Annotated in this window: 346 protein-coding genes, 1 other RNA gene and 6 pseudogenes (1 of these 353 only partly in view); 161 read left to right on the forward strand and 192 right to left on the reverse strand. The window is 59.0% G+C overall.

What is annotated here, in order from left to right; translation table 11 throughout:
* A protein-coding gene (locus tag VD17_RS09945) for a sulfurtransferase (protein WP_046053687.1) crosses the window boundary here: on the reverse strand, positions 1–130 show its beginning. Its footprint begins 725 nt before the window's first position; 130 of the gene's 855 nt are visible here — the first part of the coding sequence; its start codon is at positions 128–130; its stop codon lies beyond the left edge, outside the window.
* Positions 131–174: 44 nt separating this feature from the next.
* On the reverse strand, positions 175–846 hold the full coding sequence (locus VD17_RS09950) for a TetR/AcrR family transcriptional regulator (RefSeq protein ID WP_033060505.1): 672 nt from the start codon (positions 844–846) through the stop codon (positions 175–177).
* A gap of 146 nt (positions 847–992) precedes the next feature.
* Between VD17_RS09950 and VD17_RS09955 the strand changes: the two genes are divergently transcribed.
* The 5 genes from VD17_RS09955 (at position 993) to VD17_RS09975 (ending at position 5,719) form a co-directional block, all read left to right on the forward strand.
* Positions 993–2,423, forward strand: coding sequence for a coniferyl aldehyde dehydrogenase (locus VD17_RS09955; protein WP_046053688.1), 1,431 nt, complete (start codon positions 993–995; stop codon positions 2,421–2,423).
* Between the two features lie 28 nt (positions 2,424–2,451).
* Positions 2,452–2,997 carry a hypothetical protein gene (locus VD17_RS09960; RefSeq protein WP_046053689.1) on the forward strand — a complete coding sequence of 182 codons (546 nt, stop codon included), beginning with the start codon at positions 2,452–2,454 and terminating at the stop codon, positions 2,995–2,997.
* Between the two features lie 142 nt (positions 2,998–3,139).
* Positions 3,140–4,735 (forward strand): GMC family oxidoreductase, encoded by a 1,596-nt coding sequence (locus VD17_RS09965; RefSeq protein ID WP_046053690.1) that lies wholly within the window; start codon positions 3,140–3,142, stop codon positions 4,733–4,735.
* Positions 4,736–4,850: 115 nt separating this feature from the next.
* Positions 4,851–5,330 carry a pantetheine-phosphate adenylyltransferase gene (coaD, locus tag VD17_RS09970; RefSeq protein ID WP_046053691.1) on the forward strand — a complete coding sequence of 160 codons (480 nt, stop codon included), beginning with the start codon at positions 4,851–4,853 and terminating at the stop codon, positions 5,328–5,330.
* Positions 5,331–5,467: 137 nt separating this feature from the next.
* Positions 5,468–5,719 carry a YfhL family 4Fe-4S dicluster ferredoxin gene (locus VD17_RS09975; protein ID WP_008150569.1) on the forward strand — a complete coding sequence of 84 codons (252 nt, stop codon included), beginning with the start codon at positions 5,468–5,470 and terminating at the stop codon, positions 5,717–5,719.
* A gap of 92 nt (positions 5,720–5,811) precedes the next feature.
* Here the strand turns inward: VD17_RS09975 and VD17_RS09980 are convergent, their stop codons facing one another.
* From VD17_RS09980 to VD17_RS09990, 3 genes are read right to left on the reverse strand one after another with little or no spacing between them, the layout of a single operon-like run.
* Positions 5,812–6,135, reverse strand: coding sequence for a hypothetical protein (locus VD17_RS09980; protein ID WP_046053692.1), 324 nt, complete (start codon positions 6,133–6,135; stop codon positions 5,812–5,814).
* Between the two features lie 53 nt (positions 6,136–6,188).
* Positions 6,189–7,001, reverse strand: coding sequence for a bifunctional DNA-formamidopyrimidine glycosylase/DNA-(apurinic or apyrimidinic site) lyase (mutM, locus tag VD17_RS09985; protein WP_046053693.1), 813 nt, complete (start codon positions 6,999–7,001; stop codon positions 6,189–6,191).
* Positions 7,002–7,029: 28 nt separating this feature from the next.
* Complete coding sequence (locus VD17_RS09990) at positions 7,030–7,845, reverse strand: HDOD domain-containing protein (protein WP_185753135.1); 816 nt, start codon at positions 7,843–7,845, stop codon at positions 7,030–7,032.
* 234 nt (positions 7,846–8,079) lie between these two features.
* On the opposite strand from VD17_RS09990, the gene VD17_RS09995 reads away from it, so the two are divergent.
* The 5 genes from VD17_RS09995 (at position 8,080) to ilvD (ending at position 15,058) form a co-directional block, all read left to right on the forward strand.
* Complete coding sequence (locus VD17_RS09995; RefSeq protein ID WP_033060516.1) at positions 8,080–9,276, forward strand: class I SAM-dependent rRNA methyltransferase; 1,197 nt, start codon at positions 8,080–8,082, stop codon at positions 9,274–9,276.
* 424 nt (positions 9,277–9,700) lie between these two features.
* Positions 9,701–10,780: a SagB family peptide dehydrogenase gene (locus VD17_RS10000; RefSeq protein ID WP_046053695.1), complete on the forward strand. Its 1,080-nt coding sequence runs from the start codon at positions 9,701–9,703 to the stop codon at positions 10,778–10,780.
* Positions 10,777–11,754, forward strand: a complete 978-nt coding sequence (locus VD17_RS10005; RefSeq protein WP_046053696.1) for a diiron oxygenase — start codon at positions 10,777–10,779, stop codon at positions 11,752–11,754. Before VD17_RS10000 ends, VD17_RS10005 begins: the two co-directional genes overlap by 4 nt.
* Positions 11,747–12,958: an MFS transporter gene (locus tag VD17_RS10010; RefSeq protein ID WP_046053697.1), complete on the forward strand. Its 1,212-nt coding sequence runs from the start codon at positions 11,747–11,749 to the stop codon at positions 12,956–12,958. The genes VD17_RS10005 and VD17_RS10010 overlap by 8 nt, the downstream gene beginning before the upstream one ends.
* A 258-nt stretch (positions 12,959–13,216) precedes the next feature.
* Positions 13,217–15,058 carry a dihydroxy-acid dehydratase gene (ilvD, locus tag VD17_RS10015; RefSeq protein WP_033060521.1) on the forward strand — a complete coding sequence of 614 codons (1,842 nt, stop codon included), beginning with the start codon at positions 13,217–13,219 and terminating at the stop codon, positions 15,056–15,058.
* Positions 15,059–15,245: 187 nt separating this feature from the next.
* On the opposite strand, the gene VD17_RS10020 is transcribed toward ilvD, so the two are convergent.
* Positions 15,246–16,301 carry a phosphorylcholine phosphatase gene (locus tag VD17_RS10020; protein WP_046053698.1) on the reverse strand — a complete coding sequence of 352 codons (1,056 nt, stop codon included), beginning with the start codon at positions 16,299–16,301 and terminating at the stop codon, positions 15,246–15,248.
* Between the two features lie 241 nt (positions 16,302–16,542).
* Between VD17_RS10020 and VD17_RS10025 the strand changes: the two genes are divergently transcribed.
* On the forward strand, positions 16,543–17,934 hold the full coding sequence (locus VD17_RS10025) for an L-cystine transporter (RefSeq protein WP_046053699.1): 1,392 nt from the start codon (positions 16,543–16,545) through the stop codon (positions 17,932–17,934).
* Positions 17,935–18,022: 88 nt separating this feature from the next.
* Here VD17_RS10025 and VD17_RS10030 read toward each other — a convergent pair whose 3' ends face one another.
* Positions 18,023–18,535, reverse strand: a complete 513-nt coding sequence (locus VD17_RS10030) for a dihydrofolate reductase (RefSeq protein ID WP_046053700.1) — start codon at positions 18,533–18,535, stop codon at positions 18,023–18,025.
* 85 nt (positions 18,536–18,620) lie between these two features.
* Between VD17_RS10030 and VD17_RS10035 the strand changes: the two genes are divergently transcribed.
* The gene (locus VD17_RS10035; protein WP_046053701.1) at positions 18,621–19,991 is read left to right on the forward strand and encodes a DUF2868 domain-containing protein; all 1,371 of its coding nucleotides are present in this window, start codon (positions 18,621–18,623) and stop codon (positions 19,989–19,991) included.
* Positions 19,984–21,360 (forward strand): GTPase/DUF3482 domain-containing protein, encoded by a 1,377-nt coding sequence (locus VD17_RS10040; RefSeq protein ID WP_046053702.1) that lies wholly within the window; start codon positions 19,984–19,986, stop codon positions 21,358–21,360. The genes VD17_RS10035 and VD17_RS10040 overlap by 8 nt, the downstream gene beginning before the upstream one ends.
* Before the next feature lie 142 nt (positions 21,361–21,502).
* Here the strand turns inward: VD17_RS10040 and VD17_RS10045 are convergent, their stop codons facing one another.
* The 8 genes from VD17_RS10045 to VD17_RS10080 all read right to left on the reverse strand — a co-directional run bounded on the left by VD17_RS10045 (position 21,503) and on the right by VD17_RS10080 (position 31,081).
* Positions 21,503–21,925, reverse strand: coding sequence for a hypothetical protein (locus tag VD17_RS10045; RefSeq protein ID WP_046053703.1), 423 nt, complete (start codon positions 21,923–21,925; stop codon positions 21,503–21,505).
* A gap of 85 nt (positions 21,926–22,010) precedes the next feature.
* Positions 22,011–22,577 carry a phosphonate degradation HD-domain oxygenase gene (locus tag VD17_RS10050; protein ID WP_046053704.1) on the reverse strand — a complete coding sequence of 189 codons (567 nt, stop codon included), beginning with the start codon at positions 22,575–22,577 and terminating at the stop codon, positions 22,011–22,013.
* Positions 22,577–23,710: a TIGR03364 family FAD-dependent oxidoreductase gene (locus VD17_RS10055; RefSeq protein ID WP_046053705.1), complete on the reverse strand. Its 1,134-nt coding sequence runs from the start codon at positions 23,708–23,710 to the stop codon at positions 22,577–22,579. Before VD17_RS10055 ends, VD17_RS10050 begins: the two co-directional genes overlap by 1 nt.
* A gap of 118 nt (positions 23,711–23,828) precedes the next feature.
* Entirely contained in the window at positions 23,829–24,854 is a 1,026-nt protein-coding gene (locus VD17_RS10060; protein ID WP_046053706.1) for a putative 2-aminoethylphosphonate ABC transporter substrate-binding protein, read from the reverse strand.
* Between the two features lie 40 nt (positions 24,855–24,894).
* On the reverse strand, positions 24,895–26,619 hold the full coding sequence (locus VD17_RS10065) for a putative 2-aminoethylphosphonate ABC transporter permease subunit (protein WP_046053707.1): 1,725 nt from the start codon (positions 26,617–26,619) through the stop codon (positions 24,895–24,897).
* Complete coding sequence (locus tag VD17_RS10070) at positions 26,619–27,695, reverse strand: putative 2-aminoethylphosphonate ABC transporter ATP-binding protein (RefSeq protein ID WP_046053708.1); 1,077 nt, start codon at positions 27,693–27,695, stop codon at positions 26,619–26,621. Before VD17_RS10070 ends, VD17_RS10065 begins: the two co-directional genes overlap by 1 nt.
* 211 nt (positions 27,696–27,906) lie before the next feature.
* Positions 27,907–28,770 (reverse strand): LysR family transcriptional regulator, encoded by an 864-nt coding sequence (locus tag VD17_RS10075; protein ID WP_046053709.1) that lies wholly within the window; start codon positions 28,768–28,770, stop codon positions 27,907–27,909.
* A 16-nt stretch (positions 28,771–28,786) separates the two neighbouring features.
* Positions 28,787–31,081 carry a heavy metal translocating P-type ATPase gene (locus VD17_RS10080; protein ID WP_046053710.1) on the reverse strand — a complete coding sequence of 765 codons (2,295 nt, stop codon included), beginning with the start codon at positions 31,079–31,081 and terminating at the stop codon, positions 28,787–28,789.
* A gap of 85 nt (positions 31,082–31,166) precedes the next feature.
* Here VD17_RS10080 and cadR point away from each other — a divergent pair, with 85 nt between their 5' ends.
* The 3 genes from cadR to VD17_RS10095 all read left to right on the forward strand — a co-directional run bounded on the left by cadR (position 31,167) and on the right by VD17_RS10095 (position 33,843).
* Complete coding sequence (gene cadR / locus VD17_RS10085; protein WP_027926516.1) at positions 31,167–31,616, forward strand: Cd(II)/Pb(II)-responsive transcriptional regulator; 450 nt, start codon at positions 31,167–31,169, stop codon at positions 31,614–31,616.
* Between the two features lie 429 nt (positions 31,617–32,045).
* A complete protein-coding gene (locus VD17_RS10090; RefSeq protein ID WP_259674552.1) occupies positions 32,046–32,990 on the forward strand; it encodes a glycosyltransferase family 2 protein in 945 nt (314 codons plus the stop codon).
* A 16-nt stretch (positions 32,991–33,006) separates the two neighbouring features.
* A complete protein-coding gene (locus VD17_RS10095; RefSeq protein WP_259674546.1) occupies positions 33,007–33,843 on the forward strand; it encodes an NAD-dependent epimerase/dehydratase family protein in 837 nt (278 codons plus the stop codon).
* Between the two features lie 71 nt (positions 33,844–33,914).
* On the opposite strand, the gene VD17_RS10100 is transcribed toward VD17_RS10095, so the two are convergent.
* The 4 genes and pseudogenes from VD17_RS10100 to VD17_RS32580 all read right to left on the reverse strand — a co-directional run.
* Positions 33,915–36,080, reverse strand: coding sequence for a glycosyltransferase (locus tag VD17_RS10100; RefSeq protein ID WP_080931992.1), 2,166 nt, complete (start codon positions 36,078–36,080; stop codon positions 33,915–33,917).
* Positions 36,073–36,759, reverse strand: coding sequence for a 2OG-Fe(II) oxygenase (locus VD17_RS10105; protein ID WP_046053713.1), 687 nt, complete (start codon positions 36,757–36,759; stop codon positions 36,073–36,075). Before VD17_RS10105 ends, VD17_RS10100 begins: the two co-directional genes overlap by 8 nt.
* The gene (locus VD17_RS32575) at positions 36,759–38,183 is read right to left on the reverse strand and encodes a polysaccharide pyruvyl transferase family protein (protein WP_259674553.1); all 1,425 of its coding nucleotides are present in this window, start codon (positions 38,181–38,183) and stop codon (positions 36,759–36,761) included. The genes VD17_RS10105 and VD17_RS32575 overlap by 1 nt, the downstream gene beginning before the upstream one ends.
* Positions 38,184–38,231: 48 nt before the next feature.
* A pseudogene (locus VD17_RS32580) lies at positions 38,232–39,485 on the reverse strand (ABC transporter ATP-binding protein); the annotation flags it as partial.
* A 517-nt stretch (positions 39,486–40,002) separates the two neighbouring features.
* Here VD17_RS32580 and VD17_RS10115 point away from each other — a divergent pair.
* The 15 genes and pseudogenes from VD17_RS10115 to VD17_RS10185 form a co-directional block, all read left to right on the forward strand.
* On the forward strand, positions 40,003–40,821 hold the full coding sequence (locus VD17_RS10115) for an ABC transporter permease (protein ID WP_046053715.1): 819 nt from the start codon (positions 40,003–40,005) through the stop codon (positions 40,819–40,821).
* Positions 40,811–42,103, forward strand: a complete 1,293-nt coding sequence (locus VD17_RS10120; protein WP_046053716.1) for an ABC transporter ATP-binding protein — start codon at positions 40,811–40,813, stop codon at positions 42,101–42,103. Before VD17_RS10115 ends, VD17_RS10120 begins: the two co-directional genes overlap by 11 nt.
* Positions 42,094–42,930, forward strand: a complete 837-nt coding sequence (locus VD17_RS10125) for a sulfotransferase family protein (RefSeq protein ID WP_046053717.1) — start codon at positions 42,094–42,096, stop codon at positions 42,928–42,930. Before VD17_RS10120 ends, VD17_RS10125 begins: the two co-directional genes overlap by 10 nt.
* Before the next feature lie 68 nt (positions 42,931–42,998).
* A complete protein-coding gene (locus VD17_RS10130) occupies positions 42,999–45,494 on the forward strand; it encodes a glycosyltransferase (protein WP_259674548.1) in 2,496 nt (831 codons plus the stop codon).
* A 35-nt stretch (positions 45,495–45,529) separates the two neighbouring features.
* Complete coding sequence (locus VD17_RS10135; RefSeq protein ID WP_046053719.1) at positions 45,530–47,965, forward strand: glycosyl transferase; 2,436 nt, start codon at positions 45,530–45,532, stop codon at positions 47,963–47,965.
* 12 nt (positions 47,966–47,977) lie between these two features.
* Complete coding sequence (locus VD17_RS10140; protein ID WP_046053720.1) at positions 47,978–48,991, forward strand: glycosyltransferase family 2 protein; 1,014 nt, start codon at positions 47,978–47,980, stop codon at positions 48,989–48,991.
* Entirely contained in the window at positions 48,988–49,779 is a 792-nt protein-coding gene (locus tag VD17_RS10145; RefSeq protein WP_259674549.1) for a class I SAM-dependent methyltransferase, read from the forward strand. Before VD17_RS10140 ends, VD17_RS10145 begins: the two co-directional genes overlap by 4 nt.
* Entirely contained in the window at positions 49,776–50,183 is a 408-nt protein-coding gene (locus VD17_RS10150; protein ID WP_046053721.1) for a GtrA family protein, read from the forward strand. The genes VD17_RS10145 and VD17_RS10150 overlap by 4 nt, the downstream gene beginning before the upstream one ends.
* A gap of 2 nt (positions 50,184–50,185) precedes the next feature.
* Entirely contained in the window at positions 50,186–51,469 is a 1,284-nt protein-coding gene (locus VD17_RS10155) for an NAD-dependent epimerase/dehydratase family protein (protein WP_080931989.1), read from the forward strand.
* Positions 51,459–53,027 (forward strand): FAD-dependent oxidoreductase, encoded by a 1,569-nt coding sequence (locus tag VD17_RS10160; protein WP_046053722.1) that lies wholly within the window; start codon positions 51,459–51,461, stop codon positions 53,025–53,027. Before VD17_RS10155 ends, VD17_RS10160 begins: the two co-directional genes overlap by 11 nt.
* 12 nt (positions 53,028–53,039) lie before the next feature.
* A complete protein-coding gene (gene wecB, locus VD17_RS10165; RefSeq protein WP_046053723.1) occupies positions 53,040–54,149 on the forward strand; it encodes a non-hydrolyzing UDP-N-acetylglucosamine 2-epimerase in 1,110 nt (369 codons plus the stop codon).
* Positions 54,146–55,294 carry a glycosyl transferase gene (locus VD17_RS10170; RefSeq protein ID WP_259674550.1) on the forward strand — a complete coding sequence of 383 codons (1,149 nt, stop codon included), beginning with the start codon at positions 54,146–54,148 and terminating at the stop codon, positions 55,292–55,294. The genes wecB and VD17_RS10170 overlap by 4 nt, the downstream gene beginning before the upstream one ends.
* Before the next feature lie 66 nt (positions 55,295–55,360).
* On the forward strand, positions 55,361–55,987 hold the full coding sequence (gene cysC, locus VD17_RS10175) for an adenylyl-sulfate kinase (protein ID WP_046053725.1): 627 nt from the start codon (positions 55,361–55,363) through the stop codon (positions 55,985–55,987).
* Positions 55,988–56,101: 114 nt separating this feature from the next.
* A complete protein-coding gene (locus VD17_RS31210; RefSeq protein ID WP_052962686.1) occupies positions 56,102–57,796 on the forward strand; it encodes a DUF4915 domain-containing protein in 1,695 nt (564 codons plus the stop codon).
* A 397-nt stretch (positions 57,797–58,193) separates the two neighbouring features.
* Positions 58,194–58,421 (forward strand): annotated as a pseudogene (locus tag VD17_RS10185) (Cd(II)/Pb(II)-responsive transcriptional regulator); the annotation flags it as partial.
* Between the two features lie 124 nt (positions 58,422–58,545).
* Here the strand turns inward: VD17_RS10185 and VD17_RS10190 are convergent.
* From VD17_RS10190 to VD17_RS10200, 3 genes are all read right to left on the reverse strand, one after another.
* On the reverse strand, positions 58,546–59,517 hold the full coding sequence (locus VD17_RS10190; protein WP_033060541.1) for a thymidylate synthase: 972 nt from the start codon (positions 59,515–59,517) through the stop codon (positions 58,546–58,548).
* Between the two features lie 48 nt (positions 59,518–59,565).
* Entirely contained in the window at positions 59,566–60,372 is an 807-nt protein-coding gene (gene lgt / locus VD17_RS10195; protein ID WP_046053726.1) for a prolipoprotein diacylglyceryl transferase, read from the reverse strand.
* An 81-nt stretch (positions 60,373–60,453) separates the two neighbouring features.
* Complete coding sequence (locus VD17_RS10200) at positions 60,454–61,236, reverse strand: sulfite exporter TauE/SafE family protein (RefSeq protein ID WP_046053727.1); 783 nt, start codon at positions 61,234–61,236, stop codon at positions 60,454–60,456.
* A 120-nt stretch (positions 61,237–61,356) separates the two neighbouring features.
* Between VD17_RS10200 and VD17_RS10205 the strand changes: the two genes are divergently transcribed.
* Entirely contained in the window at positions 61,357–62,103 is a 747-nt protein-coding gene (locus tag VD17_RS10205) for an NRDE family protein (RefSeq protein ID WP_046053728.1), read from the forward strand.
* Between the two features lie 210 nt (positions 62,104–62,313).
* On the opposite strand, the gene ptsP is transcribed toward VD17_RS10205, so the two are convergent.
* Both ptsP and VD17_RS10215 read right to left on the reverse strand, forming a co-directional pair.
* Positions 62,314–64,593: a phosphoenolpyruvate--protein phosphotransferase gene (ptsP, locus tag VD17_RS10210; protein ID WP_046053729.1), complete on the reverse strand. Its 2,280-nt coding sequence runs from the start codon at positions 64,591–64,593 to the stop codon at positions 62,314–62,316.
* Positions 64,594–64,615: 22 nt separating this feature from the next.
* Positions 64,616–65,095, reverse strand: a complete 480-nt coding sequence (locus VD17_RS10215; RefSeq protein ID WP_008150514.1) for an RNA pyrophosphohydrolase — start codon at positions 65,093–65,095, stop codon at positions 64,616–64,618.
* 143 nt (positions 65,096–65,238) lie between these two features.
* Here VD17_RS10215 and VD17_RS10220 point away from each other — a divergent pair, with 143 nt between their 5' ends.
* The gene (locus tag VD17_RS10220) at positions 65,239–65,895 is read left to right on the forward strand and encodes an HAD family hydrolase (protein WP_046053730.1); all 657 of its coding nucleotides are present in this window, start codon (positions 65,239–65,241) and stop codon (positions 65,893–65,895) included.
* 120 nt (positions 65,896–66,015) lie between these two features.
* Here VD17_RS10220 and VD17_RS10225 read toward each other — a convergent pair whose 3' ends face one another.
* The gene (locus VD17_RS10225; protein WP_046053731.1) at positions 66,016–66,441 is read right to left on the reverse strand and encodes a DUF2269 domain-containing protein; all 426 of its coding nucleotides are present in this window, start codon (positions 66,439–66,441) and stop codon (positions 66,016–66,018) included.
* A gap of 39 nt (positions 66,442–66,480) precedes the next feature.
* Entirely contained in the window at positions 66,481–67,995 is a 1,515-nt protein-coding gene (gene ilvA, locus VD17_RS10230) for a threonine ammonia-lyase, biosynthetic (protein WP_008150508.1), read from the reverse strand.
* 147 nt (positions 67,996–68,142) lie between these two features.
* On the opposite strand from ilvA, the gene rpiA reads away from it, so the two are divergent.
* Positions 68,143–68,817, forward strand: a complete 675-nt coding sequence (rpiA, locus tag VD17_RS10235; protein ID WP_046053732.1) for a ribose-5-phosphate isomerase RpiA — start codon at positions 68,143–68,145, stop codon at positions 68,815–68,817.
* 126 nt (positions 68,818–68,943) lie between these two features.
* Here the strand turns inward: rpiA and VD17_RS10240 are convergent, their stop codons facing one another.
* The 4 genes from VD17_RS10240 to VD17_RS10255 form a co-directional block, all read right to left on the reverse strand.
* Positions 68,944–69,861 (reverse strand): SdiA-regulated domain-containing protein, encoded by a 918-nt coding sequence (locus VD17_RS10240; protein WP_046053733.1) that lies wholly within the window; start codon positions 69,859–69,861, stop codon positions 68,944–68,946.
* Between the two features lie 205 nt (positions 69,862–70,066).
* Positions 70,067–70,996, reverse strand: a complete 930-nt coding sequence (locus VD17_RS10245; protein WP_046053734.1) for an SdiA-regulated domain-containing protein — start codon at positions 70,994–70,996, stop codon at positions 70,067–70,069.
* A 257-nt stretch (positions 70,997–71,253) separates the two neighbouring features.
* A complete protein-coding gene (locus tag VD17_RS10250; protein ID WP_046053735.1) occupies positions 71,254–71,919 on the reverse strand; it encodes a fumarylacetoacetate hydrolase family protein in 666 nt (221 codons plus the stop codon).
* Positions 71,920–71,955: 36 nt separating this feature from the next.
* A complete protein-coding gene (locus VD17_RS10255; protein ID WP_046053736.1) occupies positions 71,956–73,350 on the reverse strand; it encodes an FAD-binding oxidoreductase in 1,395 nt (464 codons plus the stop codon).
* A 204-nt stretch (positions 73,351–73,554) separates the two neighbouring features.
* Between VD17_RS10255 and serA the strand changes: the two genes are divergently transcribed.
* Positions 73,555–74,784: a phosphoglycerate dehydrogenase gene (gene serA, locus VD17_RS10260; protein WP_046053737.1), complete on the forward strand. Its 1,230-nt coding sequence runs from the start codon at positions 73,555–73,557 to the stop codon at positions 74,782–74,784.
* 63 nt (positions 74,785–74,847) lie between these two features.
* Here serA and VD17_RS10265 read toward each other — a convergent pair whose 3' ends face one another.
* Entirely contained in the window at positions 74,848–75,273 is a 426-nt protein-coding gene (locus tag VD17_RS10265) for a DUF4399 domain-containing protein (RefSeq protein WP_046053738.1), read from the reverse strand.
* A 135-nt stretch (positions 75,274–75,408) separates the two neighbouring features.
* Between VD17_RS10265 and VD17_RS10270 the strand changes: the two genes are divergently transcribed.
* Complete coding sequence (locus VD17_RS10270; RefSeq protein ID WP_046053739.1) at positions 75,409–75,996, forward strand: transporter substrate-binding domain-containing protein; 588 nt, start codon at positions 75,409–75,411, stop codon at positions 75,994–75,996.
* Between the two features lie 129 nt (positions 75,997–76,125).
* Here VD17_RS10270 and VD17_RS10275 read toward each other — a convergent pair whose 3' ends face one another.
* Positions 76,126–76,611 (reverse strand): DUF523 domain-containing protein, encoded by a 486-nt coding sequence (locus tag VD17_RS10275; RefSeq protein WP_046053740.1) that lies wholly within the window; start codon positions 76,609–76,611, stop codon positions 76,126–76,128.
* Positions 76,612–76,613: 2 nt separating this feature from the next.
* Positions 76,614–77,246 carry a 2OG-Fe(II) oxygenase gene (locus tag VD17_RS10280; RefSeq protein ID WP_046053741.1) on the reverse strand — a complete coding sequence of 211 codons (633 nt, stop codon included), beginning with the start codon at positions 77,244–77,246 and terminating at the stop codon, positions 76,614–76,616.
* A gap of 108 nt (positions 77,247–77,354) precedes the next feature.
* Between VD17_RS10280 and VD17_RS10285 the strand changes: the two genes are divergently transcribed.
* Complete coding sequence (locus VD17_RS10285; protein WP_033060564.1) at positions 77,355–78,107, forward strand: DUF2059 domain-containing protein; 753 nt, start codon at positions 77,355–77,357, stop codon at positions 78,105–78,107.
* A 117-nt stretch (positions 78,108–78,224) separates the two neighbouring features.
* Here VD17_RS10285 and VD17_RS10290 read toward each other — a convergent pair whose 3' ends face one another.
* Positions 78,225–79,172 (reverse strand): alpha/beta hydrolase, encoded by a 948-nt coding sequence (locus tag VD17_RS10290; protein ID WP_046053742.1) that lies wholly within the window; start codon positions 79,170–79,172, stop codon positions 78,225–78,227.
* A gap of 97 nt (positions 79,173–79,269) precedes the next feature.
* On the opposite strand from VD17_RS10290, the gene VD17_RS10295 reads away from it, so the two are divergent.
* Both VD17_RS10295 and VD17_RS10300 read left to right on the forward strand, forming a co-directional pair.
* Positions 79,270–79,857 (forward strand): DUF6436 domain-containing protein, encoded by a 588-nt coding sequence (locus VD17_RS10295; protein ID WP_046053743.1) that lies wholly within the window; start codon positions 79,270–79,272, stop codon positions 79,855–79,857.
* Positions 79,858–79,959: 102 nt separating this feature from the next.
* Positions 79,960–82,371, forward strand: coding sequence for a penicillin acylase family protein (locus tag VD17_RS10300; RefSeq protein WP_046053744.1), 2,412 nt, complete (start codon positions 79,960–79,962; stop codon positions 82,369–82,371).
* A gap of 143 nt (positions 82,372–82,514) precedes the next feature.
* Here VD17_RS10300 and VD17_RS10305 read toward each other — a convergent pair whose 3' ends face one another.
* Positions 82,515–83,480 carry a GlxA family transcriptional regulator gene (locus VD17_RS10305; protein ID WP_046053745.1) on the reverse strand — a complete coding sequence of 322 codons (966 nt, stop codon included), beginning with the start codon at positions 83,478–83,480 and terminating at the stop codon, positions 82,515–82,517.
* 325 nt (positions 83,481–83,805) lie between these two features.
* Between VD17_RS10305 and VD17_RS10310 the strand changes: the two genes are divergently transcribed.
* Positions 83,806–84,447 (forward strand): HD domain-containing protein, encoded by a 642-nt coding sequence (locus VD17_RS10310; RefSeq protein WP_046053746.1) that lies wholly within the window; start codon positions 83,806–83,808, stop codon positions 84,445–84,447.
* Positions 84,448–84,579: 132 nt separating this feature from the next.
* Here the strand turns inward: VD17_RS10310 and VD17_RS10315 are convergent, their stop codons facing one another.
* From VD17_RS10315 to VD17_RS10350, 8 genes are all read right to left on the reverse strand, one after another.
* A complete protein-coding gene (locus VD17_RS10315; RefSeq protein WP_033060575.1) occupies positions 84,580–85,473 on the reverse strand; it encodes an ABC transporter permease subunit in 894 nt (297 codons plus the stop codon).
* Positions 85,470–86,390, reverse strand: a complete 921-nt coding sequence (locus VD17_RS10320) for an ABC transporter permease subunit (RefSeq protein ID WP_046053747.1) — start codon at positions 86,388–86,390, stop codon at positions 85,470–85,472. The genes VD17_RS10315 and VD17_RS10320 overlap by 4 nt, the downstream gene beginning before the upstream one ends.
* Positions 86,387–87,529: an ABC transporter ATP-binding protein gene (locus VD17_RS10325; RefSeq protein ID WP_008150457.1), complete on the reverse strand. Its 1,143-nt coding sequence runs from the start codon at positions 87,527–87,529 to the stop codon at positions 86,387–86,389. Before VD17_RS10325 ends, VD17_RS10320 begins: the two co-directional genes overlap by 4 nt.
* Positions 87,530–87,602: 73 nt before the next feature.
* On the reverse strand, positions 87,603–88,700 hold the full coding sequence (locus VD17_RS10330) for a polyamine ABC transporter substrate-binding protein (RefSeq protein ID WP_046053748.1): 1,098 nt from the start codon (positions 88,698–88,700) through the stop codon (positions 87,603–87,605).
* Positions 88,701–88,937: 237 nt separating this feature from the next.
* Positions 88,938–90,050 (reverse strand): polyamine ABC transporter substrate-binding protein, encoded by a 1,113-nt coding sequence (locus VD17_RS10335; protein WP_046053749.1) that lies wholly within the window; start codon positions 90,048–90,050, stop codon positions 88,938–88,940.
* A 169-nt stretch (positions 90,051–90,219) separates the two neighbouring features.
* Positions 90,220–91,584, reverse strand: a complete 1,365-nt coding sequence (locus VD17_RS10340; RefSeq protein WP_046053750.1) for an aspartate aminotransferase family protein — start codon at positions 91,582–91,584, stop codon at positions 90,220–90,222.
* A gap of 60 nt (positions 91,585–91,644) precedes the next feature.
* Entirely contained in the window at positions 91,645–93,003 is a 1,359-nt protein-coding gene (locus VD17_RS10345) for a glutamine synthetase family protein (RefSeq protein ID WP_033060583.1), read from the reverse strand.
* A gap of 37 nt (positions 93,004–93,040) precedes the next feature.
* Positions 93,041–93,817 carry a gamma-glutamyl-gamma-aminobutyrate hydrolase family protein gene (locus VD17_RS10350; RefSeq protein ID WP_046053751.1) on the reverse strand — a complete coding sequence of 259 codons (777 nt, stop codon included), beginning with the start codon at positions 93,815–93,817 and terminating at the stop codon, positions 93,041–93,043.
* Between the two features lie 278 nt (positions 93,818–94,095).
* Between VD17_RS10350 and VD17_RS10355 the strand changes: the two genes are divergently transcribed.
* The 3 genes from VD17_RS10355 (at position 94,096) to VD17_RS10365 (ending at position 97,112) form a co-directional block, all read left to right on the forward strand.
* The gene (locus VD17_RS10355) at positions 94,096–95,472 is read left to right on the forward strand and encodes a glutamine synthetase family protein (protein ID WP_046053752.1); all 1,377 of its coding nucleotides are present in this window, start codon (positions 94,096–94,098) and stop codon (positions 95,470–95,472) included.
* Between the two features lie 227 nt (positions 95,473–95,699).
* Positions 95,700–96,332, forward strand: coding sequence for a TetR/AcrR family transcriptional regulator (locus VD17_RS10360; protein WP_046053753.1), 633 nt, complete (start codon positions 95,700–95,702; stop codon positions 96,330–96,332).
* Positions 96,333–96,347: 15 nt separating this feature from the next.
* Positions 96,348–97,112: a hypothetical protein gene (locus tag VD17_RS10365; RefSeq protein WP_046053754.1), complete on the forward strand. Its 765-nt coding sequence runs from the start codon at positions 96,348–96,350 to the stop codon at positions 97,110–97,112.
* Between the two features lie 63 nt (positions 97,113–97,175).
* Here VD17_RS10365 and VD17_RS10370 read toward each other — a convergent pair whose 3' ends face one another.
* The 9 genes from VD17_RS10370 to VD17_RS10410 form a co-directional block, all read right to left on the reverse strand.
* Positions 97,176–97,391, reverse strand: coding sequence for a TOBE domain-containing protein (locus VD17_RS10370; RefSeq protein WP_003229256.1), 216 nt, complete (start codon positions 97,389–97,391; stop codon positions 97,176–97,178).
* A gap of 32 nt (positions 97,392–97,423) precedes the next feature.
* Positions 97,424–98,230, reverse strand: coding sequence for an aliphatic sulfonates ABC transporter ATP-binding protein (gene ssuB, locus VD17_RS10375; RefSeq protein ID WP_046053755.1), 807 nt, complete (start codon positions 98,228–98,230; stop codon positions 97,424–97,426).
* Positions 98,227–99,009 (reverse strand): aliphatic sulfonate ABC transporter permease SsuC, encoded by a 783-nt coding sequence (gene ssuC / locus VD17_RS10380; RefSeq protein ID WP_046053756.1) that lies wholly within the window; start codon positions 99,007–99,009, stop codon positions 98,227–98,229. Before ssuC ends, ssuB begins: the two co-directional genes overlap by 4 nt.
* A gap of 8 nt (positions 99,010–99,017) precedes the next feature.
* Positions 99,018–100,166, reverse strand: a complete 1,149-nt coding sequence (ssuD, locus tag VD17_RS10385) for an FMNH2-dependent alkanesulfonate monooxygenase (protein WP_008026018.1) — start codon at positions 100,164–100,166, stop codon at positions 99,018–99,020.
* 25 nt (positions 100,167–100,191) lie between these two features.
* On the reverse strand, positions 100,192–101,157 hold the full coding sequence (locus VD17_RS10390) for a sulfonate ABC transporter substrate-binding protein (protein WP_046053757.1): 966 nt from the start codon (positions 101,155–101,157) through the stop codon (positions 100,192–100,194).
* Positions 101,158–101,258: 101 nt separating this feature from the next.
* Entirely contained in the window at positions 101,259–101,852 is a 594-nt protein-coding gene (ssuE, locus tag VD17_RS10395) for an NADPH-dependent FMN reductase (protein WP_046053758.1), read from the reverse strand.
* 283 nt (positions 101,853–102,135) lie between these two features.
* Positions 102,136–102,774 (reverse strand): peroxiredoxin, encoded by a 639-nt coding sequence (locus VD17_RS10400; RefSeq protein WP_046053759.1) that lies wholly within the window; start codon positions 102,772–102,774, stop codon positions 102,136–102,138.
* A 384-nt stretch (positions 102,775–103,158) separates the two neighbouring features.
* A complete protein-coding gene (locus VD17_RS10405; protein ID WP_046053760.1) occupies positions 103,159–104,541 on the reverse strand; it encodes an OprD family porin in 1,383 nt (460 codons plus the stop codon).
* Between the two features lie 350 nt (positions 104,542–104,891).
* Positions 104,892–106,226 (reverse strand): OprD family porin, encoded by a 1,335-nt coding sequence (locus VD17_RS10410; protein ID WP_046053761.1) that lies wholly within the window; start codon positions 106,224–106,226, stop codon positions 104,892–104,894.
* Between the two features lie 350 nt (positions 106,227–106,576).
* Between VD17_RS10410 and tauA the strand changes: the two genes are divergently transcribed.
* Complete coding sequence (gene tauA, locus VD17_RS10415) at positions 106,577–107,566, forward strand: taurine ABC transporter substrate-binding protein (protein ID WP_046053762.1); 990 nt, start codon at positions 106,577–106,579, stop codon at positions 107,564–107,566.
* 131 nt (positions 107,567–107,697) lie between these two features.
* On the opposite strand, the gene argA is transcribed toward tauA, so the two are convergent.
* Entirely contained in the window at positions 107,698–108,996 is a 1,299-nt protein-coding gene (gene argA, locus VD17_RS10420; RefSeq protein ID WP_008026003.1) for an amino-acid N-acetyltransferase, read from the reverse strand.
* Positions 108,997–109,261: 265 nt separating this feature from the next.
* The gene (argE, locus tag VD17_RS10425) at positions 109,262–110,431 is read right to left on the reverse strand and encodes an acetylornithine deacetylase (protein WP_046053763.1); all 1,170 of its coding nucleotides are present in this window, start codon (positions 110,429–110,431) and stop codon (positions 109,262–109,264) included.
* A 157-nt stretch (positions 110,432–110,588) separates the two neighbouring features.
* On the opposite strand from argE, the gene VD17_RS10430 reads away from it, so the two are divergent.
* Positions 110,589–111,956, forward strand: a complete 1,368-nt coding sequence (locus VD17_RS10430) for a CYTH domain-containing protein (RefSeq protein WP_046053764.1) — start codon at positions 110,589–110,591, stop codon at positions 111,954–111,956.
* Positions 111,957–112,084: 128 nt separating this feature from the next.
* Here VD17_RS10430 and VD17_RS10435 read toward each other — a convergent pair whose 3' ends face one another.
* Positions 112,085–112,549, reverse strand: a complete 465-nt coding sequence (locus tag VD17_RS10435) for an Lrp/AsnC family transcriptional regulator (protein WP_046053765.1) — start codon at positions 112,547–112,549, stop codon at positions 112,085–112,087.
* Between the two features lie 126 nt (positions 112,550–112,675).
* Here VD17_RS10435 and VD17_RS10440 point away from each other — a divergent pair, with 126 nt between their 5' ends.
* The 3 genes from VD17_RS10440 to VD17_RS10450 all read left to right on the forward strand — a co-directional run bounded on the left by VD17_RS10440 (position 112,676) and on the right by VD17_RS10450 (position 115,280).
* Positions 112,676–113,014 (forward strand): hypothetical protein, encoded by a 339-nt coding sequence (locus tag VD17_RS10440; RefSeq protein ID WP_046053766.1) that lies wholly within the window; start codon positions 112,676–112,678, stop codon positions 113,012–113,014.
* A gap of 90 nt (positions 113,015–113,104) precedes the next feature.
* Complete coding sequence (locus VD17_RS10445; RefSeq protein WP_046053767.1) at positions 113,105–114,889, forward strand: GspE/PulE family protein; 1,785 nt, start codon at positions 113,105–113,107, stop codon at positions 114,887–114,889.
* Positions 114,890–114,962: 73 nt separating this feature from the next.
* Positions 114,963–115,280 (forward strand): DUF2388 domain-containing protein, encoded by a 318-nt coding sequence (locus VD17_RS10450; protein WP_010466645.1) that lies wholly within the window; start codon positions 114,963–114,965, stop codon positions 115,278–115,280.
* Positions 115,281–115,458: 178 nt separating this feature from the next.
* Here the strand turns inward: VD17_RS10450 and gcvP are convergent, their stop codons facing one another.
* Positions 115,459–118,332 carry an aminomethyl-transferring glycine dehydrogenase gene (gene gcvP / locus VD17_RS10455; protein WP_046053768.1) on the reverse strand — a complete coding sequence of 958 codons (2,874 nt, stop codon included), beginning with the start codon at positions 118,330–118,332 and terminating at the stop codon, positions 115,459–115,461.
* A gap of 154 nt (positions 118,333–118,486) precedes the next feature.
* Here gcvP and VD17_RS10460 point away from each other — a divergent pair, with 154 nt between their 5' ends.
* A complete protein-coding gene (locus VD17_RS10460; RefSeq protein WP_046053769.1) occupies positions 118,487–119,626 on the forward strand; it encodes a DegT/DnrJ/EryC1/StrS family aminotransferase in 1,140 nt (379 codons plus the stop codon).
* A 103-nt stretch (positions 119,627–119,729) separates the two neighbouring features.
* Here the strand turns inward: VD17_RS10460 and gcvH are convergent, their stop codons facing one another.
* From gcvH to VD17_RS10500, 8 genes are all read right to left on the reverse strand, one after another.
* Positions 119,730–120,113 (reverse strand): glycine cleavage system protein GcvH, encoded by a 384-nt coding sequence (gcvH, locus tag VD17_RS10465; RefSeq protein WP_033060614.1) that lies wholly within the window; start codon positions 120,111–120,113, stop codon positions 119,730–119,732.
* A 50-nt stretch (positions 120,114–120,163) separates the two neighbouring features.
* The gene (gene gcvT / locus VD17_RS10470; RefSeq protein WP_046053770.1) at positions 120,164–121,246 is read right to left on the reverse strand and encodes a glycine cleavage system aminomethyltransferase GcvT; all 1,083 of its coding nucleotides are present in this window, start codon (positions 121,244–121,246) and stop codon (positions 120,164–120,166) included.
* A 156-nt stretch (positions 121,247–121,402) separates the two neighbouring features.
* Positions 121,403–123,019 carry an ABC transporter permease gene (locus tag VD17_RS10475; protein WP_046053771.1) on the reverse strand — a complete coding sequence of 539 codons (1,617 nt, stop codon included), beginning with the start codon at positions 123,017–123,019 and terminating at the stop codon, positions 121,403–121,405.
* A gap of 142 nt (positions 123,020–123,161) precedes the next feature.
* Complete coding sequence (locus VD17_RS10480) at positions 123,162–124,166, reverse strand: extracellular solute-binding protein (RefSeq protein WP_046053772.1); 1,005 nt, start codon at positions 124,164–124,166, stop codon at positions 123,162–123,164.
* Between the two features lie 231 nt (positions 124,167–124,397).
* Positions 124,398–125,615: a 2-octaprenyl-3-methyl-6-methoxy-1,4-benzoquinol hydroxylase gene (locus tag VD17_RS10485; RefSeq protein ID WP_185753137.1), complete on the reverse strand. Its 1,218-nt coding sequence runs from the start codon at positions 125,613–125,615 to the stop codon at positions 124,398–124,400.
* A 66-nt stretch (positions 125,616–125,681) separates the two neighbouring features.
* A complete protein-coding gene (ubiH, locus tag VD17_RS10490; RefSeq protein ID WP_033060622.1) occupies positions 125,682–126,869 on the reverse strand; it encodes a 2-octaprenyl-6-methoxyphenyl hydroxylase in 1,188 nt (395 codons plus the stop codon).
* Positions 126,866–128,200 carry a Xaa-Pro aminopeptidase gene (pepP, locus tag VD17_RS10495; protein ID WP_046053774.1) on the reverse strand — a complete coding sequence of 445 codons (1,335 nt, stop codon included), beginning with the start codon at positions 128,198–128,200 and terminating at the stop codon, positions 126,866–126,868. The genes ubiH and pepP overlap by 4 nt, the downstream gene beginning before the upstream one ends.
* A gap of 27 nt (positions 128,201–128,227) precedes the next feature.
* Entirely contained in the window at positions 128,228–128,788 is a 561-nt protein-coding gene (locus VD17_RS10500) for a YecA/YgfB family protein (RefSeq protein ID WP_046053775.1), read from the reverse strand.
* A 284-nt stretch (positions 128,789–129,072) separates the two neighbouring features.
* Between VD17_RS10500 and VD17_RS10505 the strand changes: the two genes are divergently transcribed.
* The 4 genes from VD17_RS10505 (at position 129,073) to VD17_RS10515 (ending at position 130,497) form a co-directional block, all read left to right on the forward strand.
* Positions 129,073–129,282, forward strand: coding sequence for a TIGR02449 family protein (locus VD17_RS10505; protein ID WP_046053948.1), 210 nt, complete (start codon positions 129,073–129,075; stop codon positions 129,280–129,282).
* Complete coding sequence (locus tag VD17_RS10510) at positions 129,279–129,596, forward strand: cell division protein ZapA (protein WP_007942435.1); 318 nt, start codon at positions 129,279–129,281, stop codon at positions 129,594–129,596. The genes VD17_RS10505 and VD17_RS10510 overlap by 4 nt, the downstream gene beginning before the upstream one ends.
* A gap of 30 nt (positions 129,597–129,626) precedes the next feature.
* Positions 129,627–129,805, forward strand: a non-coding RNA gene (gene ssrS, locus VD17_RS31535) — 6S RNA.
* Positions 129,806–129,891: 86 nt separating this feature from the next.
* Positions 129,892–130,497, forward strand: coding sequence for a 5-formyltetrahydrofolate cyclo-ligase (locus VD17_RS10515; RefSeq protein WP_046053776.1), 606 nt, complete (start codon positions 129,892–129,894; stop codon positions 130,495–130,497).
* Positions 130,498–130,531: 34 nt separating this feature from the next.
* On the opposite strand, the gene VD17_RS32150 is transcribed toward VD17_RS10515, so the two are convergent.
* A complete protein-coding gene (locus VD17_RS32150; protein ID WP_185753129.1) occupies positions 130,532–130,684 on the reverse strand; it encodes a hypothetical protein in 153 nt (50 codons plus the stop codon).
* A gap of 201 nt (positions 130,685–130,885) precedes the next feature.
* On the opposite strand from VD17_RS32150, the gene VD17_RS10520 reads away from it, so the two are divergent.
* The gene (locus tag VD17_RS10520; RefSeq protein ID WP_046053777.1) at positions 130,886–131,338 is read left to right on the forward strand and encodes an EVE domain-containing protein; all 453 of its coding nucleotides are present in this window, start codon (positions 130,886–130,888) and stop codon (positions 131,336–131,338) included.
* A 125-nt stretch (positions 131,339–131,463) separates the two neighbouring features.
* On the opposite strand, the gene VD17_RS10525 is transcribed toward VD17_RS10520, so the two are convergent.
* Positions 131,464–131,871, reverse strand: coding sequence for a flagellar basal body-associated protein FliL (locus VD17_RS10525; protein ID WP_046053778.1), 408 nt, complete (start codon positions 131,869–131,871; stop codon positions 131,464–131,466).
* Between the two features lie 150 nt (positions 131,872–132,021).
* On the opposite strand from VD17_RS10525, the gene VD17_RS10530 reads away from it, so the two are divergent.
* Entirely contained in the window at positions 132,022–132,999 is a 978-nt protein-coding gene (locus VD17_RS10530; protein WP_046053779.1) for an NADPH:quinone oxidoreductase family protein, read from the forward strand.
* Positions 133,000–133,060: 61 nt separating this feature from the next.
* On the opposite strand, the gene VD17_RS10535 is transcribed toward VD17_RS10530, so the two are convergent.
* Positions 133,061–133,675, reverse strand: coding sequence for an energy transducer TonB (locus tag VD17_RS10535; RefSeq protein ID WP_046053780.1), 615 nt, complete (start codon positions 133,673–133,675; stop codon positions 133,061–133,063).
* Between the two features lie 330 nt (positions 133,676–134,005).
* Here VD17_RS10535 and glpT point away from each other — a divergent pair, with 330 nt between their 5' ends.
* Positions 134,006–135,355, forward strand: coding sequence for a glycerol-3-phosphate transporter (glpT, locus tag VD17_RS10540; RefSeq protein WP_046053781.1), 1,350 nt, complete (start codon positions 134,006–134,008; stop codon positions 135,353–135,355).
* Here the strand turns inward: glpT and VD17_RS10545 are convergent.
* Positions 135,331–135,999, reverse strand: coding sequence for a gamma-glutamylcyclotransferase (locus tag VD17_RS10545; protein WP_046053782.1), 669 nt, complete (start codon positions 135,997–135,999; stop codon positions 135,331–135,333). The two genes, glpT and VD17_RS10545, sit on opposite strands and share 25 nt — an antisense overlap.
* Before the next feature lie 351 nt (positions 136,000–136,350).
* Here VD17_RS10545 and VD17_RS10550 point away from each other — a divergent pair, with 351 nt between their 5' ends.
* The gene (locus tag VD17_RS10550) at positions 136,351–136,827 is read left to right on the forward strand and encodes a hypothetical protein (protein ID WP_046053783.1); all 477 of its coding nucleotides are present in this window, start codon (positions 136,351–136,353) and stop codon (positions 136,825–136,827) included.
* A gap of 11 nt (positions 136,828–136,838) precedes the next feature.
* On the opposite strand, the gene VD17_RS10555 is transcribed toward VD17_RS10550, so the two are convergent.
* The 5 genes from VD17_RS10555 to VD17_RS10575 form a co-directional block, all read right to left on the reverse strand.
* Positions 136,839–137,807 (reverse strand): CDP-6-deoxy-delta-3,4-glucoseen reductase, encoded by a 969-nt coding sequence (locus VD17_RS10555; protein ID WP_046053784.1) that lies wholly within the window; start codon positions 137,805–137,807, stop codon positions 136,839–136,841.
* Positions 137,807–139,273: a 4-hydroxy-3-polyprenylbenzoate decarboxylase gene (ubiD, locus tag VD17_RS10560; protein ID WP_007899385.1), complete on the reverse strand. Its 1,467-nt coding sequence runs from the start codon at positions 139,271–139,273 to the stop codon at positions 137,807–137,809. The genes VD17_RS10555 and ubiD overlap by 1 nt, the downstream gene beginning before the upstream one ends.
* Positions 139,274–139,413: 140 nt before the next feature.
* Positions 139,414–140,673 carry a transcription termination factor Rho gene (gene rho / locus VD17_RS10565; protein ID WP_007942421.1) on the reverse strand — a complete coding sequence of 420 codons (1,260 nt, stop codon included), beginning with the start codon at positions 140,671–140,673 and terminating at the stop codon, positions 139,414–139,416.
* 248 nt (positions 140,674–140,921) lie between these two features.
* Entirely contained in the window at positions 140,922–141,251 is a 330-nt protein-coding gene (gene trxA, locus VD17_RS10570; protein WP_008150340.1) for a thioredoxin TrxA, read from the reverse strand.
* 120 nt (positions 141,252–141,371) lie between these two features.
* A complete protein-coding gene (locus VD17_RS10575) occupies positions 141,372–142,079 on the reverse strand; it encodes a FadR/GntR family transcriptional regulator (RefSeq protein WP_046053785.1) in 708 nt (235 codons plus the stop codon).
* Positions 142,080–142,335: 256 nt separating this feature from the next.
* Here VD17_RS10575 and VD17_RS10580 point away from each other — a divergent pair, with 256 nt between their 5' ends.
* From VD17_RS10580 to ppx, 5 genes are all read left to right on the forward strand, one after another.
* Positions 142,336–143,121 carry a transporter substrate-binding domain-containing protein gene (locus tag VD17_RS10580; protein WP_033060641.1) on the forward strand — a complete coding sequence of 262 codons (786 nt, stop codon included), beginning with the start codon at positions 142,336–142,338 and terminating at the stop codon, positions 143,119–143,121.
* Positions 143,122–143,158: 37 nt separating this feature from the next.
* A complete protein-coding gene (locus tag VD17_RS10585) occupies positions 143,159–143,827 on the forward strand; it encodes an amino acid ABC transporter permease (protein ID WP_046053786.1) in 669 nt (222 codons plus the stop codon).
* Positions 143,824–144,474, forward strand: a complete 651-nt coding sequence (locus VD17_RS10590; protein ID WP_046053787.1) for an amino acid ABC transporter permease — start codon at positions 143,824–143,826, stop codon at positions 144,472–144,474. The genes VD17_RS10585 and VD17_RS10590 overlap by 4 nt, the downstream gene beginning before the upstream one ends.
* Positions 144,461–145,198 carry an amino acid ABC transporter ATP-binding protein gene (locus tag VD17_RS10595; RefSeq protein ID WP_046053788.1) on the forward strand — a complete coding sequence of 246 codons (738 nt, stop codon included), beginning with the start codon at positions 144,461–144,463 and terminating at the stop codon, positions 145,196–145,198. The genes VD17_RS10590 and VD17_RS10595 overlap by 14 nt, the downstream gene beginning before the upstream one ends.
* A gap of 248 nt (positions 145,199–145,446) precedes the next feature.
* On the forward strand, positions 145,447–146,949 hold the full coding sequence (ppx, locus tag VD17_RS10600; protein ID WP_046053789.1) for an exopolyphosphatase: 1,503 nt from the start codon (positions 145,447–145,449) through the stop codon (positions 146,947–146,949).
* Between the two features lie 169 nt (positions 146,950–147,118).
* Here ppx and ppk1 read toward each other — a convergent pair whose 3' ends face one another.
* Complete coding sequence (gene ppk1, locus VD17_RS10605) at positions 147,119–149,341, reverse strand: polyphosphate kinase 1 (protein ID WP_046053790.1); 2,223 nt, start codon at positions 149,339–149,341, stop codon at positions 147,119–147,121.
* Between the two features lie 18 nt (positions 149,342–149,359).
* Entirely contained in the window at positions 149,360–150,373 is a 1,014-nt protein-coding gene (gene hemB / locus VD17_RS10610; protein WP_046053791.1) for a porphobilinogen synthase, read from the reverse strand.
* A 208-nt stretch (positions 150,374–150,581) separates the two neighbouring features.
* Here hemB and VD17_RS10615 point away from each other — a divergent pair, with 208 nt between their 5' ends.
* Positions 150,582–151,214, forward strand: a complete 633-nt coding sequence (locus VD17_RS10615) for a DedA family protein (RefSeq protein WP_008150321.1) — start codon at positions 150,582–150,584, stop codon at positions 151,212–151,214.
* Here the strand turns inward: VD17_RS10615 and VD17_RS10620 are convergent.
* Positions 151,195–152,430, reverse strand: coding sequence for a sterol desaturase family protein (locus VD17_RS10620; protein WP_046053792.1), 1,236 nt, complete (start codon positions 152,428–152,430; stop codon positions 151,195–151,197). The two genes, VD17_RS10615 and VD17_RS10620, sit on opposite strands and share 20 nt — an antisense overlap.
* 115 nt (positions 152,431–152,545) lie before the next feature.
* Between VD17_RS10620 and elbB the strand changes: the two genes are divergently transcribed.
* Positions 152,546–153,214 (forward strand): isoprenoid biosynthesis glyoxalase ElbB, encoded by a 669-nt coding sequence (elbB, locus tag VD17_RS10625; protein ID WP_046053793.1) that lies wholly within the window; start codon positions 152,546–152,548, stop codon positions 153,212–153,214.
* A 109-nt stretch (positions 153,215–153,323) separates the two neighbouring features.
* On the opposite strand, the gene VD17_RS10630 is transcribed toward elbB, so the two are convergent.
* From VD17_RS10630 to VD17_RS10650, 5 genes are all read right to left on the reverse strand, one after another.
* Positions 153,324–153,779, reverse strand: coding sequence for a YaiI/YqxD family protein (locus VD17_RS10630; RefSeq protein WP_033060654.1), 456 nt, complete (start codon positions 153,777–153,779; stop codon positions 153,324–153,326).
* Positions 153,780–153,890: 111 nt separating this feature from the next.
* Positions 153,891–155,789 carry a cytochrome c/FTR1 family iron permease gene (locus VD17_RS10635; RefSeq protein ID WP_046053794.1) on the reverse strand — a complete coding sequence of 633 codons (1,899 nt, stop codon included), beginning with the start codon at positions 155,787–155,789 and terminating at the stop codon, positions 153,891–153,893.
* Between the two features lie 150 nt (positions 155,790–155,939).
* Positions 155,940–156,572 carry a LysE family transporter gene (locus VD17_RS10640; RefSeq protein ID WP_046053795.1) on the reverse strand — a complete coding sequence of 211 codons (633 nt, stop codon included), beginning with the start codon at positions 156,570–156,572 and terminating at the stop codon, positions 155,940–155,942.
* 251 nt (positions 156,573–156,823) lie between these two features.
* Positions 156,824–157,405: a mechanosensitive ion channel family protein gene (locus VD17_RS10645; RefSeq protein WP_046053796.1), complete on the reverse strand. Its 582-nt coding sequence runs from the start codon at positions 157,403–157,405 to the stop codon at positions 156,824–156,826.
* Positions 157,405–159,315, reverse strand: a complete 1,911-nt coding sequence (locus VD17_RS10650; protein ID WP_033060660.1) for an ATP-binding cassette domain-containing protein — start codon at positions 159,313–159,315, stop codon at positions 157,405–157,407. The genes VD17_RS10645 and VD17_RS10650 overlap by 1 nt, the downstream gene beginning before the upstream one ends.
* Before the next feature lie 50 nt (positions 159,316–159,365).
* Here VD17_RS10650 and VD17_RS10655 point away from each other — a divergent pair, with 50 nt between their 5' ends.
* Positions 159,366–159,830: a TIGR02444 family protein gene (locus VD17_RS10655; RefSeq protein ID WP_046053797.1), complete on the forward strand. Its 465-nt coding sequence runs from the start codon at positions 159,366–159,368 to the stop codon at positions 159,828–159,830.
* On the opposite strand, the gene VD17_RS32450 is transcribed toward VD17_RS10655, so the two are convergent.
* On the reverse strand, positions 159,827–160,948 hold the full coding sequence (locus VD17_RS32450) for an AlgP family protein (RefSeq protein WP_046053798.1): 1,122 nt from the start codon (positions 160,946–160,948) through the stop codon (positions 159,827–159,829). The two genes, VD17_RS10655 and VD17_RS32450, sit on opposite strands and share 4 nt — an antisense overlap.
* Positions 160,949–161,140: 192 nt before the next feature.
* Here VD17_RS32450 and VD17_RS10665 point away from each other — a divergent pair, with 192 nt between their 5' ends.
* Positions 161,141–161,806, forward strand: a complete 666-nt coding sequence (locus VD17_RS10665) for an FKBP-type peptidyl-prolyl cis-trans isomerase (RefSeq protein WP_046053799.1) — start codon at positions 161,141–161,143, stop codon at positions 161,804–161,806.
* Between the two features lie 63 nt (positions 161,807–161,869).
* Here VD17_RS10665 and VD17_RS10670 read toward each other — a convergent pair whose 3' ends face one another.
* The 8 genes and pseudogenes from VD17_RS10670 to VD17_RS33085 form a co-directional block, all read right to left on the reverse strand.
* Positions 161,870–162,328 carry an Rsd/AlgQ family anti-sigma factor gene (locus VD17_RS10670; protein ID WP_007899333.1) on the reverse strand — a complete coding sequence of 153 codons (459 nt, stop codon included), beginning with the start codon at positions 162,326–162,328 and terminating at the stop codon, positions 161,870–161,872.
* 179 nt (positions 162,329–162,507) lie between these two features.
* Positions 162,508–163,059, reverse strand: coding sequence for a disulfide bond formation protein B (locus VD17_RS10675; RefSeq protein ID WP_046053800.1), 552 nt, complete (start codon positions 163,057–163,059; stop codon positions 162,508–162,510).
* A 243-nt stretch (positions 163,060–163,302) separates the two neighbouring features.
* The gene (locus VD17_RS10680; protein ID WP_046053801.1) at positions 163,303–164,541 is read right to left on the reverse strand and encodes a heme biosynthesis protein HemY; all 1,239 of its coding nucleotides are present in this window, start codon (positions 164,539–164,541) and stop codon (positions 163,303–163,305) included.
* Entirely contained in the window at positions 164,538–165,692 is a 1,155-nt protein-coding gene (locus tag VD17_RS10685) for a uroporphyrinogen-III C-methyltransferase (protein ID WP_046053802.1), read from the reverse strand. The genes VD17_RS10680 and VD17_RS10685 overlap by 4 nt, the downstream gene beginning before the upstream one ends.
* A 16-nt stretch (positions 165,693–165,708) precedes the next feature.
* On the reverse strand, positions 165,709–166,476 hold the full coding sequence (locus VD17_RS10690) for a uroporphyrinogen-III synthase (RefSeq protein WP_046053803.1): 768 nt from the start codon (positions 166,474–166,476) through the stop codon (positions 165,709–165,711).
* Positions 166,473–167,414, reverse strand: coding sequence for a hydroxymethylbilane synthase (hemC, locus tag VD17_RS10695; RefSeq protein ID WP_046053804.1), 942 nt, complete (start codon positions 167,412–167,414; stop codon positions 166,473–166,475). The genes VD17_RS10690 and hemC overlap by 4 nt, the downstream gene beginning before the upstream one ends.
* 137 nt (positions 167,415–167,551) lie before the next feature.
* Positions 167,552–168,298: a LytR/AlgR family response regulator transcription factor gene (locus tag VD17_RS10700; RefSeq protein WP_046053805.1), complete on the reverse strand. Its 747-nt coding sequence runs from the start codon at positions 168,296–168,298 to the stop codon at positions 167,552–167,554.
* Positions 168,295–168,614: pseudogene (locus VD17_RS33085) on the reverse strand (sensor histidine kinase); the annotation flags it as partial. The pseudogene VD17_RS33085 and the gene VD17_RS10700, both read right to left, overlap by 4 nt.
* Before the next feature lie 143 nt (positions 168,615–168,757).
* Here VD17_RS33085 and argH point away from each other — a divergent pair.
* The gene (argH, locus tag VD17_RS10705) at positions 168,758–170,152 is read left to right on the forward strand and encodes an argininosuccinate lyase (protein WP_033060676.1); all 1,395 of its coding nucleotides are present in this window, start codon (positions 168,758–168,760) and stop codon (positions 170,150–170,152) included.
* A gap of 101 nt (positions 170,153–170,253) precedes the next feature.
* On the opposite strand, the gene VD17_RS10710 is transcribed toward argH, so the two are convergent.
* Complete coding sequence (locus VD17_RS10710; RefSeq protein ID WP_046053806.1) at positions 170,254–170,913, reverse strand: glutathione S-transferase family protein; 660 nt, start codon at positions 170,911–170,913, stop codon at positions 170,254–170,256.
* Positions 170,914–171,037: 124 nt separating this feature from the next.
* On the opposite strand from VD17_RS10710, the gene VD17_RS10715 reads away from it, so the two are divergent.
* From VD17_RS10715 to VD17_RS10725, 3 genes are all read left to right on the forward strand, one after another.
* Positions 171,038–171,334, forward strand: a complete 297-nt coding sequence (locus tag VD17_RS10715; RefSeq protein ID WP_046053807.1) for a hypothetical protein — start codon at positions 171,038–171,040, stop codon at positions 171,332–171,334.
* 324 nt (positions 171,335–171,658) lie between these two features.
* Positions 171,659–171,904 carry a TIGR02647 family protein gene (locus VD17_RS10720; protein WP_008150272.1) on the forward strand — a complete coding sequence of 82 codons (246 nt, stop codon included), beginning with the start codon at positions 171,659–171,661 and terminating at the stop codon, positions 171,902–171,904.
* 206 nt (positions 171,905–172,110) lie between these two features.
* Entirely contained in the window at positions 172,111–174,957 is a 2,847-nt protein-coding gene (locus tag VD17_RS10725) for a class I adenylate cyclase (RefSeq protein ID WP_046053808.1), read from the forward strand.
* A 5-nt stretch (positions 174,958–174,962) separates the two neighbouring features.
* Here VD17_RS10725 and rnk read toward each other — a convergent pair whose 3' ends face one another.
* The 3 genes from rnk to cyaY all read right to left on the reverse strand — a co-directional run bounded on the left by rnk (position 174,963) and on the right by cyaY (position 176,224).
* A complete protein-coding gene (gene rnk / locus VD17_RS10730; protein ID WP_033060680.1) occupies positions 174,963–175,373 on the reverse strand; it encodes a nucleoside diphosphate kinase regulator in 411 nt (136 codons plus the stop codon).
* Positions 175,374–175,668: 295 nt separating this feature from the next.
* Positions 175,669–175,887 (reverse strand): DUF1289 domain-containing protein, encoded by a 219-nt coding sequence (locus VD17_RS10735; RefSeq protein WP_046053809.1) that lies wholly within the window; start codon positions 175,885–175,887, stop codon positions 175,669–175,671.
* Between the two features lie 4 nt (positions 175,888–175,891).
* Positions 175,892–176,224, reverse strand: coding sequence for an iron donor protein CyaY (gene cyaY / locus VD17_RS10740; RefSeq protein WP_046053810.1), 333 nt, complete (start codon positions 176,222–176,224; stop codon positions 175,892–175,894).
* 326 nt (positions 176,225–176,550) lie between these two features.
* On the opposite strand from cyaY, the gene lptM reads away from it, so the two are divergent.
* Genes lptM through VD17_RS10770 form a run of 6 tightly spaced genes read left to right on the forward strand, consistent with a single transcriptional unit; the run spans position 176,551 to position 181,164 of the window.
* Positions 176,551–176,724 (forward strand): LPS translocon maturation chaperone LptM, encoded by a 174-nt coding sequence (lptM, locus tag VD17_RS31540; RefSeq protein ID WP_046053811.1) that lies wholly within the window; start codon positions 176,551–176,553, stop codon positions 176,722–176,724.
* Positions 176,725–176,733: 9 nt separating this feature from the next.
* Entirely contained in the window at positions 176,734–177,981 is a 1,248-nt protein-coding gene (gene lysA / locus VD17_RS10750) for a diaminopimelate decarboxylase (protein WP_046053812.1), read from the forward strand.
* A gap of 4 nt (positions 177,982–177,985) precedes the next feature.
* Entirely contained in the window at positions 177,986–178,816 is an 831-nt protein-coding gene (dapF, locus tag VD17_RS10755; RefSeq protein WP_046053813.1) for a diaminopimelate epimerase, read from the forward strand.
* A 13-nt stretch (positions 178,817–178,829) separates the two neighbouring features.
* Positions 178,830–179,555, forward strand: coding sequence for a DUF484 family protein (locus tag VD17_RS10760; protein ID WP_046053814.1), 726 nt, complete (start codon positions 178,830–178,832; stop codon positions 179,553–179,555).
* Between the two features lie 2 nt (positions 179,556–179,557).
* Positions 179,558–180,457 (forward strand): tyrosine recombinase XerC, encoded by a 900-nt coding sequence (gene xerC, locus VD17_RS10765; protein WP_008150257.1) that lies wholly within the window; start codon positions 179,558–179,560, stop codon positions 180,455–180,457.
* Complete coding sequence (locus VD17_RS10770; RefSeq protein WP_033060688.1) at positions 180,454–181,164, forward strand: HAD family hydrolase; 711 nt, start codon at positions 180,454–180,456, stop codon at positions 181,162–181,164. Before xerC ends, VD17_RS10770 begins: the two co-directional genes overlap by 4 nt.
* A gap of 194 nt (positions 181,165–181,358) precedes the next feature.
* Here VD17_RS10770 and sutA read toward each other — a convergent pair whose 3' ends face one another.
* The 4 genes from sutA to glnK form a co-directional block, all read right to left on the reverse strand.
* Positions 181,359–181,682, reverse strand: coding sequence for a transcriptional regulator SutA (gene sutA, locus VD17_RS10775; RefSeq protein WP_033060690.1), 324 nt, complete (start codon positions 181,680–181,682; stop codon positions 181,359–181,361).
* A 102-nt stretch (positions 181,683–181,784) separates the two neighbouring features.
* On the reverse strand, positions 181,785–182,210 hold the full coding sequence (locus VD17_RS10780; protein ID WP_033060691.1) for a secondary thiamine-phosphate synthase enzyme YjbQ: 426 nt from the start codon (positions 182,208–182,210) through the stop codon (positions 181,785–181,787).
* Positions 182,211–182,424: 214 nt separating this feature from the next.
* Positions 182,425–183,762, reverse strand: coding sequence for an ammonium transporter (locus VD17_RS10785; protein ID WP_033060693.1), 1,338 nt, complete (start codon positions 183,760–183,762; stop codon positions 182,425–182,427).
* Positions 183,763–183,797: 35 nt separating this feature from the next.
* The gene (gene glnK, locus VD17_RS10790; protein ID WP_002555808.1) at positions 183,798–184,136 is read right to left on the reverse strand and encodes a P-II family nitrogen regulator; all 339 of its coding nucleotides are present in this window, start codon (positions 184,134–184,136) and stop codon (positions 183,798–183,800) included.
* A gap of 418 nt (positions 184,137–184,554) precedes the next feature.
* Here glnK and VD17_RS10795 point away from each other — a divergent pair, with 418 nt between their 5' ends.
* On the forward strand, positions 184,555–184,815 hold the full coding sequence (locus tag VD17_RS10795; RefSeq protein WP_007942366.1) for an accessory factor UbiK family protein: 261 nt from the start codon (positions 184,555–184,557) through the stop codon (positions 184,813–184,815).
* A gap of 411 nt (positions 184,816–185,226) precedes the next feature.
* Positions 185,227–185,754 carry a BRO-N domain-containing protein gene (locus VD17_RS10800; protein WP_046053815.1) on the forward strand — a complete coding sequence of 176 codons (528 nt, stop codon included), beginning with the start codon at positions 185,227–185,229 and terminating at the stop codon, positions 185,752–185,754.
* On the opposite strand, the gene VD17_RS10805 is transcribed toward VD17_RS10800, so the two are convergent.
* Positions 185,751–186,029, reverse strand: coding sequence for a HigA family addiction module antitoxin (locus tag VD17_RS10805; protein ID WP_046053816.1), 279 nt, complete (start codon positions 186,027–186,029; stop codon positions 185,751–185,753). The genes VD17_RS10800 and VD17_RS10805 overlap by 4 nt on opposite strands.
* Positions 186,030–186,314: 285 nt before the next feature.
* Between VD17_RS10805 and VD17_RS10810 the strand changes: the two genes are divergently transcribed.
* A complete protein-coding gene (locus VD17_RS10810; protein WP_046053817.1) occupies positions 186,315–187,808 on the forward strand; it encodes a YifB family Mg chelatase-like AAA ATPase in 1,494 nt (497 codons plus the stop codon).
* A 5-nt stretch (positions 187,809–187,813) separates the two neighbouring features.
* Here the strand turns inward: VD17_RS10810 and VD17_RS10815 are convergent, their stop codons facing one another.
* Positions 187,814–189,025, reverse strand: a complete 1,212-nt coding sequence (locus VD17_RS10815; RefSeq protein ID WP_046053818.1) for an aldose 1-epimerase family protein — start codon at positions 189,023–189,025, stop codon at positions 187,814–187,816.
* A gap of 267 nt (positions 189,026–189,292) precedes the next feature.
* Here VD17_RS10815 and VD17_RS10820 point away from each other — a divergent pair, with 267 nt between their 5' ends.
* Genes VD17_RS10820 through VD17_RS10870 form a run of 11 tightly spaced genes read left to right on the forward strand, consistent with a single transcriptional unit; the run spans position 189,293 to position 205,742 of the window.
* The gene (locus tag VD17_RS10820; protein WP_046053819.1) at positions 189,293–190,681 is read left to right on the forward strand and encodes an SrfA family protein; all 1,389 of its coding nucleotides are present in this window, start codon (positions 189,293–189,295) and stop codon (positions 190,679–190,681) included.
* Between the two features lie 17 nt (positions 190,682–190,698).
* Positions 190,699–193,764, forward strand: coding sequence for a virulence factor SrfB (locus VD17_RS10825; protein ID WP_046053820.1), 3,066 nt, complete (start codon positions 190,699–190,701; stop codon positions 193,762–193,764).
* Positions 193,761–196,472, forward strand: coding sequence for a putative virulence factor (locus VD17_RS10830; protein WP_046053821.1), 2,712 nt, complete (start codon positions 193,761–193,763; stop codon positions 196,470–196,472). The genes VD17_RS10825 and VD17_RS10830 overlap by 4 nt, the downstream gene beginning before the upstream one ends.
* Before the next feature lie 3 nt (positions 196,473–196,475).
* A complete protein-coding gene (locus VD17_RS10835) occupies positions 196,476–197,519 on the forward strand; it encodes a hypothetical protein (RefSeq protein WP_046053822.1) in 1,044 nt (347 codons plus the stop codon).
* Positions 197,519–199,510 carry a vWA domain-containing protein gene (locus tag VD17_RS10840; RefSeq protein WP_080931990.1) on the forward strand — a complete coding sequence of 664 codons (1,992 nt, stop codon included), beginning with the start codon at positions 197,519–197,521 and terminating at the stop codon, positions 199,508–199,510. The genes VD17_RS10835 and VD17_RS10840 overlap by 1 nt, the downstream gene beginning before the upstream one ends.
* 10 nt (positions 199,511–199,520) lie before the next feature.
* Complete coding sequence (locus VD17_RS10845; protein ID WP_046053823.1) at positions 199,521–200,222, forward strand: ABC transporter ATP-binding protein; 702 nt, start codon at positions 199,521–199,523, stop codon at positions 200,220–200,222.
* Positions 200,206–201,429: an ABC transporter permease gene (locus VD17_RS10850; protein ID WP_046053824.1), complete on the forward strand. Its 1,224-nt coding sequence runs from the start codon at positions 200,206–200,208 to the stop codon at positions 201,427–201,429. The genes VD17_RS10845 and VD17_RS10850 overlap by 17 nt, the downstream gene beginning before the upstream one ends.
* The gene (locus VD17_RS10855) at positions 201,419–202,963 is read left to right on the forward strand and encodes an SUMF1/EgtB/PvdO family nonheme iron enzyme (protein ID WP_046053825.1); all 1,545 of its coding nucleotides are present in this window, start codon (positions 201,419–201,421) and stop codon (positions 202,961–202,963) included. The genes VD17_RS10850 and VD17_RS10855 overlap by 11 nt, the downstream gene beginning before the upstream one ends.
* A gap of 34 nt (positions 202,964–202,997) precedes the next feature.
* The gene (locus VD17_RS10860; protein WP_046053826.1) at positions 202,998–203,732 is read left to right on the forward strand and encodes a hypothetical protein; all 735 of its coding nucleotides are present in this window, start codon (positions 202,998–203,000) and stop codon (positions 203,730–203,732) included.
* A 4-nt stretch (positions 203,733–203,736) separates the two neighbouring features.
* On the forward strand, positions 203,737–204,243 hold the full coding sequence (locus VD17_RS10865) for a hypothetical protein (protein WP_046053827.1): 507 nt from the start codon (positions 203,737–203,739) through the stop codon (positions 204,241–204,243).
* A gap of 56 nt (positions 204,244–204,299) precedes the next feature.
* Positions 204,300–205,742 carry a vWA domain-containing protein gene (locus tag VD17_RS10870; protein ID WP_046053828.1) on the forward strand — a complete coding sequence of 481 codons (1,443 nt, stop codon included), beginning with the start codon at positions 204,300–204,302 and terminating at the stop codon, positions 205,740–205,742.
* Between the two features lie 123 nt (positions 205,743–205,865).
* On the opposite strand, the gene VD17_RS10875 is transcribed toward VD17_RS10870, so the two are convergent.
* Together VD17_RS10875 and VD17_RS10880 are read right to left on the reverse strand one after the other, a co-directional pair.
* The gene (locus VD17_RS10875) at positions 205,866–207,842 is read right to left on the reverse strand and encodes a methyl-accepting chemotaxis protein (protein WP_046053829.1); all 1,977 of its coding nucleotides are present in this window, start codon (positions 207,840–207,842) and stop codon (positions 205,866–205,868) included.
* 183 nt (positions 207,843–208,025) lie between these two features.
* On the reverse strand, positions 208,026–208,946 hold the full coding sequence (locus VD17_RS10880; RefSeq protein ID WP_046053830.1) for a LysR substrate-binding domain-containing protein: 921 nt from the start codon (positions 208,944–208,946) through the stop codon (positions 208,026–208,028).
* A gap of 159 nt (positions 208,947–209,105) precedes the next feature.
* Here VD17_RS10880 and VD17_RS10885 point away from each other — a divergent pair, with 159 nt between their 5' ends.
* Complete coding sequence (locus VD17_RS10885) at positions 209,106–210,503, forward strand: NorM family multidrug efflux MATE transporter (protein ID WP_046053950.1); 1,398 nt, start codon at positions 209,106–209,108, stop codon at positions 210,501–210,503.
* Between the two features lie 109 nt (positions 210,504–210,612).
* On the opposite strand, the gene VD17_RS10890 is transcribed toward VD17_RS10885, so the two are convergent.
* A complete protein-coding gene (locus VD17_RS10890) occupies positions 210,613–212,286 on the reverse strand; it encodes a putative bifunctional diguanylate cyclase/phosphodiesterase (RefSeq protein WP_046053831.1) in 1,674 nt (557 codons plus the stop codon).
* Between the two features lie 263 nt (positions 212,287–212,549).
* Between VD17_RS10890 and rep the strand changes: the two genes are divergently transcribed.
* Together rep and VD17_RS10900 are read left to right on the forward strand one after the other, a co-directional pair.
* A complete protein-coding gene (gene rep, locus VD17_RS10895; protein ID WP_046053832.1) occupies positions 212,550–214,559 on the forward strand; it encodes a DNA helicase Rep in 2,010 nt (669 codons plus the stop codon).
* 57 nt (positions 214,560–214,616) lie between these two features.
* Positions 214,617–215,189 carry a xanthine phosphoribosyltransferase gene (locus VD17_RS10900; protein WP_008150200.1) on the forward strand — a complete coding sequence of 191 codons (573 nt, stop codon included), beginning with the start codon at positions 214,617–214,619 and terminating at the stop codon, positions 215,187–215,189.
* Between the two features lie 130 nt (positions 215,190–215,319).
* On the opposite strand, the gene VD17_RS10905 is transcribed toward VD17_RS10900, so the two are convergent.
* The 6 genes from VD17_RS10905 to dadA form a co-directional block, all read right to left on the reverse strand.
* A complete protein-coding gene (locus VD17_RS10905; protein WP_046053833.1) occupies positions 215,320–217,242 on the reverse strand; it encodes an acetyl-CoA hydrolase/transferase C-terminal domain-containing protein in 1,923 nt (640 codons plus the stop codon).
* 232 nt (positions 217,243–217,474) lie between these two features.
* The gene (locus VD17_RS10910) at positions 217,475–217,888 is read right to left on the reverse strand and encodes a c-type cytochrome (RefSeq protein WP_046053834.1); all 414 of its coding nucleotides are present in this window, start codon (positions 217,886–217,888) and stop codon (positions 217,475–217,477) included.
* Positions 217,889–218,069: 181 nt separating this feature from the next.
* Positions 218,070–218,618 carry a cupin domain-containing protein gene (locus VD17_RS10915; RefSeq protein WP_008150195.1) on the reverse strand — a complete coding sequence of 183 codons (549 nt, stop codon included), beginning with the start codon at positions 218,616–218,618 and terminating at the stop codon, positions 218,070–218,072.
* A gap of 127 nt (positions 218,619–218,745) precedes the next feature.
* On the reverse strand, positions 218,746–219,819 hold the full coding sequence (gene alr, locus VD17_RS10920) for an alanine racemase (protein ID WP_046053835.1): 1,074 nt from the start codon (positions 219,817–219,819) through the stop codon (positions 218,746–218,748).
* Positions 219,820–219,915: 96 nt separating this feature from the next.
* The gene (locus VD17_RS10925) at positions 219,916–220,269 is read right to left on the reverse strand and encodes a RidA family protein (protein ID WP_046053836.1); all 354 of its coding nucleotides are present in this window, start codon (positions 220,267–220,269) and stop codon (positions 219,916–219,918) included.
* On the reverse strand, positions 220,241–221,545 hold the full coding sequence (gene dadA, locus VD17_RS10930) for a D-amino acid dehydrogenase (protein WP_046053837.1): 1,305 nt from the start codon (positions 221,543–221,545) through the stop codon (positions 220,241–220,243). Before dadA ends, VD17_RS10925 begins: the two co-directional genes overlap by 29 nt.
* A gap of 156 nt (positions 221,546–221,701) precedes the next feature.
* Between dadA and VD17_RS10935 the strand changes: the two genes are divergently transcribed.
* Positions 221,702–222,190: an Lrp/AsnC ligand binding domain-containing protein gene (locus tag VD17_RS10935; protein WP_003177284.1), complete on the forward strand. Its 489-nt coding sequence runs from the start codon at positions 221,702–221,704 to the stop codon at positions 222,188–222,190.
* 124 nt (positions 222,191–222,314) lie between these two features.
* Here VD17_RS10935 and VD17_RS10940 read toward each other — a convergent pair whose 3' ends face one another.
* Complete coding sequence (locus VD17_RS10940; protein WP_007947437.1) at positions 222,315–222,668, reverse strand: YkgJ family cysteine cluster protein; 354 nt, start codon at positions 222,666–222,668, stop codon at positions 222,315–222,317.
* A gap of 147 nt (positions 222,669–222,815) precedes the next feature.
* On the opposite strand from VD17_RS10940, the gene VD17_RS10945 reads away from it, so the two are divergent.
* On the forward strand, positions 222,816–224,129 hold the full coding sequence (locus VD17_RS10945) for an NAD(P)/FAD-dependent oxidoreductase (RefSeq protein ID WP_046053838.1): 1,314 nt from the start codon (positions 222,816–222,818) through the stop codon (positions 224,127–224,129).
* Positions 224,130–224,273: 144 nt separating this feature from the next.
* On the opposite strand, the gene VD17_RS10950 is transcribed toward VD17_RS10945, so the two are convergent.
* A complete protein-coding gene (locus tag VD17_RS10950) occupies positions 224,274–224,519 on the reverse strand; it encodes a DUF1127 domain-containing protein (protein WP_046053839.1) in 246 nt (81 codons plus the stop codon).
* Positions 224,520–224,698: 179 nt separating this feature from the next.
* Here VD17_RS10950 and VD17_RS10955 point away from each other — a divergent pair, with 179 nt between their 5' ends.
* Positions 224,699–226,132: an aminotransferase-like domain-containing protein gene (locus tag VD17_RS10955; protein ID WP_046053840.1), complete on the forward strand. Its 1,434-nt coding sequence runs from the start codon at positions 224,699–224,701 to the stop codon at positions 226,130–226,132.
* Between the two features lie 60 nt (positions 226,133–226,192).
* Entirely contained in the window at positions 226,193–227,761 is a 1,569-nt protein-coding gene (locus VD17_RS10960) for a phospholipase D family protein (RefSeq protein WP_046053841.1), read from the forward strand.
* Between the two features lie 112 nt (positions 227,762–227,873).
* Here the strand turns inward: VD17_RS10960 and VD17_RS10965 are convergent, their stop codons facing one another.
* Together VD17_RS10965 and VD17_RS10970 are read right to left on the reverse strand one after the other, a co-directional pair.
* Positions 227,874–229,019, reverse strand: coding sequence for an MFS transporter (locus VD17_RS10965; RefSeq protein ID WP_046053842.1), 1,146 nt, complete (start codon positions 229,017–229,019; stop codon positions 227,874–227,876).
* 188 nt (positions 229,020–229,207) lie between these two features.
* On the reverse strand, positions 229,208–230,701 hold the full coding sequence (locus VD17_RS10970; RefSeq protein ID WP_046053843.1) for an aldehyde dehydrogenase: 1,494 nt from the start codon (positions 230,699–230,701) through the stop codon (positions 229,208–229,210).
* 238 nt (positions 230,702–230,939) lie between these two features.
* On the opposite strand from VD17_RS10970, the gene VD17_RS10975 reads away from it, so the two are divergent.
* On the forward strand, positions 230,940–231,302 hold the full coding sequence (locus VD17_RS10975; RefSeq protein WP_033059370.1) for a cupin domain-containing protein: 363 nt from the start codon (positions 230,940–230,942) through the stop codon (positions 231,300–231,302).
* A gap of 188 nt (positions 231,303–231,490) precedes the next feature.
* On the opposite strand, the gene rpmG is transcribed toward VD17_RS10975, so the two are convergent.
* Both rpmG and rpmB read right to left on the reverse strand, forming a co-directional pair.
* Positions 231,491–231,646, reverse strand: a complete 156-nt coding sequence (gene rpmG, locus VD17_RS10980) for a 50S ribosomal protein L33 (RefSeq protein WP_007894709.1) — start codon at positions 231,644–231,646, stop codon at positions 231,491–231,493.
* 11 nt (positions 231,647–231,657) lie between these two features.
* A complete protein-coding gene (gene rpmB / locus VD17_RS10985; protein ID WP_007894701.1) occupies positions 231,658–231,891 on the reverse strand; it encodes a 50S ribosomal protein L28 in 234 nt (77 codons plus the stop codon).
* Positions 231,892–232,337: 446 nt separating this feature from the next.
* Between rpmB and VD17_RS10990 the strand changes: the two genes are divergently transcribed.
* Complete coding sequence (locus tag VD17_RS10990; RefSeq protein WP_046053844.1) at positions 232,338–233,924, forward strand: ABC transporter substrate-binding protein; 1,587 nt, start codon at positions 232,338–232,340, stop codon at positions 233,922–233,924.
* A 115-nt stretch (positions 233,925–234,039) separates the two neighbouring features.
* Here VD17_RS10990 and radC read toward each other — a convergent pair whose 3' ends face one another.
* Positions 234,040–234,714: a RadC family protein gene (gene radC / locus VD17_RS10995; RefSeq protein ID WP_046053845.1), complete on the reverse strand. Its 675-nt coding sequence runs from the start codon at positions 234,712–234,714 to the stop codon at positions 234,040–234,042.
* Between the two features lie 136 nt (positions 234,715–234,850).
* On the opposite strand from radC, the gene coaBC reads away from it, so the two are divergent.
* From coaBC to VD17_RS11030, 7 genes and pseudogenes are all read left to right on the forward strand, one after another.
* Positions 234,851–236,059: a bifunctional phosphopantothenoylcysteine decarboxylase/phosphopantothenate--cysteine ligase CoaBC gene (gene coaBC, locus VD17_RS11000; RefSeq protein WP_046053846.1), complete on the forward strand. Its 1,209-nt coding sequence runs from the start codon at positions 234,851–234,853 to the stop codon at positions 236,057–236,059.
* A gap of 5 nt (positions 236,060–236,064) precedes the next feature.
* A complete protein-coding gene (dut, locus tag VD17_RS11005; protein WP_046053847.1) occupies positions 236,065–236,520 on the forward strand; it encodes a dUTP diphosphatase in 456 nt (151 codons plus the stop codon).
* 329 nt (positions 236,521–236,849) lie between these two features.
* Positions 236,850–238,226, forward strand: a pseudogene (locus VD17_RS11010) (phosphomannomutase/phosphoglucomutase); the annotation flags it as partial.
* 25 nt (positions 238,227–238,251) lie between these two features.
* Positions 238,252–239,157, forward strand: a complete 906-nt coding sequence (gene argB / locus VD17_RS11015; protein ID WP_010465204.1) for an acetylglutamate kinase — start codon at positions 238,252–238,254, stop codon at positions 239,155–239,157.
* Between the two features lie 190 nt (positions 239,158–239,347).
* Positions 239,348–239,557 carry a hypothetical protein gene (locus VD17_RS11020; protein ID WP_046053849.1) on the forward strand — a complete coding sequence of 70 codons (210 nt, stop codon included), beginning with the start codon at positions 239,348–239,350 and terminating at the stop codon, positions 239,555–239,557.
* Between the two features lie 17 nt (positions 239,558–239,574).
* A complete protein-coding gene (locus tag VD17_RS11025; protein WP_046053850.1) occupies positions 239,575–240,147 on the forward strand; it encodes a hypothetical protein in 573 nt (190 codons plus the stop codon).
* Positions 240,134–240,517, forward strand: a complete 384-nt coding sequence (locus tag VD17_RS11030) for a hypothetical protein (protein WP_046053851.1) — start codon at positions 240,134–240,136, stop codon at positions 240,515–240,517. The genes VD17_RS11025 and VD17_RS11030 overlap by 14 nt, the downstream gene beginning before the upstream one ends.
* A gap of 44 nt (positions 240,518–240,561) precedes the next feature.
* Here the strand turns inward: VD17_RS11030 and pyrE are convergent, their stop codons facing one another.
* Complete coding sequence (gene pyrE, locus VD17_RS11035) at positions 240,562–241,206, reverse strand: orotate phosphoribosyltransferase (protein WP_007934609.1); 645 nt, start codon at positions 241,204–241,206, stop codon at positions 240,562–240,564.
* Positions 241,207–241,288: 82 nt separating this feature from the next.
* Between pyrE and VD17_RS11040 the strand changes: the two genes are divergently transcribed.
* A complete protein-coding gene (locus VD17_RS11040; RefSeq protein WP_007934608.1) occupies positions 241,289–242,068 on the forward strand; it encodes an exodeoxyribonuclease III in 780 nt (259 codons plus the stop codon).
* 181 nt (positions 242,069–242,249) lie between these two features.
* On the opposite strand, the gene VD17_RS11045 is transcribed toward VD17_RS11040, so the two are convergent.
* The gene (locus VD17_RS11045) at positions 242,250–242,618 is read right to left on the reverse strand and encodes a DUF4870 domain-containing protein (RefSeq protein ID WP_046053852.1); all 369 of its coding nucleotides are present in this window, start codon (positions 242,616–242,618) and stop codon (positions 242,250–242,252) included.
* Positions 242,619–242,646: 28 nt separating this feature from the next.
* Entirely contained in the window at positions 242,647–243,369 is a 723-nt protein-coding gene (rph, locus tag VD17_RS11050; RefSeq protein ID WP_046045041.1) for a ribonuclease PH, read from the reverse strand.
* Between the two features lie 268 nt (positions 243,370–243,637).
* Between rph and VD17_RS11055 the strand changes: the two genes are divergently transcribed.
* The 6 genes from VD17_RS11055 to VD17_RS11080 all read left to right on the forward strand — a co-directional run bounded on the left by VD17_RS11055 (position 243,638) and on the right by VD17_RS11080 (position 248,928).
* Entirely contained in the window at positions 243,638–244,501 is an 864-nt protein-coding gene (locus VD17_RS11055) for a YicC/YloC family endoribonuclease (RefSeq protein WP_046053853.1), read from the forward strand.
* A 12-nt stretch (positions 244,502–244,513) separates the two neighbouring features.
* The gene (gene gmk / locus VD17_RS11060) at positions 244,514–245,134 is read left to right on the forward strand and encodes a guanylate kinase (RefSeq protein WP_033059345.1); all 621 of its coding nucleotides are present in this window, start codon (positions 244,514–244,516) and stop codon (positions 245,132–245,134) included.
* Between the two features lie 167 nt (positions 245,135–245,301).
* Positions 245,302–245,565, forward strand: coding sequence for a DNA-directed RNA polymerase subunit omega (rpoZ, locus tag VD17_RS11065; protein ID WP_007894670.1), 264 nt, complete (start codon positions 245,302–245,304; stop codon positions 245,563–245,565).
* A gap of 56 nt (positions 245,566–245,621) precedes the next feature.
* Positions 245,622–247,727: a bifunctional GTP diphosphokinase/guanosine-3',5'-bis pyrophosphate 3'-pyrophosphohydrolase gene (gene spoT, locus VD17_RS11070; protein WP_033059343.1), complete on the forward strand. Its 2,106-nt coding sequence runs from the start codon at positions 245,622–245,624 to the stop codon at positions 247,725–247,727.
* A gap of 24 nt (positions 247,728–247,751) precedes the next feature.
* Positions 247,752–248,132 (forward strand): RidA family protein, encoded by a 381-nt coding sequence (locus tag VD17_RS11075; RefSeq protein ID WP_003229509.1) that lies wholly within the window; start codon positions 247,752–247,754, stop codon positions 248,130–248,132.
* 55 nt (positions 248,133–248,187) lie between these two features.
* Positions 248,188–248,928: a hypothetical protein gene (locus VD17_RS11080; protein ID WP_046053854.1), complete on the forward strand. Its 741-nt coding sequence runs from the start codon at positions 248,188–248,190 to the stop codon at positions 248,926–248,928.
* A gap of 139 nt (positions 248,929–249,067) precedes the next feature.
* Here VD17_RS11080 and VD17_RS11085 read toward each other — a convergent pair whose 3' ends face one another.
* On the reverse strand, positions 249,068–249,925 hold the full coding sequence (locus VD17_RS11085) for an SDR family oxidoreductase (protein ID WP_046053855.1): 858 nt from the start codon (positions 249,923–249,925) through the stop codon (positions 249,068–249,070).
* Positions 249,926–250,114: 189 nt separating this feature from the next.
* On the opposite strand from VD17_RS11085, the gene exbB reads away from it, so the two are divergent.
* The 6 genes from exbB (at position 250,115) to VD17_RS11115 (ending at position 257,038) form a co-directional block, all read left to right on the forward strand.
* The gene (gene exbB / locus VD17_RS11090; RefSeq protein ID WP_046053856.1) at positions 250,115–251,089 is read left to right on the forward strand and encodes a tonB-system energizer ExbB; all 975 of its coding nucleotides are present in this window, start codon (positions 250,115–250,117) and stop codon (positions 251,087–251,089) included.
* Positions 251,090–251,095: 6 nt separating this feature from the next.
* Positions 251,096–251,524 (forward strand): TonB system transport protein ExbD, encoded by a 429-nt coding sequence (exbD, locus tag VD17_RS11095; protein WP_008150131.1) that lies wholly within the window; start codon positions 251,096–251,098, stop codon positions 251,522–251,524.
* Positions 251,521–252,270, forward strand: coding sequence for a TonB family protein (locus tag VD17_RS11100; protein WP_046053857.1), 750 nt, complete (start codon positions 251,521–251,523; stop codon positions 252,268–252,270). The genes exbD and VD17_RS11100 overlap by 4 nt, the downstream gene beginning before the upstream one ends.
* 274 nt (positions 252,271–252,544) lie before the next feature.
* Positions 252,545–253,474: a hydrogen peroxide-inducible genes activator gene (locus VD17_RS11105; RefSeq protein WP_008150125.1), complete on the forward strand. Its 930-nt coding sequence runs from the start codon at positions 252,545–252,547 to the stop codon at positions 253,472–253,474.
* Positions 253,475–253,483: 9 nt separating this feature from the next.
* Positions 253,484–255,559, forward strand: a complete 2,076-nt coding sequence (gene recG / locus VD17_RS11110; RefSeq protein WP_046053858.1) for an ATP-dependent DNA helicase RecG — start codon at positions 253,484–253,486, stop codon at positions 255,557–255,559.
* A 78-nt stretch (positions 255,560–255,637) separates the two neighbouring features.
* Positions 255,638–257,038, forward strand: a complete 1,401-nt coding sequence (locus tag VD17_RS11115; protein WP_046053859.1) for an aminoacyl-tRNA deacylase and HDOD domain-containing protein — start codon at positions 255,638–255,640, stop codon at positions 257,036–257,038.
* Between the two features lie 254 nt (positions 257,039–257,292).
* Here the strand turns inward: VD17_RS11115 and VD17_RS11120 are convergent, their stop codons facing one another.
* On the reverse strand, positions 257,293–257,682 hold the full coding sequence (locus tag VD17_RS11120; RefSeq protein ID WP_046053860.1) for a hypothetical protein: 390 nt from the start codon (positions 257,680–257,682) through the stop codon (positions 257,293–257,295).
* A gap of 578 nt (positions 257,683–258,260) precedes the next feature.
* Between VD17_RS11120 and VD17_RS11125 the strand changes: the two genes are divergently transcribed.
* Positions 258,261–258,644, forward strand: a complete 384-nt coding sequence (locus VD17_RS11125; RefSeq protein ID WP_046053861.1) for a DUF6124 family protein — start codon at positions 258,261–258,263, stop codon at positions 258,642–258,644.
* Positions 258,645–258,703: 59 nt separating this feature from the next.
* On the opposite strand, the gene VD17_RS11130 is transcribed toward VD17_RS11125, so the two are convergent.
* The 29 genes from VD17_RS11130 to tssA form a co-directional block, all read right to left on the reverse strand.
* Positions 258,704–260,071, reverse strand: coding sequence for a lysozyme inhibitor LprI family protein (locus VD17_RS11130; protein ID WP_046053862.1), 1,368 nt, complete (start codon positions 260,069–260,071; stop codon positions 258,704–258,706).
* An 80-nt stretch (positions 260,072–260,151) separates the two neighbouring features.
* Positions 260,152–260,613, reverse strand: coding sequence for a hypothetical protein (locus VD17_RS11135; RefSeq protein WP_259674551.1), 462 nt, complete (start codon positions 260,611–260,613; stop codon positions 260,152–260,154).
* Positions 260,614–260,712: 99 nt separating this feature from the next.
* Positions 260,713–261,159 (reverse strand): XAC2610-related protein, encoded by a 447-nt coding sequence (locus VD17_RS11140; protein WP_046053863.1) that lies wholly within the window; start codon positions 261,157–261,159, stop codon positions 260,713–260,715.
* Between the two features lie 9 nt (positions 261,160–261,168).
* Complete coding sequence (locus VD17_RS11145) at positions 261,169–261,594, reverse strand: hypothetical protein (RefSeq protein ID WP_046053864.1); 426 nt, start codon at positions 261,592–261,594, stop codon at positions 261,169–261,171.
* 48 nt (positions 261,595–261,642) lie between these two features.
* The gene (locus tag VD17_RS11150) at positions 261,643–262,392 is read right to left on the reverse strand and encodes a lysozyme inhibitor LprI family protein (RefSeq protein ID WP_046053865.1); all 750 of its coding nucleotides are present in this window, start codon (positions 262,390–262,392) and stop codon (positions 261,643–261,645) included.
* Positions 262,393–262,575: 183 nt separating this feature from the next.
* Positions 262,576–263,481, reverse strand: a complete 906-nt coding sequence (locus VD17_RS11155; RefSeq protein ID WP_046053952.1) for a tetratricopeptide repeat protein — start codon at positions 263,479–263,481, stop codon at positions 262,576–262,578.
* Positions 263,471–266,614, reverse strand: coding sequence for a peptidoglycan DD-metalloendopeptidase family protein (locus VD17_RS11160; protein ID WP_185753132.1), 3,144 nt, complete (start codon positions 266,612–266,614; stop codon positions 263,471–263,473). Before VD17_RS11160 ends, VD17_RS11155 begins: the two co-directional genes overlap by 11 nt.
* A 23-nt stretch (positions 266,615–266,637) precedes the next feature.
* Positions 266,638–267,075: a hypothetical protein gene (locus tag VD17_RS11170; protein WP_052962688.1), complete on the reverse strand. Its 438-nt coding sequence runs from the start codon at positions 267,073–267,075 to the stop codon at positions 266,638–266,640.
* Positions 267,076–267,102: 27 nt separating this feature from the next.
* A complete protein-coding gene (gene tssI / locus VD17_RS11175) occupies positions 267,103–269,139 on the reverse strand; it encodes a type VI secretion system Vgr family protein (RefSeq protein WP_046053867.1) in 2,037 nt (678 codons plus the stop codon).
* Between the two features lie 28 nt (positions 269,140–269,167).
* Positions 269,168–270,184, reverse strand: coding sequence for a serine/threonine-protein kinase (locus tag VD17_RS11180; RefSeq protein WP_046053868.1), 1,017 nt, complete (start codon positions 270,182–270,184; stop codon positions 269,168–269,170).
* A complete protein-coding gene (locus VD17_RS11185) occupies positions 270,181–270,909 on the reverse strand; it encodes a PP2C family protein-serine/threonine phosphatase (protein ID WP_033059323.1) in 729 nt (242 codons plus the stop codon). The genes VD17_RS11180 and VD17_RS11185 overlap by 4 nt, the downstream gene beginning before the upstream one ends.
* On the reverse strand, positions 270,909–274,433 hold the full coding sequence (gene tssM, locus VD17_RS11190) for a type VI secretion system membrane subunit TssM (RefSeq protein WP_046053869.1): 3,525 nt from the start codon (positions 274,431–274,433) through the stop codon (positions 270,909–270,911). The genes VD17_RS11185 and tssM overlap by 1 nt, the downstream gene beginning before the upstream one ends.
* Before the next feature lie 13 nt (positions 274,434–274,446).
* Positions 274,447–275,322 (reverse strand): type IVB secretion system protein IcmH/DotU, encoded by an 876-nt coding sequence (gene icmH / locus VD17_RS11195; protein WP_046053870.1) that lies wholly within the window; start codon positions 275,320–275,322, stop codon positions 274,447–274,449.
* 5 nt (positions 275,323–275,327) lie between these two features.
* Positions 275,328–276,659, reverse strand: coding sequence for a type VI secretion system baseplate subunit TssK (gene tssK, locus VD17_RS11200; RefSeq protein WP_046053871.1), 1,332 nt, complete (start codon positions 276,657–276,659; stop codon positions 275,328–275,330).
* A 2-nt stretch (positions 276,660–276,661) separates the two neighbouring features.
* A complete protein-coding gene (gene tssJ, locus VD17_RS11205; protein ID WP_046053872.1) occupies positions 276,662–277,162 on the reverse strand; it encodes a type VI secretion system lipoprotein TssJ in 501 nt (166 codons plus the stop codon).
* Positions 277,163–277,167: 5 nt separating this feature from the next.
* Entirely contained in the window at positions 277,168–278,364 is a 1,197-nt protein-coding gene (gene tagH / locus VD17_RS11210; protein WP_046053873.1) for a type VI secretion system-associated FHA domain protein TagH, read from the reverse strand.
* A gap of 17 nt (positions 278,365–278,381) precedes the next feature.
* Positions 278,382–278,522 (reverse strand): hypothetical protein, encoded by a 141-nt coding sequence (locus VD17_RS11215; RefSeq protein WP_007894589.1) that lies wholly within the window; start codon positions 278,520–278,522, stop codon positions 278,382–278,384.
* Positions 278,523–278,615: 93 nt separating this feature from the next.
* The gene (locus VD17_RS11220) at positions 278,616–280,136 is read right to left on the reverse strand and encodes a sigma-54 interaction domain-containing protein (protein WP_046053874.1); all 1,521 of its coding nucleotides are present in this window, start codon (positions 280,134–280,136) and stop codon (positions 278,616–278,618) included.
* Positions 280,137–280,146: 10 nt separating this feature from the next.
* The gene (gene tssH / locus VD17_RS11225; RefSeq protein WP_046053875.1) at positions 280,147–282,801 is read right to left on the reverse strand and encodes a type VI secretion system ATPase TssH; all 2,655 of its coding nucleotides are present in this window, start codon (positions 282,799–282,801) and stop codon (positions 280,147–280,149) included.
* A 13-nt stretch (positions 282,802–282,814) separates the two neighbouring features.
* On the reverse strand, positions 282,815–283,822 hold the full coding sequence (gene tssG, locus VD17_RS11230) for a type VI secretion system baseplate subunit TssG (RefSeq protein ID WP_046053876.1): 1,008 nt from the start codon (positions 283,820–283,822) through the stop codon (positions 282,815–282,817).
* Positions 283,786–285,573 (reverse strand): type VI secretion system baseplate subunit TssF, encoded by a 1,788-nt coding sequence (tssF, locus tag VD17_RS11235; protein ID WP_046053877.1) that lies wholly within the window; start codon positions 285,571–285,573, stop codon positions 283,786–283,788. The genes tssG and tssF overlap by 37 nt, the downstream gene beginning before the upstream one ends.
* A gap of 24 nt (positions 285,574–285,597) precedes the next feature.
* Positions 285,598–285,966, reverse strand: a complete 369-nt coding sequence (locus tag VD17_RS11240) for a hypothetical protein (RefSeq protein WP_052962689.1) — start codon at positions 285,964–285,966, stop codon at positions 285,598–285,600.
* Between the two features lie 85 nt (positions 285,967–286,051).
* A complete protein-coding gene (locus VD17_RS32165; protein WP_185753133.1) occupies positions 286,052–286,345 on the reverse strand; it encodes a hypothetical protein in 294 nt (97 codons plus the stop codon).
* A complete protein-coding gene (locus tag VD17_RS31215) occupies positions 286,346–287,251 on the reverse strand; it encodes a hypothetical protein (protein ID WP_052962690.1) in 906 nt (301 codons plus the stop codon).
* Between the two features lie 3 nt (positions 287,252–287,254).
* Positions 287,255–287,761 carry a PAAR domain-containing protein gene (locus VD17_RS11250; RefSeq protein WP_046053878.1) on the reverse strand — a complete coding sequence of 169 codons (507 nt, stop codon included), beginning with the start codon at positions 287,759–287,761 and terminating at the stop codon, positions 287,255–287,257.
* Positions 287,762–287,771: 10 nt separating this feature from the next.
* Positions 287,772–288,179: a type VI secretion system baseplate subunit TssE gene (gene tssE, locus VD17_RS11255; protein ID WP_008150080.1), complete on the reverse strand. Its 408-nt coding sequence runs from the start codon at positions 288,177–288,179 to the stop codon at positions 287,772–287,774.
* 13 nt (positions 288,180–288,192) lie between these two features.
* Positions 288,193–289,668, reverse strand: coding sequence for a type VI secretion system contractile sheath large subunit (tssC, locus tag VD17_RS11260; RefSeq protein ID WP_046053879.1), 1,476 nt, complete (start codon positions 289,666–289,668; stop codon positions 288,193–288,195).
* A 28-nt stretch (positions 289,669–289,696) separates the two neighbouring features.
* Entirely contained in the window at positions 289,697–290,200 is a 504-nt protein-coding gene (tssB, locus tag VD17_RS11265) for a type VI secretion system contractile sheath small subunit (RefSeq protein WP_008150078.1), read from the reverse strand.
* Positions 290,201–290,232: 32 nt separating this feature from the next.
* A complete protein-coding gene (gene tssA / locus VD17_RS11270) occupies positions 290,233–291,789 on the reverse strand; it encodes a type VI secretion system protein TssA (RefSeq protein WP_046053880.1) in 1,557 nt (518 codons plus the stop codon).
* Between the two features lie 676 nt (positions 291,790–292,465).
* On the opposite strand from tssA, the pseudogene tssI (VD17_RS11275) reads away from it, so the two are divergent.
* From tssI (VD17_RS11275) to VD17_RS11285, 3 genes and pseudogenes are all read left to right on the forward strand, one after another.
* A pseudogene (tssI, locus tag VD17_RS11275) lies at positions 292,466–295,896 on the forward strand (type VI secretion system tip protein TssI/VgrG).
* Positions 295,889–296,575, forward strand: coding sequence for a DUF2931 family protein (locus VD17_RS11280; RefSeq protein WP_046053881.1), 687 nt, complete (start codon positions 295,889–295,891; stop codon positions 296,573–296,575). The pseudogene tssI (VD17_RS11275) and the gene VD17_RS11280 overlap by 8 nt, the downstream one beginning before the upstream one ends.
* 385 nt (positions 296,576–296,960) lie before the next feature.
* A complete protein-coding gene (locus tag VD17_RS11285; RefSeq protein ID WP_046053882.1) occupies positions 296,961–297,344 on the forward strand; it encodes a DUF6124 family protein in 384 nt (127 codons plus the stop codon).
* A gap of 210 nt (positions 297,345–297,554) precedes the next feature.
* Here VD17_RS11285 and VD17_RS11290 read toward each other — a convergent pair whose 3' ends face one another.
* The 3 genes from VD17_RS11290 to VD17_RS11300 all read right to left on the reverse strand — a co-directional run bounded on the left by VD17_RS11290 (position 297,555) and on the right by VD17_RS11300 (position 299,360).
* Positions 297,555–297,830: an HU family DNA-binding protein gene (locus tag VD17_RS11290; RefSeq protein WP_003213368.1), complete on the reverse strand. Its 276-nt coding sequence runs from the start codon at positions 297,828–297,830 to the stop codon at positions 297,555–297,557.
* A gap of 192 nt (positions 297,831–298,022) precedes the next feature.
* A complete protein-coding gene (locus VD17_RS11295; RefSeq protein WP_046053883.1) occupies positions 298,023–299,171 on the reverse strand; it encodes an NAD(P)/FAD-dependent oxidoreductase in 1,149 nt (382 codons plus the stop codon).
* A gap of 18 nt (positions 299,172–299,189) precedes the next feature.
* On the reverse strand, positions 299,190–299,360 hold the full coding sequence (locus VD17_RS11300) for a rubredoxin (protein ID WP_033059298.1): 171 nt from the start codon (positions 299,358–299,360) through the stop codon (positions 299,190–299,192).
* A 224-nt stretch (positions 299,361–299,584) separates the two neighbouring features.
* Here VD17_RS11300 and VD17_RS11305 point away from each other — a divergent pair, with 224 nt between their 5' ends.
* Together VD17_RS11305 and ubiA are read left to right on the forward strand one after the other, a co-directional pair.
* Positions 299,585–300,124 carry a chorismate--pyruvate lyase family protein gene (locus VD17_RS11305; RefSeq protein ID WP_440130564.1) on the forward strand — a complete coding sequence of 180 codons (540 nt, stop codon included), beginning with the start codon at positions 299,585–299,587 and terminating at the stop codon, positions 300,122–300,124.
* Positions 300,124–301,014, forward strand: a complete 891-nt coding sequence (ubiA, locus tag VD17_RS11310; protein WP_046053885.1) for a 4-hydroxybenzoate octaprenyltransferase — start codon at positions 300,124–300,126, stop codon at positions 301,012–301,014. Before VD17_RS11305 ends, ubiA begins: the two co-directional genes overlap by 1 nt.
* Before the next feature lie 89 nt (positions 301,015–301,103).
* Here the strand turns inward: ubiA and VD17_RS11315 are convergent, their stop codons facing one another.
* Positions 301,104–301,487: a COG4315 family predicted lipoprotein gene (locus tag VD17_RS11315; RefSeq protein WP_046053886.1), complete on the reverse strand. Its 384-nt coding sequence runs from the start codon at positions 301,485–301,487 to the stop codon at positions 301,104–301,106.
* Positions 301,488–301,640: 153 nt separating this feature from the next.
* Here VD17_RS11315 and phoB point away from each other — a divergent pair, with 153 nt between their 5' ends.
* From phoB to VD17_RS11330, 3 genes are all read left to right on the forward strand, one after another.
* Positions 301,641–302,330: a phosphate regulon transcriptional regulator PhoB gene (phoB, locus tag VD17_RS11320; RefSeq protein WP_008150066.1), complete on the forward strand. Its 690-nt coding sequence runs from the start codon at positions 301,641–301,643 to the stop codon at positions 302,328–302,330.
* Positions 302,331–302,411: 81 nt separating this feature from the next.
* Positions 302,412–303,698, forward strand: a complete 1,287-nt coding sequence (gene phoR / locus VD17_RS11325) for a phosphate regulon sensor histidine kinase PhoR (RefSeq protein WP_259674555.1) — start codon at positions 302,412–302,414, stop codon at positions 303,696–303,698.
* 123 nt (positions 303,699–303,821) lie between these two features.
* Positions 303,822–305,162 (forward strand): hemolysin family protein, encoded by a 1,341-nt coding sequence (locus VD17_RS11330; protein ID WP_033059291.1) that lies wholly within the window; start codon positions 303,822–303,824, stop codon positions 305,160–305,162.
* A gap of 156 nt (positions 305,163–305,318) precedes the next feature.
* On the opposite strand, the gene VD17_RS11335 is transcribed toward VD17_RS11330, so the two are convergent.
* The 8 genes from VD17_RS11335 to VD17_RS11370 form a co-directional block, all read right to left on the reverse strand.
* Positions 305,319–306,215, reverse strand: coding sequence for a peptidoglycan DD-metalloendopeptidase family protein (locus VD17_RS11335; RefSeq protein ID WP_046053888.1), 897 nt, complete (start codon positions 306,213–306,215; stop codon positions 305,319–305,321).
* Positions 306,216–306,437: 222 nt separating this feature from the next.
* Positions 306,438–307,388 (reverse strand): response regulator, encoded by a 951-nt coding sequence (locus VD17_RS11340; RefSeq protein ID WP_046053889.1) that lies wholly within the window; start codon positions 307,386–307,388, stop codon positions 306,438–306,440.
* Between the two features lie 167 nt (positions 307,389–307,555).
* Positions 307,556–308,317 (reverse strand): phosphate signaling complex protein PhoU, encoded by a 762-nt coding sequence (gene phoU, locus VD17_RS11345; RefSeq protein ID WP_008150055.1) that lies wholly within the window; start codon positions 308,315–308,317, stop codon positions 307,556–307,558.
* 71 nt (positions 308,318–308,388) lie between these two features.
* Positions 308,389–309,222, reverse strand: coding sequence for a phosphate ABC transporter ATP-binding protein PstB (pstB, locus tag VD17_RS11350; RefSeq protein ID WP_033059285.1), 834 nt, complete (start codon positions 309,220–309,222; stop codon positions 308,389–308,391).
* A 130-nt stretch (positions 309,223–309,352) separates the two neighbouring features.
* Positions 309,353–311,023 (reverse strand): phosphate ABC transporter permease PstA, encoded by a 1,671-nt coding sequence (gene pstA, locus VD17_RS11355; RefSeq protein ID WP_046053890.1) that lies wholly within the window; start codon positions 311,021–311,023, stop codon positions 309,353–309,355.
* A gap of 15 nt (positions 311,024–311,038) precedes the next feature.
* A complete protein-coding gene (locus VD17_RS11360) occupies positions 311,039–313,072 on the reverse strand; it encodes an ABC transporter permease subunit (RefSeq protein WP_185753138.1) in 2,034 nt (677 codons plus the stop codon).
* A gap of 480 nt (positions 313,073–313,552) precedes the next feature.
* Positions 313,553–314,554, reverse strand: coding sequence for a phosphate ABC transporter substrate-binding protein PstS (locus tag VD17_RS11365; protein WP_046053892.1), 1,002 nt, complete (start codon positions 314,552–314,554; stop codon positions 313,553–313,555).
* 235 nt (positions 314,555–314,789) lie between these two features.
* Positions 314,790–316,088, reverse strand: a complete 1,299-nt coding sequence (locus VD17_RS11370; RefSeq protein WP_046053893.1) for an MFS transporter — start codon at positions 316,086–316,088, stop codon at positions 314,790–314,792.
* Between the two features lie 363 nt (positions 316,089–316,451).
* Between VD17_RS11370 and VD17_RS11375 the strand changes: the two genes are divergently transcribed.
* Complete coding sequence (locus VD17_RS11375) at positions 316,452–316,856, forward strand: acyl-CoA thioesterase (protein ID WP_003177184.1); 405 nt, start codon at positions 316,452–316,454, stop codon at positions 316,854–316,856.
* A 57-nt stretch (positions 316,857–316,913) separates the two neighbouring features.
* Positions 316,914–317,813 carry a D-hexose-6-phosphate mutarotase gene (locus tag VD17_RS11380; protein ID WP_046053894.1) on the forward strand — a complete coding sequence of 300 codons (900 nt, stop codon included), beginning with the start codon at positions 316,914–316,916 and terminating at the stop codon, positions 317,811–317,813.
* A 136-nt stretch (positions 317,814–317,949) separates the two neighbouring features.
* Here VD17_RS11380 and VD17_RS11385 read toward each other — a convergent pair whose 3' ends face one another.
* From VD17_RS11385 to VD17_RS11405, 5 genes are all read right to left on the reverse strand, one after another.
* Positions 317,950–318,486: a DUF3299 domain-containing protein gene (locus VD17_RS11385; protein WP_046053895.1), complete on the reverse strand. Its 537-nt coding sequence runs from the start codon at positions 318,484–318,486 to the stop codon at positions 317,950–317,952.
* Between the two features lie 89 nt (positions 318,487–318,575).
* The gene (locus VD17_RS11390) at positions 318,576–318,821 is read right to left on the reverse strand and encodes a GlsB/YeaQ/YmgE family stress response membrane protein (RefSeq protein WP_008030708.1); all 246 of its coding nucleotides are present in this window, start codon (positions 318,819–318,821) and stop codon (positions 318,576–318,578) included.
* A gap of 106 nt (positions 318,822–318,927) precedes the next feature.
* Positions 318,928–320,010: a 5-(carboxyamino)imidazole ribonucleotide synthase gene (locus tag VD17_RS11395; protein WP_046053896.1), complete on the reverse strand. Its 1,083-nt coding sequence runs from the start codon at positions 320,008–320,010 to the stop codon at positions 318,928–318,930.
* Between the two features lie 11 nt (positions 320,011–320,021).
* Positions 320,022–320,513: a 5-(carboxyamino)imidazole ribonucleotide mutase gene (gene purE / locus VD17_RS11400; RefSeq protein ID WP_008150032.1), complete on the reverse strand. Its 492-nt coding sequence runs from the start codon at positions 320,511–320,513 to the stop codon at positions 320,022–320,024.
* Between the two features lie 329 nt (positions 320,514–320,842).
* A complete protein-coding gene (locus tag VD17_RS11405; protein ID WP_046053897.1) occupies positions 320,843–321,760 on the reverse strand; it encodes a LysR substrate-binding domain-containing protein in 918 nt (305 codons plus the stop codon).
* Positions 321,761–321,940: 180 nt separating this feature from the next.
* Here VD17_RS11405 and aspA point away from each other — a divergent pair, with 180 nt between their 5' ends.
* The 6 genes from aspA (at position 321,941) to VD17_RS11435 (ending at position 330,045) form a co-directional block, all read left to right on the forward strand.
* Positions 321,941–323,365, forward strand: coding sequence for an aspartate ammonia-lyase (gene aspA, locus VD17_RS11410; protein ID WP_033059267.1), 1,425 nt, complete (start codon positions 321,941–321,943; stop codon positions 323,363–323,365).
* A gap of 500 nt (positions 323,366–323,865) precedes the next feature.
* Positions 323,866–325,317: an alanine/glycine:cation symporter family protein gene (locus VD17_RS11415; protein WP_046053898.1), complete on the forward strand. Its 1,452-nt coding sequence runs from the start codon at positions 323,866–323,868 to the stop codon at positions 325,315–325,317.
* Between the two features lie 145 nt (positions 325,318–325,462).
* Complete coding sequence (locus VD17_RS11420) at positions 325,463–326,467, forward strand: asparaginase (RefSeq protein WP_046053899.1); 1,005 nt, start codon at positions 325,463–325,465, stop codon at positions 326,465–326,467.
* A 163-nt stretch (positions 326,468–326,630) separates the two neighbouring features.
* Positions 326,631–327,623: an AraC family transcriptional regulator gene (locus VD17_RS11425; protein WP_046053900.1), complete on the forward strand. Its 993-nt coding sequence runs from the start codon at positions 326,631–326,633 to the stop codon at positions 327,621–327,623.
* Between the two features lie 277 nt (positions 327,624–327,900).
* Entirely contained in the window at positions 327,901–328,932 is a 1,032-nt protein-coding gene (locus VD17_RS11430) for a histone deacetylase family protein (RefSeq protein WP_046053901.1), read from the forward strand.
* 12 nt (positions 328,933–328,944) lie between these two features.
* Positions 328,945–330,045, forward strand: coding sequence for a polyamine ABC transporter substrate-binding protein (locus tag VD17_RS11435; RefSeq protein ID WP_046053902.1), 1,101 nt, complete (start codon positions 328,945–328,947; stop codon positions 330,043–330,045).
* Positions 330,046–330,203: 158 nt separating this feature from the next.
* Here VD17_RS11435 and pdxR read toward each other — a convergent pair whose 3' ends face one another.
* Positions 330,204–331,754 (reverse strand): MocR-like pyridoxine biosynthesis transcription factor PdxR, encoded by a 1,551-nt coding sequence (gene pdxR, locus VD17_RS11440; RefSeq protein ID WP_046053903.1) that lies wholly within the window; start codon positions 331,752–331,754, stop codon positions 330,204–330,206.
* Positions 331,755–331,844: 90 nt separating this feature from the next.
* On the opposite strand from pdxR, the gene VD17_RS11445 reads away from it, so the two are divergent.
* From VD17_RS11445 to VD17_RS11455, 3 genes are read left to right on the forward strand one after another with little or no spacing between them, the layout of a single operon-like run.
* A complete protein-coding gene (locus tag VD17_RS11445; RefSeq protein ID WP_046053904.1) occupies positions 331,845–332,468 on the forward strand; it encodes an FMN-binding negative transcriptional regulator in 624 nt (207 codons plus the stop codon).
* Between the two features lie 9 nt (positions 332,469–332,477).
* On the forward strand, positions 332,478–332,924 hold the full coding sequence (locus tag VD17_RS11450) for a GNAT family N-acetyltransferase (RefSeq protein WP_046053905.1): 447 nt from the start codon (positions 332,478–332,480) through the stop codon (positions 332,922–332,924).
* 17 nt (positions 332,925–332,941) lie between these two features.
* Positions 332,942–333,613: a GNAT family N-acetyltransferase gene (locus VD17_RS11455; protein ID WP_046053906.1), complete on the forward strand. Its 672-nt coding sequence runs from the start codon at positions 332,942–332,944 to the stop codon at positions 333,611–333,613.
* 121 nt (positions 333,614–333,734) lie between these two features.
* Here the strand turns inward: VD17_RS11455 and VD17_RS11460 are convergent, their stop codons facing one another.
* Entirely contained in the window at positions 333,735–334,634 is a 900-nt protein-coding gene (locus VD17_RS11460; protein ID WP_046053907.1) for a homocysteine S-methyltransferase family protein, read from the reverse strand.
* A 112-nt stretch (positions 334,635–334,746) separates the two neighbouring features.
* Here VD17_RS11460 and VD17_RS11465 point away from each other — a divergent pair, with 112 nt between their 5' ends.
* The 3 genes from VD17_RS11465 to VD17_RS11475 all read left to right on the forward strand — a co-directional run bounded on the left by VD17_RS11465 (position 334,747) and on the right by VD17_RS11475 (position 338,938).
* On the forward strand, positions 334,747–335,568 hold the full coding sequence (locus VD17_RS11465; protein ID WP_033059249.1) for an ABC transporter substrate-binding protein: 822 nt from the start codon (positions 334,747–334,749) through the stop codon (positions 335,566–335,568).
* On the forward strand, positions 335,565–336,401 hold the full coding sequence (locus VD17_RS11470; protein ID WP_046053908.1) for an amino acid ABC transporter permease: 837 nt from the start codon (positions 335,565–335,567) through the stop codon (positions 336,399–336,401). Before VD17_RS11465 ends, VD17_RS11470 begins: the two co-directional genes overlap by 4 nt.
* 221 nt (positions 336,402–336,622) lie before the next feature.
* A complete protein-coding gene (locus VD17_RS11475; protein WP_046053909.1) occupies positions 336,623–338,938 on the forward strand; it encodes an autotransporter outer membrane beta-barrel domain-containing protein in 2,316 nt (771 codons plus the stop codon).
* Positions 338,939–339,016: 78 nt separating this feature from the next.
* Here the strand turns inward: VD17_RS11475 and oadA are convergent, their stop codons facing one another.
* A complete protein-coding gene (oadA, locus tag VD17_RS11480) occupies positions 339,017–340,825 on the reverse strand; it encodes a sodium-extruding oxaloacetate decarboxylase subunit alpha (RefSeq protein ID WP_046053910.1) in 1,809 nt (602 codons plus the stop codon).
* Positions 340,826–340,836: 11 nt separating this feature from the next.
* Positions 340,837–342,252, reverse strand: a complete 1,416-nt coding sequence (locus VD17_RS11485; protein ID WP_008156643.1) for an acetyl-CoA carboxylase biotin carboxylase subunit — start codon at positions 342,250–342,252, stop codon at positions 340,837–340,839.
* Positions 342,253–342,442: 190 nt separating this feature from the next.
* Between VD17_RS11485 and VD17_RS11490 the strand changes: the two genes are divergently transcribed.
* Complete coding sequence (locus tag VD17_RS11490) at positions 342,443–343,405, forward strand: LysR family transcriptional regulator (protein WP_046053911.1); 963 nt, start codon at positions 342,443–342,445, stop codon at positions 343,403–343,405.
* On the opposite strand, the gene VD17_RS31550 is transcribed toward VD17_RS11490, so the two are convergent.
* The 3 genes from VD17_RS31550 to VD17_RS11500 all read right to left on the reverse strand — a co-directional run bounded on the left by VD17_RS31550 (position 343,347) and on the right by VD17_RS11500 (position 347,631).
* A complete protein-coding gene (locus VD17_RS31550) occupies positions 343,347–343,556 on the reverse strand; it encodes a PA3496 family putative envelope integrity protein (RefSeq protein WP_080931991.1) in 210 nt (69 codons plus the stop codon). The genes VD17_RS11490 and VD17_RS31550 overlap by 59 nt on opposite strands.
* A 199-nt stretch (positions 343,557–343,755) precedes the next feature.
* Complete coding sequence (gene hexR, locus VD17_RS11495) at positions 343,756–344,622, reverse strand: transcriptional regulator HexR (RefSeq protein WP_008156648.1); 867 nt, start codon at positions 344,620–344,622, stop codon at positions 343,756–343,758.
* Positions 344,623–344,757: 135 nt separating this feature from the next.
* On the reverse strand, positions 344,758–347,631 hold the full coding sequence (locus VD17_RS11500) for an EAL domain-containing protein (RefSeq protein ID WP_046053912.1): 2,874 nt from the start codon (positions 347,629–347,631) through the stop codon (positions 344,758–344,760).
* Between the two features lie 258 nt (positions 347,632–347,889).
* On the opposite strand from VD17_RS11500, the gene uvrD reads away from it, so the two are divergent.
* The 4 genes from uvrD (at position 347,890) to VD17_RS11520 (ending at position 352,266) form a co-directional block, all read left to right on the forward strand.
* The gene (gene uvrD / locus VD17_RS11505) at positions 347,890–350,073 is read left to right on the forward strand and encodes a DNA helicase II (protein WP_046053913.1); all 2,184 of its coding nucleotides are present in this window, start codon (positions 347,890–347,892) and stop codon (positions 350,071–350,073) included.
* A 156-nt stretch (positions 350,074–350,229) separates the two neighbouring features.
* The gene (locus tag VD17_RS11510) at positions 350,230–350,670 is read left to right on the forward strand and encodes an EamA family transporter (RefSeq protein ID WP_046053914.1); all 441 of its coding nucleotides are present in this window, start codon (positions 350,230–350,232) and stop codon (positions 350,668–350,670) included.
* 179 nt (positions 350,671–350,849) lie between these two features.
* Positions 350,850–351,722, forward strand: a complete 873-nt coding sequence (locus VD17_RS11515) for a Tim44 domain-containing protein (protein WP_033059623.1) — start codon at positions 350,850–350,852, stop codon at positions 351,720–351,722.
* A 136-nt stretch (positions 351,723–351,858) separates the two neighbouring features.
* A complete protein-coding gene (locus VD17_RS11520) occupies positions 351,859–352,266 on the forward strand; it encodes an SMI1/KNR4 family protein (RefSeq protein ID WP_008007803.1) in 408 nt (135 codons plus the stop codon).
* 21 nt (positions 352,267–352,287) lie between these two features.
* Here the strand turns inward: VD17_RS11520 and VD17_RS11525 are convergent, their stop codons facing one another.
* Positions 352,288–354,051: a cation:proton antiporter gene (locus tag VD17_RS11525; protein WP_046053915.1), complete on the reverse strand. Its 1,764-nt coding sequence runs from the start codon at positions 354,049–354,051 to the stop codon at positions 352,288–352,290.
* A gap of 290 nt (positions 354,052–354,341) precedes the next feature.
* Here VD17_RS11525 and VD17_RS11530 point away from each other — a divergent pair, with 290 nt between their 5' ends.
* Positions 354,342–354,824, forward strand: coding sequence for an acyl-CoA thioesterase (locus VD17_RS11530; RefSeq protein ID WP_008156660.1), 483 nt, complete (start codon positions 354,342–354,344; stop codon positions 354,822–354,824).
* Between the two features lie 143 nt (positions 354,825–354,967).
* On the opposite strand, the gene pdxY is transcribed toward VD17_RS11530, so the two are convergent.
* A complete protein-coding gene (pdxY, locus tag VD17_RS11535; protein WP_046053916.1) occupies positions 354,968–355,840 on the reverse strand; it encodes a pyridoxal kinase PdxY in 873 nt (290 codons plus the stop codon).
* A 120-nt stretch (positions 355,841–355,960) separates the two neighbouring features.
* Between pdxY and VD17_RS11540 the strand changes: the two genes are divergently transcribed.
* Positions 355,961–356,374, forward strand: a complete 414-nt coding sequence (locus VD17_RS11540) for a DUF3301 domain-containing protein (protein ID WP_046053917.1) — start codon at positions 355,961–355,963, stop codon at positions 356,372–356,374.
* Between the two features lies 1 nt (position 356,375).
* On the opposite strand, the gene VD17_RS11545 is transcribed toward VD17_RS11540, so the two are convergent.
* A complete protein-coding gene (locus VD17_RS11545; protein ID WP_046053918.1) occupies positions 356,376–357,347 on the reverse strand; it encodes a CobW family GTP-binding protein in 972 nt (323 codons plus the stop codon).
* Between the two features lie 26 nt (positions 357,348–357,373).
* Between VD17_RS11545 and VD17_RS11550 the strand changes: the two genes are divergently transcribed.
* Positions 357,374–357,730 (forward strand): hypothetical protein, encoded by a 357-nt coding sequence (locus tag VD17_RS11550; RefSeq protein ID WP_008156668.1) that lies wholly within the window; start codon positions 357,374–357,376, stop codon positions 357,728–357,730.
* A gap of 4 nt (positions 357,731–357,734) precedes the next feature.
* Here VD17_RS11550 and VD17_RS11555 read toward each other — a convergent pair whose 3' ends face one another.
* Positions 357,735–358,385, reverse strand: a complete 651-nt coding sequence (locus VD17_RS11555) for a DUF1826 domain-containing protein (RefSeq protein WP_046053919.1) — start codon at positions 358,383–358,385, stop codon at positions 357,735–357,737.
* Positions 358,385–359,593: a zinc metallochaperone GTPase ZigA gene (gene zigA / locus VD17_RS11560; RefSeq protein WP_046053920.1), complete on the reverse strand. Its 1,209-nt coding sequence runs from the start codon at positions 359,591–359,593 to the stop codon at positions 358,385–358,387. The genes VD17_RS11555 and zigA overlap by 1 nt, the downstream gene beginning before the upstream one ends.
* A gap of 143 nt (positions 359,594–359,736) precedes the next feature.
* On the opposite strand from zigA, the gene VD17_RS11565 reads away from it, so the two are divergent.
* A complete protein-coding gene (locus VD17_RS11565; RefSeq protein ID WP_046053921.1) occupies positions 359,737–360,114 on the forward strand; it encodes a hypothetical protein in 378 nt (125 codons plus the stop codon).
* Here VD17_RS11565 and VD17_RS11570 read toward each other — a convergent pair.
* Positions 360,111–361,307 (reverse strand): N-acetylmuramoyl-L-alanine amidase, encoded by a 1,197-nt coding sequence (locus VD17_RS11570; protein ID WP_046053922.1) that lies wholly within the window; start codon positions 361,305–361,307, stop codon positions 360,111–360,113. The genes VD17_RS11565 and VD17_RS11570 overlap by 4 nt on opposite strands.
* Positions 361,308–361,393: 86 nt before the next feature.
* On the opposite strand from VD17_RS11570, the gene folE2 reads away from it, so the two are divergent.
* From folE2 to VD17_RS11605, 7 genes are read left to right on the forward strand one after another with little or no spacing between them, the layout of a single operon-like run.
* On the forward strand, positions 361,394–362,290 hold the full coding sequence (gene folE2 / locus VD17_RS11575) for a GTP cyclohydrolase FolE2 (RefSeq protein ID WP_046053957.1): 897 nt from the start codon (positions 361,394–361,396) through the stop codon (positions 362,288–362,290).
* Positions 362,287–362,955, forward strand: coding sequence for a metal ABC transporter ATP-binding protein (locus VD17_RS11580; protein WP_046053923.1), 669 nt, complete (start codon positions 362,287–362,289; stop codon positions 362,953–362,955). The genes folE2 and VD17_RS11580 overlap by 4 nt, the downstream gene beginning before the upstream one ends.
* Positions 362,955–363,821 (forward strand): metal ABC transporter permease, encoded by an 867-nt coding sequence (locus tag VD17_RS11585; RefSeq protein ID WP_046053924.1) that lies wholly within the window; start codon positions 362,955–362,957, stop codon positions 363,819–363,821. Before VD17_RS11580 ends, VD17_RS11585 begins: the two co-directional genes overlap by 1 nt.
* A gap of 11 nt (positions 363,822–363,832) precedes the next feature.
* Positions 363,833–364,708 (forward strand): metal ABC transporter substrate-binding protein, encoded by an 876-nt coding sequence (locus VD17_RS11590; protein WP_046053925.1) that lies wholly within the window; start codon positions 363,833–363,835, stop codon positions 364,706–364,708.
* Positions 364,705–365,265, forward strand: a complete 561-nt coding sequence (locus VD17_RS11595) for a gamma carbonic anhydrase family protein (RefSeq protein ID WP_046053926.1) — start codon at positions 364,705–364,707, stop codon at positions 365,263–365,265. The genes VD17_RS11590 and VD17_RS11595 overlap by 4 nt, the downstream gene beginning before the upstream one ends.
* Before the next feature lie 2 nt (positions 365,266–365,267).
* A complete protein-coding gene (locus VD17_RS11600; RefSeq protein ID WP_046053927.1) occupies positions 365,268–366,605 on the forward strand; it encodes a dihydroorotase in 1,338 nt (445 codons plus the stop codon).
* Positions 366,606–366,622: 17 nt separating this feature from the next.
* Entirely contained in the window at positions 366,623–367,504 is an 882-nt protein-coding gene (locus tag VD17_RS11605) for a His/Gly/Thr/Pro-type tRNA ligase C-terminal domain-containing protein (RefSeq protein ID WP_046053928.1), read from the forward strand.
* A gap of 23 nt (positions 367,505–367,527) precedes the next feature.
* On the opposite strand, the gene VD17_RS11610 is transcribed toward VD17_RS11605, so the two are convergent.
* A complete protein-coding gene (locus VD17_RS11610) occupies positions 367,528–368,049 on the reverse strand; it encodes a DUF3617 domain-containing protein (RefSeq protein WP_046053929.1) in 522 nt (173 codons plus the stop codon).
* 132 nt (positions 368,050–368,181) lie between these two features.
* Between VD17_RS11610 and cls the strand changes: the two genes are divergently transcribed.
* Positions 368,182–369,621, forward strand: coding sequence for a cardiolipin synthase (cls, locus tag VD17_RS11615; protein WP_046053930.1), 1,440 nt, complete (start codon positions 368,182–368,184; stop codon positions 369,619–369,621).
* Here the strand turns inward: cls and cfaB are convergent.
* The 5 genes and pseudogenes from cfaB to hflK (VD17_RS11640) all read right to left on the reverse strand — a co-directional run bounded on the left by cfaB (position 369,618) and on the right by hflK (VD17_RS11640) (position 376,991).
* Complete coding sequence (cfaB, locus tag VD17_RS11620; protein ID WP_046053931.1) at positions 369,618–370,802, reverse strand: C17 cyclopropane fatty acid synthase CfaB; 1,185 nt, start codon at positions 370,800–370,802, stop codon at positions 369,618–369,620. The two genes, cls and cfaB, sit on opposite strands and share 4 nt — an antisense overlap.
* Before the next feature lie 226 nt (positions 370,803–371,028).
* Positions 371,029–372,939 carry a cation-translocating P-type ATPase gene (locus VD17_RS11625; protein WP_046053932.1) on the reverse strand — a complete coding sequence of 637 codons (1,911 nt, stop codon included), beginning with the start codon at positions 372,937–372,939 and terminating at the stop codon, positions 371,029–371,031.
* A pseudogene (gene hflK / locus VD17_RS11630) lies at positions 372,936–373,999 on the reverse strand (protease modulator HflK). Before hflK (VD17_RS11630) ends, VD17_RS11625 begins: the two are co-directional and overlap by 4 nt.
* Positions 373,996–375,036 (reverse strand): protease modulator HflC, encoded by a 1,041-nt coding sequence (gene hflC, locus VD17_RS11635; RefSeq protein ID WP_046053933.1) that lies wholly within the window; start codon positions 375,034–375,036, stop codon positions 373,996–373,998. The pseudogene hflK (VD17_RS11630) and the gene hflC overlap by 4 nt, the downstream one beginning before the upstream one ends.
* Positions 375,033–376,991, reverse strand: a complete 1,959-nt coding sequence (hflK, locus tag VD17_RS11640) for a protease modulator HflK (RefSeq protein ID WP_185753139.1) — start codon at positions 376,989–376,991, stop codon at positions 375,033–375,035. The genes hflC and hflK (VD17_RS11640) overlap by 4 nt, the downstream gene beginning before the upstream one ends.
* A 217-nt stretch (positions 376,992–377,208) precedes the next feature.
* Between hflK (VD17_RS11640) and lpdA the strand changes: the two genes are divergently transcribed.
* Positions 377,209–378,609, forward strand: coding sequence for a dihydrolipoyl dehydrogenase (gene lpdA / locus VD17_RS11645; protein WP_046053935.1), 1,401 nt, complete (start codon positions 377,209–377,211; stop codon positions 378,607–378,609).
* Between the two features lie 113 nt (positions 378,610–378,722).
* Here the strand turns inward: lpdA and VD17_RS11650 are convergent, their stop codons facing one another.
* The gene (locus tag VD17_RS11650) at positions 378,723–379,196 is read right to left on the reverse strand and encodes an Lrp/AsnC family transcriptional regulator (RefSeq protein ID WP_046053936.1); all 474 of its coding nucleotides are present in this window, start codon (positions 379,194–379,196) and stop codon (positions 378,723–378,725) included.
* Positions 379,197–379,341: 145 nt separating this feature from the next.
* Between VD17_RS11650 and VD17_RS11655 the strand changes: the two genes are divergently transcribed.
* A complete protein-coding gene (locus VD17_RS11655) occupies positions 379,342–379,971 on the forward strand; it encodes a LysE family translocator (RefSeq protein ID WP_046053958.1) in 630 nt (209 codons plus the stop codon).
* A 3-nt stretch (positions 379,972–379,974) separates the two neighbouring features.
* Here the strand turns inward: VD17_RS11655 and VD17_RS11660 are convergent, their stop codons facing one another.
* From VD17_RS11660 to VD17_RS11680, 5 genes are all read right to left on the reverse strand, one after another.
* The gene (locus tag VD17_RS11660; RefSeq protein ID WP_046053937.1) at positions 379,975–382,089 is read right to left on the reverse strand and encodes a hypothetical protein; all 2,115 of its coding nucleotides are present in this window, start codon (positions 382,087–382,089) and stop codon (positions 379,975–379,977) included.
* Positions 382,076–383,269, reverse strand: a complete 1,194-nt coding sequence (locus VD17_RS11665; RefSeq protein ID WP_046053938.1) for a DUF3142 domain-containing protein — start codon at positions 383,267–383,269, stop codon at positions 382,076–382,078. The genes VD17_RS11660 and VD17_RS11665 overlap by 14 nt, the downstream gene beginning before the upstream one ends.
* A gap of 170 nt (positions 383,270–383,439) precedes the next feature.
* The gene (locus VD17_RS11670) at positions 383,440–385,470 is read right to left on the reverse strand and encodes a pyridoxamine 5'-phosphate oxidase family protein (RefSeq protein WP_046053939.1); all 2,031 of its coding nucleotides are present in this window, start codon (positions 385,468–385,470) and stop codon (positions 383,440–383,442) included.
* 63 nt (positions 385,471–385,533) lie between these two features.
* Positions 385,534–386,160, reverse strand: coding sequence for a glutathione S-transferase family protein (locus VD17_RS11675; protein WP_046053940.1), 627 nt, complete (start codon positions 386,158–386,160; stop codon positions 385,534–385,536).
* 130 nt (positions 386,161–386,290) lie between these two features.
* Complete coding sequence (locus VD17_RS11680) at positions 386,291–387,193, reverse strand: LysR family transcriptional regulator (protein ID WP_046053941.1); 903 nt, start codon at positions 387,191–387,193, stop codon at positions 386,291–386,293.
* Positions 387,194–387,253: the final 60 nt, after the last annotated feature.

A 387,253-nucleotide genomic window follows, 5' to 3' on the forward strand; every position in this document is an offset into this window, starting at 1 on the left:
GCCCTTCGGCATAGCTGCGCTGACCGTAATCCGGGTCTTCGAGGGCAAAACGACAATCCAGAATCACCAGCCCCGGCTGCTCCTTTTTCAGGTCCAACGCTTGCGGGCTGATCAGTTGCGCAATGGGCATAACGGGCTCCTGTGATTGGGCGATGTTTGATCCTACTGCACTTTTTATCCCACTTCTTCCAGCGCTTGGGCCAGCGGCACGTAAAACTCCTCGAACAGCGCATTCACCTCATCGCGGGACTGATCCGTGACAAAACCGGCCTCCAGCACCAGCACCTGATACACCCCACGTTTAATGGCCTGTTCGCTCAGGTGATTGGAGTTTTCGCGTGTGGTGCAGAGAAAACGCACCCAGGACGTCAGGATGATCCAGGCATTGAGCGTCAGCGATTCGATCTGAACCTTGTCCATTTGCAAGATGCCAGCCTCGACGAAGCCCGCGTAGATGTGCGTGCCATGGATCAGACAGCGCTGGGAAAAGCGCCGATAACGGGCGGCCAGCTCCGGATCACTGTCGAGCAGGTGCTCCAGATCTCGGTGCAAAAACCGGTAGCGCCACATGGCAGCGAGCAGTTCCTGAAGGTAGAAGCGCTTGTCTTCGACCGTGGCGGCACGCCCCTGGGGCGGGCGCAGGAAGCTGTCCACCAGGCTTTCGTACTCACTGAACAGCACGGCGATGATCGCCTGCTTGTTGGGGAAGTGGTAGTACAGGTTGCCCGGGGAAATTTCCATGTGGGCAGCAATGTGGTTGGTGCTGATGCTGCGCTCACCCTGCTGATTGAACAGCTCCAGGCTGTTCTGCACGATGCGCTCGCTGGTTTTGATCCGAGGGGCCATGGCTTGGGCTTTAATTCAAAGTGCGTTGACCGGCATCTTACGACCTATCCGCGAGTGGATAAAACAAAGCTGCGCCAGGATGTCATTTGACTTTATAGAGCATAGACTCTAAAAAGTCCCTCATTACAATAAATCCGGAGCCGACCATGACTGCTGACATCGCCTACTTGCAGAACCTGCAGCAGCCCCTGGAAGAGCTCCAGACCCTGTTCGACGCCCAACGCGCGGCGTATGCCGCCAACCCGATACCACCCGCCGGCCAGCGCCAGCAATGGTTAAAAGCCCTGCGCGATCTGTTGAGCAATGAGCGTCAGGCATTGATCGATGCCATCAGCCAGGATTTCAGCCATCGCAGCGCCGATGAAACCCTGCTCGCCGAACTGATGCCCAGCCTGCACGGCATTCATTACGCCAGTCAGCACCTCAAAGGCTGGATGAAGGCGTCGAAGCGCAAGGTCGGGATTGCCTTTCAACCCGCGGCGGCCAAAGTCGTTTATCAACCTTTGGGTGTGGTCGGGGTGATCGTGCCGTGGAACTACCCACTGTATCTGGCCATCGGACCATTGGTAGGCGCGTTGTCGGCAGGCAATCGGGTGATGCTCAAGCTCAGTGAATCGACCCCAGCCACCGGATTGTTGCTCAAGGAACTGCTGGGCCGAATCTTCCCGCAAGACCTGGTCTGCGTGGTACTGGGCGAAGCCGATATCGGTGTAGCGTTCTCCAGATTGCGTTTCGATCACCTGCTGTTCACCGGCGCCACCAGCATCGGCAAACACGTAATGCGTGCGGCGGCCGAGAACCTGACCCCGGTGACCCTCGAACTCGGCGGCAAATCCCCGGCCATCGTGTCCCGCGACGTGCCGCTCAAGGACGCCGCCGAACGCATCGCTTTCGGCAAGACGCTCAACGCCGGGCAGACCTGCGTGGCCCCGGACTATGTGCTGGTGCCGGAAGATCGCGTAGGTGCTTTCGTCGAAGCCTATCGTCAGGCGGTTCGCGGGTTTTATCCGACCTTGACCGACAACCCGGACTACACCGCAATCATCAATGACCGACAATTGGCGCGCCTCAACGGCTACATCAGCGACGCCACCAGCAAGGGCGCGCTGCTGATTCCGCTGTTCGACAAGGGCCAGGGGCGCCGCATGAGTCACAGCCTGCTGCTCAACGTCAGCAACGACATGATGGTGATGCAGGACGAAATCTTCGGTCCGCTGTTGCCGATCGTTCCCTACAAGGATCTGGATCAGGCTTTTGCCTACATCAATGAACGACCTCGTCCGCTGGCCCTGTATTACTTCGGCTACGACAAGCGTGAGCAACACCGCGTACTTCACGAAACCCATTCCGGTGGCGTGTGCCTGAACGACACCCTGCTGCACGTCGCTCAGGACGACATGCCATTCGGCGGGATCGGCGCCTCGGGCATGGGCCATTACCACGGCCACGAAGGTTTCCTGACCTTCAGCAAAGCCAAAGGTGTGCTGATCAAACAGCGGTTCAATGCGGCGAAATTGATCTACCCGCCGTACGGAAAATCCATTCAGAAGCTGATTCAGAAGCTGTTTATCCGCTAACGATCATCCCCTTCGGGTAATAACAATAATGAGCCCAAGCCTGTCCGATACACCCGCGCTGTCACGGCGCGGCTTGCTTAAATTCAGCCTCGGTGCCAGCGCTTTTCTCGCCACCGCCGGTTTGGGAGCGAGCCTCAGCGGCTGCTCATCGAGCATTCCGGCCAGCGGTTTCGCGATTCTGCGCAGCGGTGACTTGCTGTTTTTGCGGGCGCTGATTCCGGTGATGCTCGACGGCGGTGTGGCCGTCGAAAAAATGCCGACGGCGGTCGTTGAAACCCTGCACTGCCTGGATAACGGCCTGAATCATCTGTCGCCGGAAATGCTCAAGCTGACCCGGCAGTTATTCGATGTGCTGGGAATGGCCGTGACTCGCGGACCACTGACCGGGATCTGGGGCAGTTGGGAAAACGCCAGTGCCGACGAGATCCGGCACTTTCTCGATCGCTGGGAAAACAGCTCGTTAAGCCTCCTGCGTATGGGCCATAGCTCGCTGCTGCAACTGGTGATGATGGCGTGGTACAGCCGGGCGGAGTCGTGGGCGCATTGCGGGTATCCCGGGCCACCTACGGTCTGAAACCGAGTTGACCCTATCGCGAGCAAGCTCGCTCCCACAGGGTTTACGCGGTCAATGTGGGAGCGAGCTTGCTCCGGGCGGCGATCCGACGATGGCGTCAGCCGCCTCACTGCCGAATCCAAAATAAAAAGAGAACCTGAAAATGCCCGTACCCGATCCGTTCCGCGAAGGCCTGGCCCGTGGCTGGAAAACCTATAACGGTTCACAACTGACCCAGAACCTGTCCCTCGAGGCGGACGTGGCGATTATCGGCAGCGGCGCGGGCGGTGGCACCACCGCCGAAATTCTCAGCGCCGCGGGCTACAAGGTATTGCTGATCGAGGAAGGCCCGCTCAAGACCAGCAGCGACTTCAAGATGCTCGAAGACCAGGCCTACACCAGCCTCTATCAGGAAGGTATCGGCCGCATGAGCAAGGACGGCGCGATCACCATCCTTCAGGGCCGGGCGGTGGGCGGTACCACGCTGATCAATTGGACCTCAAGCTTTCGCACGCCGGCCCCGACCCTCGACCACTGGGCCAAGGAGCACGACGTCAAAGGCCACACGCCGGCCGAAATGGCGCCGTGGTTCGAGAAAATGGAACAACGCCTGGGCGTCGCCCCCTGGATGATCCCGCCCAACGCCAACAACGACGTGATCCGCAAAGGCTGCGAAAAACTCGGCTACGCCTGGCATGTGATCCCGCGCAACGTGCGTGGCTGCTGGAACCTTGGCTACTGCGGCATGGGTTGCCCGACCAACGCCAAGCAATCGATGCTGGTCACGACCATTCCGGCGACCCTGGAAAAAGGGGGCGAGTTGCTCTATCTGGCTCGCGCCGAAAAGCTCTTGATCAGCGGCGACAAGGTCACCGGCTTGCATTGCGTAGCGATGGACGACCGCTGCGTCGCGCCTACCGGATACACAATCACGGTCAAGGCGCGGCATTACGTGCTGGCCGGTGGCGGGATCAACAGCCCGGCGCTGCTCATGCGCTCCGAGGCGCCGGATCCGCACAAACGGCTGGGCAAACGGACTTTCCTACACCTGGTGAACATGTCGGCAGGGCTGTTCGACGAAGTGATCAACCCGTTTTATGGCGCGCCACAGTCGATCTATTCCGACCATTTTCAATGGCTGGACGGCACCACCGGAAAAATGTCTTACAAACTCGAAGTGCCGCCGCTGCACCCGGCGCTGGCGACCACGCTGCTCGGCGGTTTCGGCAAGGAAAACGCCCAGCACATGGAAAACCTGCCCCACACCCACGCCATGTTGGCGTTGCTGCGGGACGGTTTCCACCCGGACAGCCCCGGTGGCAGCGTCGAGTTGCGCGGTGACGGCACGCCGGTGCTCGACTATCAGGTTTCACCTTATGCCTGGGACGGATTGCGTCGGGCGTTCCACAGCATGGCCGAGATCCAGTTCGCGGGCGGTGCCCATGCGGTGATGCCAATGCACGCCGACGCTCGCTACGTGAAAACCCTCGCCGAAGCGCGCACGCTGATCGACGGCCTAAGCCTGGAGCTGTATCGCACACGCCTGGGCAGCGCCCATGTGATGGGCGGTTGTGCCATGGGTGAAGACCCGAAAAACGCCGTGACCGACAGCCTCGGCCGGCATCATCAGTTAGGCAATCTGTCGATTCATGACGGCTCGCTGTTCCCCACCAGCATTGGCGCAAACCCGCAATTGTCGGTCTATGGGCTGACGGCGCAGCTGGCAACTTCTTTGGCCGAACGTTTGAAAAACCCATGAAAATGGAGAATATTCCAATGGCCTATAGTGCTTTCTTACCCAAAAGGCGACTTGGCCGACCGGGAAGGCTGCGATACCATCCGACTCCCCAACGGACTCCCGCCAGGACGACGCGATGAACCGAGTGTTGTACCCAGGTACCTTCGACCCTATTACCAAGGGCCATGGCGATCTGGTCGAACGCGCCGCGCGCCTGTTCGATCATGTGATCATCGCCGTCGCCGCCAGCCCGAAGAAAAACCCGTTGTTTCCCCTGGAACAGCGTGTGGAGCTGGCCCGCGAGGTCACTAAACATCTGCCCAACGTTGAAGTTGTCGGCTTCTCGACGTTGCTGGCGCATTTCGCCAAAGAGAAGAACGCCAACGTGTTCCTGCGTGGTTTGCGTGCGGTATCGGACTTCGAATACGAATTCCAGCTGGCCAACATGAACCGTCAGCTGGCGCCGGATGTGGAAAGTCTGTTTCTTACCCCGTCCGAGCGTTATTCGTACATTTCCTCGACGCTGGTCCGTGAAATCGCAGCCTTGGGCGGCGATATCACCAAGTTCGTCCACCCTGCGGTGGCGGACGCCCTGAACGAACGCTTTAAAAAGTAGGAGCTGCCGCAGGTTCGGGCCGCGTTCGGTCGATCTTTTCCCCTTGATCGCGCCCGCGTGCACTGCGGGCGCCAATGCGGCACAATTGTGCGCATTGGTTTATTGCGCCCGGGCCTTCCGCCCTGGCTGGAGTTAGCATGTCCCTGATCATCACCGACGATTGCATCAACTGCGACGTCTGCGAACCCGAGTGTCCGAACGCCGCCATCTCCCAGGGCGAAGAGATCTACGTGATCGACCCGAACCTGTGCACCCAGTGCGTCGGCCACTACGACGAACCTCAGTGCCAGCAAGTGTGCCCGGTGGATTGCATTCCGCTGGACGAAGCGCATCCGGAGACTGAAGAGCAGTTGATGGAGAAGTACCGCAAGCTTACTGGCAAGGCTTGAGGGCCCCAAAAGATCGCAGCCTTCGGCAGCTCCTACACAGGTTTGCATACTCCTGTAGGAGCTGCCGAAGGCTGCGATCTTTTGATCTTCACTTACTCCCGCTGCTCAAACCCCTCTCCGATACACCCCAGGCACCGCACGAACGCTGCTTTTGCCGGGTCGACCACCAACGCCTGCCCCGCATCGCCAACGCCGCCGCCCAACGCGGTAAACGGCAGCGACACCACAAACACCCCTGCACCGATCACCGTTGCCACGACCAGCAAAGGTCGGGCAATCAGCAAATCGCCGATCATGGCGTAGGCCGGGGGATTCTGGATGGTGTAACGCGGGTCGCCGCTGCCCGTGTTTGCTGCCAGCGCTGGCGCACCGAGGCTCAGCAGCATAACGACGACAACGGTTCGAAACAGGTTCATGGCACGGTCCTTGGGCTAGGCAGTCAGAACACTGACTATAGACCCTGAGCGTTTCAGCTCTGACAGCGCGGGCAAAAGACGCTGGCGCGCTGCCCGAGCTTCACTTCCCGCAGCTCTGTGCCACAGACCTTGCAGGGCGCACCGCCACGGCCGTACACGAACAGTTCCTGCTGGAAATAACCCGGCAGACCGTCACCACCGATAAAGTCGCGCAGCGTGGTGCCGCCGCGCTCGATAGCGGCCGCCAGGATGCGTTTGATCTCGATCGCCAGTTTCAGATAACGCGCCCGAGAGATGCTCTTGGCCTCACGACGCGGATCGATACCGGCGGCGAACAACGCTTCGGTTGCATAGATATTGCCCACGCCGACCACCACCGCGTTGTCCATGATGAACGGTTTGACCGCCATGGATCGCCCGCGGGATTGCTGGAACAAGCGCTCACCGTCGAACAGGTCGGTCAACGGCTCCGGCCCCAGGCGAATCAACAACTCGTGGTTGAGCGGATCGAGGCTCCAGAGCATCGCGCCAAACCGTCGCGGGTCGGTGTAACGCAGGGCCAGACCAGATTCCAGTTCGATGTCCACATGCTCATGCTTGGCCACCGGCGTGCCGATTTCCACCAGGCGCAGATTCCCCGACATCCCCAAATGGCTGATCAGCGTGCCGACTTCGGCATTGATCAGCAGGTACTTCGCGCGTCGCTCCACCACCACGATGCGCTGGCCCGACAGCCGCACATCCAGGTCTTCGGGAATGGGCCAGCGCAAGCGCCGTTCACGCACGATCACCCGGCTGACGCGCTGGCCTTCCAGGTGTGGCGCAATTCCGCGGCGGGTGGTTTCGACTTCAGGCAGTTCCGGCATGGTGCTCTCGAATCAGGCGGTGCAACGCTCAGCGATGAGCGCCAAGGTCACGAATCGTTTGTTTGAGGGTCTCGAAGTCATAGTCCGAGAGACCGACATAATCGAGAACCAGCGGTGCAATGCTGTCCCACTCGTGGTCATCACGCTGGTTGCCCAGCACCCGGAAAGACGCACAAATGTGCTCGGCCATTTTCAGGATCGCCAGCAGGTTTTTCAGCTGGCTGTTGCGCGACGACTCATCGCTGAAGATCGCCAACGCATTGTGGTGATTGGCGATGGCGGCGGTCACATGCTCCGGCAGGCGCCAGGATTTGGCGGTGTAATAACCCACCACCGCATGATTGGTATTGAACACCCGATTCTCGGTGTCCACCACCCGACATTCAGCGCTGGCACTGGCGTAGGCCTCTTCCAGAACGGTCATGTAGTTGGGGAAGCGCTGAAGCATCAGCGGCACGCCGCAGTCATGAAACAGTCCCAGGGCGTAGGCTTCATCGCCGGCCTGGGTGCCGATGCGCTTGGCCAGGGTCAGGCAGGTCATCGCCACGTCCTGAGCGGTGTCCCAGAAACGATTCAAGGTAACGATGGTGTCGTCGTTCATCTCGCCCTTGATCGACTGCGCGTTGATCAGGTTGATGATCGAGCGGCTGCCCAACAGATTCACCGCTCGCTGAATCGAGGCGATCTTGTTGCTCAAGCCGTAATACGGCGAGTTGACGATTTTCAACAAGGCGCCAGAGAGGCCCGGGTCCTGGGAGATCAGCTTCGCGATCACCTCCAGATCCGGGTCGGGCATGTACTGTTCCATCTGCAAATCCACCATGATTTGCGGCTGGGCCGGCACGCTGATGCCTTGCAGGGACTGTTGAATCTGTTCGGTAGTCAGCTCTGGGGACATAAGTACACACTCTGGGACAGGCGGCGATTCTAACCCTTATAAAGTTGGATCCGACACCCTGGCCGGTCCATCGCCTGAAGTTTCATCAAATGCCCGGGCCTGCCTCACCGCATGTCCATCCGCCAAACCGTGGCCTTGCGCAACACGCTATACTCCCGCTCTTTTTTCCGGAGCGACGTCATGTCCCTGCCTAGCCTGCGCCTCAAAGCCAACGCCGACCGTCGCCTGCGGAACGGCCATTTGTGGGTCTACAGCAACGAAATCGATGTAGCCGCTACTCCTTTGCACGGTTTCAAGGCCGGCGACCAGGCGATCCTCGAAGCAGCCAGCGGCAAGCCGCTGGGCATCGTTGCCATGAGCCCGAACAACCTGATCTGCGCCCGCCTGTTGTCGCGCGACATCAAGTTGCCGCTGGACAAGTCGCTGCTGGTGCATCGCCTGAACGTTGCGCTGTCCCTGCGCGATCGCCTGTTCGACAAGCCGTTCTATCGCCTGGTCTACGGCGATTCCGACCTGCTGCCAGGTCTGGTAGTCGACCGTTTCGGCGACATCCTGGTGGTACAGATCGCTTCGGCAACCATGGAAGCCCATAAAGAAGACGTGATCGCAGCGCTGACCCAAGTGATCAAGCCTAGCGGCATTCTGTTCAAGAACGACTCCGCTGCCCGTGATGCCGAAGGCCTCAACCGCTACGTCGAAACCGTGTTCGGCCTGGTGCCGGAGTGGGTTGCGCTGGAAGAGAACGGCGTGAAATTCGAAGCGCCGGTCATCCAGGGCCAGAAAACCGGCTGGTTCTACGACCATCGCATGAACCGCGCACGCCTGGCACCTTATGCCAAAGGCAAACGCGTGCTGGACCTGTACAGCTACATCGGTGGCTGGGGCGTGCAAGCGGCTGCGTTCGGCGCCAGTGAAGTGTTCTGCGTCGATGCATCGGCCTTCGCCCTTGACGGCGTCGAGCGCAACGCCGCGCTGAACGGTTTCGCCGACAAGATGACCTGCATTGAAGGTGACGTGTTCGAAGCCCTGAAAGAGCTGAAAGCCAGCGAAGAGCGCTTCGACGTGATCGTTGCCGATCCTCCGGCGTTCATCAAACGCAAGAAGGACATGAAAAACGGTGAAGGCGCCTACCGTCGCCTGAACGAGCAAGCCATGCGCCTGCTCAGCAAGGACGGCATCCTGGTCAGCGCTTCGTGCTCGATGCACCTGCCGGAAGACGATCTGCAGAACATCCTGCTGACCAGCGCCCGTCACCTGGACCGCAACATCCAGATGCTGGAGCGCGGCGGTCAGGGCCCGGATCACCCGGTTCACCCAGCCATCGCCGAAACCCGCTACATCAAGAGCATCACCTGCCGTCTGCTGCCAAACAGCTGATTACGCCGGTTTGACGGGGAGCCAACCGGCTCCCCGTTCTGTTATCTGTTATTGAACTCTCCAACTTCCTACTCCAGCGGTCTTAATGACTTGCAGGACGTTTCGCTATGTCTTTTATTTCAGCGGACAGAACTTACAAAATTCATCCAACCCTCAGATCGATCCGACAAAATTACTGGAACATTCCTACCCAATCTCCACTTGATAAGAACTCATTACAAACTATGATTAAGTCGTCACAAAGGAGTGACACTCACTATCAATTACAAGGAGTTAAAAACATGAAAGCAATTACTCTGGAAGCTAACAAAATCGCTAACCTGGCTTTTCTGGTTGCGCCAAAAATCCGCTAAGTAAATGAAACGCTGGGGAGTGCCGGCTACCCAGCGTTTTCTATGGCAAAGACCAGAGTGAATCGCCAATCATGCAGATAAACCCTTATATATTCATACTTCCTCGCTCTCCCGACCAAATAGTCTGGGATTACAAGAACCACAAACAGTTCGAATTGAACCTTGAATATTCAACTCGCCTTGCACACCTTATCGACACCCCTGAAAAGTTTGATGACAACAACATAATAGACACGCAACTCCTGAACGCGGGAATACTCACAACCTCAATACAAGACACCCTTGATTGGGGCTGGGATGAACTGTCGAAGATATTTCATATCGGCACCAAGAACATTCCTTGTGAATATGTCCCCCAAGATATTAATGAATGGTCGAGACACTATCTGGACCATTGCGCCGAAGTTCTGGCCACTCCTGCCCCGGAGGTCAGACTCACAGAACGTCCGACAAGCGAGCGGATTGCCCTGCCCCAACCGTCCTGTCTGCCGCAAAGCGCACTTGCAAAGACGTTGATCGACCGAAAAACCTGTCGCTCCTTCACAGGTGAAGGGGTTTCTCTCGACGATGTGGGCACTCTTTTGTATTTGTCCCTTGGCTATCTGCGTGAGCGCGACAACGACATCGATGAAACCATCGCCGAAGGTCTCGGCGCCCGGCGCAGCAGCCCATCCGGTGGCGGGCTGAATGCCTGCGAAGGTTTTCTTCATGTTCAGAACGTCAGCGGCCTGAATCCCGGGCTCTACGCCTACCTCCCCGACGAACATGCATTGAGCTTCGTCAATCCGCTGCCTGACTCGCCCTTGGGCCAGTTGTTGTGTGGGCAGCATTTCATCAACAACCTGCCAGTCGGCCTGTTTATCACCGCTCGCTTCGACAAACTGTGGTGGAAATATGAACACTCGCGGGCGTACCGAATGGCTTACGTCGAGGCGGGTCATATTTCCCAGACCTTTCAACTGGTGGCCACCGCACTTGGGTTAAACACCTGGCTGACCGGTGCGTTGGCGGACGATCAGGTCGAAACGTTGCTAGGGATCGAGGTCAGCGCCGAACAACCGTTGTTTTTTGTGGGTTGTGGCCAGAGTGACGGGCAAGTGATGTGCAAGGAATTGAAAGCGCTGCTAAGCAGCCGAGGCTCACACCAATGACCGGCCCCCGCACAGACGACCTGTCACTGCCCGACACCTGGGCCCAGCGCTTCACCCTCGGCGACTGGAACACCCGAGCCTCGGTACGAACCAGCGAGCACATTTATCAATTGCCATCAGATCTGGAACGGCAACTGGAAACACGACACTGGTTCCCGCCGGCCTTCCTGCCCTACCTGAATCACCCGAAAATCGAAGCAGCCGGTAGTGCGATCACCCATCGATTATCAGCCAACCATCTGGTGTATTTCCTCGACTACACCACCCGACTCGAACATCGGATCGTCAACCGCTCCGTGGAAACCATCGTCCACGATGAGCTCGGTGCGTCCATCCCCCGACGGATGAAAACGTCCGCCCTCCAGCTCTATACCGATGAGGGTTATCACGCCCTGTTCTCCAATAGTCTCGCCGAGCAGATAGCCGACCTCTACGGCATGACACAACGCCCGGTGATGCCGCACCGCATTACCCGACTGAACGCCCTGCTTGACCACGCACCGGACAGGCATAAGGCGCTGGCCTGGTTTCTCGTTGGCTTCGTGTCCGAGACCATCATCGCCAGGGAACTGCTTGAGGTTTGCCGCAACGAGTTGGTGTCCAGCGTTCAGGAAATGCTCAGGGACCACCTCACCGACGAGGCCCGACACAGTCGTTACTTTTGCGAAGTGTTCCATTATCTGTGGCTGACCCTGAACAGCAGCCAACGCACGTTCGCCGCGAAGCTGCTGGTGGACATCCTCCTGATTTTCTTTGAGGTCGATGAGCGATGGCTGAAGGAAAGCCTGAACAGCGTGGGCCTCGGGGAGAATTGCGTCGCAGAAATCCTCAGCGCCCTGACCGGCCCGCAAGCCTGCCTTCAGCGCGCCCGATCGGGGGCAAGTGCGACGCTCCAGGCAATGGAGAAAGCAGGGTTCTTCGACCTGCCATCCAACCAGCAGCTCTTCGCAAAGGCAGGGCTTGTCGATGACTGAAGGAAAATCCGGAGTCAGTGAAAAAAACCGCCGGGGCACGGTCACTCTGTTGATGACCATGACACTGCTTGGCGTCTTCCCCCTTGATGTGGTGCTTCCGTCCTTTCCCGCTCTTTCTGACTACTTTCAGACCTCACCGTCCGAGATTGCCCTGTCCGTCAGCGTGTTCGCCATCAGCCTGGCACTGTCCGTGATATTGGTCGGGCCATTGTCGGATGTGTGGGGACGCAAGAAGCTGCTGTTGGGAGGCATTGTTATCGCGGCAATTGGAGCGGCTGGTTGCATGGTCGCCAGCGACTACCGCTGGTTTCTGGGGTTTCGCATGGTTCAGGCGATTGGTTGCGGGTCATTTTCGTTGTCGCAGGCGCTGATACAGGATCTATTCGTCGGTAATGAACGGGAACGCATCAGGATCTGGATGGTAACGGGGAGCGGGGTGTTCATTTCAATTTCGCCGCTGCTGGGAACCTGGCTGCAATCGTGCCTTGGCTGGCAAGGCAGTTTTTATGTCTTCATTGCACTGGCGATTGTTGCCTGGCTCGGTGCCTACCGGTTACTCAAGGAAATCCCGCCTGTCCAAAGCGCAGCACACATGGGGTTTTTCAGTGCTTATCGGCGCTTATGTTCGGATGTACGCTTCATGGGTTACTGGTTGATTTCGGCCCTGGCCTTCGCCTGCCATTTTTCGTTCATCGTTTCTTCGCCCATCATTTTCATGGAGCGTCTGGCGCTCTCGCCGTATGAATTCGCCTGGGCGTTGCTGCTGTATGGCGTGGCATATGTATTCGGCGGAATATTAGCCAGCGTGCTGCATCGATACCTGCAAGCCAACAACCAGATCATTATCGGCCTGGGCCTGATCGCCGTTTCAGGCGGGGTCATGCTGTGGCTGACTCGCCAGTTCGGTCTTTCTGCGGCGACGGTGTTGATCTCCATGCTGGTTTGCACCATCGGCACCACCATTGCCAGGCCAATCGTCAACTCCAAAGCGATGAGTCTTCACCCGGAGAATGCCGGGGCCTCCACCTCGGTCGGGGCCATGCTGATTTTCATGTTCGGCGGTGTGATCAGCTCGGTGATCAATCTGACGCCCGAAAACCTGACCACGACTCTGGCCCTTGGCTTCCTGACACTGAGTGTTGCAGGGCTTTGGGTGAACGCAATGATCAACCACAAAACTCAACAGGCACTTAATACCGGGTGATACGTACCAGTCGTCATTCCGTCCACTCCGTCAGTACTGGATCAACACTTCCCGGCATTCCCTCCTGACGCCAGCCGTGTAGAATCGCGACATTCATCGCCAGTCATCCCCCGGCGGGTTTATGAGCTCAAGCTGAAGCGCGCGGCGATCCCGCAAAGTTATCGGCAACTTCCGGACACACGGCCATTTCTGAGTGTTCCAGACGTCAATAGAAGCTCACTTCCCTTTTGATACCTGATTAGCCGCCCGGAGTGCTTCATGCCTGATTACCGCTCGAAAACATCCACCCATGGCCGCAACATGGCCGGCGCCCGCGCACTGTGGCGCGCAACGGGGATGAAAGATGACGACTTCAAAAAGCCGATCATCGCCATTTCCAACTCCTTCACCCAGTTCGTACCGGGCCACGTCCACCTCAAGGACCTGGGCCAACTGGTCGCCCGTGAAATCGAACGCGCCGGCGGTGTCGCCAAAGAATTCAACACCATCGCCGTGGATGACGGCATCGCCATGGGCCACGACGGCATGCTGTATTCGCTGCCGAGCCGCGAGATCATCGCCGACTCCGTCGAATACATGGTCAACGCCCACTGCGCTGACGCCATCGTCTGCATCTCCAACTGCGACAAGATCACCCCAGGCATGCTGATGGCTGCCTTGCGCCTGAACATCCCGGTGATCTTCGTTTCCGGCGGCCCGATGGAAGCCGGCAAGACCAAACTGGCCAGCCACGGTCTCGACCTCGTCGACGCCATGGTGATCGCCGCCGACTCCAGCGCTTCTGACGAGAAAGTCGCTGAGTACGAGCGCAGCGCCTGCCCGACCTGCGGTTCGTGCTCCGGCATGTTCACCGCCAACTCGATGAACTGCCTGGTCGAAGCCCTCGGTCTGGCATTGCCGGGCAACGGTTCGACCCTCGCGACCCACAGTGACCGCGAACAGCTGTTCCTGCAGGCCGGCCGCACCATCGTCGAGCTGTGCAAGCGTTACTACAACGACAACGATGAGTCGGTATTGCCGCGCAACATCGCCAACTTCAAGGCGTTCGAAAACGCCATGACGCTGGACATCGCCATGGGCGGTTCCACTAACACCATCCTGCACTTGCTGGCCGCGGCCCAGGAAGCCGAGATCGATTTCGACCTGCGCGACATCGACCGTCTTTCCCGTCACGTGCCGCAACTGTGCAAAGTTGCGCCGAACATCCAGAAGTACCACATGGAAGACGTGCACCGTGCCGGCGGGATCTTCAGCATCCTCGGCTCTCTGGCCCGTGGTGGTCTGCTGCACACCGACCTGCCGACCGTGCACAGCAAAACCCTGGCTGAAGGCATCGCCAAGTGGGACATCACCCAGACCGACGACGAAGCGGTGCATCACTTCTTCAAGGCCGGCCCTGCGGGCATCCCGACGCAAACCGCGTTCAGCCAGTCGACCCGTTGGGAAACCCTGGACGACGACCGTGAAAACGGCTGTATCCGCAGTGTCGAACACGCTTACTCGAAAGAAGGCGGCCTGGCCGTTCTGTACGGCAACATCGCGCTGGATGGCTGCGTGGTGAAAACCGCTGGCGTCGACGAGTCGATCCACGTGTTCGAAGGCAACGCGAAGATCTTCGAAAGCCAGGACAGCGCCGTACGCGGCATCCTCGCGGATGAAGTGAAAGCCGGCGACATCGTGATCATTCGTTACGAAGGCCCGAAAGGCGGCCCGGGCATGCAGGAAATGCTGTACCCGACGTCCTACCTGAAATCCAAAGGCCTGGGCAAAGCCTGCGCCCTGCTCACCGATGGTCGCTTCTCCGGCGGCACCTCGGGCCTGTCCATCGGCCACGCTTCCCCAGAAGCAGCAGCGGGCGGCGCGATCGGTCTGGTGCAGGATGGCGACAAAGTGCTGATCGACATTCCGAACCGCTCGATCAACCTGTTGATCAGCGACGAAGAAATGGCCGGCCGCCGTGCCGAGCAGGATCAGAAAGGCTGGAAGCCTGTGGAAAAACGTCCACGCAAGGTGACCACCGCACTGAAGGCCTACGCCCTGCTGGCGACCAGCGCCGACAAGGGTGCTGTGCGTAACAAGGCGATGCTCGACGGACTGTGATGCTTAACCGTTGAACAAAAAAATGCCCCGCCAAGTGCGGGGCATTTTTTTGACCAAAATCCTCCAAACATAGGAGATCAACTGTAGGAGCGAGCCTGCTCGCGAAGGCGGTGTGTCAGCCAGCATAAATGTCGACTGACCCGACGCTATCGCGAGCAGGCTCACTCCTACACTGGATTTTCGGTGCTTACTGGATTTCTGCCGGCGTCACCACCACCCAGTTCTTGTCCGCTGTGACCTGCAACCCTTCCTTGGCCTGAGCGGCGGCGTGCTTGGCCATCATGCCGTTAATCTGGGTCATGTATTTGTCTTTGCGGTTGACCCACAAGTGGATGCCACCCTTGGCCACGTCGACATCGTGGAACAGCATGTAACCATCGCTGCTCGGGGTATCGCCGCCAACCAGTACCGGTTTTTTCCACTCATCGATGTAGGTCAGGATCGCCGCGTGCTTGCCGGCCATCCAGGTCGCCGGCGTCCACAGGTACGGGGTCAGTTCGAGGCCGAGGTTAGCCTTCTCGTCATACTTGCCCGCGGTGATCTGCTTGCGCGCCGTGGTCAGCTCGCCGGTCTTCGGGTCCTTGAGCAACAAGCTCACCCCGATCACGTTCTGCGGTTTGACGTTGTAGCCGTACTTCGGATCGGCAGCGACCATCCGCACCAGCTCTTCGGAGGCAGCGGTCATCACGTAGACCTCGATGCCGTTCTCCATCAGTTTGTTGTAGAGCTCTTTCTGGCCGGTGAAGATTTTCGGCGGATTGACGTCGAGGTTCTTGACCACGTCGCCTTCGTAATACGTCGCCGGCACCGGTTTACCGGACGCCATCAACTCATCGACGTAGCCTTTGAGTTCCTGGAGGGTGAAGCCGGAGAACACCTGCGCAACCCATGGATAGCAGACCATGTCGTCGACTTCGCAGAGGCGATAGTAGTAGCTGAACAGGCTTTCCTTGTGGTCGGCAGTGTCTTTGAACGGCATCAGTTTCAGGGAGGGGTCGAGTTTCTCGCGGGTGATCAGGCCCTTGTTTTCCATGAACGGCAGCAACGACTCTTCGAGGTCGTAGCGGTAACTGGTGTTGTCCATGTCGAACACCGCGTAGTTACCTTTGTTGGCGTTGGCGGCAATCATTGCGTCCAGCGCCTTGGCCTGATCGGCTGGCCAATGCTTCAAATCCGTGGCGAATACCTGGCCGGCAAGGCCTAGGCAGAGTGCTGCGGCCAAAAATTTCGGTGCGAGCTTCATCAACATTTCTCCCTGAGTCAAAGATATCGACGCTAACAAATTAGTGTGACAGTCCTCGTCTGCCTGCGACCGCCCGCGTCCCTTTCGCGTCAGCTGCATCTCTGACAACGACACCCTCTTATTCCAAAAACGACAGTTAACAGACCTTTTTGATATTAAATCATTAGTTTTCAAGCTGTTAGGCTTGCCGGTTCGCGGCTGCACCGGAAGGTAGCCGGCACAAGTCTTTATCGGAGTTCCAATGAATCTGCCGCTGATCCTCAATCTGCTGGTGTTCCTCGCCCTGCTCTTTGGCCTGGCGCAAACCCGTCACACCACGTGGAGCCTGGCGAAAAAAGTCCTGCTCGCGTTGGTGATGGGCGTGGTCTTCGGGGTGGCTCTGCACACCGTTTACGGTGCCGGCAACCCGGTACTGAAAGCCTCGATCGGCTGGTTCGATCTGGTGGGCAACGGTTACGTGCAGTTGCTGCAAATGATCGTGATCCCGCTGGTGTTTGCCTCGATCCTCAGCGCGGTGGCCCGCCTGCACAACGCCTCGTCGCTGGGCAAGATCAGCTTCCTGACCATCGGCACGCTGTTGTTCACTACCGCCATCGCAGCGCTGATCGGTATCGGTTTGACCAACCTGTTTGGCCTGACCGCCGAAGGCCTGGTGGCTGGCACTCAGGAAATGGCGCGTCTGCAAACCATCCAGACCGACTACGCGGGCAAGGTTGCCGACCTGAATGTGCCGCAGCTGTTGCTGTCGTTCATTCCGCAAAACCCGTTCGCCGACCTCGCTCGCGCGAAGCCGACCTCGATCATCAGCGTGGTGATTTTTGCTGCGTTCCTCGGAGTCGCAGCGCTGCAACTGCTGAAAGATGACGTCGAGAAAGGTCAAAAAGTGATCAACGCCATCGACACCCTGCAAGCCTGGGTGATGCGTCTGGTGCGTCTGGTGATGAAGCTGACCCCGTATGGCGTATTGGCGCTGATGACCAAAGTGGTCGCCGGCTCCAACCTGCAGGACATCATCAAACTCGGCAGTTTCGTGGTGGTTTCCTACATCGGGCTGGGCCTGATGTTCGTGGTCCATGGCTTGCTGGTGTCGGCGGCCGGGATCAACCCGCTGCGCTTCTTCCGCAAGATCTGGTCGGTGCTGACGTTTGCCTTCACCAGCCGTTCCAGCGCTGCGACTATTCCGCTGAGCATCGAAGCCCAGACCAGCCGCTTGGGTATTCCACAATCCATCGCCAGTTTCGCCGCATCGTTCGGCGCGACCATTGGCCAGAACGGTTGTGCCGGTCTGTACCCGGCGATGCTGGCGGTGATGGTTGCGCCAACCGTGGGCATCAACCCGCTGGACCCGCTGTGGATCGCGACGCTGGTGGCGATTGTGACGCTGAGTTCGGCCGGTGTGGCCGGCGTGGGCGGTGGCGCGACGTTTGCCGCGCTGATCGTGTTGCCGGCGATGGGCTTGCCGGTGTCACTGGTGGCGTTGCTGATTTCGGTTGAGCCGCTGATCGACATGGGCCGTACGGCGTTGAACGTGAGTGGTTCGATTACCGCCGGTGCGATCACCAGCCAGATCATGCAGCAGACCGATAAAGCGCTGTTGGATGCGGATGAGCATGCGGAGTTGGCTCACGCTTAAGTAGCGTCTGACTGTCCGCCATCGCGAGCAGGCTCACTCCTACATTGGAATGCGTTCCCCTGTAGGAGTGAGCCTGCTCGCGATGCTTTTAGGCTTTTTCCCAAACTTCGAAGTTGTACGCAGGCTTGTCGCCTTCCGCCGGATTTGGCACGTTCGACACCAACTTCCACTGGTTCAAATCAAACGCCGGAAACCACGCATCCCCTTCCGGGCTCAGCGCCACGCGCGTCAAATACAGCCGATCAGCCTGTGCCAACCCTTGCGCATACAACTGCGCGCCGCCAATCAGCATCAGCTCATCGACGCCCTGTTCTTTCGCCCATGCTTCGGCCCGAACAACGGCGGCCTCCAGCGACGGATAAACCTCCGCGCCTTCCAGCACCAGATCCACCTGACGGCTGACCACGATGTTCAACCGGCCCGGCAACGGACGACCGAGGGAATCCCAGGTCTTGCGACCCATGATGATCGGCTTGCCGAGGGTGGTGGCCTTGAAGTATTTGAAGTCCCCCGGCAAGTGCCAGGGCATGCTGTTGTCGACGCCGATCACACGGTTTTCACCGAGGGCTGCAATCAGGCTGAGGGGGAGTGATTTAGTCATGCCGGCGAGGATACCAGAGCCATCCGTCACCCGATAAGCGCCACAGCGGTTATGCTCACAGCTCAATTGAGCGACGGGATGCCGCGTGACTGAACTGAATAACCTCTGGTTGACGGAAACCATTCGCCTGCGTGAAGAGCACGCAGGCCCCCTGGATGATCTGGAAGCCAACCGACTGGCCCGCAGCGCCGGTGGTGACCTGCCGACACGAATTCAACGCCGCGCGTTGTGGCTCGCCGAGCGCGACGGACTGACCAACGCCCTCCAGCATTGGCTTCAAGGCGCGCGTCTGGCGCTGATCGTGATGGCGGTGCTGGCCATTGTCAGCGGCGCCGGCCTGGCGTTTGCCGCAATGGGCGACGGGCAGACTCCAGTCAATGTGTTCTGGGCCTTGGGCAGTCTGCTGGGGCTGAACCTGATTCTGCTGCTGAGCTGGGCGCTGGGCCTGGTGTTTGCCGGTGAACATGGCGCAACGCTGGGACGCTTATGGTTATGGCTCAGCGAAAAACTCGCCCGCGATGCCAAAGCCGCGCAAATGGCCCCGGCCCTGCTGCTCTTGCTGCAACGACAGAAACTCAATCGCTGGGCGGTCGGCGTACTGGTCAACGGCTTGTGGTTGCTGGCGATGCTCAGTGCGCTGGTGATTCTGTTGATGCTGATGGCGACCCGGCGTTACGGCTTCGTCTGGGAAACCACGCTCCTGGGCGGCGACACTTTCGTCGCCATGACCCAGGCCCTCGGCGCCCTGCCGGCCCTGCTTGGTTTCAACGTTCCGACCGTGGAAATGATCCGCGCCAGCGGCGATGCCGCGCTGAACATCGAAAGCGCCCGCCAGGCCTGGGCAACATGGCTGGTCGGCGTGCTGGTGGTCTACGGTGTGTTGCCGCGACTGTTGCTGGCGCTGTTCTGCCTGTGGCGCTGGAAAACCGGGCAAGCGGCATTGCGTCTGGATTTGAACCTGCCCGGTTACGCCCAACTGCGTGAACGGCTGATGCCCACCAGTGAACGCCTTGGCATCAGCGACGCGGCGCCAGAGCAACTGCACCGAATCGAAAACGGTGTCAGCGATCTGCCAAGCGATGGCGCGCTGTTGGTGGCCATCGAGCTGGACGATCAACGTCCATGGCCGCCGCAATTACCGAAAACCGTGGGCAACGCCGGCATCCTCGACAGTCGCGAATCGCGGCACAAACTCCTCGAACAGCTGAGCCGCTTTCCCCCGGCCCGTCTGGCCATCGCTTGCGATCCGCGACGTTCGCCGGACCGCGGCAGTCTGGCATTGATAGCCGAACTGGCGCGCAGCGCCAGCGCCACCCGCGTCTGGCTGCTACAAGCACCGCCGGGCGAAGCGCTGGATGCCGAAAGGCTGGGCGACTGGCACGTGGCGCTGCAACAGCTAGACCTGCCGTTCGCCGATTGCGCGCCGTTGAACTGGCTGGAGAGCGGTCATGACTAACCCCTGGAAACCGCCCTTAAAGCTCGCCGTGGTCGGCCACACCAACGTCGGCAAAACCTCGTTGCTGCGAACGCTGACCCGCGATGTCGGCTTCGGCGAAGTCTCTCATCGCCCGAGCACCACACGACACGTCGAGGGCGCACGGTTGTCGGTAGACGGCGAGCCGTTGCTCGATCTCTTCGACACGCCGGGCCTGGAAGACGCCATCGCACTGCTCGACTACCTCGAACGTCTGGAACGACCGGGTGAACGCCTCGACGGCCCGGCACGGTTAGCGCGATTTCTTGACGGCAGCGAAGCGCGACAACGGTTTGAACAGGAAGCCAAGGTGCTGCGGCAACTGCTGACCTGCGACGCCGGTCTCTACGTGATCGACGCCCGGGAACCGGTACTGGCCAAGTACCGCGACGAACTGGAAGTGTTGGCCAGCTGCGGAAAACCGCTGCTGCCGGTGCTGAACTTTGTCAGCAGCGCCAACCACCGCGAGCCGGATTGGCGCGAAGCGTTGGCACGTCTGGGCTTGCACGCCTTGGTGCGTTTCGACAGCGTCGCACCACCGGAGGACGGCGAACGTCGACTGTATGAAAGCCTCGCGCTGCTGCTGGAAAATGCCCGCCCGCAACTGGAACGCTTGATCGCCGATCAGCAAGCCCAACGCCAGGCCCGCCAACAGAGTGCGGCACGGCTGATTGCCGAATTATTGATCGACTGCGCCGCGTGCCGACGCAGCGTGGTCAGCGAAGCCGAGCAAGAACAGCAGGCCATCAGCGAATTGCGCAAAGCGGTTCGACAACGGGAACAACGCTGCGTCGAAGCGCTGCTCAAGCTGTACGCCTTTCGTCCACAGGATGCGGCGGCCAGTGATCTGCCACTGCTCGATGGCCGCTGGGGTGATGACCTGTTCAACCCGGAAACACTGAAACAGCTCGGCGTGCGGGTCGGTGGCGGTATCGCGGCCGGCGCGGCAGCCGGGGCCGGGGTTGATCTGTTGGTGGGCGGGCTGACCCTTGGCGCAGCGGCATTGGCCGGGGCGATCGCTGGCGGCGCCCTGCAAACCGCCCGCAGTTATGGCAGCCGCCTGCTGGGCAAGATCAAAGGCCAGCGAGAGCTGACCGTCGATGACAGCGTGCTGCGGCTCTTGGCGTTGCGTCAGCGGCAACTGCTGCAAGCGCTCGATGCGCGTGGGCATGCGGCAATGGACAGCATTCAGGTGGCCACGCCCCAGGACAAAACCTGGCGCGAAGGCAAACTGCCCGAGGCACTGAACAAGGCTCGGGCGCATCCGCAGTGGTCGTCGCTGAATCCGCATCCGAAGTTGAGCCAGGCAGAGCGACAGGAACAGATTGAAGAGTTGGCGCAGCAGCTCTGAACTTGCGGCGCCGGTTCTGGCCCCATCGTCGGAACGCCGCCCGGAGCAAGCTCGCTCCCACAGGGGATCTCCAGTGTATCGAGGTCAAATGTGGGAGCGAGCTTGCTCGCGATGGCCGCAACTCGGTCTCGCGTCTTGAACGCTACCACCCCGCCTTCAAAAACTGTTTCACCAGCGCCGTCACACGACTTCGATCCGTGCGATCCGCCCGCCCGTCGTTGTCCACATCCGAACTCAATATCAGCTCGAAAACCCCATCGTTATCAAGATCGCGAGCCGCTGCCTTGTAGGCAATCGTCGGCCCTTCATGAAAATGCAGGCGTACCGTTTCAGGCGTGCCGTCAGCGGATGGATTCTGCGAGAAGATTCGCAAGTGACGGCCCTCACCCTCCCCGCTGTTGGACCAGGCGCATTTCAAATACGTTTTGCTGAAAGACTTGAGCCGCTGTCGATCCGCCTCCGTCGCCTTGCGCTGCAACTGATCATCTTCATAGAACTCAAAATGAACGGTATCTGCCACGCCCTGACCGCTTCGTTCCTGTGCAATCACTTTCAAATAACGCATCCGTGCGCTTCCTTGGGAAAAGCCCAGACTGGCCCAATACCGCAAGCCAATCCATCCGCTGCTTCCCTATTGCCTGTGAGACAACTCAACGCGCCTCGCCGGACAAAACCTTCGCGGCCTTGCGCTTCAACACCTCAAGATCAATCACCGGCACCGCCATTTCCTTGGCCTGCTCATCCCACTGCCGCATTCGCAAACTGACCGCACACAACGGATCTTGCTCGAAGGCTTCGGCCTCTTCAGTGCTCATCACTCCGCCCTGGTATTCCAGAGTGCGGCGACTGGCTTCACTCAAGCGCTCGTAGTACCCAGGCTCTTTGAGCGTCAGATAACGCTTGGCCTGAACGTGGTATTCCACAAGCCGCGCCATGCGCTCACTGAAACCTGCGCGGCGTAAATAATCCGCGCCCAACCGTTCGTGACTGACCACGCCGAAGCCGCCCATGTTCTCGGCGTTCTCGGCGCAGATATGCCCGATGTCGTGGAAGAACGCGGCCAACACCACTTCGTCATCGAAGCCCTCGGCCATGGCCAGTTCCGCCGCCTGTGACATGTGCTCGATCTGCGACACCGGCTCGCCGATGTAATCGCTGTCACCAAAGCGCTCGTACAACGCGAACACCTCAGCGATCACTTGCTCATTGCAGCCCATCAAAGCTCTCCCAACACACTCGCTACGTTGCGTTCAGCCATCGCCGGCCCGACGCTCATGCCGACACCCGTGTGCATCAGTGCCACGCTCACACCCGGCATCGGATGCAGAAACGAGAATGGCCCCGGCCCCCGTGAACCATAGACACCCTGCCAGCGTTCGACCACTTGCACCTTGCAACCCAACGTCTGCTCGGCCAGTTCAATCATCCAGTTGTCCACTTGCTCGGCATTGAACGGCGACGGGTCGCTGCCGTAATGGTGGGAGTCGCCGATGATCAACTCACCGTAAGGCGTCGGGCTGATCAGCAGGTGAATGCCGTTTTCATGCAGGTGCGGTTCCTCGCGCAGGATTTGCGCTTGCACCGCCGCCGCTTCCGGCAGATCGGCGAAGGCGCCGTAGTGCACGCAACTCAAACCGGTGAGCAACGCGTGTTGCAAATTGAGGTTGATTTGCGGTCGAGCGCGAAGCATTTGCAGGCGGCAGATTTGCGGGTTGAGCTTGGCGATCGGCTCGGCCAGCAGCGTCTGATAATCGTGGCCGGAACAGACGATGATCTGTTCGGCGCTGAAGGATCCGGCGGTGCTGTGCAAGCGGCCGGGCTCGATGTCGCGCACCAGGGTGGAGAAGTGAAACTCGACGCCGAGTTCTCGGTGCAGGTAGTCGATCAGCGCTGGTATCGCTTCACGGGAATACAATTGTTGATCGTCCATGCCGTGTAACGCGGCGCGGTGATGGCTGAACTGACCGCGGTACAAATCGCGCAATTCAGCGCCGCGCAACAGGTCGACGCGGTAACCGTGCTCCACGGCGCGACCGGCGCAGAAGGCTTCCAGCAGGTGTTCTTCGGCTTCGGTGCGGGCAAACAGGTACGAGCCGTTGCGCTTGAGTTGCATACCGGCGAGCTGCGCCCATTGGCCCCAGATCTCGCGGCTGGCCTTGGCCAGTTCAAGCATCGGGCCCGGGGGTTGGCCGGTGACCAGTGCCTGGCCGAAGTTGCGTACCGAGGCGCCCAAAGGCGTTTCGCTGCGCTCGAAAACGGTGACTTTCAGACCGCGCTTGGCGGCGGCGTAGGCGTGGGACAGACCGAGAATGCCGGCACCGACGATCAGCATGTCGTTATGTTGTGTCATGGGGTTTTGTCCTGAATTCGAAGCCGCCTTCGCGAGCAGGCTCGCTCCCACAGGGGAATGCATTCCAAGTGTGGGAGCGAGCTTGCTCGCGATGAGGCCCTGTCAGCCGATGAAGATCTTACTTGGCAGCCACTTTCTCGGACTTGCCGTCATAGCGCTTGCGCCACTCGGTCAGGATTTCGTCGCGATTCTTCGAGGCCCAGGCAAAGTCGTTCTTGATCAAACGCTGCTCATAATCCGCCGGCAATTCGGTTTGCGGCTTGGCGATACCTGGCTGCGCGAGGACGGCGAAGTTCTCTTTATAAAGCTCCATCGCCGCCGGGCTGGCGGAGAAGTCAGCCAGTTTCTTCGCCGCGTCTTCATGCGGTGTGCCCTTGATCACGGCGGTGGCTTCGATCTCCCAGCCCAGGCCTTCTTTCGGCAGGATGATGTCCAGCGGCGCGCCCTGGCGTTTCAACTGAACGGCCGGGTATTCAAAGGAAATACCGATCGGGAATTCACCCGCCGCCGCCAGTTTGCAAGGCTTGGAACCGGAGTGAACGTACTGGCCGATGTTCTGGTGCAGACCGTCCATGTACGCCCAACCCTGCTTCTCGCCGAAGGTTTGCAGCCAGGCGCTGACGTCGAGAAAACCGGTGCCGGACGAAGCCGGGTTGGGCATGACGATCTTGCCTTTGTACTCAGGCTTGGTCAGGTCCTGCCAGCTCACGGGTTTGCTCAAACCCTGTTTTTCGGCTTCAACGGTGTTGAAGCAAATGGTCGCGGCCCAGACGTCCATGCCGACCCAGGCCGGCGGGTTGGCGGCGTCGCGGTAGTTGCCGCCGATTTTGCCGAGGTCCTTCGGCGCGTAGCTTTGCAGCATGCCTTGCTGGTCAAGGATCGCCAGGCTCGAAGCGGCCAGGCCCCACACCGCATCAGCCTGCGGGCGGGCTTTTTCGGCCAGCAGTTTGGCGGTGATGATGCCGGTGGAGTCGCGCACCCACTTGATCTCGACGTCCGGGTTGGCCTTTTCGAAGGCTTCTTTATAGGTCTTCAGTTGTTCGGCTTCGAGGGCGGTGTACACCGTCAACTCGGTTTTCGCCGCGAAGGCATTCAGGCTGAAAGCGGTGAGGACAGCAGCGGCCAGGGCCATAGGCTTGAACATGATCTTTTCCTGTTTGAGTTGAGGTTTGCGGGATTGGAAATCAGTGACCAGGCGCGGTCTGCCGCCAAGCCTGGGAGCGGCGCAGCAAACCGCGCGAAGCCCAGGCCAGCAGCAGGGACACGCCCGCCGAGGTGAACAGAATCAAAGTCGACATCGCCGCCGCGCCGCCGACGTTGCCGGCGTCGTCCATGTTCAGCACCGCCACCGCTGCGAGGATGGTGTCGGGGCTGTAGAGGAAGATCGCCGCCGAAACGGTGGTCATGGCCGAGACGAACAGGTAGCGCACGATGTCCAGCAGCGCCGGCAGGCAGATCGGCACGGTGACGCGCAGGTAATGCCGATACAGCGGCGCCTTGAGTGACAGCGCGGCGGCTTCGAACTCGGCGTCGAGTTGGCGCAACGCGGTGGTGGCGGTCATTTGAGCAGTGGTCAAATAGTGAGCAATGGTGGAGACCACCAGCAGGGTCATGGTCCCGTAGAGCACATGCAGCGGGTTGCCGGTGAGGTTGAAGAAGAAGACGTAACCCAGACCGAGCACCAGACCCGGCACCGCCATCGGTACGAAACTGAGCATGCGCAGGGTCAGGTTCAGCCCGCGCTGGCCCTTGGTTTTTTCCATCAGGTACGCGCCGGTAAAGATCAGCACGCTGCCGATCAATGCCGTGCACAGCGCCATCTTCACGCTGTTGCCATAGGCCAGCCAGCCGCCGCCCGCCGTGTCGTTGAACTGGTAATGATTGAGCGACAGCGACAGGTTGTACGGCCAGAATTTCACCAGTGACGAATACACCGCCATGCCGAACACCAGCAGCAACACCGCACAGATCAGCAGCACGATCGCCAGGTAGCAGCCGTCCCGCAGCTTCGAAGGTGCCGGTTGAAAGACCTGTGCCCGACCGCTCATGGAATCGCCGTGACGCCGACGCAGCCAGGCGTCAACACCGAAGCTGAACAGCGCCGGCAGCAGCAGGACCATGCCGATCAATGCGCCGCGACCGAACTGTTGCTGGCCGACTACGGCTTTGTAGGCTTCCAGCGCCAGCACCTGATAATCGCCACCGACCACCACGGGCACGCCGAAATCGGTGATGGTCAGGGTGAACACCAGACAGAACGCCGCGAACACAGCCTGACGAGTCGCCGGCCAAGTGATGCTACGAAAGGCTTTCGCCGGACTGGCGCCCATGCTGGAGGCGGCATCGAACAATCGCGCATCTGCCAGGGACAGCGCCGACAGCAGAATCATCAGCGCGTGTGGGAAGGTGTAGATGACCTCCCCCAGAACAATGCCCCAGAAGCCGTAGATATTGTCCGAGAGCAAACCGCGCAGCATGCCCTGGTTGCCGAACAGATAAACCAGCGCAATGCCCGGCAACATCGATGGCGCCATCAGCGGCAACAGCGACATCCCACGCCAGATGCCTTTACCTGGAATCAATGTGCGTTGCAGGGCGTAGGCAAACAGGTAAGCCAGCGGTACGACAATCGCCGCCACGCTGAGGGAAACTTTCAGGCTATTGCCGAGCAACCAGTGGAAATTGGCACTGGTCACCAATTCACGGGCAGCCACCAGACCGCCGCCCTGCCCGGTTTCCGAACTGAAACCGCGCCAGAAGATCGCCAGCAACGGCATCAATACCGCAACGCAGAGCAACACCAACAACAGGACTTTGCCGCCGACCACGAACACCCGGTCGCCGATTTCGGCACGGGAGGTCTGCCGAACCTGCTTGTGCGGTATCGGCAGCGCGAGGTTCGCGCTCATCAGGCAAACACCTGCAGGCTGCGCGGAGGCAAGGCGACCATGATCTGCTGCGCGCCGAGGCGTGGCATGGCTTCCGGTGCCAGTTCCGCGAGCAATGCGTGGCCCGGCAGTTGATCGAGTTCGAAGCTCATGCGGCAGCGGTTGCCGAGGAAGGTGATCTCGCGAACCTTGGCCGGGAACAGGTTTTCTTCATGCACCGGCGGGTTGACGTTGATCGCTTCGGGGCGGCAGAACAGACGGCCCGACGTGGTTTTGGCGCTGCCATCCGCCAGGCGCATGCTCATCCCGCCGACCTGGGCGTGGCTGTCGCTGCTGCGCTGAAATGGCAGCCAGTTGCCCTGACCGACGAACTCCGCCACAAACGGTGTGGCCGGGCGGTCGTAGATTTCCTGTGGCGTGGCGTATTGCTCGACCTTGCCGTTGTTCATCACGGCGATGCGGTCGGCCATCAGCATGGCCTCGTCCTGATTGTGGGTGACCATCAGGGTGGTGATGCCAAGGTTGCGCTGCAGCTGGCGCAGTTCGGTGCACAGATGCTCGCGGACTCGGGCGTCGAGGGCCGACATCGGTTCGTCCAGCAACAACAAGGAAGGCGCCGGCGCCAATGCCCGAGCCAGTGCGACGCGCTGCTGTTGGCCACCGGACAATTGTCCAGGGTACTTTTTCTCACTGCCGATCAGGCCGACCAGCTCCAGCATCTGACCGACACGCTTGCGCACTTCATCGCGACCACTGCCGGCGAGGCCGTAGGCGATGTTCGCTTCGACGGTGAGATTGGGGAACAGCGCGTAGGATTGAAACAGAATGCCGTAGTCCCGAGCCTGAGGCGCCAGGTGGGAAACGTTGCGATCGCCGAGGTACAACTCGCCGCTGTCCTGCTTCTCAAGACCGGCGATGCAACGCAGCAAGGTGGTTTTGCCGCAGCCCGACGGACCGAGCAGACACACCAGTTCACCGGCCGCCACGTCGAGGGAAACGTTATCCAGCGCGGTGAAGGCGCCGAAGCGCTTCTGCACGCCGCGCACTTTCATCGGGGCGCCGGGGTTGGTCAGGGCAGTTGCGATCGAGTGGTTCATGGACAGGCCTCATCAAGCAGATGAGGGCCATCCTAGATTTGTAATGCGTCCGTCATGTGGCAGTGAGGCAAAAACGGCTGATAGTGGTATTCAGGGATTTGGGTTGCCTGCACTGGCGCCATCGCGAGCAAGCTCGCTCCCACAGGGGAACGCATTTCAAAATGTGGGAGCGAGCTTGCTCGCGATGAGGCCAGACCAGGCAACCGAGATATCAGGCCGGAGCCATTTCCTGCGCCAGGCCGAGAAATGCCGCTGGCAAACGCGCGCCTTTGCGTTCCTTGAGGCAATACAAATACTCGGGAATCTGCGGCGCATTCTCGATGGTCAGCACGCGTAGTTGCGGATCATGCGGCACTTCCTGCCGGGCAATGATGCTGATGCCGATATTGCGCAACACCGCCTCACGGATCGACTCACGGCTGCCAATCTCCAGCAGCGGCCCGAAACTCACCCCGGCGCTGACCAGCAATTCCTCGGTCAGACGTCGAGTGGTCGAGCCCGATTCGCGCATCAATAACGTATGCCCGGCCAACGCACTGAGCGGCACATGGTCGTGGACCGCCAGCGGATGATTGCGATGCACCGCCAGCACCAGAGGATCGCTGCCGAGCACCCGGCGAATCAGCCGTGCATCGTCGAGTAACTGCGACGACGCCGCGACATCCACCCGGTAATCCTCCAGGGCTTCAAGCACCTGCTGGGAGTTGCCGATTTCCACCGACACTTCCACCTGCGGCAAGCGCTCGCGAAAAGTCTTCACCAGATCGAGGATGTAATACGGCGCGGTCGCGGCGATGCGCAACGTGCCTTGGACCTGACCGCTGTTGCGCAGGAAAAACTCGATGTCGGCTTCCTGCTGCAACAGCGCCTTGACCATCGGCAGCAACCGCGCGCCTTCATCGCTGACGCTGAGGCGGCGGCCACCACGGTAGAACAGTTCAACCGAGTACTGGCTTTCCAGATTGCGAATCTGCGTGGTCACCGTGGGTTGGCTCAGGCCGAGTTTTTTCGCCGCCAGGGTAATGCTGCCCAGGCGGGCAACCATGTAAAACGCCTTCAGCTCGGCACTCAGCACACCCTTTCCTCATCGCTTATTTGCGCAACAGACGCAAACCGTTGAACACCACCAACAGGCTCACGCCCATGTCGGCGAACACCGCCATCCACATGGTGGCGATCCCGGCGAAGGTTACCCCAAGAAAGATCGCTTTGATGACCAATGCCAGGGCAATGTTCTGTTTGAGGATGCTTGAGGTTTGCCGTGACAGCCGGATGAAGGTCGGGATCTTGCGCAGATCGTCGTCCATCAGGGCGACATCGGCAGTCTCGATGGCGGTATCGGTGCCCGCCGCCGCCATGGCAAAACCGATCTCGGCTCGCGCCAGCGCCGGAGCGTCGTTGATGCCGTCGCCGACCATGCCGACGTTATGGCCCTGTGCATAAAGGGCTTCGATGGCTTGCAGCTTGTCGGTCGGCAGCAGATCGCCCTTGGCCTCGTCGATGCCGACTTGCGCGGCAATCGCCTGAGCGGTGTGGACGTTGTCGCCGGTGAGTATCAGGGTTTTGATGCCCAGGTCGTGCAGTTGCTGGATCGCCTCGCGGCTGGACTCTTTCACCGTATCGGCCACGGCGAACAGCGCCAATGGGCCGGATTTGTCGAGCAGCAGCACCACGGACTTGCCCTGTTTCTCCAGCGCGAACAGCTTTTCCTCCAGTGCAGGCGAGCACAGGTTCAGGTCTTCCACTAAGCGGTGATTACCCAAGTGGTAAACCTGACCATTGATTTCTCCGCGTACACCGCGACCGGCCAGCGCCTCGAAGTTATCCACAATCAGCGGTGCGAGTTGTTTATCCACAGCCGCGTTGGCGATGGCCAAGGACACCGGGTGATCCGAACGACCGGCCAACGCCGCCGCAATCGCCGGGGCTGATGCGTCAGCGGTTGGATCAAGCGACAGGTAATCGGTCTGCACCGGTTTGCCGTGCGTGATCGTGCCGGTCTTGTCCAGCGCCAGGTAATCGAGTTTGTAACCGCCCTCCAGATAAACGCCGCCCTTCACCAGAATGCCTTTGCGCGCCGCCGCCGCGAGGCCGCTGACGATGGTCACTGGCGTAGAAATCACCAGCGCACATGGGCACGCAACCACCAGCAACACCAGTGCCCGGTAGATCCAGTCGAACCATACGGCGCCCATGAACAGTGGCGGAATCACAGCGACAGCGAGCGCCAGGATGAACACCGCAGGGGTGTAGATTTTCGAGAAACTGTCGACGAAACGCTGGGTCGGCGCCCGCGCGCCTTGGGCCTGTTCCACGGCGTGGATGATTCGCGCCAGGGTCGAGTTGCTGGCCGCTGCGGTTACCGAGTACTCCAGGGAACCGGCCTGATTGATGGTGCCGGCGAAGACTTTATCGCCGACGGTCTTCTCCACCGGAAGGCTTTCACCGGTGATCGGCGCCTGATCAATGGTAGAACTGCCCGACACCACTTCACCGTCCAGACCGATTCGCTCGCCGGGACGCACCCGCACCCGCGCGCCCAGCTCAATCGCTTTGACAGGCTGCAAGACCCAACTGCCGTCGGCCTGCTGCACCGTGGCCTGTTCCGGGGTCATCTGCATCAGACCACCGATAGCGTTGCGCGCCCGGTCCAGAGACTTGGCTTCGATCAACTCGGCCACGGTGAACAGGAACATCACCATCGCAGCTTCCGGCCACTGACCGATCAGGATCGCGCCAGTCACCGCGATACTCATCAGCGCGTTAATGTTCAGGTTGAGGTTTTTAAGTGCGATCCAGCCCTTTTTATAGGTGCCGAGGCCGCCGCTGAGGATCGAGATCAGCGCGATGATCGCCACAACCCAGTTCGGCGCAGCGCTGGTGAAGTGGATGACTTCGGCAGTCAGTGCACCAATACCCGACAGCGCCAAGGGCCACCAGGGCTTTTTCTCGGAGGTCGGCGCTGGCGGCTCAACGCCCTGCTCCAGCGGTTCGGCCTGCATGCCGAGGGACTTGATCGCGTCGATGATCGGCGCGGTGCTCGGCAAGTCATGGGTGACGCCCAACACGCGGTTGATCAGGTTGAATTCCAGTTGCTGCACACCCACGAGTTTGCCGAGTTTGTTCTCGATCAGCGTCTGCTCGGTCGGGCAATCCATGGCGTCGATGCGGAAACTGCTCAGTCGCGCGCCAGCGGTCGGCGTTTCGCTGAGTTTGATCAGCGACGGTGCCGCCACTTTGGAAGAACAGCAGGAATCCCTGTGGCTGCCATGCTCATGGCTTTCTTTGTCATGCTGGGGCACAGGCTGCAGCTTGTGGCTGTGATCGTGATCGTGATCGTGATCGTGATCAGCCTCGGGTTTGTGCGTGTGAAGGGAATCGCTCATTGGGTCGCGTCCGGAAAGGTGCCTGTTGCCAAGTAAAGACCCTGTAGCCACTATAGGGTCAAGCACCCATTTGGAGATTGCCGTCATGAAGATTGGAGAACTGGCCAAACTCACCGACTGCGCCGTGGAAACCATCCGCTACTACGAGCGCGAAAACCTGCTGCCGGAACCGGCCCGCAGCGACGGCAACTACCGCGTCTACACCCAGGCCCACGCCGAGCGCCTGACTTTCATCCGCAATTGCCGCACGCTCGACATGACACTGGAAGAAATCCGCAGCCTGCTGGCCCTGCGCGACAGTCCGCAGGATCAGTGCGAAAGCGTGAATGCGTTGATCGACGAACATATTCATCACGTGAAGGCGCGGATCGATGGGTTGCTGGCGTTGCAGACGCAACTGCTCGACCTGCGCCAACGTTGTGGCGAAGGGCCGGAGATTGATCAGTGCGGGATTTTGCAGCGGCTTGAAGTGAGCGGCGGGGTTGTGGCGACGGAGGTGGAGCATTCCCATGTTGGCCGCAGTCACGGCCACTAAAAACACCGCAAAACAAATGTGGGAGCGAGCCTGCTCGCGATAGCGGTTGTTCAGTCACATCGATATCGGATGTGCCGACGTCATCGCGAGCAGGCTCACTCCTACAGGGGTATTGCGTGGTGTTTTATACTGCCATCGGCGCGGTCATTGGGGCGTGGTGCTCGTAGCCTTCGAGCGAGAAATCGCTCGGCTCGATCTGCTCCAGCCACCGATTTTCTACCCCTGCTATTTTGCTCGCACGTCATAACGGCTACCGATTTTAATAGCCAGTCACAACAAGCACCGCACTGATATTGCTATGATGGCACCCTTTTGCAGATCTTACAGATCCAGACTTGTTGGCCTCCAGTTAGTCCACCCTTTACCTGAAAATACTCGCAGCCCGATATCTATAAAAGTTTGACCAATGGAGTGATGACGTTGAAAGCAGTGGAATTGCCCGCTATTGATAAACTGGTCAAGTCGCCTCTACATGGCGAGTGTGATGTGATCATCGTCAATTACAACGCAGGTGAATTTTTGGTTACTTGTGTAGGGTCGGTATTTGCCGCCGGTGCTTCCAGGGTAATTGTGGTGGATAACAACTCCCACGATGATAGTTTGATGACGCTGGAGCGAACTCATACTCCCGGCGACTCGCTTCAAATCGTACGCAATGCAACCAACCTCGGCTTCGCCGTGGCGTGCAACCAAGGCGCCCTCCTGTCAGCGGCCCCCAATGTATTGTTTTTGAATCCGGACAGCGTACTTGCCGTAAATGCCATAGACCTTTTGCTAGTGGCTCTGCACAGCTCGCCAGAGATTGGTATGGTCGGAGGATTTCTGTGCAATCCAGACGGCAGTGAACAAGCCGGCGGGCGCCGAGTATTTCCGACACCCAGACGCGCTTTCATGCGGGCTTTCGGGCTTTCGCGGCTCGCAAAGTTTTTCCCATCTGTGTTTTCCGACTTTTTACTGCATAAAGAGCCTCTACCTAAAACCCCCATTGTCGTTGAAGCCATTTCCGGGGCTTGCATGCTGGTCAAGCGTGAAGCTATCGAAAGTGTCGGACTGTGGGATGAAAACTATTTTCTTCACTGCGAGGACCTGGATTGGTGCATGCGCTTCCGCCAGGCGGCCTGGAGCGTTCTATTCGTGCCGGATGCTCAGGTAACGCATATATTCGGTGGATGCAGTCGTAATCGCCCCTATTTCGTCGAATGGCACAAACACCGTGGGATCCTGCGCTTTTACAGCAAATTTTTCCGCCGCAAATACTCTGTCCTCTTGTGGATCAGCGTGGTTGTCGGGGTCTGGTTTCGTTTCAGCCTGATGACCATTCGCCACGCCGTTATCCAGCTTTCAAATGTATTGAATCTACGGAAAGAGACCTGAATTGCGGATAGGAATATTGGGAGGCTCCAGCTTCCTGGGTGAGCGCGCACTGCCATTGCTTGCACAAGCTGGCAATCAGACGACCGCCTTTACTCAAAGGCTACCCAAGGCTGCCTGTCCCGGCGTTACTTGGCGAAATGCTGACAACTGGCACGGGCTGACGCTGGACATCTTCCTGTCATTTGCACCTATCTGGGTTTTACCTGACTACTTGGAACGCCTCGCCAATACAAACGTCAAGCGAGTTATCGCCTTGTCCTCCACGAGCCGCTTTACCAAAGAAGCATCGCCTGATTCCCTGGAAAGGGTCTTGGCGCAGCGCTTGATAAATGCAGAAGAACAGCTCGAGAAGTGGGCGACCGAACGACAAATCGAATGGGTGATTCTGCGACCGACAATGATCTACGGATTTGGGCGCGACAAAAACATTACTGAAGTGGCACGCTTCATTCAACGCTTCGGATTCTTCCCGCTAATCGGGGGCAGTACTGGATTACGCCAGCCGGTACATGGTGATGACGTCGTTCAAGCATGTCTGTCAGCCATGGAAACTCCAGGCCTGCAAAGTGGTGGTTACAACCTTTCAGGGGGAGAAACCTTGCCTTATCACACAATGGTGAAAAGAATATTTCAGGCTCAGGGACGCCCAGAGCGAACGCTGGCCCTCTCCGCCAAAACATTGAGCATGATTGTTTCAGTTATGCGGTGCCTGCCACGCTACCGGCATCTTTCAAGCGCGCTAGTGGAGCGCATGAACCAAAATTTGGTATTTGACCATTCGGACGCCAGTGATCGGCTTGGCTTTTCTCCCAGACCATTTCATTTGACGCTCGAAGACTTGCCGGGGCATTGAAATTACATTCAGCAACGGACCTTCCCGTCACTGCCTGACTCAGACTCGGTAACACCTGATCAACCTACGGCTTACCCCTTCCCGGTCTTTTCGGGAAAAAGCTCGTCGCGATGAACGTGGGCTTGCCAAGGGCCCCATTTGCTTTCGAAGTACGCCTGGTTTTTGTCCCAGAGTGCCTGATACTCACCACTGGCTATCAGCTTCCTGAACGATGCCTGCCCATAATGATGGATAAACGCATCCTCGGCACAGACAGTTCGATAGCCACTAGCCTGCACGCGACGACTGTAATCGTCATCCTCGAACATACCAATACCGAATGCCTCATCCAGAAAACCAACCTCTTCCAGGACGTCCCTGCGAAGAGCAACACAAAACATGGCAAGCATCGAAATATCGAACAGCCGTCCCTTGTGAGCTTCGGTGTAGCCATCTGCAAAATCGTGCATCTGTTGAATGTCGGTGTAGGGAACTTCGATTTTCGCTTCGTTTCCTACAGCGTTTGTGACCGGTCCTACCAAGCCAATTCTCGGGTTCCTTAAATGACTGACTAACGGGTCCAGCCATCCTTTAGGAACCACAGTGTCATTATTGAGCAGCAGCAGAATGTCACCGTCAGCTTCTCGCAAACCTTGATTGTTGGCAGCAGCAAAGCCCCGGTTTTCCGGGTTGAGTATGATCTTCACCGACGACACTTCTTGACGCAGGCGCTCAAGATAATCACAAGTACCATCGTCAGACCCATTGTCGACAACAATGAGCTGGTAGTTGGGCCACGTTGTGTTGCGCAGAATACTATTTACACATTGAACCGTCAGATTGAGATTGTTGTACGTGATAAGCACGATGGAGACTTTTTCGTACAGCCCGACGATGGCAAGTTGCGTACTGTTGAATCGATCCTTCCAGTCATTAGCGCGGGCGAGCTCTACGCGCCTTTTGTACATAACAAGATCGCGCTCAGCCAAAGCGCACTCAATCTGCTCGATGAACTCATCGACCCCGGTTGCGAAGTACAGCAGGTCTTTATAGACGCTCATTTCTTTGAGCGGAGTGGATATCACCGGCTTGCCTGCACTGATGTACTCATAGAACTTAACCGGATCGACCGCGTGCGTCACGTTGTAGAGCTTGAAGGGGATCAGGCAGGCATCGAAATGGTCCAGATAAAGTGGCATTTGCAAGTAAGGCTTCCTGCCCAGCAACTGCACATTGGGCTTGTGCTCAAGGCCCGCCAGATCATCGACGAAAATATCCCCCACCAGAATGAAGTTCCAATCTGGTCGCCTGTCCGCTAACGCTGCCAACAATGGATAATCCAGCCATTGCGCCAAGGCACCATAGTAGCCAATCACAGGCCCGGTAAGTTCGCTCAGCACGTCATTTGCAAAACAGTGTTGTTGGAAAAAAGTGAAATCCACTGCGTTTTTGACCAGCACGCATCGTGCGTTACAAGCGCGCCATTTCTGGTAAAGCATGGCGGCAGAAACGGTCACCAGATCAGCCTGGGCAACCAGGATCTTTTCCTCACTCAGTAGTTGTTCGCCGATGTTCGGAAAACCGTCCCAGTCATCCATGCAGTCATACTGAATTCGCCAGCCATGCACGGATCGCAGCCTGAGCGCCAAGGGGCTCCAATAAGCAATATGGACCACCGAGAGGGCAGTTTTTATCTGCATATCTGCTACCAGCGCAGCAACGGCTCGCAGGTAAATCTGGTTATTCTCAGGCGTCACTATTTTTTCGTAATACTCCTCTTGCGCGTCGTGCTGCAGTGCCACCTCAAATATATTGGGTGCTACGGACGTCATCCTATAGAGCTGTCCTTGTTCAGGCACACTGGATGGGATGACATAAAACACCCGATAACCATTGCGCGCAAACTGACTCATCAACTGCTGCGGTCGCTGGAATCGTGCGGCCCAATCGATATTGGCGAAACAAAGAATATCCAGGCGCCCTGCGGTTACGAAATCCGGATCCACCTCAGGCATCAGGAACGGCGCTGGTGCTGCGGGATACACGATTGCGTCCACTGTCTGGGGAGACGCTTGCCTTGTTGAAAAACCATAACGCATCAACCGGACAAGAGAACGCAGTGGTCGGGTGAAACGCCACGAGCGGGTATTTTGCAGAAAGTCTATTTTTGCCAGCGCGGTATCGCGCTCATTGATGGCTGCATCTCTTTGAGCCAAAGCTGCGTCGCGGTCGATCAAGATGCTATCGAGCTTAAGCACGTGGGTACCCATGCAACGGAGTGGTGTCGCCCTGCGGCCACATGGAGCTGACAGAGCCAGGACGATAGAACGTTGCAGTCAGGCTGCGGCGTGAAGAATTGCAGCCGCCCACCACCTGCGTGACGGCATGCCAGGAGTTATCCGAGCGCACCAAAATCGCCGAATTGCCAACCAGGGGTTCGATCTCGGCAACAACAGAGGCGGGATCATTGCTACGTAAAATATTCAGGCAACCGCCGTCGTTGCGGTGCCATGACTCATTGAAATACAGGATATGGGTAACCAGTTTATCTGGCAGATCCGGATGGGCTCCGAGGCTGCCACCAGGACCGTAATGAAACACGTTGACCTCCATCGGCGCATTGTGCAGATCGATCCCGGTCAGTTGCGACATGGCATCCCGATAGTCAGCCGAACCAAGATCCCGCGCCAGACTCAGCCATGCCTCGCTCAGATCTTCGGGAAAAACAATTGTATTAGTCCCCATGCTCACCAGGGCACGAGCCTCATAGTCATAATTTTTCTCGCCACCATAACCACTCACCGTCTTGAAGTGATCATGGGGAAAGGACTCTGCCAACGCTGCGGCATCCTGGGCCGAATACAGATTGCCGATTTCAGCCCATGAGAACGGGTGAGCGTTTAGAGCGGCTGGCTCAAGGCGCGAGAGATCTAACATTATCTATCCTTGTTCGTTGTCAGGTTTCTGATGCCACGGGCGATGGAGCGCAGTGGTGCAGTCATTCGGAATGAGCTGGAATTTTGCAATTCAAGAACCCTGGCATCACTTAGCGCTAGTTGCTGACTGAGCTGAGAAATCTGCTGTTGCTGAGCAAGCTCCAGTATTGGCAGGTTTTGCGCTGGATTGATGATCTCAGGCACGATGGATTTTACCGGACACTCAGCTTGCAATACATCACAGCCCTCGACTGCTGCTTCGAGCAAATTTGGCAGATTTTGCAAAAATGCGCCCAACACTGGCTGGGACGAGGTTTTGCCTTTGCGAATGATCTCAGCGACCCGATCCCAGTGCTCAACCAACTTATCTGCCGCTGCGCGAGCTGCGAGCGAGGGACTGGTTTTCCCCACGCGTGCGATAAACCATTGAGGGTCGACGGTCGCGGCATCCGGCAATGCATGGAGTGAGTCGAATTCAGCCAGCGCAGTGTATTTGCCAGCCGTCAGATCCGCCGAGCAAAACACTGGGACCCCAAATGCCAGCGCGGTTATTGCCAAATGGTAGCTATGTCCGATCACGGCTTGCGCCTGGCTGATAATTTCAGCCATCAGCAAAGGCTGTGGCCAAAACGACAAGGTGATGGCGCGGGGCAGGCGCTTGGCAATGATCGATGGATCATCACCTAGAACGGGGCCAATCGGAATAACCAGAAACTGATAGTGCTGGAACGCCTCGGCGTGGTCTTCAAACAGCTGTACAAAAGATTCAACCACGTGAATGGCGTGAATCACGATATACGGCCCGGTCAACGCTGCGTGCTCGCGCAGGCGGGTGAACTCACTGGAGGGGCGTTGCTCATCGATCAGACGAGGCAAGCCAAATGCGGTATCAGGCAGTACTTCAATCCCGGCCTGGCTAGTGAGCGCGCCAAGGGCATCACGTGACAATGTGTCGCGTACACGCACGTACTGGCTTTGCTCGAGGGCCATCGTCAACAACGGCTTGGCCCAGACGGGAATACTGTTGCAATGCATCCCGGGGGCATTCCACATTACCGGGACCCCATGCTGTAACGCGATTAGCGCAGGTGTAAGCCAGTAACCCGTAGGGTGATGGATATCGGGGGTTGTCGGACCATAGCCATGGGCAACGACTTTATCAAATCGGATCAGAAAACCACCGCCGATTAGAATGCCATCCAGACTACCCGCAATACGAGGCAGTTCCGTCAGTGACGTCACCGTATACGGCCATTCAGATTGGGTTTTCGCGTTGTAGGAAAACCGATGCAGGTTAATTGAGCCCAAACGCTGAGTAAGCTCAGCCTCGGCAATGATCGGAAACAACAGATCGCCGTAGTTTTCTACGTCAAAGGTACCGAATATAGCGACCTGCCATGGGGACTCATTTATGTGCTCTGTCAAAATTTCAGCCTCCTTGAGTCCGCCATCGGGTATCCCGCAGGTCTTGAACAGGTACTCATCCGGCCGAGGGCTGACACTCTGCAGGCCCAGATCAACCATGCCCAAAAAGTTTTTTGAGTTCGGCAACATGTCGAACGCCAATGGCGCTACCTGCTTTTCAATCAATTGTGAGGTGTCTTCAGTCAGTCCGTGCAGGAGCTTGAGGGTGACGTGGTAGCGACCCGCAGCGAGGTTGGCCGGGAAGCGTACGGTGATCGCAGTACGTCGCCAGCCATTTTCGGCGGGGCCAGCCTGCAGTGCGAAATTCGCTCCACCAATCACCAGTAGCCTTGCCTCCTGAATGGTGAAGCTGATGTTGGGTTGACTGATCGACTCATGAAGCAACGCCTCAATGCGAATTTCGATGTCGTCGCCATACATGTAACTTGAGAAAAGCTCCTGAGTGTTGCTGAAACAGGCAGAACTGATGTACCCCTCTTCGGTACCGAAAGCAATGCCGTCCTGACCACCCATGAATGATTTGCGCGTAACCGGTACGACACCGCCACTGGCCCATCGGCGCTGCTCGTCGCGCATGTCGAGCAAGTACAACTCCGCCATTTCATCGGGCGCGCCGCTGGCGACTACCTTGCCTTCGCGCAGATAAATGACCCGATGGCAAAAACGTTTGACCATGCTCATGTCATGTGAAACGAACAACAGCGTCGTGCCTTTCGCGGTCAAATTTTCCAGTCGATTCAGGCATTTGAACTGGAAGGATGCGTCGCCGACAGAGAGGGCCTCATCGACGATCAGGATATCGGGCTCTACACAGACCGAAACAGCGAAGGCTAACCGTACCAGCATCCCGCTGGAGTAGATTTTAGTGGGCTGATCGATGAAGTCGCCGATATTGGCGAAGGCGATGATTTCATCAAAGCGAGCGTCGATTTCCGAGCGACTCAAGCCCAGCACCGCCGCATTCATGTAGACGTTATCCCTGCCGGTGAACTCCGGATTGAAACCAGCCCCCAACTCAAGCAACGCAGCAATCCGGCCATGCCCCCGGACACTGCCGCGGGTTGGCATCAACGTCCCGCAAATCAGTTGCAACAACGTAGATTTGCCACTGCCATTACGACCGATGATACCGACTGTCTCACCCTTTCCGACCGTCAGGGAAACATCGTCAAGGGCCCAGAATTCGCGATAAAAACGCTTCCTGCCGCGCATCAACATCTGCAGCAGGCGGTCCTTGGGTGCATCATAGATTTGATAGCACTTGCCCAGGTTCTCGGCGCTGATGGCCATTTCAAACGACATCCGCAAAAACCTTCCGTGAGTCACTACCGATATTCTGGAGTGCTTTAAAAATAGTGCTGAGCAGGGCGCTGCGAGCTAGTTGAGCACAGATTAGGATGAAAACACGACTTCGCCCAGCCTCCTCTTCACTTTGCCACCTGAAGACCGATCCCATCCTCAGGAAACGACTGATGATCCGGCAGGATGAACTAGCCCCCCGCAAAAAAGGCTTTACTGAACGGGTTTTGATTGTAGGGAAACTTCAGTACGCGTAATGTAATGCCCTGTTTTAGAAGTCGACAGCATCTGCTGGCCTAGACCAGTCTCATAGCACAATAGATCAGCATGCAGTGCTACGACCAAACAGGTGCACCGGGGCTGATTCGTTTTGAGTGGCTCGACAGTTCAACTGTTGAATGGTATTAGCTCACCGCTTCACGTCGAATGCGCCACTGCATAGATTTATATTTGGCCTACTACTCCATGAGGACACTCAGGGAGCACGTGATCGACATCCTTTTTAAGGATTAAGCCACTGATGCAGCCGTTCAGCACTTCCCCCGCGGCCATGATCAAGAGTGTTCTGATCAATCGAAACTTAATCCATGTCTTGATCCGCAGAGAAGTAGTCGGTCGCTATAAAGGCTCGATGCTCGGCATTTTCTGGTCGTTCTTCACGCCCGTTTTCATGCTGGTGGTCTACACGTTCGTATTCAGTGTTGTATTTAAAGCCCACTGGGCTGGCGGCGGTGATTCCAAGAGCGAATTCGCACTGGTGCTGTTCGCTGGCCTGCTGGTATTCAACCTGTTTTCCGAGTGCGTGAATCGTGCGCCAGGACTGGTATTGGCGAATACCAACTACGTCAAGAAAATTGTGTTCCCACTGGAAATACTGCCCTTTGTGTCGCTCGGTGCAGCCCTGTTCCACACGATTGTGAGTCTCCTGGCCTGGCTGGTCTTCTATATCGCACTGTTCGGTATCCCACCTGTCACCATTTTTCTGCTGCCGCTAGTGCTTTTCCCCTTGTTATTGCTAACGCTGGGCATCTCCTGGTTTCTCGCTTCGATTAGCGTCTACCTGCGCGATATTGGTCAGTTCATCGGCATTATCATCACAGCGATGTTGTTTCTTTCACCGATTTTTTATCCACTTTCGACGCTTCCGGAAAGCTATCAAACCGCTTTGCAGGCAAACCCCCTAACCCTTCCTGTAGAAATGGCTCGCGATGTACTTTTCTGGGGCAAGACACCGCAATGGGGCAACCTGGCCGCTTATTCGGCAATGTCCCTGCTAATTGCCTGGTCCGGTTTTGCCTGGTTCCAGAAAACACGCAAAGGCTTTGCCGATGTCATCTGAAATTGTTATCCGTGTTGAGCAGCTCAGCAAACGCTATCACGTCTATGAAAAACCCATGCACCGCCTGCTGCAGATGTTTTCAAGGCAACGCAAGCAATACTTCAAGGTTTTCCCCGTACTGAACGACGTGAGCTTCGAGATAAAAAAAGGGGAAACGGTCGGCATCATCGGCCGCAATGGCAGCGGCAAATCAACGTTGCTGCAGATGATCTGTGGCACGCTGAACCCAAGCAGCGGCCAGGTCACCACCCACGGCCGTATCGCTGCATTGTTGGAGCTTGGGTCTGGATTCAATCCGGAGTTCACGGGGCGCGAAAACATCTATCTCAACGGTGCGATGCTGGGCCTCAGCACTGCTGAGATCGACGAGCGCTATGCCGCCATCGAAGCCTTCGCCGAAATTGGCGAATACATTGAACAACCGGTCAAAAGTTATTCCAGCGGAATGTACGTCCGTCTGGCGTTTGCAATCCAGGCCAACATCGATCCTGAAATCCTGATTGTCGACGAAGCGCTCGCGGTCGGTGATGCCCATTTTGTCCATCGCTGCATGGACCGCCTGCATCAGCTCCAGGAGCGAGGTACTTCCATCCTGCTCGTGACCCACGACAGCATGCTGGTCAAACGCTTCTGCGATCGCGCGATATGGCTGCATCAAGGCAAAGTGCAAAGTATCGGCGCAGCCAACGGCGTCGTTGATGACTATCTGGCGTGGCTCTTTCAAATGCCTGTCGTCAGTGAAACAAAGAACCTTGAGCCATTGCTCCCCGTGCAGGTGGGTAACGACGAAGAACATATTGCAAATATCGACAGGCGCTTGGGCGATCAGCGCTGCCAGATAATTGGTGCACGTCTGTACGATAAAGACAGAAACCCAACCGACGAGGTACAAGGTGGTTCTGATGTCATCCTCAGATTCACCGTGACCAACGTCAGCTTGCCCCGTGACCACTCGCTGGTATTCGGTTACATCGTCAGGAATTTCAGAGGCGAGGAAATCGCAGCGACCAACACACGCCTGGAAGGCATGACCGCGGAGCGATTCACGGCCTTCGGCGAGCGCATTACGGTCGAAGCGAGAATCCACATCCCTCTGCTACATCCAGGGCACTACTCGATCAGTGTCGGCACCTCCTATGAACAGGACGGTGAGCTGCAACTGAGAGTAGCCGACCGAATTATCAATGCGCTCGTCTTCAGCGTAAGTTGCCACAAGAAAATCAGCACCATGACCTGTTTCGATACCGAGTTCAGCCTTCAGCGAGCGCCGCAATGTTCATAATTTTTGGCAGCCCACGTTCGGGCACGACGTTCCTCAAAGAATCGCTGAACCAGAATCCGGCAATCGTCATTCCTCACGAAACCGACTTTATCGTTCCGCTCGCGTTTTTGATCGATCGCATACGCGACGAACAAATCGGTCGACGACTCGTTGCGCAAATGATTGTTTCGACCAAGGACTTTGCCGCCAGCATCGGCTGCTACCTTGCCCCGAGTGAAGTCGAGAATTGCGTCTACAGCGCTGATTACAACGTGCCTGCCATACTCGAAAGCCTGTATGCACTGGTCGCCGAGAAAACAGGAGCCTCCATCGCCGGGGATAAATCCCCCAATGATTTGGGCTCATTCGGGATCCTGCGCAATACCCAGGTATTCAACTCGAACATCAAAGTGATCCATATCGTGCGGGATGTACGTGACGTCGTATTGTCCCTGCAAAGTACCGCTTGGGCACCTCAGAACATTGAGAAGACATTCCCTGGTATCTGGAACAACACCAACCTCAACCTCCGACGGTTCGCCACTCAAAAACCGGAAAATTACTTTTTCGTCCGTTATGAGGACCTCGTGGCGGGCCCTGAGTCCATACTCCAGCCCTTATGCGATTTCCTTGATGTGACGTTCGACGATCGAATGCTTGATTGGCAGAGTCTCGGCAAGGATTTGCGGCATTTGCCCCATCACAAAAATCTCGGCCAACCGCCACTGAGCAGCCGTTGCTACGCCTGGAAAGATCTCGGCGACGCGGCCAGCTTCCCATGGGTTGCACGAGCCAGTGAGGCGCTGCAGGAGTTCGACTATGAACTCGCGCCGAATGGCCAGCAGTAACTGAGCGAGACAAAACCTCGCCGCTCAAGATTTGTATTAGAACGATCAACTCGTGAACGGTAGATACCGTGCCTGAGTTGATCGCATTTACCAAAGGACCAGAAAACCGCATGGAACAGATCAATCGTCTTGTTGATTGCATCGACCAACTGACTCGCTCAACTGAATCCAGATCCGTCGAAGCTTTGCAGCTCGTCAAGGAAATCGAGAATCGAGATCGTCTGATCGATCAACTGCGCACTGATTCAAGAGAGCTCCAGACTCGCCTTTCACTTCAAGAACACGAAGCCCAACTGCTGTGCGAGCAGTTGCAGGCAACTGAAGAGCGTCTGAAAGATGCGGGGGTATTACTCCAGGCAAAAGAAAGCGAGGCTGTCGCCATTTCCGATTGGGCGGTGGATTTGCGCACCCGACTGGCCACAAAACAAGCGGAACTACTCAAGCTTTCTGACTGGGGCAGCGCCATCGAACGCGCACCGCTGCGCTATTCGATACGCAAACTTCTATTTAAATTATCCCGTGGGATTTACGCACGGCTACCGCTCACTGCAAACCAAAAAAGCAGGCTGGCGCGTCGTATTCGAAGCTGGTTAAAACCACGCAAGGCAACATCAGGCGAACCACTGACGTCGTCGAGCATTACATCGTTGCAGCAGCTCCCGTCACCTCAAACAAATGTTGAAGTACAGTCTTCAACTGAGCATCCCACTGTCTTGATGTTCGGAGTCATTGACTGGCACTTCCGCATTCAGCGCCCGCAAAACCTGGCCAAAGAGCTGGCGAAAGCGGGACAGACGACATTTTATATCTCGAACCACTTTATCGACGACGAGGCACCCGGCTTCGAAGTAGAACCACTGAATGAGTCCAGCGGACTCTTCCAGATCCGCCTCAAGGTTCTCGGTGCACCGGCTATTTATCATGCTCCCCCCTCGGCGGCCGCGATACGCCAGCTGTGCCAGAGCGTTGCCATGCTGTTGCAATGGGCGAACGTCGGTGCTGTGGATTGCATTGTCCAGCATGCCTACTGGTTCCCGTTGGCAAGACGTATCCCAAACTCCACGCTGATCTATGACTGCATGGATCACCATGAAGGCTTTGGCAACGTTGCGCAGGAATTGCTCGACCTTGAAATCGCCTTGATGCGCAGAGCGGACCTGCTGGTAGCCACATCTGACTGGATTGAACAGCACGGCAAGCGAGAAAACCGCAACGTAGAAGTGATCCGCAATGCCGGTGAGTACGACTTCTTCAGCAAGCGTCCCGACAACGTCTACCGGGATCCTGAAAATAGAAAGATCATCGGTTATTACGGCGCCATTGCCGAATGGTTCGATCTGGACCTGATCAAGCAAGTCGCCCAATCCTTCCCGCAGCATCTGATACTGCTGATCGGTAATGATACGGTGCAGGCGAAAAAATACCTCAAGGCTTGTCCGAATGTGGTCATGGAAGGCGAAGTTCCGTATGCCTCACTGCCGCACTATCTCCATGCAATCGACGTTTGCCTGCTTCCGTTCAAAGTCATTCCGCTGACCCTGGCCACCAACCCGGTAAAGGTCTACGAATACTTGAGCGCGGGGAAACCCGTGGTGTCGGTGAAACTGCCAGAGTTGAGCCAGTTCGGGGAACTGGTCTGGGCAGTTGAAAACCCGACTGACTTCGTCTCGGCAATACACGATATTCTGGAAACACTGCCAGAGGCCAACTCCACGCTGCAAGCGCGTCAATCGTTCGCACAGGGCCAGACCTGGAAGCATCGGGCCGCAAGTTTGCGTCAGGCTATCGACACCTTGCCCCAGCCTAAAGTCAGCGTCGTGGTGTTGACCTATAACAACCTGGAGCTGACCAAGGCCTGCCTCGACAGCCTGTTGACCCAGAGCCACTACGCGAACCTTGAGATTATCGTCGTCGATAACAACTCCAGCGACCAGACCCCTGCATTCCTCACCGCCTGGTCAGATGGACATCCAGACCGGATCGTCATCCTCAACCCTGACAACAAGGGATTCGCAGCGGGCAACAATGTGGGGCTCGCAGCGGCCAGCGGCGAGTATATGGTTGTCCTGAACAATGACACGGTGGTCACCGCTGGCTGGATCAAAGGCTTGATCCGTCACCTGCAGGACAATAAGGACATCGGGATCATCGGCCCGATCACTAACAACATCGGCAATGAAGCAAAAGTCAGCACTCGCTATAGCAGGATAGAAGACATGCACGCCGAGTCATCAGAAATGACCCGCATCCGCATGGGCCAGTGGTTCGAAATCAATACCCTGGCCTTTTTCTGCGTCATGTTCCCGCGCTCGACCTATGAGCAAATAGGTGGCCTGTGCGAAGAGTATGGTCTGGGGTTCTTCGAAGATGACGATTACTGTCGTCGCGTGCAGCACAGCGGCATGCGTGCGGCCTGTGCCGAAGATGTCTTCGTTCACCACCACTTGTCCGCCTCGTTCAACAAATTAGGTGCAGAGAAAAAACAAGCACTTTTCGAAACAAACAAAGCGATTTACGAGCGCAAGTGGGGACCTTGGGTTCCGCACACGTACCGAGACGTATAAGCAGCCCGTTATACGCCCCTTTGCACGACACTGACGTGCTGAACACCAGAGACGATATTTTGCACAGAGATAGCCTGAAATACGCAGTGATACTGTCCGTTTTATTGGTAAGTACGGCTATCAGCCTGTACGGTTTTTCGACGCTTGAGCATCCGAATATCAGCAGTGCCATCCGGACGATATTGCTGTCGGTGGCAGGTCTGACCGCCCTCACTGTCATCACCCGCCAGTCACCGATAGTTCTGGGCTTCGGTTTGATTGCGTGCCTGTCCATTGCCTGCGGACAGGCTTGGCCAATGATTGTCGTCGCTGTGTTCGCGCTGTCTTCGACCGTATTCGGCAGATGGATGCTGGGACAAAGAATATCCACCGACTGGACCGTCCACTTCCTGATCGGAGCGGGTACGTTTGGCACGCTGACAGGCTTGGCGGCGTACTTCCCAATCAACTACCCCTGGCTGTATTCAACGCTGTTGTTATTGCCTCTTCTATTGGGGCACAAACACACCACGTCGATATGTCGTGACCTTTTGACGCGATTTAGAGCCGTCCGCCCCCTGGCAACAACAACCCAGACTGTACTTGACGTACTGATTTGTAGCTTCGCATGCCTTTACGTCTTGGTAGCCTTCATGCCGGAGGTAGGGCACGACGCGCTGGCCATGCACCTCTTCGTTCCTTCACATCTGGCACAGCTACATCAGTGGAAGTTCGACGCAAACACTTATGTGTGGGCTGTCATGCCCATGCTGGCCGACTGGATCTATAGCATTGTCTACATGCTGGCCGGCGAGACAGCATCGCGCCTGACCAACTCCGCATTTACTTTGCTGCTGGCGTGGCAAATTCGGAACATGACGATTTGGGCTGGAGGAAATGCCACAAGCTCTCGGTGGGCAGCCCTTATCTTCCTGTCGACTCCCCTCGCCTTCGCTGAAAGCAGCAGCTTGCATGTAGAGTCGGCGTGGACCGCGTTCATAATGGGCGGATCACTCGCGATCTTGAAAGTCTCGAGTTTCACACCCGATGCCAAAGAGCGTCTGTCGCACCTGCTCCTGGCAGGGGCCATGCTGGGCTTCGCCATGGCGGCCAAGGCAGTGACACTGAGTATTCTGCCGGTCCTTCTGGTTATGCTTCTGTTGCAATACAAAGCCTGGACCATTCAAGGGATCGTCAGGACGCTCCTCTTGGGCAGCGCCTGCTTGATGTTGGCGGGAGTTACGCCTTATGTCTCTGCCTGGTGCCTGACGGGCAATCCCGTCTTCCCATTTTTCAATGCCACTTTCCAATCGCCGCTATGGCCTAGCCAAAACTTCCAACCACCGGCAATCTTCGGTACAGGGGTTACTTGGGATACCCTCTATCGAATGGTATTCAAGTCGAATCAGTTCATTGAAGGACAAGTTGGCGCGGCAGGTTTCCAATGGCTACTGCTACCCACGGCTGCCGTCGCCTTGGTGTTGAGCGGAAACAAAAAAGCCTTGTGCATTCTCTTGGTCGGCGCAGGCGCGATGATCATGACGTTCCACTCAACGGCATATTTGCGTTATATATTCCCCTCTTTCGCTCTGTTTTCAGTGGTCCTGGTTCTGCCCTTCTCCGACAACAAAGTCTTCCCGCGGACCCTCGGGATCATTGCCGGGGTCCTGTTGATCCTGACTAATACCCGATTCATTCAGTCGGCAACTTACTATGGGCAAATAAAGTCGTCTCCGCTGTTCAGTGCGGCAGGTCGAGATACCTATCTATTAGAACGTTTGCCCATCAGAAAAATGGTCGATACCGTCAACGCTTTAAATACCGAACATCATCCCGTGGCCGTCTTTGCGTCCCCCTTGATGGCGGGTTTGAACAGCGATGCCCTTTACACCTCGTGGTACAACGTGAAATGGAAAGCTGAATTCGACGCAGCGGCCTCGCAACAAAAACTTGCGCAGCTATTGCGCCGTCGTCAGGTGGACTGGCTGATTATCGACCTCAAGCTCATCCCCAAGGCTCAACTCGAGTTACTGCTCAATGTGTCCACTTCGTATGTAAAAATCGGTGATCTGGACCTGCGCAAACGAAATTACGCAAACTACGAAGAACGCTTGCTCAATCCTGAGCTATCCAACCTGGAAGGCTGGAGTCTGACCTCGGCATCGACCTATGACGCGTCTCGAAAAACGCTGACCGTCAACGTAAAGACACCGGCGACACAGCTAGTCGAGGTGACGCCGGGGCAGCCCTACATAAACAGCGTATCTGCACGCTGCGCAACGGTGCTTACGCCCGGAAGAATCCAGACCAACTGGATGGATGCCCAAGGCGCCTTCATTTCCGCCAACATCGAGACGTTTGACTGCACGACGGAATGGGAGACACATGAGATGAACGTAATCGCACCTCTGAATGCCTCATCCGCGATCATTTATGCGTCCGGCCATACTGATACTCCTCTGGAGTTCAAGTCTCTTTCATTCAGACAATAGTCAGCGATATCGATGAACTCAAAAACAGAGCTTTTCACGGAAGAACAACGAGTCGCGGTAGTTATCCCAAGCTATCGGGTCACTGCGCACATCGTAAGTGTCATTGAAGCCATAGGTCCGGAAGTGTGGCGCATCTATGTCATTGACGATGCCTGCCCGGACGGTACAGGTGGCCATGTCTTGACCTCCTGCACCGATCCAAGAGTCAAGGTACTGCCCCATGACGTCAACAAAGGCGTGGGAGGTGCGGTAATGACCGGCTATCGAGCAGCCCTTGCTGATGGCGCGAGTATCATCGTCAAAGTCGATGGGGATGGTCAGATGGACCCGGCTCTGATCCCGCTCTTTATTGAGCCGATCCTTGTGGGAGAAGCCGACTACACCAAAGGCAATCGCTTTTTCGATCTGGAAGAAGTTCAATCGATGCCGCGGGTTCGACTCTTCGGCAATGCCATATTGTCGTTGATGGCCAAATTGTCGACGGGTTACTGGGATTTGTTTGACCCCACTAACGGGTACACCGCGATTCATCGTGACGTCGCCAGGCTTTTGCCCCTCGACAAGGTCAGCCAACGCTACTTTTTCGAGACCGATATTCTGTTCCGCTTGAATACCGTGCGCGCCGTGGTTGTCGATATCCCGATGGAAGCCAGGTATGGCGACGAAGTCAGCAATCTCAAAATCTCGAAAATCATTGGCGAGTTCTTGTTCAAACACTTGCGAAACTTCACCAAACGAGTGTTCTACAACTACTACCTGCGAGACATGTCTTTGGCCTCGATCGAATTACCGATCGGAATTTTCATGTTCTTGTTCGGGACCATCTTCGGCAGCTATCACTGGCTTGAATCCTCTCAGAATGGCATCGCAACGCCAGCCGGGACCGTAATGCTCAGCGCACTGCCAATGCTCTTGGGGTTGCAGTTGATCATGGCGTTCCTCGGCTATGACATCGCCTCCGTGCCAAGTAGACCAAGGCACTCCAGGCGCCGTAAAGCAACGCCATTGCGGGAAGAAAAACTATGAAGGCACTGAGAGATTTTTTGTCGGATCCATCGCTCAAGGCATTGGACGTCGATGGCACCGAGCGCCTTGAACTCCATGAGAAAGTTCTTGAGCGCAAGCGAATGCTTCGGGAAGTATTCATCGAGTTCCATCATTCGTTTCATCGCCTGGCAGACCGCTATTTCAAGGTTCAAGGTCTTGAGGTGGAGCTGGGTGCGGGTATCGCGCCCATGCGCAATTCGTACCCTGAAGTATTGGCCACGGACATTGTCTCCACCGAGCAACTGGACATGGCACTGAATGCTGAATCAATGAGCCTGGACGACCACTCGGTAAAAGCATTTTATGGTCAGAACTGCTTCCACCATTTCCCTCATCCCGATCGGTTTTTCACGGAGCTGGAGAGGACGCTGATACCAGGTGGCGGGGCCATTTTGATCGAGCCCTTTCACGGGCTATTTGCCGCGTTTCTCTATAAGCGCCTGTTCAAGTCCGAGGGATTCGACATGCATTTCGAGTCGTGGGAAACACCGTCAACCGGTCCCATGAACGGCGCCAATCAGGCCCTCAGCTATATCGTTTTCGTACGGGACAGGAAGGCATTCGAGCTCAAGTACCCTGACCTGGAGATCGTCCATCAGGAAATTTGCGGTAATTATCCCCGGTACCTGATTTCGGGCGGATTAAACTTTCGCCAGTTGCTTCCTGACGCGCTGATCCCTTTGATTAAAGTCATTGAAAAACTGCTCTATCCCTTGAGACGTGTACTCGCACTCCATCACATCGTGGTCATCAGGAGGAAGTCTTGACCTTTATCAGGTATGGCGCTATCCAGCTCCTGGCCTATGCGCTGGACATGGGTACCTTTTTGCTATTGATCTCTCTATTCAAGGATGAGCCGGTCCTGGCCAATATCGCCGGCAAAGGGGTCGCCGGCGTGTTCGCTTTCTTTTTGCATCGGCACTTTACGTTCCAGTCGAACCTCGGCAGCGGCAAAGCTCAAGCACTCAGCTACTTCTTATTACTCGCCATTAACATCCCGATCGCTTCGGCCTTGTTCAGCGCGGGCCTGTATCTCGTTGATAGCCCTGCCACTGTGAAGTTTGTCTCCGATGTGGCCTGTGTAGTCGTGACTTACTGGATCAGCAAACTGTTCGTGTTTCATTCCAATGGGCACACGTCTGCCCCGTCTGATCGCGCCAAAGGCGTATAGCGATGAAGCTGCTCATTACCGGCGCCACGGGTTACATCGGACAACGGCTGACATCCCTTGCGGCAGCGGACGGTCACGAAGTCATTTGCGCCACGCGCCAACCGTGTCCCGAAACATATACTTGGCTCGCTTACGACCTGTTGGGGCCAGCCCCTGAATGCCCGACAGGAATGCATGCGCTAATCCATTTGGCTGCCGATACATCGACAGGCACTCACACCGGCGCGGACGACGAAGTAAGGGCTGCTCAAGCGCTAATCCGTTGCGCCCATCAAGGCTCGGCCAGGTTCATCTTCATATCCAGCCAGACTGCCGAGGCCACGGCCCCTAGTGCTTACGGCCGGACAAAATGGCGTATCGAGCAAGAAGTGCTTGCCGCCGGGGGAGTAGTGATCCGTCCCGGACAAGTGTATGGCGGCCCCGAGCGCGGGCTCTTTGGCGTGTTGTCAGGGTTGGTTCGCCGATCCCCCATCATTCCGATACTCATGCCTGCGCCTTGCGTGCAGCCCATTCATGTCGACGACCTTGCGGCCTCAATATTGGCCGTCGCCGAGCGAGAAGACCTTCACGCCGAAATTTTTAATCTGGGCGCGGTGCAGCCGATTTCCTTTGGCCGCTTTCTCATGGCGATTGCAGCACACCGGGTCCATGCCGCTCGCCTGCCAGTACCCCTGCCGGTGGCGCTGCTCAAACTGCTGGGCCTATCACTCGGGCAATCGCTGAGCACGAAACTGGGCCTGGAGCGGATTTTTTCACTCATCAATCTCCCTCAGATGGAAAGTGAGCACTCTCTGCAAAAGCTAGGTATCGAGTTGCGCCCCCTTGCTCATGGCATGCATCGCTCCGGCCGTGGCCAACGCCGGCAACTCCTTCAAGAGGCCGCCGTACTCTTGAACTACCTGCTCAAAAGCCCGCCGCAAAAAAGCCTGGTCAGTCGATACGCAAGAGCGCTGGAGCGCGCAGGCAAAACCCAACCGGTCATCCGCTCACACCTGTTAATGCGCTGGCCGATACTCCTGACAGTCCTCGACAATCATAGCGTCCTGAATGAGCCCTCTGGTCAGGAGCTATCCTGGCGACTGCAGGTTGCACTCAGTATTGCCGAAGCCAGCCCCCAGGGAGCGAAGACATTTCTCGGCGCCCTTGAGCAGCGCAACCTTGTCACCACACTGATAGCGCTGGGATTGACCTCGGTCAAAGAGCTTGTGTGGCGGCTAGCGACCCTGTTGTGCCGACCCTTTGCCCGTCAGCTGTTTCTTGGAAGTGAAGCCCAGCGTGAAGCCTGAATTTGATGTGATCATTGTCGGCAGTGGCCCGGCCGGGACTTCGGCTGCCTATCCGCTGGTTAAAGCCGGCCTGAAAGTACTCATGGTGGATGCCCAGACCGATGCGGGCTCATCATTGGGACCGACCCGTCCGTTCCTCACCAGCAGGACAAACGACGAGTTTCAGTGGAAATGGATGATCGGCGAAAACTTCCACGCCTTGAACCAACTGGATGCGGTCTCTCCGAAACTGAAGACGCCGACCCATGCCCATGTCTTTCAGGGGTTCAGCGCTGGCAATCGCATCGAAGCCAACAACTTCATCGGCATAGGATCATTGGCAACCGGTGGTCTGTCGAATGCCTGGGGCTGCGGCGTTGCACGTCTCCCCGCCAGTGATTTTGCAGGTCTGCCCATCGACTACTCCGAGCTGGAGACGTCCTACGAAACGGTTTCCCGCCGGATCGGTATCAGTGGCCAGATCGACGACGACCTTTCGAGCTACTTTGGTCTCGATGAGTGGTCGCAACCGCCCTTGCCACTGGACAAGCTGCATCAACGACTACTTGATAACTACACCCGACGCCGACACTCGTTTCCCGACCTGGGGTTTCGTCTAGGTCGCTCAAGGGTGGCAGCCTTGAGCCAGCCGCTGGAAGAACGCCAAGCCTGCGATCTGTCTGGAAACTGCTTGTGGGGATGTCAGAATCGGGCGCTGTATTGCGCGTCGCAAGAACTTCCGAAACTCAAGCAATACCCGGGATTCCAGCACATTCAAGGCTTCCTGGTAGACAACCTCCTCAAGCAGGACGGTTCCTGGGCAATCACCGACCTTCGTTCCTCCCGACGCTTCTCCGGTACGCGCCTGCTGCTGGCGGCAGGAACACTGGCCTCGACCAGACTCGCCCTTAAGCACTTGAACTATTCGGCCCCATTGCCACTACTATCGTCGCCGACGGCTGCCTTCCTGCTATGGCTGCCAAAAATGCTCGGAACTCCAAGAGTTTCGGCATTTGGTCTGGGCCAGCTATCGTTCGCCCTGGAGCTGGCGTCCGGTACGACGGCTTTCGGTTCGACGTTCAGCACCACAGGCTTGCCGATGACCGAGTTTGTCAGTCGGGTTCCGATGAGCAAACGCTATAGCATTGAACTGCTGAAAAACCTGCTCAGTTCTTGCCTTGTCGGAAATATCTTCCTTCCTGGCCACCTGTCCAATAACAAGGCGGTATTACGCCCCGATGGTTCGTTGAGCATCAATGGCGATCTGCAACCCCAGATCACGACGCTCATGAAAGCCGCCGAGGTAAAGCTGCGTCGAATCTATTGGAAAATGGGCGCACTGCTGATGCCCATGAGCTTCACAGTTGGTAAGCCAGGGGCGGATATACACTATGCGGGAACCCTCCCCATGCACTCGATGCCCAGGGCCGGGCAGACTGATATCTTTGGCGAAGTGGCGGGACTTCCCGGCGTGCATATTGTCGACGGGGCTTGCCTGCCCAGCCTTACCGAGAAATCTCACACTCTGACTATCATGGCCAACGCGGACCGGATAGGGCGTTCACTAGCACAGCGATAGGAAATCATAGGAATGACTCGCAAGGTACTCTGCATCGTCGGCACACGTCCGGAAGCCATCAAGATGGCACCCGTGATCAAGGCTCTGCAGGCAGAAAAAAATATCAATTGTCGGGTTCTGGCCACCGCCCAGCACCGCGGCATGCTTGACCAAGTGCTTGAGTTCTTCGGAATTACTCCCGATCTGGACTTGGACATCATGCGGCCCAATCAGTCACTGACGACGCTGACTGCACGATTGCTGCTTGAGCTCGACAGCGTACTGCAATCCGAGAAACCGGATGTCGTACTGGCTCAAGGTGACACGACCACCGTGATGAGCGCTGCCCTGGCGTGTTTCTATTTGCGGATTCCCTTTGGTCACATCGAAGCAGGCCTGCGTACCGGAGATATCTACAATCCGTTCCCTGAAGAAGCCAACCGAGTGATCGCCGGCAAGCTGACCCGTTGGCATTTCGCACCGACTCAGGGTTCCATGGACAATCTACTGCGTGAAGGCGTCGCCGCAGCAGATATCACCATGACCGGTAATACAGTGATTGATGCCTTGCTGATGACCGCAGCACAAACGTTGCCTCTGGATATCGAACTGGACTCAAGCAAACGCCTGGTGCTGGTGACGTCCCATCGACGCGAAAACTTCGGCGAACCGTTCCAGAATATCTGCCAGGCACTCAAGAGCCTGGCCGAACGGAATCCGGACATCCAGATTCTTTACCCCGTACACCCCAATCCGAACGTCAAGGATGTCGCGTATCAATTGCTCGGTAAGACACCGAACATCATTCTGTGTGCGCCACTGGACTACGCTCCGTTTATCGCGGCGATGAAGCGCTCATACCTGATCATCAGTGACTCTGGAGGCGTGCAGGAAGAAGCACCGGCCCTCGGCAAACCCGTCCTGGTACTCCGGGAGGAAACCGAACGCCCGGAAGCGGTCGACCTTGGCGTGGTCAAGCTGGTAGGTGCCGACCGAGACACGATCATCGAACAAGCACAACGTTTGCTTGATGATCCTCTGGCTTATCGGAGTATGGCACGTGGGGTTTCCCCCTATGGCGACGGCAAGGCCGCATCGCGCATAGTCGGCGTTTTAAGGCAGCATTTCCAGCAATGCGGATGATCTACCTATCCCCAGTGCCGTGGGCCAGCTTCAGCCAGCGCCCACATCACTTCGTCAACTGGTATCACAACCAGACCGGGGAGTCCGTGCTCTGGATCGATCCGTACCCGACACGTTTGCCATCGCTGAACGACTTCAGGCGTAAGCTGCCTGTTGCCGATCAACAAAACGTCACCGTTCCACCCTGGCTGCAGGTCTGCAAACTCCAGACCTTACCGATCGAGCCCATTCCAGGATCGGCGATAGTACTCAAGCAACTCTGGCGCAACGTTTTCAAAAAAACCGCTGAGTTTTCCGCAGGCGAGTCGTGCATGATTTGTGTCGGAAAACCCTCCGAACTGGCCCTGCAACTGCTGACGCGCATACCTCAAAGCTATGCCGTCTACGATGCCATGGATGATTTTCCGGCCTTTTATCAGGGCCTGTCACGGTGGTCCATGGAACGTCGTCAGGAGCAACTCATTCGTCGGGTATCTAAAGTGCTGGTGTCCTCCACGGCCCTTCGCGACAAACTCTTGAGTATGACGGACAAGGTAGAACTGGCCCTCAATGCCTGTGATGTACAGGGACTGGCGCCAGTCGAGAACCTTGACCTGGGCACAAAACAACAGGTACTCGGTTACGTCGGCACGGTGGGTCAGTGGTTCGATTGGGATTTGGTCATTGCGCTGGCGCGAGCCAATCCTGAAAACCAGGTTCGGCTGATCGGCCCCATATTCACTCCGGCGCCTTGCGTATTGCCTGCCAATATCGAGCTGCTCCCCGAGCGCTCCCATGCCAGTGCAATAGCGGCCATGGCAACGTTTTCGGTGGGATTGATTCCATTCAGACTCAGCCGGCTGACCGCTTCGGTCGACCCGATCAAATACTATGAATACCGCGCCCTCGGCTTGCCCGTCATATCCACCCGTTTCGGTGAAATGGCGCAACGTGGCCAAGAGCCTGGCGTCTGGATAGTTGATGACGGAACTGATTTGCGTAAAACCGCCCTTGAGGCGCTCGCCAGTCAAAGTGATCATTCAACTATTCATCAATTTCGTCAGAACAATCTCTGGGCGAACCGTTTCTCTGCGACGCACGTGAAAACACAGGGATACGCCGCTCGAACCGAGTTCGACCTACGCACACAACGAAATCCCGCGTAGAGCTGTTCTGATGTCATCGAGTTCCCCTAAACCCGTTTCAGCACTCCGATTGGATTGAGTCATTTCATGGCACACAAACAACCTAACTTTCTGGTATGGCATGGCAGCCAGGTCTCAGCAGAAGAACGTCGTCAACTGCTGGACCAGAAGCCTGTAACGCTTTGGCTCACGGGACTTAGCGCTTCGGGCAAGTCGACCCTCGCCTTCGCTCTCGAACGGTCCTTGATGGACATGGGACGCTTGTGCTTCGTGCTGGATGGCGACAACGTGCGCCATGGACTCAACAACAATATTGGATTCAGCCCGGAGGATCGGGCGGAAAACATCCGCAGAGTCGCGGAAGTTGCGAAACTGATGAACTCCGCCGGCATGATCGTCATCGCGGCCTTCATCTCGCCCTTTAATCAGGACCGCCAACAGGCACACGAAATCATAGGCGCTGCCAACTTTCGGGAAGTGCACGTCAGCACTTCTCTGGCAGTCTGCGAGTCCCGCGACCCAAAAGGGTTATATAGCAAGGCGAGAGCAGGAACTCTGTCGGAATTCACTGGCATCTCCTCGCCTTATGAGGCACCTGAGCAGCCTGATCTGAGAATCGACACTAATATTTCGACGCTGGACGAGTCGGTCAATCAATTGCTCGCCTTAATTGATCCTGATTACCCTCTCCCCAAGATCCAGAAACCCTCATAGCGGCCGATAACGTACCTTGATAGTTCGCATGAACTAAGCGACTACTATTGTCGCGGCTCCGTTTTTAAGTGCACCTTCTCACGCTTCCCAGCCTGCCTCAGGAACACACCAAGCATGCCTAATGCATTCGAAAGTCTGATGGTTTCCTCGCCCAATGGAGGTGGGCTGCTCTTTATTCGTTACGGCCAGGTATTTCGTCTGGACGACATGAGCACCACAGGCATCAGCCTGAGTGGTGACAAATTTTTGAGAGGTTTTCAGCCAGAAGGCCTGATTTTTTACCAGGGAAACCAAACTTCAGAGGATCCAGGCACGTCGATTGACGACATCCATGATGTACTGATCGCGGACTCTTCTCTCTACGCTGTGGGCACGAGCGCTAATGAAGTCCTGCAGCTGGATATGAATGCAGTCCCCGTGCGCCGCTGGCCTTTTCCCGGTGAAATCGACGCAAAACATATCAACTGCATGGCGCTCTGGAATCAGCGCATAGTCTTTAGTGCCTTTGGCGACTTCACAGACCACCGTCAGTACAAAGGCAATACGGCTAAAGCCGGTTTCGTCCAGGATTTGCACACTGGAGAACGCTTGATCGAGGCGTTGTCGCAACCCCACAGCCTGGTCCCGTTCGGCAACAATCTGTTACTCGCCAACTCCGAAACCAGGGAGTTACGGGAATACGACAGCAACGCGAAACTGTTACGAAGCAAAATACTGGACGGTTACACCCGAGGTATCTGCATTCAGGACAACATTCTGTACATCGGCTTGAGTCGCTCACGCAATATCGATAGCAGTGCCATCGTGAATGCAAACCTGGTGGCACTGGACCTTCAAAGCTGGGAGGAACTGGGGCGCATAGAACTCCCGATATCGGAAATTTACTCGGTCCTGCCCATTGAAGATATCAACGCACTCCCCTCTGTACTTGCTGGCATCAGCCAGCGTGCAGCCGTTGATTATCGACACGCCATAAACACGCGCGACGAACAAATCCAGGAGCTGAAGAACAATAACGAGCGGCTCAGGCTGATGGAAGAGTCCCTGACTGAGCACCTCGACACACGAAACAAACAATATGCCGAACACGTCGTCGCCTTGACCGAACGAGATACCCGTATTGTCGATCTTGTTCAAGGAAGCGCAGCACTGATGCATGAGCTAGAGCAGTCTGCGGCGCTCCGTGCCGACGATAGTCTCAAGCTTGCGCAAAGCCAGTCATGCATCAAGGTGCTTGAAGCTGACCTTCAAGCGTCTGCTCAGCAGTCCTTAATCCTGCAGCAGCACTCCGACCATATCGCAGACCAATTACAGGAAACCCTTCCTCGCCTCCATATTCAAGAACAACAGATCCAGGACTTGATAGCCAACCAAGCAAAAGCCGAAGAACGCATCGCTGAACTGATCGACCTGGACCAACTTGCCAAACTGCAGCTGAATCAGGCCAAACAGGAACTCCTTATCGAGAAACAACAGATCCTGCTATTGACGGATGCCATTCAGGAAAAGGAGCAACAGTTAGAGGCTGTGATTCAGGAAAAAGAGCAACAGCTAGAGGCTGCGAGAGTACTGTTGGACGATGTAACGAGGGAGAAGAACACGCAACTGGAAGCAGTTCGCATGGCGCTGACTGATGTAACGAGAGCGGAGAATGAACTGCAGAATTCACTGGCAGAGCGCAATTTGCAACTGAGCTCCATGAGCCATCAGCTCGAAGCAAGTGGAGAAGTCACCCGCGCTCTGCTCGAGAGCCACTCATGGCGCTGGACGCGCCCGCTGAGAGACATTCGACGCTTGCTCCGGCTTTAAATCCAGCACGCCGCTGATACCCGCGGATCAGCGGTGCTGAGCCGTCGACTCCGTCAAACAGGTCTGCGAATCGGGAAGACAGAAAAGCGCCTCGTACAACCATCTTGTCAGGCGCGTGTTGCCCTTCGGTGCGCACGCCCGTTAGCTCTTCCAGATGATGATCAATCATCCGATGCCCAATCGGCGCCGCCTCGATGATGAATATCGGTGTTTTCCCGCGTTTCGGACAATATCAGCGATATTAAGCAGATAGCCAACGACCTCTTCCTGCAATTTTTTCCATACCAGTCTGGCCAGACCTGTAGAGACCGGTACATCCTTTACACATTTGACCGGGTACATCGTTTACCAACTCCCACACGCCATCAGCCACTTCCTTCAGTGCGACGTGCTCGTCGATCAGTGCGAAAGCGTGAATGCGTTGATCGACGAACATATTCATCACGTGAAGGCGCGGATCGATGGGTTGCTGGCGTTGCAGACGCAACTGCTCGACCTGCGCCAACGTTGTGGCGAAGGGCCGGAGATTGATCAGTGCGGGATTTTGCAGCGGCTTGAAGTGAGCGGCGGGGTTGTGGCGACGGAGGTGGAGCATTCCCATGTTGGCCGCAGTCACGGCCACTAAAAACACCGCAAAACAAATGTGGGAGCGAGCCTGCTCGCGATAGCGGTTGTTCAGTCACATCGATATCGGATGTGCCGACGTCATCGCGAGCAGGCTCACTCCTACAGGGGTATTGCGTGGTGTTTTATACCGCCATCGGCGCGGTCATTGGGGCGTGGTGCTCGTAGCCTTCGAGCGAGAAATCGCTCGGCTCGATCAACTCCAGCCACTCCGGCTGATAAACACCGGTCTTGGCAAACTCCGGCACACGATCACTAATCACCAGTTTCGGCATCGGGAACGGCTCGCGCTTGAGCTGTTCGTTCAGCATGTCCAAATGGTTTTCGTAGACGTGGGCATCACCGATGAAATAGGTGAACCAGCGCGGCGTGTAACCAGTCAGGCGACCGATCAGGCTCAGCAGCGCGGCGCCTTCGGTGAGGTTGAACGGCGTGCCCAGGCCCAAATCATTGGAGCGGATGTACAGAGTCAAAGAGATTTCTTTGGTCTCGACGTTCGGGTGGAACTGGTACAGCAGATGGCACGGCGGCAAAGCCATTTCATCAAGTTGGGCGACGTTCCAGCCGTGGAACAGGATGCGGCGGCTGCCCGGGTCTTTGATGATGGTGTCGACGCATTGGCGGATCTGGTCGATCGCCTTGTACAGCACCACGTAAGCCTGACCGTCTTCTTCGCCTTCGGCGATTTGGCGATAACCTTGACTCAGGGTCTGCTCGATGGCGGCCTGGTTGCTGACCGGGATCTGCTTGTACGCCGGCCATTTACGCCATTGCACGCCGTAGATCTCGCCGAGGTCGTCTTCGCCCTGACGGAACGGGTTGGCCAGCCACTGGGCGTTTTCGTTGGCGTTCTGATCCCAGACCTTGCAGCCCAGCGCGCGGAATTCGGCGGCGTTGTTCACCCCGCGCAGAAAACCACACATCTCGCCGATGGCCGATTTGAAGGCCATCTTGCGCGTGGTGATCGCCGGGAAACCTTCCTTCAGGTCATAACGCAGCATCGCGCCAGGGAAGCTGATGGTGTTCACGCCAGTGCGGTTGGCTTGCTTGGTGCCGTTCTTGATGACGTGGGCGACCAGTTCGAGATATTGCTTCATGAGTTACCTGTGTCCTTGAACCCGGGACCGTCGCCCCGGGGTTCGAATTTATACGGCCGCCGCTGGAGCCGCCGGTGCACGGTGATACGCCAGCCAGATCAGGTACAGACCGCCGACGATCATCGGTACGCACAGCACCTGACCCATGGTCAGCCAGTTCCAGGCCAGATAGCCCAGTTGCGCGTCCGGTACGCGGACGAATTCGACGATGAAACGGAAGATCCCATAGAACAGCGCGAACATCCCGGACACCGCCATGGTCGGCCGCGGCTTGCGCGAGAACAACCAGAGAATGGCGAACAACGCCACGCCTTCGAGGGCGAACTGATACAGCTGCGACGGGTGACGCGCCAGTTGCGCCGGATCGGTCGGGAAGATCATCGCCCACGGCACATCGGTTGCCTTGCCCCACAACTCGGCGTTGATGAAGTTACCGATACGTCCGGCGCCCAGACCGATCGGCACCATCGGCGCGACGAAATCCATCAGCTGGAAGAACGACTTGCCGTTCTTTTTACCGAACCACAACGCGGCCAGCATCACGCCGATGAACCCGCCGTGGAACGACATGCCGCCCTTCCACACTTCAAAGATCAACAACGGGTTGGCGAGGTAAGCACTCAGATCGTAGAACAGCACATAGCCCAACCGGCCGCCGACAATGACCCCCATCGACATCCAGAACACCATGTCGGAGAGTTTCTCTTTACTCCAGGTCGGGTCGAAGCGGTTCAACCGGCGCGACGCCAGCAGCCAGGCGCCGCCGATGCCGATCAGGTACATCAGGCCGTACCAGTGGATTTTCAGCGGACCGATGGCCAATGCCACCGGGTCGATCTGCGGGTAAGGCAGCATTGCGACTCCTCGTTAGAGTTGAAACTTTCAAAATTCCCGGGCGACGCTGTCACGCCAGGATTAAGTCAGGATTGCGCTGCGTCAGAGCAGGAAATTCAAGCCCACGCAGAACAGCAAAGCGGCGAACAGTCTTTTCAGCAACTTCGGCGACAGGCTGTGAGCCAGTCGTGCGCCGAGGCGAGCGAAAAACATGCTGGTCAGGGCGATCCCCAGCAGCGCCGGCAAGTAAACAAAACCGAGACTATGGGCCGGCAGCAATGGATCGTGCCAGCCCAGAATCATGAAAAATAATGCACTGGACAAAGCAATCGGCAGACCGCAGGCGGATGAAGTCGCCACCGCTTGCTGCATCGGTACGCTGCGCCAAGTCAGGAACGGCACCGTCAGCGAACCGCCGCCAATCCCGAAAATCGCCGAGGCCCAGCCAATCACACTGCCGGCCACGGTCAGACCGACTTTACCCGGCACCGTTCGGCTGGCCTTGGGTTTGAAATCCAGTGCCAGTTGCGCGGCGATGACCAGGGCAAAGACGCCAATGATTTTCTGCAGGTTGGGCCCGGAGATCGCTTCAGCCGTCAGCGCGCCGAAACCGGCGCCAATGAGAATGCCGAGGGTCATCCAGACAAAAATCGGCCAACGCACGGCACCGCGACGGTGGTGTTCGCGGATCGCATTGACCGAGGTAAATATGATCGTCGCCAGGGACGTGCCGACCGCCAGGTGCGTGAGGATCGACGGATCGAACCCTTGCAGCTTGAAGCTGTAAACCAGCACCGGAACGATAATGATCCCGCCGCCGACCCCGAACAGCCCGGCCAGCACACCTGCACAGGCGCCGAGCGCCAGATAGAGCAGAAATTCCATGCGCATCCCCAAATGAGAGCGGCATGGTAACGGATGCATGGCCTCAAGCTCCACTGGATGGCGATGGATACCCACACGATGACTGAGTAGAGTGGGCAGAAAACACACAAGGACTGCCTTATGTGCCTGATTGTTTTCGCTTGGCGACCGGGTCATGCCCAGCCGCTGATCGTGGCGGCCAACCGCGACGAATTCTATGCCCGGCCCAGCCTGCCACTGGCGCAATGGCCCGAAGCACCGCACGTGCATGCCGGTCGCGATCTGGAGGCCGGGGGCACCTGGCTCGGTGTTGGCGCCAATGGACGCTTCGCCGCGCTGACCAATATCCGCGATCCGCATCAGCCGCCATCGCGCAAATCGCGAGGTGAACTGGTGGCGGGTTTTCTTTTAGGCAACATGTCGATTGATGATTATTTAAGCGACGTTGTCGGACGTTCGCTGGAATATGCCGGATTTAATCTGCTGATCGGCAACACCAATGAGTTGTGGCACTTCAATGCCCGGGAGACTGAGGCGGTGATGCTGCCACCGGGGGTTTATGGGTTGTCGAACGCCGGGCTGGATACGCCGTGGCCGAAACTGCTCAAGGCGCGGGCAGCGCTGGAGGAAGTGCTGGACGATCCGCAACCTCAGGCTTTATTGGCGTTGCTGAATGATCCGCAGACGGCGCCATTTGCTGACTTGCCGGACACCGGAGTCGGGTTGGCCACCGAGACGTTGCTGTCGAGTGTGTTTATTGCCAGTCCGACTTATGGGACGCGAGCGAGTACGGCGTTGATTGTTCAGGCGGATGGGACCCGGTGGATGGTTGAGCGGAGTTTTGGGCCGTATGGGGGGCATTTGGGGGAGGTAGAGGTGCGGGTTTAGATTTGTGGGGTGTCAGTTGGGTCCACCCCTCACCCTAACCCTCTCCCCAGGGGGTAGAGGGGACTGACCGAGTTGTTTTTTTGATATTTTGCGACCGAGGAAATCTAGTCGAACTCAGGGTTTGAACAGCATGAAGATCGGCCCCCTTTCCCCCTCTCCCCTCTGGGGAGAGGGCTGGGGTGAGGGGTGGCTTCTGAATCCACCGCAGATCTACAGGGTTTTAGCCGAAGCCGGATTAATCATCCGCGCCAACCCAAGGTTCTTCAGCGCCAGCTGCAGCGAGCTGTGGATAACTTGCGGGTTGTCGATGGTCATCAGCTCCGCGAGCAATTCCTTGGCCTTGCTCAGGTTGATCTGACGCAGCATCCACTTCACTTTCGGCAAGTTGGTGGCGTTCATCGAGAGGCTGTCGAAGCCCATCGCCATCAACAGCACCGCCGCCGCCGGATCGCCGGCCATCTCACCGCAGATACTCACTGGCTTGCCTTCGGCATGAGCATCACGCACCACGCTCTGAAGGGCTTGCAGCACCGCAGGGTGCAGGTAGTCGTAGAGGTCGGCTACCCGCGGGTTGTTTCGATCCACGGCCAGCAGGTACTGGGTCAGGTCGTTGGAGCCGACCGACAGGAAGTCCACTTGCCGTGCCAGTTCCTTGGTCTGATAAACCGCCGCCGGAATTTCGATCATCACGCCGATCGGCGGCATAGGCACGTCGCAACCTTCGTCGCGGACTTCGCCCCAGGCCCGGTGAATCAGGTGCAGGGCTTCTTCCAGCTCGTGGGTGCCGGAGATCATCGGCAGCAGAATCCGCAGGTTGTTCAAGCCTTCGCTGGCCTTGAGCATGGCGCGGGTCTGCACCAGGAAGATTTCCGGGTGGTCGAGCGTGACGCGAATGCCGCGCCAGCCGAGGAACGGGTTGTCTTCCTTGATCGGGAAGTACGACAGCGACTTGTCGCCGCCGATGTCCAGACTGCGCATGGTCACCGGTTGCGGGTGGAACGCGGCGAGTTGCTCGCGATAAATCGCCAGTTGCTCTTTTTCGCTCGGGAAGCGCTGGTTGATCATGAACGGCACTTCGGTGCGGTACAGACCGACGCCTTCAGCGCCACGCTTCTGCGCCCGCGCCACGTCTGCCAGCAGGCCGGTGTTGACCCACAACGGCATGCGGTGACCATCGAGGGTCACGCACGGCAAGTCCCGCAGTGCATCCAGCCCGAGGGCCAGTTGCTTCTCTTCCTCGACCACTTCGGCGAACTGCTTGCACAGCACTTCGCTGGGGTTGGTGTAGACCTCCCCGTGGTAGCCATCGACGATCATCTGGATGCCGTCGACTTTGGAATACGGCAAGTCGACCAGGCCCATCACCGTCGGGATACCCATGGCGCGCGCCAGGATCGCCACGTGGGAGTTACCGGAACCGAGTACCGACACCAGACCGACCAGCTTGCCTTCCGGCACCTCGCCGAGCATTGCCGGCGTCAGTTCTTCGCTGATCAGGATGGTGTTGTCGGGGTAGACCAGGGTCTGCTGACGCTCTTCCTGGAGATAAGCCAGCAAGCGCCGGCCGAGGTCTTTGACGTCCGAGGCGCGCTCACGCAGGTAGGCGTCGTCCATCAATTCAAAACGGTTGACGTGCTCGGTGACCACCTGACGCAACGCGCCCTGGGCCCACTGACCGGTCTTGATCACGGTGGTGATTTCGCTGCCCAGCGAGGCATCGTCGAGCATCATCAGGTAGACATCGAACAGCGCGCGCTCTTCCGGGCGCAACTGGTTCGCCAGCTTCGCGGACAAGGCACGCATGTCGGCACGCACGCCTTCGATGGCGGTCTTGAACAGCCCGAGTTCGGCGGCGATATCGGTGATGGTCTTGTCCGGCACCACGTCCAGATCGGCCGGCGGCAGCATGACCACCGCGGTACCGACCGCCGCACCCGGCGAACCCGGTACGCCGATGAACTTGGCTTCCTGGATGCCCTTGCCCTGACGACCCAGCCCCCGGATCGAACCGGTGGCTTCTGCGTGGGCGATAACGCCGGCGAGCTGCGCGCTCATGGTCACGAGGAAGGCTTCTTCACCTTCGTCGAACTGGCGACGTTCTTTTTGCTGAATGACCAACACGCCGACGACGCGGCGGTGGTGAATGATCGGCGCCCCGAGGAATGAGGCGTAGCGCTCTTCACCGGTCTCGGCGAAGTAGCGGTAGCGCGGGTGATCCGCGGCGTTTTCGAGGTTCAGGGGTTCTTCACGCGTGCCGACCAGGCCAACCAGACCTTCGTTGGGTGCCATGCTGACTTTGCCGATCGAGCGCTTGTTCAAGCCCTCGGTGGCCATCAGCACGAAGCGGTTGGTTTCAGGGTCAAGCAGGTAGACCGAGCAGACCTGGCTGCCCATGGCCTCTTTGACGCGCAATACAATAATGCCCAACGCCGCCTTGAGATCCTTGGCGGAGTTAACTTCCTGGACGATCTTGCGCAGCGTATTGAGCATGGCTCGGGGTCGAACTCCGTCGTCAGTCGCGCGATAAAAGGCGCGGGGCAAGCTCTTTGAGAGCGCGTCGATACACCTCGCGCTTGAATGTCACCACCTGGCCCAACGGATACCAATAGCTGACCCAGCGCCAGCCATCGAATTCCGGTTTACCGGTCAAATCCATCCGCACCCGCTGCTCGTTGGAGACCAGGCGCAGGAGAAACCATTTCTGTTTCTGGCCGATGCACAGCGGTTGGCTGTGCGTCCTGACCAGACGTTGCGGCAAACGATAGCGCAACCAGCCCCGGGTGCAGGCGAGAATTTCAACATCTTCGCGCTCAAGACCCACTTCTTCGTTCAACTCGCGATACAAGGCGTCTTCCGGCGTCTCCTGGGGGTTGATCCCGCCCTGTGGAAACTGCCAGGCATCTTGATTGATACGGCGAGCCCATAGCACCTGTCCGGCATCATTCGTGAGAATGATCCCGACATTGGGGCGGAAACCATCGGGGTCGATCACGGCAACAACCTCGCAAACGCATGTCGCCGCATTGTTCCACAAAGGTTGTGATAGCAGCAACGAGCCGGTCTACCTTATGTGCACTCTTGTGAAAAGTCCGTATTCTGGACGCCTTTCTACAGACTTTTCAGCGAGTAACTGCAATGCGGCTGGCTTTATTCGACTTGGACAACACGCTCTTGGGCGGTGACAGTGACCACGCCTGGGGCGATTACCTGTGCGAACGCGGCTTCCTCGACGCCGTCGCCTACAAGGCGCGCAACGACGAGTTCTATCAGGATTACCTGGCCGGCAAGCTGGATAACGACGCTTATCTGAACTTCTGCCTGGAAGTGCTCGGCCGCACCGAGATGGCCACACTGGATCAATGGCATCTGGATTACATGCGCGATTGCATTGAGCCGATTGTGCTGCCCAAGGGCCTCGAACTGCTGGCCAAGCACCGCGAGGCGGGTGACAAGCTGGTGATCATCACCGCCACCAACCGTTTTGTTACCGGGCCGATCGCCCAGCGCCTGGGCGTCGAAACCCTGATCGCCACGGAATGTGAAATGGTTGATGGCCGCTACACCGGGCGCAGCACCGACGTCCCGTGCTTCCGAGAAGGCAAGGTGACGCGGTTGAATCGTTGGCTGGAAGAAACCGGGTATTCGTTGGAGGGCAGCTATTTCTACAGCGACTCGATGAATGATTTGGCGCTGCTTGAGCAAGTGGCCAATCCGGTTGCGGTCGATCCTGATCCAAACCTGCGCGCTGAAGCCGAGAAGCGTGGCTGGCCGGTGATTACTCTGCGCGACTGATATCGCTATCGCGAGCAAGCTCGCTCCCACAGGGGAATTGCGTCGATCACATTATTGTGGCCTCACACAACTCCTGTGGGAGCGAGCTTGCTCGCGATGGGGGCAACTCGGTCCCAAGCCTTAAACCGGCTTGGCGCCCATCAACCCCGCAATCGCGATAAAACAGACGAAGCTGAACAGTGCGAGGGCGAAGGTGAACTTGCCGCTGCCTCCCGGAGCAGTGCGCAACTTGTTAAGCCGCACCAGCAACCAGAACCAGCCCAACGCCGCGACGGTGTAAAGCACACTGGAAGCCAACAACCAGATCTGCCCCAGCGGCCAGCCCACCAGATGCACCATCCACCAGCCGGTAAACGGCATGCTCAGCAGCGCCAGCCCCATCACCAGCCAGATAAACACTCGCGGCCTTTGCAACGTGCGCGCATAAGCCGTTGCGTCACCATTGCGCCGCGTACGCCAGACCCAGATCGCCAGACCCAGTGCGCTGACCAGCAGCAACACCGTTGCCACCATATGAGCGACCTTCAGGGCGGTTAACGTTTCCATTGTTCGATTTCCTTATGGCCTGGCCATCAGCGTAGCCGCTCAGCCGAGAAACAGCTGATAGGCCGGGTTGTCGCTCTCGTCCCAGTACGGGTAGCCGATTTCTTCCAGCGCTGCGGGCACCAGATGGCGTTCATCGTGAGGCACTTGCAGGCCCGCGACCACACGACCATCCGCCGCGCCATGGTTGCGGTAGTGGAACATCGAGATGTTCCAGCGCCCACCGAGCTTGTTGAGGAAGTTGAACAGCGCTCCCGGACGCTCCGGGAATTCGAAGCGCAGAATCACTTCATCAACCACATGAGCCGCACGGCCGCCGACCATGTGGCGGATGTGCAACTTGGCCAGTTCGTTGTCGGTCAGGTCCAGCACCGGGAAACCCTGCTCGGTCAGACTGGCAAGCAGCGCACTGCGCGGATCGTTTTCCGGGTGCGTCTGCACGCCAACAAAGATGTGCGCCTCGCTGCCGGTGTTGTAGCGGTAGTTGAATTCGGTGATCTGGCGCTTGCCGATGGCTTCACAGAACGCCTTGAAGCTGCCCGGTTTCTCAGGAATCGTCACGGCGATAATCGCTTCGCGGCCTTCGCCCAGCTCAGCGCGCTCCGCGACATGGCGCAGGCGGTCGAAGTTGACGTTGGCGCCAGAATCGATAGCCACAAAGGTGTGACCGGTGACGCCGCGTTGCTCGACGTATTTCTTGATCCCGGCCACGCCCAATGCGCCAGCAGGTTCAGTGATCGAGCGGGTATCGTCGTAGATGTCCTTGATCGCCGCACAGATTTCATCGGTGCTGACAGTGATCACTTCATCGACATAGTCTTTGCAGATATCGAAGGTGTGCTGACCAATCTGCGCTACTGCGACGCCGTCGGCGAAGAGGCCCACGGTCGGCAGGATCACGCGTTCGCCAGCGGCCATGGCGGCTTGCAGGCAGTTGGAGTCGTCCGGCTCGACGCCGATGATTTTGATTTCAGGTCGCAAGTACTTCACGTACGCCGCGATCCCGGCGATCAATCCGCCACCGCCCACCGGGACGAAGATCGCGTCGAGACGGCCAGGGTGTTGGCGCAGAATCTCCATCGCCACCGTGCCCTGCCCGGCAATGGTGTGAGGATCGTCATAAGGATGGATGTAGACGTAGCCTTTTTCGTCGACCAGTTTCAGCGAGTAGGCCAGGGCTTCCGGGAACGAATCCCCATGCAGCACCACTTTGCCGCCACGCGAACGTACGCCTTCGACTTTGATTTCCGGGGTGGTCTTGGGCATCACGATGGTGGCTTTCACGCCCAACACTTTCGCCGCCAGGGCCAGGCCTTGCGCGTGGTTGCCTGCCGAAGCGGTGACCACGCCGCGAGCGCGCTCTTCATCGGAAAGCTGCGTGAGCTTGTTGTAGGCGCCGCGAATCTTGAACGAGAACACCGGCTGCAAGTCTTCGCGCTTGAGCCAAATACTGTTGCCCAGCCGCTCGGAGAGCTGGCGGGCAGTCTGCAATGGGGTTTCTACGGCAACGTCATAAACGCGCGAGGTGAGGATCTTTTTGACGTACTGTTCGAGCATCGGAAAGCATCACTGAGCGGGTTGGGCAGGGCCAAGGAGTCTAACCCGGCTTTCGGGCGGGCGACCACACGAATCAAGAGGTTTTAGCCCGGCATGGGGCTATAATGCCGGCCTTTCCGTTCTCCCCTTGCCCGCTTCGGAGCCCGCATGACCCAGGATCAACTCAAACAGGCAGTGGCTCAGGCCGCCGTCGACTTCATCCTCCCGAAACTCGACGACAAGAGCATCGTCGGGGTCGGCACCGGCTCCACCGCCAACTGCTTCATCGACGCACTGGCCAAGCACAAAGGCGCGTTCGACGGCGCGGTCGCCAGTTCCGAAGCCACCGCTGCCCGCCTCAAGGGCCACGGCATTCCGGTGTACGAGTTGAATACGGTCAGCGACCTGGAGTTCTACGTCGACGGCGCCGATGAAAGCGACGAGCACCTGAACCTGATCAAGGGCGGCGGCGCAGCCCTGACCCGCGAGAAAATTGTGGCGGCCGTGGCCAAGACCTTCATCTGCATCGCCGACGCCAGCAAACTGGTGCCGGTGCTCGGTGAGTTCCCGCTGCCAGTGGAAGTGATCCCGATGGCCCGCAGCCACGTGGCCCGCGAACTGGTGAAGCTGGGCGGCGACCCGGTCTACCGTGAAGGCGTGTTGACCGACAACGGCAACATCATCCTCGACGTGTTCAATATGCAGATCACCAACCCGGTAGAGCTGGAGACGCAGATCAACGCCATCGTCGGCGTGGTCACCAACGGTTTGTTCGCGGCACGTCCGGCGGATCTGCTGCTGCTGGGCACCAGCGAAGGCGTGAAAACCTTGCGCGCTGAATAATTAGACACGACACGAAACCTGTGGGAGCGAGCTTGCTCGCGATAGCGGTCTGTCAGCTGGCATCTTTATCGACTGACACAGCCCTATCGCGAGCAAGCTCGCTCCCACAGTGTTTTAGGGTGTTGCTTAGGGTTGTGCAGGTTTTTTGAAGATGTAGAACAGGTTCGGCTCGCTCACCAGGTACATCGTGCCGTCGTCATCCATGGCGATCCCTTCCGCTTGCGGCACTGTCTTCTGCAACCCCTGACGCCCCTTGCTCAGTGACATCGTACTTAGCGGTAGCCCGTCCACATCGAGTTCCAGAATCAGCCGCGACTCATCCGACAACGCCAGCAAATGGCCGCTGCGCTCGTCGTATTGCAGGCTCGACAGGTCCGTCACGAACATCCCGGCATCGCGCTTGGGGTTATTCACTACGTGCACCGCGTAGGATTTTTCCGGGTTGTAATGCGGAAAGCCGTGCACTTCGTAGATCAGCATCGGGTCGCGTTCCTTGGCGACAAACAACCGCTTGCCCACCGAGTCATAAGCCAGACCTTCGAAGCCCTTGTTACCGCTCATGTGCACGCCAAGGGTCATCTGCTCGGCATCCGCTGCGTCGAGGAATGTTGTGTCGCTCTCCAGATGAACCTTGATCAGCCGCTGCTGACGCTCGTCAGTGATCACGTAAGTGTCGGCGCTGATGAATTCCACGGCTTCCGGATCGCCAAACCCGATCAGCGAAATGCGTCGAACAATCTGGCCGTCCAGCGACAGTTCGATCAGCTCTGAGTTTTTGTTGGTGACGGTGAACAGGCTGTTGCGCACCGGATCGAAGGTCAGCGCCGAAACATCGTCGTCCAGCCCCACAATGACTCGTGCCTCAACCGCTACCTGGTACTGATCCAGAGCGATGGACTGACCGTTCACTGGCTGCCAAAGGGTGTGCAGGTTGAACCAGGCGCGCTCGAACAGGCGCAGGTTCTGGCCGGACGCAACCAGCGCGATCAACGCAATGACCGACAGGATCAGAATCAGGGGTTTGGGGCGGGCAAGTCGGCGCATTCGGGCAAGTTCGGAATCAGGACGGGCGGATGAAATACCACGACAGTCTGAATTAAAGCTTAATGGCCTGTGGCCGCGAACCACAACTGGCGGATGCGATCAGTGTAGGAGCTGCCGCAGGCTGCGATCTTTTGATCTTGATCTGCTAGCGATAGTGAATCCGCCGAAGATCAAAAGATCGCAGCCTACGGCAGCTCCTACAGGGTCAGCGTTGCTTTTCGAAGCGGTAGAACAGGTTCGGTTCGCTCACCAGGTACAGCGTGCCCGCCTCGTCCATGGTCACGCCTTCGGCGCGAGGAATGGTCTTCTTCAAACCATTGAAGCCGCCCAGCAAGGTCATGAAGCTGACCTGCTCGCCCTTCTCGTCCAGCTCCAGCAACAAGTGGGAGTCGGCAGACAGCACCAGGGTGTGGCCGGTGCGCGGGTCGATGGCCAGCGCCGAGAGGTTGCGCATGTCCAGTGCATCACTGGTGAGTTTTTGCTTGTCGCCGGTGAGGGTCTGGCCATCGTTGCTTTTCCAGGTGAACAACGCCGGTGGACGCTCTTCACCCAGCAACATTTGCTGTTTGCGCGAGTCCCAGACGACGGCTTCGAAGGCCTTGTTCTGGTCTTTCGAAGGGCCGAGGTCGTATTTCGGGAAGTTGGCGATGTTCAGCTCGCGGGTATCGGCATCGACCTTGACGATGGAGAGCATGTGGTCGCGCTCATCGACGATGGCCAACAGACCGTTGCCCATGACCGTCACGCCTTCAGGATTGCTCCAGCCCACCAGCGGCATCTTGCGCAGCACGTCGCCCTGCAGGGTCAGCTCGACGAGGAACGGGTTCTTGCCCATGACCGAGAACAGGGTTTTGGTTTGAGGGTTGTAGGCCAGGTCGGACGCTTCGTCCTTTTCCATGCCCGGCAGCAGCTTGGCGTCGATCACTGCCCGGTAATCCGGCAACCAGACACTGGCCTGACGCTCGGCCGGGCTTTCGAAATGCTCACGCAACCAGAGCACGCCGCGATCATCCCAATGCATCGCAAACGCGAGGCCATACGCGGCGGCGGCCACCAGCAAAAGCCAGGAATACCAACGCATGACAAAGCGCGAACGGCGGGCAGTTTTAAGCTTGGGCAGTGGTTGGGTGACCATCGAGGGATGCGTTCCAGAAATTCAGGCTAAGGGTAATAGCACAATTGGGACCGGCTAAGACGCGGCAAGTCCCGGAATTATCCGGACGAGATGTGAAAAAAACGGGAAATGGCGGGAAAGCCCTTTTGCGAGGCAATCACCAAACCAATGTGGGAGCGAGCTTGCTCGCGATAGCGGTCTGTCATTCAACATCTCTGTCGACTGACACGGCCTCATCGCGAGCAAGCTCGCTCCCACAGGGTTTTGCAGTGTTTCGGTTAGCGGACGCTGCTGGTGAAGCTGCTGGCGCCTGGCAATTCAATCACCAGCTCGTCACCGACGTTCAGCGGACCGACGCCAACCGGCGTCCCTGTCAGTATCACGTCACCAGCCTGCAGCGAGAAGCAGCCGGCCATGTGCTGGATCATCGGCACGATCGGGTTGAGCATCGCGCTGCTGTTGCCGTCCTGGCGCACTTCGCCGTTGATGGTCAGGCGGATGCCGATGTCGGTCAGGTCAGCGAACGTGCTGCCGGACACGAATGGCGCAATCACCGCCGCACCGTCGAAGGACTTGGCGATTTCCCACGGCAGGCCCTTGGCTTTCAGCTCGGCTTGCTTGTCGCGCAGGGTCAGGTCCAGGGCCGGGGCGAAGCCGGAGATAGCATCGAGCACTTCTTCACGGCTCGGTTTGGTCGACAATGGCTTGCCGATCAACACCGCGATTTCCGCTTCGTAATGCACCGAGCCACGTTCGGTCGGAATGCTGAAGCCACCTTCCAACGGCACTACGCAACTGCCCGGCTTAATGAACAGCAGCGGTTCTGTAGGCACCGGGTTGTCCAGTTCCTTGGCGTGCTCGGCGTAGTTACGGCCAATGCATACCACTTTCCCCAGCGGGAAGTGAATACGCGTACCGTCGACATACTGGTGCTGATAGCTCATTACCGACTCCTGTTTCGTAGCTCTTAAATTCAAAAGTCAAACAGCGAAAATTTTGCCCGGGTTCATGATGCCGTTCGGGTCGAACACCGCTTTGACGGCTTTCATGTACTCGATCTCGACCGGCGAGCGGCTGTAGGTCAAGTAATCACGCTTGGTCATGCCCACGCCATGTTCGGCGGAAATCGAGCCGTTGTACTTCTCGACGGTTTCGAACACCCACTTGTTGACGGTCGCGCACTTGGCGAAGAACTCGTCCTTGCTCAGGTTTTCCGGCTTGAGGATGTTCAAGTGCAAGTTGCCGTCGCCGATGTGGCCGAACCAGACGATTTCGAAATCCGGGTAGTGTTCGCCGACGATTGCGTCGATTTCCTTCAGGAACGCCGGGACTTTCGACACAGTGACCGAGATGTCGTTCTTGTACGGCGTCCAGTGGGAAATGGTTTCGGAGATGTATTCGCGCAGCTTCCAGAGGTTCTGCAACTGGGTTTCGCTCTGACTCATCACGCCATCCAGCACCCAGCCCTGCTCAACGCAGTGCTCGAAGGTTTCCAGGGCGTGGTTGGCCACTTCTTCGGTGGTCGCTTCGAATTCCAGCAGCGCGTAGAACGGGCAATCTGTTTCGAATGGCGCAGGAACATCGCCCCGGCCCATGACCTTGGCCAAGGCTTTGTCGGAGAAGAATTCGAAGGCGGTCAGGTCGAGCTTGCTCTGGAACGCGTGCAGCACCGGCATGATCGAGTCGAAATCGGCAGTACCGAGGACCATGGCGGTGAGGTTTTTTGGGGAACGGTCCAGACGCATGGTGGCTTCGACCACGAAACCGAGGGTGCCTTCAGCACCGATGAACAGCTGGCGCAGGTCGTAACCGGTGGCGTTCTTGATCAGGTCTTTGTTCAGTTCCAGCAGATCGCCTTTGCCGGTGACCACTTTCATGCCAGCGACCCAGTTGCGGGTCATGCCGTAGCGAATGACCTTGATCCCGCCGGCATTGGTGCCGATATTGCCGCCAATCTGGCTGGAACCTGCCGAAGCGAAATCCACCGGGTAATACAGGCCTTTCTCTTCGGCGACATTCTGCAGGTGTTCAGTGACCACGCCCGGCTGGCAGACCGCGGTGCGATCGGTCATGTTCACGTCGAGGATCTGGTTCATGTAGTCGAAGGACACGACGACTTCGCCATTGGCGGCCACGGCAGCGGCGGACAGCCCGGTGCGACCGCCGGACGGCACCAGCGCAATGTTGTGCTCATTGGCCCAACGGACAATGGCCTGGACCTGCTCGGTGGTCTTGGGGAACACGATGGCGGTCGGGGCCGGGGCGAAATGCTTGGTCCAATCCTTACCGTAAGCATTCAGGGAGTCGGCATCGGTCAGCACCTTGCCAGGCTCAACCAGGGTCTTCAGCTCTTCAATCAGGGCAGGATTGGTCATCGACAGAACTCTCGAACAATTCATGGTCATCCTGAGAACGCTTCACGTCGCAGGAATGAGTGTTTAGCGGGGTGCATATGCTAGCATACCGACCCCGCAGGATAGTGCCCAACGGCTATTCTGTGGCGACGGCTTTCCTGCCGTCGGGGTCAGCGTCTGTTGACCATTTCCTGCCATTTTTCTCCGGGATACAGGTTTACGCAGATGAGCAAGACTTCTCTCGATAAGAGCAAGATCAAGTTCCTTCTTCTCGAAGGCGTCCACCAATCGGCTGTCGACGTCCTCAAGGCGGCGGGCTACACCAGCATCGAGTACCTCACCGGTTCTCTGCCGGAAGCCCAGCTGAAGGAAAAGATCGCTGATGCGCACTTCATCGGCATTCGCTCCCGCACTCAACTGACCGAAGAAATCTTCGATCACGCGAAGAAACTGGTCGCTGTCGGCTGTTTCTGCATCGGCACCAACCAGGTTGACCTCAATGCTGCCCGCGAACGCGGCATCGCAGTGTTCAACGCTCCGTACTCCAACACTCGCTCCGTAGCCGAGCTGGTGCTGGCCGAAGCGATCCTGTTGCTGCGCGGCATCCCTGAGAAGAACGCTTCCTGCCACCGTGGCGGCTGGATCAAGAGCGCAGCCAACTCCTTCGAAATCCGTGGCAAGAAGCTCGGCATCGTCGGTTACGGCTCGATCGGTACTCAACTGTCGGTCCTGGCTGAAGGCCTGGGCATGCAGGTGTACTTCTACGACACCGTGACCAAGCTGCCATTGGGCAACGCGACTCAGGTCGGTAACCTGACCGAGCTGCTGGGCATGTCCGACATCGTCACCCTGCACGTTCCGGAAACCGCTGCGACCCAGTGGATGATCGGCGAGAAAGAAATCCGTGCGATCAAAAAGGGCGGCATCCTGATCAACGCGGCTCGCGGCACTGTAGTTGAACTGCAAGCGCTGGCGGACGCGATCAAGGACAAGCACCTGATCGGCGCGGCCATCGACGTCTTCCCGGTAGAGCCGCGCTCCAACGAAGAAGAGTTCGAAAGCCCGCTGCGTGGCTTGGACAACGTGATCCTGACCCCGCACATCGGCGGCTCCACCGCTGAAGCGCAGGCCAACATCGGTCTGGAAGTGGCTGAGAAGCTGGTCAAGTACAGCGACAACGGTACGTCGGTGTCCTCGGTCAACTTCCCGGAAGTGGCCCTGCCGGCTCACCCTGGCAAGCACCGTCTGTTGCACATCCACGAAAACATTCCGGGTGTGATGAGCGAAATCAACAAAGTCTTCGCCGAAAACGGTATCAACATTTCCGGTCAGTTCCTGCAGACCAACGAGAAAGTCGGCTACGTCGTGATCGACGTCGACGCCGATTACTCCGAAATGGCGCAAGAGAAGCTGCAGCACATCAACGGCACCATTCGTTGCCGCGTGTTGTTCTGATAGCGATTTGAGCGACAAAAAAAGGAGACCTCCGGGTCTCCTTTTTCATGAGCGCAACTAAAGTTACTTAACGTTGACGGTGATCTTCTCCGACACGATCGGCGGATCAAACGGCATGTGGTTGCTGTCGCCCAGTTCGAGTTGCAGGGTGTGTTTGCCCGGCGTCAGTTTTACTTCAGCCTGGGTCTGCGCCTTGCCGAAATGCACGTGGTTGGCATCGTTGGGGATTGGCGCACCGGCGGCTGGCAGTTGATCGACATCGATCAGCAAGTGGTGATGGCCGGTGTTCTTGGTGGCATCGCCCGCTGGCGCCAGCGCAATGTTCTCGACTGCGAACTTGACGACGACGGTTTGCGGAACCGTGGCTCCGTCCGCAGGAGAAACGATGGACACTTCTGCACCTTTGGGAGCCGGTGTAGCAGCCGTTGCCAGCATCGAAGCCCCCATCAACAGGCCAGCCAATGCTGCTCGTGACATAAAGGTTTTCATTCTCTTCTCCAGTTTTTTCGTAAAATCCGTGTGGCCATGACAACTTCACGGCCAATCGTTGTCGAAGGCACTCGACAACCATAGCAAAGCGAGCCTGAATCAGAGCGTCGCAAAAATGAATTCAAAGGAGTGACCATGCGCTTTTTGCCTGGCCTGATCTGCCTGCTACCCCTTCTGAGCCCTTTGGCTCATGCCGAACTGATTGACGATGTAAACGACCGAGGCGAATTGCGTATTGCCCTTGAGGCTAATACACCACCCTTCAATTTCAAGGACGATGGCCAACTCTCGGGCTTCGAAGTCGAGTTGGGTCAACTGCTGGCCAACGAGCTGGATGTGCGGGCCGACTTCGTCGTTACCGATTCCGGCGACCTGTTGACCGGTGTCGAAAGCGGTAAATACGACATCGCCATCAACCACGTAGCAGTGACCGCGGACCTCAAGGATCGTTTCGACTTCAGCGAACCTTACATTCACACCGATGCGCAATTGATCGCGCAGAAGGAAGAGCAACCGCGCTCGATGCTGCTGGTGCAGTCGCTGACGGAAGAGAAGCCGAAGGCTCGCCCGCCAGTGAGCCTGGCGATTCCGTTTCAGAAAGGTAACCCGGCGTTTCATGCCAGCCTGGAAAACGCACTGCAGCGGATCAAGGCGGATGGGCGACTCCAGGCACTGGAGCAGAAATGGTTTGGGGCGGATGCGAGTGTGGCGCCCAAACCCTGATTTCAGACTGATGAGTAACCCTGTGGGAGCGAGCTTGCTCGCGATGGCGGCGTGTCAGGCGACATTGATGTCAGCTGACCCTCCCTCATCGCGAGCAAGCTCGCTCCCACAGTGGTTTTGTGTCGGTCGTTAGTCGAGTGATGTCAGGGATTGTGCGGCTTCAGCCAGTTCCAACTCACTGAAGACTTGAACACCATGGCGCCTGAGCAACGCCGCCGTCACGCCTTCACCACTCACCTTCACACCACTGAACGTCCCGTCATAGGTCAACAGGTTCCCGCAAGACGGGCTGTTGGCCTTGAGCACGGCAATGCGGATGCCGTGCTTTTGCACCAGTTCCAACGCCTGATAAGCCCCCGAGAGAAACTCGGCGCTGACGTCCTCGCCCTCGGTGGTGATCACTGAGGCGTGGCCATCAAGCACTTCACCACCCTGCCCGCCCGGAATTTCCGCCGCCGCCCTCGGCGTCGGCAAGCCACCGGCAACCTCTGGACACAACGGCACCACCCGGCCTTCATCAAGCCACTGCTGAAGCTGATCGAACGGCCCGCTCGCCCCGCCGTCGTAACGTACGCGGTGGCCCAGCAGACAGCGGCTTACCAGAATTTTCTGCATGATCAGAACGGCTCGTTACCACGGCGCCGGAACCAGCCGGTCAACGACAGGCGATCGCGGGTCGCGGGCAGGACTTCGTGGGGCACTTCACCCGACAGGAACACCACCAGGCATCCACCGGTGGGCACCACATCATGTTCGACGCTTTCACCCAGGTACATGCGCAACTGTCCGCCGTGCTCGGGCAGCCAGGCGTCATTGAGATAGACCACCGCCGACACCATGCGCCGATCGTCGTCGCGGAAACGGTCGACATGCTTGAGGTAGAACGCGCCGGGCGGGTACAGCGCGAAATGGCTTTCGAAATCTTCCAGGCCCAGAAACAAACCACGATTCATCGCTTCGCGCAGGCTGTCCATCAAATCCAGATAGCCGTCGCACGCCAACGCCTGGCCGGGTTCGATCCACTGGATATGGTCGCCGCGAATCCCCTCGCGAATCTCGGAGGTTGCCCCTCGACCCACGGCGGCCGGGGCCAATTCGCCCTCGGCAGCACGTTTACGGCACTCAGCCGCCAGTTCCCGGGTCAGACCCAGAGGAAGGAAAATATTCTGCTGCGACCAGCCGTGCTCGGCCAGGTCATCGACGATACGTAACAGCAGCGGGTGATCAGAGGGTATTCGCATGCCGCGCATAGTATTCCTGTGCCTGAAAATCCGACAGAGCCGCGCAGCGGGTTGATACGAATTCTCGACAAGGACGAATGCCACACGGAGAATAGTCGCCTGCTGACAGGAGTCCCTATGCGCCGTTTGCTTTTTTCACTGTTGATGTTCTGTGTATTGCCCGCTTGGGCAGACGGCCACGACCAGTTGTACAAGGTCGCCGGTTGGCCAGAACAACGCGCGCATTTCAACGACGCTCTCTCGGCCGCTCAGCAGCGGTACCAGAACAGCCTGCCGCCGGCCGTGTTTCAGGCGCTGGTGAATAACAGCAATCAGCGCTTTGCCCCCCAGGCCGTGGACCAGCGCGCCGAAGCGCAATTGCGCAAGACACTCGCCGATCCGAAACCCGCGCTGACATTCTTTCAATCACCCTTGGGCAAGAAAATCGTGGCCGCCGAATTGCTGGCGACCCGTCGCGATCAGCTGGCAAAAAACGCCAAGGGTTTGCCCAAGATCCAGGCCAGCGACAGCCGCATGCTGATCATCGGCCATCTGGCCCAGGCCCTGCCAGCCCGCGAGGCTGGCGCTGAAGTCAGCCTGGCGATTGCCGGCGTCGCGGCCGACAGCCTCAGTTCGATGATCCCCGGCCTGCTCGGCGGTGGTCAGGCTCAAGGCATGCTGAACGGTCAGCGTCAGCGCTTGATGGACCAGATCGGCAACGACCTGAACAACACGCTGTTGTATGTCTATCGCGACCTGTCGGATGAAGAACTGGAAGAGTTCGCGACCTTCGCCGAGTCCACCGAGGGCAAGGCTTATTACCAGGCAGCACTGGCGGCGATTCGCGCGGGGCTGGCGGTGGGGCAGGATACTTCAACGCTCCGCCAGTAATATTCGGCGCCTGAAAGACCGCCTTCGCGAGCAGGCTCGCTCCCACAGGAGAATGCATTCCAATGTGGGAGCGAGCTTGCTCCGGGCGGCGATCCGACGATGGGGCCCTGACAGACGCTAGAGATTTCTGCCCTTGATCCGCTTCGTCAAAAACCCGAAATACTCCCGCCGCAACGCCAGCGTTTCATTCGCCAGGTGATGCCGTGCCTCAGGCAACATCAGCACCTGCGGCCGATCGAACTTGCCCCGCAACACTTCAAGGTTATGCTCCCAATCCACGGTCATGTCCGCCTGCCCCTGCACAATCAGCGGTCGCCGCATGCTGTACGGTGCGGCTTCGATGCGTTTGATCCAGCGCGCCAGCGCACCGACCCAGGCGGTCGGTAAACGGAGCGGTTGCAACGGGTCCGCTTGCAGGAAGGGCAGAAAATCCGGGTCGTTGGAGTTCTCGCTGAAGCGCCGGGCAATCGCTTTGACGAAAGGCTTGAGCAGGTAATAGCTGAGCTGCGACCAGCCCCAGGCCCGCGGCCTTACCAACGGCGACAGCAGAATGACCTGGCCCTGGGCCGGACTGCTGATGCCCTGATTGAGTACATGATCAATCACGATCGCCCCGCCCGTGCTTTGCCCGCACAGGTGCCACGGCTGCGGCAAATCGAGGGATTGCGCTTCGGTGAACAACCCTTGCAGCGTGTCCTGATACTCGGTGAAATCCTTGATGCTCGCCCGTTCGCCACTGGATAGCCCGTGTCCCGGCAGGTCGCAGGCAATCACCGCAAAATTCTGATCCAGCGCCCATTCGATCACATGCCGGTAAAGCCCGGTGTGATCGTAAAAACCGTGGAACAAAAACAGCGTGGCCTTCGCCCGCTCCGGCCACCAGACCTGGCTGACCACTTCATAACCATCGACCGCGAAGCGTCCAAGGCCACTGCGCACGTTACGCCCCGCAAAATCCAGCCCGTAGAAACGCTGGTAAGCCAGCGCTTCCACCGACAGCGGCTGCCAATCGGCCAGCGGTCGCAGGCTGGCACGCAGATGATCGGAGTCGAAAGTGGCAGACATGAGCAATTCCAGAACGCGAAACGGACTTTATGGGCCTGCGATATTCATCTGTTGAGGCAAGCATGGCAAGCTAGCGCACCTTCGAGGACTGAAATCCATGCGCTCGCCCTACCGCGCCACACTGCTTGCCAGCCTGCTCGCCCTCGTGTGTGCCGGCGCGCTGTGGGCCGCCTACGACTGGTTTCAAGGCCGCTACCTGCGAGCGTTCAGCGAGCATACCGCGGTGTTCTCCGGTGACCCGCTGCGCCTGCCCGACAACCTCGCCGGCCCCGGCGCCATCCGCGTTGTGCACTTCTGGGACCCGGCCTGCCCGTGCAACGTCGGCAACCAACAACACCTGAGCGAACTGGTTGAGCATTATGTACCGCAAGGCGTGGAGTTTTATGCGGTACAAAAGCCTGGCAGCCACGGTCAGTTACCGAGCACCTTAAGCCGCCTGAAAAGCATCGCCGTCCTGCCAGGCTCCGAACAGATCCCCGCCAGCCCGGCCGTGGCGATCTGGGATCGCAGCGGCAAACTGGCGTATTTCGGCCCGTACAGCGAAGGCCTGACCTGCAATTCGAATAACAGCTTTATCGAACCGATTCTGCAAGCGTTAAGCGAAGGCCGCATGGTGAATGCCACGCACACACTGGCCGTGGGTTGTTACTGTCCGTGGCCCGTCGACGCAGTGAAGCAAGGCTGACAGGAGACGCGAATCCCTCCTAAGTGCGATGGCCATGTCGCAAAGCCGTGTTAAACAGTGGCGCCAGGGAACTGCAGCCACTGATAACAACAAGGAACCACCATGAAACGTAGCCTGACCGTTCTCGCCCTGCTGATTGTTGCGCTCGCCGCAGGTGCAGGCGGGTACGTCTACAGCAAGCAGCCGACACGCCAGGGCATGGTGGAACTGCAACACCTGCAAGGTTCGGTCACCGTGCGCTACGACGAGCGTGGCATCCCGCACATCCGCGCCGAGAACGAAACCGACCTGTACCGCGCCCTCGGGTACGTCCACGCCCAGGATCGGCTGTTTCAGATGGAAGTCCTGCGCCGCCTCGCCCGCGGCGAACTGGCCGAGGTACTGGGCCCGAAACTGCTCGACACCGACAAGCTGATGCGCAGCTTGCGCATTCGCGAACGCGCCGACACCTACCTGGCGAACATGGACAAACAGTCGCCGGCCTTTATCGCCATGCAAGCCTATCTGGATGGCATCAACCAGTATCAGGACAGTCATTCAAAACCTGCGGAGTTTGATGTACTGGGCATCCCCAAACGCCCGTTCACCGCCCAGGACACCACCAGCATCGCCGGTTACATGGCCTACAGTTTTGCCGCAGCGTTTCGCACCGAGCCGTTACTGACCTACGTGCGCGATCAGTTGGGCGCCAACTACCTGAACGTCTTCGATCTCGACTGGCAGCCCAAGGGCGTGCTGGCGAAAAACCGCAGCGGTGCCATGCCACCCCTCGCCAGTACCGACTGGAAAGACCTCAACGCCCTCGCCCGCCTCAGCGAACAGGCACTGGCCGACAACGGCTTGCCGCAGTTCGAGGGCAGCAACGCCTGGGCTGTCTCCGGCAGTCGGACCAAAAGCGGCAAACCGCTGTTGGCCGGCGACCCGCATATCCGTTTTTCCGCGCCGTCGGTGTGGTATGAAGCGCAGCTCTCGGCGCCGGGCTTCGAGCTCTACGGCCACTATCAGGCATTGATGCCGTTCGCCTCCCTCGGGATGAACCGCGACTTCGGCTGGAGCATCACCATGTTCCAGAACGATGACCTGGACCTGATCGCCGAGAAGATCAACCCGGACAACCCCAATCAGGTCTGGTATCGCGGCAAGTGGGTGGACATGGTGACCAGCGAACAGCAGATCGCGGTCAAGGGCCAGGCGCCGGTGACATTGGTGCTGCGCCAGTCGCCGCACGGCCCGATCGTCAACGATGCGCTGGGCAGCGGCGTCGGTAAAACCCCGATCGCCATGTGGTGGGGTTTTCTCGAAAGCCAGAATCCGATCCTTGAGGGCTTCTACCAGCTCAATCGCGCCGACACCCTGGCCAAGGCGCGCAGTGCCTCCGCAAAGATCCAGGCGCCGGGCCTGAACATCGTCTGGGCCAACGCCAAGGGCGACATCGGCTGGTGGGCAGCGGCGCAACTGCCAAAACGCCCGGCGGGTGTGCGTCCGGGGTTCATCCTCGATGGCAGCACCGCCGACGCGGACAAGGAAGGTTTCTACCCGTTCAGCGCCAACCCACAGGAAGAGAACCCGGCACGCGGTTACATCGTCTCGGCCAACTTCCAGCCGGTGTCGCCGACCGGCATGGAAATTCCCGGTTACTACAACCTGGCCGATCGAGGTCAGCAGCTCAATCGCCAGCTCAGCGACAAAACCATCAAGTGGGATCTGGAGGCCAGCCAGCAGTTGCAACTGGGCACTACCACCGCTTACGGCCCGCGCTTGCTCGCGCCGTTGTTGCCCGTATTGCGTGAAGTGGTGAGCGATCCCGCCGAACTCAAACTGGTTGAGCAATTGGCCCAATGGAAAGGCGATTACCCGCTCGACTCCACCAGCGCCACGCTGTTCAACCAGTTCCTGTTCAACCTGGCTGACGCGACGATGCACGATGAACTGGGCAATGACTTCTTCGAGACGTTGCTGTCGACCCGGGTGATTGATTCCGCACTGCCTCGCCTGGCCGCGACTGCCGATTCACCGTGGTGGGACAACCGCAACACCCTCGGCAAGGAAACCCGCGCCGATACGGTCAAGGTTGCATGGCAGGCGAGCATTGCTCATCTCAAAACCACCCTCGGCGGCGATTTCGCGCAATGGCAGTGGGGCAAGGCGCACACGCTGACCCATGGCCATCCGCTGGGGCAGCAAAAGCCGCTGGACCGTATCTTCAATGTCGGCCCGTTCGCGGCACCCGGCACTCACGAAGTGCCAAACAACCTCTCGGCTAAAATCGGCCCGGCACCGTGGCCAGTCACTTATGGCCCCTCGACCCGCCGCCTGATCGACTTCGCCGACCCGACCCACAGCCTGACCGTCAACCCGGTCGGCCAGAGTGGCGTACCGTTCGACAGCCACTATGAAGATCAGGCTGAAGCGTATATCGAAGGAATCTACTACCAGGCGCACCTCAACGACGAAGAAGTCACGGCCAACACGCGCAGTACATTGAAGCTATTGCCGGCGCGTGCTGCGCAATAGATTTCGGTTGACCGGGCTGACGCCATCGCGAGCAAGCTCGCTCCCACAGTGATCGGTGTAAATCACAATGTTGTGATCAACACAAAACCTGTGGGAGCGAGCTTGCTCGCGATGAGGTCCTGACAAGCGACAAAAATCTCAACTCAAACCATCGCCGCAAAGTTCAGCCTGAACTGCTGCGGCGTCACGCCCAGCCTGCGGTTGAACACACTGCGCATGTGCTGGGCATCGCGAAATCCGCACTGATAAGCCACGGTCTTCAGCGGCGACTGGGTGCTTTCAAGCAGCACCCGCGCCGCATCCACCCTGGCCCGTTCGACGAATTCCGCCGGGGTGACTTTCGCCTCTTTGGCAAACACCCGGGAAAAGTTGCGGGCGCTCATGTTGGCGGCGTTGGCCAGGTCGGCAATGGTCAGGTCGCCCGTCAGGTTGGCCAGCACGTAGAACTGCACCAACGCCACGGCAGAAGTGGGTTCGGCATGTGGCGTGAGGAATGGGCTGAACTGCGACTGCCCGCCCGAGCGCTGAGTGAACACCACCAGTCGCTTTGCCACACTCAGCGCTACTTCCGGCCCGTGATCCCTGGCCAGCAGGTAAAGCGACAGATCAATCCCGGCCGTGACACCCGCCGAGGTGTAGAGCTCGCCGTCCTCAACGTAAAGGCGATCTGCCTCGACCTGAGTCGACGGGCACAACTGCGCCAGCGCCGCGGCGTCGCCCCAGTGGGTGGTGACCGTTCGCCCTTCCAGCAATCCGGCCCGGGCGAGCATGAACGCGCCGTTGCAGATCGAGCCAAAGCGTTGCGCTTGCGCGCAGGCATCGCGCAACCAGGCATCGAATGCCGCACCGAAATCCATGAACGGCAGCTGCGGGCCACCGGCCACCAGTAGCAAGTCGTAGGCCTCCAGTGCTTCGCTGAAATGCCGATGGGCATTGAGTGACAAACCGTTGGAACACGCCATCGCCCCGCGCTCGACGCCGATCACCTCCAGTCGATAGTGATCTGGCGGCTCAAGGAAACGATTGGCTTCGCAAAACACATCCATGGGACCGGTGACGTCCAGGGACTGGACGCCTGAGAACACCACGATGGCAACGGTTTTACTCATGGCAGGAATCGCTCTCAATGGATCAGGGCCCACACTAATCTGTGGCAAGTGCATCTTTGTGGCGAGGGGATTTATCCCCGTTGGAGTGCGCAGCGCTCCCAGACTTTTTGGGGCCGCTGCGCGCCCCAACGGGGATAAATGCCCTCACCACAAAAGCTTATTCACCCTGGGCAACCCTAGCCAATCCACGCGCAACAAGCGAGGTTGGCGCGATATGCATGCTCATTGGCCGGGATCGCAGCCATGGATCGATTGTCCGGTTTCGGGTGCACGGACAGACTGAACCCATCAGCGCCGCCACGGCGTTTCCCATGAGGACAGCACCATGAGCAGCACCATCGCCGGTATCAAAATCCCCGACAGCGCGTTGGCCAAGGCCACCACGGAATACATTCGCGACGTCGAGTCAGACTTGCTGTACCACCACTCGCGTCGCGTGTTCCTGTTCGGCGCATTGAGCGGCGAACGCAAGCAACTGGCCTACAACCCCGAACTGTTGTACGTCGGCGCGATGTTCCATGACTTGGGTCTGGTGGAGGGTCATCGCACTGACGACGAGCGCTTCGAAGTCGATAGCGCCAACGCTGCCAAAGCGTTCCTCAAGCCTTACGGCTTGTCCGACGATGATATCGAGCAAGTGTGGTTGTCGATTGCCCTACACACTACACCGGGGGTGCCGCAACACCTGCGGCCTAACGTGGCGCTGGTCACCGCGGGCGTCGAAATGGATGTGCTGGGCATCGACTACGCCGCGTTTCCTAGCGCGCAACGCGAAGAAGTGGTGCATGCCCACCCGCGTGGCGAAGGGTTCAAGGCGTGCATCCTGTGTGCGTTTGCCAATGGCTTCAAACACAAACCGGACAGCACTTTTGGCACCGTAAACGCGGATGTGCTGGTGGATAGCGAGCCAGGCTTCAAACCGATGAACTTCGTCGAAATCATCCGCAAGTCGCCTTGGATGTCCTAAACCAAATGTGGGAGCGAGCTTGCTCGCGATGAGGGCGTAACAGTCAAAATTGATGTTGACTGAAACTCCGCTATCGCGAGCAAGCTCGCTCCCACATTGGATCTGGGTTAGCCACACATTTGTGGCCAACCTTTAAGCCGCTTCCGGCGCCTGCTGGGCGCGACGCACGTCCGGTTGTTTCCAGGAGTCGGCAGCGCCTTCTTCGATCGCTTGCTGAATCGCACGTTTGCGACTTTCTTCGGCACGACGGCTGAAGAACCAGACCAGGAAGGTCATCAGCGATACCGCCAGCAAAATCAGACTGGCCACGGCGTTGATCTCGGGTTTAACCCCCAGACGTACCGCCGAGAACACTTCCATCGGCAGGGTCGTGGAACCCGGACCGGACACGAAGCTCGCCAGCACCAGGTCATCCAGCGACAGGGCAAACGACATCATGCCGCCGGCCCCCAACGATGGCGCGATCATCGGGATGGTGATCAGGAAGAACACCTTCCACGGCCGCGCACCAAGGTCCATGGCCGCTTCTTCGATGGACAGGTCCAGCTCACGCAAACGCGCCGAAACCACCACCGCCACATACGCCGCACAGAACGTGGTGTGGGCGATCCAGATGGTGAAGATGCCGCGTTCCTGTGGCCAGCCGATCATCTGCGCCATCGCCACGAACAGCAGCAACAGCGACAGACCGGTGATCACTTCGGGCATCACCAGCGGCGCGGTCACCAGGCCACCGAACAGCGTACGACCCTTGAAGTGGGTGATACGGGTCAGCACAAACGCCGCCAACGTACCCAGCACCACCGCCGCTACCGCCGTGTAGCAGGCGATTTCCAGCGAACGTACCACCGAGCCCATCAGTTGGGTGTTGTCCATCAAACCGACGTACCACTTGATCGACCAGCCGCCCCACACCGTCACCAGTTTCGAGGCGTTGAACGAGTAGATCACCAGGATCAGCATCGGCGCGTAGATGAACAGCAAACCTGCTATCAGCATGAAGCTTGAGAAGCGGAAGCGTTTCATTCTTTGCCCTCCATTTCTTTGGCCTGGCTACGGTTGAACAGGATGATCGGCACAATCAGGATCGCCAGCATCACCACCGCCAGGGCAGACGCCACCGGCCAGTCACGGTTGTTGAAGAACTCTTGCCAGAGCACTTTACCGATCATCAGGGTTTCCGGACCGCCAAGCAGTTCCGGGATCACGAACTCGCCCACCACCGGAATGAACACCAGCATGCAACCGGCGACGATGCCGTTCTTGGACAGCGGAATGGTGATCTTCCAGAAGCTGTTGAAGGTGCTCGAACCCAGGTCGGAGGCGGCTTCCAGCAGGCTGTTGTCGTGCTTCACCAGGTTGGCGTAGAGCGGCAGGATCATGAACGGCAGGTACGAATAAACGACACCGATGTACACCGCGAGGTTGGTGTTGAGGATCTGCAGCGGTTCGTCGATCCAGCCCATGGTCATCAGGAAACCATTGAGCAGACCGTTGTTGCTGAGGATGCCCATCCACGCGTAAACGCGGATCAGGATCGCGGTCCAGGTCGGCATCATGATCAGCAGCACGAGTACCGTTTGCATCTCTTTGCGGGCACTGGCAATGGCGTAGGCCATCGGGTAGCCGATCAGCAAACAGAGGACAGTGCTGATCAGCGCCATCTTCAGCGAGCCGAGGTAGGCGGCGATGTACAACTCGTCGCCGGCCAGCATCGCGTAGTTGCTCAGGTTAAGCAGCAACTGCACTTTTTGGTCGAGGTAGCTGTAGATCTCGGTGTACGGCGGAATGGCCACGTCGGCTTCGGCGAAGCTGATCTTCAGGACGATGAAGAACGGCAACATGAAGAACAGGAATAGCCAGATGAACGGAACCCCGATGACCAGCTGACGGCCACCGGGAATTATTCGATTGAGGCGGCGTTTGAATTTGCGCATGTTCATGAGCGAAGTACCACGCCGCTGTCGTCTTCCCAATACACGTAAACCTGGTCACCCCAGGTTGGGCGCTGGCCACGGCGCTCGGCGTTGGCGACGAAAGACTGGACGATCTTGCCGCTCGGCAGCTCGACGTAGAACACCGAGTGGCCACCGAGGTAGGCGATGTCATGCACCTTGCCGCTGGACCAGTTGTATTCGCAAGTCGGCATGGTCGGTGTCACCAGCAGTTTTTCCGGACGGATCGCGTAGGTCACGGATTTGTCCTGCACCGAGGTGCTGATGCCGTGGCCCACGTAAATCTGGCGGTCCAGGTCCTTGCAGGTGATGGTCGCGTGGCCTTCAGCGTCGTCGATCACTTCACCGTCGAAGATGTTGACGTTGCCGATGAACTCGCAGACCAGGCGGCTGGTCGGGGTTTCGTAGATGTCGATCGGGCTGCCGATCTGGGCAATCCAGCCCAGGTGCATGATCGCGATGCGTTCGGCCATGGTCATGGCCTCTTCCTGGTCGTGGGTCACCATGACGCAGGTTACGCCGACCCGCTCGATGATCTCGACAAGCTCAAGCTGCATTTGCGAACGCAGCTTCTTGTCCAGAGCACCCATCGGTTCGTCGAGCAGCAACAGCTTCGGTCGCTTGGCCAGGGAACGCGCCAGGGCTACACGCTGACGCTGGCCACCGGACAACTGATGCGGCTTGCGCTTGGCATACTGCGTCATCTGAACCAGCTTGAGCATGTCCGCGACACGGGCATCGACTTCAGCGGCGGGGATTTTGTCCTGCTTGAGGCCGAAGGCGATGTTCTGCGCCACGGTCATGTGCGGGAACAAGGCGTAGGACTGGAACATCATGTTGATCGGCCGCTCGTACGGCGGCATGTCGGTGATGTCTACGCCATCGAGGAAAATGCGCCCCTCCGTGGGCCGTTCGAAGCCTGCGAGCATGCGCAGCAACGTGGATTTGCCCGATCCCGAACCGCCGAGCAGGGCGAAAATCTCGCCTTTCTTGATTTCCAGGGACACATCGTCCACGGCAATCGTCTCGTCGAACTTCTTCGTGACCCGGTCGATTTTGACCAACACCTGTTTAGGTGATTGGTCGCCCTCGAGGGCTTTCTTATAGGCGCCGGAGGCAACTGCCATTTACGAAACTCCCAGAAAAAAAGAGTGCAGTTCGCTCAAGGTGAGCCAACCTTGGATAGTTTGAGCCTTGTTGCTATTTACCCGACTTGACCTTGGTCCAGCTGCGGGTCATCAAACGTTGAATGTTTGGTGGTAACTCGATAGACACGTAAGTCTTGTCGAGGACTGCTTGCGGTGGGTAAACCGCTTCGTCGGTGCGAATGGACTGTTCCATCAGTTTGTCCGACCCGGGGTTAGGGTTGGCGTAGCCGACGTAATCACTGACCTGGGCGATCACCTCAGGTTTCAGCAAATAGTTGATGAAGGCGTGGGCTTCTTTGACGTTGGCCGAATCCTTCGGAATCGCCAGCATGTCGAACCACAGCGCACCGCCTTCCTTTGGAATCGAGTAGGCGATGTTGACGCCTTTCTTCGCTTCAGCCGCACGGTTTCTGGCCTGGAACATGTCGCCGGAGAAACCGATCGCGACACAGATATCGCCGTTCGCCAGATCGGCGATGTATTTGGAAGAGTGGAAGTACGTCACATAAGGCCGCACTGCCAGCAACGTGGCTTCGGCCTTTTTGTAGTCTTCGGGGTTGGTGCTGTTGGCGTTCAGGCCCATGTAGTTGAGGACCGTCGGCATCATTTCATCGGCGGAGTCGAGGAACGCCACGCCGCAACTGTGCAGCTTCTTGATGTTCTCCGGCTCGAATACCGCAGCCCAGGAATCGATCTTGTCGACACCCAGCACAGCCTTGATCTTGTCGACGTTGTAACCGATGCCGTTGGTGCCCCACAGGTACGGTACGGCGTACAGGTTACCCGGATCGTTCTGCTCCAGACGTTTGAGCAATACGGGGTCGAGGTTCGAGTAGTTCGGCAACTTCGACTTGTCGAGTTTCTGGAAAGCTCCGGCCTTGATCTGCTTGCCAAGGAAGTGGTTGGACGGCACGACCACGTCATAACCGGTACGCCCGGCCAGCAACTTGCCTTCCAGGGTTTCGTTGGAGTCGAACACGTCATAAACCGGCTTGATGCCGGTCTCTTTCTGGAAGTCGGCCAGGGTGGTCTCGCCGATGTAATCGGACCAGTTATAAATATGCACGGTGCCAGCGGCCTGGACACTAACGGCAAGCGTCAGTCCGGCGCCGACCAGCAGTGCATTGCGCAACAAAGAAGAAATAGGCAAGTGCAGGTCCTCTAAAATTAGTTGGGCCCAAGTTGCCCCGCGTTACATGACAGTCATGGCTGCCCAGCAACAAAACCGGCGCGCAACTTACCCTCGAAAAACCGTTCCAGCAAAACTTTTATACGGATAACTGTAGGAGCGAGCCTGCTCGCGATGGTCGTCAACGATAACGCTGGGTGCCTGACACCCAGCGGTGCTCTCAGGTTCAGCGCGAGCAGGCTCGCTCCTACAGGTGTATTACTTACCGGATTTGATCTTGGTCCAGCTGCGAGTCAGGATCCGCTGGGTCGCGGCCGGCAAGTCGGCAATCGCGTACAGCTTGGCCAGCACGTCAGCCGGCGGGTAGATGCCTGGATCGCTGGTGATGTCTTTATCAACCAGTGCAGTAGCTGCCGCGTTACCGTTCGGGAAGCGTACGGCGTTGGTGATGGCGGCCATGACTTCCGGCTTTTGCAGGTAGGTCATGAACTTGTAGGCGCCTTCGACGTTTTCGGCATCTTTAGGGATGGCGACCATGTCGTAGAAGCTGCCAGCACCTTCTTTTGGAATGTTGTAACTGACTTTCACCTTGTCACCGGCTTCAGCCGCACGGGACTTGGCCTGGTAGATGTCGCCCGAGTAACCGACGGCCACGCAGATGTTGCCGTTGGCCAGGTCGGAGATGTACTTGGACGAGTGGAAGTAGGCGATCGAAGGACGAACCTTCATGATCAAGGCTTCAGCCTTGTCGATGTCTTCTTTCTTCTGGCTGTCGGTCGGCAGGCCCAGGTAATGCAGCGCCACCGGGATCATTTCGGTTGGCGAATCGAGCAGGCTGATACCGCACGACTTCAGTTTGGCGGCGTATTCAGGCTTGAAGATCAGGTCCCAGGAATCGGTCGGTGCATCGGCGCCCAGTGCAGCCTTGACCTTCTCGGCGTTGAAACCGATACCGATCGAGCCCCACATGTACGGGAAAGCGTGCTCGTTGCCCGGGTCGCTCACCGATACCGCTTTGAGCAGGTCGGGGTTCAGGTTTTTCCAGTTCGGCAGCTTGGACTTGTCCAGCTTCTGGTAAACACCGGCCTTGATTTGCTTGGCCAGGAAGTTGTTCGACGGCACGACGATGTCGTAACCGGACTTGCCTGCCAGCAACTTGGCTTCCAGCGTTTCGTTGCTGTCAAAAACGTCGTACACCACCTTGATCCCGGACTCTTTCTCGAAGTTCGCGATGGTGTCCGGCGCGATGTAGTCGGACCAGTTATAGACGTGCAACACCTTGTCGTCCGCCTGTACCGCACCCGCCATCATGCCCATAAGGGACATGGCGAGGAGAGTCTTGCCAGCAAGCTTTTTTCCTAATGCCTTCATGCGTAATGCTCCAAATTTTTCTTTTTTGAACCACTTTGTTCAGCGGCCGAACCCGGACAACTGGAACCGCGGCTAGTCTGGCAAGATCCGAGGCGGTCTTTCAAGGAAAGGCCGCCCTTCAGGACTGCTCTGAGCGAAAGTTTCATGAGCCCCGCTCAGAGCCTAGCACTTAGCCCTGCAATGCACTGAGGGTCAGGTCCAGACACTTGCGTGCCTTGGTCACCAACTCATCGATTTCAGCCGGTGTAATCACCAGTGGCGGAGCAATGATCATGGTGTCGCCCACGGCGCGCATGATCAGGCCGTTCTCGAAGCAGAACGTGCGGCAGATCATGCCGGCGCCCTTGCCTTCATAACGCTTGCGAGTGGCTTTGTCCTGCACCAACTCGATCGCCCCCAGCAGACCCACCCCACGCACTTCACCCACCAGGGGATGATCGTTCAGTTCTCGTAGGCGACTCTGCAAATAGGGTGCCGTTTCTGCATGAACGCGCTCGATAATTTTTTCTTCGCGCAGGATGCGGATGTTCTCCAGTGCCACCGCAGCGGCCACCGGGTGTCCGGAATAGGTGAAGCCGTGGTTGAAATCGCCACCTTCGTTGAGCACCGCAACCACTTCGTCACGCACGATCAGGCCACCCATAGGGATGTAGCCGGACGTCAGGCCTTTGGCGATGGTCATCATGTCGGGTTTGAGGTCGTAGAAATCGGTACCGAACCATTCACCGGTACGGCCGAAACCACAGATCACTTCGTCAGCCACGAACAGGATGTCGTACTTGGCGAGGATTTCCTTGATGCGCGGCCAGTAGGTGTCTGGCGGAATGATCACGCCGCCGGCACCCTGGATCGGCTCGGCAATAAAGGCACCGACGTTGTCCACGCCGACTTCCAGAATTTTCTCTTCGAGCTGATTGGCCGCCCAGATACCGAACTCTTCCGGTGTCATCTTGCCGCCTTCAGCAAACCAGTACGGCTGCGCGATGTGGACGATGCCCGGAATCGGCAAGTCGCCTTGTTCGTGCATGTACGTCATGCCACCCAGGCTCGCGCCGGCCACGGTTGAACCGTGATAGCCGTTCTTGCGGCTGATGATGACTTTCTTCTTCGGCTGGCCCTTGATCGCCCAGTAGTGACGAACCATACGCAGCATGGTGTCGTTGCCTTCGGAACCGGAACCGGTGAAGAACACGTGGTTCATGCCTTGTGGCGCGATGTCGGAGATGGCCTTGGCCAGTTCCAGCACCGGCGGGTGAGCCGTCTGGAAGAACAGGTTGTAGTAAGGCAGTTCGCGCATTTGTTTGCTGGCTGCATCGGCCAGTTCATCGCGACCGTAGCCGATCGCCACGCACCACAGGCCGGCCATACCGTCGAGGATCTTGTTGCCTTCGCTGTCCCAGAGGTAAACGCCCTTGGCGTTGGTGATGATCCGCGGGCCTTTCTCTTTCAGCTGTTTGAAATCGCTGAACGGGGCCAGGTGGTGATCGTTGCTCAGGGTTTGCCATTCACGGGTTTGCGGATTGTTGCTGGTCATACGAATCTCCTTAAAAAAATCAGGTGAAAGCGCCGCACGATAACGGCGGCGCCCGGCGCATCAGACGGCGAAGAGCAGGAATTCCCGCTCCCACGAACTGATCACGCGCTTGAAGTTTTCATGCTCGGCCCGCTTGACCGCGACGTAGCCAGTGATGAATTTTTTGCCCAGGTATTTCTCGATCGTCGCGCTGTGTTCCATGCGTTCCAGTGCGTCTTCGATGGTCAGTGGCAGGCGCAGGTTGCGGCGTTCATAGCCACGCCCCACCACCGGCGCACTCGGGTTGATGCCTTCGACCATGCCGATGTAACCGCAGAGCAGGCTCGCGGCAATCGCCAGGTACGGGTTGGCGTCGGCGCCCGGCAGGCGGTTTTCCACCCGACGGTTTTGCGGCCCGGCATCCGGAACCCGCAGGCCCACGGTGCGGTTCTCTTCGCCCCACTCCACGTTCACCGGTGCCGAGGTGTCCGGCAGGAAGCGGCGGAACGAGTTCACGTTAGGCGCGAACAGCGGCAACAGCTCGGGGATCAGTTTCTGCAAACCACCGATGTGATTCAGGAACAACTGGCTCATGGACCCGTCTTCATTGGAGAAGACGTTCTTGCCGGTCTCGATGTCGATAATGCTCTGATGCAAGTGCATCGCACTGCCCGGCTCGCCAGTCATGGGTTTGGCCATGAAGGTGGCTGCCACGTTGTGCTTAAGCGCGGCTTCGCGCATGGTGCGCTTGAACACCAGGATCTGGTCGGCCAGGGACAGGGCATCGCCGTGACGGAAGTTGATTTCCATCTGCGCCGTGCCGTCCTCGTGGATCAGCGTGTCGAGGTCCAGTTCCTGCAATTCGCACCAGTCGTAGACGTCTTCGAACAGCGGATCGAATTCGTTCGCCGCTTCTATCGAGAAGGACTGCCGACCGGTTTCCGGGCGACCGGAACGGCCAACCGGCGGTTGCAGCGGGAAGTCCGGGTCTTCGCAGCGCTTGGTCAGGTAGAACTCCATTTCTGGCGCCACGATCGGCTGCCAGCCCTTGTCGGAATAGAGTTTCAGTACCTTCTTGAGCACGTTGCGCGGCGACAGCTCGATCGGGTTGCCTTGCTTGTCGTAGGTGTCGTGAATCACCTGAGCGGTGGGCTCGATGGCCCACGGCACCAGGAACACCGCATTCGAGTCCGGGCGGCAGATCATGTCGATGTCAGCCGGGTCGAGCAGTTCGTAATAGATGTCGTCTTCGACATAGTCGCCGGTCACGGTCTGCAACAGAACGCTCTCGGGCAGGCGCATGCCTTTTTCGGCAATGAACTTGTTGGTCGGCGAGATCTTGCCCCGGGTGATACCCGTCAAGTCGCCAACCATGCATTCGACTTCTGTGATCTTGTGGTCTTTCAACCAATCGGTGAGCTGGTCGAGGTTGTTACTCATAAATGCCTCTTAGGCTTGGTTTCCTGACTCTTATAAGTCAGGCGTTGTTTGACGCATCGGCGTCGCGTTGTAATGCGCGCTTACGGCAGGCATCGCCAAATGCCTGGAAGATCGCAAGGTAATCCGGGTTTGAGCATACCTGCCATTCGGGATGCCATTGCACCCCCAAAGCAAAACCCTTGCCCTGCGAGACCGAGACGGCCTCGATCAACCCGTCGGGAGCCAAGGCCTCAACGCAAAGGCCCGGCGCCAGACGTTCAACGCCCTGACCATGAATCGAATTGACGTGAATCTCGCTCGCCAGGCCCAGACCTGCGAGCACACCACCCGGTTGGATGTGCACCGGGTGACTTGGCGCATACTGTCCTTCAAGCGGTAGGCTATCGTCTTCACGGTGATCCATGAATGGACCGGCTTCGTGGACTTTTTGATGCAGGCTACCGCCGAACGCCACATTCATTTCCTGGAAGCCGCGACAAATACCGAGCACGGGAATACCGGCCTCGACGGCGGCGCGGATCAACGGGAGGGTGGTGGCATCGCGTGCAGAATCATGAGCAGTGCCCGGCGCGCTGGCTGGGCCGCTATAGTGAAACGGTTCTATATTGGAAGGAGAGCCCGTAAAGAGAATGCCATCCAGACCGTCCAGAATATCGGACGGTGCCAGCAAATCGGCCAGAGACGGAAGAATCACTGGCAGGCCCTTGGCCGCTGAGGCCACGGCGCGGACGTACTTGTCGCCACTGATGTGATAAGCATGCAGACCGATCTGCTTAGAGCAGGCGGTGACGCCGATTAACGGCAGGCGAGACATGAAGCACCCCGGTATTATTGGTGTTATGGGTTTGAATCGAGCTTAGCCTTGTTCATTTTTTTACACAACACCCCCGTAAAAAATACAACACGGCCCGCTCAAACCCGCAGGCGCTAAATCGCTCAAAGGCATAAAAACGCCCCAAAGTGCCTCAAAAAAGCCCAATGGGTGCTTTTTTAGGGCAAAAAAGGCCTCGCTTGACTTCGGCATGCCGTTCGGGTTGACTGGAATCCGAAGAGATCAATGATTGATATTTTTAACAACAAAGGTGTTGCATCATGTCGGTACCCCCGCGTGCCGTTCAGCTTAACGAAGCGAACGCGTTCCTTAAGGAACATCCTGAGGTTCTGTACGTTGACCTTCTGATTGCGGATATGAATGGTGTGGTGCGCGGCAAGCGCATTGAACGCACCAGCCTCCACAAGGTTTACGAGAAAGGCATCAACCTGCCGGCCTCTCTATTTGCTCTGGATATCAATGGCTCGACGGTGGAAAGCACCGGCCTGGGCCTGGACATCGGCGATGCTGACCGAATCTGCTATCCAATCCCTGACACCCTGTGCAACGAGCCTTGGCAGAAGCGCCCGACCGCGCAACTGTTAATGACCATGCACGAACTCGAAGGTGCACCTTTCTTCGCGGATCCCCGTGAAGTCCTGCGTCAAGTTGTTGCCAAGTTCGACGAGATGGGTCTGACCATCTGCGCCGCGTTCGAACTGGAGTTCTACCTGATCGACCAGGAGAACGTGAACGGTCGCCCACAACCGCCTCGCTCGCCAATCTCCGGCAAACGCCCGCATTCGACACAGGTCTACCTGATCGACGACCTCGACGAATACGTCGACTGCCTCCAGGACATTCTGGAAGGTGCGAAAGAGCAAGGCATCCCTGCCGACGCAATCGTCAAGGAAAGTGCCCCGGCGCAGTTCGAAGTGAACCTGCACCACGTTGCCGACCCGATCAAGGCCTGCGACTACGCGGTCCTGCTCAAGCGTCTGATCAAAAACATCGCCTACGACCATGAAATGGACACCACGTTCATGGCCAAGCCTTACCCGGGCCAGGCAGGAAACGGTCTGCACGTCCACATCTCGATTCTTGATAAAGACGGCAAAAACATTTTTGCCAGTGAGGATCCCGAGCAGAACGCCGCACTGCGTCACGCGATCGGCGGTGTGCTCGAGACCCTACCGGCGCAGATGGCTTTCCTCTGCCCGAACGTCAACTCCTACCGTCGTTTCGGCGCACAGTTCTACGTGCCGAATGCTCCATGCTGGGGACTGGACAACCGTACTGTTGCGGTGCGTGTACCGACGGGTTCCGCCGACGCGGTCCGTCTGGAACACCGCGTTGCCGGCGCCGATGCCAACCCGTACCTGCTGATGGCTTCGGTCCTGGCAGGCGTGCACCACGGTCTGGTCAACAAGATCGAGCCTGGCGCCCCCGTGGAAGGCAACTCCTACGAGCAAAACGAGCAAAGCCTGCCGAACAACCTGCGCGATGCATTGCGCGAGCTGGACGACAGCGAAGTCATGGCCAAGTACATCGATCCGAAATACATCGATATCTTCGTCGCCTGTAAAGAGAGCGAGCTGGAGGAGTTCGAACACTCCATCTCCGACCTCGAGTACAACTGGTACCTGCATACCGTGTAAGTGGTTGCAGTAAAAACAACGCCGCCGGCTGATAAAGCCTGCGGCGTTTTTTTATGGCCGCCTTCGGCGGATCGCGAGCAAGCTCGCTCCCACAGGGGATTTCCTGTGTACACAAAACTTATGTTCGCTGGAGATCAAATGTGGGAACGAGCTTGCTCGCGATGGCGTCCTGGCAGACAACATCAAACCCTGCTCGTACAATGCCCGCTGCCCCGCAGGAGACACCGATGACCCGACTCGCCACCCCACGCAAACCCCGCGCTCGCAGCCAGGCCCGGATCGATTCAATACTCGATGCCGCCCGCACGCTGCTGGCGGCCGAGGGCGTGGCCAGTCTGTCGATCTATAGCGTCGCCGAACGCGCGGAAATCCCGCCCTCCTCCGTCTACCACTTCTTTGCCAGCGTCCCGGCGCTGCTCGAAGCCCTGACGGCCGACGTCCACGCGGCGTTCCGTGCCTGCCTGCAAGCACCCATCAACCACGAAGCCCTCAACGGCTGGCACGATCTGTCGCGACTGGTGGAACAACGCATGCTCGCGATCTACAGCGAAGACGCCGCCGCCCGACAGCTCATTCTTGCCCAGCACGGGCTGACCGAAGTCACCCAGGCCGACCGTCAGCACGACATCGAACTCGGCGACCTGATGCACAAACTCTTCGACCACCACTTCGAGCTGCCGAGACTGCCGACGGACGTTGATGTGTTTGCGTTGGCCATGGAGCTCGGCGACCGCGTCTATGCGCGCTCGGTGCAACAACACGGACAGATCACCCCACGCATGGCCGAAGAAGGCATGCGGGTATTCGACGCCTATCTGGGCCTGTATTTGCCGCCCTACCTGCCCAAGCGCGGCGTGTAACGCAACGAGGTGTTCATGGCACACGTTCCAGACAACTACCTTGGCGTGTGGCAACGACGCCTGATCAAATTCCAGTCGGGGCGCGTCGACAGCGAAACGGCGGTGTACTGGCTGCAGACCCCGCGTTTGTTTGCGGACCTGCGCATCCCGCCTGTCCCGCTTCCAGCCTTGCCGCTGGAACAACTGAATCACGCTGATTTGCTGACCCTGAGCGAGCAAAAAGGCTTCGCCGGCGTGACCGAAGTCAACGGCGACATTTGCCAGTGGCATCGCAAACTCGACTACCGACCGGTCAGCACCGAAGAAGACATCGGGCGCATGCACTTTGAAACCAGCGAGCGCCTGGTCGAAACCGCCCTGGACGACAGTTACTACGAGATCTGGGAGCGGCTGCCAGACTCGCGCGGCACCTCTCGCGGTCAGTGGTTGCAGGCGGTCGATGATCCAGCGCGCGTTGCCTGCCTGGTACTGGCCGGCGACTACTTTCTGTTCGCCGCCAGCCGTGCCGTTGCACTGAATCCCGGCGGCCATTTGCGTGAACACATCGATGCGGCAACCGCACCGCAACAGCTTGCCTGCGAACTCTCTTTCGGTCGCCACCATGCCGGGCAAACCCCGTGGCACATCGACTACTCCACACTGCCTGGGCAGGTCGGCCAACCCTTGTTGTCGGCCGACATCGATCCTCACGCCAGCGAACTATTCAGCGACCCACGCCTGCTGTCTTCACTCGGTACTTACGCGCCCGCCGCCGGTTGGCGCTGCGCACCCGAGCCCTGAACACCCGCACATAAAAAACCCCGAAGGGTTCACACCCTTCGGGGTTGTGCGCAATGCACGCGCTTACAACTTGGCGATCGACACCTCGGTGGATTTCACAAACGCGATCACTTCGCTGCCGACCACCAGTTCCAGCTCTTTCACCGAGCGAGTGGTGATCACCGAGGTGACGATGCCGGAAGCGGTCTGTACGTCGATTTCGGACAGTACGTCGCCGAGTACGATTTCCTTGATGGAGCCTTTGAACTGGTTACGAACGTTGATGGCTTTGATCGTCATGGTGTTGATTCCTGTCGTGGATAAGGCTTGAGTTATTGAGCCCAACGCAATTGCGTAGGCAATGGTGAAACAGGTTCCGGTGCCGGCGGTTCGCCGGGCAACGCCAGCACGCGATTGAGGACTTCGGTTTCCAGCGCCGCCAGCCGATGAGAGCCGCGAACCCGAGGGCGCGGCAGTTCAACGTGCAGGTCGAGGCCGACTTCGCCCTCTTCGATCAGGATCACCCGGTCGGCAATCGCCACTGCTTCACTGACGTCGTGGGTGACCAGCAACACGGTGAAACCGTGCTTCTGCCAGAGCCGTTCGATCAGCTGCTGCATTTCAATTCGGGTCAGTGCGTCCAGCGCGCCCAGCGGCTCGTCCAGCAACAACAACCGCGGTTGATGGATCAGCGCGCGGGCCAGGGCCACACGTTGCTTCTGGCCTCCGGACAAGGCCGCCGGCCATTCATTGGCGCGGTCGGCCAGACCGACCGATTCCAGGGCTTCCAGCGCTTGTGGCCGCCAGTTGCCCTTGAGCCCGAGGCCGACGTTGTCGATGACCTTTTTCCATGGCAGCAAACGCGCTTCCTGGAACATCAATCGGGTGTCTTCCCGCGCCTCACTGAGCGGCGCGGAACCGGCGAGCAATTCACCGCCCGTGGGTTTGTCGAGACCGGCGAGCAAGCGCAGCAAAGTACTTTTGCCGCAACCGCTACGACCGACCACGGCGACAAACTGACCGGCCGGGATGTGCAGGTCGATCTCACGCAGCACTTGCCGCGAGCCAAAGGTTTTTTGCAGCTTGCGCACCGCCAGCGGAATCCCGCGCAGCAGGCGTGGAGGTTGTAGAGCCGTCATGCCGCACCTCCTTTAACAACTTGATAGGCCGGGTGCCAGCGCAGCCAAACGCGTTCAAGTCCGCGGGCCGCGAGGTCGGCGAGTTTGCCGAGTACGGCGTACAAAAGAATCGCCAGTACCACCACGTCGGTCTGCAAGAACTCCCGGGCATTCATCGCCAGGTAGCCAATGCCGGAGCTGGCGGAAATGGTTTCCGCGACGATCAACGTCAGCCACATGAAGCCCAGCGCAAACCGCACGCCGACCAGAATCGAAGGCAGCGCCCCCGGCAGAATCACCTGACGGAACAGGCTGAAACCGGACAAGCCATAACTGCGGGACATTTCCACCAGCGCCGGATCGACGTTGCGGATGCCGTGATAGGTGTTGAGGTAGATCGGGAACAACGTGCCCAGCGCCACCAGGAAAATCTTCGCCGACTCGTCGATGCCGAACCACAGGATCACCAGTGGAATCAGCGCCAGGTGCGGCACGTTGCGGATCATCTGTATCGAACTGTCGAGCAGGCGCTCGCCCCATTTCGACAGGCCGGTGATGAAACCCAGGGCCAGGCCGATGCTGCCGCCGATGGCGAAGCCCAGCGCTGCACGCCAGCCGCTGATCGCCAGGTGCGTCCAGATTTCACCGCTGCGCACCAGGCTGACGCCGGCTTCGATGACGGCGATTGGCGCCGGCAGAATCCGTGTCGACAACCAGCCCGCCGACACCGACAACTGCCACACCGCCAGCAGCAGCACCGGCAACGCCCAAGGCGCGAGGGTATGGATAAGTTTCTTCATGGCGCGCCTCAGCTCTGCGACGCGGCTTTGGGGAGGATGTCGTTGGCGACCATCTCACCAAACGGGCTGACGTAACCGGCGCTTTTCGGCAATTCCGGGCGCTCGATATCGAGGTGCGGGAACAGCAGTTCGGCGACGCGGTAAGACTCTTCCAGGTGTGGGTAACCGGAGAAGATGAACGTGTCGATGCCCAGGTCCGCGTATTCCTTCACGCGGGCGGCCACGGTCGGACCATCGCCCACTAATGCTGTACCGGCACCGCCGCGCACCAGACCGACACCGGCCCACAGATTGGGGCTGACTTCCAGGTTGTCTCGGCTGCCGCCATGCAGTGCGGCCATGCGTTGCTGACCGACCGAGTCGAAGCGCGCCAGAGAAGCCTGGGCGCGAGCGATGGTGTCATCATCCAGATGAGAGATCAGTCGATCCGCCGCTTGCCAGGCCTCGGCATTGGTTTCACGAACGATCACATGCAAGCGAATGCCGAAACGTACGGTACGACCGAGCTTCGCGGCTTTGGCGCGTACTTGCTCGATCTTCTCGGCAACGGCGGCCGGAGGTTCGCCCCAGGTCAAAACCATTTCGACCTGCTCTGCCGCGAGGTCTTGCGCCGCTTCCGAAGAGCCGCCGAAGTACAGCGGCGGACGCGGTTGCTGAATCGGCGGGTAGAGCAATTTGGCGCCCTTCACGCTGATGTGCTGGCCATCGTAATCGACGGTTTCGCCTTCCAGCACGCGGCGCCAGATGCGGGTGAATTCCACCGAGGCTTGATAGCGCTCTTCGTGAGTCAGGAACAAACCGTCGCCGGCCAATTCTTCCGGATCACCGCCGGTGACCAGGTTGAACAACGCACGGCCGCCGGACAGGCGATCCAGCGTCGCGGCCTGACGCGCTGCCACCGTCGGGGAAATGATCCCGGGGCGCAGGGCGACGAGGAATTTCAAACGCTGGGTCACCGGAATCAGCGACGCGGCCACCAGCCACGAATCTTCGCAGGAGCGCCCGGTAGGAATCAGCACCCCGCCGAAGCCCAGACGATCCGCCGCTTGCGCGACTTGTTGCAGATAACCGTGGTCGACGGCGCGAGCGCCTTCGGCGGTGCCAAGGTAATGGCCGTCGCCGTGGGTAGGCAGGAACCAGAAGATATTGAGGCTCATGGAGTGGTCTCCTTAGGGATTCGAATTACTGAGCTTTGGCAACGGCCGCCGGAGGCGTCCAGATCACGTCTTTGATGCTCAGCGGCTTTGGAATCAGCTTGAGCTGGTAGAAGCTGTCGGCGATTTTCTGTTGCGCGGCGACCACTTCAGGCGTGAGGAACACCGCGCCGTAGCCCTGGCGTTTCATCGAAGTCAGGGTGATGTCCGCTGGCAGGCCGAGCAGTGGCGAAACCTGTTTTGTCACGTCTTCGGGGTTGGCCTTGGCCCAGTCGCCGACCGCGCGTACTTCTTCCACCAGGGTCTTGATCACCTCAGGATTTTTCTGCGCATAAGGCTTGGTCGCGAGGTAGAACTGATGGTTATCGACGATGCCTTGGCCGTCACGCAGGGTGCGTGCTTGCAGCTGTTGTTCGGCGGCGGCCTGGTACGGGTCCCAGATCACCCAGGCATCGACGCTGCCACGTTCGAACGCAGCGCGGGCATCGGCCGGCGGCAGGAATACGGTCTGGATGTCGGTGTATTTGAGGCCGGCGTCTTCCAGTGCGCGGACCAGCAGGTAGTGAACGTTGGAGCCTTTGTTCAGGACGACTTTCTTGCCCTTGAGGTCCTGCACCGATTTGATCGGCGAGTCCTTCGGCACCAGGATCGCTTCGCTGTGCGGTGCTGGCGGTTCGTAGGCGACATAGAGCAGATCGGCGCCGGCTGCTTGAGCGAATACGGGGGGAGTTTCACCCGTAACGCCGAAGTCGATGGAGCCGACGTTCAGGCCTTCGAGCAGTTGCGGGCCGCCGGGGAATTCAGTCCATTGCACGTCCACGCCTTGGGCAGCGAGGCGTTTTTCCAAAGTCCCTTTGGCTTTGAGCAGCACCAAAGTGCCGTACTTTTGATAACCGATTCGAATAGTCTCGGCTTGAGCTTGAGTAATGGCGCCGAAGGTTACAGCCGCAGCAAACAGAGCGACCAGACCACGACGCAAAATGACAGTGCGCATAGCGCTCTCCTTTTTGCTGTTGGGTTTTGGCTGCACCTGCTTGGCCGTTGGCGGCTGAGTAAGGTGAGTACTTCAAATTCAGGCGTGGCTTAAGTGCTGGCTTAAATGCTCCAGCGAGCACTCAACAAACGTTCATTCAACAGGTTCGGATCGATCGGCTTGGGCCGTCGGGCCATGGCGCTGAAAAACAGCTCCAGTGATTCATTCAGTCTTGCTTCCAGCTCCGGTGCCAGCTGCGCCTGGACAGTGCCTTCGCCGTAAGCGATCTGGCTGTCCACGGCGAAAATCCCGTGGAGCATTTCCTGGGCTTTCAACGCCGACAGCACCGGCTTGAGCGCGTAATCCACCGCCAACATGTGAGCGATGCTGCCGCCGGTGGCCATTGGCAACACCACTTTGTGGGCCAGGGCACGTTCGGGCAGCAGGTCCAATACAGTTTTCAATGCGCCGGAGAACGACGCTTTGTAGACCGGTGTGGCGATCAGCAGGCCATCAGCGTTTTCAATCTGTTGCAGCAGGTCGATCACCTTCGGGCTGTCGAAGCGTGCATGCAGCAAATCTTCGGCCGGGAAGTCCCGTACCTGGTAACTCACCACTTCCACACCTTGCTCCTGCAACCAGCGCTGCGAGCGCTCCAGCAGCACCCCGGAACGGGAACGTTGGCTGGGACTGCCACCGAGTGAGACAACCAGCATTCAGACGATTCCTTGAACGATATTGGCGATTCGCGGCTTGCGATCTCGCTTTGATGGAGGTGACCTTAACAGGCGATTGTTATATCCATAAATCATATTCATTCATTTAGTTATTCCTTAAAGATCTATGTGAAATGTCTTTTCCCGGGCAAAAAAACAGGCCGTAAAAACGGCCTGAAATCCCCTGCTTTGTGGTGCCTCTAAAAGATCGCAGCCTTCGGCAGCTCCTACATCGACCGACGTACACCTGTAGGAGCTGCCGCAGGCTGCGATCTTTTGATCTTTAACGATTTGGCTGTGGCGTCAGACGCAAGTACGGCTTCACCGCGCGATAGCCCTTGGGAAAGCGTTTGTTGATTTCGTCTTCGTCCTTGAGTGACGGCACGATCACTACTTCATCACCGTCCTGCCAGTTGGCCGGGGTGGCCACCTTGTAGTTGTCGGTGAGTTGCAGCGAGTCGATCACTCGCAGAATTTCATGGAAGTTACGGCCGGTGCTCGCCGGGTAGGTGATGGTCAGCCGAACCTTTTTGTTCGGGTCGATCACGAACAGTGAACGCACGGTCAGGGTGTCGTTGGCGTTCGGGTGAATCAGGTCGTAGAGGTCCGAAACCTTGCGGTCGGCGTCGGCAAGGATCGGGAAGTTGACGAGGGTGTTCTGGGTTTCGTTGATGTCTTCGATCCATTTGTGGTGCGAGTCCACCGGGTCCACGGACAGGGCAATGGCTTTCACACCGCGCTGCGCAAACTCGTCCTTGAGCTTGGCAGTGAAGCCCAGCTCGGTGGTGCACACCGGGGTGAAGTCCGCCGGATGGGAAAACAGCACGCCCCAGCTATCGCCCAGCCATTCGTGGAAACGGAGGGTGCCGGCGCTGGAATCCTGTTCAAAGTCGGGGGCAATATCGCCCAGTCTGAGGCTCATGGTGCTGCTCCTGGTGAGTGCTTGTTGAGGTCAACTGTGCCTGCATTTCTTATTCATTAAAAAGAATAAATATCGATTTGTTTAGATCGTAAATGAATATTAAAAATGTGTTCACTGGACCTCGGCAGCGGCCAGGACGACTATCGCTCACAAGGTTCGAGAAGGCCTTGAGTTGTTGCACGAAGAGGGAAACTTCGAGGAGGGTTTACGGGGGTGAGCCTGACTTGAAAACGCAAAAGCCCCGCCCGGCGAGATGCCGGGCGGGGCTTTTTTATACATCGATTAGCCACTGTGGGAGCGAGCCTGCTCGCGAAGGTGCCGTGTCAGTCACAAAGTTGCTGAATGACACACCGTTTTCGCGAGCAGGCTCGCTCCCACACGCTATTACAGCAGCGGGATCGAGTAGCTGACGATCAGACGGTTTTCGTCCTGATCGCGTTGGCCCGGGATGTCGTTGCGCCACATGGCGTTTTTCCACGTGAAGCCCAGGTTTTTCAGTGCGCCTTCCTGGACTACGTACGCCAGGGTCAGGTCGCGTTCCCATTCGGAACGGCCGGTTGCGTTGACGCTAGTCTGAGCAGCCCCCACTTTACCGGTGGTGTCGATGTTATCGCCACGCAGGTAAACGATGCCGGCAGTTGCGCCTGGCAGGCCAAGCTTGGCGAAGTCATACGAGTAGCGAGCTTGCCAGGTACGTTCGCCGGCGCGAGCGAACTTGGCAATCTGCGAGTCGGTAGTGAGGTAAGCCGACGAGCCGTCACCCTGGTTCAGCCAAGGGAAATCGCTGTTACCGTTGCTGACCTGGTAACCGCCACCGAAGGTGTGACCGGCAACCGAGTACAGGAACAGGCCGCTATACAGGTTGTTGTCGACTTTGCCTTTGGTGATGCCCGTACCGTAATCACCCGTGGTGAAATAGGCGGACTCATGGCCATTGGCGCCATCGTCACGGCTGTTGAAGTAACGGAAGTCAGACTTCAGTACGCCCGGACCGATCGACCAGTTGTGAACCAGACCCAGGAAGTGCTGCTTGTAGAAATCTTCCAGGTTGCCGTAGTAGTACTGGGCAGTCAGGTCTTTGGTGATCTTGTAGTCGCCACCACCGTAGATGAACTTGTTGCTGTCACGGCCGGAAGCGGTGGGAGAGTTCGCACCAGCAATCGACAACTCTTCGTTGTTGCTGGAGTTACGACCCTTGGCGTGCTCGATCTGACCACCGACCAGTGTCAGGTCTTTGATTTCATTCGAGGTGATCTGACCACCTTGAAAGGTTTGCGGCAGCAGACGGCCATCGTTGGTCACGATAACCGGCAGTTTTGGCTGCAGAGTGCCCAACTTCAGTTCGGTCTGGGAGATCTTGGCTTTGGCAGTCAGGCCCAGGCTGGAGAAGTTATCAACCGCTTCGCCGTTGGACTTGCTTGGGAAAACAGTGCCGCCGTAAGAAGTCGAAGTGGCGCCGTTAGTGCCGCCGCCCGTATCCAGACGCACGCCCAGCAGGCCGATAGCATCAATACCGAAGCCAACAGTGCCTTGGGTGTAGCCGGAGATGAAGCGCAGGTCGAAGCCTTGGCCCCATTCTTCGTTCTTGTTTTGAACGCCGTTGGCCTTGACCTTGGCGGTACCCGCGTCGGAATCACGGTTATCGTTGTTAATGTAGAAGTTACGCAGCCCCAAAGTAGCTTTGCTGTCTTCGATGAAACCGGCGGCGCCTGCCTGCTGCGCCAAAACCCCTACGGCCACAGCCAGGGCCAAGGTGGACTTGTTCATTTGTTTCGCTCCTATCGTTTCTAATTTTTGAGGTCCTGGGTCGAATGCCCTGGATCCTGAAGTGCTCGGTGAGTGCCAGACCGTGTGACTACGGCGATGGCCTGCCCCTGTGATTTTTGCCCGCATGATAAACACAAAAAGAATTATTTCATCACTTTTCATGCCATCCAGAAATATAGCTTCGCGCTATTACTCTGAGTCGGGACCCAAGGTATCGGCTCGTAAGCCACCCACTTTAGGCGTTTGGCTTAAAAGCTAAAAAGAATAAAAAATTACTAACTAAGCTCTGATTGGAATATTGAAAAAACACAAAAAAACTCGCCGGCGGGCGAGGCTTTTTCAGGCGGCTATTACAAGAAGCTGTAGGTGTAGTTGAAGATCAGACGGGTCTGGTCAACATCGGGGTTGTTGGAGACTTCACTGCCACGGTAGACGCCGTTACGCAACGTCACGCCGAAACCCTTGAGGGAGCCCTGCTGGATGGTGTAGTCGATCCGCATGTCGCGTTCCCACTCGGACGAATCAGGGCCACGGCCGTTCGTTGCTTTGATGTCGTCGCCGTGCAGGTAGGCAATCGAGGTTTTCAGGCCCGGCACACCCAGCGCAGCGAAGTCATAGGAGTACTGGCCGAAGGTGGTGTTTTCACCGGCACGGACAAAACCGTTAATCATGGCATCGGTGAACAGGTAGAAGCTCGCGCCTCCGTTCGCTTCCGGACGACCATTGCCATCAACCACGTTGCCCTGGTTCAGGTAGACGAAACCGCCGTCATCGCTGACGCGCTGGTGACCGAGCAAGAAGGCGTTGCCACCCAGGGTGTAGGTGAACATGGCGCTCCAGGTCTTGTTATCGACCTCGCCCGGGGTCCTGGCAAAACCGTTGTTGTTGTTGAAGCGGTAGCCGGCGTCGCCGTTTTTGCCAATGGAGCTGCTGTCAAAATAGCGCAGGTCTGTCTTGAAGGACTGGTTGGCGTCGATCGGAAAAACGTGGATCAGGCCAAGGAAGTCCTGTTTGTAGTAATCCTTCAGATTCGAGTGGTAGTACTGCAGAGTCAGGTCTTTGGTGACCTTCCAGTCAGCACCGGCGTAACGGAACTGATTGCTGTCCTGAGTACCGCCAGCCACGGCCAGGCCGGTGGAGTTTGAAGAGGCGCGACCCGCCGAGTGCTCCAACTGACCCGCGTTGAGGGTCACGTTGTCGATTTCCTTCGAGGTAATGGTGCCACCGTCAAAGGTCTGTGGCAGCAGGCGACTATCGTTCGCTACCAGGATCGGCATGTTCGGTTGCAGAGCGCCACCCAGGTGGGCTTCAGTCTTCGAGAAGCGGGCCTTGACGTTGGCTGCCGCGCGGCTCCACTCGTCCACGGCCGAACCATCGGTGTCGCTTGGGAAGAATGTGTTGTTGTTGGCTGGGTGGTGACCCTTGCCGCCGTCCAGATGGATACCCACGAGGGCCTGGGCGTCGATACCGAAGCCGACAGTACCTTGGGTGAAACCGGACAGATAATCGAATTTCAGGCCTTCAGCGGTCTCTCTCTGATCCGCGCCGCCTTCTCGGTTATCGTTGTTGAAATACATGGTGCGAGAACTGACGGAAGCCTTGCTGTCTTCCAGGAAACCCGCGGCGCCTGCCTGCTGCGCCAAAACCCCAACAGCCACGGCCAGGGCCAAGGTCGACTTGTTCATTGTTTCACTCCTCTCGTTTCTAATTCTTGTGTTCCTGGTCCGGGGTTAATTGCCTCGGATCCTAAGATGCGCGATTAGCGCCAGACCGTGACTCACAAGTCAATCGTAACTTTGTGTGTCTACGACCATAGTCTAATCCCCAATAAATTCCTTCCTTGTCGGGCCATAAACCCAAAAAGAATCACCCAATTCTTTTTCATACCGTTTAGGAATTTAGCTCCGCATTACCCCTTGGGCCGAGACACGGGTACCGGCTCATAAGCTAATTCCTAAATGGTATTTGTTAGCCTTTTTTTAGATCGATTAGCTTTGATGCAATTCACGATCAATCCCTATCGAAAGGCAGCGCCATGACGACCAAACGCGCACTATCCGGTTCAATTGTTACAGTTTGTGTATCGCTAATAATATCTTTTAGCACACACGCGGCGAACCTCACGATCGGCTATCAAACCGGCATCGACCCCAGCAAAGTGCCCCAGGCAGACGGACTGTACGAGAAAACCCTAGGCCAGAAAATTGACTGGCGTCGTTTCAATAGCGGCCCGGAAGTGGTTACTGCCATTGCTTCCGGCGACGTGCAGATTGGCAACCTCGGCTCAAGCCCGCTGGCAGCCGCTGCTTCGCGCAATCTGCCGATCGTTGCGTTCATTGTTTCCGCCCAGATCAATGCCGCCGAAGCACTCGTGGTGCGTAACGGCAGCGGCATCGATAGACCGGAAGATCTGATCGGCAAGACCATCGCCACCCCCTTCGTTTCAACCTCCCACTACAGTTTGCTGGGTGCACTGAAGCACTGGGGCCTGGATGCCTCGAAAGTCAAAGTGGTGAATTTGCAGCCGGCGGAAATCGCGGCGGCGTGGAAGCGTGGTGACATCGATGGGGCGTTTGTCTGGTCACCCGCTCTGGGGGAAATTCGCAAGACCGGCAAGACCTTGACCGACGCGGCACAGGTCGGCCAATGGGGTGCACCGACCTTCGAGGTCTGGGTCGCGCGCAAGGATTACGCCGAGAAGCACCCAGAAGTTGTGGCCAAATTTGCCAAGGTCACGCTGGACTCGTTCGCCGACTATGCCGCGCATAAAGACAGCTGGACTGCTGACTCGGTACCTGTGCAAAAAATCGCCAAACTGACCGGTGCCAATGCCGTCGATGTGCCGGAGTTGCTGGCCGGTTCCACGTTCCCGGATGCTAAAGCCCAGCAGACCACCGCGCTGCTGGACGGCGGCACAGCCAAGGCGATTGGCGAGACGGCGAAATTCTTGAAGGAACAAGGGAAGGTCGAGACAGTGCTACCGGATTATTCGCCGTATGTCAGTGCGAAGTTTGTGGCTGAGTAACACGCCGAACCCTGTGGCGAGGGGATTTATCCCCGTTGGGCTGCGAAGCGGCCCCAAAAGATGGGACTGCTGCGCAGTCCAACGGGGCGGTGCGACGTTTCGCTAAATCCCCTCGCCACAAAAGCCTGCGGTCACAAGGTTTTTTCGAAGATCTTCGAATTACGCTGATAGTTGTACAGCGACGCCCGCGCCGACGGCAGACGCTCTACGCTGCTCGGCACAAACCCACGCTCGCGAAACCAGTGAGCGGTCCGGGTCGTCAGTACGAACAAGGTTTTCAACCCCTGCGCCCGGGCGCGGGTTTCGATGCGCTCCAGCAGTTCATCACCACGACCGCCATGGCGGTATTCCGGGTTCACCGCCAGACACGCCAACTCCCCCGCGTCCGAATCAGCAATCTGATACAGCGCCGCACACGCGATGATCATGCCTTCGCGCTCGACCACACTGAACTGCTCGATCTCACGCTCCAGCACCTCGCGGGAACGCCGCACCAGAATGCCCTGCTCTTCCAGTGGGCTGATCAAATCCAGCAAACCACCGACGTCTTCGATCGCCGCTTCGCGCACAACCTCGAATTGCTCCTGGGCCACCAGCGTACCGCCACCGTCACGGGTGAACAGTTCGGTCAGCAGCGCGCCGTCTTCGGCGTAGCTGACGATATGACTGCGAGCCACGCCGCCGCGGCAGGCCTCAGCGGCCGCATCCAGCAGCTCAGCCTGATAGTTGCTGCCCAGACGCTGCAGATGCGCCGGCACTTGTTGCGGACGCAACTCACGAACCAGACGACCGTTTTCATCGATCAGACCCAGGTCGGCGCCGAACAACAGCAGCTTGTCCGCCCCCAGATCGATGGCGGCGCGAGTGGCAACGTCTTCGCAGGCGAGGTTGAAAATCTCACCGGTCGGCGAGTAACCCAGTGGCGACAACAGCACGATGGAGCGTTCATCCAGCAGGCGATTGATGCCCTTGCGGTCAACCCGACGCACTTCGCCGGTGTGGTGATAGTCGACGCCTTCCAGCACGCCGATCGGCCGCGCGGTCACCAGGTTGCCGCTGGCCACCCGCAGACGCGAGCCCTGCATCGGCGATGACGCCATGTCCATGGACAGCCGCGCTTCGATGGCGATACGCAGCTGACCCACCGCATCGATCACACACTCAAGGGTCGCGGCATCGGTGATGCGCATCCCGTGGTGGTAATGCGGGGTCAGGCCGCGTGCAGCCAGGCGGGTTTCAATTTGCGGACGGGAACCGTGCACCAGCACCAGTCGCACGCCCAGACTGTGCAACAGCACCAGGTCATGGACGATATTGCCGAAGTTCGGGTGCTCCACGCCGTCGCCGGGCAGCATGACGACGAAGGTGCAATCGCGGTGGGCGTTGATGTAAGGCGAAGCGTGACGAAGCCAATTAACGTATTCGGGCATGAACCTGGGCCTGTAATAAATAGCAGCCAAAAAATGGGCGAAACAGAAAACGCACAGCGGGCTGATGGTTATCGTCGGAACAGGCTTGGCGACACGCGCGCTCTCCTCATGAATACGGGTTGGGACATTGGCAATTTACAAGTCTTGTCAGCCATGACACAGCCCCTGTAGGAGTGAGCCTGCTCGCGATAGCGAAATGTCAGTCGATACTGAAGTGTCTGACACACCGCTATCGCGAGCAGGCTCACTCCTACAGGAACCTTGCTCAATTGACCGGCATCGCCGTTTTGGCCGGTGTCAGGCAGTAATGTTCAATCAGTTGACGTAATAGATGCACCGTAGGCTGCAAACGTGACATTTCGAGGTATTCCCCCGGTTGGTGCGCACAGGCGATGTCGCCAGGGCCGAGCACCAGGGTTTCGCAGCCAAGACGCTGAAGATAAGGCGCTTCGGTGCCGAACGCCACTGCTTCGGCACGATGGCCGGTGAGCTTTTCCGCGACCCGGACCAATTCGGCGTCCTCGGCCTGCTCGAACGGCGGCACTTCGGGGAACAGCGGCGCGTAATCGATCTTCACCTGATGCCACTCGGCAATGGGCTTGAGCTTCTGCAGAATCTCTGCGCGCAGGGCATTAGGGTCCATGCCCGGTAACGGGCGCAGATCAAACTCCAGCGAACACTGGCCGCAAATGCGGTTGGGGTTATCGCCGCCATGGATGCAGCCGAAATTCAGGGTCGGCGTCGGCACGCTGAACTGTGGATTACGGAATTCACGCTGCCACGCCAACCGCAAACCACGCAGTTCACCGATGGCATCGTGCATGGCTTCGAGGGCGCTGTGGCCGAGACGCGGATCGGAGGAGTGGCCGCTCTGACCGAGGATGTCGATGCGCTCCATCATGATGCCTTTGTGCATGCGGATCGGCTTCAGCCCAGTCGGCTCGCCAATCACTGCCGCACGACCGAGCGGACGCCCGGCTTCGGCCAGGGCGCGAGCGCCGGACATCGAGCTTTCTTCATCGCAGGTAGCGAGGATCAGCAGCGGTTGCTTGAACGGCTGATCGAGCAGCGGTATGACGGCTTCGATGGCCAGCGCGAAAAAGCCCTTCATGTCGCAGCTGCCCAGCCCCACCCAGCGGCCATCGACTTCGGTCAGCTTCAGCGGATCGGTTTGCCACAGCGCGCCATCGAACGGCACGGTGTCACTGTGACCAGCCAGCACCAGGCCACCGGGGCCAGAACCGAAACTGGCCAGCAGATTGAATTTGCCGGGGCTGACCTGCTGGATGTCACAGGTAAAACCCAGATCGCCGAGCCACGTCGCCAGCAAATCAATCACCGGACGGTTGGTTTGATCGAGGCTGGCCTGCGTACAGCTGACGGACGGCGCAGCGATCAGCGCAGCGAACTGATCTTTCATGGATGGCAAAAGCATCGCTGACTCCCAACTCCCGATTTGAACTCCATCATAGAGCCATCTGGCGACAGGAATAAACCGTCGCGGCGCGTAGGACTGATGAGTCCTGTACACTGCACGACCTTGGCAGCCACACATTCCCCCGGCTGCGCTCCCGATCCTGGATTTTCCGGCCATGCAGAAAGAAACCGAAATCAAACTCCGCGTCAGCCGAGAAACTCTCGCTGCCCTGCGCGAGCACCCGCTCCTGAAAAAACGCAACAAAAGTGGCTGGGAACGCCGTGAGTTGATGAACCAGTACTTCGACACGCCTGAGCGCGACCTGGCCCGTGCCAAGGTTGCCCTGCGCCTGCGCCGCGATGGCGAAGAAGTGATTCAGACCCTCAAGACCCGCGGCCATAGCGTTGCCGGTTTGTCCGAGCGTAACGAATACGACTGGAACCTGCCCAAAGCCAAGCTCGACGTGAAGAAACTCGACGGCGAATGCTGGCCTGAAGAGTTGGCCGAGCTGGACAAGAAAACCCTGAAGCCGATCTTCACCACCGATTTCGTCCGCGAACGCGCTGAAATCGCCTGGGGCCGTGGCAAGACCAAAGTGGTGATCGAAGCCGCATTGGATTTTGGTCACGTGATCGTGGGCAAGCAGAAAGAAGAAATCTGCGAGCTGGAACTTGAACTGCGCGAAGGCGAGCCGGCCGCACTGCTGGAGCTGGCCGCCGAATTGGCCGCGACCCTGGCCCTGATGCCATGTGACATCAGCAAGGCCGAGCGCGGTTATCGCCTGTACGACGCCAACAGCTACTCATTGAGCCTGCCGGCGCCGCAGATCACCGCTGAAACCCCGCTGGACGACGCATTCGCCGCACTGAGCTGGCACTTGCTGAGCAGCAGCCAGCGTCTGGCCGAGCAGTATCGCTTTAACGGCCACTGGCGCCTGTTGCTGGACTGGGTCGAAAACCTGGCTGAATTGCGCGCGCTGCTGAGCAGCCTGGGCCAAGCCGCGCCGCGTCAGTCGACGCACGATCTGCGCGTCGCGCTGGATGCCTTGCTCGAAGACTGGCGTCCGCTGGTGCAAGCCGGTGTCGACGACGAAGACGTGCGCAAAGCCGCGCCGGAGCAGTTCCTCGAAGAACTGGAAGACCCGCGTTGGGGCCTGTTCTCGCTGAACACGTCGCGCTGGCTGCTGGCCCGCACCTGGGCTGCCGACCGCAATGTCCGTGGCAATCGCCAGGGCGCTGCGCAATTGGGTAGCTGGCTGCCGCGTTTGCTGGGTGAAGAAGCGACCTCTCTGCAACTGCAGCGTTATCAGCAACAGCCGGAAGACCTGGCCGAGCAACTGCCGCGCATCGAGCGCATCCAGGCTTGGCTGCACCATGCCCGTGGTGTGCTGGAGGTTCCGGAAATGGATCGCTTGTACGGTGAGCTGAAACAGCTTGCTCTGCTTGCTAACGAGCCGATCACCGATGAATCGCTGGATGCGCGCAAGCAGCAGGCGATTGCGGTGTATCAGAATCGTGCGTGGAAAATGCTGCTGCGTATTTGATATCGCCATCGTCGGAACGCCGCCCGGAGCAAGCTCGCTCCCACAGTTGACCGAGTTGTCTGAATGGACTCGGTCTAATGTGGGAGCGAGCTTGCTCGCGATGAGGCCAGCCCATTCACCGCAAAACCTCAGACCGGCAAACTCGTCGTGGATTTGATCTCCGACAACGCCACGATCGAGTTCACCTCCTGAATCCCCGGCACCATCGACAGCTTCTCGAAGAAAAACCGTTCATACGCCTCGATGTCCGCCGTCACAATCCGCAGCAAGAAATCCACCGACCCCATCAGCACATAACACTCCAGCACTTCGGGAAAGCCGCGAATCGCCTCGGTGAATTCGGTGAAGTTCGAACGCCCGTGGGCGTTGAGTTTGATTTCGGCGAAGATCTGCGTGTTAAGCCCGATTTTCTTCCGGTCGAGCAAGGCCACCTGCCCGCGAATGATCCCCTCCTCCTTCATCCGCTGTATCCGTCGCCAGCACGGCGATTGCGACAGCCCCACCTGCTCGGCGATCTGCGCGCTGGAGAGCGAAGCGTCCTCTTGCAGCAACGCGAGAATCTTGCGGTCGTAGCCATCCAGCTCGCTATGCATAAAAAAACCTTTGATTGATAACTTACCGAATCAAGCAATTCAAATAATCGCCAATAAGCCCAATCATAGATAAGAAATGCCCCGCACCGAATGTAAAAATTCCTCCAGTGATTTTGGAGACCGACCATGCCGCATCTAGAAGCCGTGAACACCCCGCACACCCGCGCCGATGTCTGGAACGTCAGCAACGCCCACTGCTGCGTTCACTATCAAATGCTGGCCGAGGCCGAACCGGATCTGCTGTGCCGGGCGCTCAACCTGTTCGCTTTGCAGTTTCTGACGCCGCAACAGATCAACGTGCAGCGGATGGACGATCTGCTGTCGATCGACATCGTGATAGACGGCCTGAGCTGGCACCGCGCCCAGGTGATCGCAGAAAAATTACGTAACCTGATCAGCGTCTGTTCGGTTGAGCTGCGAGCGGTTGATTGCGCGTGGGATGAACCGGCTCAGGCGGCGGGCTGAAAAAACTCGATACGGCTTTGTCGAGTAGTGGCCCAACGGTCTACGGGTCCGCGACTATCCTTTGCGAACTGTTGTTCATGAGGAGCCCGCATGTCCGTTCAACTCGCCATTCAGGACCGCTGGCTGGATCTCAATGATTTGCTGCGTGAACTGGTCGCCCAAGGCTTTATCAGTCAGGACTCGGCCGAAAACGCGCTCAATGCTCGACGCCGTCACGCCACCAATGGCCAGATGCACCCGCTGGAATTCATCGCCAGCCAACTCCTGGACGATCTCAGCCGTCCCGGCAAACACCTCGACCTGGAAAGCCTGACGCTTTGGTTGTCGCAGCAGGCCGGTCAGCCTTATCTGCGTATCGACCCGCTGAAAATCAACGTCGCCGCGATTACGCCGCTGATGTCCTACGCCTTCGCCCAGCGTCACAAGATACTTGCGGTGTCTATCGACCGCGAGGCAGTCACCGTGGCCAGCGCCCAGCCCTACGTCACCGGCTGGGAAGCCGACCTGACCCATGTGCTGAAACTGCCGATCAAGCGTGTGGTCGCCAACCCGGTCGACATCCAGCGCTTCAGCGTGGAGTTCTTCCGCCTGGCCAAATCGGTCAGCGGCGCAACCAACGCCGATCAGCAGATGAACACCCTGGGCAACTTCGAGCAGCTGCTTAACCTCGGCGCCAGCGACCAGGAACCGGACGCCAATGACGCGCACATCGTCAACATCGTCGACTGGTTGTTCCAGTACGCGTTCCAGCAACGCGCCAGCGATATCCACATCGAACCCCGACGCGAACAAGGCACGGTGCGCTTTCGCATCGACGGCGTGCTGCACAACGTCTATCAATTTCCGCCGCAAGTGACCATGGCGATCGTCAGCCGCCTGAAAAGCCTTGGGCGGATGAACGTCGCGGAAAAGCGCAAACCCCAGGACGGCCGGGTCAAGACCAAAACCCCGGACGGTGGCGAAGTCGAGTTGCGGCTGTCGACATTGCCGACCGCATTTGGCGAAAAAATGGTCATGCGGATCTTTGACCCGGAGGTACTGCTCAAGAACTTTGATCAGCTAGGCTTCTCCGCCGACGACTTGCGCCGCTGGCAAGACATGACGAGCCAGCCCAACGGCATCATCCTGGTCACCGGCCCGACCGGTTCCGGCAAGACCACCACGCTGTACACCACCCTAAAGAAACTGGCGACGCCGGAGGTCAACCTCTGCACCATCGAAGACCCGATCGAAATGGTCGAGCCGGCGTTCAATCAGATGCAAGTCCAGCACAACATCGACCTGACCTTCGCCGCCGGTGTGCGCGCACTGATGCGGCAGGATCCGGACATCATCATGATCGGTGAGATCCGTGATCTGGAAACCGCTGAAATGGCAATCCAGGCTGCGCTCACGGGCCACTTGGTGCTGTCGACGCTGCACACCAACGATGCGCCGAGCGCGATCAGCCGCTTGCTGGAGCTGGGCGTGCCGCATTACCTGATCAAAGCCACGGTGCTCGGCGTCATGGCCCAGCGCCTGGTCCGCACCTTGTGCCCGCATTGCAAGGCACCGCTGACGCTCGGTGAAGAAGACTGGCAAACCTTGACCCGACCCTGGCAGGCACCGTTGCCGCACAACGCACATCGCGCCATCGGTTGCCTGGAATGCCGCGATACCGGTTACCGCGGTCGTGCCGGGGTCTACGAAATCATGCAGCTGACGGACGGCGTCAAAGCGCTGATCAACCCCGACACCGATTTGCTGGCGGTGCGGCGTCAGGCCTTCAAGGAAGGCATGCGCAGTTTGCGGTTGTCGGGGGCGCAAAAAGTCGCAGCGGGTTTGACCACGATTGAGGAGGTGCTGCGGGTGACGCCGCAGAGCGAACAAAAGTAGGCGCGGCCGTTATGGAACTCGATTGGGGGATTGGCAATCCAACGCCGTAGTTAACCCAGTGGAGTCACCCAATATGCGTCTCAAACTTGCTGTCGCTACCATCGCCTTGTTGTCCCTTCCTGTCGGTTCGGCGATGGCCGATAGCTTTTGGCGTAACGTCATCTCGTCCGGTGCGACCACCGGTTCGACCTACCTGACCTTCAAGGATCACAAGCTGATCGTTGCGGCTCAGGACGATGCTGGCAGCTTTGTCGCCAGTGACGGCGGCATTCGCGGTCCATACCTGGAGGCCGCGATGCAGAAAGTCCGCGCCGACAACCCTGGCCTGCAGGCCACGGACATGGAGCTGGCGAACGCGATCCTGGCGAAGAATGCTGTCGCCTCCGAGTAAGCTTTTCATCTGAACAAAAATGCCGCTCCCAGGAGCGGCATTTTTTATGCCCAACACAACCCCCCTGTGGGAGCGAGCTTGCTCGCGATAGCGGTGTGACAGTCATGGATGATTTCGACTGATCCACCGCTATCGCGAGCAAGCTCGCTCCCACATGGGATTTGTATCTCCCGTGAGGTTAGCGGTAATCATCTACCGGGACACACGCACAGAACAGATTGCGGTCGCCGTAAACGTTATCGACCCGGTTCACCACCGGCCAGTACTTATGCGCCTTGGTGTGAGCATCCGGCGTCACTGCCTGCTCGATGCTGTAGGACCGCTCCCAAACTCCGGTGATATCCGCCAGGGTATGCGGTGAACGTTTCAGCGGGTTGTCATCGGCCGGCCAGTTGCCGTTTTGCACCTCGGTGATTTCCGCGCGGATACTCAGCATCGCCCCGATAAACCGGTCCAGTTCTGCCTTCGATTCACTTTCGGTGGGTTCAACCATCAACGTCCCCGGCACCGGAAACGACATGGTCGGCGCATGGAAGCCATAGTCCATCAGCCGCTTGGCGACGTCCTCCTCGCTGATCCCGGTCAGCACCTTGAGTGGCCGCAGATCAAGAATGCATTCGTGCGCCACCCGCTCGTTGCGCCCGGTGTAAAGCACCGGAAACGCCCCGGACAAGTGCTGCGCCAGGTAATTTGCGGCGAGGATCGCCACTTCACTGGCATCCGCCAATTGTGGCCCCATCATCGCAATGTACATCCAGCTGATCGGCAAAATGCTCGCACTGCCCCAAGGCGCCGCGCTGACTGCGCCGTTCTGCGCTAGCGGTCCGTCGATCGGCACCACCGGATGGTTGGCCACGAACGGTGCCAGATGCGCCCGCACACCAATCGGCCCCATACCCGGCCCGCCGCCACCATGTGGAATGCAGAAAGTCTTGTGCAGGTTCATGTGGGACACGTCGGCACCAATGTCCGCCGGGCGCGCCAGTCCGACCTGAGCGTTGAGGTTGGCGCCATCCATGTACACCTGGCCGCCGTGGCTGTGGATAACTTCGCAGATTTCGCTGATGCCTTCCTCGTATACGCCGTGGGTCGAAGGATACGTCGCCATCAGGCAGGCGAGTTTGTCACCGGCCTCTGCGGCTTTGCCTTTGAGGTCATCCAGATCAACGTTGCCCGCCTCGTCGCACTCGACGATCACCACCCGCATGCCGGCCATCTGCGCCGACGCCGGGTTGGTGCCGTGGGCCGAGGACGGGATCAGGCAGATATCCCGCGCGCCCTCATGACGACTCTCGTGATACTTGCGGATCGCCAGCAACCCCGCGTACTCGCCTTGGGCGCCAGAGTTGGGTTGCATGCAGATCGCGTCGAAACCGGTAATCGCGCAGAGCCAGCGCTCCAGTTCTTCGATCATCAGCGAATAACCCACCGCCTGCTCTTTCGGCACGAACGGGTGCAGGTTGGCGAACTGCGGCCACGTGATGGGGATCATCTCGCTGGTGGCATTGAGTTTCATGGTGCAGGAGCCCAGCGGGATCATCGATTGATTGAGCGCCAGGTCCTTGTTTTCCAGTTGCTTGAGGTAGCGCAGCATCTCGGTTTCGCTGTGATGGGCGCTGAACACCGGGTGACGCAGGTAAGGCGAGGTACGCAGCAGACCTGCGGGAATACCGGAAGCAAGGGTTTCAGCGTCGAGGTCATCGACGTTAAGCCCGTGATCGGACCCGAGGAACACATTAAACAACTTCGCGACGGTGGATTCGTCAGAGGTTTCGTCGAGGCTCAACCCCAACAGCCCGCGCCCGAGAATGCGCAGGTTGATCTGTGCGGCCTGAGCACTTTCGATGATTGCTGTCTGAGTACCACCGACCTCCAGCGTCAGCGTGTCGAAAAAGTGTTTATTAAGGCGGGTGATGCCGTGACGCTCCAGGCCGGCGGCGAGGATGCTGGTCAGCCGATGGACCCGTTGGGCAATGCGTTTGAGCCCTTCCGGACCGTGGTAGACCGCATAGAAACTGGCAATGTTGGCCAGCAGCACCTGAGCGGTGCAAATGTTCGAGTTAGCTTTCTCCCGGCGAATATGTTGCTCGCGGGTTTGCAGGGCCATGCGCAAAGCGACGTTGCCACGAGCGTCCTTCGACACGCCGATGATCCGCCCGGGAATCGCCCGTTTGTACTCATCGCGACTGGCAAAAAACGCCGCATGAGGGCCGCCGTAACCCATGGGCACGCCGAAACGCTGGGATGAACCGAACACCACGTCGGCGCCCAACTCCCCCGGCGGTGTCAGTAACAGCAGACTCAGCAGGTCGGTGGCGACACACGCCAAGGCTTGCTGCGCATGCAGATGATCGATCAAGGGACGAAGATCGTGGATTTCGCCGTGGGTATCGGGATATTGCAGGAGCGCGCCGAACACCTGGTGCTGTTTCAAGTTATCCACAGTGTCGATGATCAGCTCGAAGCCGAACCCTTCTGCCCGGGTCTGCACCACGGAAATGGTCTGCGGATGACAGTTTTCGTCGACGAAAAACAGATTGCTCCTGGACTTGGCGACCCGCTTGGCCAGTGCCATGGCTTCCGCCGCCGCCGTGGCTTCGTCCAGCAGCGAGGCGTTGGCCAGTTCCAGGCCTGTGAGGTCGATGGTCAATTGCTGGAAGTTCAGCAGCGCTTCGAGTCGCCCTTGGGCGATCTCTGGCTGATACGGCGTGTACGCGGTGTACCAACCGGGATTTTCCAGCACGTTACGCACTATGACGGTCGGCGTTAGGGTGCCGTGGTAGCCCATGCCGATCAGGCTGGTCCAGACCTGGTTTTGCTCGGCGTAACCGCGCAGTTTGGCCAGCGCGGCTTCTTCGTCGAGCGCGGGTGGCAGGTCGAGCGGCCTGTTCAGGCGGATTCCCGGCGGCACCGTCTGCTCGATCAACTCGACCCGGCTGCCGAGGCCGAGGCTGTCGAGCATCGCCTGTTGCTCGGCGGCATCGGGCCCGAGGTGGCGGCGAAGGAAGGCATTGGGGTCGCGTAACTGGCTCAAGGACGGCAACTGGGACATGACGGGCTCTCTCTTGACTGGCGCTCAACGTCGATGCAACACGGTCAAACCAGCATAGCAGTCGATACCCGAGCGGATGGCGTGGCGCCGTCGACCAATCCAGATCATCATGCTCGGCGCACACCTAATTACTGCTGATCGGGTTTCTGAACTCATGAATCAACTACCTTTCCTGCCTTTCTCCAAACCCACCATCGACGAAGCGACGATTGCCGCGGTTGGCGACGTATTGCGCTCGGGCTGGATTACCAGCGGCCCCAAGGTCCAGGCCTTTGAACAACAACTCTCGGAGTTTTTCGGCGGGCGCCCGGTACTCACGTTCAATTCCGGCACCTGCACCATGGAAATCGCCCTGCGCATTGCCGGGGTCGGACCGGGCGATGAAGTGATCACCACGCCGATTTCCTGGGTGGCCACCGCCAACGTCATTCTGGAAGTCGGCGCCACGCCGGTGTTTGCCGACATCGACCCGATTACCCGCAACATCGACCTGGATCAGCTGGAAGCCGCAATCACCCCGCGCACCAAAGCGATCATTCCGGTGTACCTCGCCGGTTTGCCGGTGGACATGAGCCGGTTGTATGCAATCGCCAAAAAACACGGGTTGCGGATTGTCGAAGACGCCGCGCAAGCCTTGGGTTCGAGCTGGAACGGCCAGCGCATTGGCTCGACCGGCGATTTCGTGTCCTTCAGTTTCCAGGCGAACAAAAACGTCACCTCGTCAGAGGGCGGTTGCCTTGTATTGAACAATGCCGAGGAAGTGCGACTGGCGCAAAAGTACCGTTTACAGGGCGTCACCCGTAGCGGCTTCGATGGACTGGACGTTGATGTACTGGGCGGCAAGTTCAACATGACCGATGTTGCGGCGGCCATCGGCCTTGGGCAATTTGCTCACATCGAAGCAATCACTGCTCATCGCCGTGAACTGGCCGGGCACTATTTCGCTTGTTTTGGCGAGGATTTCGAAGCGTTGTATGGGGCTCAACTGCCCCCGGCGGATTTCGAGAACAGCAACTGGCATTTGTTTCAGCTGGTGCTGCCAGAGCGTAAGGATGGCCAACCGGCGCGGGCTACCTTCATGGAGCAGATGCAGGCATTGGGTATCGGCATCGGCTATCACTATCCGCCGATTCACCTGCTGAGCCTTTACCGAGAGCGCGGGTTCAAGGAGGGCATGTTCCCGGTGGCCGAACGGGTCGGTCGCCTGATTGTTTCGCTGCCGATGTTTACCGCCATGAGCAAAGCGGATGTCGAGCGGTCGGTGGCAGCGGTGAAGTCCGTCTTGCGGCCTTGATTCGGCCTTTGTAGGAGCTGCCGCAGGCTGCGATCTTTTGATTTTGATTTTAAAAAACAAGATCAAAAGATCGCAGCCTGCGGCAGCTCCTACGGGGCGAAGATTATTCGCCGATAGCGGCTTTGTAGCCTGCCGCGTCGAGCAGCTTGTCCAGATCGCCAGCGTTGCTTGGCTTGAGCTTGAAGATCCAGGCACCGTACGGGTCGGAGTTGAGCAACTCAGGGTTAGCGCTCAGTTCTTCGTTGATGGCAATCACTTCACCGGCAACCGGGGAGTAGATGTCCGAAGCGGCTTTAACCGACTCCACCACACCGGATTGATCACCGGCAGCAAAGACTGTTCCGACTTCGGTCAGCTCAACGAACACCACGTCGCCCAAGGCTTCCTGAGCGTGATCGCTGATGCCCACGGTGACGGTGCCATCGGCTTCGAGACGGGCCCACTCGTGACTTTCGGCAAAACGCAGGTCGGCAGGAATATCGCTCATGTTCTGTGTCCTCAAGAGAATTGTCAGCGGTCGTTGCCCGCCAGAAAAGGTTAGATCAAGGTTTTGCCATGGCGTACGAAGGTCGGTTTGACCACTCGGACCGGGTACCACTTGCCACGGATTTCCACTTCTGCGCGGTCGGCTGTCGCCATCGGCACGCGCGCCAGTGCTATCGACTTGCTAAGCGTAGGAGAGAAACTACCACTGGTGATCTCCCCTTCGCCAACATTGGCGATGCGGACTACTTGATGAGCGCGCAAAACCCCACGCTCCTCAAGGACCAGACCGACCAGTTTGTGCTGCACGCCACCCGCCTGTTCGGCTTCAAGAGCGCTGCGACCGATGAACTGGCGAGTGGCCGGTTCCCACGCAATGCTCCAGGCCATGTTGGAGGCCAGTGGTGAAACGTCTTGATGAATGTCCTGACCGTAGAGGTTCATGCCGGCCTCGACCCGCAGAGTATCGCGCGCCCCGAGGCCGATCGGCGAGATGCCCGCACCCACCAGATCGTTGAAGAATCCCGGCGCCTGATTGGCCGGCAGAACGATTTCCAGGCCATCTTCGCCGGTGTAACCCGTACGCGCGATGAACCAGTCACCATCAGCCTGACCTTCGAAGGGCTTGAGCATCTGAATCAGGTTGCCGCGGGACTGGGTCACCAGTTCGGAGATTTTGTGCCGGGCCTGAGGGCCTTGAATGGCCAGCATCGCCAACTCGGAGCGCTCGTTGAGCTGCACATCGAAACCATCGAGGTGAGCCTGCATCCAGGCGAGGTCCTGATTACGGGTGGAGGCGTTGACCACCAAACGATAACCGTCCTCGAGACGGTAGACGATCATGTCGTCGACGATGCCGCCGCGCTCGTTGAGCATGGTGCTGTACAAGGCACGGCCAGGGCTGTGCAGACGTTCGACGTCATTGGCCAGCAAATGCTGGAGCCAGGCCTTGGCCTGAGGGCCGCTGACATCGATCACGGTCATGTGGGATACATCGAAAACCCCGCAATCGCGGCGCACCTGATGGTGCTCCTCGACCTGCGAGCCGTAATGCAAAGGCATATCCCAACCGCCAAAATCGACCATCTTCGCGCCGAGGGCGAGATGAAGGTCATACAGAGGCGTGCGCTGTCCCATGGGTTTCTCCTTCCGGGCGTGGCGAAGGTGCGGGTCGGTGCTGCACAGGGTGAAAGCCTTGAAATAGAAGGCTTCCAGCCGATTTCAGCTACCTGGTCCGTAGGACGGACCGCACCGAATGCCGCGCATTGTAGCCTCAAGGTGTAGGACTGGCACCTAGGCGTTTCGATGCGCCGAACGTCGAATCAATCCGATGACCGGTAGCAGGCCAACCAAAACCAGAGTCAAGGCCGGCAAAGAGGCCCTCGCCCACTCGCCTTCGCTGGTCATTTCAAAGATGCGCACCGCCAGCGTGTCCCAGCCAAACGGGCGCATCAGAAGGGTCGCGGGCATTTCCTTGAGTACATCGACGAACACCAGCAACGCAGCGCTCAACGTTCCTGGCAGCAATAACGGCAGATACACTTTGAAAAACAGTCGTGGCCCACTGACGCCAAGGCTGCGTGCCGCTTCGGGCAAAGATGGCCGTATTCGCGCCAGACTGCTTTCCAGCGGCCCATAAGCCACCGCGATGAAACGTACGAGATAGGCCAGCAACAACGCCGACAGGCTGCCCAGCAGCAATGGCTTGCCGGCGCCGCCCAGCCAACCCGACAACGGGATCACCAGCTCGCGGTCCAGGTAACTGAACGCCAGCATGATCGACACCGCCAGCACCGAACCCGGCAAGGCGTAGCCGAGGTTGGCCAGGCTGATACCGGTGCGGATCGCTCGGGTCGGGGCCAGGCGCCGGGCAAACGCCAGCACTAAAGCGACACTGACGGTGATCAGCGCCGCCATGCCACCCAGGTACAGGGTATGGACGATCAGCCCCGCGTAACGCTCATCCAGGTCGAAGCGCCCGCGCTGCCAGAACCACACCATCAGTTGAAGCACTGGAATGACGAAAGCGCAGGCGAACACCAGACCGCACCAACTCATGGCTGCCAGCGCCTTGAAACCGCGCAGGTGATAAAGCGCCTTGACCCGTGGTCGTTCGTTACTCGCCCGGTTGGCCCCGCGCGCACGGCGCTCGCCGTACAGTACGACCATCACCACCAGCAGCAACAGGCTGGCCAGTTGTGCGGCGGTGGAGAGGCTGAAAAATCCGTACCAGGTCTTGTAGATGGCCGTCGTGAACGTGTCGAAATTGAACACCGACACCGCGCCGAAATCCGCCAGGGTTTCCATCAGCGCCAGCGCCACGCCAGCACCGATGGCCGGGCGCGCCATGGGCAACGCGACTCGCCAGAACGCTTGCCACGGGGATTGCCCCAAGACTCGCGCCGCTTCCATCAAGCCTTTGCCTTGAGCCAGGAACGCAGTTCGCGCCAACAGGTAAACGTAGGGATAGAAGACCAGCACCAGGACCAGAATCACACCGCCGGTGGAGCGCACGCGCGGCAGCCTGAGGCCGGTGCCGAACCATTCGCGCAACAGGGTTTGCACAGGGCCGGCGAAATCCAGCAGGCCGACAAAGACGAATGCCAGCACGTAGGCGGGAATGGCGAATGGCAGCATGAGCGCCCAGTCCAGCCAACGTCGACCGGGGAATTCGCAGAGACTGGTGAGCCAGGCCAGGCTCACACCCAAGAGCGTCACGCCAATACCGACGCCAAGCACCAGGGTCAGGGTATTGCCCAGCAGGCGCGGCATCTGGGTATCCCAGAGGTGGGACCAGATCTGATGATCGATGGTTTGCCATGACAACAGCAAAACGCTAAGTGGCAGCAGGACCAGCGCAGCGATGGCGAAGACCAGGGGATACCAGCGGCGTTGAGCGGGGTGGGCCAAGAAAGGTCTCTCGCGGATAAATGGTGACGTGTAGGGATAACGCAAAAAGATCGCAGCCTCGTTTCACTCGACAGCTCCTACATTGGGATGGCGTGCCCATGTAGGAGCTGTCGAGTGAAACGAGGCTGCGATCTTTTGATCTTTAGTTCCAGCCAGCCCGATCCATCATGCGAATCGCTTCAGCCTGACGCTTGCCGGCGATTTCCACCGGCAGCGTATCAGCCACAAACTTGCCCCAGCTCGCCACTTCTGCAGAAGGCTGAACCGCAGGGTTCGCCGGGAACTCCTGGTTCACGTCAGCAAAGATCTTCTGCGCTTCAGGGGTGGTCATCCATTCCACCAAGGCCTTGGCCGCTTCCGGGTGCGGGGCATGTTTGGTCAGGCCGATGCCCGACAGGTTCACGTGCACGCCACGGTCGCCCTGGTTCGGCCAGAACAACTTCACCGCCAGATCAGGCTTCTGCTTGTGCAGGCGACCGTAGTAGTACGTGTTGACGATGCCAACGTCGCATTGACCCGCGTTGATGGCCTCCAGCACCGCGATGTCATCCGAGAACACGTCGGTGGACAGGTTACTCACCCAGCCCTTGAGAATCTTCTCGGTTTTGTCGGCGCCATGGACTTCGATCATGGTGGCGGTCAGTGACTGGTTGTAGACCTTCTTCGCTGTGCGCAGGCACAGGCGGCCTTCCCAGTTCTTGTCGGCCAGACCTTCGTAAGTGGTCAACTCACCGGGTTTCACCCGATCGGTGGAGTAAGCGATCGTCCGCGCCCGCAGGCTCAGACCAGTCCAGGCATGGGCGGAGGAGCGGTATTGCAACGGGATGTTGGCGTCGATCACCTTGGAGGTGAACGGTTGCAGGATGCCCATTTGCTCGGCCTGCCAGAGGTTGCCGGCATCGACGGTCAGCAGCAGATCCGCGGTGGCGTTCTCGCCCTCGGCCTTGATCCGCTGCATCAGCGGTGCTTCCTTGTCGGTGATGAACTTCACCTGCACGCCGGTTTTCGCGGTGTAGGCATCGAAGACCGGCTTGATCAGCTCGTCGATACGCGAGGAGTAAACCACCACCTCGTCAGCAGCCTGGGCTGCGGTGCTGCCAATCAGGGTCAGGGCGAGTGCGGTCAGTAGACGCTTCGGTACCAACATGGGAGCGATCTCTCGATTGAAAAATTGAAGCCAAATGATATGGACTCACATTTAGCTTCTCAATCGAACAGTTCGCGGAGGAGTTACCAGATGTTGCACCGGGGGAAATTTGCGGTGAATGTACCGGCCTCATCGCGAGCAAGCTCGCTCCCACAGGGGATCTTCAGTGTTCACAAAACCAATGTGGGAGCGAGCTTGCTCGCGATGGGGCCGTCAGCCGTAATGAAGATGTCAGGCTTTGGCGAGTGCCGGCAATTCCCCAGTCAATCCTAGCGCCTCACGCACAAACAGCGCCTTGGCCTCAGGCATCTGGTCGACCATCTTCAACCCGGCATTGCGTAACCAGCGAACCGGCAACGGATCGGCCTGGAACAGACGCTCGAAGCCTTCCATCGCCGCCATCAACGCCAGGTTGTGAGGCATGCGCCGACGTTCGTAACGGCTGAGCACTTTCACATCCGCCAGACGCTCGCCACGCGTGGCCGCTTGCAACAGCACTTCGGCCAGCACGGCCGCATCGAGAAAACCAAGGTTCACGCCCTGCCCGGCCAATGGGTGAATGGTGTGGGCCGCATCACCGATCAACGCCAATCCTTCAGCCACATAACGCTTGGCATGACGCTGTCGCAGGGGCACGCACAGACGCGGGTCGGCGCTGAGCACCGAGCCCAATCGGCCTTCGAAGGCCCGCTCCAGCTCTTTGCAGAAACCCTCGTCATCCAGCGCCATCAGGCGTTCGGCTTCACTCGGCGTGGTCGACCAGACGATCGAACACCAATCCTGCTGACCGTCACGCTCCAGCGGCAGAAACGCCAACGGACCGTTGTCGGTGAAACGCTGCCACGCGGTCAGTTGATGAGGTTTGGCGCTGCGCACGCTGGTGACAATCGCGTGGTGCATATAGTCCCACTCGCGTGTCGCCATGCCGGTCAGGCGCCGAACGGCGGAATTAGCGCCATCTGCTGCAATCACCAAAGGGGCACGCAAGGTGCGGCCATCGGCCAGGGTCAGCAGCCAGTCATCGCCGGAACGACGCATTTGCTCCAGGCGCGCGTTGGCCAACATTCCGAGGTCGCAGTCGTGCAAACGGTCGAGCAAGGCGTCCTGAACCACGCGGTTCTCGACGATATGCCCCAGCACGTCGGCATGCACACTGGCCGCCGAAAAATGGATTTGTCCGGTGCCGCTGCCGTCCCAAACGTGCATGTCGGTGTAGGGGCTGCTGCGCCGATTGGCGATGCCGTCCCAGACGCCCAGACGTTCAAGAATCCGCTGGCTGGCAGTCGATAAGGCGCTCACTCGCGGCTCGAACAAAGCCTGAGCATCGAAGGGTTTGACGCTCATGGGGCTGCCGTCCAGCAGCAGGACTTCCAGCCCGCTGTCCTGCAACGCCAGCGCCAGGGCGCTGCCGACCATTCCGGCCCCGACAATCAGCAGATCTGCGCGCATTTCCATGCTTTAAGCCTGTCTCGCTGGCGGCTTGAGCCGCCTATAAAAGGATTTTCCGACCGCCACTTAAGCATCGGGACGCGTACCCAAACCCATGGCCTGTCGCGCGAACCAGCGTTTGGCCGGCGGCAGCAGATCGAGACCGAGCAGACCGATGTTGCGGCCCAGGGAAACCAACGGTTGAGTGCTGCCGAACAAACGGGTGACCTGATCGGAGAAGCCCACGGTCAGGTTCTGATCCAGACGCTGACGCTCGCGGTAGGCTTGCAAGGTCGCAAAGTCCCCGGGAGATGTTTCGCTGGCCAGCAATGCATCGGCCAGCGCTTGAGCATCACGCAAAGACAAGTTGAAACCTTGCCCTGCAATCGGGTGCAAGCTGTGGGCAGCATTGCCGAGAATCGCCAGATGCGGACGCACTTGCTCTTCGGCCTCGATCAATGTCAGCGGGTACAAATGCCGCGCGCCAACCTGCTTCAAAGTGCCGAGGCGATAACCGAACACGCCTTGCAACTCGCTGAGGAAACTCTTTTCATCGAGGGCCGCCAGCCGTTGCGCGTCCATGCCCAATCGAGTCCATACCAACGCGCAGCGGTTTTCCGGCAACGGCAACAAGGCCATCGGCCCGTCATCGGTGAAACGCTCGAAGGCCATGCCGTTGTGCGCTTCACTCGGCGTGATGTTGGCAATCAACGCGCTCTGGTTGTATGGACGCTTTTTGATGCCGATCCCCAGTTGCTCGCGCAGGCCGGAACGGCCGCCATCAGCCAGTACCGCAAGATCGCATTCCAGAGTGGTTTCGTCGTTGAGGGTCAGGCGATAGCCATCGATCAGCGGCTCCATGCGCGTGACTTCCGCCGGGCAACGCCAGCTGATCACGTCCTTGTCCAGACCTTGCCAGAGGCATTGGCCGAGCCAGGCGTTTTCCACCACATAACCCAGCGCCGGAACGCCCTCTTCCATCGCCGACAATCGCGCGGTGGAGAAGCGCCCACGGTCGGACACATGAATCTGCTTGATCGGCTCGGCGCGGCGGGAGATTTCCTGCCACACGCCCAACCGTTGATAAATTTGCTTGGCGCCGTAGGACAACGCCGAAGAGCGGGCGTCGTAGCTCGGTTGATAAGTATCGCCGGGGGCAAACGGTTCGATCAGCACGATCTTCCAGCCACGAGCCTTGGCTCCGGCCTGCAACGCCAACGCCAGGCTGGCGCCGACCAGACCACCACCGATGATTGCCAGATTGACTCGACTCATGCCGCTTGTGTCCGCGCGGCGGCCATCAAGGCCTCGATCTCGGCGACCGTTTTCGGCACGCCTTTGGTCAGGATTTCACAGCCGGTTTTTGTGACCACTACGTCGTCCTCGATGCGCACGCCAATGCCGCGCCATTTCTTCGCCACGTTCTGGTTGCCCGGGGCAATGTAGATGCCCGGTTCCACGGTCAGCGCCATGCCGACTTCCAGCACACGCCATTCGCCGCCGACCTTGTATTCGCCGACATCATGCACATCCATGCCCAGCCAGTGGCCGGCGCGGTGCATGTAAAACGCTTTATAGGCTTCGCTGGCGATCAACTCGTCGACGTCGCCCTGCAACAGGCCCAACTTCACCAGACCGGCGGTAATCACCCGGACCGTGGCTTCATGGGCTTGATTCCAGTGTTTATCCGGGGCGATTTCCGCAAATGCAGCTTCTTGCGACGCCAGCACCAACTCGTAGATTGCCTTCTGTTCCGCTGAATACTTGCCGTTGACCGGCCAGGTGCGGGTGATGTCGCTGGCGTAGCAGTCGATCTCGCACCCGGCATCGATCAATACCAGGTCGCCGTCCTTGAGCACCGCGTCATTCTGCTGGTAATGCAGGATGCAGCTGTTGCGCCCAGCGGCGACGATCGAACCGTAGGCCGGCATTTTCGCCCCGCCCTTGCGGAACTCGTAGTCGAGCTCGGCTTCGAGACTGAACTCATGCAACCCCGCACGGCAGGCCTGCATCGCGCGGATGTGCGCCTGGGCGGAAATCCGTGCGGCTTCGCGCATCACCTTCACTTCTGCCGCCGATTTATACAGGCGCATGTCGTGAAGCAGATGATCCAGGGCAACGAATTCGTTCGGCGGCTGGGCGCCGAGGTGCGCTTTAGAGCGGATCACGTTGATCCAGTCCATCAGGTGCCGGTCGAATTCCGGGTTGCTGCCCATGGCCGAATACACCCGGTCTCGACCTTCGATCAGGCCCGGCAGGATGTCGTCGATGTCGGTGATGGGGAAGGCATCGTCGGCGCCAAAGTCGCGAATCGCGCCTTCCTGCCCGGCGCGCAAGCCGTCCCACAACTCCCGCTCAGCGTTGCGTTCACGGCAGAACAGTATGTATTCGCCATGTGAGCGCCCAGGCATCAAAACGATGACCGCCTGGGGCTCGGGAAAACCGCTGAGGTACTGGAAGTCGCTGTCCTGACGGTAGACGTGCTCGACGTCGCGGTTGCGGATCGCAACGGCGGCGGCGGGCAGGATGGCGATGCTGTTGGGTTCCATCTGCGCCATCAGAGCCTTGCGGCGACGGCTGTATTCCGATTTCGGGATATGAATCATGGACAGATGGCTTTCCCTGGCACGCGATTAATGCAACGACGGTTTGGCGGCAGCCGGCGCGTCCGGCTTTCTGGTTTCGGTGAACAGCAGCAGCGGCGCGACGCGCAGGTACTCCATCACTTCCATGTAATCGCTTTCGCCGTCGTCGGACTCTTCCAGGGCGTCTTGCACCTGTGAAATAGCCGCCAGATCCTGAAGTACTTCGGTGGCCTCGGTGCTCAGCATGCTGCTGTCACGGCAGTTCAGGCCGAAACCGCTGAGGAAACCCTGGCACCATTGGCCCAGTGCGGCGGCGCGGTCAGCCAGTGGCTCGTCATCGGTCGGCAGCAGCAGCACGACGGTCACGTCGTCGCCGGTGAGCTCGCCCTTGACCATCTCCTGCAAGCCGATCAAGGCGTTGCGGACATTGTCCTGCGGCTCGCTTTCAAGCAGTTCGGCGGCATCAATCAGCCAGCCTTCGGCATCGAAACCGGCACCGGCGCAACTGCGGCCGAGCAACAGGCCATGCAGTTCGGCAGGCGAGACGTTATGACCGCTGGAAGTCAGCAGTTTGGCGAAGGCTTGGTACGGGGAATTCTGAATGGGCATGGGCAGCTAGGCGCCAGACGGCGCTATGTCTAGAATGAAGGCCTTGTATCCTACATCGACAGACTCGCCAAGACTATTAAAGGCTGTCCGCAAGCACGGGCCTGGACAAAACTCGCCGAGCGGCGATCATGCAAGATGAAAAAACAGGTGAGCAACGGCCGGGGTCGCGTCCGACTGTAGGGCCCTACATGAGCATTGCGAGCCTGTTTTTAACGCAGCATGATCGACGCGCAGGCAGTTTTGTGCAGACCCTGCCACTCATCAGACACAATTCAGTGGACACAATGGAAGACACCGACCTGCAAGCGCTGATGACCAGACTCGAATTGCTAATTACCCGCGTCGAGCAACTAAAGAGTCAAAACGGACTCCTATTAGCTCAGGAAAAGACCTGGCGCGAGGAACGCGCTCACCTCATTGAAAAGAACGAAATCGCCCGGCGTAAGGTCGAATCAATGATTTCGCGGCTCAAGGCCCTGGAGCAAGACTCATGAGTTCAAGCAATAGCGTTACCGTGCAGATCCTCGATAAAGAATATTCGATCATCTGCCCCCAGGAAGAGCGCAGCAACCTGGTGAGCGCCGCCCGTTACCTGGACGGCAAGATGCGCGAAATCCGCAGCAGCGGCAAAGTCATCGGCGCCGACCGCATCGCCGTGATGGCCGCCCTGAACATCACGCACGATCTCCTGCACAAGGAAGAACGCCCGGATGTGCAGGCCAGCGGATCGACCCGAGAGCAGGTTCGCGACCTGCTGGATCGCGTCGATCTGGTGCTCGCAACCGATCCGGACGTCACCAAGGGCTGAAACGCAAAACCGCTTGGGGTATACTCGCATCACTCCCTGGGGTGCTTGCCAGTTGGCGATGTCCCTGAGCCGATTTGCTATACCCTGGAGGTTGCACGTTGGGCTGGTGTGCATGTCCGCTAGACGGAAAGCCTTAAAGCCTACTGCATCTTCCACCTTGAACTTTCGGGTTCAAGGGCTAAGTCGACAGCGGTACATCCGGGGAGCCTGATTCCAGTCCGATGCCGGTTTAAATACCGGCATCGGCTTTTTTACGGGTACGCTTTATGTACCCGCACTGCCGAAGCCCGAATTCATGACCGAACCTGCGCTGCTGCCCCGCCCGCAACTTCGACGCATGCTGCGCAAGGCCCGCCGCGCACTGACACCCAGTCAGCAGCGCGAGGCCGCTCGCGGGCTGTACACGCAATTGGCTCAGCACCCGCTGTTTCGCCGCGCAAAACATATCTCTCTGTATCTACCCACCGACGGTGAAATCGATCCGCGTGGTTTGCTGCGTGCCGCTCAGCGTCGAGGCAAGGCAACGTATCTGCCGGTGCTCAGCGCCTGGCCACGAACCAAAATGGTGTTCCAGCGAATTCGCCCCGGTGAAAAACTGAAACCCAACCGCTTTCGTATTCTCGAACCCCGGCACAACCTCGCCCGGCAACGCAAAGTCTGGGCGCTCGATCTGGTGCTGTTGCCATTGGTGGGATTTGACGATGTCGGCGGACGCCTGGGCATGGGCGGTGGTTTCTATGATCGAAGCCTGGCGTACCTGGCACGACGTAAAAACTGGCGCAAGCCGACGCTATTGGGGCTGGCCCATGAATGTCAGAAGGTCGAGCGATTGGCTCAAGCGAGCTGGGATGTGCCGTTACAGGGAACGGTGACAGACAAGGCGTGGTATTTCGCCGGCTAGACGCCACTGGAATCAGCGGCGTCCGAAGACAGCTTCAGCGTTTGAAGGCCGGCGGCTGTTGTTGCTGCGCGATTTCGATCGGAGCGTCGGTCTTGTTGCTCCACAGGCTTTGGGCATAGCCGGTGGTCACGACGCCGAGGCCGAACAAAATAACCAAAATCCATAGTAAATCCGGTTTGCGTTTCATCGATTGCCCCCCAAAGGCACATCAACACGATGACAGCAGCGGTTTCCGTTGTAGGTGTAGGCCGTGCAGCAGCGTCAAGCTTAGAAGGCCGGCATTCTGCGACAACGTGAACCGACACGCAAACGCTGGCGTCAACCGACCGTCGGTTTGTCATAAAATTCCCTGACAACTTGCCCACCCACTTCGCAAGGAGCAAAAACCATGGCTTATTGGCTGATGAAATCCGAGCCCGACGAACTCTCGATCAAGGGCCTGGAGACGCTTGGCAAAGCGCGCTGGGACGGGGTTCGCAACTACCAGGCACGTAATTTTCTGCGGGCCATGGCCGTGGGTGACGAGTTTTTCTTCTATCACTCCAGCTGCCCCGAACCGGGGATCGCCGGGATCGGAAAGATTGTCGAAGCCGCATATCCGGACCCGACGGCGCTGGAGCCGGAGAGTCATTACTACGATCCGAAAGCCACGGCAGAGAAAAACGCCTGGAGCGCGATCGATGTCGCGCATGTCGAGACGTTTCCCAAGGTGCTTAAGCTGGATTACCTGAAACAGCAGGCGGCGCTGGCCGAGATGCCGCTGGTGCAGAAAGGCTCGCGACTGTCGGTGATGCCGGTGACGGCCGAGCAATGGGCAGCGGTGATTGCATTAAGGCCTTGATTGATAATTGCCTGACAAAATGCCATCGCGAGCAGGCTCACTCCCACACGGGGATCTTCGGTGAACGCAGATCCATTGTGGGAGCGAGCTTGCTCGCGATGAGGCCGGCTCAGACAACAAAAGTCTTACTGGATGATCAGGTTGTTGAACAACAAATCCTCAACCACCGGGTTGCCGGTTTCGTCGTTCATGATTTGCTGGGTCTGCTTCAGGGCTTCCTGACGCAGCTTTTCCTTGGCCTCGACGTTGTTCATCGCTTCAGTGGTCTGCTGGGCAAACAACGCCACCAGTTGATTACGAATCAACGGCTCATTGGCTTTCACCAGTTTGGTCGCCTCATCACCGGTCACTCGCAATGCCACATCGGCCTTGTAGACCTTGAGCTTCGGCGTCCCGTCCAGCCCGTAGTTGCCCACGAACGGCGGGCTCAGGGTGATGTAATTGACCTTCGGAGCTGCACCTTCTTTGGCTTCTTCGGCCATCGCCGCCACAGGCAGAGACAGGGCCAGCAACAACATGATCCACGCTTTCACAATTCGCTCCTTATCCGGTTTGCGGCCTAGCATAACGACCCGCCGCTCAAGCACAAGCTTATGGCTGACTATCAGGGCCGGGCATGCTCGTTGACCCATCGACTCACACACCTACACTTATCGGCCATCACTCCCAAAGGAATAGCCCTGATGAAAGCCGTGCTGTGCAAAGCCTTCGGCCCTGCCGAATCGCTGGTGCTGGAAGACGTCGCCAGTCCTGTCGCGAAGAAGAATGAAATCCTGCTGGACGTGCACGCCGCCGGGGTGAATTTCCCGGACACGCTGATCATCGAGGGCAAATATCAGTTCAAGCCGCCCTTCCCGTTTTCCCCGGGCGGCGAAGCGGCTGGCGTGGTCAGCGAAGTAGGCGAAAAGGTCAGCCACCTCAAGGTCGGCGATCGGGTCATGGCACTGACCGGTTGGGGCAGTTTCGCCGAACAGGTCGCGGTGCCGGGCTACAACGTGCTGCCCATCCCGCCATCGATGGACTTCAACACCGCCGCCGCCTTCAGCATGACTTACGGCACTTCGATGCACGCGCTCAAGCAACGGGGCAACCTGCAACCGGGTGAAACCTTGCTGGTACTCGGCGCTTCCGGCGGTGTCGGTCTGGCCGCCGTGGAAATCGGCAAAGCCATGGGCGCCCGCGTGATCGCCGCCGCCAGCAGCGCCGAAAAACTCGCGGTGGCCAAAGCTGCCGGCGCCGATGAGCTGATCAACTACAGCGAAACCAGCCTCAAGGACGAAATCAAGCGCCTGACCGACGGCCAGGGCGCCGACGTGATCTACGATCCGGTGGGTGGCGACCTGTTCGACCAAGCCATCCGCGCTATCGCATGGAACGGCCGTCTGCTGGTGGTGGGTTTCGCCAGCGGTCGCATTCCGGAATTGCCGGTCAATCTTGCGCTACTCAAAGGTGCAGCGGTGCTGGGTGTGTTCTGGGGCTCGTTCGCCCAGCGCCAGCCTCAAGACAACGCAGCAAACTTCCAGCAATTGTTTGGCTGGTTTGCCGAGGGCAAGTTGAAGCCGTTGGTGTCGCAGGTATATCCACTGAGCAATGCGGCGCAGGCGATCAATGATCTTGGCCAGCGCAAAGCGGTTGGGAAAGTGGTGGTTCAGGTTCGCTGAGCCCAAAAAAGCGGTCTGGACTTCAAATGAAGTTGTTCAGACCGCTTTTTATTGTCCGGGACTAAAGCAACTTCCGAATTTCCTCTGGCAGCAAACTCATGTATTTGCGAACCGGACTGGCCCGGCAGTCTCTGACGATTTTCGGTACCCGCTTATTCAGTTTGGCAATCAAAGCCAGACGCTGCTCATTCTGCAACTGTGTCGTATAAATTACGTTCGACAGGTAGGCGCGAGTGTAATCAAACACTTTTGAATCAACCCACGCGTACTCCGGAAAATCGACCAATGCCTCATTGAGGTCACGACATCTCAACTGTTTGAGCCAATGGTTAGTGTGAATGGGCGTATCCAGATCCAGTCTAAAAACCATCGGCGCAATCACTTCCTGCTCGGCGGGTTTGCCACCTTCTACCGTCCATGGTTTAAAGCGCCACTGCGCTATCGCCTTCCGGGTCGCGTCGGCCAGATCAGGATGATCGCTTTGCAGAATGCTCACTTTGCTGACTGACCCATCGGCATTGGCAGTGAACCTGACCCGAACTTCACCCGTTATGCCTGCCCTGAAAAGCGCCCTTGGGTAAATCGGCTTGGGATTGTTTTCCGGAATCAGAAACACTTCCTCGGCCCAAACACTGGCCGACACAACCAACAAAAGCACACACGCAAACCACCGCATAACTCCTCCCCCCCTTCGCAACTGAAATGCCAGAGCTGGCAGCTGCGCAAAGGTTAAGGCTCGACGACAGGGAACTGAACGTCACGACTTCCCATTCAATCGAAGGACCTTTCCCAAAGCCTTGTCCTACGCTGGACCGAAATGCGGCATGTAGACCTGCAAGTAACGTTTCCCACAACGCCCTGCATTTATACCTGAGCGACATGTTCATAAAAGAACATTCAATCTTCAGCGTTTCCGCTATTTGGCCGATGCGAACCGGTGCTATTTTCGGTAACGAAACTGTAACATTCGCATCCGCAGTCAAAACAAGAAATCTGGAGCTCTTGAATGTTTGCTTTCTTTCGTCCTGCCGCACATCAGGCTCCATTGCCTGAAGAAAAAATAGACAACACCTACCGACGCCTTCGCTGGCAGATCTTCGCCGGGATTTTCATTGGCTACGCGGGTTACTACCTGCTACGCAAGAACTTCACCCTGGCGTTCCCGGATCTGATCGCCCAAGGCTATACAAAAGGCCAACTGGGCGTGGCGATGTCGGCGATTGCAATCGCCTACGGCCTTTCCAAGTTTTTGATGGGCATCGTGTCTGACCGCTCCAATCCGCGCTACTTCCTGCCTTTTGGCCTGGTGGTATCTGCCGGGGTGATGTTCGTTTTCGGTTTCGCACCATGGGCGACGTCCAGCGTGACCATGATGTTCATCCTGTTGTTCATCAACGGCTGGGCGCAAGGCATGGGCTGGCCGCCGAGCGGGCGGACCATGGTGCACTGGTGGTCGCAGAAAGAACGCGGCGGCGTGGTGTCGGTCTGGAACACCGCGCATAACGTTGGCGGTGGCTTGATTGGCCCATTGGCCATTCTCGGTATGGGCTGGTTCAACGACTGGCACAGCAAGTTCTATGTACCGGCCGCCGTGGCGCTGCTGGTCGCCGTGTTTGCATTCATTGTGATGCGCGACACGCCGCAATCGACCGGCCTGCCACCGATCGAGAAGTACAAGAACGATTACCCCGAAGGCTACGACGCCAGCCACGAAGAAGAATTCAGCGCCAAGGACATCTTCGTCAAATACGTGCTGCGCAACAAAATGCTCTGGTATATCGCCCTGGCCAACGTCTTCGTCTACCTGCTGCGCTACGGCATCCTGGACTGGGCGCCGACTTACCTCAAAGAGGTCAAGCACTTCGACTTCGACAAGACCTCGTGGGCTTACTTCCTGTACGAGTGGGCAGGTATACCCGGTACGCTGCTGTGCGGCTGGATGTCGGATAAGATCTTCCGCGGCAACCGTGGCCTGACCGGCATGGTGTTCATGGCGTTGGTGACCGTTGCGACGATCGTGTATTGGCTGAATCCGCCGGGCAACCCGATGATCGACATGATCTCGCTGTTCGCGATCGGCTTTCTGATCTACGGCCCGGTAATGCTGGTCGGTTTGCAAGCGCTGGAACTGGTGCCGAAGAAGGCTGCCGGTACGGCGGCGGGCTTTACCGGTCTGTTCGGTTACTTGGGTGGTTCAGTCGCGGCCAGTGCCCTGATGGGTTACACCGTGGACTATTTCGGTTGGGATGGCGGCTTCATCCTGCTGGTCGTCGCCTGCCTGCTGGCGATGGCGTTCCTGGCACCCACGTTGGGTCACAAGAACGTCGCCAGTCAGAGCCGCGAAGCAATCGCCTGATCAGCCTTTGATTTACAGCGCTTGAGCCGCGCCTCCAGATTCCGGTCTGGCATGGCGTGGCTACGCAGGGCGTGGGCGGTCTGCTCGACATAATCGCGAGTCGTGCCGTAACGCCCGCAAGCGTTTTCAAACACGTGGCTCAGCACGTGATCCGGCAAGTTGCCCGCATAGCTGGGCAGATGTCGTTCCAATACAAACCCCAACGCCTGCACCTGACTTCCGTCTTCAAGACGGCAGTTGAGCCAGTGTGGGCGATAGGACGGGAATGGCATTTCGCGCTGCCAAAGTGCGTAAAGAGACGCTTCAAGTTGTTCTTCAGGCAAGCGATAGGCGAAGCCGCTGCAAGAACCACCACGATCCAGGCCGAATACCAGCCCAGGCACTTCGGGCGTGCCGCGATGTTCGTGGGACCACAAATACAAACCGCGATGGTAACCATGCACACGACCGCGCACTCGCTCAACCGCTGCGCATTCTGGACGCCAGATCAGCGAACCGTAAGCGAACAGCCACACCGGCCCGCCCTTGTGGCGCGCCATCGTCGACTGCATCGAGTTGAGCAATTGTTCGTGCGTGAGCTGCGGCCCCAGATCGAGCCGCGGAGGGTAAGCCAGATTCAAAAAAGAAGATTCAATGGCACTCATGGCGATGAAATTTCGGCCCTGCAATCATTACAAAATATAAGCAACATTCACGTTATAGAACATATAGCAGTAATACTAAAACGAAAAGTGCTAAGAGACGGTCGACCTTCCGGAGCAGCCATAAGCAATCAAATGCCGAAGCTGAAGGCCTGCCCATATACCCTAATATCATTTAGAAAAATTCTTAAATACCAGAATGAAATATACATAAGCATTAGCGCGTCTAGGATAATGCCCACTTAGGAGAAACTTCCTACACATCCTTCAGTTTTCCCGCCTGTCCGTTGCAGTATGTATTGCGTATAACGGCCACCCACAGGCGCAAGCCAAACTGCCTTACAGGCCTGAGCAATGAAAAAAACATGGATTTACGGATTACTTCTGGTGCTTATGGCGCAGCAGTCGCGGGCAGAAGATCCCTCCGAGAAAGGCACGGGCTCCTGGTATTTGCAGACCAGCGTCTATACCAAACACTACTCCGACGACCCCGACCACAATAACAACCAGGACCTCATCGGCCTTGAGCGTGAGCAAGCGTCCGGTTGGTTGTTTGGTGGCGCAACTTTTCGCAATTCGTTCAGCCAGCGTTCATATTATGCGTATGCGGGCAAACGCTACGAGAGCGCCGACTATCCCGTGTACGTCAAACTGAGTGGTGGTTTGCTACAAGGTTACACCGGCAAGTCTGAGGACAAGATTCCCCTGAATCACTTCGGCGTCGCGCCGGTGATCATTCCTTCAATAGGCGCACACTACGGACCGTTGGCAGCCGAGCTGGTGTTTCTCGGCTTCAATGCCGCCATGGTGACGACCGGGGTGCGCTTCTAGAACGGTTCGCCCTACGATCGAGGCGCGTACGCAAATACATCCGCGCGCATTTGATGAGCGTCCATCCCGGCGTTGACCAAAGCATCCAGCGTGCCGTAGACCATGGCCGGAGAGCCGCTGGCGTAGACATGCAAGGCTTTCAGATCCGGGAAGTCCTCACACACCGCCTCATGCAGCATCCCGCAGCGCCCTTGCCAGCCGCATTGATCGCTGACGACTTTATGCAGGAATAGATTGGGCAGTTTCAGCCATTCATCCCAATGCTCGATGGCATAAAAATCTTCAGGACGACGCACGCCCCAATACAGATGCACCGGATGTTTGAAGCCCGTCGCACGGCAATGTTCGATCAGGCTATGGATCTGGCCCATGCCGGTGCCCGCGGCAATCAGTACCAGCGGACCGTCCGGCAGTTCCGCCAGATGGGTGTCGCCGAATGGCATTTCGATCCGCACCATCGGGTTGCGTTGCAATTGGTCGATCAGGCTCAGCGCACTGCTTTCGCGCGCCAGCACATGGATTTCCAGATCACGCCCACCATGCGGTGCCGAGGCCAGGGAGAACGCGGATTTCTCGCCACTCTCGCGCTCGATCATCAAGTACTGACCGGCGTGATAACGCGGTGGCTTGCCGGCCGGTGCTCGCAGACGCACACGCCAGGTATCGCCGCCGACATCCCTGCATTCAATGACCTGACACGACAAGCTGCGCACCGGCAATTCTCCCAGCGCGAGCACGCCATCCCACAGCACGATGCAGTCTTCAAGCGGCTCCGCTATGCAAGTGTAGAACTCGCCATGGTCACGCACACCGCCTTCGTGTTCGACCCGCCCTTCCACCAGCAGTGCGGCGCACACGTGGCAATTGCCGTTTCGACAGCTTTGCGGGCATTCATAGCCCAGACGCCGCGCGCCATCGAGAATCCGCTCGCCGGGCAGAATCTGTAGCACTGCTCCGGAGGGCTGCAAGGTTACACGCATCAATCTATTCCTAACTGATTCCAGATGGCATCGATCCGCTGGGTAACGGCTTCGTCCTTGACGATCACCCGGCCCCACTCGCGAGTGGTTTCGCCCGGCCATTTATGCGTGGCATCGAGCCCCATCTTCGAACCCAGGCCGGAAACCGGCGAGGCGAAGTCCAGGTAGTCGATCGGCGTGTTGTCGATCATCACCGTGTCGCGCTTGGGGTCCATGCGCGTGGTGATGGCCCAGATCACGTCGTTCCAGTCGCGTGCGTTGATGTCGTCATCAGTGACGATAACGAACTTGGTGTACATGAACTGTCGCAAAAACGACCAGACACCGAGCATTACCCGCTTGGCATGGCCGGGATACGACTTCTTCATGGTCACGATGGCCATGCGGTACGAGCAGCCTTCGGGCGGCAGGTAGAAGTCGGTGATCTCGGGGAACTGCTTCTGCAGGATCGGCACGAACACTTCGTTCAGCGCCACGCCGAGAATCGCCGGCTCATCCGGCGGACGGCCGGTGTAGGTGCTGTGGTAGATCGGTTTGATCCGGTGGGTGATGCGCTCGACGGTGAACACCGGGAAGCTGTCGACTTCGTTGTAGTAACCGGTGTGGTCGCCGTACGGGCCTTCATCGGCCATTTCGCCCGGATGGATCACACCTTCAAGGATGATCTCGGCGGTCGCCGGGACCTGCAGGTCGTTGCCACGGCACTTTACCAGCTCGGTGCGGTTGCCGCGCAGCAGGCCGGCGAAAGCGTATTCGGAGAGGCTGTCCGGCACAGGAGTCACCGCGCCGAGAATGGTCGCCGGGTCAGCACCCAGCGCCACGGACACCGGGAACGGCTGGCCAGGATGCTTCTCGCACCACTCGCGGTAATCCAGCGCGCCGCCACGGTGGCTCAGCCAGCGCATGATGACCTTGTTGCGGCCAATCACTTGCTGCCGGTAAATGCCGAGGTTCTGGCGATCCTTGTTCGGACCTTTGGTGACGGTCAGCCCCCAGGTGATCAGCGGGCCGACGTCGCCCGGCCAGCAGGTCTGCACCGGCAGCATCGCGAGGTCGACGTCGTCGCCTTCGATGACCACTTCCTGACACACCGCGTCTTTGACGACTTTCGGTGCCATGGCGATGATCTTGCGGAAGATCGGCAGCTTGGACCACGCATCTTTCAAGCCTTTGGGCGGCTCGGGTTCCTTGAGGAACGCCAGCAGCTTGCCGATCTCGCGCAATTCGCTGACCGCTTCTGCGCCCATGCCCAGCGCCACGCGTTCAGGGGTGCCGAACAGATTGCCGAGCACCGGGATGTCATAACCCGTAGGGTTTTCGAAAAGCAGGGCCGGACCTTTGGCACGCAGGGTGCGGTCGCAGACCTCGGTCATTTCGAGCACTGGGGACACCGGAACCTGGATGCGCTTGAGTTCGCCGCGCTTTTCCAGACCGCTGATAAAGTCGCGCAAGTCGCGATACTGCATGCGTGAGCCTCGTGTTGGCCGTGCCGTTCGGGGGTGGCAGTTTAGCGCCGAACCCCTCTATTCAGAACCACGAACTGGCAATTGATCAAAAATCAGATAGCAAAAAGCCGGGTTTCCCCGGCTTCTGCTGGTCTATCGACTTACTTGCGTTTCATCGACAGGAAGAACTCATCGTTGGTCTTGGTCGTTTTCAGCTTGTCGACCAGGAACTCGATGGCAGCGATTTCGTCCATCGGGTGCAACAGCTTGCGAAGGATCCACATGCGTTGCAACTCGTCGTCGGCTGTCAGCAACTCTTCGCGGCGGGTGCCGGAACGGTTGATGTTGATGGCCGGGAAGACGCGTTTTTCAGCGATACGACGATCCAGCGGCAGTTCCATGTTGCCCGTGCCTTTGAATTCTTCGTAGATCACTTCGTCCATCTTCGAGCCGGTTTCAACCAGCGCGGTGGCGATGATGGTCAGCGAACCGCCTTCTTCGATGTTCCGTGCGGCGCCGAAGAAACGTTTCGGTTTCTCCAGGGCGTGGGCATCGACACCACCGGTGAGTACTTTGCCGGAGCTCGGGATCACGGTGTTGTAGGCACGAGCCAGACGGGTGATGGAGTCGAGCAGGATCACCACGTCCTTCTTGTGTTCGACCAGGCGCTTGGCCTTCTCGATCACCATTTCGGCAACCTGCACGTGGCGGGTTGGCGGCTCATCGAACGTCGAGGCAACCACTTCGCCGCGCACGGTGCGCTGCATTTCGGTTACTTCTTCCGGACGTTCGTCGATCAGCAATACGATCAGATGAACTTCAGGATTGTTACGTGCGATGTTGGCTGCGATGTTCTGCAGCATGATGGTTTTACCGGCTTTCGGCGGTGCAACGATCAGACCGCGCTGGCCTTTGCCGATCGGGGCGCACAGGTCGATGACTCGACCGGTCAAGTCTTCGGTGGAACCGTTGCCGGCTTCCATCTTCATGCGCACGGTCGGGAACAGCGGGGTCAGGTTCTCGAAGAGAATCTTGTTTTTCGCGTTCTCGGGACGATCGTAGTTGATCGTGTCGACCTTGAGCAGCGCGAAATAACGCTCGCCTTCCTTTGGAGGACGGATCTTGCCAACGATGGTGTCACCGGTGCGCAAGTTGAAGCGACGGATCTGACTCGGCGAGACGTAGATATCGTCTGGGCCGGCAAGATAGGAAGCGTCAGCGGAGCGAAGGAAGCCGAAGCCGTCCTGGAGAATCTCCAGCACGCCATCACCGGAGATTTCCTCGCCGCTTTTAGCGTGCTTTTTGAGCAGGGAGAAAATCACGTCCTGCTTGCGCGAACGGGCCATATTTTCTATGCCCATCTGTTCGGCCAATTCGAGCAGTTCGGTAATCGGCTTTTGCTTGAGTTCAGTCAGATTCATATAGGAATGACGTAATCATTTATGGAGGGGGGGAAATTAAGCTTTTGGCTTAATGAGGCCGCGCCGCAGAGAAGGCGACAGGATCGCGTACTTATTCGAAAAGGAGTGCGTCGGCGACGGCTAGCAGGGGGCAGTGGAGAAACCAGTGCGGGGCCGAATGTACCACCTGAGTTTCGGAGCGTCTAGCCCTCAATAACGAAAAGGCCCCGCAATGTGCGGGGCCTTTTTGATGACGCTTTAAACGACGCTTAGATGTTGGCGTCGAGGAAGGCAGCCAGTTGCGACTTCGACAGTGCGCCGACCTTGGTCGCTTCAACGTTGCCGTTTTTGAACAGCATCAGAGTCGGGATACCACGCACGCCGTGCTTGGCCGGAGTTTCCTGGTTCTCGTCGATGTTCAGTTTGGCAACGGTCAGCTTGCCTTTGTAGGTTTCAGCAATTTCGTCCAGAACAGGAGCGATCATTTTGCAAGGGCCGCACCATTCAGCCCAGTAGTCGACCAGTACAGCGCCTTCGGCCTTGAGGACGTCGACGTCGAAGCTAGCGTCGGTGACGTGTTTGATAAGATCGCTGCTCATGGAAGTCTCCAGGTTGTAAGCAAAAAAACGTGGCCCATCATAGCTGCCCTTCCCTCGTTCAGGAAGGTGCAGATGATTGAGTCTCGCTATGGTGCCGCATGAGTTTGGGTATAGACCAAGTCACGAGGTGGCGGGAGCGACGAAGGCAATTCCGGTGCGCAGGGCTGCATTGCGCACATGCTCTTGCATGGCCTTCTGCGCTGCGCCGGAGGCCCGCCGGGCCAGCGCACGGAGGATTTTGCGGTGTTCCTGCCAGGTTTCCATGGCCCGCTCCGCCCGGATGAATGGTAGTTTCTGGCTCTCTAGGAAGATGTCGGCGCTGGCCGTCAGGATGCTCAGCATCGCCTGATTGCCGCTCGCCAGCAGAATGCGTCGGTGAAACTCGAAATCCAGTCGCGCCGCGGCCTCGAAGTCTCCGGCCTTCAATTCGAGGCGCATGGCGGCGACGTTATCTTCCAGTGCATCGAGCTCGTGAGTACTCAGGGTCACCGCCGCCAAACCGGCGGCAAAGCCTTCCAGGGCATAGCGCAACTGGAAGATATCGAGCGGCGAGGCCTGGGCCGCGAACGGCCAACTCAGCGCCGCATCACCTCGCGGTAAATCAACCGGTGACTGCACGAACACGCCTTTGCCCGGCTGGATGCTGATCACCCCCAACGCACTCAGTGACGACAACGCTTCGCGCAGCGACGCTCGACTGACCCCCAATTGCACCGCCAAATCCCGTTGCGAGGGCAAGGCATCCCCAGCCCCGAAGCCCTGTTCGGTGATCAGTTTACGGATGGCTTGCAGCGCCACTTCAGGTACGGCGCGAGAGATCGAGTTCATGGTTTTTCAGACGAACCAGGCCAATGAGCGGTTAGTTGTAAAGCTATTCGCGACGCCCGGCAAGTCGTGCCCCATGGGGGTTCGGAGATTTTCATGAATGCGCTATCGGGGTGCGGAACACCGCCCAACTGTTCAGACCAGTAAGACCGATAGACACCAGCAAAACCGTGGCCTTGCGCCCCCAAAACCCGATGTTGGCACGGCCCATGCTCTGTCGATCCGCAGAATTCACTTCTCGCCGATTCGGAGATTTGCCATGACCCAGCGTTACAGCGCCCTCCTCGCCGCCCTGTTTGCCAGCCTGATGCTGAGCCAGGCGCCCGCCCACGCCGACGGTCTGGAGGATGTGGTCAAGCGCGGCGTCCTCAAGGTTGCCGTGCCTCAGGACTTCCCGCCCTTCGGCTCGGTCGGCCCGGACATGAAACCTCGCGGCCTCGATATCGACACCGCCAAGCTGCTGGCCGACCAACTCAAGGTCAAACTCGAGCTGACGCCGGTCAATAGCACCAACCGCATTCCGTTCCTGACCACCGGCAAGGTCGATCTGGTGATCTCCAGCCTCGGCAAGAACCCCGAGCGCGAGAAGGTTATCGACTTCTCCCGTGCCTACGCGCCGTTCTACCTCGCCGTATTCGGTCCGCCAGACGCCAGCATCAAAAGCCTGGACGACCTCAAGGGCAAAACCATCAGCGTCACCCGTGGCGCCATCGAAGACATCGAGCTGACCAAAGTCGCGCCCGAAGGCGTGACCATCAAGCGCTTCGAAGACAACAACTCGACCATCGCCGCTTACCTCGCTGGGCAAGTTGATCTGATCGCCAGCGGCAACGTGGTGATGGTGACTATCAGCGAGCGCAACCCGAAACGCATTCCGGCGCTGAAGGTGAAGCTCAAGGATTCGCCGGTCTACGTCGGCGTGAACAAAAACGAGCCGGCGCTGCTGGACAAGGTCAACCAGATCCTCGCCACCGCCAAGACCGACGGCGCGCTGGAGAAGAACTCCCGGACCTGGCTCAAAGAGCCGCTGCCGGCCGATCTCTGATCGTCGTTGCGACGCCGTTTAAACAAGGAGCCTGAACATGGCTTATCAGTTCGATTTCATACCGGTGGTGCAAAACACCGACCTGCTGCTGCGCGGTGCGCTGTTCACCCTTGAACTGACGGCCATCGGCGCAGTGCTCGGGGTGGGTCTGGGCATCGTCGGGGCGCTGGTGCGGGCGTGGAACATCCGTCCGTTCGCCGGCATTTTTGGGGTCTACGTCGAGTTGATCCGCAACACGCCGTTCCTGGTGCAGTTGTTTTTCATCTTCTTCGGCCTGCCGTCACTGGGGGTGCAGATTTCGGAATGGCAGGCGGCGGTGCTGGCGATGGTGATCAACTTGGGCGCCTATTCCACCGAGATCATCCGCGCCGGCATTCAAGCCATCCCTCGAGGACAGCTTGAAGCCGCGGCGGCGCTGGCGATGACGCGCTTCGAAGCTTTTCGCCACGTGGTGCTGCTGCCGGCGCTGGGCAAGGTTTGGCCGGCATTGAGCAGCCAGATCATCATCGTCATGCTGGGTTCGGCGGTCTGCTCGCAGATCGCCACCGAAGAGCTGAGCTTCGCCGCCAACTTCATTCAGTCGCGCAACTTCCGCGCCTTTGAGACCTACGCCCTGACCACGCTGCTTTATCTGTGCATGGCTTTGTTGATCCGCCAGCTGCTGAACTGGATCGGCCGCCGTTTTGTCGCAAGGAGCAGCCAATGAGCGATTTCACGTTCTGGGACGTCGTACGCAACCTGCTCACCGGCCTGCAATGGACCCTGGCGCTGTCGCTGGTGGCGTTTATCGGTGGTGGACTGATCGGCTTGCTGATCATGGTCATGCGCATCTCGAAACAATCCCTGCCACGCAGCTTCGCCCGCACCTATATCGAACTGTTCCAGGGCACGCCGCTGTTGATGCAGCTGTTTCTGGTGTTCTTCGGTGTGGCGTTGGCTGGGGCTGAGATTTCGCCGTGGATGGCCGCGGCGATTGCCCTGACGCTGTTCACCAGCGCCTACCTGGCGGAGATCTGGCGTGGTTGCGTCGAGTCGATCCCCAACGGCCAGTGGGAAGCCTCGTCAAGCCTGGCGCTGAACCCGCTGGAGCAACTGCGCTATGTGATCCTGCCGCAAGCGCTGCGGATCGCCGTGGCACCGACCGTGGGTTTCTCGGTGCAAGTGGTCAAAGGCACCGCTGTCACCTCGATCATCGGCTTCACCGAACTGACCAAGACCGGCGGCATGCTCGCCAACGCGACCTTCGAACCGTTCATGGTCTACGGCCTCGTGGCCCTCGGTTATTTCCTGCTCTGCTACCCCTTGTCCCTCAGTGCCCGCTACCTGGAAAGGAGACTGCATGCCTCTGCTTAGAATCTCGGCCCTGCATAAATATTACGGCGACCACCATGTGCTCAAAGGCATTGACCTGAGTGTCGAGGAAGGCCAGGTGGTGGCGATCATCGGTCGCAGCGGCTCGGGCAAATCCACCTTGTTGCGCACCCTCAATGGTCTGGAATCGATCAACGACGGCGTGATTGAAGTCGACGGCGACTACCTCGACGCCGCCCGTGCCGATCTGCGCAGCTTGCGACAGAAAGTCGGGATGGTGTTTCAGCAGTTCAACCTGTTTCCACACCTGACGGTCGGCGAGAACGTGATGCTCGCGCCGCAGGTTGTGCAGAAAGTACCGAAAGCCAAAGCGGCCGAGCTGGCGCGGGAAATGTTGGAGCGGGTCGGGCTGGGGGAGAAATTCGATGCCTTCCCGGATCGGTTATCTGGCGGGCAGCAACAGCGGGTGGCGATTGCCCGGGCGCTGGCGATGTCGCCGAAGGTCTTGCTGTGCGATGAGATTACCTCGGCGCTGGACCCGGAATTGGTCAATGAAGTGTTGAGCGTGGTTCGGCAACTGGCCAAGGAAGGGATGACGTTGATTATGGTCACCCATGAGATGCGTTTTGCCCGGGAGGTTGGGGACAAGTTGGTGTTCATGCATCAGGGCAAGGTGCATGAGGTTGGGGATCCGAAGGTGTTGTTTGCGAATCCACAGACCGCGGAGCTGGCGAATTTCATTGGGACTGTCGAAGCGGCGGGTTGAAATCTCTTCGGCGCCCGTGAGGCCGCCATCGCGAGCAAGCTCGCTCCCACATTGGTTCTGCGTCGACCAAAGGATTCAGGGCAACACAGAACCCTGTGGGAGCGAGCTTGCTCGCGATTGACCGCGCAGCGGTCACCGGCAGCGGTCACCGGCAGGACTGCGCCGGATCAAGGCATTGAACACTGCGCGTTGGCGGCAGCGTTTGATCGTGGCACGATGTCGAGGTTATCGACCGAGACCCCCTGACCATGCCGCAATCCCAAGCCAAGAATCTGTCCCTGATCGCCGCAATCGACCTGGGCTCCAACAGCTTTCACATGGTCGTGGCCAAGGCCCAGAACGGCGAAATCCGTATTCTCGAACGTCTCGGGGAGAAGGTTCAGCTGGCCGCCGGCATCGACGATGAGCGTCAGCTCAGTGAAGAATCCATGCAACGCGGGCTCGATTGCCTGAAGCGTTTTGCCCAACTGATCAACGGTATGCCGCCCGGCGCCGTGCGGATCGTCGGCACCAACGCCCTGCGTGAAGCCCGTAACCGTGGCGAATTCATCCGCCGCGCTGAAGAAATTCTCGGCCACCCGGTGGAAGTCATCTCCGGCCGTGAAGAGGCACGCCTGATTTACCTCGGCGTTTCCCACACCCTCGCCGACACCCCGGGCAAACGCCTGGTGGCCGACATCGGCGGCGGCAGTACCGAATTCATCATCGGCCAGCGCTTCGAACCGCTGCTGCGCGAAAGCCTGCAAATGGGCTGCGTCAGTTACACCCAGCGCTACTTCAAGGACGGCAAGATCACCCCGGCCCGCTACGCCCAGGCGTACACTGCGGCGCGGCTGGAGATCATGAGCATCGAACACGCCCTGCATCGCCTGACCTGGGATGAAGCCATCGGCTCCTCGGGCACCATTCGCGCCATCGGCCTGGCGCTGAAGGCCGGCGGGCATGGCACGGGCGAGGTCAACGCCCAAGGTTTGGCCTGGCTCAAGCGCAAGCTGATCAAGCTCGGCGACGTCGAGAAGATCGACTTCGAAGGCATCAAGCCTGACCGCCGGGCGATCTTCCCGGCGGGCCTGGCGATTCTCGAAGCGATCTTCGACGCACTCGAACTGCAACGCATGGACCACTGTGAAGGCGCCCTGCGCGAAGGCGTGCTCTATGACCTGCTAGGCCGTCATCATCACGAAGACGTCCGTGAGCGCACCCTCAGCTCGTTGATGGAGCGTTATCACGTCGATCTGGAACAAGCGGCGCGCGTTGAGCGCAAGGCGTTGCATGCCTTCGATCAAGTCGCCGAAGATTGGGACCTGGATGACGGCGTCTGGCGCGAACTGCTGGGCTGGGCCGCCAAGGTCCATGAAGTGGGCCTGGACATTGCTCACTATCAGTATCACAAGCACGGCTCCTACCTGATCGAGCATTCAGACCTGGCCGGATTCTCCCGCGAAGACCAACTGATGCTGGCGTTACTGGTGCGTGGCCACCGCCGCAATATTCCCCGGGACAGGTTTGCGGATTTTGGCGACGAGGGCATCAAGCTGATTCGCCTGTGCGTGCTGCTGCGCTTTGCGATCCTGTTCCATCACATCCGCGGCACCCAGGAAATGCCTCAGGTCGTGCTACACGCCAACGGCGACAGCCTGGATGTGTTGTTCCCGGAAAACTGGCTGGACGAAAACCAACTGACCCAGGCCGACTTCGCCCTTGAAGCGGAATGGCTGACCCGCGTCGGCTTTGTGCTTAACGTTCGCTGAAATTGAAAAAGGCCTTCTTCGGAAGGCCTTTTTTTGTGCCCGCAATTCAGCAGACAACGCAAACCCCTTGTGGGAGCGAGCTTGCTCGCGAAGAGGCCATCACATTCGACATCAATGTTGACTGTTCAGCCGCCATCGCGAGCAAGCTCGCTCCCACAGGTTTTGCGCGTTAACGCACGGTCAGAATCGGGCTACCCAAGCGCTCCAGCAAAGTTGCCTGCGCGCTGCGCGGGTTCTGGTTGCCGGTCGGCGTGTTGCGGATGTAACGACCGTCCGCCTGCAGGCTCCAGCTGTGGGTGTTATCGGTGAGATAAAGCTCCAGCTCTTTCTTGACCCGCAAGATCAGCTTCTTGCCCTCGACCGGGAAGCAAGTCTCGACGCGCTTGTCGAGGTTGCGCTCCATCCAGTCGGCACTGGACAGGAACATCTGCTCTTCGCCGCCATTGAGGAAGTAGAAGACCCGGGTGTGCTCCAGGAAGCGACCGATGATCGAGCGCACGTGGATGTTGTGCGAAACCCCGGCGATGCCCGGACGCAAGCAGCACATGCCACGCACCACCAGATCGATACGCACCCCGGACTGACTGGCCTTGTACAGCGCGCGGATGATCTTCGGATCGGTCAGCGAGTTGAACTTGGCGATGATGTGCGCCGGTTTGCCGTCGAGGGCGAACTGGGTTTCGCGGGCAATCATGTCGAGCATGCCCTTCTTCAACGTGAACGGCGCGTGCAGCAGCTTCTTCATGCGCAGGGTTTTACCCATGCCGATCAGCTGACTGAACAGTTTGCCCACGTCTTCGCACAAGGCGTCATCCGAGGTCAGCAAGCTGTAGTCGGTGTACAGACGGGCGTTGGCCGCGTGGTAGTTGCCGGTACCCAAGTGGGCGTAACGGACAATCTCGCCAGCCTCGCGACGCAAGATCAGCATCATCTTGGCGTGGGTCTTGAAGCCGACCACGCCGTAAATCACCACCGCACCGGCCGCTTGCAGACGGCTGGCCAGTTGCAGGTTGGACTCTTCGTCGAACCGCGCACGCAACTCGATCACCGCAGTGACTTCCTTGCCGTTACGCGCGGCATCGACCAGCGCATCGACGATTTCCGAGTTGGCGCCGGAGCGGTACAGGGTCTGACGGACCGCTAATACATGCGGGTCCTTGGCAGCCTGGCGCAGCAGATCGACCACCGGAGTGAAGGACTCGAACGGGTGCAGCAACAGGATGTCCTGCTTGCTGATCACGCTGAAGATGTTCTCGCTGTTCTGCAGCAGTTTCGGGATCTGCGGGGTGAACGGCAAGTATTGCAGCGCTCGCTGACTGTCCAGACCGGTGATGCTGAACAGGCGGGTCAGGTTGACCGGACCGTTGACCTGATACAACTCGGTTTCGTGCAGGTTGAACTGCTTGAGCAAGTAGTCGGACAAGTGTTTCGGGCAGGTGTCCGCTACTTCCAGACGCACCGCGTCACCGTAGCGACGCGAGAACAACTCGCCGCGCAGGGCGCGGGCCAGGTCTTCTACATCTTCGGTGTCGACGGAAAGGTCGGCGTTACGGGTCAGACGGAACTGGTAGCAGCCCTTGACCTTCATGCCCTGGAACAGGTCATCGGCGTGCGCATGGATCATCGACGACAGGAACACGTAGTTGTCGCCAGAGCCGCCCACTTCTTCCGGCAACTTGATGACGCGTGGCAGCAGACGTGGTGCCGGGATGATCGCCAGACCGGAATCACGGCCAAAGGCGTCGATACCTTCGAGCTCGACGATGAAGTTCAGGCTCTTGTTCACCAGCAACGGGAACGGGTGCGTCGGGTCGAGGCCGATCGGGGTAATGATCGGCGCGATCTCATCGCGGAAATAGCGGCGCACCCAGGTTTTGATCTTGGTGGTCCAGTGGCGCCGGCGGATGAAGCGGACCTGATGCTTTTCTAGTTCCGGCAACAGAATGTCGTTGAGGATTGCGTACTGGCGGTCGACGTGACCGTGTACCAGTTCGCTGATGCGGGCCAGGGCCTGGTGCGGTTGCAGGCCATCGGCGCCAGCCTGTTCACGGGCAAAGGTGATCTGCTTTTTCAGGCCGGCCACACGAATCTCGAAGAACTCGTCCAGGTTGCTGGAGAAGATCAGCAGAAACTTCAGCCGCTCCAGTAACGGGTAGGACTCATCCAGCGCCTGTTCCAGCACGCGGATGTTGAACTGCAGTTGCGAGAGCTCGCGATGGATGTACAGGCTGCTGTCATCCAGGCCGGGAATGGCAATCGCTGGCGCCGCTATTGCGGTCTCTGCCACCACCGCGGGAGCAGCAGGCTCCAGTTCCGGCGGGGTTTCGGCGATTTGCTCCACCACAGGTTGAGCGTCTTTTACGGCAACTTCAGTGAGCACTTCGGTATTCATCGAATGTTCCTGGGAGGGCTATTTTTGCTCTCGTAACAATTGAGCAGCACGGACGGCAAAGTAAGTCAGGATGCCATCAGCGCCTGCACGTTTAAAAGCGGTCAGGGATTCGAGGATAACCCCTTCGCTCAACCAGCCATTCTGGATCGCCGCCATGTGCATGGCATATTCACCGCTGACCTGATAAACAAAGGTCGGCACTTTAAATTCTTCTTTGACCCGGTAGAGGATGTCCAGATACGGCATGCCTGGCTTGACCATGACCATGTCCGCGCCTTCTGACAAGTCCGCCGCCACTTCGTGCAAGGCTTCATTGCTGTTGGCCGGGTCCATCTGATACGAGGCCTTGTTGGCCTTGCCCAGGTTCAGCGCCGAACCGACCGCATCGCGGAACGGGCCGTAATAGGCGCTGGCGTACTTCGCCGAGTAGGCCATGATCCGCACGTTGACGTGATCGGCCAGTTCCAGCGCTTCGCGGATCGCCTGAATGCGACCGTCCATCATGTCCGACGGGGCCACCACCTGAGCGCCGGCTTCGGCGTGGGACAGCGCCTGCTTGACCAGTGCATCGACGGTGATGTCGTTCTGCACGTAGCCTTCTTCGTCGAGAATACCGTCCTGGCCATGAGTGGTGAACGGGTCCAGGGCGACGTCAGTGATCACACCCAGTTCAGGAAATTGCGCACGCAATGCGCGAGTGGCGCGCTGAGCAATGCCGTTGGGGTTCCAGGCTTCAGCGGCGTCCAGAGACTTGAGCTCCGGCGGCGTCACCGGGAACAACGCCAATGCCGGAATCCCCAGCTCGACCCACTTGGCCGCTTCTTCCAGCAACAGATCGATGGTGAGGCGCTCGACGCCCGGCATCGACGCCACCGCTTCGCGACGGTTTTCACCGTCCAGCACGAACACCGGCAGGATCAGGTCATCGACGGTCAGAACGTTTTCACGGACCAGTCGACGCGAGAAATCATCACGACGATTGCGACGCAGGCGGGTTCCTGGAAACAAACGGTTGGCGGGGGTAAAGCTCACGGCGGACTCCTGAGCCCGCGCTGGCGGGCGAGCGTGACAGTTATAAGCGGGCATTATGACGAACGTATTACAGTTATGTGCACCCCTGTGACAGGTAGTCGCATTCCATTGTCGTTGTAGGAAATGTTCACGTCGAGACACATTTGGACACTTTCATGAATGTTCCCGAAGGGTTAGGCTGCGCGTTCATTTCGCCAGCATCCAGACAATGCTCCAACAATTTCTTCAGGAATTCGGCTACTTCGCCCTCTTTCTCGGCACGTTTTTCGAAGGCGAAACCATTCTGGTGCTCGCAGGCTTCCTCGCGTTCCGAGGATACATGGACCTCAAAGTGGTCATGATCGTGGCGTTCCTCGGCAGTTATGCCGGTGATCAGCTGTGGTATTTCCTGGGTCGCAAGCACGGCCGCAAGTTGCTGGCGCGCAAACCGCGCTGGCAATTGATGGGTGACAGGGCGCTGGAACACATCCGCAGGCACCCGGACATCTGGGTACTGAGCTTCCGCTTTGTCTATGGCCTGCGCACGGTGATGCCGGTGGCGATCGGCCTGTCGGGCTATCCACCGGGACGTTATCTGCTGCTCAACGGGATTGGTGCCGCGATCTGGGCCGCGGCGCTGGCTGCCGCCGCCTATCACTTCGGTGCGGTGCTCGAAGGGATGCTCGGCAGCGTCAAGAAGTACGAGCTGTGGGTGCTTGGCGCCCTGCTGATACTGGGCTTTTGCCTGTGGTTGCGCCGACGCCTCAAGAACGCCCGTCTGGCGAAGAAGATCTACGCCGACGAGCAGGCCTTGAAAGCGGAACAAGCCAAAACCAACGAACCTACGACGCCAGTCGAGTGAAGCGGTTTCTGCAACAGTAGAGACCGATACCGCTTAGCAGGCTGTAACTCAGCAGGCCGACCCAGCCCACCGCGCTGGCCGGCCACAGCCCGACGACCGGCGCCAGCCACACCAGCGGCACATTCGACGCCAGGCGCAGCAGCTCCAGCTTCAGCGCCCACGGGCGATTCTCCAGGGCCACGCCCAACGTAAACAAACCCAGCGCCACGGCACTCCAGCCGAGCACCAGCGCGGCGGTTGGCAAAGTCTGCTCCAGGTTCATCAAGTAGCTGCCCAGCGCGATGTAGACGCAGAACTGCAATACGACGTAAAGCTGCTGACGCCCGTCCAGCGGCACCTCGAATTTACGGAACTGACTCAGGTCGGGCTTGTTCATCGGGTATTTGGCGGCCACATCCGCCGGCCGCCAACCAGTGCGCATGAACCAGATGCGCAGCTTGTCCCATTTGCTTTGCGCACGCCGCGCGTCATCCCACAGCTGCGCATAGAACTGCACGTTCGCCCACAACGGATTCCAGCTCGCCAGCGGCGTGGTGACGCCGAAAATCACCGGTTCGTTATCATCCTCTTCCTGGAACGAGCCAAATAGACGGTCCCAAATAATGAACACCCCACCGTAGTTGCGATCCATGTAGAGAGCGTTCTGCGCATGGTGAGCCCGATGATTGGACGGCGTGACGAAGAACCACTCGAACCAGCCGAGCTTGGGAATGTGTTTGGTATGCACCCAGAATTGGTACAGCAAGTTCAGCGAGGCGACGCTGATGAACACCAGCAGCGGCACGCCGAGTACGGCCATCGGCAGGTAGAAGATCCAGCTCAGCAGGAAGCCGGTACTGGTCTGGCGCAGGGCCGTGGACAGGTTGTAGTCCTCGCTCTGGTGATGCACCGAATGCGCCGCCCAGAGGATGTTGCGTTCGTGGCCCATGCGATGCAGCCAGTAGTAGCAGAAGTCGTAGAGGACAAAGGCGAAGACCCAGACCCAAACGCTGTCAGCCGAGAGTTCGAACAGCGCCAGGTGTTTGAGGGCAAACGCATACGTCACCAGGCCGACGCCTTTGGTCAACAGGCCAGTGGTGGTCGACAGCACGCCGGTGCTCATGCTGTTGATCGCGTCAGCCACGCGATAATTGCTCACTCCGCGCCAACGGTCAGCCAGCAGTTCGACGGCAATCAGCACAAAGAAAAACGGCACCGCATACAGAATGAAGTCCATGACGCGCCCTGATCGGAATCTTGAGGACAGATCCTAGGTGTAGCCGCGAATTAACCCTATGGCAACGAGTGACAAATTAGTGGACATTTAACGCCATGAATCTGGAGAAAAGCCCATGAGCAAAAAAATTGCAGTGATCCTGTCCGGCTGTGGCGTGTACGACGGCGCCGAGATCCACGAAAGCGTGATCACCCTGCTGCGTCTGGACCAGCGGGGGGCTCAGGTGCAGTGCTTCGCACCGAACATCGCGCAGCTGCACGTGATCAACCACCTGACCGGCGAAGAAATGCCCGAGTCGCGCAACGTACTGGTCGAGTCGGCGCGGATCGCCCGAGGCAACATCAAGGATATTCGCGAAGCGGACGTGGAAGACTTCGATGCGCTGATTGTTCCAGGCGGTTTCGGGGCGGCCAAGAACCTGTCGAACTTCGCCATCGAAGGCGCCGGCTGCACCGTGCAGCCGGAAGTCCTGGCGCTGGCTGAAGCCTTTGCCGAGGCCGGCAAACCGGTCGGGCTGATCTGCATCTCGCCGGCGCTCGCGGCGAAGATCTATGGACCGGGCGTGACCTGCACCATCGGCAACGACGCCGATACTGCCGCCGCCATGAACAAGATGGGCGCTACACACGCAGACTGCGCGGTCACTGACATCGTTGAAGATAAAGCACGCAAACTGGTCAGCACCCCGGCGTACATGCTGGCGCAATCGATCAGCGAAGCGGCCTCAGGCATCAACAAACTGGTGGACCGGGTACTGGAACTGACTCACGAAAACGATGAGTAAAAGAGACGCAAGATCAAAAGATCGCAGGCTTCGCAAGCTCCTACAGGGACCGACGCTGTTTCTGGTTCAATGCAAACCTCTGTAGGAGCTGCCGCAGGCTGCGATCTTTTCAGGCTTTACGGGAAAGCCGCGTGAGGATCCGGTCCAGCGCATTGGCAAACGCCTGCTTCTCACGCTCGCCAAATGGCGCTGGCCCGCCGCTCATCTGCCCCTGTTCACGCAAATCGGTGAACAGGTTACGCACCGCCAATCGATCGCCCATGTTCTGCGCATCGAACTCTTTGCCCCGTGGATCCAGCGCCGCAACGCCCTTTTTCACCAGGCGATCGGCCAGCGGCACATCGCTACAGATCACCAATTCGCCGGGGACCGCGTATTCCACCAGGTAATCGTCTGCGGCATCCGGACCGCTTGGCACCACGATCAGCTTCACCAGGGCCAAACCCGGTTTGATCTGCGGCTGCCCGGCCACCAACACCACTTCGAACTGGCGCTTGAGGGCGAACTTCACCACCAGATCCTTGGCCGCCCGGGGGCAGGCGTCGGCATCGATCCACACACGCATGTTTTTACCTCTTAAAAGCAAAAGATCGCAGCCTTCGGCAGCTCCTACATGGGATCAACGTACACCCGTAGGAGCTGCCGAAGGCTGCGATCTTTTATAGGATCACTCGGATCAGGAAACCTGCACCCGCCGCTTCTCAGCCATCCGACTACGGCTATACAGCACAATTATCGCAATGATCGCCACCGCCTGCGCACTCAGCGAATACGCATCAGCGTGGATCCCCAGCCAGTCGAAGTCAAAGAACGGCACCGGCCGGGTGCCGAAAATCCCGGCTTCCTGCAACGCCTTCACGCCATGCCCGGCAAACACCACCGACAACGCGCACAACAGACCGGCGTTGATACTGAAAAACAGCGACAGCGGCAGTTTCGCCGAACCGCGCAAAATCACCCACGCCAGACCGACCAACAACACCAACGCCGTCGCACCACCCGCCAGTACCGCGTTATGGCCCGCCGGACCCGCCTGCAACCACAGGGTCTCGTAGAACAGAATCACTTCAAACAGCTCGCGGTACACCGAGAAGAACGCCAGCGTCGCAAACCCGAAACGCCCACCGCCGCCCACCAGGCTGCTCTTGATGTAATCCTTCCAGGCCGCCGCGTGACGACGGTCGTGCATCCATACGCCGAGCCAAAGCACCATGACGGCGGCGAACAACGCCGTCGCGCCTTCCAGCAATTCACGCTGCGAGCCGCTGACATCGATCACGTACGCCGCCAACGCCCAAGTCCCGAGACCCGCCAGCAGCGCCAGCCCCCAGCCGACGTTGACACTGCGAGCCGCCGATTGCTGGCCGGTATTGCGCAGGAACGCGAGGATCGCCGCGAGCACCAGAATCGCTTCCAGGCCTTCGCGCAACAGAATCAACAAACCGGAGATGTAGCTCAGGGACCAACTCAAACCATCGCTGCCCAGCAGGCCGGCGGATTCCTTCAACTTGGCCTTGGCCGTGTCCAGGCGCTGTTGGGCCTGGGCCACTGGCAAACCGTCCTGCAACGACTGACGGTACGCCATCAGCGATTTTTCAGTGTCTTTGCGCACGTTGGTGTCGACGTTATCCAGAGAACTTTCTACCAGTTCGAAGCCCTCCAGATAAGCCGCCACCGACAGGTCATAGGCCTGATCGTGATCGCCGGCACGGTAGGCCGCGATGCTCTTGTCCAGCGTTGCGGCGGTGTAGTCGAGCAACTGCGCCGGGCCACGCTTGACCTGCGGCGGTTGCGCCCGTTGCGCACGGTAGGTCGCCGCCGCTTGCGGCCCCTCGGCAACCTGCACTTCTGCGGGAGTCTGACGGGCCAGGTCGGCGATGTTGTAGGTCTTTTCGGATTTTGCAGCAGCCGGATCGGCGCTAAAGCTGGCGATGTAGGTCGCCAGGTCCCAACGCTGACGATCGTCCAGCTGATCGGCGAAGGCTGGCATATCGGTGCCTTCGACACCGAGGCCCAAGGTGCTGTAGATCGCGTAGAGGCTCAGGTGATCCAGCCGCGCCGCATCACGCAGATTGGACGGTGGCGGTGTCAGACCGACACCCGCCGGGCCATCCCCGGCACCCGCGTCGCCGTGGCACACCGAACAATGCTGAGCGTACAACGGCGCACCACGGGTCGGATCCGGCGTAATGATTGGCGCTTGGCTGACTTCATAGGTCACGGCCAACTTGGCGCCGAGTTGCCGCGCCTGGCGGCCGACGTCCGCGCCGTCCTGACGCGCAGTGATCGCGTTGCGCAGCGTGCTGACACCCTGCTCCAGCCCGGCTTTTTCCGGTTTGGCCGGCATCGCGGCGATCAAGCCTTGCAGCGCCTTGATGGATGCCAGTTGCTCTTGGTATTCGGACTCATTAATGACTTTGCCCGCTTGCACTGTTTCCGGGTAATCCGCGCCGATGTAATCGAGCAAATGCAGCGCTTGAGGCGCGCCTTCCACGGTGTCGGCCAGCAGGTTGAAACTGCAAAGGGCAAACAGCGGCAATACCAGCCAGGCCAGGAATCGGGACGGGGCAGTCATGAATGAATCTCAATTGGAAATAAGAAGTAACACATTGTTCACTTCCAATGACTTTCACTCAAGCGTTGTTCGCAAGTACCGCCGTTTTTGCACGGGTTCGGGCCATGAAAAAGGCGACCTCGAGGGTCGCCTTTTTTGTGCCTGGCGGTTTTACACCACCGCTTTGCGAAGGGTCGCCATGAACGCAGCGGCGCCAATGAACAGTCCCGCAAACGTACGGTTCATGCGTCTTTGCTGCTTCGGCGTGCGCAACATGCGCAGCACCTTGGATGCCAGCCCGGTGTAACCGGCCATGACAATCAGGTCGACGCAGATCATGGTCACTCCGAGGATCAGGTACTGCGCCACCAGCGGTGCATGCGGATCAATGAATTGCGGCAATACCGCGAGCATGAACACCAACGCCTTGGGGTTGCTGACGTTCACCAGAAAACCCCGGAACACCAGCGCCATCGGCTTGCCGATTTGCCGGACGGCCGCGTCGTCGCTCATGTCATTGGGCAGTGCGCGCCATTGCTTGACCGCCAGGTAAACCAGATAGGCCACGCCAAACCATTTGATCGCATAGAAAGCGCTGGCCGACGCCGCGAGGATTGCACCGACACCGGCAGCGACAATCGCAATCTGTAGCGCCAGACCCAATTGCAGGCCCAGAGCGTTCCAATAACCGCGCCAGAAACCGTATCGCAGACCGCTGGACATCGACGCAATGGCGCCGGCACCAGGCGACAGACTGATCACCCAGCAGGCGGCAAAAAACGCCAGCCATGTTTGAAACTCCATCGCACACCTCGACTCAGACTCGTGACAGACGTCTAAGCTAATGCGGCTTTGGGCCGATGACCATCGTTTTTTGCAGGATAAGGGGGCTGCCGACCAGCGTTTGCGCCTGTGATGACCCCATCGCGAGCAAGCTCGCTCCCACACTGGATCTTCAGTGGACACAATATTTGTGAACAACACTGATCCACTGTGGGAGCGGGCTTGCTCCGGGCGGCGTTCCGACGAAAGCGGTCTATCAGGTAACAGAAGGCTTACTTTTCGAAACCACTGGAAGGGAATACATCGCTGCCGCGCCAGCGTCGCACCGAGCGCTGGAAGAACAGGCTGTTGGGCACTTGCACCATGGCGCTGCCGGTGCCGAGTTCTTCGGCTTCGATCAGCGTGGTGTAGAGCAGATTGATTGCCACCACCCGGCCTTTGACGCCGGGCTTGTCGGTGGTGTCCACCAACTCGACCACGTCGCCGAGACGGAACGGGCCGACGGTGAAGATCAGGATTGCGCACAACAGATTCGAGAGCACGCTCCACATGGCGAAGAACGCCACTGCCGCCACCGCGACAAACCCGGACAACGCGGTCCAGAGCACCGTTGCCGACACCCCGAGGCGTTCTAGCACGAAGATCAGCGCGCTGCCCATAATCAGCCAGCGCAGACCACCGCGCAGCGGCATCAGCAATTGTGGGGGCAACGGATAACGCTCACCCAAGCGAGTCAGGCACTTGGCGACGAAACGCTGGGCAACATATCCCGCCAACAGAATCAGCAGGATCTGCACGAAGAGCCAGATCGGCTCGATCCATACGGCAGGCAATGGAAGCTTGAAGGCTTCCATCAGGACAGAGCCTCCAGCTCCGCCTGCATGCTTTCGAGCAGTTCCAGCGCTTCCATCCAGGCTTCTTCCAGCTCGGCTTCACGGACCTTCAGCTTGGCCTGTTCGGCCAGCAGGTCACGCAAGTCGTTCTTGCGCGCCGGCTCGTAAATGTCGCTGTCGCCGAGGCTGGCATCGATCTTCGCCAGTTTCTCGTGCAGCTTGCCCAGCTCGGCTTCGAGCTTGTCAGCCTCGCGCTTGTGCGGCGCCAGTTGCTGACGCAACGCTGCGGCGGCCTGGCGCTGGGCTTTCTTGTCGGTCTTGTCCGGATTGACCGGCGTGTTACTGACGGGCGCATTGCGCTGGCGGTAGTCCACCAGCCAACGGGTGTAGTCTTCCAGGTCGCCGTCGAATTCCTCGACCTTGCCGTCCGCCACCAGATAGAAATTGTCGGTGGTGCTTTTGAGCAAATGGCGATCGTGGGAGACCACCAGTACCGCGCCACTGAATTCCTGTAGGGCCATGGTCAGCGCCAGGCGCATTTCCAAGTCCAGGTGGTTGGTCGGTTCGTCGAGCAGCAGCAGGTTCGGCCGGCCCCAGGCGATCAACGCCAGCGCCAGGCGCGCTTTTTCGCCACCGGAGAAGTTCAGCACCGGCTCATCGATCCGCGCGCCGCGGAAGTCGAAACCACCGAGGAAGTCGCGCAGCGTCTGCTCGCGCTCGGTCGGCGCCAGGCGCTGCATGTGCAGCAACGGGCTGGCCTTGGAGTCGAGTGAGTCCAGCTGATGCTGGGCGAAGTAGCCGACGACGGTGTTCTCGCCACGGGTCAGTCGGCCGGATAACGGCTCGAGTTCACCGGCGAGGTTTTTGATCAGGGTCGATTTACCGGCACCGTTCGGGCCAAGCAAACCGATCCGCGCACCGGGGGTCAGTTGCAGCTTGACCTTCTCCAACACGGCTCGCTCGCCGTAACCCAGTCGGGCGTCGGAGAGGTCAATCAACGGGCTGGAGATTTTTACTGATTCGCGGAAAACGAAATCGAATGGCGAATCGACGTGGGCGGCGGACAGCTCTTCCATCCGCTCCAGCGCCTTGATCCGGCTCTGGGCCTGACGGGCCTTGGTGGCCTGGGCCTTGAAGCGGGCGATGTAGCTTTCCATGTGCGCACGTTGCGCCTGCTGCTTCTCGTAGGCCTGCTGTTGCTGGGCCAGACGTTCGGCACGGGCGCGTTCGAAGGCGCTGTAACCACCGCGATACAGGGTGATCTTGCGCTGATCGACGTGGGCCACGTGATCGACCACGGCATCGAGGAAGTCCCGGTCGTGGGAAATCAGCATCAAGGTGCCGGGATAGCTTTTGAGCCATTCTTCGAGCCAGATGATGGCGTCGAGGTCCAAGTGGTTGGTCGGTTCGTCGAGCAACAACAAGTCCGAAGGGCACATCAAAGCCTGCGCCAGGTTCAGACGCATCCGCCAACCACCAGAGAAATCTCCTACCTGGCGATCCATCTGTTCATTGGTGAACCCAAGGCCGGCCAGCAGCTTTCGGGCCCGAGCGTCGGCGGTGTATCCGTCGGCGCTGTCGAGTTCCGAGTGCAGGCGGGCCTGAGCGGTACCGTCATGGGCCGCTTCGGCTGCCGCGAGGTCGCGTTGCACCTCGCGCAGGCGCAGGTCGCCATCGAGCACATAGTCGACCGCCACCCGATCGAGGGTGTCGATCTCCTGGCGCATGTGGGCGATGCGCCAGTCCGCCGGCAGGAAGCAATCACCCGAGTCCGGGTGCAGGTCACCCAGAAGCAAGGCGAACAGGCTCGATTTGCCGGCGCCGTTGGCACCGATGAGGCCGGCTTTGTGGCCGGCGTGCAGGGTCAGCTCAGCGTCTTCTAGCAGACGTTGAGGGCCACGCTGTAAAGTCAGGTTCTGAAGTCGAATCATAATGGCGGCGGAGTCTACCAGCTTCGCTCGCAACTGGCGCGAGTAGCACTATGTCCTCTGACCTGTGGAGCTTTTCCCTTAGTACTTACGCCCGTCCCGGCGTTGAACCCGCCTGCCTGCAATTACAGTCGGCGGGTATCAATGTGTGCTTGCTGCTCTGCGGGCTGTGGCTGGGAGATCGTGGTGTCGCCTGTAACGAACACCGATTGCAGCAACTGCGTAACGTGGCCGAGCCGTGGGACGCAGACGTGGTACGCCCGCTACGAGCCTTGCGGGTGAATTGGAAAGTCGCCGCCGCCGACGATGGCGAACTGAATGCTTTGCGCGAGCAAGTGAAGGCACTCGAACTGGAAGCCGAGCGACATCTGTTGGTGCGACTGGAACGATCGGCGCAGAGCTGGCCGCAAGGTGAGGCGACCGATCTATCGGCCTGGCTGAACGGTGTGGCGGCAGGCGCCGCCCACCTGGACCGCGACGCGCTGCATCAGCTGCGCGTCGCGGTAACCGGCACTTAGGAAGCGCTGGTTGGGGTGGTTGCTGCGATCGACGCGGCGGCCGGCGTTGGCGCTGGCGTGGCTGTCGAGGTGGCTGCTGCTAAAGCAGACGGTGCTGCCGGAGCCGGGTTGGCTGGCTTAGCAACTGGTGCGGTGGCCGGCTTGGCGGCAACCGGTTTTTTCACGGCTGGTTTTGCAGCAGGTTTCGCAGCGGCAGGTTTGGCTGCTGGTTTCGCTGCGGCAGGTTTTGCAGCAGTGGCTGGCTTGGCTGCAGCAGGTTTTGCAGCAGTCGGTTTGGCAGCCGGTTTGGCTGCAGCTTTTGCAGCTGGTTTTGCAGCTGGCTTGGCAGCAGTTTTAGTCGCGACTGATTTCGCGGCAGGCTTGGCAGCAGGTTTCGCAGCGGCAGTTTTTGCAGCTGGTTTTGCGGCCAATTTGGCAGCTGGTTTAGCCGCTGCAGTTTTCGCTGCCGCCGGTTTGGCAGCAGCGGTTCTTGCAGCCGGTTTAACGGCAGCTGTTTTGGCAGCGACTGGCTTGGCGGCAGGTTTGGCAGCGGTTGTTTTAGCAGCCGGTTTTGCAGCGCTAGCAGCGACTGGTTTTTTTGCCGCAGGTTTAGCGGCAGGTTTTGCTGCGGCTTTCACCGGTGCTTTGGCGGCCGGTTTGGCGGCAGACTTGACCGGTGCTTTTGCAGCAGCCGGTTTGGCAGCGGCTTTCTTGGCAGGAGCCGCAGCAGGCTTGGCCGAACGCAGGGACAACGCCTTGCCGACAGCCTCTTGTACACGACCGATGCCCTGGGCCAGTTTCAGGCTTTCTTGAGCATCGCGCTTGAGTTGCAGAATGTAGCTGCGAGTTTCGGATTGACGATCCTTGAGGGCATCGAGCAAGTCCTCAAGCTCCTTCACTGCGCCCTTGGCTTTGGTTTGTGCCTTGGCCTTGCCGGCCGCCGCAGCGTCCTGCAATTTGGTACGGGACGTGTGCAATTTTTCTTGCGCTTTCCCGCGTTGCTTTTCCAGTTTGGCGAGCAGTTTTTCAGCATCAGCCAAGGCTTGCGAACAAGCGTTTTCCAAATGCTCAAGCAAGCTGCCCGAGAGTTGTTGGAGTAAGTGCAACGGAGTATTTACTGGCTTCTTGGTGGCCGACATGGTTTACCTCCTGGCTGACGTGGGTGCGGCTCATACTAGACCTCTGCTGCTACCGCCGCTAGGGCATGTTGACAGTATCCAAAGCGCTGCGTTGCAACGGATTGAAATTCTTCTGCGCTTGCGCAAAACCAGTTCACCGTCGAGCGCATTCACACTGGCATAATCCCCCGCATCTCAGGTCGGAGAGTGCCCATGTCGCGCTACCTTTTTTTATCACTGTGCGTGTTTTTTTCCGTGGCCCAGGCCGCCGAAAAAACCAAAGAAAATGACACTCATGATCTCTCTTACAGCCTGGGCGCAAGCCTCGGCGAACGCCTGCGCCAAGAGGTTCCCGATCTGCAACTTCAGGCGCTGATCCAAGGATTGCAACAAGCCTATCAAGGCAAACCCTTGGCACTGAAAGATGAGCAGATCGAACAGATTCTTGCCGAGCATGAAGCCCAGGTCGCCTTGCAACCAAGCACGCCGCAAAGTGAGATCGCCCTCGAAAAAGAGCAGGCCTTTCTCGCCGTGGAAAAAGCCAGACCGGGCGTTCGTGAACTGGCCGATGGAATATTGCTAACGGAGTTGGCGCCGGGCACTGGTGCCAAAGCTGGCCCCAATGGCAAAGTCCAGGTGCTGTATATCGGTCGCCTTCCCGACGGCACGGTGTTCGATCAGAACAGTCAGCCGCAGTGGTTCAGTCTCGACAGTGTGATCAGTGGATGGCGCAGCGCGTTGCAGCAAATGCCGGTCGGTGCGAAATGGCGCCTGGTGATTCCATCGGCCGAAGCCTATGGCGCCGAGGGTGCCGGCGACTTGATTGCGCCGTTCACACCGCTGGTATTCGAGGTCGAATTGCGCGGTGCCACAAGCTGAATAGCGGAAATGAAAAACGGCGCGCATAGCGCACCGTTTTTGGAGGTCTTGCAGGAAGGGGGTTCAGGCCTGAACCGAGTCCTCTTCCTTGTGAGCGGTGTGCAGCACTTCGATCAGGCAGTCTTCCAGTTCGAAGCGCTCGTGCAACAGGCCACCCAGCTCTTTGAATTTCTCTGCCACGCATTTACCTGCATCACACAGGTCGTTAAACGCGAGCAGTTTCTCGGTGATGACGTCGATGCGAGGGTAGATGGTCTCGGCCAGCTCGAGCCCGCGAGTATCACCAAACGCCTTGGCTTCGCCGGTCAGCTGTTCGTAGATCTCGAAGTGCCCGGCAGACACGTAATCGACCAGCACGCCGCAGAATTCCTGCAACGGCTTACGGTTCTCACCCAGCGCCTCAGGCTTGGCGCCGAGAGCATCATAGGCCCGAACCAGTTCGTGACGCTCCTGCAACCAGCGATCGATCAGCAGATGCACTCCACCCCAACGTTCCTGAGCATTCTGACAACTTTCGAGCATGGTGATCTCTCTTCCCTTGTGGGTCATGCTGCCCTACACCCGTCGCCACACTTGAAGGTCAAGTATCGGCCAGGCAGAGCGTCATTCGAGCAACATAATTCCAATGACACGTGCGGGCCAGATTATGCCCGCGCGACAATGGCTTCAAGGTACGCAGGAGATAAAGTTCATACAAGTGTTTAATCACCCGCCAGCGCCCGGTGCGACGAACCGCCGCTGAGCGGTCGCAGACAGGCTTTCCAGACAACGCGCAGCAGCTGATAAATGCCCAGAATTGTCATCGCCATGAAGAACAGCAGACTCCATTCAGGAATGCTCAGGTCGAACAGTGTCCAGGAAATCTCCGCGCACTCCGCCTCCCCTCTAAACATCTGCGTGGCCTGACACAACCAAGGCATGTCCTCGTACTGAACTGCCAGATTAGGCGAGCACGTCAACAGCTGATGCATTGGATCGCTCTGCAGCAATACCTGCCGCCACGCCGTGACCGTACCCGCCAGACTGCAAAACAGCCCGAGCATCCAATACAGGAAAGACCCGAAGCGGCCCGGCCCATGCACCGAGGCCACCAGGCAGATACCTGTGAGCAACGCGAGGCAAAAGCGCTGCAACAGGCACAACCCGCAAGGCCTGAGGCCGACCGCATATTCCAGGTAATAGGACACGCCCAGGGCCAGGGCACCTGCAATGAAAGCCATGAAAAACAAGGAGCGTGAGCAGGCCAAAGACATGGCATTTCCGTAACAGTAGAGACAGGCGGTTACGGTAGAGGAAAGCGCTGCAGCCTTTCAAGGCAGGCCAGCGGGGACACTTCAACAGAAGTGTAGGGAAATCCCAACAGGAACGAGAGGATTAGGTGTAGTCCTCTGTAGGATTTTGCTGGCGAAGGATTACAACGCCGAAACAGTGGCGGATTCGAAGCAATTCCCGCCCCTTGTAGCAGCTGGCGCAGCCTGCTGCTACAGGGGCAGGAATCAAGCGTGAACAGGAACCGGCAACGGTGCCGCCAGCAAGCGTTCGTCCAACAAGCCCAAGCCCTCCTGGAACAACTGATTGCTGCGTTCTGTGTCACCCAGCTGCGCCAGCAGCCGCGCCAGTTCCGCGCAGGCTTCCGGGTTGCGCTGCACGCGTAGGCTGCTTTCCAGATAGTCCCGGGCCTTGCCCCAAAGGCTGCTTTGCAGACACAAGCGCCCCAGGGTCAGCAACAGGCTTGGGTCAGTCGGATGATCCTTGAGCCAGCCCTCGGCGGTGTGCAGTTGACGTGCCGGATCACTGCCGCGAACGAGTCCGTAGAGGCGCGCCAGATGACTGTCGTAGTTGCGCTTGAGCGCCGTCCGCAGAATCTCTTCGGCCTCGACCTGAGCACCCAGTTGCCGAAGTTGCTCGGCATAAGCGAGCACCAGTTGCGGCTCCTGACGCTGAGCCGAGGTCAACTGCTGCCAGGCGCGATTGAGCGCTTGCAAGCCAACCGTCCCGTTTTCTTCCTGATGCGCCGCCAAGGACAGGTTCTCACCCCAGGCCCGGCGTTCCAGTTCGGCCAGCTCGGCCGGCGGCAGGACCTTGTCCTTGCGTAGCTCCGGCAGCAGACGAATCAGCGCCGACCAGTCGCCCCGCTGTTGGTGCAAGCGCTGCAACTGGCGCAAGGTCTGGACGTTATGAGGATGACGCTCGTGCATGGCTTGCAGGGTCACCAGGGCGCCTTCGGTATCGCCGCGGTCGGTCTGCAATTGCGCGTGGCTCAGGGCAATCGCCAATTCTGCCTGGGGTTGTCGCTCGAGAGCACGCTCCAACAGGTTGTCGCTCTCCTCGTATTGACCTTGTTCGTTCGCGGCCCGGGCAGCGCCTAGGTAGTAAAGCAAAGGCTGGCGCTCGGCTTCCGCAGCCCGATGCAGATGGCGCTGCGCACTGGCCCAGCGACCTTCGGCCAGATCCAGTTGACCGTGCTCAATTGCCACCTGCACACGGCGACTGCGATTGCGCCGCGACCAGGGATTGACCACGCCGCTGGAGGTCGTGACCAATTCGATCAACGCCTTGATGCCCCAGAACACCAGCCAAAGCACGGCGACCAACGCCAGGGTTGCCCACAGGCTCGATTCGTAACGGAAGCTTTTGTAGGCGATCAGCACGTAACCGGAATGCTCGGCAATCGCCAGCCCCAGCGCGGCAGCCGCAGCGATCACCAGGAACACGATCACATAGAGGCGTTTCATGGCGTGGCCTCCTGAGCGGTGCCCGCAGCAGATTTGGCCATCGGTTTGATCGAGTCCTCGGCGTTGACATTACGCCGCTCCAGATACCCCTGAACCGAACTCAGCGTGCCGGTCAGGTCTGGCGTGACGACGGTAACCGGCTGCTTGCTCAACTCGCCAACCTGCTCAAGCATCACTTTGCTCTGAGGGTTGTCCGGGTTGAAGTTGCCCTTGAGCACGTCCCGCGCTTCGGCAAGCGCCTGGGTATAAACCGCAGCCTGGCCATTGAGCGCGGCCCATTGCGCCTGCTCCAGCGCCAGGCTCAGGGCCAGGCGCACCTGGCTCAGGCTCTGCCCGGCCAGCAACGGACGCACATTCTTGTCAGCGTTAAAGTCGATGCGGATGTAGCGCGATACCTGATCCCACCATTGCGCCCAACGACTGGCGCCGTCGCCATCGGAGGTGAGACCCAACAGGGATTCACCACGGTCCTTGTACTCGGGCGCCAGCTCGGTGAGGCTGATCACCTGATCGCGTAGCGCCCCCAGTCGCAGGAACAGACCGGTGCGATCCGGCTGTTGGGTGCTACGCAATGCCACCAGCGTTTTGGCCACTTGCTCGCGAGCGGCAAAAGAGCCCGGGTCGTTCTGTTCGCGCAGAATTTCATCGGCGCCCTGCACCAAAGCCTGGGCACTGCTGATGTCCTGCAACGCTGAAAGACGCAGGCTGGCCAGACGCAGCAGGTGCTCGGCCTCGGCCAGACGCCAATCCTTGCGGCTGGCACCGAGAACCGTTTCCAGACGTTGATTCAAGCGTTGCTGATCGCCTTGAAGTTGAGTGACCAAACGACTGCGCGCGTCGAGCTCGGCGGCGGCAGGCATTTGTTCCAGGCGAGCAGTCAGGCGTTGTTCGTTGAGCTTCAGGTCCTGCGCCTGATCGCTCAATGCCTGGACCTGACTCAACTGCAGTTGAGTATTGGCTTGCAGGTGACGCACCTGCCAGACTCCCCAACCGCCCACGGCGACACCGGCAGCGCCCAGCAACAGCGCGACGATTGCCAGCCCATTGCCTCGGCGCTGCACTGCAGCAGGTGGCACGTTTTCAACCGGTGCTTCAACCGGTGCGCCGAGCACTGGCTGGACGTCATCTTTAGGCAAGGCTGTTTCGCTCACGTATCCATCCTTTGCATTAGAGAACGGGTCCGGGATGCTCCCGTAACGCCGTCAGCAAAGCCGCGGCACTGGCGCCGCGACAATCCACAACTGTTTGGGCCCCGGCGGCACATGCCAGCTCAGCGACCCTGGGGCTTGGAACAAACAACGGCAACCGCGCCAATTGCGGCCAGGCATCGCCGGCCAATTGATGCAGGTGCTCAAAACCCTGTCCACTGCTGACCACCAGCCCGTTCAAGCGTTCCGCTTCGATCAGGTCAGGCAGCGCTGCCGGCGGGTAGTGCGGCAGGTCGCGGCGGTACAACTCCAGATACTCGACACTAGCACCAAGCTCGCGCAAACGCTCAGCCAGCAACTCGCGCCCGCCCTCCCCGCGCATGATCAGCACGCGTGGACCGGGCCGCGCGATTGCCTCACGCAACTGAGGAAGTTCAAGCAAGGCTTCGCTGTCATCGCCATCCACCGGAAAGCTGACGTCCAACCCATGGTCCTCAAGGATCTGCGCGGTGGCTGCGCCCACGCTGAACCACTTCAAACGAGGGGGTTGCGCCCGATACCGCCCGAGCAGATCCACCGCAATTCTGGCGGCTGGCTTGCTGACCACGATCACTGCGCAATAGCGATCCAGCCCCTGAATCACCTCGCGCATTGTGTCAGAGGCAGGAATCGGCTCGATCTCCAAAAGCGGCAAACTGCTGCTGAAAATCCCCCTTTCGGCCAAAAGATTGCTCAGCGCCGCCGACTCATCCTCGGGACGCGTCAGCAGCAGGCGCCAGCCAGTCACTCGTGACCTGCCTCGCCGTAGACTGCTTTCAAGATGTCGTTGGCGCCTTGACTCAGCAGGTCTTCAGCCACTTGCACGCCCAGGGCCTCGGCTTCGCTACGTGGCGCACGAGCCTCGGCGCTGAGCAGCAGACCGCCGTTCGGATCACCGACAAGACCACGCAACCAGATCTGCTCGCCTTCAAGCACGGCATAGCAGGCGATCGGCACTTGGCAGCCGCCATTCAAATGTTTGTTGAGCGCACGTTCGGCGGTCACGCGGGTGGCGGTGTCCTGATGGTGCAGCGGTGCCAACAGCGCGTGGATTTCGCTGTCGACGCTGCGGCATTCGATACCCACCGCGCCTTGGCCACCGGCCGGCAGACTGTCGTCGACGCTGATGGCCGAGGTGATGCGATCTTCAAAGCCGAGACGAATCAGGCCAGCGGCGGCGAGGATAATAGCGTCGTATTCGCCGGCATCGAGCTTGGCCAGGCGCGTGTTGACGTTGCCGCGCAGGAAGCGAATTTCCAGGTCCGGACGACGGGTCAGCAACTGGGCCTGACGGCGCAGGCTGGAGGTGCCGACGATGCTGCCTTGCGGCAATTCGTCCAGGCTGGAGTAGGTGTTGGAGACGAAGGCATCACGCGGGTCTTCTCGCTCGCAGATGCAAAACAGACCGAGGCCTTCGGGGAAGTCCATCGGCACGTCCTTCATCGAGTGCACGGCGATGTCGGCTTCGTTTTCCAGCAGCGCGGTTTCCAGTTCTTTGACGAACAGGCCCTTGCCGCCGATTTTCGACAGTGGCGAGTCGAGCAATTTGTCACCGCGACTGACCATGGGCACCAACGTCACGAGCAGACCCGGATGGGCCTCTTCCAGACGGGCTTTGACGTATTCGGCCTGCCACAGGGCGAGTGCACTTTTACGGGTGGCGATGCGGATTTCGCGAGAGGACATGGATCAATCCGTACTGAATAGATACGGCGGATAATAACAGCTCAGCCAAATCCACTTTGACTTGTATCAGAAAACGCGTGGCCTCCCTGGCCTCAGACATCCAGCAATCGGGATGAAACCCGCCCGTAAATGGCGGATTAAAGCTGTTGCATCATTTTGCGCACGCCGGCCACATGCCGTCGGCTGACGATCAGGGCGTCGCCGTTCAAGCCTTTGAGGAACAGCTGAAAATGCCCCAGAGGTGTGCGCTGCAAGCGTTCGATGCGTTCGCGGGCGACCAGCGCGTTGCGGTGGATTCGCACGAAGCGGTCGCCAAATTCATCTTCAAGGGCCTTGAGCGGCTCATCCAGCAGTACTTCGCCGCCTTCGTGGCGCAAGGTCACGTATTTGTGATCCGCAATGAAGTAGACCACCTGACCCAACGGGATCAGTTCGATACCTTTACGGGTACGGGCGCTGATATGGCTGCGCGGGCCGCTGCCACTTTCGGCGGCGGGACGGGTCAGGGCTGCGAGCTGGACGCGATTGGGCCGCTCGGCTTTTTTCAACGCTTCATGCAATTGTTCTGTACGCACAGGTTTCACCAGATAGCCTACGGCGCTGGCCTGTAAGGCTTCCACGGCAAATTCATCGGGCCCTGTGCAAAACACCACGGCGGGCGGGGTTTCGCGTTCGCACAATCGTGCAGCCACTTGCAGGCCATCGAGGCCCGGCATGCCGATATCGAGCAGCACGATATCGGGTTTGTGGCTGTCGATCAGAGCCAACGCCTCATCGCCGTTCGTGGCGCTAGGCTCCAGGACACTGTATCCCTCGAGTTCGCCAACCATTCGGCTCAGGCGCTCGCGGGCAAGGGGTTCGTCTTCAACGATCAGGACATTCATATTGCGCTGGATTCCTGCGTGAGTCTCGCACAAGGATAGCGTAGACAGGTGAAGTGACGTCCGTCACCGCGATCCACGCTAAGACTAGCGCGATGGCCAAAAAGTGCCGCCCGTCCGACGGCTAAATTTTCATCTGTCGTGCGTTTGGCGGCCCAGGCCCGCGTTGGCGAGGCATCGCCGTAGGGTTTGTTGATACACAATACGAACACCCCCTCTTTTTATAGTCAGCTGCAGCGTCTGGAACTGCGCTGATCCTACTGTCCAACTGTAGACGGTTGCCGGCACGATATTGCTCAATTGAAAAATATCGTTGCGCAAATCCCCTCGGCGTTGATTCGAGTATGGACCGCCGCCTGAGAAAAAAACGTATCGACCAGTGTCAGCGACAGGATTGGCAACCCTGTTATTATCCGCGACAGCTTTCTACGCCATCTTTCTTCAGCCGACACGAGCGAATTCATGAGCACTGACAAGACCAATCAGTCCTGGGGCGGCCGCTTCAGTGAACCCGTCGACGCCTTCGTCGCCCGCTTCACCGCCTCCGTCACTTTCGACCAGCGCCTGTATCGCCACGACATCATGGGCTCGATCGCTCACGCCACGATGCTGGCCAAGGTCGGCGTGCTGACCGATGCCGAGCGCGACAGCATCACTGATGGCCTGAAGACCATCCAGGGCGAAATCGAGGCCGGCCAGTTCGACTGGCGCATCGACCTCGAAGACGTGCACATGAACATTGAGGCGCGTCTGACCGACCGCATCGGCGTCACCGGTAAAAAACTGCACACCGGCCGCAGCCGTAACGACCAGGTCGCCACCGACATCCGCCTGTGGCTGCGTGACGAGATCGACCTGATCCTCAGCGAAATCACCCGCCTGCAAAAAGGCTTGCTGGAACAGGCCGAGCGCGAAGCCGGCAGCATCATGCCGGGCTTCACTCACCTGCAAACCGCGCAGCCGGTGACCTTCGGGCACCACATGCTGGCCTGGTTCGAGATGCTCAGCCGCGACTACGAACGTCTGGTCGACTGCCGCAAGCGTACCAACCGCATGCCACTAGGCAGCGCCGCACTGGCGGGCACCACCTACCCGATCGACCGCGAATACACCGCTCAACTGCTGGGCTTCGACGCCGTGGGCGGCAACTCGCTGGACAACGTGTCCGATCGTGACTTCGCCATCGAGTTCTGCTCGGCCGCGAGCATCGCGATGATGCACCTGTCGCGCTTCTCCGAAGAGCTGGTGCTGTGGACCAGCGCGCAGTTCCAGTTCATCGATCTGCCGGACCGTTTCTGCACCGGCAGCTCGATCATGCCGCAAAAGAAAAACCCGGACGTTCCAGAGCTGGTGCGTGGCAAGACCGGTCGCGTATTCGGCGCGCTGATGGGCCTGCTGACCCTGATGAAAGGCCAGCCATTGGCCTACAACAAGGACAACCAGGAAGATAAAGAGCCACTGTTCGACGCCGCCGATACGCTGCGCGACTCGCTGCGGGCCTTTGCCGACATGATCCCGGCGATCAAACCCAAGCACGCGATGATGCGTGAAGCAGCCCTGCGCGGCTTCTCCACCGCCACCGACCTGGCCGACTACCTCGTACGTCGTGGCCTGCCGTTCCGTGACTGCCACGAAATCGTTGGCCATGCCGTGAAGTACGGCGTGGAAAGCGGTAAAGACCTGGCGGAAATGAGCCTGGAAGAGCTGCGCAAGTTCAGCGACCAGATCGATCAGGACGTGTTTGCCGTGCTGACCCTGGAAGGCTCGGTGAATGCCCGTGACCATATCGGCGGGACTGCGCCGGCACAGGTCAAGAAGGCGGTGGCTCGCGGCCAGGCATTGCTCGCCAGCCGTTAAAAGCTAAAAGCATCGCGAGCAAGCTCCCTCCCACATTTGGAATGCATTCCCCTGTGGGAGTGAGCCTGCTCGCGATGACTGACTTCAGAACACTGTAAAACCTACTTCTTGCCCGCAACCATCGCCAAAAACGCAGGCATTGCCGCATCCTTGTCCGACGCAATCCGCTGTACGTTCGGATTCTGCTCCAGACGCTTCAGCAGCGCCTTGGCCGCCGGCATCTCAGCCAGCAAATCCAGGTCAAACAGCTTCTGCGCCACCGCACAGGCCAGCGGCACGCTGTAGAGAAAATACAAATCCGCAATGCTCAGGCTGTCGCCTGCCACGTAAGGGGCGAACTTGCCGTGCCTGCCCAGTGAGGCAAACCCCAGCAGCAACTCGGCTTTGGTCTTGTCCTTGATCGCCTCCGGTACAGTCGTGCCGAAAAATGCTTCGGCGTAACAGGCACGCCCCGGCAATTCGATGTACAGCTCGATTTCCTTGGCCAGCGCCAGGACCTGCGCTCGCTCAAAGGGATCGCTCGGCAACAGCGTCGTGCCTTTCTGGCTGTGTTCGAGGTATTCGAGAATCACGCTGGTTTCGTTGACGAAACCCTGTTCGACGCCCAGCACCGGCACCTTCCCGCGCGGGCTGATGGCTAATGCCTCAGGGCTCGCCCCCGGGTAAAACGGCACCTCTTCAAACGGCAGTCCCTTCTCGAGCAGCGCCAGCTTGACCATGTTGTAGTAGTTGCTGACGGAAAATCCATAAAGCTTGAGCATCACATAGCCTCCAGGCCGTGCGGGGTTGGCAGGTGCCTTTTATAGAACGCCGCGACGTTTCTTGCCAGCAGCATCACAGCGCTGAATGCAGGTAAACTGGCCGCCTTAACTTGAGGAGCCTGCCATGAGCGAGCCAACACCCGGCACCAGCAACGACGACATCGACGAAGAAGAGTTCGCCGAAAACACCCTGGTCGAAGCCATCGAAAACCAGATCGAAAGCGATAACCCGCCGGCCGCCAAGGCGACCTTCAACAAGCTGACATTGGTGGGTTACGAGCGTGAAGAAATTCTCAATTTGATGGCCCACGTTCTGGCAGTGGAAATCGACGCGATCCTCGAAGAAGACCGCGCGTTCAACACCGAATGGTACGAAGCTGCGTTGCGTGCATTGCCAGAGTTGCCGCCGGAAAAGAAATAACTCCGACCTGAAGGGCGCAGGCTTCTGTGGCGAGGGAGCTTGCTCCCGCTCGAGTGCGAAGCAGTCGCAAAGCTTTTGAGGCCGCTTCGCGCCCCAGCGGGAGCAAGCTCCCTCGCCACAAAAACAGGTTCAACACAGAATCTAACCAATCACTCCCGCCTTCCCCCAGTCCCTGACTACACTGGTACGCACCCCGCTGCCGCGTCACCCAACGGGGAATGCTTCCCAAGGCGAAAAAACCCTGTCGCGAGCACTGGACATGCCGCCCGAGTGGGATCACCTTAGGGGCGCTGTCGTCCAATTCCTAGAAAGTCTGGAGTCCTTATGTCGCTTACCCCTGAGTTGGTTGCCGAACTGGAAATCCTCGCACTCTTCAACCTGGACAGTTCCCAGGAAGGTTTGAAAATTCATCAGACCGCTGCCCCGAAAGCCATTGCCGCCGCCCAAAGACTGTTCGACAAAGAACTGATCACCCAGCCAGATGGTGGTTATCTGACCAGCCTGGGTCGTGACGCCGCGCAAAATGTGCAAACCGTTCTGACCATTCTCAACGTCCGGGAAACTGCCTGAGCATTACCGTAGCGCCCACGGAAACCCCTGCTACGGGATTTCCGCGGGCACATTTCGTTACCTGCCCTGTTGCTTGCCGTCGCCCCGCGATGAAAATCTGACGTCAGAAAAATAAAATCAGCTTAAAAGTCCTGGAGCCGAGGCGCTAAACTGGCCCTCATCCGCAGACACCCACGTCTGAGCCCCGCGAGCCGGTTTGAGCTGACATGACCCGCACCCATGAAATCCGCCCCGATCTGGACGAGGGAATCGACCGCAAGGTTCTCAGCCAACTGCGCGCACGTTTTCTGAAGCTCAATGAAGGCCGTATGGCCCGCGCCATGGAAGGGTTGTCGGCCCGCCAGCAAGCGGTGCTGACCTTGTTGCCGCTGTTTTTCCACGTCAATCATCCGCTGTTGCCAGGGTACGTTTCAGGCAGCACGCCGGCCGGGCTGTCGAATTATGAACCCGACGCCAACACCCTCGCCGAAGCCCAACGCCTGACCCGCTCGTTTTCCTATAAGCCCCGCCATGGCAGCAATCCGCCGCGACCGATTCACGGCCTGTTCCTGATGGGCAGCCTCGGCACCCTCGCCCAGGCCGACCAGAGCGACATGGACGTGTGGGTCTGTCACGGGCCGGACTTAAGCGAAAGCGAGCTCACTGAGCTGCGTAAAAAATGCCAACTCCTCGAAATCTGGGCCGCCAGCCAGGGTGCCGAGGCGCATTTTTTCCTGATCGACCCGACCCGTTTCGTACGCGGCGAACGTGATACGCAAATGAGCTCGGAAGACTGCGGCACCACCCAGCACTATCTGCTGCTGGACGAGTTTTATCGCACCGCGATCTGGCTGGCTGGACGCACGCCCATCTGGTGGCTGGTGCCGGTCTATGAAGAAGCAAGCTACGACCGTTACACCCACACGCTGATGTCCAAGCGCTTCATCCGTGCCGATGAAACCCTGGACCTGGGGCATCTGGCTTATATCCCGCCGGGCGAATTCATCGGCGCCGGACTCTGGCAGTTGTTCAAGGGCATCGAGTCGCCGTACAAATCGGTGCTCAAACTGCTGCTGATCGAGGTCTATGCCAGCGAACACCCCAAGGTTCATTGCCTGAGCCTGCGCTTCAAACAAGCGGTGTTTGCCAATCGGCTCGACCTTGATGAGCTGGACCCGTACGTCGTGGTCTACCGGCGCATCGAGGAATACCTCACTGCCCGTGGCGAGCCTGAACGGCTGGAGCTGGTACGCCGGGCGTTGTACCTGAAGGTCAATCGCAAGCTCACCGGCAGCAACAGTCGCACTCAGAGCTGGCAGCGTTCGTTGCTCAAACGCCTGGCCCACGAATGGCAGTGGGATCATCGTCAACTGGCCCTGCTGGACAGCCGCAGCCAGTGGAAAGTCCGCCAGGTCAGCTCTGAACGCAGGGCCTTGGTCAATGAGCTCAATTACAGCTATCGCTTCCTGACCCAGTTCGCCCGCAACGAACAGACCGTTAGCCTGATCAACAAGCGCGACCTCAACGTGCTGGGTCGACGGCTGTACGCAGCCTTCGAGCGCAAGGCCGACAAAGTCGAGTTCATCAACCCTGGCATCGCCCCGGATCTGGCCGAAGACACCCTTACGCTGGTGCATGCACCGAACAAAAAAGAATCGGGTCAAACTCAGTGGGGTTTGTACAACGGCAGCCTGACGGCCCTCGAATGGGAGCATTTCGCACCGATCAAGCGCAGCCGCCAATTGCTGGAACTGCTGACCTGGTGTCACCGCAATGGCGTGATTGACAGCAGCACTCGCCTGGCCTTGCACCCCGGCAGCAGCGACCTGAGCGAGTTCGAACTGTTCAACCTGCTCGGCAGCCTGCAACAGAGCATTGCCCTGCCGCTGACGAGCGTCGCCGAAGAACCGTTGCTGCGCGCCAGTGTGCCGAGCGAAGTGCTGATTCTGGTGAACGTCGGCGTCGATCCACTCAAGCACCACCGCGACCTGAACATCCTGATGACCACCGAGCGCACCGACTCCCTCAGTTACGCCGGCGTCCGGGAAAACCTGGTGCTGACCCTGGATCAGGTCACGCTCAATAGCTGGAACGAAGTGCTGGTCAACCGCTTCGACGGCCCCCACGCGCTGCTCGACTGCGTGCGCGATTACCTCAACAACCTGCCCGGCGGGCTACAACAACCCACGTTGCGGGTTCGGTGCTTCTGCCACAACCGCGCACAGTTCATCGCCCGGCGGGTCGAAGAGATCCTCGACACCGCGCAGAACCTGCTGTTGAGCAATCTCAATCATCGCTACCTGATTCAGGTCCAGCAGCACTACCACGTGTTGGAACTGGTGCCCGGCCAGGTCAATCATGTCGCCCTCGGCACGCTGCCGGCGCTGGTCGATTACCTGGGCGAAGAGCTGGCAAGCTACAGCCCGCTGCACCTGGACCCGATGGCATTGGAAGACCACGACCTGGCGCTGGTCCTGCCAATGGGCCAGCCCGATTGCATTCAGGTGTTCTATCGGATCAGCGAATACCACGCCGACCTGTACGTGCTGGATGAATTCAATGCCCTTTGGCAGCAGCGCTTGCCCTACCACGACGAGCAAAGCCTGCTGGTGCCGCTGCAACGTTTCCTGCAATCGATCCAGTACCGGCGCGACGCCTTGCTGCCGATGGACGCTGCCCAGCCGCTGAGCCTGGACACCTTGTATTACCAACTGCTGCCCTCCGGCCCTGTACGGGCGCGTCGGGTCGAAGCTCGGCCAGCGCTGCAAACCCCGGTCAACAAACCGTTCTACGACGTGCAGGCGATTATCGGCAAAGCCGCACCGGGGCAGGTGCAAGTCACGTTGTATTGCAATCAGCGGGAGTTTTCAGAGCTGGAACATGGCGACCAACTGTTCAGCGTGGTCGCCCGGGAAATCGTCGAGCAGCGCCGTGAAACCGAACACTATCGCTGCTACATCACCGACCTGGACCTGTCGGGCCTGCTCGGTGATGGTCAGAGTTCAAGCATTTTGTATTTGCGCTACAAGGCTGACCTGGAGCGCGCATTGAACGAGGCGCTCGAGCAGGTCTGAGGGGGTTATTCCGGAAAGTGGCCGCCCTCGGCCGGCTGCGATTCAACTTCCAGCAGGGTCAGTTTCAGTGTCTTGCCGCCCGGTGCCGGCCAGTCGATGTGCTGACCAACCTTCAGACCGAGCAGTGCGCTGCCGACCGGCGCCAGAATGGAAATCTTGCCTTCGTCGGCATTGGCATCCTTCGGATAAACCAACGTCAGGTGATAGTCCTTGCCGCTGCCTTCTTCGCGGCAATGCACACGGGAATTCATGGTCACGACATCGGCGGGCACTTCATCGTGACCGACCACGGTATCCGCGCGATCCAGTTCGGTTTGCAGCGCGATTACGCCCGGCAGCGTGTCATCCAGGCTGTCGATCAGGCGCTCCAGACGTTGCACGTCCAGACGAGTAAGGGTGATGGAAGGTGCGGTCATGATAGAGGCAGACTCCTTTCTTCTGCACAGAAAAAGCAAAACCCCGCCAGAAAAAGGCGGGGTCTTCACGAGCCTCGATGGGTTGAGGCGTTTCTCGACACTATCACAGCTCAATAAATATACAAGTCAGGGGCGACGACACACTTTTGTAGCAGCTGGCGAAGCCTGCGTCCGGCTGCGCAGCAGTCGTGGAATCAGGCGATATGGTGTGTCAGGAGTACCGAGCATTCAGGTTTTACGACTGCTGCGCAGCCGGACGCAGGCTTCGCCAGCTGCTACAGGTCGCGTGAAAGCTTCAGGTGGCGATCTTGCGCTGTGCCGCCTGGGCGCAGATGACACGACGGCGATCATCATCGGCCGAGCGCCATTCGCGGATGTCTTCGACATGACGAAAACACCCAAGGCAGACCTTCTGCTCATCCAGCCGACACACGCCGCTGCACGGCGAAGCCACCGCCGGGCTGACATTGCTGTAGAGCGGTTTTGGCGGACGAACGGGCGCAGGCTGAGTCACGATCTCACAGACCTTCGAAATCGAGCTCGGCGTCAGCTTGTTGCTTGACGATGCGCTCGAGCATCTCGCCGAGTTGTTCGTCGCTCTTGTCACACATCCAGCGCTTGCTCTCTTCGTCGTAATCGAAGTGGAAACCACCGGACACGGCCGCCAGCCACAGCTGTCGCAGCGGTTCTTGACGGCTGAAGATCAACTGGCTGCCGTTTTCGAACTTGACGGTGAGCACACCGGCCGAGCTCTCCAGATCGATATCCAGGTCACACTCGTCAAAAATATCCTCCAGCGCCTGCTGGGTGGCATCGACCAGATCGTGGAAACGGGCTTCAGTCAAACTCATTGCGGGAACCTCAAAAAGTGTCTACTCACGCTCAAGCGCCGCAAGATACGGGCGAGCCCCGGTGATTGCAAAGGATAACGACCAAGGACCGATATAGGTACACCTGTGGGAGCGAGCCTTTGTGGTGAGGGGATTTATCCCCGTTGGGTTGCGAAGCAGCCCCAGCAGTTCAAGGTTAAGCGTGAATGCTTGCGACTGCTGCGCAGCCGAACGGGGATAAATCCCCTCACCACATAGCCCCGCCGGACGGGAGCCCCGTCGCATAGGCAAGCTGCCGGGTGGCCGGTATACTCCGGCGCAATTAATGCATTTTCAAGGATTTCGCCATGAAGCGCCTGATCTCTTCCCTTGCTGCGCTTGCCGCGGTTGCTTGCCTTGTGTCGGCGTGTGGTCAAAAAGGCCCGCTGTACCTGCCTGACGATAGCCAGGACCCTGCCGAGCAAGCCAAGTCGTCGCAGCAGTCTCCGTCGAAAGCACACAAGCACGACGTCTACCAATAAGGGAACGCCATGGACGCTTTTAACTACCGTGACGGCGAGCTGTTCGCGGAAGGTGTTGCCCTGTCTGCCATCGCCGAACGCTTTGGCACACCGACCTACGTCTACTCCCGTGCGCACATCGAAGCCCAGTACCTGGCTTACGCCGATGCGCTGGCCGGCATGCCGCACCTGGTCTGCTTTGCGGTCAAGGCCAACTCCAACCTGGGCGTGCTGAATGTCCTGGCACGTCTGGGCGCCGGTTTCGACATCGTCTCCCGTGGCGAGCTGGAACGCGTACTGGCCGCTGGCGGCAGCGCCGACAAAATCGTCTTCTCCGGTGTCGGCAAGACCCGTGACGACATGCGTCGCGCCCTGGAAGTCGGCGTGCATTGCTTCAACGTCGAATCCACCGATGAGCTGGAGCGTCTGCAAGTCGTCGCCGCCGAGCTGGGCGTTCGCGCACCGATCTCGCTGCGCGTGAACCCGGATGTCGACGCCGGCACCCACCCGTATATTTCCACCGGTCTTAAAGAGAACAAGTTCGGCATCGCCATCGCCGACGCCGAAGACGTGTACATCCGCGCCGCCCAACTGCCAAACCTGGAAGTGGTCGGTGTCGATTGCCACATCGGTTCGCAACTGACCACCCTGCCACCCTTCATCGACGCCCTCGACCGCCTGCTGGGCCTGGTTGACCGCCTCGGCGATTGCGGCATTTACCTGCGCCACATCGATCTCGGTGGTGGTTTGGGCGTGCGTTATCGCGATGAAGAGCCGCCATTGGCTGCCGACTACATCAAAGCCGTGCGCGAGCGTCTCGACGGTCGTGACCTGGCGCTGGTGTTCGAGCCGGGCCGCTTTATCGTCGCCAACGCTGGCGTGCTGCTGACCCAGGTCGAGTACCTCAAGCACACCGAACACAAAGACTTCGCCATCGTCGACGCGGCCATGAACGACCTGATCCGCCCGGCGCTGTACCAGGCCTGGATGGACGTCACCGCCGTACGCCCGCGCAATTCCGCTGCCCGTGCCTACGACATCGTCGGGCCGATCTGCGAGACCGGCGACTTCCTGGCCAAAGATCGTGAGCTGGCCCTGGAAGAAGGCGACCTGCTGGCCGTGCATTCGGCCGGTGCCTACGGGTTTGTCATGAGTTCCAACTACAACACCCGCGGCCGTGCCGCTGAAGTGTTGGTGGACGGTGATCAGGCATTTGAAGTGCGTCGCCGTGAGACGGTAGCCGAGTTGTTTGCTGGCGAAAGCCTGCTGCCGGAGTAAAACCATGCTGCTGCGTTTTACCAAGATGCACGGCCTGGGCAATGACTTCATGGTCCTCGACCTGGTCAGCCAGCATGCGCACATCCTGCCCAAACACGCCAAGCAATGGGGCGATCGGCATACGGGTATCGGTTTCGACCAGTTGCTGATCGTCGAAGCGCCCAGCAACCCGGACGTGGATTTCCGCTATCGGATTTTCAACGCCGACGGCTCCGAAGTGGAACAGTGCGGCAACGGTGCGCGCTGTTTCGCACGCTTCGTGCTCGACAAGCGCCTGACCGCGAAGCGGCAGATCCGCGTCGAGACCAAAAGCGGCATCATCGAACTGGATATCCGCAGCGACGGGCAGATCGGTGTCAACATGGGCGCACCGCGCCTGGTGCCGGCCGAGATTCCATTTGAAGCGCCGGAGCAGGCCACGAGCTATCAGGTTGACGTCGACGGCACCCTGGTCGACCTGGCCGCCGTGTCCATGGGCAACCCCCATGCCGTGCTGCGGGTCAGCGACATTAACAATGCACCGGTGCATGAACTGGGGCCGAAAATCGAAAACCATCCGCGCTTCCCGGCGCGGGTCAATGTCGGTTTTCTCCAGGTCATCGACCGGAACCGCGCGCAGCTGCGCGTCTGGGAACGCGGCACCGGGGAAACCCAGGCTTGCGGAACCGGCGCTTGTGCTGCTGCAGTGGCCGCGATCAGCCAGGGGTGGATGGATTCGCCGCTATTGATCGACCTGCCCGGCGGGCGTCTGTCCATTGAATGGGCAGGCCCTGGCCAACCGGTCATGATGACTGGCCCGGCAGTGCGCGTTTATGAAGGACAAGTGCGTCTTTAAGAGAGTCGAATCCATGAAAGATAAGCCCCAGGTTCCCGCCCTACAGCCCGACGAATCCCCTTCCGAAAGCCTTGAGGCGGCGGCGACTGCCGCGTACCTGGAGGCTCATCCGGATTTCTTCGTCAAGCATGAAGACCTGCTCGCAACCTTGCGCATTCCGCACCAGCGCGGCGACACCATCTCGCTGGTCGAACGCCAGATGACCATCCTGCGCGACCGCAATATCGAGCTGCGTCATCGCCTCTCGCACTTGATGGACGTGGCCCGCGACAACGACCGCCTTTTCGACAAGACCCGCCGCCTGATTCTCGCGCTGATGGACGCCACCAGCCTGGAAGACGTGGTGATCAGCGTCGAAGACAGTCTGCGCCAGGACTTCCAGGTGCCCTTCGTCAGCCTGATTCTGCTGGGTGACAATCCCATGCCAGTGGGTCGCTGGGTGACCCATGCCGACGCGCAAACGGCCATCGGCGGCTTGCTCTCGGAAGACAAAAGCGTCAGCGGCAGCCTGCGTGAACACGAACTGGACTTCCTGTTCGGCGAAGAACAGCGTAAGCAGATCGGTTCCACCGCCGTCGTCGCCATCAGTTACCAAGGCATCCACGGCGTCCTGGCCATCGCCAGCCGCGACCCGCAGCACTACAAGAGCTCGGTGGGCACGCTGTTCCTCAGCTACATCGCCGAAGTCATGGGCCGCGTGCTGCCACGGGTCAACACCTCCCTGCGCTCGGTACGCTGATCGTGGAACGGCAACTGGACGCTTACTGCGAACACCTGCGCAGTGAGCGGCAGGTGTCACCCCACACGCTGTACGCCTACCGTCGCGACCTCGACAAAGTGCTGGGCTGGTGCGTCAAACAGAACATCAGCAGTTGGGCGGCCCTGGACATCCAGCGCCTGCGCAGCCTGATCGCTCGCCTGCATTCACAGGGTCAATCGTCGCGCAGCCTGGCGCGGCTGCTGTCGGCAGTGCGCGGGCTCTATCACTATCTGAACCGCGAAGGCCTCTGCGACCACGACCCGGCCAACGGCCTGGCGCCGCCGAAGGGCGAACGTCGGCTGCCAAAAACCCTCGACACCGACCGCGCGCTGCAACTGCTAGAGGGCGCGGTGGAAGATGATTTTCTGGCGCGTCGGGATCAGGCGATTCTGGAGTTGTTCTATTCCTCGGGTTTGCGGCTGTCGGAGCTGACCGGGCTCAATCTGGATCAGCTGGACCTGGCCGACGGCATGGTTCAAGTACTCGGCAAGGGCAGCAAGACCCGACTGCTGCCAGTCGGCAAAAAAGCTCGCGAAGCGCTGGAGTTGTGGCTGCCGCTACGGGCCATGACCAACCCGGCGGACGACGCGGTGTTTGTCAGCCAGCAAGGCCGGCGCCTAGGCCCACGGGCGATTCAAGTGCGGGTTAAAGCCGCTGGCGAGCGCGAGCTGGGACAGAACCTGCATCCGCACATGCTGCGACACTCCTTCGCCAGCCATTTGCTGGAGTCCTCCCAGGACTTGCGGGCGGTTCAGGAATTGCTCGGCCACTCAGACATCAAAACCACCCAGATCTACACCCACCTGGACTTCCAGCACCTGGCGACGGTTTACGACAGCGCCCATCCACGGGCCAAACGCATCAAAGGCGATGAGTCATGAGAATCCAATTAATCACCTTCGACCTCGACGACACCCTGTGGGATACCGCCCCGGTGATCGTCAGCGCCGAAGCCGTACTGCGTGAATGGCTGACCGAACATGCACCGAATCTGGGCGCCGTGCCGGTGGAGCATTTGTGGGCGATTCGCGAACGTATCCTGAGCAGTGAGCCGGGCCTCAAGCACCGCATCAGCGCCCTGCGCCGCCGAGTCTTGTTCCACGCGCTGGAAGAGGCCGGTTACGACCATGATCAAGCTTCGGATCTGGCCGACAAGAGTTTTGAAGTGTTTCTGCATGCGCGGCATCAGCTGGAAATCTTCCCGGAGGTGCAACCGACCCTGGAGACTCTGGCCAATCACTACGCCCTCGGCGTGGTCACCAATGGCAACGCCGATGTGCGTCGGTTAGGGCTGGCGGATTACTTCAAGTTTGCCTTGTGCGCCGAAGACATCGGCATCGGCAAACCGGATGCGCGACTGTTTCATGAGGCGTTGCAACGGGGTGGTGCGACGGCTGAAACGGCCGTGCATATCGGCGATCATCCGGGTGACGACATTGCCGGCGCCCAGCAGGCGGGATTGCGGGCGATCTGGTTTAACCCTGCGGGCAAGGTTTGGGAAGCCGAGAAGGCACCGGATGCCGAGATTCGCAGCTTGAGCGAGTTGCCGGCGTTGTTGGCCCTCTGGAACGCCCAACACCAATCCTGAGATCACCGATATCCCCCTGTAGGAGTGAGCCTGCTCGCGATTGCGGTGTGACATTCAGCACTTATATTGCCTGACACACCGCAATCGCGAGCAGGCTCACTCCTACAGGGGATCGAAGTAGCCCCACGGCTTTTGTTTCGCCCATGAAAAAGCCCGCAGCGACGGCGGGCTTTTTCAGCAAGCAAGTAGCAGGCTCAGATAGGCCGGCTGCCGTACTTGTTGTCAGGCTTCTTGGGCGGATCGGCGACCACATTGGCCTCCACTTCCTGCACCTTGCCGCCCTTGGCCAGGAACTCTTCCATGGCCCGCGCCAGAGCATCACGCTCCTTGTTTTTCGCTTCGACGCTCGGCAGCTCATCGACCGATACCGCTGCCTTGGCTTTGCCTTTGGCGGTCGGAACGGGCGCTTCACCGCCATCGTCTTCAGCGACGTCGTCCGTCGCTGCTTCCAGACCTTCTTCGGTTTCGTCGTCGTCGCCTACTTCGAGGTCGTCGTTTTCCAGATCATCGTCGCTCATGTTCTACCTCATGACTTGCGAAAAGCAGATTAGTTATAGCCCAGCTACGCCATCTGTCGAAGGCCGCCGGAAAAAATTCTACAACCGCTGGTAACCAGCGGTTTATGCCCCTTCACCGTGCACGGTGGCGAGGACTTTACGGGCACCGCCAAAATCACGGTGCTCGCCCAGATAAACGCCTTGCCAGGTCCCCAGCGCCAGTCGGCCTGCCGAAATCGGCAAACTGAGCTGACAGCCAAGCACACTGGCCTTGAAGTGCGCCGGGAGGTCGTCCAGGCCTTCGTCGTTATGCTCATAGCCGTCTGTTCCTTGTGGGATCAGACGATTGAAAAATCGTTCGAAGTCGCGACGTACCGCCGGATCGGCGTTCTCGTTGATGGTCAACGACGCCGAGGTATGCTGCAGCCACAAATGCAACAGACCGACCCGACATGCCTTGAGTTCAGGCAGGCCAGCGAGTAACTCGTCCGTTACCAGATGAAAGCCCCGGGGCCTCGCCCGCAGGGTAATCAGAGTCTGTTGCCACATACAGTTCTCCGCACGTTCGGGGCGCATTCTAGCGCGCTCTGGGAAAAAACAAAGGCCCTAATATTCCTTCTATCATGTAAGCCATTGGCCGCAGAAAAACGCTCGTCGTAAACGCCACTAAACGTGTACGAAAAAACCTTTCAGCAGTTCCTTCACTGACAAACTCCAGACAAAAAAATGCCCGGCAAGCCGGGCAAGTTTTTGGTGCGCGTACTTACAAGTTGTAGCCGCGTTCGTTGTGAAGTGCCAGATCGATGCCGACTGCCTCTTCTTCCTCAGTGATACGCAGCCCCATGACAGCGTCCAGGACCTTAAGGATGATGAAGGTGACGATCGCGGTGTAGATCACCGTGAAGCCCACGCCTTTGCACTGAATCCAGACTTGTGCGGCGATGTCGGTGACGGTGCCGAAACCACCCAGCGACGGTGCAGCGAAGACACCGGTCAGGATCGCGCCGAGGATACCGCCGATACCGTGCACGCCGAAGGCGTCCAGGGAGTCGTCATAGCCGAGTTTGCGTTTCAGGGTGGTGGCGCAGAAGAAGCACACCACACCCGCTGCCAGGCCGATGACCAGAGCGCCCATCGGGCCCACGGTGCCAGCGGCTGGCGTGATTGCAACCAGACCGGCCACAACACCCGAAGCGATACCCAGGGCACTTGGTTTGCCGTGAGTGATCCACTCGGCAAACATCCAGCCCAGTGCAGCGGCGGCGGTTGCGATCTGGGTCACGAGCATTGCCATGCCGGCAGTGCCGTTGGCAGCTGCGGCGGAACCGGCGTTGAAGCCGAACCAGCCAACCCACAACATGGCCGCGCCCATCAGGGTGTAACCGAGGTTGTGTGGCGCCATCGGGGTGGTCGGGAAGCCTTTGCGTTTGCCCAGTACCAGGCAGGCAATCAGACCCGCCACACCGGCGTTGATATGCACCACGGTGCCGCCGGCGAAGTCCAGCACGCCCCAGTCCCACAACAGGCCGCCGTTACCGGACCAGACCATGTGCGCGATGGGTGCATAAACCAGGGTGAACCAGACGCCCATGAAGATCAGCATCGCGGAGAACTTCATCCGCTCGGCGAAGGCACCGACGATCAGCGCAGGGGTGATGATGGCGAACGTCATCTGGAAGGTGACGAACACCGCTTCAGGGAACAGCGCCGCAGGGCCGGTCAGGCTCGCTGGCGTGACACCGGCGAGGAATGCCTTGCCCATGCCACCGAAGAACGAATTGAAGTTGATGACGCCCTGTTCCATGCCGGTGGTGTCGAACGCGATGCTGTAGCCATAAATGACCCACAGGATGCTGATCAGGCCGGTAATGGCGAAGCACTGCATCATCACGGAAAGAATGTTTTTGGAGCGAACCATGCCGCCGTAGAACAGCGCAAGGCCGGGAATGGTCATGAACAGCACGAGGGCTGTCGAGGTCATCATCCAGGCAGTGTCGCCGGAGTTGAGGACTGGGGCCGCCACTTCGTCTGCCGCCATAGCCAGGCCGGGCATTACGAGGGACAACAGGGCTCCTAGCCCTGCGAATTTACGCAGAGTCATATTGTTTTCTCCTGGGGCGTTGGGTTTGTGGCGGCTTAGATTGCGTCGGTATCGGTTTCGCCGGTACGGATGCGAATCGCCTGTTCCAGATTGACCACGAAGATCTTGCCGTCCCCGATCTTGCCGGTGTTGGCAGCCTTGGTTATCGCCTCGATAACCCGGTCAAGATCCTTGTCGTCAATGGCGACATCGATCTTCACCTTTGGCAGGAAATCGACCACGTATTCCGCGCCGCGATACAGCTCGGTGTGACCCTTCTGCCGACCGAAGCCTTTGACTTCAGTAACGGTAATGCCCTGCACGCCGATCTCGGACAGCGACTCGCGTACGTCGTCCAGTTTGAACGGCTTGATGATGGCAGTGACTAGCTTCATGAAAACTCTCTCCCGAATTGGTGGACTTGCCCCAGGAAAACAAACCCGACTCAAGTCTAAGCGCAGTGCCTGGCTTTGTAACGCATCGTCGGCCTTACCTGCCCGTCCGACGCCTGCTAACCACTCCGCACGAAACACTTCCCCCGTTCCGCTTGGCGCACTGCATTCGTCACAGCGACTGCATCAGTGCATGGTTTGCTACTGACTAAGCAGAAAGCTTGCCATTTCCACAAAATCCTCAGTTTTCAAGCCTTTGGCGGTAGATGCCAACCACATCGCCGCAACACCTGACGCGTTACGCACAACAACGGTGCGATGCCGTCCGTCCGCATGCGCGAAAAGCGTGCATCCCTGCCGCCGGAATTGACTATAGACACTGCGTGATACACTGCCCGCCATTGTTGACAGGACATTTGCCATGCTCGCACCCAAAGACTTCCTCGACGCCCTGACCGGCACCGCCTCACGCCTCTTCAGCGGCGACACTCCACTGCCGAAAAGCGAAATCGAAAGCCAGTTCAAGGCTTTGTTGCAGAGTGGCTTCAGCAAGCTGGACCTGGTGAGCCGGGAAGAGTTCGATAGCCAGATGGTCGTGCTCGCACGGACCCGGGCACGGTTGGAGAGTCTTGAGGCGAAGGTGGCGGAGCTTGAAGCGAAGCTGAATCCACCGGCCGAGTAACACCACCGATCAACTGTGGGAGCGAGCCTGCTCGCGATTAGAGTCACCTCGGTCTACCAGCCCTCCCACTCTGGATAGACCACCCCTGTAGGAGCTGCCGAAGGCTGCGATCTTTTGATCTTCCGCCCCGCCACTATCTCGGCAACGTCCTACAAAGATCACCACCGCCGTCCGATTGCGCCGTGAAGCTCCGGTTCCTAAGCTCACCCTCAGCTGAATGTTCAGCACTGGGTTTGGCGACCTGGAAGCTTAAGGAGCACGACGACCATCCTCGAGTCATGGCGGTTGTGCGTGGGAGATCTTCGGGTCTGCCGGGTTCCTTTTGCTCCGGTTCGCCAACCTGCGTACAACTGCCACCCAATTGTTTGGCGACGATTGTCGGCAGCCCTCTTAGCAAAAGGAGCTGTATCAATGAATTGTGATGACGCTTATCTAACTCCCCAAGTCTTCACCCGCCACAAACTCCACCTCCACGCCCTCCTCCTGCAAAACCAACCCTGGTTCAACGCCCGAGACCTGGGCCGCCTGCTTCGCCTCTACCTCGACGAACGCGCCGTCCGCAAACTCGACCCCGATCAACATCAGTCCGCGCGAGTCCTCACCCACGGCACCATCGAAAACACCCTGCTAATCAGCGAGTCCGGCGTCTACGCCCTGCTGGTCTACCACTACTGCCCCGAATACCGAGGCCTGCGCGAATGGCTGACCCACGACGTGGTGCCAGCCCTTAGAGATGCCCAACAACCGACGTCAACCGAACGCCCGATACTGAGCCTGCTGAACTGGCCAGAAATGTCGTTGAGTTTGCTGCACTGGAATAACCAGCCGTGGATTCGGTTGCAGGATGTTCCGCACATGCTGCCCGACAGTGAACGGCAACAGCGTGCGGTTAATGCACCGTGGTGGAAACGCGCTTCGCGGGTGTTGCAATCGCTTTAGGTAGCTAAAGCGCAACCACGTTCGATTTCGGCTTTACGCAGATCGTAAGTCGATTGCAGATTCAGCCAGAACTCGGGCGTGGTGTTCAGGCAACGAGATAGCTTCCCTGCCAGATCAGCGCTGACACTACGCTGGTGCATCACGATTTCGGTTACCGCTTTCAACGACTCGCCCAACGAACGAGCGAAAGCTGATTCTGAAATGCCCAACGGCCCAAGAAACTCCTCCCTGAGGATTTCGCCGGGATGAACCGGTCGCCTTCCACTACTGTTCATTTTCCTCTCCGAAGTCACCGATCAATCGATGATCATAAGCAACCCTGCCAGACAGACAACAGCACTCACACCCTTTCGCCGGAATCCTTCATTGATTTAGGCAAGGTCCTACAAAAACATCATCCCGCGACTGATTACGTCGCAAATCCCCACTCCCTTACGCTTCACCCATCAGAAAGACACTCGCAACATCCTGCGAAAATTTGACGCCTGCGCCGTCACGCGCCCCCGACTACCCTTCAAAAAACCGCAGGAAGCGGTTCCCGTAAAGCTCAAGGAACGACCATGTCCCTCTCCATCGTCCACAGCCGCGCCCAGATTGGTGTCGATGCGCCCGCCGTCACCGTAGAAGTCCATCTGGCCAACGGTCTGCCGTCACTGACGATGGTCGGTTTACCCGAAGCAGCAGTGAAGGAAAGCAAGGATCGGGTACGCAGCGCGATCATCAATTCAGGCCTGCAATTTCCGGCGCGGCGCATCACGCTGAATCTCGCGCCTGCGGACTTACCGAAGGACGGCGGGCGGTTTGATCTGGCGATTGCCTTGGGGATTCTGTCCGCCAGCGTGCAAGTACCGACGCTGACGCTGGATGACATTGAATGCCTGGGAGAATTGGCGCTGTCAGGCGCGGTACGTGCTGTGAGGGGCGTGTTGCCGGCTGCGCTGGCCGCACGAAAGGCCGGGCGCTCGCTGATGGTGCCGCGGGCGAACGCCGAGGAGGCGTGCCTTGCGTCGGGGCTGAAGGTGTTTGCCGTGGATCACCTGCTGGAAGCCGTTGCGCACTTCAATGGACATTCGCCGGTTGAGCCCTACGTTTCCAACGGGTTGCTCTACGCCAGCAAGCCGTATCCCGACTTGAATGAGGTGCAGGGGCAAATCTCGGCAAAGCGCGCATTGCTGATTGCGGCAGCTGGGGCTCATAACCTGCTGTTTAGCGGACCGCCCGGGACCGGGAAAACGCTGCTGGCGAGTCGTTTGCCAGGCCTGCTTCCTCCACTGGCCGAAAATGAAGCGCTGGAAGTCGCAGCCATTCAATCCGTCACCAGTTGCGTGCCCTTGAGCCACTGGCCGCAAAGACCCTTCCGCCAGCCCCATCACTCAGCTTCCGGCCCAGCGTTGGTGGGCGGTGGATCGAAGCCACAACCCGGCGAAATTACCCTCGCCCATCATGGCGTGCTTTTCCTCGATGAGCTTCCGGAATTCGACCGTAAAGTTCTGGAGGTTTTGAGGGAGCCGCTGGAGTCCGGGCACATCGTGATTTCACGCGCCAAGGATCGCGTGAGGTTTCCGGCGCGCTTTCAATTGGTGGCCGCGATGAACCCCTGCCCCTGTGGATATTTAGGCGAACCCAGCGGCAAATGCAGTTGTACACCGGACATGGTCCAGCGTTATCGCAACAAATTGTCGGGACCTCTCCTGGACCGGATCGACCTGCACCTGACCGTCGCTCGCGAAGCCACGGCGTTGAATCCTGCTCTAAAACCCGGCGATGACACCGCCACTGCTGCGGTGCTGGTCGCCGATGCCCGGGAGCGGCAACACAAACGCCAAGGTTGCGCCAACGCATTCCTTGATCTGCCAGGTCTGCGAAAACACTGCAAGTTATCCACAATCGACGAAACCTGGCTCGAAACAGCCTGCGAACGACTGACCTTGTCGTTGAGATCCGCACATCGATTACTCAAGGTAGCGCGAACCCTCGCAGACCTTGAGCAGCTGGATGGCATCACTCGTGGCCATCTGGCTGAAGCGCTGCAATACCGGCCAACCTCCAGCTGATGAAATCACTCCTTGGTCAAATCCACCAACGGCGCCTGCCGCACCTCAGTCTCCCGACCACCCTGTATCTCGCTCACCGTTTTCAAAGCCTTATCCACAGCCCCTTTATCCGCCAGCAAGCTATACCGGATCTGAAACTGCCTCTGCTCTTTAACCCCAATCATCGGCACCAAACCAAGCGGCCGCTGATACCGACGGTTATAGGAAAAACTCGTCCCCGGCTCCAACCCGGTCACATACCCCTGCCCCTGCGTATCCGTGTTCTTCCACAACGAAAAAACCGGCAACTGCTGAGTATTAAATCCAACCGACACCCCAAGGCTCCCGGCCTTGTTATGCAGCACGGTCAATGTGTCGCCCTTGGCGTCGCCATAAGGCACCACGTTGTAGACCGTCTCGTCGTAGTCCTTGGTCGGCGCGCGGTAGGTTTGCCAATCCGGCAGATCCCCTTTGGCCTTGTCATTGAACGGCGAGACCTGTTTCACCGGTGCAGCAAAGCGTGCGCCCTGCTCCAGGAATGGGGTGCTGAAGTTACTGTGGTACAGCGCTTGGTATTCCTTTGGATAATCGCCGTTGTTGGTGAGGGTGTCGTTGAGGGTGAACGCTGCGCTGCCAGGTTCAGTGACCAGTTCGGTCATCACCGAGAAGTCGACTTTCTTGAACGCCTGCTCTTTCAGCTCGCCGCGCAAGCTGATGGCGTAAGGTGGTTTTTCATCGATGTGCAAAGTGACTTTGCTGGCCGGGATGTTGGCGGCGCGACCGTGGAGCGTCAGCAGCTCACCGTTATCCATGCCAGGGTGACCGACCCACTCGTAGCCGCAGCGGGCGACCAGTTCGTTAAAGCCCTCAAGCCAGCCCAGCCCGCCGCGACCGTTGAGTTCGATAAAGGACGGATTGACCACGTCCTTGACCGGCGAATCCCAGCCCATGCGCACATTACCGACCGACGCCTGCAGAACGTTCATCCCGCGAGTGGGGACCACCGAGAGCTTCATTGTGCCGTTATCGATATCGACGATGCTGACGCCCTCCTGCCGACCGCCGTGCAAATTACGAAGGGACACAGAGAAGGGTTTGTCGGTTTTCACACCAAGTTGCTGGCTGGTGATCTGCCAGTTTTGGGCAGCCTTGTCGCTGTCGAGCAGGACATAGTCCCAAGCCATGGCGTGGGAGGCGGACAGCGCGCCAAAGGCAACGACGATTTTGAGCGGAGTCATGGGGAAGCCTTTCTTGGAGTTGTGCATTTTTTATAGCGCTGATGAAACGATTCAGCAAGCTTAAAATGCTTACGCCCGAGCCTCCCCAGGCGAATAAAAATTGACCCCATGCAACCTCTGCACGCTTACGCTAGTCTCATACGGTTTCGAGGCCTCCGGCTGATTGACGGCGACATCATTATGACATTAAGGTCGCCGGCTAATTGCAGGAGCAAGAACAGACACCTTTGTCTGTCATTTTTGCGCAACAGAACATATGGAGTTTGAATGCGCGGGGCACTATTACGCAGCGGTAAGAGCGGGTCATTCACTGCCCTGGGCGAGACAGGTCAACCGGTTTACCGGGCGGCCCTGCAATTGCGCGAAGCCATTCGCCGCAAGAACCCTGAAATGGTCGATCATCTGGCCATTCCTCAAAGCGATGAACTTGGCAACCAGATCGATTGGTACAGCGGCCTCGACGGCGATGTGATCCCGTGGAGCAGCGCGACTGAAGAAGAACGCGCCCCTGCCCGCCGCCAACTCGAAGCGCTGAAGACCGCGCTCGAGGAATTGAGCCAGCGTTTCCTGGGCACTGATTCCGGCGAACAGCAGCAAGGCGACAAAGCCGTGTTCGGCAAGCTGCTCAAGCGCGTGATTCATTTCCCCGATGAGAATTTCGTCTACCTGGTGCAAGGCAAGCCGGTGCTGACCTTTTGGGGTTTCGAGCATGCCGGTACCGGCAATCGTGATCCCCTGCACTGCCTCTATCAGGTTCCGCCCGCGTTTACGCTGCCCCCTGTGGTCGAAGCCGCGCCTGTCGTTGCGCCCGTCGTGCCGGTGGTTGCTCGTCCGTGGTGGCGTCGCTGGTGGTGGCTGTTGCTGCTGCCGTTCCTGCTGCTGCTTTTGTGGCTGTTGCTCGGTTTGCGTGGTTGCGTGCCGATTCCGTTGGTGGCGGTAGACCTGCTGCCTGAGGGCATCGTGCCGGTGGAAAAACAGCTGGAAGAGCCGCAACTGACCGGCAATGCCACGACGCTGAACGGCGTTCCAGTGACGGGCACCGTTGTAGGCTCCACCACTGGAACCGGCACCGGTACTGCCGTGACCGGAACTCAGGACGTGGAAGCGCCAGCCGTTGAGGGCAACGAGGCTGATGCAGCGCCGGCCGACCTGGCCAAAGACCCAGCTAAAGACGCAGCCAAAGACCCGGCAGCCGAATCGCCCGCCACCCCGCCCGAAAACAAAACCGCGCCGCCGGATATCACATCGCCCGAGGCCGAAAAATCCGCCGCCGCAAAACCCGGCCCTCCCCTGAGCATTCCGCCAGACGCCGCCGACGGTGCCGCCAAGTTCCTCGACGGTCAGTTCCGCGCCGGTGCCGGTATTCAGGATCGCCGAACCGGCAAACCCCTGCGTCTGGAATACCAGCTCAAGGACGGTAAGGGCGAAGTCACCGTACACCAGGCCGACGGCACGAAATGCAGCGGGCCGGTGAGCGCTACTATGAAGGGTGGCAGCCTGGCCATCGACAGTCAGGGCCAGGCCGTGTGTGGCGATGGCAGCACTTACGACATGCCCAAGGTCAACTGCCGCAAAGGGGCGACCACCGTCGCAGACTGCACCGGCGGTTATGGCAAAGAACAATTCCCCATGTCCATGCGGCACGTGGCCGAATAAAAACGGAATAACCCGACATGTTGCCTGAAGTCACCCAATTCGAAGACACCGTCACGCTGGTCAGCGACACCGGCATCCAGTTCATGGATTTCGCCCTGCGCCTGGATCCTCGCAAAGAACCGGCGGGCGAGTTCGCGCCGATGATCAGCGGGTTGATCTGCCGCCTGTCGTACAACGAAGAGAAAGACTTCTTTTTCTACGAGCCGGAGCCGGAAAAGGTCGAAAAAGCCAAACCTGCGTTCAGCGTCGACATGAAAAGCAGCCTCGAGCTGCTCGACGGTGTCTGGCTGCCGACCCCGTTTTTCCGTTTCATGCCGCCGTACCGCTTCGACGAAGGCCCGACCAACTGGTCGCGCATGCGCCTGGTCAAACTGGCGACACCCGACATCGACGGCAACACCCACCGCCTGACTATGGCCTTCGACAGCCGCGTGATGCCCAAGCGTGACGGCACCGCTTACCTGGCGCCAAACGAAGAAGACATCAGCTCCGGCGTGTCCTTCAAACTGGCGACGAAGGCCAGCGAAACCCGCTGGTTCCTGGCCCAGCCGTGGGTCAATGAGTGGCTGCTGGAAGTGTTCAACGAGGGCAATGCCCACCGCTCGCGCGCAGAGCTGGACACCGACATCCGTGCCAACTATCACTTGGCGCACTACCTCAACTTGCTCAGTCTGCTGAGCAATCCGTCCGCCGCCCAGCAGTCGACGAGCCGTGCGAAAGTTGAAATCCCTGAGCTGAAAGTCGTCGCCAACGACAGCAATGGCTTGGTCAAACCGATTCCGGTGGACCTGGTGCTGGACGTCGGCAACTCGCGCACCTGCGGAATCCTGATCGAAAACCACGGTCAGGCCGGTTCCGGGTTGAAACAGAACTACGTGCTGGAACTGCGCGACCTGATCACCCCCGAACACACTTACAGCCTGCCGTTCGAAAGCCGTGTGGAATTCGCCCAGGCGTACTTCGGCAAGGACCACTGCTCGGTCAAAAGCGGCCGGCACGATGCGTTCCAATGGGCGACTATTGCCCGCGTCGGCAATGAGGCCAGCCGTCTGGCCAGTCGTCGCCGTGGTACCGAAGGCTCCACTGGCCTGTCCAGCCCGAAACGTTATCTGTGGGACGAAAACGCCTACGGCCACGGCTGGCGCTTCAACTGCTCGTACATCAAGACCGACAGCGAGCCGTACGCCACTGCCGCGCCGTTCTCGCACCTGATCAATGAAACCGGCGAGGCGCTTTACAGCCTCGAAGAAGACGATCGCCTGCCCGTGTTCATGCCGCGTTATTCGCGCAGCTCGTTGATGACCTTCATGCTCGCTGAAGTACTGGCCCAGGCGCTGTCGCAAATCAACAGCCCGGCCCAGCGCTCGCGTCAGGGGCACACCCGCGTGCCGCGCCAGCTCAACAGCATCACTCTGACCGTGCCGCCGGGCATGCCGCAGGCCGAGCGCAGCATTCTCAACGAACGCATGCTGCAAGCCATCGGCCTGGTGTGGAAAAGCCTCGGCTGGCATGCCGGCGAGGAAGACCCACATCAGGATCAGGCCGTCAGCCCGCGTACGCCGATCCCGAGCATCCGCGTGGAATGGGACGAAGCGTCCTGCGGCCAGTTGGTGTACCTGTACACCGAGGTCAACGAGAATTTCGCCGGTCACCCGGAAGAGTTTTTCGACACCATCGCCCGGCCAGACAAGACCGACCGCGAACGCATCACCCTGGCGACCATCGACATCGGCGGTGGTACCACGGACCTGGTGATCACTGACTATCGCCTCGACCGTGCCGGCAACACCGGCAGCGGCAGCAACGTGCACATCGTGCCCGAGCAGCGTTTTCGCGATGGTTTCAAAGTGGCCGGCGATGACATCCTGCTGGACGTGATTCAGGACTTCATCCTGCCGAGCTTCGAAAAAGCCTTGCAGAACGCCGGTGTGAAAGCCCCGGATTCGCTGATGTCACGCCTGTGTGGCGATGAATCGGTCAGTGCCCAGGACATGATCCTGCGCCAGCAATTGAACCTGCAAGTGTTCGCACCGCTGGGCCTGGCGCTGCTCAAGGCGTACGAGCATTACGATCCGCAAGTGCCACAAGAAGTCACCCCGCAAAGCTACCGCCAATTGCTCGGCGACAACGCGATCAGCCAGACCGTGCTCGACTACGTCAACGCCGCGGTGCGCCGCGATGTCGGCGGTCAGAGCGGTTTCGACCTGTATGACGCGCCGATCAGTTTCGACCTGCAGAAGCTTCACGCCGCGTTCCTCAACGACCAGATCAACATCACCAAGATTCTCGGTGCGCTGTGTGAAGTGGTCGCGCATTACCCGTGCGATGTCTTGCTGCTGACCGGCCGCCCTTCCCGCCTGCCTGGCATCCAGGCATTCATTCGCAAGGTGCTGCCGCTGCCACCGGGGCGCATTCTGGCGCTGCAAAACTACCGCACTGGCGGCTGGTACCCGTTCCACAAGAACGGCCGGATCGACGACCCGAAAAGCACCGCGTCGGTGGGCGCCATGCTCTGCCTGTTGTGCGCCAACCACAGCGTGCCGAACTTCTACTTCCGTGCTTCGGCGCTCAAGCCGTATTCGACCGTCAAGCACATCGGCGTGATCGACCTGAACAACGTGATCAAGGATGCCGACGTGCTGTACCGCGACATCCAGTCCGAAGACTATAAAATCAAGCTGCCGGAAATCGGTGTTGGCGATGCCGCCGACACGCCACAACTGGAAATGCGCGGCGATCTGCGCCTCGGTTTCCGTCAGTTGGCCACCGACCGCTGGGCCGCCTCGCCGCTGTATACCTTGCGGTTCACCAAGGCCGGTCGGGAGAAGTTTTCCCGCGCGATCGGTGAAAACGGCAGCGCGCCGCTGCTCAAGGTGCGGTTCGAGGTCAAGCCGGCGGACAAGTACACACGCAAGCAGGATCTAGTCAGCGACCGCCTCTCGGTTCGCGACATCGAATCCAACAGTAACAACGTCAACTTCAACCCGCGCAGCGACCTCGAGCTGGAACTCAACACCATGCTTGACGCCGGCCTGAGCGAGACCAAGTACTGGCTCGACAGTGGAAGTGTGAAACGCAAATGAATGATCTGACCCCCGATCAAACTCAGCTCTCTGCCAGTTGGGCCGCTGTTTATAACGGTGCCGGTCAGGCGCTGGACTGGATTGCCCAGACGCGCGGCAACGCGCCACGCCTGGACAGCGAAGCCGACAACCTGAACATCCGCCTGCACCGCGCCCGCAACCTGGCTCACAGCCTCGGTCGCGTGGCCTGCACGCCGATGACCATTGGTTTTTTCGGCTTGTCGCAAGCCGGCAAGTCCTACCTGATCTCGGCCCTCGCCGCCGGTCAGAACGGCAAACTGGAAACTGATTTCGGTGGCCAGCGCCTGGACTTCATCAAGCACATCAACCCGGTGGGTGGCGGCAAGGAAGCCACCGGTCTGGTGACGCGCTTCAGCCGTCGGGCGACGGAGAGTCAGGACAATGACTTTCCGGTAGAGCTCACGCTGTTCAAGGAAATCGAGCTGGCGAAGATTCTCGCCAACTCCTGGTTCAAGGATTTCGACCTCGAGCGCATTTCCTACGAGATCGACGAAGAGCGCATCCAGCGCGTACTCAAGCCGTTCGAAGGCCGTGAAACCGGGCCACTGCAAACGGGCGTCAACGCCGATGATCTGGTGTCGCTGTGGGATTACCTGCGGGACAACTTCCGCAACTCGGTGAAGAAACTCGAACACCTGTATTGGCCCACGGCGCTGCAACTGGCGCCTCGGCTGAATTTCCAGGAACGCGCCGAGCTGTTTTCCATCCTGTGGGGAGAGCAAAGCGAGCTGACGCGCGTGTACCAGCAACTGGCCGGCGCGTTGCACACGCTGGGCCTGCCTGAGACCGTGTTCGCGCCATTGAAGGCGTTGGTGAGTTTCGAAAACGACACCTACAGCCAGCGCGACAGCATCATGAACGTCGACATCCTCGAACGCTTCGGCAGCCCGCGGGACTTGCCGATTGATGTTCGACCACTGGTTGGCGGTCACCTGCAAAGCAGTCAGGGCATTGCGGTCGCGCAACTGGCGGCACTGACCGCCGAAATGACCTTCCGCCTGATCGAAGCGCCGGCGGATGACATCGTCAATCAGGTCGACTTGCTGGACTTCCCCGGTTATCGCGGGCGCAAGAAACTGCACGAGATCGCCGATTCCAACGACCCGCAATCCGCCACCAAGGACAACTCCGTTTCGCAGCTGATCCTGCGCGGCAAGGTCGCCTATCTGTTCGAGCGCTACACCGACAACCAGGAAATGAACGCGCTGGTGGTCTGCACCGGCTCGACCAAGCAGAGCGACGTCAACGACGTGGGCCCGGTGCTGACCCGCTGGATCGAAAAGACCCAGGGCGCTGACTCGGCCGCTCGCAGCAAGCGCGACACCGGTCTGATCTGGGCGTTGACCATGCTCGACCTGCGCATCACCAATTCCCTGAGCCTGACGCCTGATCAGTACGACGAGAGCTGGAACGGCATGGTCAAGCTGACCATGCTGGAGCGCTTCGGCAGCCTGAGCTGGATGAGCGACTGGGCCGGCACACCGTTCCAGAACACCTACCTGGTGCGCAAACCACGCATGGACGCGGCGTTCATCGAGCAAGACGCGACGGGTGCGGAAACCGGCCTCAATGCCAGCTACCAGGAGCGAGTCGACGCCCTGGGTACAAGCTTTGTCAGCAACGACCTGGTGTGCAAACACATCCACGATCCTGCCAACGCCTGGAAAGAAATGCTGCGCAACGATGACGGTGGCATCAGCCACTTCAGCGGCAGTTTCAAAGGCGTGGCCAATCTCGAATTCAAATTGCAGCGCATCCGCGAACAATTGAGCGAATGCCTCGAAGGCCTGACCACTCACGGTCTGAGCACCTGGTACCACGCCGACGGCGACGGTGCCGCTGCCGCCAAAAAAGCCCAGGCGCAGATGATTCTGACCGGCCTGGGCCGTCGCCCGGCAGTGCTCGGTGAGCTGATCGATCAACTCGACATGCCAAGCGAAGAGGTCCGCGACCTGTACCTCAGTGGCGTATACGAAACTGATGAAGAGCCGGCCGCGAACGACGAACCAGTCGCCCCGACACCGAGCCAGAGCCTGTACGGCAATGACGCCGGTTTCGACTTCGATTTCGGTGACGACCTGAGCCACGACGCGCCGGTCAGCAGCAACACCGGCACCCCGGCGCCCGAACTGCAAAGCAATGAACACCGATTCGCCAAAGCGGCATTCAAGGCCTGGATTGCGCACCTGCGTGAACTGACCACCCGGCAAAGCCTGCTCAACCTCCTGGGGTTGGAAAAAGCATTGCTGGAGGCAGTGGTCGACGAACTGATCACCGCCGGCTATCGCCAGGATTTGCCGGGGCAACTGAGCCGTGCGGTCCTCAAGCGTGCACAAAGCGGCGCACGGCGCGATCAACTGGTCGAGCGCCAGGTACTGGAAGTGCAACGGGTACTGCGCGATTTCGTGTCCTGGTTCGGCTACCTCCAGAAGCCGGTAAGCGAGCGTCCGAACAGCCGCGCCGGTGCCAAGGCGCCGCTGTTCTCGTTCTACACCGACATCGGCCCGGGACAAGTGCCCGTGCTACCGGCGCAACCAGCGAATCAGGCGCAACGGTATCTCGGCGACTGGCTCTCGGGCCTGGCCTACCTCACACAGGACAATGCCGGCCATGGCGCCGGACGTGAAATCACCCCTGAACAGAACGAACGGCTGGGCCACGTGCTCACAGCCTTCACAGCGAGATAAGCAATGCCAATTCGTGTCGACCTGCTCGCGTTAGAGCCCAATGTGCCTGGTCAGGCCCGCCTCACTGTGAAGAAATGGCAGGGTGGCGAGGAACAGCTGGAGTTTTCCATTCAGCGTAACCAGGATGGTTTTTACCTCCAGGACCACAAGGCCTGGAGCAACAATCCATTCTGGTTCAAGGTCTCGCGTTTCAACATCACGGCCAGCGGCGAAGGCCTGGAAGCACAGGTCGGCCCGGACGTGGTCGACCCGCTGCTGGAAGGCAGCGCTAACTCGCAATTCCAGATCGAACTGCGCGAACAAAGCCAAGGCAACGCCGATAAAGGCGTTGTTCGGCCAGGCGTTGGCTTGCTGCCGTCCACGGCCGGCGGTCAGACGCGCTCAACGTACGGTGGCGCCGAACTGACGGCGCCGAATGCACCGGCACCGAATGCACCGGAACCAGCACCGGAAATCCCGGAGTTGCCTGAGCTGATTCTTTCCACCGTCGAGCCAGAACTGGAATTGGAGTCGGTGCTCACCGAGTCCGCCTACACACCGCCTCCCGCACCGGTGAAGAAAAGCAACAAAGGCCTGATCGGCCTGTTGATTGTCGTGGTGTTGCTGCTGGCCGCGGGCGCCGGATTCTGGTTCTACAAACGCACCCCGGAGCCTGCCCCGGTGGCCGCAGCCCCTACCACCGCACCGGCCGGCGCCGACGCTCAAGCCTGCACCCTCGATAGCATGAACAGCCTGCCCGAATTGACCTTCGTCCAGACCTGCATCAAGGCTGCGCCCGACAGTGCCAAGTTGCTGGAGATCATCAACCAGGCCAAGGCCGGCAAACACTGCGGTGTCGCCCAGCGCCTGTACGCCAACCGTGCCCAGGCCGGTGACGCGCTGATCGCCAACGCCTATGCCCGTGAATACGACCCTAAATACCTGAAGGCCAGCGAGTGCTTCCCGGCCGCGGACAACGCCACGGCGGCCTATTGGTACGAAACCATCCTCACCCAGGACCCGAACAATGCCGAAGCCAAGCAGCGTTTCGAGGAGTTGCAGAAGTGATGCGTTCGTCCGTGAGTCGATTCCTGTTGAGCGGCGCCGCATTGTTGGCGCTGTGTATCAGCCCGTTGTCCCAGGCCGATGACAAACCACTGATCCAGGCCGGTAAAAAGACCCTGTTCCAACGCGTGCTGACCACGCCGGGCTGCAAGATCAGCCCGACAGCGGGCGGTGCCGCCGGTGACGCACAACCGGTCTTCAGCCGCTTTTATGTGTACGAGCGCGCCCAGGCGAACAACGCCGAATGGCTGAAAGTCGGCCCCGACAGCTACGGCAAAACCATTGGCTGGCTTCCTGCCAGCTGCACCACCGACTGGAAGATGCAGCTGACACTGGCCTTCACCAACCCGGCCAACCGCGACCGGTTGCTGTTCTTCAAGGACCGCGCCACCGTCGAAGGCATCCTCGATGCACCGGACCCGGTCAGCAAAGTCGCGCCGCTGCGGGCCACGCTGAAAAAAGGCCAACAAGCACCGGGCGTACTGGCTCAAGAACCTGAATACTTCGTCGACCTGCAAAAGCAGTTCTACCTGCTGCCGGTGCTCAGCGGCGAAGAAGTCATGACCGAAGGCGGTTTCCGCACGCGCCTGCTCAACGTCGCGTCGGTCAGCAAGCCAGATGACAAGAATGCCAAGGGCGGTGCTGCGAACAGCGCGGCCGGCGGCAAGGAAGCCGCGGACAAAACGTCCAACCAACTGAAAGAATTCAGTGCGGCGGTGGTGTTTGTCATCGACTCGACGATATCGATGGACCCGTACATTGACCGTACTCGTGAGGCGATCCGCAAGGTCTATCAGCGGATCGAAGCGCAGAACCTCGGCAAGCAGGTCAAGTTCGGCATGGTCGCTTTCCGCTCCAACACCCAAGCGGTGCCGGGGCTGGAATACACCACCAAGATGTACGCCGACCCTACCAAGGTGAAAGACAGCGCCGACTTTTTCGCCAAGATCGCCGACCTCAAACAGGCCAACGTGTCGAGCAGCAGCTTCGATGAAGACTCGTTTGCCGGCGTCATGGACAGCATTGACAAGGTCGACTGGAGCCAGTTCGGCGCGCGCTACGTGGTGCTGATCACCGACGCGGGCGCCATCGAAGGCGACGACAAGCTGTCGAAGACCGGCTTGAGCGCCGCGCAGGTGCGTATGGAAGCCGCCAACCCGGGCGTAGCGATTTATACCCTGCACTTGAAAACACCGGCCGGGGCCAAGGACCACGCCAAGGCCGAAGCGCAGTACCGGAACCTGTCGACCTACCCGGGCACCAACACCTCGCTGTACTACCCGGTGAACGCTGGCGATGTGAATGAATTCGGGCGCAAGGTCGACGCACTGGCCGCCGCGATCACCACACAGGTGAAAGCCGCCTACATGGGCGAAGACGCCATCGGCAGTGCGGCGAACGCCAAGCAGGACCCGGCCGAGAAGAAAATGCTTGAAGACGCGGCGCTGATCGGCCACGCCATGCAGCTCGCGTATCTCGGCGAGAAGACCAACAGCAAGGCGCCGCCGGTGTTCAAAGCGTGGATCACCGACCGTGACCTGATCAAGCAGAACATCCCGACCACCGATGTGCGGGTGCTGCTGACCAAGTCACAGCTCAGCGACTTGAGCGACGTGATGAAGAAGATCCTCGACGCCGCCAACGAAGGCCTGATTTCGCCGACGGAAATGTTCGATCGCCTGCGTTCGGTAGCCGCAACCATGGGCGCCGATCCCAATCAGCTCAAGCAGAACAGCAACGCCAAACTGGCGGACATGGGCGTCCTCGGCGAGTACCTCGAAGACCTGCCCTATCAGAGTGAAGTGCTGAACCTGGATGAAGAGACCTGGAAGAGCTGGGACGGTCTGGCGCAAGAGAAATTCATCCGTACGCTGAACACCAAACTGCGGCATTACCAGCGTTACAACGCGGATGTCGACCGCTGGGTGGCTTTAGCCAAGGACAGCGATGCACGGGACAACGTGTACCCCGTACCTCTGGAAATGATGCCTTAACGAGACGCCGATGCTCGATATCAAGAACCTGCTGGTGCGCCGTGGTGAAGGCGCGCTGGCCCATCACGTGCGCCTGCCCCACTTGCAGGTCGGGCCTGCGGAAATCCTCGCCATCACCGGCGAGAGCGGCAGCGGCAAAAGCACGTTGCTCGAAGCCATCGGCCTGTTGCTGGCACCGATGGAGCTCGAGCGGTTTCGGCTGGGCGCAGCGCAGGGTCAGGATATCGCCCAACTGCTTGCCAACGACGACCAGCCAGCCTTGGCGACCGTGCGCTCGCGGCACTTGGGGTTCATTTTGCAGAGCGGCGGCTTGCTGCCGTTCCTGAGCGTGCGGGACAACATCAGCCTGCCGCGCCGGTTGCTCGGGATGCCGGCAAAGAGCGAGCACATCGACCATGCGGTTGACGTGTTGCGCCTGCAAGGGTTGCTGGATAAACACCCTCAAGCGTTGTCGATCGGCGAGCGTCAGCGCGTGGCCTGCGTGCGGGCAATTGCCCATGAACCGCTGTTGCTTTTGGCCGACGAACCCACCGCTGCGCTCGACCCCCACAGTGCCCGCCGTTTGTTCGAGTTGCTGCTGAGCCTGGTGTCGAGCATGGGCCTGAGCGCGCTCGTTGTGTCCCATGACTGGGCCTTGCTGAAGGATTTCGGCTTGCCGCGCCTCGGTGCGATCAGCCGTGAGGGAGAGACATCGTTTGAACCGATGGACTGAACGACTGCGCCTGCTGGGCTCACTGGCCCTGCAAGACCTCTGGTACGACCGCAAGGTCTCGCTGTGCATCGCCGCGTCGCTGGTGGCGGTGATTGCGCCGTTGTTGCTGCTGTTCGGGCTCAAGCACGGGGTGGTCAGCCAGTTGCAGGACGAACTGCTGCGCGACCCGCGCAACCTTGAAGTGAAGATGCTCAGCAACGGCAATTACGACACGGCCTGGATCGAGCGTTTGCGCTTGCGCCCCGAAACCGGTTTTGCCCTCGGCCAGACGCGCTCGCTCAATACCCAGGCTGACCTGCTGATCGGCATGCAACGGTTTGTCGAAGGCGCCGAGATCATCGCCACCGAACCGGGCGATCCACAGCTGAACCTGTCGTCGCTCACCCCTGTCGGTAATCAAGTGATCCTCAGCGCCAGCGCCGCGCAACGGTTACAGGCCAAGGCCGGCGACAGCGTGCAACTGCGTGCGTTGCGTCGCCTGGAAGGTGTCAATGAACGAGGAGAGATGACCCTGACAGTGCTGGCGGTGCTCGACGGCGCCCGCTTCGGCCGCGCGGCCGGGTTTGTCGCTCCGCCGCTGCTGCTGGATCTGGAGCGCTTTCGCGACGGTTATCAGGTCAGTGCGTTCGGCGTTATCACCGGCAAGCCTCTGGGCAATCTGCAACCGCTGTATGCCCGCGCCCGCGTGTATGCGCGCGACATCGATCAAGTCGCACCGCTGGAGCACTGGCTCAACGAACAACACATCGAAACGTCGAGCCGGCTGGCCGACATCGACAATGTCAAAGCCATCAACCATGTGCTGGGGCTGATCTTCGGCGTGATCGCCGTGGCGGCGCTGATTGGTTGCGTGGCGTCGATGGTCGGCGCGTTCCTGGCCAACATCGACCGCAAGCGCAAAAGCCTCGCGGTCCTGCGTCTGTTAGGTTTCAAGCGGCGGGCCGTCGGCGGTTTCGTGGTCCTGCAAGCGCTGGTACTGAGCCTGGCCGGCTACGTTGGCGGGCTGGGGTTTTATGCAGTCGGCAGTCATCTGTTCGACTACTTGCTCGGCAGCAGTCAGGCCACCGGCACCTTCGTTTGCCACATCACTGTCTGGCATGGCCTTGCCGCCCTGCTCCTGACTTTTTTGGTCGCTGCATTGGTGGCCGTGATCGGCGCCCTGCGAGCCATCAACATCCAACCTGCGGAGAGTCTGCGTGAGCTATAAACGTTTTGGCTTGCTGTTGCCCCTGAGCCTCGGCTATGTGCTCGACGCCTCGGCGGCGGGCTGGGAAGAGAAATTTTACAACCCGATGCCGGACGCCGCCGACGTGGTGCTGCCGATGCCCTGCGAAGGCTCCATGGTATTTCGCAAGGTGTTCATTCCGGTGGCCGGCCCGCTCGACGATTACCCGATCAACATTGGTCAGGACGGCGCGGAATATGGCTATGTCGAACAGACCCGCCCGACCTTTATCGCCGGCAGTTTTACCGGGGCCAAAAACGACAAGTCCCGCTACTACCTGATGGCCAAGTACGAGATGAGTCAGCTGCAATACGCCGCACTGACCGAAGCAACCTGCCCCACCGCCGCCACCAAAATGCGCGTGCCGCAAACGGCCGTGAGCTGGGTGCAAGCCATCGAAGCCGCCGACAAGTACAACCTGTGGCTGCGCAAAAACGCCGCCGACAAGTTGCCCAAAGAGGACGGCGCACAGGGCTTCCTGCGCCTGCCGACTGAAGTCGAGTGGGAGTTCGCCGCGCGCGGCGGGCTGGAAGTCGCTGCTGCAGAGTTTCGCGACACGCACTACCCGATGCCGGAGGGCATCAATGCCTACGAGTGGTTCGCCGGGGCGCAATCATCCAACGGCAAAGTGCAGTTGTCCGGTCTGCAAAAGCCCAATCCGCTGGGTCTGCATGACATGCTCGGCAACGTCGACGAAATGATGTTCGAGCCGTTTCGCCTGAACAAACTTGATCGCCAGCACGGTCAGGCCGGCGGCTATGTGGTGCGTGGCGGCAACTACTTGACCGCACAGGCCGACCTGCGAACTGCGTTGCGCAAGGAAGAGCCGTATTACAACGCCGACGGTCAGGTGAAAAACAAAACCACCGGCCTGCGCCTGGTCATGGTCTCACCGACCCTCACCTCTCGCGAACGTGTCGCCAGCATTGAAAGCAGCTGGAAGAAACTCGGCACCGGCAGCAAGGAAACCGAATCCGCCGACAAAGGCACCGTTCAATCTCTGAACAGCCTCGCTTCGGGCGTCGAAGACAAAGCGCTCAAGGAAAAACTCCAGGCCTTGGAAAACAAGCTGCGCGCCAGTAACCAGCAGCAGGAAGAAACCCGCGACCAGGCGATTCGCGCCAGCCTCAATCTGGGTGCATTCTTGTGCACCAAGATGCTCGACGACGGCCAATATGTGGACTTCCTGCAAAAGAACTACAAGCTCAATTGCGAAAGCGCGGACAAAGACGCCAGTTGCGACATGCGCAAAGGCAAGCTAGACGAACAGAAGGATCGCCTGCACAAACTCAGCCGTTACTACGCTAGCAGCCTGGTGGAATCGGCGACCTTGTACGGCCAGCCATTGCTTGAAACGCAGGTCCCGGTGATGGACGAAATCATCACCCGCAACAAACAGCTGCAAGACCTCAAACCTTACTTGCGCACCCACTGGGCCAATCAGAAGGCGTTCCTGCAAAAGCAGAAGATCGATACTGAAGCCTGGCTGAACAGCTGCAAAACCGTTACTCAATAACAACATTTCAACACCGTTACCGAGGAGTTTCACCATGTCGCGCAGCCTTTGGACTCGCTTCAAGCTACAGATCGCTTTCGTTGTCGCCGGCAGCCTGCTGCTGACGGGCTGCGCCAACACCGGTAGCTCCATGCTCGGCGACAGCGACGGAACCGACCCGCGCCTGACCCAGGGCCAGGACGCAGAGTTCTTCAGCAAGTCCGGCTACCAGGCCTGCGCCGTCGGTGCCGGTGTCGGCATCCTCGCTTGCGCACTGTCCAACAGCAACAACAAGGGTGTCTGCGCCGTCGCCGCCGGTATTACCGCGTGTGGCGTGGCCATGGGCGCGAACTACTATCTGGATCAGCGTCGCAGCGAATACGCCGACACCTCCACCCGCTTGGCTAAAATGAACAGCGACGTCGAACAAGACACCCAGAACGTGATCGCCCGTACCGCGACCGCTCAGCAAGTGATCAAAGATGATCAGGCGAAAATCGCCCGGATCAAAAAGGACATCGCCAACAAGAAAGTCGACAGGAGCCAGGCCCAGGCGCAAATCGCCGAGATCGATTCCAACATCGCGCGCCTGCGTAAAGACCTCGGCAACATGCGCGTCAAAGTCACCGAGTACACCAAGGTGGCAGACGCCGAGCGTGCACAAGGCGCCACCGGTGCCGAGATCAAGCAGGTGGACATGAACATTAAGAAAATGAACCAGAAAGTCGCTGCCCTGCAGAAGGAAGTCGACGGTCTATACAGCCAACGCTCCGCAATCACCCTGGGCTAAGCACATGACGCTACGACAACTGGCGGTCCTCACCGCCGTCCTGGCCTTGAGCGGTTGCGCGACCAAGCCGGGCGAATGCGATGCGACCAATCGCGACAGCAGCATGCTGACCAAGATGAACTGCGACTACTCTGGTGGTTACAGCGATCAGGTCAAGCAGAAAGAACAGGCCCTGAGCGAGTCCCGTCAGCAAAACGCAATGTTCCGTCAGGTGTACGAGAACATTCAGGCCCAGCAGCTCAGCACCAAAACCGACCTGGCCAGCCAGCAGAAAGCCCAGGCGGCGCTGAATCAGTCGCTGGGTAATTTGCTGACCTCGCTCAAGGCCCGGCATGGCAATGAAACCCAGGTGAAAAAGCAGATCGCCGATCTCGAGCAGCAGCTCAAGGCTTCGCAAGCAGCACCAACGGCCAAGTCAACGCCAGCGACGCTGGCGGCCAAGCAGAAAGAGCTGAAGGCGTTGCAGAAGAAGGTCAATCAGCTGCAATTCAGCCTCGGCTACGAAGAGTAACTTTTCACCCCGCAGGCCTCCCGATGGAGGCCTGCACTTTTTCAGGAATCGTCGTCATGCAGCGGGTCATCAGGGATGCGCAAGCCACATCGGAGGGGATGAGTGCACTGCAAGCCAAAGTCGCCCTCATCCAGAAACACTTTCCGCCGACCGTCGCCAGCCTTTTTGCCATCCCGCGGATGGGCAGCGGCGACGTGCTGGAATGGTGGACCGAACTGGGTGGCCAACCCACGCCCTACGCCGACCTCAACGAGGACGCGCAACGACGTTTGCTGGAAACCTATGAAGTGCGTCAGACGTCCCTCGGACAGCTGGCGGACGAACTGCAAAGACGCGGTCAAGCGACGGAAGCGCAAGACCTGCGCAGCCTGCTCGGCGCGCCTGAGCTGGACAAACTCTACAGCCTCAACGGTGAGCCTTTGGTGGTGCGCTGGAACCAGCGTCCGCCCAAACCGATCGTGCCGCCGGTGGTTCCTGTGATGCCGGTCGTACCGCCGTCGCGCCGTGGCTGGTGGATCGCGGCGGCCTTGCTTGCGCTGCTGTTGCTGCTTCTGGCGCTGTGGCTCTGGTGGTTCCTGCACCGTGAACCGGTTGTCGTGGTTCCACCGGTAGCGCCGGTGGTGACGCCAGTGGAAAAACCGGTGGAGAAACCGGTTGAACCGATTCCCGAGCCTGTCGTGGAACCTGAACCGGAACCTGCTCCGAAACCAGAACCCGCGCCAGCACCGGTGCCGCCGCCCAAGCCGGTCCCACCACCAAAACCGGTCGTGGCCGCGCCGCCACCGCCACCGCCACCACCGCCGCCACCTCCAGCCCCGACGCTGGATAACTACGCATGCCGCAAAAAAGCGCCTGATGCCGTGCCCCCGCAATTTGTGGTGGTACTCGACACCTCGGGTTCGATGGATTTGAACATCAAGTCGGTGAAAGCCGACGAGGACTGGTTCTTCGGCAATGAGATGAACAAGTACCTGGACCCGAACCGCACCATGCAGATCTTCGCCAAGCCCAGCCGCATGGACGTCGCCAAGGAATCGCTGGCCGGCATGATCAATGGGCTGGACCCGAAGATCGACACGCGCCTGATCACCTTCGCCGGTTGCGAAAGAACACCGGACCAGGGCGTGTTCAAGCTGGGCGACCGCCCGCGGCTGATCAACGGGATTCGCGGTCTGGTTCCCAACGATGGCACACCACTGGCTGACAGCCTGGCCTACGCCGCCAGCAAGGTCGACGGGCGCAATAACGATGCAGTGATCGTGATGTTCGTCGACGGCGAGGACGGTTGCGATAAAGATGCCTGCGCGGTATCCCGTCGCATCGCCAGGGAACAACCACGCCTGCGGGTCAACGTAGTGAAAATCGGTGCCGGTGGCCCGTCACGTTGCATCGCTGAAAACACCGGTGGCCGGGTTTACAACAGCACCAATGCGGCGGAGTTGGGCAAGCAGTTGAAGCTGGCGAGCAAGGAAGTGTCGAGTAATGCCAAGTGTGACTAGCTTGGGGGCAGATCCTGAATTGAGGTGACCCCATCGCGAGCAGGCTCGCTCCCACATTGGATTTGTGATCGACACAAAACCTGTGGGAGCGAGCCTGCTCGCGAAAGCTATTTCAGAGGCGCCTCAACGAAACCGGTCAACCTCATGCCGCAAGTCCGCCGCCAGCTTCTCCAGCTCTTTGGCGGTGATCGCCAGATTGGACACCACTTCGCGCTGCTCACTGTTCGCCAGGGCAATGCTTTGCAGGTTGCTGCTCAGCAAGGTGGCGGTACTGCTCTGCTCTTGAGTCGCGGTGGTGATCGCCGCGAATTGCTGACCGGCAGAATGGCTTTGCTCATCGATCCGTGCCAGGGCACTGGCGACATTGGCGTTGCGTGACAGGCCTTCCTGCATCAACACATTGCCCTGCTCCATAGTGCTGATGGCGTTACCGGTTTCCTGCTGGATGCTTTGAATCATTCCGGAAATTTCATCGGTCGCCTGGCGGGTACGCGAAGCCAGGTTGCGAACCTCATCGGCTACCACGGCAAAACCACGCCCCTGCTCACCGGCACGAGCGGCTTCGATGGCGGCGTTGAGCGCCAGCAAGTTGGTTTGATCGGCAATCGAGGTAATCACACCGACGATGCCACCGATTTCCTGGGAGCGCTGACCCAAGGTATTGATCACTGTTGCCGTGCTGTTCAGCGCACCAGCGATTTGCTCCAGAGACGAGGACGCTTCGTCCATCGACGTACGACCGATCTGGGTTTGCTGTGCGTTTTCCTGGGCCAAACGCTGGGTGTGACCCATGTTGTCGGCGATGTTCAGGGACGTTGCGCTGAACTCTTCCACGGCGCCGGCCATGCTGGTGATTTCACCTGACTGCTGCTCCATCCCTTCATAGGCGCCGCCGGACAGACCGGACAAGGCCTGGGCGCGGCTGTTGACCTCTTGCGAAGCCTTGCGGATGTGCTCGACCATGGTCGACAGCGCTTGGCTCATCTGGTTGAACGCGCGGGCCAGCTGACCGATTTCGTCATTGCTCGATACGTTCAGCCGCACGCTCAAATCACCGGCGCCCAAGGCTTCGGCCTGACGCACCAGATCACCCAACGGCGCGAGTTTGCTGCGCAGCAACCAGACCGCCGTACCCACAGCGATCAACATCGCCAGCAGACTGCCAATCGCCAATTGAATGCCGACACTCCAGGTCACGGCGCGGATTTCGGTTTTCGGCATACTCGCCACCACCGACCACGGCCCGCCTTCAAACGGTACGGCAATGCTGTAGAAATCTTCGGACTTGTCGCTCCAGAACTTGCCCTTGCCCGGCGTCTTCGCCAAGCCAACGATGGTCGGGGTCGCCTGATCCAGCGCTTGTACGCCCGCAATCGGCACCAGCCATTTGCTCTGTTCATCCAGCAGCGCCAGGGAACCGGTCTGGCCGATACGGAAGCGCTTGAGGTTGGCGAACTGCACGTTCTGCGCGTCGGTGTAGTCGAATCCTACGAACAGCACGGCAATCACCTTACCGCCGCTGTCACGTACGGGGGTGTACTGAGTCATGTAGGAGCGTTCGAACAACAAGGCGCGACCGACGTAGGCCTGCCCCGCCATCAAGCGGGCATAGGCCGGGTTCGCGTGATCGAGCAGCGTGCCGATGGCCCGGCTGCCGTCCTGTTTGCTCAGGGACGTGCTGACCCGGATGAAGTCTTCGCCGCTGCGCACAAACACCGTCGCAACGCCGGCGGTCATTTGCTTGAACTCATCCACTTCCTTGAAATTGTTGTTCAGCACTTCGCTGCCCAGGTGCAGGCCCGGCGTCTGCGCGCCCGCTACCGCCACCGGTTCATCCGGGTGCACGCTCAAACCGGCGCTGAAGCGCTTCTCGAACAGACCGCTCAGGCGCTGGGTGCTTTCGCGCAACGTGCCGTGAAAGGTACTCAACTGATCGGCCAGCAACCGGGCTTCACTGGCCAGGTGCTCTTCGCGGGTGGCGAGGTTGGCGGTGTCCAGCGAACGCAGGGCGAACACGGTACTGCCACTGATGACAATCGCCAGTATCACGGCAAGCGCAAGACCAAGCTGTGAGGCGATCCGGGCACGGGGTTGAGGCATGACAGCTCCTGGCCGAGCGACCGGATCATCCTTGATCTGGCTGCACACTCAGCAAAATTCTAATAATGGGAATTGCGTCGAACCTGCACGAAGGTTCCACCTGCATCTTCGGCGGAAAATCCGAATACTTGAGTAAATAACCGGGGTATGGCTCAAGGCCGCCGTTGCGGCAGCTATATCGATTCAGCCCAGGTGTTGAACGTCGGGCAATTCCATTGCTCGGGCTTCGCCTTGCAGGAAGTCGCTGAGCCTGCGCAAACGTTCACCACCGGGGCGAGTTTTTGGCCAGACCAGGTAATATTTCTCACCGCTGGCGACGGCGGTTGGCCACGGCAAACTCAGACGCCCCTGAGCCACATCTTCCGCCACCATCAGCAGATCGCCCATGGACACGCCATAACCTCGGGCGGCGGCGATCATGCCCAGTTCCAGCGTGTCGAACACCTGCCCGCCCTTGAGCGACACCTGATCCGCCAGCCCCATGCGTTCCAGCCAGCTGCGCCAGTCGCGACGATCCGGTGTCGGGTGCAGCAGTTCGGCATTGGCCAGCCGTGCGACATCCCACGGTTGATCCTGCAGGAGATTCGGCGCGCCGACTGGAATCAGCTCTTCCGGGAACAGGAAACTCGCCTCCCAGTCCGGCGGAAAATGCCCGTTGCTGAGGATGACGGCGCAGTCGAACGGTTCATGGTTGAAGTCCACCGAGTCGACGTCCATCCAGGCGCTGGTCAATTGCACCTCGTTGCCCGGTTGCAGGTGCCGAAATCGGCTAAGCCGTGCCAGCAGCCAGCGCATGGTCAGGGTCGACGGCGCTTTCATGCGCAGGATGTCATCTTCGGCGCGCAAGGTATTGCAGGCCCGCTCCAGGGCAGTGAAGCCTTCGCGAATGCCGGGCAGGATCAACCGCGCCGACTCGGTCAATTGCAGATTGCGCCCACTGCGGTGAAACAGCCGACAGGCAAAATGCTCTTCCAGCGTACGAATGTGTCGGCTGACCGCGCTTTGGGTGATCGACAGTTCTTCGGCCGCACGGGTAAACGAGCTGTGCCGCGCCGCCGCTTCGAATGCGCGCAGGGCATACAAGGGAGGAAGACGACGGGACATACGGAAAGCTCCTGTAGCGGGATTCGGTCACCCTAGCAGAAACTTTCCAGCATGAGTTTGAATCATGCAACCCATCCTTTTTATCCCTTTGTGCAAACCCCGTAGAGCGCCGAGAATCGACGCTTTCCTGTCCCTCTTTAATTATCGAGCGTGATGACCATGAAGCATCCAGCACGTACCGAACTCTGGGCCATCCTGCGGCTGGCGGGGCCGTTGATTGCCTCGCAGTTGGCGCACATGCTGATGGTCCTCACCGACACCTTGATGATGGCGCGCCTGAGTCCAGAGGCGCTGGCCGGTGGCGGCCTGGGCGCAGCAACTTACTCGTTCGTGTCGATCTTCTGCATTGGCGTGATCGCCGCGGTCGGCACCCTCGTGGCCATCCGTCAGGGTGCCGGCGACATCGTCGGCGCCGCCAGGCTGACCCAGGCCGGGTTATGGCTGGCGTGGTTGATGGCGTTGGTGGCTGGGCTGCTGCTGTGGAACCTCAAACCGGTGTTGCTGCTGTTCGGCCAGACCGAAACCAACGTCCACGCGGCCGGGCAGTTTCTGCTGATCCTGCCGTTCGCCCTGCCCGGCTACCTGAGCTTCATGGCCCTGCGCGGCTTCACCAGCGCCATCGGCCGGGCCACACCGGTGATGGTCATCAGCCTCGGCGGCACCGTGGCTAACTTCCTGCTCAATTACGCATTGATTACCGGCATGTTCGGTCTGCCGAAACTGGGGTTGATGGGCATCGGGCTGGTTACCGCTGTTGTCGCCAACTGCATGGCGCTGGCGCTGGCCTGGCACATCCGTCGGCATCCGGCCTACGACGCTTATCCCTTGCGCCAAGGCCTGTCGCGGCCTAACCGTCAGTACCTCAAGGAACTGTGGCGCCTGGGCCTGCCGATTGGTGGCACCTACGCGGTGGAAGTCGGATTGTTTGCGTTCGCCGCGCTGTGCATGGGCACCATGGGCAGTACGCAAATGGGCGCACACCAGATCGCCCTGCAAATCGTCTCGGTGGCGTTCATGGTTCCGGCGGGGATTTCCTACGCGATCACCATGCGCATCGGGCAGCACTACGGTGCCGGGCAACTTCTGGATGCACGGCTGGCCGGACGGGTCGGCATCGCTTTTGGCGCGGCATCGATGCTTGCCTTCGCCATGGTCTTCTGGTTGCTGCCGAATCAGTTGATCGGTTTGTTCCTGGACCACAACGACCCGGCGTTTCGCGACGTCATCAACCTGGCCGTGAGCCTGTTGGCGGTCGCCGCGTGGTTCGAGCTGTTCGACGGCACGCAAACCATCGCCATGGGCTGCATTCGCGGGCTCAAAGATGCCAAGACTACATTCCTGGTGGGTTTGGGCTGCTATTGGCTGATTGGCGCGCCGGCCGCCTGGTGGATGGCCTTCCATTTGAATTGGGGGCCGACGGGTGTCTGGTGGGGGTTAGCGCTGGGGCTGGCGTGCGCGGCGGTGAGCCTGACGTGGGCGTTTGAGTGGAAGATGAAAAAGATGATTCGGCAGGAGCCTGCGCCGCGAAATAGTTTCCCGGTCGCCCAGCCTGACTGAGATCCCCTGTGGGAGCGAGCCTGCTCACGAATGACGGTCTGTCAGTCGACATTGATGTTTGCTGACACACCGCTTTCGCGAGCAGGCTCGCTCCTACATTGGTTCGGCGTTAACTCACGACTTCCTGTGCAAGCTGCTGACCGCTGCCAAAGGTCAAATACTCAACCAGCTCCGCCAGCGGCAACGGCTTGCTGATCAAATATCCCTGCACCTGATCGCAGCCAAACCCGCGCAACAGACCCAGTTGCTCTGGCGTTTCCACGCCCTCGGCGACCACTTCAAGATTGAGGTTGTGCGCCAGATTGATCATGGCGTGGACCAGTTTGCGATTCTCTTCGCGCTGTTCCATGCCGCCGACAAAGCTCTTATCGATCTTCAGCAAGGCAATCGGCAGGCTGTTGAGGTGCACGAACGATGAGAAACCGGTGCCGAAATCGTCGAGGGAAAAGCGCACACCCAGACGCCCCAGGGCATCCATGGTCTGTTTGACCAGATCGCTGCGGCGCATCACCGCGGTTTCAGTCAGCTCGAACTCCAGCCATTGCGCCTCGACGCCACGCTCGGCAATCAACCGGCTCAGCGTCGAGAGTAACTGGCTGTCCTGAAACTGGCGGAACGACAGGTTGATTGCCATGTGCAACGCCGGCAAACCCCGTTCGCGCAACGCTTGCATGTCGCGCAAGGCGCGGGAGATCACCCAGTAACCCAGCGGCACGATCAAACCGCTCTGCTCGGCCAGCGGCACAAATTCGCTGGGAGGTAGCAAGCCGCGCTCGCCATGACGCCAGCGCACCAAGGCTTCGAGACCGACGATCTGCCCGTCCTCGAGGTTCAGGCGTGGCTGGTAATGCAGTTCCAGTTCATCCCGACGCAACGCCCGGCGCAGCTCGCTTTCGAGATCGGCCATGCTGCGGGCATTGCGGTTGATGCGTTCGTTGAAGATGTGAAAAGTGCAGCCTTGAGTGCTTTTGGCCTGCTGCATGGCAATGTGTGCGTGCCACATCAGCGGGTCGGCGCCGGCCTGGGCCCGGGCGTGGGCAATACCGAGGCTGGAACCGATCAACAGGCTTTCGCCGTCGACCCAGTAAGGCTCGGCCAACGCTTCGGTAATGCGCTCGGCCATCCATTCGGCGCGCTGAGGCGCGCGGCGGGTGTCGATCAGCAGGGCGAACTCATCACTGCCCAGTCGAGCCAATTGATCGCTGGCCTCAAGCTGGCTTTTCAGCCGTGCGACCACTTGCAGGATCAACCGGTCACCGGCCTGGTGGCCGAGGGCATCGTTGGCGTGACGGAAGTTGTCGAGGTCGAGGTGACCGAGGGCCAGACCGCGGCCGTCGTTTTCCGCCAGGCGTGCCGCCAGCAAGGTCTGGAAACCCTGGCGATTGGCGATGCCGGTCAGCGGGTCTTGCTCGGCCAGGCGCTGCAGCGTGTTTTCCAGCAGGCCACGTTCGCGCACATGCCGTAGGCAACGGCGCAACATGCCGGGATCGAGCAGATCGCGCACCAGCCAGTCACTCACACCATCGGGCGGAGTTAGCGGCTCATGCTCAAGCAGCAACACCGTCGGCAGGCTGCAACGGCCAGGTAGAGGTTGAAGCGCTGGAATCGTCAACAACACCGCACCGCGGTTGTCATCGAACAGACTGCTGACCGACTCCCAGCTCGGCGCACTGATCAGCACGGTCGAGCTCCCCATCGGAGCCAGACACTCGCGCAACAACGCTGCCCACGCTGGCTCTTCGGCCAGTAGCAGCAAACGCAAGGGTTCGACAGGCGTAGACAAGCTAGCTCCCTAGACTCTGCAAAGATGTAGGCGGCGGGCATTATGCAGCGCCGGTACCCAATGACCAACTGACACCGGCTAACAAACGCGGCTTTGTATCAGGAATTACGAACATTAGACGCAAACTCACCGCGCATCCTGCGTGAAAGTATCAAAACCGGCAAATATAGATAGCGTGCTGCGTCACAAGTCGGAGAGAGCAGCACAATTCGCTGAGCCTGTTAAAATGCCGGCCCATTTCGCAAACGACTCCCTGATTTCGTATGTCCCGACTCAATCCCCGGCAGCAAGAAGCCGTGAGCTACGTCGGCGGCCCTCTTTTGGTGCTCGCCGGCGCAGGCTCCGGCAAGACCAGCGTGATCACGCGCAAGATCGCCCACTTGATCCAGAATTGCGGCATTCGCGCCCAGTACATCGTCGCCATGACCTTCACCAACAAGGCCGCGCGCGAGATGAAGGAACGGGTCGGCACCCTGCTCAAGGGTGGCGAAGGCCGCGGCCTGACCGTCTGCACCTTCCACAATCTGGGCCTGAACATCATCCGCAAGGAACACGTGCGGCTGGGCTACAAGCCGGGTTTCTCGATCTTCGACGAGACCGATGTCAAAGCCTTGATGACCGACATCATGCAGAAGGAATATTCGGGCGACGACGGCGTCGACGAGATCAAGAACATGATCGGCTCGTGGAAAAACGACCTGATCCTGCCGCCCGAAGCCCTGGAAAACGCGCGCAACCCCAAGGAACAGACCGCCGCCATCGTCTACACCCACTATCAGCGCACGCTCAAGGCGTTCAACGCGGTGGACTTCGACGACCTGATCCTGCTGCCGGTGAAGCTGTTCCAGGAACACGCCGACATCCTCGAAAAATGGCAGAACAAAGTCCGCTACCTGCTGGTGGACGAATACCAGGACACCAACGCCAGCCAGTATTTGCTGGTAAAACTGCTCATCGGCATACGCAATCAGTTCACTGTGGTGGGCGATGACGACCAGTCGATCTACGCCTGGCGCGGCGCCCGGCCGGAAAACCTGATGTTGCTCAAGGACGATTACCCGTCCCTGAAAGTGGTGATGCTGGAGCAAAACTATCGCTCCACCAGCCGCATCCTGCGCTGCGCCAACGTGCTGATCTCGAACAACCCGCACGAATTCGAAAAGCAGCTGTGGAGCGAGATGGGCCACGGCGACGAGATCCGCGTGATCCGTTGCCGCAACGAAGACGCCGAAGCCGAACGCGTGGCCGTGGAACTGCTGACCCTGCACTTGCGCACGGATCGGCCATACAGCGATTTTGCGATCCTGTATCGCGGTAACTACCAGGCCAAGCTGATCGAGCTGAAGCTGCAACACCACCAGATTCCGTATCGTCTGTCCGGCGGCAACAGCTTTTTCGGACGTCAGGAAGTGAAAGACCTGATGGCCTACTTCCGCCTGATCGTGAACCCGGACGACGACAACGCCTTCCTGCGGGTGATCAACGTCCCACGCCGGGAGATCGGTTCGACCACGCTGGAAAAGCTTGGCAACTACGCCACCGAACGCAAAATCTCGATGTACGCCGCCACCGACGAAATCGGTTTGGGCGAACACCTGGATGCGCGCTTCACCGATCGACTGTCGCGCTTCAAGCGCTTCATGGACAAGGTCCGCGAGCAGTGCGCCGGCGAAGACCCGATCTCGGCGCTGCGCAGCATGGTCATGGACATCGACTACGAGAACTGGCTGCGCACCAACAGTTCCAGCGACAAGGCCGCCGACTACCGCATGGGTAACGTCTGGTTCTTGATCGAGGCGTTGAAGAACACCCTCGAAAAAGACGAAGAAGGCGAGATGACCGTCGAAGACGCCATCGGCAAACTCGTCCTGCGCGACATGCTCGAACGTCAGCAGGAAGAGGAAGACGGCGCCGAAGGTGTGCAGATGATGACCCTGCACGCCTCTAAAGGCCTGGAATTCCCTTACGTGTTCATCATGGGCATGGAAGAGGAAATCCTCCCGCACCGTTCCAGTATCGAAGCCGACACCATCGAAGAAGAACGTCGCCTGGCCTACGTCGGGATTACCCGAGCGCGTCAGACGCTGGCCTTCACCTTCGCCGCCAAGCGTAAGCAATACGGCGAGATCATCGACTGCGCGCCAAGCCGCTTCCTCGATGAGCTGCCGCCGGACGATCTGGCCTGGGAAGGCACCGACGACACCCCCGTTGAAGTCAAAGCCGTTCGCGGCAATACCGCATTGGCGGATATACGCGCGATGTTAAAGCGCTAGAATCGACTACTTTTTAACCAGCCTTAGGCGCACAAGCCGTCCGTAGAGGAAAGCTTCATGGAAGCACTGCACAAGAAAATTCGCGAAGAAGGCATCGTGCTTTCCGACCAGGTCCTGAAAGTCGACGCCTTTCTGAACCACCAGATCGACCCGGCCCTGATGAAGCTGATCGGCGACGAATTCGCCTCGCTGTTCAAGGATTCGGGCATCACCAAGATCGTCACCATCGAAGCCTCGGGCATTGCGCCGGCGATCATGACCGGCCTGAACCTCGGCGTACCGGTGATTTTTGCACGCAAGCATCAGTCCCTGACCCTGACCGAAAACCTGCTGTCGGCGACTGTTTACTCGTTCACCAAGCAGACCGAAAGCACCGTGGCAATCTCCCCGCGCCACCTGACCAGCAGCGACCGCGTGCTGATCATCGATGACTTTTTGGCCAACGGTAAGGCGTCGCAAGCGCTGATCTCGATCATCAAACAGGCCGGCGCTACCGTCGCGGGTTTGGGTATCGTGATCGAGAAGTCGTTCCAGGGCGGCCGTGCGGAACTGGATGCGCAGGGTTATCGCGTTGAATCCCTGGCTCGCGTGCAGTCGCTGGCTGGCGGCGTCGTAACCTTCATCGAGTAATCAGCAACACCACATACCCCCTGTAGGAGTGAGCCTGCTCGCGATTGCGGTGTATCAGTCGACATCTTCAGTGACTGATACACCGCAATCGCGAGCAGGCTCGCTCCTACAGTGGTACTTGAGGCGACAGTTACTGCGCGGTGGCCTTGAGGCCGGTGAGCAATAGTCGCTGAAACAAATCCTCTTTCAGCCCTTCCGGGTTGGTCAGCTGCATCCGCTCCAGATGCTCGGGAAATTCCGAAGGTTCTGGCGCATCCAGCGCTGCCTTGCCCAGTTCCAGAATCTCCGTGAGCTTGAACTTGCTCTTCAACCAGTTCAGTGCCCGCAACAGGTCCTTCTCCTCAGCGGTGAAATCACAACCCAACGGATACTCTGGAAACAACTGCGGATGCCGCGCCTGGATGGCCTGCAAGCGCTGCGGACTGTTGTCGGCAAACCGTGGATCAATACGGAAACTCTTCGGTAACTTGCCGACGGCCTGAGCCTGCTCGATCAGCCCCAACTGGAAACGTGAGTCGCTGATGTTCAGTAACGCCTCGATCACCGCCGCATCGGTCTTGCCCCGCAGATCGGCGATGCCGTACTCGGTGACCACGATGTCTCGCAAGTGTCGCGGGATCGTGCAATGGCCGTACTCCCAGACGATGTTCGAACTGACCTCACCGCCCGACTCGCGCCAGCTGCGCAGGAGCAACACTGAACGCGCGCCTTCCAGCGCATGTCCTTGCGCAACGAAGTTGTATTGCCCGCCAACACCGCTGAGTACGCGCCCGTCTTCGAGCTGATCGGCCACGCCGGCACCCAGCAAGGTCATGGTGAACACGGTGTTGATGAAGCGCGCATCGAGGCGCTGCAAGCGTTTGAGTTCTTCCTGACCGTAGAGCTCATTGATGTAGCTGATGCGGGTCATGTTGAACTCGAGCCGCTTGCTGTGCGGCAGCTCGCGCAACCGCTCATAGAAACTGTGCGGCCCAACGAAGAAACCACCGTGCACCGAGATGCCGTCAGTCTGCGCGGCTTCGTCCAGCGTGCCGGCATTCGCCTGTTGCTGGGTCGGCACATCGGGGTAGACCTTGCGCCGCACGATCCCGGCGTCGGCCAGCACCAGCAAGCCGTTGACGAACATTTCGCTGCAACCGTAAAGGCCCTTGGCGAAGGGTTCGACGCCGCCTTCGCGGTCGATGAGTTGCGCCCACTGGCTGAGATTGACGTCCGCCAGCAACGCCTTGTAACCGTCATTGTCGGCCTGCCGTGCCAGCAGCGCAGCGGTCAGGGCATCACCCATGGCACCGATGCCGATCTGCAGGGTGCCACCGTCACGCACCAGCGTGCTGGCGTGCAGCCCGATGAAGTGATCCTGGAAACCCACGGGCATGTTCGGCGTGGAGAACAGCGTGGTGCTGTCCTTCTCGTCAATCAGCAAGTCGAACGTGTCGATACCGATTTCGGCATCGCCGGGCATGTACGGCAAATCGTTGTGCACCTGGCCCACCAGCAGGATCGTCTCTCCCGACGCCCTACGCTTGGCGATCATGGGGAACAGGTCGAGGGTGATGTCCGGGTTGCAGCTCAGGCTCAGGCGGTCGGGATGTTCGCTGTGGCTGGCCACCAATTGCGCCACCAGGTTCAACCCGGCGGCGTTGATGTCCCGCGCCGCGTGGCTGTAATTGCTGCTGACGTAATCCTGTTGGGCCTGTGCGCTGTGGAGCAGACTGCCGGGCTGCATGAAGAATTGCTGAACATGGATGTTGGACGGCAGGCTGTCGTGATGCAGGTCGGCCAGGAAATCCAGTTCCGGATAATCGCCGAAAACCCGCTCGATGAAGGGCTCGAGAAAGCGCTTTTGCAAACCGTCGCCCAAGGAAGGACGGCCCAGGCACAGGGCGGTGTAAATCGTCAGCTGCCGTTCGGGCAACTGCGCGATGCGTTGAAACAGCGCGTTGACGAAATGGTTGGGTTTGCCCAGACCGAGGGGCAGGCCCATGTGGATATGCGCCGGCAACCGTGCCAAGACATCATCGACCGCTTGCTCGATAGAACACAGCTGCACCATCTGATCCTCCCTTACATTCCGTGAATTGGGGTTGGACCGAGCTTGCCGGGTCTTTGCTGCAATGAATAGCCTCAAAAGCCAATCGGCCAGCACCGAAACCTCTGTAGGAGCTGCCGCAGGCTGCGATCTTTTGATGTTGGTTTTTAAAGATCGCAGCCTGCGGCAGCTCCTACAGGGAGACAGCAGGCACAAAAAAGCCGCTCGAAAGCGGCTTTTTGATGAAGATGTAGGCTTACTTCAGGCCGGACATCTTCTGGATGGCGCCTTTGAGATCGGCGTCTGTGCAATCGGCGCAGGTGCCTTTTGGCGGCATCGAGTTGATACCGGTAATGGCTTTGGCCAGGATGCCATCGAGGCCGCCCTGGTGATCGGCACGCTCTTTCCAGGCCGCAGTGTCACCAATTTTTGGTGCGCCCAACAGGCCAGTGCCGTGGCAAGCGTTGCAATGTTTTGCAATCACCGAGTCAGGAGTCTTGGCATCACCGCCACCTGCCGAGGCGGCAACTTCCATCCCCTTGCATTCTTTACCCGTCACACAAACCTGGCCGACTGGCTCAAGGCGTTTAGCAATTTCGTCGTTGGTCGCAGCTTGAGCGCTGACTGCCCAAAGGGCCAATACGGTTGCTGGTACGGCCAGCATTTTCATAATTAGATTCACGCGTTCACCCTCAATGGTGGCTAGTCACGCCCACGGCCACGGTTCGCAGGCGGGCGCAAGTATAACGGTAAGCCCGCCACACTGAAACAACCCTAAAGTCGGAGGGGTCTTATGCGTGGCGGAAAAACAACTCGGGCCCCTCCGCAATGCTGGCGGGACGCCTCTTTTCTTAGAAATTCGCTGGAGTAGCTGCGCTGATTAGTCGCGCTGGCGCATCGAACGGATTACGGAAACGGTGCGGTTTAGTACTTTCAAAGTAGTAGCTGTCGCCGGCTTCGAGCACAAAAGTTTCAAGCCCTACCACCAGTTCAAGTCGACCTTCGAGCAAAATCCCGGTTTCCTCGCCCTCATGGGTGAGCATCTCGTCACCGGTGTCGGCGCCTGGCGGGTAGATTTCGTTGAGGAACGCGATGGCCCGGCTCGGATGAGCCCTGCCGACCAGCTTCATGGTCACTGCACCATCGGAAATATCGATCAGCTCGTTGGCTTTGTAGACGATCTGAGTCGGTTTTTCCTGCAGGATCTCTTCGGAAAAGAACTCGACCATGGACATGGGAATCCCGCCCAGTACCTTCCTCAGCGAACTGATCGAGGGGCTGACGCTGTTCTTCTCGATCATCGAAATGGTGCTGTTGGTGACGCCCGCGCGCTTGGCGAGTTCACGCTGGGAAAGTCCTTTGAGCTTACGGATGGATTGCAGTCGTTCACCGACGTCCAATGCTGGAGCCTCCAGGGATTCAGGTTGTTGGAATATTGAGCGTTATCATGGCGACAGCGTTCAGTATTTACAACACTTGGACCTGAATCCTGTTCGGTGAAGCGACTTTCGGTCGGGGCGCTTTGACCTAAGCCCCGGAATAGAGCATTGGCACCCGGCGCAGGTTGCAGAAGATCTGGTAAGGAATCGTGCCCGCAGCCGCGGCCACGTCACTGGCGAGAATGTTTTTACCCCACAACTCGACGGTCGAACCGAGGCCGGCTTGCGGCACATCGGTCAGGTCGATACAGAGCATGTCCATCGACACCCGGCCAATCAACTGGCTGCGTTGCCCGGCGACCATCACCGGCGTACCAGTCGGTGCCTGACGTGGGTAGCCATCGGCGTAACCCATGGCCACCACGCCCACGCGCATCGGTTTCTGGGTGATGAATGTGGCGCCGTAACCGATCGGCTCGCCGGCCGGCAGTTCACGCACGCAAATCACTTTCGATTCGAGGGTCATGACCGGTTGCAGGCGGGACGCCACGGCATTGGCTTCTTCAAACGGAGTCGCGCCGTAGAGCATGATGCCCGGGCGAACCCAATCACTTGGAATCTGCGGCCAACCGAGCACTGCCGGCGAGTTACGCAGGCTGACCTCGGCCGACAAACCCTGACGCGCCGCTTCGAACACGGCAACCTGGTCGACACTGGCCTGACTGTGCAGCTCATCGGCCCGGGCGAAGTGGCTCATCAGAACAATCTTCGCCACCTTGCCGCAGGCCAGCAGCCGTTGATAGGCCGCCTGATAATCCTTTGGATGCAAGCCCACCCGATGCATGCCCGAATCGAGCTTGAGCCAGACCGTGATCGGCTTGCTCAGTGCAGCGTTCTCGATGGCTTCGAGCTGCCACAGCGAATGCACCACGCACCAGAAGTCATGCTCGACGATCAGCGACAACTCATCGGCTTCGAAAAAACCTTCCAGCAACAACACCGGCGCACGAATGCCCGCGGCTCGCAGCTCCAACGCTTCTTCGATACAGGCTACGGCGAAACCGTCTGCTTCGGCTTCCAGCGCCTGGGCGCAACGCACCGCGCCATGACCGTAGGCATCGGCCTTGATCACCGCGAGGGCCTTGGCCCCCGTGATTTCACGGGCGATTTGGTAGTTGTGACGCAGGGCTTGAAGGTCGATCAGGGCACGGGCTGGACGCATGGCGGCAGACTTCTAGGCGGTCATGGGAAGAAAAACCGGCGCTGGCTGATGGCGTGAACCGCCAGTAGCACCGGGAGAGGGATCTTTCTGACGGGTTTATGGCAGAGCGGCGACAACCGACAGCTCGACCAGGATTTCCGGTTCGCACAGCTTCGATTCAACGGTGGCGCGGGCCGGTGCGACGCCTTTTGGCAGCCACTTGTCCCAGACCGCGTTCATGCCTTCAAAGTGTGCATCAATGTCTTTCAAGTAAATCGTCACCGACAGCAGACGGCTCTTGTCGGTCCCGGCCAGATCCAGCAAACGCTCGATGTTGGCAAGCGTTTCACGGGTCTGCTGTTCAACCCCGGCGTTCATATCGTCGCCGACCTGCCCTGCCAGATATACGGTACCGCTGTGGACTACGATCTGGCTCATGCGCTCATTGGTGAGCTGGCGCTGGATTGACATGTTTTGCAGACTCCTGAAGTTTTTTTCCATAACGGGAAATATCGAGGCCTTCGGCGCTGATTTGCGGCGTTTTCTTCGCCATCAGATCGGCCAGCAAGCGACCGGAACCGCACGCCATGGTCCAACCCAGCGTGCCGTGACCCGTGTTCAAAAACAGATTGCTGAACGGCGTAGCACCCACGATCGGCGTGCCGTCCGGCGTAGTCGGACGCAGGCCGGTCCAGAAACTCGCCTGGGCCAGATCGCCGCCCTGAGGATAGAGGTCGTTGACGATCATCTCCAGGGTTTCGCGCCGACGCGGGTTCAGCGACAGGTCAAAACCGGCTATTTCAGCCATGCCGCCGACGCGGATGCGGTTGTCGAAACGGGTGATCGCGACCTTGTAGGTCTCGTCGAGAATAGTCGAAGTCGGGGCCATCGCCGGGTTGGTGATCGGCACGGTCAGGGAGTAACCCTTGAGCGGATACACCGGGGCCTTGATGCCCAGCGGTTTGAGCAGTTGCGGCGAGTAGCTGCCCAGGGCCAGCACGTAGCGATCAGCGGTTTCCAGCTTGCCGTCGATCCAGACACCATTGATGCGGTCGCCCGCGTAGTCGAGGCGTTGAATGTCCTGGTCGAAGCGGAATTCCACACCCAGTTTGGTAGCCATTTCAACCAGGCGGGTGGTGAACATCTGGCAGTCGCCGGTCTGGTCGTTCGGCAGGCGCAGGGCGCCGGCGAGGATGTTGGTGACGCTGGCCAACGCTGGCTCAACGCGGGCAATGCCAGCGCGGTCGAGCAGTTCGAACGGCACGCCGGACTCTTTCAGCACGGCGATGTCTTTCCAGGCGCCGTCGAGTTGAGCCTGGGTGCGGAACAGTTGGGTAGTACCCAGGCTACGGCCTTCGTAGGCAATGCCGGTTTCGGCGCGCAATTCGTCGAGGCAGTCACGGCTGTACTCGGACAGGCGGACCATGCGTTCCTTGTTCACCGCATAACGGCTGGCGGTGCAGTTGCGCAGCATCTGCGCCATCCACAGGTATTGGTCGATGTCGGCGGTGGCCTTGATCGCCAGCGGTGCGTGGCGCTGCAGCAGCCACTTGATGGCCTTGAGCGGCACGCCCGGCGCGGCCCACGGCGAGGCATAACCCGGCGAAACCTGCCCGGCGTTGGCGAAACTGGTCTCCATGGCAGCGGCCGGCTGACGGTCCACCACCACCACTTCGAATCCGGCACGCGCCAGATAATAAGCACTGGTGGTACCGATGACGCCGCTACCCAAGACCATAACGCGCATTTTCATATCCTCATCGCGGCTCGCCGCTGACGTTCGTAGTTGTAGAGCAATGATGTGCGCAGTTTAAAAAAGATTAGGCAGTGCTTTTCACTATATAAGTGCCTATATTTGGCGAGAATTCTCGGCAAAAACGCTTTTCACGGAGGCGCATCCCCTATGCGTACCAACACTCAAACCAAACGTGAGCTGGACAAGATCGACCGCAACATCCTGCGGATCCTGCAAGCGGACGGACGCATCTCCTTCACCGAGCTGGGGGAAAAAGTCGGGCTCTCGACCACGCCGTGTACCGAGCGGGTCCGGCGGCTGGAGCGCGAAGGGATCATCATGGGCTACAACGCCCGGCTCAATCCGCAGCACCTCAAGGGTAGTCTTCTGGTGTTCGTCGAAATCAGCCTCGACTACAAATCCGGCGATACTTTCGAAGAGTTCCGACGCGCGGTGCTGAAGCTGCCCCACGTGCTGGAGTGCCATTTGGTGTCAGGGGATTTCGATTATCTGGTGAAGGCACGGATTTCCGAGATGGCCTCGTACCGCAAGTTGCTGGGCGACATCCTGCTCAAGTTGCCGCATGTACGCGAATCAAAGAGCTACATCGTGATGGAAGAAGTGAAAGAGAGCTTGAGTCTGCCGATTCCGGATTGAAGATCAAGTCGCCTGGACGGACGCCATCGCGAGCAAGCTCGCTCCCACAGGTACAGCGCTGTCCTTGTGGGAGCGAGCTTGCTCGCGATGGGGTCGACCCGGTCAATCTGAAGGAACGCTGCAGCTAGACCAACACCTGGCGAGTGCTGGCCATGTACTCATGAATCTGCTTCTCGACCCGCGGATGAATCAGCTCCACCGGCCCCCGCCCATTCGGGCACGGCAAGGTCTTGGTGGTGCCGAACAACCGGCAAATCAGCGGCCGCTCGTCATACACGGTGCAGCCGTTGGGCCCGAGGTGAACGCAATTGAGTTCGTCCATCGCAGCGTCTTGCTCGGCGCGGGTCTTGCGCGGCAGGCGGGACATTTCTTCCGGTGAGGTGGTTACCGGCCCACAGCAGTCATGGCAGCCGGGCACGCACTCGAACGAGGGAATCTGCTGCCGTAACGTGCGAATTTTCTGACTGTTGCAGCTCATCGAAGCGGTGACCAAAAGCGGAATAGAGCGGGATTCTGACGTAAAAGCCCTGATCCAGACAGCACCAACCGACCAGTGTTGCCGGTGTCCGAAGGTCCGGCTTATGCTCCGTCAAATTTTCGAAACACAAGAATCAGGATCACGCACATGAATGCCCGTGCCCAACAATCGGTTCCGAGCCACCAGCACGCAGCATCTTATTATGCCGCCAGCAGCCTGCCGCAGCCCGATCATCCGGTGCTGCAAGGCGACCTGGGGGCGGACGTGTGCGTGGTCGGTGGCGGGTTCTCCGGGTTGAACACGGCGCTCGAACTGGCCGAACGCGGCTTCAGCGTGGTCCTGCTCGAAGCGCACAAGATCGGCTGGGGCGCGAGCGGGCGCAATGGCGGGCAGTTGATTCGGGGCGTCGGCCACGGCCTCGATCAGTTCGCCAACGTGATCGGTGCGGACGGCGTGCGTCAGATGAAACTCATGGGCCTGGAAGCGGTGGAAATCGTCCGACAGCGCGTCGAGCGTTTTCAGATCCCTTGCGACCTGACCTGGGGTTATTGCGACCTCGCTAACAAGGCTCGCGACCTTGAAGGTTTTGCCGAAGACGCCGAAGAGCTGCGCAGCCTCGGTTACCGTTACGAAACCCGTCTGCTGCAAGCCAGCGAAATGCATTCCGTTGTGGGTTCCGACCGCTACGTCGGCGGTTTGATCGATATGGGCTCAGGGCATTTGCACCCGCTGAACCTGGCACTGGGCGAAGCGGCTGCGGCCCAGCAACTCGGGGTGAAGCTGTTCGAACAATCGGCAGTCACCCGCATCGATTATGGCCCCGAGGTCAAGGTCCATACCGCCCAAGGCTCGGTCCGCGCCAAGACGCTGGTGCTGGGCTGCAATGCCTACCTCAACGAACTCAATCCCGAACTCGGCGGCAAGGTGCTGCCCGCCGGCAGCTACATCATCGCCACCGAACCCTTGAGTGAAGCGCTGGCACACTCGCTACTGCCGCAGAACATGGCGGTCTGCGATCAACGGGTGGCACTGGATTACTACCGGCTCTCGGCAGACCGACGCTTGCTGTTTGGCGGTGCCTGTCACTATTCAGGTCGCGACCCGAAGGACATCGCCGCGTACATGCGGCCGAAGATGCTGGAGGTTTTTCCGCAACTGGCCGGGGTGAAGATCGACTTTCAATGGGGCGGGATGATCGGCATCGGTGCTAATCGCCTGCCGCAGATCGGCCGGCTCAAGGATCAGCCGAATGTGTATTACGCCCAGGCTTATTCCGGTCATGGCGTGAATGCCACGCACCTGGCGGGGAAGTTGTTGGCTGAGGCTATCAGTGGTCAGCAGGGTGGAGGGTTCGATCTGTTTGCCAAGGTGCCGCACATTACCTTTCCGGGCGGTAAGCATTTGCGCTCGCCGTTGTTGGCGTTGGGGATGTTGTGGCATCGGCTTAAAGAGTTGGTCTGATCAGTTTTCGGTGCCTGGATCGTCGCCTTCGCGAGCAGGCTCACTCCTACAGTTGATCTTGGGTGCTCACACATTCGGTGTTCACTGAAAATCCCCTGTAGGAGTGAGCCTGCTCGCGATTGGGCCGGGAGAACACCACAATAATCAAATCCTCCAGAAAGGCTTGAGCCCCTCCTCCCGCGCCTGCTCCCGACTCAACCCGACGTCCTTAAGCTGCTCAGTCGTGAGCTCCAGCAATGCCTTGCGCGTGTGCAGACGATGCCAGAACAGACCCCAGCGACTCAGGCCGGACGGTGCGTTGCGCATGACCGCCTCGCGTGCACCGTTGATTTGCCCTGCCGCCAGTTCCTGACTGTGTAACGTCAGCCGCACATCGCTCAAGCCGTTCATTTTGATTGCTCCTGTTTACTTGGGTAGCCAGAGCTTTCATGATGCGTCGACGGCAAAAAGCATTACAGATTCAACGAGACTGTATTAACTCCATACAGATTTTGCATTTCAGCGTCTGAATCCAATATTTTCGACCCATCTGTACTGGTTAACCGAACCACCCACACCGAGACTGCGCCATGACCCTTTACGTCAACCTCGCCGAACTACTCGGCACGCGGATCGAACAGGGCTTCTATCGCCCCGGTGACCGGCTGCCGTCGGTGCGGGCGTTGAGTGTCGAACATGGCGTCAGCCTGAGCACCGTGCAGCAGGCCTATCGCGTGTTGGAAGACAGCGGGTTGGCGACACCGAAACCCAAATCCGGCTACTTCGTTCCGGTGGGTCGCGAGCTGCCGGAGCTGCCGGCCATTGGTCGCCCGGCCCAGCGTCCGGTGGATATTTCCCAGTGGGATCAGGTGCTGGAGTTGATTCGCGCCGTGCCACGCAAGGACGTCGTGCAACTGGGCCGCGGTATGCCGGACATCACCACGCCGACCATGAAACCGCTGCTGCGTAACCTGGCGCGGATCAGCCGTCGGCAGGACATGCCCGGCCTGTATTACGACAACATCTACGGCACCCTCGAACTGCGCGAACAGATCGCCCGTCTGATGCTGGATTCCGGTTGCCAATTGACGGCCCACGACCTGGTGATCACTACCGGTTGCCACGAAGCGCTGTCCACCAGTATTCGCGCCATCTGTGAGCCGGGGGACATTGTCGCCGTGGATTCGCCGAGCTTTCACGGCGCCATGCAGACCCTCAAGGGCTTGGGCATGAAAGCCCTGGAAATCCCTACCGACCCGCTCACCGGGATCAGCCTCGATGCCCTCGAACTGGCCTTGGAACAATGGCCGATCAAAGCCATACAGTTGACGCCCAACTGCAACAACCCGCTGGGCTACATCATGCCGGAGTCGCGCAAACGCGCGTTATTGACGCTCGCACAGCGTTTCGACGTCGCGATCATCGAGGACGATGTGTATGGCGAACTGGCTTATACCTACCCGCGGCCGCGCACGATCAAATCCTTCGACGAAGACGGCCGGGTCCTGCTCTGCAGCTCGTTTTCCAAGACCTTGGCGCCGGGACTGCGCATTGGTTGGGTGGCGCCGGGGCGCTATCTGGAACGGGTGCTGCACATGAAATACATCAGCACCGGCTCCACGGCGCCGCAGCCGCAGATTGCCATCGCCGAATTCCTCAAAGCGGGGCACTTCGAGCCGCATTTGCGACGGATGCGTACGCAATACCAGCGCAATCGCGACGTGATGATCGATTGGGTCACGCGTTACTTCCCGGCCGGCACCCGCGCCAGTCGTCCACAAGGCAGCTTCATGTTGTGGGTTGAGTTACCGGAAAGCTTCGACACGCTGAAACTGAATCGTGCGCTGCATGATCAAGGGGTACAGATTGCCGTCGGCAGTATCTTTTCCGCCTCCGGCAAATACCGCAATTGCCTGCGGATGAACTACGCTGCCAAGCCAACACCGCAGATCGAAGACGCGGTGCGCAAGGTCGGTGCCGCAGCGATCAGACTGCTCGCGGAAACCGACTGCTTCACCGACTGACCTTTCTCGGGAATCCAGCGTCCATATGCCGACACCTGCCGCCAATCGGAACGATCCCACGTGAGAGTCAGTCAGCCCCTGCTCGCTCTTCTGTTACTCGCCTCGTTCCTCGGAGGCTGTGCGACGCTCAACGTTCCGCGCGAACCGAGCCAGTCACTGCCCGCCAGTGACTCGGCGTTCGGTCGCTCGATTCAGGCCCAGGCTGCCCCCCACGAAGGGAAATCCGGCTTTCGCCTGCTGTCCGACAGCACCGAAGCCTTCACGGCCCGCGCCGAGCTGATCCGCAACGCCCAAAGCAGCCTGGATTTGCAGTACTACATCGTTCACGACGGCATCAGCACACGGATGCTGGTGGACGAGCTGCTCAAGGCTGCCGACCGTGGCGTTCGCGTACGCATTCTGCTCGACGACACCACCAGCGATGGCCTGGACCGGCTCATCGCCACGCTGGCGGCGCATCCGCAGATCCAGATCCGTGTGTTCAACCCATTGCACCTGGGTCGCAGTACCGGCGTGACACGAACGGCGGGACGGTTGCTCAACCTGTCGCAGCAACACCGGCGCATGCACAACAAGCTGTGGCTGGCCGACAACAGCATGGCCATCGTCGGCGGGCGCAATCTGGGGGATGAGTACTTCGATGCCGAACCCAACCTGAATTTCACTGACATCGACATGCTCAGCGTCGGCCCGGTCGCCGAACAGCTGGGGCACAGTTTTGACCAATACTGGAACAGTGCGCTGAGCAAGCCGATCGACGAGTTCCTCTCGAGCAAACCGACGGCCAGGGATCTGGAAAACACCCGGACCCGACTGGAAGAATCGCTTGAGGAAACGCGCAAACAGAATCACGCGCTCTACCAGCAGTTGATGACCTACACCACGCACCCGCGCCTGGCAATCTGGCGTCGGGAGTTGATCTGGGCCTGGAACCAGGCACTGTGGGACGCGCCGAGCAAGGTGCTGGCCGACGGCGAGCCCGACCCGCAATTGCTGCTGAGCACGCAGTTGTCGCCCGAGCTGAATGGCGTCAGCAAAGAGCTGATCATGATTTCGGCCTACTTCGTACCCGGCCAGCCGGGCCTGGTGTACCTGACCGGGCGCGCCGATGCCGGGGTGTCGGTGAGCCTGCTGACCAACTCACTGGAAGCCACTGACGTCCCGGCGGTGCATGGCGGTTACGCGCCGTATCGCAAGGCACTGCTGGAGCATGGCGTGCAGCTATTCGAATTGCGTCGCCAACCTGGTGGAGGTGGCGGCAGCGGCCCCCATCTGTTCTACAGCAAGTCCAACCGCGGCTCCGATTCCAGCCTGCACAGCAAGGCGATGATCTTCGACCAGCAGAAGTCGTTCATTGGCTCGTTCAATTTCGACCCACGTTCAGTGCTGTGGAATACCGAAGTCGGGGTGCTGGTGGACAGCCCGGAACTCGCCGCGCGCGTGCGTGAACTGGCGATGCAGGGCATGGCGCCGCCCTTGAGTTATCAGGCGAAACTGGAAAACGGCCAGGTTGTCTGGGTGACAGAAGACGACGGCAAGCTGCACACCCTGACCCGGGAGCCGGCAAGCTGGTGGCGGCGCTTCAATGCATGGATGAGCACCACGGTCGGCCTGGAGCGGATGTTGTAACGCCAGACGAAACGCGATCCCTGTGGGAGCGAGCTTGCTCGCGATTGCGTCACCACATTCAACATCCCTGCGACTGATCAACCGCATCGCGAGCAAGCTCGCTCCCACAGGTTTAAGCCGGCTCTGCCGCCGTGCCAAATGCCCCTTGCCGTGACAGCAGAATCACCAACCCCAGCGCACCGGCCGCCATCAGCAGTGGCAGCGCATGCCCGCTGACCCACTGACTGCCGGCACCGGCCGCCAACGGTCCGACCAGGCAACCGATACCCCACAACTGCGCGATATGCGCATTGGCGCGCACCAATGCATCGTCGCGATAGCGCTCGCCGATCAGGATCAGTGACAAGGTGAACAAGCCACCGGCACTGGCACCGAACAACACCCACAACGGCCAGATCAGCAACGTATCGATCAACAAAGGGATGGCCAGGCTCGATAGCAGCAGGACCACCGCACACCCGGTGAACAACGTACGTCGCGACAAGCGATCAGCCAGTGCGCCAATCGGCAACTGCAGCAAGGCATCACCCACCACCACCGTGCTGACCATCGCCAACGCAATTTCCGTCGTAAAACCCTGACGCAGGCAATAAACCGGCAACAACGTCAGGATCATCGCTTCGAACGCTGCGAACAGCGACACCGCCCAGGCAATCGCCGGCAGGCCACGGCAGAAACCCAGCAAGTCGCTGAAGGTCACGCTGCTGGCTTCACTGGCCGGAGCGCCGCTGCGGCCCAGCAACAGAAACGGTGCCGCCATCAACAAACCGACGCCGACCCAGAATCCATAATCGTGCTCAGTGCCCAGCACGCCAAGCAGCAACGGCCCGGCCAGCTGACTCAGCGCATAGCTGCTGCCATACAGCGCCACCAATCGCCCGCGCCACTCTTCCAGCACAAGCTGGTTGATCCAGCTTTCGCCGAGGATGAAGACGAGGGTCAGGATCACCCCGATCATCAGCCGCAATACCAGCCAAATCGGATAGCTCGGCAACAGCGCCAGCAAACCGATGGACAACGCCCCGGCCCACAGACACAAACGCATCAGATTGGCCGTGCCCAGACGCGCGGCCAGATGGCTGGAGATCTTTGCCCCCAGCAATACGCCAATGGCGGGCATCGCGGCCATCACACCGATTGCGAACGAGCCGTAACCCCAGCCTTCCAGACGAAACGACACCAACGGCATGCTGACGCCCAGGGCCAGGCCGACACTCAAGACAGACGCCAACACGGCGAAATAAGTCGCCCAACGCATTTCCCACGCTCCTGTGGATATTATTTTTCACAGACGACACAAAACACTGTGGGAGCGAGCTTGCTCGCGATGGCAGTTTCACATTCAACATTGACGTCGACTGTCAGACCGCTATCGCGAGCAAGCTCGCTCCCACAGGGGATCTTCGTTGTGTTTGGCCCCGGTTTTTGACCGGGGCCCGCTATAAATTACAACTTGATCCAGGTCGCCTTCAGCTCGGTGTACTTGTCGAACGCGTGCAGCGACTTGTCGCGACCGTTGCCGGACTGCTTGAAGCCACCGAACGGGGCCGTCATGTCGCCGCCGTCATACTGGTTGACCCACACGCTACCCGCGCGCAGTGCCTTGGCAGTCAGATGGGCCTTGGAAATGTCCTTGGTCCACACCGCTGCGGCCAAGCCGTAAGGGGTGTCGTTGGCAATCGCAATGGCTTCTTCGGCGGTATCGAAAGTGATCACCGACAGCACTGGACCGAAGATTTCTTCCTGAGCGATTTTCATCGCGTTGCTGACGCCGTCGAAAATCGTCGGCTCAACGTAGGTGCCACCGGTTTCCTGAAGAATGCGTTTGCCGCCCGCCACCAGTTTGGCGCCGTCGGTGTGGCCGGATTCGATGTAGGACAGCACGGTGTTCATCTGCTGGGTGTCCACCAGTGCACCGACGTTGGTTTCCGGGTCCAGCGGGTTGCCCGGTTTCCAGGTCTTGAGGGCCTCGATCACCAACGGCAGGAATTTATCCTTGATTGAACGCTCCACCAGCAGGCGCGATCCGGCGGTGCAGACTTCGCCCTGGTTGAAGGCGATGGCGCCGGCAGCCGATTCAGCGGCAGCTTGCAGGTCCGGCGCATCGGCGAACACGATGTTCGGGCTCTTGCCGCCAGCTTCGAGCCAGACGCGTTTCATGTTCGATTCGCCGGAGTAGATCAGCAGTTGCTTGGCGATTTTGGTCGAACCGGTGAACACCAGGGTGTCCACATCATTGTGCAGGGCCAGGGCCTTGCCGACGGTGTGACCGTAACCTGGCAGGACGTTCAACACACCTTTCGGGATGCCGGCCTCAACAGCCAGCGCAGCGATGCGGATGGCGGTCAGCGGGGATTTTTCGGATGGCTTGAGGATCACCGAGTTACCGGTGGACAGCGCCGGGCCGAGTTTCCAGCAGGCCATCATCAGCGGGAAGTTCCACGGCACGATGGCGCCGACTACGCCGACGGGTTCGCGGGTCACCAGACCCAGCTGGTCATGGGGAGTCGCGGCCACTTCGTCGTAGATCTTGTCGATGGCTTCACCGCTCCAGCTCAGGGCTTGCGCCGCGCCTGGAACGTCGATGTACAGGGAATCGCTGATCGGCTTGCCCATGTCCAGGGTTTCAAGCAGGGCCAGCTCTTCGGCGTGCTGTTTCAGCAGGCCGGCGAAACGGATCATGGTGGCTTTGCGTTTGGTCGGCGCCAGGCGCGACCAGACGCCGGAATTGAAAGTGGTGCGGGCGTTTTCAACAGCGCGCTGGGCGTCGGCGGCGTCACAGCTGGCAATCTTGCCCAGCAGACGGCCATCGACCGGGCTGATGCACTCAAAGGTCTCGGCGGAGACAGCATCGGTGTATTCGCCATTGATGTAGGCGCGGCCTTCGATCTTCAGATCGCGAGCCCGTTGTTCCCAATCGGCACGAGTCAGGGTGGTCATACGAGTGTCCTCCTCTTGTTGAATACGAACGCTCCACGGTCTTCGCGGGCGCTGTCAGGAATTCTGCCCAGCCAGCCTGATTTTTCGGCCCAAGGCAACCGTCACCCTAAACCAGCGGCAGGTGAAGTTTCAATATATTTGACATAAGGCCGGCAAACGGCCTTGCGATGTTCATTTTAATAAACATAGACTTTAAATATTCCAACCACTCGCGCCGCAATCACGGGGGATTACAACAATGAGCATCCAGGACATAGTCGACTTCAGCCAGGCCACCACCCAGCCCGATCGCTATCGGCCAGACCCGGCGAAAGTCCTCAAGGGCGACCCCGAACAAGCAGTGTACAACCACTACAACAGTCCTTGCGGCCAGATGAGCGCAGGTGTGTGGGAAGGCGAAGTCGGCCAGTGGCATGTGAACTACACCGAGCACGAATACTGCGAAATCCTTCAGGGGGTATCAGTGCTGCGCGACAACGATGGCAACGGCAAGACCCTGCGCGTGGGCGATCGTTTCGTGATCCCGGCCGGGTTCAGAGGCACCTGGGAGGTGTTGGAGCCGTGCCGCAAGATCTATGTGGTGTTTGAACAGAAGGCTTGAGGATTTGGGTTGTCCCAGCCGGCCTCATCGCGAGCAAGCTCGCTCCCACAGGTTTTGTGATCGGCACAGATCCCCTGTGGGAGCGAGCTTGCTCGCGATGAGGCCCTGAAGGGCAACACAAAACCCTAGGCAACAAAAAAGGCCCGTATCTCGCGATACGGGCCTTTTTCGTAAGAGGGAAAAATCAATTACTTGATTTTGCCTTCTTTGTAGATCACGTGCTTGCGAACAACCGGATCAAATTTCTTGATCTCGATTTTGTCCGGAGTAGTGCGCTTGTTCTTGTCGGTAGTGTAGAAGTGACCAGTACCGGCGCTCGAAATCAAACGAATCAATTCACGCATGATTAGCTCCCTTAGATCTTGCCAGCTTTGCGGATTTCGGCCAGCACGACAGTGATGCCACGCTTGTCGATGATACGCATGCCTTTGGCAGATACGCGCAGACGCACGAAACGTTTCTCTTCTTCAACCCAGAAGCGGTGATGCTGCAGGTTCGGCAGGAAACGACGACGGGTTTTGTTGTTTGCGTGGGAAATGTTATTCCCAGTCACCGGACCCTTACCGGTAACTTGACATACTCTCGACATGCCTCAGCCCTCTAAAACCACATGCCCAACCCGGCATGGGTTGGCCGCTTAATCTCTCAGTCATTTGGCGCCAGGCGCCGCGTTTCTTTAGAGGTCTTACCGGCTACACCTACAGTGAAGGAACCGGGCCCCTAGAAAAGAGCGCTGCTTTATACCAGAAAGACTGAAGAGCAACAACATTCCGTGTGCGCCGAGTTGATAAAAACCCCATTTTTCAGGCTCCAAGCGCCTAAGACAAAGGCTGTCGTCGATGAAGACCGCTCGTCGCAGAGAATCGGCCAACACACCGATTCAGGATTTCTCTCAGCCAGCACACACCGAAAACAGTCGCACATAGTCCCCTTAAAATGAAAAAGGGGATAGTCATTTACAAAAGAGCCCACTAGGGTAAGCCTTTTCCAGACTGCACTTGCAGATGGGCCTTCGATCTGTAAAGGAATCCGACCATGCGCCTCGCTGCCCTACCGCTGCTGCTTGCCCCGCTTCTGCTGAGCCCATTGGCCCATGCCGCCGCCCTGAGCGTCTGCACCGAGGCCAGCCCGGAAGGGTTCGACGTGGTGCAATACAACTCGCTGACCACCACCAACGCCTCGGCCGACGTGCTGATGAACCGCCTGGTGGACTTCGACACGGCCAGCGGCAAAGTGGTCGCCAGCCTCGCGGACAGCTGGGAAGTCACGCCCGACGGCCTGACGTACGTGTTCAAGCTTCACCCACAGGTGAAATTCCACCGCACTGAATTTTTCAGCCCGACGCGCGAACTGACCGCCGAAGACGTGAAGTTCAGCTTCGACCGCATGCTCGACCCGGCACACCCTTGGCACAAAGTGTCCCAGAGCGGCTTCCCGCACGCCCAGTCGATGCAGTTACCGGCGCTGATCAAGAAGATCGATGCATTGGACCCGCTGACCATTCGCTTCACCCTCGACCACCCGGACTCGACCTTCCTCGCGACCTTGAGCATGGGTTTCGCCTCGATCTATTCGGCTGAATACGCCGACAAACTGATGAAGGCCGGCACCCCGGAGAAACTCAACAGCCAACCGATCGGCAGCGGGCCGTTCATCTTCACGCGCTTCCAGAAAGACGCCTCGATCCGCTACAAGGCCAACCCGGACTACTTCCGTGGCAAACCGTCGGTGGACCCGCTGATCTTCGCCATCACCCCCGACGCCAACGTGCGTTTGCAGAAATTGCGTCGTAACGAATGCCAGATTGCCCTGTCGCCCAAGCCTCTGGACGTACAGGCAGCGCTGAAAGAACCGACCCTGAAAGTGGAAAAGACTGACGCCTTCATGACCGCGTTCGTCGGCATCAACAGCCAGCATCCGCCGCTGGACAAGCCTGAAGTGCGTCAGGCGATCAACCTCGCGTTCGACAAGGCCAACTACGTCAAAGCCGTGTTCGAAGACACCGCCGAACCTGCCAACGGCCCCTACCCGCCGAACACCTGGAGCTATGCCAAAGGCCTGCCGGGCTATCCGCATGACGTCGAAAAAGCCAAAGCACTCATGGCGAAGGCCGGTCTCAAGGACGGTTTCCAGACCACCATCTGGACCCGACCTTCCGGCAGTCTGCTCAACCCCAACCCGAGCCTCAGCGCTCAAATGCTACAATCGGACCTCGCGGAAATCGGCATTCAGGCCGAGATTCGGGTGATCGAATGGGGCGAACTGATTCGCCGCGCCAAGGCCGGTGAACACGACCTGTTGTTCATGGGCTGGGCCGGCGACAACGGCGACCCGGACAACTTCCTCACGCCGCAGTTTTCCTGCGCCGCGGTCAAATCCGGCACCAACTTCGCCCGCTACTGCAACCAGGACCTGGACAAGCTGATCAGCGCCGGCAAGACCACCGGCGAGCAAGGTGTGCGCACCAAGCTCTACGAGCAGGCTCAGGCGCAGATCCAGCAACAGGCGCTGTGGCTGCCGCTGGCCCACCCGACCGCCTTCGCGCTGACGCGCAAGGACGTTGAGGGCTATCAGGTCAGCCCGTTTGGTCGTCAGGATTACTCGAAGGTCAACCTGAAGTAATCAGCCTCAACATAAAACCCTGTGGGAGTGAGCCTGCTCGCGATGGCGTCGCGTCAGTCAACCTAACCGGTGACTGAAAGAATGCCATCGCGAGCAGGCTCACTCCTACAGGGGCTCACATCCACCCGTACTCGGCCATGGACAGCGGATCGCCGTCACCGATGATGAAATGGTCGAGTACCCGCACATCAATCAGATCCAGCGCCTCCTGCAGGCGTTTGGTCAGCGTTCGGTCGGCTTGACTGGGGTTGGTATTACCCGACGGATGGTTATGGCAGAGGATCAGCGCTGCGGCGTTGTGGGCCAACGCGCGTTTAACCACTTGTCTCGGATAGACACTGGTGCTGTCGATGGAGCCGCGAAACAGCACTTCAAAGGTCAGCACTTGATGCCTGGAATCCAAAAACAGACAGCCAAACACCTCGTGAGGCTCGTGGCGCAACATTGACTTCAGGTAATCACGAACCGCCTGCGGATTTTCCAGCGCCGATTTTTGCCGTGCACGTTCGGCCAAATGCCGCCGGCTCATTTCCTGGACCGCTTGCAACTGAGCGAATTTCGCCGGCCCGAGCCCCAACTGCCTGCTGAATGCTACTTGATCGGCCTCGAGCAGTGAGCGCAGGCTGCCAAACTGACTCAACAGGTGTCGCGCCAGATCTACCGCGCTTTTGCCCGACACGCCCGTTCGTAAAAAAATCGCCAGCAACTCGGCGTCTGAAAGGCTCCCCGAGCCCAACTCAAGCAACCTCTCCCGCGGCCGTTCCGCCGCTGGCCAATCGCGAATACTCATAGCACCTCCCTGGTCTGTGGGCGCCGCTGTTCCATAGCGGTCGCTGTGATATCTTAGCCCATCTTTTTTGCGGGCGATTTCATCCCTGGGGAGGGGGTATCGCCATGCAGTCATCAACGAAATGAAAGGCAGACCTATGCAGCGGCTGTATCGGAAACGCATCGTTCTGGGCGTCGGCGGTGGCATTGCTGCCTACAAGAGCGCCGACCTGGTTCGCCGCCTGATCGATCAGGGCGCCGAAGTGCGCGTGGTCATGACCCGTGGCGGCAGCGAGTTCATCACGCCGTTGACCATGCAGGCCTTGTCCGGCCACCCGGTCCACCTCGACCTGCTGGACCCCGCGGCCGAAGCCGCGATGGGCCACATCGAACTGGCCAAATGGGCCGACCTGGTGCTGATCGCCCCCGCCACTGCGGACCTCATGGCCCGCCTGGCCCAAGGCATTGCCGACGACCTGCTGACCACGCTGGTGCTGGCCACCGACGCCGTGGTCGCCGTTGCCCCGGCGATGAACCAGGCCATGTGGCGCGACCCGGCGACCCAGGCCAACCTGCAAACCCTCGAAAGCCGTGGCCTGAAAACCTTCGGCCCAGCCTCCGGGAGCCAGGCCTGCGGCGACGTCGGCATGGGTCGCATGCTCGAAGCCACCGACCTCGCCCAGTGCGCGGCAGACTGCTTCCAGCGCCAGGCACTGACCGGCAAACACGTGCTGATCACCGCTGGCCCGACCCAGGAAAACATCGACCCGGTGCGCTACATCACCAACCACAGCTCCGGGAAAATGGGCTTTGCCCTGGCCGAAGCCGCAGTGGAAGCCGGTGCCCGCGTAACCCTGATCACCGGCCCGGTGCACCTGCCGACCCCGGATCGCGTCACCCGCATCGACGTGGTCAGCGCCCGCGACATGCTCGCTGCTTGTGAAGCCGCGATCCCTTGCGACCTGTTCATCGCCTCGGCAGCAGTCGCGGATTACCGTCCAGAAGTCGTCGCCCCACAGAAACTCAAGAAAGACCCTACGAACGGTGACGGCTTGTTGCTACAGATGGTGCGTAACCCAGACATTCTGGCCACCATCGCCACGCGCCCCGACCGTCCGTTCAGTGTCGGGTTTGCCGCGGAAACCGAACATTTGCTCGATTACGCTGCACGCAAGTTGAAAGACAAGAACCTCGATTTGATCGTCGCCAACGACGTCGCTAACCCGAGCATTGGCTTCAACAGCGAAGAAAACGCCTGCAGCGTGATCGACCGCCAGCTACACGCCACACTTTTCGCTCAGACCAGCAAGAGCAAGATTGCTCGCCAGCTGATCACTTTTATCGCCGAACGTCTGAACCAGGTTTAATTTACATGCACACTTTGCAAGCCAAGATCCTCGACCCTCGCATCGGTACCGATTTCCCGCTGCCGCAGTACGCCACGCCAGGCTCCGCCGGCCTCGACCTGCGTGCCATGCTGGAAAAAGACACCGTCATCAAGCCGGGCGAAACCGTGCTGATTCCTACCGGCCTGTCGGTCTACATAGGTGATCCAGGCCTGGCGGCGCTGATTCTGCCGCGCTCGGGCCTGGGCCATAAGCACGGCATCGTGTTGGGCAACCTGGTCGGCCTGATCGACTCCGATTATCAAGGCCCACTGATGGTGTCGTGCTGGAACCGTGGCCAGACCGACTTCAACATGGTCGTTGGCGAGCGTTTGGCCCAGCTGGTTTTGGTGCCGGTGGTTCAAGCGCACTTCGAGATGGTTGAAGAGTTCGTTGAAACCGAGCGCGGTGCTGGCGGTTTCGGCCACTCGGGCAGCCACTGATCGGATAGAGAACCCTGTGGCGAGCGAGCTTGCTCGCGCTGGGCTGCGGAGCGGCCCCAAGATTTTATGGGTGCTGCGCACCCAAGCGGGAGCAAGCTCCCTCGCCACAATTCGCATAAAGTTCATCTGTAAGGTTTACCGCCCAAAATCAAGGCATTGACCGGTCATTCCCTCGCAAACGTAGGTGACATGGCCTTTACACACCACGAACTCTCAGTGGAAAACACCGTCATACCCTTCAGTTTGAGCCGGCCAATGCATTTTTCGCAGGCCTGTCCAGTCACTTTCGAGATGGAGCATTCCTACAGATGAGTCACCCAGCCCAAGTCGCACCCAAGTTCCCCGACAGCATCTTCCGCGCCTACGATATTCGCGGCACCGTCCCGGAATTCTTGAACGCTGAAACCGCTTATTGGCTCGGTCGCGCCATCGGCTCCCAGAGCCTGGCCCAGGATGAACCGAACGTTTCCGTCGGCCGTGACGGTCGCCTGTCCGGTCCGGAACTGGTCGAACAACTGATCAAAGGCCTCGCCGACAGCGGTTGCCACGTCAGCGACGTCGGCCTGGTGCCAACGCCTGCGCTGTACTACGCCGCCAACGTACTGGCAGGCAAATCCGGCGTGATGCTCACCGGCAGCCACAACCCGTCGAACTACAACGGCTTCAAGATCGTCATCGCTGGTGACACCCTCGCCAACGAACAGATCCAGGCCCTGCACGAACGCCTCAAGACCAACAACCTGAGCAGCGGCAAGGGCAGCGTCACCCAGGTCGAAATCCTCGACCGCTACAACACCGAAATCGTTCAGGACATCAAACTGGCTCGTCGCCTCAAAGTCGTCGTTGACTGCGGCAACGGCGCGGCCGGTGTGATCGCCCCGCAACTGATCGAAGCCCTGAACTGCGAAGTTATCCCGCTGTTCTGCGACGTCGATGGCAACTTCCCGAACCACCATCCGGATCCGGGCAAGCCTGAAAACCTCGTGGACCTGATCGCCAAGGTCAAGGAAACCAACGCTGACCTCGGCCTGGCCTTCGACGGCGACGGCGACCGCGTCGGCGTGGTGACCAACACCGGCAGCATCGTCTACCCGGACCGCCTGCTGATGCTGTTCGCCCGTGACGTACTGGCGCGCAACGCTGACGCGGAAATCATCTTCGACGTCAAATGCACCCGTCGCCTGACGCCATTGATCAAGGAATACGGCGGTCGCCCGCTAATGTGGAAGACCGGTCACTCGTTGATCAAAAAGAAAATGAAACAAACCGGCGCCCTGTTGGCCGGCGAAATGAGTGGGCACATCTTCTTCAAGGAACGCTGGTTCGGTTTCGACGACGGCATTTACAGCGCCGCGCGTCTGCTGGAGATCCTCAGCAAAGAAAAATCCACCGCGGAAGAGCTGTTTGCGACCTTCCCGAACGATATTTCTACGCCGGAAATCAATATCCATGTGACCGAAGAGAGCAAATTCAGCATCATTGATGCATTGCACGACGCGAAGTGGGGCGAAGGCGCCGACCTGACCACCATCGACGGCGTGCGAGTCGACTACGCCAAAGGCTGGGGCCTGGTGCGCGCATCCAACACCACACCGGTGCTGGTGTTGCGCTTCGAGGCCGATGACGAGGCGGAATTGCAGCGCATCAAGGACGTATTCAAAGTCCAGCTGAAGCGTGTTGCACCTGATCTCCAATTACCGTTTTGATTTAACGAAGCACCCGGAGCCCTGAATGACCCTCGAACGCGAAGCCGCCGCCAACACCGCCAAGGTCCTGTCCGAAGCGCTGCCTTACATTCGCCGCTATGTCGGCAAGACGCTGGTGATCAAATACGGCGGCAACGCGATGGAAAGCGAGGAGCTGAAAACCGGCTTCGCCCGCGACATCGTGCTGATGAAAGCCGTCGGCATTAACCCGGTGGTGGTTCACGGCGGCGGCCCGCAAATCGGCGACCTGCTCAAGCGTCTGTCGATCGAGAGCCACTTCATCGATGGCATGCGCGTGACTGATGCGCAGACCATGGACGTGGTGGAAATGGTCCTCGGCGGCCAGGTGAACAAGGACATCGTCAACCTGATCAACCGTCATGGCGGCAGCGCTATCGGCCTGACCGGTAAAGACGCCGAGCTGATTCGCGCGAAGAAACTCACCGTGACCCGCCAGACGCCGGAGATGACCCAACCGGAAATCATCGACATCGGCCAAGTGGGCGAAGTGGTCGGCATCAACACCGACCTGCTGAACCTGCTGGTCAAAGGTGACTTCATCCCGGTGATCGCGCCAATCGGTGTCGGCGCCAACGGCGAGTCGTACAACATCAACGCTGACCTGGTGGCCGGCAAAGTCGCCGAAGCGCTGAAAGCTGAAAAGCTGATGCTGCTGACCAACATCGCCGGCCTGATGGACAAGTCGGGCACGGTTCTCACTGGCCTGACAACCCAACAGGTCGATGAGCTGATCGCCGACGGCACCATCTACGGTGGCATGCTGCCGAAGATCCGTTGCGCGCTGGAAGCCGTGCAAGGTGGTGTGGGCAGCTCGTTGATCATCGATGGCCGGGTGCCGAATGCGATTCTTCTGGAAATCTTCACCGACACCGGTGTGGGTACCTTGATCAGCAATCGCAAGCGCCACTGATTCAAGAACGTCAAAAGATCGCAGCCTTCTGCGGCACCTACGGATGTACGAATATTCCGTAGGAGCTGACGAAAGCTGCGATCTTTTTTATGCGCGCAGGAAATGTCTGACCTGATTAAGCGAAACGTCCGACATCCCGCCAGCATTAGTCCGCATAGGATCTTCCCTGTATCCACAGGAGAACGACCCCATGCAAAAAGTTTACGCACCTTACGGCAGCGACGTTTCCGCAGGCACCTACGAATGCGCCGACTGCGGCTACGAATATTCCAACCAATCGAAAAAATCCTTGCCGCCCTGCCCGCAACGCCTGGATTCATTGCACCTACAAAACGGCTGGAAAATCCTCAGCGGCCAAGGAGACGCAACGGACGACCCTTATCCGAAATCCGGTAAGTGATCACGGGAGACACAGCCATGCAGATCTCGTTCACGATCGACGCCCAGGCTTTCGAGCAGGAGCAGAAGGAGCCGGTCAAAAAGACCCTGAAGATTTCCGACAGCGAAATCGCTCATGCCTTACAACGTATCGCCAAGGCGAGCCTGACCGAATACTTGAAAATGCTGGTAGAAGGCGGCATGCCGAGTCGGGCCGATGAAGCGAAACAGGACCGCTTGCTGTATCTGATTCAAAGCTACTTCGGGCAGACATTGCCGACCGAATCCCAGATATCGACGATTTTTCAGCTGACCCAGAGCCAAAGCAAAACCCTGCTGAAAAACACCGTTTCGCGCTTTCGCAATCAGCTGGACGATATTCTTCAGCACAGCATGCGAGCCGTGATCGAGTCTGCGGAACATGCGCAGACGGTGTACCTGGTGGTGATCAGTTCGGACGTCATTCGTGATGAGCTGAACATGCTGATCACACAGAACGAACCGACCTTCAAACCCATCACAAAACGTAAAGGCAGCGCCGGGCAGTTCGAGATTAGCGAGGATTCCCACGACCTGCTCTGCGCAACGCTGGGGATCAATGCCGTTCAGTGACATCGTGGCGGTCAGTGGATTGCTGCTGACCTTGACCACCTTCATGTTCAACCTGGCGTGGCCGAAGCTGCATGAAGCGCTGGAACTGGATGAAAACCAATCTGGCCCACTCGCCAGAAAACGTAGCCGGGAAAAGGTAACGAACGTTTTGTTCGCCTGCGCCCTCCCTCTGACCAGCGCCTTCCTGGCGCTGTTTTACGTCAACTTGCCTGCCGCTGTGAACATCATGGGCAGCAGCACGCTGGATCTTTGGGACTTTGACGTGGATCGCACGCTCTATGTGATGGTTGTGTTTGCACTGATGGTGTTTGCGCTATTCAACGCACGGCTGACCCTGCGCCTGTGTGCGAAATGGCGCAGCCTGCGTTAATCGCCAGAGGTAAAAAAAGGCCCTGTAAAAACAGGGCCTTTTCGTTAAACGCCGAACTGTGCGCGGTAAGCTTCAACCGCTGGCAGGTGTTGCTTGAGCTGCGGATCGTCCGCCAGGAATTCGAGCACCTGGTTCAGCGAGACAATGCTGATCACCGGAATGCCGAAGTCACGCTCCACTTCCTGGATCGCCGACAACTCGCCGTTGCCACGCTCCTGACGGTTCAGGGCGATGAGCACACCCGCCGCCTTGGCGCCGTCCTGGGAAGCGATGATCTGCATCACCTCACGGATGGCAGTGCCTGCGGTGATCACGTCGTCGATGATCAGTACGTCGCCGGTCAACGGTGCGCCGACCAGACTGCCGCCTTCGCCGTGAGCCTTGGCTTCCTTGCGGTTGAAGCACCATGGCAAATCACGATCATGATGCTCGGCCAGGGCCACTGCGGTGGTCGCCGCCAAAGGGATGCCTTTGTAGGCTGGACCGAACAAAACGTCGAACGAAATCCCGCTCTCGACGATGGCCGCCGCATAGAAACGACCCAGCTGCGCCAGGGCCGAACCCGAGTTGAAAAGCCCGGCATTAAAGAAGTAAGGACTGGTGCGCCCGGACTTCAGGGTGAACTCGCCGAAGCGCAAAACGCCGCGATCGATGGCAAAACGAATGAAATCGCGCTGATACGCTTGCATGAAAAAAACCCCAAATACCACGGATTTAGCTAATTAGGTTGACGCCGTGTATCATACACGCACGCGATTTTTGGGGCCATTTATGCGGATCATCAGTGTGAACGTCAATGGTATTCAGGCTGCAGTGGAGCGAGGGTTGCTCAGTTGGCTGCAAGCACAGAATGCCGACGTCATCTGCCTGCAGGACACCCGCGCCTCCGCCTTTGAACTGGACGATCCAGCCTTCCAACTGGATGGCTACTTCCTTTATGCCTGCGAAGCCGAAGTTCCCGCCCAAGGTGGCGTGGCTTTGTATTCGCGGCTGCAACCGAAGGCAGTCATCAGCGGTCTCGGCTTCGAGACAGCCGACCGCTACGGGCGCTACCTGCAAGCCGATTTCGATAAGGTCAGCATCGCGACCTTGCTGCTTCCTTCGGGGCAGAACGGCGATGAAGACTTGAACCAGAAGTTCAAGCTAATGGACGATTTCGCCCGTTATCTGGATAAACAGCGACGCAAACGTCGCGAGTACATTTACTGTGGCTCGCTGTACGTGGCGCAACAGAAGCTGGACATCAAGAACTGGCGTGACAGCCAGCAATCCCCGGGCTTCCTGGCGCCTGAACGCGCCTGGATGGACGAGATTGTCGGCAACATGGGCTATGTCGATGCCCTGCGTGAAGTCAGCCGTGAAGGTGACCAGTACAGCTGGTGGCCTGATAACGAACAAGCTGAAATGCTCAACCTCGGTTGGCGTTTCGACTATCAGCTGCTGACTCCGGGCCTGCGTCGCTTTGTACGTAGCGCACGCTTGCCACGCCAGCCACGGTTCTCGCAACATGCACCGCTGATCGTGGATTACGACTGGACGCTGACCATCTAAGCGTCTTTTCGCACACACAAAAAAGCCGACTTCAATGTCGGCTTTTTTGTGTGTGCTGACTTTTGGCTTTTTTGTAGGAGCGAGCCTGCTCGCGATAGCGGTGTGTCAGGCGACATCAACTCTGGATGTCGGACCGCTTTCGCGAGCAGGCTCGCTCCCACATGGGGATCTGTGCCGAGGCTTATTTGATCAACCGCCAGGTGAACGGATACCGGTAAGGCACCCCTTCATTGGCCTTGACGCCGGCAATGATCGTCAGCACCAGCGCACCGATCGCCAACAGCCCGAACAGAAAGAACCCGACGATCACCACCATCAGCAGTAAGCAGATGGCGGAAGCAATGGCGACGGTGATCTGAAAGTTCAGCGCCTCCTTGCCCTGCGCATCGATGAACGGGTCCATCTCGCGCTTCATCTGCCAGAGAATCAGCGGGCCGATCAGCGTGCCGAAAGGAATCCAGATCCCCAGCAAGGCGGACAGGTGACAAAACATTGCCCACTGCCGAACCTCTTTGCTCGGTGTGGGAAGCAGCTGTTGCTCGTCACTCATAACGCCCTCCTTGCCTGGAACAGTCCGATCAGTCGGCCAGTGCAGCCTTTTGCAGTTCGAAGATTTCGCTCATGCCTTTCTTCGCCAACTCAAGCATAGCGTTCAGTTCTTCCGGCTGGAACGGAGCGCCTTCGGCAGTGCCCTGGACTTCGATGAAGCCGCCAGTGCTGGTCATCACCACGTTCAGGTCAGTCTCGGCAGCCGAGTCTTCCAGGTAGTCGAGGTCGAGTACCGGCTCGCCCTGATACATGCCCACCGATACGGCAGCAATCATTTGTTTCAGCGGGTCGCCGCCTTTCAGGCCGCCGCGCTTCTTGATCACTTTCAAGGCATCGACCAGTGCAACCATGGCGCCGGTGATGGACGCGGTGCGGGTGCCGCCGTCAGCCTGGATCACGTCGCAGTCGACGTACAGGGTGACGTCGCCCAGCTTGGACATGTCCAGCGAAGCGCGCAGGGAACGGCCGATCAGACGCTGGATTTCCAAAGTGCGGCCGCCTTGTTTGCCACGGCTCGCTTCACGCTGGTTACGCTCGCCAGTGGCGCGCGGCAGCATGCCGTATTCGGCGGTCAACCAGCCTTGGCCCTGACCTTTGAGGAAACGCGGCACGCCGTTCTCGACGCTGACGGTGCAGATGACTTTGGTATCACCGAACTCGACCAGTACAGATCCCTCGGCGTGTTTGGTGTAGTTGCGGGTAATGCGGATCGAGCGGAGCTGATCGGCAGCGCGACCACTTGGACGTTTCATAGGGAATACCTGTACGGGGGACGGAAAACTGCGGAGCATTATAGAGCCGCAGGGCCACGAGTGGGCACTTCTAAAAAATCCCCGACGACTGAAGGCCCTGAACAGCGCTTTGCCGACGACCTGCAGCCCTTTGTCACACCGTGTGTTTGGGCGCATTCGCCCCACTGCGCTACAATCCTGCGCCTTTGCTGCCTCTGGGCTTAAATTCATATAGATCAGGCCTGCGAAACCTTTGGTAACGCATGAACCTGCATTGCGAGGTACCTCCATGGTGCACAGCATGACCGCCTTTGCCCGCGTCGAAAAAGCCGGCGCCCAAGGCACCCTGAGCTGGGAACTGCGCTCGGTCAACAGCCGCTACCTGGAGCCGCACCTGCGTCTGCCGGAGTCCTTTCGCGACCTCGAAGGCGCAGTCCGCGAAGCGCTGCGTCAGGGAATCTCCCGGGGCAAGCTCGAATGCACCCTGCGCTTCACCGAAGAAAATACCGACAAACCACTGCAAGTAGACCGCGAGCGCGCCGCTCAATTGGTCGCCGCCGCCGAGACCATCGCCAGCCTGATTAAAAATCCGGCCGCGCTGAACCCGCTGGAAGTCCTGGCCTGGCCCGGCGTGCTGGTGGGCGATGCGAGCGACCCGCAAGCCTTGAATGCAGAAGCACTGACGCTGTTCAACGAAGGCCTGAAAGAACTCAAGGCCGGCCGCGAACGCGAAGGCGCGGAGTTGGCGCGGTTGATCAACGATCGCCTGACCTCCATTGAAGAAGACGTGGTGACCCTGCGTGAACTGGTCCCGCAGATGCTCGCCACCCAGCGCCAGAAAGTGCTCGACCGCTTTGCCGACATGAAGGCCGAGATGGACCCGCAGCGGCTGGAGCAGGAAATGGTCATGCTCGCGCAAAAGAGCGACGTCGCCGAAGAACTGGATCGCCTGAGCACTCACATCATCGAAGTTCGCCGGGTGCTCAAATCCGGTGGCGCTGCCGGTCGGCGCCTGGACTTCCTGATGCAAGAGCTCAACCGCGAAGCCAACACACTGGGCTCCAAAGCCTTCGACCCGCGCAGCACCCAGGCGGCGGTCAACCTCAAAGTGTTGATCGAGCAGATGCGCGAACAAGTGCAGAACATTGAGTAAGGCAACCCTGACATGACCCACAGCACCGGCACCCTGTACATCATTTCCGCACCTTCGGGCGCGGGCAAGAGCAGCCTGGTCAAGGCCCTGACCGACGCTGATCAGGAGATCCGCGTCTCCGTCTCCCACACCACCCGCGCCATGCGCCCCGGTGAAGTGAACGGCGTGAACTATCACTTCGTCGAACGCAGCGAGTTCGTGAAGATGATCGAGCATGGGGATTTTCTCGAGCGAGCCGAAGTGTTCGGCAATCTCTACGGCACTTCGCAAAGCCACCTGCAGCAGACCCTGGACGAAGGCCACGACCTGATTCTGGAAATCGACTGGCAGGGCGCCGAGCAAGTGCGCAAGTTGATGCCCCAGGCCCGTTCGATCTTCATTCTGCCGCCGTCCCTGCAAGCCTTGCACCAGCGCCTGACCAATCGCGGCCAGGACAGCGACGAGATCATCGACGGCCGGATGCGCGAAGCCGTCAGCGAGATGAGTCACTACGTCGACTATGATTACCTGATCATCAACGACGATTTCGCCCACGCACTGCGCGATTTGCAGGCGATTTTCCGTGCCAATCAGCTTCATCAGAAGCGCCAGCAGCAGCGTAACGGAAAACTTTTGGCCGAATTGCTCGGCTAAACAGCTCTTCCCAAAACCGTTGCAAGGGCTTTACATTGGCACTTGCAGCGCGTCGAAGGGCTTGGTCAAAAAATCAGCGCTTCCCTAATCGCTGGTGATTTTTTAAACTGTTGAGTCCGCTCGCCCAACCGGGCAGCGCGCATATTGCATTCGCTCCGAGGAATACCATGGCCCGCGTAACCGTTGAAGATTGCCTAAACCACGTGGAAAACCGCTTTGAGCTGGTCATGCTGTCTACCAAGCGTGCCCGTCAACTGGCCACCGGCGGCAAAGAGCCACTGGTTCAGTGGGAAAACGACAAGCCTACCGTTGTAGCCTTGCGTGAAATCGCCGAAGGCCTGATGAGCTACGAGTTCATCGCCAACGCTGAAATCGTCGAAGACGAACCGCTGTTCGCAGCGTTCGAGGACGAGTCCAACGAGGCAGTCTAAGCCATGCCTGGTCGACGTAGCACGGCGCGGGGTCACAGCGAACGGCAGGTTTCATCATGCCGAGCATAGACGCCCTCGCCGATCGCTTATCGACCTACCTCGGCAAGGACCAGGTCAACCTGGTCCGCCGAGCGTACTTCTACGCCGAACAAGCCCACGACGGCCAACGCCGCCGTAGCGGTGAGGCGTACGTCACGCACCCACTCGCGGTTGCGAATATTCTTGCCGACATGCACATGGACCATCAGAGCCTGATGGCTGCGATGCTGCATGACGTGATCGAAGACACCGGTATTGCCAAGGAAGCGCTGCAAGCGCAATTCGGCGAAACCGTGGCCGAACTGGTCGACGGGGTCAGCAAACTGACCCAGATGAACTTCGAGACCAAAGCCGAAGCCCAGGCCGAAAACTTCCAGAAAATGGCCATGGCCATGGCCCGCGACATTCGCGTGATCCTGGTCAAACTGGCTGACCGCCTGCACAACATGCGGACCCTGGAAGTCCTGTCCGGCGAAAAACGCCGACGGATCGCCAAGGAAACCCTGGAAATCTATGCGCCCATCGCCAACCGGCTGGGCATGCACGCCATCCGCATAGAATTCGAAGACCTCGGCTTCAAGGCGATGCACCCGATGCGTTCCGCACGGATCAACCAGGCGGTCAAACGCGCCCGGGGCAACCGCAAGGAAATCGTCAACAAGATCGAAGAATCACTCAGCCACTGCCTGGCCATCGATGGCATTCAGGGCGAGGTCAGCGGTCGTCAGAAACACCTCTACGGCATCTACAAGAAAATGCGCGGCAAGCGTCGGGCCTTCAACGAGATCATGGACGTCTATGCGTTCCGGATCATCGTCGACAAGGTCGATACCTGCTACCGCGTGCTGGGTGCTGTGCATAATTTGTACAAACCGTTGCCGGGGCGCTTCAAGGATTACATCGCGATCCCCAAGGCCAACGGCTACCAGTCGCTGCACACCACATTGTTCGGCATGCACGGTGTTCCGATCGAGATTCAGATCCGCACCCGTGAAATGGAAGAGATGGCCAACAACGGCATCGCCGCCCATTGGCTGTACAAATCCAGCGGCGACGAGCAGCCAAAAGGCACTCATGCCCGCGCCCGTCAGTGGGTCAAAGGCGTGCTGGAGATGCAGCAACGGGCCGGCAACTCACTGGAATTCATCGAGAGCGTGAAGATCGACCTGTTCCCGGACGAGGTCTACGTGTTCACGCCCAAAGGCCGGATCATGGAGCTACCCAAAGGCTCCACGGCGGTCGATTTCGCTTATGCGGTGCACACCGACGTGGGCAACAGCTGCATTGCCTGTCGGATCAATCGTCGTCTCGCACCGCTGTCCGAACCGCTGCAAAGCGGCTCCACGGTCGAGATCGTCAGCGCCCCCGGCGCGCGACCGAATCCGGCGTGGCTCAACTTCGTGGTCACCGGCAAGGCGCGGACTCACATCCGCCATGCGTTGAAACTGCAACGCCGCTCCGAGTCCATCAGCCTCGGCGAACGCCTGCTGAACAAGGTCCTCAACGGTTTCGACAGCTCGCTGGAGAAAGTCGCAGCCGAGCGCGTCAAGGCGATGCTCACCGAGTACCGCCTGGAACTGATCGAAGACTTGCTCGAAGACATCGGCCTGGGCAATCGCATGGCTTACGTGGTCGCCCGCCGCCTGCTTGGCGAAGGCGAACAGCTGCCAAGCGCGGAAGGTCCATTGGCCATTCGCGGCACCGAAGGCCTGGTGCTCAGTTACGCCAAGTGCTGCACACCGATCCCGGGCGACCCGATTGTCGGCCACTTGTCCGCGGGCAAAGGCATGGTCGTGCACCTGGACAACTGCCGCAACATCAGCGAAATCCGCCACAACCCGGAAAAATGCATCCAGCTCTCGTGGGCCAAGGATGTCACCGGCGAATTCAATGTCGAACTGCGCGTCGAGCTGGAACACCAGCGCGGCCTGATCGCTCTGCTGGCCAGCAGCGTCAACGCGGCCGACGGCAATATCGAAAAAATCAGCATGGACGAACGCGATGGTCGCATCAGCGTGGTCCAACTGGTCGTCAGCGTGCACGACCGCGTGCACCTGGCCCGCGTGATCAAGAAACTCCGCGCCTTGACCGGGGTGATTCGCATCACCCGCATGCGCGCCTAAGCCCACTATTACAAGGAGTCATTCATGACCAAGACTGTTATCACCAGCGACAAGGCCCCGGCCGCCATCGGTACTTACTCCCAGGCGATCAAGGCTGGCAACACCGTTTACATGTCGGGTCAAATCCCTCTGGACCCAAAAACCATGGAACTGGTTGAAGGCTTCGAAGCCCAGACCGTCCAGGTGTTCGAGAACCTCAAAGCCGTGGCTGAAGCCGCTGGCGGTTCGTTCAAGGACATCGTCAAACTGAACATCTTCCTCACCGACCTGAGCCACTTCGCCAAGGTCAACGAGATCATGGGCAAGTACTTCGATCAACCTTACCCAGCCCGCGCCGCCATCGGCGTAGCAGCCCTGCCAAAGGGTTCGCAGGTTGAAATGGATGCCATTCTGGTCATCGAGTAATGCGTCCGGCGCAGCCCCAAGGGCTGCGCCGATTCTGTCTTGAAAGGATTCCACCATGCGCCATGCGCTAGCTCTCTCGCTGGTCGCCCTACTCTTGGGCGGATGTGCCAGCAACCCTGCCGACCGTGACATCAGCGGCACCTGGATCAATCAGGTGGCGATCGATGCTGCAGCCAAAGGCGGCCCCCTGCGCGAAGCGCTCCAGGCCTATGGCCCGAACCTGGAATGGGACGTCAACACCAAGGCCGGTCAGGCCCGCTACACCAATGGTTTTGAAAATGTCGACGGCAAGCTGCTGGGCGAAGAGTCCGGCGCCTGGAAAGTCGACTTTTATGGCAGCTCCGCCAGCGCGCTGAAGCGTGATGGCAAGCAACTGAGCCAAGTCGCCAGCGACAATGAGCCGGAGCAAGTCTTCCATCGCGCGCAGGTTACGGTGCCGGACGGCGCACCGATGGGTGCCAGTTTCGAACGCGCATTGTATTCGGCCTACATGGGCGGCAGCTGGAAAGTCGTCAGCGGTCCCGGCGAAGGCAATACCGTGCAATTCCAGGCTGACGGCCAGGTTGCCGGCCTACCGGGTGCGGATCGTTATGCCTTGTGTCTGGCGGGCGATTGCGCGTCGATGAGCGGCGGTCACGACAACATGTGGCTGCAAGCGAATGGCCAGGGCAATACCTGGATCTTTGCACGCAAGGGCAAAGAGCTGGAGATTCTCCAGGCCGTAAACACGGCTCAGGCAGACGAGATGCCATCGTTCACGCCGGGTAGTCGCAAGTGGTTGCTCGAGAAGCAGTAATCCGACCCTAAGGTCAACGCATAACCAATGTGGGAGCGAGCTTGCTCGCGATTGCAGTCTGTCAGTAAATAACTATGTTGACTGACACTCCGCTATCGCGAGCAAGCTCGCTCCCACATTTGGTTTGGGGTGACAGAAGTTAGCAGCGCCCTTCAAGGATCGCCACATAACCTTCGCGATAGCTTGGGTACTTCGGCGTCCAGCCCAAGGCCTTCGCCCGAGCATTACTGCACTGTTTGCTGCCAGTGCGACGCACGCTCTCATCTTCAGCCCATTCGGTCACGCCCAGATACTCACGCAACCAGCCCACCACTTCGGCCAGCGGCGCAGGCGCATCGTCCACGCCGATGTAGACGTCATCCAGCGCCACACCGCGTCGATCAGCCTCAAGCAAAAACGCCATCAACCCCGCCGCATCGTCGGCGTGAATACGGTTACCGTACAGCGGTGGATCAATCGCCACGCGATAACCCTGACGAACCTGCGTCAGCAGCCGTTCGCGACCCGGTCCGTAAATGCCGGTCAAGCGTACGATGCTGGCCGGAATGCCGCTTTGGAGTGCCACTTGCTCAGCCTCCAGCATCAATCGACCTGAAAAACCTGCTGCAATGGTCGGCGAAGTCTCATCAACCCACTCGCCATCCTGCTGGCCATACACACTGCTGCTGGAAACAAACAGCAGGCGATTGGGCACCTGCCCATAGTCGTTCAGCCACTCAAGCACATGCTGCAAGCCCTGCACATAAGCAGCGCGATAACCGGCTTCATCGTGATCGGTGGCGGCCGCGCAATACACCAGGTAATCCACCGCACCGACTGGCCAGGTCGCCGGACATTCTTCATTGAACAAGTCACCGGCAACGCCAATGACTCCCTCGGGCAAGCGTGAAACGTCACGCCTCAGGCCATGAACCTCCCACCCGCAAGCGACCAATTGCGTAGCCAGACGACTGCCAACATCACCGCAGCCGGCGATCAAAACAGAAGGCGCGGACATCAGAAAACTCCCTCAAGAAAGGTACAGACTAGCGCCCAAAATGGATGAGCGGCTAGTAATGGAGGAAAAAAAGAGACGCTATTACTTTTGTTAACAAGAATTAATTGCAATAATGCCAGCCACTTTTGTTCTCGGCCTCACGAGGCCTGGAAGAGCATCTACCGTTTTTCTTTCTCAGGTCCGGCCAGCATGACACGCAATCAATTCCCCGCTTCGCCAACCAAACGACCTCGCGCCTGGAGCGCAGTGGCCGCCCTGCTGCTCAGCCTGATGCTGGCGCCAACCGCCGCTTTCGCTGACGCACAAGCGCCAGCCGCTCCGGCAACCACTGTTGCTCCAGCTCCTGCCGATCACGCCGCACCGGCCGTTACCCCGGCTGCGATCGACCCGGCCCAAGCCGTAGACACCACCGCCGAAGACGTTCCGGAAGTCCTCGAAGCCGACAACACTCTGGGCATGGCCCACGACCTGTCGCCGTGGGGCATGTACCAGAACGCCGACATCATCGTGAAAATCGTGATGATCGGTCTGGCCATCGCCTCGATCATCACCTGGACCATCTGGATCGCCAAGGGTTTCGAGCTGATGGGTGCCAAGCGTCGTCTGCGTAACGAAATCGTCCACCTGAAAAAAGCCACCACGCTCAAAGAAGCCAGTGTGACAGCCACCAAGCAAGGCACCCTCGCCAATTTGCTGGTGCATGACGCGCTGGAAGAGATGCGTTTGTCGGTCAACAGCCGCGAGAAAGAAGGCATCAAGGAACGCGTTGCCTTCCGCCTTGAGCGTCTGGTTGCAGCCTGCGGTCGCAACATGAGCAGCGGCACCGGCGTACTCGCCACCATCGGTTCCACAGCGCCGTTCGTAGGTTTGTTCGGCACCGTGTGGGGCATCATGAACAGCTTCATCGGCATCGCCAAAACCCAGACCACCAACCTCGCCGTCGTGGCTCCCGGCATCGCCGAAGCCCTGCTGGCAACCGCGCTGGGTCTGGTTGCAGCGATTCCAGCCGTAGTGATCTACAACGTCTTTGCCCGCTCCATTGCCGGTTACAAGGCGCAAGTATCCGATGCCTCGGCTGAAGTCCTGCTGCTGGTCAGCCGTGACCTCGATCACCTGCCGACCACCGAGCGCTCCACGCAACCCCACATGGTCAAAGTAGGGTAATCAGCCATGGGCTTGCATTTGAAAGAAGGCGCAGACGACGATCTGGCCGAGAATCACGAAATCAACGTCACGCCGTTCATCGACGTGATGCTGGTGCTGTTGATCATCTTCATGGTGGCGGCCCCGCTCGCCACCGTGGACATCAAGGTCGACCTGCCCGCTTCCAGCGCCAAACCGGCGCCGCGTCCAGAGAAACCGGTGTTCCTCAGCGTCAAGGCTGACCAACGCCTGTTCCTCGGCGAAGACGAGGTGAAGGCCGAAGCACTCGGCGCCACCCTCGACGCCAGGACCAAAGGCAAGAAAGACACGACGATCTTCTTCCAGGCCGATAAAGGCGTGGATTACGGCGACCTGATGAGCGTGATGGACAACCTGCGCTCTGCCGGTTACCTGAAGGTGGGTCTGGTCGGACTCGAGACGGCAGTCAAGAAATGATCACGACGCGCCAAAAGCTGACGCGTTATAGCGGGAGCCTGGCCGTGGTGCTGGGCGTCCATGCGCTGGCCATTGCGCTGGCGCTGAACTGGACGTCGCGCCCACCGATCGAGCTGCCACCGCAGGCGATGATGGTCGAGTTGGCGCCGGTTCCGGCCCCGCCACCGCCGGCACCGCCAAAGGTCATAACGCCGCCGCAGCCACCCGCCCCGGTAGAAGAACTGCCGATACCGAAGCTGGCTGAAGTGCCAAAGGCCGAGATCGCCGTGCCGAAACCGGTCAAACCCAAGCCAAAGCCTCAACCGCCCAAGCCTGTGGAGAAAAAGCCGGAACCGCCTAAAGAGAAGCCGCCTGAGGAAAAACCGAGCGACGCGCAACCGACTCAGGCGCCAACGGAGAAATCCGCCCAGCCGGCACCGGGCCCATCACCGGCGCAGCAAGCGGCCAAGGCCAGCTGGCAAGGCACCCTGCTCGCTCACTTGGCCAAGTACAAGAAGTACCCGGCCAGTGCGCAGGCGCGGGGCAAGGAAGGCATGAACCGTCTGCGCTTCGTGGTGGATGCCGAAGGTAACGTGTTGTCGTTCGAACTGGTGGGCGGCTCTGGCACTGCCGATCTGGACCGGGCCACCCTGGAAATGATCAAGCGCGCCCAACCACTGCCGAAGCCACCGGCCGACATGTTGACCAATGGCGCCATCGAAATCGTTGCACCGTTTGTTTACTCGCTGGAAAAACGCCGACGTTAAAACAACGCCGTACCAATGTGGGAGCGAGCTTGCTCGCGATGACGGCGTGATAGTCAATGAAGATGTTGAATGTTATGGCCTCATCGCGAGCAAGCTCGCTCCCACAGGTTCTACGGTGCTTTCAACATCCGAGGAAGGCACCGAAAGGTGCCTTTTGCATATCCGCCCGCGGCAAACCTGCTTTGCCCTGTGTCACTCAACGCACTCAGTCTGATAACGTGCGTCTATCGATTGCAGCCGGTATGCTTGGCTAGCAACTTCATGGACGCTTGCTATGACTCTTACAGAATTACGCTACATCGTTACCCTCGCCCAAGAGCAGCACTTCGGCCACGCGGCCGAGCGTTGCCATGTCAGCCAGCCGACCCTGTCGGTGGGCGTGAAAAAGCTTGAAGACGAACTCGGTGTGCTGATTTTCGAGCGCAGCAAGAGCGCCGTGCGCCTGACCCCGGTCGGCGAAGGCATTGTCGCCCAGGCGCAGAAAGTGCTGGAACAGGCCCAAGGCATCCGCGAACTGGCCCAGGCCGGCAAGAACCAGCTGACCGCGCCGCTGAAAGTCGGCGCCATCTACACCGTCGGCCCGTACCTGTTTCCGCACCTGATCCCACAACTGCACCGGGTCGCCCCGCAGATGCCGTTGTACATCGAAGAAAACTTCACCCACGTGCTGCGCGACAAACTGCGCAACGGCGAGCTCGACGCGATCATCATCGCCCTGCCGTTCAACGAAGCCGATGTGCTGACCCTGCAACTCTACGACGAGCCGTTCTACGTCCTGATGCCGGCCCAGCACCCATGGACCCAAAAAGAATCCATCGACGCCGCCCTGCTCAACGACAAGAGCCTGCTGCTGCTCGGCGAAGGTCACTGCTTCCGCGATCAAGTGCTGGAAGCCTGCCCGACCCTGGCCAAAGGCAACGACGGCGCCAAGCACACCACAGTGGAATCCAGCTCCCTGGAAACCATCCGCCACATGGTTGCGTCCGGCCTCGGCATCTCGATCCTGCCGCTGTCGGCAGTCGACAGCCATCACTACGCTCCCGGCGTGATCGAAGTGCGCCCACTGACGCCTCCTGTGCCGTTCCGCACCGTGGCCATCGCCTGGCGCGCGAGCTTCCCGCGGCCGAAGGCGATTGAAATCCTCGCTGACTCCATTCGCCTGTGCTCGGTGGCCAAGCCGCAAGCACCGGTGGTTGCGGCCTAAGTCGCTGCCATGACCGAGTTGTCGCAAGTGTCGGTGACGGCACTCAAGGGTGTCGGCGAAGCCATGGCCGAGAAATTGGCCAAAGTCGGCCTGGAGAATCTCCAGGACGTGCTTTTTCACCTGCCGTTGCGTTATCAGGACCGCACTCGTGTGGTCCCGATCGGCCATTTGCGACCCGGGCAAGACGCCGTGATCGAAGGCACCGTCAGCGGCGCCGACGTGGTCATGGGCCGTCGCCGAAGCCTGGTGGTGCGCCTGCAGGACGGCACCGGCGGGCTCAGCCTGCGTTTCTACCATTTCAGCAACGCTCAGAAAGAAGGCCTTAAACGCGGCACACGCATTCGTTGCTACGGCGAAGCGCGGCCCGGTGCGTCGGGGCTGGAAATCTATCACCCGGAATACCGCGCAATTACCGGCGACGAGCCGCCGCCGGTGGACGAAACCCTGACCCCGGTTTACCCGCTCACCGAAGGCCTGACTCAACAGCGCTTGCGCCAACTGTGCATGCAAACCCTGACGATGCTCGGCCCCACCAGCCTGCCCGACTGGCTGCCGAACGAACTGGCGCGGGACTATCAACTGGCGCCGCTGGCCGATGCGATCCGCTACCTGCATCACCCGCCCGCCGATGCCGACGTCGACGAACTCGCCCTCGGTCATCACTGGGCGCAGCACCGTCTGGCTTTCGAAGAACTGCTGACCCATCAACTGTCCCAGCAACGTCTGCGCGAGAGCATGCGCTCCCTGCGAGCGCCAGCAATGCCGAAAGCCAGCAAGCTGCCGGCCCAGTATCTGGCCAACCTTGGTTTCACTCCGACCGGCGCTCAGCAACGGGTCGGTAACGAAATCGCCTACGACCTCAGTCAGCACGAGCCCATGTTGCGGCTGATTCAGGGCGACGTCGGCGCGGGCAAAACCGTGGTCGCTGCCCTCGCCGCACTCCAGGCCTTGGAGGCCGGCTATCAAGTCGCGCTAATGGCGCCCACCGAAATTCTCGCCGAGCAGCACTTCATCACCTTCAAACGCTGGCTCGAACCGCTGGGCATTGAAGTCGCGTGGCTGGCCGGCAAGCTAAAAGGCAAGAACCGCGTGGCCGCACTGGAGCAGATCGCCAACGGCGCATCCATGGTGGTCGGCACCCACGCGCTGTTCCAGGACGAAGTGCAGTTCAAGAACCTCGCGCTGGCGATCATCGACGAACAGCACCGTTTCGGTGTGCAGCAACGGCTGGCGTTGCGGCAGAAAGGTGTCGGCGGGCGGATGTGTCCGCATCAGTTGATCATGACCGCCACGCCGATCCCCCGGACGCTGGCCATGAGCGCCTACGCCGACCTCGACACCTCGATCCTCGACGAACTGCCGCCCGGCCGGACCCCAGTGAACACCGTGCTGATCACCGATACCCGGCGCGTCGAAGTCATCGAGCGGGTGCGCGGCGCCTGCGCTGAAGGGCGCCAGGCCTATTGGGTGTGCACGCTGATTGAAGAGTCGGAAGAGCTGACTTGCCAGGCTGCCGAAACCACTTACGAAGACCTCACCGCCGCCCTCGGCGAGCTGAAGGTCGGGCTGATCCACGGCCGCATGAAGCCCGTCGAGAAAGCTGCGGTCATGGCCGAATTCAAGGCCGGCAACTTGCAACTGCTGGTCGCCACCACGGTGATTGAAGTCGGCGTCGACGTGCCCAACGCCAGCCTGATGATCATCGAAAACCCCGAACGCCTCGGCCTCGCGCAATTGCACCAGTTGCGCGGTCGTGTGGGTCGAGGCAGCGCCGCCAGTCATTGCGTGCTGCTTTACCATCCGCCGCTGTCACAGATCGGTCGTCAGCGCCTGGGCATCATGCGCGAAACCAACGACGGGTTTGTCATCGCCGAAAAAGACCTCGAGCTGCGCGGCCCCGGCGAAATGCTCGGCACGCGTCAGACCGGCCTGCTGCAATTCAAGGTCGCTGACCTGATGCGCGACGCCGACCTGCTGCCCGCCGTGCGAGATGCCGCCCAAGCGCTGCTGGAACGCTGGCCGGATCACGTCAGCCCGCTGCTCGACCGCTGGCTACGTCATGGGCAGCAATACGGCCAAGTGTGAGCACCGTCGCAGTTTCTGAACCACCGTTCTGAGCAAGCTGGTTATACTCCTGCCATTGTTTTAAAACGGATACAGACCATGACCGAAGTTGCCCTCGCACCCGCCACCCCGCACGCTCCGTCGGTTATTCGGCTGATGCTGGGCAAACTGAGTATCGCCTACGAAGAAGTCCTCGACCATCACGGCCTGAACGCCGCACGCAAAGTGCAGGCTGTTCTGCTTGATGACGCCGTGGGCACCCTCATGGTGCTGTTCCCGCAGAGCCAATTGCTGGACCTCAATAGCCTCGCCGAACTGACGGGCCGCCGCCTCACCGCCGTGTCCACCGAACGGCTGGTAAAAATGCTCGGCAAACACAACCTGAGCCTGCTGCCCGGCATGCCGGCGCTCACCAGCTCACCGTGCCTGTATGAAGAAAGCCTGCTGCGCGAGCCGAAGTTGCTGATCAACGCGGGCGAGCCGGGCGTGTTGCTGGAGATCACCAGCGAAGACTTCAAGACCATGTTGACCAAGGCCAGCGCCGCCAACTTCGGCGAAGCCCTGACCAGCATTCGCCCGAACCTCGACCGCCCCCACGATGACCGCGAGGAAATCACCCAAGCCGTTCAAGCGTTCACCGCGCGGCGCATCCAGCAACGTCTGGAAGAGACCATCGAAATTCCGCCGCTGGCCGAGACCGCGCAGAAAATCATCAAACTGCGCGTCGACCCCAACGCTACCATCGACGACATCACCGGCGTCGTCGAAACCGACCCGGCCCTGGCCGCACAGGTTGTGAGCTGGGCAGCGTCGCCGTACTACGCGTCGCCGGGCAAAATTCGTTCAGTGGAAGACGCCATCGTCCGGGTGCTGGGTTTCGACCTGGTGATCAACCTGGCGCTGGGCCTGGCCCTGGGCAAAACCCTGAGCCTGCCCAAAGACCACCCGCAACACACCACGCCGTACTGGCAGCAATCGATCTACACCGCCGCCGTCATCGAAGGCCTGACCCGCGCCATGCCGCGCGCCCAGCGCCCGGAAGCCGGCCTGACCTACCTCGCCGGCCTGCTGCACAACTTCGGCTACTTGCTGCTGGCCCACGTCTTCCCGCCACACTTCTCGCTGATCTGCCGCCACCTGGAGGTCAACCCGCACCTCTGCCACAGCTACGTCGAACAACACTTGCTGGGCATCAGCCGCGAACAGATCGGCTCGTGGCTGATGCGCTACTGGGACATGCCAGAAGAACTGGCCACCGCGTTGCGCTTCCAGCACGACCCAAGCTACGACGGCGACTACGCCGAGTACCCAAACCTCGTGTGCCTGGCTGTGCGCTTGCTGCGTAGCCGTGGCATCGGCTCCGGGCCCGACGAAGACATCCCCGACGCGCTGCTAGAGCGCGTAGGCCTGACCCGCGACAAGGCCAACGACGTCGTCAGCAAAGTGCTTGAGGCTGAAGTGCTGCTGCGCGAACTGGCTTCGCAATTCACCCAGCCCTAAAAGTATCGCGGGCAAGCCACGCTCCCACAGGATTTACGCGATCCCTGTGGGAGCGGGCTTGCCCGCGATGAATCCAACTCAATCCAACTGAATGACACTAAACCCTGTGGCGAGGGGATTTATCCCCGTTCGGCTGCGCAGCAGTCGCAAACCCAGCCAACACAGTACGCCTGATACAACCCAGTCTCAGGCTTCAGGGCCGCTTCGCAGCCCAGCGGGAGCAAGCTCCCTCGCCACAGGGTCAATCACTCGAATCAAGCCTTGGCTTTAGCCTTCGCCTTCCGCGGCTTCAAATACTTGGTCAGCCCCTGGAACCAGATCACCAGCGCCGGGTTGCCCTTGATCTGAATCGACTTATCCTGAATCCCCGTCATAAACGCCAACTGCTTGTTCTTCGCCTGCATCGTGGCAAAGCCATACGCCGCGTCTTTAAAGGCAATCGCAAACGCTGGCTCGGCATACACGCCGGACTTGCTGGTAATTCGCTGATCCTTCACAAAGAAATGCCGCGCCACTTTCCCTTCCAGGGTCTGTAGCTGAAACACCAATTCCTTGTCACCCAACTGCTGCTGAAACGCAGGATTAGTCCGACTGGCCTTAGCCATCAACAAACCCAGCATCCACAGAAGAAAACGAAATTTCATGCGCACAGCCTCAAAAGGAAAATGAACGGCCGGCGCAGTGTAGCGGCTTCAAGCAAGAACGCCACTGTCGGGTTGCGTTAGAAGAAGATGCCCGTCTTTTTGACGCCAATGACTACCAAGTCACGCCAACCTGATCGCTCCCACGCGCAGCAAAGGAATGCATCCCGTGACGCTCCGCGTCACCTCCCAACACCGTCCCCACACCTGAAGAAACACAATCCTGTAGGAGTTGCCGAAGGCTGCGATCTTTTGATCTTGATCCCCTCAAACCTCTCGGACATTTCCTTCAACACGCCGGGCGATCCGTGAACTAGGCAGTCTTCGGTATCACCGATAGTCTCTGGTGGTCGCCGCAAAATCGGTGACACGGACGTGCAAGTCCGAATCCAGGTGCGCAATTGCTTATGGCTATTCGTCGAGCGTTTTCCTATGCTCGCGGATCGTTATGGCGGCTGTGCGTCGGAGACCTTCGGGTCTGCCGGTTCCTGGATCGGTCTTGCACACCAACGCACAGCTGCCACCTCTTTCGAAGTGCAAAGCGAAACGGTGTCGGTCTCTTAATTCCAGGAGCTACATCTATGATCAAGCCAACACCGAATCCTCCAGAACACGAAGCCACATCTCCCTACGAATCCCTCGATTCGAAAAAACTCCACGAAGCCGCCGAACGCGCCCTCGATCTTCACCTCGGCACACCGGCAGATAAAAAACCTAAACGTCGCAATGGCGGCCTCTTCATCGTCGCTCCCGACCTCCACACCGAAACCCTCCTGGCCAATGCTTCAGAAGATTTGCTGTCCATCAGCGCCATCGCCGCCGACTTGGCCGACGGTGTGGAAGGCTCACGTCGATCAGTCGCCTTGGCACTCAGCAGGATGGCAGACGGCGTACATCTGTTAGTGGAACGAGCACTGGATCACATTGATTTGCCGAATCCGACGGAGCATCGGGCGAAGGCGTAGCAACTTCGCGAATAGAGAACGGGGGGCTTCGCGTCCCCCTTCTTGCTGAACAGCGAAATTCACAGGCAGTGACTGGCCTTTATGTCTGAGCCTTGCGAAACCAAGCGCTTCACACCGTCGCTACCCTGCGGGCGGCCTTTATCAGCGGACAACTGATAACAGGCCAACGCCCGGGACAGATCCTTCGTTCCCAATTGGCCACTTTCAAAAGAAGAACCCAGATAGTTCATCGCATCTGTGGAGCCCATGGAAACCGCGCGAATAACTTCCCTTTCTGCCTCCTCGGGGTGCAGGCAAGGGCCGTTATAGTCGGTGGAATTACCGTTACAAAAGTACGTGGCATAACCCAGCGCGCCGCTCGCTGTCGTCGATGCCGCTTTGAACAAAGCCTCAAGCTTGCTGGTTTCCAATTGAGGCGCCATCTGCGAAAGACTCAAACTTGCCGCCGACAAACTCGCCTGTGGATCACCCGACTCTGCAGCGCATACATAGTTTTCCAGGGACGCTTCAAACAGATCTTTAGTCAGCCGGTATTGCTCCATCGCGCCTAAACCACCCACCCCCTCTGCACGTTGATAGCAGAAGCTTTCGGCGCGGCTCATTCCGGGTTTACTGGATGCAACAAGCTCCTTCTCGCTGATTGACCAGTCTTCGACCCCCACAAGCGCCCAGCACGCCTTTCGAGAAAAGTTAAAAATCTTGATGTTGCTGTTACCCGCTCGTTTATCCACAACGTTAACGTGACTGTCGTCGACTTGTTCGATCTCAACCCCTTCAGTCTTGCCTTTCCCCACCGCAGCCATCAACGGAAACGCCAAACTGGAGCCTGTTTCCCCAGTAATGGACGGTTCGAATCGGCCCGGGTCTTCTGTACGCTTTAACACCAGCATCTTCACCGCCAGCGCAGTGAGGCGCCTCTGGGATTCAGCATTAGCGGAAAACACCGGTAGAAACTGAGCAAAGTCCTGAGATGGACACGAGACATCTGACCCACGCCCAACAGCCGAACCACTCACGATGTCGGGCGCAGTATTGTCTAGAAAGACTGAACGCTCGCGGCTCATTCTCGCGACGCAGTTATTCACGGTCGTCACGTAGGCAGAAGTACCCGACTTAATCTCAAACGCTTCGAGCGGACAATTTGCGTCACGCAGCTTTATCCACGCGCGCTGTGCTTCTTTGACCTTCGCCGTATACGCTGTCCCCGTGTCGGGTTCGGCTTGATACTGAGTTTCGAGTCGAGCCATCAGCTGGTGATAACTCGTATTCAACTGTGAGTCGGCAGCAACCTTCGATACCTCAGAGCACTTATCAACTTGTTGGCTTGTGGTGTTCTCGGTGCATTCGTCCCGAGCAAGTGCGACTGAAACCGGTAGAACGGCCTGGCATGTCAGTGCACAAAGAGCCCCTAAAAAAAAGCGTTTCACTGTCTTCTATCCTTGATCTATTCAGATGAAATCCAAGCAACCTAATCTGGGGAAAAATTGGGTACATACACATCAGCGGCTTACTCGGATTGCCCTTCATAGCGCTGTGCCTGAGGATTAAAACGCCACAGATGAGGGCGGGTAATCGCTTTGTCGTCTTTGTATCGAATCTGACCGAGGGAGTTTCTGATGTAGGAGTAGATCTCGATATCCTTGAAATCGCCACCATCCTTGGGAGCATCATCCAGCACCTTGACCCCGGCAAAGTAATCACCACCCGCATGCTTCAGGTAGCCACGGCACTGGATCAGAAAGGCGAATGTGCTGTCCATGGACGAACCGATACCTACACGGGAGTTGAAGATAAAATCTTCGACGCCATCGCCATTGAGATCGCCGCGGTACACGACGTGACCAGGATCAACGGAAAACTCTTTCCCGTCGAAGCTCGAAACTATGTCTTCGGGACCATCGCCTCTATCCGACCATTGTGAAAGGAAGTATTTGGAGTCGTTCTCAGGATTGCAAAGAACCGATGCCATGGCTGTAACTGGCATCCAACTTACGAGCAATAAAAGCAGCCTATTCAAAATTAAATTTTTCACCGTGTTTAATACTTGATTCGTTCAGGTTCTACGCTTCTAAAAGCGAGTCACGCATTGGTTTGGAACATTCATTTCCCAGTAGGTACTGATCAACGCTTTACGTTTGCTCTCTATACGAAGATTGACGAAACCATCGCCGCAATCGGGCTGTAACTCCTCAAAGGTGCTGGATTTTGGTTGGTAAACAAAAATCCTGTAGTAATCGAAAGTGCCCATTCCGTCATCAATTTGCGAGACAGCGAAATCCTTCATACCGTCGAAATTGAAATCATTGATCTGCACATGCAATTCGTTTTCAGCTTGAAAGTCGATTGTCCGGGATTCGTTATGGGCCTCGCGTTTAACGGCGACTGTTAGCATGGGACCTTCCAACACGAGCGTCGCTTCGACGTTTTTGGTTGGGCTGAATGTGATTACATCGGCAAACACTGGTGCCGTCCACAGCAGGCCGAGCAATGATAGGGCTAGATACTTGAATCGCATGTACTCGCCCTATTCCCACTTACATCCAGCTTCCAAAGAAGAGTCGATACTGGTGTTAATCATGAAGCTGTACTCCTTGCCACTGGACTTCTTCGTGTACAGCATCGAGACGATCTGCGCCCCTTGGGTCACCTCTTCATAGGTTCCCGTGACCTTGCCTCCCACGACTTCTGACCAGGTCATGGTGTGCTGCCAAGGCGCCTCTGGGTCGAGTATTTCACTCTGGGAATCTGTCAACACAAGGGTAATGGGGACGTTCGACTTGGCGTACTTGACGAAGCCACCTGACCACTTGCTGGAGTGGTCGTAGAAGGTACGGAATTCGAACTTTACTGGGTTGGATTGTGAGAGTTCGAAGCAGATGATTTGGGTGGTGACTTCGCTGTGGGCGGTGAAAGAAAATAACGCCAAAAAGGTAAACAACGACCATTTCATACTTATCAAAACCCCATAAATCTACGAGCTAGCTTTCAGACTTATGTCTCAACGCTTATTCTTATCCGGCGCCATAGCCAGTTGGCGGGCTCGCTCTATCGTCGCGCGTATTAAACATGTATCAGGAAACTCACCGAATATTGTTGTATACGATTTCGTGTCCATTAGGCATTCCGCATCTCGAAATCTCATCCAGGCTCTCTGGGTATCTCTCAGCCCTTTCTGTGCGCTTTCGTTTAAGCGAGCTATACGATCCCGATATACGGAGTTAAGCAGCGCATCTGCATCGGCAAGTACCACATTAAGCACTCCATCGGGCGAGGATGGCCATACCACATCCGCCAATGCCTGCTTTGTCTCATTATTCCAATTGTATAAGCCGTTTTCTTCGATTCTCAGCAACGCAGATCGCCCATGGTGATTTGTCGGATCGCTCGCACTAACTTCCGAGCGATAAACAATCTCCAGATAGATAGGATCGATTGCGCGCTGAGGATCATTGATTAGTGCTTGTCGGACAATGGTCCGCTGTTTCTTACTCTCAGTTATCTCTATTGAGAAACATGGGTCCGGTCCGGGACGATCAGACGACTTCACCCTCTCCAGGCATTGGTTACGAACGGCCATAGAGGGCGAATCTGACCCGCCACTTACATCTATAATCCTGACAAGCAGCCGTATTTCTGGATCTTTTGAAAAATCGGCCTGAAGCACGGTCGCAATCATCGTGCCTTCTGCTTTGACAATGGATGACAGCAACGAAAATAAAATAACGAAGCTGAACTTTATAACCTTCATTTACTGGCAGCCTTATAAAAACATAATAACAAAACAGCGAAAAATGAAACAACCTTACTTATCAACAGCCAAGCCTATATCATAATTAAACCCGTCATTTTCAGGTCAACTTCTTATTCCATGTGAATTGAGCGATTTACTTTCACTAAAAATAAATCGCTCAACACTAGGTCCAATTTATTACTAAAAAGCCACCCTTTGCTTAACTCGCTCAGGAATTTTTTGCTGCTTACCGTCCGCAGTCATGAGTTCTTCATACCGCTTATAATTTTTTGCCGCTGCTGCCTTGTCACCCTCAGACCAGTAAGCGTCTGCAATATTCAGATACGCCACAATACGCTTGGGGTTTTCAGTAAGGACCTTGGTCAACAGCCAAATGGCATCACCATTGAATCCGGCTTGCTGCCAAAAATAACCTATATCATTAAATGTTTGCTGATTGGCGCTTGAATAGCCGTAGTCACCAACATACCGTTCAATAAACTCCCGCTTCGGAAAATCAACAAAAGCTCTCTTGCTTTTATAAAGTCTGGACGTAGCATTTTTAAACTCAGCGAGGGATTCTTCTTTTAACCTCTCAGCGATACTCGCAACCAGTTTCTGCTTCTGCACGCAGTCTGAAGTAGTGCAAACTTGCGCTTCATCATATTTGAGAGTTGAATAACAGTACGGTTGTGGCTGCCCAGAAACGCTTGGGACTTTCTGCAGATAAATAAGTTGATTAGCATCAACTTTTACTGGTTGACAGTAAGGTACTACCCCGAAGGCGTCCGGAATTCCGGATTTGTTTCTTGCAATGTCCAGACCGCTTACAACCTTACTCGCTTCAAGTGTTTGTACGCTGCCATTTTTGTCAATAAACCAAAAACTGTTTTCCTGAGCGGTACAATCACACTCGCAGCTCAGTATATAGCTTTGGCTTCTGATGTCCCACTTTGACTTTGGCAAACCTTCAGAACCGCAAAAATTCTCGGGGACGGAGACTGAACAAATGTTTGTATCAGGGTCACACGTCAGCTTTTTACTTTCACCCCATGCGGAGGAGGCAAGCAGGAGAAATACAAACAACCAATGCCCTTTAAAGTTCACAAATGTCGCCCTCAACAATTATTCCGTAGTTAGTATTTTCCCGTGTGGAAGTATTGCCACTCATTGTCGCAGTGTATTTCTTCCCTTGGATGATCCCCATACGCCGGCTGAAAGCATCAGCCCGATAGGCCGTAGTGGCCTTTTCCGCGCGTTTCTTGCATACAAAAATCAACAGCTCTTTTTGCGTCGTAATATTGGCTGTCGGAAATTCTGTCCGAATCAATTCCTCTGCCTTCGATAAATTGTTTTGTTGAACGCACAAATCGTACAGCGCACAGTAAGTACGCAACTGAATCTTGACCATTAGCTGCGGCGCCAGCTCTCGCATTAATTTGATGCAAGAGGTAACGTTGTCGTTGTATTTCGCTGCATGATTCAGCTGAATTTTCTGGAAAGCCTCGACTTCTCCTATTTTTTTAAACGCGGATTTCCACCCCGAATTATTGTTGGCAATAACTCCCGAGGCCCAGCTCATTTGTGCCGAAATATTTGCAGCGTTCAACGAATTGATCAACGCCTGAAAATTCATGTTCGTGCCGAAGCAGCCATCGAATTTCGCTTGATCGGCTGCACGCATTTCCAACAAGACCGGCCCCAGTGTGCCTTGGCCGAAGTTCCATTGAATAACGCCAAAAGACATGCCTTGCCCGTCGAAATTACCTGCCAGAGCCTCATAGTCAAGCTTGCTTTTCCCCTCGTACCCAGAAGAAACCAATAGTGCGATTTCCTTTGCCTTACTGAGAGGAGTACAGAGAGCCGACAACACGTTTTCCACAAAAGCAATGGAGTGAAAATGCCAAACAATGTCGGTGCTTATAGCGGCCTTTCCAATTAGCTCTCCCCAAAACACATAGTTGCTGATTCTTTCTTTCTCATGCTTGAGCGTTTTCGGTGAATTTTCCAGCAATTTATCAAGCTTGCTCCATTTTGGAGAATCAGCTTTTTCTTTCCACTCTGTCGGGTGATGGGCAATGAGTTTTGACCAATGCGTCCGGGTATCGGTGTTTTTCAACGCATCAGCAAGCTCACCTGGGTCGACTTCACCGTCATGGTTCTTATCGATTTTTGCAAAGAGTTCCTTGAAGAACTGCGGCATATCCTCCGGATCGAGAAAGCCATCCGCAGTGGCGTTCGCCTCCTCAACGATCTGAAAGCCCAGTTTCTCCCAGTCATGTTGCGTAATGATCTGTGCATCTGCCTTTTTGACCACCCCGCTGACCGCCTGATCGTCTTCGGTGAGAGTGACTTCGTAGTAGTCGTCGGTGCCTTGCTTGATAACCGGCGCCTTGCCCAAATCCACCGAGTGATCCTTCTTGAGCAGCGTATTACCAGTCGCCGGTGCCTTTTTCTTCAACTCGGTCCCTGTTGGCAGATACAGATACTGCTTGCCGACCTTCAATCCGGCTGTGTTCTTCAAGAACTCTTTGACGTCAGCTTCGGCCGTGAAAATTTCGACATGCACTTGATATTTACTGGCCACACCACCGTCTTCGCCAGTGAGGTTCTCGGTGAGTCCCAAATAACCTATCGGGTCGCCAGCCTTGATACCGGTACTGTTTGAAACGACACTGTCGAAATCAATAGGTGTGACCTCCCATCGCACGAACTGGTTGGACGGATCATTTTCCACGATTGTCCAGAATGTCGCCGGCGCATTCCCGATGGGCTGCCAGACGCCTCCGGATACCAATGTGCATGAAGCCATGCGCCGCAACTCGTTACCGACTACTAGGTTGACGACCGTCTTACTGTCGAACTCGATGACGCTATTAGCAACCAACTCAAGATTTCCGGCCACGGGCGCTCCAACGGGTTTTCCGTTTGTTGGATCTGTCGGGGCCTGGAAAATAGGCAGTCGCTTTGTGGCTTGGGCTTTGACTTTACCTTGCCAGTAATTTGGTCTTGTGCGCTCCGGTATGGCATCTGCTACCCAGATGCGATCACCTTTCGAGTTTCTGTAAGGATCGCCGTCTTTCATATAGGCGAACCAGACCTCACGACCTACGTTGCGTACTTTATGAGATCCACTTTTAACGCTACCGGACAGGATTTTCCCTTTGGCATAAGTAAGGTTGCCAACGTCTTTCTGGTCGACGATCTCCAGTTTCGTACCGTTAGCAAGCTTTCCGGGCGAAGCGATTTGGCTTGATAAAGGTGCTTCGTCGTACGCCTTGAAGTCACCTACTTTCATAGTAATTTTTGGCTTCGGCTTTTCCTGAGGCGTTAGCGGATACCGTTGATAAGGCAGCAAGTGCATGTAGAGACTGTAGAAGTTCAGGGTATTTTGCTTACCTTTATTCGAACCTTCTTCCGGATTTGGCGCCGATTTGTATTCATGGCGCACCAAGCAAAACGAGTTGGAGTACTTCAGTTTTTTCTCGTTATCACCGAAGGTCGACTCCAAATAATCGTCATTAAGGCGATAGGCAACGACTTCTCCATCCGCCATGCAGCGTATCGGCTCATTCAATACACATTGCGGAGCACTTGCATCGCTGATGTGAATGCCGCCATGCCAGAATCTATTGCTACCCAATAGGTAATGCCCTGATTTTTCGCTCTCAAGCGCTTTGTAAACATCTTCTGCATCAGTGAACTGCTTACCATCTGCCTTTCGGAATGGGTATTGAAAGTTCATCAGTGGTGTAGGCCCCTCATTAGGTGAAGAAGCCGGAGCGGCCGCAGGACTTGCGGCTGCTTCCTGTTGGCTCCACCACACTTCAGGGCTAATGAGGTTCCCATTGGGACCCTTCATTTGATAGTGAACATGACGTGGATATTGGGTCACACCATTCGGCCCCTTCCCCCCCATTGTTCCGATCTCGTCACCTGCAGCAACGGTTGCTCCCTGACTTACCATGTGACTGCTTGTATGCAAAATCTCATGACTGTTGCCATCCGCATCTTTTATTTTTATCGTGCCATAGTTCCCACCAGTAAATGTGACTGTGCCTGCAATTGGCGCATAAACTTTTGGATTCTGCAGATTGATGCCATTTTGGCCACCAATATAATTAAAATCTGTCCCTCCATGAGGGCCACTCGCACGTTGCTCGCCATAGACTCCCGTTATATGAGGCTGGTGGCCATCAACCGGGGGCAGAACACGGAGCATCACTTCATTGAAAGACATATAACTTCCTTTTTAAATTTCTATCAAAGCGAGTAATCTTGAACTTCATCCAAAAACCAACACGCTTCCAACTTAAACATATAGAAAACCTGGTAGTCGGTATCTGGCTTTTCAATTTTTACTTTTGCAATACCGTTGGACACCTCTAGAACTTCAACTTCAAGACCGTCCGCAGTTCGTTTCTCTTTTCCAGGAACTATAGGGAACTTCAGCTTTTGTTTTTCCAAAAAAACTATTTTTTGCTCTGGCTCAGGTTCGGCGTCTACCGTTATTAATTTTTTCAAGGGGGTATGAGTAAACTCCTGCTGTACAGAAGAGCTCTCCAAATAAGAACCTAAAAAAGCTGAAAAATCCTTCGACGGGCATGAACTTACATCAGCTCCGCCTGCAATCGCATTGCTTGAAAAAAGCCCGAACGCTGATATAACCAGTGCGAGAGTGAAGCGCAATTGACATTTCATAAACAGATCCTTGAGTTGAATTATTAATCACTCAGAAAACACAAAAAAAGCCTTTGGTTTAACCTTCTCAGGCACCGCGTTCCCCAACGCCTGATCCATCAAACTCCCCGCCTTATCCTTATCCGCAGCCCCCGGCAGCACCGGCGGTTTAATCCCAATCCCCGTCCCACTCCCAGCAGACCCACCGGCATTAATCTTCACCACCGGCCCAACAACCGTAATCCCCCCAGCATCGAGTTTGATAAAGCTCCCACCCGCCTTCACGGTGAGCTCCATCCCAGCCTCAATCACAATCTTGTCCCCAGCCTTCAGATGAATCTCTTTCCCAACACTAGTCAGTTGCGCAGTCCCCAGCTTCACATGCTGGTTCTGCCCAATCGTCAGGTGGTCATCCATCCGCACTTCAGTCTTGCGATCAGCAATCGTGGTCCGATGCTCTTCCGCCTTCAGCTCGGTGTAGGTGTTCTTCTCCACGGTATCGTGGCGCTCATTCCCCACCCGAATCTTCTGATCATGCTCAACGTTTTCATCCCAATCCCGCTGGGCATGGATGAAGATCTGTTCCGCGCCTTTCTTGTCCTCAATCCGCAGTTCATTGAACCCGCCGCCGCCCGGTGAGCTGAGGGTTTTGAACACGGTGCGGGTTTTATTCGCCGGCAGGTCGTAGGGAACCTGGTTTTCCTTGTGGTATAGGCAACCGGTCACCAACGGCTGATCAGGATCCCCTTCAAGGAATGTCACCAGCACTTCCATGCCAATGCGCGGGATGGCGATGGCGCCGTAGCGGTCGCCGGCCCAACTGGAGGAGACGCGCATCCAGCAGCTGGTTTTGTCGTCGGCGAGGCCTTCGCGGTCCCAGTGGAATTGCACCTTGATGCGGCCGTACTGGTCGCAGTGAATCTCTTCACCTTTGGGCCCGGTGACCATGGCGGTCTGGCTGCCGAGGACACGCGGTTTCGGGTGTTGCAGGGCCGGGCGGTAGAACACGTCCCACGGGGTGGCGAGGAAGCGGTTGCGGTAGCCTTGGTGGAAGTCGTCCTTGTTGGCGGTGGTGTCGCTGGTGACCGACTCTTCGAGGACTTGCGGTTGTTTGCCTTCGTGGAAGATTTCGGTGAGCAGCCAGAGGTCGTTCCACTCGGTGCGTGGGTGGTCGGAGAGTTCCAGGAAATGACCGCTGACCAGCGTGGTCTGATCGCCGTTGCCTTCGGCTTGGCGGTAGTCGGCGCGGTGGCGTTCGAGGGCGCGTTGGCTGAGGAATTTGCCGCGTGCGCGGTCGATGAAGCGGCCGGGGTAGTCGTAGTCTTCGAGGTCTGGCTCGTCGCTTTGTGCTTCGGGTTTGTAGGTGGATTCGAGTTGCAGGCGTGGTTTTTCGAAGTCGTAGTCGCGGCGGGTGACGCGGCCGGTGCGGGTTTCAAGGCGCAGTTTGAAGCCTTTGATCACCGGCTCGTCGGCGACCATGCCGCTGCCTTGCACATACGCGGTGGGCTGGCCGAGTTTGGGGAACACGGTCTGGTCATCGCCGAATACCAACAGATGACCTTTGGAGCTGTGCTGGAAGTGGTAGTGAATGCCTTCTTCTTCGCACAGGCGCTGGACGAAATGCAGGTCGGTTTCGTCGTACTGCACGCAGTAGTCGCGATCCGGGCACGGTTGGCTGAGCTGGAAGTTGTAGGCGTTGCCTTTGATGCCGTGCTCGTCGAGGATCAGCGCGATGATTTTCGGCGCGGACATCTGCTGGTAGATGCGTTGGTTGGTGCGGTGGTGCAGGTATTGCAGTTGCGGCACCAGGGAGATTTTGTAGCGGGTCAGGCGTTTGCCGGCATCGCCTTGGGCGACGCGGTAGATCTGGCCGTGGATGCCGGAACCCTTCGGATCGAACGCCAGAAAGGCCTGTTTGTGCAGGAGCTTTTCCAGGTCCAGATCGGGGTTTTCGCTGACCAGTTCCAGGTCGAAGCGATACGGCTGGCTGATGCCTTCGGTGCCGGTGAACGACAGCACTTGCAGGTCGCCGACGTAGTCTTCGACGGTCAGGCTGAAGTGGGTTTCGTTAGCGGAGTTGAACATTGCTTGCTCCCTGTTCGGTAGTCATCCGTTACGCCCGCAGTCGCAGGCGTTGCAGCAAAGTCGAAGTGGCGCCCATGGCGTCACGCAATTGGGCGGCGGTGATGGTGCGCTTGGCCGCATCGAAAGCCAGCGCCGTTCGCAGGGCTGGCCAGCAGTGTTTCGGGAGATTCCTGGGGGCGTGCAGCTCGCGTTCGAGGTGGCCGTCGCGGGCCTCGGTCGAGGGCAAGCGGCGGAACGGGTGTTTGCCGCTCGCCAATTCGTAGAGCACGCAAGCCACGCCGTACACGTCCGCACTGGCCGTCAGCGGTTGGCCTTCGAGCAGTTCGGGGGCGGCGTAGCCGGGGGTCCAGGCGTTGAAGCGGTGGCGGCTCAGGTGTGGCAGGCCGGGCAGGATGCCCTCCTCGGCCTGGCCCAGACCGAAGTCGAACAGGCGCACGCCTTCTTCGCTGAGCATGACGTTGCTTGGCTTCATGTCACCGTGCAGCACGCCACGAGCGTGGGCGAAGGCCAGCGCGTCGAGCAGCGGTAGCGCGATGTCGCGCAGTTCTTTCCACGGCAGGCCCAGCGGCCGCTCGCAGAGTAATTTGTCCAGGGTCAGCCCACGCATGAGTTCCATGGTGATGAAGGCGCGCTGGCAGTCGGTGTCCACTTCAAAGCTGTGCAAACGCAGCACGTTGTCGTGGCGCAGGCGTCGGGTCAGGGCGAACTCGCTGTAGAGCAAGGCACTGGCGTCCGGCGATTCGGCAAATTCTTCGCTGAGGATTTTCAGCGCGATGTAAGGGTCGGGATCGCCGAACTGCTCGCTCAGCAGATCCCGTGCGCGGTAAACCGCGCCCATGCCACCAGCACCGAGCAGGCGCTCGATGCGGTAACGGCCTGCGAGCACGTCGGGCATTTCACCGATGCTGGCCTTGGTCGGCGCCAGCGCGGGTTCGGCCTTATGCGGCTTGTCGTTTAGAGACTTGGCGAACGCAAAGTAAGTCAGGTTACTGTCTTGCTCTTCGCTCACCAGCAGGTCGTCGAGCGGCGGCATGAGTTGAGTCATTTTCGGATCACCACAGCAGTCAAATTGTCCCGGGCCGAGCCACGCAGGGCGCCGTCGAACAGACGCTCCAGCGCAACGTGCGGCGCGGTCAGGCTCAGGGCGTTGCCCAACGCATCAGTGCTCAGCCCCTGGTACAAGCCATCGCTGCACAATAGAAACGCATCGCCGGGGTAAACCTCGAGTTCGAGCACGTCCAGCGTCAGCACATCGGCGGCGCCGACCGCACGGGTCAGCGCATGGGCGGAAGGATGCGCACGGGCGTCCTCGACGCTCATGTTTTGCTCGTCGATGAGTTGCTGTTGCAGCGAATGGTCCTTGGACAGCTGATACAAACGCTGACCACGCCACAGGTAGCAACGGCTATCGCCGGCCCAGATGCAGGCCGCGCGACTACCTTCTACGAGCAGCGCCACCACGGTGCTGCCCATGATGCTGTCGTGGCGCCCGGCCGTGACAGTCAACTCCTGACCCAAGCGACGGTTGAGCCAGTGCAGGCACTGGCGTATGCCTTTGAGTCGTTCGTCGAAGTCGTCCTGCACCGGCAATTCCGCCAGGCTGGCGACGATCAACTGGCTGGCGATGTCGCCACCCTGATGACCGCCCATGCCGTCCGCGACCACCCACAGCCCCTGCTGTGGGCAGTCGAGAAAAGCATCTTCGTTGCGCGCCCGAACCTTGCCCGGATCGGTACGCGCAGCGCTGCGCCAGGGACTGGCAACCAGCATCAGAGCTGCACCGGCATACGGAAGGTACGCAGCACGCCCATGTCGAACGGGTTCGGTGTGCGCTGGCTCGACAGCAAGTAGTTGGCGCGCAGGCCGCCTACGTCAGCTTTCAGTACCAGCACATCGCGACCGCTCAGGTACTCGGTCTGCATCAGGTCGAATAGACGGAACAGCGACCATGGGCCGGTGTTCTTCTCGATGCCGATCGGGCGGCCGGCCATTTTGTCGAGGACCAGGCTGGTGCGACCGTCTTCAGCATCGGTCGGCCATTTGAACGACACCGGCACGATCGGGCCGTGGCGGTATTCGATGGTCTTGTCGCCGAACTTGAACTCGGAACGGCTGACGGCCGGGTCGAGGGTGTACGGCTCCAGTTTGAATTGCACTTGCGGCTCGGCCGGATTGATCGAGAAGAAGCTCTGGCGAATCACTTGTGCTGCGGCCATCTGGTCGAGGTAGACCTTGGAGATCGGCATGCTGTGACCGTCGATGCTGCGCAGACGGTAGTTGCCTGGATCGCCACTCACGAACGGACGCATGTAGGTATCAAAGAAGCGATCGTTGATGCCCTGCGCCTTGAAGAACTCGCGGAAGTCACTGATCGCAACGTCGCTGGTGCTGTGGGCGCTGAACGGGTAACGCTTGTTGATCGCCTTGCCATAGAAGCTGTACAGCTCGCTCTGATAACGCTGGTTCAGGTACTGGTAGGAATCGTTCAGCACCAGACGCCAGGTGTCTTCAGCCAGGACGTTGAACCACACGCTGACCGGACGCGGCAGACGGTTCGAGGCATTGCGCAGGTTGCTCAGCGCATCACGCTGGCCGCTCATGCGGGTCTTGGCCATTTCGAACGCAGCCTGTTCCGGCGCACTGGCACGAGCGAGGCTCGCCAGTTGCAGTTGCAGGTCGTTGAGTGCTGCGAGTGCTGGGGTCAAATCAGCGGCCGGGCCGTTGTTGTCGTCCAGCAAACGGTGCAGCGGTTCGAAGCGACGTTGCAGGGATTTCTTCGCGGTGTCCGGCAGGTTCTTGGCCATGTCCGCTGCCTGGTCGGCAGCCGATGCAACCAGTTTGCCGAGTTTGCCGCCCTTCTCTGCCAGTTTCGCGGCCGCATCGGCGGCGTCCTCGGCAGTGTCGGCAGTCGCCGCAAAACGGGTGTTCTCGCGCACTTCCACCAGCAGTTGCAGCACTGGAGAATTAGCCGAGGTCAGGCCCGCCAGTTGCTCGGCGCCTTCACCGGCGTCGCTGATCGGTGGCAAGGCCACCTGGCCGACCGCTTCACTCCAGAAGTTGGCGTAGTCGCGGAAGTACAGTTGCTCCAGTTCGACCATCAGGCGACGCAAGTCCATGCCGCTGATGCCCGAGCCTTCGCCCAACACCCAGTTGTCACGCAGGAGATCGGTGACCAGCGCAGAGCCCTGAACCGAGAAGTACTGCTGATAACCCTGTTGGGTGTAGAAACCCGGGATCACGTATTCGGTGCCGACAAACAATGAAGCTTGCGGACCCATGTGTTGGCTCAAGCGGTACTCCGGCAGGTTGCGAGCCTGCTCGCGCAGCATCCGGTAAACCACGTTGGCCAGCGACTCACTGCGCAATACCTGACGCGCCTGAGCCACCAGTTGATCGTTCAGCGGGTAGATAAACGGCTGCTTGAGCAAGCGCTCAAAGTGCGTGTTCAAACCGTTTTGCACCGTCGTGTTACCAGCGTAACGCTGGGACCATTCGGTAGCGACCCAATCCTTGAGCCACGGACCGTCGCGGCGATCCTTCATGTTCAGCATCAGGTACGCACGCAGGCTGTTGAGCAAGCGTTCGCGGTCCTTCATGTTGGCGCGGATCTGCCCTTCCAGCAGTGTTGCGACCTTCGGCAGCAGTTGCGCTTCAAGCTCTCGCTCGTAGGCTTCCTTGACCACCGGATTGACCTCTTCGCCCTGATACAAACCACCGCGTTCGTGGTACGACACGTCACCTTTGTTCGGGAAGACCTGAGTCGCCGCGTAGCTGCTGTCGAGGGGCTTGAGTACCGCCATGGAATCATCACGCGCGGTCAGGGCCGAGCGTTGTTGCGTCCAGTTGGTGGCGAGGTTGCGCAGGTTTTCCAGACGCTCGTAGTTGGCGGAGAAACCGCCTGCCCACAGCATGCCGAACAGCGCCAGTGCCGCCAATGCGCCTACGTACAGGGCACGTTGGCCCCAATGGATGCGGCTGCGTTCGCGCTTGTCCAGACCGGCCAGATCGGCCTCGGGGAAAATCACCCGGCTGAGCAAATGGTGAATGAACCGCGAGCGACCACTGCGCAAGGTCGGCAGCATGCCAGCGTTCATCCCCAGATTGGCGCCGATGCCGGCGGTGGTCTGGTCCATCTCTTGAGTCAGGTGCGGTGCGCTGGTCAGGTAGAAACCGCGCAACTGGCTGACACGCTGGTAGCGGTTACCGGTGAACGCCATGTCGACGAACAGGCACAAACGCTCGCCGATCTGCCCCAATTGATGCGGGAAGTCGAGGATGCGGCCACGGCGCTGGGTGTCGCGCTCCTGGTGCATGCGCATGATCACTTGGCTGTTCAGCCGACGCAGCAGCTCTTCGAACTCGGAGCGCAGCACAGCGACATCGGTGCCGCTCTGCTCTTTGCGGAAGCTGGTGCCGAGCACCTGATCGCTTTCTTCGCGGGTCAGCTGATCGAAGAACTCGTCGAAACCGAGCAGCTTGTCAGCCTTGCTCAACACAAGGTAAACCGGCACATCGACGTGCAGTTTCTGATGCACATCTTGCAGACGAGCACGCACCTGGCGAGCCAGGGTATCGAGGTCTTGCTCGGTGTTGCCCAGCAGCATTTCTACCGGAATGGTCACCAGCACGCCGTTCAACGGACGGTTACGGCGGCGCTTGCGCAGCAGGTCGAGCAAGGTGCTCCAGGCGCTGCCATCGACTTCGGCATCCGGCTGGGTCAAGTAACGCCCGGCGGTGTCGATCAGCACACCGTGGTCGGCGAAATACCAGTCGCAATGACGGGTGCCGAGGGTGTCGCGGGTCAGTTTGCGGTCGATCTTGTTGATCGGAAACTCAAGGCCCGAAAAGTCCAGCAGGCTGGTCTTGCCGCTGCCCTGCGGGCCGATCAGCAAGTACCACGGCAAATCGTTGCGCCAGCGTTCGCTGCGACCGCGATAGAGGCTCGAGGTCTTCAGGGTTTTCAACGCATCCTTGAAGCGTACGCGAAGCTCTTTCTGCTCTTCGTCGATCAACTCTTCACGGCGGATACGGTCCTGGCCGTCTTCGGTGTCTTCGATAGCCTTTTTGCGTACGCCAGCGCGCCAGCTGACGAAGACCATGGTCAGGCCCCAGATCAGGAACAGCACACTGATGGTCAGCAGGCGGGAGGTCGAACCTTCCCAGAACTTGTAGTCATTGACCGCCAGCAGTGGCCCGACGAACCACACCAGCAGCGCGACGAACAGCACCAGCAGCAAGGTCCAGACCCAGGTCTGGCGCAGGAATGCGCCGACTTTCTTGAAAAACTTTTTCATCACACGTCCCTGTTTACGGCTGCGACTGCGGCTGGACCGCGGCCGGATCTAGCTGCTGATAAGGTTGCAGAACGGTTTCGCGTTGCTCGCCCAGTACCCAGGCGAAGCCCGAATACATCACCACCAGGCAAACCACGGTGAACAGCACCACCATCCACGCCGGCACGATGCGCACCAGGCTGCGGCGCTGATCGTTCAAGCCTTCCCAATGGGGCGACAGTTCGCGAGGCACGTCGCCGCGCAACTGACGAATCTGGCGATACAAGGCGTCGCGGATGCCTTCGAGTTCGAGCATGCCGCGGGCTTGCACCCGGTATTTGCCCTCGAAGCCCAGCGACAGGCACAGGTACATCAGCTCCAGCATCGGCAGGTGCTTGACCGGGTTTTTCGACAGGCGATCCAGCAGCTGGAAGAACTTCTCGCCGCCGAAGGTTTCGTTGTGGAAGCTGCTGAGCAGGCTCATCTGCGACCATTCGCTTTCGTTGCCCCACGGCGTGGTCACGACGGCTTCGTCGACCACGGTGCAGAGCACGTAGCGCGCGGCCATCACCTGGCTGCTTTCGGCGCCGTTGTGCAGCGCCCGCACTTCAAACAGTTTCAGCCCGGCGGTCAGTCGCTCGTTGAGCGCGTACATGTCTTCGCGGGTGTCGCTGTGCTTGAGTCGCACCACTTCCGACAACAGGTCGGACGCTGCGGCCACCAAGGAGTTGAGGCTGATGTTGAAGGATTCGGCCGGGCGCAAACGTGCGGCGTAGATCATCCGTTCTTCGAGCTGTTCAAAACGTGGCGGTGCAGCGAAATCTGTCAGCGGACTCTGCGCCGGGCCGTGGCCCTGGCGGTCGAGCAGGACGGTTTTATCGTCCTGGTTGTGTTCCATGTCCTTGATCATGTCGGTCAGTTCCTGATGGCCCAGAATTTCAGTTCAAGCTCGGCAAATTCGCCGGACACGTGGAACGCGAAGCCGCCGGAGCGCTCGAGTTGTGCCAGGTCTTCGGAACTGAGTTCGAGAATGAAATAGGTTTTGTTGGAGTGGAACGCGATCTGCCGCGGGGCCACCGGCAACGGTTTGACCTTGATGCCGGGCAGATGCAGGTTGACCAGTTGGCGAATGCGCTCAACCGGGCCGACCTTGAGGTGCGCCGGCAAGCGATGGCGCAGTTCTTCAGAATCACAGTTGGCACTGGCAGCGAGCACGAACGAGGCCGAGCCCAGCAGTTTGTGGTCGTGCAACGGCGAGACGATGATCCCGTACTGGCGCGCTTGCAGGACCAGTTCGATGGCGTGCTGTTCGAGCACCATCGACAGCACCTGACGAATCGCTTCCATCAGTTTGCGGAAGCTCGCGCCCTGGTCGCTGTGTTGGTAACGGCTGTCCAGGCGCGGGCGTTTGCTGTCGCTGGAAAACGTCGCCAGATCACCGAGCATGGTCAGCAGCGTGCGGTACAACTCTTCCGGGTGAACCTGCTCCAGGCCGAGGTAGTGGCGCAGCAGCAGTTCGGTGCGGTTGATCAGTTGCAGCATCATGAAGTCGCCGACTTCCGCGCCACCGACTTTGCCGTTCGAGCGGATGCGCTCGGCGATGGTGTCGCCCCGGTGGCCGAGCATGCTGATCACTTCTTTCAAGCACGACAGCAGGTAGCTGGACGAATGCGCCTGAATGTAGGTCGGGACGAAGTCCGGGTCGAGGCTGATCACGCCGTCGGGCGTGGTGTCGAGCACTTCGCAGATCTTCAGCTTCACGTAGGCCTGGTCGCTCTGCTGCTCGCCGAGCAACAGTTTGAAGTCCGGCCGGCCGCAGCTGACCTGGCTGGCGGAATCGTCGCCGGCGTTGGAGTCGGCGACTTCCGCTTCGTACGCGGTATAACGCGCCAGCACGTCGGATTGCTCCGGACGGCGCGACTCGATGTGGTTGCCCGTGACCAGCGGCAGCGCCAGGTAGATCGGCGTGTGACCGGTGTTCGGCGGCACATCGAGCGCCAACGGTTCGGTGTTGCCGCCAAGTTCGAACAGGCTACCGTCCGGCAGAATCCCCGAGGCCTGGCTGATCACCAGTTTGCCCATGTTGAGGAACTGCAAGTCGATGTCCAGATTCAGGAAGCCCCAGGTGTAGCTGCCCAGCAACTGCGTGCGGGTCTTCATCTGGTGGTCGTAGTAGCGATCGTTGTGCTGGAAGTGCTGCGGACGCAGCAGCATGCCTTCCTGCCAAATCACTTTATGGGAATTCATGATCAGTCATCCGCCTTGGCGAGCGTTTCGGTGCTGTTGCGAATACCGGCCTGGTCGAGGGTCAAATCAGCGTCGGTGACTTCCACCGGGGTGACTTGCACCGTGTAGCGCCATTTGGTTTCCGGCAGATCGCGGTAGGCGGCGAGGATACCGACGTAGCGACTGCCCTCCTCCACGCTGAGTTTCATCTCCACGGTTTCACCTGGACGCAGTTCAATTTCTTCGCTAGCCACCAGGTCCGGGGCCAGGGATTCCTTGGCGCGCTCGTACAGGCTGAAGAAGTCTGCGTTCTCGAACGTCACCGGATGTTTAAGCTCGAACAGACGCACAACGATCGGCGATGGACGCCCGTTGAGGTCCGGGTTCAGCTGATCGCTGGCGGTGAGTTTCAGGTTGAGCTTGGTGACATGGGAGTACGGCGACAGCGACGAGCAGCCGGCCAGCAGCACCAGGGCCGCGAATGCCGTCAGCGTCTTGAAAAAAGCGGTCGAGCAGCGAGACATGCGCATCATCCTTGGTGGTCGGTGTGAAGGGTGGAAATCAGGCGGATCTGTTCTTCGTAGGCCTGAGCGAAGTCGCGGGCCAGCAGGCGCTCGCTCCAGTCATCGTCCTGACGCAGGGCCTGGTGATAACGACCGTAAGCTCTCCAGCGACTGCCGGACGTGGCGAGCAACGGCTTGTTGTCGCGCTCGAAACGCAGGGTCAATTGCTGTGGCGAGAAGTGCTCCAGCGTGCCGCGAACGGCAGCGCGGCTGGCGGTCAGCAACGCCACTTGGTGTGCCTGCAAATCGCGGAACGCACGGGAGATTGCTTGCTCAGCCGGCAACTGACCCGGCTTGTTCGGCTGCAACAAAATGCCTAACGCTTCGCCGGCATCGACAGCAAATTTCAGCGGGTTCTTTTGGGTGCCTTGCACGGTGGTCTGGGCCAGACGCAGCTCGTTTTTCAATTCACTGCGAGTGCGCAGGCTCTGCTGCAAACCGCCGACGCTTTGCTTGAGCAGGCGTGCAGCGTTCAGCGCCAGGGCTTCGCGAGCATCGTGGTCGAGGCCTTTGAGGTCCACGCCCAGCGCCGCACCGAAGTGCTCCCAGAAACCTTCACTCTGACGCTCGACCGCTTTGGGCGGTGGCGCGGGGGCTGGCTCTGCGGGAGCGTTGATCAGCTCCGGCACCATCAGGCTTTCCATGTCGATGCGCGCATAGTCGGCGCGCTGACGGGTGTCCTCGATGGTCGTGCTCGGCGAGATCAGCTCGTCGATTTCCGAGTACACACGCTCTTGCTGATCGAGGGCATTGAGCGGGTCGAGATCGAGAAACGCATCGTCCGGAATGATGCTGCCTGCCACTTGCGGACGGCCGACTTCAACGTCGAAGGTCGCCGGGTCGCGCACCAGCCGCGCACGGATCTCGAAGTCACCCAGCACGTAGACGCTGCCGTGCTCGATGCGCATCGCTTCGCCCTTGCGCAGGCGCGCGCCGCTTTCGCTGTCCTGAATACCGTTGCTGCTGGTATCGGTCAGGAAAAACGTGCCTTCGCGGTAGCTGATCAACGCGTGATGGTTGGACAGGTGACGCTTGCGGTCCGGGATGATCCAGTCGCAATCCTCGCCCCGACCGATCACGCCACCGGCCTGTTTGAAGGTCTTCTGGCACAAATCCGTGGGCACGAACTGCTTGGTGTTCAGCATTTCGAAAACCAGTTCCATGGTGATACTCCTTGCGGTCACTTGCCGCGATTGACCGCCTGCGGATCACCCAATGGGCGATAGGTGTTGTCGTTGTATTTGTAATTGCCGCTACAGCCGCCGAGGCCGCATAGAACGACGAGGGTCAGCAGGACGGCTTGCCAGTGACGAACAGGCATCAGAGGGTCTCCAGGGGTAGACAAAGTACAAAGCGCCGACCCGTTTGGGCGGCGCTGTTAGAAGCGGATGAGGTGAAATCGAAGGTCTTTTGCCTACCCATCGAAATCACCCAAATTGATATTCAGGCGCCCGAGGCGGTACAGCAGCGTGCGGCGTGGCAGCCCGAGTTCGCGGGCGGCGAGGGTCTGGTTGCCGTCGTTTTTGCGCAGGCAATCGAGCAGCAGACTGCGTTCGACCTGCTCCAGGCGTTCACGCAGGTTCAGGCCGCTGCTGTCTTCCGGCATGGCTTCCATGCGCAGAGAGAAATGCTCGGCCAGTAACTCGCCGCCCTCGCACAACAGCACCGCGCGTTCGACCAGCCCTTTGAGTTCACGCACGTTGCCGGGAAAGGTGTAACCGGACAGGTGATCCAGCGCCGCATCGGACCAGCACACGGCATCGCGCTGCAAGAACGAGCACGCCTTGTCGGCGAAGTGCCGGGCCAGGTCGAGGATGTCGCCTTCGCGCTGACGCAGGGCCGGCAACTCGATCGGGAATTGCGCAAGGCGGTAGTACAAGTCCTCGCGGAATTTGCCTTCGCTGACCAGCACCGACAAATCCCGGTGCGTCGCGGCGATGATGCGCACGTCGATCTTGTGGGTGTCGTTGGAACCCAGTGGACGAATCTCGCCCTCCTGCAGGACCCGCAACAGCTTGGCTTGCAAGGACAACGGCATGTCGCCGATTTCATCGAGCAGCAAAGTGCCGCCGTTGGCCGCATCGAACAGCCCGGCACGGTCGCGATCAGCACCGGTGAACGCACCTTTGCGGTAGCCGAACAGTTCGCTTTCCAACAGGTTCTCGGGGAACGCCGCGCAGTTCTGCACGATGAACGCCTGGGAACGGCGCGGCCCGCAGTCGTGAATGGCCCGCGCCACCACTTCCTTGCCGGTGCCGGTTTCGCCGCGCAGCAGCACGGTATACGGGCTGTGCAGGACTTTGCTGATCAGCGAATAGGTCTGGCGCATGGCCGAACTCTTGCCGATCAAACCGTAACCGCTGGCGCTCGGGACGCTGGCCTTCGCCGGCCGCGCATCACCGGTTGGCTGACGCAGACGTTGCAGCAAATGCAGTTGGCCGAGCACGAACGAACCGAGCTGCCCGAGGGAATCGGCAAAGCCTTGCAGGTCGACGTGCCGGCGACTGGCGCACAGCAGCAAGCCTTCGACGGCTTTCTGCTGATTGACCAGCGGCACACACAACAGCGACTGCCAAGGCATGGCCTGAGGCGGCAGGAAACTGGTTTCGTGCAGGCTGCCGCTCAGCTCGCTGAGGCACACCACGCGGTTCTGGCACAGGGCGAACTGCAGCAGTTGCTCACCGTTGTAATCCGCCGGCAGGCTCGCCGATTCACGGGGTTGCAGGATACCGTTCAGGCATTCGGCGTTCATCCCCAGGCACGTGTGAGTCGCATCCAGCAGGTACAGCTGCGTCAACTCGCAACCGCTGAGTTCGGCCAAGCCGCGCACGAAGTCACCCAGCAGCGCAGCACCGTCCGCCGCGCGCGACAGGCTGGCGAATTGCGCCAGCAAGGCTTCGGCATAGACCAATGGCTGCGGCACTTGAGTGAACATCACACCCACCTCAGGCGAACTCGCACGTCACGCTGGCGTTGCCGTCGAGCGTCGCGTGGACACGCTTGAGGCTTTCGCCCGTGGCCATCGCATCGAGCAAGCGGTCAGCCACCAGCGGCAGCACGTGCAGGTCCAGCAAATGGTCGATCAGGCGCGCGCCGCTGTCGCTTTGGGTGCAGCGTTCGGCCAAGTGATCGACGAGGTCTTGCGAGTAAGTGAAATCCAGCTGACGACGGTTCAGGCGCTCGCCCAAACGGCCGAGTTTGATTTCGATCAGCTCGCGCAGCACCGGGCCGCCCACCGGGTAGTAAGGCACGACGCGCATGCGCGCCAGCAGCGCCGGCTTGAAGTGTTTGCTCAGCACCGGGCGGATGGTTTCTTCGAGTACTTCGGCCGACGGACGCGCGCCGTTTTCACAGAGCTCGGCGATGCGGTCGCTGCCCAGATTCGAAGTCATCAGGATCAGCGTGTTGCGGAAATCGATCTCGCGCCCTTCGCCGTCGTTGGCCACGCCTTTGTCGAAGATTTGGTAGAACAGGTTGAGCACGTCCGGGTCGGCTTTCTCGACTTCATCGAGCAGCACCACCGAGTACGGTTTCTGGCGCACGGCTTCGGTGAGCATGCCGCCCTCGCCATAACCGACGTAGCCCGGCGGCGCACCGATCAGGCGCGAGACGGTGTGCTTCTCCTGGAACTCGGACATGTTGATGGTGGTGATGAAACGATCACCGCCGTACAGCAAGTCCGCCAGGGCCAGTGCAGTTTCGGTTTTGCCGACGCCGCTCGGGCCGACCAGCAGGAATACGCCAACCGGTGCATCAGGTTTGTTCAGGCCGGCAGCGGTGGCGCGCATCGAGCGGTCCAGTGCGTGAACGGCTTGTTCCTGACCACGGATGCGGGTACGCAAGTCGGTGGCGAAGCTCGCGACCTTGGCGTTGTGTTCGCGGGCCAGTTGCGCCAGGGGCACGCCGGTCCAGGCGCTGATCACTTCGGCGACCAGACGCGGGCAGACTTCAAAACTCACCAGACGTTCTTTGACCTGAAGCTCAGTCAGGGCGCGGTGGGTTTCGTTCAGCGCAGCTTCCAGGGACGCGACGCTTTGCGCTTCGTCCACAGGGGCTTCGAGCGTTTCGATCACGGTGCCTTCGGCGTCGTCCTCAACCGTAACGGTGGGCTCGACGGCGGCAGCTTCGCGGGCTTTGGCCAGTTGCTGACGCAGGTCCAGCAGGCGCTCGGCCAGTTCTTTCTGCTCGATCCAGAGGGTTTCCAGCGCGACCCTTTCATCATCGGCGGCAGCCAGGCGATCTTCCAAAGCGTCCAGCGCTTCGTGATCGATCAGCAGACCGGCCTCGGCATCACGGCGCAGGGCCTGACGCTGACGGCCACCTTCAGCCAGTTCACCCCGCAGGCGTTCAAGGCTTTCCGGGGCAGCGGCGAGGCTGATGCGTACGCGGGCGCAGGCAGTGTCGAGCACGTCGACGGCCTTGTCCGGCAGCTGACGACCCGCGAGGTAACGAGCGGACAACTCGGCCGCTGCAACCACCGCGTCGTCGCGCAGGTAAATGCCATGGCTCTTCTCATAAACCTGAGCCAGGCCACGGAGGATGGTCACCGCTTCGCTGACGGTCGGTTCGTGCAGTTGCACCGGTTGGAAACGACGGGCCAGGGCCGGGTCTTTTTCGAAGTACTTCTTGTACTCCGCCCAGGTGGTGGCGGCGATGGTGCGCAACTCACCACGGGCCAATGCTGGCTTGAGCAGGTTGGCCGCGTCGGAACCACCGGCATTACCGCCCGCGCCGATCAGTGTGTGAGCTTCGTCGATGAACAGGATGATGGGTTTCGGCGAGGCTTTGACTTCGTCGATCACGCCTTTGAGGCGACGTTCGAATTCACCTTTGACACTGGCGCCGGCCTGCAACAGGCCCATGTCCAGCGACAGCAATTCAACGCCTTTCAAGACTTGCGGCACTTCACCGGCCGCGATGCGCGAGGCCAGACCCTCGACGATGGCGGTTTTACCGACGCCGGCTTCACCGACCACAATCGGGTTGTTTTTGCGGCGACGGGCGAGGATGTCGACCATCTGACGGATCGCGCCATCGCGGCACAACACCGGGTCGAGTTTGCCGTCGCGGGCCTGTTGGGTCAGGTTGTGGGTGAAGCGCTGCAGCAGCGATTCGCCCGGCACGGCAGGTTTGCCGGTGGCCGGTTGTTCTTTCTGCGACAGGGCGAATTCTTTCAGGCGCTCGATGTTCAGCTTGGCCAGCAATGACTGGTAGCGGCTGCCGGCGTAGCGCATCGGGTTGCGCAACAGTGCGAGGATCAACGCGGCTTGCTCGACCTGGCTTTGGCCCAGTTCAAGGTTGGCCACCAGTAACGCGTCTTGCAGCCACTGCACCAGTTCCGGGGCAAACACCGGGTTGCGCGAAGCGCTGTGCTCAACCCGCGATTGCAACGCGGCGCTCAGTTCACCGGCATCCACTTCGGCGTCTTGCAGCGCGCGTGCGAGCAAGCCTTGCGGGCGCTCCAGCAGGCCGAGCAACAAGTCTTCGACGAGGATCTTGCTGCCGCCACGGGCGACGCAGCGTTCGGCCGAACTTTCCAGGTCACGACGGGTTTCGGCGTCCAGCGCCTGGATAAGTTGTTGCAGGTCTACGTTGATCATTGGTCATCTGTCCTTAATGAATTTTGCTGCCCAGGGTCACCACGCCGTCCGCTTTTTCGCGGCCCAGCCAACTGGTCCATCCCAGGCGACAGGCGTTCTGCTCACCGATGCGCAGTTCGCGGATTTCTTCCTGGCGCAACACCAGGCGAATGTCGTAATCGAGCGGGTCACGCAGGGTGAACCGCACCAGCGCGCAGAGCGGCTGGTAGCCGAAACCGATCGGCAGGAATTCGTGGAAGCGTTGCCAGTCGAGTTCGCGGATGTGAATGCGGAATTTGCCGCTGCGGTCGCGCACGTGTTCGCCCAGCACCAGGTCTTCGCCCAGCAGGCTGTTGGCGCGACCCAAGCGATTGCGCTGCTCGTCGAGGATTTCGACGCGGCGCTCGATGCACTGCTCGATGGTCAGTTCGGCGTGTTTGAAGTAGTAACGCAGCACCGCTTCGATCAACGCCGCCGAGTGCGCCCGCAAGCTGAGCAAGCCGAGGTACGGCAGCAGGCGTTTCCAGTTCAGCTCCTGGGCCCTGCGGATCTCTTCGCCACCGAGGCCGATCAACGCAAACAGCTGCGACGAAAACGGGTCGAGGGCGCCGCTCTGGAAGCTTGCGCGGTAGCGGTATTTTTTCCAGATCGGCAGCATCAGCCGTTGCAGGCGATGGTGAAACAGGTCGAGGAAGAGGCGGGTCGGGTTGCCGTCTTCGCTATCGCCCAGGGCCTGTTCGCCGTAGAACGCCGGCAGTGGCGAACCGGAACCGACCAGGCCGATCAGGTTGAAACGCAGACGCGCGCGCATCTGCCCGTGCTCTTCGAAAAACTCCACGCGATCGACGTCACTGCCGGGGAAACCCAGGCTCGGATTGGCCTGGAATTCCAGCTGGTCATACAGATCGTCTTCGCTCAAGTACGGGTGCGCCTCGCGCAGCCGGTCTACCACCAGCAGCACGGCCTGAAACAGCGAGTACTCGCGTATTACCCGGGTCAGCCCGCTTAAAGCAGGGGTTGCAGACCCATACGTGGTGTCCATTGGTACACCTCTCCCTGTGTGCTTTTTACCCGTAGCTCGTGGTACGAATTGAGACTGGCGTAAAGCGCGAAAAACTCGTTAAGAACCGAGGCGAAAACGAACAGGTCGCCCTCGCCGATATACCCTTCCGGGTCGATGGTCAGCTCGGTGCGCAACCCGCGTACCGGCAACCCTCGGTGCAAGCGGTCGACGTGTTGGTGTTTGATCGACTTGAGCCCGCCCAACAGGCGCTTGCTGACTTTTTCAGCGTGTTGGTCGTAGTAGCGCGGCAGGTCGTAGGTTTCGAGAATCACCTTCAACGCATTGACGTCGGCCAGCGACAGATAGTTAAGCGACATGTTGCTGATCAGCTTCCAGAGGAAGTCACGGTTCAGCGGCGGCGCATAACTGGGCGTGGCCGGGGTGATGTTGCGAAAACTGAGGAACTCCGGCGTCTCTTCGCAGGCCATGCAGATGTCGCCGAGCTTGAGCTTGCGCGGCAGGTTCTGGTTGGTGCACATCAGCTCGATCGACAGGGTTTCGTGGGCTTCGGTGTGGCGAATGCCGAAGCTCAGGTAAGTGTCGAGGCCGTCGTGCAACGAGGACGAACGCTGGCGAATGCTGTAGTGCGGACGGCTGTTGGGCACGTCGAAACTCGGGTCGTGCTCGAACGATTCGAACGGCACGTACTCCTGATAACCAAGGCCGCCGGGCTTCCATCCCGTGACGGTTTCCACCGAGAACACGCCGCAGTTTTGCAGGTCGTATTCGGCTGGCAGCAGCAGATATTCGTCCTGCTTGCCGTCGAGGCGGATCGGCAGTGCATCGTGCTTGAACAGGTTGACGATCGGCGTGCAGTAGAGCTTCACGTTGTCCAGCGTCGGACGCAGGCGCTGGATGCCGCTCTTGCGAATATCGAAGCGCAATTCCAGACCGCGCATCTGCTTGAGCGTGTCTTCCGGCAGGGCCTTGAGCAGGTCCAGGCCGTTGATATCGACGAACAGGAATTTGTCCTGGAAGGCGAAATATTCCTGCAAGTAGCGGTAGCCACGGAAGGTGTTCAGCGGATACGGGATCAACGCCTCTTCTTCGGCAAAACCCACCGGCTGCACACGGTCGCCGGGCATCTTGAACGCCATCGGTGTGCCGTTGACGCCATTGATTGGCTTGCCGGCGCCGTCCAGCGGGATCAGCTCGATGCCTTCCAGGTTGCGCAACAGGCTCAGGTAGAGCATCTGGCTGATGTAGCGCTCACCAGCGAAGTGCAGACGCAGACGACTCAGCTCCAGCTCACCGAGGTGACCGTCAGCGCTCATCTCCAGACGCAGGCTCAACAGCGAACCGTCGCCCTTTACCGAGTAGGTCAGTGCGGCCAGATCCAGCGGCAGAACTTCGGTCGGGTAGCAGGTGCGAAAGCGGCAACGTACGTCATCGATTGGCACACTCTCAACCGGCGTGTCGCGCTCGACCATCAACGCAGGTCCCGATCGCTTCAACGGATCGAACTGCAAAATGCTGAACGCCGGCAGCGGCCGCATGTAGTTGGGCCACAGCAGGTGCATCAGCGAGTGGCTGAGCTCCGGCAACTCGTCATCGAGCTTCTGGCGCAGGCGGCCGGTCAGGAACGCAAAGCCTTCCAGCAACCGCTCCACGTCCGGATCCCGCCCGGCCTGCCCGAGGAAAGGCGCCAACGCCGGGCTACGCTCGGCGAATCGACGGCCTAACTGGCGAAGTGCGGTGAGTTCGCTTTGGTAGTAGTGGTTAAACGACACGGGTTACCTGCCTGGTATTGAATCTCATGAATAAAACGTCCTGTAAAGCGCGACCGTCAGACCGGCAACCACGTAGCCTGCGATGAGTAGGTACGGCAGAAAAGCCAGCCAGCCAAACATCATCGGGAACCCGGCGAGGCTCCCCAAAAACACATGGGCCAATCCATAAATGACCCAAGGGGCGGCGTAAAAAGGGATGAACGTCAGCGGTGCGCGCCACACACTTCTTAAAATTTGCTGTTCGGTTTTTCCTTTCAGTACTCGCGTTGCCCACAGGGCAAAGGCGATATAGGCCGGGATTCCGAATGAGAGGACGTAGATCAACAGCATTTGTTGCCAGTCCAGAACCGCCGCGTATCCGGTGCCCTGCTCGACCAGTGTCAAAGCCAACATCACCAGGACAGGAGACCAGAGCGCTACTCTGAAAAAAATTGAATTAGCACAGCATTCGCTTTTACGACTGCTGTGCGCCGAATCGTTAGTAAATCTCACTGAACACCCAGTGATTAAAACTGTAAAGAGCAACAACACCTACAACAGAGAAAGCCAAGAATGAAAAACCATCACGCGAACTTTTATATTTGAAGAAATTTATTAGCGCCTTTACAAAATAGTAAAAAGAAAACGCCATCATCGGAATATAAAGAACCATACAGAGAACAAATAAGCTTCCATAAACATCAACCCCGGCTATTGACCATTTAGTTTTCGGGTCGGTACACGACATCAGCAGCAAACCAGCCGCCACAAAAGAATACAAATAACGAAACACTTAGCGCAGTCCCTTTAAATAGAGAAGCTTGGCAAGCTCTCGACGCCTTACCTTCCCGTCTGCACTATCGCCGGAATAGTAAAAGTGCCCTTCCGCCGTAGGCATTTGCCTGCCCAGTTCAAGAGCCGAGTCGACTAGTTCCTTATCAGTCATGCCTGCGAAAATAGGATCACCCTTATCCTTCAAGTCGATGATTATTGCGCTACCAATGTTTGGATGGTTACTCACAGCTTCTTTCAGACTTTTATTAATTGGGGCTCCGATGAGGACAAGGTGGTCGATTTTAGAACCCGCACGGGCGTAATGCATGGCGGTGCGGGCTGCGACCACACTGCCCCAAGAGTAGCCCACAATATTGAATTGTCCGATCTTGGGAATTGGCTTAGTGATTTCCAGTGCGCTCAACGGAAACTCCGTGGCCTTAATTTTTGAAATATCCCGCCCTATCTTGATCGCCAACATATCGCTTGTCGGTGTACATTCCACTACGCTATTACTTTTGATAGTGATCAAACCATAGAGATACTTCTTCTCTATATATTCACCACCATACTTGCACTTTTGAATTTCACCATACTCAAATACAACCGGATCACTTTCGTCTTGATTATAGAGCACCACAGACGCAGCATCACTAAGCATGTCAACCAAGTCGGGCACATGCTTATCCCACCCAGTTATTAGAGAGGAATAGTTCCCATAAACAGTATTTGAAATTCCAGCCTCTTTGAATGCAGCCACCATATCCGCGTTATAAGCACCAATCATCCCGGCGCCGCCCAAAAATACCGTCAGCCCTTGTTCAACAACAATCGGTTTAGGCGTCAGATCCTTAGTCGGTGTACTTTGCATCGCAGCGACTTTTGTAAAAGCACCACTTGAAGTATTGATGACATCCGCGCCCATCTATCAATCTCCTTTTGCAACATAGATTTCAACTTGCTCTGCACTTTCGTGACGAGCTAGTCGGTGAGTGAAACCTTTTTCATTAGTAACACCCTCTTCCTGCGCACCGTCTTGGCGAACGAGCAGATATCTACGATTGGCAATGGGCATACCAGCTTCATCTGTCAGAGCAAACTGCTCATCAAATCCAGGAAAAATCAAAGGCAACGGCGCCACAAACGGCACCGCCGAATGCGAATTCCCGATAATCACGGTCCCGGAACCCGCCGTAACCTTGTTGCCATGAGTCCCGACGGAATCCACCGTTGCCGCTGGTTTGCCGTTAATCAAAACGGTCCCCGACAACCCGCCGACCATCGCACCACCACACGCCGAGGCATCGCCTTGGCGGGCGGCCGGGAGGCCGTCGAAAAATACGTCGCCGGAACCGGCGGCGATCGGGTTGGTGCCGTGGCCGGGGAGCGGGCAAGCGGTGGGGTCGGATACGCGGGCTGCGGGTTTGCCGGACATCGGAGTCTCCTTAGTTGACCTTCACTTGACCGCTGCCATCCAGGCGCGCGGCGAAACTGACCTGACGCTTGAATCCATCAACTTCCAGCAAGCCTTCGATGCTGAAGGACAGGCGAAGCTGATCGTGGTCACGCGGCAGGGAAATGACACGCACATTGCTCAGGCGTGGCTCGTAGGCTTCGATGAAATTTTCGATGGCCAGACGGGCCTGACTCAGGGAGTCGTGCAGGCTCAGACGCATGTCATTGAGATCGGGTAGCCCGTAATCGGACAGCGTTTGCACGCTGCCCGCACGGGTGCTGAGCATCTTGGCCAGATGGGCAGCCACGGACGCCATGGCGGAGACCTCGCGGCTCCAGCCGACGCGTTTGTCCGCGTCGCCACCCAGGCGTTCGAAAAGGCTGCCATATCCAGTCATGAGTTAGCTCCGCTTACTCTTTGTCCAGCTTGCCAACCAGCGACAGGGTGAAATCGGCACCCATGTACTTGAAGTGCGGGCGCACGTTCAGGCTGACGCGGTACCAGCCAGGCTCGCCTTCAACATCGCTGACGATGATCTGGGCAGCGCGCAGTGGACGACGGCCACGCACTTCGGCGCTTGGGTTTTCCTGGTCGGCCACGTACTGGCGGATCCACTTGTTGAGTTCCAGCTCGAGGTCGGTACGTTCTTTCCACGAACCGAGTTGCTCGCGCTGCAGCACTTTCAAGTAGTGAGCCAGGCGGTTGACGATCATCATGTACGGCAGTTGGGTGCCGAGCTTGTAGTTCAGCTCTGCTGCCTTGCCTTCTGCGCTGATGCCGAAGAACTTCGGCTTCTGCACCGAGCTTGCGGAGAAGAACGCCGCGTTGTCGGAGCCTTTGCGCATGGTCAGGGAGATGAAGCCTTCCTCGGCCAGTTCGTATTCACGACGGTCGCTAACCAGAACCTCGGTAGGAATCTTGGTTTCGATTTCGCCCATGCTTTCGAAATGGTGCAACGGCAGGTCTTCAACCGCGCCACCGCTCTGCGGGCCGATGATGTTCGGGCACCAGCGGAATTTGGCGAAGCTGTCGGTCAGCTTGGTGCCGAACGCATAGGCCGTGTTGCCCCACAGGTAGTGCTCGTGGCTGTTGGCGACGGTTTCTTTGTACACGAACGATTTGACCGGGTTTTCTTCCGGGTCGTACGGGTTACGCAGCAGGAAACGCGGCACGGTCAGGCCAACGTAACGGGAGTCTTCCGACTGGCGGAAGCTCTGCCATTTGGCGAATTGCGGGCCTTCGAAGTGATCTTTCAGATCCTTCAGGTCCGGCAGACCGGTGAAGCTTTCCAGGCCGAAGAATTTCGGGCCGGCCGCCGCGATGAACGGAGCGTGGGACATGCAGGCTACGCTGGACACGTACTGCATCAGTTTCACGTCCGGCGAGCTTGGGGACATGAAGTAGTTGGCGATGATCGCGCCAACCGGCTGACCACCGAACTGACCGTATTCAGCGGTGTAGATGTGCTTGTACAGGCCCGACTGCATCACTTCCGGCGAATCTTCGAAATCGTCCAGCAGATCGTCCTTGGAGACGTTGAGGATTTCGATCTTGATGTTTTCGCGGAAGTTGGTGCGGTCGACCAGCAACTGCAGACCACGCCACGACGATTCCAGGGACTGGAACGCCGGGTGGTGCAGGATCTCGTCCATCTGGCGGCTGAGTTTGGCATCGATCTCGGCGATCATGCGGTCAACCATGGCCTTCTTGACCGGCTCACCGTTGTTCTGCGGCTTGAGCAGCTCTTCGATGAAGGCCGACACACCGCGTTTGGCGATGTCGTAGGCTTCGTCGTCCGGCGTCAGGCGGGTTTCGGCGATGATGCTGTCGAGAATGCTGTATTCGCCGTTCTCTTTGCTCTTTTGCTGTGCTGCGCTAGTGCTCATGGTGTTGGCTTCCTTGGCTGATGGAGACTCAGGCGTCCTGGGCTGCGGCGTTCAAGCCCAGCTCACCCAGTACGCGACCGCGGGATTCGTCGTCGGCGAGAACGCCTTCGATGGCTTTGCGGAACGCAGGCGCGTTACCCAGCGGACCTTTGAGGGCCACCAGCGCGTCGCGCAGTTCCATCAGTTTTTTCAGCTCAGGCACTTGCTCGACCAGGCTGGCCGGGTTGAAGTCCTTCATCGAGTTGACGCGCAGTTGCACGCCCAGCTCTTCAGTGCTGCCCTCTTCCTGAAGGCGGTTCGGCACGTTCAACGTCAGGGTCAACTCTTGCTTGGCCAGCACTTCGTCGAAGGTCATCTTGTCGATGCTGATCGGCTTGCGATCTTCGACTTTGCGTTCGTCCTTGCGGTGGGTGTAGTCACCGATTGCCAGTAGTTTCAACGGCAGTTCAATTTCTTCCTGAGCACCACCGGTGGCAGGTTTGAAAGTGACGTTGATGCGTTCCTTGGGGGCTACCGAGCCTTCTTTGGCCATGGCTATTCTCCTTGCGGTTGTGGCCCTGGGGCCTATTCGAGTACCACTTCGAGATCGAGGTGGCACAGCCTGCGATAAATCTCTTCCTTGCGTTCACGTACGGCATGGTTCTGCGGTAACAACTCGCAGCAGCTATGCAGTAAATGCAGCACTTCCAGCGCAAGATCGGGCTCCCAGGCGTTCAGGCCTGAGTCCTGTAATGTTTGATCGAGGGTTTCGAGTTGGGTCTTGGCCAGTTCGTATTTCTTGGCCATGAAGCACAGCCGCGCGAGGGCGAACTGCCAGAAGAATCGGACGCGTCCGCCGTGGGCGCTTTGCAAGCCTTGTTTGAGGATCTGCACGGCGGCCTTGAGGCCGTCCTTGCGCAGGATCGGCAAGACTTCTTCCAGGGCTACTTCCCAGGCCGGCTGGCTGTCGGCGACTTCAACTTTGCGCGGTGCACTGGCGCTTTGCAGGTGCGGCATGACGTGGGCGCTGACCCAGGCGCGGGTGGCCGGATCAGCAAACGGGGCGCCGTCATGGAAACGCAATTCGATGATGCCGGGCAGGCGCTGAATCAAAAGCGCGAAGTGGATTTCCACTTCGCGCATAGCCATCTCGGCGTTGAGCCCCTGGAGGCACTCCCAAACCATTCGCTGGCCATCGAACCAGAACGGCGCCTTCGCCAGGCTCGCCTCCAGTTCCACCAGCAGATCGGCGTATTTGGCCTGGTCGTAACGGTCCTGGTAGGCCTTGAGCTTGTCGGCTGGCAACCCGCGCAGAACGGTGATCTGCTCGGCATTGCGCTCGGGCACCGCGTCGATGGGCAGCCACAACAGTGTGCGATTGAGGCGCAAGGCGCGCAGGTCGGTGGCTTTCTGCTTGAGCCACCAGGCACACAGCGGCCGCGCGCTTTCCTGCTGGGCGCGCAGGGCTTTATGGGCTTCTTTTTCGTTGTCGATCGGTGCGCCGGGGGTGAACAGTTGCGTGGCGGCTTGTTTGACCTGCGCCACCGCCGCGCCGACGACGCCAGGTTCCGGCTGATTGTCGGCGGCACGCTGGACCATGTTCTTCAGGCGGCGGGAGATCGGCAGCAGCAACGGCGCATCGTCGCCCAAGTGCCCGGTGCAAGCGGCATCGAGACCTTCAAGGTGTTCGACCAGCCGCCGGAACATCGGCAACTGCTCTTTGATCGCGACGTTTTCGGTCAGCACCTGCTCAAGACGCGGTACCAACCAACTGATGGCAGCGGAGCGGGTGCGGGCCTTGTTCGGGTGCACTTCAGCCCAGTGGCTTTCGCACAGGTAGTGCAACAAACCGAGGCCGGCCAGCAGCCCTTGAAAGGATTCGCGCTGGTACAGCGCCCAGGTCAGCCAGGCGCCAACCCGCAAATCCTTGGACTGGGTGCGCAGGAGGCTTTCGCTGTTTTCGCGGATTTTCAGCCAGTCGATCTGACCGCTTTCGTGCATGGATTGGGCTTTGCCCAGCTCGCTTTCCAGCGCCTCATATTCGCTCGAAAAGCGAACATCCTCGCCCGCGAAATTCTCTTTGGAAACAGAGGCTTTTGCGAGGTCGAGGTAATGAGCAGAAAGTTTGCTTGAGTAGGACATCCATGGCCTTTAGTTTGGATTACGGTCATACGCCCATTGGAGTTCCAACGGCGTGAGACAGAATCAAAGAGCTGCGATGAGTCTCATCCAATTGAGATCGTGCTCTTACAAAGTGGGCGCATCGTACTCACGATGATGGCCACTAGCAAGCATCTGATTAAACAATAAGACGAAGTGTGTTTATCACCCGTAGGAGATCACCCTATATGTAGCAAGGGATTCCCCGAGGTCGTTTTAATATTTAATTGCTCAGTCTGTCGGCCTGAAACCATTGACGTAGAGCCGTCCCTTTCATCCCCCACGATTTTTGCCGTATTCATTGCGCGTTCACTCCCTGACTCGGGGGTGAAGCATGCCAAAAATACAAAATTATGAATGTAGGAGCATTCCGAAATGTTACCGATATCAATGAATAAAACGACGCGTGACAACAGCCAATAAGAAAAGTGCCATCATTGTGATAGCACTTTATATTTCAAGCAAAGTTCCAAAATGGAACTTTCGGTATCGCGGAAATTTCATGCCGGGATTCAAGATCCCTCCTACATCAATACTTTGGATGCCTTGTTAGCGTGCACGGGATTTTGGCGATCTGCTCGGGCCAGGCACGACTCGGGCGTCGCGATTTTTTCTCTCTCAGCTTAAGGACGAGCTAAAGAAGCAAAGGGATAAGCGCATGTTCGCACCGGCCAATGCTGCCCACTTCACCCTTGTGATCCCGACGGTTCGCAACGATTTTAAAGTGCTGGCCTTTGAAGGCACTGAAACCATCAGCGCGTTGTACTCAATCAACGTCGATCTGGTCAGCGAGTACCCGGATATCGATCTGGAGACCCTGCTTCACCATCCTGCATTTCTGCAATTTGGCCATCATGGCGAAGGTATTCATGGCCATATCGCAGGGGTGTCCGTGGGCGATGTCGGTAAGCGCCTGACCCGCTATCGCGTGAACCTGGTGCCGGCACTGCATTACTTGCAGTTCAGCCAGGATCAGAGAATTTTCCAAGGTCAGACGGTGCCGCAAATCATCGCCCAGGTCCTCAAGGGGCACGGCATTCAGGCCGATGCATTTACCTTCCACGTCAAAACAAGTCCCCCGCGCGAATACTGCACTCAATACCGGGAAAATGATTTGGAGTTCGTCCTGCGGCTCTGCGCCGAAGATGGCATTACGTGGCATCACCAGCATTCCCCGGAAGGCCATGCGCTGGTGTTTACCGATGACCAGACATACTTCCCCAAATTGGGCGAAACCCCTTATCAGCAAGACGCGGGCATGGTGGCGGAACATCCGGTCGTCAGCCAGTTTTCCATGGGTTTCAAAACCCGCCCCAGCATCGTTACCCGCCGTGACTACGACCTGAAACGCCCAAACGCATTGCTGGAAAGTCGCTTTACCGCTGAGTTCGACCCCAAGCTGGAAGACTATAGCTACCCGCTACCATTGGAGAGCGAAAAACGCGGTAACCAACTGGCCCAGCAGGCACTGGAGCGGCACCGGGTCGATTATCAGTTGGCGGAGGGAAAAAGCGACCAGCCGACGCTGCGCTGCGGCCATTTTTTCGGCCTGACGAGATGCCCACACGAAACGCTCAACGATCTATGGCTGCCGCTCAGCTCAGCGTCACCCACTTTGGAAAGCAGCCACAAGTGCTCGAAGAGTCAGTCACCAGCGCGACCGAAACAGAGGACGGCTTTACTCAGGGCTACCGAAATAGCTTCAGCGCGATTCCCTGGGATGTGTTTTATCGGGCACCGATGCCTGCACCAAGACCCATGCTGAATTGCCAGACCGCCCGCGTCACCGGGCCTGTCGGTGAAGAGATTTACTGCGATGAATTCGGGCGCGTCAAAGTCAAATTTCACTGGGACCGGTCTCAACGCAACACTGAAAACAGCAGTTGCTGGCTGCGGGTAGCGTCCAGTTGGGCGGGGGACAACTTTGGCACAGTGATCATTCCGCGCATCGGGATGGAAGTCCTCGTCACCTACCTTGAAGGCAATCCTGACTACCCGCTGATCACTGGTTGCCTGATCAACAAGGTCACGCCACCGGCCTACCCATTGCCCGAAAACAAAACCAAAACTGTACTTCGTACCCACAGCTCTCCCACTACGGGTGGCTATAACGAATTGTCGATGGACGATCGCGCTGGCGATGAGTTGGTCCACCTGCGTGCTCAGCGGGATATGGAACAGAAGGTCGGGAACGACAGCCGGATTGAGGTGGGTAATGAGAGTCGAGTCACCATCAAGGGTGACCGTATTACGGTGCTGGGATCTGAAGAGCACCTCACTATCACGTCGGATCGAAAAATCCAGGTAAGCGGTAACGACTACCTGCATGTCTCTGGCGACAGCCACACCAGAGCCGATGAAACGCTGGTTATCGAAGCCGGTCAGCACGTGCACATCAAGGCCGGCGCACACCTTGTGATAGATGCAGGTGAGAGCCTTTCCATAAAGGTCGGCGATCAACACATCGTGCTCAACTCCGACGGTATTTTCAGTAGTAGCGCGATTGAGGTCGGCGGTTCTCCTGCGCCCGGCACGGCCGCACATACATTGCTTCAGGGGGCAGCGGCAGGCCTGTTGGTATCCGTCGCGCCTGAGCCTGCGCCATCGAAAGAGAATGAATCGGATGAGCTGGAGGAAGAGGAGGAAGAAGTCGAAGAAGAAGGGATTACTTTGCGGATCGGGGTGTTTTTTGATGGCACTGGGAATAACCGATCCAACAGTGAAATGGTTGCCGGGTGTTATGCGCGGGATGTAAATCTGGTGGAGGAGGCTGAGGATATTCCGCGGTTTTGTCAGGCGCATGGGTATGACGTTCAGGGGAACACGCCGGATAACAGTTTTGGGAATGACACGAGTAATGTGGCGAAGCTGTATGACCTGTACACCGATGACAGTAAGCGGTTATTGGCTGATGACGAAACCATAGGTTTCATCCCCGTTTATCTGGATGGCATCGGTACGAGCAGTGGTGAAGGGGATTCACGTTTTTCACTGGCGACCGGCGCAGGCGCCTACGGCGTGCTGGCGAGAGTTGGGCAAAGTCCCTCGCTCATAAGACAAAAGCTTCGGGAGTTTCAGCAGAGCAACCCGGAAAGGAAAATTGAGCGAGTGGAGCTCGATGTTTTTGGCTTCAGTCGAGGAGCCGCCGCGGCTCGGCACTTCGCAAATGAAGTCATGAAGGGCAACCAAAGTATTCTGGCTTCGACCCTGACAGATGCTCCCGGTTTTGTTGAGGGCTTTAACTGGTGCGCCAATACGGATGTCTCTATCAACTTTATCGGCATCTTCGACACCGCTGCCGCAGTAGGCAGCATCACTGACGGTGACTTTAGCGTCCACGACGCCAACAACCCCGGTGTTAACTTGTATCTAGCGCCCGATGTGGCAAAAAAGGTCGTGCATTTGGTGGCGCGGGACGAGCGCCGCCATAACTTCTCACTCAACAGCGCCGGCGCTACTGATATCGAGCTGCCCGGCGTCCACTCCGACTTGGGTGGCGGGTATATACCAAACTTCATTGAAAGAGTTCTGCTTAGCAAGCCGCGCTGCAGCCGCGACATGGAACTTTACGAGCCTTCCACAGCGTCAACCGCCTATCGTTGGGCTCAGCAAGAGCTAGGTCGCCTTCAGGATCAACTCAATCTGTATGGGCTAACACTGAAGGTGAAAACCTGGGCGGTGGAGATGACTGGCAACGCAAAAGGCGACAGATCCAAATCGAAAAATGTCTATGCAGCGGTCCACAGCGAGCGGACTGTGCGCAACGATCTGGCGTTGATTTACCTGAGAATCATGCGCGAGTTGGGGGCCAGGCACGACGTCCCGTTTAAGGTTATTGACGAAGAGGATCAAACGTACGCATTACCGACAGAGCTGAAATCGATTGCCGAAAAACTGATGGCTTATGCGTTAGGCGACACTCGCCGCACGAGCCTGAGCTTCGACGAAGAGGAACTGCTCTACCGCCGCTACATCCATCTGTCTGCCAACTGGAATGCTGCCAAAGGCTGGAACAACAGCGATCTGAACATCGTGTTTATCAATCGACCCGCCGAAAACTATAAACGCGTGGTGCATCCTAATGCGTAAGCGCTCATACATGCTTAAGACCGGCTTTGCGCTGCTATTCGCGTTATTGGGAGGATGTGCCTCTGTCGAGAGCAGATCACTACCTTATGACGCGTGGAGCCTTGATTTTTTTTCGCCTGACTATATGGAAGTCTGGATCGAAACGGTCAGTGTCGTTGATATCAATGAGCGCGTGTTCCTTCGCGCGGGCAGCGGTATACCGGCTATGGGGTATCCACGCGCAATGAGCAAAGGCATACCGTCTGAGCTGAGAGGAAAACCAGCGGGATGGCGAGAGAATCCAGGAGGAAAGGGTCGGTATGTGACTGGCGCTGACCTGCCTCGTTTGGTCTATGTGCGCTGGCAGTCCATGGCCGAACCACAGACCTATGAAGCCTACATCGAGATTACTGAATCAGTCAGACAGTTAATGCGTAAACGCGAGGACGTATTTTGCGCATTTGACGGCAAGGTCATAACGGACTATCGACAACTGCTTGTGGTTGGCTTGGCCCCTGGAGGTATCGCCAAAGTCTGGGTAAAGGGCCCTTGCCTCTCGGCGACGGAGGTCACCCGAGTCCAAGGCACGATCAGTTCCAAAGGCCCCTACGGGGGCACGTCCAATGGAAAACATCGGCCGCTTTCAGAAGAGTCCAAAGCCTATATCGAAAAGTTCGGAATCCCCTATGGAAGTTGGTGAGGCGTGCCAAGACCGCAATGATTAAACATCGCCTGAGAGTGCTTGTTTAAAAGCCTTTTAGGTAACGTCGTGAAAGCTACAACTCCTTGCGCCGTTGCCTACGGCTACGCCAGAATCCGCCGGCTTGTGCGCCTTGGGGGCGGTCGGTAACTTGATTCTCGTCACTGCCCATCAGTGATCGGGTTTAGTCGCTCGCTGGTAATTGAAGTTGCACAAGCTTCTGTCAGACAGGTATTTCCTACCTGCATTTGATGGTGGCTGTGCGTAGGGCACCTTCGGGTGCGCCGGCTTCTTCAATTCCCCGGTCCGACTAACCTGCGTACAGCTGCCACCCCTTCGTTTAGTCGGCGAAGTGTTGTCAGCATCATTCAAGGAATTGAAGATCATGTTCAAGGTCACACCAAACCCGCCGGACACCGACCCAATCTCCCCCTACGAAAGCCCCGATTCAAACAAACTCAACGAAGCCGCCGAGCGCGCCCTCGACCATCACTTCCCGCCAGCCGACCCCAAACCACCAAAACGCAACGGCCAGCTCTTCAGCGTCTGCCCGGGTATCCACCCTGAAACCCTTCTCGCCAATGCCTCGGAAGATTTGCTGTCCATCAGCGCCATCGCCGCCAACCTCGCCGACGATGTGGACGGTTCCCGCCGCTCCGTAGCCTTGGCGCTCAGCCGCATGGCTGACGGGGTGCATTTGTTGGTGGAGAGAATGCTGGATCATCTGGATGAGCCGGAAATGGCAGCGATACTCGCCAGGCAGTCGTAAACCCTGAGTGCACGGTGAGCCTGACGCACCGCATTTTCTGATATTACGACTGCTTCGCAGCCGAACGCAGGCTTCGTCAGCTGCTACACGGATCGCGTCTTGGCTTAAGTGATTGGCGTTACCCTCGCCCCATAAAAAAATGGGCACCCAACCTCGTTGGCGTGCCCATTTTTTATTCCGCTCACCCGCTACGCGGGAAGTCGGTGCGTGTTACGGATTAACGCTGTCTTTCAACGACTTGCCTGGCTTGAACGCAACAGTGTTGCTGGCCTTGATTTTGACGGGCTCACCGGTTTGCGGGTTTTTGCCGGTGCGGGCACCGCGATGGCGTTGCAGGAAGGTACCGAAGCCCACCAGCGTAACGCTGTCCTTGCGGTGCAGAGCGCCGGTGATTTCTTCGAGAACGGCGTTGAGAACGCGGTTGGCCTGCTCTTTGGTGAGGTCTGCTTTTTCAGCAATTGCAGCGGCGAGTTCTGGTTTACGCATTAGTGAAGCCCCTTTGACGGTTTTTTGTTGTTATGTCCGTGCTGTTCTCGTTGGAACAGCGCCCAAAGCGCCGCAGATGCTCTACTCTGCGGCAGACGGGAGTGAGAATGGCACGCAGCGAAGAGCCGCGCCAGTCTCGGCGCGACCTTTGTAAGGGCAAAAGAGGGGTGATTCCGACAGAACGACCGGTATTTACGCCAGCAGTGCCGGAAGCTCTTTGTTCAGGGCCAGTTTTTCCATCACGGCCGCGCCTGTCAGGGCATAACCCAGCAGTTTGCCGCCGGCATCGCGGCACAATACCTTGATGTCCGCGCCCTGCCCTTCGACTGTCCAGACGCCCTCCAAACCCCGTGGTGGCGGTGAAACCACCAAGGGGCAGACCGGCGTTTTAACGGTGATGGGCATCGGGCCATAACTCACCGCCGTCGGGTTTCCGGCGAGGGTCTGGGCCAGCGCTCTCGCACAGCTCATGAGGGGCATGACGTACAACAGATTCAGCCCATCGACTTCGGCGCAGTCGCCCAAGGCATAGATATTGGCGTGGGAGGTTTTCAGGTGGCGATCGACCACCACGCCGCGATTGACCTGCACACCGGCCGCCGCCGCCAGGTCGATGCGTGGACGCAGGCCAATGGCCGACACCACCACATCGCAAGGGATCACCTGGCCATCGGACAGATGCGCTTCCAGTCCGTCAGCGACGCGCTGCAAGCGATTGAGTACCGGCCCGAGGTGGAAGCGTGCGCCCAGGCTTTCCAGCCCTGCCTGGACCGCAGCGGCCGCCGCCGGGTGCAACAGGGTCGGCATGACCTGCTCACACGGTGCAACCAGTTGCACCTCATAGCCGCCAAGGATCAGGTCGTTGGCGAACTCGCAGCCGATCAGGCCGGCGCCGAGCAGCAACACCCGACGTTTGCCGGCCGCCGCTGTGCGAAAGCGCGCGTAATCTTCCAGGTCGTTGATCGGGAAGACTGCGTCAGCCGCGTCGCCTTCGATCGGCACTCGCACGGTTTCCGCGCCCCAAGCGAGGATCAGGTCACGGTAAAACACCGCTTCCTCACCGATCCACAAGCGTTTGTGGCCCGGATCGATGCCGCTGATACGCGTGTGTGTACGCACTTCGGCCTTCAACTGCTCGGCCATGGTGCCCGGTTCGGCCATACTCAGGCCGTCGGCGTCTTTGTTTTTGCCGAAGCCGGTGGAGAGCATCGGCTTGGAGTAGGAGCGTCCGTCATCGGCAGTAATCAGCAGCAGCGGGGTTTCGCCATCGAGTTTGCGAAACTCCCGGGCCAGGTTGTAGCCAGCCAGCCCGGTACCGACGATCACGACAGGTGCGTTCATTCCTTACTCCTCAGTTATTTAAGCGGCGATTTCGATCATTTCAAAATCCAACTTGCCCACACCGCAGTCCGGGCACAGCCAGTCTGCCGGTACGTCTTCCCACCGGGTGCCCGGCGCAATGCCGTCATCCGGCCAGCCGTCGGCTTCGTTGTAGATCAGGCCGCAGACCACACATTGCCACTTTTTCATTCAGGTACTTCCTCAGGGTTCAGTCTTTTACCGGCGCGAACGGTCGATGGTTGTAGCGCTGCCGTCCGGCTCAGTGCGTTTTGTACTGATGGGGCCGGGCAGTTGCAAGCCTGTTCGGCGCAACGGGCGGCCGGATCACTCAAATTTATTAGCTGACATGTTAAGCTCGCCGCCTCATTTGCTGCCAATAATGACTCACTGTGCCGCACTCAAAATCCCCCGCCATGACCCCGCTTTGGCTCCCTCGAAGCCAACTGACGCCCCTCCCCGACACGTCTACCCTCGACTGGCTGTTCGACGAAGGCTCTTTGACCCGACGCCTGATCCGTTTGTCGAATGATGGCTTCAGCGTCACGCCCCTTTTCGAAGGCTGGCAGCTCCTGCGCGCCGACGAATGTGCCGCGCTGGACCTGGCCGAAGGCAGCGAGGGCTGGGTTCGCGAGGTGTATCTGCGTGGCCACGGCGAAGCCTGGGTATTTGCGCGCAGCGTGGCGGCGCGCAGTGCGTTGCAGGGCGACGGTCTGCACATGGACGAATTGGGCAGCCGCTCCCTGGGCGAATTACTGTTTTGCGATCAAGCGTTCCAGCGCCGAGCTATCGAGGTTTGTCACTATCCTCAGGAGTGGCTGCCAATGGAGTCCCGGGCACCTGAGCTGTGGGGCCGTCGCTCGCGTTTCGATCGCGGCGCCTTGAGCGTGCTGGTGGCCGAAATCTTCTTGCCGACCTTGTGGAACGCGACCCGCGCCCATCCGGAGAATTGCTGATGTACCAAAGCCTGCTCAAGTCCCTGAATCGCTTGAATCCACGGGCCTGGGATTTCATTCAGCTGACCCGTATGGACAAACCGATCGGCATTTATCTGCTGCTGTGGCCGACGCTGTGGGCGCTGTGGATTGCCGGCAAAGGGTCGCCGTCACTGGCCAATATCGTCATTTTCGTCTTGGGCGTGGTGCTGACCCGTGCCGGCGGCTGCGTGATCAATGACTGGGCGGACCGCAAGGTCGACGGCCACGTGAAACGCACCGAACAACGGCCACTGGTGAGCGGCAAGATCAGTTCCAAAGAAGCCTTGGTGTTCTTCGCGTTGCTGATGGGCGTGAGTTTTCTGCTGGTGCTCTGCACCAATGCCACAACGGTCTGGTTGTCGTTCGGCGGTTTGGCGCTGGCCTTCACTTACCCGTTCATGAAGCGCTACACCTATTACCCGCAAGTGGTGCTCGGCGCGGCGTTCTCCTGGGGGATGCCGATGGCGTTCACCGCCGAGACCGGTGAATTGCCGGCAGCGGCGTGGTTGCTGTGGATCGCCAACCTGCTGTGGACTGTCGGCTACGACACTTATTACGCGATGACCGACCGCGACGACGACCTGAAGATCGGCGTGAAATCCACGGCGATTCTGTTTGGCGAAGCGGACCGTGTGATCATCCTGACGCTGCAAGGGCTGGCGCTGGGTTGCCTGCTGCTGGCCGGGTCGAAATTCGAGCTCGGTGGCTGGTTCCACCTCGGGTTGCTGGCGGCGGCGGGCTGTTTTGCGTGGGAGTTCTGGTACACCCGTGGCAAGGACCGGATGCGCTGCTTCAAGGCGTTTTTGCACAACCACTGGGCCGGGTTGGCGATTTTTGTCGGGATTGTGCTGGATTACGCGCTGCATTGACCGTTGGAACAGATCGCAGCCTGCGCCCGCTCCGACAGGGGGATGGAGCGACCGCAGGCTGCGAACTGTTTACGGCGCAGACGAATCGCTTATTTATGCTCGCGCATGATGTGCCAGACTTCCTTCATATTGTCGCCTGCCATGTCACCAGGTTTTTTGTCCTTCATGAACGTGTAAAGCGGCTTGCCGTCATAGGCCCACTGCATCTTACCGTCGTCACGTTTGATCGTGCTCCACTTGCCTTCGGGCTTGGCGCCCGCTGGCGCCATCATTGGCGGCCAGTATTCAGCGCACTCGCCGTTGCACATCGACTTACCGCCTGAGTCCTTGTCGTATGTGTACACCGTCATGCCCTTGTGATCGACCATCATCCCTTCTTTCATCATCGCTGGCTCGGCGGCGAAGGCCAGAGTCGGCAGCGTTAGCGCAGCCGTGACCAGCAGAGCCTTCCAGGTTTGAGCAATGTGTTTCATGGAAACCTTCCTTTTGTGGTTGTCAGGATTCGGAATTAGAGCTTAGTTCAGGATCATGACAATCGCCGGGCGACTAAAATACTGTCACACGACTGCAATAATTCCGTTATCTAATGCGGCGCAAGACAGTTAAATGACAAGAGGATTAAAGGCATGGTTGGCAGGAGTATTCTGATCGTCGACGACGAAGCGCCCATTCGCGAAATGATCGCCGTTGCGTTGGAAATGGCCGGCTATGACTGCCTGGAGGCCGAGAACTCGCAGCAGGCCCACGCCATCATTGTCGACCGCAAGCCGGACCTGATCCTGCTCGACTGGATGCTGCCCGGCACGTCCGGCATCGAGCTGGCCCGACGCCTCAAGCGCGATGAGCTGACCGGGGACATCCCGATCATCATGCTCACCGCCAAGGGTGAAGAGGACAACAAGATCCAGGGCCTGGAAGTCGGTGCCGATGACTACATCACCAAGCCTTTTTCCCCTCGTGAGCTGGTTGCGCGCCTCAAGGCCGTGCTGCGCCGTGCCGGTCCAACCGATGGCGAGACGCCGATCGAAGTCGGCGGCCTGCTGCTGGACCCGATCAGCCACCGTGTGACCATCGACGGCAAACCCGCCGAGATGGGCCCGACCGAATACCGCCTGCTGCAATTCTTCATGACCCACCAGGAACGCGCCTACACCCGTGGCCAGTTACTGGATCAGGTCTGGGGCGGCAACGTTTATGTTGAAGAGCGCACCGTCGACGTGCACATCCGCCGCCTGCGCAAAGCCCTCGGTGATGCTTACGAAAATCTGGTACAAACCGTGCGCGGTACCGGTTACCGGTTTTCCACCAAGGCCTGACCCGGACCCTCCCCGCCCGACAAGCTGACAAGGACGCGCGTTCAAGTGAACCAAAACTGGCATGGCACCCTGATCCGCCACATGCTTTTGCTGGTGACCGGTTGCCTGGTGATCGGCCTGATTACCGGCTACTACGGCTGGAGCCTCGCCGTGGGCCTGGGCCTTTACCTGGCCTGGACGCTCAAGCAATTGTTGCGCTTGCACGAATGGCTACGTCTGCACAAACCCGATGAAGCACCACCCGATGGCTATGGCCTGTGGGGCGAAGTGTTCGACAGCATCTACCACCTGCAACGTCGCGACCAACGTGTACGCGGGCGTCTGCAAGCGGTGATCGACCGGGTCCAGGAATCCACCGCCGCGCTGAAAGACGCGGTGATCATGCTCGACAGCGATGGCAACCTCGAATGGTGGAACCGCGCCGCCGAAACCCTGCTCGGCCTCAAGACCCCGCAAGACAGCGGCCAGCCGGTGACCAACCTGGTGCGCCATCCGCGCTTCAAGGAATACTTCGAGCAGAATAGCTACTCCGAACCGCTGGAAATTCCGTCACCGATCAATGATCGCCTGCGCATTCAGCTGTACATCACCCGCTACGGCAACAACGAACACTTGATGCTGGTGCGCGACGTGACGCGTATCCATCAACTGGAACAGATGCGCAAAGACTTCATCGCCAACGTCTCCCATGAATTGCGCACGCCGTTGACGGTGATCTGCGGTTATCTGGAAACCCTGCTCGACAACGTCGAGGACGTGAACCCGCGCTGGTCCCGTGCCCTGCAACAGATGCAGCAGCAAGGCGGACGCATGCAGACGCTGCTCAACGACTTGCTGCTGTTGGCCAAACTGGAAGCCACCGATTACCCGTCGGACAACCAGCCGGTGGCCATCGACGGCTTGCTGCAATCGATCAAGGGCGACGCTCAGCAGTTGTCTGCTCAGCGCAATCAGAAGATCACGCTGGAAGCCGACCCGACGATTCTGCTCAAGGGCAGCGAAGCCGAATTGCGCAGCGCGTTTTCCAATCTGGTGTTCAACGCGGTGAAATACACACCGGCCGAAGGCAATATCCGCATCCGCTGGTGGGGTGATGAGCAAGGCGCACACTTGAGCGTGCAGGATTCCGGCATCGGTATCGATAGCAAACACCTGCCGCGCCTGACCGAACGCTTCTACCGCGTCGATTCCAGCCGCAACTCCAACACCGGCGGCACGGGGCTCGGCCTGGCGATCGTCAAACACGTGCTGCTGCGCCACCGCGCGCGGATGGAAATCAGCAGTGTGCCGGGCCACGGCAGCACCTTTACCTGCCATTTTGCGCCGGCCCAGGTCACCAAATCCCGGGTCATCAGCGCCGCCGACTGATACCGGCCGGCACGCGCCACTAGGCAATCGCACGGTCAGCCGCTACATTGGCTGACTTGTGCCTGCCCTTCAGGCACACTTTTTTCTTTCCTTTCGAATACACGGAACCCGCAAAACTCCATCATGGACCCTTCCCCTGGCTTGACCCTCGCGACACTCTTCGCCGATTTCGGCATGATTCTTTTTGCTCTGATCCTGGTTTTGCTCAACGGCTTTTTCGTTGCGGCCGAATTTGCCATGGTCAAATTGCGCTCGACCCGGGTCGAAGCCATCGCTGATAAAAACGGCTGGCGCGGGCATATCCTGCGCACCGTTCACAGTCAGCTCGATGCTTACCTGTCGGCGTGCCAATTGGGTATCACCCTCGCCTCCCTGGGCCTTGGCTGGGTCGGTGAACCGGCGTTCGCGCACATCCTCGAACCGATCCTTGAAGCCGTCGGCGTGCAGTCGGCCGAAGTGATCAAAGGCGTGTCGTTCTTCGCCGCGTTCTTCGTCATCTCGTACCTGCACATCGTGGTCGGTGAGCTGGCCCCGAAATCCTGGGCCATCCGCAAACCCGAGCTGCTGTCGCTCTGGACCGCTGTGCCGCTGTACCTGTTCTACTGGGCCATGTACCCGGCCATTTACCTGCTCAACGCCAGCGCCAACACGATCCTGCGGATCGCCGGCCAGGGTGAACCCGGCCCCCATCACGAGCACCATTACAGCCGTGAAGAACTGAAACTGATCCTGCACTCCAGCCGTGGCCAGGATCCGAGTGACCAAGGCATGCGCGTTTTGGCCTCGGCGGTGGAAATGGGCGAGCTGGAAGTGGTCGACTGGGCCAATTCCCGGGAAGACCTGGTGACGCTGGAGTTCAACGCGCCGCTGAAGGAAATCCTGGCGATGTTCCGTCGCCACAAATTCAGCCGTTATCCGGTGTACGACAGCGATCGTCAGGAGTTCGTCGGCCTGCTGCACATCAAGGATTTGCTGCTGGAACTGGCAGCCCTGGACCACATTCCCGAGTCGTTCAACCTCGCCGAACTGACCCGGCCGCTGGAGCGGGTTTCGCGCCATATGCCGCTGTCGCAGTTGCTGGAACAGTTCCGCAAAGGCGGCTCGCACTTCGCCCTGGTCGAAGAAGCCGATGGCAACATCATCGGCTACCTGACCATGGAAGACGTGTTGGAAGTACTGGTCGGCGACATTCAGGACGAGCACCGCAAGGCTGAGCGCGGGATCCTCGCGTACCAGCCGGGCAAGCTGCTGGTGCGCGGCGACACGCCATTGTTCAAGGTCGAGCGCCTGCTGGGCATCGATCTGGACCACATCGAAGCCGAAACCCTCGCCGGGCTGGTCTACGAAACCCTGAAACGGGTGCCGGAAGAGGAAGAAGTGCTGGAAGTCGAAGGCTTGCGGATCATCATCAAGAAGATGAAAGGGCCGAAGATCATTCTGGCCAAGGTGTTGATGCTGGATTAACTGTCGGCAGGGACTTTTGTGGCGAGGGGATTTATCTGTGGCGAGGGGATTTATCCCCGTTGGACGGCGAAGCCGTCCCAAGCCTTTAAGTAAAGCGGGGTCGCTTCGCGACCCAACGGGGATAAATCCCCTCGCCACAATTAATCTCCATCACCTTCACTGTTTGCCGAGCGCAAAGTTCGGCAAGCTGCCGACCGGTTGATTGAACTGGTACGGGATCGACACCAGCCCCAACCCGGTATTGCGCTGCACCACGAAATGCAGGTGCGGCCCGCTGCTGTTGCCGGTATTGCCCGACAAGGCCAGTGGACTCCCCACCGACACCCGCTGCCCCTCGCGAACGCTCACCGAACCTTGTTTAAGGTGCAGATACACGCCCATCGTCCCGTCATCGTGCAGTATTCGCACGAAATTGCCCGATGGATCGTTGCCGCGGCCGGTCTGGGCATTCTCGGTTTTCACCACCACACCGCCACGCGCCGCGATGATCGGGGTGCCTTCGGGCATGGCGATGTCCATGGCGTAGCGGTTCTTGGGGCCGAAGTGGCTGTATTGGCCATTGGCGCCCTGACTCAATCGAAACGGTCCGCCACGCCAGGGGAACGGGTATCGATAGGCCATGGTGGCTCCTGAGGGGTCGCCCAGGGAGTATTCGAATTTTGGGGTGTACGCGAGCGGCATCTCGGCTTTTGTGGCCGTGAGCAGCGCCAGACGAATACTGCTGCGTGCCGGCATCACCCGGCGAATCGGTCGGCTCGGCGCACCACTGACGTTCTGCAGCCCGGCGAAGCTCAACTCGATCTCTACCGGCGCGTACAGGTCATTGCGTACGTAAACGCTGTCCACGCCCTTCTTCTTGGTGATGACGAGGTACACCTGACGCTCAAGATTCTCGACCATGCGATCACGAAAAACGAACACCTTGGAGCCCGTCGTGGGGCGGTCGCTGTAGGAGACCACGCCATTGGCGTCGGTGGACTTGTAGATCGTCATGGCCATCGCTGAGGTGGAGGCCATGAAAAGACCTAAGAAAAACAGCAGGCGCGCGAGCATGGGCAAGATTCTGTCGAGTAAGGCCTGGGTAGGAGCCTAGCAGCTGCAATGGACCCGGGTAGTCGGCAGATGTTTCAAAATGGGCAGTTCAGCGGATGTGCGGTGAATTCGAAGACCTCATCGCGAGCAGGTCGAATCGTCGCACCGTCGCTCCCACATTTGAAATGCATTCCAATGTGGGAGCGAGCTTGCTCGCGAAGGCGGCCTGTCAGGCGACGAAGATTACGCGCCGGGTATGAAATGCTTCTGCGCCGTACCACGTGCTATCAGTCGCGAGATGTAGTCGAGCTTCTGCGCATCCTGGTCGACGAAGCGGAAGGTCAGTTGCAGCCACTCGCTGTCGGGCTTCTGCTCGTGGGCGACGATGGCGTGCAGGTAGCCGTTCAGACGGGCGGTTTCGGCGTTATCGCCCTGCTCCAGGTCGAGCACGGCGCTGTCGAGCACTTGCGGCAGGGTGTCGATGCGTTTCACCACCAGCAATGCTTCCTTGAGACTCAAGGCCTTGATCACACATTGCTGAATGCCGTTTGGCAGACGCAATTGGCCTTGGCCACGACCGCCCGTTGACGCTGCGGAGGACGCTGGAGGCTTGATCGGCGGGCTGTTGAGCAGACCGCGAGACGGAGCAGCCGCCGGGGCTGGCGCAGCGGGGACAGGTTTGGCGAACGGGCTGACCGGCGCCGCGGCGGGTGCGACCACGGCAGCCTTGCCGCTGGTCAATGCGCTCAGGGAATCATTGCCGAACGCCGAGTTCATTTTGGTCGGCGCGCTGTTCATCAAGGTGTCGAGCTTGCCGACCTTGTTCAGGGCCTGCTTGACCTTGGTCAGCAGTTGCTCGTTGGTGAACGGCTTGCTGACGTAGCCGGAAACCCCGGCCTGGATCGCCTGGACGACGTTCTCTTTATCGCCTCGGCTGGTCACCATCACGAACGGCATGGTCTTGAGGTTGTCCTGCTCGCGGCACCAGGTCAGCAGCTCCAGGCCGGACATTTCCGGCATTTCCCAGTCGCACAGGACCAGGTCGAACGCTTCCTGTGCCAGCAAGGCCTGAGCCTTCTTGCCGTTGACCGCATCTTCGATCCGGATCCCAGGGAAGTAGTTGCGCAAGCACTTCTTCACCAGGTCACGAATGAACGACGCGTCGTCCACAACCAACACACTGACCTTACTCATCCATCACCCCTTTAAAAAATCCCGGCAAGCATACCGCTTTGCTGATGGCACATTGCCAAAAACCTTCAGTCACGCCGGGACTTTTCGTTCGCGGGTGCTGCTTTCGAATTCATCGACCACAAACAAAAACGCCCGGCCAAAAGGCCGGGCGCTTTTCTCAGGCAATCTTACTTATCGTCAGCTTTGCCCGGAACATTAGCGGTTTCACCACTTGTGCCTTCAACTTCTTCTTTCATGCGCTTGAGGCCCAGGTGCCGCACGTCGGTACCGCGCACCAGGTAAATCACCAGCTCCGAGATATTGCGCGCGTGGTCGCCGATCCGTTCCAGCGAACGCAGCACCCAGATAATGCTCAGAACCCGCGAGATAGAGCGCGGGTCTTCCATCATGTAGGTGGCGAGCTCACGCAGCGCGGTTTTGTATTCACGGTCGATGATCTTGTCGTACTGGGCCACCGACAAAGCCAGGTCAGCGTCGAAGCGGGCAAAAGCGTCCAGTGCATCGCGAACCATGTTGCGTACCTGGTCGCCGATGTGGCGAACCTCGACATAACCCCGTGGGGCTTCGCCTTCTTCGCACAACTGGATGGCACGACGGGCGATCTTGGTCGCTTCGTCACCGATGCGCTCCAGGTCGATCACCGACTTGGAGATGCTGATGATCAAACGCAAGTCCGACGCCGCCGGCTGACGACGGGCCAGAATGCGCAGGCATTCTTCGTCGATGTTGCGTTCCATCTGATTGATCTGGTCGTCGATCTCGCGAACCTGCTGGGCCAGGCCGGAGTCGGCCTCGATCAGCGCGGTCACCGCGTCGTTGACCTGCTTTTCCACCAACCCGCCCATGGCCAGGAGGTGGCTGCGCACTTCCTCGAGCTCAGCGTTGAACTGCGCGGAGATGTGATGGGTAAGGCCTTCTTTACTAATCATGTTGGCGTCCTTGGAGCGTCCGGTAAGGTGCGGTGGACCGCAGCGTCAGTTCAGTGAGCAACAACAGCTTCCTAGCCGTAGCGACCAGTGATGTAGTCTTCGGTCTGCTTCTTCGCCGGATTGGTGAACAGGGTGTCGGTGTCGCCGAATTCCACCAGTTTGCCCATGTACATGAACGCCGTGTAGTCGGAAACCCGCGCGGCCTGTTGCATGTTGTGGGTCACGATGACGATGGTGAACTTCGATTTCAGTTCGTAGATCAGCTCTTCGACTTTCAGCGTGGAGATCGGGTCAAGTGCCGAGCACGGTTCGTCGAGCAGTAATACTTCTGGCTCCACGGCGATGGTGCGAGCGATTACCAGACGTTGTTGCTGACCACCGGACAGGCCGAGTGCCGATTCATGCAGACGGTCTTTGACTTCGTCCCACAGCGCCGCGCCTTTCAACGCCCACTCGACGGCTTCGTCGAGGATGCGCTTCTTGTTGATGCCCTGGATGCGCAGGCCGTAGACCACGTTCTCGTAGATGGTTTTCGGGAACGGGTTCGGCTTCTGGAACACCATGCCGACGCGACGACGCAGCTCGGCCACGTCTTCGCCCTTACGGTAGATGTTGTTGCCGTAGAGGTTGATCTCGCCTTCGACACGGCAGCCATCCACCAGGTCGTTCATGCGGTTGAACGTACGCAGCAGCGTGGACTTGCCACAGCCGGACGGGCCGATGAAGGCGGTCACGCGCTGTTTCGGGATGTTCATGCTGACGTCGTACAGCGCTTGTTTGTCACCGTAGAACAGGCTCAGGCCCGGCACTTCAATCGCGACGGTTTCCTGTTCAAGGCTCAAGCTCTGCTTGTCGCGGCCCAGGGCAGACATGTTGATGCCGTGGGTATGTGCTTCGTGCTGCATGGGAGGCTCCCTGTGCTAACAAATTCGGTTCGGTTGTGTGGGAGCGAACCTGCTCGCGAAGGGGCCATCACTGGCGCCAAAAGCTTCGCGAGCAGGCTCGCTCCCACAGGAAAATCAGTGCTGCATGAGATCAGCTATCCAGCGCTTTGTACTTCTCGCGCAGGTGGTTACGGATGTAAACGGCCGACAGGTTCAATGTCGCGATTACCAGCACCAGCAGCAGCGCCGTGGCGTACACCAGCGGCCGCGCAGCCTCGACGTTCGGGCTCTGGAAGCCGACGTCATAGATGTGGAAGCCCAAGTGCATGATCTTCTGGTCCAGGTGCAAGTACGGGTAGTTGCCATCCACCGGCAGCGACGGCGCCAGTTTCACCACCCCCACCAGCATCAGCGGCGCCACTTCACCGGCGGCGCGAGCCACGGCGAGGATCATGCCGGTCATCATCGCCGGGCTGGCCATCGGCAGCACGATCTTCCACAAGGTTTCAGCCTTGGTCGCGCCGAGGGCCAACGAGCCTTCGCGCACGGTGCGAGGAATCCGCGCCAGACCTTCTTCGGTGGCCACGATCACCACCGGCACCGCCAGCAGCGCCAGGGTCAGGGACGCCCAGAGCAGACCCGGCGTACCGAAGGTCGGTGCCGGCAGTGCTTCAGGGAAGAACAACCGGTCAACCGAACCGCCCAGCACATAGACGAAGAAGCCCAGGCCGAACACGCCGTAAACAATGGCCGGAACACCGGCCAGGTTGTTCACCGCGATGCGGATAATCCGGGTCAACACGTTCTGCTTGGCATATTCACGCAGGTAAACCGCCGCCAGCACGCCGAACGGGGTCACGATCATCGCCATGATCAGGGTCATCATCACGGTGCCGAAAATCGCCGGGAAAATCCCGCCTTCGGTGTTCGCTTCACGGGGATCGTCGCTGAGGAATTCCCACATCTTGCTGAAGTAGAAACCGACCTTGGTGAAGGTGCCCATCGCGTTCGGCTGATAAGCATGGACCACTTTACCGATGCCGATTTCAATCTCTTTGCCGTTCGCATCGCGGGCCGTCAGGCTGTCGCGATTGAACTGGGCGTGCAGGTCGTTCAGGCGGACTTCGACCTCTTGATAACGAGCGTTGAGCTCGGCGCGCTCGGACTCCATGTCCGCTTGTGCGGTGGCATCGAGTTGGCCAGCCAGTTCCAGTTTGCGGCCGTGCAGACGGAGGCGCTCAAGACCCGCGTTGATCGCGCCGATGTCGGTTTTTTCCAGGTTCTTGAGCTGTGCCGCGAGTTTGTTGACGCGATCGACACGGGCCTGCAGCTCAGGCCACGCAGCCTCGCCTTCAGCGATGACCTTGCCATCCTGTTTGACGTTGACCAGGTAGCCGTAGAAGTTGCCCCACTCGCGACGCTCAATGGCCATCAATTCAGGCGGGGTCTTCTGGTTAGTCAGCCACTCGCCGACGATCCAGGTGAAGTCGTTGCCGTTCAAGTCACGGTTGCCGACCTTGATCAGCTCCCGGGTCATGAACTCCGGGCCCTGATCAGGCACCGGCAGGCCAGCGCTTTTCAGGCGCTCGCGCGGCACTTCTTCTTTCTGCACCACTTCGCCGATGACGAGGTGGTTGGCCTGGCCCGGCACGTCGTAGCTGGCGTGAATCAAATCCGCCGGCCAGAAGTGACCCAGACCGCGCACGGCAATCACTGCCAGCAGGCCAATGGTCATGATGACCGCGATGGACACCGCGCCACCACTGATCCAGACGCCGGGGGCGCCGCTCTTGAACCATCCATTCAGGGAGTTCTGTTTCACAGACTTCTACCTTTCTTAAAGCGACGAGTATTTCTTGCGCAGACGCTGACGAATCAGTTCCGCGAGGGTGTTCATGACGAAGGTGAACAGCAACAGCACCAGCGCCGAGAGGAACAGCACGCGGTAGTGGCTGCCGCCGACTTCCGATTCGGGCATTTCCACTGCGACGTTGGCGGCCAGGGTGCGCAGGCCTTCGAACAGGTTCATTTCCATGACCGGCGTGTTGCCGGTGGCCATCAGCACGATCATGGTTTCACCGACCGCACGGCCCATGCCGATCATCAGCGCCGAGAAGATACCCGGGCTGGCGGTGAGGATCACCACACGAGTCATGGTCTGCCACGGTGTGGCACCGAGGGCCAGGGAACCGAGGGTCAAACCGCGAGGCACGCTGAACACGGCGTCTTCGGCGATGGAGTAGATGTTCGGGATCACTGCAAAGCCCATGGCCAGACCGACCACCAGAGCGTTGCGCTGGTCGTAGGTGATGCCCAGGTCGTGGGAGATCCACATGCGCATGTCGCCGCCAAAGAACCAGGTTTCCATGTACGGGCTCATGTACAGCGAGAGCCAGCCCACGAACAGGATCACCGGAATCAGAATTGCACTTTCCCAACCGTCCGGCACTTTCAGGCGGATGGATTCAGGCAGGCGGCTGAAGACGAAACCGGCCACCAGAATGCCAATCGGCAAGAGCATCAGCAGGCTGAAGATGCCCGGCAAATGTCCTTCCACATACGGTGCGAGGAACAGACCGGCGAAGAAACCGAGGATCACCGTCGGCATCGCTTCCATCAGTTCGATCACCGGTTTGACCTTGCGGCGCATGCCCGGGGCCATGAAGTACGCGGTGTAGATGGCAGCGGCGACGGCCAGTGGAGCGGCCAGCAGCATGGCGTAGAAGGCGGCTTTCAAGGTACCGAAGGTCAGCGGAGACAGACTCAGCTTGGGTTCGAAGTCGGTGTTGGCGGCGGTCGATTGCCAGACGTATTTAGGCTCGTCGTAGTTCTCGTACCAGACCTTGCTCCACAACGCGCTCCAGGAAACCTCTGGGTGCGGGTTATCGAGCAGCAGCGGTTGAATCTTGCCGCCCGCCTCCACGATCACACGGTTGGCCCGTGGTGACAGGCCGAAGATGCCTTGGCCATCGACCACCTGGTCCACCAGCAAGGTGCGGTGGGCGGTGCTGTGGAACACGCCGAGCTTGCCGGACGCATCGAGAGCGATGAAGCCTTTGCGACGTTCTTCAGCGGTGATTTCAACGATCGGCGCAGTGCCCATCTGGAAGTTACGAATCTGCTTCAGACGCAGTTCGCCATCGTGGTCGCGGGCCATGAACCACTGGGCCAGACCACCCTTGGAATCACCGAGGATCAGCGAGATGCCACCCACCAATTGAGTACTGGCGGTGATTTGCGCTTCGCCATCATCCAGCAGTTTGTAGCGACCGTTGAGGCTCTTGTCGCGCAGGCTGAACACGTCGGCCTGGGCGCGACCGTTAATCACGTACAGCCATTGCTGGCGTGGGTCGACGAAGATGTTCTTCACCGGCTCGGTCATCTGCGGCAGATCGATGCGCTTCTGCTCGTTGGTGATTTCGCCGGTCATCATGTTTTCTTCGCTGGTCAGCGACAAAACGTTGAGTTGCGCACCGGTGGAACCCACCAGCATCAGGGTGGTGTCGGTAGCGTTCAGGCTGATGTGTTCCAGCGCACCGCCCGCTTCGTTCAGCGCAATCGGCGTTTCGCCATACGGGTATTCGATGGCCGGCGAGATGGTTTTCTTGCCGTCCGGGTAGCTGACTTTATAAGTGTGACGGAACACCAGTGCCTGACCGTTGGACAAGCCCACCGCCACCAATGGATGGCCGGGCTGGTCTTCGCCGATGGAGGTCACGGTAGTGCCGGCCGGAATCGACAGATCGACGCGCTTGAGTTCAGCGCCGCTGTCGATATCGAAGAACAGGGCCTGGCCCTTGTCGGAAACCCGCATGGCGACCTGATTCTGTTCTTCCAGGGAGATCATCAACGGCTTGCCGGCGTCTTGCATCCAGGCGGGCGTGATGGCGTCCTTGGCGGTCAGGTCGGCGCCCTGAAACAGGGGAGCGACAACGTAAGCAAGGAAGAAAAAGATCAGCGTGATCGCGCCGAGAACGGCGAGGCCGCCCACGAGGACGTACCAACGGGTCAGGCGATCTTTGAGCGCGCGGATGCGGCGCTTGCGTTGCAGCTCAGGCGTATTGAAGTCAATTCGCTTGGGGGGATTTGTAGTCATGGTGGAATTGGCCAGATCATTCATTCGCACACCCTAGCGATCCTGTATGACAGAAAGATGACAGTGCAGTGACGCAACAAATCCGCCGCCCGTGGAAACTGGCAGTGGATCGAAAATTTGGGGGCTGTAGGAGCTGTCGAGTGAAACGAGGCTGCGATCTTTTGATCTTGCAGTTGGAAGCCAGATCAAAAGATCGCAGCCTCGGTTCCCTCGACAGCTCCTACACAGGCCCGGGTTTACCCCGAACCTAGGGTTTTACTTTTTTGCGACTTCAGCGCCACCTTCCTGCAGACCCAGGTCAGCCAGTGCTTTTGCAGCAACCTTGGCCGGCAGTGGGATGTAGCCGTCTTTCACTACAACTTCCTGGCCCTGTTTGGACAGAACCAGTTTCACGAACTCAGCTTCCAGCGGAGCCAGAGGCTTGTTCGGGGCTTTGTTGACGTAAACGTAGAGGAAACGCGACAGCGGGTACTTGCCGTTCAGGGCGTTTTCTTCGGTGTCTTCGATGAATTCAGTGGTGCCTTTCTTGGCCAGGGCCACAGTCTTCACGCTAGCGGTTTTGTAGCCGATGCCCGAGTAACCAACGCCGTTCAGCGAGGAGCTGATCGACTGCACGACCGAAGCCGAACCTGGTTGTTCGTTGACGTTTGGCTTGTAGTCACCTTTGCACAGGGCTTCTTCTTTGAAGTAGCCGTAGGTGCCGGATACCGAGTTACGACCGAACAGCTGAACCGGCTTGTTGGCCAGGTCGCCGGTCACGCCCAGGTCGCCCCAGGTTTTCACGTCGGTTTTAGCGCCGCACAGACGAGTGGACGAGAAGATCGCGTCAACTTGTTCCATGGTCAGGTGCTGGATCGGGTTGTCCTTGTGGACGAAGATTGCCAGGGCGTCCACGGCAACCGGGATAGCGGTTGGCTTGTAGCCGTACTTCTGCTCGAAGGCAGCCAGTTCGGTGTCCTTCATCTTGCGGCTCATCGGGCCCAGGTTAGCGGTGCCCTCAGTCAGCGCAGGCGGCGCAGTGGCGGAGCCAGCGGCCTGAATCTGAATGTTTACGTTCGGGTATTCTTTTTTGTAGTTCTCAGCCCACAGGGTCATGAGGTTGGCCAGGGTATCGGAGCCGACGCTGGACAGGTTGCCCGACACACCAGTGGTCTTGGTGTAGCTCGGGATCGACGGGTCAACAGCGGCGAACGCGTTGGCAGTCGCAACGCCAGCAGCGACAAAAGTCATTGCCGCCATCAAACGCTTCAGTTTCATGCCTTACTCCTAGCAGATAGGGTGTGTTAAGTCGGGGCCAAGTATCAGCAGGCCGTGTGAACACTCTATGGCTGAAATATGACAATTAGATGAAAGGCCAGCATTGGGCTTATTGCAGGATAATTCGCGTCGCTCCCACAGGGGATCTGCGGTGATCACAGAACCAATGTGGGAGCGAGCTTGCTCCGGGCGGCGTTCCGACGATGAGGCCGGTACAGTCAAAGAAAGGGGTCGATTAACGCCCCTTCTTCCAGAGGTACGCACCCACAAGAACACCGACACCGCAAATGATCGCTACGTAATAGGCAGGCCCCATCGGGCTTTCCTTGAGCAACAAGGTGACAACCATTGGGGTCAGGCCGCCGAAGATGGCGTAGGCCAGGTTGTAGGAGAACGACAGCCCGCTGAAGCGCACCACCGCCGGGAAGGCTTTGACCATCACATATGGCACCGCACCGATGGTGCCGACCAGCAAGCCGGTCAAGGCGTACATCGGGAACAGCCAGTCAGGGTGGTTGAACAGGCTGTGGTAGAAGGTCCACGAACTGATCAGCAACGCGGCACTGCCAAATACAAACACCCGACCAGCACCGAAGCGGTCAGCCAGCGCACCTGAGGCGACGCAGCCCAGGCTCAGAAACACGATCGCCAGGCTGTTGGCCTGCAACGCGGTGGTTGGCGAGAAGTGGTAGACGGTCTGCAGCACGGTCGGGGTCATCAGGATGACGACGATGATGCCGGCAGACAGCAGCCAGGTCAGCAGCATGGAAATCAGGATCGCCCCGCGATGGTCGCGCAACACGGCGCGCAGCGGCACTTCTTCTGCCAGGGCCTTGCGCAGTTGCAGCTCGGCGAACACCGGAGTCTCGTGCAGCCAGCGGCGCAGGTAAACCGAGAACAGGCCGAACACGCCACCCAGCAGAAACGGAATCCGCCAGGCGTAATCCGAAACTTCAACCGGGGTGTAAATGCTGTTGATTGCGGTGGCGACCAGCGAGCCCAGCAGGATACCGGCCGTCAGGCCGCAGGTCAGGGTGCCGCAGGCGTAGCCAATGTGGCGTTGCGGCACGTGTTCGGAAACGAATACCCATGCGCCCGGCACTTCACCGCCAATCGCGGCGCCTTGAATCACCCGCATCAGCAGCAACAGGATGGGTGCCCACATGCCGATCTGCGCATAAGTCGGCAGCAAACCCATGATCAGGGTCGGCACCGCCATCATGAAAATGCTCAGGGTGAACATCTTCTTGCGTCCCAGCAGGTCGCCGAAGTGCGCCATGACAATGCCGCCCAAAGGTCGCGCGAGGTAGCCGGCGGCAAAGATCCCGAAGGTCTGCATCAAACGCAGCCACTCGGGCATGTCGGCCGGGAAGAACAGCTTGCCGACCACCGTGGCGAAGAACACGAAGATGATGAAATCGTAAAACTCCAGCGCGCCGCCCAAGGCAGACAGCGACAAGGTCTTGTAGTCGTTGCGAGTCAGCGGACGTGCGGACTGGGTTGGCTGCGCGATGCTCGAAGGCGCTGTGGTCATGGCAAGGCTTCTCTTATAGTCGGATCTGCAACCCCAACAACGCTGGCTGAGGCTTGGGCAGGTCCGGCACGATAGCAAATTGTTCGAAAAAGCACATAGAGGTGCGTATTTGACGGTCGAAATGAGAACCGGACGGTCGTCTCGGAGTCTACCGACCGATATACTCGCAATCCTGCATCTGCTTGTAAGGGGTTGCTGTGCGAAAACGTCGTTGGCAGCCGTCAGCCGATTTCGCAGAGTTTCCCTTTAGGCGCCTTACGAAAAACGTGACGAACGTAGTATGTTCGGGGTGAATCGTTTTTCTTTGAGACGGCTATTCACCTGAAGTACCAATGAGAGTCACGGGTCAGAGGCACCCCCGGCATGATAGAGCTCGAACAAGAAGATCCAATCCCGCAAGGCGACCTTGCCCTGCAAATTACCGCGCTCCCTCGCGAAACCAACGGCTTTGGCGATATTTTCGGCGGTTGGCTGGTGTCGCAGATGGATTTGGCCGGCACCGCGATGGCCAGCAAAGTTGCGGGTGGCCGCGTGGCTACGGTTGCGATCGACCGCATGGCGTTTCTGGTTCCGGTAGCGGTGGGCGCTCAGCTCTCCTTCTATACCCAGGCGCTGGAAATCGGCCGCAGCTCGATTCAGATGATGGTCGAAGTCTGGAGTGACGATCCGCTGTCCAGCGAGTGGCGTAAAGTGACTGAAGCCGTGTTTGTGTTCGTCGCCATCGACGGCAGCGGTCGCACCCGTTCGGTTCCGCCTAGAGCGCGTTAAACACTGCGACCTTTTTGCGGTCCATTGCAGTCATTGTTCCTGATCGAGAGTTGCCCCATGAGCACGCCCAACGTTGAAGCCGTGAAACTGGATGAACTGAACTGCTGGCGCATCCGCCACGGTCAGGCCGAACTGCTGGTTGCCCAGCAGGGCGCGCACATCCTCAGTTATCAAGTGGCCGGGCAACCGCCGCTGATCTGGCTCAACGACGAGGCCGTGTTCAAGACGGGCAAGAGCATACGCGCCGGGGTTCCGGTGTGCTGGCCGTGGTTCGGCAATCTGCCGCGCAACCCGCAGAGCGTTCAGGCGATGCGCGTCAGCAACGAAGCGCCGACCGCCCACGGGCTGGTAAGGGCGATGGACTGGGAGCTGGGCGGCATTGAAACCGAGGGCGAAAGCCTGAAGGTGGAGTTTGTTCTGCCATACCCTGAAGGCGGCTTGCCAGGCTGGCCGCATCAAGTGGATTTGAAGCTGAGCATTCGTCTGGATGAGCAACTGCACATCAGCCTGACCAGCCATAACCAGGGCGCTGACAAAGTCACCATCAGCCAGGCGCTGCACAGCTATTTCGCGGTCAGCGATGTACGCGAAGTGCATGTCGAAGGGCTGGATGGCTTGAGTTACATCGAAACCCTGGACGACTGGAAAACCGTCACTCAGACCGGCGATCTGCGTTTTGCCGGTGAGACCGATCGTATCTATCTCAATACCCCGGCGAAGCTGAGCATTGTCGATCCGGCCTGGGAACGGCGCATCGAGCTGACCAGCAGCGGTTCACGCTCGGCGGTGATCTGGAATCCGTGGATTGAACGCGCTGCGGCGTTCAGTGACATGGCCGACGATGGCTGGCAGCGCATGCTGTGCATTGAAACGGCGAATGTGATGGATGATGTGGTGACGCTGGCGCCGGGTGCGAGCCATACCTTAGGCGTGAGCATCGCCAGCAAATCTCTATAAGCAACACCCCAGAACCAATGTGGGAGCGAGCTTGCTCGCGATGAGGGCATAACATTCAACATCAATGTTGACTGTTACACCGCCATCGCGAGCAAGCTCGCTCCCACAGTTGATCTTTGTCAGCCTGACTGGCGCGTTACAAATCCGATTCCTTCACCACCCGCACCTTCGCCGCATCCAGCGCATACGCTGCGTCAGCCAGGTCGTTGTTGACCTTCTCTACCTTCAGCGTGCCGGTCACCCACAGCGGTGTATAGATGTCATTCAGCTTCAAACCTTTCGGATAACGCACCAACACCAATTGATTAGGTGGCGGCGGCGGTACGTGAATGCAGGCGCCCGGATACGGCACGAGGAAGAACAATGTGCTGTGGCCCTTGGCGTCGGACTCCAGCGGCACCGGATAACCACCGATGCGGATGTTCTTGTCGTTCATCGACGGCACGGTTTTGGTCGAATACATCACCGCCGGCAAGCCCTTGCTCTGCTTCATGCCACCCTTTTTGGTAAAGGTGCCATTGGCTTCGGGGGAGTTGTGGTCGATTTCGGGCATGGCCTCGAGGGCTTTCTGGTCCGACTTGGGCATCAGTTCGAGCCAGTCGGTTTCCGGCAGTTCGCCGGCATGGGCGAGGCCCGAGCCCAATAAAAGGAAAGTCAGTAAAAGACGGCGCATGGAGGTGCTCGGCAAAGGAGAGGACAGTGCAACGCCGAGCATTCTAGCCCGCTCTGCGTGCGGCGCAGAGGGGGCTTTGTCGCTTTGGATCAGTTCTTTTTGATCAAACCGTAGATCACCAGCAACACCACCGCGCCAACCAGCGCACCGATGAAGCCTGCACCTTGACCAGCCTGGTAGATGCCCAGAGCCTGGCCGCCATAAGTGGCCGCCAGCGAACCGCCGATACCGAGCAGGATGGTCATGATCCAGCCCATGCTGTCATCGCCCGGTTTCAGGAACCGAGCCAGCAAGCCGACGATCAAGCCGATAAAGATGGTTCCGATAATTCCCATGACATTTCCCTCTGATTGAATGGCTATGCGAAAGACTAGTCAGACTTTGGCATCCTGCCATGAGAGAACGGCGGTCCCTGAATGGTTCCGCCGCTGTCACATGAAACTATTCGGCGATAAGCGCCTCGACCTTGAGGATCTGCTGCTCTAGCGTGGCCTTGTCGGCGCAGCGCAGGTTGGCGTGACCGACCTTGCGACCGACCTTGAACGCCTTGCCATAGTGATGCAGATGGCAATCGGCAATGGCCAGGACTTTCTCGGTCTCCGGCACTTTACCGATGAAGTTCAGCATCGCGCTCTCGCCGACCTTGGCCGTCGAACCCAACGGCAGACCGGCAACGGCCCTCAGGTGGTTTTCGAACTGGCTGCACTCGGCACCTTCAGTGGTCCAGTGACCCGAGTTGTGCACACGTGGAGCAATCTCGTTAGCCTTGAGGCCACCGTCGACTTCAAAGAACTCAAACGCCATCACGCCGACATAATTCAGCTGCTTGAGCACACGGCTGGAATAGTCTTCCGCCAAGGCCTGCAACGGGTGATCGGTGCTGGCCACGGACAGTTTGAGGATGCCGCTGTCGTGGGTATTGTGAACCAGCGGATAGAACCTGGTTTCGCCATCGCGAGCACGCACGGCGATCAACGAAACTTCACCGGTAAACGGCACGAAACCTTCCAGCAGGCAGGCCACGCTGCCCAGTTCGGCGAACGTACCGACCACATCTTCAGGCTTGCGCAGGACCTTCTGGCCCTTGCCGTCGTAACCCAGGGTGCGGGTTTTCAGCACGGCCGGCAGACCGATCAAAGCCACGGCAGCGTCCAGATCGGCTTGCGATTGAATGTCGGCGAACGCCGGGGTAGGAATCCCCAGGTCCTTGAACATGCTCTTCTCGAACCAGCGATCACGGGCGATGCGCAGCGCTTCGGCGCTCGGGTAGACCGGGACGAATTGCGACAGGAAGGCCACGGTTTCGGCCGGGACGCTTTCGAACTCGAAAGTCACCAGATCGACTTCATCGGCCAGCTGACGCAGGTGATCCTGATCGCCGTAATCGGCCCGCAGGTGTTCGCCCAACGCGGCTGCGCAAGCATCCGGCGCGGGGTCCAGGAAAGCGAAGTTCATGCCCAGCGGAGTGCCCGCCAGCGCCAACATGCGACCCAACTGGCCGCCACCGATTACACCGATCTTCATCGTCAACAACCTCAGGCGATGCGTGGGTCTGGATTTTCCAGGACGCTGTCTGTCTGCTCAGCGCGGAATTTTTTCAGCACCGCGTGGAACTGCGGGTGCTTGGCGCCGAGGATACTCGCCGAGAGCAACGCTGCGTTGATCGCGCCAGCCTTGCCGATGGCCAGGGTGGCGACCGGAATGCCCGCGGGCATCTGCACGATGGACAGCAGCGAATCGACGCCCGAGAGCATCGACGACTGTACCGGCACGCCCAGTACCGGCAGGTGGGTCTTGGCCGCACACATGCCTGGCAAGTGAGCCGCGCCGCCAGCACCGGCGATGATCACCTCGATGCCGCGCGCCTCAGCCTCTTCGGCGTACTGGAAGAGCAGGTCCGGGGTGCGGTGGGCAGAGACCACTTTCACCTCGTAAGGAATGCCGAGCTTTTCCAGCATATCGGCGGTGTGGCTAAGGGTGGACCAATCGGACTTGGAGCCCATGATCACGCCAACCAGTGCACTCATCGTCGTGCCTCTTCTCTCTGGGCGCCCGCAGGCGCGTCAAAAAACAACAAGCCACGCAAAATGCGTGGCTTGATTGTACGAATTATGGCCGGACGAACCGGCCGAAGGCCGCGCAGTATACCTCAATGAAGCAGATAAACAGCCCCCATAGCGACCATCTGTCATTCGGGCCAAAGTCCCGGTTTTATTGACTCGAAGGTCAATCAATTACACCACCAATCCCTGTGGGAGCGAGCTTGCTCGCGATGGCGGCCGAACCATCAACATTGATGTCGGATATGACGGCCTCATCGCGAGCAAGCTCGCTCCCACAGGGTTCTACGTTGTTTTCAAGAACCGGTTGTGCCTTGGGCGGCGCCGCCTTCAAGTTTGCGCCACAGCAACCGCACATTCGCCTTGCGCACCAGCGCGCAGCGGTACAAGCGAATCTCCAGCGGCACATGCCATTGCGGGCCGCCGCAAACCACCAGTTCACCTCGAGCCAGTTCGGCGCGCACGCTGAGCCGCGGCACCCAGGCAATGCCCAATCCTTCCAGCGCCATGCTTTTAAGGCTGTCGGCCATGGCCGTCTCGTAGATGGTGGTGAAGCGCAGCGCACGCTGGCGCAGCAGCATGTTCACCGAACGCCCAAGAAACGCACCAGCGCTGTAAGCGAGCAGCGGCACACTGCCTTCGCCTTCCAGGTCGAACAGCGGCTTGCCCTCGGCGTCCGCCGCGCAGACCGGGAGCATTTCGGTGTCGCCAAGGTGTAGCGATGGGAAGATTTCCGGGTCCATCTGCATCGCGGCATCCGGGTCGTAAAATGCGAGCATCAGATCGCAACCGCCTTCGCGCAGGGCATGCACCGCATCACCGACGTTGGTTGCCACCAGCCGCGTCGCGATGTTCAGGCCTTCATTACGCAATTGCGCAATCCAGCGCGGGAAGAACCCCAACGCCAGGGAGTGAGCGGCGGCGACTTGCATCACCTCGCCCTGCCCGCCTTCCAGGTGATGAAGGTGACGCAACACTTCACCAAGCTGCTCGACCACCGTTCGCGCGGTAACCAGAAACAACTGCCCCGCCGCCGTCAGCTCGATCGGCGTGCGCGAGCGATTGACCAGGGTCAGCCCCAGCGCGGCTTCAAGGCTGCGGATCCGCCGACTGAACGCCGGCTGAGTCACGAAGCGGCGTTCGGCAGCCTGGGAGAAGCTGCGGGTGGCGGCCAGAGCACTAAAGTCCTCCAGCCATTTACTTTCAAGGTTCATCACGTCCTCCCGGACACGCACCAATTTAGGTCACACGCTCGCCGCAGACACGGCGTCACACGCGCATTATGCCGAATGTGCATAGGCTAGTGTTTAACAGCATTGGCCCAAAATTCTCCACAAGCCTAGCATTTGCAGTGTTCCGGCACAGCCCGGGTCCATATCGAGATGATTTCTATCATGTCTTCCGCTGCATCTTTCCGCACAGAAAAAGACCTGCTTGGCGTACTCGAAGTACCTGCTCAAGCGTATTACGGCATCCAGACCCTGCGAGCGGTGAACAACTTCCGTCTCTCCGGCGTTCCGATTTCGCATTACCCGAAGCTGGTTGTCGGCCTGGCAATGGTCAAACAGGCTGCCGCTGACGCCAACCGCGAGCTGGGTCACCTGAGCGAAGCCAAGCACGCTGCCATCAGCGAAGCCTGTGCACGTTTGATCCGCGGCGATTTCCACGAAGAGTTCGTGGTGGACATGATTCAAGGCGGCGCTGGCACTTCAACCAACATGAATGCCAACGAAGTCATCGCCAACATCGCGCTGGAGGCCATGGGTCACCAGAAGGGCGAATACCAATACCTGCACCCGAACAACGACGTGAACATGGCGCAGTCGACCAACGACGCCTATCCGACCGCGATCCGTCTGGGTCTGCTGCTGGGTCATGACGCGCTGCTGGCCAGCCTCGACAGCCTGATCCAGGCCTTCGCTGCCAAAGGTGTTGAGTTCAGCCACGTATTGAAGATGGGCCGTACCCAGCTGCAAGACGCCGTGCCGATGACCCTGGGTCAAGAATTCCGTGCCTTCGCCACAACCCTGAGCGAAGATCTGGCGCGTCTGAAAACACTGGCGCCTGAACTGCTGACCGAAGTGAACCTGGGCGGCACCGCGATCGGTACCGGCATCAACGCCGACCCGCGTTACCAGCACCTGGCCGTTGAGCGTCTGGCGCTGATCAGCGGTCAACCGCTGGTTCCGGCCGCCGACCTGATCGAAGCCACCTCCGACATGGGCGCCTTCGTGCTGTTCTCCGGCATGCTCAAGCGCACCGCGGTCAAGCTGTCGAAGATCTGCAACGACCTGCGCCTGCTGTCCAGCGGCCCACGCACCGGCATCAACGAAATCAACCTGCCAGCGCGTCAGCCAGGCAGCTCGATCATGCCCGGCAAGGTCAACCCGGTTATCCCGGAAGCGGTTAACCAGGTGGCGTTCCAGATCATCGGCAACGACCTGGCCCTGACCATCGCGGCCGAAGGCGGCCAGTTGCAACTGAACGTGATGGAGCCGCTGATCGCGTTCAAGATCTTCGACTCGATCCGCCTGCTGCAACGCGCCATGGACATGCTGCGCGAGCACTGCATCGTCGGCATCACCGCCAACGAAGAGCGTTGCCGTGAACTGGTCGAGCACTCGATCGGTCTGGTCACCGCGCTGAACCCGTACATCGGCTATGAAAACGCCACCCGTATTGCCCGTATCGCCCTCGAAAGCGGCCGTGGCGTGCTGGAACTGGTGCGCGAAGAAGGCTTGCTCGACGACGAAATGCTCGCCGACATCCTGCGCCCGGAAAACATGATTGCTCCGCGTCTGGTTCCGCTTAAAGCCTGAACCGACGCGTTACTTGTAGCACCGCTCACCAGGTCGAGGGACTAGACACCTCTCGCCTTTTGAGGGCTTGGGGATTTATTCCCCAGGCCCTTTTTTTTAACTCTCGGACACCCCAACCGTCTTCTGTGGGAGCGAGCTTGCTCGCGATGAACGATAACGCGGTGTAACAGAAAAACCGCAGCGTCTGCATCGCGAGCAAGCTCGCTCCCACAAGAGCCTGACACCAAAAATGTTAGGTGTTTCATAGGCTTAGTTTCACCGAATGCACCACAACCGTGCAGACGGACGGCACGCTCATCGGTATAGTGCCGCCCCTCTTCGCGTGAGCGGTCGTCGGTAACGAGGCCCAAACCCATGCGAAACCCGAACTAATAACAAACCCGCAATATGAAATCGGGACGAACCTTCGCCTCGCCTGTTTTGCCGCGCGCAAAGCGGTGTAACGCGATGTTTCTGACCGCCCAGCATTTGCCTACACAAAAAACAGCGAGGAATAATCCATGCTCGAAGTCATTAACGACTTCCTCTCAGGGAAAGTACTGATCGTGCTCATTGTCGGGCTCGGTAGCTACTTCACGATCCGCTCGCGTTTCGTTCAATTGCGTCACTTCTTCCACATGTTTGCGGTATTCCGCGACAGTCTCAAAAGCAGCGCCGGCCAACTCAGTTCGTTTCAGGCCCTGATGCTCAGCCTCGCCGGCCGCGTCGGTGCGGGTAACATCGCCGGTGTCGGTATCGCCGTGACCCTGGGTGGTCCGGGTGCTGTGTTCTGGATGTGGGTGACCGCGCTCGTCGGCATGTCCAGCAGCTTCTTCGAATGCTCCCTCGGCCAGCTCTACAAGCGCTGCGACTCCGACGGCACATACCGTGGCGGCCCGTCCTATTACATCCAGCACGGCCTGCAGAAACGCTGGCTGGGCATGATCATGGCGTTCCTGCTGCTGATCACGTTCGGCTTCGCCTTCAACGGTCTGCAATCCCACGCCGTGACCCACTCGCTGAACAACGCTTTCGGCCTCGACACCACCTGGACCGGCCTGGCCCTGGCGGTATTGTTGGGTCTGGTGTTCATCGGTGGTATCAAGCGCATCGCCAAGGTCGCTGACCTGCTGGTGCCGGTGAAAACCCTGGTGTACATCGGCGTGACCATTTACGTGATCGTGCTGCAAATCGACCATGTTCCAGCGATGCTGATGACCATCGTCAAAAGCGCCTTCGGTCTGGATCAAGCCTTCGGCGGCCTGATCGGCAGCGCCATCGTCATGGGCGTGAAGCGTGGCGTGTTCGCCAACGAAGCAGGCCTGGGCAGTGCGCCAAACGTGGCTGCGGTCGCGTCGGTCGAACACCCGGTGGCACAAGGTGTGGTTCAGGCGTTCAGCGTGTTCCTCGACACCTTCGTGATCTGCACCTGCACCGCGTTGCTGATCCTGCTCTCGGGCTTCTACACCCCGGGCTTCGAAGGCGACGGCATTGCCCTGACCCAGAACTCTCTGGCCGCCGTGGTCGGTGACTGGGGCCGGAGTTTCATCTCCGTGGCCCTGTCGTTGTTCGTGTTCACCTCGATCCTCTACAACTACTATCTGGGCGAGAGCAACCTGCGCTTCCTGATCGGTGAAAACCGCAAGGCGTTGATCGGCTACCGCGCATTGGTACTGGTGTTGATCTTCTGGGGTGCGATCGAGAACCTGGGCACGGTGTTCGCCTTCGCAGACATCACTATGACCCTGCTGGCGTTCGTGAACCTGATCGCGCTGTTCCTGCTGTTCAAAGTCGGCATGCGCATCCTGCGTGACTACGATGACCAGCGCGCTGCCGGCATCAAGACGCCCGTGTTCGATTCGAGCAAATTCCCGGACCTGGACCTGGACTTGAAAGCCTGGCCAGCCAATCCGCCGGCTGCCGCTCCCAAGACCACAGTTGAGCCGCAAGGCGTACCCGCAGCGCAACGCTGATCGGTTAAAGTGCGCACAATCCCCTGTAGGAGTGAGCCTGCTCGCGATAGCGGTCTATCAGCCAGCATTAATGCTGCCTGACACGCCCTCATCGCGAGCAGGCTCACTCCTACAAGGGGAAGTTCATTGTTCTCGGAGTATCTCCATGAATTCCTCGACCTACCCCGCCGCCCAGCACGTCATGGTGCTCTACACCGGCGGCACCATCGGTATGCAAGCCAGTGCTCACGGCCTGGCCCCTGCTTCTGGTTTCGAAGCCCGGATGCGCGAGTATCTGCACGGCCAGCCTGACCTTGTCGTGCCGCAGTGGCGCTTTCGCGAGATGTCGCCGCTGATCGACAGCGCCAACATGACCCCTGATTACTGGCAGCAACTGCGTGAAGCGGTGGTCGACGCCGTCGATGTCCAGAGTTGCGACAGCGTACTGATCCTGCACGGCACCGACACCCTCGCCTACAGCGCTGCGGCCATGAGCTTTCAGCTGCTCGGCCTGCATGCCCGCGTGGTGTTCACCGGCTCGATGCTGCCGGCCGGCGTAGCCGACAGCGATGCCTGGGAAAACCTCAGTGGCGCGCTGGTTGCACTGGGTCACGGCCTTGCGCCGGGCGTTCATCTGTACTTCCACGGCGAACTGCTGGACCCAACGCGTTGCGCGAAGGTGCGCAGTTTCGGTCGCCATCCATTCAAGCGTCTTGAGCGTCAGGGTGGTGGTGCGAAGGCGTCTTCAATACCGGCATCGCTGACCTACAACCAGCCCAAGCAATTGGCGAAAGTCGCTGTGTTGCCGTTGTTCCCCGGTATCGGCGCCGAGATATTGGACGGCCTGCTCGACAGCGGCATTCAGGGCCTGGTGTTGGAGTGCTACGGCAGCGGCACCGGACCGAGCGACAACTCAGAGTTCCTCGCCAGCCTGGAACGGGCGCGGGACAAGGGTGTTGTGGTTGTAGCCGTCACCCAATGCCATGAAGGTGGCGTCGAGTTGGATGTTTATGAGGCCGGTAGTCGGTTACGCGGTGCAGGCGTGCTTTCGGGTGGTGGCATGACCCGTGAAGCCGCGTTCGGCAAGTTGCACGGATTGCTGGGTGCAAATCTGGATAACGCTGAAGTGCGTCGTCTTGTAGAGCTCGACCTGTGCGGCGAACTCATCTGACACCCTGCAAAACCCTGTGGGAGCGAGCTTGCTCGCGATAGCGGTGGGTCAGGCGACATTAATGCTGGATGATCTGCCGCTATCGCGAGCAAGCTCGCTCCCACAGGGGATCATCAGGCATGTAACTTGCTGCCGTTCCAGCATCCAATGGCTGGAACACCCCATGCTCCACTCCCACCTCACCACCCTCAACGCTGTCTCTCTGGTGCTCAACACCTTCAAGGACGAGGGCTTGTCCAGCGAAGCGCTGCTGGCCGGCAGCGGCATCAGCGCGGCGGATCTGAGCCGGGCGGACACGCGCATCACCACCAATCAGGAGATGCAGGTCTGCGCCAACGCCGTCGCGCTCAAGCGTGACATCGGCCTCGAACTGGGCCGGCGAATGCATGTTTCGTCCTATGGCATGCTCGGGTACGCCTTACTCACCAGCGCCACTTTAGGTGACGCCTTGCGGCTGGCACTGCACTATCCGGCGCTATTGGGAACACTGTTCGAGTTGAGCCTGGAAGAAGATAACGAGCGCATCTGGCTCACCGCTGGCGACTATCGGGAAAACCCTGCGCTGGCGCCATTCAATGTCGAGTTTTGCCTGGTTTCGATGAAGGTCACTTGCGAAGACCTGCTCGGCCAACCGTTGCCGCTGCTTGGCGCCCGCTTCGAATACCCGGCACCGGACTATCAGGCACGCTACACCGAACGTTTCGATTGCCCCTTGCAGTTCGACGCTGCGTGCAATGCCTTCGGCTTTGATAAACGCTGGCTCGATCATCCCCTGCCTCTGGCCGATGCAATCACCCATCAAGCCATGGCCGAACGCTGCCGCAAACAGAATACCGAGTTCACCGGACGCCAGGCTTGGCTGGGGCGCATCCGCCAACTCCTCGCGGCACAATTGAGCGCGGCGCCGGGCCTGGATGGGCTGGCTGAACAGCTGAACTGCTCGGCGCGCACATTGCGCCGGCACCTGAAGGACCTGGGATGCAGCTATCAAGAGTTGCTCGATGAACTGCGGTTCGAGCGTGCCAAACACATGCTCTGCGAGGACGAACTGCCGATCTATCGGATTGCAGAAGCGCTGGGGTTCAGCGAGACCGCTAGTTTCCGCCATGCCTTTGTGCGCTGGAGTGGTGTGGCACCGAGTCAGTTCCGGCCCTGAATGAAGTGTTGTCTTAACTATTGCTATCGCGAGCAAGCTCGCTCCCACATTTGATCTTCAGCGAACACTGATTTTGTGTCCGACGCAGAACCACTGTGGGAGCGAGCTTGCTTCGGGCGGCGCTCCGACAATGGCGCCCTCAAGAACTCAATAAGGGGGCGAATTTCGGTCAAAGTTTTTGGCCATATCGATCCCCTTTTGGCCTTTCCTGCCGTTCTCTCAAACGTCGCGCGCCGCAAGACTGTGTTCAACCGAATCAGCCTGCGGAGAACAAGAAATGCTGACGATCTACTCGGACGATCACCACCTGCACCACGGCCGTTGTGAATTGATGGACGGGCAACTGATGCCCTGCTTCGAAATGCCTTCGCGAGCCGACCATGTTCTGCAGCGCGTGCAGTACCGCGACCTCGGCCCTGTGGAGGCGCCCCAGGATTTCGGCCTCGACCCGATCGCGCGCGTCCACAGCCGCGACTACCTAGACTTCTTCAAAGGTGCCTGGGCGCGCTGGACCGAATTCGGTACCGACGGCGACTTGCTGCCCTACACCTGGCCGGCCCGCACCCTGCGTCGGATCATGCCCACCAGCCTGCACGGCCAACTCGGCTATTACAGCTTCGACGGCGGCGCACCGATTACTGCCGGCACCTGGCAAGCGGCTTACAGTGCGGCGCAAGTCGCACTGACCGCTCAAGCCGTCATTCAACGCGGCGCCCGCAGTGCCTTCGCTTTATGCCGTCCACCAGGACACCATGCCGCCAGCGATTTGATGGGCGGTTATTGCTACCTCAACAACGCCGCCATCGCTGCGCAGGCGTTTCTCGATCAGGGCCATAAGAAGGTCGCGATTCTCGACGTTGACTACCACCACGGCAACGGCACCCAATCGATTTTCTACGAGCGCAGTGATGTGCTGTTCACTTCGATCCACGGTCATCCGGAAGCCGAGTTCCCGTTCTTCCTCGGCTATGAAGATGAGCTGGGTGAAGGGGCCGGCGAAGGCTTCAACTTCAACTACCCTTTGCCGGCCGGGAGCGGTTGGGACAGTTGGAGTGCCGCGCTGGAACAAGCCTGCAAAGAGATCGAAAAGTACGGCGCCGATATCGTCGTCGTCTCCCTGGGCGTCGATACGTTCAAGGACGATCCGATCTCCCAATTCAAGCTCGACAGCCCGGATTACCTGGCCATGGGCGCACGCATCGCCGGCCTCGGCAAGCCGACGCTGTTCGTGATGGAAGGTGGTTACGCGGTAGAAGAAATCGGCATCAATGCCGTGAACGTTCTCGAAGGTTTTGAAAGCGCCCAATGAGGAATTAGAACAATGAAAAGTCTCAAGCGTTTTATCGCTCCCGCTCTGTGCGCCACGGTGCTCAGTGGCGCCGTTCATGCTGAAGAGCGAACGTTGCGCGTCTACAACTGGTTCGACTACATCACCCCCAAAGCGCTGGAAGACTTCAAGGTCCAGAACACCCAGACCAAACTGGTCTACGACATCTTCGACACCAATGAAGCGCTGGAGGCCAAGTTGCTGACCGGTAACTCCGGTTATGACGTGGTGGTGCCGTCCAACGTGTTCCTCGCCAAGCAGATCGAGGCCGGTGTGTTCCAGCCTCTGGACCGCAGCAAACTGCCGAACTGGAACCACCTCGATCCCAAGCTGATGAAGCTGATCGAAGCCAACGATCCGGGCAACAAATTTGCTGTGCCGTACATGTACGGCACCATCCTGATCGGCTTCAACCCGGACAAGATCAAGGCTGCGCTGGGTGACAACGCACCGGTGGACAGCTGGGACCTGATCTTCAAGGAAGAGAACATCAGCAAGCTCAAGCAGTGCGGCGTCGCCCTGCTTGACTCGCCGTCGGAGATCCTGCCACTGGCCCTGCAGCACCTGGGTCTGGACCCCAACAGCAAGAAGCCGGCGGACTACGAAAAGGCTGAAGCGCTGCTGATGAAGATCCGTCCGTATGTCACCTACTTCCATTCTTCGAAGTACATGGCCGACATCGCCAACGGTGACATCTGCGTTGCGGTCGGTTATTCCGGCAGCTTCTCCCAGGCGGCCAACCGCGCCAAGGAAGCCAAGAATGGCGTGATCGTCGACATGCGCCTGCCGAAAGAAGGCGCGCCGATCTGGTTCGACATGCTTTCGATCCCCAAAGGCGCGAAGAACCCGGAAGACGCCTACACCTTCATCAACTACTTGTTGCAGCCGCAGGTGATTGCACCGGTCAGCGACTTCGTCGGCTACCCGAACCCGAACAAGGACGCCACCGAAATGGTCGACCCGGCGATCCGCAACAACCCGAACCTGTACCCGACCGAAACGGCGATGAGTACGCTTTACACCCTGCAACCACTGCCCCGTGACGCCGAGCGGGCGCGGACCCGGGCCTGGACCAAGATCAAGTCAGGGACTTGATGCGTATGCCAGTCAGTTAAAGCACAGAACCTGTGGGAGCGAGCTTGCTCGCGATAGCGTTGTAACAGTCAGCACCAATGCTGAATGTCATACCGCTATCGCGAGCAAGCTCGCTCCCACAAAGATTGCTGTGCTCAAATCCATAACCGACCGGCTGATCAGCGACACCAAACAGAACGCAACCGCATCAGCGCCGACTCAATATCAGCCTCCGGCACCGCAGCGAAGCCCAATACCAACCCGGCACGCTGATCCGCTGGCCGGGTCGAGTCCGGCAGCCAATAGTTGCTCAAAGCATTGATCTCGACACCCACCGCTTCCGCCTGGGCCACCAGCTCAGACTCGCGGGCCAGGCTCTCGACCGAAACCGTCAAATGCAACCCAGCCGCCACGCTGGGCAGGTTACCCACGCCGGGAATGTCTTTCGGCCAACCGGCCAGCAAGGTGTTGCGGCGACTCAACGCGGCGCGGCGCATGCGGCGGATGTGCCGCTGGAAATGCCCGGCCGCCATGAACTCGGCCATGACGGCCTGGGTGCTCACCTCGGAATGCCGAACATCGACCGCGCGACGCTGAGCGAAAGCGTCGACCAATGCCGGTGGCAGCACCAGATAGCCCAGGCGCAACGCCGGGAAAGCCACTTTGCCGAACGTGCCGACGTAGAGCACCCGCCCGTGACGATCAAGCGCCGCCAGCGGTGCCAGTGGCGCGCCGCTGTAACGATACTCGCCATCGTAATCATCCTCGACGATCCACCCCTCGGTTCGCTCGGCCCAGGCCAACAACTCCAGCCGCCGCGCCAGACTCATCACCACCCCGGTCGGGTACTGATGCGACGGCGTGACATAGGCCAGTCGACAATCGTTAAGCCCGTTCAATTCGATGCAGTCGATGCCCTCGCTGTCCACCGCCACCCCATGCAATCGCGCACCGGCCACGGCGAACGCATGACCCGCCGCCCGATACCCCGGATTCTCGATCGCCACGCCATCGCCCGGCTCTACCAGCAGCTGTGCACAAAGGCTAATCCCCTGCTGTGCGCCACTGGTGATCACTATTTGCTCAGCCGTGCACTGCATCCCCCGGGAGCTGCGCAAATACGCGGCAATCAAGCCGCGTAATCGCGCGTCGCCTGCCGGATCGCCGTAACACAGCTGCTGGAGATCCGGTTTACGCCAGAAAGCCGCATTCAGCTTGGCCCAGACCTCGAAAGGGAACAGATCAAAAGCCGGAACCCCCACGCGAAATGCGCGGGGCGGACCGACGGGAGGCAAGGCCAAATGGTTCCTTTCAACCCGTCCCAATGCGCCGCTGTGGATAACTTTGCTGGATGAAACCACAGGTAAATCCAGCCAATTTGTGGATAAGGCTGTGGGTAACCCTGTTGACAACCCTGTGGATACTTTTGTGGATAGTTTTTTCACCGGCAGCACTGATTGAGGCAATTGCGCGACATACGTCCCGTCACCCACACGCCCTTCAATAAAGCCCTCGGCGTAGAGCTGATCGTAGGCCCGAACCACGCTGTTTCGGGAAATCGACAACGCCGCCGCCAGATCGCGACTGGCCGGTAATCGCGTACCGCTGGCCAGCCGACCGTCGAGCACTCGCATCCGCAAGGCTTGATAGAGCTGACGGCTCAAACCCTGACGGCGATCGAGTTCGATACCGGCCGGGTTGAATGACAAGGACAGTGGCTCGCTGGTCATAGCAATGGACCTATGAAATTGGTCGTTAATGGCTCTTACAACAGACCATTAGCCTGCCTAGGATGCAGGCATTCGCCAAGGAAAATCTCCATGTACACGCCAAGCAGCTTTGCCATAGATGATTTGCATGAACTGCACCAGCAGATACTCGGCACCCGCCTCGCTGTGTTGGTCACACACGGGGAACAAGGTCTGCTAGCCAGCCATTTGCCGCTGCTGTTGAGTTCAGACCAGGGCCCGAATGGCACCCTTTATGGACACTTCGCCAAGGCCAATCCGCAATGGAAGGAACTGCAGAACGGCGCCGAAGCCCTGGTGATTTTTGCCGGCGCCGACGCTTACGTCAGCCCAGGGTTTTACCCGAGCAAAGCCGAGCACGGCAAAGTCGTGCCGACCTGGAACTACGTCGCCGTGCATGCGTACGGCGCGGCCGAAGTGTTCACCGACGCCGATCGCCTGCGCTCTCTGGTCAGCGCGCTGACTGATCGCCATGAAGCGGGTCGCGCCAGCCCATGGAAAGTCGCCGATGCCCCCGCCGACTACATTGACGGGATGCTCAAGGCCATCGTCGGTTTTGCCTTGCCGATCCAGCGCCTGGAAGGCAAGCGCAAGCTCAGCCAGAACCGCAACGCTGCAGACATCACCGGTGTGCGCGAGGGGCTTGCCGCCAGTCCTGATGTGCACGACCAGGCCCTCGCCCACTTGATGCGTTAAGGAATGAACATGAGCCAGATCGACATCCGCCAGGTCACCGCCGACGACCACGCCGCCTGGTTACCCTTGTGGCAAGCGTACCTGCGTTTCTACAACACCGAACTGCCTGAGGCCGTCACTCAAAGCACGTGGCAGCGCCTGCTCGACCCGAGCGAACCGACCCATGCCGCGTTGGCCTGGGCCGATGGCAAAGCGGTGGGCATGGTGCATTTCATCTACCATCGATCGAACTGGAGCATCGAAAACTCCTGCTACCTGCAAGACCTGTTGGTAACGCCTGAAAGCCGCGGCACTGGCGTCGGCCGACAACTGATCGAATTCGTCTACACCACCGCCAAAGAGGACGGTTGCTGCAAGGTCCACTGGCTGACCCACGAAACCAACGCCACCGCGATTCAGCTCTACGAGCGCATCGCCGAACGCCCCGGTTTCATCCAGTTTCGCAAAACCATTTGAGGTTCAAGGAGAGCAGCATGTCGACTTCACTCGCCGACTGGAAAGGCGTTCCGGCACCGTCGGTTCAAACCATCGAAGGGCGTTTCATCCGCCTGGAAAAACTCGACCCGGCGCGTCACGCCGACGGTTTGTGGAAAGCCCTGCAAGGCCCGGGTGCCGACCCGAAACTCTGGGACTATTTGCCTTACGGGCCTTTCCCGGAGCGCAGCGCGTTCAACGATTGGCTGAACAATCATGCGGCCAACAGCGACCCGTATTTCTTTAGCGTGATCGACCGTGCCAGCGGCGATGTGCAGGGCATCCTCAGTTTGATGTCGATTGTTCCTTCACAAGGTCGGATCGAGATCGGCCATGTCACGTTCGGTGCGCCGATGCAGCGCTCGCCGAAAAGTACCGAGGCGGTTTATTTGCTGGCCAAGGAATCTTTTGCGCTGGGTTATCGCCGTCTGGAGTGGAAGTGCAACAACGGCAACGCCCGCTCCAAATATGCGGCCGAGCGTCTTGGGTTCAGCTTTGAAGGCGTGTTTCGTCAGCACATGGTGGTCAAGGGTCAGAACCGGGATACGGCCTGGTATTCGATTCTGGACTCGGAATGGCCAGCGATCGGGGCGGGGTTTGAGCGGTGGCTGTCCGATGAGAACCAGACGGATTCGGGGCAGGTGAAAACGTTGGCGGAGTGCCGCGGGTAGTTCGGTAGCGCCTGAACGGACGCCATCGCGAGCAAGCTCGCTCCCACAATTGATCTGCGGCGATCCCCAATATTGCGTTCACCGAAAATCCCTGTGGGAGCGAGCTTGCTCGCGATTGGCTTCACGCTAAATTCTGGGCAAGCACCGCAATATGCTCCGGTCCAATCCCGCAGCAACCACCCAAATGACTGGCGCCGCGTTCTTTCCAATCGGCCGCCCACTGCAAGTAACCCGGTGGATCAAGGTCTTCACGCAGCGGGTCCAGACCGTCGTTGGCCGTGGCCTCTTTCGGTTGCGGCGGGAAGGCGTTGGCGTATGCGCCGATGTGAATCTTCACACCCAAACGCTTGAAGGTTTCCCGCGCGGCATCAATCGCAGCACCGATCACTTCCGGCTGGCTGCAGTTGAACAGCAACGTCTCGACGCCCAGCTCAGCCGCCACGGCGGCGGCTTCAGACACCGGCTCACCCGAACGCAAGCGTGGCACCTCGTCCGTGTCCTCATCCTTCAGGGTAAATGACAGCCAGAACGGCTTGCCGTCTGTTGGCAGACCGGCATGGATCGCTCGCGCTTCAACGATCGAGCTCTGGGTTTCCGCCAGCCACAGATCGACATGAGGCGCGAGGCCCTTCACCAGCGGCGCCAACAATTCAGTCGCCCGAGCAGCATCGAAAAGGTCAGGACGATAGGAACCAAACAGCGGCGGCAATGAACCGGCCACACGCACCGCTTTGCCAGAAGCCTCTACCGCGCGCCGAGCCAGCTCACCGGCCAACGCCGCGAGCGCCTGCCCTTCTGCGGCAAAACGCTCTTCACCAATGTGAAACGGCACCACCGCGTAACTGTTGCTGGTGATCACGTTGGCACCGCTTTCGATATAAGCCGAGTGCACCGCTTCTACCGCGTGCGGCGCTTCGCTCAAGGCCAGCGCCGACCACTCGGGCTGTCTGAACGGCGCGCCTCGACGCTGCAACTCACGACCCATGCCGCCATCCAGAATTACTGTGCTTGCTGCGCCCATATGCTTTTCACTCATAAGCTTATGAAAATAACTCACTATCAGAGTCGTTCTTATAACTATTTAATACGCACCATCCGGTTAATAACAACCTCTTTTTTATCAGGGATCGACTGTGAAATTCCAACCACTCCTGGCCCTGGGCCTGACGATTCTGGCTGCCTCCACCCAAGCCTTTGGCGGCGCCACGCTGGATCGCGTCGAAAAAAAGAAAGAACTGGTCGGCGTGTTGATGGAAAGCTATCCACCCTTCTCGTTCCTCAATGATCAGAACCAGCTCGATGGATTTGACGTCGACGTAGCCAAGGCCGTGGCAGACAAACTGGGCGTCAAACTGCGCCTTGAAACTCCGTCCTGGGACGTGATCGCCGCCGGCCGCTGGAGCGGGCGCTACGACATCTGCATCTGCTCCATGACCCCGAGCAAGGCCCGCGCCGAGGTCTTCGACTTCCCGGTCGAGTACTACGCCTCGCCAGCGGTGATCGTAGTCAACGCGAAGGACGACAGCATCCACAGCGCCAAGGACCTGAGCGGTAAGAAAGTCGGCCTCACCAGCGCCTCCAGCTACGAAAGCTACCTAAACAAGAACCTGGTGATCGAAGGCGCCGAAGACACCCAATTGCAGTACCCGTTCGAGGACGTGCAGATCGCGCCGTATGACACTGACAACGTGGCGTTCCAGGACCTGGGGCTAGGCGCTGGCGTGCGGCTGGATGCGATCCTCACCAACCTTGTCACCGCCCAACCGCGCCTGACCGAAGACAAACGCTTCAAGCTCGCCGGCGAGCCGCTGTACTCGGAGCCGAACTCGGTGGCCATTGAAAAAGGCGACGCCCAGTGGGACGCCAAAGTGCGTGACGTCTTCGCTCAGCTGAAACAGGACGGTACGTTGAGCAAGCTGTCGCAAAAATGGATCGGCGCCGACATCAGCAAATGACTTCTTTCCCAAAACCTCCCCAGCCGCCGCAACCGGTGGCTGAGTCGCTGCTGCAACGAATCTTCGGTTTCCGTACGCGGCTGTACCTGACCTGGGCAGCGATGTTCGGATTGTTCGCCAGTTTCTTCCTGAGCTTCGACCTGAAGTTCTCGATCATTCTCGACAAACTGCCGAACCTGATTGGCCTGCACCTGGCGCCCAACGGCTTTTTGCAGGGCGCGGCGCTGACGTTGTTTTTGTGCCTGTGCTCGATCGTGACCTCCTCGCTGCTGGGCTTCATCACCGCCCTGGCGCGGCTGTCGAAAAGCGCCGTGGCCTTCGGAATCGCGAGCTTCTATGCCTCGTTCTTTCGTGGCACACCGCTACTGATCCAGATCCTGCTGATCTACCTCGGCCTGCCACAACTCGGCATCGTCCCGGGCGCCATCGCTGCGGGCATCATTGCCCTGTCGCTCAACTACGGCGCGTACCTCAGCGAAATCTTCCGCGCCGGCATCGTTGGCGTCCCTCACGGCCAACGCGAAGCATCCCTGGCCCTGGGCATGCGCGAAACCGTGATCTTCTGGCGCGTCACCCTGCCCCAGGCCATGCGCACCATCATCCCGCCGACCACCAACCAGTTCATCTCGATGCTCAAAGACTCGTCGCTGATCTCGGTGATGGGGGTTTGGGAGGTAATGTTTCTGGCGCAATCGTATGGGCGGTCAAGCTATCGCTACATCGAAATGCTGACAACGGCGGCGGTGATTTATTGGGTGATGTCGATTGGGCTGGAGCTGATTCAGGCGCGGATGGAGCGGCATTATGGGAAGGCGTATTTGAGCCGTAGTTAGCGCAAGGCAGATGAGTTTCCGAGGTGCGATAGCCGACCATGTCTCGATTTGTTGTAAGAAAAAGCGTCTGCACGAACGGGTAAAAACAACCTTTCTCAGGAGGATGGCAATTTTCTACACAACCTTCTGACAACCCCCGCAAGCCTGCCGGAAGCAGCTGACATCGGCACCTATAGCCCGCCTCTTAGAGTTTGGCCTCCTATCAACAGAGGCCGAATTCGATGTCCGTTCAACATAAATACCGACCAAAACACCTGGCGCTGGCCATTGCGCTTGCGTTGGGTTGCACTGAAATTTCGCTTGCCCAGCAAGTATCCATCGATACCCCCATTCCTTCAGGTGCAACACCGGAGCAGCTCATAGCGGCGCTGGACGCATTTATAAATGATCCCGACACCGTTAAGACTCCCATCAACAAAGCATCAGATGGTGTTGATCGGACATTCGGCAATGGCAATGATCTGGTCATTGTGTCCAGCCGCGGAGCCCTTTCCGGATTTATTGACGGTGGTGACGGTGTCAACTTCCTGCAGCTCGATACTGCGAGCGGTGGCACGTTAGGCGAGAGTCGTCATTTTGAAGGCCTGGAGCTCAAACGAAGCACTTGGACCATGAATGGTTCCGGTGATTTCAATACCGGTGTCTTGATACGGCCAAAAGCAACGCTAATAAATAATGGGCATATCCAGGGTGGAGCGTTGAGCCAAGGAACGCTTGTCAACAACGGAAAGATTGGCGGCGACGCGACCGTGCAATCAGGAGGTTTCCTGAACAACCCAGGCACTGTCGAAGGCAATGTCGTTATTGATGAAAAAGGCGCTATTGCGGGCAACGGTTTAATCGGTTCCCTGAAGGTAAACGGAAAGCTTTCTGTCGACGGGTTGCACGGCGCACCTAAAGTTAACGGTGACTTAAATCTCTCCAAAACTGCCGAGCTAACCTACGAGGTCAATGCCGACCGCAAAAGTGAAACGATATTAGTCGGTGGCACCGCCAGCCTTGGCGGCGCCACACTGAACATCGTTGCAGCACTGGGTGACTACCCGCTACTCAGCGAAAACCACATCCTTGCTGCCCGTAAAGTCGAAGGGGAATTTGGGAAAGTCATTAATAACCTTGCCTTTTTAACGCCCAAGCTCGACTACGAAGAAAAGAGAGTCAACCTGATCCTCCTTCGTAACGATGTGGCGATCGAGAGTGTCGCAACAACGGATAACGGGAAGGAAGTCGCCCAAAGCATTGAAGAGCCAACGGACATACCTCAAGCACCCTCCGTCGCTGAAGCCCCGAATCCACCTGCAAGTGCCGACACATCCGTTCCGGTATCCACGCCGACAACTACCGCTGAAAAACCATCGATAGCCGCAACGCCACCTACCACCGATCAACCCGTAATAGCCGCAACTCCACCCACCACCGATCAGCCCGTCATAGCCGCAACTCCACCCTCAGCTACCAATTCCGTCGCCACAGTGCCAAAGGCATCCAGCCCCACAAATGCTGCTGTCGCGGCCCTGCTCAGAGCTGACAAACAAACGGCATCTGTTGCCATCGAACAGCTGGCTGGCGGCAACAACGCCAACCTTGCGAAAGCGACCCTGAACAGTGACAGCCCAATCAGCGCGACCATGCTCTCGGCCATGCGTCAGCTGGACAGCGCCAGTAGCTACAGCAAATCCACCCGGCGCAATGCACCACGCCTGGCCGCCGGCAGCGAAGACAATGGCCGAGTCTGGTTTCAAGCATTGGGTCACGGCGGGACGCTGGATCGCGACTATGACGCGCTGAAACACACAACCCACGGCCTGGTACTGGGAGCTGATTGGGGCATCGATGAGGAATGGCGCATCGGCGTAATGGGCGGCAAATCCGAAACGCGCCTGGACAGCCGCGGACTCGACGGCGATCTCGACAGCTGGCATTTGGGAGCTTATGCCCTGCGTCAAAACGGACCAATGTCGATGCGCCTGGGTGCGACCTACAGCAGTCACGATGGCAGCACTCAACGCCGGGTTGCCTTCAAAGGTTTCAGCGACCGCCCCGAAGGCCGTTACGATGCCAACACCCAGCAGGCCTTTGCGGAATTGGGTTACAACCTGGGGCGGGCGAACGTCAGCATCGAACCGTTTGCCAGCCTGGGCTACCAGCGCTATCAGCGCGACACCTACACGGAAAAAGGTGGCGCAGCGGCGCTGAAGGTACACGGTCAAACGCAGAACAATTTGAACAGCACATTTGGCCTGCGGCTGGCGAAGCTCAACACTCTGGATAACGGCATGCAACTGACGCCACGGTTCAGTGCCGGCTGGAAACACACTTACGGGGACGTCTACAGCGATACCCGCCAACGATTGGTTACGGGCGGAAAAAACTTCACCGTTTCCGGTGCGCCGCTGGATCGTGACAGTCTGCTGGTCGATGCAGGGCTGGACCTTGGATTGTCAGCAAAACACACCCTGGGCGTCGGCCTCACTGGCGAGATCGGCACCGACAGCCGCAACCACGGCGTGACGGGTCAGTGGCGAATGAGTTTCTAACAGCCACAAACCCGGGGCGAAAAAAAAGGGGAGCACATGCCCCCCCGAGGTTTAAAGCGGTATATCGAGGCTGTTAACTCAGCCTTCGATCTCGATCAGGATTTCGCCCGGGTTCACCCGATCGCCCTTGGCCACGTGGATGGCGGTGACTTTGCCGGCGATGGCTGCCTGGACTTCGGTTTCCATCTTCATCGCTTCGGTGATCAGCACGGCCTGGCCAGCTTTCACGGTATCGCCTTCCTTGACCAGCACGTCGACGATGTTGCCCGGCATGGTGGTGCTGACGTGGCCCGGTGCAGTGGCTTGCTTGCGCTTGCTGCTGCCGCCGCTGACGAATTCGTTGAGCGGTTCGAACACCACTTCTTCCGGCATGCCGTCGATGGACAGGTAGAAGTGACGCTTGCCTTCAGCCTTGACGCCAACACCGGTGATGTCGACGCGGTAGGTTTCGCCGTGGACGTCGATGACGAACTCGGTCGGCACGCCTTCGCCACCGGCCGAGGTCACACCGCCTGCTTCAGGAATTGGCAGCAGCACTTCTGGGGCCAGGGTGCCGGCAGCGCGTTCTTCGAGGAACTTGCGACCGATGTCCGGGAACATGGCGTAAGTCAGCACGTCTTCTTCAGACTTGGCCACGGTGCCGATTTCGGCACGCAGTTTGGTCATCTCCGGCTTGAGCAGGTCGGCTGGACGCACGTCGATCACTTCTTCGCTGCCGATCGCCTGGCGACGCAGTTTTTCGTTCACGGTGCCCGGCGCCTTGCCATAGCCGCCTTGCAGGTAAAGCTTCACTTCGTTGGTGATGGTCTTGTAACGCTCACCGGCCAGCACGTTGAAGAACGCCTGGGTACCGACGATCTGCGAGGTCGGGGTCACCAGCGGCGGGAAGCCGAGGTCTTCACGAACGCGCGGGATTTCGGCCAGCACTTCGCTCATGCGGTTCAGGGCGCCCTGCTCTTTCAACTGGTTGGCCAGGTTGGAAATCATCCCGCCCGGTACCTGGTTGACTTGAACGCGGGTGTCGACGGCGGTGAACTCGCTTTCGAACTGGTGGTACTTTTTGCGCACGGCGTAGAAGTACAGACCGATCTCTTGCAGCAGTTCCAGATTCAGGCCGGTGTCGAACTCGCTGCCTTTAAGGGCAGCAACCATCGACTCGGTGCCCGGGTGGCTGGTGCCCCAAGCGAAGCTGGAGATCGCGGTATCGATGTGGTCGGCACCGTTCTCGATGGCCTTGAGTTGGCACATCGCGGCCAAACCAGCGGTGTCGTGCGAGTGAATGAACACTGGCAGCGATTGCTCGGATTTCAATGCCTTGACCAGTTCGCCGGTAGCGTACGGAGTCAGCAGGCCAGCCATGTCCTTGATCGCCACCGAGTCGCAACCCATGGCTTCCATTTGCTTGGCTTGCGCCACGAACGCCTCGATGGTGTGCACCGGGCTGGTGGTGTAGGCAATGGTGCCCTGGGCGTGTTTGCCGGCGGCTTTCACCGCTTCGATGGCGACTCGCAGGTTACGCACGTCGTTCATCGCATCGAAGATGCGGAACACGTCGATGCCGTTGACCGCGGCCTTGGCGACGAAGGCTTTGACCACGTCGTCGCTGTAGTGGCGGTAGCCCAGCAGGTTCTGGCCGCGCAGAAGCATTTGCAGGCGAGTGTTAGGCAGCGCCGCGCGCAGTTGGCGCAGACGCTCCCACGGGTCTTCTTTGAGGAAGCGTACGCAGGCGTCAAAGGTCGCGCCGCCCCAGACTTCCAGCGACCAGTAGCCGACTTTGTCGAGCTTGTCGCAGATCGGCAGCATGTCTTCGGTGCGCATGCGGGTCGCGAGCAGCGATTGGTGGGCGTCGCGCAGGATTGTGTCGGTAACGTAGATTTGTTTGCTCATTGTTCTATTCCTCACAGGCCTGCGTGGGCGGCGATGGCGGCGGCGATGGCCAGGGCCAGCTCTTCGGGTTTGCGCTTGATCGAGTAGTTGGTCAGTTCAGGGTGGCTTTCAACGAAGCTGGTGTTGAACTGGCCGCTACGGAATTCCGGGTTACGCAGGATTTCCTGGTAGTAGGCGGCGGTGGTCTTGACCCCTTGCAGACGCATGTCGTCGAGGGCGCGCAAGCCACGGTCCATCGCCTCTTCCCAGGTCAGCGCCCAGACCACCAGTTTCAGGCACATGGAGTCGTAGAACGGCGGAATGGTGTAACCGGTGTAGATCGCAGTGTCGGTACGCACGCCGGGGCCGCCGGGGGCGTAGTACCGGGTGATCTTGCCGAAGCTCGGCAGGAAGTTGTTTTTCGGGTCTTCTGCGTTGATCCGGAATTGCAGCGCGAAACCGCGGTGCTGGATGTCTTCCTGTTTCACCGAAAGCGGCAGACCGGAAGCGATGCGAATTTGCTCGCGAACGATGTCGATGCCAGTGATTTCTTCGGTGATGGTGTGTTCCACCTGCACCCGGGTGTTCATCTCCATGAAGTACACCTCGCCTTCGGCGAGCAGGAACTCCACGGTGCCGGCGTTCTCGTAACCCACGGCTTTGGCTGCGCGCACCGACAGGTCGCCGATGTAGGCGCGCTGTTCAGGGGTCAGTTGCGGGCTCGGGGCGATCTCGATGAGCTTCTGGTTGCGACGCTGGATCGAGCAGTCACGCTCGAACAGGTGCACCACGTTGCCGAAGCTGTCGCCGAGGATCTGCGCTTCGATGTGCTTTGGATTGACGATGCATTTTTCCAGGAACACTTCCGCGGAACCGAAGGCCTTGGTGGCTTCGGAAATGACACGAGGGAATGCTTGTTCAAGTTCTTCCCGGCTGTCGCAGCGACGGATACCACGGCCACCACCACCGGAAGTCGCCTTGAGCATCACCGGATAACCGATGCGGTCGCCTTCGATCAAGGCTTCCGCGATATCCGCGACGTTGCCTTCGGTGCCCGGGGTGACGGGTACGCCAGCCTTGATCATGCTGCGACGGGCTTCGGTCTTGTCGCCCATACGGCGAATCACTTCAGCCGATGGACCGATGAATTTGATGCCGCGTTCAGCGCAGATGTCTGCCAGCTCGGCGTTTTCCGAGAGGAAGCCGTAACCAGGGTGCAGCGCATCGCAACCGGTTTCTACTGCCAGATTCACCAGCTTGCGAGCATTCAGGTAACCGGCCAGTGGCTCGGCACCGATGCTGTGGGCCTCGTCCGCACGCTTCACATGCAGCGCATGGCGGTCGGCGTCGGAATAGATCGCGACCGAGCGAATGCCCATCTCGGCGCAGGCACGTACGATTCGTACGGCAATCTCACCACGGTTGGCGATCAGGATCTTTTTTATCACTTGGAGGTTCCCTTGAGCCGGTGGTACCCACGACCTGCTAGTCCAGGTCGACGCGTGACCAAATGTTTCAATTCAGTCGCAGCCCCACACTAGCCCCCACAAGGGATTAACAAAAATGATTAATTATTGGGTCAGTCATAAGTAAAGACTTATAGTTGATGCATCAGCCTGCGGTGAGAGTGTCTATAAAATGCGTAAGTCCTTGATGCGTATGACATTGCGTCAATTACAGATCTTCAATGAGGTCTGTGATTTGCGGTCCTACAGCCGCGCAGCCGATGAAATGTCTCTCACACAACCTGCCGTGAGCCTACAGATTCGTCAACTTGAAGAGCTGATTGGTCAGCCTTTGTTCGATTACGTCGGCAAAAAGCTCTACATGACCGAGGCAGCCGAAGCCCTTCAACGCGCCAGCCGGGACATTTTCGGGCGCCTGGAAAACCTCGACATGCAGCTTTCTGACATGCAGGGATCGCTGCAAGGACAGCTGAAACTGGCGGTGGAATCCAGCGCCAAGTATTTCGTGCCGCATCTGTTTGCCGCGTTCAAGCGCCAGCATCCGGAAGTGAACCTGCACCTGACGGTGGTTAACCGCGGACAAGTGATTCGACGCCTGTCGGACAACCGCGATGATTTGGTGATCATGTCGATGGTGCCGCAAGACATGGGGCTGGAGTTTCTGCCGTTTCTCAACAATCCAATTGTGGCCGTAGCACCACCGGATCATCCGCTGTCCCATATGGGGCCGCTGCGCTTGCAGGATCTTGAGCCTTATACGCTGCTGTTGCGCGAACCCGGCTCCGGTACGCGACTGGCCTGCGAGGAGTATTTCAAGGAGAAGCGCGTGCACTTCACGCAGACTCAGGAGGTGGCGTCGGCCGAAGCCCAGCGTGAATGCGTACGGGCGGGTCTGGGCCTGGCGCTGTTGACGCGCCACGCCCTGAACCTTGAGTTGGCGACCGGCGCACTCATAGAGCTGCCGGTCGAAGAGCTGCCGTTGTACCGCAGCTGGTGCCTGGTGCAAGCCAAGGCGAAACGGCTGTCACCGGTGGCGCACGCGTTCCTTGCGTTTATTCGCAGCGAGCGGGTGCAGATCAGCGCGCTGGTTGAGCGCTTCGACGCGAAGTTGCCGGTGCCGCCTGCCAGTAGTTGAGCTCCAGCTCAGGGAAATCACCGATCTCGGCCAGAAGCTGGCGGCGCTCGCAGCGATCTTCGATAGCGCGGCGAAATTCCATGCGGCGCTGGTCTTCCTGCTGACGACGGGTTCTGACGGCGCTGTTGCGGTCTTCGTAGGGCTGGGCCATTTCGAGTCTCCCAAGGCGATTACGGGAGTTTCAAGATAGGCGCGAGGGATGACGGTTTGGCGGCTTGCGCGTTACAGACAGATGAAAGTTGTCGTATTTGAGGACGCCATCGCGAGCAAGCTCGCTCCCACAGGAGAACACGGTCAAATGTGGGAGCGAGCTTGCTCGCGACTAAGGTCGGAACGACCTTACGACGACGTCAGTCGTCCAGCGCTTTTACCGATTTAGGCGACAGCCGCAAGCTGCGCAGGCTGCGCTTGACGCTCTTGAGGTGATTGACCAGGCTCGGCCCGCGAGCCATGGCCACGCCCATGGCCAACACGTCGATCACCACCAGGTGGGCGATGCGCGAGGTCAGCGGCGTATAGATCTCGGTGTCTTCGTGCACATCGATCGCCAGGTTGACGGTCGACAGTTCGGCCAACGGTGTCTGGCTCGGGCACAAGGTAATCAGCGAAGCGCCGCTTTCGCGCACCAGATTGGCGGTGATCAACAAATCTTTGGAACGCCCGGACTGGGAAATACAGATCGCCACGTCGGTCGGTTTCAACGTGACCGCCGACATCGCCTGCATGTGCGGGTCGGAATACGCCGCCGCCGTCAGCAACAAACGGAAAAACTTGTGCTGGGCATCGGCCGCCACTGCACCCGACGCGCCAAAGCCGTAAAACTCGACCCGCTGGGCCTGAGACATGAGCGACACAGCCCGCTGCAACTCCACCGGATCGAGCTTCTCGCGAACCTCCATCAGCGTGTGCAGGGTGGTGTCGAAGATTTTCAGGCTGTAGTCAGCGACCGAGTCGTCTTCATGGATGGCGAACTGCCCGAAGCTCGCACCGGCAGCCAGGCTCTGCGCCAGCTTCAGCTTCAAGTCCTGGAAACCGGAGCAACCGATGGCGCGGCAGAAGCGCACGATGGTCGGTTCGCTGATGCCCACGTTGTGGGCCAGGTCGGCCATGGAGCTGTGCATCACCGCCGCAGGATCAAGCAGCACGTGGTCGGCGACCTTGAGCTCCGACTTGCGTAAGAGGTGGCGTGACTGGGCGATGTGTTGCAGCAGATTCAAGGGGCTGGACTCTTTGTTATTGGCAGGTGCCGGAGATGTAGCACGCTTGTAGTTATACTACATGAATCGGCTTTTTGCCTGCTCAATGCGTAACTCGATGTCCCCATTTCACGCCACATGCGCTCCATGTAGCCCCTACAAGGGTTTTGCGTCCGCACGCAACAGCGCCGCCAGGCCATCGGCCTCGACAGGGCGGCTGATCAAATAGCCCTGCACTTCATCGCAGCGCTCGCCTTTCAAAAACTCCAACTGCTCTGCCCGCTCCACACCCTCAGCCACCACTTTGAGCGACAAGCCGTGCGCCATGGCAATGATTGCCCGGGTGATCGCCGCATCCTCGCTGCCCTCCCCCAGCCCGCGGATAAATGCCTGGTCGATCTTCACGTAATCCACAGGAATGCGCTTGAGGTAGCTCAGGGACGAGTAACCCGTACCGAAATCGTCGATCGCCAGTTTCACGCCCAGATCGCGCAATTGCTGGAAGGTCGCGATGATGTGCTCGACGCTGTCCAGCAACTGACTTTCGGTGAGTTCCAGCTCGAGGTAGTGCGGCGCCAGACCGGTTTCTTCCAGCACCTGGCGCACCAGGCTGACCAGTTTGCCTTGACGCAATTGATGCACCGACAGATTGACCGACACCCGTATCGGTTCAAGCCCCTGACGCTGCCACTCACAGGCTTGCCAGCAGGCCTGACGCAACACGAACTCGCCGATCGGGCCGATCAACCCGGTCTCTTCGGCCAGGCCGATGAAGTCCCCCGGCGGTACACGACCCATGGTCGGGTGATCCCAGCGCACCAATGCCTCGGCGGCATTCAACCGCCCCGTGGCGAGGCACAGCTTCGGTTGGTAAAACACCTTCAGCTGCTTCTCTTCGATGGCTTTTCGCAGCTGATTTTCCAGCTGCAAGCGCTCCAACGTGCTGGCTTGCAGGCTGTCGGTGTAGAACTGGAAGTTATTTCCGCCCAAGTGCTTGGCGTGCTGCATGGCCATATTTGACTGATGGACCAGCGCGGAAATTTCTCGCGCGTTGTCCGGCAACATACTGATACCCATGGACGCGCTAACCACCAGTTCGTGGCCCTCGACAGTGATCGGCAAGCGCAGCTTGGTCGACAGTCGGGTCGCCACTCGCGCCAGACTCGACAGGTTGCCGTAGGCATTGAACAACACGGCAAACTCATCGCCGGATAAGCGAGCGATGGTGTCTGCTTCAGGCAACGCATTGACCAGTCGCCGGGCCATCTTCTGCAAGAGCTGGTCGGCGATTTCATGGCCAAGACTGTCGTTGAGCAGCTTGAAGCGATCCAGATTGATGTGCAGCAACGCCAAACTGCGGTAGCCGCCCTGGCGCACCCGCAGATGAGCCTCGCTTAGCCGTTCGCGGAACAGCGAACGGTTAGCCAGGCCCGTCAATTCGTCGTAATGCGTCAAGTAACGCATGCGCTCTTCAGATTCGCGCCGAGCCGATAGATCGGCGAAGAAGCCCACGATATGGCTCACATTTCCCCGAGTATCGCGCACAGCGTTCAGTTGCAACCATTGCGGATACAACTCGCCATTCTTGCGGGTTTCTACCAGCTCGCCCTGCCAACTGCCGTGCTGCTCCAGCGCCTGACGAATTGCCACGTAGTGCCGGCGGGCATCGCGGCTGCACGGCAAATCGACCACGTTGCATCCAATCATGTCTTCTATGTCATAGCCGGTGACTTGGCTAAAGGCCTGATTGACCGCGATCAACGTGTAATTCGGATCGAAAATCACGATGCCTTCGCTGGCGGCTTCGAAAACCGTCGCGGCCAGTTGCCGTTGCTCTTCCAGCGCTTTGCTGGCGCTGATGTCGCGACGGGTACCGACCATGCGAATCACCCGGCCACTTTCGCCGCGCTCAACCGCTCGACCTCGGTCCTCGATCCAGACCCAATGGCCATCGCCGTGGCGCACGCGGTACTCAATCTGGTAGTCCTCGCTACGGCCCTTCAAATGCTCGACCAGCGCACGCTTGAGTGACGGCAAGTCATCGGGGTGTAAGCGCGGCTTGAGGTGGCGAAGCATCGCCGTCACGAATTCCGGCTCCAGGCCGAACAGCTCCTGAAGATGGGTGTGATGGACTTCGTCGGTTTGCAGGTTCCAATCCCACAACCCCAACTCACTGGCCTTCAACGCCAGCGCCAGACGCGCTTCACTCTTGCTCAGGGCCTGATTGGCGGCGTCCAGCTCGAGGCTGCGCTGGGCAACACGGCTTTCCAGCTCGATCTGAATTTGCCGCAACTCGTCTTCGGCACGACGGCGCTGGTCAATTTCCTTGGCCAGAGTTTGATTGAGTTGATCGCTGCAGCTTTGGGCCTGCTGCAAGTGTTCGATCAGTGCCTGATTCTGAAAGCGCCGCAACAGTCCGCTATCGATGAGCCGATTGACCTGCCAGGCGACCACACTCAACGCGCCCAGCAATATGAGACCGAACCAGCCCCAGCCCTGATCTTGCTCATCGCCGCCCCAGAACAGATAGCCGATGGCCGGCAACAGACAGGGCAAGGTAAAGGACAGGAACGCCGGCAGGCTGACCGCGTAGGCAACACTGGCCGAAAGTGCTGCGGCGCCGATCAGGCCGAACACCCAGGCTTGTTGCATGAAGTTATCGGCGGGTACCAACGCAATGCCGGCGCCGGCCAGGGTCAGGCCGGTCATGGCCGAACCCAGCAAAAACATGCGGCGCCAGATCGGATGGGCCTGACGATTGGGTATCGCCGAATCGAAGGCCGCGACTTGAATCACCCGCAACGCCACCAGCGACAACAGCCACACCAGCCAGACGCTGACCAGGAAGTAACGCTGCGGACTCCAAAGCAAGCCAGCGCAGACCAGACCGTTGATCAACATGAATAATGTGGGCAGCAATGAACCCTGATAAAGCAGGCGCGTGCGTTCGACCGCCATTTCCATGGCGTACTGTTTGCGGATAACCCGGGGCTCCACAACGGGGCCCGACAGGTCGGTGCTGAGGGTCATAGGCAATGTTCTTGTTCTTATAATGGTGAGCATGAGCCCGAAACGTCGACGGAGCATACACAAGCAAATGCCCGGACCAAACTGCTCCAGATCATAAAATCGACAAAAACTGCAGCCCCCCATACCCGCTGAAAAGCCTCGGAGCGAGCCCCGCCAACGCCTGCAGCCAATGACCGACCGGTCGTCATCCGTGCTTCTTTCATCGGCTAATGCAAAGCTCGGTTTGCCCGGTGTGACGGCGCACCCTAGAATGCCCCGATGCGCGATGATCTCTCCCTTCTGCTGAACTCCCTCAACGATGCCCAACGCCAGGCCGTAGCTGCCCGCGTGGGTCGTCAGTTGGTCCTGGCCGGTGCTGGTTCCGGTAAAACCCGAGTGCTGGTGCACCGTATCGCCTGGTTGATCCAGGTCGAAAACGCCTCGCCCCACTCCATCCTGTCGGTGACCTTCACCAATAAGGCCGCTGCCGAGATGCGTCATCGCATCGAGCAGCTGATGGGTATCAACCCGGCCGGCATGTGGGTCGGCACCTTCCACGGTCTGGCGCACCGCTTGTTGCGGGCGCACTGGCAGGAAGCCGGCCTGAGCCAGACTTTCCAGATTCTCGACAGCGACGACCAGCAACGGTTGGTCAAGCGGGTGATCCGCGAACTGGGTCTGGACGAGCAACGCTGGCCGGCCCGTCAGGCCCAATGGTTCATCAACGGGCAGAAAGACGAAGGTCTGCGTCCACAACACATTCAAGCCAGCGGCGACCTGTTCCTGGCGACCATGCGCAGCATTTATGAAGCCTATGAGGCTGCGTGCCTGCGCGCTGGCGTGATCGACTTCTCTGAATTGCTGCTGCGTGCCCTCGATCTGTGGCGCGACCATCCGGGCCTGCTGGCGCACTATCAGAAGCGCTTCCGGCACATTCTGGTGGACGAGTTCCAGGACACCAACGCCGTGCAGTACGCCTGGTTGCGACTGCTGGCCAAGGGTGGCGACAGCCTGATGGTGGTCGGCGACGACGATCAGTCGATCTACGGCTGGCGCGGCGCGAAAATCGAAAACATTTATCAGTATTCCGACGATTTTCCGGATGCCGAGACCATTCGTCTGGAGCAGAACTACCGCTCCACCGCCGGCATCCTCAAGGCTGCCAACGCCCTGATCGCCAATAACACCGGGCGCATGGGCAAAGAGTTGTGGACCGACGGCGGCGAAGGCGAAGCTATCAACCTGTACGCCGCGTTCAACGAACACGATGAAGCACGCTACGTGGTGGAAACCATCGAAAGCGCGCTGAAAACCGGCTTGGCCCGTAGTGATATCGCGATTTTGTACCGCTCCAATGCCCAATCGCGCGTTTTGGAAGAAGCCTTGCTGCGTGAGCGCATTCCGTACCGCATCTATGGCGGTCAGCGCTTCTTCGAACGGGCAGAAATCAAAAACGCCATGGCCTACCTGCGCTTGCTGGAAGGTCGCGGCAACGATGCAGCGCTGGAGCGGGTGATCAACGTTCCGGCCCGTGGTATCGGTGAGAAAACCGTTGAAGCGATCCGCGACCATGCCCGTCACAGCGATGTGTCGATGTGGGAAGCCATGCGTCTGCTGGTGGCTAATAAAGGCCTGACCGGCCGTGCCGCCGGCGCGCTGGGCGCATTTATCGAGCTGATCGAGAACCTCGCCGCCAAGTGCATGGAAATGCCGCTGCATCTGATGACCCAGACCGTCATCGAGCAGTCCGGGCTGATCGCCTATCATGAAGCGGAAAAAGGCGAGAAAGGCCAGGCTCGGGTCGAAAACCTTGAGGAACTGGTCAGCGCTGCGCGTAACTTCGAAAACGCTGAAGAAGACGAAGACCTGTCGCCATTGGCGGCATTCCTCGGTCACGCGTCGCTGGAGGCCGGAGATACTCAGGCCGACGAGCACGAAGACAGCATTCAGTTGATGACCTTGCACAGCGCCAAGGGCCTGGAGTTCCCTTACGTGTTCCTGGTGGGCATGGAAGAAGGTCTGTTCCCGCACAAGATGAGCCTGGAAGAACCGGGTCGTCTTGAAGAGGAGCGCCGTTTGGCCTACGTCGGAATCACCCGGGCGATGCAGAACCTGGTGATGACCTATGCTGAAACCCGACGCCTGTACGGAAGCGAGACCTACAACAAGGTGTCGCGTTTCGTACGTGAAGTGCCGAAAGGCCTGATCCAGGAAGTGCGGCTGTCCAACAGCGTCAGCCGTCCGTTCGGCGGTGGCCAGCAGCAGAGCTCCAGCAGCCTGTTTGGCGGTAGCGAGATCCCGGATACCGGATTCAGCCTCGGCCAGACCGTACGGCATTCGGTGTTTGGCGACGGCGTGATCCTGAACTTCGAAGGTGCCGGGGCTCAGGCTCGGGTGCAGGTGAACTTCAGCGAAGGCAGCAAGTGGTTGATGCTGGGCTACGCAAAGCTGGAAGCTATTTAAAGCTATTAGCTTTTCTGTGGGAGCGAGCCTGCTCGCGAATGAAAGCGCCGCGGTGTATCTGTTAAATCGCGGTGTGGCTATCGCGAGCAGGCTCGCTCCCACAGGGTTTTGTGTCGATCCGGACCTCAGCAGGTTGATCTTATAAGGCGCGACAATATGGGCTCAGGCTTCTTTTCTTCCTGGACATTCTGGGCGCTGTTGTCAGCGGCATTTGCTGCCATGACCGCCATCTTCGCCAAAATCGGCATCGAAAACGTCAACTCCGACTTCGCCACCCTACTGCGTACCGTGGTGGTTTTGGTCAGCCTGGCCTTGATTTTGTACGCCACGGGCCAATATCAGTCATTAGGATCGATCTCTGCCAGGAGCTACCTGTTCCTGCTGTTGTCGGGACTTGCCACCGGAGCCTCGTGGATCTGCTACTTCCGCGCACTGAAACTGGGGCCGGCCTCACTGGTCGCTCCGGTGGACAAGCTCAGCGTGGTACTGGTGGCAGTACTCGGCGTGATCCTGCTGGGCGAAAAACTCGACCTGCGCCAATGGGGCGGAATCGGCCTGATTACGGCCGGTGTGGTCATGCTGGCGCTGCGACGCTAGACAGCCTTCCCACAGAACTAATCCACTCGTCCTACGGACCAAAGTTAACAGGCCTTATTGCGCTGACTGAAGCTGAACACAACCTGTCAGGCAAAAGCCCGAAACACTCTGCCGCTAGCCAGTAACACTTCAGCTGTGCAACATGGCGCGCGTGCCATCCACAAATGGGAATTCCCTTTATGAAACGTTTTCTTAGCATCGCCATGGCGTTGTGCATCGGCCTGACGATGAGCCTCGACGCCAACGCCAAGCGCTTTGGTGGCGGCAAGAGCTCCGGCGCTGCGCCGACTCACCAGACCAGCCAAATGGCGCCTTCTTCTGCTGCAGGCGGCGCTGCTGCCACTGCGGGCGCGGCCGGTGCCGCGGGCGCTGCCGCCAAGGCCGGCGGTGCTTCGCGCTGGCTCGGCCCTCTGGCCGGTATCGCTGCCGGTGGCCTGTTGGCCTCCATGTTCATGGGCGGCGGCTTCCAGGGCATGCAGATCTTCGACATCCTGATCATGGCGGTCATCGCCTTCCTGATCTTCCGCTTCATCGCCGCTCGTCGTCGCAAGCAGCAGGAGCACATGGCTCCAGCGGGCGCACCGATGCAGCGTGAAGTGTTCGAGCAGAAGCCAGCGGCCATGGGTTCGATCTTCGGCGGCTCGGCAGCACCGGTTGCCGCTCGTCCAGTGATCAACGCTCCAGCCTGGTTCAATGAAAAGAACTTCATTGAAGCGGCCCGCAACCACTTCCAGTCCCTGCAGCAGCACTGGGACGCCAACGAAATGGACAAGATCGCCGAGTTCGTGACTCCGCAACTGCTGGAGTTCCTCAAGCGCGAACGTGCCGATCTGGGCGACGGTTTCCAGTCCACCTACATTGATAACCTCAATGTTCAACTGGACGGCGTGGATGATCGCGCCGACAAGACCATCGCCACCCTGACCTTCACCGGTGTGTCGAAGACTTCGCGTTTCGACCAGGGCGAAGTGTTCAGCGAAAGCTGGAACATGGAACGTCCGCAGGGCGAGAACCAGCCTTGGCTGGTCGCCGGTATCCGCCAGAACGGCTGATCCCCTCTGCGTTAAGCATGCTGTAATAAAAACCCCGGACTTGTCCGGGGTTTTCTATTTCGCAGTTGCATCTATAGCGAGCTACTGTATAAACCGCCCCAACTAAACCGCGCCATCAAGCAAGAGGATCCCGGACGTGGAAGAAATCATCGAACAACTGCGTGAAGCCAACGAACCGGTACCGGTCCCCTTGGAGTTACCCGACGAAGACCAGATCGTGGAAATCGAAGAACAACTGTTCATCGACATTCCATTTGTCTTCAGAGAATTTTTGCTGACCGTCAGCGACGTCGTCTACGGCAGCCTGGAGCCGGTAACCGTTACCGACCCGCAATCCCACACCTACCTGCCGGACGTTGCCGCCAACGCCTGGGACGCGGGTGTTGATCGCAGCATGATTCCGATCTGCCAGGACGGTGACAACTACTACCTGGTCGAAGAAGACGGCACCGTGGTGCTGTGGTTGGCCGAAGAAGAGCTGATCGCCGAAGAAACCTGGGAATCGGTGTGGCACTGGGCGCGGGACGTCTGGCTGGAAAGCTGAGACGTCTGAAGCGCCACAGGGTTAATGCCCGGACGAATCCTTGTGGTTGTCCAATGTTTCGAGCAACGCCACCTGCATCCGCGTGTGCACGCGGATGAACCAGCGCCAGAGCAGCGCCGCTACAGCGGCCGCGACGACGACGATCAGCACCAGCAACTTGTTGGTCGGCAGAATACTGGCCGACAAGGCTGCCAGCAGCAGGAAAATCACCAGCAGCGAGAGGATCGGGATCACTTCGGCGATCACCCGACGCACTCGCTGCGTGTGGCGGCCGGCCATCTCCGGCTTCACGCCCATCTCCGCCAACAGCATCGAGAGCGCCTTGAGCTTGCGATAGGCGGCGATCAGGAACGGTAGCGACAACAGCAACGCCCCACCCCAGATCAACGCTTTCTGCCAGCTCGGGTCACTGATCCAGTCTTGCAGGTAAGCGGACATGCGCTCGGCGAAAAAAGCACCCGAGAAGAAGATCGCAATCACCAGCGCCAGATTGACTCCCACCTGCAACAGAATTCGCCGAATCATCGACGCCAGCAGCGCGCCCTCGCCCTGAGGCTGGATGCTGCGCAGCCATTCACCGTACATCCCCAATACCCTGCCCAGTCGCTTCGGCATCACTGCGGCAAGCTTGATCGACAGCGGATCAGCCGCGCGGATCAGGTAAGGCGTCAGCAACGTGGTGATCACCGAGACGGCAACGGCGACCGGATAAAGGAAGTTGCTGGTGACCTGCAACGTCATGCCCAGCGCCGCGATGATGAAAGAAAATTCGCCAATCTGCGAAAGCCCCATCCCGACTCGAAGTGAGGTGCGTCCATCATTGCCAGCGATAAAGGCGCCAAGACCGCAAGAAAACATCTTGCCCAGCACCACGGCCACGGTGATCACCGCAATCGGCCACGCGTACTGCAGCAGGATCATCGGATCGAGCATCAGCCCAATGGCGACAAAGAAGATCGCACTGAACAGGTCGCGAACCGGTTCGATCAAGCGCTCGATTTTCAGCAGTTGCCGGGATTCAGCCATGATCGCGCCAATCAGGAAGGCGCCGAGCACCATGCTGTACTCAAGTTTGACCACCAGCAAACAGAAGCCGAAACACAGGCCTAACACCGTGATCAGCAGCATTTCATTGCTTTCGAACTTCGCCACGTAAGCCAGCAATCGCGGCACCAGCAGGATGCCGATGACCAGCGCGACGATCATGAACAGCGAGAGCTTGCCGACCGTGGAAAACACTTCGCCGGAACTGACCGTGCCGCTGACCGCGATGCTCGACAACAAGGCGATGATGCCGATGCCAAGGATATCCTCGACGATCAGCACACCGAAAATCAGCTGCGCAAAGCGCTCGTTCTTCATCTTCAGATCGTTGAGCGCCTTGACGATGATGGTGGTGGACGAAATCGCCAGAATCGCGCCGAGGAACAGCGAGTCCATGGTGTTCCAGTCGAACCAGCGACCGATCTCGTAGCCGATCCAGATCATCAGCACGATTTCCAGGAACGCCGCAATGAACGCCGTGGCACCGACCTTGAATAGCTTGCGCAGGCTGAACTCAAGGCCCAGACAGAACATCAGGAAAATCACCCCGAGTTCGGCGAGGGTTTTGATGGTTTCTTCATCGTGGATCAGGCTGAACGGCGGGGTGTGCGGGCCGATGATGAAGCCGGCGACGATGTAGCCGAGTACCACCGGTTGTTTGAAGCGATGAAACAGCACGGTCACCACACCCGCGATCAACATGATCACTGCCAGATCTTGAATGAAACTGATGGCGTGCATGGCGTGGGGCTCCTTGGGTGACATTCCTCAATCGAAAGACGTAGGAAAGGTCTGTTCGAGCAGGGTAAAAAATCCACTTCCCGCGTGGGAGTTACCCTTGAGAGGGGGCTTTTGAAGGGTAACACCGCGACTTCTGGCAGAAAGGCGGTGCAATATATGGAAACAGATCGATCCGGGCGTGACGGCAGCCACCCGCCCGGCGTCCCGATAACTGTTGGTTTGAAAAAGCTGACGAGGCCCCCGCAGAGGTGCCGCCCTCCCGAAATTCTGCCTTGAACCGTGAGAACGCTATGGAACCCGGAAACGCACAACTGTCGATGACGGTATTGATGACCCCCGACATGGCCAACTTCTCTGGCAATGTCCACGGCGGTACCTTGCTCAAATACCTCGACGAAGTGGCTTACGCGTGCGCCAGCCGTTATGCCGGCCGCTACGTGGTGACCCTGTCGGTGGACCAGGTGATTTTCCGCGAGCCGATTCATGTCGGCGAACTGGTGACCTTTCTGGCCTCGGTCAATTACACCGGCAACACCTCCATGGAGGTGGGCATCAAGGTAGTGACCGAAAACATCCGCGAGCGCTCGGTGCGCCACACCAACAGCTGCTTCTTCACCATGGTCGCCGTGGATGACGACCGCAAACCGGCTGTTGTCCCGCCACTGCAACCGCAGAACAGCGAAGACAAACGCCGCTTCATGCAGGCTCAGCAACGTCGGCAGATTCGTCAGGAACTGGAAAAGCGCTATCAGGACATCAAGGGCGACGCCTGAACTGTTCAGTCAGTTTGATGTGGTTCTTGAGTGTGTCATCGCGAGCAAGCTCGCTCCCACAAGTGATCTACGACGGACACAATTTCTGTGTCCACTGAAGACCTGAGTGGGAGCGAGCTTGCTCGCGATGGGGTCTACGCCGTTCAGAGACTGATCGGTGTCGCCTCGAACCGCACCCGCGGGTGGGCAATCCGGTCCTGAGCCCGCACCAGTTCCAGCTCATAGCTGGAGCAAGCCTGGGTCTCCAGCAGCACTTCATGCACCGCCGATGCGGCGAATTCAAAAGCCGCCACCAGGCTATCGCCCAACAGCACGCGAGCCAGAAACAGTCCGGAGGTCAAGTCGCCGACGCCCACCGGCTGACGCGGGAACGCCAGCAGCGGACGGCGCAGATGCCAGCTGTCTTCGGCCGTCACCAGCAACATCTCGAAAACATCCCCTGGTTTGCCCGGGTAGTCCAGATGCTTGACCAGCACAGCCTTCGGACCGCGCACCAGCAGCGCTCGCGCCATGGCCAGGCAATCGAACAACGATTGCGGCTTGCGCCCCGAAAAACTGTCCAGCTCCAGCTGGTTCGGGCACATGAAGTCCGCCACGGCAGCCGCCTCCTCCAGCAGGAAATCGCTGACTTCCGCGGGCACGCTGCACCCCTTCTCCGGATGGCCCATCACCGGGTCACACAGATACAGTGCCTTGGGATTGATCGACTTGATCCGCGCCACACCGGTCAGGATCGCCCGGCCCTGGGCAGCACTGCCAAGATAGCCGGACAACACGGCGTCGCAGTTGCCCAGCTCGCCAATCGCCGCGATGCCTTCGACCAGGTCGGGAATCTGATGCGGCGCCAGCACTTCACCGGCCCACTGGCCGTACTGGGTGTGGTTGGAGAACTGCACGGTATTGAGCGGCCAGACATTCACCCCGACCCGCTGCATCGGGAAAACCGCGGCGCTGTTGCCAGCGTGACCGAACACCACGTGGGACTGGATGGCGAGCAGATGGGGCGTACGTTTCATGCGCTGGGTTTTCCGTCAAACGATTGAAATTCAAGCCGCGCAGTATGCGACTAAACGCAGCCTGTACGACAGACCGGCGACGCAGTTAAGCTGACACTATCTTGTTGGAGCAACGTGTTGATGCTGACCCTTGGAAATATCTTCGTTCTGATGCTGCTTGCCACCGGTGGCGCGTGGTTGTGGCACAACCATGGCTTGCGCGAGCGTGCGCTGGAGCGGGTCAAGCTGCATTGCGCAAAGCTCGGAATCGAGCTGCTGGACGGCAACGTGGCCTTGAAGAAGCTCGCATTCATTAAAGACGCCAATGGCCGGCGGCGCCTCGCCCGTGTGTATAACTTCGAATTCACCGTGACCGGTGAAAGCCGTCACAACGGCACAATCACCCAGTTCGGCGCCCACAGTGCGCAGATTGAGCTGGCGCCCTACCCGATGCCGTTCGACGACACGCCTGCGGTGGCCGATGTAGTGAAACCGCGCGCCGAGGTGATAGAGATGAGTCAGTGGCGGCAAGAACACACTAAATGGCGTCCTTGATTCAAGTCGGGCTCGACCGGCAGTCGGCTAGCTCTCTTTGCAATGAATCAACATCCTGCGGCTCACTGAAAATCAGCTCGATACGCGAATCACGCCGCCATTCGCTGGGCTGCCAGTCCGGCACCGAGTTTTCCAGCGCATTTGCCGAAACCCAACCGTCGACACTGTGGATAACCAACTTTGCCCGTCGCCAGGCAAGGCTTTCAAGCCAACGGCCAACGAGCGTCGCATCGAACCTCTGACTCGGATGCCAGCGCCACCCCACGCTCCAGCCGCCCTCCTGCTCCTGGCTCAAGCAAATTGGCAGCGCAGGATCGGTCCAGATGGCTGGCAGCTGTGCCAATCCTTTGGGCGCAACAAAGTTATCCACACCCGCTACAGCCTGAACCCCAAGCCCTGGTAACTCACTCAATGGCAACGCGGCTTGCTGCGCCCAGTACAACGGACGCGCCGGCAACTGTGCGGCGATTCGCTGACGATCAGCGTCGTCGATATTTTCGGCTTTATTCATCAGCAACAACCCGGCGCTCTTGAGCGCTTCCTGTTGCGCCACCGGCAGCGGTTTGCCAGCAGCCAGTGCCTGGGCGTCCAGCACCAGCACGCAGGGTTGAACAGCCAGCACGCCTTGCCACGGCGCCTCACTCAATTGCCTGAGCAATTGCGCCGGATGCCCCAGCCCGGAGGGCTCGATAAACAGCCGATCCGGCCGCGACTTGCGCAGCAAACGCCCGAGACCGATCTGAAACGGCGCACCATTCACGCAACACAAACAGCCCCCGGCCACTTCACCCAGTGCGATACCATCGGCGTCCCGGGTCAGCAGCGCAGCATCGAGGCCAATCTGACCGAACTCGTTGATCAGCACCGCCCAACGCTCATTCGCCGGCCGCTGCGCCAGCAGGTGCTTGATCAGGCTGGTCTTGCCGGCGCCCAAGGGGCCCGCAATCACGTGAGTGGGAATGTTCTGCAACATGGTCGATGTTTTCTGAGGAGGTAAGGATGCGGTTGATGGGATTGTCGTTGCTCCTGGCGCTCACTTCAGGTGAGGCGCTGGCTCAAGCATGTGTGGTACATAGCACGGCTGCGAGACTTGACGTAAAAGTCTGCCAGCAGAACCGCAATATCCCGGAAAAACTGTTCGCCGATGGATTCTGCCAACCGAACCTTCCTGGCCAGAAAGTCGAGGTACAGTACGTCGACCAATGCCCCACCGGCGCGTTCGGCGTGTGCAGCAATGCCCAAGTCGCCAATATGCCTTACCGGCAGGATATTCACTATTATGGCGTGGCCACAGATGCGGCGTATTTGAAGCCGTTTTGTGAAGCCCAGAGCCAGGGAACCTGGCTCAAGCCGTGAGCCGCTAGCTCAGCCAGTCGAGCGTCAGGATCAGCCGCCGCTCACCGGACGCAAGCTGTGGCGAGCGGTGAATAAGGCCGAAGCCTTCATTGCCATGCCATTTCTCGCCTTTGAGCAACGCGACTTCGCCGCTGGCGATCTGCTCTATCCGCGAATCGTCCTGGGGTTCGGTTTCGGCGTTGCCCAGTTGTCGGCGATCCATTACACCTTCCTTCAGCCACTGGCTGCCGATCCCGCAATACGTGGCGATCAACCGCACCGGCACATGATCGACGTGGAAACGCGGGCACATGGCCTTGTCCAGGACCCGCAAACGCAGCCCGACACGTTTGGCGCCCAGCAAACAGGCGAAAGCACTGACCAGCCAGGAGACGTCGGCGATGAAACCTTCGTAACCTTCGAGATCGCTGAAACCTGAGGCTAATCCGTGAAGATTAGGTTCGGTGTCATCGCTGGGCAGTTCCAGGACCAGCGACTCCGCCAACGGCTCGTTCAGCGACAGCAACAAACGCCCGAAATCAGCGATGTGCGCCGGCAGTTGGCGCTGCCAAACGGCGAGGTTTATGCCGTCATCCAGTATTCGGGTCAGCGCTTGCGGCGTCTCACCTTGAACCTGATAAATGATCGGCCGCAGTTTCAGACTGGGAGCCAACATCAGGCTGCCGCCTCTTCATGCCACGGGCCAAATGGATCCGGCAGCAATCGCCAGCCCTCGACGCCTATCGCCATTTCATCGTCGGTCAGCAGGCAATTGTCGAGTTCGCTGGTGAGTTGCGCGAAGTCGATGTTCTGGCCGATGAACACCAGCTCCTGGCGGCAATCGCCGGTGGTTGCAGTCCAGTTTTCCATGATCCCGGCGGTGCTTTCTTCGTCCTGCGGCCACTGGGTTTTCGGCACGAAACGCCACCAGCGCCCGGCGAAACCATGGCGCATCAATCCGCCGGCCTGGGACCAGCTACCGGCGTCCATGTGCTTGCTGGCCAGCCAGAAGAAGCCCTTGGAGCGCAGCAGTTTACCGTTCACCCACGGGCGGTCGATGAAGCTGAAAAAGCGCTGCGGATGAAACGGGCGGCGTGCTCGGTAGGCTGTCGAGGCGATGCCGTATTCCTCGGATTCCGGTACGTGCTCGCCACGCAATTCCTGTAACCAGCCCGGCGCCTGGGCGGCCTTCTCGAAGTCGAAACGACCGGTATTCAGGATCTTCGCCAAGGGAATTTCGCCCATGACCATCGGGATGATTTCCGCCTGGGCGTTAAGCCGCTCAAGGATCGCGATCAGCTCCTGGCGTTCGCTGCTGCTGATCAAGTCGATCTTGCTGATCAGAATCACGTCGGCGAATTCGATTTGCTCGATCAACAGGTCGGTGATCGAGCGCTCGTCCTCCTCGCCCAAGGTTTCACCACGGGAAGCGAGACTTTCGGCGGCCTGATAGTCGATCAGGAAGTTCATGCCATCGACCACCGTGACCATGGTGTCGAGCCGGGCGATATCGGCCAGGCTCTGCCCTTCCTCATCGCGAAAGGTGAAGGTTTCCGCCACGGGCAGCGGCTCGGAAATGCCGGTGGATTCGATCAATAAATAATCAAAACGACCCTCCTTGGCGAGTTTGCTCACCTCTTCCAGCAAGTCTTCGCGCAAGGTGCAGCAAATGCAGCCATTGCTCATCTCCACCAGTTTTTCTTCCGCACGGTTCAGGGTGACATCGCGTTGGACTTCGCCGCCATCAATGTTGATTTCGCTCATATCATTGACGATCACGGCGACGCGCAGGTTGTCGCGATTGCGCAGCACGTAGTTGAGCAGCGTGCTTTTGCCAGCGCCGAGAAAGCCCGACAGGACGGTTACGGGGAGACGATTGGGCATCAGGTATTCCTCACAAAGATGCCCGGTCGCAGTGTCGGGCTTAACTTGATGTTATAGTATAACAACACAATCAAGCCACTCTCCTCTTGCCCTCGATGACAAAGGGCACGATGCTCAAGCCCGTTCGGTCCGTGAGAAATCCTATGCGTGTAGCCCTGAAAATAACGCTGATGAGCGTTTCGCTGCTGATTGCTGTCGACGCCTGGGCGCAAATCCCGAGCGTGGCCAAATGCACCCGAAGCGCCAATCTGCTGGCCTGCGTGGATGGCGACGGCAACGCCTACAGCGTCAACACCGTCGGAAGCACGATCTATCTGCGGGGCTACGAAACGGCCGGAAAACGCCATTGGGCGCAGACCAACAGCCGCTACGGACAACTCACGTTCTTCACCGGGCTCGCTTCCGACGGCGAGGCCTGGGTCGGCTACAACCGTCGCGTCGGCTGGACCACGATCAATCGGTTTTCCAGTTCCGGTGGCAGCAGCGGCAAATTCACCTGTAGCCGAATCGCCGGCTGTTAGGCCTGAATCTTTTTCTGCTCCTGCTGCCAGGCGACGTAACTGTTTACCGGCGGATTTTTCTGGAAATAGCGCTGTAATCCTTCGAACAAGCCATCGGCTACGGCCTGCTGGTGGCGCGCGGTGACCAGTCGCTGACTGTCGCGAGCGTTGGAGATGAAGCCGGTTTCCACCAGGATCGACGGTACATCCGGCGACTTCAGCACCGCAAATCCCGCTTGTTCCACGCGCTTCTGATGCAATGTGGTGATGCCCGCCAGACTGCCGAGTACCGTGCTGCCCAACTGCAAACTGGCGGCGAGGGTCGCGTTCATCGACATGTCCAGAATCACCCCGGCGAGCATCGGGTCCTTATCCTTGAGGTTGAGCAGGCTCGTAGCGCCCAGCAGGTCCGCGCCGTTCTCACGTTGCGCCATGAAACGCGCCGTCGCCGAGGTTGCTCCACCCTCGGACAGGCAGTAGACCGAAGCGCCTGACGCGGTGAGACGCGGTGCGGCATCGGCATGCACCGAGATGAACATGTCGGCGTTGTGCTTGCGAGCGATCTCCACACGCTTGCGCAGCGGGACGAAGAAGTCGTCGTTGCGCACCAGTTTCACGTCGAAGCCCTTCTCGCGTTTCAGCCGTTTTGCCAACAGCTGGGCGATGGACAGCACCACGTCTTTCTCACGCTCACCTTTGGCGCCGACCGCGCCGGGGTCTTTGCCGCCGTGACCAGGGTCGACCACGACGATGATGTCGCGCTTGGGGTGATCCTTGTCGACGACCGCCTCGTGCGCAGCCGCCACTTGTAATGGCGCAGCCGTCTTCAGATCGAGTACCAGTCGATGACCCTGACCGTCCTGTGGCGGCAACAAAAAACTGGCGAGCTGCACCGGGCCACTGAGGTCGAGGACGATTCGCGTATCGCCAACGCCAAATTGTCCTGAGCGGATAGAGCGAATCACGGTGTTGCTGAGCGCCAACTGACTGAAATCGCCACTGAGGTTGGCGCCACTCAGATCGATGATCAGCCGTTCGGGCGCGCTCAGGGAAAACGTCTTGTATTGCACCGGCCCGCTCAGATCGAACACCAATCGCAACTTGTCATCCGAACGCCAGAGCCGCGCATTGCGAATCTGTGTGGCCGAAACGCCAAACGGCAAAGCGAAGGCCGCGCTGGCCAGGATCAGGTTGAGCAAGTGACGTCTGTGCATGATGAAAGCCTGTTCATAAAAAAGGCATGGTCGATTTAGATGTAATAACATAACATAATGGATCGACTCCCACGATGGACCTGCTCATGAATGCGCTGACTCTGCCGGATATCGCCGCGCAGGCCTCACGCCAAGCCCTGCCACTCGACTGGGTGGGCATGTGCGGCATTGCTCTTCCTGTTTTGTTCGATGGCCAACGACTGAGTGCGAAAGCCGACGCCGGCGTTAGCCTCGATGATGGAGAGGCGCGCGGAATTCATATGTCGCGGCTGTACTTGGCGCTGGAAATGCTTGAGCAAGAAAACCTGACGCCCACCTTGTTGCGGCGAGTTTTGCAAAGTTTTCTCGAGACTCATGAAGGACTGTCCAACAGCGCGTACTTAAAAATCCACACCGATTTACTGCTCAAAAGACCGGCGCTGGTCAGTCCATTGGCTGGCTGGAAAACCTATCCAGTGAGCATCGAAGCACATTTGAAAAATGCGATGTTCCACGTGGAACTAAAAATCGACGTGACTTATTCCTCGACCTGTCCGTGTTCGGCCGCCCTTTCCCGGCAGCTGATTCAGCAGCAATTCGTCGATGACTTCGCCAACAAACCGCTGCAACACGCCGATGTGTTGACGTGGCTCGGCTCGACAAAAGGCATCGTCGCAACGCCTCACAGCCAACGGAGCACTGCAAGATTGCGGCTTCGAGTGGACGACTATCTGAATGACCTGCCGCTGATCGCGATCATCAACGACGCCGAAGCGGCCCTCGGCACAGCCGTGCAAACCGCTGTGAAACGCGCCGACGAACAAGCCTTCGCGTTGGCCAACGGGCAGAACCTGATGTTCTGCGAAGACGCCGCACGACGTTTGAACCTGGCCCTGAAACGCTCCCCCGGCATCAACGCCTTCCACATACGAGTCGTCCACGCCGAAAGCCTCCATGCCCACGATGCCGTCGCCGAAAGCCGCTGGAATTGGGAGGCCGCATGATCCATTGCCAAGCCTTGCGTTGGGGTGCACCCGGTCAGCCACTGACTCCATCCGTGGATTTTGAACTGGCCCAAGGAAGTCTGACCGCCGTAATCGGTGCCAATGGCTCGGGTAAAAGCAGCCTGCTGAAAGTCATCGCGGGTTTGCAAAGACCGCTGACCGGCAAAGTCATGTTGGATGTTCCACGCAAGGGAAGCCTCTCGTTCCTTCCACAGCAACAACACCTGGATCGCCAATTCCCCATCAGCTTGCAAGAGTTAGTGGCCGCCGGTTTCTGGGGCAGCTCGCAGGCTCCCGAGATACGCAGACAACGCCTCAAAGCCGTTCTGGAAGACTGGTGTCTGACCGGACTGGAACAGCGCCCGTTGATGGCCTTGTCCGGCGGCGAACTACAGCGTGCCCTGCTCGCCCGTTTGAGCCTCGCGGACTCGCCACTGCTATTGCTCGACGAACCCCACGCCGCCCTCGACGAGCTCGGCCAGGCGCTGCTCTGGAAACACATTCACGCCTGGCATGCCGAAGGCCGAACCCAAGTGATCGTGTGCCATGACCTGGCCGCCGTTCGCCAACATATTCCTCAAACGTTGCTGATCAAAAGCACCGGCTGCGTCATCGGGTCGAGCATTGATCTGATCCATCAACAACCAGAAACGCGGGTGGCCTGATGCTCGCGGCCGCTCATCTTTGGCAACCGTTCCACGAGTTCGTGTTCATGCGCCGAGCACTTCTCGGCGGGTTGGTTCTGGCATGCAGCACCGCACCGTTGGGTGTGTTTTTGATCCTGCGACGCATGAGCCTGATCGGCGACGCAGTGGCTCACGGCATTCTGCCGGGGGCCGCATTGGGCTTCTGGTTTGCCGGATTGAGTCTGCCAGCGCTGACCGTCGGCGGCCTTGGTGCCGGTCTCGGCATGGCCGGACTCGCCGCCTGGATCACCCGTCGCACCGGCCTGCGGGAAGACGCCAGCCTCGCCGCGATCTACCCGATCTCCCTTGCCTGCGGTGTGCTGATCCTCGGTATCGCCGGCAAACGTCTGGACCTGTTGCACCTGTTGTTTGGCTCGGCACTGGCGGTCGATGGTCCGACGTTAACGGGCATGCTCTGGGTCTCGGCATTCAGCCTGATCGCCATGGCGTTCATCTACAAACCGCTGTTGCTGGACACCCTCGACCCACTCTTTCTGCAAACCGTCAGCCGACTCGGCCCCCTGGCTCACGGCGTATTTCTAACCCTGGTGGTGCTGAATCTGGTGATCGGTTTTCAAGCCATCGGCGCGCTGATGGTGGTCGGTTTGATGATGTTGCCCGCCGCCGCGTCGCGCTTCTGGAGTCGTCGCTTGCCGACGTTAATGGCCATCGCCGCCCTGCTCGGTTGCCTCTCGGTGTGGCTCGGATTGTTGCTGTCGTTCTACTTCTCGCTGCCCAGTGGCCCGGCGATCGTGCTGGTGGCTGGCGGTTTGTATCTGCTGTCCGTGGTGTTCGGACCGGTGCACGGTTTGCTGCGCCGCCCGCCTTTGCTCACATCCCAATGAGGTGTTACCCGATGCGCGTTTTACTCGTGCTGTTCAGTTTGCTGCTGTCGATGTCGCTGTCTGCTGCGGAAAAACTTCAGGTAGTCACCAGTTTCAGCATCCTCGCCGACCTGACCCATCAAGTCGGAGGCGACCATATCCAGATCACCAACATGGTCGGTGCGGACGCCGATGCTCACACATATGAGCCGACGCCGGACGACGCCAAAGCGTTGCTCAACGCCAAACTCATCATCAAAAACGGCTTGGGTTTCGAGCCATGGCTGGACCGCCTGGTGACCAGCACCGAGACCAAAGCGCCGGTGATCAGCGCGAGCCACGGCATCATCCCGCGCTCCCTGGATGAGGACGGTGAGACGATTCCCGACCCGCACGCCTGGCACAATCTGGCGAACGCTGAGTTGTATATCAGCAACATCACCAAGGCGCTGATCGCCGCCGACCCGACGAATAAAGCCGACTACGAGCGCAACAGTCAGGCCTACCTGAAACAAATCTACGCGCTGCTTGCCGAAGCCAAGGTCAAACTCGGCTCGCTGCCACCGGGCAATCGCAAAATCGTGACGTCCCATGACGCCTTTGGTTACCTCGGTCAGGCTTACGGCATTGACTTCATGGCCCCTCAAGGCCTGTCCACTGAGCGCGAGCCGTCAGCCGCCGAAGTCGCTGCATTGATCACTCAGATTCGCCAGGCCAAGGTCAAGGCGGTGTTCATGGAAAACATCAAGGATGCACGCCTGCTCAAGCAGATTGCCGATGAAAGCGGCGCGCACATCGGTGGCACGTTGTACTCCGATGCGCTCGCGGCCAGCGGGCCGGCCAGCACCTTCGTCGGGTTGTTCGAGTACAACCTCAACACCTTGTACGAGGCGTTGAGCAAGCCATGATCCGCAAGAATCCTTCCGGTGATTTGCCGGTGATAGCGGAATCTGCCTACGTGGATAAAACCGCCATCATCTGCGGCAAAGTGGTGATCGGCGAGAACGTCTTCGTCGGTCCCTACGCGGTGATTCGTGCCGACGAAGTGGATGCCTCAGGCGAGATGGAGTCGATCACCATCGGCGCCAACTCGAACATCCAGGATGGCGTGGTGATCCACTCCAAGTCCGGCGCGGCAGTGACCATCGGCGAGTTCAGTTCCATCGCCCACCGCTCGATCGTTCATGGTCCGTGCTCCGTTGGCGACCGGGTGTTTATCGGGTTCAACAGCGTGCTGTTCAACTGCGCAGTCGGTAACGGTTGCGTGGTGCGGCACAACTCGGTGGTCGATGGTCGCGACTTGCCCGAAGACTTCTATGTGCCCTCCACCACCCGCATCGGCCCGCAGACAGATCTGTCGCAGTTCCCACCGGTAAGCATCAGCGCCTCGGAGTTTTCCGAGGACGTGGCGCGCACCAACGTCGACCTTGTGCGTGGCTACAAAGCCCTGCAGAACGAGTTCTGACCATGAGCAGCGTGCTGATTCGCAATGCCCGGCTGGTGAATGAAGGCCGTGAGTTTGACGGTGATCTGTTGGTGAGCAACGGGCGAATCGTGAAGATCGCCAGCTGCATCCACAGTGAAAATGCCGACGTGGAAATCGATGCACAAGGGCAATGGCTGCTGCCAGGAATGATTGACGACCAAGTGCACTTCCGCGATCCAGGCTCGCCAGACAAGGGCAGCTTCTACACCGAATCGCGGGCGGCGGTGGCCGGTGGCATCACCAGCTTCATGGACATGCCCAACACCAATCCGGCGACCCTGACCCTCAGCGCACTGGCCGACAAAAAGCGCCGAGCGGCGATCAACTCTGTCGCCAATTACGGCTTTCATTTCGGCGTGAGCAACGACAATCTCGACACTGTCGCCAGGCTCAACCCCTGTGAAGTCGCCGGCGTCAAAGTGTTCATGGGCGCTTCGACCGGCAACATGCTGGTCGATGACCCACAGATTCTCGAGCGGTTATTTGCCGAGGTGCCGACCCTTTTATTGGCCCACTGCGAACACACGCCCAGCATCGACGCCAATGCCGCGAACCTGCGTGACTTGTTCGGCGAACACATTCCTGCTGCGGCCCACCCGCTGATCCGCAACGCCGAGGCCTGCTTTCGCTCCTCCTCAATGGCCGTGGACCTGGCCAGGCGTCACGGCACCCGACTGCACGTTCTGCACCTGACCACCGCCCGCGAACTGGCGTTGTTCGAAGACAAGCCCCTCGCCCAGAAACGCATCACCGCCGAAGTCTGCCTGCACCACTTATTGTTCGATGACCGGGATTACCCGAGCCTCGGCAACCTGATCAAGTGCAACCCAGCGATCAAAACCCAGGCCGACCGCGATGCCTTGCGCGAAGCATTGCTGAGCCATCGGCTCGACGTGATCGGCAGCGATCACGCGCCCCACACCTGGGCCGAAAAACAGCGGCCGTACAGCCAGGCGCCTTCCGGCTTGCCGTTGGTGCAACACGCCCTGCCCGCGTTGCTGGAATTGGTCGCGGATAAAGTTTTGCCGATCATTACGCTCGTGGAAAAAACCAGTCACCGGGTCGCCGATTTGTTCGCCATTCCTGACCGCGGTTATCTGCGCGAAGGCTATTGGGCCGACCTCGTTCTGATCAAACCCGAACCCGGCGGCGTCGCCGTTTCCCAGCAGCCGATTCTGTCTCAATGCGGCTGGACACCTTTTGCCCGGCAGCGTTTCCGCCACAGCGTCAGCACCACGATCGTGTCGGGGCAAATTGCCTGGCACGACAAACGTCTTAATGACAACTGCCAGGGTTTGCCACTACGGTTTATGCGCTAGCACTCGAGAGCACCGACATGATTCACATCACCCTGAGCGATGGTTCATTGCGTGAATACGACCAGCCACTGTCGGTGTACGAGCTCGCCGCGAGTATCGGACCCGGGCTGGCAAAAGCGGCGGTGGCCGGCCGAGTGGACGGCATCCTGGTGGACTGTGAGTTCATGATCGAAGCCGATGCCAGGGTCAGCATCGTCACGCCCCAAGAGCCCGATGGGCTGGAGATCCTGCGACGCTCCTGCGCACTGATGCTGGCCATGGCTGTTAAACAACTTCATCCACAGGTGCAACTGCACGCAGGAACGGCGCTAGGCGACGGGTTCTTTCATGAGTTTTCTGTCGAGCGATCCTTAACGCCCGCAGACCTGCCACTGATCGAAGCCCGCATGCAGGCTCTGGCGGCGACCAATCACTCGATTCGCCGTCAAGGAAAGACGCCGCTGTACCGCCTGGGGGACGTCGAATCGACGACCGCTGGCCCACATGTCCCCGCGACCAGAGTGCTGCAAGCGTTCACCCTCGACCACATCAGCGGTACGTTGCCGCAACGGATTTACGGTACGTGCTGGTCCTGCCAACAAGAGCTGGAAAACTGGCGGACGCCGCCGCACGTCATGATCGTCAGCATGGACGAACGTCAGGCGGATTACGCGCAGTCGGTGACCGAGGCATTGCGTCGAAGCGGCGTGCGCGCCCGTGCGGATCTGCGTCACGAGAAAGTCCGTCAAAAGATTCGCGAGCACAGTCAGCACGTGCCGTATCTGGTGGTGATCGGGGAGAAAGAAAAAGCAGGCGAGTTTGTCAGTGTGCGCAGCCGCACAGGTGAAGACTTCGGGAGGATGGGTGTTGAGACGGTGTGTGAGTGGTTGAATCAGGCCCGCTCCCACACAATCATGTAGAGCGCGGGCCTGCTGGCGGGCTTTTAAGCTCTTGGCTTGACGGTCCCGCAATCCTGCCCCAACCACACGGCGCGGCTATCGAGGCTGCCCTTCTGCTGAATGCCGGTGGCATTGAACGTGCCATTCACCTTAGTGGTGAACTCACGATCACTGAGGAAAGTGGCGACACCGGTGCCCTGCGCTTTCGGACAGCTGAAGCGGAATTTCCACTGATTCCCGGTACGGTCGGTGACTTCCTGCTTGCAGCCAGACTGTGGATCGGTCAGCGGAATGTCGTTGGTCTTCACTTGTTCCGGCGTCAAGCAGGCCCGAATTCCTTTGCCGCCCATGGTGATGCCCTGCTTTTCGAGCTGAGCGCGCTGTTGAGGGGTCATCTGGCTCTGTATTTGGCCAAGGATCAGCTGCAAATCCGGGAGATTCTGGTCATCGACCTTCATGTTGCTTGTGGTCATTTCCCACAAACCAGGCTGCAACATCTGCGCCTGAGCGGCCACAGGAAGTGACAAACCAACAGCTATGGCCAAACCCAGCAGACGAACGTTCATCGAGTAACTCCTGATCAGTTGTGGCCGTTAGACGTCAGCAAGTGGCTTCGGTTCATGGGCCAATTAAATAGCGACATTCTGCACAGAACATGGTCTGTTAAGCATTGAATCTTCAGGAGCAAGGCTGCCCCCATGGATTACTTTGGACCGCATATTTTCGGCTACATGATTGCACTGCTTCACACGCTGGGCCTGATCGCTGCCATCCACGCCGTGCTCACCGTCCGGACCGCCCAGGGATCGATTGCCTGGGCCCTGTCGTTGCTGTTTATTCCCTACCTCACGCTCATCCCCTATCTAGTCTTCGGCCGCAGTACCTTCGATGGCTACATCAAGGCTCGGCGCCAGGCCAACGAAGAAATGCGCAAGGCAATCTCCGAGCTCAACTGGCGCCCCTGGGTAGAAGAAGCGCTGACCGCTCGCGCCTCAAATGCTTACGCGTCCTTGAGGGCCATGCCGAAACTGGGGCGCATGCCGTGCCTGGCGAACAACGAAGTGCGATTGCTGATCGACGGCCAGGCCACCTTCAACGCCATTTTTGATGCCATCAGCAACGCGAAGGAAGCGGTGCTGATTCAGTTTTTCATCATCCACGACGATCGCCTCGGTCAACGCCTGCAAACCTTGCTGCTACAGAAAGCCGCCGAAGGCGTGGCGGTTTATTTGTTGTACGACCGCATCGGCAGCCATTCCCTGCCTCACAGTTACGTGCAGCCGCTGCGCGATGCCGGCGTCGAGGTCAAAGCCTTTGCGACCCGCAGCGGCTGGCTCAACCGCTTCCAGGTCAACTTTCGCAACCACCGCAAGATTGTGGTGGTCGATGGCGTATTGGGTTTCGTCGGTGGGCACAACGTCGGCGACGAGTACATGGGCGAGAAACCACCTCTGGCGCCGTGGCGCGATACCCATGTGCAAGTACGCGGACCGGTGGTGGCCTGCATGCAGGAATCTTTCGCTGAAGACTGGTTTTGGGCCGCCCGGTCATTGCCACCGCTGATCCTGCCGGACGTTTACCCAGACGACGGCGTGCTCTGCCAATTGCTCGCCAGCGGTCCGGCGGATTCCTACGAAACCTGTTCGTTATTCTTCGTCGAAGCCATCCATGCGGCAACCGAACGGGTGTGGATCACCAGCCCTTATTTCATCCCCGACGAAGCCGTATTCGCGGCGTTAAGGCTGGCGGTTCTGCGAGGCGTAGATGTGCGGCTGCTGCTGCCCTCTCGACCTGACCACCGAATCGTCTACGCCGCCTCCAGCCTGTATGCCTTCGAAGCCGTGCGTGCCGGCGTGCGGGTGTTCCGCTACGAGCCTGGCTTCCTGCATCAGAAAGTGGTGTTGATCGACAGCGAAATCAGCGCCATCGGCAGTGCCAATCTGGACAACCGCTCGTTCCGGCTGAATTTTGAAGTGATGTTGTTGACGGTCGACAGCGCGTTTGCCGCCGAAGTGGAACAGATGCTCAACGATGACTTCGCCCAGGCTCACGAGATCGCCAAAGAAGAAAGCCGGGAGACCCACCGCCTGCAACAGGTCGGCATGCGGGTCGCCCGGCTTATTTCACCGATACTTTAAGGGTTGTAGATATCGTCTCGCGTCCACGGCAGTTCATGGCTGCCGTCGGGGTGAGCTTTCACCGCGAGAATCTGGTGCAGATTGATCCAGCCCTTGGCGAACGCGTAAGCGCATCCCGCCAGGTACAGCCGCCAGATCCGTAAGGCTTGCTCTGGCACCAGCCGGGAAGCCGCTTCCAGATTGTCTTCCAGGCGTTCGCTCCAGTGGTCCAGCGTACGCGCGTAGTGCAGGCGCAGACTCTCGACGTCGACGATCTCCAGCCCTGCTTCACTGATCTCGGCAGAGATCATCGACAGATGCGGCAGCTCGCCATTGGGGAACACATACTTCTCAATGAATTCGCCGGCACCGCGCCCCACCGGACGGCCGTCGGTGTGCTTGGCGGTGATCCCGTGGTTCATTACCAGGCCACCCTCTTTCACCGCACCGAACAAGGTCTTGCAGTACTCGGCCAGATTGGCATGACCAACGTGTTCGAACATGCCGACACTAACCACTTTGTCGAAACGACCGTCCTGAGGCAGGTCGCGGTAGTCGAGCAGTTGCAGTTCGACCAGATCGTCCAGATCTTCGGCGGTCACCCGTTCACGGGCAAGTGCCAGTTGCTCTTTGCTGAGCGTGATCCCGAACACCTTCGCGCCAAACTCCCGAGCCGCATACCGTGCCAGTCCGCCCCAACCGCAACCGACATCCAGCAGGTATTCCCCTGGTTGCAGCCGTAGCTTGCGGCACAGGTGGCGGAATTTGGCTTGTTGAGCCTGTTCAAGGGTTTCGCTGCCGGTCTCGAAATAGGCGCAGGAATACGCCATGTCACTGTCGAGCCACAGCTGATAAAACGCATTGGAAAGGTCGTAGTGGTAGGAAATCGCCTTGGCGTCTGCTTCTTTGTCGTGAGGGGTGCGCACTGGCTGGCTGTCTTGATCACCGAGCAACGCCTGGCTCCACTCATCGCAGACGCGGATCACGTCGCTGATGGAGCCTTCCAGCTCAAGTTTGCCTTCGACAAACGCCGCTCCGAGCGTGTCCAGGCTTGGGTGAGTGAACTGGGTAACCATTTGTGGGTCCTTGACCACAATTGTGACGCTGGGCGTCGGCCCCAGATTGAATTCATGGCCGTCCCAGAGTCGCAGGCGTAACGGTAACTGCAGATTCTGTAAGGCCGGAGGAAGATGCGCGAGCATGGATAGACCCTCTTGTTTCAGACGTCTGATGTGAGGGTAGTCCATCCTTGAAAAATAGCTGGCTATCGAATTAATAGCCCTTTTCTATGATTCGTAACGCTCGAACCAACCGTCGCGAATTCACAAAAGTGATTGCCCTCACCTAGATGACTACGAATTCGTCGTACAGTTCTGAGAACTTGAAATCGCCCGTGATCGCGCTGTTTAGAGCATTCACCAGGCGTACTCAATCCTCATCCTCAAGCTTGAGCAATGGTTCTTGAAAACGCAGTAAACGCCCGGCATTCCCCAACACCAGCAAGGTGCTGAAGTTGTGCAACAGCGCAGCAATCATCGCGCCCGCAGCGCCAAGCCAGCCGAAGGCGGCGAAGGCAACAATTGCCAGCGTCCAGCCCAGACCGATGATCACATTCACCTGCAACGTATGCCGGCATTGGCGACTCAGGCGCACACATGTGCCGAGTCGACGCAGGTCGCTGCCGATCAGGACGATGTCGGCCGAGGCCAGCGCGATGTCCGCCCCGCCCGCGCCCATGGCCACGCCGACCACACCGGCCTTGAGCGCCAGCGAATCGTTGATCCCGTCTCCCACGACCATCGGCCGGAAGCCGCTGCCGATTTCTTTCAACACACGATTGAGTTTGTCTTCGGGCAACGCTTGAGCTTCAACGTCGCTGATCCCGACATCTCGCGCCAATGTGTGCGCGACGCTTTGCCGATCACCTGTCAGCAGCAACTGCCGGCCCAACCCCAACTCACGTAGCTCGCTCAAAGCAAATCGAGCTTCAGGTTTGACGCTGTCGGCCAGTAACAACCAGGCGAGGAATTCACCGTTGAGCGCCAGCCCGGCAATGGGGCCATCGTGGTCGGGAACACTGGAAGTGGCGATACCCAATTGCGTGAACAGCTCTGGACGACCGAGCGCCGCCTCGCCCTGCTCCGTCATCGCCACCACGCCCAGCCCCTGACGCTCGTGGATGTCGGAGAGCAGCAGAAAATGTTCCTGGGTGACCAACCCGGCGAGCGCGCGGCTGACCGGATGACTGCTGGCGGACCCGAGGCTGGCAGCGAGTTTAAGGACGTGGCTACGATCCTCGATTGGGCTGTCGATGGATTGCAACCGCAAGGTGCCAAAGGTCAGGGTTCCGGTCTTGTCGACCACCAGCGAAGTCAGGTCTGCCAACTCTTCGAGGAACGCGGAGCTGCGAATCAGAATCCCGTGACGAGCCGCCACCGCCACCCCGGCAATCGCCGTTGCCGGTGCCGACAACACCAGCGCGCAAGGACAGGCCGCCACCAACACCGCGAGCATGGCCTGAGCATCGTTAGTGACGAACCAGGTCACGGCGGCCAGCAGCAACACCAGCACCATGTAGCTGCCAGCGTAGCGTTCCAGCAACCGAGTGATCGGTGGCTTGGATCGCTCGGCACTTTGCATCAGCGCAATGACTTTGCCGAGGGTCGACTCGTTGCCAGTGCGGGTCACTTCGATGCGCAGCAGACCGTCGAGGTTGATCGCGCCGCCGAACACTTGCATGCCGACACCCGCCTCCATCGGCACCGATTCGCCAGTAATCGAAGCGGTGTCCAGGCTCGCCTGACCGGACAACACCCGACCATCCGCCGGCACCCGATCACCCGCGCGCACCTCGACGAGGTCACCGGCCTTGAGTGTGCCGTTATCGACTTCGACGATGGAGCCATCGGCCTGAACCTTGCGCGCGTGGCTGCGCGTCAGTTTGCCGAGGGCGCGAATCGCCTCTTGAGAACCGATCACGCTGCGCTCTTCCAGCACGTGGCCGAAGATCATGATGATTGGCAGCAACGCCGCAGTCAGTAGGTCACCCGTGGCCCACGCCCCGAGCATGGCCAGGGCGATCAATTGGTCAGTGATCCCGTGCAAACTTGGATAACGCAGGCTGTACCAGGCGGAACGCATCACGGGCACGGCCACCAATAACGAAGCAAAGCCCAGCAGCAATTGACTGACGCCCGTCTGCTCCGGCGACAACCAACGCCAGGTCAGGCCGAGCGCGAGCAGGCCCAATGCGAGCATGGCCAGTGTCAATTGGCGGGCGGCGCTGCGTTGTTCAGCCGAGGACAACATGCTCGGTGCGGCGGCGGTTGGGGTGGTCATTGTGCAGCTCCCTGAATGATCAGGCGGGAATCGTCTTTCGGATTGACCGTGGTCACCGAGCCGGCCTGACCGAGAATCTTCGGCATCCGCTCGCGGTAGATGCGCAGCAGCATTTGCGGGTCGGTCCCTTGTTGTTGCGCCTTGGCCAGGCTCAATACCGTGGCTGTGTCCGTCGACGCTTTGGCCAGACGTTCGCTCGCTTGGGCGTGAGCAACTTGCAGTGTGCGATCGGCTTGTTCGTTGGCAGTCTGAGTCAGTTTCTCGGCTTCAGTGCGAGCATTGGCTACGGCTTTGTCGGCTTGTTGACTGGCGGTCAGAACAGCATTGAAGGCGTTGACCGCCGGGCCGGGCAGACTCGATTGCACGTCGACCCGAGCCACTTCAATGCCTAACCCACGCCCGGTCGCGGTCAGGTCAGGTCAGCCAAGCGCTGATTGATGCCTTGCACCAGATCACCGCGTAGACGTTCGCGTCTTTCGGCTGCCTGGCTATCGGCGCCGATCAGCTCCGGTCGCGCCACGAGTATGGTGTCCAGATCTCGTGCGGCAGTGAGGGCCACCGCGCTGCGAGTCACCAATCGATCCAGCGCCGGCAATACATGTTCGCCTAGAAGAACGAAGGCATACGGCTCGGTGACTTTGTAGAAAACACGCACATCCAGTTGCACCACGCCCGCGTCTCCGGTGAGCAAATAACCGGACCCGGCGAGTGCATCGCTGATCGGTGTAGCGAAACTCGCGACCCGGTCTGCCTGCAACGCAGCATCTGTGCGCAGCAAGTTTTCCACCCGACGCTCAATCACCCGATCCGCCGCGGGTAACAAAATTACCTGCTCAAACGGACGCGGCCAGGCCAATAGCAGTCCAGCATTCTGGATGCGATCCAGCGCGCCGAAGTGCAAAACCACCGCACGATTTTGCGGATCGATCTGCCGCACATTGGAAAATGCCCACACCAAAGCGGCCAGTACCGTCACGGCGTAAAGAGCCAAGAAAGCCAATCGCCCAGCCTGAATCCAGGGACTGCTTAACTCATTTGTTCCACGTGGAACCAATTTCATGGCTGCGACCCGGACTTGTTATCGAGGGTCGGCGGACCGTCAACCAACACCCGGAACGGCGCGGCATCGGTGCGCAGAATCAGCTTTGTGCCGGGCGTGACGATCGTGCCTAGCGTGTCGAGGGAGCGCAGCAGGTTGTAGAGCTGTGGCGATCCGGCATAGGCGCGACCATAAATCTGCGCGGCTTCGACGCGCGATTGAGCTTCGATATCGGCAGCTTTCACCGTCGCATCGGCTTGTACGATGCGCGCGTCACGCTCGGCAGCGGAACGGATTTGCGCCGCTTCGCGCTTACCGATGGCCGTGCGTTCGGTGGCGATTGTTTCACGCTCGGCGCGCATGCGATCGACCGTAGCGGTGAGGGTTACCGACGGCAAGGTCAGTCGCTCGATGCCGACTTGCAGCACCCGCACGCCATAAGTCGTGAGTAACTGCTGATCGATTTGCTGACGCAGTTGCGCTTCAAAATCAGCGATGTGTACTTTGTTGGCGTCGGTGTTAACCAGGTTAGCCAGGTCAAAACTGCTGGCCGTGGTTTCCAGCGCAGAGCCAACAAACGTGCGAATCTGCCGCGCTGCTTCGTCCGGCTGATTTTGTACAGCGCGCATGAATCGCTGCACGTTGTCCGGATCGCCCTGAACCTGCCAGGCCACGTAAGCTTGAACGATGATGCGCAAACCGTCCCGCGTCCCTACATCCTGCAAACCACTCGAGGTCGTGCGCAGTCGCAGATCGACAGGAATTGCCGCTTCAAAAGGAGCAGGCCAACGCCAGCCAAGACCTGGTTCCAGCAATACCCGCGACGGATTACCGAAACGCGTGATCACCGTCGCCTCGCCCGAACGCACTTGCACCAGGCTCGCTGCCGCGATGGCGAACGCCACCAGCAAGGCTGCCCAGCCCATTCGCCGCCATGGGAACGGGCCAGCTTCTTGGGGATCACCGTGATGGTGATGGTGATGTCCGTGGTGATGCCCGCCATGGCCGTGATCGTGGCCAGTGTGGTCGTCGTGATCATGAGTGTGCGACTGGCTCATTTGGCAGTTCCTGGCTGAGCGGTATTACGCGCCGGCGCAGGGTCAGCCGGCAGCGTGAATGTACGAAGGTCGATGGTCGGCGCGTTACCGCTTCCGCCCAGACGATGGTCGAGCACCAGCAACCTGGCATTGCCCAGGCCCTGGGACAGTTGGCTGAAGTACTGCTCCAGCACGAAGGCCTGGCCGGCGCTGGCGTAGGCCTTTTGCTCGGCAGCGAATCTCAAGTCAGCCGCTTGGGCAGTGGCGTTGATTTCACGAGCGCTGGCCGTCGCTTGATCGCGAGCGATGCTGGCCTGCAATTGCGCCTGGTTGGTGGCTTCCGCCGCCGCCCCACGCTCGCGGGAAATCAATGCTTGGGCGCCAATCTGCGCAGCCTGCACACCGTGATAGGCATTGGCGGCACCGGCCGGTGGATGAATCGCCTCGACCACGGTGGCGAGAATTTCCACGCCGCTGTCGAGTTTCTGCAAGTCGGCCTGTACCGCGCGACCAATCTCTTCGGCGAGCCCTACCCTGTCCTCACCGAGCAAACCGTCGAGGGTTCGTGAGGCGAAATCGTGGACCAGAATCCGGCTGGCGGTGCTGCGGATCAGTGTCGGGACATCGGCGCTGTTGTAGGTCGCGGCCAATGCTGCTTGATCGCTCAGACCGATGCGATAGACGAAACGCACGTCCATGTTGACGATCTGGAAGCTCTGTTTGTCGGCTCGGCTGCTGGCAATGACTTGGGATTTGTCGTTCACATGGCTGGCGTCCCACAAGCGATTGGCAATCGCGGGGGCCGGGCCTTCGGCAGGTTCAGCCACGACCGACGCTGGTGTGTCGCCAACACTGGTGGCCAACTCGTGGACCACACCATTCTCGACACTCAACACCCGGCCCAGAGGCCAGGGCAAACCCGCGTGCAAACCAGGACCGAACACTTCCACCGGTTTGCCGAATCGCTCGTAGATGCCCCGCCCTTGCATGGGGATTTCGTGAATGCCGGTCAGTGACCAGCCCACTATCGAGACTACGGCGAGCACCGGCAAAAATGCCCGACGCATGTAAGTGAAGGCCCAGATCTGCCGCAGGTCGATACCGAAGCGGTTGTGCAATTCGTGCTGCAACGCTAACAAAGGTTGCGGCGGCCAGCGCAACATGTCGGCGACGAAGCTGCGCGCCAGCAAGGCAGGTTCGAGTTGTTCGCGCTGCGCACTGAACAACGACAGCAGGGCGCGCAACAACAGCTCGGCGGCGACGAGCCCCGGCAGCAGGCCGATCAGTACCGCCAGACGCACCGGCCAGACCGACGCTTCGCCACCCAACAACAGGCACAAAGCGCTGAGTACCAGACAGATGATCGCCACTCGAGTCAGCTGCGCCAACGACGCAGCTTCGGGCCATTGCGCGACGTTTTCCTGCGCCAGTTGACGTTCCAGCACCAGCAAACCGAAGGCCAGCAGCAACGACAGCGCCGCACCGACACTGGCCGACAATCCCAGTGCGGTTGGCGGCAGTGCCAGATTCCAGACTTGTTCGATGCTCAACAACGTCAACAGCGACCAGCCCGCGAGCCACAGCGTCGGGGCGCCGATCTGCACCAGCATTCGCAGCCATCGCTGGCTGAGCCGATCCAGCAGCTTTTCGTACCAGCCCACCGGGGCAACGACTTCATCAGCAACGACAACCTGCACGGCCGGTTTCAACGCCCGCGCACGCCACTGCGTCACCCACCAGGCCGATTGCAAACCGGCGACCAGCACCAGCAAACCGGCGCTCTGATTGACCAGCAACGCGGGCCAGAGCGACTGCCGCGCAAACAGCCCGACAAAAAACGCCAGCAACCAACCTGCCGCCGCAAGAGCGCCCAGACCGATTGCGAACTGACGCAATCGCCGCCCTTGAAAAACCGCCTGCTGGAAACGCGGTAGCCCGGCTACTTGCGTCCCATCGACATCGAGATCGACTTGCATACCACCCCAGTGTTTATCGTTGCTCATATCGCAATACGTTACGGTATAACGAAAGCCGTGAAATTTCCGTTCTTAAATGCTGTATCTAAAGGCGCTCAACCTGTCGCTTGGCTGAAGCCTTGACCGAAATGCTACGGAACGCACATATTACGTTCGTAATTTTATTCAAAGACTACGTTTACCCATTCCGATCCCCGTTCACTCCAGGAGTACAACCATGAGCATCTACGACGTCGTGATTCTGGGCGGAGGCCCCGGTGGTTATAACGCGGCGATCCGCGCCGGGCAGTTGGGCCTCAGAGCGGTTTGCGTAGAAGGACGCGCCACCCTCGGCGGCACCTGCCTGAACGTCGGTTGCATGCCGTCAAAAGCGTTGCTGCACGCCTCCGAACTCTACGCCGCCGCCATGGGCGCGGAATTCGCCAACCTGGGGATTGACGTCAAACCCACACTCAACCTCGCGCAAATGATGAAACAAAAGGATGAAAGCGTTGCCGGGTTGACCAAGGGCATCGAGTTTCTGTTTCGCAAAAACAAAGTCCACTGGATCAAGGGCTGGGGCCACATTGACGGGCCCGGCAAGGTGACGGTGACCGACAGCCAGGGCGGCAAGACCGAACTGAACACCAAAAACATTATCATCGCCACCGGCTCAGAGCCCACTCCCCTGCCCGGTGTGGACATCGATAACAAACGCATCCTCGATTCGACAGGCGCGTTGTCGCTGACCGAAGTGCCCAAGCATCTGGTGGTGATCGGCGCCGGGGTGATCGGCCTGGAGCTGGGTTCAGTGTGGCGGCGTTTGGGCGCTCAGGTGACCGTGATCGAGTTTCTCGACCGAATTTGCCCCGGTGTGGACAGTGAAGCGGGTAAAACCCTGCAACGTTCGTTGAGTAAACAGGGCATCAACTTCAAATTGAGTTCCAAAGTCACCAGCGCCACAACCTCGGCGACCGGCGTTCAGCTCAGCGTCGAGCCCGCCGCCGGTGGCACGGCCGAAACGATTGAAGCGGATTACGTGCTGGTGTCTATCGGACGCCGGCCTTACACCCAAGGCCTGGGGCTGGAAAACGTCGGCCTCGCCACGGACAAGCGCGGCATGCTCGCCAACAAGGGCCATCGCACTGAAGCGGCTGGCATCTGGGTGATTGGCGACGTCACGTCCGGGCCGATGCTCGCCCACAAGGCCGAAGACGAGGCCATGGTCTGCATCGAGCAGATTGTCGGCAAGGCGGCCGAGGTCAACTACGACCTGATCCCCAACGTGATCTACACCAAACCGGAACTGGCCAGCGTCGGCAAGACTGAAGAGCAACTGAAGGCCGAAGGTCGTGCCTACAAGGTCGGCAAGTTTCCCTTCACCGCCAACAGCCGGGCAAAGATCAATCACGAAACCGAAGGCTTCGCCAAAGTGCTGGCCGATGAGCGCACCGACGAGATTCTCGGCGTGCACCTTGTGGGTCCAAGCGTCAGTGAAATGATTGGCGAGTATTGCGTGGCCATGGAGTTCAGCGCCTCCGCCGAAGACATTGCCCTGACCTGCCATCCACACCCGACCCGCTCCGAGGCCTTGCGCCAGGCGGCGATGAATGTCGAAGGGATGGCGACGCAGATGTAAGCCTGGAGATTGGCGGTGGCGCTATCGCGAGCAAGCTCGCTCCCACATTTGATCTGCGGCGTTCACAAAACCAATGTGGGAGCGAGCTTGCTCGCGATTGGGTCGACTCGGTCTCAGGCCGGTAAATGCCCCAGCGGCAACGCCCCAGGCGTCTTCACCGTATGAATCGCAAAGTTGCTGCGGATGTCACTCACACCCGGCAATTTCAGCAAACGCCCCGTGAGGAAGCGGTCATAGGCGCGCAGGTCCGGCACCACTACTTGCAGTAGAAAATCCGATTCTCCTGACACCAGAAAGGCCGAAATCACCTCAGGCAACGCGGTCACGGCCAAGCGAAAGGCTTCGGCCTGTTCATCGTTATGCCGCTCGACCTTGACCCCGACAAACACCGTCAGCCCAAGCCCTACTTCGTCGCGATCCAGATTGGCCTGGTAACCGCGTATGACCCCGGCTTCTTCGAGCATCCGTACCCGGCGCAAACAAGGCGAGGCGGACAGACCGATCTCGTCAGCCAGTTGCACATTGCTCAGGCGACCGTCCCGTTGCAGGGCTGCGAGAATCTTGCGGTCGTAGGCGTCGAGTTTCATAGTTTGGCAGATCCTGATGGTTTACCTGCAATTGAGTGGCAGGTTATGCCAAGCAGAAGCATTTTAGAAGCGAACTACGCAACCACCTGCCCTGCCCTTCAGCCCTAGACTGGCCGTACCGAATCGACAACGAATGGGGTGCAACGTGGCGGGACTCTGGGTGTTTTTCATGGCGCTGGCGGTGGTCTATCTGTTACCGGGCCCGGACATGATCCTGTTGTTGCAGACCGGTGCTCGTCAGGGCAAAGGCGCGGCGCTGGCGACTGCGGTGGGTCTGGGTGTTGCCCGGGGATGCCATGTCGCGTTGGCGGCGCTTGGGTTGGCGGCACTGTTCAAGGCTGCGCCCTGGACGTTCGACGCGGTACGCCTGACCGGGGCCGCCTACCTACTGTGGATCGGCATTCAATGCCTGCGAACCACAATGCTGCCGAGTTTGAACGGAGCAGACACCACCACCGAGAAACCTCGCTGGCGTGCAGCGATCCAGCGCGGCTTGCTGACTAACCTGCTCAACCCCAAAGCGTTGCTGTTCTGCTCGGTGCTGCTGCCGCAGTTCATCGATCCACACGCCGGGCCGGTGCTCGCGCAATTTGCGACCCTGGGCGTGGTGTTGGTTGGCGTTGGGTTGTTATTCGACAGCGCTTACGCACTGACCGGCGCAGCGCTCGGCCGTTGGCTGCAACGCAGTCCTTCGGCCCAACGCCTGCAGCAGTGGCTGTTTGGCAGCCTGTTGATCGGCTTCGCCGTGCGGCTGACCTTTGTGCAACAGGCTTAAGCCTTACCGCGTCTTGCGGCGGCGATTGATCAGCAACAGCGCTGCTGCCGTGACCGCTATCACACCGCCAATCTGCAACGGTGTTTTGTAGGGCCGCAGCTGCGAACGCACGGCGTCGGTGACTTGGGTCACATAGCGTTTGTCGGCGCTCTGAAAGTCTGGATCCTGGCATTGATGACCAAAATCGCCGGCCCAGACCACATACGGGCCTTCCTCGACATACCGACGGTAGAAAGCGCTTTGCTCTTGCAGGCTGGTGCCCCACGACGAAGCCTTGCACAGCACCGAAGCAAACGCCTGACTGCTGTGGGGCAGATGATCAGCGGCCTTGCTCGCCAGCGCCGTGGCGACAAAACGGTAGTGGAAACGCTCATCAGGTTGCGCCACGGTGGCTTGCTGGCGCTGCACTTCACCCTCGGCCATTAGCGGTCCGACCTTGAGTTCGGGCGCTTCCAGACTGTAATTGCCACCGAAAGTGGCGTAATCCGGGGACATCTCGTAGCCCAACAACTCCATTCCGCCGAAACGGGCCAGTGTCGCGGCTTGGTAATAAGCGAATGCCCGTTTGGTCGGCCACCACTTTGATTCAGCGTCGTTGCGCAACTGCCCGTACCACTTGGCCTTCGCCTGCAAGTCGGCGTTATCGAAGTAGGCTGGCGCTTCGTCATACCGCTCTTCGCGCAGCAAGCGCCGCCCGAGCAAATTGCGCAGTTTTGCCGCCACCGGCAATGGTACGTAGTTATCACGATCCTGCTGAGTCAGAGGGGGCGGTGCCGGCACTTGAGTGTCGACGTATTGCTTGAGCTCATCGACGGTCAACACGCGCTCGGCGACCGTGGCAGCGTCGAACCAATAGATATCTTTACTGCGATAAAGCTGATCGAACGCTTGCAGGTAATCCCCGCGTTGCAACGCCAGGATCGCGCTCTCCCCTTCAACCCGGCACTTGGGCTGAAGCGTTTCGAAATCCCAGTCTGGTGTGCGCCGCTCACCCCACGACTCGTTCTGCGGGAAGGCCTGGGCAGCCTTGGCATACGCTGCGGCAGCCGCGTTTTTATCGCCATCACGCACGGCCAGTTTGGCCCGCAGCCACCACGCCAGTCCGCCATCACCGGCGTGTTCGAGGAACGCCTTGGCGCTGGCGTAATCACCCTGTTGATAATTCACCGCTGCCAGCCGATCAGCGTTATCGAGGCTGCCGCGGGTGCTGTTTTGCAGCAGTTTGATCAGTTTCAATTCGTTCGGCGGTTGATCACCGAATGACCAGCCCAGTCGGCTGATCAACGAGGCGGTCACCAGTTGCTGCACCGGTTTTCCCTTGAGCAACACGGCCAGTTGATCGTCAGGCATTGTCGCGAGGTCGGCCACCAACAGTTTCAGCGAGGTGAAACCCACCGCCGAACCCTGAAGGTTTTGCGTGGCGTAGAGTTCGATGGCGCGGTTCCAGTCGCCGGCAGTGCGGGCGACGCGGGCCTCTTCACCGAGGCTGGCCACACCCAGTTCCAGTGAATCGCTAAAGCCGTCAATGCTCAGTTGACGGGTCTGCTCGAAAGCCTTTCTAGACTGAGCCAACAGGTCAGGGCCAGCGTCCGCTTCGGAGCTCATGGCAAACAGCGCCCGACCTAACGAGTAAGCAGCCCAAGTGCTGCGCAACGCCCGTTGATCCGCTGGCAATGCCAGTACCTTTTGGAAGTACTCGGCGGCCAGCCCATGATCACCGGCATTGAATGCCGCAGCGCCGGCCAGATAGAGCTTGAGCTCAGCCGGAAGACTCGCGCCCTGAATCTCGACCTCATGCGCATCAGTCAGGCTGCGTAACTGTTTCACCAGCACCTGCTGCTCAGCCGTCAAACCGGATTGTTCAGCCTTATCCCGCTGTTCTGCGTAGTCGGGCGCATCCATGTTAGAGGCGGTTTCGGTGACGTTCTTCAGCCCGGCGACCGCATGCCCGAGGCGACTGATTTCAAATCTGAAATTACCTTCCGGCAGCTCCGCCAGCGACTGGCCGCGGTTGTCCAGCAGACGCATAGGGAAATCCGGCCCGCAGGCCAGCGCCGAACCCAGCGGCAGGCTGAGGCTCAGGCAAAGCAGATGGCGGGGCCAGTTACGGGTCAACATTCGAACCTCCTTGATCAATATGTGCGCAACGAGCCCAACCCATGGCGCGCTGCCCACCGGCCGGTATTCGACCGTCGCGCAGGCGGGTGAAGGTAAGCAGATCCGGACGCTGTTGCAACGCATAACCGGCCAGCGCATCGGCACCCTCGCAACCCTGCACCGCGAGTGTCAGGCGTTCTGGCCAGGCGCTGTCGAGATTGCCTTGATTGCTGAGGGTGATGTCATAAAGGCCTTCTTGCTCGGAGAGTTTCAGCGCCAGTCGACTGTCGAGTGCATCGCCACGCGCCACGGCGCTCAGGGTCGTCAGACTCCAGGCCCGGCGGTCGCTGGCCAGCGGCAGACGAAACCAGATCAGGCCCGCCAGATGCGCCGGTGGATCGTTGCGCAACTCGGTCCCGAGCCGGCTCAGTTGCTGCGGATCGGCGAGCAATTCCCGGCGTTTGCCGCCCTGTTCTATTGGCACTTCGCTTTCCACTAGCGGCGCACCACGGCCCGGCAACAACGCCACACCATAGGCCGGCAGCGCCAGATAGAAAGGTTTCGAAGTGATTCGGCTCCAGGCCTTGGTCCATTGGCGGGCCTGATCCGCGTCAAACAAGCCAAGACGTGGATTGCTCACCGCGTGCACCTGCAACACGCTGCTGTCGACTGTGGATAACAATGCCGGCAATTCTGGACTGTCGAGCCAAGCCGGCAACGCGGTGATGCTCAGCGCAATAGAGGCCGGCAGAACTGCGCGCAGGTGCGTAAGAAATTCGCGGTAGGCCGGTAGCCGAGCATTACCGGCATCGTGGTCGATTTCCACGCCGGAGAGATTCAACCCCTGCCCTTGCCAATCGCCGAGCACCTGCTGGATCTGCGCGATGACTTCGTCCCGATCCAGCGACTTGAGTTGGCCATCCAGACGAATCACCGCGATCAGCGGCCGACCATCACGTTTGAGCAGCGCCGGGTCAATCCGCGCCCGGTGCCAACCCGCCTCAGGGAATGCCTGCAAGGCCAGTACCCGCAGGGTGGAAAAGTCAGCCCGGCTGTCCCTCAGCGCCGCTTCGTGGGCCGGTGTCCATTGCCGTTGCCAGACGTAGAGTTGCTGATCGAGCGCTGGCGCGTCCTGTCGTTCGCAACCGTTGAGCAATGCCATCGCGACAATCAACGCCGACAGACGAGCGAAAAAATACATAAAGCCCCTTGAGCCGAATCAGATCCTTTGTAGCAGCTGCCGAGCCTGCGAGGCTGCGTCCGGCTGCGCAGCAGTCGCCAATACTACGTGCACGGTGTATCTAAAGAACTGCTGTGTCGGATTTTACGACTGCTTCGCACTCGGACGCAGCCTCGCAGGCTCGGCAGCTGCTACAAGTCGAGGACCAAAGGCTGCGACCCCTGCGCCGGAATCGCACAACAAATCAGCACGTGTCCGTCATCCGGCACTTCGGCTGGCTGCTGTGGATAATTCACCTGGCCGCTGATCAGGCGAGTCTTGCAGGTCCCGCAGGAACCACCGCGACAGCTGAATTCCGGGCGTAGCCCACGGCTTTCCGCCAACTCCAGCAAACTGCCACCGTCGGGTTGCCAGCGAGCCTCTTTAGCCGAGCGCTGAAACACCACCGGCACCGAGGTCGTCGCCGCGGGCGGTTGCTCAATGACCACCGCGTCGGGGTCCGGCACCCGGCGCAAGGTCGAGGGGCCAAAGGTTTCGGCGTGAATCCTTGCGTCACGGATGTCCAGTTCCCGTAGGCCGTCGTATAGCCCCTGGGTAAAACTGCCCGGACCACAGAGGACAAAATCCAGCTGATCGTAGTCCTCGACTTCAAGGAGGGTCTTGAGCAACGCGGTGTCGATCCGCCCCGTCAGGTCGAAATCCTCACCCTCCAGGGCCCCGGCTTCCGGCTGACTCACCAGACGCAACACCCTGACCGCATCACCGGCGTCTTCGAGCAAGCGATCCAGCTCAGGACGAAACACTTGATCGGCCAACGTGCGCGAACTCTGGAAGAACCAGGTCGGTCGGATGCGGCGGGTGCGCAGGCCTTGATAAACCACCTCGCGCAACATCGACAGCAGCGGCGTGATGCCGACACCGGCAGCCAGCAGCACCAGCGGCCGACGTTCATTAGGTGCCACGGTGAAATGCCCCTGAGGCGCACGGGCCTCCAACAGATCACCGACGCGCACCTGTTCATGCAGGTGCGAAGACACCAAACCGTCACGCTTCACGCTGATGCGGAAAAAATCATCGGACGGCGCGCTCGACAGGCTATACGTGCGGATATGCACCTCGCCGGCAATGTTGAAGCGCAGTGGTAAATGCTGCCCGGCCTGAAACACCGGCAAGCCCGCCCCATCGGCAGGCTCCAGATAGATCGAGCGGATGTTGTGGCTTTCCTCTTTGATTCGCGCCACCCGCAGCGGCCGCCAACGATCGCCCAAGGCCTGGGCTTGCAGACGGGCGTTGGCCTGCGCCCAGGTCCCGGTCAGCAAACTGGTGGGTGACACGCCGTCAAAACGCCACCGCAGAGCAAGCGCGGCGGGCCGACGCACCACGCTTTCCACCTCGACCGTCCACAAGCGCTCGGCCCCTTGAAACGCCTCGACCTGTGTGCCTTCAAGAATGACTTCGGTGCGACCGCTGAGGTGCAGCAGGTCTCCCGAATTGAAATCGATAAACAGCAAACCGGCCCGGGGATTGAGCAGCAGGTTGCCCAAGGTGTTGAAAAACAGGTTGCCGGCGAAATCTGGAATAGTCAGGCGATTGCCTTCTACTTGTACGAAACCGGCCTGGCCGCCGCGGTGAGAAACGTCCACCGAACGTTGGCCATCGACATCCACGTAACTGGCGACAAAGAACGTATCGGCTCCCGCGATCAGGGTTTTGGCCGCCTCATCCAGCCCGTTGAGGTGTTGCGCGATGCGAGTCGACGGATCCGCCAACGGCACCGAGCGAAACTGCCGCAATTGGATGTATTGCGGGCAATTGCCGAAGGACTGTTCGACCGTCACGTCGAAGCCGCTTGCCGTCATCGCGCCAACTCGCCCATTGAGGCGGTTACGGCGACGGGTGTGCAGTTCGATCCCCAACAGGCCCATGGCTGCGCCCTCCGTCAATTGCGCCGGATCATCAGCGCCCGGCAGGCTGCTGAATTGCAGCGCACCCGGCGTGGGCGAGTGAGCGAAACCCGGTGGTCCTTCAAGAATACTGGCCCAAGGATTACCGTCGGCATCCACCGCGCCGTACAGCATGAACGGCAGTTGCTCATAGAACGTGCGGTGCTGATCCGGCATCTCGCTGCGAATCACCTTACGACCGAGCACCTCCATTCGCTCGGCAATGCCCACATGAGCCTGCAATTGTTTCTCGCCGGCGTGCCAGGGTGAACGATCCACAACGACTTCTCCCCTGCGCCATCGGCGCAGTGTGAACGACCCGACAGTGTCGGGCCGTAAGCATCAGGCAGTTTTTTGCAGGCCGGCAACGGTGCGCGGCATGCCGACAAACCCTGGCAAGGCTTCGATCCGAGCCAGCCACGCGCGAATGTTGGCGTAGTCCTCCAGGGACACGTTGCCTTCCGGTGCATGGGCGATGTAGCTGTAGGCCGAAACGTCGGCAATGGTTGGCTCGGCGCCAGCCAGATACGGCGTTGCTGCCAGTTCCTGATCGATAACTTTGAGCAAGGTGTGGGAATAAGCGATCACTTCTTCAGCGTTGTAAGCCGCACCAAACACCGTGATCAGCCTCGCTCTGGCGGGGCCAAAGGCAATCGGCCCAGCGGCAATCGACAACCAGCGCTGAACCTTGGCCGCCCCGACCGGATCGGTTGGCAGCCATCGGCCGTTGCCATATTTTTGCGCCAGATAAACCAGAATCGCGTTGGAGTCGGCCAGCACCACGCCTTGATCATCGATGACCGGAATTTGACCAAAAGCGTTGAGCGCGAGGAAATCCGGCTGCTTGTGCGCGCCCTTCGGCAAATCGACAAAGATCAGCTCGGTCGGCAGATGCAGCAGGGACAGCATCAGCTCTACACGGTGAGCGTGGCCAGAACGTGGGAAGTTGTAGAGTTTGATCGCTTGCATGGTCGACTCCGCTGGTGGTGGCGCTGTTGAACAGTGTTCAGCCCCGATGGGGAGCTATCTTCCACCCGCCACCAAAACAACAGAATAACCAGCCAACGCAATCCATTATTTCACCAGGTGAAATAAACCATCACGCCTGCAAGGACGGATGCTCACGCAGCGCGCTCACTGCAAAATCCACAAAACTGCGAATCCGCGCAGGGGCCTTGCGCCCGCCCTGATAGACCACATGGATAGGCAAGGGCGGCAGTTCGAAGTCCGCCAGAACGATTTCCAGCTCACCGGAGGCGACTTTACTCGCGACCTGATAAGACAGAACCCGGGTCAGCCCCAAACCCAGGCATGCCGCCGTAATGGCGGCCTGATTCGCCGTCACCACCAGGCGCGGCGCGGGTCGAACACTCAGCGGCTCTCCCCCTTCGAGGAACGGCCAGATTCTCGACTGACCGATAGAGGACGTCGCAATAACCGGCGCCTGAGCCAGATCCTGAGGATGTTGAGGCCGACCGTGGGCCGTCAGGAATTCCGGCGAGCCGCATACCACCCGCCGAACCTCACCCACGCGAATCGCGTGCTGATTACTGTCGGGCAACTCACCGATCCGCACGGCGACATCGATGCCCTCCTCGACCATGCTGACCACTCGATCGACCAGCAACCCATTAATGCTGACTTCGGGAAACTGCGTCAGATAATTCACCATCACTGGCGTGACAAACAACTCACCAAACAACACCGGCGCGGTGATTGTCAGTTGCCCACGCGGTTGAGCGTGACTGCCCGCCGCCGAATCCTCGGCTTCCTGCACCTCGGCGAGAATCCTCCGACAGTCTTCCAGGTAACGCTGACCCGCCTCGCTCAAATGCACACTGCGGGTGGTGCGCGTCAGCAGCAACGTGCCGATGCGTTTCTCCAGCGCCGCCACCGCGCGAGTCACGCTGGCTGCAGACAGGCCTAAACGCCGCGCCGCCGCCGAGAAGCCTTGGTCTTGGGCGACGGCAGCGAAGACCTGCATTTCCTGGAATCGGTCCATGGGCGTGTCCTCAATTCAGATAAAAAAAATCGCAACCGTAGCAGACTGTGTGAAAACCTA

The organism is Pseudomonas fluorescens (assembly GCF_000968015.1).
In the GTDB taxonomy this organism is placed as follows: Bacteria; Pseudomonadota; Gammaproteobacteria; order Pseudomonadales; family Pseudomonadaceae; genus Aquipseudomonas; species Aquipseudomonas fluorescens_W.

Coding starts and splice junctions, on each gene's coding strand:
- VD17_RS11045 (WP_046053852.1), bottom strand. CDS start 242,618: ATGAGTGACGAGCAACAGCTGCTTCCCACACCGAGCAAAGAGGTTCGG.
- VD17_RS10410 (WP_046053761.1), bottom strand. CDS start 106,226: ATGAACAAGTCGACCTTGGCCCTGGCCGTGGCTGTTGGGGTTTTGGCG.
- gcvH (WP_033060614.1), bottom strand. CDS start 120,113: ATGAGCGATATTCCTGCCGACCTGCGTTTTGCCGAAAGTCACGAGTGG.
- VD17_RS10720 (WP_008150272.1), top strand. CDS start 171,659: ATGTCGCTTACCCCTGAGTTGGTTGCCGAACTGGAAATCCTCGCACTC.
- VD17_RS10205 (WP_046053728.1), top strand. CDS start 61,357: ATGTGCCTGATTGTTTTCGCTTGGCGACCGGGTCATGCCCAGCCGCTG.
- VD17_RS11170 (WP_052962688.1), bottom strand. CDS start 267,075: ATGAAATGTCAATTGCGCTTCACTCTCGCACTGGTTATATCAGCGTTC.
- tssJ (WP_046053872.1), bottom strand. CDS start 277,162: ATGTCTCGCTGCTCGACCGCTTTTTTCAAGACGCTGACGGCATTCGCG.
- VD17_RS11370 (WP_046053893.1), bottom strand. CDS start 316,088: ATGACCACAGCGCCTTCGAGCATCGCGCAGCCAACCCAGTCCGCACGT.
- VD17_RS10125 (WP_046053717.1), top strand. CDS start 42,094: ATGTTCATAATTTTTGGCAGCCCACGTTCGGGCACGACGTTCCTCAAA.
- VD17_RS11610 (WP_046053929.1), bottom strand. CDS start 368,049: ATGAACGTTCGTCTGCTGGGTTTGGCCATAGCTGTTGGTTTGTCACTT.
- VD17_RS11500 (WP_046053912.1), bottom strand. CDS start 347,631: ATGACCCTCAGCACCGACCTGTCGGGCCCCGTTGTGGAGCCCCGGGTT.
- VD17_RS10925 (WP_046053836.1), bottom strand. CDS start 220,269: ATGTCAATCCAGCGCCAGCTCACCAATGAGCGCATGAGCCAGATCGTA.
- VD17_RS11550 (WP_008156668.1), top strand. CDS start 357,374: ATGCGGTTGATGGGATTGTCGTTGCTCCTGGCGCTCACTTCAGGTGAG.
- VD17_RS11585 (WP_046053924.1), top strand. CDS start 362,955: ATGCTCGCGGCCGCTCATCTTTGGCAACCGTTCCACGAGTTCGTGTTC.
- cls (WP_046053930.1), top strand. CDS start 368,182: ATGGATTACTTTGGACCGCATATTTTCGGCTACATGATTGCACTGCTT.
- mutM (WP_046053693.1), bottom strand. CDS start 7,001: ATGCCGGAACTGCCTGAAGTCGAAACCACCCGCCGCGGAATTGCGCCA.
- VD17_RS10300 (WP_046053744.1), top strand. CDS start 79,960: ATGAAACGTAGCCTGACCGTTCTCGCCCTGCTGATTGTTGCGCTCGCC.
- VD17_RS11415 (WP_046053898.1), top strand. CDS start 323,866: ATGCTCGAAGTCATTAACGACTTCCTCTCAGGGAAAGTACTGATCGTG.
- VD17_RS10005 (WP_046053696.1), top strand. CDS start 10,777: ATGACCGGCCCCCGCACAGACGACCTGTCACTGCCCGACACCTGGGCC.
- VD17_RS10950 (WP_046053839.1), bottom strand. CDS start 224,519: ATGAACGGCTTGAGCGATGTGCGGCTGACGTTACACAGTCAGGAACTG.
- VD17_RS10320 (WP_046053747.1), bottom strand. CDS start 86,390: ATGAACATGCGCAAATTCAAACGCCGCCTCAATCGAATAATTCCCGGT.
- VD17_RS11475 (WP_046053909.1), top strand. CDS start 336,623: ATGTCCGTTCAACATAAATACCGACCAAAACACCTGGCGCTGGCCATT.
- VD17_RS11365 (WP_046053892.1), bottom strand. CDS start 314,554: ATGAAACTGAAGCGTTTGATGGCGGCAATGACTTTTGTCGCTGCTGGC.
- VD17_RS11680 (WP_046053941.1), bottom strand. CDS start 387,193: ATGGACCGATTCCAGGAAATGCAGGTCTTCGCTGCCGTCGCCCAAGAC.
- argA (WP_008026003.1), bottom strand. CDS start 108,996: ATGCCCGAATACGTTAATTGGCTTCGTCACGCTTCGCCTTACATCAAC.
- rpmB (WP_007894701.1), bottom strand. CDS start 231,891: ATGTCGAGAGTATGTCAAGTTACCGGTAAGGGTCCGGTGACTGGGAAT.
- VD17_RS11435 (WP_046053902.1), top strand. CDS start 328,945: ATGAAAAGTCTCAAGCGTTTTATCGCTCCCGCTCTGTGCGCCACGGTG.
- VD17_RS10025 (WP_046053699.1), top strand. CDS start 16,543: ATGAATCTGCCGCTGATCCTCAATCTGCTGGTGTTCCTCGCCCTGCTC.
- elbB (WP_046053793.1), top strand. CDS start 152,546: ATGAGCAAAAAAATTGCAGTGATCCTGTCCGGCTGTGGCGTGTACGAC.
- icmH (WP_046053870.1), bottom strand. CDS start 275,322: ATGATCAAGGACATGGAACACAACCAGGACGATAAAACCGTCCTGCTC.
- exbD (WP_008150131.1), top strand. CDS start 251,096: ATGGGCTTGCATTTGAAAGAAGGCGCAGACGACGATCTGGCCGAGAAT.
- VD17_RS10225 (WP_046053731.1), bottom strand. CDS start 66,441: ATGGAAACGTTAACCGCCCTGAAGGTCGCTCATATGGTGGCAACGGTG.
- VD17_RS11605 (WP_046053928.1), top strand. CDS start 366,623: ATGATTCACATCACCCTGAGCGATGGTTCATTGCGTGAATACGACCAG.
- wecB (WP_046053723.1), top strand. CDS start 53,040: ATGACTCGCAAGGTACTCTGCATCGTCGGCACACGTCCGGAAGCCATC.
- VD17_RS11295 (WP_046053883.1), bottom strand. CDS start 299,171: ATGAACGCACCTGTCGTGATCGTCGGTACCGGGCTGGCTGGCTACAAC.
- VD17_RS10545 (WP_046053782.1), bottom strand. CDS start 135,999: ATGAGTGCCATTGAATCTTCTTTTTTGAATCTGGCTTACCCTCCGCGG.
- VD17_RS11280 (WP_046053881.1), top strand. CDS start 295,889: ATGCGTAAGCGCTCATACATGCTTAAGACCGGCTTTGCGCTGCTATTC.
- VD17_RS11240 (WP_052962689.1), bottom strand. CDS start 285,966: ATGTTGGCTTTGACACTGGTCGAGCAGGGCACCGGATACGCGGCGGTT.
- ssuB (WP_046053755.1), bottom strand. CDS start 98,230: ATGACGGCTCTACAACCTCCACGCCTGCTGCGCGGGATTCCGCTGGCG.
- VD17_RS10710 (WP_046053806.1), bottom strand. CDS start 170,913: ATGCTCAAGCTTTATGGATTTTCCGTCAGCAACTACTACAACATGGTC.
- VD17_RS10285 (WP_033060564.1), top strand. CDS start 77,355: ATGCGCCGTTTGCTTTTTTCACTGTTGATGTTCTGTGTATTGCCCGCT.
- VD17_RS10480 (WP_046053772.1), bottom strand. CDS start 124,166: ATGTTGGTACCGAAGCGTCTACTGACCGCACTCGCCCTGACCCTGATT.
- VD17_RS11470 (WP_046053908.1), top strand. CDS start 335,565: ATGACTTCTTTCCCAAAACCTCCCCAGCCGCCGCAACCGGTGGCTGAG.
- VD17_RS11360 (WP_185753138.1), bottom strand. CDS start 313,072: ATGCAAGACGCCGGCAAGCCGTTGATGATCTCCCTGGAAGAACAGAAT.
- VD17_RS10170 (WP_259674550.1), top strand. CDS start 54,146: ATGATCTACCTATCCCCAGTGCCGTGGGCCAGCTTCAGCCAGCGCCCA.
- VD17_RS10055 (WP_046053705.1), bottom strand. CDS start 23,710: ATGACACAACATAACGACATGCTGATCGTCGGTGCCGGCATTCTCGGT.
- lpdA (WP_046053935.1), top strand. CDS start 377,209: ATGAGCATCTACGACGTCGTGATTCTGGGCGGAGGCCCCGGTGGTTAT.
- phoB (WP_008150066.1), top strand. CDS start 301,641: ATGGTTGGCAGGAGTATTCTGATCGTCGACGACGAAGCGCCCATTCGC.
- VD17_RS11315 (WP_046053886.1), bottom strand. CDS start 301,487: ATGAAACACATTGCTCAAACCTGGAAGGCTCTGCTGGTCACGGCTGCG.
- VD17_RS10280 (WP_046053741.1), bottom strand. CDS start 77,246: ATGCGCGGCATGCGAATACCCTCTGATCACCCGCTGCTGTTACGTATC.
- hemC (WP_046053804.1), bottom strand. CDS start 167,414: ATGTCCTCTCGCGAAATCCGCATCGCCACCCGTAAAAGTGCACTCGCC.
- VD17_RS10815 (WP_046053818.1), bottom strand. CDS start 189,025: ATGACTCCGCTCAAAATCGTCGTTGCCTTTGGCGCGCTGTCCGCCTCC.
- VD17_RS11215 (WP_007894589.1), bottom strand. CDS start 278,522: ATGCCTGTTCGTCACTGGCAAGCCGTCCTGCTGACCCTCGTCGTTCTA.
- VD17_RS11120 (WP_046053860.1), bottom strand. CDS start 257,682: ATGAAATTTCGTTTTCTTCTGTGGATGCTGGGTTTGTTGATGGCTAAG.
- VD17_RS11390 (WP_008030708.1), bottom strand. CDS start 318,821: ATGGGAATTATCGGAACCATCTTTATCGGCTTGATCGTCGGCTTGCTG.
- VD17_RS10000 (WP_046053695.1), top strand. CDS start 9,701: ATGCAGATAAACCCTTATATATTCATACTTCCTCGCTCTCCCGACCAA.
- VD17_RS31210 (WP_052962686.1), top strand. CDS start 56,102: ATGCCTAATGCATTCGAAAGTCTGATGGTTTCCTCGCCCAATGGAGGT.
- argE (WP_046053763.1), bottom strand. CDS start 110,431: ATGCTTTTGCCATCCATGAAAGATCAGTTCGCTGCGCTGATCGCTGCG.
- VD17_RS11085 (WP_046053855.1), bottom strand. CDS start 249,925: ATGTCCGCGCCTTCTGTTTTGATCGCCGGCTGCGGTGATGTTGGCAGT.
- tssB (WP_008150078.1), bottom strand. CDS start 290,200: ATGGCCAAAGAAGGCTCGGTAGCCCCCAAGGAACGCATCAACGTCACT.
- VD17_RS10360 (WP_046053753.1), top strand. CDS start 95,700: ATGACCCGACTCGCCACCCCACGCAAACCCCGCGCTCGCAGCCAGGCC.
- VD17_RS10900 (WP_008150200.1), top strand. CDS start 214,617: ATGGAAGCACTGCACAAGAAAATTCGCGAAGAAGGCATCGTGCTTTCC.
- VD17_RS10945 (WP_046053838.1), top strand. CDS start 222,816: ATGAATGCCCGTGCCCAACAATCGGTTCCGAGCCACCAGCACGCAGCA.
- VD17_RS10295 (WP_046053743.1), top strand. CDS start 79,270: ATGCGCTCGCCCTACCGCGCCACACTGCTTGCCAGCCTGCTCGCCCTC.
- VD17_RS10505 (WP_046053948.1), top strand. CDS start 129,073: ATGGAAGACACCGACCTGCAAGCGCTGATGACCAGACTCGAATTGCTA.
- VD17_RS09980 (WP_046053692.1), bottom strand. CDS start 6,135: ATGAACCTGTTTCGAACCGTTGTCGTCGTTATGCTGCTGAGCCTCGGT.
- VD17_RS11250 (WP_046053878.1), bottom strand. CDS start 287,761: ATGTCCGGCAAACCCGCAGCCCGCGTATCCGACCCCACCGCTTGCCCG.
- VD17_RS10460 (WP_046053769.1), top strand. CDS start 118,487: ATGAATCAACTACCTTTCCTGCCTTTCTCCAAACCCACCATCGACGAA.
- lysA (WP_046053812.1), top strand. CDS start 176,734: ATGGACGCTTTTAACTACCGTGACGGCGAGCTGTTCGCGGAAGGTGTT.
- pdxY (WP_046053916.1), bottom strand. CDS start 355,840: ATGAAACGTACGCCCCATCTGCTCGCCATCCAGTCCCACGTGGTGTTC.
- gmk (WP_033059345.1), top strand. CDS start 244,514: ATGACCCACAGCACCGGCACCCTGTACATCATTTCCGCACCTTCGGGC.
- lgt (WP_046053726.1), bottom strand. CDS start 60,372: ATGCTGCCTTACCCGCAGATCGACCCGGTGGCATTGGCCATCGGTCCG.
- VD17_RS11625 (WP_046053932.1), bottom strand. CDS start 372,939: ATGACCACCCCAACCGCCGCCGCACCGAGCATGTTGTCCTCGGCTGAA.
- VD17_RS10835 (WP_046053822.1), top strand. CDS start 196,476: ATGCCAATTCGTGTCGACCTGCTCGCGTTAGAGCCCAATGTGCCTGGT.
- VD17_RS10050 (WP_046053704.1), bottom strand. CDS start 22,577: ATGGGCTGCAATGAGCAAGTGATCGCTGAGGTGTTCGCGTTGTACGAG.
- VD17_RS10430 (WP_046053764.1), top strand. CDS start 110,589: ATGCAGAAAGAAACCGAAATCAAACTCCGCGTCAGCCGAGAAACTCTC.
- VD17_RS11135 (WP_259674551.1), bottom strand. CDS start 260,613: ATGGCATCGGTTCTTTGCAATCCTGAGAACGACTCCAAATACTTCCTT.
- VD17_RS10400 (WP_046053759.1), bottom strand. CDS start 102,774: ATGAGCCTCAGACTGGGCGATATTGCCCCCGACTTTGAACAGGATTCC.
- VD17_RS10655 (WP_046053797.1), top strand. CDS start 159,366: ATGTCCTCTGACCTGTGGAGCTTTTCCCTTAGTACTTACGCCCGTCCC.
- tssE (WP_008150080.1), bottom strand. CDS start 288,179: ATGACTGGATATGGCAGCCTTTTCGAACGCCTGGGTGGCGACGCGGAC.
- VD17_RS10595 (WP_046053788.1), top strand. CDS start 144,461: ATGCCTCTGCTTAGAATCTCGGCCCTGCATAAATATTACGGCGACCAC.
- VD17_RS31215 (WP_052962690.1), bottom strand. CDS start 287,251: ATGGGCGCGGATGTCATCAATACTTCAAGTGGTGCTTTTACAAAAGTC.
- VD17_RS11385 (WP_046053895.1), bottom strand. CDS start 318,486: ATGCGCCGTCTTTTACTGACTTTCCTTTTATTGGGCTCGGGCCTCGCC.
- VD17_RS10955 (WP_046053840.1), top strand. CDS start 224,699: ATGACCCTTTACGTCAACCTCGCCGAACTACTCGGCACGCGGATCGAA.
- VD17_RS10245 (WP_046053734.1), bottom strand. CDS start 70,996: ATGGTCACCCAACCACTGCCCAAGCTTAAAACTGCCCGCCGTTCGCGC.
- VD17_RS10825 (WP_046053820.1), top strand. CDS start 190,699: ATGTTGCCTGAAGTCACCCAATTCGAAGACACCGTCACGCTGGTCAGC.
- cyaY (WP_046053810.1), bottom strand. CDS start 176,224: ATGAGTTTGACTGAAGCCCGTTTCCACGATCTGGTCGATGCCACCCAG.
- VD17_RS10845 (WP_046053823.1), top strand. CDS start 199,521: ATGCTCGATATCAAGAACCTGCTGGTGCGCCGTGGTGAAGGCGCGCTG.
- VD17_RS10870 (WP_046053828.1), top strand. CDS start 204,300: ATGCAGCGGGTCATCAGGGATGCGCAAGCCACATCGGAGGGGATGAGT.
- VD17_RS11335 (WP_046053888.1), bottom strand. CDS start 306,215: ATGCTCGCGCGCCTGCTGTTTTTCTTAGGTCTTTTCATGGCCTCCACC.
- VD17_RS10355 (WP_046053752.1), top strand. CDS start 94,096: ATGTCGGTACCCCCGCGTGCCGTTCAGCTTAACGAAGCGAACGCGTTC.
- tssC (WP_046053879.1), bottom strand. CDS start 289,668: ATGAGCACTAGCGCAGCACAGCAAAAGAGCAAAGAGAACGGCGAATAC.
- VD17_RS10305 (WP_046053745.1), bottom strand. CDS start 83,480: ATGAGTAAAACCGTTGCCATCGTGGTGTTCTCAGGCGTCCAGTCCCTG.
- VD17_RS11140 (WP_046053863.1), bottom strand. CDS start 261,159: ATGCGATTCAAGTATCTAGCCCTATCATTGCTCGGCCTGCTGTGGACG.
- VD17_RS10975 (WP_033059370.1), top strand. CDS start 230,940: ATGAGCATCCAGGACATAGTCGACTTCAGCCAGGCCACCACCCAGCCC.
- VD17_RS09960 (WP_046053689.1), top strand. CDS start 2,452: ATGAGCCCAAGCCTGTCCGATACACCCGCGCTGTCACGGCGCGGCTTG.
- gcvP (WP_046053768.1), bottom strand. CDS start 118,332: ATGTCCCAGTTGCCGTCCTTGAGCCAGTTACGCGACCCCAATGCCTTC.
- VD17_RS10365 (WP_046053754.1), top strand. CDS start 96,348: ATGGCACACGTTCCAGACAACTACCTTGGCGTGTGGCAACGACGCCTG.
- gcvT (WP_046053770.1), bottom strand. CDS start 121,246: ATGGGACAGCGCACGCCTCTGTATGACCTTCATCTCGCCCTCGGCGCG.
- VD17_RS10965 (WP_046053842.1), bottom strand. CDS start 229,019: ATGCGTTGGGCGACTTATTTCGCCGTGTTGGCGTCTGTCTTGAGTGTC.
- VD17_RS11125 (WP_046053861.1), top strand. CDS start 258,261: ATGATCAAGCCAACACCGAATCCTCCAGAACACGAAGCCACATCTCCC.
- VD17_RS10795 (WP_007942366.1), top strand. CDS start 184,555: ATGCTCGCACCCAAAGACTTCCTCGACGCCCTGACCGGCACCGCCTCA.
- VD17_RS10910 (WP_046053834.1), bottom strand. CDS start 217,888: ATGAAAATGCTGGCCGTACCAGCAACCGTATTGGCCCTTTGGGCAGTC.
- VD17_RS11030 (WP_046053851.1), top strand. CDS start 240,134: ATGCCGTTCAGTGACATCGTGGCGGTCAGTGGATTGCTGCTGACCTTG.
- VD17_RS10990 (WP_046053844.1), top strand. CDS start 232,338: ATGCGCCTCGCTGCCCTACCGCTGCTGCTTGCCCCGCTTCTGCTGAGC.
- VD17_RS10485 (WP_185753137.1), bottom strand. CDS start 125,615: ATGCGCGCAGATCTGCTGATTGTCGGGGCCGGAATGGTCGGCAGCGCC.
- VD17_RS11570 (WP_046053922.1), bottom strand. CDS start 361,307: ATGCACAGACGTCACTTGCTCAACCTGATCCTGGCCAGCGCGGCCTTC.
- VD17_RS10105 (WP_046053713.1), bottom strand. CDS start 36,759: ATGTTAGATCTCTCGCGCCTTGAGCCAGCCGCTCTAAACGCTCACCCG.
- VD17_RS10805 (WP_046053816.1), bottom strand. CDS start 186,029: ATGAACAGTAGTGGAAGGCGACCGGTTCATCCCGGCGAAATCCTCAGG.
- VD17_RS11340 (WP_046053889.1), bottom strand. CDS start 307,388: ATGAGTAAGGTCAGTGTGTTGGTTGTGGACGACGCGTCGTTCATTCGT.
- VD17_RS10860 (WP_046053826.1), top strand. CDS start 202,998: ATGTCGCGCAGCCTTTGGACTCGCTTCAAGCTACAGATCGCTTTCGTT.
- VD17_RS10865 (WP_046053827.1), top strand. CDS start 203,737: ATGACGCTACGACAACTGGCGGTCCTCACCGCCGTCCTGGCCTTGAGC.
- VD17_RS10940 (WP_007947437.1), bottom strand. CDS start 222,668: ATGAGCTGCAACAGTCAGAAAATTCGCACGTTACGGCAGCAGATTCCC.
- VD17_RS10875 (WP_046053829.1), bottom strand. CDS start 207,842: ATGCCTCAACCCCGTGCCCGGATCGCCTCACAGCTTGGTCTTGCGCTT.
- dapF (WP_046053813.1), top strand. CDS start 177,986: ATGCTGCTGCGTTTTACCAAGATGCACGGCCTGGGCAATGACTTCATG.
- VD17_RS10120 (WP_046053716.1), top strand. CDS start 40,811: ATGTCATCTGAAATTGTTATCCGTGTTGAGCAGCTCAGCAAACGCTAT.
- phoU (WP_008150055.1), bottom strand. CDS start 308,317: ATGATTAGTAAAGAAGGCCTTACCCATCACATCTCCGCGCAGTTCAAC.
- VD17_RS11530 (WP_008156660.1), top strand. CDS start 354,342: ATGGAACCCGGAAACGCACAACTGTCGATGACGGTATTGATGACCCCC.
- VD17_RS10700 (WP_046053805.1), bottom strand. CDS start 168,298: ATGAATGTCCTGATCGTTGAAGACGAACCCCTTGCCCGCGAGCGCCTG.
- hflC (WP_046053933.1), bottom strand. CDS start 375,036: ATGAGCCAGTCGCACACTCATGATCACGACGACCACACTGGCCACGAT.
- VD17_RS10345 (WP_033060583.1), bottom strand. CDS start 93,003: ATGAGTAACAACCTCGACCAGCTCACCGATTGGTTGAAAGACCACAAG.
- VD17_RS11430 (WP_046053901.1), top strand. CDS start 327,901: ATGCTGACGATCTACTCGGACGATCACCACCTGCACCACGGCCGTTGT.
- VD17_RS11395 (WP_046053896.1), bottom strand. CDS start 320,010: ATGAAGATCGGTGTAATCGGTGGCGGCCAGTTGGGTCGCATGTTGGCG.
- VD17_RS10450 (WP_010466645.1), top strand. CDS start 114,963: ATGCGTCTCAAACTTGCTGTCGCTACCATCGCCTTGTTGTCCCTTCCT.
- ssuE (WP_046053758.1), bottom strand. CDS start 101,852: ATGCTGGTTGTCTCACTCGGTGGCAGTCCCAGCCAACGTTCCCGTTCC.
- alr (WP_046053835.1), bottom strand. CDS start 219,819: ATGCGTCCAGCCCGTGCCCTGATCGACCTTCAAGCCCTGCGTCACAAC.
- VD17_RS11025 (WP_046053850.1), top strand. CDS start 239,575: ATGCAGATCTCGTTCACGATCGACGCCCAGGCTTTCGAGCAGGAGCAG.
- exbB (WP_046053856.1), top strand. CDS start 250,115: ATGACACGCAATCAATTCCCCGCTTCGCCAACCAAACGACCTCGCGCC.
- VD17_RS11305 (WP_440130564.1), top strand. CDS start 299,585: ATGACCCCGCTTTGGCTCCCTCGAAGCCAACTGACGCCCCTCCCCGAC.
- VD17_RS10340 (WP_046053750.1), bottom strand. CDS start 91,584: ATGACCAGCAACAATCCGCAAACCCGTGAATGGCAAACCCTGAGCAAC.
- VD17_RS10840 (WP_080931990.1), top strand. CDS start 197,519: ATGCGTTCGTCCGTGAGTCGATTCCTGTTGAGCGGCGCCGCATTGTTG.
- VD17_RS10550 (WP_046053783.1), top strand. CDS start 136,351: ATGAAAAAAACATGGATTTACGGATTACTTCTGGTGCTTATGGCGCAG.
- VD17_RS11540 (WP_046053917.1), top strand. CDS start 355,961: ATGCTGACCCTTGGAAATATCTTCGTTCTGATGCTGCTTGCCACCGGT.
- glpT (WP_046053781.1), top strand. CDS start 134,006: ATGTTTGCTTTCTTTCGTCCTGCCGCACATCAGGCTCCATTGCCTGAA.
- VD17_RS10830 (WP_046053821.1), top strand. CDS start 193,761: ATGAATGATCTGACCCCCGATCAAACTCAGCTCTCTGCCAGTTGGGCC.
- VD17_RS10220 (WP_046053730.1), top strand. CDS start 65,239: ATGCGGCTGGCTTTATTCGACTTGGACAACACGCTCTTGGGCGGTGAC.
- VD17_RS10615 (WP_008150321.1), top strand. CDS start 150,582: ATGCTCCAACAATTTCTTCAGGAATTCGGCTACTTCGCCCTCTTTCTC.
- pdxR (WP_046053903.1), bottom strand. CDS start 331,754: ATGACCAGCGAGCCACTGTCCTTGTCATTCAACCCGGCCGGTATCGAA.
- VD17_RS11185 (WP_033059323.1), bottom strand. CDS start 270,909: ATGCTGGTTGCCAGTCCCTGGCGCAGCGCTGCGCGTACCGATCCGGGC.
- VD17_RS10390 (WP_046053757.1), bottom strand. CDS start 101,157: ATGCGCACTGTCATTTTGCGTCGTGGTCTGGTCGCTCTGTTTGCTGCG.
- VD17_RS11330 (WP_033059291.1), top strand. CDS start 303,822: ATGGACCCTTCCCCTGGCTTGACCCTCGCGACACTCTTCGCCGATTTC.
- argB (WP_010465204.1), top strand. CDS start 238,252: ATGACCCTCGAACGCGAAGCCGCCGCCAACACCGCCAAGGTCCTGTCC.
- VD17_RS10200 (WP_046053727.1), bottom strand. CDS start 61,236: ATGGAATTTCTGCTCTATCTGGCGCTCGGCGCCTGTGCAGGTGTGCTG.
- VD17_RS11580 (WP_046053923.1), top strand. CDS start 362,287: ATGATCCATTGCCAAGCCTTGCGTTGGGGTGCACCCGGTCAGCCACTG.
- pyrE (WP_007934609.1), bottom strand. CDS start 241,206: ATGCAAGCGTATCAGCGCGATTTCATTCGTTTTGCCATCGATCGCGGC.
- tssM (WP_046053869.1), bottom strand. CDS start 274,433: ATGAAAAAGTTTTTCAAGAAAGTCGGCGCATTCCTGCGCCAGACCTGG.
- VD17_RS10445 (WP_046053767.1), top strand. CDS start 113,105: ATGTCCGTTCAACTCGCCATTCAGGACCGCTGGCTGGATCTCAATGAT.
- VD17_RS10555 (WP_046053784.1), bottom strand. CDS start 137,807: ATGCGTGTAACCTTGCAGCCCTCCGGAGCAGTGCTACAGATTCTGCCC.
- VD17_RS10760 (WP_046053814.1), top strand. CDS start 178,830: ATGAAAGATAAGCCCCAGGTTCCCGCCCTACAGCCCGACGAATCCCCT.
- VD17_RS09995 (WP_033060516.1), top strand. CDS start 8,080: ATGTCCCTGCCTAGCCTGCGCCTCAAAGCCAACGCCGACCGTCGCCTG.
- VD17_RS11510 (WP_046053914.1), top strand. CDS start 350,230: ATGGGCTCAGGCTTCTTTTCTTCCTGGACATTCTGGGCGCTGTTGTCA.
- VD17_RS11445 (WP_046053904.1), top strand. CDS start 331,845: ATGTACACGCCAAGCAGCTTTGCCATAGATGATTTGCATGAACTGCAC.
- VD17_RS09965 (WP_046053690.1), top strand. CDS start 3,140: ATGCCCGTACCCGATCCGTTCCGCGAAGGCCTGGCCCGTGGCTGGAAA.
- VD17_RS10820 (WP_046053819.1), top strand. CDS start 189,293: ATGCGCGGGGCACTATTACGCAGCGGTAAGAGCGGGTCATTCACTGCC.
- VD17_RS10520 (WP_046053777.1), top strand. CDS start 130,886: ATGGCTTATTGGCTGATGAAATCCGAGCCCGACGAACTCTCGATCAAG.
- ubiH (WP_033060622.1), bottom strand. CDS start 126,869: ATGAGTCGAGTCAATCTGGCAATCATCGGTGGTGGTCTGGTCGGCGCC.
- VD17_RS10080 (WP_046053710.1), bottom strand. CDS start 31,081: ATGAGCGATTCCCTTCACACGCACAAACCCGAGGCTGATCACGATCAC.
- VD17_RS09955 (WP_046053688.1), top strand. CDS start 993: ATGACTGCTGACATCGCCTACTTGCAGAACCTGCAGCAGCCCCTGGAA.
- VD17_RS11075 (WP_003229509.1), top strand. CDS start 247,752: ATGACCAAGACTGTTATCACCAGCGACAAGGCCCCGGCCGCCATCGGT.
- VD17_RS11490 (WP_046053911.1), top strand. CDS start 342,443: ATGCGTAAGTCCTTGATGCGTATGACATTGCGTCAATTACAGATCTTC.
- tssG (WP_046053876.1), bottom strand. CDS start 283,822: ATGGACACCACGTATGGGTCTGCAACCCCTGCTTTAAGCGGGCTGACC.
- VD17_RS10405 (WP_046053760.1), bottom strand. CDS start 104,541: ATGAACAAGTCCACCTTGGCCCTGGCTGTGGCCGTAGGGGTTTTGGCG.
- VD17_RS10770 (WP_033060688.1), top strand. CDS start 180,454: ATGAGAATCCAATTAATCACCTTCGACCTCGACGACACCCTGTGGGAT.
- VD17_RS10800 (WP_046053815.1), top strand. CDS start 185,227: ATGAATTGTGATGACGCTTATCTAACTCCCCAAGTCTTCACCCGCCAC.
- VD17_RS11515 (WP_033059623.1), top strand. CDS start 350,850: ATGAAACGTTTTCTTAGCATCGCCATGGCGTTGTGCATCGGCCTGACG.
- VD17_RS10275 (WP_046053740.1), bottom strand. CDS start 76,611: ATGCAGAAAATTCTGGTAAGCCGCTGTCTGCTGGGCCACCGCGTACGT.
- radC (WP_046053845.1), bottom strand. CDS start 234,714: ATGAGTATTCGCGATTGGCCAGCGGCGGAACGGCCGCGGGAGAGGTTG.
- VD17_RS10310 (WP_046053746.1), top strand. CDS start 83,806: ATGAGCAGCACCATCGCCGGTATCAAAATCCCCGACAGCGCGTTGGCC.
- VD17_RS10440 (WP_046053766.1), top strand. CDS start 112,676: ATGCCGCATCTAGAAGCCGTGAACACCCCGCACACCCGCGCCGATGTC.
- VD17_RS10255 (WP_046053736.1), bottom strand. CDS start 73,350: ATGACCAATCCTGCCCTGATTGAAGAGCTGAAGACCCTGGTTGAGCCT.
- tssI (WP_046053867.1), bottom strand. CDS start 269,139: ATGTTCAACTCCGCTAACGAAACCCACTTCAGCCTGACCGTCGAAGAC.
- VD17_RS11380 (WP_046053894.1), top strand. CDS start 316,914: ATGAGCACGCCCAACGTTGAAGCCGTGAAACTGGATGAACTGAACTGC.
- VD17_RS11595 (WP_046053926.1), top strand. CDS start 364,705: ATGATCCGCAAGAATCCTTCCGGTGATTTGCCGGTGATAGCGGAATCT.
- VD17_RS11665 (WP_046053938.1), bottom strand. CDS start 383,269: ATGTATTTTTTCGCTCGTCTGTCGGCGTTGATTGTCGCGATGGCATTG.
- VD17_RS10620 (WP_046053792.1), bottom strand. CDS start 152,430: ATGGACTTCATTCTGTATGCGGTGCCGTTTTTCTTTGTGCTGATTGCC.
- cadR (WP_027926516.1), top strand. CDS start 31,167: ATGAAGATTGGAGAACTGGCCAAACTCACCGACTGCGCCGTGGAAACC.
- VD17_RS10030 (WP_046053700.1), bottom strand. CDS start 18,535: ATGACTAAATCACTCCCCCTCAGCCTGATTGCAGCCCTCGGTGAAAAC.
- VD17_RS10670 (WP_007899333.1), bottom strand. CDS start 162,328: ATGCTCGAAAGTTGTCAGAATGCTCAGGAACGTTGGGGTGGAGTGCAT.
- VD17_RS10350 (WP_046053751.1), bottom strand. CDS start 93,817: ATGTCTCGCCTGCCGTTAATCGGCGTCACCGCCTGCTCTAAGCAGATC.
- VD17_RS10640 (WP_046053795.1), bottom strand. CDS start 156,572: ATGGAGTTTCAAACATGGCTGGCGTTTTTTGCCGCCTGCTGGGTGATC.
- VD17_RS10060 (WP_046053706.1), bottom strand. CDS start 24,854: ATGTTCAAGCCTATGGCCCTGGCCGCTGCTGTCCTCACCGCTTTCAGC.
- VD17_RS10715 (WP_046053807.1), top strand. CDS start 171,038: ATGAGCGAGCCAACACCCGGCACCAGCAACGACGACATCGACGAAGAA.
- VD17_RS11555 (WP_046053919.1), bottom strand. CDS start 358,385: ATGTTGGCTCCCAGTCTGAAACTGCGGCCGATCATTTATCAGGTTCAA.
- tssA (WP_046053880.1), bottom strand. CDS start 291,789: ATGTCCTACTCAAGCAAACTTTCTGCTCATTACCTCGACCTCGCAAAA.
- VD17_RS10590 (WP_046053787.1), top strand. CDS start 143,824: ATGAGCGATTTCACGTTCTGGGACGTCGTACGCAACCTGCTCACCGGC.
- recG (WP_046053858.1), top strand. CDS start 253,484: ATGACCGAGTTGTCGCAAGTGTCGGTGACGGCACTCAAGGGTGTCGGC.
- rph (WP_046045041.1), bottom strand. CDS start 243,369: ATGAAACGTCCAAGTGGTCGCGCTGCCGATCAGCTCCGCTCGATCCGC.
- argH (WP_033060676.1), top strand. CDS start 168,758: ATGAGCACTGACAAGACCAATCAGTCCTGGGGCGGCCGCTTCAGTGAA.
- VD17_RS10040 (WP_046053702.1), top strand. CDS start 19,984: ATGACTAACCCCTGGAAACCGCCCTTAAAGCTCGCCGTGGTCGGCCAC.
- cfaB (WP_046053931.1), bottom strand. CDS start 370,802: ATGCTCGCGCATCTTCCTCCGGCCTTACAGAATCTGCAGTTACCGTTA.
- VD17_RS10510 (WP_007942435.1), top strand. CDS start 129,279: ATGAGTTCAAGCAATAGCGTTACCGTGCAGATCCTCGATAAAGAATAT.
- VD17_RS10935 (WP_003177284.1), top strand. CDS start 221,702: ATGCGTACCAACACTCAAACCAAACGTGAGCTGGACAAGATCGACCGC.
- VD17_RS10970 (WP_046053843.1), bottom strand. CDS start 230,701: ATGACCACCCTGACTCGTGCCGATTGGGAACAACGGGCTCGCGATCTG.
- VD17_RS11300 (WP_033059298.1), bottom strand. CDS start 299,360: ATGAAAAAGTGGCAATGTGTGGTCTGCGGCCTGATCTACAACGAAGCC.
- VD17_RS11565 (WP_046053921.1), top strand. CDS start 359,737: ATGCGTGTAGCCCTGAAAATAACGCTGATGAGCGTTTCGCTGCTGATT.
- VD17_RS11600 (WP_046053927.1), top strand. CDS start 365,268: ATGAGCAGCGTGCTGATTCGCAATGCCCGGCTGGTGAATGAAGGCCGT.
- coaBC (WP_046053846.1), top strand. CDS start 234,851: ATGCAGCGGCTGTATCGGAAACGCATCGTTCTGGGCGTCGGCGGTGGC.
- VD17_RS11545 (WP_046053918.1), bottom strand. CDS start 357,347: ATGTTGCAGAACATTCCCACTCACGTGATTGCGGGCCCCTTGGGCGCC.
- aspA (WP_033059267.1), top strand. CDS start 321,941: ATGTCTTCCGCTGCATCTTTCCGCACAGAAAAAGACCTGCTTGGCGTA.
- VD17_RS10650 (WP_033060660.1), bottom strand. CDS start 159,315: ATGATTCGACTTCAGAACCTGACTTTACAGCGTGGCCCTCAACGTCTG.
- VD17_RS09950 (WP_033060505.1), bottom strand. CDS start 846: ATGGCCCCTCGGATCAAAACCAGCGAGCGCATCGTGCAGAACAGCCTG.
- VD17_RS10045 (WP_046053703.1), bottom strand. CDS start 21,925: ATGCGTTATTTGAAAGTGATTGCACAGGAACGAAGCGGTCAGGGCGTG.
- VD17_RS11290 (WP_003213368.1), bottom strand. CDS start 297,830: ATGCGTAAACCAGAACTCGCCGCTGCAATTGCTGAAAAAGCAGACCTC.
- VD17_RS10535 (WP_046053780.1), bottom strand. CDS start 133,675: ATGCGGTGGTTTGCGTGTGTGCTTTTGTTGGTTGTGTCGGCCAGTGTT.
- VD17_RS10265 (WP_046053738.1), bottom strand. CDS start 75,273: ATGAAAACCTTTATGTCACGAGCAGCATTGGCTGGCCTGTTGATGGGG.
- VD17_RS10810 (WP_046053817.1), top strand. CDS start 186,315: ATGTCCCTCTCCATCGTCCACAGCCGCGCCCAGATTGGTGTCGATGCG.
- VD17_RS10145 (WP_259674549.1), top strand. CDS start 48,988: ATGAAGGCACTGAGAGATTTTTTGTCGGATCCATCGCTCAAGGCATTG.
- VD17_RS11115 (WP_046053859.1), top strand. CDS start 255,638: ATGACCGAAGTTGCCCTCGCACCCGCCACCCCGCACGCTCCGTCGGTT.
- VD17_RS11020 (WP_046053849.1), top strand. CDS start 239,348: ATGCAAAAAGTTTACGCACCTTACGGCAGCGACGTTTCCGCAGGCACC.
- ptsP (WP_046053729.1), bottom strand. CDS start 64,593: ATGCTCAATACGCTGCGCAAGATCGTCCAGGAAGTTAACTCCGCCAAG.
- VD17_RS10880 (WP_046053830.1), bottom strand. CDS start 208,946: ATGTCCCGTCGTCTTCCTCCCTTGTATGCCCTGCGCGCATTCGAAGCG.
- coaD (WP_046053691.1), top strand. CDS start 4,851: ATGAACCGAGTGTTGTACCCAGGTACCTTCGACCCTATTACCAAGGGC.
- VD17_RS10885 (WP_046053950.1), top strand. CDS start 209,106: ATGAAGCATCCAGCACGTACCGAACTCTGGGCCATCCTGCGGCTGGCG.
- VD17_RS10530 (WP_046053779.1), top strand. CDS start 132,022: ATGAAAGCCGTGCTGTGCAAAGCCTTCGGCCCTGCCGAATCGCTGGTG.
- VD17_RS11145 (WP_046053864.1), bottom strand. CDS start 261,594: ATGAAATGGTCGTTGTTTACCTTTTTGGCGTTATTTTCTTTCACCGCC.
- VD17_RS10270 (WP_046053739.1), top strand. CDS start 75,409: ATGCGCTTTTTGCCTGGCCTGATCTGCCTGCTACCCCTTCTGAGCCCT.
- VD17_RS11660 (WP_046053937.1), bottom strand. CDS start 382,089: ATGTTGACCCGTAACTGGCCCCGCCATCTGCTTTGCCTGAGCCTCAGC.
- VD17_RS32150 (WP_185753129.1), bottom strand. CDS start 130,684: ATGAAACGCAAACCGGATTTACTATGGATTTTGGTTATTTTGTTCGGC.
- spoT (WP_033059343.1), top strand. CDS start 245,622: ATGCCGAGCATAGACGCCCTCGCCGATCGCTTATCGACCTACCTCGGC.
- VD17_RS32450 (WP_046053798.1), bottom strand. CDS start 160,948: ATGTCGGCCACCAAGAAGCCAGTAAATACTCCGTTGCACTTACTCCAA.
- VD17_RS10905 (WP_046053833.1), bottom strand. CDS start 217,242: ATGGTGCAGCTGTGTTCTATCGAGCAAGCGGTCGATGATGTCTTGGCA.
- VD17_RS10190 (WP_033060541.1), bottom strand. CDS start 59,517: ATGAAGCAATATCTCGAACTGGTCGCCCACGTCATCAAGAACGGCACC.
- uvrD (WP_046053913.1), top strand. CDS start 347,890: ATGCGCGATGATCTCTCCCTTCTGCTGAACTCCCTCAACGATGCCCAA.
- VD17_RS11525 (WP_046053915.1), bottom strand. CDS start 354,051: ATGCACGCCATCAGTTTCATTCAAGATCTGGCAGTGATCATGTTGATC.
- VD17_RS10515 (WP_046053776.1), top strand. CDS start 129,892: ATGACCGAACCTGCGCTGCTGCCCCGCCCGCAACTTCGACGCATGCTG.
- VD17_RS11040 (WP_007934608.1), top strand. CDS start 241,289: ATGCGGATCATCAGTGTGAACGTCAATGGTATTCAGGCTGCAGTGGAG.
- tagH (WP_046053873.1), bottom strand. CDS start 278,364: ATGGAACTGGTTTTCGAAATGCTGAACACCAAGCAGTTCGTGCCCACG.
- VD17_RS11180 (WP_046053868.1), bottom strand. CDS start 270,184: ATGACTCAACTCATGCCGCCGCTCGACGACCTGCTGGTGAGCGAAGAG.
- VD17_RS10325 (WP_008150457.1), bottom strand. CDS start 87,529: ATGGCAGTTGCCTCCGGCGCCTATAAGAAAGCCCTCGAGGGCGACCAA.
- rnk (WP_033060680.1), bottom strand. CDS start 175,373: ATGACCGCACCTTCCATCACCCTTACTCGTCTGGACGTGCAACGTCTG.
- serA (WP_046053737.1), top strand. CDS start 73,555: ATGAGCAAGACTTCTCTCGATAAGAGCAAGATCAAGTTCCTTCTTCTC.
- VD17_RS11105 (WP_008150125.1), top strand. CDS start 252,545: ATGACTCTTACAGAATTACGCTACATCGTTACCCTCGCCCAAGAGCAG.
- VD17_RS10635 (WP_046053794.1), bottom strand. CDS start 155,789: ATGACTGCCCCGTCCCGATTCCTGGCCTGGCTGGTATTGCCGCTGTTT.
- VD17_RS09975 (WP_008150569.1), top strand. CDS start 5,468: ATGTCCCTGATCATCACCGACGATTGCATCAACTGCGACGTCTGCGAA.
- rpoZ (WP_007894670.1), top strand. CDS start 245,302: ATGGCCCGCGTAACCGTTGAAGATTGCCTAAACCACGTGGAAAACCGC.
- rpiA (WP_046053732.1), top strand. CDS start 68,143: ATGACCCAGGATCAACTCAAACAGGCAGTGGCTCAGGCCGCCGTCGAC.
- rho (WP_007942421.1), bottom strand. CDS start 140,673: ATGAATCTGACTGAACTCAAGCAAAAGCCGATTACCGAACTGCTCGAA.
- VD17_RS11285 (WP_046053882.1), top strand. CDS start 296,961: ATGTTCAAGGTCACACCAAACCCGCCGGACACCGACCCAATCTCCCCC.
- folE2 (WP_046053957.1), top strand. CDS start 361,394: ATGAATGCGCTGACTCTGCCGGATATCGCCGCGCAGGCCTCACGCCAA.
- VD17_RS10665 (WP_046053799.1), top strand. CDS start 161,141: ATGTCGCGCTACCTTTTTTTATCACTGTGCGTGTTTTTTTCCGTGGCC.
- VD17_RS10785 (WP_033060693.1), bottom strand. CDS start 183,762: ATGACTCTGCGTAAATTCGCAGGGCTAGGAGCCCTGTTGTCCCTCGTA.
- VD17_RS10580 (WP_033060641.1), top strand. CDS start 142,336: ATGACCCAGCGTTACAGCGCCCTCCTCGCCGCCCTGTTTGCCAGCCTG.
- VD17_RS10675 (WP_046053800.1), bottom strand. CDS start 163,059: ATGTCTTTGGCCTGCTCACGCTCCTTGTTTTTCATGGCTTTCATTGCA.
- purE (WP_008150032.1), bottom strand. CDS start 320,513: ATGAGTGCACTGGTTGGCGTGATCATGGGCTCCAAGTCCGATTGGTCC.
- ppx (WP_046053789.1), top strand. CDS start 145,447: ATGCCGCAATCCCAAGCCAAGAATCTGTCCCTGATCGCCGCAATCGAC.
- VD17_RS10335 (WP_046053749.1), bottom strand. CDS start 90,050: ATGAAGGCATTAGGAAAAAAGCTTGCTGGCAAGACTCTCCTCGCCATG.
- hflK (WP_185753139.1), bottom strand. CDS start 376,991: ATGCAAGTCGATCTCGATGTCGATGGGACGCAAGTAGCCGGGCTACCG.
- VD17_RS10575 (WP_046053785.1), bottom strand. CDS start 142,079: ATGAACTCGATCTCTCGCGCCGTACCTGAAGTGGCGCTGCAAGCCATC.
- phoR (WP_259674555.1), top strand. CDS start 302,412: ATGCTTTTGCTGGTGACCGGTTGCCTGGTGATCGGCCTGATTACCGGC.
- rep (WP_046053832.1), top strand. CDS start 212,550: ATGTCCCGACTCAATCCCCGGCAGCAAGAAGCCGTGAGCTACGTCGGC.
- rpmG (WP_007894709.1), bottom strand. CDS start 231,646: ATGCGTGAATTGATTCGTTTGATTTCGAGCGCCGGTACTGGTCACTTC.
- VD17_RS10250 (WP_046053735.1), bottom strand. CDS start 71,919: ATGAGCTATCAGCACCAGTATGTCGACGGTACGCGTATTCACTTCCCG.
- tauA (WP_046053762.1), top strand. CDS start 106,577: ATGACGACCAAACGCGCACTATCCGGTTCAATTGTTACAGTTTGTGTA.
- ilvA (WP_008150508.1), bottom strand. CDS start 67,995: ATGCTCGAACAGTACGTCAAAAAGATCCTCACCTCGCGCGTTTATGAC.
- ssuD (WP_008026018.1), bottom strand. CDS start 100,166: ATGAGCCTCAATATCTTCTGGTTCCTGCCTACCCACGGCGACGGCCAT.
- VD17_RS11460 (WP_046053907.1), bottom strand. CDS start 334,634: ATGGGCGCAGCAAGCACAGTAATTCTGGATGGCGGCATGGGTCGTGAG.
- sutA (WP_033060690.1), bottom strand. CDS start 181,682: ATGAGCGACGATGATCTGGAAAACGACGACCTCGAAGTAGGCGACGAC.
- lptM (WP_046053811.1), top strand. CDS start 176,551: ATGAAGCGCCTGATCTCTTCCCTTGCTGCGCTTGCCGCGGTTGCTTGC.
- VD17_RS31550 (WP_080931991.1), bottom strand. CDS start 343,556: ATGGCCCAGCCCTACGAAGACCGCAACAGCGCCGTCAGAACCCGTCGT.
- ppk1 (WP_046053790.1), bottom strand. CDS start 149,341: ATGAATACCGAAGTGCTCACTGAAGTTGCCGTAAAAGACGCTCAACCT.
- cysC (WP_046053725.1), top strand. CDS start 55,361: ATGGCACACAAACAACCTAACTTTCTGGTATGGCATGGCAGCCAGGTC.
- VD17_RS10630 (WP_033060654.1), bottom strand. CDS start 153,779: ATGCGTGTGTGGATCGATGCCGACGCCTGCCCCCGGGCGGCCAAGGAT.
- VD17_RS10435 (WP_046053765.1), bottom strand. CDS start 112,549: ATGCATAGCGAGCTGGATGGCTACGACCGCAAGATTCTCGCGTTGCTG.
- VD17_RS11375 (WP_003177184.1), top strand. CDS start 316,452: ATGATAGAGCTCGAACAAGAAGATCCAATCCCGCAAGGCGACCTTGCC.
- VD17_RS11150 (WP_046053865.1), bottom strand. CDS start 262,392: ATGAAGGTTATAAAGTTCAGCTTCGTTATTTTATTTTCGTTGCTGTCA.
- zigA (WP_046053920.1), bottom strand. CDS start 359,593: ATGCCCAATCGTCTCCCCGTAACCGTCCTGTCGGGCTTTCTCGGCGCT.
- VD17_RS10155 (WP_080931989.1), top strand. CDS start 50,186: ATGAAGCTGCTCATTACCGGCGCCACGGGTTACATCGGACAACGGCTG.
- trxA (WP_008150340.1), bottom strand. CDS start 141,251: ATGAGCAGCGATCTTATCAAACACGTCACCGACGCTAGCTTCGACGTC.
- dadA (WP_046053837.1), bottom strand. CDS start 221,545: ATGCGCGTTATGGTCTTGGGTAGCGGCGTCATCGGTACCACCAGTGCT.
- VD17_RS10645 (WP_046053796.1), bottom strand. CDS start 157,405: ATGGAAGCCTTCAAGCTTCCATTGCCTGCCGTATGGATCGAGCCGATC.
- VD17_RS10140 (WP_046053720.1), top strand. CDS start 47,978: ATGAACTCAAAAACAGAGCTTTTCACGGAAGAACAACGAGTCGCGGTA.
- oadA (WP_046053910.1), bottom strand. CDS start 340,825: ATGAGCAAACAAATCTACGTTACCGACACAATCCTGCGCGACGCCCAC.
- VD17_RS11420 (WP_046053899.1), top strand. CDS start 325,463: ATGAATTCCTCGACCTACCCCGCCGCCCAGCACGTCATGGTGCTCTAC.
- dut (WP_046053847.1), top strand. CDS start 236,065: ATGCACACTTTGCAAGCCAAGATCCTCGACCCTCGCATCGGTACCGAT.
- ubiA (WP_046053885.1), top strand. CDS start 300,124: ATGTACCAAAGCCTGCTCAAGTCCCTGAATCGCTTGAATCCACGGGCC.
- glnK (WP_002555808.1), bottom strand. CDS start 184,136: ATGAAGCTAGTCACTGCCATCATCAAGCCGTTCAAACTGGACGACGTA.
- VD17_RS10290 (WP_046053742.1), bottom strand. CDS start 79,172: ATGTCTGCCACTTTCGACTCCGATCATCTGCGTGCCAGCCTGCGACCG.
- VD17_RS10020 (WP_046053698.1), bottom strand. CDS start 16,301: ATGAAGCTCGCACCGAAATTTTTGGCCGCAGCACTCTGCCTAGGCCTT.
- VD17_RS11055 (WP_046053853.1), top strand. CDS start 243,638: ATGGTGCACAGCATGACCGCCTTTGCCCGCGTCGAAAAAGCCGGCGCC.
- VD17_RS11450 (WP_046053905.1), top strand. CDS start 332,478: ATGAGCCAGATCGACATCCGCCAGGTCACCGCCGACGACCACGCCGCC.
- VD17_RS10725 (WP_046053808.1), top strand. CDS start 172,111: ATGACCCGCACCCATGAAATCCGCCCCGATCTGGACGAGGGAATCGAC.
- VD17_RS11100 (WP_046053857.1), top strand. CDS start 251,521: ATGATCACGACGCGCCAAAAGCTGACGCGTTATAGCGGGAGCCTGGCC.
- VD17_RS10370 (WP_003229256.1), bottom strand. CDS start 97,391: ATGACGATCAAAGCCATCAACGTTCGTAACCAGTTCAAAGGCTCCATC.
- VD17_RS11425 (WP_046053900.1), top strand. CDS start 326,631: ATGCTCCACTCCCACCTCACCACCCTCAACGCTGTCTCTCTGGTGCTC.
- tssH (WP_046053875.1), bottom strand. CDS start 282,801: ATGATCAACGTAGACCTGCAACAACTTATCCAGGCGCTGGACGCCGAA.
- VD17_RS11650 (WP_046053936.1), bottom strand. CDS start 379,196: ATGAAACTCGACGCCTACGACCGCAAGATTCTCGCAGCCCTGCAACGG.
- VD17_RS11455 (WP_046053906.1), top strand. CDS start 332,942: ATGTCGACTTCACTCGCCGACTGGAAAGGCGTTCCGGCACCGTCGGTT.
- ubiD (WP_007899385.1), bottom strand. CDS start 139,273: ATGCAGTATCGCGACTTGCGCGACTTTATCAGCGGTCTGGAAAAGCGC.
- VD17_RS11080 (WP_046053854.1), top strand. CDS start 248,188: ATGCGCCATGCGCTAGCTCTCTCGCTGGTCGCCCTACTCTTGGGCGGA.
- VD17_RS11160 (WP_185753132.1), bottom strand. CDS start 266,614: ATGTCTTTCAATGAAGTGATGCTCCGTGTTCTGCCCCCGGTTGATGGC.
- ilvD (WP_033060521.1), top strand. CDS start 13,217: ATGCCTGATTACCGCTCGAAAACATCCACCCATGGCCGCAACATGGCC.
- VD17_RS10070 (WP_046053708.1), bottom strand. CDS start 27,695: ATGAACCACTCGATCGCAACTGCCCTGACCAACCCCGGCGCCCCGATG.
- tssK (WP_046053871.1), bottom strand. CDS start 276,659: ATGAATTCCCATAAAGTGATTTGGCAGGAAGGCATGCTGCTGCGTCCG.
- pstB (WP_033059285.1), bottom strand. CDS start 309,222: ATGCAGCACGAAGCACATACCCACGGCATCAACATGTCTGCCCTGGGC.
- VD17_RS10585 (WP_046053786.1), top strand. CDS start 143,159: ATGGCTTATCAGTTCGATTTCATACCGGTGGTGCAAAACACCGACCTG.
- VD17_RS11405 (WP_046053897.1), bottom strand. CDS start 321,760: ATGAACCTTGAAAGTAAATGGCTGGAGGACTTTAGTGCTCTGGCCGCC.
- VD17_RS11675 (WP_046053940.1), bottom strand. CDS start 386,160: ATGCAAGCGATCAAACTCTACAACTTCCCACGTTCTGGCCACGCTCAC.
- VD17_RS10500 (WP_046053775.1), bottom strand. CDS start 128,788: ATGCCCATTCAGAATTCCCCGTACCAAGCCTTCGCCAAACTGCTGACT.
- VD17_RS10010 (WP_046053697.1), top strand. CDS start 11,747: ATGACTGAAGGAAAATCCGGAGTCAGTGAAAAAAACCGCCGGGGCACG.
- VD17_RS10315 (WP_033060575.1), bottom strand. CDS start 85,473: ATGAAACGCTTCCGCTTCTCAAGCTTCATGCTGATAGCAGGTTTGCTG.
- VD17_RS10780 (WP_033060691.1), bottom strand. CDS start 182,210: ATGTGGCAACAGACTCTGATTACCCTGCGGGCGAGGCCCCGGGGCTTT.
- VD17_RS10680 (WP_046053801.1), bottom strand. CDS start 164,541: ATGAAACGCCTCTATGTGATCGTGTTCCTGGTGATCGCTGCGGCTGCC.
- VD17_RS10240 (WP_046053733.1), bottom strand. CDS start 69,861: ATGCGCCGACTTGCCCGCCCCAAACCCCTGATTCTGATCCTGTCGGTC.
- VD17_RS11220 (WP_046053874.1), bottom strand. CDS start 280,136: ATGTTCACTCAAGTGCCGCAGCCATTGGTCTATGCCGAAGCCTTGCTG.
- pepP (WP_046053774.1), bottom strand. CDS start 128,200: ATGATTCATATCCCGAAATCGGAATACAGCCGTCGCCGCAAGGCTCTG.
- VD17_RS10065 (WP_046053707.1), bottom strand. CDS start 26,619: ATGAGCGCGAACCTCGCGCTGCCGATACCGCACAAGCAGGTTCGGCAG.
- VD17_RS10115 (WP_046053715.1), top strand. CDS start 40,003: ATGCAGCCGTTCAGCACTTCCCCCGCGGCCATGATCAAGAGTGTTCTG.
- VD17_RS11590 (WP_046053925.1), top strand. CDS start 363,833: ATGCGCGTTTTACTCGTGCTGTTCAGTTTGCTGCTGTCGATGTCGCTG.
- ssuC (WP_046053756.1), bottom strand. CDS start 99,009: ATGAAGAAACTTATCCATACCCTCGCGCCTTGGGCGTTGCCGGTGCTG.